Below are 459,154 nucleotides of genomic sequence, written 5' to 3' on the forward strand. Positions count from 1 at the left end.
TCCGTACGCGAAAGCGAGACCGTCTGATGCCCGGCTACATCCTGCTCGAAATCCGCCGCACCTTCCGCGACGCGTCGTTCGTGGTCTTCGGCATCGGCATGCCCGTCCTCATGTATCTGCTCTTCACCAACATCGGCTCGGGCGACGGCGACTCGGCCGAGTGGAAGACCGCCTCGATGGTCGGCATGGCGGCGTACGGCGCGCTCGGCGCGTCGCTGGGCACCGGCATGGGCGTGGCCGCCGACAAGACCGCCGGGTGGCTGCGCCAGCTGCGCGTCACCCCGCTGGCACCGTCCCGCGTGGTGACGGGCCGTGCGGTCAGCGGCTCGGCGACCGTGCTGCCCGCGATCGCCGCGGTGCTCGCGGCGGGCGCGTTCGTCAACGGCGTACGCCTGGACGCCTGGCAGTGGGCCGCTCTCACCGTCCTGCTGTGGGCCGGGGCGCTCCCCTTCACCCTGCTCGGCCTCGGCAACGGCTACCGGCTCGGCCCGCAGGCCATGGGCGTGGTCAACACGGCCTGCCTGATGGGGCTCGCGGTGATCGGCGGACTGTGGTTCCCGCTGTCCGCCTTCCCCGGCTGGCTCGCCTCGATCGCCGCGTACACCCCGGCCCACCGGTTCGCCGACCTCGGCTGGGCCGTCTCGCACGGCTCGGCCCCCGGGCTCGGGACGGTCTCGGTGCTCGGCGCCTGGCTGCTGGCGTTCGGCTCGTACGCCGTGGTCTCCTACCGACGGTCCGCAAGGACGGTATGAGCCTGATGAACGGGGAGAACGAGACAGTGGCACGACTCCTGCCGAAGCTGCCGAGGCTTTCGGAGCTGCCGGAGCGGAAGAAGGCGGCGTCCGCGCCGAAGAAGTGCGACCGCGACGCGGATCTTCCCGGCCCCCCGGCGAGCGCCTACACGCTGCTGCCCTGGCTGCTGATGGGCCTGGGCGCGTTCTCCAACCTCGTCCAGGGCCGGACCCCGAACCCATGGATCGGCGGCGCGGGCCTGCTGGCCTTCAACTCCCTCTACATCACGATCTCCTTCCGCGCCTTCGTCAAGGAGAAGCGGGAGAGCCGTACGACGCTGGTGATCCTGGCCGCGATGGCCGCGATCACCTACGCCCTCACGATCTTCTACGGCGGCACCTGGCTGTTCTTCTTCCCGCTGCTCTCGCTGGCCTGCGGCGCGGTGCTGCGGGACCGCGGGCTCGGCCTCACGATCATGGTCCTGGCGTCCTCGGCCGGCGCCATCTCCGGCATGGAGGCCGGCGCGGTGTGGGACAACGTGACCCTCGCGTACGGCACGTTCCTCTCCGGCATGGTGACGGCGGCGGTCCTCTCGCTCTCCCAGACCGTGCGCGAACTGCGCGACACCCGCCAGGAGCTGGCCCGTACGGCCGTGGAGAAGGAACGTCTCCGCTTCTCCCGGGACCTGCACGACCTGCTCGGCCACACGCTCTCGGTGATCGTGGTGAAGTCGGAGGCGGCCCGCCGCCTCGCCCCGCGCGACCTGGACGCGGCGCTCGGCCAGGTCGCCGACATCGAGTCGGTCGGCCGCCAGGCGCTCACCGAGATCCGCGAGGCCGTCACCGGCTACCGCGAGGGCAGCCTCGGCACCGAACTGGACCGGGCCCGCTCGGCGCTGCTCGCGGCCGAAGTGGAGCCGGTGGTACGCCTGTCGGGCCCGCCGCTGCCCTCCCAGGTGGAGGCGCTGCTCGGCTGGGTCGTACGGGAGGCGGTCACCAACGTCGTACGGCACAGCGGCGCGACCCGCTGCGAGATCGCGGTGGACGGCGCGCCCGACCGGGTACGCCTGAAGATCACCGACGACGGCCGAGGCGCACCGCCCGCCGCCCCCGCCCCACGCATAGGCGGCACAGGCCTGAAGGGCCTCACCGAACGCCTCACGACGGCCGGCGGCTCCCTCGAAGCGGGCCCCGGCCCACGCGGCGGCTTCCAGGTGACGGCGGAGCTGCCGGTGGATCCGGTCGATGGGGAGTTGGAGGCGGAGCTGGGGACCGGGCCGCGGGTCGCACGGGGATAAGGGGCCGGGTCACGGCTGTAGGGGCTCGGCCCGTTCCCACAGCTCCTCGCCGTGCTCCGCGAACCGGTCGAACATGCCCCCCGCCCCCTGCCGGCGCAGATGCAACAGGGGCGAGTCATGTCCGACCAGGCGCGCCAGATGAGGTGTGACGAGTGCGTCGTGGTCGAACCGGAAGACGGACAGGCTCACGTGATTGACCGCGTCGAGAGGGGACGAGAACCGTGCCTCCACACCCTCCACAGGTCCGAGGCGGTCAAGGTGCTCCAACGTGGTCCTGATGCGCGTGGACACGGTCAGCGCCACATCCTCGACGGCCTCCCGCTGGCGTGTCACCTCGCCCTCGGGGTCGCCGAGCAGGAACCGGACCCGGCATCCCGCCTCGGCCTTCCGCCGGATCGTCTCGGAGAACCGGGGAACCTGGCTCCAGAGGAAGTAGTTGGTGAACCCGGCGAAGAACAGCTCGGCCGTCGCGCCTTCGACGAGGTCAGCCCATACGGTTGACGGGCATGCGGACCTGTAGGGATAGCTGTGCACCATCTCCCGGTCGCCGCCGGTCTTGATCCGGTCCTTCACTGCTTGCGGCCACAACATCTCTTCATCTACTCCCAGTGCCCGAGCGGCATCCTCGCGGTTTCGTAGGTGCGGTGTGAGTGCCTCGTCCGCGAGCCATCGTTCCACTTGCTTCAGCGATACCCCTACCCGGTGTGCCAACTGGCGGGGAGTGACACCCGCATCGTCCATGGCGAGGCGTAAGGCGGCGTTCAAGTCAACCCCTTCGACGCGGACGTTCGGGCCTTCTGGAGACCGTACCGGCGAACATGTCAACTGTCCCCGGATGATGGGGCGATAGGTCCGGAAGGGTGCGCCACGATGCGACGCATGGCTACGACGTGGAAGCCCGGAACCGCGGTGTACGACATGGCCAGTCAGATGGTCGGGGAGGTGCGCGAGCAGCGCGGGCTCATACTGACGCTCACCCGCCCGTCCGGTCTTCGCTGGCAGACGCGGGCGATCGCGGTACGGGAGGCCAACGACCGCGAGCTCCTCCAACTACGAGCCCTGCGCAAGCATCACCGCAACGCCGGGCGACTCCCGCGTTCCTAGACCCCTCGCCCGGCCGCACACCACCGTGAAGCGGAACTGGCCGGGTGAGGTCCAAGTGCCCGCCCCGGCTGGTGGAAACCCTGGACAGGTCGAGCAACCAGGGCGGGCTCCTCTCAGGGAGGTACGCACATGTGCGATGCACGGACCCTACTGACCCCTGACGGGTTCGGGGGTGTGGTCGCCACAGTCCGCGACAACAACCCCGACCTGCCCGACGCTACGGCACGGCGGATCGTGGTGGAAGCGCTCAAGTTCGTCGCTGCCGCAGCCCAGTTCCCCACGGTGAAGATCACCCCGTCCAACGTCGTGGACGAGGGATGGCACGCCCTGATCCTGCACACGGATCTGTACAAGAAGCTGTGTGACCGGCTTGGCCGCTTCGTGCACCACTGGCCCGAGCGCCCCGACCAGGAGCGGCACGACCCGCACGCGCTGACCCACACGGCAGGGCTGATCGAACAGGCCGGATACCGCGTGGACGGCGAGCTGTGGACGGGACCGGCTACGGCCTTGGTCGCCGTGGCCGCGAACTGCTCTCACACCCCCAAGCCCGGAGGGTGTGGACCGATCAACCCCGGCAACTGCGCTTCCCACTGCTCAGGAGGCAGCGGGGAGGGCGATGATGGCTAGGCTTCCTGCACCTACGGCTGAGAGGTGAGGGCATGGACGCGGAAGAAGCCCGCCGGACGGACGCCAAGCTGCGGCGGATGGGTATCCCGTGGGTGGTCGCGCCGGTGGATCCGGAGGCCCCGGCGGGGAACTGGGGCGTGTACGACAGCACCGAACCAGCGACCCGCCAACCCATCACTCCGCATGCACTGGAGGATGTCCTGGCGAAGCTCCGCGTAACCCGCCCTGAGACCCCAGGGAGGCGACCCGCCCCAACGCGGGGATTCGTCCTCCTGCCCAAACAGAACTGACGAAGCGGTGCGGCCCCGGTCGGCGTTCTCTCCCGAGCGCCGACCGGGCTGCCGTGCGTCTGAGCTGCGGCATTGGCCATAGCCTGGCCACATGAACGAGATGCCCCAAGACCACCGCCCCGGAAAGTCCGTAAGAGTCCTCCTCGCCGAGGACCAGGGCATGATGCGAGGTGCGCTCGCCCTGTTGCTCGGGCTTGAGGAGGACATCGAGGTCGTCGCGCAGGTCGGTGCCGGGGACGAGATCGTGGCCGCGGCGCTCACCGCGCGGCCCGATGTCGCTCTCCTGGACATCGAGCTGCCGGGGCTCAGCGGTCTGGACGCGGCGGCCCTGCTGCGCGAGGAGTGTCCGGACTGCCGGGTGTTGATCCTCACCACCTTCGGGCGGCCCGGGTATCTGCGGCGGGCGATGGAGGCGGGGGCGGCCGGGTTCCTGGTGAAGGACGGGCCCGTGGAGGATCTGGCCGAGGCGATTCGGCGGGTGCTGCGCGGGGAGACCGTGATCGACCCGGCGCTCGCCGCCGCCGCGCTCAGCGCGGGCGCGAACCCGCTCACCGCGCGCGAGCGGGACGTCCTGAACGCCTCGGTGGACGGCGCGACCGTCGCCGACATCGCGGGCAAGCTGCACCTGTCGGAGTCGACCGTACGCAACTACCTCTCGTCCGCGATCGGCAAGACGAGCACCCGCAACCGCATGGAGGCGGTGCGGGCGGCACGGCAGCAGGGCTGGCTCTGAGGGGTCAGCGCTTCGCGCTCCTGGGCAGCCACACCAGCGCGACCACCGTGCTGGCGAGCAGGACGAAGCCGCCGGTGCGGAAGGCGAGCGCGTAGCCCTCGGTGAGCGCCTCGGGCGTCAGCGAGTCGCCGGTACGGGCGGTGGCCACCGTCGACAGGATCGCGAGGCCGAGCGCACCGCCCATCGTGCGGGACGTGTTGATGAGCCCGGACACCAGCCCGGCCTCGCCCGGCGCGGCGCCGGACGTGGCGAGGGAGGCGAGCGGCGTGGTGGCGAGCCCCGCGCCGGTCATCATCAGCACGCCGGGCACCAGGATCGACATCCAGTACGGGTCGTGCGCGTGCATCGTGGACTGCCAGCCGAACCCGGCGGCGGCGATCAGCACGCCGATGACGGTGAGGTTGCGGGTCCCGGTCACCGGCATCAGCCGGGGCGCGATCTTGGCGCCGAGCACGATGCTCAACGAGCTCGGGATGAGCGCGAGTCCGGCGCCCAGCGGGGTGTAGCCGAGGACGTTCTGGGCGTACAGCGTCATGAAGTACCAGGTGCAGAAGGTCGCCGAGCCGCAGGCGAACATCACGACGTTGGCGGACGAGACCGCTCTGATCCGCAGCAGCCGCAGCGGCATCAGCGGCGCCGCCGCCCGCGCCTCGACCACGAGGAACGCGCCGAGCAGCGCGAGCCCGCCCAGCAGCGGGGCGAGGGTCCCCGGCGCGGTCCAGCCGGCCTGTTCGGTCTGCACGATGCCGTACGCGAGGACCGCGAGCCCGCCCGTGACGGCGACCGCGCCGGGCAGGTCCAGGCGGTTGCGGGTGGCCGCGCGGCTCTCCGTGATCCACAGGGTGGCGCCGGTGAGGACGAGGGCGCCGACGGGCACGTTGATGAGCAGCACCCAGCGCCACGACAGCGTGTCGGTGAGCACCCCGCCGACCAGCCCGCCCGCCGCGCCGCCGCCCGCGCCGACCGCCGCCCAGGTCCCTATGGCCCTGGTACGGGCGGCTCCCTCCGGGACGGCGGCGGTGAGGATGGTGAGGGTGGACGGCGCGAGCACGGCGGCGCCGAGCCCTTGCACGCCGCGCGCGAGCAGCAGCTGCCAGCCCTCCTGGGCGAGCCCGCCCGCGAGGCTGGCGGCGGTGAAGAGGCCGAGCCCGACGAGGAACATGCGCTTGCGCCCGAAGAGGTCTCCGGCGCGGCCGCCGAGGAGCATGAAACCGGCGTACGCGATGGAGTAGGCGTTGACGACCCACTGCAGGCCGGTCGGGGTCATCCCGAGCCCGGTCCGCATCGAGGGGAGGGCCACGTTGACGACGGAAACGTCGAGGACGACGAGGAACTGCCCTGCGCAGGCGGCGAGAAGGACGAGCCAGGTGCGGGTCGGCTTCGTCCGGGTGGGTATGGCGGCGGTGTCTGGGGGCGCTTGGACCATGCGGGCCATGTTTGCAGCCGGGGGTGCGATTCCCCACCCCGCCCCTTCCCAAAACTCTCCGAGGGAACTCTTCGTCTGCGGACCGTGGCGGGTTGCTCGCGCGGTTCCCCGCGCCCCTTGAGTGCCGCTTCGCGGCCTGCCCGGGACAGTGGAACTGACGGCACGTCAGAAGTGTTCCCAATCCGGGGGCGCTGCGTTATACATAGGGGCCATCGAGCCCTAGAACGCGTTCTAGAACCGGCGCCGGCGCCGGTCCCGCACGGCCTCGGTGCGGCCGACGGTGCGGACGGCCGCGCCGAGGTCTTCCCACTCCAAGGAGCAGGCCCCGTATGCCCATCGACGTCGCGAAGGCGCTCGCCGCCGAGCCCCGGTCCACCGAGATCGTCTGGGACCACAAGGACATCCAGCTCTACCACCTGGGACTCGGCGCGGGCGTCCCGGCGACCGACCCCGACGAGCTGCGCTACACCCTGGAGTCCAGGCTCCACGTGCTGCCCTCGTTCGCCACCGTCGCGGGCGCCGGGATGGGCGTGGTCGGCGGGCTCTCCGCGCCCGGCATCGAGGTCGACCTCGCCGCCGTGCTCCACGGCGGGCAGGGCATCGTCCTGCACCGCCCGATCCCCGTACGGGGCAAGGCCGTCTCCACCTCCAAGGTGGCCGCCGTCTACGACAAGGGCAAGGCCGCCGTCCTGGTGCTGCGCACCGAGGCCGCCGACGCGGACGGGCCGCTGTGGACCAGCGACGCCCAGATCTTCGTACGCGGCGAGGGCGGCTTCGGTGGCGAGCGCGGGCCCTCCGCCCGCGCCGAGCAGCCCGACCGCGCCCCCGACCACACCGTCGAGCGCGAGGTGCGCGAGGAGCAGGCGCTGCTCTACCGGCTCTCCGGCGACTGGAACCCGCTCCACGCCGACCCCGAGTTCGCCAAGCTCGCCGGGTTCGAGCGGCCGATCCTGCACGGCCTGTGCACGTACGGCATGACGCTCAAGGCGGTCGTCGACACCCTGCTCGGCGGCGAGGTGGCCCGCGTCCGCTCGTACACCACCCGCTTCACCGGGGTCGTCTTCCCCGGCGAGACCCTGCGCATCGGGATGTGGTCCGGTCCGGGCCGCGTCCAGGTGTCGGTGACGGCCGTCGAGCGGGACGACGCGCCGGTGCTCTCCGACACGCTCGTCGCGCACGACTGAACCGCTTCGCCAGACCCGAGGCTCATCAGAGGGGAGCCGCACCATGCGCGCAGCCGTACTGCACGAGATCGGCCAGGACAAGCTCGACGTGCTCGACGACGTCGAGGCGGTGGGCTTCGGACCCGGGAAGGTGCGGATCCGGATCCGCGCGACCGGGCTCTGCCACTCCGACATCTCCGCGATGACCGGGGTGCTCCCGCAGCCCGCCCCCTTCGTCCCCGGTCACGAGGGCGCGGGCGAGATCCTCGACGTCGGCGACGGCGTCACCTCGCTCGCCCCGGGCGACCGCGTCCTGGTGAGCTGGCTGCCCGCGTGCGGCACCTGTCCCTCCTGCAAGCGCGGCCAGACCCAGCTCTGCCTCGCCGGGTTCCTCAACGCGGGCACGCCCAACTTCAAGCGCCCCGGCGGTGACGTGTTCGGCTTCGCCGGCACCGGCACCTTCGCCGAGGAGCTCGTGGTCGGCGCCGGGTGCGCGGTCCCGATCCCCGACGACGTGCCGTACGAGATCGCCGCGCTCATCGGGTGCGGGGTGACCACCGGACTCGGCGCGGCCATCAACACCGCGAAGGTGGAGGCCGGTTCGTCGGTCGCCGTGATCGGCTGCGGCGGGGTCGGCATCTCCGCCATCCAGGGCGCCAAGGTGCAGGGCGCGGCCCAGATCGTCGCCGTCGACCCGGTGGCCTCCCGGCGCGAGGCCGCGCTCACCTTCGGCGCGACCGAGGCCGTCTCGCCCAGCGAACTCGACGACGCCAAGCAGCGGATCACCGGCGGCGAGGGCTTCGACTACGTCTTCGAGGTCGTCGGCAAGTCCGCCACCGCCCGCACCGCCTACGGCGCGACCCGGCGCGGCGGCACCCTGTGCGTGGTCGGCGCGGGCGCCATGGACGACTTCTTCCAGGTCAACATGTTCGAGCTGTTCTTCGACGAGAAGCGGATCCTGCCCTCCCTGTACGGCGGCGGTGATGTGCTGCGCTCCTACGAGCGGGCCATCGCGCTGTGGCGGGCGGGCCGGATCGACCTGGAGGGCTTGATCACCCACCGGGTGCCGCTCGCCGGGATCAACGACGCCCTCGACCAGATGCGTACGGGCGAGGCCCTGCGTACGTGCATCTCCCTGTGACCCGAGAGGAGCCGACCGGCATGGCAGCACTGCCCCTTGAAGGCCTGTCCGCGATCGTCACCGGCGCCGGGCGCGGCCTGGGCCGGGCCGAGGCCCTCGAACTCGCCCGGCTCGGCGCGTCCGTCGTCGTCAACGACTTCGGGCAGCCCGGCCGGGACGGCTCCGGCGAGGCCTCGGCCGGGCCCGCCGAGGAGGTCGCCGCCGAGATCCGCGCGGCGGGCGGCGCGGCGGTCGCCCACACCGGCGATGTGGCCGACCACCAGCAGGCTCGCGAACTGGTCGCGTTGGCGGTCCGTACGTACGGGAAGCTGGACATCCTCGTCAACAACGCGGGCATCCTGCGCGACCGGATGATCTTCTCGATGACCGAGTCGGAGTGGGACGCGGTCATCCACGTACACCTCAAGGGCCACTTCAACACCACCCACTTCGCCGCCGCGCACTGGCGCGAACGGTCCAAGGCGACGGGCGGGCCGGTCTACGGCCGGATCGTCAACACCTCCTCGGAGGCGTTCCTCGCCGGGTCGGCCGGACAGCCCAACTACGCGGCCGCCAAGGGCGGGATCGTGGGCCTCACCACCTCCACGGCCCTCGCGCTCGCCAAGTACGGGGTCACCGCCAACGCCATCTGCCCCCGGGCCCGCACCCGGATGACCGAGGACGTCTTCGCGGGCTTCGAGGAGCCGGGGGAAGGGCAGCTCGACGCGCTGGCGCCGGAGCACGTGGCACCGCTCGTCGGCTATCTGGCGTCCCCGGCGGCCGCCCGGGTCAACGGCCAGCTGATGGTGGTGCACGGGGGGATGGTCGCGGTCGTGGAGCGTCCGAAGGTGGCGGCGAAGTTCGACGCGGCGAAGGAGGCGTTCTCGTACGGGGAGCTGGATGAGCTGCTCACGCCGTACTACGCGTCCCGGCCCACCGGGGAGACGTTCGGCGCCGCCGAAGTGCTGGGACTGAAGCGGGGCTGACCTGTTGTTTGCCGGGTGCGGGCCGTCTCCAACTGGTCGCGCAGTTCCCCGCGCCCCTAAAGGCTGGGGGCCGGGACGCCTTCGCGTCCCGGCCCCCAGCCATCTGGTCAGCTCGCCTCTGCGTCCATCCGCCGGTGACGGCCATGGGCCTCGGTCGTCGGCTCCTCGGTCGTCGCGGCGCCGCCCCGGTGCCGGCCGTGGCCGTCGGGGTCCGTCGTGGCTTCGGCGGACGCGGCGGTCAGTGTCTCGGACATGTGGTGCAGTCACCCCGTTGTGTTTCGTCCGTTGCGTTCGCCGTGGATTTTAGCCAGACGGCCACGGTCTACTGACGGCCGGTCAAGGGCGCCTGCGCGAGCGGTACGGGCCGGGGGGCCTGCGGCTTCAGCGGTACGGGGGCGGGGCGCGGCAGGTCCGCGGGGGCCGGGACCGCCGCCACCGCGCAGGGCACCGCGGGCGTCGCGCACGGCAGCCGCAGCACCCCGTCCCGGGTCCACAGGCCCGAGCCCGCCAGCCACCCCTCGGGCGCGGCCAGCTGGTGCAGCCGGCGGCCCGCCGGGCGCCACACGCCGAGCCAGGTGCCCGCCGCCGCGTCGATCCGCAGCGCCACCGCACAGCTCTCCGGCATCAGCTGCTGCCCGGGCTGCACGGCGAACGGCGTGACCGCCGCGTCCGCGAGCCGCAGGCACTCGGGGAAGCGGACCGGCAGGGTGGAGCCGAGCACGCCCCAGCCGAGCCGGTCGTGGCCGGGCGCGTCCGAGCGCAGCAGCAGCAGACCGGTGTCGGGGTCCGCGAGCAGCAGCCGGTCCTGGCTCTCCTCGGTGATCTGGAGCAGCGGGGTCACCTCGCCGCCGCGCTCCAGGTCCACCGCGACCGCCTTGGTCCGCCCGTCCAGCTCCCGGTCCAGGGCGAGCAGCCTGCCCGTCCGGTCCAGCCAGACGCCGCCCGAGCAGCGGCCCTGGAGGGTGGCGACCGGCTCCGGGCCGAACGCGCCGCCCGCCACCAGCCAGAGCGTGCTGTTCTCCGGCCCGGCCGCGAGCGCGTACGCGCAGCTGCCGTTCGGGGACGGCGGCAGCAGGGTCAGCCGCCGCCCCGAGTCGCGGGCGATCGTGCCCAGGGCGAGCTCGCCGGTGCCGGGGCCGGTCGGGTAGAGCAGGGCGAAGGCGTCCCGGTCCGCGACCCGGCGGTGGATCAGCACCCGCCCGTCCGCCATCGGCAGCACCGAGGCGTCCGGCTCCTCCGGCTGGTTGCCGGGCAGTGGCACCGCGTACGGCTCGGGGCCGTCGAGCGTCCACCGCTCGGGGAACCAGCGGTCGCCCTCGCCCTCTTCCCGTACCAGACGGGCCGCGTAGGAGCCGTCCGCGGTGATCGTGAACTCCGTGTGCCGGACCGCGCCGTTCCCGGCAGCGGTCTCGATGGCCAAGGCCGTCATGAGATGGCTCACCTCCGGCCCATGAAGCTAGTTTTCGCACTTCCTGCCGAACAACACGAGACCACCCGCTTCACACCAAAGGGTGGCCATCGGGCGATTCCCCTGTGAGCGGGGCGACGGATGTGCAGTGCGGTGCCGGGACGGCGGGACCCGCCCGGGCCGCTCGGGGCCGAAGCCATGGTGGGCGGGGCCCGGAGCGCGGGTAACCTGTGTCCGTGCCCCGTCTGTCTGAAGTCATCGCCGCGCTCGACGCCCTCTGGCCGCCCGAGCGGGCCGAGGGATGGGACGCGGTCGGCACCGTCTGCGGCGAGCCCGACGCGGAGGTCCGGCGCGTGCTGTTCGCCGTCGACCCCGTACAGGAGATCGCGGACGAGGCCGTGAAGCTCGGCGCCGATCTGATCGTCACCCACCACCCGCTCTATCTGCGCGGGACGACGACGGTCGCGGCCGGGCACTTCAAGGGCCGCGTCGTGCACACCCTGATCAAGCACGACATCGCGCTGCACGTCGCCCACACCAACGCCGACACCGCCGACCCCGGCGTCTCCGACGCCCTCGCGGGCGCCCTGGACATCCGGGTCGTCCGGCCGCTCGTGCCCGACGCCGCGGACTCCTCGGGCCGCCGGGGCCTGGGCCGGATCTGCGAGCTGGACCACCCGATGACGCTGGGCGAGTTCGCCGCCCGCGCCGCCGCCCGGCTGCCCGCCACCGCGCAGGGCATCCGGGTCGCGGGCGACACCGAAGCCCTGGTGAAGACCGTCGCGGTCAGCGGCGGCTCCGGTGACGGCCTCTTCGACGCCGTACGGGCGTCGGGAGCCGATGCCTTCCTCACCGCCGACCTGCGCCACCACCCGGTGTCGGAGGCGACCCAGCACGCACCGCTCGGCCTGATCGACGCCGCCCACTGGGCCACCGAGTGGCCCTGGTGCGAGCAGGCCGCCGCACAGCTCGACGAGATTTCCGACCGTCACGGCTGGGACCTGCGGGTCCACGTCTCGAAGACGGTCACCGACCCCTGGTCATCCCACCACTCTTCTGGAGCCCCCAACTGAACGCCGCGCCCGCCGACCAGATCCGCCTCCTCGACGTACAGGCCCTCGACGTACGCCTGTCGCAGCTCGCCCACAAGCGGAAGTCGCTGCCCGAGCACGCCGAGATCGACTCGCTGAACAAGGACCTCGCCCAGCTCCGCGACCTGCTGGTCGCCGCGCAGACCGAGGAGAGCGACACCGCCCGCGAGCAGACCAAGGCCGAGCAGGACGTCGACCAGGTCCGCCAGCGCGCCGCCCGCGACCAGCAGCGCCTGGACTCGGGCGCCGTCTCGTCCCCCAAGGACCTGGAGTCCCTCCAGCGCGAGATCGTCTCGCTGGCCAAGCGCCAGGGCGACCTGGAGGACGTGGTCCTGGAGGTCATGGAGCGCCGTGAGTCCGCCCAGGAGCGCGCGGCCGAGCTGACCGAGCGCGTCTCCTCCGTCCAGACGAAGACCGACGACGCGACCGCCCGCCGCGACGCCGCCACCCAGCAACTCGACGCCGAGGCCGCCGAGGTGGCCAAGGAGCGCGAGGTCGTCGCGGGTGTGATCCCGGCCGACCTGCTGAAGCTCTACGACAAGCTGCGCGAGAAGCAGGGCGGCGTCGGCGCGGCCCGGCTCTACCAGCGCAAGTGCGAGGGCTGCCGCCTGGAGCTCGACATCACCGAGGTCAACGAGGTCAAGGCGGCCTCCCCGGACACCGTGCTGCGGTGCGGGAACTGCAGCCGCATCCTGGTCCGTACGGCGGAGTCGGGCCTGTAGTGCGGCAGTTCGTTGTCGAGGCCGACGGCGGTTCCCGGGGCAACCCGGGCCCGGCCGGTTACGGCGCGGTGGTCCTGGACCCGGTGACGGGCGAGACGCTGGCCGAGGCGGCGGAGTACATCGGGGTCGCGACCAACAACGTCGCCGAGTACAAGGGCCTGATCGCCGGGCTGAAGGCGGCGAAGGCGCTCGACCCGGCGGCGAAGGTGCGGGTCCGGATGGACTCCAAGCTGGTCGTCGAGCAGATGTCGGGCCGCTGGAAGATCAAGCACCCCGACATGAAGCCGCTCGCGGCCGAGGCCGGGCGGATCCTGCCGTCCGCGCAGGTCACGTACGAGTGGATCCCGCGCGAGAAGAACAAGCACGCGGACCGGCTCGCCAACGAGGCGATGGACGCGGGCAAGCGCGGCAAGCAGTGGGAGCCGTCGGCGTCCACGGCGGCGCTGTCCACCGGGCTCGCCGACACGGACGCGGCGCGGGTCGTCGGGGACGCGGCGGCGGGTGCGGCGCGGGCCCGGGCGGCGCTGGCCACGTCCGTGGCCGCTCCGGCATCGGCTTCAGCTCCGGCTTCGGCTTCGGCGACCGTTCCGGCTCCGGCGCGGGCGGCCGGGGCCCCGGCCGCCGGGTGGAGCGCGCCCGACCTGGGCACGCCCACCACCTTCGTCCTGCTCCGGCACGGCGAGACCGCGCTCACCCCCGAGAAGCGGTTCTCCGGCAGCGGCGGCTCCGACCCGGAGCTGTCGGCGGCGGGCCGCCGCCAGGCCGACCAGGTGGCCGCCGCGCTGGCCGCCCGGGGCACGATCCAGGCGGTCGTCTCGTCCCCGCTGCGGCGCTGCCGCGAGACGGCGGCGGCGGTCGCGGAACGCCTCGGTCTGGACGTACGGGTCGAGGAGGGCCTGCGCGAGACGGACTTCGGCGCGTGGGAGGGCCTGACCTTCGCGGAGGTGCGCGAGCGGTACGGCGCCGACCTCGACGCGTGGCTCGCCTCGCCCAAGGTCGCGCCGACCGGCGGCGGCGAGAGCTTCGCGACGGTGTCGCGGCGCGTCTCGGCGACGCGGGACCGGCTGCTCACGGCGTACTCGGGCCGCACGGTCCTGCTGGTCACACACGTGACCCCGGTCAAGACCCTGGTCCGCCTCGCGCTCGGCGCCCCGCCGGAGTCGCTGTTCCGGATGGAGCTTTCGGCGGCGTCGGTGTCGGCGGTGGCGTATTACGGGGACGGCAATGCGTCTGTGCGGTTGCTGAACGATACGTCGCACTTGCGCTGAGGTTTGTCGTGCGGCTGCGGGCCGTCCCCAACTGGTCGCGCAGTTCCCCGCGCCCCTGGATGCGCCCCTTCGGGGCGCCCAGGGGACTGCCGCGGGGCGGCACTCAGCGCAACCCCGCCGCCTCCCGCGCCAGCGCCTCCACCCGGCGCCAGTCCTTCGCGGTGACCGCGTCCGGGGGCAGCATCCACGTGCCGCCGACGCAGCCCACGTTCGGCAGGGCCAGATAGGCCGGGGCCGAGGCGAGCGAGATGCCGCCGGTGGGGCAGAAGCGGGCGGCGGGGAGCGGCCCGGCGAGGGACTTCAGATAGGCCGTGCCGCCCGCCGCCTCCGCCGGGAAGAACTTCATCTCGCGGATCCCGCGTTCCAGCAGCGCCACGACCTCGGACGCGGTCGCGACCCCGGGCAGGAACGGGACCCCGGACGCGGTCATCGCGTCGAGGAGGCCGCCGGTCCAGCCCGGGCTGACCAGGAAGCGCGCCCCGGCCGCCACCGCGTCGGCGACCCCGGCGGCCGACACCACGGTCCCGGCCCCGACCATCGCCTCCGGCACCCCGTCCGCGATCGCCCGGATCGCGTCGAGCGCGGCGGGCGTACGCAGGGTGACCTCGATCGCCGGCAGCCCGCCCGCCACGAGGGCCCGGGCGAGCGGTACGGCGTCGGCGGCGTCGTCGAGGACGACCACGGGGACGACGGGGGCGAGGTCCAGGACGGAGGTCATGGGGGCATCCTGCCGGGCGGATACGCCCCCTGCAACGACTGTTGCACCCTGTGCAACGGTCCTGGGGCGCGGCTAGTGGATCTGCTCCACGACCACGTCCAGCGCCCACGCCTTGCCGGGCTTGGCGGGGGCGGTGCACTCCACCACGTACCCGAGGTCGCGCAGGGCCTCCACGAGCCGCGCCGGGTCGGCGGGGGCGGCCCCGGACAGCAGCAGGTCGCGCACCAGACGGCCCTTGGTCGCCTTGTTGAAGTGGCTGACGACCGAACGCTTCTCGACGCCGTCGACGATCTGGGAGTGCAGTACGCGTACGGTCGCGGTGCGCCCGGCCACCTCGCCCTTGGGCTTCCAGGCGGCGGCGTACGCGGAGGAGCGCAGGTCGAGGACGAGGCCGGTCCCGGCGGCCTCGGTCATGACCGGGTCCATGACGCCGCGCCAGTACGCCCCGAGCGCGCCGAGTCCCGGCAGCTTCACGCCCATCGAGCAGCGGTACGACGGGATGCGGTCGGTGATGCGTACGGCGCCCCACAGGCCGGAGAAGACGAGCAGCGCCTTGGCGGCGCGGCGCTTGGCGACGGGGTCGAGGGTGGCGAGGTCGAGGGCGTCGTAGAGGACGCCGGTGTAGATCTCGCCGGCGGGGCGGGTGCCGGCGGTGCGGAGCTCGGCGTTCTTGGCGATCTCGCCGCGCAGGCCTTCGCTGAGGCCGAGGACGTCCCGGGCCTTGTCCTCGTCGCCGAGGCACAGGTCGATGAGCTCGTCGAGGACGGCGGTGCGGGCGGTCCTGAGCCCCGGCATCGCCAGGGCCTCCTCCTTGAGGGGCGTCCCGCGCCCCCCGCCGGCCTTTCCTTCGGAGGGCGGGAGCAGCACGAGCACGGGGTCTCCTTGGGGGGTGGTACGGACGGGGGTGCGGCCCCAGCCCAGATTAAGCCCCCACCCCGCCCCTTCCCTAAACCCTCCGGGGGTGGGTGGGGGTGGAGGTGGCTTTGCCGGGAGCTGCGCCCCCGGACCCCGGACCTCGTTCGTCCGCGGACCGTGGCCGGTTGCTCGCGCAGTTCCCCGCGCCCCTAAAAATGCCGCTGCGCGGCAATCCTCTGGGCGGCCCGGAGGGGCGCTTCTAGGGGCGAGGGGAACTGCGCGACCAGCCATCCACGGTCCGCAGACAGAGAGCTCCCTCGGAGAGTTTCGGGAAGGGGCGGGGTGGGGGACCCCAAAACGGGCCGAGACGCCGCGCGCAGCCTACGCTCGGGGCATGCCTCGCCGTCACCTCCGTATGACCGGCGCAGCCGACCCGCTGAGGGCTGCCCTGCGCGACCTCCGCACCACCCTCGACGTCCCCGAGGACTTCCCCCCGGACGCCCTCGCCGAGGCGGACAGAGCCGCGGGCAACCCCCGCCTGCCCGCCCGAGACGCCACGGACCTCCCCTTCTTCACCATCGACCCACCCACCTCCATGGACCTGGACCAGGCCATGCACCTGGACAGGCGCGCCAGCGGCTACCGCGTCCACTACGCCATCGCCGACGTCGCCGCCTTCGTCACCCCCGGCGCCCCCGTGGACACCGAGGCCCACCGTCGCGTGAACACCCTCTACTTCCCCGACGAGCGCGTCCCGCTCCACCCGCCCGTGCTCAGCGAGGACGCCGCCAGCCTGCTCCCCGGCCGGGTGCGCCCCGCCGTCCTGTGGACCATCGACCTGGACGCCGACGGGGCCGCCACCGCCACCCACGTCGAGCGCGCCCTCGTCCGCAGCCGGGCCAAGCTCGACTACGAGGGGGCGCAGCGGCAGATCGACGACGGCACCGCCGAGCCCGCCCTCGCCCTGCTCCGGGACATCGGGCGGCTGCGCGAACGGCAGGAGGTCGCCCGCGGCGGCATCTCCCTCAACGTCCCCGAGCAGGAGATCGTCGAGCGCGACGGCCGGTACGGCCTGGAGTACCGCGCCCCCCTCCCCGCCGACGGCTGGAACGCGCAGATCTCCCTGCTCACCGGCATGGCCGCCGCCGATCTGATGCTGGCGTACGGCACCGGCGTCCTGCGCACCCTCCCCAGCGCCCCGGACGGCGCCGTCGCCCGGCTGCGCCGCTCCGCGCAGGCGCTGGGCATCGACTGGCCGCACCACGTCCCGTACGCCCAGGTCGTCCGCTCCCTCGACCCGCGCGACCCGCATCACGCGGCGTTCCTCCAGGAGTGCACGACGCTGCTGCGCGGCGCCGGGTACACCGTGTTCACCGGCGGGAACGTCCCCGAGCACGCGGTGCACGCCGCCGTCGCCGACGAGTACACCCACTGCACGGCGCCCCTGCGCCGCCTCGTGGACCGGTACGCCAGTGAGCTCTGCCTCGCGGCGGTCGGCGCCGCCGACGTACCCGAGTGGGTGCTCGCCGCGCTCGACGCGCTGCCGAAGGAGATGACCGAGGGGACCCGCCGGGCCAACACGGTCGAGCGCGAGTGCGTCGACCTCGTGGAGGCGGCCCTCCTCAAGGACCGCGTCGGCGAAGTCTTCGACGCGACCGTCGTCGATGTCGAGGACGACCAACCGGCCGCCGGAACGGTCCACTTGACCGACCCGGCCGTGGTGGCCCCCGTCAAGGGCAGCACCCCCCTGCCCCTGGGTGAACGCCTCCGGGTCCGGCTCACCCAGGCCGACCCGGGCACCGCGAAGGTGGAGTTCGCCCCCGCCTGACGGCGGCGGCAGCGCGACCGCCCGCCCGGCAGGTAGCATGGTCGGCACGGCAGACGAGCCGGGCGGACGGCCGCGTGGGGATCCTCGGATCCTCCCGAGGAACGTCCGGGCTCCACAGGGCAGGGTGGTGGGTAACGCCCACCCGGGGTGACCCGCGGGACAGTGCCACAGAGAACAGACCGCCCAGCACTCTGGTGCTGGGTAAGGGTGAAACGGTGGTGTAAGAGACCACCAGCGCCTGGGGTGACTCAGGCGGCTAGGTAAACCCCACCCGGAGCAAGGTCAAGAGGGAGCACCCCGGTGCTCCTGCGCGGACGTTCGAGGGCTGCCCGCCCGAGTCCGCGGGTAGACCGCACGAGGCCGGTGGCAACACCGGTCCTAGATGGATGGCCGTCTCCCCGGCCGCCGCGAGGCGACCGGGCGACAGAACCCGGCGTACAGCCCGACTCGTCTGCCGTTCCCCACGTCCCCCTCCGCTGGCGGGACCCGTGGGGATGGGGTGAGCTGGGAGGCGGGCCCGTCCGGGGTGGACGCGCCCGGTCCCGTAGCCCCCGCACCGGAGGTGCCCCCCATGTCCGTCCCCGTCGACCAGCTCAGCGCCCCGGCCGTCCGCGCCTTCGTCACCGCGCTCAACGCGAACGACCGCGCCGCCTTCCAGTCGGCGCTCACGCCCGGCGCGACCATGTCCGACGACGGGTCGGACCGGGACGTGTCCGACTGGACCGAGCGGGAGGTCTTCTCCTCCAACGGCCACATGGACATCGAGAAGGAGAGCGACGGCGGCCTCTCGCTGATCGTGAACTACCGCAACGACACCTGGGGCGAGATGCGGACCGCCTGGCGCTTCGAGGTCGAAGGCGGAAAGGTCAGCCGCTTCGAGACCGGGCAGGCGTAGTCCGGCGCCCCCGGATCAGTCCGGTCAGTCCGGGATACGGGTGCCCGTGCCGCCCACCCGTACGCGCGCGTCGCCCTTGCGCAGCGTCACCGTCAGGACGCCGGGGCGGCCCAGGTCCTCGCCCTGGTGGAGGGTGAGGACGGACTCCTCGGGGACCAGGCCGAGTTCGCGCAGGTACGCGCCGAAGGCCACCGCGGCCGCGCCCGTCGCGGGGTCCTCCACGACGCCGCCGACCGGGAACGGGGCGCGGACGTGGAAGACCGTGTCCGACTCGCGCCACGCCAGCTGAAGCGTCGTCAGGTCGAGCCGCAGCATCAGCGTGGCGAGCCGGTCGAAGTCGTAGTCGAGGTCCGCCAGGCGCTCGCGGGTGGCGGCGCCGAGGACGAGGTGGCGGGCTCCGGCGTACGCGATGCGCGGCGGCAGGGCCGGGTCGAGGTCGGCGGCGGGCCAGTCGAGCGCGGCGAGCGCCTCGGCGAGGTCGTCGGGGGCGATGTCCACGCTGTGCGGCTCGACGCTGGTGAGCGTGGCCCGCAGGGCGCCGTCCTCCTCGGTGACGGTCACCGGGACGGGGCCGACGGAGGTCGCGAAGAGCAACTCGCCCGGGCCGATCCGGTCGCCCAGTGCCACGGCCGTCGCGACGGTGGCGTGCCCGCAGAACGAGACCTCGGCCTTCGGGCTGAAGTACCGGATGCTGAACGCGCGCCCCGCCTCGCCGAGGCCCTCCGGGGCGGCGGTCAGGAACGCGGTCTCGCTGTACCCGAGCTCGGCGGCGATCGCGAGCATGTCACTGTCATCAAGCCCGGAGGCGTCCAGGACGACCCCGGCGGGGTTGCCGCCGGCGGGGTCGGAGGAGAAGGCGGTGTAACGCAGCACGTCTGTCATGCCGTGATCAACTCCGGGTACGGGGCGATCATTCCCGGGCACTAGGCGTGCTGCCTCCCCTCGTTGTGGGCAGGCGTGCCGCCCTTAGCGGCACGATTGCCCACAGCGGCGGCGTGAGGGGCCCTCAGCCTCGGCCGATGTACGGCATCGTCGTCGCCATCACCGTTGCGAACTGGACGTTTGCCTCCAGGGGGAGTTCCGCCATGTGGAGGACCGTGCGGGCCACGTCCGCCGCGTCCATGACCGGCTCCACCGCCAGCGCCCCGTTCGCCTGCGGCACACCCGTCCGCATCCGCGCCGTCATCTCCGTGGCCGCGTTGCCGATGTCGATCTGGCCGACGGCGATCCGGTAGGGGCGGCCGTCGAGGGAGAGCGCCTTCGTCAGGCCGGTCATCGCGTGCTTGGTCGCCGTGTACGCCACCGAGTTCGGCCGCGGCACATGCGCCGAGATCGAGCCGTTGTTGATGATCCGGCCGCCCTGCGGGTCCTGCGCCTTCATCTGCCGGAACGCCGCCTGCGCGCACAGGAACGCCCCGTTGAGGTTGGTGTCGACGACATGGCGCCACGCCTCGTACGCCAGGTCTTCCACCGCGACCCCGCCGGGCCCGAACGTCCCCGCGTTGTTGAACAGCAGGTCCAGCCGCCCGTACCGCTCCCGTACCGCCTCGAACAGGGCCGCCACCTCGGCCGGTGACGTCACGTCCGTAGGGAGGGGGAGGACGTCGGCGTCGGGGCCCGCCAGGGCCGCCGTCTCCTCCAGGGGCTCCGGGCGGCGGCCCGCCACGGCCACCGACCAGCCCGCCGCGGCCAGCGTGAGCGCCACGGAGCGGCCGATTCCGGAGCCGGCGCCGGTGACGACGGCGGTCTTGCGCGCTGCGGATGCGTTCATGGTCCGGAGCGTACGGGAGCGGTCCGGGCCCCGCGCCGTGCTGTCCGGGATGTGGTCCCGAGCACCCCCACCGGCCTGAGAGCATGGATGCTTGAAACTACAACGGTCGGTACGGCCGGAAGCGGAGACACCCATGGCGGAGACCAGCCGGACCGCACCGGCCCCGATACCGGCCGCGGCCCCCGCCGCCGCCCGCCGCGCCGGTCTGCTGGTCACGCTGGTCCTCGGCGGGCTCACCGCGCTCCCGCCGCTCTCCATGGACATGTACCTGCCCGCCCTGCCCGAGGTCACCGGCGCGCTCCACGCGCCCGCCGCGACCGTGCAGCTCACGCTCACCGCGTGCCTGGCGGGCATGGCGCTCGGCCAGCTGGTCGTCGGGCCGATGAGCGACAAGTGGGGCCGCCGCAGGCCGCTGCTCGTCGGCATGGTCGTGTACGTCGTCGCCACCGCCGTCTGCGCCTTCGCGCCCGGCGCCGGACTGCTCATCGCCTTCCGGCTGCTCCAGGGCCTGGCGGGCGCGGCGGGCATAGTGATCGCCCGGGCGGTGGTGCGCGACCTGTACGACGGCGTCGAGATGGCCCGGTTCTTCTCCACCCTGATGCTGATCTCCGGCGCCGCCCCCGTGGTGGCCCCGCTGATCGGCGGGCAGGTGCTGCGGCTGACCGACTGGCGCGGGGTGTTCGTGGTGCTCACCGCGGTCGGGGTGCTGCTCACCCTCTTCGTGTGGCGGTGCCTGGGCGAGACGCTGCCGCCGCAGCGGCGGCACGAGGGCGGGGTCGGCGAGGCCCTGCGCACGATGGGCTCGCTGCTCAGGGACCGGGTCTTCACCGGATACGTACTGGCCGGCGGGCTCGCCTTCGCCGCGCTCTTCTCGTACATCTCGGCCTCCCCGTTCGTGATCCAGGAGATCTACGGGGCCTCGCCGCAGACCTTCTCGCTCCTGTTCGGGCTCAACTCGGTCGGCCTGGTCGCGGCCGGGCAGATCAACGGGAAGCTGCTGGTGGGCCGGGTCAGCCTCGACAAGGTGCTGGTGTACTCGCTGAGCACGGTGGTGCTGGCGGCGGTGGCGCTGCTCGTGATGACGTCCGGGGTGTTCGGCGACCCCGGCCTCGCGCCGGTCGCGGCCGGGCTGTTCGTGCTGATGTCCGCGATGGGCATGGCCACGCCCAACACCACGGCCCAGGCCCTGATGCGCACACCGCACGCGGCGGGCTCCGCGTCCGCGCTGCTCGGCACGTCGTCGTTCCTGATCGGCGCGGTGGCGTCACCGCTGGTGGGGATCGCGGGGGAGGGGACGGCGGTGCCGATGGCGGTGGTGCAGCTGGTGTCGGGCGTGGCGGCGCTGCTGTGCTTCCTGGTGCTGTGCAGGCCGTGGCAGCGGCAGTCGGCCGAGGTCTGAGCCACCCCGCCTGCCGCCCGTAGAATCCCCGGGTGAACGAGAACGTCCCCGTCCCGCAGGTCCTGCGCTCCGCCCTCGCCGGGCTGCTCGACGGGCTGCCGCCGTCGCAGGCCGCGCAGGCCGTCGACCGGCTGATCGCCAACTACCGGGGCGCCACCCAGACCCACGCGCCGGTGCTGCGCGACCGCTCCGACGTGGCCGCGTACGCCGCGTACCGGATGCCCGCGACCTTCGAGGCGGTACGGTCCGCCCTCGCCGCCCTCCAGGACGCCGTCCCGGACTGGACCCCGGCCACCCACACCGACGTCGGCGGCGGCACCGGCGCGGCGAGCTGGGCGGTCGCGGAGGCGTGGGACGCCGCGACCACCGTCCTGGACTGGGCCGAGCCCGCGCTCGCGATCGGCCGCGAACTCGCCGACGCCTCCGGCATCGAGGGCCTCGGCGCGATCCGCTGGGAGCGGGCCCGGATCGGCACGGCGCTGAGCCTGCCGGAGACCGACCTCGTCACCGTCTCGTACGTACTGAACGAGCTCACCCCCGACGACCGCCGCGCGCTCGTGGACACCGCCGCCCGCGCCGCGACCGGCGCCGTGGTCATCGTCGAGCCGGGCACCCCGGACGGGTACGCCCGGATCATCGAGGCGCGGGACCGGCTGATCGCGGCCGGGTTCACCGTCGCCGCGCCCTGCCCGCACAGCGCCGCCTGCCCCATCGAGCCGGGCACGGACTGGTGCCACTTCTCCGCCCGGGTCAGCCGCTCGTCCCTGCACCGGCAGGTCAAGGGCGGCTCACTGGCGTACGAGGACGAGAAGTTCAGCTACGTCGCGGCCGTGCGGGGGGCGGCCTCGGCCGCCGGGAACCGGGTCGTGCGAAGGCCGCAGATCCGCAAGGGGCAGGTGCTGCTGGATCTGTGCACGGTGGAGGAGGGGCTGCGCCGCGAGACCGTCACGAAGCGCCACGGTGCCCTGTACCGGGCGGCCCGGGACGCGTCGTGGGGCGACGCGTGGCCTCCGGCCGAGTAGGCCGCTCTTCGTCTGCGGGCCGGTGGCGGGCTGGTCGCGCAGTTCCCCGCGCCCCTGAAGATGCCGCTCCGCGGCAATCCCCGGGGCTCCCCGGAGGGGAGCTTCTAGGGGCGCGGGGAACTGCGCGCTCAGCCACAGACGGCCCGCAGACGACTCACCGGGCCTAGACGCGCAGCTCCTGCGTGCAGCACTTCACGCTGCCCCCGCCTTTGAGCAGCTCACCGAGGTCCATCCCCACGGGAACGAACCCCCGCTCCCGCAGGGGCGAGAACAGCCCCACCGCCCCCTGTGGGAGCAGCACGTGGAGGCCGTCGCTCACCGCGTTCAACCCCAACGCCCCCGCATCCTCCGCCGAGGCGATCACCGCGTCCGGGAACAGCCGCGCGAGCACCGCCCGGCTGCCGGGCGAGAAGGCGTCCGGGTAGTACATGATCTCGTCGGCCGAGTCGTCGAGGACGCACAGGGCCGTGTCCAGGTGGTAGTAGCGCGGGTCGACGAGGTCGAGCCCGATCACCGGGCGGCCGAAGAACTCCTGGGCCTCGTCGTGGGAGAGCGGGCTGGACCGGAAGCCGCGCCCGGCCAGCAGATAGGACGCGGTGACGGCGAAGTCGCCCTCGCCCTCGTTGATGTGGGACGGCTCGTGGATCTCGGTGAAGCCGTGGGCGCGGAACCAGTCCAGATGGGCCGCGGCCTCCGCCTCCCGTTCCGGGTGGGCGAAGCGGGCGCCGAGCACCCGGCCGTCGATCACGGTCGCCCCGTTCGCGGCGAAGACCATGTCGGGCAGGTCGGGGCGGGGTTCGAGCAGCTCGACGGTGTGGCCGAGCGCCCGGTAGCGGTCGCGCAGGTCCTCCCACTGGGCGAGGGCGAGCGGCAGGTCGACGGGCTTGGCGGGGTCCATCCAGGGGTTGATGGAGTACGTGACCTTGAAGTGTGCCGGTGGGCACATCAGATAGCGCCGGGGTCTGGCGACTCGGGGTGCACTGAGGTCACGGGTCTCACTGAGCAATGAGGGCTCCTCACGGACGACTTCGGCTGCACGCGCCGCAGCAGCGGCGGTGGTCAGCCCATGGTGCGTCCTGACCGGCGTTCGCGCAGTGATCCGTCCGGGTGTTTTTCGCCGCTTGCCCTGCGCGCGCCCTTGACAGAGACGATACGTTTCGCCTCGGTGGCGCTAGGATCCCGGCATGGCGAACAAGGGGCAGGCGCCCGACTCCACCCGCCGCAGCGAGCGCTCGCGGCGCGCGATCTACGACGCGGCGCTCTCCCTCGTCGGCGAGGCCGGGTACGCGAAGACGACCATCGAGGGCATCGCCGCCCGCGCCGGGGTCGGCAAGCAGACCATCTACCGCTGGTGGCCCTCCAAGGCGGCGGTCCTGCTCGAAGCGTTCGTCGACCTCAGCCACCAGGCGGTCCAGGGCGAGGTGGCCCTGCCCGACACCGGTGACCTGGCGGCCGACCTCAAGCTGGTGCTGCGCGCGACCGTCGACGAGCTCAACGACAACGCGACCGAGGCCCCCTACCGGGCGCTCGCCGCGGAGGGCGTCATCGACCCGCAGCTGTGCGCCGCGTTCGTACAGAACCTCCTGGAGCCGCAGCTGAAGCTGTACGTGGACCGGCTGCGGTCCGCCCAGGACGCGGGCGAGGTGCGCGCCGACGTCGACCCGCGCACCGCCCTGGAGCTGCTGGTCGGCCCGCTCTCGCACCGCTGGCTGCTGCGCACCCTGCCGCTCACCCACGCGTACGCGGACACCGTCGTCGACTACGCCCTGCGCGGACTCGCCCCCCGCTGAGGGGCCCGGGTTGGGGGGTACGGCCTCGGGAGGCGCGCGATGGTGCGACCATGGGGGAAGGTTCTCGCGGGGCAACGGTGAGGTGAGGGGATAGATGGGCGCGGAGTACGGGCGTTCCGGCAGCTCGGAGAGCAAGCTGTCCCGCTGGCTGCGCAGGCGCGCCAAGGACGTCCCGGGCGCCGACGAGGGCCGCCTCGCCCTGCTGCTCGCCGTCGCCGCCGCGAAGCTGCCCATCGCCCCGGCCGCGTACCCCGCCGGATACCGCTGTTCCTGTGAGCGCGTGGGCTGTCCGACCCCGGCGCGCCATCCGGTCTCGTTCGCCTGGCAGACGCAGTCGACCACCGACCGCGCCCAGATCGAGCGCTGGGCGCAGGGCCAGCCCGAGGCGAACTTCATCACGGCGACGGGCATGGTCCACGACGTCCTGGACGTCCCCCTCGAAGCGGGCCGCGAGGCCCTGGAGCGGCTGCTCGCCGAGGGCGTCGACGTCGGCCCGGTGGCCGAGTCCGGCGGCGTCGGCGATCAGGCCCGGATGCTCTTCTTCACGGCGACGCGGGGGACGCCGGAGGACGAGGACGAGTGGTGGCCGTGCGAGCTGGACTGCCATCCCGAGACGATGGACGAGCATCCGGGGCTGCGGTGGCACTGCCGGGGCAGCTACGTCCTGGTCCCCCCGGCCCGGCTCCCCGGTGACCACGCGGTGGCCTGGGTACGGGGCCCGGAGCACGCCCTCCCCGATCCCCTGACCCTCCTGGAGTCCCTCACGGACGCCTGCGCCCGCCACGGAGCGGGCGACGCCCACGCGGTGGCTTGGCCCCTGGGCCGATAGCCCCTGCGGGGGTGCGCTGTCGTCTGCGGGCCGTCCCCAACTGGTCGCGCAGTTCCCCGCGCCCCTGAAGGGGCGCCCCGAAGGGGCGCATTTAAGGGGCGCGGGGAACTGCGCGCTCAGCCGCCCACCGGGCCGCACCCGAACGCGCGACCCTATTCGCCCTTGGCCGAGACCAGCCCCTGAAGGCGGTTGATCACGAGCACCGGGCCCCGGCCCGCCGGCGGGACCACCGCCGCGTCGTCGGAGACCCGCTCCTTCGTCACGGTGGACCGCGGCTCGCCCGTCATCAGCGCCCGTACATCCGCGTTGATGTTCAAACGGACCCCCTTCGCCGCCGTCTGGCGCTCGAAGTGCCGCGTGCCGAAGAAGACGACAGCCCCACCCTCCCGCGTCCGCAACCCCAGCGGAGCGAAGTCGCCGCCGTCCAGCGGCTGGTCCACGTACTGGGTGGAAAGACCCGGCACCACCGCGTTCTTCTTGCGCTCCTCGCGCCACAGCGTGGTGTGCGGGCCGGGCGCGAAGGTCTCGGGGCGGCCGGTGCGCAGATACGACACGTACTGCTCGCTCAGATCCTTGGGCGCCACCGCCAGCCCCGTGTCGTCCGGCCGTACCGGCTCGGCGAAGCCGTCCTTGTCGGCCGCGAAGACCGGGACGTCCTTGGGGGCGAGGACGGAGAGGTGGGCCACCTTCCACACGTCGTCGGCCCCGCCGCGTACGAACACCAGCAGCCAGCGCGTGTCCTCGGGACCGGAGTCCTTGTCCCGGTTGGAGTCGGTGTCGGCGACGAACCAGCGCGGCCAGCCCGCCTTCCTGGGTATCGCGAACCTCGCGTCCGTCAGCTCCAGCGGCACGTGCTGCGGGTTGCCGCCCGGGTTGGTGACGTGCCGGGCCTTGAGGCCCGCCTGGTTGACCGCCCCGAGCGGACCGGTGACCCGGCCCGCGTCGAGGGCCGGGTCGAAGGCCTTGTCGGCCTTGTTGTACGCGTCCGTGAAGTCCCTGAGCGCCTGTGCGGCCTCAGCCCTGGTCGCCGACGGTACTACTTCCCGCTCGCCGTGCACCGTCACGCAGCCGCTCGCCGTCACCGTCAGTACGGTCACCGCCGCGAGCGCCGCCGTCAGCCGACTCACCCTGCTCATGGACTGCCTTCTGCCCCTCGTCCTTCTTGGCCGCCGCCGCGGGAGCGGCGCTCCCGGCGGACTTCGCGAACCCTACCGGGGCGAAGAAGAGCGCGAGCGTGGGGATGAGGTACAGCGCCCACACCGTGACCTGGAGGACGGTCGGGTCGGGCTGGAAGTTGAGGACGCCCTTGAGGACCGTGCCGTACCAGCTGTCCGGCGGGATCGTGGAGCTGATGTCGAACGCCAGGTTCTTGATGCCGGGGATGAAGTCGGCTTCCTGGAGGTCGTGCACGCCGTACGCGAGGACGCCCGCCGCCACCACGACCAGCATCGCGCCGGTCCAGGTGAAGAACTTCGCCAGGTTGATCTTGAGTGCGCCCCGGTAGAAGAGCCAGCCGAGGAACACCGCGGTGGCGAGCCCGAGGAGTGCGCCGATCAGCGGGTCGGTGTTGCCGCTGTCGGAGCCGGCCGCGTGCACCGACGTCCAGACGAACAGCGAGGTCTCCAGGCCCTCCCGGCCCACCGCCAGGAACGCGGTGGCGACCAGGGCGCCGGTGCCGAGCCGCAGCGCCGCGTCCAGCTTGCCCTGGAGCTCGGACTTCAGGAACCGCGCGGTGCGGCGCATCCAGAAGACCATCCAGGTCACCAGGCAGACGGCGACGACCGACAGCGAGCCGCCGAGCGCCTCCTGGGCCTTGAACGTCATCTCCTGCGAGCCGAACTCCAGGCCCGCGCCGAAGCCCAGCGCGACCAGGACGGCGACGGAGATGCCGATCCAGATCGGCCGCAGCGCCTCGCGGTGACCCGTCTTGACCAGGTACGCGACGAGGATGCAGACGACCAGACTGGCCTCGAGCCCCTCGCGCAGGCCGATCAGGTAATTGCCGAACATTAGTTTCCCCTCAGCCCTCGGCCGATCAGCTGAACAGTGCCCGGCCCCACCAGTCGTCCTTGTCGCGGACGCCCGGCGGGACGGCGAATATCGCCGAACTCACGTGCTGGATGTACTCGTTGAGCGCGTCGTTGCGCGCCAGGTTGCGCTGCACCGGCAGGAAGCCCTTGCGGACGTCCCGCTGGTAGGCGAGGAAGAACAGGCCCGCGTCCAGGCGGCCGAGGCCGTCCGTGCCGTCCGTGAAGGAGTAGCCGCGGCGCAGGATCGTCGCCCCGCTGTTGGAGTCGGGGTGGGCCAGGCGCACGTGCGCGTCCGGCTTCATCGCCTTCAGGAACGGCTCGTCGCGCTCCTTGGCCTTGCCGACCGGGGCGCCCTCGCCCTTGTCGCGCCCGAAGACGTCCTCCTGCTCCTGGAGACCGGTGCGGTCCCAGGCCTCGATGTGCATCCGGATGCGGCGGGCCACCAGGTAGGAGCCGCCGGTCAGCCAGGGCGAGCCGTCCTTGTCGCCGACCCAGACGTGCTTGTCCAGGGCGGCGGCGTCGGTGCCCGAGACGTTCCGGGTGCCGTCCTTGAAGCCCATCATGTTGCGCGGGGTCTGTGCCTCGGGCGTCGTGGACGACGTCTTGCCGAAGCCCAGCTGCGACCAGCGCACCGCGGCGCGGCCCATGGCGATGCGGGCGAGGTTGCGGATCGCGTGCACCGCGACCTGCGGGTCGTCCGCGCACGCCTGGACGCACAGGTCGCCGTCGCTGCGGGCCGGGTCGAGGTTGTCGTGCGGGAACTTCTCGATGTCGACCAGCGCCTCGGGCCGCTTGCCCTCCAGGCCGAACCGGCCCTTGGCGAACAGCGAGGGGCCGAAGCCGATGGTCAGGGTGAGCCGGGACGGCTTGAGGCCGAGCGCCTCGCCGGTGTCGTCCGGCGGCGCCTCCGCGAGGCCGCCGTAGGCGCCCTCGCCGACCGTCTGGCCCGCGGTCATCCGCGCGGCGGCGGCCGTCCAGTCCTTGAGGAGCTTGACCAGCTCGCCCCGGTCCTTGGTGGTCACGTCGAACGCGGCGAAGTGCAGCCGGTCCTGGACGGCGGTGGCGATACCGGCCTGGTGGGCGCCGTAGAACGGCACGGCCGCGCCGGTGTCGGCGGCGGGCACCGCGTCGCCGCCGTCGCCGCGCACCGCGGCGACGGCACCGCCGGCCGCGGCGGCGCCGAGCGCCAGGCCCGCACCGCCCCAGCCGAGCAGGGAACGGCGGGACGGGGCCGAGGACGTGGTGCCCCCGGCGGCGTCGGTGGTGGTGCCGACGCCGGCGTCGGTCGTGTCGCTCATGGCGGATTCCCTCCTGTTCTGACTGCGTGCGGTGTTACTTGGCGACGGCCGCGGCGAGCTTGGAGAGCGGCTCGCCCAGCGCGTTCACCCCGTCGGACAGCTGCTTGCGGTCGCTCTCGCCGACCTTGTCGTACGAGGTGAAGTCGTACGAGTTCTTGTCGGCGCGGTACTTGTCGAGCTGGGCCTCGATCGCCGCGAACTGCTTGTCGAGCTCGGTGGCCAGCGCCGGGTCGTTCTTCGCGGCGACCGGCTTGAGCAGCTCGTACGCCTTCTGCGCGCCCTCGACGTTGGCCTTGAAGTCGACCAGGTCGGTGTGGCTGTAGCGCTCTTCCTCACCGGTGATCTTGTTGCGGGCGACCTCGTCCAGGAGCTCCTTGGCGCCGTTGGCCATGGAGGTCGGGGTGATCTCGGCGGTGCCGACGCGCTTCTGCCAGTCGGCGATGTCCGTGGAGAGCTGGACGCCCAGCTTCTTCTCCTCGTCGCCGATCTTCCCGTCCTTCCACAGCGCCTTCTCCAGGCGGTGCCAGCCGGTCCACGTCTGGCCCTTCTCCAGGCCGTCCTCGCGCACGTCCGTCTTCGGGTCGATGTCGCCGAAGGACTCCGCGACCGGCTCGGTGCGCTCCCAGCCGATGCGCGAGGGCGCGTACGCATTCTTGGCGCCCTCGACGTCACCGGCGGCGATGGCGTCGGTGAAGGTCTTCAGCTTGGGCAGGGTGTCGTCGGCCTGCTGCTGCACATAGGTGCGGTAGGCGGCGACGGCCGCGTCCAGCTTCGGGTCGCGCTTGGGGGTCTGGCCGCCGCCGGTGACGGTGACCTTCTGGCGGATGCCGCTGCCCTTCATGCCGGGCTTGCAGGCGACCTCGTAGGAGCCGGCCTTCACCTCGGCGGTGAGGTTCTGCTTGGTGCCCGGGCCGATGTTCTCGCGCTCGGCGACGATCCGGTCGTCCGGGAAGAGCAGATAGACCTCGGTGATCTTGGAGCCCTTGTTCTCGATGGAGAACTGCACGTGGCCGGCCGCGAACTCGGTCTTCGACAGCTTGCAGGCGTCGTCGGAGGCGGTGACCTGGATGGCACCGTCGGCGCTCTTGGAGTCGCTCTTCGACGAGCAGCCCGTGACGGCGGCCAGCGCCGCGACGGTCGTGGCGGCGGTGACTACGGAGAGACGGACGGCTCGCATGCGGGCTCCACACTGGTTTCGGTCAGGGGGGTGAGGCGGACCTAACTTAACCGAGGCTTACCTGACCGATACCCATCGGGTCAGTGATTCAGCTCTCACCTCGCACCGCCTCTCGGCCGTCGATAACAGGCCAATCACAGGAAAGTCATGGTCGGGTCAAGGATCGGTCAAGCGGCGCTGCGTGGACCATGATCCACCGGTTTTGCCCCCGGCTCACACGCCTGCGCGTGGCTGATTTCTTGCGCCCCCGCACGCTTCTTTGCGCCCCCGTGACTCCGTACGGGCTCCCGTTTGGGCACCACCAGCGGAACCCCGGTCTCCGGGTGCGGGAAGACCTCCACCGGCTGCCGGTAGACCCGGCTCAGCAACTCCTCGCGGAACACCTCGGCGGGCGCCCCCTCGGCCGCCACCGCCCCGGCGTGCAGCACGGCGACCCGGTCCGCGTACGCCGCCGCGAGCCCCAGGTCGTGCAGGACGACCACCACGGCGTCCCCCGCCCCGGCCCGCTCCCGGCACAGCCGCAGCACCAGCTCCTGGTGGCGCAGGTCGAGTGCGGCGGTCGGCTCGTCGAGCAGCAGCACCGGGGCGCGCTGGGCCAGCACCCGGGCCAGCGCCACCCGGGCGCGCTCGCCGCCGGAGAGCGCGGCGTACGGGCGGTCGGCGAAGGGGGCGACCTCGGTGGCCGCCATGGCCGCCGCGACCACGGCGTCGTCCTCGTCCTCCCCTGCCGTCCCCGCCCAGGGCGCCCGCCCCATCCGCACCACCTCCTCGACCGGGAAGGGGAAGGAGAGCGCGGCGGACTGGGGGAGCACCGCGCGGCGCAGCGCCAGGTCGCCCGGGGACCAGTCGGCGAGCGACCGCCCGGCGATCCGCACCTCGCCCCCGCAGACCGCGAGGTCCCCGGCGAGCGTCCCCAGCAGGGTCGACTTGCCCGCGCCGTTCGGCCCCACCAGCGCGAGCACCTCCCCGGCGCGGGCCCGGACGGACACCCCGTCGAGCACCGTCCGCCCGCCGAGGCGCACCCGCAGCCCGCGCGCCTCGGCCAGAATCTCGCCCGGGGCGGCGGGACCGGGCACGCTCCTGCGCCGCGCAGCCGTGATCGGTACGAACCTCATGCCCAGCCACCTTGTCCACGACGGGTCCTGCGCAGCAGCCAGAAGAAGAACGGGCTGCCGATGAGTGCGGTGAGCACGCCGAGGGGGAGTTCGGCGGGCGCGGCGGCGGTCCGGGCCGCGAGGTCGCCCGCGACCAGCACGACCGCCCCGCCGAGCGCGCTCGCGGGCACCAGGAACCGGTGCCCGGGCCCGGCCGCCATCCGCAGCAGATGCGGCACGAGCAGCCCGACGAACGTGATCACCCCCGCCACCGCGACGGCGGCCGCCGTCAGCAGCGCGACCACCAGGACGAGCACCATCCGCAGCCGCTCCACGTCCACGCCCAGATGCCGGGCCGGGCGCTCGCCGAGCGCGAGCAGGTCCAGCTTGCGGGCGTAGAAGGGGGCGACGGCCAGGCCGACCGCCGCGCACGGCAGCACGGCCAGCACCTTGGGCCAGGTGGCTTGGGCCAGTGAACCGAGCTGCCAGAACGTGATCTGGGAGAGCTGCGCGCTGTCCGCGAAGAAGACGAACAGGCCGATGAGCGCCCCCGCGAAGGCGTTCACGGCGATGCCCGTGAGGATCAGCGTGACCACTTCCGTACGGCCGCCCGAGCGGGACAGGGCGTACACGAGCAGCACGGTGACGAGCCCGGCGGCGAACGCGCAGAGCGTCACGGTCCAGTTGCCCAGGAAGCTCAGCCCGAGCGCGATCGAACCGGCCGCGCCGACCGCCGCGCCCGAGGAGATCCCGATGACGCCGGGCTCGGCGAGCGGATTGCCGAACACGCCCTGGGTGAGCGCCCCCGCGCAGCCGAGCGAGGCCCCGACGAGCAGGGCGAGGACGACCCGGGGCAGCCGGACGTTCCAGAGCACGCTCTCACCGACCCGGTCGAGCGGCCGCCCGCCGAGCCCCGCCCGGTGGCGGACCGAGCCGAGTACGTCGGAGAGGGGGATGTGGTACGCCCCGAGCCCGGCGGAGAGCAGGGCGAGCACCAGCAGAGCGGCGGTCAGGGCGACGGTGAGGGTCCAAGTGGCGTTGGAGCGGCGGGCCTTCGCGACGGGTTCGCGCACCTCGGCGGGAGCCTCCGTGATGGGGGAGGCCGTCACTTGGTGCCCTTGTACAGCTGGTCCACCAGCGACTTGAGGACCTGGTCGGTGCGGGGGCCGTAGTTGAGGAGCACGCCGTCGTCGATGGAGACGATCCGGCGGTCGAGCCCGGCCGGGGTCTGGGCGACGCCCGGGATCTTCAGCAGCCCGTCGACCCCGCCGACTGACTCAAGCCCCTTGCGCATCACGAGGATCGCGTCGGGTGCGGCTTTCACCAGGGCCTCGCTGGTGAGCGGGGTGAAGTCCTTGCGCAGCCCCGACTCCGCGCCCGCGTCGGCCGCGCCCGCCGCCGCCAGGAGCGAGGGGGCGCCCGAGTCGGCGCCGCCGAGCAGATAGACGGCGGCCGAGCCGCGCAGATAGAGGAAGGCGACGCGCGGCTTCCTGCCGTCCGGCGCGGCAGGAACGCCCTTGCGCACGGCCGAGATCCGCTGTTCGGTCCGGGCGACGAGCTTCTGGCCCGCCCCCGGTACGCCCAGGGCCCCGGCCACGGTCGTGATGCGGCGGCCCACGTCGGTGAGGCTCTTGGCGGGGGCGACCACCACGAGCGGGATCCCGGCGGCGCGGATCTGGCTGATCGCCTCGGCGGGTCCCGTCTCCGTGTCGGCGAGGACGAGCGTCGGCTTCAGGGAGAGCACGCTCTCGGCCGAGACGTCGTGGGCGCGGGTCATCACCGGCAGTTTCGCGGCCTGTTCGAAGGTGGCGGTGATGTCCCGGGCGACGACGTGCCCGCCCAGGCCGAGCGAGAAGACGATCTCGTTGAGCGAGCCGGTGAGCGGCACGATCCGGTCGGCGGAGGCCACTTCGACGCGTCGGCCGTCGGCCGAGTCGACCGTGGCGGGCAGGTGCGGCGCCGCGATGTCCCGGGCGGCGAGCGGCTCGGCGCGGTCGGCCGAGGCGGCCGGGGCGGGCCCGTCGCCTTTCGCGTCGCCGGTGCCGCAGCCCGTGAGGGCGAGCAGGGAGATCAGTGCGCCCGTGAGTAGTCGTGTCGTGCGGGTCGTTCGCACCGGGTGCACCGTCCTGTCGTCTGTGGATGGATCAGGGTGTGGCCTATTGACCAGGGGTTAGCTTAGGTTAGCCTTACCTAAGTCGCCAGCCCTTGAAGGGGTTCGTCATGCTGCCGTCCCGCTCCCTCGTGTCCGCCCTGCTCGCGGCCGTCCTCGGCGCCCTGCTCGTCCCGGTGGGCACGGCGCAGGCGGCGGAACGGACCGTGCGCGGCGGCCGGCTCGACTGGGGCGTCCGCTCCTCCTTCCAGAGTTACGTCACCGGCCCGGTGGCACACGGGAGTTGGAGCCTGCTCGGCGGGGCCGCCACGGTCGGCGCGAGCCGGTTCCGGTTCCACTCGGCGGCGGGCTCGTACGACCCGGGCGGCGGGGCGCTCGACGCGGCCTTCTCCGGCGGGGTCCGCTTCACCGGACACCCCAAGGCCGACGGCTCGTACGAGCTCGATCTGACCATCGCCCGCCCCACCGTCCGCATCTCCGGCGGCCGGGGCGCGCTCTTCGCCGACATGACCAGCCGGGCGAAAGGCACGGGCAAGGTCACCACGGCGAGCCAGGTGCCGCTCGCCGCGCTGTCCCTGGGCGGCGTCGACATGCGGGGTGGGGGGTCGCCCGTGGCGTTCACGGACGTCCCGGCGACGCTGACCTCGCAGGGGGCCGCGGCGTTCGCCGGGTACTACCCGGCCGGGACCGCGCTCGATCCGGTGAGCCTGTCGGTGGACACGCGCGCGGCCGAGGCGCCGACGCCTTCGTCTCCGGCGCCCTCCCGTACTGCGGGCGCCGGATTCGTGGACGCGGCCGTCGACTGGGGTGTGCGGCGGACCTTCCGGGAGTACGTCACGGGGTCGGTCGCCCAGGGCGGCTGGACGCTGTCGGGCGGGGCCCAGGACGGTGGCGCGCTGTTCAGGTTCCCGCGCGGGCACGGCTCGTACGACGAGGAGAAGGGCACGCTCGACGCCTCGTTCGCGGGGGCGGCCCGCTTTACGGGCGCCCACTTCGCGCTCACGCTCGACCGGATCGCGGTCAAGGTGGCGGACGGCCGGGGCACGCTGTCCTCGGCCGGACGCCCCCTGATCACCTTCGCGGTGGGCCGATTCGCCCCGCGCGATGGCCTGGTGGCCGTGTCGGAGGCGCCCGCGACGCTGACGGCTTCGGGGGCGGAGGTGTTCGGCGGGATGTACCCGGCGGGTACGGCCATGGACCCGGTGTCGCTCGCCGTGGCGGTGGAGGGGGCGGCTCGGCTGCCGGAGCTGCCGGACGTGGGCAGCGGGGTTTCGGCTGCGCCGTCGCCTTCGCCGGTTGCCCGGCCGGATGCCGCCGCCCCCTCGTCCTCGTCGGACCACGGGCGGTTGTACCTCGGGCTCGTGGGAGCGGGGTTGCTCGTGGCGGTGGCGGTCGCCTTCGCGGTGCTGCGCTGGAGGCGTCGTTCTTCGACTGCGGGCCGTCCCCAACTGGTCGCGCAGTTCCCCGCGCCCCTAGAGGCATCCGGGGATGCGACGAGTAGCCCCACACACCAGGGAGGTGCGACCGCAGCTACTGCCGACAACGGCAGCGATGCCACTCAGAACTGACTGACCGTTTCCACGCCTGATTCATTCATCAAGGAGTCACCTGACCATGTCCGTCACCTCCCGTCTTCCCCGCTCCAGCGCCCGTACGACGGCCATCGCCGTCGTCTGTGCGGCCACTGCCGCCACCGTGTTGTCCGCCGTTCCCGCCCACGCCGCGGCGAAAGTCGAGCTGAAGGGGGCCACGTTCGACTGGGGGTTCAAGGAGAGCTTCCGCCGGTATGTCGGGGCGGGGGGCATCACGGTCGCGGACGGGGCCAAGCAGGCTGCCGGGAACGGGGTGTTCACGTTCGTGGACGGTGCGGGTACGTACGACACCTCCACGCACGCCAGTGCCACGGCCTTCAAGGGGAGCGTCCGGTTCTCGGCGCACGGCGGTGTGCTCGACATCAAACTGTCCGATCTGAAGGTGACGACGACCACCACGACCGGGGTCATCACCGCCGACGTGACCACCAAGGACGGCGGCAAGGACAAGACCGCCGACGACGTGCCGCTCGCCGACCTCGACCTGTCGCAGGTGAAGCCGTCCCAGGGCGCCGCGATGACCTTCAAGGACATCCCGGCCACGCTCACCGAGCAGGGCGCCGCCGCGTTCAACGGCAACTACAAGAAGGGGGAGAAGCTGGATCCGGCGACGCTGACGTTCCCGATGGGCGGCGGCGAGCCCACCAAGCCGACTCCGACCGCGCCGGCCCCGACGAAGCCGACGCCCACCAAGCCCGCCCCGGCCACCCCCACCGCTCCCACCCCCACCTCCGACAAAGTCGTGAAGGCCAAGCTCAGCTGGGGGCTCAAGCAGTCGTGGCGCTCGTACATCGCGAGCGGCGGCAACACCACCGTCTCCGAGGGCGCGACCGCCGCCAAGGACTCCTTCGGGTTCCCGCTCGACAAGGGCGAGTTGAAGGCCGATGCCCGTAAAGTGAACGCCTCCTTCAAGGGCAACGTCCGCTTCACCTACGCGGCCCACGGCAACCTCGACCTCGCCTTCGGTGCCGTACGGATAGCGGCGTCCGGTGCCAAGGGCGCCCTGTACGTCGACGCCACCACGCCCCAAGGAGTCAAGCGGAACGTCGAGTTCGCCTCCCTCGACCTCTCCCGGGCCGACTTCACGGCCCGCAAGGACGTGGTGCGGCTGAACGCCGTGCCGGCGGCCTTCACCGCCGACGGCGCCGCCGTCTTCGCCCGACCCGGCGAGCAGTCCCAGTACAAGGCGGGGGAGGCCATCGACCCGGTCACGGTCGTGCTGGGCCTGAGCGAGAGCGCGGACCTGGACACCGCCGGTGACACGGCGACGACGAGCGGCGGTGGCGGTACGGCTGGTGGAACGGGCACCTCCGGGGCCGCCGCCGCCACCGTCGGCGGCTCGACCGGTGGCGGTGCCCTCGCCGCCACCGGCTCCTCCGCCCCGACCGGGCCGCTGCTCGGCGCGGCGGGCGCGATCGCGGTGACGGGGGCGGCCGCCGTGTACGCGGCCCGCCGCCGGACCGCACTCGGCCGCGCCTGACCCGACCCGCGGGGCCGCACCTTTTCCGAAGGGTGCGGCCCTGCGGCCGTCGCGGGTGTTGTTGAATGCCGGGGTGACGGAAAACGGCGCACCCGGCGTGCTCATCGACGTACTCAGGGTCTTCTGCGGCCCCGACGGCCGCCACGGCAACGCCCTCGGCGTGGTGCGCGAGGGCTCCGCGCTGCCCGACGAGGCGGCCCGGCAGGCGCTGGCCAAGGAACTCGGCTTCAGCGAGACGGTGTTCGTGGACGACCCCGAGCGGGGCGCCGTCGACATCTACACGCCCGGCCTGCGGCTCCCGTTCGCGGGTCATCCGCTGGTCGGGGTGGCGTGGCTGCTCGACATCGACGTACTGGAACTGGCCGTGGGCGACGTCTTCGCGCGCCAGGACGGCGAGTTCACCTGGATCACCGCCCACCCGGAGTGGGCCCCGCCGCGCACCCTGCGGCAGTACGCCTCGGCCGCCGAGGTGGACGCCCTGGACGTGCCCGAGCCGGGGGAGTGGGTCTACGCCTGGGGCTGGGAGGACGAGGCCGCCGGCCGCGTACGGGCCAGGGCGTTCCCGGGCCGGGGCGACGGAATCGACGAGGACGAGGCAACGGGCGCGGCGGCCCTCCTCCTCACGGCCCAACTGGGCCGAGCCCTCAACATCACCCAGGGCAGGGGCTCCCAACTCCTCACGGCCCCGGGCCCGGACGAGACGATAGAACTGGGCGGCAGGGTCCGTTTGGAGGGCCCGAAGGGCCTCTAAGGGGCGCGGGGCTGTGACATTTGCGGCTCCGCCGCGTGGGCACGCCCAGCCGCAACGGACCCGCAGACGAAAACCGGGCCCAAAACGGCGCGCTACGCGCTGAGCGGGAATTCCTCTCCCAACTCCCGGAACACCGCCGTGTTCAGCGCGAACGCCCGCCGACACTCCTCCACCACCCGCTGCTTCTCCAGCTCATCCACATCCACCGCATCCAGCAACTCCCGATACCCCCGCTTGAACGCGGCCGGGTTGGAAATCGCCTCGAACACGTAGAACCGGACACCGTCGCCCTTGCGGGCGAACCCCCACGTCCTCTCCGCCCGGTCACGGATGATCTGCCCACCGGAGAGGTCACCGAGGTACCGCGTGTAGTGGTGCGCCACGTACCCCGCGGGCCAGGTCACCGCACACTCCCGCACCCGCGCCGCGTACGCCCGCGTCGAGGGGAGCGGGACCGCGCCCCGCTGCCAGCCCTCGCCCCGCAGGTGCGTGAGGTCCCGCTCCAGCTCGGCCGTACGCATCAGCTCGGGCCGTATGAACGGACCCGCCACGGGGTCGTTCCGCAGTGCGCCCGCGCCCTCCTCCAGGGCCTGGTACACGAACCACAGCTGCTCGGTGTACCGGGTGTACGCGTCGACGCCGAGCCGCCCGCCGAGCAGGGCGCTCATGAAGCCGGAGTTCTCCGCCTCGGTGTGCTGTTCGTGCGACGCCGTGCGGATGAGGGTGGAGAAGGGCGTGTCCAAGGCGTGCCTCCGGGGACCGAGGGGGACGGGAACCAGCGCTGATCGGCACGGCACAGCGGCAGCACCGATCCCGCTACTTAGGCTTACCTAACTACTTAGGCTTACCTAAGTCAACTGGTTCCCGACGGCCTGTCGGTAAACATGTACCCCCGGAGACGGGGAATCGATCACGGCAGCGTGAGGATTTCCGCGCCCGTCTCCGTCACCACCAGCGTGTGCTCGAACTGGGCGGTCCGCTTGCGGTCGCGGGTGACGACCGTCCAGCCGTCCTCCCACATGTCGTACTCGTGCGTCCCCAGCGTCAGCATCGGCTCGATCGTGAAGGTCATCCCCGGCTTGATCACGGTGGTGGCGTGCGGCGCGTCGTAGTGCGGCACGATCAGGCCGGAGTGGAAGGCCGTGCTGATGCCGTGCCCGGTGAAGTCGCGCACGACGCCGTAGTCGAACCGCTTGGCGTACGACTCGATGACGCGGCCGATGATGTTGATCTGGCGGCCGGGCTTGACGGCCTTGATGGCGCGGTTGAGCGACTCCCGGGTCCGCTCGACCAGGAGCTTCGACTCCTCGTCGACGTCGCCGCAGAAGTAGGTGGCGTTGTTGTCGCCGTGGACGCCGCCGATGTACGCGGTGACGTCGAGGTTCACGATGTCGCCGTCGTTCAGCACGGTGGAGTCCGGGATCCCGTGGCAGATGACCTCGTTGACCGAGCTGCACAGGGACTTCGGGAAGCCGCGGTACCCGAGCGTCGAGGGGTACGCGCCGTGGTCACACATGTACTCGTGCGCGACCCGGTCGAGCTCGTCGGTGGTCACGCCGGGCGCGATGAGCTTGGCGGCCTCCTCCATCGCGCGGGCGGCGATGCGCCCCGCGACCCGCATGAGCTCAATCGTTTCGGCGGACTGCACCTCGGGGCCGGTGTACGGCGTGGGCATGGGCTTCCCGACGTACTCGGGGCGTCGGATGTTCCCCGGGACGGAGCGGGTGGGAGAAAGCTCCCCTGGTACGAGCAGCGACTGGGCGGACATGCCGGCGAGTCTATCGAGCCGTGTTGGGGCAGCATGGTCGAGAAGGTCCGGAGCACGGGCCGGGGAAGGAGCTTCCGCATGGCCCTGTTCAAGAAGCGCACGGTCGGCAAGCCGGGCGAGTGGTACTACTGCCTGGTCCACCAGAAGGTCGAGGAGGGCCCGGAGTGCCCGGCGAAGGACCGCTTCGGTCCGTACGGGTCCCGCGAGGAGGCCCAGCACGCGATGGAGACGGCGCAGGAGCGGAATCTCGAGTGGGACACGGACCCGAAGTGGCACGACAAGCAGCCGGAAACGGGGGACTGAGGTTCGGCCCGGGGTTCGTCTGCGGACCGTGGGTGGCTGGTCGCGCAGTTCCCCGCGCCCCTAAATGCGCCCCTTCGGGCCGCCCAGGGGATTGCCCCGGAGCGGCATTCTCAGGGGCGCGGGGAACTGCGCGACCAGCCCGCCACCGGCCCGCAGGCGAAAACGGGGCCCGGGGCGAAGCCCCCTCACCACCTCGCCGGTGGCGGGGAAGTCAGCTGGTCCGCCAAGCGGGAGAGGCGGTCGCGGAACCCCCGTCGCCCCCGCTGCACCGGCCCCCCGTTCTCCCCCACCGCCGCACTCACCAGATGCTGCACCGTGTCCAGGTCCACCTCCGCCCCCGGCGGCACCGTAAGGGACTCGTGGACCAGGCCCCGCACCTCCGCGTCGCCCCCGTCGAGCGCCAGCACTCGCGCCCCGGCCCGCCGGGCGTCGTGGACCCGCTCCAGGAGGCCGTCGTCCGGGCGCTCGGGGGCCACCACGAGCAGCGTCTCGCCCCGGCCGGCCGCCGTCAGGCGCCCGAGCCCCACGGACAGGTGCGGGCCGCGGCCCGGCTCGACCCGGTGGCGTACGAGCGTGGGCGTGAGCTCGGGGACCCCCGACCACGCGGCCTCGTCGGTGAGGTGCGCCGCCAGGTGCCACGGCTCGTACGCCTCGGTCCCCACCAGCAGCAGCCCCCCGCCGTTCGGCACCACCGACCCCCGCAGCACCCCCGCGAACCGGCGGGTGCCCCGCAGCCACTCGGTCCCCGCGAGGACTTCCCGCAACAGTGCGACGCGTACGGCATCCATGGCCCGGCATCCTGCCGCACCGCGCGCCCCGGCGGGCCTGGGCGGTCACTCCTCACCCGAACGGGAGCAGGCGCACCAGGGGTCTACCTCCCAGTAGGGCCCGGCGTAAGGTCGGCTCCATGACTTCCACTGACAGCGCCGCGAACACCCCGAAGCCCGCCGCCAAGGACCCCTGGGACCTGCCCGACGTCTCCGGCCTGGTCGTCGGCGTGCTCGGTGGCACGGGCGACCAGGGCCGCGGGCTCGCCTACCGGCTGGCCCGGGCGGGCCAGAAGGTGATCATCGGCTCGCGGGCCGCCGAGCGCGCCCGGGCCGCCGCCGACGAGCTGGGCCTCGGGGTGGAGGGCGCGGACAACGCCGAGTGCGCGCGCCGCAGCGACATCGTGATCGTCGCGGTGCCGTGGGACGGGCACGCCAAGACCCTTGAGGCGCTGCGCGAGGAGCTCGCGGGCAAGCTCGTCGTCGACTGCGTCAACCCGCTCGGCTTCGACAAGAAGGGCGCGTACGCCCTCAAGCCCGAGGAGGGCAGCGCCGCCGAGCAGGCCGCCGCCCTGCTGCCGGACTCGCGGGTCACCGCCGCCTTCCACCACCTCTCGGCCGTGCTCCTCCAGGACGCCTCGGTCGAGGAGATCGACACCGATGTGATGGTGCTCGGCGAGAGCCGCGCCGACACCGACCTGGTGCAGGCGCTGGCCGCCCGTATCCCCGGCATGCGCGGCGTCTTCGCGGGCCGTCTGCGCAACGCCCACCAGGTGGAGTCGCTCGTCGCCAACCTGATCTCGGTGAACCGCCGCTACAAGGCGCACGCCGGGCTGCGCGTGACCGACGTGTAGGTCCGCCCGGGGCATGGGGGACACTGGACGGGCATCAGCGCCGTACCCGGACAGGAGCCGACCCCCATGCCCCGCCTCGCTCTGTACGCCCTCGTCGTCTGCGCCCTCGCGGTCGCCGCCGCTGTGGTCTCCTTCGTCCAGGGCAACTGGACCGGCGTCGTCTGGATCCTGCTCGCCGGGCTCTCCTCCAACATGGCCTGGTACTACCTGCGCAAGGCGAAGCTCGACGCGCGGCGGGCCGCCGTCAGCCGGTGAGCGACGGGATGTCCGGGGTGCCCTGCCAGAAGCGGTAGAGGCGCTGGCCCCAGTAGGTGTCCCACTCGGTGACGCCGAGCCCGCGCAGGATCGAGTGGATCGCGTCGAAGAACACGCTGTTCACCGACGGCAGCCACAGGAACGCGAAGACCGCGAGCAGCCCGAAGGGCGCGAACGGCTCGATCTGGCGGCGGATCCCGTGCGACAGCCACGGCTCGATCACCCCGTACCCGTCCAGGCCCGGGACCGGCAGGAAGTTCAGGATCGCCGCCGTCACCTGGAGCAGCGCCAGGAACGCCAGCGCGTACCGGAACCCGGCGGGCACACCGTCCAGCGCGTGCAGCCAGAACGGGGCCGTGCAGACCACCGCGAACAGCACGTTGGTGAGCGGGCCCGCCGCCGCGATCAGGCTGTGCTTCCAGCGGCCCCGGATGCGGCCGTGCTCGATGAAGACGGCACCGCCGGGCAGACCGATACCGCCCATGATCACGAAGATGACCGGCAGCACGATCGACAGCATCGCGTGCGTATACTTCAGCGGGTTGAGCGTCAGATAGCCCTTGGCGCCCACCGAGATGTCGCCGCCGTGCAGCGCGGTGCGGGCGTGCGCGTACTCGTGCAGGCACAGGGAGACGATCCAGGCGCCCGTCACGAAGAGGAAGACGGCGAAGCCCGGCGCGCTGGAGAACCCCGTCCACACCGCCCATCCGGCGACCGCGGTGACGGCGGCGATCCCCAGGAAGACCGGGCTGATCCTCCGGTCGCTGCGGCGCGAGGTGGCGGTGGCCATGTGCGGGGCTCCCGGGGTGGAGGTGCGGTCGGACGGCCCCGACCGTACAGGTGATACCCCGAGAACGTCCGGCGATCCCGTACGAGTTCCACCCCCGGTCACCGGCGCTTGGCCGGGAGTTGGCGGGCGGGGGCACGGGGGCGCCGCCCGTCACGGAGAATGGGGCCGTGCGCTACCGGATTATCGGCACCACCCAGCTGTTGAACCCCGATGGAACGGCGGTCGCCGTCGGCGGGGCGCGGCTGCGCGCCCTGTTGACGGTGCTCGCCCTGCGCCCCGGCCGTACGGTCCCGGTCGGCCTCCTCGTCGACGAGGTGTGGAACGGCGAGCCGCCCGCCGACGCGGCCGGTGCGCTCCAGGCGCTGGTCGGGCGGCTGCGGCGGGCGGTGGGGCACACCGCGATCGCCTCGGTGGAGGGCGGCGGCTACCGCCTGGACGCCGAGCCGGACGACATCGACCTGTACCGCTTCGAGCGGCTGGCCGGGGACGGGACCCGCACCCTGGAGCAGGGCGACCCGGCGAAGGCCCTGACCCGGCTCGACGACGCGCTCGCGCTGTGGACCGGGCCGGTCCTGGCCGATCTGCCCGACCGGAGTGCCGAAGCGGCCCGCTGGGAGGCCCGCCGCCTCGACGCCCGCCGGGCCCGCCTCGCCGCCGCCCTGGCGCTCGGCCGGGCCGACGAGGTGCTGTCCGAGCTGGCCGCGCTCTGCGCCGCCCACCCGCTGGACGAGCCGCTGCACGCCCTGCGCATCCGCGCCCTGCGCGCGGCGGGCCGCACGGCCGAGGCCCTCGCCGCGTACGAGGACGTCCGCCGCACCCTCGCCGACCGCCTCGGCGCCGACCCGGGCCCGGAACTGCGGGCGCTGCACGGGGAGTTGCTGCACACGCCGGACGCGCCCGCCGCCGAGGCGCCGCCCGCCCGTCCCGCCGCGCCCGGCAATCTGCGCGCCCGGCTCACCTCCTTCGTCGGGCGCGAGGCGGACATCGAGGCGATCCGGGGCGACCTGGGCGGCGCCCGTCTGGTGACGCTGCTCGGGCCCGGCGGCGCCGGGAAGACCCGACTCTCCCAGGAGGCCGCCGAGGCCGTCGGCGCGGCCGGGGACGGCTGGCCCGACGGGGTGTGGCTGGCCGAGCTCGCCCCGGTCGCCGACCCGGCGGCCGTGCCCGCCGCCGTCCTCACCTCGGTCGGCGCCCGCGAGACCGTGCTGCACGGCGCCGGCGCCGAGGAGCTGCGGGCCGCCGACCGCACCGGCGGCGACCCGCTCGTCCACCTCGCCGCGCACTGCGAGCGCCGCCGGATGCTGCTGCTCCTGGACAACTGCGAGCACGTGATCGACGCCGCCGCCGCGCTCGCGGAGTATCTGCTGGCCCGCTGCCCGGGGCTGACCATCCTGGCCACCAGCCGGGAGCCGCTGGGCGTGCCGGGTGAGCTGGTGCGGCCGGTGGAACCGCTGCCGGGGCCGGTGGCGCTGCGGCTGCTCGCCGACCGGGGCGCGGCGGCCCGGCCGGGCTTCCGGGTGGCGGACGACCCGGGGGCGGCCGCCGAGATCTGCCGCCGCCTGGACGGTCTGCCGCTGGCGGTGGAGCTCGCCGCCGCCCGCCTCCGCATGTTGACACCCCGTCAGATCGCGGACCGGCTCGACGACCGGTTCCGCCTGCTGACCAGCGGCAGCCGGACCGTACTGCCGCGCCAGCAGACCCTGCGCGCGGTCGTCGACTGGTCCTGGGACCTCCTTGAGGAGCCGGAGCGCACGGTCCTGCGCCGGCTCTCCGTCTTCGCGGGCGGCTGCGTCCTCGCGGCGGCGGAGGAGGTCTGCGCGGACGGCCCGGCCGGTGTCGCCGCCCTGGACGTCGCCGCGCTGCTCGGCTCCCTGGTCGACAAGTCGCTGGTCGTCGCCGCGCCCGGGGACGGCGGCGAGATGCGCTACCGGCTCCTGGAGACCGTCGGCGAGTACGCGGGGGAGCGGCTCGACGACGCCGGGGACCGGGCCGCCACCGAGCGCCGCCACCTGGTGCACTACCGCGAGCTGGCCCGGACCACCGACCCCGAGCTGCGCGGCCGCGGCCAGCGCGCCGCGGTCGAGCTCCTGGAGCGGGAGTACGAGAACCTGCGCACCGCGCTGCGCCGGGCCGTCGACCTCGCCGACGAGCACGAGGTGCTCTGCCTGGTGCACGCGCTCGGCTCGTACTGGCACATGCGCGATCTGCGCGGCGAGTCCCGCCGCTGGTCCCAGGAGGCCGCGAGCCTCGGCCCCGACCCGTTCGCGCCGCCCGCCGAGCCCGCGCCGCCGGTCCACCCGCGCTGCACCGACAGCCCGCCGCCGATGGAGCCCGAGGTGCTCCAGGAGGCCCGGCGCGGGGTGCGGCTGTTCCTGCTCGCCTCCATGGACCACGCGAGCGACAACTGGACGACGCCCGAGGCGCGGGAGTACCTGCGCACCATCGTGGGCGTCTACCGGCCGGGGCTGCCGCAGACCTGCCGGATGCCCGGCGCGCTCTGGTTCTTCCCGGTGATCCTGATCAGCGACTCGGGCAAGCTCAAGGAGCTCCTCGACGCGACCGTGGTGGCCTGCGAGGAGTTCGGTTACGAGTGGGAGCTCGCCAACGCCCTCCAGATGCGGGCCAACGTGCTCGCCAACCGCAGCGACTGGGCCGGCGAGGCCACCCGCGACGCCGACGCGGGCCTGGCCATCTTCCGGCGCCTGGGCGACGACTGGGGCGCCGCCGAGGCGCTCTCCGCACGCGGCGAGGCCCGCGAGCGGCGCGGCGAGTACGCACTGGCGGCCGAGGACTACGCCGAGGCCGTGCGGTTCGCCGAACGGCTCGGCGCCCAGGCGCAGGTCTCGCTCCTGAAGGCGCGGCTGGCGTCGGTGCTGATCGAGACCGGCCAGGGCGAGCGCGGCGAGGCGATGCTGCGCGAGATCCTCGCCGCGGGCCGTCAGGCGGGGTACGAGGCGCAGCCCGCCGCCCGGCTGTTCCTGTCGATGTGGCTGGGCCGCACCGACCGGATCCCGGAGGCGCGGGAGCAGATCGTGCTGATGCTGGAGGAGTTCAAGTCGAGCAACCTCTCGCTCTTCGAGGGCTTCGTGATAGGCATCCGGGCCTGGCTGGAGAACCTGGAGGGCGCCTACGACAAGGGCCTGGTCGACGCCCGCGCCGCGCTGGCCCGGGGCGTGGAGCCGATGTCCCAGATGGTCGCGCCCCAGATGGTTCCGGTGCATCTGCTCTCCGTCGCCTGGGCGTGGGCCGGTCTCACGCAACCCGGCACCGCGACCGCCGCCGACGCGGCGCGGCTGGTCGGCGCGCACGACGCCCTGCTGCCGTCGGTCCACTTCGCCACGCCCATGGAGGTGGAGCAGCGGGCGACGGTGGAGGCGCTGGTCCGCTCGCGGCTCGACGACGCCGCCTACGAGGCCGCGTACGCCGAGGGCGGCGGCCTCTCCCTGGAGGAGGCCGCCGCCCTGGCACAACGCGACCGGGACTGATGTCAGGCCTGATGGCCCGTCAGGATCACGTCCGCTTGCGGAACTTGGCGACCGCCAGCGGGGCCGTGATCGCGGTGATCGCGACCGCCCAGCCCATGGTCATCAGCGCCGAGTGGGCGACCGGACCGCCGTTGACCAGGTTGCGGGCGGCGTCCGCGAGGTTGGAGAGCGGGTTGTAGTCCGTGAAGGTCTGCAGCCAGCCCGGCATCGTGGTCGGCTTCGCGAAGATCGACGAGCCGAACTGCAGCGGCATCAGCACCAGCATCGCCACTCCCTGGACGGCCTGGGCCGTCTTCATGGTGAGACCGAGCAGGATGAAGATCCACATCAGCGAGGCGCCGAACACCAGCGACAGACCGACCGCCGCGAGCAGTTCGAGCACCGAGGTGTGGATGGACAGGCCGAGGATGAAGCCCATGATCAGCAGGATCGAGGTGGCGACCATCATGCGGCCGATCTCGACCACGATCTTGGCGATCAGGACCGACGACCGGGCGATCGGCATGGTCCGGAACCGGTCCATGACGCCCTTCTTGAAGTCGTCGTTGATGCCGGTGCCGACGGCCATCGCGATGTTCAGGCCCTGCATCGCCATCAGGCCCGGGATCAGGTAGTTGACGTACTCGCCCTGGTTGCCCTTGCCGGAGACGGCGCCGCCGAACACGTACACGAACAGCAGGGTGAAGATGATCGGCATGAACACGGCGTCGAACATCGACTCCGGGTCCTGCTTGATCTGGAGCGCGTTGCGGCGCACCAGGGCGCCTATGTGGCGCAGATTGGCGCGCGGGCCGATCCGGCCGTCGGCGTCCATGACGGGCGGGCGGATGCCGGTCGGCGCCTTCGTGGGGGCCTCGGCGGTGGTGGCGGTGCTCATGCCGCGACCTCCTGGATCTCGTCGTCGCTCTCGGACTCCTGGAGGGTGGGCTTCTGGCCGGTGATGGCCAGGAACACCTCGTCCAGGCTGGGCAGGTGGGTGCCTATGTGGGCGATGCCGAAGCCGCGGGCGCCCAGCAGGCCGACCACCGCGGTCAGCTGCTCGTCGCTGAGGATCGGCACGTTCAGCAGGCCCTCGTCGGGGACCGCCTGGGTGCCGGAGACCCCGTCCAGACCGGCCTCGGCGATGGCGCGGGCCATCGCGCCCAGCTGACCCGGGTCGGTGGGCCGGATCTGCAGGGTGCGGCCGCCGACCTTCGCCTTCAGCTCGTTGATGCCGCCGTTGGCGATGACCTTGCCGCGGTCGATGACGGTGAGCTGGTTGGCCAGCTGCTCGGCCTCTTCCATGTACTGGGTGGTGAGCAGCACGGTGGCGCCCTCGGCCACCATCCGCTGGACCTCGTCCCACACCTCGTTGCGGGTGCGCGGGTCGAGACCGGTGGTCGGCTCGTCCAGGTAGAGCACGGCCGGGTTGCCGATCATGGAGGCCGCGAGGTCGAGGCGGCGGCGCATGCCTCCCGAGTAGTTCATCGCGGGCCGCTTGGCGGCCTCGGTGAGCGAGAACCGCTCCAGGAGCTCGTCGGCGCGGGCCCGGGCGTCCTTGCGGGACAGATCGAGCAGCCGCCCGATCATGTACAGGTTCTCCCAGCCCGACAGCTTCTCGTCCACCGAGGCGTACTGCCCGGTGAGGCCTATGGTGCGGCGCAGCTGGCGGGGCTGCTTCACCACGTCGTACCCGGCGACGGTGGCGGTGCCGGCGTCCGGCACGATCAGGGTGGACAGGCAGCGGACGAGGGTGGTCTTGCCGGCGCCGTTGGGGCCCAGGACTCCGAGGACCGTGCCCTCGCGGACGTCCAGGTCCACGCCGTCCAGCGCCTTGGTGTCGCCGAAGTGCTTCACCAGCCCCCGCACCGTGACGGCGTTGGCCGCGCCGCCTTCGGGGTTGTTGTCGATTCGCGTCATGCCCCAAAGGTGCCAGGCCCCACCGACAATCCACCGACAGCGCACCTACAGGGACCGATACCGCGCCGACAGAGACGTCGTGCCGAGCTCCGAAGGCGGCTGCGGACCGTGGGTGGCTGAGCGCGCAGTTCCCCGCGCCCCTAGGTGTTTAGGGGCGCGGGGAACTGCGCGAGCAACCCACCACGGTCCGCAGCCAACGAACTACCCACTAGTGGAAGGTGTGCTCCTCCGCAGGGAACGCCCCGCCGACGACTTCCCCGGCAAACTCCTTGGCTGCGTCCGCCAGGACACTCCGTACGTCGGCGTACTGCTTGGTGAACCGCGGCACCTTCCCCCCGGTGAGCCCCACCATGTCCGTGTACACCAGCACCTGCGCGTCGCAGTCGACACCCGCCCCGATCCCCACCGTGGGGATGTGCAGCGAGCGCGTGATCTCCGCCGCGACCTCCGCCGGGACGAGTTCGAGCACCACGGCGAACGCGCCCGCGGACTCCGCCGCCTTCGCGTCGCGCAGCAGCTGGTGCGCGGCCTCGTCGGAGCGGCCCTGCACCCGGTAGCCCATGGCGTTCACGGACTGCGGGGTCAGGCCCAGGTGGGACATGACCGGGATGCCGGACTGCACCAGCAGCTCGGTCTGGGGCAGCGAGCGCTCGCCGCCCTCCAGCTTGACCGCCCCGACGCCCGTCTCCTTGATCAGGCGGGTGGCGCTGCGCAGCGCCTGCACCGGGCCCTCCTGGTAGGTGCCGAACGGCAGGTCCGCGACGACGAGGGCGCGCTTGGTGCCCCGTACGACGGCGGCGGACAGCATGGCGATCTCGTCGAGCGTGACCGGGACGGTCGTCTCGTAGCCCAGGTGGACGTTGCCCATCGAGTCGCCCACGAGGAGCACCGGGATCCCGGCCTCGTCGAAGACGGACGCGGTCATCGCGTCGTACGCGGTGAGCATGGGCCACTTCTCGCCCCGGGCCTTGGCGGCGGCGATGTCGTGGATCGTGACGCGGCGCGTGGACTTGCCCCCGTACAGCGCCTTGCTGCTGTCGGAACGTTCTCCGGGCGGATTCTGCGCAGCCTTAAGTTGTTGCGTCATCGCAACGGCTCCTGTTCGTCATCTCGAAGCGCCCTGACGGCGTCTCCGGACCACTTCCATGGTGGCATCCCACCCCCGCCGACGGGAAGTGGGTGCCTCAGTCACGCAAATACATGACCTTTAAACCATCTACCTGGCAAATATGCGCGTTTTGTCACAGCCACCCCTCAGCCGTGACCCGCTGGAACCCCGCACGGCGCCCCATCGTCATCGAGGCAGTACGGGGACAGGGAAAGCCGCCCTCCATCGCCTAGGGTCATCGAGGCGGCGGAGTGCGAACGGCAAGGCAGTGAGGACGACGGTATGACGCGGGCGTACGTGGCGGAGACGGGGAACGGCAGCGCGGAGGGCGAGCGCTCCGGATCCCGGGTCCGGCGCCTGCTCGACGGCTGGAAGGGGGATCCCGGCATCTGGCGGCGGGGTCTGGTCCTGGCCGGGCTCGCGGTGCTGATCGCCCTGGTCATGCTGGTCCACGCCAAGATCCCCAACCGGATCGGCAACCTGGGCAGTCTCACGGAAACCTTCCTGCCGTGGCTCGGCCTGTTCGTCCCGGTGCTCCTCGGCCTCGCCCTGTGGCGCCGCTCGGCGACCGCGCTGATCGCCCTGGTCCTCCCGGCGGTGGTCTGGCTCAATCTCTTCGGCGGGCTGCTCACCGACAAGGAGAGCAAGGGCGGCAACCTGGTCGTCGCCACGCACAACGTGAACGCCGACAACCCCGACCCGGCCGGCACCGCCCGCAAGCTCATCGCCTCCGGCGCCGACGTCCTCGCCCTGGAGGAGCTGCCCGGCAGCGCGGTCGGCGCGTACGAGAGGGCGCTGGCCGGGACCTATCCGCACCACTCGGTGCAGGGGACCGTGGGCCTGTGGTCGAAGTTCCCGCTGAGCGAGGCCGAGCCGGTCGACATCAGGCTGGGCTGGACCCGGGCCATGCGGGCCACCGTGAACGCGCCCGCGGGCCAGGTGAAGGTGTACGTGGCGCACATGCCCTCGGTCCGGGTGAAGCTCAGCGCCGGGTTCACCGCGCGCCAGCGGGACGCCAGCGCGGACGCCCTGGGCGACGCGATCGCGAGCGACCCGCTGAAGAAGGTGGTCCTGCTCGGCGACCTCAACGGCACCATGAACGACCGCGCCCTGAACAACATCACCTCGCAGATGCGCTCCACCCAGGGCGCGGCGGGCAACGGCTTCGGCTTCACCTGGCCCGCGGCGTTCCCGATGGCCCGGATCGACCAGATCATGGTCAAGGGCGTCGAGCCGAAGTCCTCCTGGACCCTCGGCCGCACCCCCAGCGACCACCTGCCGATCGCGGCCCGGCTGAAGATCTGAGGCCGGGGGGCGCGGGGCCGGGGCTCAGACCGACTCGCGCCACCGGTTGGTGATCGGCAGCCGCCGGTCCTTGCCGAAGCCCTTCGCGGAGATCTTGGTGCCCGGCGGGTACTGGCGCCGCTTGTACTCGGCGGTGTCGACGAGCCGCAGCGTCCGCGCCACCAGCTCCGCGTCGAACCCGGCCGCCACGATCGCCTCGCGGCCCTGGTCGCGGTCGACGTACATCGCCAGGATCGCGTCCAGGACCGGGTAGTCCGGCAGCGAGTCCGTGTCCACCTGGTCCGGGCGCAGCTCCGCGCTGGGCGGCTTGGTGATCGAGTTCTCCGGGATCGGCGGGACCTCGCCCCGGTCGGCCGCCGCCTTGTTGCGCCAGGTGGCGAGGCGGAACACGGCCGTCTTGTAGACGTCCTTGATCGGGCCGTACGCCCCGACCGAGTCGCCGTACAGGGTCGAATACCCCACCGCCAGCTCGGACTTGTTGCCCGGCGCGAGCACCAGGTGGCCCTCCTGGTTGGAGATCCCCATCAGCATGGTGCCGCGCAGCCGCGACTGGAGGTTCTCCTCGGCGAGCCCGGTGAGGCCGAGCGAGACCATGTAGGCGGTGAACATCGGCTCGATGCTCACCGTGCGCAGGTTCAGTCCGGTGCGCCGGGCCAGCTCGGCCGCGTCGCCCTTGGAGTGCTCCGAGGAGTACTTGGACGGCATCGACACGCCGTACACGTTCTCCGCGCCGACCGCGTCGCAGGCGATCGCGGCCACCAGCGCCGAGTCGATGCCGCCGGACAGACCGATCAGGACGGACCGGAAGCCGTTCTTGGACACATACGCGCGCAGGCCCGTGACCAGCGCCGAGTAGACCTCCTCGTCGTCGTCGAGCCGGTCCGCCTGCCCTCCGGTGAGCTCCGGTGCGTACGCCGGGACGGGCTCCTCGGAGAGGATCACGTGCTCGATCCGCAGCCCGTCGTCGACGGTCCCGGACGGGACCGGGCCCGCGGCGGGCAGCTCCAGGTCGAGCAGCACACCGCCCTCGGCGAACTGCGGGGCGCGGGCGACGACCTCGCCGCCCTGGTCGACGACGATCGAGTCGCCGTCGAAGACCAGCTCGTCCTGGCCGCCCACCATCGCCAGGTACGCGGTGGTGCACCCGGCCTCCTGGGCCCGCTTGCGGACCAGTTCGAGGCGGGTGTCGTCCTTGTTCTGCTCGTACGGCGAGGCGTTGATCGAGACCAGCAGCCCGGCCCCGGCGGACCGGGTGGCCGGGACGCGGCCGCCGTCCTGCCAGAGGTCCTCGCAGATCGCCAGGGCCACGTCGACGCCGTGCACCCGGATCACGGGCAGGGTGTCGCCCGGTACGAAGTACCGGAACTCGTCGAAGACGCCGTAGTTGGGCAGGTGGTGCTTGGCGTATCTGAGCACCACCTCGCCGCGGTGCAGCACCGCGCCCGCGTTGCGCGGGGCGCCCGCGGGCTGGCCGTAACGCGGCTGGGCGTCCGACCGGTCGAGGTAGCCGACGATCACCGGGAGCTCCCCGAGGCCCTCGGCGGCGAGGCGCGCCGCGAGAGCGGTCAGCGCCTGCCGGGAGGCCTCGACGAACGAGGAGCGCAGCGCCAGGTCCTCGACGGGGTAGCCGGTCAGCATCATCTCGGGGAAGGCGGCGAGGTGCGCGCCCTGCTCGGCACAGTGCCGGGTCCAGTGCACGATCGCCTCGGCGTTCGCGGCGATGTCGCCGACGGTCGAGTCGATCTGATTCAGAGCGAGACGTAGTTGAGGCACCCCGCCAGTGTAATCGTCAAAGCGACGCGATGGGGGGTGGAGCAGGGGCGCGGCACCCCGCTCCACCCCACCGGCGGGGCTACTTCCGGTAGCCGAGGACCGTCATCATCCCGGCCTCCGCGTGGTAGACGTTGTGGCAGTGGACCATCCACAGGCCCGGGTTGTCCGCGTCGAAGTCCACGGTCAGCGTCTGCTTCGGCCGCACCACCGCCGTGTCCTTGCGGGCCCCGCCCGCGCCGCCCGCCAGCGCGAACGTGTGGCCGTGCAGATGCACCGGGTGCCACATCGAGGTCGTGTTGGCGAAGACCAGCCGCACCCGCTCGCCCGCCTGGACGGGGTGGCGCGCGTCCGGCCGGTACGGCTTGCCGTCGAAGGCCCAGTCGTACTTCGCCATGCCGCCGGTCAGCGTCAGCTTCACGGTCCGGTCCGGCGCCTTCGCGGGCAGCGCCGCGGACGCGTCCGGCGCCAGCCGGTCGGCCGTGAGCAGCCGACCGGTCAGCTCCTTGGGCCGTACGGAGGCGGTGGGCGCGGTCCCGCCGCCGGTGCGCAGCACCGCGAGCGCCGCCGCCTTCTTCCCCTCGGCCTGCGCCACCAGCGGGAACACCCCGTCGCCCGCCGTGACCAGCACGTCGTACCGCTCGCCCATGCCGAGCAGCAGCGCGTCCGCCGTGGTGTGCCGGACCGGGAAGCCGTCCGTGTGGGTCACCGTCAGCTCGTGGCCGCCGAGCGCCACGCGGAAGGCGGTGTCGCCGCCCGCGTTGACGATCCGCAGCCGGATGCGCTCGCCCGGCTTGGCGGTGAAGACGGAAGGGTCCTGTGGAGTACGGCCGTTGACCAGGTAGTACGGATACGCGACGTCGCCCGCGTCGCCGCCGAGCGCCTCGCTGGTGGCGCCCATGAGCATGCGGGAGGGACCGGCGGAGGACGTCGGCGTGCTGCCCATGGCCCCCATGTCACCCATGTCGTGGCCGGAGTGGTCCATGCCGCCGCCCATGCCCTTGCGCAGCTCCGCCAGCACCGCGTCCGGAGTCGAGCCGTCCACCCCGTCGACCCAGTCGTCCAGGACGACGACCCACTCGCGGTCGTACGCCAGCGGCTCCTTCGGGTCCTCGACGATCAGCGGGGCGTACAGGCCCCGGTCCTGCTGGACGCCGGAGTGCGGGTGGAACCAGTACGTGCCGGGGTGGGCGACGGCGAACCGGTAGGCGAAGGACGCCCCCGGCGCGACGGCCCGCTGGGTCAGACCCGGCACGCCGTCCATGTCGTTGCGCAGGGCGAGGCCGTGCCAGTGCAGCGAGGTCGGCTCGGGGAGGTGGTTGGCGAGGGTGAGCGCGAGCGTGTCGCCCGCGGTGACCCGCACCTCCTGCCCGGGCAGCCTGTCGCCGTACGCCCAGGAGCGGACGGTACGGCCGCCGCCCAGGTCGAGCGGGGTCGCGGTGGCGGTGAGGCGGACGTCGCGGACGGGCCCGGAGCCGCGCCGGGCCTCGGCGGCGACGACCTCGGGACCGGCGGGGTCGACGAAGCCGGAGGGAGCGGCCGACGGCTTGGAGCCGTGGTCCATCCCCTCCATGCCGTCCATCGAGCCGGAGCCCGAGCAGGCGGTGAGCAGGGCGCCGCCCGCGACGGCGGTGGTGGCGCCGAGCACGGCGCGGCGGGTGGGGTGTGCGGACATGACTGGGTGCACCTCGTGGTGTGGGCATGCGAATGAGTAGGGGCGCGTGTCCTGCTTCGCGCGCTCCTACTGGCGCAGCACCGACAAGGCGGCGACGGAACTCCCGTACGGAGGGGGAGGGTTGGGCCACAGCGGCCGCAGGGTCCGGCCGCGGACGACGGTCGTCCCCGACGTCCGGCCGCGCGCCGACAGCAGCCGCACGGCGAGCAGGGCGAGGCCCCAGACGCCGAGCACGGCGAGACATACGGAGCCGGGGTCCATGCCGCGCATGGGCTCGTGGCGGGGGGCGGCGGCCTGGTCGTGACCGGCGGGCGCGGCCATGGCCATCGAGGTGTGCTCGCCGGAGGCAGCCGCTGTGTGCTCCGCCGGATGCCCGACCGTATGCATGGTGAAGATGCCGAAGAGCAGCGCGGCGCAGAGCAGCAGCTGCCCGTACGCCGTCGTCCTCCTCGCGGTCACCATGGACCGCACCTTACCCCCACCCGGTATGACTCGACGTGCGGGACCCGGGGCGCGCAGGTGATCATGACCCCATGACGACCACGGACGCGGCCGAAGAGGAAGCAACCGGTTCGCGCGTCCGGCCCGCGGTGGTCCTGCTGGCGCTCGGTGCGCTGGCGTACACCGCGTGGGTGCTCGAAGTGGTCGTCCACACCGGGCTCGACCCCGTACAGACCTACGTCAGCGAGCTCGCCGCGGCCGACCAGCCGCTCGGCGGGCTCTTCCGGGCGACGGACCTGACGGCCGGGGCACTGGTGTTCGCCGGGTCGGCGTGGGCGCTGTGGCGGTGCGACCGGCGGGGCTGGTCGGTGGCCGGGTGGGCGGGGCTCGTGCTGTTCGGCGCGGCGACCGTGGCCGACTCGCGGCTGCCGCTGAGCTGTGCGCCGACCGCCGACCCCGAGTGCGCGGCCCGCGAGACGGCCGGTCTGGTCCCGGCCACGCACACCGCGCACGCGGTGAGCAGCAGCGTCGCGATGACCGGCGCGCTGGTGGGAGTCGTGGCGCTCACGGTAGCGGCGCGCCGCTACGGCCGGTGGGCTCCGCTGGCCCGGGTCGGCCCGTTGCTCGTGGTGCTCGAACTGGCCGTCACCGTCTGGACGCTGGCCGCGATCGCCGCGTTCGAGGCCGGGCGCGGGACCTGGTCGCTGGGGGCCGGGCAGCGGGGGCAGGTGCTGTTGGTCGCGGTGTGGCTGGGGGTGCTCGCGTACGCGGTCGCGCGGGAGAATCGAGTATGACGTTCGTACGGATCGACGGGGTGCCGCACCACGTGGTGGTGGAGGGAAGCGGTCCGCCCGTGCTGCTCAGCGCGGGTCTGGGCATGGCCTGGTTCGACTGGGACGAGGTGGCGGCGCTGCTGGCCCCCCACCGCACGGTGGTCCGCTTCGACCGCCCCGGCCACGGCCTCTCCGGCCCGGCGGCGACCCCGCCGACGGCCTCGGGGGAGGCGCACCGGATCGCGGCGGTGCTGGACGTGGTGGGGGTGTCCGGGCCGGTGACGGTGGTGGGGCACTCGATCGCGGGGTTCCACGCGGAGGCGTACGCGCGGCTGCACCCTTCGCGTACGGCCGCGCTCGTCCTCGTGGACTCCAGCGTGGAGCCGGAGGCTCGGGTGGGGGTGTCGTCGCGGGTGGTGTCTGCGCGGGTGGTGGGGGCGGTGCTTTCGGGTGCGGGGTTGCCGGCGGCGCTCGGGCCCCTGCTGCGGCGGGCCACGGTCCGCCTGTCCCGTACGGGCGGTTCGGATCCGGCCCCGGCCGAGCTGATCCGGCGCTGCTACCGGGCGTCCCGGGTGTGGCGGGGGCTGCTCCTGGAGAACGCCCGCTACCGCCCCGTGGCGGCGGAACTCCTCCACCTCCGTGACCACTTCCCGCTGCCGCCGGTGCCGGTGAGGGTCCTTGCGGCGGCTGCCGGTGGCCCGTCCTGGCTCACCAGCCAACGGGCTCTGGCGGATGCGCTGGGGGGTGAGCTGGAGGTGGCTGAGGGGGCGGGGCACTTGGTGATGCTGGACGACGCGGTCCGGGTGACGGAGACGATCCTGGGAGCGCACTTTTCCCCCACCCCGCCCCTTCCCGATGCTCCAGATTGAGTGTTCTGGAGTGATCGGGTCGTGGCGGTATCTACGCAGGTCAGGCAGTCGGGGAACTCGTCCCTCCCCACACAGGGGATGGAGAACAACCACCCTGGCATAGGTACAGCACCCGCCGAGACCCTGCGCGGGGTCCGATGCATCCGATTGTCGGTCCGTACAGACGAGACGACCAGCCCCGAGCGTCAGCGTGAATCCGACGACCAAGCAGCGAGCGCCCTCGGTATCGACTTCGGCGAGGGTGACGCGCTGCGCGAAGCGGTCGACCTGGACGTGTCCGCGTCCAAGGTCGGCCCCTTCGAGCGTCCGCAGCTCGGCGCGTGGCTGAAGCGCCCCGACGACTTCGATGCCCTGGTTTTCTGGCGCTTCGACAGGGCTATCCGGTCCATGGGCGACATGCACGAGCTTGCGAAGTGGGCGAAGCAGCACCGCAAGATGATCGTGTTCGCCGAGGGCATCGGCGGGGGTCGGCTCGTCTTCGACTTCAGTAATCCGCTTGACCCCATGTCCGAGCTCATGATGTTGATGCTCGCGTTCGCTGCTCAGGTCGAGTCGCAGTCCACCAGCGACCGCGTGACCGGCGCACAGGCAGCCATGCGCAAGATGCCGCTTCGGTGGCGTGGCGGCGGACAGCCCGCGTACGGCTACCTCCCCGCCCCGATGCCCGCCGAACATGGCGGGGTCGGCTGGACGCTTGTCCCGGACCCGGTAGCGGTCACGGTGATTGAGCGGATCATTGCCGCGCTGGTGGCCGGGAAGAGCCCGCTCACTATCGCTCGGATGCTGAACGCTGACGGCGTGCTGTCCCCGTCCGCCCACTGGGCCGCCTACCGGGCCCGCACGAAGAACAACGGGACGGAGCCGGCGGAGAGCACCACGCCGAAGCGGAAGCCCGCGCAGTGGCGGGACAAGACCATCGTCAAGATGCTCACGTCCCCCGCGATCATGGGTTGGAAGATCCACCGGGGCAACCCCGTGCGCGACGACCAGGGCGCCCCGGTCATGGCTGCCGAAAAGGGGATCCTCACCCGCGAGGAGTTCGACCAGGTGGGCGCGCTGCTCACCCCCAAGCCTGTCGCCGAGCGCCCGCCCGTCCGCAAGGACTCCGGGGCACTGCTCCTGCGCGTCATCCACTGCGACGGCTGCGAGGGCCGCATGTACCTGAACAAGGGCTACTACCAGTGCTCTTCCTACAAGTACGGCGCGAACTGCCCCGCCCCGTCCACCGTGCGCGCCGACTGGGTGGACGAGCACGCAAGCAGCGAGTTCCTGCGGCTGGTCGGGCCGGTGCACATCACCCGCGTAACCGAGATACCCGGCTATGACCCTCAGCCGGAGATTGACGCCACCGTGGCGGAGATGGAGGAGCACGACGAGCAGAAGGGCCGCCGTAAGTCCAAGGCGGGCATGGCAGCCTGGCAGAAGCGCGCCGACGCGTTGGAAACTCGCCTGGCAGAGCTGGAAGCACGGGAGAAAACCGAGCCCCGCCGAGAAGTCCTGTCGACCGGCCGCACCTACGCCGACGACTGGAACAGCGCGGACACCATGGCACGCCGCACCATGCTCGTAGAGGCAGGAGCACGGCTCATGGTCAAGCGCGGCACCCGGGGCGGGTGGCGCAAGCTCGACCTTCGGCGGGTGGAGTTCACCATCACCGGGGACCTTGACCCCGCCATTGAAGCGAACGTGACCGTGGCCGGTGAACTCGCCACCGAGAACAACCCGAACCACGCGCCCACGCCCGGGGCGATGGCGCACCGCAACCTGACCCCTGACACCCTCGCCACGGCTGCATAACAGGGCGTACGAGCCCGAGCATGTCCCGGTTGGCCACTGGTCCGCCGGGACTCTCGGCGTACCCCGAGTGGCGGATAGGCTTGCCCTAGCCCACACCGAAATGGGCGTGTGGGTCAGGGGCGGTGCATGTCACGACTCACGAGCCGAGAATGCAGTACACCCGCCCTGTCTCGCCCCGGTAGTCCTCGGACCGCCGGGGCTTTCCCGTGCCCGCAGACAGGCGTACAGCGCCCCACGCAAGGCAGCTGGTCCGCCGGCGAGGGCCATCAGCGGGCAAGCAAGCGTGACGGTGTGACGCTGGAAGGGCTTTTTCACTTTCCTCTATGAGAAGTAGAAGAAAAAGAGAAACAGCCCCTCTCAGCGTCACAGCGTCACACCGGGCCGCGGGAATCTCTCCCTCCCTACTACTCATGGGAGCAGGGAGACCGACGGCCCCGGTAGCTCGGCAAGAGCGCTGGAATTCGTCCCTCCCTACTACATACAGGAGAGAGCGGGACTACCGCGCACCCACCCCAAGGGGGACACCCGGCGGACCGAGTGCCCGACTCTCACCAGCGTTGCCCGCGCACCACGCGCCCCGCGTTACCGGGGTGGCCGCAGGGGTCGTGAGGCAACGCGCGGGGACTGCACCGCCCACGAGTAACCCGCCCCTCGGGGTGTGCCGAAAGGGGTCGAAGCGCGTGCAGTCCCCCACGGTCCCCGCCTCGCCGGCGGGGACGACAAGCCCGCCTAGCCCAACGGCAGAGGCCCAGCGATTCAAACCCGCGGTGATCCCGGTTCGAGTCCGGGGGCGGGCACTCGACCATAACGAGCACCAGGCGGTGACAGATGACGAGCTGTATCGAGTGCAGCACGGCGGCAACTCGCCGTGGACGCTGCGACGTTCACGACCAGGCGCACGAGCAGCGCCCTGCGGTGCGGGCTCGGCGTGAGCGCAGTAGGCGACGTGCGAAGCGGTTCGATGCTGCGGCACGGCTCCGGCGACGGGTGCAGGAACGGGGGTCGGCCTGGTGCGACTGGTGCATGGACACCTTCCCTGCGGACGGCGTGGACGTCGACCACGTACGTCCGCTGTCCCTCGGTGGTGAGGACGTTGACAGCAACGTGCAGGTTCTGTGCCACGGGTGCCACGGGCTCAAGACCGCAACGGAGTTCGGGGCCGCTGGTGCCCCGTTCTGACGCTACTGGATCACTTTTTCGTAATGCGCCTTGTACCACCTAGGGATATGGGTGATTCGTGAGATCGGTACCCGTTCTGCGACCGACCCATAACTGTGGCCACTAAGTGTCATACGGGGTGGTTGCCACTTAACGATCCTGAGACTGACACCAGGGATCTCATTCATCCGGCTAGCACGGAGTAGCACGGGTGATCCCTCCGTGACACCCTGAACTCCCCTGGGAATGTAGGCGGTTGCCTCGGAGCCGTTTGGGAACTTGACTTGGGCAACCCTTCGCTTGGATCGTTTCGGGTTGCCAAATGACACGTCGGAAAGACTTACGACGCTTGCGAGCAATTTCCGACCGCCACGTCTGACCTTACGGGCTCCATCTGCTTTCGGCGTGAGCCCTTTGACCTTCCCTGAGTGCGCAAGCGAGCCATGCTTTCGCGTCATTCTGACCCCTGGTAGTCGATGCTTACCCGAATGGGTTTCAGAGTCCATTACTAGCGCGTGGACCACAAGCGCATCTCACCCAAACGGGGTGAGAGAAACGATCCCCCACCCCTCGGGAGATGATCCCCCATGCCTCGAAGGCCCCGCCCCCCTTGCTCTGTCCCTGGGTGTCCCGAGCTGACCACGGGTGGGCGCTGTGAGCGTCACGAGCGTGAGGCGAACCGTACGAGGGTGACGCCTGGTGGTAGTTCGTACGGGCGCCGTTGGCCGCGCACCCGGGCTGCCTATCTGTACGCCCATCCGTGGTGTGTGCTGTGCCGTCGTACGGCCAACGTTGCGGACCATTTCCCTTTGAGCCGCCGGGAGTTGGTGGCTAGGGGCGTAGCGAATCCGGATGCGTTCGAGCGTCTGCGTCCGCTGTGCACGTCGTGTCACAGCCGTGAGACCGCGAAGCATCAACCGGGCGGTTGGGCAGCCGAGAAGGCGCCGAAGGCACCGCTGTTCTGACTCGCCGACCAGGCGGGTACTCCCCTCCTCCGCCCTTCCGGCGCGGCAGGGAGGGAAAAAACTCGCGCCGGAGCTGCGGACGTTTTTGGAAGGCCCGAAACCGCCCCGGAAAGAGGAAGTGAGAATGCATGGCAGACAGATACCGGCCCAAGCCAGCCGTTCAACGGGCCCGCGAGGGCAACCCCTCAAAGGTAGCGATCAAAGAGGGGGTGATCGTGCCGCGTGAGATCCTCGCCGAGCCGGATTGGTCCGGGGTGTTCCCGCGCTCGTCCGATCCCGCTATTGAGTCGACGAACGTCCGATGCCGGGAAGTCGCCTCGGAGGAGTGGCGACGCATCGTCCCCATTCTCGAAGTCGCGGCCGGGATCGGCGAAGTGGATCACACCACGGTGAAAGACCTGTGCGTGTGCGTTGCCCGCATCGACCAGGCGGAGCGGGACCTTTCTGAACGCGGACTGATCGTGACGGCTGAGCGCGGGACCGTGAAGAACGGGGCCGCGACCATCGCCGGGCAGTACCGCACCCAACTAGCGCGCTACATACGAGAACTCGGCCTCTCACCGAGCGCCCGAACCGGCATCGTCCCGCCGGAATCCGAGGGCGACGACTCAGACATCTGGGACTGACCCCGAATGCCTTCTTCTCTATTTTCAGGAGTAAACAGTTATGTCTCTTACCCTTGCTGAATCTGCGAAGCTTTCTCTTGACCAGCTTCAGCGCGGTGTTATCGAAACGTTCGTTCAGGAATCGCCGATCCTGGACCGACTTCCACTGATACAGGTGGCGGGCAACGCCTACCGATACAACGAGGAGTCCACGCTTCCCGGGGTCTCGTTCCGGGGCGTGAATGAGGCCTACCCGGAGAGCACGGGCACGCTGAACCAGCGGATCGAAACGCTCGCCATCCTGGGTGGGGATGCTGACGTGGACAAGTTCATCGTGCAGACCCGGGGCAACCTGAATGATCAGCGGGCCGTGCAGACCGCTATGAAGGTCAAGGCCGCTTCGGTCCACTTCGCTGACCAGTTCTTCAACGGCGATGTGGAGGTGAACCCGAAGGGCTTTGACGGGCTGCGCAAGCGTCTGCTCGGCGGTCAGGTCCTGGATGCGAAGGGAGTTGGCCCGGTCGTCAATGGCCATGACTTCTTTGACGCGTTGGACGCGCTGGTCGCTCAGGTGCGGGGCATCAGCGGTTCGAACGGAGCGCTCTACATGAACGCCGCACTCCGGGCAAAGATCGAGTCCGGATTCCGGCGGCTCGGTGGTGCCGAACTTCTCTCGGCCGAGATCGCCGGGAAGCGCACCACCACCTGGAAGGGCATTCCGCTCCTGGACGCCGGGCAGAAGCTGGACGGCACCGACGTACTCCCGATGACCGCTGGAACAGGCGGCAAGCAGACCGGCGACATCTACGCCGTGCGCTTCGGGGCCACCGAGGCCGACGCCGGGGTCACCGGCCTGACCAACGGCGGCGTGCAGACCACCGACCTTGGCGAGTCCCACGACAAGCCCGTCTACCGCACCCGCATCGACTTCTACTGCGGTCTCGCCCTGTTCGGCGGAAAGGCCGCCGCACGGCTGACCAACGTCCTCGTCGGCTGACCCGCACCACTGAGCCCCCGCGCTCGTCATCCCTTGCAGAAGGGGCGGCGGGTGCGGGGGTTTCGTCGTACCGGGCGCTGCCTCAAGTGCCGGACAGGCATGCCCTCTTGCGCTGACTGGCCGGAGGGGTGACGCTCAAGCAATCGGCTGCAATCGGATCGACACAGGGAGAGGTCATGCGCTTGCGTTTCCTGGGGATCATCCCGAACACCCCCGACACCGACTCGCCGACGATCTGGCTGGACGAGGACACGGGGGATCTACTGATCCAGTCGTATACGGCCACTGAAGCGGAGGTGAAGGCGTGCCAAGAGATCGGCTCAATTCCCGGTCACAGCACGGATGTTCCGGATCACGAGACGATCATCAGGCTTCCCAAGGTCATGCGGAAGTTCCTGCCCCCTCATGACAGTGAGTAGCGCGATGACGAACCCCGTGTTGGAAGGGCTGGCCAAGGCCCGTCACTCTGCTGTGCACCTGGAGATGCGCGACGCCTACCAGCCCGACGACCCTGAGTTCATCGCGTGGCAGAACGGCAAGCGTCTGGACCCTGCCGCCGATCGTTCGGCGTGGTGGCGCCCCTTCCTGGATGTTGTGACCGAGGCAACGGTCCGAGGTGTGGTCATGCGGCGGGCGCGGATCGTCTCAGAGCCCGTGACTGACTACATCCGGTATGAGTACGACGTGACCTTCCCCAACGTGGCAGCGGGTGAGCTGGTCCGCTGGCTGCCCCGGCGGAAGGCCGCTGACATCCCACTACCCGGTACGGATCTTTGGATGTTCGACAGGGATTCGGTGCTGTTCACGTACTTCTCTGGGGTCGGTGAAGTCGTTGACCGCGAGTGGCGGACAGAGCCGGAAGTGGTGCAACTGGTCGCCACTGCCTTCGAGTTGGTGTGGGAGCGGGCAACGCCTCACGAGGAGTACGAGCCGGTCTAGTGAGTCATGTCCGAATCACCATCGTCTAGCGTCCAGCAAGCCCGGCAGCTCCTCGCGGACCGCCTACGCGAGTTGGTCAAGGACTCCGGGCTTGAGGGCAAGGAGGTAGCCGCTCGCTGCGGCTGGTACCCGTCCAAGGTCTCCCGGATCTCGACGGGAAGGCAGAATCCCAGCGAGGACGACATTCGCGCGTGGTGCGCGGCGACCGGCGCCGAGGATCAAACAGCGGACCTGATTGCCTCACTGCGGGCCGTAGAGGGCATGTGGGTGTCCTGGCGCAGGATGGAGCGCGCAGGGCTGCGACGTGCCCAGGAAGCCCGGTTGCCGCTGTATGAGCGCACCCATTGGTTTCGGGCCTATTCGCCGGGCCTCTTCCCTGGCCTACTCCAGACGTTCGGCTACACCGAGGACGTGTTGCGCGCCGTCCAGCGGCGCCGCGTAGCCGTCGATGACGTGGCCGATGCTGTGGCGGCGCGGATGGAACGGCAAAGTGTGCTGCATGAGGGACAACGGCGCTTCGCATTCCTGGTAGAGGAAGGCACATTGGGCAACAGTCTGGGCGACGCCGACACCCAAGCGGAACAGCTTGATCATCTACTGACTTTCAGTGCGCTCCCCAACGTCAGCGTGGGCGTGATCCCGGTTCGGCTCAGGCGGGCGCGAATGCCGGTAGAAGGGTTCTGGATCTTCGACAAGGCCCAAGTGAACGTGGAGTTGGTTTCTGGCTACCTCACGATCACGCAGCCCAGCGAGATCAAGGCGTACGCCGACACGTTCGCCGCCCTGGCTGACGTGGCGGTCTACGGCGACAAGGCCCGTGCATTGATCCTCAAAGCCCGGGATGCACTCGCGTAATCCGCGCGCAATCAGCCGCAATCCGCTATGAGTTGCGGGTCCGCTGTTCCTAGCGTGGTTTGCCATCGGACCACGCGAGGGGACGGCAACACGATGGCGATCAGGACCGAGACCGACGCGAGCCAGTGGGAGTACACGACGTTCGCCCCGAGAGGCGAGACGTGCCCCGTGTGCATGGAGCCGATCAAGTCCCTTGAGGTGTGCAAGCGGGGGACGTTCAACCGGCCGTCGGGCCTGGTGGTCGTCTACCAGCACACCGGCTGCACGGACCTGGACGGTGCTAAGCGACAGGCCCGCCGGTGAGACGCACGACCGTGGCGACGTTGCGCGCGGCGGCTGCGACCCGTACACGCGCTTGTCTCGGGCGCTGACCGGGGTTACGCACTGTCTCCGCTTTGATCACGTACGAACGAGCCCATGCCCGGCGTCGTGACGATCAACCCCTCTTCGCGGAGCGCAGCAGTCGCCTTACGCACCGTTGTCCGGGCAACTCCGAATTCACTCTCAAGCTGTACCTCGGAAACCAGGTGTCGGGCGGGGTACTCGCCACTGGCAATGCGTTGCCTCACTGCGTCCGCGATCTGCTGCCACTTCGGGCGGGTCGGGTCGAACTCCATCACATGCGGACCGTATCGATCAGGCCACATCGGCTCATAGATACACCTGTCTACCCCTATGCATAGACAGGTGCTCTTCATCGTGGCTACCTTCGGAAATGAAAACGCCCCGACAGACCGCTTAGGACCGGTCCGCCGGGGCTCGCCGAAACAGCTTCAGAGGAGCTGACCGACGTATGCGCGATGCTATCGCCCGCGCCCTCTTATGGGTGCTGCGCTTGTTACTGCCCGCCCGAGGACGCCACGCAGCAGACCCCGCCCCGACCCCCGAGCCTGCCCGTGTCGATCCGTGGGCCAAGCCGTGGTGCAGCCCGAGCAAGGAAGAAGCCCAAGCGCTGTTCCAGCGCCAGGCCGAGGACACGCTAGAACTCCGGATCAAGCGCGAGCGGCGCCGGGCCCTGTACTACGCGACACAGGGAATCGACCTCCCCTATAGCTACCCCGGAGCGCCGTTCCCCGCGTCCGCGTTCCGCACGACTGCCGGGGTGTCGGCATGACGGGCGACGAGCTGTTCCCGCTCACGCTCCCCGGTCCGGTGGCCGTGTGCTGCGACTGTCACGGGATCACCCGCGCGCCGATCCCGGTCCGCTGGATTCAGAGCACCAGCGGCCCCGGTACGACCCTCTATGTCTGCCCGGACTGCGCCCCTCGCTACAGCCCCGGCCCGCAGTGGGACGAGCTGCCCGCGATGCGCCGATGACCGCCGTACGGTCGTCGTCCTGCTCGTAGACCTAGATCAGGCAGGGACCAGCCCCGTTCGGCCACAGTGCCGGACGGGGCTTCCTTGCGCCCTGACCAGTCCCTATCCTCCAGAACACCTACTTACGAGCATCGGGGCTTCCCTAAACCCTCCGGGGGATCGCGTTCGGCTGCGGACCGTATGTGGCTGGTCGCGCAGTTCCCCGCGCCCCTAGGAGCGCCCCGAAGGGGCGCATTTAAGGGGCGCGGGGAACTGCGCGAGTAACCGGCCACGGTCCGCAGCCGAACTCAGGGGGTCTCACCCCGACCCCCACCCGGCCGCCCGCCAGAGGGCTTTCGGGAAGGGGCGGGGTGGGGTACTCACATCTAGTGGCGGCCGTAAGACGCCACATAGCCGCGGGCCGGTGTGCCCACGCCCGTCACGTCGTCGTAGCCTCGCACCGCGTGCAACGAGCTGTCCTTGCCAAGCGTGCGGACGGACGTCGCGAGGCCGCCCGACGCGTCGACCCCGTTCACGAAGTCGACCCGCGCCACCGCGAGGTCACGCGCCCCCAGCGGGTGATCCGTGACGTCGTGGTACAGCGGCGACCCGTAGCGCGCGTAGATCGACGGGTTCGCGAACCCGATCGGGAAGTGCCGCGCCTGCTGCGCCAGCGCCTGCACGCCCGCGATCACCGGCGCCGCCAGCGACGTACCACCGATGCGGTACTCGTCGTACTTCACCGCACCGTCGGGGAACGTCTGCGTCTGGCCCACCAGGAACCCCGTGTTGGGGTCCGCGACCGCCGCGATGTCCGGGATCGTCCGCATGCGGGCAGAGCCGTTCGCCTTCGCCAGCGCGTCCGGGACCACTCCGCGCTGGTAGAACGGCTGCTTCACCGTCGCGCTCGTGCCACCGCCCGCACCCGACGTGTACGCCCCCGGGAAGCCCGTCCAGCTCTTCCCGTCCGCCGCGAGCGACGCCTTCAGCGTGCCCCAGCCCGTCTCGAACTTGTACGTGTCGCCCTTGCCGACCGCCAGCGACGTGCCGCCGACCGCCGTCACCCACGCCGAGTTGGCCGGGGTGTCGACCTGCTTCTTGCCGGTCTTGGCGACCTCGTCGCCGTCGTCGCCGGAGGAGAAGTAGAAGCCGATGCCCTCGACCGCGCCCAGCTTGAACGTCTGGTCGTAGGCCGCCGCCACGTCCGGCGTCTCGTTGGCCTCGATGTCGCCCCACGAGTTGGAGACGATGTCGGCCAGGTGGTTGTCGACGACCTTGTTCAGCGCGTCGAGCAGATCCGGGTCGTTGCAGGACGCGCCCGCCACGTACACGATGTCCGCGTCCGGCGCGACCGCGTGCACGGCCTCGACGTCCAGCGACTCCTCGCCGTACCAGCCGGCCGCGTCGCACGCCTCCACGCTGTTGTAGTCGGCGGGCTTCACCTCGCTGTACTGGCCGTGCTTGTACGACTTGTCGCCGTTGCGCAGCGCGTACCGCTGGGCGTCCTTCGCCATCGTCGGCGAGGCGTACGCGTCGGTGATCGCGACGGTCACGCCCTTGCCGGTGTAGCCGCCCGCGCCGTACGCCGCCCGCAGCTGCTTGCCGGTGTACCCCTTGACCGCGTACGGGACCTTGGTGCCGTACGCGTCCGGCAGGGTGGTGGCGATGTTCGAGCCGTAGTACGTCGAGAACGGCCCGGAGTTCTTGAAGGCGGGGCCCGGCCCGGGCAGCGTCTCGTGGTGCGTCGCCTTGTGCGGGGCGTTGTCCAGGCCGGTCACGGTGAGCACCGCGTCGGCCAGCGCGCCCGGCGCGGAGGCGGTCCGTACGGGGGCGCGGTAGGTGCGGCCGCCCTTGCGGTAGTTGTGCAGCTGGGTGGCGAACGCCTTCTCGGCGGCGGCCACGTCGCCGGAGACCGAGACGTAGTGCTGGTTGCTGCCCGTGACGGTCAGCCCGGCCGACTTCAGCCAGCTCGTGACCGCCGCGATCTGCTCCTCGGTCGCCCCGAAGCGCTGCTGCGTCTGCGCGGCGCTCAGGAACTTCCCGTACGACGCCGAGCTCGGGTCGGACACGGCCGCGGCGTACGCGGCGAGGCCCTTGGCGTCGCGGCCCGCGAGGTAGACGCGCGCGTCGACCTTGTTCGTGTCCGCCGTGGCGCCCTGGTCGGCGGCGCCGGTGGCCCACGTGGGCTTGGTGCCCGTGAGGGCGGCCCGCCCGGACGGCACGGGGTCCGCCGCGTGGGCGGACGGTATGCCGAGAGCGAGCGCGCCGGCGAGCAGAGGCAGTGTCGCTGCCATGCTCACGGCACGCCGCCTGGTGCGGCTGGTTCTCATTTGACCCCCTGCATGAGGCTCTTCACCTGGGAGGCATATGCACTTGATCTGCACATGCACAGCGTCACTCTGGTGAGGAACGGTTCATGCCGGGGACATGCCGGTGTCAAGAGAAACCCAAGTCCCGCCGGGGAGGCGGGACTTGGGTCCGATTTGATGGCGTTGGAAAACTAAGGTCTCGTAAGTCGGGTTACGTACGGGCCTTCAGCATCTGCGCCATCAGGTCGATCTCCGACTGCTGGGAGTCGACCATGCCCTGCGCGAGGCTGCGCTCCACCCCGGTCGTACACCGCTGGGCGCACCCCTGGGCCATGTGGATACCGCCCTTGTGGTGCTCGGTCATCAGCCGGAGGTAGAGGACCTCCGCCTGCTTGCCGTCCGCCTTGCCCAGTTCGGCGAGCTCGGTGTTGGTCGCCATGCCGGGCATCAGGGCGCCGTCCCCGCCGGGCTCGCTGCCCATGCCCATCCAGGCCATCGGCAGCCGGTCCGGCTCCGACTTGGGCAGTCCCCACAGATCCAGCCAGCCCAGCAGCATGCCGCGCTGGTTGGCCTGGGTGTTGGCGATGTCGTACGCGAGCCGGCGGACCTCCTCGTCCTTGGTGCGGTCGCGCACGATGAACGACATCTCCACCGCCTGCTGGTGGTGGACGGCCATGTCGCGCGCGAAGCCCGCGTCCGCCGAGGCCGCGACGGGGGTGTGCGCGGCGGGCTCGGAGTCGCCGCCGGTGGCGCTGGCGACCGTGGCCACCGTCGCGAACACCAGGGCCGCCACGACCGCCGCCAGGGACGCCCAGTAGGTGCGGTTCACTTCTGGTCCAGCCCGCCCGTGCACGCCGCGCCCGGCTCCGGCGTCTGCGCGCCCTGCACGTACTTGGCGAAGAACTGGTTGACCCGCGGGTCGTCCGCGCTGGTCACGGTGACCTGCTTGCCCCAGGCGCTGAGCATGATCGCCCCGGTCTGGTCCTGGTACGGGCTCATCAGCGAGTACGGCGTCTTGGAGACCTTGTCGGAGAGCTTCTGCACATCGGCGGCGGGCGCCTTGTCGTTGTACGTCACCCAGACCGAGCCGTGCTCAAGGGAGTGCACGGCGTTCATGTCGGGGATCGGCTTCTTGTAGACGGCGCCGCCGCAGTTCATCCACACCTGGTCGTGATCGCCGCCGACCGGCGGCTTCATCGGGTACGACACCGTCTTGGTGACGTGGTTGCGGCCGAGCTTCTTCGGGTCCCAGTCCTTCTCGCCGGCGATGGTCGCCTTGGCGTCGGCGGCCTTCTGCGCCTGCTGCTTGTCCTTGTCGTCGGACTCCTTGTTCAGCAGGTACGCGCCGACGCCGACGAGCCCGGCGACGATCGCCACCGACACGGTGACGGCGGCGATCTTGTTCCGCCGCTCACGGGCCTGCTCGGCGCGCCGCATCTCGGCTATCCGCGCCTGCCGAGAGCTCTTGGTTTCCTTGGTGGCCATGGGGGCTCAAGTCCTTCTGGTGATGGGGGAGTAGGGGGGAGGTGCCGCGCCCTATAGGGGCGCGGGGAACTGCGCGACCAGCGCAAGCGGACCCGCAGTCGAAATTCGCGCCTGCGGCAGCGCGCCTACGTCCGCAGCACCTGAAGGACATGGAGATCGGGGGCCCGGGGCAGCGCCCCGGACCGGACGGGCGCCCCCGAGGGCGAGGCCGCCGCGGTCCAGGCCGCGTGCGCGGCCCCCGGCGCGGAAGTGTCAAGCGGCGGCGGAGCCGTCAGCACGGCCGGATCCGTGTGCGGAAAGAGCCCGCAGTCGCCCCGGTCGTACGGACAGCTGTACTGCGCCGCGCCGCTCATCGGTACGGCGGCGTGATGGGCCCGGGGAATCGGGTCGGCACTCGCCCCGCCGCCCGCCGTGAGGCAGAGGAAGAGCGCGGCGAGGAGCGTCGCCATGGCGCTCACCAGCGCCACGGGACGTGAGATGCGAATGCGTCGCACTCCCCCCATAGCCGCAGATGCTAAGGGAGGGAGCGCGACGCGCGGCAGGGCGGGGTCGGCCAAGATCCGGCCACCCGGCCGGAACCAGTGCCACCACGGGCCCGAACAGCCCCAGCCGGAGCCGCCACAGCCCCGGCGCTCAGCCCACGTGCACCCGAGGCCGCCGCTTGAGATCCGGCTCGGCCCGCCGCAGCACCTCGCGGGTGACCGGCGCGACCTCGCCGTCGCCGAAGACCAGGAAGCGCAGCAGATGGCTGAGCGGATGGCCTTCGGTCCAGTTGAAGTACGCGTGCGGCACCTCGCCGGTGCGCTCGCGCAGCTTCATCATCACCGCCGCGATCGTGTTGGGCACCACCGCGCCCTCCACCCGCAGCCTGCGCACCCCGTGCTTCTCGTCGCCGTGCACGGTCAGCTCGGTGGTGAAGTCCGAGGAGTTCTGCACGAACACCTCCAGGAACAGCACCGGCCGCCCGTCCGGGATGTGGGTCTCCTCGCGCTGGCTGTACTCCTTGGCGCGGTACTCCCGGGTGCTGTGCTCCTGCGGCTCGTTGGCGATCAGCCGCAGCGGACCGCTCGCGGCCGCCTCGTCGATGAACCGGCTGGCCGCCTCGTCGAAGGTCACCTCGGTGGCCCGCAGCTCGAACGCCCGGTGCACCCGGGACGCGAACGACGACAGCAGGATCGCGAGGATGAACAGCAGCGCGATCTTGAGACCGTCGGGCCGCTCGATGACATTGGTGACCAGGGTGTACGCGAAGACGGCGGTGATCGCGCCGAACCCGAGCGCGGCGGCCCGCTTGCCCCGGTGCAGTACGGCCACGGTCGAGGCGAACGAGGCCGAGAGCATCAGGACGAGCACCCCGGTCGCGTACGCGCCGCTCTGCGCGTCCACGTCGGCGTCGAACCACCAGGTGATGAAGAAGGCGATCGCCACGAAGATCAGCACCAGCGGGCGCACCGCGCGGGTCCACTCCGGGGCCATGCCGTAGCGCGGCAGATAGCGCGGGACGAGGTTGAGCAGCCCGGCCGTCGCCGACGCCCCGGCGAACCAGAGGATCGCGATGGTCGACACGTCGTACACCGTGCCGAAGGCCTCGCCCAGGTGCTGGTGGGCGAGGTAGGCGAGCGCGCGGCCGTTGGCGTCGCCGCCCGTCTTGAACTCGGCCTCCGGGATGAGGATCGTCGTGGCGAGGCTGGAGACCAGCAGGAAGCCGCTCATGACGAGGGCTGCGGTGGTGAGCAGCTTGCGGGTGTCGCGGATGCGGCCGAGCGGCTTGGCGTACGTGTCGGAGGCGTCGCCGGTGATCTGCGGCATCACCGCCACGCCGGTCTCGAAGCCGGACATGCCGAGCGCGAGCTTGGGGAAGACGAGCAGCGCCACGCCGACCATCGCCAGCGGTGAGGAGTGCTCGGCGCTCATCGCGTGCCACCAGTCGTTCACCACGACCGGCTCGGTGGCTATCTTGCCGACGGCGGTGGCCAGGACCACCAGGTTGAGCGTCAGATAGACGGCCACCAGCACCACGGCGACGCCGATGGCCTCCTTGAACCCCTTGAGGAAGACCGCGCCCAGGGCCGCGACCAGGGCAAGCGTGATCCAGAGGTTGGAGCCGTGCAGCCAGTCGGGGGCGAAGGGGTTCTCCACCACGTGGGCCGAGGCGTCGGCCGCCGACAGGGTGATCGTGATCATGAAGTCGGTGGCCGCGAAGCCCAGCAGCACCAGGACGAAGATCTTCCCCGCCCACCAGGGCAGCAGCCGCTCCAGCATGGCGATGGAGCCCTCGCCGTTGGGGGACTCCTTGGCGACGCGCCGGTAGACCGGCAGCGCGCCGAGCAGGGTCAGCGCGATCAGTACGAGGGTGGCCATCGGCGAGAGCAGTCCGGCCGCGAGGGCCGCGATGCCGGGCTGGTAGCCGAGGGTGGAGAAGTAGTCCACACCCGTCAGGCACATCACCCGCCACCACGAGTGGCCCTTGTGCTCCTGCGGCGGGGTGCCGTGCGGTCCGGGGTGGCGCGCGGAGTGCTCGGACAGGCCGTCCAGGAGCCAGGCCCGCCAGCGGCGGGCGGCGGGCTCGCGCGCGGGCGGGGCGGCGACGGTATCCGGGGGCTCCATCTGGGTGCCGGTCATCCTTCGGTTCTCCATAGCCGTACTCGTGCTGCACTCGTTGGCAGTACTCGGGTCCGTACCCCGATGGCCGTATTCGACCGTTGCGGGGACGTTTCTGCATGCGACGAGGAGCGAGTATCCCCCACGGCCTCGCCCCGCGCGGCACCCGGTGCGACTGTGGGGAGGTGACGTGCCGCAGGTCATACCGGGTGCGTAATGTGGCGGTAATCCCGGGCCTTGATACTGATGTTTCCCCCTCATGCCCGGGCGGTGGTGCACAGGCCGTCTGAACTGCAAGGATGTGGCTATGGACAAGCAGCAGGAGTTCGTGCTCCGCACTCTCGAAGAGCGGGACATCCGGTTTGTGCGTTTGTGGTTCACCGATGTGCTCGGCTTTCTGAAGTCGGTCGCGGTGGCTCCTGCCGAACTGGAGCAGGCGTTCGACGAGGGGATCGGCTTCGACGGCTCGGCCATCGAGGGCTTCGCGCGGGTGTACGAGTCCGACATGATCGCCAAGCCGGACCCGAGCACGTTCCAGATCCTGCCGTGGCGCGCGGAGGCCCCGGGCACCGCGCGGATGTTCTGCGACATCCTGATGCCGGACGGCTCGCCGTCCTTCGCGGACCCGCGCTTCGTCCTCAAGCGCATCCTGGCCAAGACCTCGGACCTGGGCTTCACCTTCTACACCCACCCCGAGATCGAGTTCTTCCTGCTGAAGGACAAGCCGCTGGACGGCACCCGGCCGACCCCCGCGGACAACTCCGGCTACTTCGACCACACCCCGCAGAACGTGGGCATGGACTTCCGCCGGCAGGCGATCACCATGCTCGAATCCATGGGCATCTCGGTCGAGTTCAGCCACCACGAGGGCGCGCCCGGCCAGCAGGAGATCGACCTGCGGTACGCGGACGCGCTGTCCACGGCCGACAACATCATGACGTTCCGCCTGGTCATGAAGCAGGTGGCGCTCGAACAGGGCGTTCAGGCCACCTTCATGCCGAAGCCGTTCTCGGAGTACCCGGGCTCCGGCATGCACACCCACCTGTCCCTCTTCGAGGGCGACCGCAACGCGTTCTACGAGTCGGGCGCCGAGTACCAGCTCTCCAAGGTCGGCCGCTCCTTCATCGCGGGCCTGCTCAAGCACGCCGCCGAGATCTCGGCCGTCACCAACCAGTGGGTCAACTCCTACAAGCGCATCTGGGGCGGCTCGGAGCGCACGGCGGGCGCGGGCGGCGAGGCCCCCTCGTACATCTGCTGGGGCCACAACAACCGCTCCGCGCTGATCCGGGTGCCGATGTACAAGCCCGGCAAGACCGGCTCCTCCCGCGTCGAGGTCCGCTCCCTGGACTCCGGCTGCAACCCCTACCTGGCGTACTCCCTGCTCCTCGCGGCCGGCCTCAAGGGCATCGAGGAGGGCTACGAGCTCCCGGCGGGCGCGGACGACGACGTCTGGGCGCTCTCCGACTCCGAGCGCCGCGCGATGGGCATCGAGCCGCTCCCGCAGAACCTCGGCGAGGCGATCTCGCTGATGGAGCGCAGCGAACTGGTCGCCGAGACGCTCGGCGAGCACGTCTTCGACTTCTTCCTGCGCAACAAGAAGCAGGAGTGGGAGGAGTACCGCTCCGAGGTCACCGCCTTCGAGCTGCGGAAGAACCTGCCGGTGCTGTAGGGGCGCTCCGCAGGGGCATTCGGGTGAGCCCGGCGGGCGGGGCCGGTCGTCGGGGTGTGTCATGGCAGGGGGTGGCCGCAGGGCTGCCCCCGCGCCGACGCACCGCGAGGAGCACCCCCATGACCCACGGCCTCAAGACGATCATCTACCCCGTCAAGGACCTCGCCCGGGCGAAGGCCGTCTTCGGCGGGCTCCTGGGCGCCGAGCCCGTGATGGACGAGCCGTACTACGTGCAGTTCAACGCGGCCGGTCAGGAAGTGGGCCTCGACCCCAACGGCCACGGCAAGGGGATGACCGGGCCGGTGCCGTACTGGCACGTCGACGACATCAGGAAGACCGTGAAGGCGCTGCTCGACGCGGGTGCGCAGCCGCTCCAGGACGTCCAGGACGTCGGCGGCGGGCGGCTGACGGCGACGGTGAAGGACGCCGACGGCAACGTCATCGGGCTGATCCAGCCGTCCTGAGGTACGGGCGGGTCCGGCCGCCGGGAATACCGCCCGGCGGCGGCCGGTTGCGGCTGCTGGGAGCCAGCCGGTCCCGCCGTGCGACCAGAGGATTGAGCATGCCGTTCGTCCATGTCGAGTACTCGGAACGTCTCACCGAGACCTTCGACCGCCAGGCCTTCGCGAGCGAGGTCCACGCCGCCGCGCCGGGCATCGTCGACGCCCCGGCCGTGGCCTTCAAGAGCCGCTTCCGGCGGATAGAGGAGTCGTACTTCGGCGAGGGGGACGACGGCATCGACGCCGTCTTCGTCCAGCTGTCGATCCTCACCGGCCGCACCCAGGAGGCCCGCGAGAAGCTCGCCGAGACGGTCCGCGACCTTACCCTCAAGCACGCGACGGCCCCGGAGGGCCGCCGACTGCACGTGATGGTCGAGGTCCGCGAGATGGAGCGGGAGTCGTACCGCTTCCACAAGGACTGACGGCAAGGACTGACGGCTTCGCAGGCCGGGCGGCCCCGGCGGCTGATCAGCCCAGATACGCCGGAGCCAGCCCCGCCGTCAGCAGCCGGTGCGGGCTGCCCGTGCCGTCCGCCGGGAGGGTGTACAGGTCGGCCCCGTAGTCGCCCGGCAGGGAGTACGTGACCGTCCTGTCGTTCTGCCACACCAGCTGGTCGTCCACGCTGCGCGGCTCCGCCAGGGGTGTTTCGCGCATCGTGGCGAGGTCCAGGACGTACAGGCGCCAGGGCGCGTCCGCCGGGAGGCCGGGGACGCGCTTCTTGAAGGCGAGGCGGGTGCCGTCGGGGGAGAGGGACGGGCACTCCAGGTTGGTGCGCAGCGTCGTCACCTTGCGGGCCGGGAGGTCGCCCCGGACCAGGTACGTCTTCTTGCCCGTCGCCATCGTCGCGTAGAAGTGCTCGTCGTCGGCGAACGTGACGCCCCAGAAGTTCACGTCCGAGGCGCGGTACGGGTGCCCGTCGCGCTCGATCGCGAAGTCCTCCAGCGTCTTGGTCAGCTTGCCCGTGCGGGTGTCCAGGATCGCCGTGCGGGTGGAGAAGTTGGTGCCCGCGTACGAGTCGCCGCCCACGAAGACCGTCCAGGCCGCCAGACGGCCGGACGGGGAGACGCGCGCCCGGGTCGGGATGCCCGGCAGGCTGTAGTGGGCGCGCTCCTTCAGCCGCGCGTCCAGGATCACCGCCCGGTAGCCGTCCTGCACCGCGCCCCGCTCGGCCTGGAGGCACACCCCGGTCCCGGCGGCCGCGTAGAAGCGCAGGCACTTCACGCCGGAGGCGGTGCGCGGTCCCGACGGACCGTCGGCCGGGACCGTGGCGAGCTCGTCGCGGTGCGGGCCCCAGGCCATGTTGCGGAAGACGATGCGGCGGCCGGAGCCCGGGGCGAGTGAGACCTCGCCGCCCGTCACCGGCGGCCCGTCCGCCTGCACCCGGTTCTTGCGGTCCTCGCGGCCCGCCGCGTGCAGCACGGACGCGGTGGCCACGCCCGCGAGGACGACCAGGGCCGTCACCAGCACGATCAGCTTGTTGCGCAGGGTCATACGGACGGTCATGCGGGCCTTCCCCCGTCGAGCTCGGACGCTTCCGCCGGGCGCAGCAGCACGGCTCCGGCCGCGCACACCGCGAGCGCCACGGCCGCCGTGGCCAGCGCCGTGCGGTCGCCCCACGCGGTCCACGCCGCGCCGAACGCGATCGAGCAGACGAAGCGGGCGGACGCCTGGCCGGTCTGGATCAACGCGAGCCCGCTGGAGCGCAGTTCGGCCGGGACGGCGCCCGCCGCCGCGGCCATCAGGACGCCGTCGGTCGCCGCGTAGAACAGTCCGTGCAGGGCGAGGACGACGTACGGCAGCGCAGCCCCGCGCCAGCCCGGCAGCAGCAGGGCGTACGCGCACAGCAGGGCCGCGTGGCCGCCGAGGAACACCTGCCAGCGGCCCACCCGGTCGGCGAGGCGGCCCAGCGGGACGGCGAGCAGCAGGAACGCGGCCGCCGTGCCGAGGGGCAACAGCGCGAACCAGCGGTCCGGCACGTCCAGGCGGCGCTGGAGCAGCAGGTAGACGAAGGAGTCGCTGACCGTGGCCAGGCCCAACAGCAGGGCGCACAGGGCGAGTCGGCGCACCTCGCGCTCGCCGAGCAGGGCCAGCGCCGCCTTGAGCGAGGCGCGCGGCGCGTCCTGGGCGCGCTCGGGGGCGGTGCGCCCGGGCACGAACAGCACCAGGACGAGCACGCCGACCGCCGCCACGCAGAAGCTCACCGTGAAGACGGCGTCGTACCCGTCCACCGCCTGACGGAGGATCAGAAACGCGACCAGCGGCCCGAGCAGCGCGCCCGCCGTGTCCATCGCGCGGTGCACGCCGAACGCCCGCCCGCGCGCCTCGGGCGCCGAGGCCAGCGAGATCATCGCGTCGCGCGGCGCCGTGCGCAGCCCCTTGCCCGTACGGTCGGCCGCGAGCACCGCGCCGATCACCGGCAGCGAACCGGCCACCAGGAGCAGCGGTTTGCACACCGCCGACAGGCCGTAGCCGAACACCGCGACGGCCTTGTGGCGCCCGCCCCGGTCGGCCAGGTGCCCGCCGACCAGCCGGACCAGCGCGCTGAACCCGTTGTAGACGCCGTCGAGCAGCCCGAAGCCGAGCGGCGACAGGCCGAGGCCTGTGACCAGGTAGAGCGGCAGGACGGCGGTGACCATCTCCGAGGAGACGTCGGTGATCAGGCTGACCGTGCCGAGCGCCAGGACGGTCGGGGCAAGGGCGGACCGCCGCCCGGTGGTGAGCCGGGCGGCGGGGGCCGCGGGAGTGCTGCGGCTGTCTGCTACGTACACGTCAGGAGGCCCAGATACCCGTGATGTCCGAGGCGTTGGCGGCCTGGCCGGCGTGCGTGGTGCCGTACATGTCCTCGATGGTGCGCAGGACGTTGTAGTGGTTGTACGTCGTCGAGGACGACGAGCCCGGGATCACCTGCTGGCCGTAGAGGACGGTCGGGATCTTGTTGCCCGCGAGCCGGTTGTCCTCGTCGAAGGTGACGACGAGCAGGCTGTTGTGGGTCTTGGCCCAGTCCGCGTACGCCTTCAGGTTGTTCTTCAGCCAGGTGTCACCGGTCGACACCGAGCAGTCGTGCATGTCGCTGCACAGGTTCGGCACGACGAAGGAGACCTGCGGCAGCGTGGTGAAGTCGGTGGGGAACTGCGTCATCGTCTTCGCCGAGGAGGTCGGCACGTTGCTGAACGCGAACCAGGGGTTGTGCTTGCGCGCGTACTTGCCGCTGCTGCACGTGGTGGAGCCCTGGCTGGGCAGGGTCTCGTTGTAGCTGCCCCAGGTCTTGCCCGCGGCGATCAGCTCGGAGCCGAGGTTGGGCGCGGAGCTGAAGCCGGGGGTGTAGCAGCTGTCGTCCGTGACGCCCTGGTTGCTGCCCGAGAACAGCTGGAGGTAGTTGGGCTGGCTCGGGTGCGTGACGCCGAACGACTGCGTGAGGTTGGCGCCGCCGCTCTTCAGCGAGTTGATGTACGGGGCGCTGGAGCTGCCGATGACCTGGTTGTACGCGTGGTTCTCGAAGACCACGACGACCGTGTGGTCGGGCGTGGGCACGGTCGCCGTCGTCGAGGCGGCGGACGTGCCCCCGAGCCCGGCCCACAGACCGGCGGAAGCGGCGGCGAGACCGATCGCGGAGAACAGGGCGGTGCGGGTACGGCGGCGGGGTATGGACCAGCCGGACACGGCGGTACCTCCGGTGAGGGGGATTGTGGGGGGCGGTGCACCGAGAGGTTAGGGCGGGGGGTTGAAGACGGGAAGATCCTTGCGGGTGAAGGTAGTGGGAACGAATGGGGTCGTTCGTTGTCCGCGACCAGCCACCCACCGGCCCGCAGACGCGTTCGATACGGTTATGCCCCGTAGAAGAGGCGTTCCACCACGGCCCGGGCCCGCCGCGTAACCCGCCGGTAGTCATCCAGCATGTCCCCGACATGACCCGGCTCGTAGCCCAGATACCGGCCCACGGCCGCCAGCTCCCGCCCGTCGGACGGGAACGTGTCACCGGGACGGCCCCGCACCAGCATCACCCCGTTCCGCACCCGCGTAGCCAGCACCCACGCGTCATCCAGTATCACCGCGTCCTCGGTGGAGATCAGCCCCGCCGCATGGGCGGCGGAGAGCGCGCCACGGGTGCGGGTGGTGCGCAGACCCGGCTCCGCCCAGCCGTGCTGCATCTGGAGCAGCTGGACCGTCCACTCGACGTCCGAGAGGCCGCCGCGCCCCAGCTTGGTGTGGAGCGTGGGGTCGGCGCCGCGCGGCATCCGCTCCGACTCCATCCGCGCCTTGAGGCGTCTGATCTCGCGCACCGCGTCGTCCCCGAGCCCCTCGGCCGGGTAGCGCAGCGGGTCGATCAGCTCGACGAACCGCCGCCCCAGCTCCTCGTCGCCCGCCATCGGCTCGGCCCGCAGCAGCGCCTGGCTCTCCCACACCAGGGACCAGCGCCGGTAGTACGCGGCGTACGAGGCCAGCGTGCGCACCATCGGGCCGCTCTTGCCCTCCGGCCGCAGATCCGCGTCTATCAGCAACGGCGGGTCGGCGGTGGGCAGTTGGAGCAGCCGGCGCATCTCGGCGACGACCCGGTTGGCGGTCTGCGTCGCCTCCTGCTCGTCGACGAACTCGCGCGGCTCGTGGACGAACAGGACGTCCGCGTCCGAGCCGTAGCTCAGCTCGTGCCCGCCGAAGCGGCCCATGCCGATGACCGCGAACCGGGTGGGCAGGGTGTCGCCCCACTCCGCCCGCACGGCCGCCCGCAGCGCGCCCGCGAGCGTCGCCGCGTTCAGGTCGGTCACCGCGTTCCCGACCCGGTCGACCAGCGCCCCGGGGTCCTCCTCGGCGGGGCTCTCCTCCGTACCGTACGAGCCGATCAGATCGGCGGCGGCGGTGCGGAACAGCTCTCTGCGCCGTACGCCACGGGCCGCCGCGACCGCGCCCTCGGCGGACTCGGAGCGGCCCACCGCGGCCAGCACCTCCTGCTCAAGGGGTTCGCGCAGCCGGGGTTTCAGGCCCTCCGGGTCGCCCAGGATCGCCACCGCCTCCGGGGCGCGGAGCAGCAGGTCGGGGGCGAGGCGGCCGGCCGAGAGCACCCGGGCGAGGTTCTCCGCCGCCGCGCCCTCGTCGCGCAGCAGGCGCAGGTACCAGGGGGTCCTGCCGAGCGCGTCGGAGACCTTGCGGAAGCCCAGCAGGCCCGCGTCCGGGTCGGCCGAGTCGGCGAACCAGCCGAGCAGCACCGGCAGCAGGGTGCGCTGGATGGCGGCCTTGCGGGTCACGCCCGAGGAGAGCGCCTCCAGGTGTCTGAGCGCCGCCGCCGGGTCCGCGTACCCAAGAGCCTCCAGGCGCTGTCCGGCCGCGCGCGGGCTGAGCCGGGTCTCGCCGGGGGAGAGCTGGGCGACCGCGTCGAGCAGCGGCCGGTAGAACAGCTTCTCGTGCAGCCGCCGCACCACGGAGGCGTGCTTCTTCCACTCCCGGTTGAGCGTGCTGACCGGCTCGGTGCGCAGCCCGAGCGAGCGGCCCAGGCGCCGCAGATCGGCCTCGTCCTCGGGGACGAGATGGGTGCGGCGCAGCCGGTACAGCTGGATGCGGTGCTCCATCGCCCGCAGGAAGCGGTACGCCTCGTCGAGCTGGGCGGCGTCCGTGCGGCCCACGTAGCCGCCCGCCGCGAGCGCGCCGAGCGCGTCCAGGGTGGTGCCGCTGTGCAGGGTCGCGTCGCCGCGCCCGTGCACCAGCTGGAGGAGCTGTACGGCGAACTCGACGTCCCGCAGCCCGCCCGGGCCCAGCTTCAGTTCGCGGTCGACCTGGGCGGCCGGGATGTTGTCGACGACCCGGCGGCGCATCTTCTGCACGTCGGCGACGAAGTTGTCGCGCTCGGCGGCCTGCCACACCAGCGGGGAGACCGCCTCGATGTAGGAGGCCCCCAGCTCCGGGTCCCCGGCCACCGCGCGCGCCTTGAGCAGCGCCTGGAACTCCCAGGTCTTGGCCCAGCGCTGGTAGTAGGCGAGGTGCGAGGAGAGCGTGCGCACCAGCGGGCCGTTGCGGCCCTCGGGGCGCAGATTGGCGTCGACGGGCCAGATGGTGCCCTCGACGGTGGTCTCCGAGCAGATCCGCATCAGGTGCGAGGCGAGCCGGGTGGCGGCCTGCACGGCCTTGCGCTCGTCGGCGCCGTCCACGGGCTCGCCGACGAAGATCACGTCGACGTCGGAGACGTAGTTCAGCTCGTGGCCGCCACACTTGCCCATCGCGATCACCGCGAGCCGGCATATCGCGGCGTCGTCGGGGGCCGCGGTCCGGGCGATGGCGAGCGCGGCCCGCAGGGTCGCGGTGGCCAGGTCCGCGAGCTCGGCGGCCGTCTCGGCCACATCGGTGGTCCCGCACACATCACGGGCCGCTATGGTCAGCAGGCACCGGCGGTAGGCGACCCGCAGCGCCACCGGGTCCTGGGCCTGGGCGAGGCCCCGCTCGAACTCCGCGACCCCCGGATGCAGGTCCACGGCCTCGTAGGTGACCAGCGCGTGCCAGTCGCGCGGATGCCGGGCCAGATGGTCACCGAGCGCCTCGGAGGCCCCCATGACCCCGAGCAGGCGGTCCCGCAGCGGCTTGGCGGTGATCAGGGTGTCGAGCAGCGCCTGCCGCTCGGCCGGATCCTGCGCCTCCACGATCCGCACCAGACCGGCGAGCGCCAGATCGGGGTCGGCGGTCGCGCCCAGCGCGTCCAGGAGCACCGGGTCGGTGCGTACGGAGGCGAGCTCCGGGGTGTCGAGCAGCCGCTCGGCCGCCGACGGATCGGTGAAACCGAACCGCAGCAGCCGTGTGAAGGTGCTGCTCCTGCGCCCCGGCACCGCCGTCATCCCGCCGCCTCCCATTGGTCAGGACCGAGCCTATCCGCAGCGCGGCCCGAAGGGGCGCGGGGAACTGCGCGACCAGCCAGGACCGGCCCGCAGCCGAAACCCAAGGCTTCTCCGCCACTAAGCGCTCAGGCGCGAGCCGTACCGGTGACCACGCGGCCGCGCGGCGGGTTCTCGACCCGCTTCGACAGCCGGTGCGGCAGCTTCCCGTACCAGGCGTACGAGACGAGGAAGCCGAAGGCCAGGCAGATGATGCCGCCCACCGCGTCCAGCCAGAAGTGGTTGGCCGTGGAGACGATGACGACCAGGGTCGCGGCCGGGTAGAGCAGGCCGAGGATCCGTGCCCACGGCGCCTTGGCCAGCGCGAAGATGGTCAGGCCGCACCACAGGGACCAGCCGATGTGCATAGACGGCATCGCCGCGTACTGGTTCGACATGTTCTTCAGGTCGCCCGAGGCCATCGAGCCCCAGGTCTGGTGGACCAGGACGGTGTCGATGAAGCCGCCGTTGTTCATCAGGCGGGGCGGCGCCAGCGGGTAGAAGTAGTAGCCCACCAGGGCCACGCCGGTGGTGGCGAAGAGGATCAGCCGGGACGCCGCGTAACGGCCCGGGTGGCTGCGGAAGAGCCACACCAGGACGCCGATCGTCACCACGAAGTGGAGCGTGGCGTAGTAGTAGTTCATGCCGGTGATCAGCCATGTCACCGAGTTGACGCTGTGGTTGACGGACCGCTCCACCGCGATGCCGAGGTGCTGCTCGACCGACCAGAGCCAGTCGGCGTTGTCGAGCGCCTGCGACTTCTGTTCGGGGACGGCGTTGCGGATCAGTGAGTACGTCCAGTAACTCACCGCGATCAGGAGGATTTCGAACCAGAGGCGGGGGCGGCGCGGGGTGCGCAGCCGCTGGAAAAGGGTGGCGGGTGGTGCCGGGACCGGCGGCGTCGGCGCTTCGGTGACGGGCTCTTCACTGACGGGTGTGGGCGCAGCCGACGAGGCGGCCGACGGGGTGTCCGCCGTACCTTCCAGAGTCTTCACGGTCATTTCACCCATAGCGAGAGAGTCTGCCAGATGGACCTGTGCCCCGCAGATCGTCCTCCGGTCGGGTTCGGTCCGGATTCCTACTCCCAGTGGAGGACTCCTCACGGAGGAGAGGGTGACTCTTCCCCCGATTTTATGCCGAAGCGGACGGCCGTCCCACTGGAGTGCTACTTGGGCGCCGGCCCAGAAGCGGTTGAACCGCGAACCACCAGCTCGGGCATGAACACGAACTCGCTGTGCGGGGCCGGGGTGCCGCCGATCTCCTCCAGGAGCGCCCGGACCGCCGCCTGCCCCATCGCCGTCACCGGCTTGCGGATCGTGGTCAGCGGGGGATCGGTGAACGCTATGAGCGGGGAGTCGTCGAACCCGACCACCGAGATGTCCTTCGGCACGTCGAGTCCGGCCTGGCGGGCCGCCCGGATCGCGCCCAGCGCCATCATGTCGCTGGCGCACACCACCGCCGTGCACCCCGCCGCGATCAGCGCGGTGGTCGCGGCCTGGCCGCCCTCCAGGGTGTACAGCGAGTGCTGGACCAGCGCCTCCGCCTCGACCGGGGTCAGCCCCAGCGAGTCCTCCATCGCGGCCGTGAAGCCCTCGATCTTGCGCAGCACGGGGACGAACCGCTTGGGGCCCACCGCGAGGCCGATGCGGGTGTGGCCGAGCGCCGCGAGGTGGGTGACCGCGAGCCGCATCGCGGCCCGGTCGTCGGGGGAGATGAAGGGCGCCTGCACCTTCGGCGAGAAGCCGTCCACCAGCACGTACGGCACGCCCTGGGCGCGCAGCTGCTCGTAGCGGTCCATGTCGGCCGTGGTGTCGGCGTGCAGCCCGGAGACGAAGATGATGCCCGAGACGCCCCGGTCGACCAGCATCTCGGTGAGCTCGTCCTCGGTGGAGCCGCCGGGCGTCTGGGTGGCGAGCACCGGGGTGTACCCCTGGCGGGTGAGGGATTGGCCGATGACCTGGGCGAGCGCCGGGAAGATCGGGTTCTCCAGCTCCGGCGTTATCAGTCCGACCAGACCGGCGCTGCGCCTGCGCAGCCGCACCGGCCGTTCGTAGCCGAGGACGTCGAGCGCGGCAAGCACGGACTCACGGGTGCCCGCGGCCACACCGGGCTTGCCGTTGAGCACGCGGCTGACTGTGGCTTCGCTGACCCCCGCCTGGGCTGCGATGTCGGCAAGCCGTGCGGTCACGGGATTGGACTGTACCGGTCGCACGTCAGATTGCCCACCAGACCGCTGATTCGGCGGGGATCGTGACGTTACCGCCCGTGAACTCCAGCGCCGAGGTCGACAGCAGCGGCCGCCCGGGGACCGCGAGTTGGGCCGCGCCCGCGCCCGTGTTGACCGTGCACACGAACCCCGGCCGGGCGAACGCCAACACCTCTTCGGGCGCCTCCAGCCACTCCATCTCCCCGTCCCCGAGCCCCGGCAGCTCCCGGCGCAGCGCGAGCGCCGAGCGGTAGAGCTCCAGGGTCGAGCGCGGGTCGCCGGTCTGCGCCTCGACGGAAAGGCCACGCCAGGAGTCCGGCTGCGGCAACCAGCTGCCGCCGCTGCCGAAGCCGTACGAGGGGCCCTCGGCGGTCCAGGGGATGGGCACCCGGCAGCCGTCGCGGAAGCCGTCCTGGCCCTCGGCGCGGAAGAAGGACGGGTCCTGGCGGACCCCGTCGGGCAGGTCGGTGACCTCGGGCAGGCCGAGCTCCTCGCCCTGGTAGACGTACGCCGAGCCGGGCAGCGCCAGCATCAGCAGGGCCGCGGCCCTGGCCCGGCGCAGGCCCCGCTCGCCGCCGCCGTAGCGGGTCGGGTGGCGCACCACGTCGTGGTTGGAGAGCACCCAGGTGGTCGGGGCGCCCACCGAGCGGGTCGCGGCGAGCGAGGCGTCGACGACCGCGCGCATCTCGGCCGCGTCCCACGGGCAGTTCAGGAACTGGAAGTTGAAGGCCTGGTGCAGTTCGTCCGGGCGTACGTACAGGGCGAGCCGCTCGGGGGAGGGCGCCCAGGCCTCGGCGACCGCGATGCGCTCCCCTTCGTAGGAGTCGAGCAGCCGGCGCCAGGTGCGGTGGATCTCGTGAACGCCGTCCTGGTCGAAGAACGGCAGCTCCTGGGCGCCGATCAGCTTGGCCTGCTCACGGGCGCCGATGTCGGGCAGCCCGGCCGCCTTGACCATGCCGTGGGCCACGTCGATGCGGAAGCCGTCGACGCCGAGGTCGAGCCAGAACCGCAGCACCGACTCGAACTCGGCCCGCACCTCGGGGTGTTCCCAGTTGAGGTCGGGCTGTTCCGGGGCGAACAGGTGCAGGTACCAGTCGCCGTCCTCGGTCCGGGTCCAGGCCGGGCCGCCGAAGACCGACTCCCAGTCGTTGGGGGGAGCCGCGCCGCCCTGGGCGGGCACGGCGGCCCGCTTGCCGGGGTGGAAGTGGTAGCGGTCGCGCTCGGGGCCGCCGGCAAGGGCGGCGCGGAACCATTGGTGCTGGTCGGAGGTGTGGTTGGGGACGATGTCGACGATCACGCGCAGGCCGAGCCGGTGGGCCTCGCGGACCAGGTCGTCGGCATCCTGGAGGTTCCCGAAGAGCGGGTCGACGGCCCGGTAGTCCGCCACGTCGTAGCCGCCGTCGGCCTGCGGGGAGGCGTAGAACGGGGTGAGCCAGACGGCGTCCGCGCCGAGGTCCGCGAGGTGCGGCAGACGGGCCCGGATGCCGGGCAGGTCGCCGATGCCGTCGCCGTCGCCGTCCGCGAAGGAGCGGACGTACACCTGGTAGATGACGGCGTCGCGCCACCAGCCGGTGCTCCCGGCGGCCCGGCCCCGGCTGCGGCCCGCGACGGCGGTGGTCGTGGTCAGCTCCTGCGTCATGAACGGGTCCCTCTCCAGTGGCCTGCACGGTGTCCTGCGCCTACGGGATCAACGCCGCTGCACCTCGAAGGTAACAGTCCTGCAAGCTCTTGCGGAAGGCTTGCAAAGGCGGCGCCGGGCTCCCGGGCGTGCCCATGGAGTACGTACGCCCCTCCTGACAAGGCGCGCATCGGCAACCGTGTGGACACGCGGATGTAACGATCGACCGGCCTTGCAGAAATTCTTCGCAAGGTCTTTCGGTCTTCTTTCATCCTTGTTACGTTCCTGGCGATCCGGCGCCGTGATGGCGCGGCACCCGTTGAAGGAGTTCACATGCGACGTGGCATAGCGGCCACCGCGCTGGTCGCGACCCTGGCGCTCGCGGCGACGGCCTGCGGCGACAGCGACAGTGGTGACAGCGGCGAGAAGAAGAGCTCGGGCGAGCTCTCCGGCACCGTCACGTGGTGGGACACCTCGAACGACACCGAGAAGGCCACGTTCAAGAAGATCGCCGAGGACTTCCACGCGCAGCACCCCAAGGTCACCGTCAAGTACGTCAACGTGCCGTACGGCGATGCCCAGAACAAGATCAAGAACGCGTTCAGCAGCGGCTCCGACGCGCCGGACGTCATCCGCGCCGACGTCGGCTGGGTCGCCGACTTCGCCTCGCTGGGCTACCTGGACAAGGTCCCGGACGCCAAGGCCAAGGAAGTGGACTCCGCCTTCCTCAAGCAGGCGGCGGCCAGTGGCAAGTACGACGGCCAGATGTACGCCGTCCCGCAGGTCATCGACACCCTCGGCCTCTTCTACAACAAGAAGATGCTCAAGGACGCGGGCGTCGAGCCGCCGAAGACCCTCGAAGAGGTGAAGACGGCCGCCGCCGCCATCAAGTCCAAGACCGGCAAGACCGGCCTGTACCTGCGCGGCGACGACTCGTACTGGTTCCTGCCGTTCATCTACGGCGAGGGCGGCGACCTCGTCGACGCCAAGAACAAGAAGGTCACCGTCGACTCCCCGGCCGGGGTCAAGGCCTTCAAGGCCGCCCGCGACCTGGTCACCTCCGGCGCCGCGATCACCAACGCGACCGACGGCTGGAACAACATGGAGACCGCCTTCAAGTCGGGCAAGGTCGCCATGATGGTCAACGGCCCCTGGGCCGTGGCCGACGCCTACGCCGGCGACGAGTTCAAGGACAAGGCGAACCTCGGCATCGCCGCGGTCCCGGCCGGCTCCGCCGCGCAGGGCGCCCCGCAGGGCGGCCACGACCTCGCGGTCTACGCGGGCTCCAAGAACCGCGACGCCTCGCACGCCTTCGTGGACTACCTGACCTCGCAGACCGTCCAGGTGCAGACCACCAAGGCGCTCAGCCTGCTGCCGACCCGCACCGCCGCGTACGACCAGCCGGACGTCAAGTCCAACGAGATGGTCCAGTTCTTCAAGCCGGCCGTCGACAAGGCCGTCGAGCGCGCCTGGATCCCGGAGAACGGCGCCCTGTTCGAGCCGCTGAAGCTCCAGTTCACCAAGGCCGTGACCGGCGCCTCCTCGCCCGAGGACGCGGCCAAGGCCTCCGCCACCGCCTTCCACAAGATCCTCAAGGACTGGAAGTAGCGGACGGGCAGCGGGAGACGGGTACTGACTGACATGACTGTCCACACCGGCCAGTCGACGGCGAAGGCCGCGGGCGAGGGCGCCCGCGGCCGGGGCCGCGCGACCGGCGAGCGCCCCGGCCGGCTCCGGCGGGCGCTCTCGACGCACTGGTACGCCTGGACGATGGTCGCCCCCGTGGTGATCGTCCTCGGCGTGATCGTCGGATGGCCGCTCGGCCGCGGCATCTACCTGTCGCTGACCGACGCCAACGAGCGCAACGTCGGCCGCACGATCGGCGCCAACCACATCGACGCCACGTACAAGTTCGTCGGCCTCGACAACTACGTGGACGTGCTGAGCGATCCCGTCTTCGTGCAGCGGTTGACGTGGACCGTGGTGTGGACGGTGTGCTGTGTCTCCACCACGTTCCTGCTCGGCCTGGTGCTGGCGAACATGCTCAACCGGCAGTTCCGCGGCCGCGCGGCCTACCGGATGATGCTGATCCTGCCCTGGGCCGTGCCCGGCTTCGTCTCGGTGTTCGCCTGGCGCTTCCTCTTCAACCGCGACAACGGCCTGCTGAACAAGGTCCTGGACGGCGGCGGCATCTCGGCGGTGCCGTGGCTGGACGACCCGACGTGGGCGAAGTTCTCGGTGATCGCGGTCAACGTCTGGCTCGGCGTGCCGTTCATGATGGTGGCGCTGCTCGGCGGCCTCCAGTCGATCCCGGGCGAGCTGTACGAGGCCGCGGAGATGGACGGGGCGGGCCCCTGGAAGCGCTTCCTCTACATCACCGTCCCGGGCCTGCGCGCGGTGTCCTCCACCGTGATCCTGCTCTCCACGATCTGGACGTTCAACATGTTCCCGGTGATCTTCCTGCTGACGCGGGGCGGTCCCGGCGACTCGACCGAGATCCTGGTGACCCAGGCGTTCCGCCAGGCCTTCGTGGAGAGCCCGCGGGACTTCGCGGGGTCGGCGACGTGGGGCGTGCTGATCCTGGCGGTGCTGATGATCTTCGCCTTCGTGTACCGGAGGTCGCTTCGCAAGCAGGGAGAGGTGTGGTGACGATGTCGTCGCAACGCGGTAAGCGGTCGCCGCTGGCTTCGGTCGGGCTGCACGCCACGCTGATCGGGGCGTCGGTCATCGCCGTCTTCCCCGTCCTGTGGGTGTTCCTCACGTCGCTGAAGCCGGCGAAGTACGCGATCACCACGGACTTCTTCAAGGACACGACGCTCGACAACTACCGCTACCTGGTGGACAAGACGAGCTTCTTCACCTGGTTCGGGAACTCGGCGCTGATCGCCGGGGTGACGACGCTGCTCGGCGTCTTCATCTCCGCGACGACGGGCTACGCGGTGAGCCGCTTCAAGTTCCCCGGCATGCGCCCGCTGATGTGGACGCTGCTGATCACCCAGATGTTCCCGATGGCGATCCTGATCGTCCCGCTCTACAACCTGATGGGCCAGCTGGGGCTGCTGAACCAGCCGGTGGGCCTGATCATCACGTATCTGACGATCGCCGTCCCGTTCTGCGCCTGGATGATGAAGGGCTTCTTCGACGGGATCCCGGTGGAGATCGACGAGTCGGGGCGGGTGGACGGGCTGAACCCGTTCGGCACGTTCTGGCGCCTGATCCTGCCGCTGGCGAAGCCGGGGCTCGCGGTGACGGCGTTCTACTCCTTCATCACGGCGTGGGGCGAGGTCGCGTACTCGTCGGCGTTCATGGTGGGGGACGAGAACCTGACGCTGGCCGGTGGTCTGCAGACGTTCGTGACGCAGTACACGGCGAACTGGGGGCCGATGACGGCGGCGTCCGTGCTGATCGCGGTGCCGGCGGCGGTGTTCTTCCTGTTCGCGCAGAAGCACCTTGTCGCGGGGATGACGGCGGGAGCGACGAAGGGGTGACGTGTTTACGCCCCCACCCCGCCCGTTCCCTTAAGCCCTCGGCCGGGCGGCGGTCGTTTCGTCCGCAGGCCGTCTGTGGCTGGTCGCGCAGTTCCCCGCGCCCCTAAATACCTAGGGGCGCGGGGAACTGCGCGAGCAACCCGCCACGGTCCGCAGACGAAGAGCGCGCCTCCCCCCGCCCCCGGAGGGTTTAGGGAAGGGGCGGGGTGGGGCCCTTGCCCGCCGCAGGCGACGCCCACCCGTACAGGAACACCCACCACACCGACCCAGGGACAAAATGACCCCGCACCTCACCGCCCCCGCCATCACCCCCGCCCACACCGGGCACACCAACTGGTGGCAGGACGCCGTGATCTACCAGGTCTATCCGCGCAGCTTCGCCGACGCCAACGGCGACGGGATGGGGGACCTCGACGGCGTACGCCACAAGCTCCCGTACCTCCGCGACCTCGGCGTCGACGCCGTCTGGCTCTCCCCCTTCTACGCCTCCCCGCAGGCCGACGCCGGCTACGACGTCGCCGACTACCGCGCCATCGACCCGATGTTCGGCACCCTGCACGACGCCGACGCCCTGATCAGGGACGCCCACGAGCTAGGGCTCCGGATCATCGTCGACCTCGTCCCCAACCACTCCTCCGACCAGCACGAGTGGTTCAAGCGCGCGCTGAGGGAGGGGCCGGGCTCGGCGCTGCGGAGCCGGTACCACTTCCGGCCCGGCCGCGGCGAGACCGGCGAACTGCCGCCCAACGACTGGGAGTCCATCTTCGGCGGGCCCGCCTGGACCCGTACCGAGGACGGCGAGTGGTACCTGCACCTGTTCGCCCCGGAGCAGCCCGACTTCAACTGGGAGCACCCCGCCGTCGCCGACGAGTTCCGCTCGATCCTGCGGTTCTGGCTGGACATGGGCGTCGACGGGTTCCGCGTCGACGTCGCCCACGGGCTCGTCAAGGCGCCCGGGCTGCCCGACATCGGCGGCAGCGACCAGCTCAAGCTGCTGGGCAACGATGTCATGCCGTTCTTCGACCAGGACGGCGTCCACGAGATCTACCGCTCCTGGCGGCTGATCCTCGACGAGTACCCCGGCGAGCGCATAGCCGTCGCCGAGGCGTGGACGCCCACCGTGGAGCGCACGGCCCATTACGTACGCCCCGACGAGCTGCACCAGGCCTTCAACTTCCAGTACCTGGGCGCCCCTTGGGACGCCGAGGCGCTGCGCGAGGTCATCGACGTCTCGCTCGCCGCGATGCGCCCGGTCGGCGCCCCCGCGACCTGGGTGCTCTCCAACCACGACGTGACCCGGCACGCCACCCGCTTCGCCAACCCGCCCGGCCTCGGCACCCAGCTGCGCACCCCGGGCGACCGCGAGCTCGGGCTGCGCCGGGCGCGGGCGGCGACCCTGCTGATGCTGGCGCTGCCCGGGTCCGCGTACCTCTACCAGGGCGAGGAGCTGGGCCTCCCGGACGTCACCGACCTGCCCGACGAGGTCCGCCAGGACCCGTCGTTCTTCCGCGCCGAAGGGCAGGACGGCTTCCGCGACGGCTGCCGGGTGCCGCTTCCGTGGACCGTCGACGGCCCCTCGTACGGCTTCGGCAGCGGCGGCAGCTGGCTGCCCCAGCCCGCGTCCTGGAGCGCGCTCTCCGTCGAGGCGCAGAGCGGCGACCCGGACTCCACCCTGGAGCTCTACCGTGCCGCCCTCGCCGCCCGCCGTGAGCACCCCGGCCTCGGCTCGGGCGACGCCGTCAGCTGGCTGGACGCCCCGGAAGGCGTCCTCGCGTTCGCCCGCGACGGGTTCGTCTGCACGGTCAACCTCACCGCCGAACCGGTGCGCCTGCCCGCCCCGGGCAAGGCGCTCCTCTCCAGCGGAAGCCGCGAAGTCGCCCTCGACGGCGGCGAGTTCGTCCTCGAAGCCGACACCACCGTGTGGTGGGCGGTGTGACCGACGCCGGGCCGCGCCTCGCCGACATCGCCGCCCAGGCGGCCGTCAGCGAGGCCACCGTCAGCCGGGTGCTCAACGGGCGTCCGGGCGTCGCCGACGCCACCCGGCAGCGGGTGCTCGCGGTCCTGGACGTCCTCGGCTGGGAGCGGCCCGCCCAGCTGCGCCACCGCAGCGCCGGACTCGTCGGCCTGGTCACCCCGGAGCTCACCAACCCCATCTTCCCCGCCTTCGCGCAGGCCGTGGAGCAGGTGCTCGCCGGGCACGGGTACACCCCGGTGCTCTGCACCCAGCTGCCCGGCGGGGCGACCGAGGACGAGCTGGTCGAGCAGTTGGAGGAGCGCGGGGTCAACGGCATCGTGTTCCTGTCGGGGCTGCACGCCGACACCGCCGCCGACCCCGCCCGCTATCTGGCGCTCACCGAGCGCGGGGTGCCGTTCGTGCTGGTCAACGGCTACAACGAGCGCATCCGCGCGCCCTTCGTCTCGCCCGACGACCACACGGCGATGGCGATGGCGGTCGGCCATCTCGCCGACCTCGGCCACACCCGGATCGGCCTGGCGGCCGGGCCGCTCAGATACGTGCCCTCGCGCCGCAAGGCCGAGGGGTTCGCGGCCGCGCTGGGGGAGCGGTTCGGGCTGCGCGCCGAGGAGGCCGCCGCGTACACGGGCCACACCCTCTTCAGCGTCGAGGGCGGCCAGGTGGCGGCGGGCGCACTGCTCGACCAGGGCTGTACGGGAGTGGTGTGCGCCAGCGACATGATGGCGCTCGGGGCGGTCCGCGCGGCGCGTGAGCGCGGGCTCGACGTGCCGAAGGACGTCTCGGTGGTGGGCTTCGACGACTCGCGGCTGATCGCGTTCACCGACCCGCCGCTGACCACCGTCCGCCAGCCCGTGCGGGCGATGGCGACGGCCGCGGTGGGCGCGCTGCTCGAAGAGATCCGGGGGAACCCGGTACAGCGCACGGAGTTCGTGTTCCAGCCGGAGCTGGTGGTACGGGGGTCCACCGCGCGCGTACGGGAGTGAGCGGGGGGGCGTACGGGAGTGACCGCTCGACGTCCGTCGGTGTTCTCCGTACGCAGGGAAATGGCGTTGCACTGACCGCTCCTGGCCTGTTTGCGACTGTTTCTGGTTGAACCGGGCGATCGCGTCTGGACCAGGCCATTGTCTGGTCCAGACTGTGCCCGTGTTGGGGAATCTTCCAGCGGAGACCACGAGCTTCGTGGGCCGGTCGGTCGAACTGGCCACCCTGGACGGCCTGTTGCGCAACCACCGGCTCGTCACCGTCACCGGACCGGGCGGCGTCGGCAAGTCCCGCCTCGCCCTGCGCGGCGCACGCGGCCGCGACGCCTTCTGTCCCGACGGGGTGTGGTGGGTCGAGCTGTCGCCGCTGTGCGACCCCGAACTGCTCGCCGCCACCGTCGCCGACCACCTGGGCGTCACCGACCAGACCACCCGCACCGCCGCCGAGGCGCTGTGCGGCTGGCTCGGCGACAAACGGCTGCTCCTGGTCCTGGACACCTGCGAGCACCTGGTCTCCGCCTGCGGGCACCTCATCGGTGAGCTGCTCCAGACCTCGCCGGGGCTCACCGTCCTGGCCACCAGCCGGCAGTCCCTGGGGCGGCCGGAGGAACGTGTCTTCTCGCTCGGCCCGCTGCCGCCCGAGGGCGCCGCGCTCACCCTCTTCAAAGAGCGCGCCGTCGACGCCGTCCCGCACCTGACGCTGAAGTCCTTCGAGACCCCGGCCCGCGCCGACGCGGCCGCCGCCGTCTGCCGCAGACTCGACGGCATCCCGCTCGCCCTCGAACTCGCGGGCGCCCGGCTGCGGTTGTGGAGCGTCGAGCAGCTCGCCGAACGGCTCGACTCGCGCTTCGAGGTCCTCGCCGACACCCGCGCCGCCCGGCTGCCCCGCCACCAGACCATGCGCACCACCATCGGCTGGAGCCACGAGCTGTGCGCCCCGCTGGAGCGGCTGCTGTGGGCCCGGCTCTCGGTGTTCGCCGGGGCCTTCGACCTGGAGGCCGCCCAGGAGGTCGCCGCGGGCGGCCCGCTCGCCCCCGAGGCCGTCGGACCCGCGCTCACGGGCCTGGTCGCCAAGTCCGTCGTACGGGCCAGGACGCACCGGGGCCGGGCCGGCTACCGGATGCTCGACACCATCCGCGAGTACGGCCGCCAGTGGCTCGGCGAGCTCGGCGAGGAGGCGGCCGTGGCCCGCCGCCACGCCGAGCGCTGCCGCCGCCTGGCTCGCGCCGCCGAGGCCGAGTGGATGGGCCCCGACCAGGTCGAGTGGTACGAGCGCCTGGCCGCCGGGCACGCCGATCTGCGCACCGCCCTCGACCACCTGCTTGCCACCGACCCCGACGCCGCCCTCGACATGGCCTCCTCGCTCTGGTTCTTCTGGTTCTGCTGCGGGCACCTGCGCGAGGGCCGCGGCTTCCTGGAGCGCGCCCTCGCCCTCGGCCCCGCGCCCGGCCCGCGCCGCGACCGCGCCGAGTGGGCGCTCGGCATGACCGCCTTCCTCCAGGGCGACATGGAGACCGCCCTTGGGCACGGCAGACGGTGTGCGGCGAGCGCCGCCGACCCCGAGTCCCGGCTGCGCGCCGCCTATCTGCTCGGCGGCGCCATCCTGATGCCGGGCGACGCCGAGGGCGCCCTGGAGGTGTGCACCCCGGCCATCGACGCGGCCGACGACGACCTCTCGCCCGGCCTCGCCCTCTGCGCGCTCGCCCGCATCTACGCCCTCACCAACCTCGGCCGCTACCGCGAGGCCGCCGCCGAGGCGACCTGGCTGCGCGACCAGTGCGCGAGCCGGGGGGAGCGGTGGATGCGGGCGTACGCCGACTACATGCTCGCCGTCACCGCGCTGGCGCTCGGCCGCGCCACCGAGGCCGCCGAGCACGTCCGCGCGATGCTCACCGGCAAGCAGCTGCTCCACGACAGCTTCGGCATCGCCATCGGCCTCGACCTGCTCGCCTGCGCGCTCGCCGCCCGGGGCGACGGCGAGGAGGGCGCGCTGGTCCTCGGCATCGGGCAGGAGTACTGGCGTACCGTCGGCAAGGCCCAGATGGGCGCGCCCCGGCTGACCGCCGTGCGCGAGGAGTGCGAGCGCCGGGCCAGGGCCGCCGTCGGGGACCAGGCGTACGACAGCGCCTTCCGCCGGGGGGCGCGCGCCGGGCTCGACCAAGGCCTCAGCTACGCCCTCAAGGGTGATTTCGCGCAGGGAAGTTGACCAGGGGCCCCTGTGGGCGAACCGCGCGCTACCGTGTGGACGTACCCACTGCCCAAGACAGGCCCCCAGACAGGCCCTAGTCCGCACCACGCCCACCGGGGCCCGACGGCCCCACGGGGGATGAGCCGTGAACCCGTCCCGCACCACCGTGCTGGTCGTCGACGACATCGACGCCAACCGCTACGCCATGGGCGCGGTCCTGCGGCGCGCGGGCCACCGGGTGGTGCCGCTGGCCACCGCCGCCGACGCCCTGGTCGAGCTCGACGCCCGGGTCAGGAACGGCGCCCTGCCCGACGCGGCCCTGGTCGACGTGGGCCTGCCCGACATGGACGGCTTCGAGCTGTGCCGCCGCATCAAGGCGCACCCCGAGATCGCCACCATGCCCGTGGTGCACTTCTCGGCCGCGGCCACCACCCCGCGCGACCGCACCCGGGGCCTGGACGCGGGCGCCGAGGCCTACCTCGCCGTACCGGTCGAGCCCGAGGAGATCCAGGCCGTCGTCCGGGCCGCCCTGCGCGGCGCCCGGTTCCGGCACGACGCCGACGCCCGCGCGGGCCGCCTCGCCCGGCTGGCCACCGCCACCACCGCGCTGTACGGGACGAGTTGCCCCCAGGAGCTCGCCGACACGGCCGCCGCGGCCGTCACCGCCCTGCTCCGCTGCCGGGCCGCCGCCTACGTCTTCGGCGCCGACGGCACGCTCCACGCGGGCGGCCCGGCGCGGGGCGGACCCGCGGCCACCACCGCCGCGGTCGCCCCGCTGCTCCAGCGGGCCATGGCGGGCTGCACCGGCGTCCGGTCGCGGATCGCGCCCGCCCCGCTGTGGCCCTCCGGTGTGCTGCCGACCGGCGAGGAGGACGGCGACGCCCGGCTGGTACTGGCCCGCAGCCGCGCCGACCAGCCGCCGGTCTGCCTGGTCACCCCCGTCCAGGCCACCGGCGGCCAGGACACCCGCGCCCTGCTCGCCCATCTCGCCGAGGCCACCGCGCTGGCCGCCGAGTCGCTGCGCAGCGCCGCCGAGGAGCGGCACATCGCGCTCACCCTCCAGCGCAGCTTCCTGCCCCAGCACCAGCCCCGGCTGCCCGGCGCCGACGTCGCCGTGCGCTATGTGCCCGCCTCCACCCGCGCCGAGATCGGCGGCGACTTCTACACCGCGCTGCCCACCCCCGACGGGCTCCTCGTCGGCGTCGGCGACGTCGTGGGCCACTCGCTCGACGCGGCCACCGTCATGGTCGAACTGCGCCATGCGTTACGGGCGTACGCGACCGACGAGCGCGACCCGGCGGTCCTGGTGCGCCGACTGGACCGGATGCTCCAGCTCTACCACCCGGAGGCCACCGCCACCCTCTGCCTCGCCCTGATCGACCCGCTGCTCGGCCGCGCCCGGATCGCCAACGCGGGCCACATACCGCCGCTGGTCGTCCGCGGCCGGGGCGGCACGGACTACCTCGACGTCCACGGCCCGCTGCTCGGCCTCGGTCTCGACCACCCCGACCCGTACCGCCACCAACTCGCCTCCGGTGACGTCCTGTTGATGGTGACGGACGGCCTCATCGAGACCCGGGGCACGGACCTCGCGGTCTCCATGGAACGGCTGCGCCATATCGCGGCCGCGAACGCCGCGCGCGGCACGGGACCGCTGTGCGACGCGCTGCTGAGCGCGTTCGGCAGCCGCGAGGACGACGTGGCGCTGCTGGCCCTGCGGCTCACCGGGCTGGCGTGAAGGGGCTCAGCCGAGCCGCTTCTCCATCAGCACGACCGCGTAGTTGCTGCCGCCTCCGCCCTCCTTGAACGGCTGCTCCCCGGCGACCGCGTACCCGGCCCGCTCGTAGTAGGCGCGGAGCCCGGGGCTGGAGGCCTTGAAGTCGAGGCGGGACAGGGGGCGCCCGGCCGCCGCGATGCGCTGCTCGGCATGGGCGAGCAGGGCCCGGCCGGTTCCGGCGGGCGCGAGCGTGCGGTCGGTCATCAGCCGGTGCACATAGCCCGCCTCCGGCGGCCGCGCGCCCCATGCGGGCTCGTCCCGCCACCACAGCTCGTACGCCCCGGCCGCGCGGCCGTCCCCGGTGAGCGCGAGCCAGACCTCGCCCTCCTCGATCCGCGACCGGAAGTGCGCCGCGTCCTTCTCGCCGGGCTGCCACTGGTCGATGCCGGTGCCCTGCATCCAGCGGGCGGCGCCGTCGTAGAGGGCGACCAGGGCGGGCACGTCCTCTTGCGAGGCTCGGCGGAAGGAGAGCGTCTCCGGCGGTGTCGTCATGCGATCAAGGTACGGGGAGGTGGGGGCGCTCGTTCGTCTGCGGGTGGGTGGTGGGCTGGTCGCGCAGTTCCCCGCGCCCCTAAAGCTGCCGCTCCGCGGCAATCCCCCTGGGCGCCCCGCAGGCAAACCCCGCGCCCCCTAAGAGGTCGGCGCCAAAGCCACCAGCCGTGCCACCAGGTCCCCGAACGGCCCGTCCGCCGGCTCGTCCGCGACGATCCGCAGCACCACCGCCGCCATCTCGTCGTCGTACGCCGCGCTCACCGCCGCCAGCGCCGCGAAGTCGTGGACCAACTGCAACTCCAGCTCGGCGCGCGGGATGCGGCGCCCGTCCAGCCAGATCAGGGCCGTCGACTCGGCGAGGGAGACCCAGGAGCGCACCACCAACTCAAGGCGCGCGGGCGGGTCCTGGACGTCGAGGTGGGCGAGGATCTGGAGGTAGGCCGCGTGCCGCACCTCGTCGATCATCGCGTTGGCGGTGGTCGAGCCGACCGCCGAGGCCGCGGGCCCGCCCCGCATCAGCGCGGCGAAGCCCGGCCCGTGGCCCTCGACGAAGTCGAAGAAGCGGCCCATCACCCGCAGCAGCCGGGCCCCCAGTGGCCCCTCGTGCGGCTCCACGAACCGGCCCGCCAGCTCGTCGGCGGCCAGGCGCAGCGCCGCCTCGTACAGGCTCTGCTTGCCGGGGAAGTAGTGGTAGACGAGCGGCCGCGATATCCCGGCCGCCGCCGCTATCTCGTCGATGGACACGTCGTCGGGGGAGCGGTGGCTGAACAGCTCCAGCGCGACCCCGATCAGCTGCCGCCTGCGCTCCTCGACGCCCATCCTGCGCCGCACCCCGGTCGTCATGCGAACAGAGTACCTACAGGTCGAGCACGAGTTTCCGTCCGAGGCAGCGCGATACGCAGATCAGCATCGAGTCCTGCCGCTCCGCGTCCGTGAGCAGCTCGTCCTGGTGGTCGATCTCCCCTTCCAGGACCCGCTGTTGACACGTTCCGCAGAAGCCCTGCTCGCACGAGTACGAGACGTTCGGCAGCTCGTCGCGGACCGTGGCGAGCACCGAACGGCCCGCCGGGACCGTGAGCGTGCGGCCGGTGCGGCGCAGTTCGACCTCGAAGGTGCCGAGCTGCGCGGTGCTCGCGCCGGGCGTGAACCGCTCCAGGTGGAGGGTGCGCCCCTCGGGCAGGGCCGCCGCCACCGCGTCCATCAGTGGCTCGGGCCCGCAGCAGTACACTGCCGCGCCCTCGCCCGTACCCGACAGGAAGGCGGCGGTGTCCGGCAGTCCGGCCTCGTCCTCGGCGACCACCGTGACGCGCTCGCCCCCGAGCTTCTCGATCTCGTCCAGGAACGGCATGGTGGCCCGCGAGCGCCCGCCGTACAGCAGCCGCCACTCGGCGCCCGCCGCCTCGACCGCCCTCAGCATCGGCAGGACGGGGGTGATGCCGATGCCGCCCGCGACGAACGCGTACGACGGCGCCTCGGCCAGCGGGAAGCGGTTGCGCGGCCCGCGCACGACCAGTTCGGCGCCCTCCCGCAGCTGTTCGTGCACCTCGCGCGAGCCGCCCCGGCCGTCCTCGATCAGCCGGGTGGCGACGGTGTACGTGGCGCGGTCGGCCGGGTCGCCGCAGAGCGAGTACTGGCGGACGAGCCCGGACGGCAGCACCAGGTCGAGGTGGGCGCCCGGCTTCCACTCGGGCAGCGGGGTGCCCGCCGGGGATTCGAGCCGCAGCAGCGCCACGCCCTCGGCGGGCACGGCCCGTTCGGCGACGGCGAGCCGCAGCGAGGGCACGCGCCGCCCGCCCTGCCCCGAAATGGGCGCCTCCAGCGCGGGCATCGGCCACAGCGGCGAGGTGGCGATACGGCGGCGCACCGCCCGCCGCACCAGCAGCGCGGCCCCCGCCGCCAGGACCACGGAGCTCGTACGCGGCATGTCAGCGGCCTCCGTTGGCGCCGGGCGAGCTCGCCAGATAGGCCACGGCCTGCGCGGTCGAGCCTTCCTGCGAGGGGTGGTACGTACGGCTGAGATAGCGCGGGATCGAGCGCGCCATCGCCCCGGCGGTGGGCAGCGTGCCCTGCCGTCCGGCGCGCAGGAAGGCGCCGACGGTGGCCTTGCCGTCGAGCAGCGAGGGGTCGTTCTCCATGAAGAACCGGGCGCCGCGCTGCCACAGGAAGAGGAGCGCGGCGAAGGCGGTCGCCCAGGTCCTGGCCCTGCGCCGGTAGCTGCCGTCCACGTGCATGAACAGGTCGAAGGCGACCGACCGGTGCTCGACCTCCTCGGCGCCGTGCCAGCGCAGCAGGTCCAGCATCACCGCGTCGGCGCCGCGCTCGTCCAGGGCGTCGGCGTTGAGGATCCAGTCGCCCAGGAACGCCGTGTAGTGCTCGATCGCCGCGATCGTGGCGACCCGCTCCATCAGCCACCACCGGCGGGCCCGCCCCGGCGGCAGCGTCCGGTCGCCGAGCAGCTTCTCGAAGAGCCAGTCGACCTGCGCGGTGTACGGGGTGGGGTCCAGGCCCAGCGCCTTGAGGTGGGGGAGCACGTCGTCGTGGGCGGCCGAGTGCGTGGCCTCCTGCCCGATGAACCCGATGACGTCCTCGCGCAGCCGCTCGTCGCGGATGTACGGCAGCACCTGCTTGTACACATGCACGAACCAGCGCTCGCCCGCCGGGAGCAGCAGGTGCAGCACATTGATGGTGTGACCGGTGAACGGATCGCCCGGGATCCAGTGGAGCGGCGTCTTCTCCCACCCGAACGAGACGTTCCGGGCCTTGAGCTCTATGTGCTCCGAGACCACCGGAGCGGGCTGCGGCGTATTAGACATGGCGTCAATGTACTGACGGGTAGGTGTCTGGCAACAGGGTTGTGCGAGGAGTTGTTCGTACGGAACCGGTCACCGGGGCCCAGCGGTTCAGCGCAGGGCGGTGACCCGGGTTCCGTCCGCGAGGCGGCCGTCGAGCTGGGCGCGGGCGCCCTCCTGGGTGCGCACAGCGAGCAGATGGCCGCGCTCGGAGGCGTCCACGCCGCCGGAGACGGCGACCCGGGTCAGGTCCTCGCTGCCGGCCGCCAGCACGTACCAGTGTCCGCCCCGGGACTTCCACAGCACCCCGGCTAGCACGCGCGGCTGGTGGGTGCCGCAGGCGGCGCTGTTCTCGGCGCGCGCGGCCACCGCGCCCGCCGTGGCCTTCGCGGCGCCCGGCGCCTGGAACTGGGCCAGCACCCGGTTGTCCGTGCCGGACCAGGTGTCGGCCCGGGTGCACAGCCAGGCGGCCGTGCCGTTGGCCTCGGGCAGCGGCTGCCGGGCGAACTGCCACGCGTTGACGGCCCGCACGCCCTGCGAGCGTACGGTCGGCAGCAGGCAGGCCGTACGGGCCCAGGCCTCGCGGGCGGTAGTGCTGGCGATGTCCCTGGGCGCCTCCGGCGGCCCCCAGGTGAGCCGGGCGGGCGCGAGCTCCCCGAGGTCGGTCAGCAGCCGCCCCGCCGAGTCGTCGCGCAGCTGGAGCACGTCCCAGGAGGTGCAGTCGCGGGCCTGGGCGGGCGAGACCAGCGGGGCGGTGACGCCGTCCCGGTCGCGGGGGAGGGGGCGGGGCGCGGCGGCCGGGTCGAGCAGGTCCCGGACGGCCGCCTCGCGTACCCAGGGGGCGGTCAGATAGCGGACGTTGCCGTCGGTGCGGCCGACCACCAGCGCCCCGGCGGAGGCGGCGTCCGCGCCGTCCACGCGCGCGAAGTCGAGCGCGGCGCCGGAGGTGCCGTCCACCGGCTCCGCGTACCGGGCGACCCGCAGCCCGTCGTAGAACAGCACGACCGAGGCCCGGTCGACCCGCCCCGCGTACAGCAGTTGGGGCGCGCCCATCGGCGGCCCCGACGGCGTGCCCGGCGTGGCCGAGACCTGCACGGAACGGCCCGGCCGCGCCCAGACGGCGAGCGCGCGCCGCAGCAGGGCGGTGTCGCTGGTGAGGGAGCCCCGGGCGGGCCAGACGGAGAAGTCGGTACGGGCCGAGGTGCGCCAAGTGGCCGAGTCCACCCGGACGACCCGCGCCGGGTCGAGGGCGGCCTCGGCTGCGGGATTGCGGGCGTACGGCGGCGCGGCCGCGCCGTCCGGTCCCCAGCCGTCGCCCGGGAGCCCGAGGAGCGTGCCGCAGACGGCGAGCGCGGCGGCGGCGACGAGGGCGGCGCGCAGGTGCTGGCGGCGGCGCATCAGGTCGGTGGGCCGGGCCTGGAGGGAGCAGGGGTCGAACTCGGCGGCCTGGAGCAGCGCGGCGGCGTCGCCGGGATCCCCGGCTTCGCCGATGGCGGTGTCGGGATCTTCGACGCCCACGGCGTCAAGCTCCCTCCTGACCTCGTCGTCGCTCAGCCGGTCGAGCCCGCGCAGGACGAAGGCGGCCCGGGCGGGTCCGCTGAGGGCGGAGAGGCGCTGGTCCAGGGCGAGTTCATCGGCTCCGCCGGAGCGGGGGAACAGCCTGAGCCCCCACACCTGCGGCAGCACCGGCGGCAACTGCGCCCGCTTGGGCCAGGCCCGCCGCCGCAACGGCAGCCCCGCCTCCAGCGCCTGCCGCACGACCTGCCGCCGCACGAACCCGTACCCCGGGTCCCCCCGCCGGGGCGCCGGAATCACGGCCTCCGCACCCCCGTGCTTCCGCGGCAGCGACCGCTGCACCAGCGCGTGCGCGGTCAGCACGCGCCGGTTCCGCCCGAGGGAGGGCGGCAACACGAGGTAGGCGAGCCGGGTCAGCCGCGGATAGTGCTCGACGAGAGCGGCTTCGGCCTGCTCGATGCCGATGGGGGTGGGACGGCTGAGGATGTCCTGGGGCGGGGCCACGTTCAGCAAAACGAGCGAATGGTGGGATGGTCACCGGGGGGTGTGCCCGGGGTTTGTCTGCCGCTGAGTGGGGGCTGGCTGCGGCCCCTTTTGCCCGGTGCTTGTCTGCGGGCCGTCCCCAACTGGTCGCGCAGTTCCCCGTGCCCCTAAGAATGCCGCCGCGCGGCAATCCCCTGGGCGGCCCGGAGGGGCGCATTTAGGGGCGCGGGGAACTGCGCGACCAGCCACAGCAGACCCGCAGACGAACGGGGGTCCGGGGCGAAGCCCCGGGAACGGGCCTCCACCACCCACCCACCCCCGGAGGGTTCAGGGAAGGGGTGGGGTGGGGGAATCCACCAAGCGGGTGCGCAGCCGCCCCAGAGACTCCTCCCCCACCCCCAACCCCTCCCGCACATACACCCCCATAGACCCGTAAAGGGACGAAACCTCCCCCAACCCCGCCGCCAAATACTCCCGCACCACCCCGACCACCGCGAGTGCCACCTCCGGATCACCCCCCTGCGCCGTGAACCCCTCGATCAACGGCGCGAACGCCTCCCGCACCGCCCCGTTCACCGCCAGGTACTCCCGCAACACCACCTCCGCAGACGCCCCCAGCAGCGACAGCAGCACCGTCGCCCCCCACCCCGTACGGTCCTTCCCCGCCGTGCAGTGGAAGAGCACCGGCCCGGCGGCCTCCGGATCCGCCAGTTCCAGCAGCAGCGTCCGGTACGCGGCCCGGGCCGACGGCGACGACACCAGGTCCCGGTACAGGTCCTCGAACACCGCCTGCGCCCGGCCCCCACCCAGGTGCTGCTCGGCCGCGACGGGGTCGGCCAGGACGTGCCGCAGCCGCGCGGCCGCCGGCGCCCCGGATTCGCTCACCGCGTCCGCCAGCACGTCCGCGACCACCAGCCGCGCCCCGGACGGCAGCCGGTCGGGCCGCTCGGCCCGCTCGGCCGCCGTCCGCAGGTCGACGACCGTACGGATCCCGAGCGCGGCCACCGCCGGGTCCCGGTCCGGGTCGAACCGGTCGAGCGCCCCGGCCCGGAAGACCAGGCCGGGCCGGACCGTACGCCCCCCGGCGAGCGGCGTACCGCCGAGATCGCGGAGGTTGGCGACACTGTGGGCGGGAATCGCGGTCATGGGCGGACGCACTCCTGGGGCAGAAACACAAAGAACACGACTCGGACGCGTCCATGTGTGCCCCCATCCGGGCCGAAACGTAACCCCGCCCCTACACCACCGCCCACCCCCCGAACTCCGCCGTCCCCCGCGCCCCACTCCCCCCGTTCGCCGCGCTCATGAACAGCCCCGCGTCCTGCACCGCCGCCGTACCCGGCACCGGCACCGTCGCCACCGTCCGCCAGGTCGCCCCCGCGTCCGTCGAGCACGCGCCGGTGAACGACCCGGCCGGGCCCCGGCTCAGCCGCAGCAGGACCGGCGCCGCCACCCCCGTGATCCGCCGGTAGGTGTCGAGCAGCCCGTCACCGTCCGCGTCGTACGACAGGACCACGCCCTGCCCGGGCGTCGCCGCCAGATTCAGGAATCCCGTCGACCCCGGCACCCCGAGGCCGTTGCGTACGATGATCCCACCCCGCGCCCAACTCCCGGTGTTGTCAAGTGAGTTGACGGAGAGAACCACCGTCGCACCCTCCCGCAGCGCCCCCTCCCGATACGCCGTGCCGAACCGCGCGATGCCCTTCCACAGGTCCAGGCCGCCACCATTGATCGCCAACCGCCCGTCCAGCTCGCCGAACACCGCGTCGTTGCTGGTGAACGTCCGCCACCCGGTGCTCAGCGGCGCCGCCAGATACACGGCGGACCGCTGGACGACCGCCACCCGGCCCTCGCCGTCCGGGCCGTACCGCGTGGTCAGCTCGTACGGCATGGCCCGCAGTGGTGCGGTCAGCGGGTCGGCGGGGGCGGTGGCCCGCCAGCGCACCGAGCCCTCGCCCGCCGCCGGGATCCGGTTCAGCCGCGTGGGGCCCTCCGGCTCGGCGTCGAGGCCGGTCAGTGCGAAGTCGACGCGGCCGGTCGCCCGCAGCCCGTTGAGGTTGCGCAGCGCAGCCGTGACCGTGCCGGTCGAGCCGGGCGTGAAGCTCACGGGGTCGGCGGCGACGGTCACGGCCCCCTGGTAGGGCGCGCTCGCGAGCGCTTCGTGGACGCGCAGCGCCGTCCGGTACGGGTCACCGGTCGCCCGTACCGGATACGTGCCCGACTCCCGCGTCCACGCCTCCTCGCCCACGTACCAGTCGAAGGCCTTGGGCGCCCGCCCGTCCGCCAGGGCGTCGGCCAGCTCGTCCAAGTAGGCGCGCCACTGCGGGAGGTGAAGGTCCGTCAGCAGGCCCTGCCAGTCGCGGTCCGCGTAGTTGCTGAGGTTGTCGGCCGCCGAGCGGCCCGCCCAGGTGGTGATCAGCGTCCGCGCCGTCCACTCCAGCCGGGCCGCCTCCTGCGCGCTCGTCGCGAACCGCTTGGCGTCCTCCAGCCACGGGCCGAGCAGGAACGCCCGGTGGCAGCCGGACATCTCGTCGGCCAGCCGCATCAGCCGCAGCCACAGCGCGCTCAGCACCCCGAACGCTTCCTGGTCCTTCGCCTGGTACGCGATCCGCAGCTGCGGAAGCAGCAGCCGCGACCGGTCGGCGAGCGCCTGCCGGGCGACGTCGGTGAGGTCGTACGCATAGGCGTCCGAGCCGCGCAGCGACGGACGTACGGCAAGGAGCTCGGCGAAGGCGCGGTCGAAGCGGGCCGACTCGAAGGCGGTGGTGACGGAGGCGGTGATCGACGGCCGCCGGGTGAAGAGCGAGTCGACGGGCCGCCCGTCGGCGGTGGTCAGCCGGTAGGCGGTGGCGGCGAGCGCGGCGAACGCCTCGCGCGCGTGGCCGTCCTCGCGCCCGTAGCGCACGTCCGCGTACGTACGGAACCAGTCCTCCCGCTCCACCGGCCCGTCCCGCCAGGCGAGCTCGCTGAACAGCTCGAACGCGGCGGGGTCGCGCTCGGCGGACTCCGGCATGTAGGCGGTGCCGACCAGGGTGCTGCCCGGCTTGTCGCGCCACTGGGCGAACTTGCCCGTCCAGCGGTGGGTGTTGGCGCCCAGGGTGGTGCGGCCGCCGAAGTTGGGGATGGTGCCGAACGCGTACGGCGTGCCGCCCCAGTCCTTCTCGCGGTCGGTGACCGTGGCGAGGTCGGAGAGGCCGTCGACGATCAGGATCCGTGACTTGTCGACCGCGGCCAGGACGTCCGGGCGGGGGTTGGTCTGCCAGCCGAGTATCACCCAGGTGGCCCCGGGCCGGGCGGTGTGCAGGGCCTTCTCGACGGCCCGGGCGGCCTCGGCCACCGGTACGTCGCCCGGGGTGCCGCCCTCGTGCAGCAGATCCATCTTGAAGTGCCGCGCCTCGCCGAACAGCTCCTCCTGATGGCGGTAGAAAGCGGCCGCGACCTGCGGGAACACCTCGGTGCGCGGGTCGAGCCAGTCGGGTCGGCGCAGACCGTTCCAGCCGCCCTGGGGGACGACCCGGGCCCCCGGGTTGCGCTCGGGGAAGCCGTCCGGGACGGTCCCGAAGTAGCCCGGCAGCACCGGCCGCATCCCCAGCTCGCGCAGCCGCGCGGTGATCCGCGCGCCCAGCTCCGCGCGCCGGTCGATCAGCGCGGGGGAGAGGGGGCCGCCGTATCCGCTCATGTTCTGGAGCAGCCACCACGGCTGGTGCGAGGGCGCGGGCAGCCAGGCCCGGGCCTCCTCGTCGGAGTATCCGAAATCCAGCAACAGGCGGTGGTAGACGGCTTCCTGACCTGGCGTCACCAGCACCTCGTTGCAGCCGTGCAGCGCCAGGACGTCGATCAGCCGCTCCCAGCGCGGCCAGTCGGCGTACGGGGCGGTGTAGCCGTCGTGGGTGTCGTTGAAGACGAACCGGTGCGGGACGGTCGCGGTGCGCTCCACCGGCCAGTCCGGCGCGGGCAGCAGGCGCGGCAGGTCCAGTTGGCTTCCCGCCCAGGTCAGATGGGCCTTGCAGGTGTACTTGAGGTACCAGTGCAGACCGGTCAGGGCGGTGGCCGGGCCGGTGGCGGCGATCTCGATCCGCCCGCCGGAGCCGGTGACCCGGAAGCGGTCGGGGCCGCCCTCGGGCAGGGGCGTGAGACGGATCCGGTCGGCGTGGTCGGGCAGGAGCCGGACGAGGGCTTCCCGGGCGGGCCCGGTGTCAAGCAGGTGTGCAACCGCGGAGGGTGCCGGGGCCGCGAACGCGGGGGGCGCCGCCCCGATCGCGGCCCCGGCGCCGATGGCTCCGGCCGTGCTCAGCACCGTACGTCTGGAGGGGGTCCGGGGACTCGACAGCTCGGTCATGGGCTCGGCGCTCCTCGTGTTGTTGGGGTGACAACAGGCGCGTGCGGAGCGCACGTTAACGGTGGCGCGGGTGCCGGGCAACGGGGCCACTGAAATGGCCAAATGCCCACGGGGAGGGGGTGGTTGAGGGCACGATGGAGGTATGCGCACTCTTGTACGAGCGGCCCTGGTGACCGCGGTCGTGACCCTAGCCGCGGGCTGCGGCGGGCACGGCCACGACGCGCCGAAGACGGCCGGCGGAACCCTCGAACAGATCGCGGCCCAGGCCGCCTGCACACCGAAGATCTCCACGAACGCGGCCGAGCTGCGGCAGGCCAACTGCGACACCCCGGACGGCCGCTACGTCCTGGCGACCTTCGCCACGGACCGCGGCCAGCGGGAGTGGATCAACGGCGCCAAGGACTACGGCGGCGCCTATCTGGTGGGCCGCAAGTGGGTCGCCGTCGGCGACGAGGACGTGGTCAACGCGCTGCGCGGCCGGCTCGGTGGCAGTGTCGAGACCGGGACCAACCATTCCGGACACCACCACATGAGCTGACCGCGCAGGGGATGCTCCCCCGGGTGGGGTGACCCGGGGGAGCCAATCAGGGGGAGCGGGTTTCCAGGCGCGTGCGCGCCCTGTCGGTCAGGCGCAGCTGCGCCCCGTGTTGATGCAGGTCACCGCCTTCCTCATCAGCTGGTCGCTGAAGACGTTGATGAAATCACCGTGATCGGTGACGGGCTTGTGGAGCTGCTCGGGGAACGAGTCGACGGCGAACCCGGGGCCCGGCGGCACGGCGTACACGATCCGCTGCTGGAGCTGCGGGATCGCCTTGAAGCCGCGCGGGCACGCACCGTTCCTTCCGGCGAAGGCGACGTGCGTCCGGTGGTTCGCGCTGTCCGTGTTCTTCCCGTCCCAGCAGCTCTGGAAATTGAAGGTGCGGACGACTTTGCTGCCCTGGGGGCAGATCGGGTACTTGTCCTTGAGCTGGCGGTTCTCGAATCCGGTGCAGCTCCAGGACGCGTTGGCATTCGCGTTCCCGTTGGTGAAGGCCTTGGCGTCGCCGGTGATGATCCGCAGAAAGCGCGGCATGGCGGTGACCTTGCTGACGGGATTCCCGGCGAACTTGATGGTGACCTGGACGGGCGTCTGGATCTTTCCGACGTTCTTGTCCTTGCCGCCGCCGTCCGCATTGGCGTCGTTCTCGTTCTGACCGTTCTGCAGGCGGATCACGGGCCAGTAATACGTGGACTTGTCGCCCTGGTTGCGGCAGCTCGTACCGCCGTTGGCCAGATCGCCGTCGCTGGCGAAGGCGTCGTTCGCCTGGTTTCCGACATAGTCGTGCATATGGTGGGCGCCATTGCTCACACCGGGCGCGACGATGACGTTGTCCGGATTCCGTTTGCCATTCTGGTTGACGCCGCAACTACTGGTGAAGAGACCGGTCGAGCCGTTGCGCTGGAATTGGGGGGCCCGCACGTTCGGCCGTACGGAACGGATGTCGACGAAGTCGTTCTTCGAGGGCCCGTTCCCGACGCCCTGACCCTGGCCCTGCTGTCCCTGACCCTGGCCTTGACCTTGGTTCTGGCCCTGGTTCTGACCCTGGCCCTGGCCGCTCTGGTTCTGCCACTGGCCCTGACCCTGGCCCTGGTTCTGCCCCTGGGCCTGTCCGGCCGCCTGGGCGGCTCCCTGGCCGCCCCCGCCGTTGTCGTCGGCGCGCAGGGTGCAGGGGGCGAGCCCCCGCATCCCCTGCGGCTGCTGTCCGCCGCCGCGGCCCACCGCGCCGGCGATCCGGTCCAGCGACGCCGTCCGCTTGTCCTTCAGCGGATCCAGTACGACCTGCTGGGCGTATCCGGCATCCCGGTCGACGCGGTCCTTGTTCGAGGCGAACTTCTCGTATGCGTCGGTGATCTGCGTATCAATGGCGGCCAGTTCGCGGTCCACCTCCGGACGGGCCGAATCCGGCACGTCCGGCAGGCTGTTGGACACGTCCGGACAGTCGATCGTCGACAAATTCCGCACCGGGGCGGCCCGTACCTGGGCCTTTCCCGGGTCGTCACTCGCCGAGGCGTACACATTCACCGCGACAAGGCCGCCCCCACCGATGAAGAGTGCCGCGGCGGCCATCGTCATCCGCCGGGGGAAGGTCGGCCGTTTTCGTATTGAGCGTCCCATGGAACTCCTTCGCTTGAAGCAGCGCGTCGTTCCATACGCATGGGGCACGTGGGGCGTTCAACGCCCCGACTATTTCGTAGGTATCTCCAGGAACACGGGTCGGCCGGGTCGGACGTTCAGCGCTTGACCGCGCGCAGCACCACGAACTTCGGGTCGCTGGCGACGAGTTCGCTGTTGCCGAAGAGCCGCTCCAGCTTGAGGTGGTAACCCAGGTGGCGGTTGCCCACGACCCACAACTCGCCGCCCGGGCGCAGCGCTTCGCGCGCGTCCGTGAACATCCGCGTGGAGGTGCGGTCCGTGGTGGCCTGATGGGTGTGGAACGGCGGGTTGTTGAGCACCAGGTCGGCCGAGCCCGGCGGGAACCCGCTCAGCCCGTCGCCGAGCCGGAACTCGGCGTCGGCCTCCCGCGCCGCGCCCGCGCAGAGCCGGAACGTCGCCCGCGCCGAGGCGATCGCCTGGTGCGACTCGTCGGTGAACACGACCTTCGCCTCGGGGTTGGCGAGCGCCGCCGCCGTACCCACGATGCCGTTGCCGCAGCCCAGGTCCACGACCCGGTCCGGGCCGGTGCGGGCGGGCATGTGCTGGAGCAGGAAGCGGGTGCCGATGTCGAGGCGGTCGGCGCAGAACACGCCCGCGTAGTTGGTGACGGCGAGCCCGGAGGCCGGGCCGATGCCCATCTCCAGGGAGTACGTCAGCGGCCACGGGTTCCTCGGCCGGGCGAGCGCCGGGTCCGGCTCGCAGAAGATCAGCCGGGCCTTCTTCTCGGCCAGCGAGGTCTTCGTGGGGCCGAGGAGCCGCTCGAACAGGTTCAGCGTGGAGGTGTGGATGTCCTTCACCATGCCGGTGCCGACGACCACGGTGCCCGCGTGCACGCCCGGCGCGAGCCGGTGCAGCTGGTCCTCCAGGAGGGCGAGGCTCTTCGGTACGCGCACCAGCAGGACGTCCACCCGGGCGGGCGGCTCGTCGTGGGTGGAGAGCAGCGTGACGGAGTCCTCCGCCACGCCCGCCCGCGCCAGGTTCGCCCGGGTCGCCTCCTGGCCGAGGAAGGACTCGCTGATCTGCGTGAGCGAGCCGGCTCCCCGGGCCGCCAGCGCGGTCGTCAGGGCGCCCCAACGGTCGCCGAGGGCCACCACGGCCCCGGAGAGGTCCGTGTCCTCCAGGTGCCGCAGCAGATACTCGTCGGCGGCGTCCCAGGCCCGCAGCTGGTCGCGGGGATCCTCGGGAAATCGGGTCAGGTCGTACTCGCCCCAGGGCGTGCTCATACGGTTCATTACGGCCAGGCTAACCCGCCGGGGCCGACGCCCTACGCCATCCACGCGTGGCACCCCCTAGGGGCGCGGGGCTGTGACATGTGCGGCTCCGCCGCGTGGGCGCGCCCAGCCACCCACGGTCCGCAGCCGAAAGACGAAGCTCAGCCTCGCTCCAGGTAAGCCAGCACCGCCAGCACCCGCCGGTTGTCATCGTCAGACACCGGCAGGCCCAGCTTCGCGAAGATATTGGACGTGTGCTTCGCGATCGCCCGCTCCGTCACCACCAGCTGCTGCGCGATCGCCGCATTGGACCGCCCCTGGGCCATCAGCTCCATCACCTCCAGCTCCCGAGGAGTGAGCCCCGCCACCGGCGAGTCCCGCACCTTGCGCGACAGGAGCTGCGAGATCACCTGCGGATCCATCGCCGTGCCACCCCCCGCCACCCGCCGCACCGCGTCCACGAACTGCTCCGCGTCGAAGACCCGGTCCTTCAGCAGATAGCCGACGCCCCCGTTCCCGTCGGCGAGCAGCTCGCGCGCGTACAGCTGCTCCACGTGCTGCGACAGGACCAGGACCGGCAGCCCTGGCCGCGCCCGCCGGGCGGCCAGCGCGCACTGGAGGCCCTCGTCGGTGTGCGTGGGCGGCAGCCGTACGTCCACGATCGCCACCTCGGGGTCCGACTCGGCCAGCGCCCGGGCCAGTTCGGGCCCGCTCTCGACCGCCGCGACGATCTCGAAGTCGTACGCCTCGAGGAGCCGTACGAGCCCGTCCCGGAGCAGGAAGAGGTCTTCGGCTAGGACAACGCGCAAGGAATCTCCATGGTCACCATGGTGGGGCCGCCCACGGGACTGCTGACGGCCAGGACGCCGTCGAATGTACCCAGTCGGCGCTCAAGACCGCTCAGCCCCGAGCCGCCGCCCACCCGGGCCCCGCCGCGCCCGTCGTCGGTGACCGAGATCCGCAGCGCCCCGCTCCCGTACGAGAGGTCGACCCAGATCCGGTCGGCCCCGGCGTGCTTGACCGCGTTGGTGAGGACCTCGCTGACCGCGAAGTACGCGGCCGACTCGACCGGTGCGTCGGCGCGCCCGGCCGGCAGCTCCACGTCGACCTCGACCGGCACCGGCAGCCGCAGGGCCAGGGCCCGCACCGCGTCCCCGAGGCCCCGCTCGGCGAGGACCGGCGGGTGGATGCCCCGGACCAGGTCGCGCAGTTCGGTGAGCGCCTCGGCGGACGACTCGCGGGCCTTGGCGAGCAGCGCCTTGGCCTGCGCGGGGTCCTTCTCGATCAGGGCTTCCACGGTGCCCAGGCTCATGCCGACGGCGACGAGCCGGGCCTGCGCCCCGTCGTGCAGGTCGCGCTCGATGCGGCGCAGTTCGGCGGCCGAGGAGTCCACGGCGTCGTGCCGGGTCTCGGTCAGGCGCTCCACCCGCAGGGCGAGGGCCTGCTCCCGGGTGGGGGAGAGCAGCGACCTGGCGATCGCGAAGTTGGCCCTGATCAGCGCCGGGTTCACGAAGAGGCCGAGGGCGGCGTACCCGAATCCGAGGACGGCCGCCAGGTTGGCCGTCGACTGCGAGGTGATGTGGACGAAGGTGAACCACAGGCCGCCGCCCGCCTCGTCGATCGGCTTCCAGACGCCCGCCGCGAGCACCACGCCCCACACGCTGTAGAGGAGCAGCGCGGGCGCCAGCATGGCGACGACGGCGCCCGCCGTCATGTCGGCGAGCAGCCACTCCAGGTCGCGCCAGGTCGCCGGGTCCTTCAGGAGCGCCCCGCACCGCTCCACCGCGCCGAGCACCCCGGCCCGCTCGCGGGGCAGCGGCCGGTACGGCACGGCGATCTCCATCCCCAGCCACTCCCGGGCCAGCGAGCGGCGCCGGTTGGCGTACACCCGTACCGCTTCGAGCACGGGCGGGGTGGTGAACACGCCCACGCCGATGGGGATCAGGGCGATCGACACGGCGGTCAGGGTGAACAGGAAGATCCCGACGGCCAGGGCGCTCGTCGAGAGGCCGAACCCCCGGCCACCGGCGAGCAGCCCCGCCTTTGTGCGCGTCACCATCGTCCTCGTCCCCCTTCATGGGCCCCGCGTGCTTGCGGACCCCAGTCTCGCCGCACCGCCCGGTCGCGGTCACGGGGCCGGTCCCCCCGGCCGGGGTGTATCTACCACCACCCCCTGACCTCCCAGTTTGCCCGGAAACGGGAGCGCCCCCGGCACGGCGGTCCGTGCCGGGGGCAGCCCGGGTGAGCGCGTACGGGCGGATCAGGGCGCGTACTTGTACCCGACCCGCCGCACCGTCTGGATGGCGTGGCGGTGCTGGGTGCCGAGCTTGCGGCGCAGCCGGGCGACGTGGACGTCCACGGTCCGGCCGTCGCCGACGTGGCCGTACCCCCACACCGTGGTCACCAACTGGTCGCGGGTGTGCACCCGCTGGGGGTGCGCCACCAGATGGGCGAGCAGCTCGAATTCGAGGTACGTGAGGTCGAGCACGCGCCCGTCGACCTCGGCGGTCCGGCGGACCGCGTCGATGCGCACCAGCGCGTCGCCGCCGACCGCCGCGTCCGCGTCGGTCTCCTCGGCCACCGGGTCGGGCGCGGCGGCGAGCAGCGGCTGCTGGTCTGCCGGGACGAGCACCAGATAGCCGACCATCGGCGGGTGGCCGGGCAGCGCGGGCAGGGTGTGCTGGGGCGCGGGCAGCCAAGTGGCGCCCGGCGGAAGGAAGTCGACGACCGTGCCGGTGGCGGCGGCCACCTCGTCGCGGTCGACGGCACGGAGTCGATGGCGTCCCAGGGGTACGGGACCGGGGCGGGCAGCGGTCGCAGCGGAGGCGGAGAAGGTACGGGCGTTCGCCATGAGAGGTCAGCTCTTTCGCGCGGAGTCGTCGACAGGGGACGTACGTCGGTGCGCGCGGGCCGAAGGCCTTCGATGAGGGGAGGCTTTAGAGGGCCGGCGCGTTCATCGCGCGGCAACACACCCGGTCGAAGTCGTGGTGCTGACGAGACGGCCAGAACGGCTCGAGGTCGCTGCGACCTGTCGCGGGGTTCGGGTAGCTGGCCATGGGCCCATTCAACCAGATCCCCGCGCCGCTGAGCAGCGCCCTCCCACAGTCCGATACGGAACCTTGGCACACGGTGACCGGAACTCGCCCTACCGCAAAGCCCGGAGGGCGCCCACCGCGTATGCGGCGGACGCCCTCCGGGACGGTTCCTGCGGGCCGGTTCCCGCTGCCCGTGCGGCTCAGACCTGGCCGGCCTTCTCCAGACCGGTGCAGCAGGTGTCGACGATCAGCCGGGTCACGACGTACGGGTCGACGTTGGCGTTGGGGCGGCGGTCCTCGATGTAGCCCTTCTTGTCCACCTCGACCTGCCACGGGATGCGGACCGAGGCGCCGCGGTTGGAGACGCCGTACGAGTACTCGTTCCACGGGGCGGTCTCGTGCAGGCCGGTGAGGCGGTCGTCGATGCCCGCGCCGTAGTTCTTGACGTGGTCCATCGGCTTGGAGCCCTCGCCGAGCGACTCGCACGCGGTGATGATCGCGTCGTAGCCCTCGCGCATCGCCTTGGTGGAGAAGTTGGTGTGCGCGCCCGCGCCGTTCCAGTCGCCCTTGACCGGCTTGGGGTCGAGGGTGGCGGAGACGTTGAACTCCTCGGCGGTGCGGTAGAGCAGCCAGCGCGCGATCCACAGCTGGTCGGAGACCTCGAGCGGGCCGACCGGACCGACCTGGAACTCCCACTGGCCGGGCATGACCTCGGCGTTGATGCCGGAGATGCTCAGGCCCGCGGCGAGGCAGTGGTCGAGGTGCTTCTCGACGATCTCGCGGCCGAAGATCTCGTCGGCGCCGACACCGCAGTAGTAGCCGCCCTGCGCGGCCGGGAAGCCGCCGACCGGGAAGCCGAGCGGGCGGGTGCCGTCGAAGAACGTGTACTCCTGCTCGATGCCGAAGATCGGCTCCTGCGCGGCGAACCGCTCGGCGAGCGGGCGCAGCAGCGCGCGCGTGTTGGACTCGTGCGGGGTGCCGTCGATGTCGAAGACCTCGCACAGGACGAGGACGTTGTCGCCGCCGCGGATCGGGTCCGGGCAGGAGAAGACCGGCTTCAGCACGCGGTCGGAGGCGTGGCCCTCGGCCTGGTTGGTGGAGGAGCCGTCGAAGCCCCACACCGGCAGCTCGGTCCCGTCGGGCGTACCCGCGATGATCTTGGTCTTCGAGCGGAGCTTGGCGGTCGGCTCGGTGCCGTCGATCCAGATGTACTCAGCCTTGAACGTCACGGAAGCCATCCTTTGCGGGAGCTGCTGGTGGTGCGGGAGCCGGTGCCGTGCGGGGCGCCTCGGCCGTCGGGGGCAGCCTCACACCCCGGCATTTCCCGTCCGTTGCCCGTTTGTGAACCTGGTGTTACTCAGGTTTCGTTAGGTGAACGCAGCGGGGTCGGCGACCGGCCGGGTCATTTGATGACGGCGTTCGCCCCTGCGATGAGCAGCCCGATCGCCGCGTCCGCGCCCCCGATGAGCGCGGCGGACCGGCGCCGATAGCCCTCCCGCAGTGCGGCGAACGTGCCCCAGCCGAACAGCAGCGCCGTGTTGAGCAGCAGCCCCGCGCTGGTGACGTCCTTCTCCGCCCAGCCCGCGAGCCCGGCGACGACGAGCAGCAGCACGGTCGGCATACAGGCGATGATCACCGGCCACTCGTCGGCGAGCGTCACCCCGAGCCGTCGCCAGCGCTGGCCGCCGCCGTTCTGCCGGTGGGACGACATGTGGTGCGCGTAGGCGTGGGCGAGCGCGGCGGTGCCGGCGGTCACCAGGATCCAGGCGGCGTTGTAGTACGGGGTGAACGGCGTGCCCTCGCTGTGCAGCGCCGCGAGCAGCGCGCTGCTCAGGACCGTCCCGTACACGCCGCCGAACAGCCAGTTCTGCTGCATGGGGACTCCCTGCGGGGTGCGGGTGGGGAAGCCTCCAAGGTAGGCGAGGGTTTCGGGGGCGATCGTCCCCGTAAAGTACGAAATATTTCGCCCGAAAGTATGACAACGGGAGGGGTGGGCCGGGCTCGGGTGCGGCCTCGCGGGCCAAGCGAAATTGACCCGTCTTTCCGACCCGGAAATGCACCTGTGGACCGGTCGCCCACCCCCGTAGATTAATGATCATGACGACGACGCAGATCGCCCCGAAGACCACCGGCCTCACCGACACCATCGCCCAGGCCGCGGCCCAGAACCCCGTACGGATCGACTTCGCCAAGGCCAACCCGAAGGCGTTCAAGGCGATCATCGCGCTGAACATCGCGGCCACCGAGCACCTCGACCCCGCCCTGGTGGAGCTGGTGCAGATACGGGCCTCGCAGATCAACAACTGCGCGTACTGCCTCCACATGCACGTCAGCGACGCGCACAAGGCGGGCGAGAACCCGGCGCGGCTGCACATGGTGGGCGTGTGGCGCGAGGCCCCGCACTTCTTCACGCCGCAGGAGCGCGCGGCGCTCGCCCTCACCGAGTCGGTCACGCTGATCGCGGACGGCGAGGTGAGCGACGAGGTGTTCGAGGAGGCGGCCGAGGAGTTCAGCGAGCAGGAGCTCGGCGGGCTGCTCGCGCTGATCTTCACGATCAACACGTGGAACCGCCTGAACGTCACCGCGCGGAAGGTGGCGGGGACGGACGAGCGCGTCCGCTAGCCCCCGGGGGCCTCACCGGGAGAGCGCGTCCCGTACCGCCTCCTCGGTGCGGCCCACCACGGCCGTCCCGTCCTCCGCCGTGATGATCGGCCGCTGGATCAGCTTGGGGTGCGCGGCGAGCGCCGCGATCCAGCGGCCTCGCGCGGCGGCCTCGCGCGGCCACTCCTTGAGGCCGAGCTCCTTCGCGTCGGCCTCCTGGGTGCGCGTGATGTCCCACGGTTCGAGGCCGAGCCGTTCCAGTACGGCCCGGATCTCGTCCTCGGACGGCACGTCTTCGAGGTAGCGGCGGACGGTGTACGAGGCGCCCTCGGCGTCGAGCAGCTGGATGGCGCTGCGGCACTTGGAACAGGCGGGATTGATCCAGATCTCCATGGGGCCCAAGGTACCGCCGATATCGCCGATACCCCCGTGACCTGCTCAAAGACCCTTCTGGCAGCGGCGATTGTCAGTGGTGCGCAGTAAAATTGAGGCAGTTCGAGAGGGTTCCCGACTGCCCAGGAGGATGCCCATGGCCGCTGCCGTACTGACTTCGCGCGCCCCGCAACAGCTGTCCCTGATGTCCCTCAAAAAGGTGCCGCTGCCCGCCGGGCGTCCGCGGGTGTGGTACGAGACGCACAACAGGCGCCTCAAGGCGATGCGCCTGGCCATCGCGCTGCTCGACACGGGTGTGTACCAGCCGGAGCACGCGCCCGACCGCAAGATACGGAGCACGGCGGAGCTGATCGGAGTGCACCCGCCGTCCGACACGACGTGCCGGATGGTCCGGGCGCTGATCCGCTCCGGCCGCTGATGAGCGAGTGCCGCGCCCCGCGCAGACCGGGGCGCGGCACTTCACCGCGGTCCGCCTCAGCAGGTGGCGGCGACGCCGTTGGCGGGCTGGTGCGTGGTCGCGGCCCGCAGCTGGTTGAAGTTGGCCACGTACGAGTCGAAGACCGCGCTGTCCTCCAGCTGGAGCATGGTCTCGTCGCTCTGCCGCAGCGAGTTCCCGCTCCAGTTGTGGCTGCCGGTCCACAGCACCTTGCGGTCCGGGGTGTTGTAGTAGTTCCCCTCCACCAGCAGGTACTTGTCGTGGATCCAGGTGGAGTCGGCCTGGCAGTAGTACTTGGTGATGACCCCGCCGTACACACTGGAGGTCTTCTTCAGCAGCGTCTCGAGGGACTGCTTCTCGAGCGCGCTGTCCGGGTTGTACGTCTCGGAGACCTCGACGTAGCACCCCTGCGCGTCGAGCTCGGCGAGCCGGTCGGCGAGGTAGGGGCGGCTGAAGATGGTCATGCTGACCCGGACGCGGGTGCGGTGGTTGTCGGTCGTGCCGTACTTGGAGTTGCCGAAGCACTTCACGTTGTCGAGCACCGTGGCGACGGTGTCCTCGGACGGGTCGTGGTAGGGCGACCCGTTGCTCTCGGCGCGGGGGTAGAAGTGCGCCTTGGCGTTGCCGGAGGCGACGGGGGGCCGCCCGGTGGAGTAGTAGTCGTTGTTGGCGCGCCGGGCACGCAGGTCGTCGAAGTACCCGTTGTAAGCGGCGTAGATCCCCTCGTTCCCCACCAGCACCAAGGCGTTGTTCCACCCCTTGGTGCCGTCCCGCCCGACGTGCAGATTGGCGGAGGACTGGACGACGACGTGAGGGGTGCCCTGGGTCTCCGACAGCAGCAGGAACTTGTTGTGGTTGATGGCGTCGACGGTCCCGAGCGCCCGCGTACCGACGCACCCGCGCCCGGCCCCGCAGCTCATCACCCACGACGCCTTGGCCGTGTCCCCACCCAGCTCGGCCAGCAGGCTCTTGTACGGAGCCATGCTCACCGCCTTCTCGTCGAAGACCGCCTGCACGTCGACGCCCCGCCGATGGGCGGCGACCAGCGCGTCGGGCAGGGCCGGATCGTCGGCGTAGAACATGGCCAGCCGTATCCGCGCCCCCGCCGGCGCCCCCGCTATGAGCTCCACCTGCCACGCCACCACGGCCTGCTGCTCGGCGGCGGTCCCCACGGGGTTGTTGAACACGGCCTGGGTGGTGACGGGAGCCGGGGCGTCGGCCGAGGCGGTAGTGGCCTGAGCCGTGAGCGTGGACGCGAGGATGGCGGCGGCGAGGGCGGCGGTGCGGAGGGCGGGGCGGGAGCGCAAAGGGGGGTTCCTCTCTGACGTGATCGAACCCGACCTGGTCGCAACCTGATCGGCGGCTGCCCGATCTTGCCAAGAAGAGCCAGGGAAGGTCGAGTTCACGCCCACACCGCCCCCGATCGACGGCAACGAAAGAGGCCCTGCCGCTCCCCGGGAGGGAGTGGCAGGGCCTCTTTCCGTACGTAGATTCCCGTGCGCGGAACTCTTAGATGTCGAAGTACAGCTCGAACTCGTGCGGGTGCGGCCGCAGCTGGATCGGGGCGATCTCCGACGTGCGCTTGTAGTCGATCCACGTCTCGATCAGGTCGGACGTGAAGACGCCGCCCGCCTGGAGGTACTCGTTGTCGGCCTCCAGGGCCTCCAGCACCGCCGGGAGGGAGGTCGGGACCTGGGGGACGCCCGCGTGCTCCTCGGGGGCGAGCTCGTAGAGGTCCTTGTCGATCGGCTCGGCCGGCTCGATCTTGTTCTTGATGCCGTCGAGGCCCGCGAGGAGCAGCGCCGAGAAGGCGAGGTACGGGTTCGAGGACGGGTCCGGGGCGCGGAACTCGACGCGCTTGGCCTTCGGGTTCGAGCCCGTGATCGGGATGCGCATCGCGGCCGAGCGGTTGCGCTGCGAGTAGACCAGGTTGACCGGCGCCTCGAAGCCGGGGACCAGGCGGTGGTACGAGTTCACCGTCGGGTTGGTGAAGGCCAGCAGCGACGGGGCGTGCTTGAGGATGCCGCCGATGTAGTAGCGGGCGGTGTCCGACAGGCCCGCGTAGCCCTGCTCGTCGTAGAAGAGCGGCTCGCCGCCGGTCCACAGGGACTGGTGGACGTGCATGCCCGAGCCGTTGTCGCCGAAGATCGGCTTCGGCATGAAGGTCGCGGTCTTGCCGTTGCGCCACGCGACGTTCTTCACGATGTACTTGAAGAGCATCAGGTCGTCGGCCGCGGCCAGCAGCGTGTTGAACTTGTAGTTGATCTCCGCCTGGCCGGCCGTGCCCACCTCGTGGTGCTGGCGCTCGACCTGGAGGCCGGACTTCTCCAGCTCCAGGGAGATCTCGGCACGCAGGTCGGCGAAGTGGTCGACCGGCGGGGCCGGGAAGTAGCCGCCCTTGTAGCGGACCTTGTAGCCGCGGTTGTCCTCGACCGCACCGGTGTTCCAGGCGCCGGCCTCGGAGTCGATGTGGTAGAAGCCCTCGTTCGCCGTGGTGGCGAAGCGCACGCTGTCGAAGACGTAGAACTCGGCCTCGGGGCCGAAGTACGCCGTGTCCGCGATGCCGGTCGACGCGAGGTAGGCCTCGGCCTTCTTGGCGATGTTGCGCGGGTCACGGCTGTACTGCTCGCCCGTGATCGGGTCGTGGATGAAGAAGTTGATGTTCAGCGTCTTGTCGCGGCGGAAGGGGTCCACGCGCGCGGTCGACAGGTCGGCGCGCAGCGCCATGTCGGACTCGTGGATGGCCTGGAAGCCGCGGATCGACGAGCCGTCGAAGGCCAGCTCCTCGGACGGGTCGAACGCCGTCGCCGGAATCGTGAAGTGCTGCATCACGCCGGGAAGGTCACAGAACCGGACGTCGACCATCTTGACGTCGTTGTCCTTGATGAACTTCTTGGCGTCGTCGGCGTTCTGGAACATCCAACTCCTCCTACTCCCGTCCGGGGGAGACGGGGTTGTAGCTCGTTGTGCGGCCAGTGCGGTGGCACACGCTGGACCTGACCATAGGCAGGCGGGATTTCTCAAGCGTGACCCGTTTGTTTCGCCCAAGTTAACCGGGGCCCGGGTAGGCGGCGCATCAAGACCCGTATAAATGGGATAAATGCAGGCCTCTTGGCCATCCCGGCGGCGGGCCTTCGCACACCGGCCGGTACCGTGGAAGCGTGGACAACAGGCAAGCAATCGGATCGTGGCTCTCCGGGCCCAAGGCGGCGGCCGAGGAGATGGGCGTCGACTTCGGTTACCGCGGCGAACAGCTCGGGCTGCCGGAGGAGGGGCCGGGCGCCATCGCCCCCCTGGGTCGGCGCTTCGGCGCCATCTTCATCGACTGGTCGGTGAGCGCCCTGATCGCATACGGGCTGCTCGCGCACCGCACCCTCCACCTCACCAACAACTGGGCGCTCGTCGTCTTCCTGGTGATGAGCATCCTGACCGTCGGCACGGTCGGCTCCACCCCCGGCAAGCGCATCCTGGGCCTCCGCCTCATCGCCGAGGGCGGCGGCCGCCTCAGCTTCCCGCGCGCGCTCCTGCGCAGCGTCCTGCTCTGCCTCGCCATCCCGGCCCTGGTCTGGGACCGAGACGGCCGAGGCCTCCACGACCGCTTGGCGCGCGCGATCCAGGTCCGGATCTAGCTTCGTACGGACCGAAGCCTTCGTACGTACCGCAAGCAGCGCCCCGTAAGGGGCGCGGGGAACTGCGCGACCAGCCCTCCACGGTCCGCAGTCGAAGGCACTCCCAGCGCGGAGCGCACAGTCCCGTACGTACGGGAAAGGGGCGGCCAGGACCATTCGGTCCCGGCCGCCCCTTCACCGGTCGCCCCAGCGGAGCGTCAGCGCGCCTTCCCGCCACGCGGCATCCGCATCCCCTTGGGCATCGGCCCCTTGGGAAGCGGCATGTTGCTCATCAGGTCGCCCATCGCGCGCAGCCGGTCGTTGGCCGCGGTGACCTGCGGCCCCGCCAGCACGCGCGGGAGCTTCAGCAGTGTGGTGCGGAGCTTCTTCAAGGGCACCTGGCCCTCTCCGTCGCCGACCATCACGTCGTGGACGGGGACGTCCACCACGATCCGGGCCATCTTCTTCTTCTCGGCCGCCAGCAGCGACTTCACCCGGTTCGGGTTGCCCTCGGCCACCAGCACGATGCCGGCCTTGCCGACCGCCCGGTGCACGACGTCCTGGCTCTTGTTCATCGCCACCGCCGGAGTCGTCGTCCAGCCGCGGCCGATGTTCTGGAGCACCGCGGCCGCGGCCCCCGGCTGTCCTTCCATCTGCCCGAAGGCAGCGCGCTCGGCACGGCGTCCGAAGACGATCGCCATGGCGAGGAAGGCCAGCAGGAAGCCGAGAATGCCCAGGTAGATGGGATGATCGATCCAGAACCCGAGCGCGAGGAAGACACCGAAGGTGACGATTCCCACTGCCGCGACGACGAGACCGACCTTCGAGTCGGCCTTGCGGGTCATCTTGTACGTCAGGGCGATCTGCTTCAGTCGCCCGGGGTTCGCAGTAGTGTCTGCGTTTTCCTTCCTCGCCATGAACTGAAGTTTACGTGGCCTAGGACCGACGGCTAGCCACGGCCTCCAGTACGTGCTGCGCCTCGGTCCGGTCCTTGGCCCGGCGGCGGTCCTCCAGGACCGCGGTCCAGGCGTTGCGGCGGGCGGTGCGCTGGCCCGCGCCCATGAGGAAGGACTCCATGGCGCGCAGTGCGTCGGTGACGGACGGGAGCGCGGTGGCGCGTACGGTCGTCGCGGACTGCATCGTGAGGTCCTCCCCAGGACGGGAACCGGATACGGAACGAACGGGGCGTGCGCGCGGGCTCACGCTCGGGGGCGTGCGCGGTGCGTGAATCCAGCGTCACTGACTGGTGTTACCAGGGCGTGTCCGAACGGTCAAACACCAATGAAACCTTGACGCGCCCCCGTAAAACGCTGACGCGGCCCGTACACACCCCCTACCTGCGGGGGATGTACGGGCCGCGTCGATTCAGCCATTACCGGCCGGTAAGTCTTTGTGCGCGAATTCACACGCGAGACTCACCCGCCGCACTCACACGCCGACGGCGGTGCCCTCCGCGGCGGCCGGCGGCGAAACCGTCTCGCCGCGCCGCTCCATCGCCTGCTGGAAGAGCCGGCCCGCGCGGTACGAGGAGCGGACCAGCGGGCCCGACATCACACCGGAGAAGCCGATCTCGTCGGCCTCCTCCTTGAGCTCCACGAACTCCTGCGGCTTCACCCAGCGCTCGACGGGGTGGTGGCGCACGGAGGGGCGCAGGTACTGGGTGATCGTGATGAGCTCGCACCCCGCGTCGTGCAGGTGCTGGAGCGCCTCGCTGACCTCCTCGCGGGTCTCGCCCATGCCGAGGATCAGGTTCGACTTGGTCACCAGGCCGTAGTCGCGGGCCTTGGTGATGACGTCGAGCGAGCGCTCGTAGCGGAAGCCGGGGCGGATCCGCTTGAAGATCCTCGGGACCGTCTCGACGTTGTGCGCGAAGACCTCGGGGCGGGACGAGAAGACCTCGGCCAGCTGCTCCGGCACCGCGTTGAAGTCGGGTGCGAGCAGCTCGACCTTGGTGCGGCCGTCGGCGCGGTCCGCCGTCTGCGCGTGGATCTGGCGCACGGTCTCCGCGTACAGCCAGGCGCCGCCGTCCGCCAGGTCGTCGCGAGCGACGCCGGTGATCGTGGCGTAGTTCAGGTCCATGGTGACCACGGACTCGCCCACGCGGCGGGGCTCGTCGCGGTCCAGCGCCTCGGGCTTGCCCGTGTCGATCTGGCAGAAGTCGCAGCGCCGGGTGCACTGGTCGCCGCCGATGAGGAAGGTCGCCTCGCGGTCCTCCCAGCATTCGAAGATGTTGGGACAGCCCGCCTCCTGGCAGACCGTGTGCAGCCCCTCGCCCTTCACCAGGGCCTGCATCTTGGTGTACTCGGGGCCCATCTTCGCCCGGGTCTTGATCCACTCGGGCTTGCGCTCGATGGGGGTCTGGCTGTTCCGGACCTCCAGGCGCAGCATCTTGCGTCCGTCGGGTGCGACTGCGGACACGACGTGCTCCCTATGACTTCGATTCTTCGGCGGACACCAGGGTACGCCCGTTATTTGCGTGGCATTACGTCTGGCCAACCCGTGGCCAGAGGGGCGCATTCCCGATCCGGGTGCGCCGGGGGCGTACTAGGCGGTAGCGCGCTCGATCTCCCTGGGCGCCAGTTCCGCGTGCTCCAGGATGTCCTTGAGGTGCTTCTCGACGACCGGCAGGACGTCGGCGATCGTGATCTCGCGGCCCAGTTCGTACGAGAGCGAGGTCACGCCCGCGTCGCGGATGCCGCACGGCACGATCCTGTCGAACCAGGTGTTGTCCGGGTTCACGTTCAGCGCGAAGCCGTGCATCGTCACGCCCTTGGCGACGCGGATGCCGATCGCGGCGAGCTTGCGGTCCTCGCGGCGCTGGCCCGCGTTGGAGGGCGCGTACTCCGGGCCGTTCAGGCGCGGGTCGAACTCCTCGTCGGTGAGCCGGGGGTCGAAGTCGAGCGAGAGCCCGGCGGGCCTGGGGCGCTGCTCGACCGGGTCGCCGAGCACCCACACCCCGCTGCGGCCCTCGACCCGGGTGGTCTCCAGGCCGAAGTCGGCGGCCGTACGGATCAGCGCCTCCTCCAGCCGGCGCACGTGCGCCACCACGTCCACCGGGCGCGGCAGCTTCTGGATCGGGTAGCCGACCAGCTGGCCCGGGCCGTGCCAGGTGATCTTGCCGCCCCGGTCCACGTCCACGACGGGCGTGCCGTCCAGGGGGCGCTCGCTGGGGTCCGTGCGCCGGCCCGCCGTGTAGACCGGCGGGTGCTCCAGGAGCAGACAGGTGTCCGGGATCTCGTCGGCGAACCGGGCCGCGTGCACCCGCCGCTGCTCGTCCCAGGCCTGTTGGTACTCGACCGCGTCGTCGCCGAAACCCAGTCGGACAAATCGCAGCTCGTTCACGCCCGGCTCCTCACCCAGTGCATACATGCGCCCCAGCCACTGTACGACCGCGTTCGACGGCAGCGTGCGGCGGGCAGAAACGGCACCTCCTCACACGATCGGATGAATGCGGGGCGAAGGCGGCGGTCAGGGCGGTATTGACCGCTAAATTCCCCCCGTTCCATGAGGGCTGCCCGCTTGGCCCGGAAGGCAGGAGATCGCACAGCTGATGACGGAACGACCCCCGCAGCGCACGCCCAACCGGCAGCTCGCCGCGCTCATCGCGGAGGCCGGGTTCTCCAACGCGGGCCTCGCGCGCCGCGTGGACCAGCTCGGCCTGGAGCACGGCCTGGACCTGCGGTACGACAAGACGTCGGTGACCAGGTGGCTGCGCGGGCAGCAGCCGCGCGGCACCACGCCCGCGCTGATCGCCGAGGTGTTCACCCGGCGCCTGGGGCGCAGACTCTCGGCCCAGGACCTGGGGCTGGACGCCTGTGCGCCGGTGTACGCCGGGCTGGAGTTCGCGGCGACCCCGGAGGAGGCCGTCGACATCGTCAGCGGTCTGTGGCGCAAGGACTCCGGCAGCCACGTCGAACTGCGCAAGATCGCGTTCACCCCGGCCGGGCTCGTGGTGCCCAGTCGGGACTGGCTGATCGGGCGCGCCGACGAACGCGTCGGCCACGGCGACCCCTCCCCGCGCTTCGCGGGCGAGGCGGCCGCCGCCGGGCCGCCGCGCATCCCCAGCCAGGGGCGCCCCGGCGTACCCCGGCAGCGCAGCTCGGACCGGGGCCCGGGACAGCGCGTGACCAGCGGCGACATCGCGGCCCTGCGCTCGGTCGGGGAGCTCTTCCGCACCCTGGACCACGCCTACGGCGGCGGCCACGCGCGCCAGGCCCTGGTGCGCTACCTGGAGCACGAGGCCGAGCCGATGCTGCGCGGCAGCTACGGCGAGAACACCGGCCGCAGGCTCTTCGCGGCGGCCGCCGACCTCACCCGCCTCGCGGGCTGGACGTCGTACGACATCGCCGCGCACGGTCTGGCGCAGCGGTACTTCGTCCAGGCGCTGCGGCTCGCCCAGGCCGCCGGGGACCGGGCCTACGGCTCGTACGTGCTGGTCACCATGAGCCGCCAGGCCGTCTACCTCGGCCACGGCCGGGAGGCGGTGCAGCTGGCGCGGGTCGCCCAGCAGGGCGTCGGCTCCTCGGCGCCGCCGGTGGTGCAGGCGCTGCTGCACTCCGTGGAGGCGCGCGGGCACGGGGTGCTCGGCGAGGTCCGGGCGTGCACGGCGTCGTTGGTGCGGGCGGAACGGGCGATGGAGGCGGCCCGGCCGGGCGACGACGTGCCGCACTGGGCGCGGTTCTTCGACGACGCGCAGCTCGCGGACGAGTTCGGGCACTGCCACCGGGACCTCCAGCAGTACCGGGCGGCCGCGCAGCACGCCGAGCGCTCCCTGCAGCTGCGCGCCCCGGCGTACGCCCGCTCGCGGCTCTTCTGCCGGGTGGTCCTGGCCTGCGCCCGGCTCGGCCTCGGCGAGCTCGACCAGGCCTGCGCGCTCGCCGCGGAGGCGGCGCAGCAGGCGAGCGAGATGCGGTCGGTGCGGGCGACGGAGTACGTACGGGACTTCGAGCGCCGCCTGGAGCCATATCGGGATGCGGCGGCGGTACGGACGTATCGCGACCGGGTGGCGGCGCTCGGGTAGGTACCCCTGACCGTGCTTTCGTCTGCGGACCGTGGTGGGTTGCTCGCGCAGTTCCCCGCGCCCCTAAGAATGCCGCTGCGCGGCAATCACCTGGGCGCCCCGCAGGGGCGCATTTAAGGGGCGCGGGGAACTGCGCGACCAGCCAGCCATGGTCCGCAGACGAACTACCGCAGGCGGGAGCCCGTCAGGCCGCCGGGCGGATGGCCGAGGGGGTCTGGGTCGCCGGGCGCAGGCCCATGTCGGCCAGGATCGCCCCCGCGGCCCTGCGGCCCGAATACAGGGCGCCCTGGACCGTGCTGGTATCCCGGTGGTCCCCGCACACGTACAGGCCCGCCAGCAGCCGCACAGGGCGGCGTACGTCGTGGGGCGCGGGCATCGCCGGGACCGCCTCCGGGGTGTGCCGGACGGCGAGCAGGTCCCAGTCCGCCGTCGACGTCCCGTACAGCCGGCCCAGATGGGCCAGGACCGAGGCCTCCAGGTCCGGCGGCGGAGGGCCGAGCACGGTGGAGCTCACGAGCGCCCGCCCGCGCGGCGCGCGCGCCGGGTCGACCTCGCTCATCACCACCGTGTGCGCCACCGGCCCGCCCCCGTCCGCGTCCAGCAGCAGCGCGGGCTCGGCCAGCGGGGGCGCGGGGGCGGTGTGGTGCACCACCGTCACCGGGTGGAACGGCGGCACCCGGAGCCCGGGCAGCAGCTCGGCGGCGGCCCGCGCGTCCGTGGCGAGCAGCAGCGAACGGCAGCCGATGACGCCGTGGTCGGCGGTGGTCACGGAGGTCGTGGCGACCGAGGTGGCCTTGACGCCGGTACGGACCGTGCCGGGCGGCAGCGCGCCCGTGAGCAGCTCCGGCAGCACCGACGCGCCCCCCGACGGCACGCACAGCCGGCCGCGCGCGAAGCCGCGCAGGGCGAGGTCGGCGCACCGGCTGGAGGTGGTGAGGTCCGGGTCGCAGAGCAGCGCGGAGAGCAGCGGGCGCACGAACCCGTCGAGGGTGCGGGCGGGCAGGCCGCGGGTCTGCAGGGCGGCCCCGATGGGCAGTTCGGGCCGGGCCAGCAGCCGCTCGACGGGGGTCGCGGCGAGCCGGGCGAGCGACGCCCCGAGCCGGGCTTGGTCGAGCGCCCCGCCGAGCGGGGTCGGGGCGCCGCGGGAGCCGCCCCGCGCGGAGCTCCTGGGCACGCCCCGGGGGCCTCCCCTGGGGGCGCTCGCCAGGGCGCGCGCCGCTGCGAGTGCGCCCCGCGCGCTCCGTGGCACGCCCGCCCGGTAGTGGCGGCCCGCGCTGTGCACGAGCACCCCGGGCGCGAACGCGCTCAGGGCCAGGCCGTCCAGGCCGGGCGTGCGCATCAGCTCCGGGTACGAGGTGGAGAGCAACTGGCCGATCCGGTCGAGGCGGAAGCCGTCGAGGTGCTCGGTGGACATGCGCCCGCCCACCTCCCCGGCGGCCTCCAGAACCATGACCGTGACCCCCGCGCCGGTCAGCTGATGAGCCGCTGACAGGCCGGCGAGCCCGGCCCCCACGATGACGACGTCCGCATGGTGTGCGGTGCTGAGCACGTGCCCCTCCCTGAGGTCGGCGCGGCTTGGTGGAGGCCTCATGCCCCCAACGGGCCCACGAAATGCAGGAGTTCGGTCAGAGAGTAGAAAGCGCGGTCGATTCCGCGACTCGCGCACACGACCGAGCACGGAGGCACGCCGCCGGCACACCGTGCGCCGGTGCCGCTACCCCGCCGCCCGGATCGCCTCGTCGATCCCCGGGAACGCGAACCGGAACCCCGAGTCCAGCAGGCGGCGGGGCACGACCCGTTGGCTGCCCAGGACGTCGGCCGCGAACTCGCCGAGGGCCACGCGGATCGCCGGGGCCGGGACCGGGAGCAGGGCCGGGCGGTGCAGGACGCGGGCCATCGCCGCCGTCACCTCGCGGTTGGTGACCGGCTCCGGGGCCGTCAGGTTCACCGGGCCGGACAGCTCGGGGCTGTCGAGCAGGTGCCGCAGCGCCGCCGTGTGGTCGTGCTGGGAGATGAACGACCAGTACTGGCGCCCGCTGCCAAGGCGTCCGCCGAGCCCCGCCCGGAAGAGCGGGAAGAGCCTGCCCCAGGCGCCGCCCCCGCGCGCCACCACCAGCCCGGTGCGCGCGAACACCGTACGGATCCCCGCCTCGGCCGCCGGGGCCGCCGCCTCCTCCCACTCCACGCAGACCCCCGCCAGGAAGCCGTCGCCGGGGGGCGCCTCCTCGTCCACCGCGCGCGTGCCCGTATCGCCGTAGTAGCCGATCGCCGTGCCACACAGCAGCACCTTCGGCGGCACGTCGAGCGAGGCCAGGGCCTCGGCGAGGGCGGCCGTGCCGAGCACCCGGCTGTCGCGGATCTCCTTCTTGTACGCGGCGGTCCACCGGTGGTCGCCGACCCCGGCCCCGGCCAGATGGACCACGGCCTCGCACCCGACGAGCCCGGCCACGTCCACGTACTGCCGCTTCGGGTCCCACTCGACCTCGTCGCCGGCCCGCGCCGGGCGCCGCACCAGCTTGACGAGGTCGTGCCCGTCCGCCCGCAGTGACTGCGCGAGCGCCGTGCCGATGAGCCCGGTCGAGCCCGTGATCGCGATCCGCATGCCGCCTTCTCCCGATGGTGGAGGGTGCCCCGCTCCGGGGCGGAAACCATGCTTCCGCACCCGTACCCCGATGGCACAGTGGCCCCATGCCCTCGCCGCACATACGCCCCGCCCGTCACACCGACGACACCGCCCTCGCCGAGCTCGACCGCGCCGTCTGGTCGCCGCTGCACGCCGTCCAGCCCCGGCCCGAGCCCCCTTTCGAACCGTTCTTCGACCCCGCCAACCCGCCCTCGTGCTACCTGGTGGCCGAGCTCGACGGCCTGGTGGCCGGATATCTGCGCCTGGTCCGGTCCACCCGGCTCGACTGCAACAGCCACGTCCGCCAGATCCAGGGCCTCGCCGTCGCCGACCGCGCCCGGGGCCGGGGCGTCGCCCGGGCCCTGCTGCGCGCCGCCGTGGAGGAGTCCCGGCGCCAGGGCGCCCGCCGCCTCACCCTGCGCGTCCTGGGCCACAACACCCCCGCCCGCAAGCTGTACGAGTCGGAGGGCTTCGCGGTCGAGGGCGTCCTGCCCGGAGAGTTCCTGCTGGACGGGGGGTACGTGGACGACGTGCTCATGGGGCGCTCGCTCACCGAGTGACGTAGAACAGGAGATACAGGAGAAAGCAGCGGAAGACCGGCGGCGAGGAGCTTCGCCATGGTGGACGAGGGCGCGTCCGGGCTGCTGCCGGTCGCCGCCCGGCCGCTGTGGCAGCGGGCGCTCCCGGTGGTGGTCCTCGCCGGGATCACGGCCGCCCAGCTCGGCACCCCCAACGGGGTCGAGCTGGGCTACTTCCTGGCCGCCGTGCCACCGCTGGCCGCCTTCGCGTACGGCCCGATCGGCACGGTCGTGCTGGCCACCGTCACCTTCGTCGGCGTGCTGCTGCCGCACACCCGCGACTGGTACCCGCACGGCGGCGACATCCTCACCCTCGCCGTCGTCGTGGTCTTCAGCATCGTCGTGGCCTGGGTGCGCCAGCGCCGCGACCACCAGCTGGTGACCGTCCGCACCGTCGCCGAGGCCGCCCAGCTCGCGGTGCTGCCGCCGCTGCCGGCCGCGGTGGGGCCGGTGCGCTGCGCCGGGCTCTACCAGGCCGCCCAGCGCGGCACCCTGGTCGGCGGCGACTTCTACGACGTGCGCGAGGGCCCGCACGGCGTACGGGCGGTGATCGCGGACGTCCAGGGCCACGGCCTGGCGGCGGTCGGCACGGTGGCCGCGCTGCTCGGCGCCTTCCGCGAGGCGGTCCTGGACGAGCCCACGCTGTCGGCCGTCGCCGCCCGACTCGACCGCCGCCTGGTGGTCGACGCGCGCCCGGACGGCCACGGCGAGCTGTTCGCGACCGCGCTGCTCCTGGAGTTCCCGCCGCACGAGCCCGTCGTACGGGTGGTGAGCTGCGGCCACCCTCGGCCGTTCCTGCTGCGCGGCCGCACCGCCGCGGAACTCGCCGCCGAGCCCGCGCCACCGCTCGGCCTCGGTCTCGCGGGCCTGGCGCCGCCGGGGGAGCTGCGGGTGGAGCTCGCGCAGGGGGACAGGATCCTCGCGTACACGGACGGGGTGACCGAGGCGCGCGACGGGGCGGGGGTCTTCTATCCGCTGGGGGAGCGGCTGGCGGCGCTGGCCGCCCCGCGCGACGGCCTCGCCGCGCTCACCGAGGCGGTCCGCGACGACCTGGTCCGGTACGCGGGCCGCGCCAAGGACGACGTGGCGCTCCTGGCCCTGGCCCCGACGAACGGCGCCCCGCCGTCCTAGCCGGACGTGCCGAATCGCTCCCACAGCCGGGGGAACCGTTCCGCCAGGGCGCGGTCGTCCTCGAAGTCGATCGGGGTGCCCAGCGGTTCGGAGGGCTGGGGCGAGATCCCCAGGTCGGGCGCCACGGCCCCGGTGAGCTGCTCGTACGCCTCGTCCGCCGCGTAACCGAGGTCCTCGCCGTCGCCGTCGATCTCCTCGTCGAACTCGTCCAGGAGCTCGGCGAGGTGGTCCGGGTCGTGCAGGGCGCCCTCGAACACCTCCCGGCCCTGGCCGATGAGCCAGCAGCGGAAGTAGTCGAACGCGTCGTCGCTGGCGCCGCCGAGCAGCACGGCCGCCGCGCCCCACAGATCCCAGGCGTACGCGCGGTTGTAGCGGGCCTCGAAGTGCCTGGCGAAGTCCAGCACGGATTCCGGGTCGAGCTGCAGCAAGCGCTCCACCAGCAGCTCCGCATGGTCCTCGGGGTCGCCCTCGGCGTCCTCGCGGGTGCTGTCGATCAGCTCCCAGAATTCCGTCTCGTCCATCACGGGATCCAGCATCGTGGCTGGCGGGTGGCCGCGCACGCGGAGCCGCGCAAATCAGCCCTTCGGGCGGCCGGATCGAATCATTCGCCCCGGTGGTCCCGGCCGTAGAGCGCGCCCATCGCGCCGGCCGCGTCGGCGAACCGTTCCCTCAGTACAGCGGGTTCGAGCACCTCCACCTCCTGGCCGAGCGGCATGAGCTGGGCGAACGCCACGTCGTACGACTCCACGGCGAGCGTGACGGTCACCCGGCCCTGCTGGTCCGGCTCCCCGGCAGCGTCCAGGGCGGCCAGGACCGACTCCCGGTCGCCGGTGACGTACGGCAGCCGGGCGGCGCCGGCCGCCGAGACCCGGACGAGCACCGTCTCCTGGAGCATCTCCCGGGCGAATCCGGCCGCCCGCTCGGCCCAGAACCCGGCGAGATCGAAGGACTCGTCCCGTACGAAGCCGTCCTCGCTCTGCGCCACTTGGTCGAACCGGTCGAGGCGGTAGACCCGGAAGCCCGGGTGCGCGTCGTCGGCGCGGGCGCACACGTACCAGACCCCGGCCTTCAGGACGAGGCCGTACGGCTCCAGACGCCGTGCCACCGACTCCCCGTCCCGTCGCCGGTAGACGACCCGTACGACCAGGTCCGCCCATACGGCACGGGCCACGGCGGGCAGGTGCTCGGGCGTTTCGGGCTCCTGCCACCAGCCGGGCGCGTCCAGGTGGAAGCGCCGCCCCGCGCTCGCGGGGGCGTCCCGCAGGGAGGGGAGCAGGGCGGCCGACACCTTGAGGCGGGCGGCGGAGGCGGCGTCCTCCAGGCCCATGTCCCGCAGGGCGCCCGGCACGCCGGAGAGGAACAGGGCGGCTGCCTCGTCCCGGTCGAGGCCGGTGAGCCGGGTGCGGTACCCCCCGATCAGCCGGTACCCGCCGGCCCGCCCCCGCTCGGCGTACACCGGCACGCCGGCCTCGGCGAGCGCCTGGGCGTCGCGGGTGACGGTCCGCTCGGAGACGTCTAGCTCGCGGGCGAGCTGGGAGGCGGACATGGAGGGACGCGACTGGAGCAACAGGACCATCTTGATCAGCCGGGCGGCACGCATGTGCCCCATGATGGCCCGGTGTTTGTTCGCGGGCCGGTGGTGGGCTGGTCGCGCCCCTTATAGGCCCGGTCTTTGTCTGCGGGCCGTCCCCAACTGGTCGCGCAGTTCCCCGCGCCCCTTAGGTAGTTGGCCGCAGCCGGAGAGCTCAGCTCAGCCATAGTCCTTTAGGGGCGCGGGGAACTGCGCGACCAGCCGCCCACTCACCCGCAGACGAAACAGAGACGCCCCCGGGCGCGCGGCACAGAGCCGGGCCCGGGGGCGTACACCGCGTTCTGGCGGCCTTACAGGCCGTACCGCTCGCGCGCTTCCTTCACCGAAGACGCCTTGACCTCGCCGCGGCGGGCCAGCTGGGCCAGGGCCGCGACGACGATCGACTGGGCGTCGACGCCGAAGTGGCGGCGGGCCGCGTCACGGGTGTCGGAGAGGCCGAACCCGTCCGCACCGAGCGAGGAGTAGTCCTGCTCGACCCACTGCGCGATCTGGTCCGGGACCTGGCGCATGTAGTCGCTGACCGCGAGGACCGGGCCCTCGGCACCGGCCAGCGCCTGGCGTACGTACGGCACGCGCTCCTCGCCGCGCAGCAGCGCCGCGTCGGCCTCCAGCGCGTCCCGGCGCAGCTCGGTCCAGGAGGTCGCGGACCACACGTCGGCCGCCACGCCCCACTCCTCGGCGAGCAGCTTCTGGGCCGCGAGGGTCCAGTGGATCGCGGTGCCGGAGCCGAGCAGCTGGATGCGAGCCGGGTTGGCGGCCGCCACGTTCAGCCCGGCCGACTCGGCCGTGTTGAAGCGGTAGAGGCCCTTGATGATGCCCTCGTCGATCCCGGCCGGCTTGGCGGGCTGCGGCATGGGCTCGTTGTAGACGGTGAGGTAGTAGAAGACGTCCTGGTCCTCGCCCGGAGCCGCCTCGCCGTACATCCGGCGCAGACCGTCCTTGACGATCGTGCCGATCTCGTACGCGAACGCCGGGTCATACGTCAGGGCCGCCGGGTTGGTCGCGGCGATCACCGGCGAGTGGCCGTCGGCGTGCTGCAGGCCCTCACCGGTCAGCGTCGTACGACCGGCGGTGGCGCCCACCAGGAAGCCGCGGCCCAGCTGGTCGCCGAGCTGCCACATCTGGTCGGCGGTGCGCTGCCAGCCGAACATCGAGTAGAAGATGTAGAACGGGATCATCGCTTCGCCGTGCGTGGAGTACGCGGACGACGCGGCGATGAAGTCGGCCATCGAACCGGCCTCGGTGATCCCCTCGTTGAGGATCTGGCCGTCCTTCGCCTCGCGGTAGTACATCAGCTGGTCGCGGTCGACCGGCTCGTACGTCTGGCCCTTGGGCGAGTAGATCCCGAGGGACGGGAACAGGCTCTCCATACCGAAGGTGCGGGCCTCGTCCGGGACGATCGGGACCCAGCGCTTGCCGGTCTCCTTGTCGCGGATGAGGTCCTTCACCAGCCGGACGAACGCCATGGTGGTGGCCATGGACTGGCTGCCGGAGCCCTTGTCGAACGCGGCGAACGCCTTGTCGGCCGGGGCGGGCAGCGGGGCGATCGCGTGCGTGCGGCGGGCCGGGGCGGGACCGCCGAGGGCGGCGCGCCGCTCCTGGAGGTAGCGGACCTCGGGGGAGTCGGCACCGGGGTGGCCGTAGGGCACGACCCCGTCGACGAACTGCGCGTCGGAGATGGGGAGGTCCAGCAGGTCCCGCATGTTCTTGAACTCGTCGTTCGAGAGCTTCTTCATCTGGTGGTTCGCGTTCTTGGACGCGAAGCCCTCACCGAGGGTGAAGCCCTTGACGGTCTGCGCCAGGATGACGGTCGGCGCGCCCTTGAACTCCAGGGCGGCCTTGTACGCGGCGTACACCTTGCGGGGCTCGTGGCCACCGCGCGAGAGGTGGAAGCACTCAAGGATCTTGTCGTCCGTGAGCAGCTTCGCCATCTCGACGAGCGCCGGGTCCTTGCCGAAGAAGTCCTCGCGGATGTAGGCCGCGTCACGCGTCTGGTACGTCTGCACCTGCGCGTCCGGGACCTCCCGGAGGCGGCGGACCAGTGCGCCGGTGGTGTCGAGCGCGAACAGCTCGTCCCAGGCGCCGCCCCACAGCGACTTCACGACGTTCCAGCCGGCGCCGCGGAACTGGGCCTCCAGCTCCTGCACGATCTTGAAGTTGGCGCGGACCGGGCCGTCGAGGCGCTGCAGGTTGCAGTTGATGACGAAGGTCAGGTTGTCGAGGCCCTCACGCGCGGCGAGCGCGAGTGCGGCGGTCGACTCGGGCTCGTCCATCTCGCCGTCACCGAGGAAGGCCCACACGTGGGAGGCCGAGACGTCCTTGATGTTGCGGTTGGTGAGGTACCGGTTGAAGCGCGCCTGGTAGATGGCGGAGAGGGGACCGAGACCCATGGAGACGGTCGGGAACTCCCACAGCCAGGGCAGTCGGCGCGGGTGCGGGTAGGAGGGCAGGCCGTTGCCGCCGGACTCCTGCCGGAAGTTGTCGAGGTGCGTCTCGTTCAGACGGCCGTCGAGGAAGGCGCGGGCGTAGATGCCGGGGGAGGCGTGGCCCTGGATGTACAGCTGGTCGCCGGAGCCGTCGGCCTCCTTCCCCTTGAAGAAGTGGTTGAAGCCGGTCTCGTAGAGCCAGGCCGCGGAGGCGAAGGTGGCTATGTGGCCGCCGACGCCGTGCTTGGAGCCGCGGGTGACCATCGCGGCGGCGTTCCACCGGTTCCAGGCCGTGATCCGGCGCTCCATCTCCTCGTCGCCGTCGATGACGGGTTCGGCGGAGCTGGGGATGGTGTTGACGTAGTCCGTCTCCAGCAGCTTGGGCAGGGCCAGGCCCGCGCCTTCGGCGTGCTGGAGCGTGCGGCGCATCAGATACGCGGCCCGGTGCGGGCCGGCGGCCTTGGCGACGGCATCGAGGGAGGCCGCCCACTCGGCGGTCTCCTCGGTGTCACGGTCCGGGAGCTGGTCGAGCTCGCTCGGAGACTTGGGCGTGGGGTCGATCATGATCGCCGCCTTCCGGACAGGAGGGGGGTGGAGAAAGGGGCCTTGTCTGGCAGGACAGGGCGGTGGACCGGGTAAGTCCGCCGTCGACTGTAAGCCGCCGATCGATGATCGATCAAAGCGTTGAGCGAAAAACTTCTCGATATCGAAAAAGTCGGCACAGGGTGCCGCGGATGGGGGCACGGGGTGCCTTGTTTTCGCAGGTGGGGGTGGGTACGGATGAGCGGGGGCACCGGAGTATGAGCGGGCGGTTGGTCAGGCCCGGTGTTTGTCTGCGGGTGGGTGGCGGGCTGGTCGCGCAGTTCCCCGCGCCCCTGAGATGCGCCCCTGCGGGGCGCCCAGGGGATTGCCGCGGAGCGGCATCTTTAGGGGCGCGGGGAACTGCGCGACCAGCCATCCACGGTCCGCAGACGAAAGGAGCGGGGTGCAGGGGCCGCAGGCCCCGCGACAGGGGTCCGGGGGCGCAGCCCCCGGGGACACACCTTCGCCCCACCCACCCCCGGAGGGTTTAGGGAAGGGGCGGGGTGGGGGCTAAGCCCGGGGCGCGCAGCCTAGGACGTGCGACTTGACCAGCGTGCCGATGCGCGGGTCGTGGCGGCGGAACGCCTCCACCAGCTCCTGGTGCTCCTCCGCGTAGGACTTCTGGACCGTGCCCAGCCAGCGGATGGACAGGGCCGTGAAGACCTCGATGCCCAGGCCCTCCCACGTGTGCAGCAGCACGCTGTTGTGCGCCGCCCGCACCAGCTCCCGGTGGAACCCCACCGTGTGCCGGACCTGCGCCGTTCCGTCCGCCGCCGCGTCCGCCTCGTACAGCGCCGCCACATGCGGCTCAAGCGCCGAGCAGTCGGCCGCGAGGCGGTCCGCGGCCAGCTCCGCCGCGATCTGCTCCAGGCCCGCCCGGACCGGGTAGCTCTCCTCCAGGTCGGCCGCCGTCAGGTTCCGCACCCGTACGCCCTTGTTGGGGGCCGACTCGATCAGCCGCAGGGACTCCAGCTCGCGCAGGGCCTCCCGGACGGGCGTCTGGCTCACCTGGAGCTCGACCGCGATGCGGCGCTCCACGATCCGCTCACCCGGCTTCCAGCGGCCGCTGACGATCCCCTCCACGATGTGCTCGCGGATCTGCTCGCGCAGCGAGTGGACGACGGGCGGGGTCATGAAGAGCTCCTTCGCGCGAGCGGTGACCTCTAGACAATACGGCGGCGCCCCCACCTGGAATCACTCCGGGCAGGGGCGCCTTCGTCACAGACCGTACGGCCGCGGTCCTACAGGCCGAGCTCGACCTCGAACTCGCCGGCCTCCAGGATCGCCTTGACGGCCGTCAGGTAGCGGGCCGCGTCGGCGCCGTCCACCAGACGGTGGTCGTAGGAGAGCGCCAGGTAGGTCATGTCACGGATGCCGATGACGGTGCCCTCGGCGGTCTCGATGACCGCCGGGCGCTTGACGGTGGCGCCGATGCCCAGGATCGCGACCTGGTTCGGCGGCACGATGACCGTGTCGAACAGCGCACCGCGCGAGCCGGTGTTGCTGATCGTGAAGGTCGCGCCGGACAGCTCGTCCGGGGTGATCTTGTTGGCGCGGACCTTGCCGGCCAGCTCGGCGGTCGCCTTGGAGATGCCGGCGAGGTTCAGACCGCCCGCACCCTTGATGACCGGCGTCATCAGACCCTTCTCGGAGTCCACGGCGATGCCGATGTTCTCCGAGTCGAAGTACGTGATGGTGCCCTCGTCCTCGTTGATCCGGGCGTTGATGACCGGGTGGGCCTTCAGCGCCTGGGCCGCGGCCTTCACGAAGAACGGCATCGGGGACAGCTTGACACCCTCACGGGCGGCGAAGGAGTCCTTGGCGGCGGCACGGAGCTTCATCAGCTTCGTGATGTCCACCTCGACGACGGTGGTGAGCTGGGCCTGCGAGTGCAGGGCCTTCATCATGTTGTCGCCGATGACCTTGCGCATCCGGGTCATCTTGACCGTCTGGCCGCGCAGCGGGGACGCCTCCAGGGAGGGGGCGGCCTTCGCGGCGGGCGCGGCGGCGACCGGCGCCGGGGCGGCGGCCTTCGCGGCCTCGGCGGCGGCGATGACGTCCTGCTTGCGGATGCGGCCGCCGACGCCGGTGCCCTTGACCGCGCCCAGGTCCACACCGGACTCGGAGGCGAGCTTGCGGACCAGCGGCGTGACGTACGCGCCGTCGTCGCCGGAGGTGGCGACCGGGGCCGGAGCCGGGGTCACCGGGGCCGGAGCGGCGACCGGAGCGGGCGCCGGGGCGGCGGGCGCGGCCGGGGCGGCCACGGGGGCGGCCGGAGCCGGAGCGGCGACCGGAGCGGGCGCCGGAGCGGCCACCGGGGCCGGGGCGGGGGCAGCGGCCGGAGCCGGGGCGGCCGGGGCGGCAGCGGCGGCGGGCGCGGCACCCGCTGCGCCGATGACGGCCAGCTTGGCGCCGACCTCGGCGGTCTCGTCCTCGCCGACCACGATCTCCAGGAGCACACCGGCGACCGGGGCGGGGATCTCGGTGTCGACCTTGTCGGTGGAGACCTCGAGGAGCGGCTCGTCCTCGGCCACCTCCTCGCCGACCTGCTTCAGCCAGCGGGTGACGGTGCCCTCGGTGACGGACTCGCCCAGGGCGGGCAGCGTCACGTCGGTGCCGGCGGCGCCACCGGCGGGGGCGGCAGCCGGGGCCGGGGCCTCGGCGACCGGCGCCGGGGCGGCCGGAGCCTCGGCCACGGGGGCCGGGGCGGGAGCGGCGGCCGGAGCAGCGGCGGCGGCCGGGGCGCCCGAGCCGTCGTCGATGATCGCCAGCTCGGCGCCGACCTCGACGGTCTCGTCCTCGGCGACCTTGATGGAGGCCAGGATGCCGGAGGCGGGGGCCGGGATCTCGGTGTCGACCTTGTCGGTCGAGACCTCGAGCAACGGCTCGTCGGCCTCGACGCGCTCGCCCTCGGCCTTCAGCCAGCGGGTGACGGTGCCCTCGGTGACGCTCTCGCCGAGCGCCGGAAGGGTTACGGAAACCGACATGGTTTCAGTTTCTCCTTACAGATTTGCGGAAGTGGTCGTCGCGCCCGAGGGCAATCAGTCGTGGGAGTGCAGCGGCTTGCCGGCCAGCGCCAGGTGCGCCTCGCCGAGCGCCTCGTTCTGCGTCGGGTGCGCGTGGATGAGCTGCGCGACCTCGGCCGGCAGGGCCTCCCAGTTGTAGATCAGCTGGGCTTCGCCGACCTGCTCGCCCATACGGTCACCGACCATGTGGACGCCGACCACGGCACCGTCCTTGACCTGGACGAGCTTGATCTCGCCCGCGGTCTTGAGGATCTTGCTCTTGCCGTTGCCCGCCAGGTTGTACTTCAGGGCGACGACCTTGTCCGCACCGTAGATCTCCTTGGCCTTGGCCTCGGAGATGCCGACGGAGGCGACCTCGGGGTGGCAGTACGTCACGCGCGGCACACCGTCGTAGTCGATCGGGACGGTCTTGAGACCGGCCAGACGCTCCGCCACCAGGATGCCCTCGGCGAAGCCGACGTGCGCGAGCTGGAGGGTCGGGACGAGGTCACCGACGGCCGAGATGGTCGGCACGTTGGTGCGCATGTACTCGTCGACCAGGACGTAGCCGCGGTCCATCGCGACGCCCTGCTCCTCGTAACCGAGGCCCTGCGAGACCGGGCCGCGGCCGATGGCGACGAGGAGGACCTCGGCCTCGAACTCCTTGCCGTCGGCCAGCGTGACCTTGACACCGTTCTGGGTGTACTCGGCCTTCTGGAAGAAGGTGCCCAGGTTGAACTTGATGCCGCGCTTGCGGAACGCGCGCTCCAGGAGCTTCGAGGAGTTCTCGTCCTCGGCCGGGACGAGGTGCTTGAGGCCCTCGACGACGGTGACGTCGGTGCCGAAGGACTTCCACGCCGAGGCGAACTCGACGCCGATGACGCCGCCGCCCAGGATGATCGCGGACTGCGGGACCCGGTCCAGGGTCAGCGCGTGGTCCGAGGAGATGATGCGGTTGCCGTCGATCTCCAGGCCCGGCAGCGACTTCGGCACGGAGCCGGTCGCCAGGAGGACGTGGCGGCCCTGGACGCGCTGCCCGTTGACGTCGACCGAGGTGGGCGACGACAGGCGGCCCTCACCCTCGATGTACGTCACCTTGCGGGAGGCGACCAGGCCCTGGAGGCCCTTGTAGAGGCCCGAGATCACGTCGTCCTTGTACTTGTGGACGGCCGCGATGTCGATGCCCTCGAAGGTGGCCTTGACACCGAACTGCTCGGCCTCGCGCGCCTGGTCGGCGATCTCGCCGGCGTGCAGCAGGGCCTTGGTGGGGATGCAGCCGTTGTGCAGGCAGGTGCCGCCGAGCTTGTTCTTCTCGATCAGTGCGACGTCCAGGCCCAGCTGCGCTCCGCGCAGGGCCGCGGCGTAGCCGCCACTGCCACCGCCGAGGATCACTAGGTCGAAAACGGTGCTGGCGTCGTTCGCCACGTCACGTCCTCCATGCATGTGCGCCGGGCGCCGGTCCCGTGACCGGGCGGCGGCTGGTGTTCGGCCGCTGTCTTCGTCGGCCCTGTGGTGGGGGCCCTGTCCTGCCGAGAACCCATCTTCGCACTTGTTGCCGGAAGGCGGGACGCGGGGCCGGGCTCCGGGACGGCGATCGTCCTCTCGGGAGGGCGATCACCGTGTACGTATCCGTGGATTTCGTCCAGAGCGGAATCCGGACGGACCCGGGGGAGGAACACGAACGGCCTCGGGCGTATGCCCGAGGCCATCGGTGTCACATGGGGTCAGCCCAGCTCGCCGTCGGCGGTGCGCTCGGCCAGCCGGACCAGGGTGCGGACCGCGGAGCCGGTGCCGCCCTTGGGGGTGTAGCCGAAGGGGGCGCCCTCGTTGTAGGCCGGGCCCGCGATGTCCAGGTGGGCCCAGGTGATGCCCTCGCCCACGAACTCCTTCAGGAACAGACCGGCCACCAGGCCGCCGCCCATCCGCTCGCCCATGTTGGCGATGTCGGCGGTCGGGGAGTCCATGCCCTTGCGCAGATCGGCGGGGAGCGGCATGGGCCAGGACGGCTCGCCGGCCTCCTCGGCCGTCTCGTGGACGGCGGTGCGGAAGGCGTCGTCGTTGGCCATGACGCCGAACGTGCGGCTGCCGAGCGCCATCATCATGGCGCCGGTCAGGGTCGCCACGTCGACGATCGCGTCCGGGTTCTCCTCGGAGGCCTTGGCCAGGGCGTCGGCGAGCACCAGCCGGCCCTCGGCGTCGGTGTTGAGGACCTCGACGGTCTTGCCGCTGTACATGCGCAGGACGTCGCCCGGGCGGGTGGCGGTGCCCGACGGCATGTTCTCGGCGAGCGCCAGCCAGCCGGTGACGTTCACCTTCAGGCCGAGGCGGGCGGCCGAGACGACGGCGGCGAAGACGGCGGCGGCGCCGGCCATGTCGCACTTCATCGTCTCGTTGTGGCCGGCCGGCTTCAGCGAGATGCCGCCCGAGTCGTAGGTGATGCCCTTGCCGACGAAGGCGAGCGACTTGGCCGCGGCCGGGTGGGTGTAGGCGATGCGGACCAGGCGAGGCCCGTTGGCGGAGCCGGTGCCGACGCCGAGGATGCCGCCGTAGCCGCCCTTGGTGAGCGCCTTCTCGTCGAGCACCTGGACCTTGACGCCGTGCTCCTTGGCGGCCGCGGTGGCGACTGCGGCGAAGGATTCGGGGTAGAGGTCGTTCGGCGGGGTGTTCACCAGGTCGCGGGCCCGGTTCATCTCCTCGGCCAGCGTGATGGCGCGCTCGGCGGCCGCCTTGTGAGCCTTGTCACGCGGCTTGGCGCCGATCAGGGCGATCTCGGCCACTGGCGCCTTCGCGCCCTTGCCGTCCTGGTACGCGGTGAAGGCGTACGCACCGAGCAGCGCCCCCTCCGCGATGGCCGCCACGTCCTCGGCCGCCTCCACGGGCAGCGCGAACGCGGCCTTCTTGGTGCCGGTGAGCGCGCGGGCCGCGGCGCCAGCGGCGGACCGCAGCACCTCGGCGGCGAACGCCTCGTCCTTCCCGGGGGCCGTGCCGAGCCCGACCGCCAGCACGACCGGCGCCTTCAGGCCGGACGGCGACGGCAGCTTGGTCACCTCGCCCTCGGCACCGGAGGCACCCAGGGTCTCCAGGACGCCGGCGAGCTTGCCGCCGAACGCCTTGTCCACGGCCTCGGCGCCCGGCGCCAGGACCGGACCCGCCTTGGGCCCGGTGCCCTTGGCGATGCCGACGACCACGGCGTCGGCGCGCAGCGTCGCGGCACCGGCAGTGCTGAGAGTCAGAGCAGTCACGGTGGTGAAGTCTCTCTTCCGTTGAGTTTCCGAGCCGAGGGATGGGTCGGCTGTGCCCCGGCGCATCGTAAATCGGCCGAGTTGGGCGCGGATACGAGCGTACGCGCGCGGATGCGCTTCGATCACGGCGGCGGCAATTCACTCATCCGTGGTGTCTCTTCAATGTTTCCCCGCCAGACTGTGAGCGCTCGGTCACACTCGGCCCGTTCGGGCAAGGGCGCACAGGGCTCCTTTGCGTAATCTCCACAGGCTCTGCCATGTGCGCACGCATGCGGAAGGGCCCCCATGAGGGGGGAAACAGTGAAGAAGGCGAACCGCTTGCGGGCGGGCAGAACCACGGTGGCGCTGATCGCCGCAGGCGTCCTGGCGGCGGGCATACCCGCGGCGAGTGCCGCCACCACGGCCACGGCGCCGCGCATCGACCTCAAGGTGCTCGTCCTGGACGACGGGGGCAGCGCGGTGGAAGCGCTGGTCGCCCAGTTGAAGAGCATCGGACTGCCGTACCAGACGGTGAAGCTGAACGACGCCGGGCGCCAGACCGTTGACGCGGCCTTCCTGAGCGACACGGTGAGCGGGCGGCCCCGCGCCAAGTTCCAGGGCGTCGTCGCGCCCAACGAGATCCCGTTCGGCTCGGCCGACGCCCCCGAGCAGACCGCGCTCGCGGCGTACGAGAAGACCTTCGGCATCCGCCAGATCGACGCCTACACCTGGGCCCACCCAGAGGTCGGGCTCGACTACACCGACCAGAACGGCGGTTGGGCGGGCGTCCTGGACGGCGCCACGACCCAGGTCACCGCGGACGGCAAGGCCGGGCCGTTCGACTACCTTGACGGAACGGTTCCCTTCGAGGACAACTCCGCCCTGGTCTCCGAGAGCTACGGGTACGCGGGCCATCCCCGGGACGGCTACACCAGCTACCTCACCGCGCCCACCGGCGGTTCCCTGGTCGGGTCCTACACCCACGACGGGCGCACCGAACTGGTCGTCACCTTCGCCTACAACCAGTACCAGGAGCAGTTCAAGGTGCTGGCGCGCGGCATGGTGGAATGGCTGACTCAAGGCGTACACCTCGGGCAGAGCCGCAATTATTTCGCCGTGCATGTCGACGACGTCTTCGCGCCCGACGCCCGCTGGGACACCGCGGCCAACTGCACCCCGGGCGACTTCGACTGCGCCGGGGGGAGCGGGCAGACCAGCGACATCCGGATGACCGCGGCCGACGCGCAGTACGCCGCCCAGTGGGAGCAGGCCAACGGCTTCACCCTCGACCTGCTCTACAACGCGGGTTCCGGGGAGGAGTGGAAGGCCGAGAACGGCGGCACCGACGCGCTCACCGCCCAGCTCCTCGCCGACAAGGCCAAGTTCCGCTGGGAGAACCACACCTACACGCACGAGTTCCTCGGCTGCGTCCAGGACACCACCACCGTCCCCTGGACCTGCGCGAAGAACGCCGACGGCAGCACCAAGTGGGTGAGCCGGAGCGATATTTCCGGCCAGATCACCAACAACTACAACTGGGGCGTGCAGAAGGGCCTTCCGGTCGACCGCACCGAGCTGGTCACCGGTGAGCACTCCGGTCTGAAGACCCTGCCGCAGCAGCCCCAGGACAACCCCAACCTGGCCGGCGGGCTGCTCGACGCCGGGGTCAAGTGGACCGGCAGCGACAACTCGCGCGAGCCGCAGCAGCGCGCGGTCGGCCAGGCCCTCACGGTGCCGCGCTACCCGATGAACGTGTACTACAACGTCGGCAGGGCCGCCGAGATGACCGACGAGTACAACTGGATCTACACCTCGAAGGCGGACGGCGGCAGCGGGATCTGCGAGGACAACCCGACGTCCACCTGCCTGCCCGCGCCGCTGGACACCGCCACCGGCTACCGGTCCCACATCGTTCCCCAGGAGGCCGGCACCGCGCTGCGCCACGTGCTCGGCAACGACCCGCGGCCGCACTACGTCCACCAGTCCAACCTCGCCGAGGAGCGGATCCTCTACCCGGTCCTGGACAAGGTCCTGGGCGACTACCGTGGGCTGTTCGCGGACAGCGCGCCCGTCGTCAACCTGCGCCAGCGGGACATCGGTACCGAACTCGGCCGCCAGGCCACCTGGGCCAAGGCGGTCGAGGACGGCAAGGTCACCGCGTACCGCATCGGTACCGCCGTGACCGTCCAGGCGCCGTCGGGCGTGGTGGCACCCATCACCGCTCCCGAGGGCACCCAGCAGCAACAGCTCCTCGGTACCACCGCGTTCGGCACGCCGTACGCGGGTCAGCGCTCCGCCTGGTCCTCACCCGGACCGCTCCAGGCGGCGATCACGCTGAAGCTTCCGGCCTGACCAGCCGACTGACATTCGCTGTCCAGGGGGGACACCAATGCCGAGCAGTGGCCGTCATGTCACCATGCTCACGGAAGGCACCTATCCGCACATCCACGGAGGTGTGAGCACCTGGTGCGACCAGCTCGTCCGCGGGATGCCGGAGGTGGACTTCAACGTCCTGGCCCTCACCGGCAGCGGCCGCGAGCCGGTCACCTGGGAGCTGCCGCCGAACGTGTACCGGCACACGGCGTTCCCCCTGTGGGGGACGGTGCCGGCCCGGCGGCCACTCCTCGGCAAGGAGCGGCGCCGCTTCATAGACGTCTATGAGCGGTTCCTGCTCTCGATGCTCGACCCGGAGTCCGGCTGCGACTTCACCCAGGGGCTGTACGCCCTGGCGCGGCTGGCCCGGGCCGGGCGGCTCTCGGCGGCGATGCGCTCGGAGGCCGCCCTGCGGTCGCTGATGTGGATCTGGACCATGCCGCACCTCCAGATAGCCGCGGCCCGGCCCACCGTGCACGACGCCCTGACCGCCACCGACCTCCTCGAACACGCGCTGCGCCCGCTGGCCGCCCGGCTCCCGGAGGACTGCGTGGCGCACGCGGTCAGCAGCGGGCTGGCCACCCTGCCCGCGCTCGCCGCCCAGCACTTCGACGGCGTGCCCTTCCTCCTCACCGAACACGGCATCTACCTGCGCGAGCGCTACCTCGGCTACCGCACGGGCGAGCAGAGTTGGCCGGTGAAGTCGGTGATCCTCAGCTTCTACCGCGAGCTCAACTCGATGGGCTACCGCCAGGCCGACCTCATCACCCCGTGCAACCAGTACAACCGCCGCTGGGAGGAGCGCGGCGGGGCGCCGGTGGACCGCATCAGGACGGTCTACAACGGCGTCGACCCCAACCTCTTCCCGCACGCCGGACCCGACCCGGCGGTGCCCACCCTCAGCTGGTGCGGCCGCGTCGACCCCATCAAGGACCTGGAGACCCTGATCCGGGCGTACGCCATGGTCAGGGCGGAGCTGCCGGAGGTGCGGCTGCGGCTGTTCGGCCCCGTCCCGGCGGGCAACGCCGACTACCGCACCCGCCTGGAGAAGCTCGCCGCCGAGCTCGGCGTGAGCGACGGCATCAGCTACGAGGGCCGCATCAGCGACGTCGCCAGCGCGTACGCGGCGGGGAGCGTGGTGATGCTCTCCAGCATCAGTGAGGGGTTCCCTTTCTCGTTGATAGAGGCGATGTCCTGCGGCCGCGCCACCGTCTCCACCGATGTGGGCGGGGTGCGCGAGGCCGTCGGGGACGCCGGTCTGGTGGTGCCGCCGCGCGAGCCCGCCCTGATGGCCGAGGCCACGCTCGCGCTGCTGCGCGACGACACGTACCGCACCGAACTGGGCGCGCGGGCCCGCAGCCGGGTCGTCGACCAGTTCACGCTCCACCGGTCCGTGGACGGCTTCCGCCGGATCTATCTGGAGCTCGCCGGCAGCCCCGAGCCCGTACCGCGGTACGCGCCGGTCGCCGAGCCGCGCGCCGAGGTGCCGCAGGCGCTGGACGACTGGACGCTCGAACTCGTCGACCCCTGGTACCGGGAGCTGGCGTCGGACGGATCCGTCTGGTGAGCGGCTCGCTCTGGCTGGGCAAGGAGGGGCAGGACACCCTGCCGTTCATCCCCCGGCAGCGTCCGCACGCCGTCGCCGCCGACCCCATCGACGAACTCGCCGACCGCATGGAGGAGTTGATCGCCGCCGCCGTCCACCCGGACGAGGTCGCGGCCATCCTCGAATCCGACGGCATGACCGACGCCCACATCCGTACGACCTACGGCCGCCAGGACTCCTTCGAGCTCGCCGAGGACCTCTACGCGCGCGTGGAGCGCCGCTACCCGTCCGTCGCGGGCCCGGCCGCCGACCCCTGGCACGCGGCCCTGCCCGCCTGTCTGCTGCGCGGCCTGGTCTTCGCGCTGCCCGGCCTCGCGTACGTCCTGGGGGCGCCGCTGCTCGCCGGGCCCCCGGACCGCTTCGGCCTGCCCGCCGGTACGGTCCCGCTGCTCGCCGGGGCCGTCACCGGCTGGGTGTGGAACCAGGGCCTCTCGCACCGCGCCTACGCCTGGCTGGGCCTGGGCGACCGGCCCGCCGCGGCCGCCGCCCTGCGCACCGGGGCGCCGCTGGGGGCCGTGCTGAGCGCCCTGGTGGCGCTGGCGGCGAGCGGGCCCGGTGAGCTGTCCGCGGCCGGCTTCGCCGCCGGGCAGGCCGTCTATCTGGCGGCGGCGACCGTGCTGCTGGCCCTGGGGCGCGAGCGGGACCTGCTGGTCGCGCTGCTGCCGATGACGGCGGGCGCCGCCGCGACCGTCGCCCTCGACCTGCCCGACCTGCTGCGCACCGCGCTGCTGCTGCTCCCGCTCGCCGCCGCGACGGCTTTCGCCCGGCGCGCCCTGTCCGGCGTGCCGGGCGGCGACGGGGGAGCGGCCGACGACCGGCCGGGCCCACGGCTCGCCGCCTCCGTCCCGTACGCCCTGTTCGGCCTGGGCACCGGCGTCCTGGTGCTCTACGCGGCCGTCGGCGACGTGTTCGCCGACGGGGCCGGGTCCGCCGTGGCCGCGCCCTCGGCCGTGGCGCTCACCCTGAGCATGGGACCCGCCGAGTGGCTGCTGTACCGCTTCCGCAGCGAGAGCCTGGCGGGGCTGCGGGCCAGCACCACCGCGTACGGCTTCCGCAAGGCGACCGCGAACACCATCGCGGTCTGCCTGGGCGGCTATCTGGTGATCCTCTTCGCCCTGACCGTCCTCGGCACGCTCCTGTGGCCGGGCGCCCCCGAACTGGGCGCACTGCGCCTGACCGGGCTGCTGCTCACCGGCATGGTCCTGTGGACCGCGCTGCTGCTCCAGTCCTTCGGTGCGGTCCGCAGCGCCGCCGCCGTCTGCTGCACGGCCGGCGGGGTGCAGGTCCTCGCCCTGGCGACCGGGGCGGGCCACCCGCGCACGGTCGGGCCGGTGGTGGCGGGTGTGGCGGCGGTGGTGCTCGCCGCGCTGGTGGGGGCGCTGCTGGGAAGGGCGACGGCCCACCGGGTATGACTGCATCAGGCACGCCCGCATCGGGTTCGACCGCATACGGAGCGGGGTCCGCAGCGGCCGCGCACACCAGGACGGAAATCACGCACACCATGCCCCGCGACCTCCTCGTCCCGTTCTACGACCACCCCGCCGACCGGCCCGACGCCTGGGAGACGCTGATCGCGGCGGCCCCGCTGCTGTACGGGGTGGTGCTCAACCCGGCCAGCGGCGCGGGGGAGGCGCCCGATCCGGCGTTCGCCGAGGCCGCGGCCCGGCTCCGGGCGGCCGACGTCCCGGTCCTCGGCTACGCGGACACGGACTACGGCCGCCGCCCGCACGCCGACGTCGTACGCGACCTGCTGCGCCACCGCGACTGGTACGGGGCCGACGGCGCCTTCCTGGACCAGGTGGCCACCGACCCGGCGCTGCTGCCGCACTACCGGCGGCTCTCGGTCGCCGCGCGCGGCGCGGGGGCCCGCACGCTGGTCCTCAACCACGGCGCCCACCCCGACCCCGGCTACGCCGAACTCGCCGACCTGCTGGTCACGTTCGAGGGCACCTGGGCGGCCTACCCCGAGGTGCGCGCGCCGGAGTGGACGCTGAGCCACCCGCCGGAGCTCTTCTGCCACCTGGTGTACGCGGCCCCGCCCGGCGCCCGGCCCACCACGTCCGTGCACTGCGCGGTGCCGGGCGACGCCCCGCACCCCTGGGGCACCCTGCCGCACCTCCTGGAGCCCGCCCGATGAAACGCCTCCCGCTCGCGCTGGTCCTGCTGCTGCTCCTGGTGGCGGGGTGCTCCTCGTCGTCCTCGGACGACGACGACCGGCCGGGCCCGGACGGGTCGAGCACCGCGCCTTCGCCCACGCCTACGCCTTCGCCTTCGTCCTCGTCCTCGCCGAAGCCCGGCGGCGCGCGCTGGCAGCCCCGGCCCGGCCTGGCCTGGCAGTGGCAGCTCACCGGGAAGCTCGACCCGACGGTCGACGTGCCGGTGTACGACGTCGACGGCTTCAACGTCTCCAAGGCCCAGGTCGACGATCTGCACCGGCGCGGGCGCAAGGTCATCTGCTACGTCTCCACCGGCGCCTGGGAGGACTTCCGCCCCGACGCCGACCGGTTCCCCAAGTCGGTGCTCGGCAAGAGCAACGGCTGGAAGGGCGAGCGCTGGCTCGACGTCCGCCGCACGGACGTGCTGGGGCCGCTGATGGCCAAGCGGTTCGACATGTGCCGGGAGAAGGGCTTCGACGCGGTCGAGCCGGACAACATGGACGGCTACGACAACGAGACCGGCTTCCCGCTCACGGCGTCCCACCAGCTCGCGTACAACCGCCTGATCGCGCGGCTCGCCCACGACCGGGGGATGGCGGTCGGCCTGAAGAACGACCTCGACCAGATCCCGGAGCTGGTGGGGGACTTCGACTTCGCGGTTAATGAGCAGTGCGCGGAGTTCGGTGAATGCGATCAGCTGTCGCCGTTCGTGAAGGCGGGGAAGGCCGTCTTCAACGTGGAGTACAAGCTGGCGCCGGGGAAGTTCTGCGATGCGGCACGGGGGTTGCGGCTGAGCGCCATGCGCAAGGAGTTGGAACTGGGGACGTGGCGCGAGGCGTGCTGAGGACGGCGTTCGTCTGCGGACCGGTGGCGGGCTGAGCGCGCAGTTCCCCGCGCCCCTAAAAGCCTGTGGCTGAGCTGGGTTCTCCGGCTGCGGCCTACTGCCTAAGGGGCGCGGGGAACTGCGCGACCAGCCACAGATGACCCGCAGACGAACGAACTAGACCGCTCCCAGCACCGACACGATCAGCGCAGCCGTCGTCGCCGTCTCGGCAACCGCGCCGAACACATCCCCCGTCACCCCGCCGAACCGCCGCACGCAGTGGGCCAGGAGCAGCTGGGACGCCGCCAGGCCTCCCGCGACCGCCAGCGCGTGGTGGAGGGCCGAGCCGGGGCCCAGCGCCGCCCCCGCCACGACCAGCACCGCCACCCCCACCGCCGCCCGCAAGGGCACCGCGCCCGCCACCGCCGCCCCCAGGCCGTCCGGCCGGGCCGGAGGGACGCCGGGGCGGCAGGACAGGGTGAGGGCCAGGCGGGCCGTCACGGACGCCACCGCCATCGCCACCGCACCCCGCGCCCAGCTCTGCGCGTACAGCTCGGCGAGTACGGTCACCTGGCCCAGGAGGACGAAGACCAGGGTGAGGACGCCGAACGGCCCGATGTCCGACTGCTTCATGATCCGCAGCGCGTCCTCCGCGGGCTTCGCGCTGCCGAGTCCGTCCGCCACGTCCGCCAGGCCGTCCAGATGCAGCCCCCGGGTCAGCGCCGCCGGCACCGCGGCCGTGGCGACCGCGGCGAGCAGCGGGCCCGAGTCGAGGAAGACGAAGAGACCTCCCACGGCCGCCGCGCAGAGGCCAAGCGCCAGGCCCGCCAGGGGCGCCCAGAGCATCCCGGAGCGGGCCGCCTCGCGGTCCCAGCGGGTGACCCGTACCGGAAGCGCCGTGAGCGTGCCGAAGGCGAACCGTATGCCGTCCATGGGATTCATCGGCCGCAGGGTATCCCGCGCGTCACTCCCGGCCCCACCGGGGTAAATTGCGCGTATTGCGTGCACTCCTCCGATTCAGGGCCGATGGGGATGAGCTGGTTCAACCGGAACTTCGTCGAGCCGGGCAAGCTTCCGATGCTGCTCGCCCTGGCGTCGTTCGTGCTGACCTTCCTCGTGACCCGTACGATCACCCGGCTCATCCGGGCCGGGCGCGGCCCCTTCCGCAACATCAAGCCCGGCGGGATGCACATCCACCACGTGGTGCCCGGGGTGATCCTCACCGTGGTGGGCGGGTTCGGGGCGGTCGGCAGCGGGCGGCACGGAATCGGCGCCTGTGTCTTCGCGGTGGTCTTCGGGGTCGGCGCGGGCCTGGTCCTGGACGAGTTCGCGCTGATCCTGCACCTGGACGACGTCTACTGGACCGAGCAGGGCCGCAAGAGCGTCGAGGTGGTGGTGCTGACCGCCGCCCTGGTGCTGCTCACCCTCGGCGGGTTCTCGCCGCTCGGCGTCAACGACATGACCCCGCAGGAGCAGCACGACCGGGCGTCGTTCATCCTCACCCTCTGGATCAACTTCTGCTTCGTGCTGGTCGCGCTCTTCAAGGGCAAGTTCCGGCTCGCCATCATGGGCACGCTGATCCCGTTCGTGGCGCTGATCGGCGCCATCCGCCTCGCCCGGCCCGGCTCGCCGTGGGCCCGCCGCTTCTACCGCAAGCGGCCCAGGGCCCGGGCTCGCTCGGCGATGCGGGTCTACCGGCACGACCGGCGCTGGACGCGGCTGCGGCGCCGGGTTCAGGACTTTATCGGCGGCGCCCCGGACAGGCTGCCGGTGCGCCGCCCCTGAGCCGCGCGGTCGCGGCGGCGCTTCTGGCGCACCGTGGTGATCCAGCACAGCACGCCCACCGCGACGATCGCCGCGATGTGCTCCTTGCCCGCGAGGTTGTCCTTGAGTGCCACCTCGCCGACCATCGAGGCGGCCACCACCCCGGCCGTCCAGTACGCCCGGTAGCGCCAGCACACGTACACCGCGAGCCCCACCACCGCGGCCGAGGGGCCGGTGTCGACCATCTTGGCGTCCGAGGCGGGCAGCCCCAGGAAGCTGTCGGGGCCGAGCGCGATGCCCACGCGCGCGTACATCGTCCCGGCGAGCGTCGCCGCGTACGCGATGAGCAGGGTGTGACGGCGGCCGATGCAGATCTCCGCGATCCCGAAGACCAGCAGGAGCTGGGCGAGCGCGCCCCAGACCGGCAGGTCCAGGGCCGGGACGAAGAGGGAGAGCGGGGTGCGCAGGAGAGAGATCCACAGCGCGTCCTCGGCCTTGACCGAGCCGATCACCTGGACCGGCCGGAAGCCCCACGGCTGGTTCTGGACGATCTGGAACAACGATGTCAGCGCGACCGCGCCGAGGGTCATGGGGACCGCCCGCCAGCGCTGGGTGGTGAGCGCGTAGCGGACGGCCAGGTAGAGCGGACCCCACTCCCGCCGGACGAACCGACGTACTGGTCCGTTGCCGATCGGGGAGCGGGGGATCCTCACCTCTGGGACTCCAGGTGCTTGCGGTGCAGCCACTTGGGCAGCCCGGGAGCCTCCAGGAAGCCTTCCGCGCGCGCGGCGGCGATGCCGATGCGCGGCAGGTCGGCGGACTTCTCGAAGAGCATGAAGCGGGGCTCCCAGATCGGGCGGTACTTGGCGTTGGCGCGGTACAGCGACTCGATCTGCCACCAGCGGGAGAAGAAGCTGAGCAGCGAGCGCCACAGCCTCAGCACGGGTCCCGCACCGAGCTTCGAGCCGCGTTCGAAGACGGAGCGGAACATCGCGAAGTTCAGCGAGACCTGGGTGATCTGGATCTCCTTGGCACGCTGCAGGAGCTCGATGACCATGAACTCCATCAGGCCGTTCTCGGACTCCCGGTCGCGGCGCATCAGATCGAGGGAGAGCCCGTTGGGGCCCCACGGCACGAAGCTCAGGACGGCCCGCAGGTCGCCGTTGCCGTCGGTGCACTCCAGCATCACGCACTGGCCGTCCGCCGGGTCACCCAGACGGCCCAGGGCCATGGAGAAACCGCGCTCGGTGGCGCCGTCGCGCCAGTCGTCGGCCTTGCGCAGCAGTTCACTCATCTCATCGGCAGGGATGTCCGCGTGACGGCGGATCCTCACCTCGTACCCGGCACGCTTCACCCGGTTGTACGCCTGGCGCACGGTCCGCATGGCGCGGCCGTCCAGGGTGAAGTCGGCGGTCTCCACCAGCGCCTCGTCGCCGAGTTCCAGCGCGTCCAGGCCGTGCCGGGCGTAGATGGTGCCCGCCTCTTCGCTCGCGCCCATCACCGCCGGGGTCCAGCCGTGCTCGCGCGCCTCGGCCAGCCACGGCTCGATCGCGCCGGGCCACGCCTCGGGGTCGCCGATCGGGTCGCCGGAGGCCAGCGAGACACCGCCCACCACCCGGTAGGCCACGGCGGCCTTGCCGGTGGGGGACCAGATGACGCTCTTCTCGCGGCGCAGCGCGAAGTAGCCGAGCGAGTCGCGCTCGCCCTGCTTGTCGAGGAGCGCGCGCAGCTTCTCCTCGTCCTCGACGGTGATCGGGTCGACGGCCTTGCGGTTGCGGAAGGCCGCGTAGATCACGGCGATGAGCAGCAGCGTGGACAGGACGTTGATGGTGACGTCGACCCAGCCCGGGGTGTCGATCCCGGTGATGTCGTGGTCGTCCGGCACCAGCGAGACGAGCCGCATCACGCCGTACCGCCAGCGGCCCAGGAACGTGGAGTGCTGGCTGCCCTCGTACGTGTTGGTCACGGTGACCAGGAGCGTCGCCAGCAGCGAGGTGACCAGCAGCCCGACGCCCGCGACGACGGCCGCGAGGCGGGGGTTGGAGCGGTCGCCCTTGGCGTAGAACTCACGCCGGCCGAGCAGCAGCGCGAGCACGAAGGCCGCGGTCAGGACCAGCGACACCCAGTTCTGCGCGTGCTGGCGCAGCTCCGGGAAGACCATGACGAACGCGAACAGCAGCAGGACGAGCCCGCCGAGCACCAGGTTGAGGATCCAGGCGGCGCGCTTGCGGCGGCGCATGGTGACCGCGAGGAACAGCGTCACCACGCCCGAGGCGAATCCCGCGTCCAGCAGGTACGGCGTGAAATAGTCGTCCGTGTTGTGACGCCGAAGGTCCTGGCCCAGCGAAACCCACACGGCGCTCAGGAAGTTGATGAACGTCACGGCGCGCAGGTACCAGACGGCGAATGCCGAACTGCGTCGCGACCGGACGGTGCTCCGGTTCAATCCTTCGGTGGTCAAGCGGACTTCTCCCATGAAACGCGATCATATGGGGCATGGACATCGCGCCTCATGGCCGATCACGGCCGCGGCCGGGGCGATGCCCCGGCCGCGCCGCGAATCAGTCTTCGGCGCGATCCCCCTCGGTCTCCGCGCGCTCGGGCAGCTCCGCGGCCAAGGCGGCGGCGGCCTGCACGAGGGGGAGCGCGAGCAGGGCCCCGGTTCCTTCACCGACAGTGACGCCGTGATCGAGCAGAGGGTTGAGTGCCATCCGGTCCAGTGCCTTGGACTGGGCCGGTTCACCGCTCAGCTGACCGGCCAGCCACCAGTCCGGAGCCCGGAAGGCGGCCCGCTGGGCAACGAGCGCGCAGGCCGAGGAGACCACCCCGTCGAGGATGACCGGCATTCGGCGCACCGCGCACTGAAGCAGAAAACCGGTGGTCGCGGCAAGGTCGGCACCGCCGACGGCCGCCAGCAGCTCCAGCTGGTCGCCCAGAACCGGCCGCGCCCGGCGCAGCGCGTCCCGGATCGCCGCGCACTTGCGCATCCACGCAAGGTCGTCGATCGTCGCCCCGCCACGCCCCGTGACCACGGAGGCGTCGGTGCCGCACAGCGCCGCGATCAGGGTGGCCGCGGCGGTCGTGCCGCCGACGCTGAGGTCGCCGAGGACGACCAGGTCGGTGCCGGAGTCGGCCTCCTCGTCGGCGATGCGCATCCCGAGGCGTACGGCCGCCTCGGCCTCCTCCACGGTCAGCGCGTCCTCGACGTCGATCCGCCCGCTGCCGCGCCGCACCCGGTGCCGTACGACGTCCTCGGGCAGCAGCTCCGGGTCGCAGTCCAGCCCCGCGTCGACGATCCGCACGGAGGCGCCCAGGCGCCGGGCCAGTACGGAGACCGGACCCTCGCCGTCCAGGACGGACCGCACCAGGGTGTGCGCGGAGCCCGCAGGGCGGGCCGAGACGCCCAGCTCGGCGACGCCGTGGTCGCCCGCGAAGAGGATCACGCGCGGGTGCTCGATGGGTTTGACCGGAACCGTGCCCTGCGCGGCGGACAGCCACTCGCCCAGCTCGTCGAGCCGGCCGAGCGCGCCGGACGGCACGGTCAGCCGCTCCCGGCGTTCCTCGGCGTCACGCCGCACACCGCTGTCGGGGCGTTCGATCAGATCGGAGAAGTCGTCGAGATTCAGCCTGCTCATTCGCTGAACAGTACCGGCAGTGCGGGACCGCCCCACGGGTGGTGCGGCAAGATCAGGCCCTGCGGCCCCCCGGCTCAGCCGCGCAGCACCAGCGCCTGCCCGGCGACGACCAGGAGCACGTGCTCGCACTCGTTCGCGACCGCCGTGTTGAGCCTGCCGAGCTCGTCCCGGAACATCCGTCCGGCGCGCGTCGCGGGCACCACCCCGGAGCCCACCTCGTTGCTGACGAACACCACGGTCCTGGCGGTCGCCCGGACCGCCGCGACCAGCTTGGCCACCCGCTCCCGCACCGCGTCCGGCAGCTTCTCCTCCTCCCACGCCCCGGCCCGGTCCATCGCGTCGGTCAGCCACAGCGACAGGCAGTCCACCAGCAGCGCGGGCCCGGGCGAGGCGAGCAGCGGCACCAGGTCGCAGGTCTCCTCCGTGCGCCAGGCGCCGGGCCGCCGCTCGCGGTGCAGCCCGACCCGCGCCGCCCACTCCGGATCGCCCTCCCGGGTGCCGCCCGTCGCCACGTACACGACCTCCGGGAAGGCCTCGAGGCGGCGCTCGGCCTCCACCGACTTGCCCGAGCGGGCCCCGCCGAGGACCAGCGTGCGGCGCGGCAGGTCGGGCACCGCGTGGTACTCCCCGACGATCAGCGTCGTCCCGTCCGGCACCGCCCGCGCCCCGGCCGCCGCCAGCCTCCTGGACAGCTCCCGGCCCGGCGGCACGTCGTGGTCGATGTGCGCGGCCACCACATCGGTGGCGGGCCCCACGGCGCCCGCCGCCCGCAGCCGCGCCAGCGCGTCCGGCCGCCCCAGGACGTCGCAGACCACCATGTCGTACGGGTGCGACGCCCCGGCCATCCCCGACGGCGCGCCCCCGGGCGGCAGATACAGCAGCCGCTCGCCCTCCGGCGAGGTCACCTCGTACCCCGTGCCCGGCGCGTCCATCGGCACGGCCCGCACCCGGTGCCCGCTGATCAGCGTCAGGACCCGGCCGTCCGGCACCCGCCCGGCCGACGGGAGCCCGGGCGGCAGTTCCACCGCGGGCCCGTCGTGCGGATGGGTGAGCAGGACCTGCCGCACGCCCGTGAGCGAGTGCCCGGCCCGGGCGGCGGCCAGCGCCGCCCCGGGGGTCAGATCGAGCAGCAGGGCGCCGTCGACGAGCAGGGCGGTCGCGGCGCGCGCCTGGTCGCCGCGGGCCGAGGCGCACGCGGCGCAGGGGCAGTCGGGGCGCGGCAGCCCGGCGGGGGCCCCGGTGCCGAGGAGAGTCAGTTCCACGAAGACGATCCTCCCGCGTCACCGCGGGCGGTGCGCGCCCGGCTACGCTGCGGGCAGCAACGTGACCCGGGAGGCGCACATGGCGTGGACGTGGCGATTCGAGAAGTCCGACGGGACGGAGGTCGAGCCGGCGGTGGCGCCGGAGGAGTTCACGACCCAGGGCGACGCGGAGTCCTGGATCGGTGAGGTCTGGAAGGACCTGCTGGAAGGCGGGGCCGACCAGGTGCACCTCTTCGACGACGGCAAGAAGATCTACGGCCCGATGAGCCTGCACGCCGACGCGTCCTGACGCGCGGACGCACGGTGGCACGAGACGGCGCCCGCGGACCCCTTCGGTCCGCGGGCGCCGCCGTGCGCGCCCCGCGCGGGTGCGCTCAGATCTCGCCGAGGGTGACCTGGGCGGTCTTCGCCGAGCCGCCGCGCGTATAGGTCACCTGGACGGTCTGGCCGGGCTTGTCGGCGGCCAGCGCCTCCGACAGCGAGGTGATCGTGACGATGTCGGTGTCCCCGAGCCGGGTCAGGACGTCCCCGGCCCTCAGCCCGGCCTTGTCGGCCGCCCCGCCCCGCTTCACCTCGACGATGGCGACGCCCGCGGGCTGGTAGTTGGAGTCGACGACGGTACGCCCGGTCACGCCCAGGGCCGCCCGGCCCGAGTCGGTGACCTTGCCGCTTTTGACGATCTGGTCAGCGACCGTCTTCACCATCGAGACCGGGATGGCGAAGCCGATGCCCGGGGCCGCGCTGCCGCCCATGTCCGGGTCGGTCGCCGCCAGCGTCGGGATGCCGATGATCTCGCTGTCCAGGTTGACCAGCGCGCCGCCGCTGTTGCCCGGGTTGATCGCCGCCGACGTCTGCACCATGTTGCCGATGGTGGCGCCGGTGCCGCCGCCCGCGCTGCTCTCGGTCACCGTCCGGCCGGTCGCCGAGACGATGCCCTGGGTGACGCTGCTGGACAGGCCCAGCGGCGAGCCCATGGCCAGCACGATCTGGCCCATCGCGACCTTCGAGGAGTCGCCGAACTTGGCGGGCTTGAGCCCGTTCGGCACCGAGTCCAGCTTGATCACCGCGAGGTCCTGCTCGGGGTAGGCCGCGACCAGCTTGGCGACGATCGCGCCGCCGCCGGTCGCGGTGGACACCTTGAAGGTGTTCTCGCTCCCCACCACATGGGCGTTGGTGACGATGTGGCCCTGGGCGTCGTAGACGATCCCGGAGCCCAGGCTGTTGGCCGCGTCGATCTGGACGACCGACGGCAGTACGTCCTTGATCACCCGCTCGTAGTCGGCCTGGAGGCCGTTGCCGTCCGCCCTGCGGGGCGCCTCGGCCTGCTTCGGCGCTGCCGCGTTGGCCTGCGCCGGGGAGGAGTGCGCCGCGCCGGAGCCGGAGCAGCCGGCCAGCACGGCGGCCGCGGCGAAGGCCGCCGACACGGGGAGCAGCAGCCGGCGAACCCGGCCGCGGGTCACGGATCCATCCATGTTCCGCAGTATTGCCCCGGCCCCGGCGCACGGCCTCCCACGACGGTCCGATCAGGTCGCAGGGGTTGCCCGCCCGTGGCGCGGCCGGATCACGCCGTCGCCAGGAACTGCGTCGCCGCCAGCTCCCCGTACAGCGGATCCCCGGCCACCAGCTCGGCGTGGGTGCCCACCGCCCGTACCTTCCCCGCCTCCATGACCACGATCCGGTCCGCCAGCGTCACCGTCGACAGCCGGTGCGCGACCACCAGGACCGTCGTCTCCCGGGCGGCCTCGGCCACCACGTCCCGCAGCGCCAGCTCGTTGACCGCGTCCAGCTGCGAGGTCGCCTCGTCCAGGAGCAGCAGCCGGGGCCTGCGCAGCAGCGCCCGCGCGATCGCCACGCGCTGCCGCTCGCCGCCCGACAGCTTCGAACCCCGGTGCCCCACCACGGTGTCCAGACCGTCCGGCAGCCGCTCCACCAGCGCGTCCAGCTTCGCCCGTACGAGGACGTCGGCGATCTCCGCGTCCGTGGCGTCCGGGGCGCCGAAGACCAGGTTCTCGCGGACGGTCCCGGCCAGCACGGGGGAGTCCTGCTCGACGTAGCCGATGGTGGCGCGCAGCTCGGCCAGCGGCCAGTCGCGCACGTCCCGGCCGTCGATGAGGATCCGCCCGCCGGTCGCCTCGTAGAAGCGCTCGACCAAGCCGAAGACGGTCGTCTTGCCCGCCCCCGAGGGCCCCACGAAGGCGGTCATCCCGGCGCCGGGCACCTCGAAGGAGACCCCGTGGTGGACGTACGGCAGGTCGTCGCGGTAGCGGAAGGTCACCTCGTCGAACACCACCGAGGCGGGCCCGGTGTGCGGCGCGGGCGCGGCGGCGACCCCCGGCTCCTCGGTCTCCAGCCGCTCGGCCTCCTCGATCCGGGCGATCGCGGCCGAGCCCACCTGGTACTGCGTGGCCGCCTGCACCAGCTTGGAGACCGGGTCGATCAGATAGAACAGGAACAGCAGGAACGCCACGAGCGTCGAGACGGAGATCGCGCCCGAGGCGACCCGCGCGCCCCCGATGCCGAGCACCGCCAGGAACGACACCTGCACGGCGAGGCCGACCGAAGTCCCGGCCACCGACTGCCACTTGGCCGACCGCACCCCGTGCCGCCAGGCCTCCTCGGCCGCCGCGTCCACCACGGCCGTCTCGCGCTCCTCGGCGCCGGAGGCCTTGACCGTGCGGAAGGCGCCGAACGCCCGCTCCAGGACGGTGGATATCTCGGCCACCGACTCCTGCGCCCGCGCGGTTGCCCGGGAGATCTGCGGCATCACCATCGCCACCGCGGAGCCGATCAGGACGATCACGCCGAGCGTGACGCCGAGCAGCACGGCGTCCATGTACGCCATCATCGCGATCGTCGCCAGGAAGGTGAGTCCGCCGGTGGCGGCCGAGACCACGGACTGGGTGGTGACCGCCCGCAGCAGGGTGGTGTCGGAGGTCACCCGGGACATCAGGTCGCCCGGCGGCAGCCGCTCGACCTCGGGCAGCCGCAGCCGCAGCAACCGGCCGATGAGGGTGCGCCGGGCGGAGAGGACCACGGACTCGGCGGTGCGCTCCAGGACGTACGCCCCGAACGACTCGACCACCGTGCCCACCACCACGAGCGCGGTGAGCAGGACGAGCACGCCCGCGATCGGCTCGTCCCCGCCGAGCCGGTCCACCAGGGCCTTGGCGGCCAACGGCTGAGCGAGCCCGGTGGCCGCCCCGGCCAGCGTCAGCAGCGCCCCGAGGGCGACGGTGCCGCGATGCGGCCGAAAGTGCCGGTAGAGGGCCCGCCAGGTCTCCCGGGCGGGCATTTTGGAACGAGCGTCGTCAGAGGTCACACAGGAAGGACGCGAAAGGAGCGGGCTGACCTGAGTCTGTGGGGCGCCCCTTAAGGGGCGCGGGGCTGTGACACTTGCGGCTCCGCCGCGTGGGCGCGACCAGCCATATACGGCCCGCACTCACCCGAACTACCCGCGCACCCCACACAGATGAAGCAGAGCAGCAACCCGCCGATACGGGTCGGCACGCCCCGCCTTGTCCTCAGCCGCCAGCAACCGATCCAGCTCATCGGCCGCAGGCAACTGCACATCATTGGGCACGTTGTCAGTGAAGACCCGCACGCCGTACCAGGCGTGCAACGGCGCCGCGATGCCATCCAGCGTCCGCGTCAACGTGTCGAGCCGATCGGCCCGAACGGACAGCCCGAGCCGGTTCGTGTACGCGTCCGTGTCGAACGAGGACAGTGCCCCCGCCCAATCGCCCGCAAGCCCCGGCCGCATCGCCAGCGCGTCAGCGTTCCGCACGAGCAGCGAGAGCAGGCCCCCAGGGGCCAGCATCCGCGCCAGCCCCGCCAGCATCGCGTCCGGCTCCTGGACGTACATCAGCACGCCGTGGCAGAGCACCACGTCGAAGGAGCCGGGCAGGAAGTGCACTCCGGTCTCGTTGCCGTCGCCCTCGATCAGGCGGACCCGCTCGCGGATGCCCTCCGGCTCGGTGGACAGCGCCTCGCGCGCCACCCGCAGCATCTCGGGGTCGGACTCCAGGCCGGTCACCGTGTGCCCGGCCCGGGCCAGGCGCAGGGCCTGGGTGCCCTGGCCCGTACCGACGTCGAGGACGCGCAGGCGCTGGCCGACCGGGAAGCGGGCGGCTATCTGCTCGTCGAGCTGACGGGCCACGAGCTCCTGGCGCACGGTGTTGCGCAGCCCGCCCAGACCCTTCAGCCAGTTGCCGGAGGCGCCGCTGAAGGCGGCGACGTCCGTGCTCAGGGTCGTTCCCCGCGCTTGACGGCCGGCTTCGGCAGACGCAGTCGGCGCATCTGGAGCGTACGCATCAGGCCGTACGCCACCGCGCCCTTGGTGGGCTCGTCCGCGAAGCGCTCCTTGAGCTGCCTCTTGAGACGGAACGCCAGACCGATGGAGTCGACCACGATCAGCACGATCACGGCGAGCCACAGCAGCAGCGCGATGTTCTGCAGGCTGCCGATCCGGACCATCGAGAGGACCAGGATGATCACGGCGAGCGGCAGGAAGAACTCGGCGATGCAGAACCGGGAGTCGACGTAGTCACGCACGAACTTGCGCACGGGACCCTTGTCGCGGGCCGGCAGATAGCGCTGGTCGCCGTTGGCGAGCGCCTCGCGCTGCTTGGCCAGCTCGATCCGGCGGACCTCGCGCTGACGCTTGGCGGCCTCCTTGCGGTCGCTCGGCACGGTCGACGCCCGACGGCGCTGGGTCTGGGCCTCACTGCGCTTGGGCGTGGGCCTGCCCTTGGGGGCCTCGGGGTCGCGGGGCTGCTTGGAGAGGTCAGCCGTCACCTTGTCGGTGGCCGGGGCCTTCTCTTCCTTGGAACGGCTACGGAACACAAAGCCCAAGGGTACGGGGTCGCGGGCAGGGACCACAGGCCGGTGGGGAACGATCCCGCAACGCCTTGCGTCCCCAGGGGTGTGGACGGGCGCGTTCGCGGGAAGTAAGGGCGCGGTCCCTGAGCGTCACCTACTCCTTGCGCCGGAGCGGGCGGGGACGCAGTCGTCCTTGCGGATGACCGCATCCGCGCCCGAACAGTGCGGTAATGGATGCAGGGCCCGTACTGTGGGTTCTGTTGCAGCAGCTGGAGCTGGAGTCCGTCAGAAGGGGGCGCGCGAAGCCCATGAGCGGTGTCATGAAGCGTATGGGGATGATCTTCCGCGCGAAGGCGAACAAGGCCCTTGACCGGGCCGAGGACCCGCGCGAGACCCTCGATTACTCGTACCAGAAGCAGCTTGAGCTGCTCCAGAAGGTGCGCCGCGGAGTCGCCGACGTGGCGACCTCGCGCAAGCGGCTCGAACTGCAGCTGAACCAGCTCCAGAGCCAGTCCACCAAGCTGGAGGACCAGGGCCGCAAGGCGCTGGCGCTGGGCCGCGAGGACCTGGCGCGCGAGGCGCTGACCCGCCGCGCCTCCCTCCAGCAGCAGGTCACCGACCTGGAGACGCAGCACCAGACCCTGCAGGGCGAGGAGGAGAAGCTCACTCTCGCGGCCCAGCGGCTCCAGGCCAAGGTCGACGCCTTCCGCACCAAGAAGGAGACGATCAAGGCGACCTACACGGCGGCCCAGGCGCAGACCCGGATCGCCGAGTCCTTCTCGGGCATCTCCGAGGAGATGAGCGACGTCGGCATGGCCATCCAGCGGGCCGAGGACAAGACCGCGCAGCTCCAGGCGCGGGCCGGCGCGATCGACGAGCTGCTCGCCTCCGGGGCCCTCGACGACCAGTCGGGCCTCCAGAAGGACGACCTCCAGGCCGAGCTCGACCGCATCTCCGGTGGTACGGATGTAGAGCTGGAACTGCAGCGGATGAAGGCCGAGCTCACCGGCGGTACGTCGGGGCAGCAGGCCATCGAGGGCGGCACCGCCGGCCCGCAGGACCGTCCGCAGCAGCAGACCCCCCGCTTCGACAAGCAGTAGGGCCAAGGAGGAGTCGCCATGATCGTACGGATCATGGGGGAGGGCCAGGTGAAGCTGGCGGACAGCCACTTCACCGAGCTCAACAAGCTGGACGACGAGCTGCTGGCCGAGATGGAGGCGGGCGACGAGGAGGGCTTCCGCCGCACGCTGGGGGCGCTGCTTGACGCGGTCCGCAGTCTGGGCGAGCCCCTTCCGGACGACGCCCTGGAGCCCTCCGAGCTCATCCTGCCCGGCCCTGACGCGTCCCTGGACGAGGTCAGGCAGATGCTCAACGACGACGGGCTGATCCCGGGCTGAGCCACCGCGCCCAAGGGGCGCGGGGAACTGCGCCACCAGCCACAGACGGCCCGCAGTCGAATCACCGCACCCCCCAGCGGAGCGCTACCCGTACCGTAAGGAGGCGTGACGTTCGCCCGCATCCACGGATGGCTCCGCGCCCACCCCCTCGCCGGGGACGCCGCCCTCGCCGGGGTCGTCCTCGTCTGCATGGTCGTCGGCTCGTTCGCCGACCCGCACGGCTCCAACGGCCCGGTGTTCGGGACCAGGACGCCCAGCGTGACCGCGCTCGTCCTCGCCGTGCTCGGCGCCGTCTCGCTGGCGCTGCGCCGCCGCAACCCCCTCGCGGTCCTCGGTCTGACCGGCGGGGTCACCGTCGCCGACCTGCTCGCGGGGAACTCGCCCGCCCCGATCGCGATCGCCCCGGTCGTCGCGCTGTACACGGTCGCCGCGCACACCGACCGCGCCACCACCTACCGCGTCGGCATCACCACCATGGGCGTCCTCACCGCGACCGCGATGTGCTTCGGGGACGCGCCCTGGTACGCGCAGGAGAACGTCGCCGTGCTCGCCTGGACCGGCCTCGCCGCGACCGCCGGTGACGCCGTCCGCAGCCGCCGGGCCATCGTCGAGTCCATCCGCGAGCGCGCCGAGCGGGCCGAGCGCACCCGCGAGGAGGAGGCCCGCCGCCGGGTCGCCGAGGAGCGCCTGCGCATCGCCCGCGATCTGCACGACGTCGTCGCCCACCACATCGCGCTGGTCAACGTCCAGGCCGGGGTCGCCGCGCACGTCATGGACAAGCGCCCCGACCAGGCCAAGGAGGCCCTCGCGCACGTACGGGAGGCCAGCCGCTCGGCGCTCAACGAACTCCGGGCCACCGTCGGCCTGCTGCGCCAGTCCGGCGACCCGGAGGCCCCCACCGAACCGGCCCCGGGCCTCGCGCTTCTGGACGATCTGCTGGCCGGTTTCCGCCGCGCCGGGCTGCCGGTGGAGCTCGCCCCCCTAGACCCGGCCGTCCGCGCCGGGCTCCCGGCGGCCGTGGACCTCGCCGCGTACCGGGTGATCCAGGAGGCGCTCACCAACGTACGCAAACACGCGGGTCCGGACGCGAAGGCCGAGGTCAGCGTGGTGCGGGTGGGACCGAACACGGAGGTCACGGTCCTCGACAACGGCACCGGGAACGGCGACGGCGCCGCCGGGGGCGGTGGCGGGGGCCACGGGCTGCTCGGGATGCGCGAGCGCGTCAGCGCGCTCGGCGGCACCTGCACGGCGGGACCCCGCTACGGCGGCGGCTTCCGGGTGCAGGCGATACTGCCGGTCAAGACGGCCGACACGGCCCGTACGGCGCTGACCCGCGACGCGGCGGCCGTCCGGGCGGCCGAGGGACCGGGGGAAGGCTGCGCATGACGATCAGGGTGGTACTCGCGGACGACCAGGCGCTGCTGCGCTCGGCGTTCCGCGTCCTCGTCGACTCCGAGCCGGGCATGCACGTGGTGGGCGAGGCCTCCGACGGGGCCGAGGCGGTCGCCGTGGCCCGGGCGACCCGGGCCGACGTCGTCCTGATGGACATCCGGATGCCCGGTACGGACGGGCTCGCCGCGACCCGCATGATCACCGCGGATCCGGATCTCGCCGATGTCCACGTCGTGATGCTCACGACCTTCGAGGTCGACGAGTACGTGGTGCAGTCCCTGCGGGCGGGCGCGTCCGGCTTCCTCGGCAAGGGCGCGGAGCCGGACGAGCTCCTGAACGCGATCCGGATCGCGGCGGCCGGTGACGCGCTGCTCTCGCCCGCCGCGACCAAGGGGCTCATCGCCAGCTTCCTCGCCCAGGGCGGCAGTTGGGACGGCTCCGGCGAGCCGCCCGGCGCCCACGCCGAGCGCCTGGCCGCGCTCACCGGCCGCGAACGCGAAGTCCTCGTCCAGGTCGCGGGCGGCCTCTCCAACGACGAGATCGCCGAACGCCTGGTGGTCAGCCCGCTCACGGTCAAGACGCACGTCAACCGGGCCATGGCGAAACTGGGCGCGCGGGACCGAGCACAGCTGGTCGTGATCGCGTACGAGTCGGGCCTGGTACGCCCGAGAGTGGAATAGCCGGGGCTCCGCCCCCGAGCCCCTTTTCGTCTGCGGACCGTGCTGGGTTGCTCGCGCAGTTCCCCGCGCCCCTGAAGCGCGCTCCCGCGCATCGTTTTTCGTCTGCGGACCGTCCCCAACTGGTCGCGCAGTTCACCGCGCCCCTTAGATGCGCCCCTTCGGGCCGCCCAGGGGATTGCCGCGGAGCGGCATTTCTAGGGGCGCGGGGAACTGCGCGAGCAACCGGCCACGGTCCGCAGTCGAAAGCGGGTTTAGGGGCGCGGGGAACTGCGCGACCAGCCCCCACCGGCCCGCAGACGCAAAGGGGGTGCAGGGGCGTAGCCCCGCTCCGGGGTCCGGGGCGGAGCCCCGAGGGGTCGGGGCGGAGCCCCGGGCCCCCGGGAGACGGGGGTACGAAGTACCCCCGTCCGAAAGGGCGGGCGGGTGGGCGACCGGCTACGGAAGCGCCAGCATCCGCTCCAGCGCCAGCTTCGCGAAGCTCTCCGTCTCCGCGTCCACCTGGATCTGATTGATCAGCTTCCCGTCCGCGAGGGACTCAAGGGTCCACACCAGGTGCGGCAGATCGATCCGGTTCATCGTCGAGCAGAAGCAGACCGTCTTGTCGAGGAAGACGATCTCCTTGTCCTCCGCGGCGAATCGATTCGCCAGCCGCCGGACCAGGTTCAGCTCCGTGCCGATCGCCCACTTCGACCCGCGCGGGGCCGCCTCGAGGGCCTTGATGATGTACTCCGTCGAGCCCACGTAGTCCGCCGCGGCCACGACCTCGTGCTTGCACTCGGGGTGCACCAGCACGTTCACGCCCGGGATCCGCTCCCGTACGTCGTTGACCGAGTCCAGCGAGAACCGGCCGTGCACCGAGCAGTGGCCCCGCCACAGGATCATCTTGGCGTCGCGCAGCTCCTCGGCGGTCAGGCCGCCGTTCGGCTTGTGCGGGTTGTAGAGCACGCAGTCCTCCAGCGACATCCCCATGTCGCGGACGGCGGTGTTGCGGCCCAGGTGCTGGTCCGGCAGGAAGAGCACCTTCTCGCCCTGCTCGAACGCCCACTCCAGCGCCTTCTTGGCGTTGGACGAGGTGCAGATCGTGCCGCCGTGCTTGCCCGTGAAGGCCTTGATGTCGGCGGAGGAGTTCATGTACGAGACGGGCACGACCTGCTCGGCGACCCCCGCCTCGGTCAGCACGTCCCAGCACTCGGCGACCTGCTCGGCCGTGGCCATGTCGGCCATCGAGCAGCCGGCGGCGAGGTCGGGGAGCACGACCTTCTGGTCGTCCGAGGTCAGGATGTCCGCGGACTCGGCCATGAAGTGCACACCGCAGAAGACGATGTACTCCGCCTCCGGCTTGGCGGCCGCGTCCCGGGCCAGCTTGAAGGAGTCACCGGTGACGTCGGCGAACTGGATGACCTCGTCGCGCTGGTAGTGGTGGCCGAGCACGAAGACCTTGTCCCCGAGCTTCTCCTTGGCCGCGCGGGCCCGCGCCACCAGGTCCGGGTCGGACGGGGACGGCAGGTCGCCGGGGCACTCCACGCCGCGCTCGCTCTTCGGGTCGGCCTCGCGGCCGAGCAGCAGCAGGGCGAGCGGAGTCGGCTGGACATCCAGGGGCTGGGCGGTGGTCACGTCACGCACCCTTTCTCTTCTGCAGACGAGTTTTCGTCTAAATGACGCTATCTATCATAACTGCTTCACGTCAGTTTGACGATGGCCATAGCGTCGATGTGACACATCCCCTTTCCGGCCGCTTCGCCCTCTCGCCCACCGTTGTCCACAGGTCTTTTCCGGCCCGCGCCGGGGTGTGCGAGCATGAAGGTGAGCCAAAGCACGGCCAAGGCAGACGCACGGCCCGGAATGAATCCGGGACCCCGCCGGTTTCCACCGTCGGCAAGCAGTCTCCGTACAACCCGGGAGAGAAGCAGATGTCCGTATCGGACGAGACCACCACTGTGAGCGACGGCATCCTCCTGTCCGACGCCGCCGCGGCCAAGGTCAAGGCCCTCCTTGACCAGGAAGGCCGGGAGGACCTGGCGCTGCGCGTCGCCGTCCAGCCCGGCGGCTGCTCCGGCCTGCGCTACCAGCTCTTCTTCGACGAGCGCTCGCTCGACGGCGACGTCGTGAAGGACTTCGGCGGCGTGAAGGTCGTCACCGACCGCATGAGCGCCCCGTACCTGGGCGGCGCCTCCATCGACTTCGTGGACACCATCGAGAAGCAGGGCTTCACGATCGACAACCCGAACGCGACGGGCTCCTGCGCCTGCGGCGACTCCTTCAGCTAAGCCGGTCAAGCGCCACTGAAACACGTCGTACGTACGAGGAGGGCGGGCACCCCACAAGGTGCCCGCCCTCCTCGCGTGTCCACCGGCTCAGCTCTTCGGCAGCTCCTGCCCGGTGCCCACGTCCACCACCAGACGCTCACCCAGCGTCTGGTGCAGTGCCACCGGCACCGTCGCCTTCTTGGCGATCATGGTGCAGATCTTCTTGGGGTCGTGGTGCGCGACGCCCACCGAGACCCGCACCTCCGTGCCGCTCTCGTCGGCCGTCGCCGCGTAGGTGTCGCAGACCCCGCCCCAGAAGGTCACGGTCAACGTCCGGCCGTCCTGGCCGATCGCGTACGAGACCAGGGCCTGGTGGCCGGTCGGCGACGAGCCGGACGGCGCCGGGAGAGCGGTGCCGGGCCCGGCCGGCGACGCGGGCGGCTTCGCCAGGTACTGCGGGGCCAGCGCCGGGGCGGTGACGGTGACCGGCTGCGTGGCACCGGTCGGCTTCACCTCGAACAGCCACGACGGTACGAGCGCCTGCCGCCCGTCCACGTACTGCGCGGAGAGCCCGAACACCGCCTTGTCCACGGTCACCGTCGAGGGCGTGCCCTGCTTGCAGGGCTGGTGCTGGATGTTGCCCTGCGGGTCACTGGGCAGCTTGCGCTGCGGGTCGCTCGGCAGCGCGCCCTTGGTGGGCTCGCCCTGCGGCTGGTCCTCCAGCGGCACCGGACCCGTGCAGTCCTTGCTCGCCGGGCGCCCGCCGCCCGATCCGTTCAGCTGCTTCAGCGTCTCCTCGGCGCTCAGCACGGGGTACGTGTCGCCCTTCTCCGGCGCCTTCAACTGGCCGCTGCCGCCGACCACCTGGCCGTCGGGGCCGACCCGGATGCCGGTCGTCCAGCCGTAGGTGGGCAGACCGCCGATCACGGGGTCCGCGTTGACCACCCGGACCGCGCCCATCAGCTGGGACGCGTTCAGCTTGGCGTCGTCCTGGCCCAGCGCCTTGAGCACCGGGGCGGCCGCCGCCTTCGCGGCCTGCTCGCTCACCGGGGAGCCGCCGCCTCCCGTCGGGTCGTGCTCGCCGGGCGCGATGCCCTGGGCCGGGCTCGTGGAGGTGTCCGTTCCGGTGGTGTGCATGGGGCACTTGCTGCCCTTGGGGCAGTTGTCCGTACCGCCCGTGCCGTACCGGGCGAACGTCCAGCCGCCCGGCGCCTTCTGATTGACCGTCAACACCGGACCGCCGCCGTCCTTGGTGATCCCGGCCTTCCAGAGCTCCCCTTCCAGGCGCGGGGGACCGTCGATCCCCAGGGCCTTCGCCAGCTTCGCCACCTCGGCCTCGCCGACCGTGCCGCCCGGGCGGTACACCGCCGCCTTCGCCGGGCCGTCGGGGAGCTTCCCCTCGGCGCGGTAGACCACGCCGTTCGGGTCCGGTTCGCCGGGGGCGATGCCCTCCCTGCCGCTGTCCAGGCCGAGCGGCGGCGGAGTGGGGTTCCCGCCCGCCCCGGCCTTCCCGTCGACGGAGGCCGAGCCGCCCGAGGCGGTGGATGCCCAGTACGCCCCGCCGCCGCCCGCGACCAGCACCGCGGCCGCGACCGAGGCGAGGACGAACGGGGATCGTCGCGTCCGCCGCTGTGGCGACTCTTCCTGCGTGTGCTCGCTGCTCACCGCATCGCTCCTGTCCAGTCGTATCCCGCATCCCCTTTACGGGGGACACGCCTTGGACGGAGCGGGGGAGCGCGCGGTTCCCTCCGCGCGCTGCCCCGTCGCTCGGGCCGGTCGCCGCGGTCGCCGCGGTGGCCGCGCCCGGTCCGCTCTGCTCCGGCTCAGTCGCCGTACTCGGACATGGTGGCGATCAGCCGGACCGAGTCGGGCGGCACGGACACCCCGTGGATGCGGGACGGTGGGACGGGCGCCGGCCCCGGCTCCACCGGCACCACCCAGTGGGGTGCCATCCGCGCGCAGTCGCCGCGCAGCCGCGCGAGGCCCGGTTCGGACGCCATGACGTTCCCGGTCTGCTCCATGGTTTCCATATTCCGCACCGTACGCATCAGGAACCATGCGAAAAAAGGCCTACTATTGGGTAGTTTCCGCCCTTCAGGGGAGCCGCTGCGACCCGGTAGCGTTAACTGTCAACAGTCCTCCACGCAGGAGTGTCCTAGCCGTGCGTATCGCAGTCACCGGCTCCATCGCCACCGACCACCTCATGACCTTCCCCGGCCGATTCGCCGACCAACTGGTCGCCGATCAGCTGCACACGGTCTCCCTCTCCTTCCTCGTCGACAACCTCGACGTGCGCCGGGGCGGTGTCGGCGCGAACATCTGCTTCGGAATGGGCCAGCTCGGCACCCGGCCGATCCTCGTCGGGGCCGCCGGCTCCGACTTCGACGAGTACCGGGCCTGGCTGGACCGGCACGGGGTGGACACGAACTCGGTCCGCATCTCCGAGGTGCTGCACACCGCCCGTTTCGTGTGCACCACCGACTCCGACCACAACCAGATCGGCTCCTTCTACACGGGCGCGATGAGCGAGGCCCGCCAGATCGAGCTCCAGTCGGTGGCCGAGCGCGTGGGCGGCCTCGACCTCGTCCTGATCGGCGCCGACGACCCCGAGGCGATGCTCCGGCACACCGAGGAGTGCAAGACGCGCGGGATCCCGTTCGCGGCGGACTTCTCGCAGCAGATCGCGCGGATGTCCGGCGACGACATCCGTACGTTGCTGGAGGGCGCGAAGTACCTCTTCTCCAACGAGTACGAGAAGGGGCTCATCGAGTCCAAGACCGGCTGGAGCGACGCGGAGATCCTGGGGAAGGTCGACTACCGGGTCACCACCCTCGGCTCGCGCGGCGTGCGCATCGAGCGGGTCGGCGAGGACCCGATCGAGGTCGGCTGCGCGGAGGAGGAGGCGAAGGTCGACCCCACGGGCGTCGGCGACGCGTTCCGCGCGGGCTTCCTGTCCGGTCTGTCGTGGGGCGTCGGCCACGAGCGGGCGGCGCAGGTGGGGTGCATGCTGGCGACGCTGGTGATCGAGACGCTGGGTACGCAGGAGTACCAGTTGCGGCGCGGGCACTTCATGGATCGGTTCACGAAGGCGTACGGGGACGAAGCCGCAGCCGAGGTGCGGGCGTACCTGTCCTAGCCCCACCCGCCCGCCCTCCCGGTGTGGGGTACTCCGTACCCCACACTCCGGTAGCCCCGGCGCTGCGCGCCGGGCCTGCACCTTCGCCCCACCCGCCCGCCCTCACAGGTGGGGGGTACTTCGTACCCCCCACTCCCGTAGCCCCGACCGCTCCGCGGCGGGGCTGCGTGCCATGCGATGTCCGCTTCGCGGTGGGCCGCGTCCTCACGCTCCGTCCAGCCCCTTGCGGTTTCGTCGCGCGACTGCGGCCCGTCGGTGGCTGGCCGCGCAGTTCCCCGCGCCCCTAAAAACCCAGGCCGCCCCCGCCGTATGCCAGTCCCCCCCGCCGCTGTGGGCAATCGTGCCGCTAGGGCGGCACGGGTGGGCACAGCGGCACCCCCGCCCCGCCGGGCTGCGCAACCCCCTACCCGCACGCCGCCGCCACCTCACCCCACCCGCCGCACCACATACGCAGACCCCCGCTCCCGCCGCGTTTCCCCCACGTACTCCTGCCCCCGCATCTCGCACCACGCCGGAATATCGAGCCGAGCCGCCTCGTCATCGGCGAGCACCGTCACCGTCCCCCCCACCGGCACGTCCCCGATCACCTTCGCCAGCTCGATCACCGGGATCGGGCACCGCTTGCCGAGGGCGTCGATCGTCAGGTCGTTGCCACCGGGGGCGGGGGAGACAGGCGAAGCGGGGGCGCCGAGCTTCTCGCGGACCGAGGAGACGACCCCCGGAAGGACGGACAGGAACCGGTCCACGTCGGACGCCGCCGTGCCGACGGGGAGCGACACCCGGACGTTGCCCTCGCTCAGGACCCCCATCGCCCGCAGCACATGGCTCGGCGTGAGCGTGCTGCTCGTGCAGGAGGAGCCGGAGGAGACCGAGAAGCCCGACCGGTCCAGCTCGTGGAGGAGCGTCTCTCCGTCGACATAGAGACAGGAGAACGTGACCAGGTGGGGGAGCCGCCGCACCGGGTCCCCGACCACCTCCACGTCCGGCACCAGCTCAGGCACCCGCACCCGCACCCGCTCCACCAGGCCCCGCAGCCGTTCCGCCTCGGCCGCCGCCTCCGCCCGTACCGCCCGCAGCGACGCGGCCGCCGCCACGATCGCCGGGATGTTCTCGAAGCCGGGGGACCGGCCCGACTCCCGCTCGTCGGCGGGGCCTTGCGGGGCGAAGCGGACGCCCTTGCGGACGGCCAGCAGGCCCACACCCGCCGGGCCGCCCCACTTGTGCGCACTCGCCGCCAGCAGCGACCAGCCGTCCTCGACCGGGCCCCAGGCCAGCGACTGGGCCGCGTCCACCAGGAGCGGCACCCCGGCCGCCCGGCACGCCTCGGCCACCTCGCCCACCGGCTGCACCGTGCCGACCTCGTGGTTGGCGGACTGGAGGCAGGCCAGCGCCGTGTCGGGGCGCAGCGCGGCGGCGTACGCGGCGGGGGAGACCGCCCCGGTCCGGTCGACCGGGACCTCCGTCACCGTGCCGCCGTCCGCCTCCAGGGCCGCGCCCGCGTGCAGTACGGAGGAGTGCTCCACCGCCGACACGACCAGATGGCGGCCGACACGCCGGCGCCCGGCTAGGGAACCGTAAATTCCGGAGTGCACCGCCCGCGTCCCCGAAGTGGTGAACACGAGCTCGTCCGGACGGCAGCCGACGGCCTCGGCCGCGGCCTCCCGGGCCGCGTCGAGCAGCAGCCGGGCCCGTCGGCCCTCGCGGTAGAGCCGGGCCGGGTCGGCCCAGCCCTCGTCGAGCGAGGCCGTCAGCGCCTGGCGGGCCACGGGGTGCAGGGGGGCGGAGGAGGCGGCGTCGAAGTAGGGCACGCGGCCACGCTAACCCCGGGCCCGGTGGGGCGAGCCGGGGAGACCCGCCCGTACACGTACAGGACACGTACAGGAAGCCCCGTCAGATACCCCCCGGAAGCGGGGATTCCATCCCTTTGGGGGCTCGGGCGGCGCGTTGGGCACCCTCCCCGCGCGACCCCAAATAGCGTCCAGTAGGGTTTGGTCCGCATAAACATCCAAACCCCTGCCCGCGGCCAGGGCGGCGACCGACCAGCGAGACGGACGGCCGTAGCCGGCCGGCGCGGGCGAGACTCTCGGGAAGGCGCTACGTGAGTCCCAACGGCTCCGACCGCTCGTCGCGGCGCCCGATGCGGCGGAAGCTGCTGCAGGTGCTGACCGCGGGCCTGGTCCTGGCTACCGCCTCCGGTTGCTCGTACAACTGGAAAGACTTCCCTCGCCTCGGTATGCCCACCCCGGTGACGGAAGAGGCTCCGCGGATCCTCTCCCTCTGGCAGGGTTCGTGGGCGGCAGCGCTCGCCACGGGCGTGCTGGTCTGGGGCCTGATCCTGTGGAGCGTCATCTTCCACCGGCGCAGCCGCACCAAGGTCGAGGTACCTCCGCAGACCCGGTACAACATGCCCATCGAGGCGCTGTACACGGTCGTCCCCCTCATCATCGTCTCGGTGCTCTTCTACTTCACCGCGCGTGATGAGTCGAAGCTCCTCGAGCTCTCCCCCAAGCCGGCGCACACCGTCAACGTGGTCGGCTACCAGTGGAGCTGGGGCTTCAACTACGTCGAGGACGTGGACGGCAACCCGGCCACGGGCGACGCCGTGAAGTCCAAGGAGCTGTCCGCCATTCCGGACCGCTTCACCAAGGACTTCCCGGCCGGCGCCGACGGCGTCTACGACGTCGGCATCCCCGGCACGCGGAACCCGCAGACCGGAAACCCCGGGCCCACGCTGTGGCTGCCCAAGGGCGAGAAGGTCCGCTTCGTGCTGACGTCCCGTGACGTCATCCACTCCTTCTGGGTGGTCCCCTTCCTGATGAAGCAGGACGTCATCCCGGGGCACACCAACTCCTTCGAGGTGACCCCGACCCAGGAGGGCACCTTCCTCGGCAAGTGCGCCGAGCTGTGCGGTGTCGACCACTCCCGGATGCTCTTCAACGTGAAGGTCGTCTCCCCGGAGCGCTACCAGCAGCACCTCAAGGAGCTGGCGGCGAAGGGCAACACCGGCTACGTGCCGGCGGGCATCGCTCAGACCGACCCCGCCAAGAACGCGGAGACGAACAAACTGTGAGCATCCTCAACGAATCCCAGGGTGCCGCGGCAGCAGACGACTCGTACGAGAACGAGCTGCCGGTCCGGCGCAAGCAGCCGGGTAACGTCGTCGTGAAGTGGCTGACCACCACTGACCACAAGACGATCGGCACGATGTATCTGGTCACGTCGTTCGCGTTCTTCTGCATCGGCGGCCTGATGGCGCTCTTCATGCGCGCCGAGCTGGCCCGTCCCGGCACGCAGATCATGTCGAACGAGCAGTTCAACCAGGCGTTCACGATGCACGGCACGATCATGTTGCTGATGTTCGCGACGCCGCTGTTCGCCGGATTCGCGAACTGGATCATGCCGCTGCAGATCGGCGCGCCCGACGTGGCGTTCCCGCGGCTGAACATGTTCGCCTACTGGCTCTACCTGTTCGGCTCGCTCATCGCGGTCGGTGGCTTCCTCACCCCGCAGGGCGCGGCCGACTTCGGCTGGTTCGCCTACTCCCCGCTGTCGGACGCGGTCCGCTCGCCGGGCGTCGGCGCCGACATGTGGATCATGGGTCTGGCCTTCTCCGGCTTCGGCACGATCCTCGGCTCGGTCAACTTCATCACCACGATCATCTGCATGCGCGCGCCCGGCATGACGATGTTCCGTATGCCGATCTTCGTGTGGAACGTCCTGCTGACCGGTGTGCTGGTCCTGCTCGCGTTCCCGGTCCTGGCCGCCGCGCTGTTCGCCCTGGAGGCGGACCGCAAGTTCGGTGCCCATGTGTTCGACGCCCAAAACGGCGGCGCACTGCTGTGGCAACACCTCTTCTGGTTCTTCGGCCATCCAGAGGTGTACATCATCGCCTTGCCCTTCTTCGGCATCATCTCCGAAGTCATCCCAGTGTTCTCCAGAAAGCCGATGTTCGGCTACATGGGCCTGGTGGGCGCGACGATCGCCATCGCCGGTCTGTCCGTGACCGTGTGGGCCCACCACATGTACGTCACCGGCGGCGTGCTCTTGCCGTTCTTCTCGTTCATGACGTTCCTCATCGCGGTGCCAACCGGTGTGAAGTTCTTCAACTGGATCGGCACGATGTGGAAGGGCTCACTGTCCTTCGAGACACCGATGCTCTGGGCCGTCGGCTTCCTGATCACCTTCACCTTCGGTGGTCTGACCGGCGTCATCCTGGCCTCGCCGCCGATGGACTTCCACGTCTCCGACTCGTACTTCGTCGTCGCGCACTTCCACTACGTCATCTTCGGCACCGTGGTCTTCGCGATGTTCTCCGGCTTCCACTTCTGGTGGCCGAAGTTCACCGGCAAGATGCTGGACGAGCGCCTGGGCAAGATCACCTTCTGGACGCTGTTCGTGGGCTTCCACGGCACGTTCCTGGTGCAGCACTGGCTCGGTGCCGAGGGCATGCCGCGTCGTTACGCGGACTACCTCGCGGCCGACGGCTTCACCGCGCTGAACACGATCTCGACCATCAGCTCGTTCCTGCTCGGTCTGTCGATACTGCCGTTCATGTACAACGTCTGGAAGACGGCGAAGTACGGCAAGAAGATCGAGGTCGACGACCCGTGGGGCTACGGCCGTTCGCTCGAATGGGCGACGTCGTGCCCGCCGCCGCGGCACAACTTCCTCACCCTGCCGCGTATTCGCTCCGAATCCCCGGCGTTCGATCTGCACCACCCTGAGATCGCGGCCCTCGACCAGCTCGAGAACCACGGTCACGGTGGCAAGGCCCTCGCCGGCGGCAAGGAGGCGGGCAAGTGAAGATCCAGGGCAAGATGTTCCTCTGGCTCTCCGCCTTCATTCTGATCATGGCCGTCGTGTACGGCGTGTGGTCGAAGGAGCCGGCCGGTGCGACCGCTCTCGTGATGGCCTTCGGCCTGAGCGTGATGATCGGCTTCTACCTGGCCTTCACGGCCCGGCGGGTCGACGCGGGCGCGCAGGACGACAAGGAAGCCGATGTCGCGGACGACGCCGGTGAGCTGGGATTCTTCTCCCCGCACAGCTGGCAGCCGCTCTCGCTGGCGGTCGGTGGCGCGCTCGCGTTCCTGGCCATCGCGATGGGCTGGTGGCTGCTGTACTTCTCGGCGCCGCTGATCCTGGTCGGCATCTACGGCTGGGTGTTCGAGTACTACCGCGGCGAGAACCAGAACCAGTAGGTCCTCGTACGCACCTGTGAAAGGGCCCCGCGGCTCGGATGAGCCGCGGGGCCCTTTCGCGTACCCGGGGCCCGTGCGGGCCCCGTTGGGCCGTCGGGGGAGCGCCGCCCGTTTGCAGTCCTCCGGCGCGCCGAACCCGCCCGCGCTTCATAACGTGTGGTCATGAGTCACGCACCGCGTACCCGTACCGTCCTGAGCTGCACCCTGCTGGTCATTGCCCTCGGGGCGGGCGCCGGCGCGTGCGGCCGCTCCGACAGCAACCCGCTCTCGGCCAAGCCGTACGACGCGGCCGGCCAGATCGCGTACAACGGCCCGGCGGGCAGCGCGAAGGCGGATCCGGACCGGCCCCTGGAGATCACCGCCAGGGGCGGCCGCGGGCGCATCACGGACGTGCTGGCCCTGGACGCCGCGGGGCGCCATCTGGCGGGCGAGCTGGACGGCGACGGGAACCGCTGGCACTCCACGGCCCCGCTGGTCGCGGGCACCCACTACACGGTGGTGGTCTCCACGGAGGACTCGGACGGGGCTCCAGGGCGCCGTACGCTGACGTTCGACACGACCGCGCCCAAAGACGTCGTGAAGGTCGAATTCGGCCCGGACGCGGGCAAGTACGGCGTCGGGCAGCCCATCACGGCGGAGCTGAGCAAGCCGGTCAAGGACAAGGCGGCCCGGGCGGTCGTGGAGCGCGCCCTGAAGGTCGAGTCCACGCCCTCGGTGGAGGGCGCCTGGTACTGGGTCGACGACAAGACGCTGCACTACCGGCCCAAGGAGTACTGGCCCACCGACGCCACCATCAGGGCCTCCTCGCGCCTGGAGGGCGTCAAGATCGCGGACAAGCTGTACGGCGGCCCCGCGCACCCTCTGAAGATCACCACCGGTGACCGCATCGAGGCCATCACGGACGCGTCCTCGCACTACATGACGGTCAAACGCAACGGAGAAGTGATCAATACCATCCCGGTGACCACCGGAAAGCCGGGCTTTTCCACCCGAAACGGCGTCAAGGTGGTGCTGGGCAAGCAGTACTTCGTACGGATGCGCGGGGAGACGGTCGGCATCTCGTCCAGCAGTGCCGACGCGTACGACCTGCCGGTCTACTACGCGACGAGGGTCACCTGGAGCGGCGAGTACGTGCACGCCGCGCCCTGGTCGGTGGGCTCGCAGGGCTCCGAGAACGTCAGCCACGGCTGTACGGGCATGTCCACCGGGAACGCCGCGTGGTTCTACGAGAACGTCACCGAGGGCGACATCGTCAAGGTCGTCAACAGCATCGGCGAGGACATGACGCCCTTCGACAACGGCTTCGGCGACTGGAACGTGGACTGGGACAAGTGGCGCAAGGGCAGCGTGCTGCAGGCCGACCTGAAGGCCGGGCAGAGCAAGCTGAACTCCGCCCGGCTGCGGCCGCAGGTCTAGGTCCCGCCCGGTGGGGGGATCAGGCCTGAGCGGCCAGGGCGCCGTTCGGGCGCCGCGAACGGATCAGGGCGGCCAGTGCGGCCGCGAACTCGACCGGTTCGACCGGGAGGGTCACCGCGGCGTCCGCACGGCTCCAGGTGGCCAGCCAGGCGTCCTGCGGGCGCCCGATGAGCAGCAGCACGGGCGGGCAGTCGAAGATCTCGTCCTTGATCTGCCGGCAGATCCCCATGCCGCCGGCCGGGACGGCCTCCCCGTCCAGGACGCAGACGTCGATGCCGCCGCGGTCCAGTTCCTTGAGGACGGCGTGCGGGGTTGCGCACTCCAGGAAGGTCACCGGGGGAACGTCGGAGGCGGGCCTGCGTCCGGCGGCGAGCCGCACCTGCTCACGGGTGTTCGCGTCGTCGCTGTAGACAAGTACGGTGGCGCTCGACTGCATTGTTCCTCCGATTCGACGGCGGTACGGGCTCGGGAGCCGATGCGCGGATGCTACTCCGTCCGACACCGCGTCAACACCGGTTCGGCGAGCGCCCCGATGGGCCGTTCGGGCAGGACACGGGGTGCGGACACACCGAACGGCACCCCCCGGAGTGAGCGCGAGATAAGCGACCGACATAATGTCGGTCGTGGCGACAGCAACGACAGTAGAAACCGGGCACGCGCACCCGTCGGTCAATCGGCCGAACCTCACCAGCGTCGGAACCATCATCTGGCTGAGTTCCGAGCTGATGTTCTTCGCGGCCCTCTTCGCGATGTACTTCACCCTGCGATCGGTGACGGGTGCCGAGCACTGGAAGGAAATGGCGTCCTCGCTGAACCTTCCGTTCTCGGCGACGAACACCACGATCCTGGTGCTCTCCTCCCTCACCTGCCAGCTCGGCGTCTTCGCCGCCGAGCGGGGCGACGTGAAGAAGCTGCGCACCTGGTTCACGATCACGTTCGTGATGGGTGCGATCTTCATCGGAGGCCAGGTCTTCGAGTACACCGAGCTGGTGAAGAAGGACGGCCTCTCGCTGTCCTCCGACCCGTACGGCTCGGTGTTCTACCTGACCACCGGCTTCCACGGTCTGCATGTGACGGGCGGTCTGATCGCCTTCCTGCTGGTCCTCGGCAGGACCTACGCGGCCAGAAGGTTCACCCACGAGCAGGCGACCGCCGCCATCGTCGTGTCCTACTACTGGCACTTCGTCGATGTCGTCTGGATCGGCCTCTTCGCCACGATCTACCTGATCAAGTAATCGGGCCCGCAGACCCGACACCATCCCGCATCGACGCAGAAGATCCTGACACCGGGGTAATCCGTGAAAAAGCTCTCCGCACGACGACGCCATCCGCTGGCGGCGCTCGTCGTCCTACTCCTCGCGCTGGCGGCCACCGGGGGGCTGTACGCCGCGTTCGCGCCCGCGGACAAGGCGAAGGCCGACGAAACCGCCCAGTCCCTCGCCATCGACGAGGGCAAGAAGCTCTACTCCGTCGGCTGCGCCAGCTGCCACGGAACCGGCGGTCAGGGCACCTCTGACGGCCCGTCCCTGGTCGGCGTCGGCTCCGCCGCCGTGGACTTCCAGGTCGGCACCGGCCGTATGCCGGCGCAGCAGCCCGGCGCCCAGGTGCCGAAGAAGAAGGTCATCTACTCGCAGGCCGAGATCGACCAGCTCGCCGCGTACGTCGCCTCCCTCGGCGCCGGCCCGATCAAGCCGACCGAGAAGCAGTACAGCCCGGAAGGCGCGGACATCGCCAAGGGTGGCGAACTGTTCCGTACCAACTGCGCCCAGTGCCACAACTTCTCCGGCAAGGGCGGTGCGCTGACGCACGGCAAGTACGCCCCCAGCCTGGAGGGCGTGGAACCGAAGCACATCTACGAGGCCATGCAGACCGGCCCGCAGAACATGCCGTCGTTCCCCGACACGACGATGCCGCAGAAGCAGAAGCAGGACATCATCGCGTACCTGGACGCCGTGAACAGTGAGAAGACGGCGAGCCCCGGTGGTCTCTCGCTCGGTGGCCTCGGCCCCGTCAGCGAGGGTCTGTTCGCGTGGATCTTCGGCCTCGGTGCCCTCATCGCAGTCGCCATCTGGATCGCGGCCCACTCCGCTAAGGCCAAGAAGTCATGAGTAGCCAAGACAATTCCGAGAACCTGCCCAGCGAGCAGGACCCCGAGCACGGCTCGGTCGAGCGCGCCCGCGACCCGTTCGCGGACCCGGGGCTGCCGCCCCACAAGCCGCGCGTCCAGGACATCGACGAGGCGGCCGCCAGGCGCTCCGAGCGCGTGGTCGCCGGTCTCTTCATGCTCTCGATGGTCGCGACGGTCGCCTTCATCGCGTCCTTCGTGATCTTCCCGATCGACAAGATCGTCTACATCTTCCCGTTCGGGCACGTCAGCGCGCTCAACTTCTCCCTGGGTCTGACCCTGGGCGTCGCGCTGTTCGCCATCGGCGCCGGCGCGGTCCACTGGGCCCGCACGCTGATGTCCGACGAGGAGATGTCCGACGAGCGCCACGAGATCGCGGCGCCGCCGGAGGTCCGCGAGAAGGTCATGCAGGACTGGGCGGACGGCGTCCGCGAGTCCGGCTTCGGCCGCCGCAAGCTCATCCGCAACACCATGTACGGCGCGCTGGCCATGGTGCCGCTCGCCGGTGTGGTGCTCCTGCGCGACCTGGGCACCCTGCCCGAGGACAAGCTGCGCAAGACGATGTGGGCCAAGGGCAAGGCCCTCATCAACATGAACACCAACGAGCCGCTCCGTCCCGAGGACGTGGCCGTGGGCTCGCTCACCTTCGCCAAGCCCGAGGGCCTGGAGGAGGACCAGCACGACTTCCAGACCCAGATCGCCAAGGCGGCCCTGATGATCGTCCGGCTGCAGCCGGAGAACATCAAGGACAAGCGCGAGCTGGAGTGGTCGCACCAGGGCATCGTGGCGTTCTCGAAGATCTGCACCCACGTCGGTTGCCCGATCAGCCTGTACGAGCAGCAGACCCACCACGTGCTCTGCCCGTGCCACCAGTCCACCTTCGACCTCTCCGACGGGGCCCGCGTCATCTTCGGCCCGGCCGGTCACGCTCTGCCGCAGCTGCGGATCGGCGTGAACAGCGAGGGTTACCTCGAAGCGCTCGGCGACTTCGAAGAGCCCGTCGGTCCTGCCTTCTGGGAGCGCGGATGAGCACCACCACGACTGACGAACGGCGCGAGGCCGGGAACGGCGAGAAGTTCGCCGACTGGGCCGACGGCCGGCTGGGGATCTACACCCTGGCCAAGACCAACATGCGCAAGATCTTCCCGGACCACTGGTCCTTCATGCTCGGCGAGATCTGCATGTACAGCTTCATCATCATCATCCTCACGGGTGTGTATCTGACGCTGTTCTTCCACCCGAGCATGAACGAGGTCGTCTACGACGGCTCCTACGTTCCGCTCCAGGGCGTGCAGATGTCCGAGGCGTTCAACTCGACCATGCACATCAGCTTCGATGTGCGCGGTGGTCTGCTGATCCGGCAGATCCACCACTGGGCGGCGCTGATCTTCCTCGCCGGCATGTTCGTGCACATGATGCGCGTCTTCTTCACGGGCGCGTTCCGCAAGCCGCGCGAGGTCAACTGGCTCTTCGGCTTCCTGCTGTTCTTCTGCGGCATGTTCACCGGCTTCACCGGCTACTCGCTCCCGGACGACCTGCTCTCGGGCACCGGCGTCCGCTTCATGGAGGGCGCCATCCTGGGCGTGCCGGTCGTCGGCACGTACCTGTCGTTCTTCATCTACGGCGGCGAGTTCCCCGGCGGCGACTTCGTGGCCCGGTTCTACTCGGTCCACATCCTGCTGCTGCCCGGCATCATGCTCGGCCTGATGATCACTCACCTGATCCTGGTCTTCTACCACAAGCACACCCAGTTCGCGGGCCCCGGCCGCACCAACAAGAACGTCGTGGGCGCGCCGCTGCTGCCCGTCTACACGGCCAAGGCCGGCGGCTTCTTCTTCCTGGTGTTCGGTGTCATCGCGATCATCGCGGCGATCGCCTCGATCAACCCGATCTGGGAGATCGGTCCGTACCGCCCGGACCAGGTGTCGACCGGCGCCCAGCCCGACTGGTACATGGGCTTCGCCGAAGGCCTGATCCGCGTCATGCCGGGCTGGGAGATCAACCTGTGGGGCCACACGCTGGTCCTCGGTGTGTTCATCCCGCTGGTGATCTTCCCGCTGGTGCTCTTCGCGATCGCGGCCTACCCGTTCATCGAGGCCTGGATCACCAAGGACACCCGCGAGCACCACATCGCCGACCGTCCGCGCAACGCTCCGGTCCGCACCGGCATCGGTGTGGCGTGGGTGACCGCGTACATGGTGATGCTGGTCGGCGGTGGCAACGACCTGTGGGCGACCAACTTCCACCTGTCGCTCAACGCCATCACCTGGTTCGTCCGGATCGCGTTCTTCGTCGGCCCGGTCGTCGCGTTCATCATCACCAAGCGGATCTGCCTGGGCCTGCAGCGCCGGGACGCCGAGAAGGTGCTGCACGGTCGCGAGACCGGCATCATCAAGCGGTTGCCGCACGGTGAGTTCGTCGAGGTCCACGAGCCGCTCGACGCCGGTCAGCTCTACAAGCTCACCGCGCACGAGCAGACCCGCCCGGCCGAGCTGCCCGCGGCCGTCGACGAGAACGGTGTCAAGCGCAAGGTCTCCGCCATGGAGAAGCTGCGCGTCAAGCTCCACAAGGGTTACTTCGGCGAGCAGAGCCAGATCGCCAAGCCGACCGCGGAGGAGTTCGAGGAGATCACCAGCGGCCACGGCCACCACTGATCCCCTCCCAGCGAGACCGCTGTACGCCACACAGCACAGGGCCCCGTCCACCGCGTGGACGGGGCCCTTCGCCGTCCCGGCGGGCTGGATAGGGTGTTCCCATTCCCATATCCGTCGATGGACCCAGGAGCGGACCATGAACGTTGTGACCCCGGTTGGCGGCGACAGCGTGGCGGCCTACTCCTGGCCGGGCGTACTGGACGCACTGCTGAACGGCAAGGACCAGAGCGCCGAGGCGACCGCCTGGGCGATGGACTCGATCATGCGCGGCGAGGCGACCGACGCGCAGATCGCCGGGTTCGCCGTGGCCCTGCGCGCCAAGGGCGAGACCGTCACCGAGATCAGCGGCATGGTCCGCGCGATGTACGAGCACGCCAACCTCATCGAGGTGCCCGGCCGGACCGTGGACATCGTCGGCACCGGCGGCGACGGCGCCAAGACCGTCAACATCTCCACCATGTCCTCCATCGTGGTGGCGGGCACCGGCGCCAAGGTCGTCAAGCACGGCAACCGGGCCGCGTCCTCGGCCAGCGGCGCCTCCGACGTCCTGGAGAAGCTCGGCGTCAACCTCGACCTCACGCCCCGGCAGGTGGTCCAGGTCGCCGAGGAGGCGGGCGTCACCTTCTGCTTCGCGGTGAAGTTCCACCCCGCCCTGCGGTACGTCGCCGCCGCGCGCCGCGAGCTCGGCATCCGCACCACCTTCAACTTCCTCGGTCCGCTCACCAACCCGGCCCGGGTCAAGGCCCAGGCCACCGGGGTCGCGGACGCGCGCATGGCGCCGATCGTGGCCGGGGTGCTCGCCGAGCGCGGCTCCTCCGCGCTGGTGTTCCGCGGCGACGACGGCATGGACGAGCTGACGACCACCGCGACCTCCCGGGTCTGGGTGGTACGGGACGGGGCCGTGCGCGAGGAGCCGTTCGACCCCAGGGACGTGGGCATCGACCTGGTGCCGGTGGAGGCGCTGCGGGGCGCGGACGCCTCGTACAACGCGGACGTCGCCCGCCGGCTGCTGGGCGGTGAGAGAGGGCCGGTGCGGGACGCGGTGCTGCTCAACTCGGCGGCGGCGCTCGTCGCGCTCGACCCGGGCCCGGGGAGCCTGGAGGAGCAGATCCGGGCCGGGATCGCCCAGGCGGCCGAGGCGATCGACTCCGGCGCGGCGCGGCGGGCCCTGGAGCGGTGGGTGGCCGCGAGCAACGCCTGAGGGCGTGCCGGTCCGAGCAGTGTGACGCAAGGCGCAGTCCGGCATCCGGACTGCGCCTTGCGCGTACGCGGACGTATGGCAGGATGCTTTCCAAGGTCATGAGTGACAGCGACTACGGCCCCGGCCCGCTGTCCGGCAACCCTCCGTCCGTGGCGGGGTGCCCCGGGTGAAGACCAGGTCGCAGGCAGCGAGGTCTGCGGCAAGCGCGGACCCCTGCGCACTCCGTTCGGAGTGGCGCGCCCCTGGGGTCCTGGTCCTCAAGGGAGCAGTCTCGTGAGCAAGCGAATGCGATAGGGCCCACCGGCCCCTTTTTCTGTACACCTCCGCGGGCCCGTTCTGCCCGTGTTTCGAGGTCAACCCCCGTGCATCCGGCGCCGGTCGGGCTACCGCCGTGCCGTGCCGTGGGGCTTCACAGTCATTCCTTTCGCCTTGACCTGCCGGGAGATACCGCCATGTCCGCATACGCCACCACCTCCGCCGCCGAGTCCTCCTGCTCCTCCTCCGACGAAGCCTGCTGTGCGGCGCCGCTGCCGGTGCTCGGCCGGGACGTCACCGTGCCGCTGGTCACCGGGGGCGAGGTGACGTACGCGGCCCTCGACTACGCGGCGAGCGCCCCGGCCCTCCAGCGGGTGTGGGACGACGTGGCCGCGTACGCCCCCTACTACGGCAGCGTGCACCGCGGCGCGGGCTATCTCTCGCAGCTGTCCACGGACCTGTTCGAGAACAGCCGGGCGGCGGTGGCGGAGTTCCTGGACTGCCGTGAGGGCGACCAGGTGGTGTTCACCCGCTCGACGACGGACTCCCTGAACCTGCTGGCCCAGGTGGTCCCGGCCGACTGCCAGGTCTTCGTCTTCGAGACCGAGCACCACGCCTCGCTGCTGCCGTGGCGGGACGCGCGGGTGACGTACCTCAACGCGCCGCGTACGCCGCAGCAGGCGGTCCGGACGCTGGAGCGGGCGCTGGCCGACCGGGATCCGTACGGCCCGGCGCTGGTCTGTGTCACCGGCGCGTCCAACGTCACCGGTGAGCTGTGGCCGGTGAAGGAGCTGGCGGCGGCGGCGCACGCGCACGGGGCGCGGATCGTGCTCGACGCGGCGCAGCTGGCGCCCCACCACCCCGTCTCCGTACGGGAGTTGGACGTCGACTGGATCGCCTTCTCGGGCCACAAGCTGTACGCGCCGTTCGGCTCCGGAGTGCTCGCGGGCCGGGCGGACTGGCTCCAGGCGTCCGAGCCGTACCTCGCGGGCGGCGGCGCCTCGCGCAAGGTCGCGCGGCGCGCGGACGGCGGGGTGGACGTCGAGTGGCACACCACGGCGGCCCGCCACGAGGCCGGGTCCCCGAACGTGATCGGCGTGTACGCCATCGCGTCGGCGTGCAAGGCGCTGACGGAGGCGGGGTTCGAGGGGCTGGTGGAGCGGGAGAAGCACCTGATCGCGAAGGTGCGGGAGGGGCTGGCGGCGGTCCCGGAGGTCCGCGTGCTGTCGTTGTTCGGCGACGACGCGCCTCGGGTCGGCGTGATCTCGTTCGTCGTCGACGGCTGGAACAGCTCGCACTTCGCGGCGGCGCTGTCGGCGGAGTACGGGATCGGGGTGCGGGACGGCCTGTTCTGCGCGCACCCGCTGGTCCGCACGCTCCTCGGCAGCGAGCCGCAGGAGGCGGGGGAGTGCGGGGCGCCGGAGGCGGAGCCGGGCGAGCGCTCCCTGAACGCGATCCGGGTCAGCTTCGGGGCGGGGACGCCGGATGAGCATGTGGAGCGGTTTGTGGGGGCGGTGCGGGAGTTGGTGCGGGAGGGTGCGAAGTGGACGTACCACACGGAGGAGGGCCGCTGCGTCCCCGCGGTGTGACCGTGGCTCCGCCCCGGTGGCCCCTTTTCTGGGCTGCGCCCCTGGGCCCCTGTTCGTCTGCGGGCCGTCTGTGGCTGGTCGCGCAGTTCCCCGCGCCCCTAGGTAGTTAGGGGCGCGGGGAACTGCGCGACCAGCCATCCACGGTCCGCAGCCGAAAACCCGCTTCGCTGCCGCCCGCTCCAGGGCTATGCATCGAGGCCGATCGCGAACGCCGCCTCCAGGTCGTGCTGGGAGTACGTCCGGAACGCCACGTGCGTGTCCGTTACCTCCACGCCGGGGATCTTGCTGATGCGGCCGGGGATGATGTCCGCCAGGTCGTCGTGGCGGGCCACCCGGACCAGGGCGATCAGGTCGTAGGTGCCGGTCACCGAGTACACCTCGCTGACGTTCTCCAGCGACGCGATCGACTCCGCGATCTCGGGGATCCGGTCCACGCTGGTCTTGATGAGCACGATCGCGGTGATCACGGCTGGTTCTCTCCCTCGGTGGCGGCCGACGCGGGGGGCTCCGGTCGTTTCGGTCGTTTCACTCTAGCCGCCCCGCGGAATCGGCCCCAGGCGTAGAGAAACCCCAGGCCGAAGCCGACGAGATGGGCCAGGTACGCCACCCCGGGCCCGGCCGGCGCGGCCCTGACCGCCAGCCACTGGAGCACGAACCAGAACACCAGCACCAGCGCCGCCGGAAAGCGCAGCGGCAGGAAGAAGAGGAAGGGGAAGAGGCTGGTCACCCTCGCCCGGGGGAACAGGTAGAGGAAGGCGCCCAGGACACCCGAGATCGCCCCCGACGCGCCCACCAGCGTCTGGTCGGACGACGCGTGCGCCACCGCGTACGCGAGCAGGGCGAGGTAGCCCGCGCCGAGGTAGAACAGCGCGAACCCGATCCTGCCCATGCGCTCCTCGGCCAGCACGCCGAAGACGTAGAGGAAGAGCATGTTCCCCAGCAGGTGCAGCCAGTTGCCGTGCACGAAGAGCGCCGTGAGGGGGGTGACGAGGGCGCCGGGGTCACCGGCCGTCAGTTCGTTCGGGATGACACCCCACCGGGCGAAATACGCGCCCTGCGCCGCGAGCAGCGCGTCCCCCGTCCCGTACGAGGGATTGAGGCCGGACACCGGGCTGACGAGGAAGACCAGGCAGCAGAGCGCCAGGACGGTGTAGGTGACCGTCGGGCCGCGCACCGCCGCCGCGCGCAGGGCGCTCCACTCGATCATGAACAGAGCATGGCGTAACCGGACCGAACGGTACAGACCGCCTCGCCGTGCCGGGGGGTACCCGGTAGGCCGTAGGGTTACGGGCAGTACATCCGCAGTTCGACGGCGCACCGCGAGATCCTGGACGACGAACCGACCGTGTACGAGGCCCGGGCCCCGGCACGGAACCGTGGAAAGAGGTCAGCACCACATGACCAGCGTTCCCCTGCCCACCGCCACCACGCGGTGGCGCTGCACCCTCTGCGGCAATCTGACCCGTTTCGACGTCACCCGCTCGTCGAAGGTCGTCGAGTACGTCCATCTGGACCTCGCCGGAGAGCCGAAGGTCGAGGAACGCGAGGTGGTCAGTGAGACCATCGAGTCGGTGCGCTGCCGCTGGTGCAACGCGGTGGACCAGATCGAGCTGGTGGACAGGCCGGACGCCGGCGCGGAGTAAAAGGGCCCGGACGGGCGACGGACGACAGTTGAGGTGACGGATCGTGGAGCATGCAAGCGGTGCCGAACCGGCCGGTGCGGCCGGTGACGGCCCCGCCGAGGTGCTCGACCGCCCGCTGCCCGAAGGGGTGCGGCGCAGGGTCGTCGCCCTGGTCTCGGACGCCTTCGGCGGGCTGACCGTCGCCGAACTGCCGTCGCAGTTGCGGCAGTACGCCCGTTTCACCCCGACTCGTCGTGCCAAGTTCGCGGGCAACGCCATGGCCGCGGCCCTGGAGTCCGACCCGGTCTTCCGGCAGCGGATCGGGGAGCGCCTGAAGGAGGCGCAGCCGGAGCTGGCGGGCGCCCTGGAGTCCGGCGCGCCGCCCGCGGCCGCCGACCCCGTCGACGTGGCGGCCGCCGCGTACGTGCTGCGGCCCACCGGCTGGGTCAAGTTGGTCGCCGCCGCCGGCGAGGAGGCCCAGCGCGCCGACGCCGAGCGCGCCGACGAGGAGGGCCGGCGCGAGCTGGAGCGGCTGCGCCGGGAGCTGGCCGAGGCGCACGAGCGGCTGCGCACCGAGCAGGAGGAGCTGCGCGCCGATCTGGCCGCGGCCCGCAAGGAAGCCGAATCGCTCCAGCGCAAGCTGCGCAGCGCGCTCAGCGACGTCAAGCGCGGCGAGGCCGCCCTGCGCAAGGTCACCGGTGAGATCGACGGGATCAGAGCGGAGGCGGCGGCCCAGGTGGCCGCCGCCGAGAGCGAGTCGCGGCGGATCAGGACCCGGCTGACCGAGGCCGAGGCATCCGTCGAGGCGAGCCGGCGCGCGGTGCGCGAGGGCCGCTCGATCGAGGACATGCGGCTGCGGCTGCTGCTCGACACGGTCCTGGACGCGGCGTCCGGGCTGCGGCGCGAACTCGCCCTGCCCCCGGCCTCGGTGCGGCCCGCCGACACCGTGGAAGCGGTCGAACCGGGGCAGATGACCCCGAAGGACATCGCGGCCCGCGCGCTCTCCGAGACCGATCCGGCGCTCCTGGACCAGCTGCTCGCGCTGCCGCAGGTGCATCTGGTGGTGGACGGCTACAACGTCACCAAGACCGGCTATCCGACGATGCCGTTGGAGAAGCAGCGGCTGCGGCTGCTCGGCGGTCTCTCCGTGCTCGCCGCGCAGACGGGCGCCGAGATCACCTGCGTCTTCGACGGGGCGGAGCTGGCCGCGCCGGTGCTGCTCGCGCCGCCGCGCGGTGTCCGCGTGCTCTTCTCCAAGCCGGGGGTGACCGCCGACGAGCTGATCCGCCAGCTGGTGCGGGCGGAGCCGTCCGGGCGGCCGGTGGTGGTCGTCTCGACCGACCGCGAGGTGGCGGACGGGGTCGCCAAGGCCGGTGCCCGGCCCGTTGCGTCCGTCATGCTCCTGAAGCGGCTTTCGCGCGTCTAGTAACTCCTGCGCTCAATGCCCGAATTCGGGTGATCGGTTCCCAGCACTCTGTCAAGTGCCCATTACTACGCGTGGGATGACTGTAAAGAATCCTCTCGGCGATCGAATTTTTTCCCATCAGGATTTGAACTGATCACAAGAGGGTCACTAGGGTCGGGGCTCGAACCTTCACGCGGTAGATCACTCGTCCGGGGTGGCCGTGGGGGTCCCGCCGAGTCTGCGCTGTTCGGCGGCTGAGGAAGAAGGAGCTCGCCTTCGTGGCGTCCCACCGTCGACCCAAGCCCGCGAGCCGTACCCGCGTGACCGTGCTCACCGCGACCGCCGCCGCGGCCGTCGCTCTCACGTCCCAGGCCGCGCACGCGGACCCGAAGCCGTCGAAGAGCGAAGTCAAGTCCAAGGTCGACAAGCTCTACGACGAGGCCGAGCAGGCGACCGAGAAGTACAACGGCGCCAAGGAGAAGCAGGACCAGCTGGAGAAGCAGGTCGGCGCGCTCCAGGACAAGGTGGCCCGCGGCCAGGACGAGCTCAACAAGCTCCGCGACGGCCTCGGTTCGATGGCCTCGGCGCAGTACCGCTCGGGCGGCATCGACCCCTCGGTCCAGCTCTTCCTCTCCGCCAACCCGGACGACTTCCTGGACAAGGCGTCCTCCCTGGACCAGCTGAGCGCCAAGCAGACCGAGGCGCTCCAGAAGATCCAGGAGAAGCAGCGCAGCCTGGCGCAGCAGCGCAAGGAGGCCCAGGACAAGCTCAAGGACCTCGCGGACACCCGCAAGGAGCTCGGCAGCAAGAAGGCCGAGACCCAGTCCAAGCTCGCCGCCGCGCAGAAGCTCCTCAACTCGCTGACCGCCGCCGAGAAGGCCTCGCTCGCCTCCGACGACGCCCGCGCCAACCGCGCCAACGAGCGCGCCGACCTCGGCCACGACGTGCCCGCCTCGCAGCGCGGCGCCGCGGCCCTCTCGGCCGCCCAGAGCCAGATAGGCAAGCCGTACGTGTACGGCGCCACCGGCACCGCCTCGTACGACTGCTCCGGTCTCACCTCCTGGGCCTACCGCCAGGCGGGCGTGAACATTCCGCGCACCTCGCAGGCCCAGGCCGGCGCCGGCACCCAGATAGGCCGCAGCCAGCTCAAGCCGGGCGACCTCGTGCTCTTCTACGGCGACCTGCACCACGTCGGCCTCTACGCGGGCAACGGCCAGGTGCTGCACGCCCCCAAGCCGGGCGCCAGCGTCCGCTACGAGGCCATGGACAACATGCCGTTCCAGTTCGGTGTACGCATCTGATCCTTCCGGACAGATAACAACTCGGTTGCCGCGGCCCTCCGAACGGGGGAATTCCGGCGACCCGCGCTGACGCCACGCCCCGCCGGTGACCTGTGTTCTCCGGCGGGGCGTCACTTTGCGTAGATGTCAAGGTCTTTGGACCCTGTGTGGTCGCCCGGCTACTGTCCGGCGTGCGGTTCCCCCCCCGTGACTCGTCCAACTCGTCCGCCCGCCCGGGCGGCAGGGGCCCGCACCAGCGGAAGGAGTGCGGCTTCCTTGGCGTCCCATCGCCGTCCCACGCAGTCCGGCCTCTCCCAGAGCACCCGGGTCACCGTCCTGTCCGCCGCGGCGGCCACCGCGGCCGCGGCCTTCGCGGCGCCCGCGAGCGCCGACCCGGGCGACACCGGCAAGGACCGGGTCGACCGGCTCTTCGCCCAGGCGGAGGAGGCCACCGAGCAGTACAACAAGGCGGACGAGCACGCCGACCAGCTGCGCGAGCAGGTCCACCAGGCCCAGGACAGCGTCGCCCGGGGCCAGGAGCGCATCAACCGGATGCGGGGCGCGCTCGGCGCGATCGCGGGCGCCCAGTACCGCGCGGGCGGCCTGGACCCCTCGCTCGCGCTGCTGCTCTCCGAGAACCCCGACACCTATCTCGACAAGGCCGCCGCCCTCGACCGGATCGGCGAGCGGCAGAGCGCCGAGCTGCGCGAACTCCAGCGGGAGCAGCGGCGGATCGGCCAGCAGCGCACCGAGGCCACCCGCAAGCTCGCCGAGCTGGAGCGCAGCCGCGCCGAGGTCGCCCGGCACAAGCGGACCGTGGAGTCCAAGCTCGCCCAGGCCCGCCGGGTGCTGCTCGCGTTGCCGACGTCCGAGCGGGCCGCCTTCGACCGGGCCTCGCGCACCGGGCGCGGCGAACTGCCCGACCTGAGCGGCGCGGTGCCCTCCTCCGGGCGCGCGGCGGCCGCCGTGGCGGCGGCCCGCCAGGCCGTGGGCAGGCCGTACGTCTGGGGCGCCAACGGGCCGTCCGGCTTCGACTGCTCGGGCCTGATGCAGTGGTCCTACGCCCACGCGGGCGTCGGCCTGCCGCGCACCTCGCAGGCCCAGCGGTACGCCGGGCACCGGGTCTCGCTCGCCGAGGCGCAGCCCGGCGACCTGGTCGCCTACCGCTCCGACGCCAGCCACATCGCGATGTACGTGGGCAACGGCCAGGTGATCCACGCCCCCTACCCGGGCGCGCCGGTGCGCTACGACCCGGTGGGCATGATGCCCATCTCCTCCATCACGCGCGTGTGAACGTACGATCGGGAGGATGGCGTACGGCTGGCTGGGCGGCGGGTGGCGGCGGGCGGCGGGATGCGGTCTCGCCGCGCTGCTGTCGCTGTCCGCCTGCTCGGCCCCGGACGCGGCCCCCGACCCCGTCACCGGACAGGTGCAGCGCGCCCTGGACGGGCGGGCGGCCGCCGTCCTCGGGCACGACGAGCGCGGCTATCTGGCCGCGCTCGACCCGGGCGCGGGGACGCTGCGGGACGCCCAGCGCGCCGAGTTCGCCAATCTGCGCCAGGTGCCGCTGAGCGCCTGGGCGTACCGGGTGACCGGGGTCAGCCGCACCGGCGACCGGGCCACCGCCCAGGTCGAGCTGCGCTACCGGCTCGACGGGTACGACAGCGCGCCGGTGACCTCGGCCCGGGTCGTCGAGCTCGACGAGCGGGCCGGGCGCTGGTACGTGACGGGCGACCGGCCGGGCGAGGGCGCCGCCGAGCCGCTGTGGCAGCAGGGCCCGGTGTCCGTGGTGCGCGGCGCGCACAGCCTGGTCCTCGGCGTCGGCCAGGACCGGCGGACGCTCCAGCAGATCGCGCGCACCGCCGACCGCGCGGTGCCCGCCGTCTCGGCCGCCTGGCCGGGCCGCTGGGCGGACAAGGTGGTGGTCCTGGTGCCCGCCTCGCTCGACGCGATGGCGGCGCTGCTCGGCGCGCCCCCGGCCTCGTACCGGGGGATCGCGGCGGTCACCACCGGCGAGGCGGGCGGGGCCGGGACGGCGCCGGCGGACCGGGTGATCGTCAACCCCGAGGCGTACGGCGTGCTCGGGGACCTGGGCCAGCGGGTCGTCCTCACCCACGAGACCACCCATGTCGCCACCCGCGCCCACACCTCCCCGGCGACCCCGATGTGGCTCTCGGAGGGGTACGCGGACTGGGTCGGCTACCGGGGCACCGGGCGCACCGCCGCCGAGGCCGCGCCCGAGCTCCAGCAGGCGGTGCGGGGCGGCGAGGTGCCCGCCGACCTGCCCGCCGACGCGGACTTCGGCTTCGAGGGCGGTGCGGACCGGCTGGCGCGCGCGTACGAGGGCGGCTGGCTGGCGTGCCGCATGATCGCCGAGCGCTGGGGCGAGGCGAAGCTCGCCGCCTTCTATACGAAGGTGGGCGGGCAGAAGCACCGCGAGGGCGCGCTGGAGAAGGCGATGAACGAGGAGCTGGCCACCTCTCCGAGGGAGTTCACGGCCCTGTGGCGCGCCTATGTGCGCGACCAGCTGGGCTGACCGGCTCCCCGGGGGTCAGCCCTCCAGCTCCTCGATCGCCTCGGCCAGCCACTTCTTCTCCTCGGTGCCGGTCGCGCGGGCGATCCTGAGCATCCCCCGGCGGAACAGGTCGGGGCTCTCCTCGGCCCGTACGGGCTCGCCGTCGCGGTAGAAGAAGCTCGCCGGGGTGTTCAGGAACTCCTGGCGGCGGCGGAGCACGGCGGCCTGCTCGGCCCGGTCGGGCAGCCGCCCCAGGAACGCGAGCACGGTGAAGAACCGCTGCCCGTCGGTGATGTCGACGTCCTTGGGGTGCCGCAGCCGCTCCCGCAGCTCGGCGCGGCCCGCCTCGGTGAGCGAGAGGACCCGGCGCGGTGCGGCGCCGGAGCCGGGCCCGGTGCGCTGCTCCAGTTTGCCCGCCTTCACCAGCCGGGTGATCGCCGGGTAGAGGGCGCCGTCGCTCACCGGCCGGACGTGGCCGCTCAGACCCTTGATGCGCTCCTTGAGTTCATAGCCGTGCAGCGGTTCCTCGTCGAGGAACCCCAGGATCGTCAGCTCCAGCACCCACTTCTCCTCTCGGCCCGGCCATGGTATCTCTTTTCGCTGTACCTCGATTCGAGGTACAGCGAAAAGAGGGGGATGGATCTCGTGTCACACCGCCGACGGCTGGTCTCGCTCGCCCACCCGGTCTACTTCGAGCTCCTGGCGGGCGTCGCGGCCGGGGTGATCGACATGGTCTGGGTGGCCCGGCTCGGCGGGGACCCGGTCGCCGCGGTCGCCGTCGCCACCAACGTGGAGAACCTGCTGCTCGGCCTGATCCTGATGGCGGGCACGGGGACCACGGTCTTGGTCGCCCGGGCCAGGGGCGCCGACGACCCGGGCGGGATACGGGCCGCGGTGCGCGGCGGCTGGGCGCTGTGGGCGCTGATCACGCCGGTGGTCGCGGTCGGCGGGTACCTCGGCCGGGAGCCGCTCGCCCGGCTGGTGCTCGGCGGCGCGGACGAGTCCGTACTCGCCCTGGCGTCCGGCTACTTCGCGATCGCGCTGCCCGGCATGGCGGTCTTCTTCGCCACCAACGTCGTCGACGGCATCCTCAAGGGCGCGGGCGACACCCGCACCCCGATGCGGCTCGCCTTCCTGGCCAACGGGCTGATCCTCGGCCTCGACCCGCTGCTGATCCTGGGGTGCGGGCTCGGCGTCCGGGGCGCGGCCCTCGCCACCGTGCTCGGGCGCTCGGCCGCGCTGGTCTGCGGGCTCGTGGCCCTGCGGCGCAACGCCGTGCTGCGGGCCGCCCGGCACGCGGCCCGGCCCACCGGACTCGGCGCGGAGCTGCGCCGGACGGCGGCGACCGGGCTGCCGATGTCGGCCGACTTCGTGGTCCGGATGGCCGGTTCGCTCGCGCTCGTCGCGATCGTCGCCCGGATCGGCGTCGGCGAGGTCGCGGCCTACGGCATCGCGACCAAGGCGATGTACGCGGCCACCATGGCCTTCTACGCCGTACGCCAGGCCGCGTCCATCCACACCGCCCATCTGCTCGGCTGCGGGCGGGACGAGCGGGTCGCGGTGGGGCGGCAGGCCGCGCTGGTCTCGGGGGTGCTGGGGCTGACGGCCGCGCTGCTGCTGCTCGTGGCCGCGCCCTGGACCATGGCGGCGTTCGGCGCGACCGGCGAGGTCGCGGCGGCCGGCACGCTCTATCTGCGCTGCCTCGGCCCGTACCTCGTGCTGCTCTCCGTCTGCATCGCCCTCGGCGGGGTCTTCGAGGGCAGCGGCGGCAGCCCGATGCTCGCCGGGATCACCGTGTGCGGCGTCGCCCTCCAACTGCCGCTCGCCCTCGGCCTGTCCGGGCTCGGGCTGCCGGGGATCTGCCTGGCGATGGCGCTGTCCATGGGGTTCCAGTGCGCCGCCGTCGCCCATATGCACCGGCGGCTGCGCACGGCCGGTCAGCGGACCAGGACCGAGAACACCCTGGTGCGGACCTGTTGAACCGGCAGCGTGGGGCGGGGGACCGTGCTGCGCCACAGCCGCCGGCACGCGCTCACCGACGCCACCGCGAGGAGCCCGTTGCGGACGAACAGGAGCAGCACCCCCAGCCAGTCGCTCGCCACCACGTGCGAGAACCAGATGGGGAACTCCAGCAGGGTCACGCCCGCGGCGGCGAGTACCAGGTGGGCGGGCCGGGCCATCGGGGCGCCGCCGAAGACCAGGCACACCGCCGCGAGACCGACCAGCCAGATCAGATACTGCGGGCTGATCACCCGGCTGGTGGTGGTGAAGAGCAGCACGGCCGTGAAGGCCGCGTCCGCGAGCGTGCTCGGCCCGGTGCGGCGCGCCCGCAGCCGCCACAGCAGCAGCCAGCCGAACGCCGCCGCCGTCAGCCCCATCGCCAGGGTGGAGACCAGCGGCACGTACGGGCCGAGGAACTCCACCGAGCCGTAGTTGAGCTGCGCCCGGCCGCGCCAGCCGAAGTGGCGGGCCACGTGGAAGACGAGGGCGCCCAGCGACTCGACCTCGGTGCCGCGGTCGCGCTGGAAGGTGAGGAAGGCGAACGCACCGGGCGCCACCAGGTGGCAGCCGAGCAGGAACGCCCCGGCGGTGACGGCCGCCGCCGCCCACGCCCGGCGCGGCGCCCGGGCCAGCAGCAGCACCGGCCACACCTTGAGCAGGGCGCCGAGCGCGGCGAGCGCGCCGAGCACCCGCGGATGGCGGACCCCGGCGAGCAGCGCGGCCACCGCGACCGCCGTCACCATCAGGTCGTAGCGCGCGTACGCGGTGGGCCCGAGCAGGGGGACGCCCCAGACCCAGATCCGGGCGCCCGCGCGGGACCTGCCGGGGCGCCCGGCCGCGTACAGGAGCAGCCCGAGGACCAGCGCGTCGGCGAGGAGCGCGAGGACGAAGAAGCCCGAGGCGTAGTCGAGGAAGGGGACGGCGGCGGGAGAGAGGATCGCGAGGGCCGCGGCCGGGGGGTACTGCCAGGTGACGTCGTCCAGCGGATACGTGCCCGTCTTCAGGACCTCGTACCAGCCCTGGTAGATCACCGAGACGTCGCTGGTGACGTCCGGGCCCGGTACGACGAGGACCCGGAAGACGCAGAGCAGCAGCAGGCACCGGGTGACGGCGAACACCCCCACCACGGCCCGGATGCTCCTCGTGGTCCCTGTGCCGTTTCCCGCCGACATGCCCACCTCGTCCGTAAGACCGGGTTTCTGGAAGTTCGCGCAGTCATGATGCCGGGCGGGGCCGTGCGTGAGCGACGAGGCGGGGCCGTTCGGTACTGTCGGCGGCGATGCACAAGACCTTGATCGTGACCAATGACTTCCCGCCGCGCCCCGGCGGGATCCAGGCGTTCCTGCACAACATGGCGCTGCGGCTGGACCCCGAGCAGCTGGTCGTCTACGCGTCCACCTGGAAGCGGAGCCGGGAGGGCGTCGAGGCGACCGCCGCCTTCGACGCCGAACAGCCCTTCACCGTGGTGCGCGACCGCACCACCATGCTGCTGCCCACGCCCCGGGTGACCCGGCGCGCGGTCGGGCTGCTCAAGGAGCACGGCTGCTCCTCGGTGTGGTTCGGGGCCGCCGCGCCGCTCGGCCTGATGGGGCCCGCGCTGCGCCGGGCGGGCGCGGAACGGCTCGTCGCCACCACGCACGGCCACGAGGCGGGCTGGGCCCAGCTGCCCGGCTCGCGGCAGCTGCTGCGGCGCATCGGCGAGGGCACGGACACGATCACCTATCTGGGCGAGTACACCCGCTCCCGGATCGCGGCCGCGCTGACCGAGCGGGCGGCCGACCGGATGGTCCAACTGCCGCCGGGCGTCGACGAGAAGACCTTCCACCCGGGCTCGGGCGGCGCCGAGGTGCGCGAGCGCCTGGGTCTGACCGACCGCCCGGTGGTGGTCTGTGTCTCCCGGCTCGTCCCGCGCAAGGGCCAGGACACCCTGATCCTCGCCATGCCCGCGATCCTCGCGCGGGTGCCGGACGCGGTGCTGCTGGTCGTGGGCGGCGGGCCGTACGAGGCGGACCTCCACAAGCTCGCCCAGGACACGGGCGTCGCGGACTCGGTCCGCTTCACCGGCTCCGTCCCGTGGGCCGAACTGCCCGCGCACTACGGCGCCGGAGACGTCTTCGCCATGCCCTGCCGTACGCGCCGGGGCGGGCTCGACGTCGAGGGCCTGGGCATCGTCTACCTGGAGGCCTCGGCGACCGGCCTGCCGGTGGTCGCGGGCGACTCGGGCGGCGCGCCGGACGCGGTCCTCGACGGCGAGACGGGCTGGGTGGTCCGGGGCGGGTCGGCGGAGGAGTCGGCGTCCCGGATCGTCACCCTCCTCCAGGACCCGGAACTGCGCCGCCGGATGGGGGAGCGGGGGCGGGCGTGGGTGGAGGAGAAGTGGCGCTGGGACTTGCTGGCGGAGAAGCTGCGGCTGTTGCTGTGAGGGTGGGTGCGGGCCGGTGGGTGGCTGGTCGCGCAGCGGCATTTTTAGGGGCGCGAGGCTGTGACATGTGCGGCTCCGCCGTGTGGGCGCGACCAGCCACACACCACCCGCAGACGAACCACCGCCCCCACCACGTTCACACCCCTGACGGTCACTCAGATTCAGGACAACTTTCCCTCTTCGCGGAAGCCCAAATTCCGCCCATGCTGCGCGCATGACACCAAATCTGACGCGCCGTCACCTCCTGGGTCTCGGCGCCCTCCAGACCGCCGCCCTGCTGGGCCTCACCCGGCTCACCCTCGACCCCGCCCGCGCCGCGCAGGCGCAACCCGCCACCCACACCCCCGCCCTGGTCATCGGCTCCGGCTACGGCGCCGCCGTCGCCGCACTCCGGCTCGGGCAGGCCGGGATCCAGACCCTCGTCCTGGAGATGGGCAGACTCTGGGACACCCCCGCCGGGGACGGCAAGGTCTTCTGTTCGACCGCCGCCCCGGACCAGCGCTCCATGTGGTTCCGCACCCGCACCGAGGCACCTCTCGCCACGTTCCTCTGGCTCGATGTCGTCAACAAGAGCATCAGCCCCTACCCCGGCGTCCTCGACCGGGTGAACTACGGCGACATGTCCGTATACGTGGGCCGCGGCGTCGGCGGCGGCTCGCTCGTCAACGGCGGCATGGCCGTCACCCCGCGCCGCGACTACTTCGCGGAGGTCCTGCCGCAGGTCGACGCCGCCGAGATGTACGGCACGTACTTCCCACGGGCCAACGCCATGCTCGGCGTGAACACCGTCGACCCGGCCTGGTTCGAGTCCACCGAGTGGTACAAGTTCGCCCGCACCTCGCGCAAGGCCGCCCAGAACGCGGGCCTGAAGACCGTCTTCGTGCCCAACGTGTACGACTTCGGGTACATGCGGCGCGAGGCGGCCGGCACCGCCACCAAGTCCGCGCTCGCGGGCGAGGTGATCTACGGCAACAACTACGGCAAGCGGTCCGTCGACAAGACCTACCTCGCCGCGGCCCTCGGCACCGGCAGGGTCACCATCGAGACCCTGCACCACGTCCGCGCCATCCGCAGACAGCCCGACGGGACCTACGTGGTCACCGCCGACCGCACCGACCTCACCGGCAAGGTCGTGGAGACCCGGGAGATCGGCTGCGGAAAGCTCTTCCTCGGCGCCGGCAGCCTCGGCACCACCGAACTGCTGCTGCGCGCCCGCGAGACCGGCGCCCTGCCCGCCCTCGACCCGGCCGTCGGCACCGGCTGGGGCACCAACGGCAACATCATGACCGCCCGCGCCAACCACATGTGGGACACGGTCGGCGCCAACGAGGCCACCATGCCCGCCCTGGGCATCGACGACTGGGACAACGCGGCGAACCCCGTCTTCGCCGAGATCGCCCCGCTGCCGATGGGCTTCGAGCACTGGGTGAGCCTGTACCTGGCGATCACCAAGAACCCGCAGCGCGGCACGTTCACGTACGACCCGGCGACCGACTCGGCCAGGCTCAACTGGACGAAGGCGCAGAACCAGCCCTCGGTCGACGCCACCAGGCGGCTCTTCGACCGGATCAACCTCAAGAACGCGACGATCTACCGGTACGACCTGTTCGGCAACAACACGCCGTTCGCGGACGACTTCTGCTACCACCCGCTCGGCGGCTGCCCGTTGGGGCGGGCGACCGACGGCTACGGGCGGGTGAAGGGGTATCCGGGCCTGTACGTCACCGACGGAGCCCTCGTGCCCGGCTCCATCGGCGTCAACCCGTTCGTCACGATCACGGCGCTCGCCGAGCGCAACCTGGACCGCGTCCTCGCGGAGGATTTCGCGGCCTAGGCCTGCCGGGCCTGCTGGGCCTCAGTGGGTGTAGATCGCCTCGATCTCGTCCGCGAAGTCCTTCGCCACGACGTTGCGCTTCAGCTTCAGCGACGGGGTGATGTGCCCCGCCTCCTCCGTGAACTGGGAGGTGAGAATGCGGAATTTCCGCACCGATTCCGCCTTGGAGACCGCGGCGTTGCCGTCGTCGACCGCCCGCTGCACCTCCGCGAGCAGCTCCGCGTCCTCCCGCAGCTCGGCCGCCGTCGAACCGGCCGGCTTGCCGTGGTCCGCGGCCCAGTGGGCCAGGAACTCCTCGTCGAGCGTGACCAGCGCGCCCACGAACGGCCGCCCGTCGCCGACCACCATGCACTCCGCGACCAGCGCGTGCGCGCGGATGCGGTCCTCGATCACCGCCGGGGCGACGTTCTTGCCGCCCGCCGTGACGATGATCTCCTTCTTGCGGCCGGTGATGGCGAGGTAGCCGTCCTCGTCGAGGGTGCCGATGTCGCCGGTGTGGAACCAGCCGTCGGCCAGCGCCTCGGCGGTCGCCGCGTCGTTGTTCCAGTACCCGCTGAACAGGTGCTCGCCGTGCAGCAGCACCTCGCCGTCGTCCGCGATGCGCACCACGGAACCCGGCAGCGGCTGCCCGACCGTACCGATCTTCTGCCGGTCCCACGGGTTGAACGCGGTCGCGGCGCAGGACTCGGTGAGGCCGTACCCCTCCAGGACCGTGAAGCCGATGCCCCGGTAGAAGTGGCCGAGCCGCTCGCCCAGCGGGGCGCCGCCGGAGATCGCGTACTCGCCCTTGCCGCCGAGCACCGCGCGCAGCTTGCTGAAGACGAGCTTGTCGAAGACCTTGTGCTTGATCCGCAGGCCCAGCGAGGGGCCCTGGGGGGTGCTGAGCGCGCGGCTGTAGGCGATCGCGGTGTGCGCGGCCTTGTCGAAGATCGCACCCTTGCCGTCGGCCTGCGCCTTGGCCCGGGCCGCGTTGTAGACCTTCTCGAAGACCCGCGGCACACCGAGGATCAGCGTCGGCCGGAACGCGGCCAGCTCGTCGGTGAGGTTCTTGATGTCCGGTACGCAGCCGAGCTTGATCGGCGCCATCACGGACGCCACCTCGACGAGCCGCCCGAAGACGTGGGCGGCGGGCAGGAAGAGCAGGACCGAGCACTCGCCGGTGCGGAAGAGCGGCTTGAGGCGCTCCACCACGTTGCCGCACTCCGCGAAGAAGGCGCGGTGGGTGAGCACGCAGCCCTTGGGGCGGCCGGTGGTGCCGGAGGTGTAGACGATGGTCGCCGGGTCGTCCGCGTGCGCCGAGGACATCCGCTGGTCGAGCAGCTCGTCGGAGACGTCCGCGCCGGTCGCGGTGAGCTGCGCCACCGCGTCCGCGTCCAGCTGCCAGATGCCCTTGAGGGCCGGCAGCGCGGACTGCACGGAGGTGACGGAGGCCTCGTGCGCCTCGGACTCGACGACGCACAGGGTTGCGCCGGAGTCGCCGAGGATCCACTGGATCTGCTCGGGCGAGCTGGTCTCGTACACGGGGACGGTGACCGCGCCCGCGCTCCAGATGGCGAAGTCGAGCAGCACCCACTCGTAGCGGGTGCGCGACAGCAGGGCCACCCGGTCGCCCGGCTCGACGCCGGCCGCGACGAGGCCCTTGGCCACCCCGCGGACCTCGGCGAGGAACTGGGTGGCGGAAACGTCGGTCCAGCGTCCCGCGACCTTGCGGCCCATGACCGCGACATCGGGATGCTGAGCGGCATTGCGGCGGATCAGATCCGTCAGGTTGCCGTCCGTGGGGACCTCGTACAGGGCCGGAAGGCTGAACTCGCGCAAGACTGCTGCTCCTCATCGGGCGCCGGTGCCACGGCTCTGTGTACGCACCGGCTGCGGTCCAAGATCGGGCAGGTGCCCGGAGAACCCGTGGGGGCGGCGCTCCGAGCACGACTGGACTGCCCGGACGTTACCCACCGGTAGTGGGTTCCCGATAGGGGGTCCTGGTCAGATGTTCGCTGCGTCACACGGTTTCACGCCGCATCGCGCACAGTAGTCCACTCCTTTCGCGACTCGGAAGTAACCGCAGGTCCGGCGGCCTAGGGTGGCTCCATGCGAGTACATGTGGTCAGCGATGTGCACGGGAACACCGAGGGTCTGGCGAAGGCGGGCGACGGCGCGGACGCCCTCGTCTGCCTGGGTGACCTCGTCCTTTTCCTCGACTACGCCGATCACTCGCGCGGGATCTTCCCCGACCTCTTCGGCGTCGAGAACGCCGACCGGATCGTCGCACTGCGCACCGCCCGCCGCTTCGAGGAGGCCCGTGAGCTGGGCCGCTCCCTGTGGGCCGGCCTCGACCGGGAGGCCGCCATCGAGTCGGCGGTCCGCCGGCAGTACGCCGAGATGTTCGCCGCCTTCCCCACCCCGACGTACGCCACCTACGGCAATGTCGACATACCGACCCTCTGGCCGCAGTACGCCGGACCCGGCACCACCGTCCTGGACGGCGAGCGGGTCGAGATCGGCGGGCGCGTCTTCGGCTTCGTGGGCGGCGGGCTGCGCACCCCGATGCGAACGCCCTATGAAATCTCCGACGAGGAGTACGCGGCGAAGGTCGAGGCGCTCGGCGAGGTCGACGTGCTCTGCTCGCACATCCCGCCGGACGTCCCCGAGCTCTGCTACGACACCGTGCCCCGCCGCTTCGAACGCGGCTCGCGCGCCCTGCTCGAAGCCATCCGCAGGACCAAGCCGAGGTACGCCCTGTTCGGCCACGTCCACCAGCCGCTCGCCCGCCGGATGCGCATCGGCCGCACCGAGTGCGTGAACGTCGGCCACTTCGCCTCCACCTCCCGCCCCTTCGCGCTGGAGTGGTGACCCGGGCTCCGGGCAGCCGCCCCGGCAGCACGCGATAGCCTGCACTTCTGTCACCCCACACCGGCCCGCGCACTGGAGGAGCCACGACGATGGCGGAACACACCAGCTCGTCTATCACCATCGAGGCGGCACCGGCCGAGGTGATGGGGGTGATCGCCGACTTCGCCCGCTACCCGGAGTGGACCGGCGAGGTGAAGCAGGCCGAGGTGCTGTCCAAGGACGCCGAGGGCCGGGCCGAGCAGGTCCGGCTGGTGCTCGACGCGGGCGCCATCAAGGACGACCACACCCTCAAGTACACCTGGGACGGCCCCCACAAGGTGAGCTGGAGCCTGGTCAAGTCGCAGATGCTGCGCGCCCTCGACGGCTCGTACGCCCTGGCCGCCGCCCCCGGCGGCCACACCGAGGTCACCTACCAGCTGACCGTCGACGTCAAGATCCCCATGCTCGGCATGATCAAGCGCAAGGCCGAGAAGGTCATCATCGACCGCGCGCTCGCGGGCCTGAAGAAGCGCGTCGAGAGCGGCGCGGCGGCCGGTACCGCCGACGGGGCCGAGAAGGCCTGACGTGCGTACGGTCCTCGTCACCGGTCCCGGCGGCGCGGGCCGCACCACCGTCGCCGCCGCGACCGCGCTCGCGGCGGCCCGGCGCGGGGAGCGCGCCCTGCTCCTGAGCGCCGACCGTGACGACCCGCTCACCGCGCTGCTCGGCGGCGAGGAGGTGGCGCGCCTCGACGTCGTCCGCATCGACTCCGGCGCCGACTTCCGCACCGAACTGCTCGCCCTCCAGGACCGGGCCGGTACCGTCCTGGAGCTCCTGGGCGCGGGCCGCCTGGACGGCGAGGAGCTGACCGAGCTGCCCGGCGCCGAGCAGCTGGCCCTGCTCAAGGCCCTGCGCGAGACGGCGGCGGGCGACCACGACCTGGTCGTCGTCGACATGCCGCCGGTCCACCAGAGCGTCGCCGCCCTCGCCCTGCCCGGGCAGCTGCGCCGCTATCTGCGCCGGCTGCTGCCGCCCGAGCGGCAGGCCGCCCGCTCGCTGCGCCCGGTCCTCGCCCAGCTCGCCGGGGTCCCGATGCCCGCGCAGTGGCTGTACGAGACGGCCGCCCGCTGGGACGCGGAACTGGCCGCCGTCGAGGCCGTGGTGGCGGACCCGACGACGACCGTACGGCTGGTCGCCGAGCCCACCCCGACCGCCGCGGCCGCCCTGCGCACCGCCCGCCTCGGCCTCGCCCTGCACGGGGCGGTGCCCGACGCGGTGATCGCCAACCGCGTGCTGCCCACCGGCTCGGCCGACCCCTTCCTCGCCGCCCTCTCCGGGCAGCAGCAGTGCGTGCTCAAGGAGCTGGCCGAGGAGTTCGCCGCCGTACCGCTGCACGAGGTCCCGCACCTGGGCCGCGACCCGCGGGGCACCGAGGAGCTGGACGAGCTGATCGACGGGCCGACCGGCGAGGTCGCCCTGTGGTCCGAGGACGGCGCCTTCGTACGCCCCGAGCCCTGGCACGTCGAGGACCGGCTGGCCGACGACGGCGTCCTGGTGTGGCACCTTCCGCTGCCCGGGGCCACCCGCGACCGGCTCGGTCTGGTGCGGCGCGGCGACGAACTCCTGCTCACCGTCGGCCCGTTCCGCAAGATCACCACGCTGCCGTCCGCGCTGCGCCGCTGCACGGTCTCCGGCGCCGGGCTCACCGACGGCGTGCTGCGGATCCGGTTCACCCCGGACCCGGATCTGTGGCCCCGGACGCGCTGAACGCCGTACCCCCATTCGGGTAACGTCGAGAGAACAGACCCTTCTCTTCAGTAGCTGGAGTCCGCCATGAGCGAAGCCACCGAGCGTCCCGCCCCCGACGCGGATGCCTGGGCCGACGCGTGCGCCGAGGACCTCGCCGCGGAGAAGGCGCGCCGCCGGGCCGCCTACGGGCCGCCGCCCGGCTCGGCCGCCGAGGAGCTGCGCAAGCTGGTCGACGCGGTCGCCGACAAGGTCGCCTCCTTCCAGTCGTCGCTGCCCGGCATGGCCGCGCAGAGCGCCGTGCAGCAGCTGATCGGCCAGGCGAAGGCCGTGGTCGAGCCGGTCATCGAGCGCAACCCGCAGGTCTTCGACCACCTCGCGGCGGCGGGCGGCGAGCTGCTGGCGGCCTACCGCTCGGCGGTCGAGGGGCACGAGCGGCGCTGGGCGTCCGGCGAGCCCTCCGGTACGGCTCCGGGCGGTCCTTCGGACGGGCCGGGGAAGGGCGACGGCGGGGCGGGCGCGGGGCCGACCGAGCACATCGACCTGGACTGACTGACGGGTGCCCGCCCTCGGGTACGGTTGGCCTTAGCGGGGCTCGACCGAAAACTGAGGGACTTAATGGGACTCACCATCGGCGTCGACATCGGCGGCACCAAGATCGCGGCGGGAGTGGTCGACGAGGAGGGCCACATCCTCGAGACGCACACCGTGCCCACGCCGCCGACCGCTGACGCCATCGTGGACGCGATCTGCGCCGCGGTCGAAGGGGCCGGCAAGGGTCACGAGATCGAGGCCGTCGGCATCGGCGCCGCCGGATACGTCGACGACAAGCGCGCCACCGTGCTGTTCGCACCCAACATCCACTGGCGCCACGAGCCGCTGAAGGACAAGGTCGAGCAGCGGGTCGGGCTCCCGGTCGTCGTCGAGAACGACGCGAACGCGGCGGCCTGGGGCGAGTACAAGTTCGGCGCGGGCCAGGGCCACGAGGACGTCATCTGCATCACGCTCGGCACGGGCCTGGGCGGCGGCATCATCATCGGCAACAAGCTGCGGCGCGGCCGCTTCGGCGTCGCCGCCGAGTTCGGCCACATCCGCGTGGTGCCCGACGGGCTGCTGTGCGGCTGCGGCAGCCAGGGCTGCTGGGAGCAGTACGCCTCGGGGCGCGCGCTCGTGCGGTACGCCCGCCAGCGCGCCAACGCGACCCCCGAGAACGCCGAGATCCTGCTCGCCCTGGGCGACGGCACGATCGAGGGCATCGAGGGCAAGCACATCAGCGCCGCCGCCCGCCAGGGCGACCCGGTCGCGGTGGACTCCTTCCGCGAGCTGGCCCGCTGGGCGGGCGCGGGCCTGGCCGATCTGGCCTCGCTCTTCGACCCCTCGGCGTTCATCGTCGGCGGCGGCGTCTCGGACGAGGGCGAGCTGGTCCTCGACCCGATCCGCAAGTCGTTCCGGCGCTGGCTGATCGGCGGCCAGTGGCGACCGCACGCGCAGGTGCTGGCGGCGCAGCTCGGCAACAAGGCGGGGCTGGTGGGCGCGGCGGACCTGGCGCGCCAGGGCTGAGCGCGGTCTGCCGCACGGCTTCTTGAGGCAGTTGAGCGCCCGTCGCCTCCCCTCCCGGACGCGGCGGGCGCCGCACTATGTTGTGGCCCATGCCGCTCACGGATCTTCCCGCGTCCCGTACGGAGAACGGCTCGGCCGTGATCCGGGTCCTCAGCTACAACATCCGCTCGATGCGCGACGACAACGCGGCGCTGGCCCGGGTGATCCGCGCCTGCGACCCGGACCTGGTCCTCATCCAGGAGGCGCCGCGCTTCTTCCGCTGGCGCAAGGCAGCGGCGCGGCTCGCGGCGGCGTGCGACCTGGTGGTCCTGAGCGGCGGCGCGACGGCGGCGGGGCCGCTGCTGCTGTGTTCGCTGCGGGCGACGGTGGAGCGCACGGAGGACGTCCTGCTCCCGCTCACGCCCGGGCTGCACCGGCGCGGGTTCGCTGCCGCGGTGGTACGGGTCGGGGGTGCGCGTCTGGGTGTCCTCAGCTGCCACCTCAGCCTCCAGGCGGATGAGCGCGAGGCGCAGGCGGGGCTGCTGCTCGACCACTTGGCGTCGCTTTCCGTGCCGCACGCGGTGGCGGGCGGCGACCTCAACGACCGGCCCGACGGGCGGGCGTTCCGCCGCCTGGCTGGGGCGCTCCAGGACTGCTGGGCGGTTCGTCCCTGGGGGGCCGAGTACACGTCGACGCCTGTCGATCCTCATCAGCGGATCGATGCGGTGTTCGCGACGGCGGGGGTGGAGGTGTTGGGGTGTGGTGTGCCGGTGGGGTTGGCGGGGGTGACGGAGGGGGACCTGCGGGGGGCTACGGATCATTTGCCGGTGCTGGCTGCGTTGCGGGTTCCGGTGTAGGAGCCCCCACCCCGCCCCTTCCCGAAAGCCCTCTGGCGGGCGGCCGGGTGGTGGGTCGGGGCGGGCTGCCGGGGGCTTCGCCCCCGGACCCCCTTGCTTCGTCTGCGGGCCGTCCCCAACTGGTCGCGCAGTTCCCCGCGCCCCTTAAATGCGCCCCTGCGGGGGCGCCCCTGTAGGGGCGCGGGGAACTGCGCGACCAGCCACGCACGGCCCGCAGACGAAAACGGGGGTCGGGGCGCAGCCCCAGAAAAAGGGCGAGGTCAGACCACCGCACCCCGGCCCGGGTCGTCCCCGTCCTCGTCGTCCTGGGTCATGCGTGCCACCAACGTGGCGAAGCCGCCGATGAAGCCGCCGACGCCCAGCGTCGTGAGCCACCACGTGAACTCCCACTGGAGCACCGCCGCCAGCAGCATCAGCAGCGGGCCGCCGATCACCGCCAGCCACGCGAACTTCGCCGTGACGTCGGTCTCCGGCAGCGGCGGCGGCTCCGGCGGGATGAAGTGGCCCTCGTCCGTGTCGTCCAGGTCGGAGTCCGATGGCTCCGCCACGCTGAAGTCGCGCGGCCCGCCCACGCCGGGCGCGAAGACCACCGAGCTGCCCAGCGGCTTGGGCTCGGGCGGCTCGGGGGCCGCGGGCGCCGGTGGCGGCGGCGTGTCGTTGCGGTCGCCCTCAAGGAGCGCCAGGTCCTCCACCGACTTGAACGGCTTGGCCCCGGGCGGGTCGGACGGCTCCTCGCCGTACCCCGCCACGATCGCCGCCCACGCGGCGTCCTCGTCGATCGGCTGCGGCTCGCGGTCCGCGTCGTGCTCAGCCACCGGTCGTGCTCCCCTTCTTCCCGACACTCGGAGCGAGGCGGCCGATGAACGCGTAACTCTCCTCGAAGATCCGCTCCGCATCGTGGTCCAACGTCGCCACGTGGTAGCTCTGTTCCAGCAGGATCTCGGTGACGTCCGTGGACGAGACCCGGCCCAGGATCCGCGCCGAGTCGGCCGGCGGCACCACATGGTCCTGCGGGCTGTGCAGCAGCAGCATCGGCTGGGTGACCTGCGGCAGCTCGCGGTCGACCTGCTGGAAGAACCGGCGCAGCGAGTGCGCGGCGTGCAGCGGCACCCTGTCGTACCCCACCTCCGCCGAGCCCTCCTTGGCGATGTCGCTGGCGATCCCCTTGGTGGAGCGCACGAAGTGGCGCACGACCGGCAGCGCGTGCGCCGCCACGCCGTGCACCTTGTTGCCGGGGTTGACGACCACGACGCCGCTGATCGCGTCCCCGTGCCGGGCCGCCAGCCGCAGCGCCAGCGCGCCGCCCATGGAAAGCCCGAAGACGAAGACCTGGGTGCAGCGCTGGAGCAGCTCGCCCAGTGCCCGGTCCACTTCCGCGTACCAGTCCTGCCAGCCGGTGAGCTGCATGTCCTGCCAGCGCGTGCCGTGTCCGGGCAGCAGCGGCAGCTCGACCGTCAGACCGCGCTCGGCCAGGAAGTCGGCCCACGGGCGCAGCGACTGCGGGGAACCGGTGAAGCCGTGGCAGAGGAGGACGCCGACCTCTCCGCCCTCGTGGCGGAACGGCTCGGCTCCAGGGAGGACGGGCACCGGGATCTCCTGTTCATGAGCAGGGGCTGGGGAGTCGTACTTCACGGTACGCGACCGGACTGACACCGACCAGAGCCGTCACCGGCCCGCGCGCGGGAGGGCGGGCCCCACACGGGTTAAGGTCTGTTCGACAGACATAGGGAAGGCATCCGAGTTGATCTACGGCGCTATGAAGTTCTCCATCGGCGGGTCGCTGAAGCTTGCCTTCAGGCCCTGGGTGGAGGGCCTCGAAAACATTCCCGCCGAGGGGCCGGCGATCCTCGCCAGCAACCACCTCTCCTTCTCGGACTCGTTCTTCCTGCCGGCGGTCCTGGACCGCAAGGTGACGTTCATCGCCAAGGCGGAGTACTTCACCTCGCCCGGCGTGAAGGGCAAGCTCACCGCCGCCTTCTTCAAGGGCGTCGGCCAGCTCCCGGTGGACCGCTCGGGCGCGCGCGGCGCGGGCGAGGCGGCCATCAAGAGCGGCATCGAGGTCCTGGAGCGCGGAGAGCTGTTCGGGATCTACCCGGAGGGCACCCGCTCGCCCGACGGCCGCCTCTACCGGGGCAAGCCCGGCGGCCTCGCGCGCGTGGCGCTCGCCACCGGCGCGCCGGTGATCCCGGTCGCGATGATCGACACCGAGAAGATCCAGCCGCCCGGCAAGGTCATGCCCAAGCTGATGCGCCCGGGCATCCGCATCGGCAAGCCGCTCGACTTCAGCCGGTACCACGGCATGGAGGGCGACCGCTTCATCCTGCGCTCGGTGACCGACGAGGTCATGTACGAGATCATGAAGCTCTCCGGCCAGGAGTACGTGGACATCTACGCGACCGCGGCCAAGCGCCAGATCGCGGACGAGGCCAAGCGGAAGGCCGACGAGGAGAAGGCGGCCGAGAAGGCCGAGAAGGCCCGGGAGGCCGAGCAGGCCAAGCACGCGGAACGGCCCGGCGACTAGTCGCGTCCGGCCGGGGGTGGGGAACATGGCGAAGCGCGAGCGCGTCATCAGGATGTCCGTCGAGCTGCCGCTGTGGCGCGCGCTCACCGCGTACCGCGTACTCACGATGGCGTACGCGGTGCTGGTCTTCGTGTCGGAGTACCGCGAGTTCGAGCGCCCCTGGGTGGGCGTCGTCTTCCTGTCGGTGCTCGCGGTGTGGACGCTGGCGACGCTGCCCCGGGTGGCGAACGCGGCGAGCTGCACCAAGCGGTTCCTCGGCGTCGACCTGGCGATCGCGCTCACCGGCATCCTGCTCACCCCGCTGGCGGACGCCGACGCGCAGTCGGTGAACAGCCCGACCCTGCCGACCATATGGACGGCGGGCTCGGTCCTCGCGTTCGCGATCAAGGGCGGCTGGCGCTGGGCGGCCTTCGCCTCCTCGCTGGTCGCCGCCGCCAACCTGGTCGAACGCGGCAGCCCCACCCGGGACACCCTCCACAACGTGCTGCTCGTCTGGGTCGCCTCCGTCGCCATCGGGTACGTGGTGGAGGTCGCCCGCGCGAGTGAGGCGACCCTCGCCCGCGCCCTGGAGATCGAGGCGGCGACCCGCGAGCGGGAGCGGCTGGCCCGGGACATCCACGACAGCGTCCTGCAGGTCCTCGCGATGGTGCAGCGGCGCGGCACCGCGCTCGGCGGCGAGGCGGCCGAGCTCGGCCGGATGGCCGGCGAGCAGGAGGTCGCCCTGCGGACCCTGGTCTCCAGCGGCCTGGTGCCCACCACGCGCGCGTCCGAGGACCCGGCGCTCGGCGCGCTGGTCCGTACGGTCGAGGACGCCGAAGGCGAGAGCGACGGGGCCGACGTGGATCTGCGCGGCCTGCTCGCACCGCACGCCGGATCCCGGGTCTCGCTGGCGGAACCGGGAGCTCCGGTGCTGCTCGCACCCCCCGCGGCCCGCGAGCTCGCGGCCGCTGTCAGTGCCGCGTTGGACAATGTCCGCAGACACGCGGGGGAGAGCGCCCAGGCCTGGATCCTGGTCGAGGACTGGGGGGACGAAGTGATCGTGACGGTACGGGACGACGGTCCCGGCATCCCGGAGGGCCGGCTCGCGCAGGCCGAGGGGGAGGGGCGCCTCGGCGTCGCCCTCTCGATCCGCGGCCGGCTGCGGGACCTGGGCGGCACCGCCGAGCTGATCTCGGTGCCCGGCCAGGGGACGGAAGTAGAGCTGAAGGTCCCACGGGGGAAGGCGAAGGCATGAGTGAGCTGCAGACGGTGAAGGTCATGGTGGTCGACGACCACCCGATGTGGCGCGACGCGGTGGCGCGCGACCTGGCGGCCGCCGGGTTCGACGTGGTGGCCACGGCCGGGGACGGCCCGCAGGCGGTCCGCCGCGCCCAGGCGGTCACGCCCGACGTGCTGGTCCTGGACCTCAATCTGCCCGGCATGCCGGGCGTCCAGGTCTGCAAGGAGCTGGTCGGCGCCAACCCGGCGCTGAGGGTCCTGGTCCTGTCCGCCTCCGGCGAGCACGCGGACGTCCTGGAGGCGGTGAAGTCCGGCGCGACCGGCTATCTGCTGAAGTCGGCGAGCACCGAGGAGCTCACCGACGCGGTGCGCCGCACGGCGGCCGGCGACCCGGTGTTCACCCCCGGCCTGGCCGGGCTCGTCCTCGGTGAGTACCGCCGCCTGGCCTCGGACCCGGCACCCGCCGCCGCCGACGAGCCGAAGGCCCCGCAGCTCACCGACCGCGAGACGGAGGTGCTGCGCCTGGTGGCGAAGGGCCTGAGCTACAAGCAGATCGCCGAACGGCTGGTCATCTCCCACCGCACGGTCCAGAACCACGTCCAGAACACCCTGGGCAAGCTCCAGCTCCACAACCGCGTGGAGCTGGTGAGGTACGCGATAGAGCAGGGCCTCGACGAGGTGTGAGCCGCCCGCGCATGCACGTGCTCCGCTCGTACGAGTGAATGACCACCCGTCAACAGCCCCTTGAATTCAAGGAATTGACGATTCGCCCCATCCCGGGGTGACCTGCGTCACCCTTAGCGTGACCCGTAGAGGCCTTCGAGGGCTTCCATGTGTCCGTCACGGCGAAGGGACAATTCCATGCGGGTCGGAGTACTGACCGGAGGCGGTGACTGCCCCGGGCTCAACGCCGTCATCCGAGGCGTCGTCCGCAAGGGCGTGCAGGAGTACGGCTTTGACTTCACCGGGTTCAAGGACGGCTGGCGCGGCCCGCTGGAGGGCGACACCGTCAAGCTGGACATCCCCGCCGTGCGCGGCATCCTGCCGCGCGGCGGCACCATCCTCGGCTCTTCGCGCACCAACCCGCTGAAGGCCGAGGACGGGGTGCGCCGCATCAAGGAGAACCTCGCCAAGCACGAGATCGACGCGATGATCGCGATCGGCGGCGAGGACACCCTGGGGGTGGCGGCCAGGCTCAGCGACGAGTACGGCGTGAAGTGCGTCGGTGTGCCGAAGACCATCGACAACGACCTCTCCGCCACGGACTACACCTTCGGCTTCGACACGGCCGTCGGCATCGCGACGGAGGCCATCGACCGCCTGCACACCACGGCCGAGTCGCACATGCGGGTCCTGGTCGTCGAGGTGATGGGCCGCCACGCGGGCTGGATCGCGCTCCACTCGGGCCTGGCGGGCGGCGCCAACGTCATCCTCATCCCCGAGCAGCGCTTCGACGTCGACCAGGTCTGCGGCTGGATCACCTCCCGCTTCAAGGCGTCGTACGCGCCGATCGTGGTGGTCGCCGAGGGCGCGATGCCGAAGGACGGCGACATGGTCCTCAAGGACCAGACGCTCGATTCCTTCGGCCATGTGCGGCTCTCGGGCGTGGGCGAGTGGCTGGCCAAGGAGATCGAGAAGCGCACCGGCAAGGAGGCACGGACGACGGTCCTGGGCCACGTCCAGCGCGGCGGCACCCCCAGCGCCTTCGACCGCTGGCTGGCCACGCGCTTCGGGCTGCACGCGATCGAGGCGGTCCGGGACGGCGACTTCGGCAAGATGGTGGCGCTGCGGGGCACGGACATCGTCCGGGTGCCGATCGCGGAGGCGACGGCGCGGCTGAAGACGGTGGATCCGGGGCTGTACGCGGAGGTGGGGGTGTTCTTCGGCTGAGGGGGCGCCGCCGGGCGAGCGGCAGCCGGGGGTCGTATATTCACTATTCGCGCATATCGAGCCCCTATCCCCCCATAGGCCCATAGGTGATCCTCGTGGACATCCTGGCGTTCGGCGTGCAGGCCGATGAGAGACCTCTGATCGAGAAGGCCTTCGAGGGCCTGCACGACGTCCGGTGCCTGGACGTGTTCCTGAACGAGGACACGGTGCCCATCGCGGCCGGGTACGAGGCCATCTCGACCAGTGTGAACGCGGACCTGAGCCGTTCGGTGCTGCAGACGCTGGCGGTGGGCGGGACCCAGCTGATCGCCCAGCGTTCCACGGGCTTCAACAACATCGACCTGGACGTGGCGGAGCGGCTCGGCCTCACGGTGGCGCGGGTGTCGTACTACTCGCCGTACTCGGTGGCCGAGTTCGCCTGGACCCTGGCGATGGCGGTCAACCGCCGGATCGTCCGCGCCTCCAACCGCACCCGCGACTTCGACTTCCGCCTCGACGGGCTGATGGGGCGGGATCTGCGCGGGCGTACGGCCGGGGTGCTCGGGACCGGCAAGATCGGCGAGGCGTTCACCCGGATCGCCCATGGCTTCGGCATGAACCTGCTCGGTTGGGACGTCGCGGAGAACCCGGCGTGCGTGGAGCTCGGGATGAAGTACGTCGAGAAGGACGAGCTGCTCGCGAGCGCGGACGTGGTGAGCCTGCACGTGCCGCTGCTGCCGTCCACGCACCACGTGATCGACCGGGCGGCGCTGCGGCGCATGAAGGACGACGCGATCCTGGTGAACTCCAGCCGTGGGGGGTTGGTGGACACGGAAGCGCTGGTGGGCGAGTTGCGGGCGGGCCGCCTTGCCGGGGTCGGCCTCGACGTCTACGAGGCGGAGGCCGGCCTCTTCTTCCTGGACAAGTCCCTGGAGGTCGTCTCCGACGACACGCTGGCGCGGCTGGTGACGTTCCCCAACGTGGTGGTGACGTCGCATCAGGCGTACTACACGGAGGAGGCGGTGGGCCAGATCGTGGCGGCGACGGTGGAGAACGTGGCGGCGTACGCGGCGGGACGCCGAACGGGGAACGTGCTGGTGCCGCGAGCCTGAGGGCCCGGTGTTCGTCTGCGGGGCGCCCCTTTAGGGGCGCGGGGAACTGCGCGACCAGCCCACCACCGGCCCGCAGACGAACTCGGACCCCCGGAGGGTTCAGGGAAGGGGCGGGGTGGGGGACATCGCCCGTACGCCCGACAGGAGGGCAGCCACCACCTCCGGCCCCCGCAACGTCAGCACCGACTCCGGATGGAACTGGACCCCCGCGAATCCGGACCCCCGCACCGCGTGCACCTCCCCCGTCGAGGGATCACGGCTGACCTCCACCCCCCGAGCAGCCAACGCCACCGCCACCGCGTCCCCGCACCGCGCCGTAAAACTGTTGTAGAACCCGACCCGCTCCGAGCGGCCGAAGAGGTCGATCCGGAGCTGCGCCCCCTGATGCGGCACCCGCTTGCGCACGATCGGCAGCCCCAGCTCCGCCGCGATCAGCTCGTGCCCCAGGCACACACCGAGCAGCCCGTGCCGATGGGAGCGCAGCAGCTCCGCCGCCAAGGGGCGCAGCACGCGCATCTTCGGGTCGGACGCGTCCGAGGGGTCCCCGGGGCCGGGGCCCAGGATCACCGGACCCCGGTGGCCGAGCGCACGCTCCCGCAGCCCCGCCGCGTCGTACCGCACCACCGACACCCCCAGCCCCGACGTCCGCAGCAGATGCGCCAGCATCGCCGTGAAGGTGTCCTCGGCGTCCACCACCAGCGCCTCGCCCGACGGCGCCGCCACCCGCTCCCGCATCCGTAGCCAGAACGGCGCCAGGTCCGCCCGCCGCGCGTCCAGCGCCGCCCGCACCCGGGGGTCGTCGCCCAGGACGGGGCCGCGGGGTGCGGCGGCCGGGCGGCCGCCCAGCGCCGCGAGCACCCCCGCCGCCTTCGCGTGCGTCTCCGCCACCTCGCCCGCCGGGTCCGAGTGGCGCACCAGCGTCGCCCCGACCGGCACCCGCACCCGCCCGTCCGGCGCGATGTCGGCCGTACGGATCAGGATGGGCGAGTCCAGGGTCTGGACGCCGTTCGCGTCGCGGCCCAGCAGGGCGAGCGCGCCCGCGTAGTAGCCGCGCCCGCCCACCTCGTACCGCTCGATCACCCGGCACGCGTTCTGCACCGGCGACCCCGTCACCGTCGCCGCGAACATCGTCTCCCGCAGCACCTCGCGCGCGTCCAGCGAGCTCCGCCCGCGCAACTCGTACTCGGTGTGCGCGAGATGGGCCATCTCCTTCAGCCGGGGGCCGACCACCACCCCGCCCCGGTCGCCCACCGTGCACATCATCTTCAGCTCCTCGTCGACGACCATGGAGAGCTCGTCGATCTCCTTCTCGTCGGAGAGGAAGGCGAGCAGGTCCTCGGCGGTCGGGCCGGTCGCCGGGTAGCGGTAGGTCCCGCTGATCGGGTTCATCACCACCGTCCCGCCCGACATCCGCACATGCACCTCCGGGCTCGCCCCCACCAGCGTCCGCTCGCCGGTGTGGACCACGAACGTCCAGTACGCCCCACGCTCGCCCGCGAGCAGCCGCCGGAAGAGCGCGAGCGCGTCCGCCCGGCCGAAGCCCGGGATCTCGCCCGTGTACGTGCGCCGGATCACGAAGTTGGCGCCCTCGCCCTGCCCGATCTCGTCCTCGATCACCCGCCGCACGATCCCGGCGTACTCCTCGTCCCCGACGTCGAACCCGCCGCCCTCGACCCGCACCTCGTGCCGGGGCAGCGCCTCCAGGACCTCGTCCAGCGGCAGTTCGTACGTCTCGTCGGCCTCCAGGACGGCCAGCGGAGTGCCGTCGTCCCGTACGTCGAAGCCGCGCTCGCGGATCTGCCGGAACGGGACCAGGGCGAGCGTGGGCCGGTCCCCGCACGGGATGTCGGCGAGCCGCCCCACCTCCCGTACGCCGCCGATCAGCAGCTCGACCACGTCGTGGTCGCGGCCGGGCGTACGGCGGCGGATCAGGGCGAAGGGCGGGCAGTCGTCGTCGAGGAGTCTGGCGAGCGGCATGGGGTGTTCCTTCCGGGAGGGGGGAGGAACGGCCGCGGGAAACAGAAAAGGCCGCCCCTCGGGCGGCCTTCGCGTGGTCTGGAGTACGCGCGATCAGTGGGCCGCCGGATGAGCGGTCCACCACCAGTTCTGGTTCGAGTGCGCGAACATGCCCCGCACCCTAGCCGAAGAAGCGCCGGATGCGCGAAGGGCCCGCCCCATCCGATGAATGGAGCGGGCCCTCACGGCAGAACCGAATCGATTCTGCTCAGATCTGAGGCGTCAGACCAGCAGGTTGAAGATCTGCCAGCCGCCGCCCACCTGGACGCGCGTGGCGAACGGCGCGCCGGTCGTGCTGCCCGTGCCCTTGTAGTACCAGAGCACGCCGGAGCCGTCCCGGGCCACCAGGTCCGGGATCCCGTCGCCGTTCAGGTCGCTCGGGCCGAGCAGGCTGTTGTAGCCCTGCCAGCCGCCGCCGATCTGGACCCGGGGGGCGTACGGCGCGGTCGGCGTGCCGGTGCCCTTGTAGAACCACAGCACGCCGGAGCCGTCCCGGGCGACCAGGTCGGCCTTGCCGTCCCGGTTGAGGTCGCCGGTGGAGACCATGGCGTTGTAGCCCTGCCAGCCGCCGCCTATCTTCACCCGCGCGGCGAACGGCGCCGCCGGGGTGCCGGTGCCCTGGTAGTACCAGAGCACGCCGGTGCCGTCGCGGGCGATCAGATCGGCCTTGCCGTCACCGTTCAGGTCGCGGGCGCCGGTCATGAAGTTGTACGTCTGCCAGCCGCCGCCGACCTTGAGGCGGCCCTTGAACGGCGCGTTCGGGTTGCCGCTGCCCTGGTAGTACCAGAGCGTGCCGGTGCCGTCGCGGGCCACCATGTCGCCGGTGCCGTCCGCGCGCAGCGCGGTCATCGCGGAGACGGCGTTGTAGCCCTGCCACCCGCCGCCGACCTTGTACCGCCCGTAGAACGGCGCCGAGGCGCTGCCCGTGCCCTGGTACTGCCACAGCACGCCGGAGGAGTCCCGGCCGAGCAGGTTGTAGCGGGTGGTGCCGGCGTCGGGCGCGGTGCTGGTGGCCTGGTCGACGTCGGTCGCCTTCACCCACGCGATGCGGTGGTTGTACCGGATCGGGTAGAACGAGTTCGTCTTGCCCTGGACCAGGGTGCGGTCACCGGTGCCGGTGCCCGCGAACGTACCGGCGAACCAGTAGTCGCCGTTCTGCGCCGGGCCCGCCTGGGTGTAGGCCTGACCGGCGGGGATCGAGTACTTGGTCAGCGAGGCCGAGTTGTTGGTCTGCACCGGGACGTTGGTCCCCGCGTACGCCGAGTCCTCCGGGTAGGCGCGCCCGTACACCGGGATGGACGCGGCGCCCGCCTTGGGCTTCAGGACCGGCTGGCCGGTCTTGCCGACCGGCGCGGTGAAGGTGCCGCCGGGGTTGTAGAACCAGGCCTTCTGGCCGCCGTACCAGATGGCGGTCCAGTTGGTCTGCGCCTCGGCGACGACGTACTCGCCACCGGCGACGACCTTGTTGCCCCAGTTCGGGCCCTCGGACGAGGTCTGGGTGCCGAGGTACGGGTCGCCGAGCGGCGTACCGCTGGTGGACGGCGAGGTGTACAGGTAGCCGAAGTTCGCCGGACGGCTGTACGTGTTGCCGCCGTACGTGACGGTGGGCTGGTTGGCCGTGGTGAACGGCGGGACCACCCGGACCAGCTGACCGGCCTTGAGCGGGCCGCCCGCGCCCTGGTCGCCGCTGGGGGCGCCGATCAGGGTCATGTAGTGGTTCCAGTCCCAGTACGGGCCCGGATCCCAGTGCTGGGACCTCACATTGGCGTCGAGGACGCCCGGCACCTCGTCGTGGCCGATGATGTGCTCACGGTCGAGCGGGATGGAGAACCGGTTGGCCAGGTACTTCACCAGCGCGGCCGAGGACTCGTACTGAGGCTCGGTGTACCACGTGGCGTTGTCCTTGATGGCATAGCCCTCGTGCTCGATGCCGATCGAGTGCATGTTCATCGTCTTGTTGGCCGCGTGCCAGGCCTCGTCCTTGGTCGCCACGAGCTGGGTGACCAGGCCGTCGGAGGCGCGGACCATGTAGTGCGCGCTGGCGTAGGACGTGGAGTCCTGGAACGTCTTCAGCGACCCGTCGTAGCCGCCCTCGGTGTCGTGGATGACGAGGTAGCGGATGTCCTCGCCGTTCGAGGGGCGGTTCGACTCGTTGTAGTTGCCGAAGTCGTCCGGCGTCGAGCTGTTCTGCTTGTACGCCGCCGCCCGGAAGTCGCAGTTCAGCCCCGTCGGGCACTCCGGCGTCTGGTCGGCCTTGGTGAACGCCGCCAGCGACATCGTCTGCGGCCTGACCGGCTTCACCGACGGGTCGGCCGGGAGGGCGAGCTGCTGGCCGTCGGCCGTGACGCGGCTCTCGCCCGTGCGGATCGACTCGTACACCCGCTTGGCGAAGAGCGACGCGCCCTTGGTGTCCGGCGCCTGGCTGTAGCGGGCTACGGCCGCGTACCACTTGCCCGCGTCCTCGGGCAGCGAGCCCGTCGCGTCCTTCTGGTACTTCGCCAGCAGCGCCGCACCCGCGCGGACGGACTGGTTCGCGTCCTCGCGGACCGCGTCCACCGGCTTGTCGATCAGCTTGGCGGCCTCGTCCAGCGTGTGCAGCCGGGGGTCGCTCGTGTCGACGGCCTTCGGCGCCTTCTTCAGGGCGCGCTTGGCGTCGAAGTGCTTCATGACGGCGGGGTCGCCGCTCATGTTGAGGTGCGACAGGCGCTCCGCGTCCGTCGGCTGCTCGACGTCGTCCGCCGTCACCCGGGTCAGGCCCATGACGTTGTACGCGCCGGTCGTGGACGGCTGCCCGGCGTGGCTCTCCCACAGCGTCTGGCGGTACGAGACCGCCATCAGCACGCTCTGCGGCACCTGGAACTCGCGCGCGGCGTCGGCGAACCGGGCCTGGAGCGCCGCGCCCGGCGCGGCCGGCTTGCCGGTCGCGGTCGCGGGGCCCGGTGAGGCCACCGCGATCGTCCCGATCGCCGCGGTCGCGACGACCGCCGCGCCCACCCCGTAAGCGATCAGCTTCTTCTTGCGGTCTCTGCGGTGACTCCGCTTCAACGCCCACCCCTGCATCGCTCTGTTGATTTCTTAAGCACTTCCGAAACGGGCCGAGGCTAGCAGGCGACCGATCAAGATCGGTCATCGGGCGGTCGTTCGCGTGTCTCATAAGGTGGGCACGCGCATGGACGGCTGGGTGGACCCCGTAAGGTTGTGGGGGTGACCGTGAACGTAAACACCTGGCGTGACCTTCCCGCGGCGCAGCAGCCCGAGTACCCCGATGCCGAGGCTCTGCGCGATGTGATCGCGGACCTCGAGTCGTATCCGCCGCTCGTCTTCGCGGGCGAGTGCGACCAGCTGCGCGCCCGGATGGGGGCCGTCGCCAAGGGCGAGGCGTTCCTGCTCCAGGGCGGCGACTGCGCCGAGGCGTTCGACGCCGTCTCCGCAGATCACATCCGGGCCAAGCTCAAGACCCTCCTCCAGATGAGCGCCGTGCTGACGTACGCCGCCTCCGTGCCGGTCGTCAAGGTCGGCCGGATCGCCGGGCAGTACTCGAAGCCGCGCTCCAAGGGCACCGAGACCCGCGACGGCGTGACCCTGCCGACCTACCGCGGCGACTCGGTCAACGGCTTCGACTTCACCGAGGCCGCCCGGGTGCCGGACCCCGAGCGCCTGAAGCGGATGTACAACGCGTCCGCCTCCACGCTCAACCTGGTCCGCGCCTTCACCACCGGCGGCTACGCCGATCTGCGCCAGGTGCACGCCTGGAACCAGGACTTCGTCAAGCAGTCCCCGTCCGGGCAGCGCTACGAGCAGCTGGCCCGCGAGATCGACAACGCGCTGAACTTCATGAAGGCGTGCGGCACCGACCCGGCCGAGTTCAAGGCCGTCGAGTTCTACGCCTCCCACGAGGCCCTGCTGCTCGACTACGAGTCGGCGCTGACCCGGGTGGACTCGCGCACCGGCAAGCTCTACGACACCTCCGGCCACATGGTCTGGGTCGGCGAGCGCACCCGCCAGCTCGACCACGCGCACATCGAGTTCGCCTCCCGGATCAGCAACCCGATCGGGATCAAGCTCGGCCCCACGACCTCGGTCGACGAGGCGCTGACCTACGTGGACCGGCTCGACCCGGACCGCGAGCCGGGCCGGCTGACCTTCATCGTCCGCATGGGCGCCGACAAGGTCCGCGACAAGCTGCCCGAGCTGGTCGAGAAGGTCACCGCGTCCGGCGCGGTCGTCGCCTGGGTCACCGACCCGATGCACGGCAACACCTTCGAGGCGGCCTCCGGCCACAAGACCCGCCGCTTCGACGACGTGCTCGACGAGGTCAAGGGCTTCTTCGAGGTCCACAAGGCGCTGGGCACCCACCCGGGCGGCATCCACGTCGAGCTCACCGGTGACGACGTCACCGAGTGCGTGGGCGGCGGCGACGAGATCTTCGTCGACGACCTCCACCAGCGCTACGAGACGGCCTGCGACCCCCGCCTCAACCGCAGCCAGTCCCTGGACCTGGCCTTCCTGGTCGCCGAGATGTACCGCGACCAGTAAGTAGCTTCCTACGAGACGTGGGGCGTGGATCTGTGATCCGCGCCCCACGGGCGTATCCGGGGCTTTTCGTCCGCCCCGACATTGGGTACGGTTAGGTAAGCCTCACCGAATAGGGGATGGCTGGCCAGACCGTTCCTGTCAGGGAGGTGAACCGCGTGTACGTCTGTTCTTGCTTCGGCATCACCGACAAGCAGGTCGAGCAGCACGCGGCCGCCGGCGCCTGCACGCCCCGCCAGATCGCCTCCGCCACCAAGGCGGGCACGGACTGCGGCTCCTGTGTGCGCACCATCCAGGGCCTGCTCGGGCGCGGCGCCTGCCCCCGTCGGGAACTGCTCGAAAAGGGCGAGGTCAGCGCGGTTCTCGCGACCGACCAGGAGCTGGCGGAAGCGGCCTAGGCCGCGACGACCCCGGCTCCCGGACCGGCCCTAGCCCTCCGGCTGCTCGATGAGCTGCGCGATGTAGAGCGCCTCACCGAGCTTCTCGACCAGCTCCAGCTGGGTGTCGAGGTAGTCGATGTGGTGCTCCTCGTCGGCCAGGATCGACTCGAAGATGTTCGCCGAGGTGATGTCGCCCTTGGCCCGCATGACCTCGATGCCGCGCTTGAGCCGGTCGATCGCCTCGACCTCCACCTGCCGGTCCGCCTGGAACATCTCGGTGACCGTCTGCCCGACCCGGACGTGGAAGAGCCGCTGGTAGTTCGGCAGCCCGTCCAGGAACAGGATCCGGTCGGTCAGCACCTCCGCGTGCTTCATCTCGTCGAACGACTCGTGACGCGTGTACTTGGCGAGCTTCGTCCAGCCGAAGTTCTCCTGCATCTTCGCGTGCAGGAAGTACTGGTTGATCGCGGTCAGCTCGGCGGTCAGCTGCTCGTTCAGGAACTCGATGACCTCGGGGTCGCCCTGCATCGCAGAGGCTCCTTCCACACGGGTGAGGGGCAGATTCGCGCGCATCCTCGCACCGCGTGCGGGGAGCGTCCAGTAAGTGCACGCTTAGTAGGAGTTGCCCGAATCGAGGCGCCGCTGGTCATGACCACCCCTCGCCGTCTGTCACCATGGAGTCATGGGTCAGCCGGAACGCCCGGAACAACGGGAAGCAGCGCAGTCGGAGCTTCCCCCGGGGCAGCGGCTCCAGCGCGGCTGGCCGGTCACCCACTACGGCCCGGTCCCCAGGTTCAAGCCCGAGCGGTGGGAGTTCCGTGTCTTCGGGGCGACCGCCGACGGCGACAAGCACTGCTGGAACCACGAGGAGTTCACGGCCCTGCCCTTCGCCACCGTCGTCGCGGATCTTCACTGTGTCACGAAGTTCTCGATGCTGGGGGCCGAATGGGGCGGCGTCCTCGCGCGTACGGTCGCCGCACTCGCGCCGCCCGCCCCCGATGCCACGCACGTGATGGTCTGGGCCGAGTACGGCTTCAGCTCCAACCTGCGCCTGGAGGACTTCCTCTCCGACCGCACGGTCTTCGCCACCCACAAGGGCGGTGAGCTCCTCACCGCCGAGCACGGCTTCCCGGTCCGGCTCGTGGTCCCGCACCTGTACGCCTGGAAGGGCCCGAAGTGGGTCCGCGGCATCGAGTACATGACGGCGGACCGGCGGGGCTTCTGGGAGGAGCGGGGCTACCACAACATCGGCGACCCCTGGCGCGAGCAGCGCTACTCGTACCAGGAAGAGCCCGGGGACGGCCCCGAGCTCTGAGTCCTGGCGCCCTTCTGGGGCGTCAGTGGTGGTACTGGTGGACCACCGCGTGGCCCTTGCCGCGCCCGATCATCCACTTGTTGACCGGTGTGGTGATCACGAAGGCGAGCGCGAGCGAGATCGCCAGCGAGCCCCAGAACAGTGCCTGCGCCAGCGTCGCGTCCATGGCGGCCGGCCAGAGCGCGATCACCCCGTTGTCGATCAGCTCCATGACGGCGATGGAGAGGGTGTCCGCGGCGAGCGCGACCTTGAAGGCGGTACGGAAGTCGACCTCGGCCTTGGTGATGCCGCGCAGGGTGAGCGAGTAGCCGAAGAAGAAGGCCAGGACGATGGCCAGCACCATCGTCGGCATGTTGCCCCAGCCGAGCGCGGTGCCCACGATCATCCCGAGGATCTCGCCGATGGCGCACCCGGTGAGGCAGTGCAGGGTGGCCTGGGCGGCCATGGACCAGCTGACCTTGCCGCCGCCGTGGCCGTGGTGGGCGTGGGCGTCACCGTGGTGCGTGTGTCCACCGGTGTGCCCTTCGTGGCCCTCGTGCCCGCCGTGGCCCTCGTGCTCCTGGTGCGCGTGGTGCTCGTGCTCGGTGTGCGCCTCGTGCTGCATGGCTGTACCCCCAACGCCGGATGACCGTTCCTGTCGCTGACAAGAACGGTATACCCCCCGGGGGTATTTCTCAAGGGTGAAGATCAGAGCCGCAGGGACTTCAGCAGCGCGACGTCCGCCGCCTGCCCCTCCTTCCCGCCGGGCGTCTCGATGATCAGCGGTACGCCCTCGGTCGCCGGGTGCGCGAGCAGCTCGCGGAACGGCTCGGCGCCTATGTGACCGGCGCCGATGTTCACGTGCCGGTCCAGGTGCGAGTCCACGCCCTCCTTGGAGTCGTTGGCGTGGATCAGCTTCAGCCGCCCCGCGCCGACGGTCTCCACCAGCAGGTCCAGGGTCTGCGCCGCCCCGCCGGGCGCGGCCAGGTCGTGCCCGGCCGCGTGGATGTGGCAGGTGTCCAGGCAGACGCCGAGCTTGGGGTGGGCGTCCAGCGCCTCGAAGTACGGGCCGAAGTCCCAGGTCCGCGAGCACAGCGAGGACCCCTGCCCGGCCGTCGACTCAAGCAGCAGGAACGGGTCGTCGTCGTGCGTCAGCTCGTCGAGCAGCGGCAGCAGCCGCTCCCGTACCTGCGCCAGCGCCTCGGCGCGCGGCCGGCCGCCGGTCGCGGAGCCGGTGTGCACGACCACGCCGAGCGCGCCGATCTCGCGGCCCCGGCGCAGCGAGTGCCGCATCGACTCCACCGACTTCTCGGCGGTCGCCTCGGTGTGCGAGCCGAAGTTGATCAGATACGGGGCGTGGACGTACGCGGAGATGCCCTCGGCGGCGCACTCGGCCCGGAACTTCTCGTCCTGGGCCGGGTTGCCGGTGGGGGTGGCCCAGCCGCGCGGGTTGGCGACGAAGACCTGGACGGTCTCGGCGCCGAGTTCGCGCGCGTAGGCGAGGCCGGTCGTGGCGAGGCCGCCGGCCACGGGGACGTGACCGCCGATGGGGTTGCGCATGGGGTGGTTCAGAGTCCCTTGGTCTTGATGGTGATGGTGGAGCCCTCCGGCGCCTGGTCGCCCGCCTTGACGGACTGGCTGGCGATCTCGTCGCTGAGGAACGGGAAGCCGTGGTCCACGTTGACTTTGAAACCGGCCTTCTCCAGGTCCTTCTTGGCCTGGTCGGCCTTCTCGCCGGTCACCTTGGGCACGGTGATCATCCGCGGGCCCTTGGAGACGGTGAGCGTGACCGTGTCGCCCTTGGCGAGACGGGCGCCCTCGGCCGCGGACTGGGCGGCGATGCTGCCCGCCTCCTGCGGCGAGTTGACCTGCTCGGGCGCGATCTGGACCTCCAGGCCCGCGTCCTTCAGGGAGGAGGTGGCGTCCTCCACCGAGTCCCCGACGACCCCGGGGACCTCGACCGGGGCGCCCTTGCTGACGACGAGGGCGACCGCGGTGTCCGCGCGGCGCGGGGCGCCCGCGGCCGGGTCGGTGCTGACGACCGCGCCCTGGTCGGTGTCCTCGTTGAACTCCTCGGTGACCGCGCCGGGGGTGAGACCCGCGTCGGCCAGCGCCTTCTTGGCGTCGTCCAGCGGCTTGCCGGTGACGTCCGGGACCTTGACCATCTCGGGGCCGCGCGAGACCACGACGGTCACCGAGGCGTTGCCGCGCACGCGCGCGCCCGTCTCCGGGTCCGTCTCGATCACCGTGCCGCGCTTGACCGTGTCGCTGTAGCGGCGGTCGACCTTCTTCACCGAAAGGCCCGCGTCCTCAAGGCGCTTCTTGGCGGCGCTCTCGCTCTGCCCGATGACGGCGGGGACGTGCGTGAACTGGCCGGAGTTGATGTACCAGACCCCGGCGCCGACCCCCAGGACCAGCAGGACGGCGGCGAGCGCCGCGACCAGGCCGCGCCGCCCGTTCAGGACGAGGCGGGGCCGTCCGCCACGCGCGCGTGCCGGGGCGGGCCCGGGCGGCGGCATGGTCAGCCGGCTGGTGCGGTTGACGGGGTCCTGCTCGGCCGGCAGCGGGGCGGCGGCCGCCGTGGGCGCGCTGCCCCGGGGCGGGGTCGCCACCGCGCGCGGTATGACGCTCGTACGGTCCTCGGAGCCGGAGGTCCCGGCCGCGGGCACGGCCTGCGGGGGCATCGCGTCCAGCTGCTCGTCGTCGAGCGCGGCACGGGCCTCGCGGGCCTGGGCGAGCAGGCCCACCGCGTCGTACGGCCGCGCGTCGGGGTTGCGGGCGGTGGCGGAGGCCACCAGCTCGTCCAGCTCGACGGCGAGGCCGGGCACGGCGGCGGACGGCGCGGGCACGCCCTCGTGGAGGTGGGCGTAGAGGATCTGGGCGGCGTTCTCCCCGGAGTGCGGCTTGGCGCCGGTGAGCATCTCGTACAGCACGACACCGCACGCGTAGACGTCCGCGCGCGTGTCGGCGGTGCCCTGCTCGATCTGCTCGGGGGCGAGGTACGAGACGGTGCCGAGGACGCTGCCGGTGGTGCTGGTGACCGCGTCCACCGCCCGGACCAGGCCGAAGTCGGCGACCTTGACCCGGCCGTCGTCCCCTATCAGGACGTTCTCCGGCTTCATGTCCCGGTGGACGAAACCGGCGCGGTGCGCGGCGCCGAGCGCGGCGAGCACGGGCTCCAGGATGTCCAGGGCGGCCCGGGGCTGGAGGGCGCCGCGCTCGCGCAGCACGTCGCGCAGGGTGCAGCCCGCCACGTACTCCATCGCCAGGTAGACGTACCCGCCGTCGGTGCCCTGGTCGAAGACGCCGACCACGTTCGGGTGGGCGAGCCGGGCGACGGACTTGGCCTCGCGGATGAACCGCTCCACGAACGAGCCGTCGGCGGCGAGCGCCGGGTGCATCACCTTGAGGGCGAGCACCCGGTCGAGCCGGGTGTCGACGGCCCGGTAGACCGTGGCCATACCGCCGACGGCGATGCGCGCCTCGACGCGGTAGCGGCCGTCGAGCACCTGCCCGACGAGGGGGTCCTGAAGGGTCGTATCCACGGAGCAGAGTCTACGAGCGGTCACGGACAACCCTCCCGCCCTGGGTGTTCCCGGGGCGGGACTGCAGCGCAGCTGTAACGCGGGGGTGATCTCGGGCGGGTCGGCAGCCGCCCCACCCACGTCTAGAACGCCGGACGCTCCGGGTCCAGCACAGCCCGCCCCTCCACGGGGGAGGACGCCTCGGCGAAGTGGCGCCGGGGAATCCGCCCCGCCCGGTACGCCAACCGGCCCGCCTCCACCGCGTACCGCATGGCCTCAGCCATCAGCACCGGCTCCTGCGCCCGCGTGACCGCAGACGCCAGCATCACCGCCGAACACCCCAGCTCCATCGCGAGCGCCGCGTCGGACGCCGTGCCCGCGCCCGCGTCGAGGACGACCGGGACCGTGGCGCGGTCCACGATCAGCTCGAAGTTGTGCGGGTTGCGGATGCCGAGCCCGGAGCCGATGGGGGAGCCGAGCGGCATGATCGCCGCGCACCCCACGTCCTCCAGCTTCCGCGCCAGCACCGGGTCGTCGTTGGTGTACGGCAGCACCGTGAAACCGTCGTCGACCAGCACTTCCGCCGCGTCCAGGAGCTCGATCGGGTCGGGCAGCAGGGTGCGCTCGTCGGCGACCACCTCCAGCTTGACCCAGTCCGTGCCGAGCGCCTCGCGCGCGAGGCGGGCGGTCAGCACGGCCTCCCCGGCCGTGAAGCAGCCCGCCGTGTTCGGCAGCACGCTGATGTTCAGCTTCTCCAGGACGGACAGGACCGAGCCCTGCACGGTCGGGTCGAGGCGGCGCATCGCGACGGTCGTCAGCTCGGTGCCGGAGGCGGCCAGCGAGCGCTCCAGGACGTCCAGGCTCGGCGCCCCTCCGGTGCCCATGATCAGCCGCGAGGTGAAGGTCGTACCGCCGAGGGTGAACAGGTCGTCGGCCATGGCTCAGCCTCCCTGGACGGCGGTCAGGACCTCGACGCGGTCGCCGTCGCCGAGCGTGGTGCGCGGCCAGGCACCGCGCGGGACGACCGTCTCGTTGACGGCGGCGGCGACGCCCGAGGGCGCCGGGGTCAGGGTGGCGACGAGGACGTCGAGCGTGGTGCCCGGGGCGAGGTCGCGTACCTCGCCGTTGACGGAGACGGTCGTCGAGGAGACGGTCATGCGGTCAGCTCCTGCGGTACGGACTCCACCGGGGCGGAGGTGAAGCGGCGGGGGGTGAAGGGGCGCGCCTCGGCGGGCAGTTCGCCGGTGGCCAGCGCGTGCGCCAGCGCGTCGCCCGTGACGGGGGTGAGCAGCACCCCGTTGCGGTAGTGGCCGGTGGCCAGGTGCAGGCCGGGCAGGGCGGTGGGGCCCAGCAGCGGCGCGTTGTCGGGGGAGCCGGGGCGCAGCCCGGCGCGGGTCTCGGTCAGCGGCAGTTCGGTGATGCCGGGCACCAGCTCGTGCGCGTCCCGCAGCAGCTCGTAGACCCCGCCCGCGGTGACCGTGGTGTCCCAGCCCAGCTCCTCGCTGGTGGCGCCGACGACGAGCTCGCCGTCGGCGCGCGGCACCAGGTAGACGTGGCTGCCGCGGACCACCGCGCGGACCGTCCGGGACAGGAACGGCGCGTACGCGGGCGGCACGGTCAGCCGCAGCACCTGGCCCTTGACCGGGCGCACCGGCGGCCGCAGCTCGTCGGGGATCCCGGCGAGCCGCCCGCTGAGGCTGCCGCCCGCGAGGACGACCTGGTCGGCGGCGAGCTCGGTGCCGTCGGCCAGGACGGCCCCCGCGGCCCGCTCGCGGACCACCGAGAGCCGTTCGGCCCAGCCCCGGTGGAACACCACCCCGGCCCGCTCGCACGCCGTCAGCAGGGCCTTGGCGAGGCGGCGCGGGTCGATCTGGTGGTCGCCGTCGACCCGCAGCCCGCCGCGCACCCCGGGCGCCAGCATCGGTTCCAGACGGCGGCACTCGCGCCCGGTCAGCCACTGGGAGTCGAGCCCCGAGCGCTGCTGGAGGGCGTGCAGGTCGCGCAGATGGGCGCGGTCGTCGGCGTCCAGGGCGACCGCCAGGGTGCCGCAGGCGCGGTAGCCGGTGCCGAGGCCGCTCGCCTCCTCCAGCTCGGCCACGAAGTCCGGGTAGCGCCGGGCGGAGGCCAGGTTGAGGCCGAGCAGGGTCTCCTCGCCGTAGTGGAGCTCGGTGACGGCGGCGAGCATGCCCGCCGCGACCTGCGCGGCGCCGCCGCCGGGCGCGGGGTCCGCGAGCGCGGTGCGCAGCCCGCGCTGCGCCGCGCGCCAGGCCGTGACGAGGCCGATGATTCCGCCCCCCACGACCAGTACGTCCGACCCGTGGGGAACTGCCCCGTTTCGGGATGAGTGCATGGGCGTCCAGCCCCTCCCTTCGCCGGCATGACCCGGATCAGGTTCGTACGGTCGGAGGCCGCTGCAGCCTCCCTCTCAGCCCGGTGCGTCCGGGCTCCCGCGAGTGCTTGTACGTGCGCCAGGCTAACGCCTGACCGGTTTCCTGACGAACTGTCAGATGTTTATGGTGATCGGGTGAGCGAAAAGCAGACGCATTCGGAACAGCGCCACGTCGTGGTCGTCGGCGCGGGCATGGCCGGGGTCCAGACGGCCGTGGCCCTGCGCGAACAGGGCTTCCCCGGCCGGATCACCCTCATCGGCGCCGAGCCCCACCAGCCGTACGACCGGCCCCCGCTCTCCAAGGCGGTGCTGCTCGGCAAGGCCGAGGGTTCCGCCTTCGAGGTGGACTTCGAGGGCCTCGGCGTCGACCTGCGCCTGGGCGAGACGGTCACGGACGTACGCGCGCGTGAGCACGAGATCGACACCGCGTCGGGGCCCGTCCCGTACGACGCGCTGGTCATCGCCTCCGGCGCGGAGCCGATCGCGCTGCCCGGCATCGAGGACCTGCCGGACGTCCATCTGCTGCGCACCCTCGACGACGCCGGGCGGCTGCGCGCGGTGCTGAACGCCCAGCTCCGCGTCGTGGTCGTCGGGGCGGGCTGGATCGGGGCCGAGTTCGCCACCGCCGCGCGCGAGGCGGGCTGCGCGGTCACCGTCGTGGAGGCCGCGGAGTGCCCGCTGGCGGGCGCGCTGCCCGCCGAGGTCACCGGGCCGATGGCCGGCTGGTACGCGGAGAGCGGCGCCGAACTGCTCACCCACGCGCGCGTGGCGGCCGTCGAGCCCGGAGCCGTCGTGCTGGCGGACGGCCGCCGCCTCCCGGCCGACGCGGTCGTCGTCGGCATCGGCGCCCGGCCCACCACCGACTGGCTGGCGTCCACCGGCATCGAGCGCGGCCCGGAGGGCGCGGTCACGGCCGACGACCGGCTGCGCACCTCGCTCCCGGACGTCTACGCGGTCGGCGACTGCGCCTCCTTCCCTTCGGGAAGGTACGGGGAGCGGCTGCTCATCCACCACTGGGACAACGCCCTCCAGGGGCCGCGCACGGTGGCGGCGGACATCGTCGGCGAGGCGGTCCGTCCGTACGACCCGGTGCCGTACTTCTGGTCCGAGCAGTTCGGCAGGTTCGTGCAGTACGTCGGCCACCACCGCGGCGCCGACCGGCTGCTGTGGCGGGGCGACCCGGCGACCGCCGCGTGGTCGGTCTGCTGGCTGCGCGAGGGCAGGCTCGTCGCCCTCCTGGCCGTCGGCCGACCGCGCGATCTGGCGCAGGGCCGCAAGCTCATCGAGGCAGGTGCGACGCTGGATCCGGTCCGCGCCGCCGACCCGTCCGTCCCCCTCAAGGCGGCAGTCGGCTGAGCTCCGGCTACCGAGTGTCAGTCCGGGATGGCACGCTTGTCCCGTGACCGAGATTGACGCGAAAACCGATGCACTCGTCCCCGCCTGGCTCCACCTTCCCGACATCGCCGAAATGCTCGACGTCGAGGTGACCCGTGTGCGGCAGCTGGTCAAGGAGGGCCAGCTCATCGCCGTACGCCGCGGTGAGAACCGGACGCTGCAGGTGCCCGCCGCCTTCATCGACGGCGACAAGGTCGTGAAGGGCCTCGCCGGCACCCTCACGCTCCTGCGGGACGACGGCTACTCCGACGAAGAGATGCTGGAGTGGCTCTTCACCGCCGACCCGACCCTGCCCGGCACCCCCGCGCAGGCCCTGAGCGAGAATCGCGGCACGGAGGTGAAGCGTCGCGCCCAGGCGCTCGCCGTCTGACCTGATCGCCTACAGGTGGGGCGCGGGCCGGGAGACCGGTCCGCGCCCGCACCGCACCCAACGGGGGACTTCATGCCCACGGCCCGTGAGCGGCTCGCCGACGCCCGGCTCTACCTCTGCACGGACGCGCGCAGGCGCCAGGGCGACCTGCCCGCGTTCCTGGACGCCGTGCTGACCTCGGGCGTGGACATCGTCCAGCTTCGGGACAAGGGCATGGAGGCCGCCGAGGAACTGGAGCACCTGGCCGTCCTCGCCGACGCCTGCCGCCGGCACGGCAAGCTGCTCGCGGTCAACGACCGGGCCGACGTGGCCCACGCCATCGGCGCCGACGTGCTGCACCTGGGCCAGGGCGACCTGCCGGTCCCGGCCGCCCGCGCGATCCTCGGCGACGAGGTCCTGATCGGCCGCTCCACGCACGCCGACGCGGAGGCCTTCGCGGCCGCCGTCGAGCCCGGCGTGGACTACTTCTGCACGGGCCCCTGCTGGCCCACCCCGACCAAGCCCGGCCGCCACGCCCCGGGCCTGGACCTGGTGCGTTACACCGCCTCGCTCGCCACCGAGCGCCCCTGGTTCGCCATCGGCGGCATCGACGCGGCCAACCTCGACGAGGTGCTGGACGCGGGCGCCGAGCGGATCGTGGTGGTCCGGGCGATCACCGAGGCGGACGACCCCGCCGAGGCGACGGCGAACCTGGCGAAGCGGGTGCGCGAACGCGTGATGGCCCGCTAGAGATCTTTTGTCCGAGGGGTGGACAAGAGTCCGACAATGCGGACAAATTACCCCTGCCTTGTTGGGGGACCGCCAAGGCCTGGCTAACCTGCGAGTATGGCCCTTGGCACTGCTTCCACCAGGACCCATCGCGCGCGCACCGTGCGCGAGATGCTGGCGACCGGTGAGACGACGTACTCGTTCGAGTTCTGGGCGCCCAAGACCGAGAAGGGCGAGCGGAACCTCTGGAACGCGCTGCGCCGGGTCGAGGCGGTGGCCCCGAGCTTCGTCTCCGTCACCTACGGCGCGGGCGGCTCCACCCGCTCGGGCACGGTCAAGGCCACCGAGCAGATCGCGGCCGACTCCACCCTGACCCCGGTGGCCCACCTCACGGCGGTCGGCCACTCGGTGGCGGAGCTGCGCAACATGGTCGGTCAGTACGCGGACGCCGACATCCGCAACATCCTCGCCGTGCGCGGCGACCCGCCCGGCGACCCGATGGGCGACTGGGTCAGGCACCCCGAGGGCGTCACCTACGCCGCCGACCTGGTCCGGCTCATCAAGGAGTCCGGCGACTTCTGCGTCGGCGTCGCCGCCTTCCCGGAGATGCACCCGCGCTCCACCGCATGGGACACCGACGTACGGCACTTCGTCGACAAGTGCCGGGCCGGCGCGGATTACGCGATCACCCAGATGTTCTTCCGCCCGGAGAGCTATCTGCGGCTGCGCGACAAGGTCGCCGAGGCCGGCTGCGAGACCCCGATCATCCCCGAGGTCATGCCGGTGACCAGCGTGAAGCAGCTGGAAAGGCTGCCCCAGCTCAGCAATGCCGAGTTCCCGCCCGAGCTGAAAGAGCGGATCCTCGCCGTCAAGGACGATCCGGCCGCTGTACGCTCCATTGGCATCGAGTTCGCCACGGAGTTCTGCGCGCGGCTGCTCGCCGATGGCGTACCCGGGTTGCACTTCATTACCCTCAACAACTCCACGGCGACACTCGAGATCTACGAGAATCTGGGCCTGCACCAGCAGCCCTGATCAGTCGCATAGGGCGTACTGGCCGGCCGTCCCGCCAAGGGGACGGCGGCCTTTGGGAAGAGGGGCGTACATGGGCTGGGCGGTCCTCTACATCGCGTTCGGCGTCGTCGCGCTCTGGCTGCTCGGCGAGGTGCTCCTGCAGTACAAGGCGCGGCTGCGCTGGCGGCTGCTGGCCTTCACGGGCTTCATGGGCGTGGTCCTGGGCGTCCTCCTGCCGTCGGTCTTCGTGATCATCCTGGGCGCGCTGGCCTTCGCGGTCGGCCAGACCTACGTCACGCTCTCCTTCCGCCGGGGCTTCTCCACCGGCTGGGCGGTCGGCGGCAGGCCGGGCGCCAGCCGCCGGCGCCGCTCGGGCGCGGCGGCCCCGCTCCAGGACCCGGTGCTCCAGGTCTCCGACTTCCAGTACGAGGGCGACGGCGAGGCCGACGCCCCGCAGGACGCGAAGGCCGAGGCCGCCGACCCCGCCACGGCCGCGCGGGAGTCCGTCTACGAGCCGCAGCCGCTGCCCGACGACACCGGCCAGTACGGCGTCTACAGCGAGAACGCCCACGCCGGAGCCCAGCAGCAGTACGGCGGATACGACGCCGGACAGCAGCAGTACGCCGACCCGTACGCGGGCCAGTACGGCTACGGCACGGACACCGGGCAGCAGCAGTACGCCGCGTACTCCGACCCGTACATCGGCAGCGGCACCACCCAGGGCTACGGCGGCTACGACACCTATGCCGCCCCCCAGCAGGCCTACGCCGACCCCTACGCCCAGCAGTACGGCATGGACACCCCGCCCGGCGGGGTCTGGGTGCCGCAGCAGCGCGACAACGAGCCCCAGCCGTACGGCGAGGAGCAGCCCGCGCCGTATCCGCAGGGCGGCGAGTACGGCAACGGGACGGGCGGCGGCACCGGATCCGGGTACGTCAACGAGCAGCAGCCGTACCGCTATTGAGTGGTCGTCGGCCCCGCCGACGACCACGCCCGGCTACCGGCTCACTGCGAGCCGCGGAAGTCGTCGCCCTCCACGATCAGACCGCTGACCAGCGATCCGGACATCCCGGCGTGCGCGAGCCCGCCGCCGGGGTGGGCCCAGCCACCCGCCAGATACAGGCCCGGCAGCCGCGTCCGGTTGCCCGGGTGCAGCCGGGTGGCACCGGCCCCGGCCAGCGAGGGCGCCGGGACCGAGCCGCCCTCCGCACCGGTCTCGGCCTCCGTGTCGGCGGGCGTGCGCACCACGCGCCACAGGATCCGCTCCCTCAGCCCCGGCACCGCCGCCTCCGCGACCTCCACCAGCCTGTCCGCGTACCGCTCGCGGGCCTGCTCGTCCGTCCAGTCGAACGGGCCCTGAGGGGGCGCCGTCGCGGTCAGGACGACGGCCTCGTGGGCGTCGTCCGGCCGGGTCGCCGGGTCGTCGGGGCGCAGCACCGTGACCGTCGGCCGTATCGCCGGGTGGCGGGTGGTGAAGACCGCCTCGGCCTCCGCCGCCGGGTCGGGGGAGTGCACCACCGTGCGGTGCACCGCGTCGGCCGGGCGCCCGCCGCGCAGGGCGAGCAGCACCGTGAACCGGCCGGGGGCCAGGTCCGCGACCGGCCGCACATCGCCGTCCTGCCACGGCTCGCGCCCCCGCAGCGGGCCTGAGTCGGGGCGCGGCTGGGCGGCGAGGACCACCTGGTCGGCCTCCGCCACCTCGCCCCCGGCGAGCTCGACGCCCGCCGCGCGGCCGTCCTTCTCCACGATCCGGGTGACCTCGGCGTCGAAGACGAAGGCGACCCGGCGCGCCAGGCACCGCTCGTACACCGCGCGCGCCAGCTCCCGCATGCCCCCGCGCACGTACCAACTGCCGAAGCTCTGTTCCAGGTACGGGAGCAGGCCGGCGCTCGCCGGGGCCGTGCGGGCGTCCAGGCCCTCCGCCAGCGCGTGGCTCGTCAGGAGCTGGGCGAGCCGGGGGTCGCCCAGCTCCCAGGCGCCGACCTCCGCGAGCGTCGCCGCCTGGCGGGGGGAGCGCAGCAGTCGGCGCTGCTTGGGCGCCGGATACGGGTCGCGGGCCAGCACCTGCCAGTCGGGCCAGAGCGGCTCCTCCAGGAGCGGACGGCGCGAGCGGTCCCAGGCGTCCCGCGCGCGGCCCAGGAAGTCGCCCCACTTCTCGCCCGCGCCCGCGCCGAGCGCCCCGTCGAGCGCCGAGACGACGCCCGCGCGCGAGGCGTTGGGCAGCGAGACGTCCGTGCCGTCGGCGAAGAGGTGGCGGGCGGCCGGGTCGGTCGGGGTGAGCTCGACCCGGTCCTCCAGGGGCTCCTTGCCGGTCTTGAGGAACAGGTCCCGGTAGACCGCGGGCAGGCGCAGCAGCCCGGGGCCGGTGTCGAACGCGAACCCGTCCCGCTCGAACCTGCCCAGCGCCCCGCCGTACGTCGACGTGCGCTCGTACACCGTCACCCGGTGGCCTGCCACGGCCAGCCGGGCGGCAGCCGCCATGGCGCCCATCCCGGCGCCGATCACCGCAATCCGTGCCATGCCAGCGACTTTATCGGCCGCCACTGACAACGCCGGTGCCCGGGCCGGGCGCGCTCAGCGCGGCGGGCCGTGCTCCCCGGCCGCGGCCAGCCGCTTCTCTTCCCGGCGTTGGGCGCGGCGGCGCCGGAAGCGGCGGATCCGGCTCCAGAGGAAGACCAGTATCACCACGCCGAGCACCAGCAGCGTGCCCGCGATCACGGCCGCGGCGACCGGGTGGAAGATCGCGAAACTTATGATCCCGGCGACGCCCAGGTCCTCGGCCGTGCTCAGCGCGATGTTGCTGAACGGCTCGGGCGAGGTGTTCACCGCCATCCGCGTCCCGGCCTTGACCAGATGGCTCGTCAGCGCCGTCGAGCCGCCGATCGCGCCCGCCGCCAGATCCGGCAGCGACCCGCTCTGCCCGGCGAGCAGCGCGCCCACCACGGCGCCCGCGACCGGCCTGATCACCGTGTGCACGGAGTCCCAGACCGAGTCGACGTACGGGATCTTGTCGGCCACGGCCTCGCAGAGGAAGAGCACGCCCGCGACGATCAGGACGTCGGGGCGCTGGAGCGCGTCGGGCACCTCGTCGGTGACGCCGGTCGCGCCGAAGATGCCGAGCAGCAGGACCACGGCGTACGCGTTGACCCCGCTGGCCCAGCCGCTGGTGAACACCAGGGGGAGTACGGACACGGACGCGATCGTAACCAGTTCCGACTTCTTCGGACTGGGGTTGAGCACGGACGCCTGAGTATCCGTACTCACAAGATGAGATGAGTAATTGCGCGGATGGGTTCCCACCTGCGCGGACGGGAGAGTGGAGGGCACGGAGGGGGCAGGCGCGCCCGTACCGCCGACACGGGGCGGCGGAACGGCGCGGCTCCCCTGACGAACGGGGCACGGGGGGTACGGGGGTACTTGAAGTGCCCAGAGCGACGTACGGGGGACGTGTTCCGCGGAAATACGCCGGTGCGGCGAGGCCCAGGGGGGATCGGGGCCTCGCCGCACCGGTGTTTCCACTGCTTTCACCGGTCGCGAGCAGAGTTATTTTCCGTGAGTTTCTGCTGCTTCCACGCGCGCGTGGACGGAGTCAGCGGCCGCTGACCCGCCCGTGCAGCAGCCGGGAGAGGGCCGCGTGCACCTCGTCCAGGGAGCGCTCGCTCTGGAAGGCCTGCCAGTCGAGCGCGGCCACCAGGACCATCCCGACCAGCGCGGCCGCCGTGAGCGGGATGTCGATCTCCTCGCTCAGCTCGCCCTCCGCCACGGCCTCGCGCAGCACCGTCTCGACGACGGCGACCGCCTCCTGGCGCACCACCATCAAGGTGGACTGCCAGGCCCGGTTGGTCCGCCACAGCTCCGCCACGTACAGCTGGGTGAAGGCCGGATAGCGGTGGATGAACTCCAGGCCCGCCCGGATCATCGCGTCCAGCGCCTCGACCCTGCTGCCACCGCGCGCGTGGGTGACGTCGGCCGCCTCCTGGAGGGAGGCGGTGAGCAGCCCCACGCCGTGCCGCAGCAGCTCCTCGAACAGCTCGGTCTTGCTCTTGAAGTTGTAGTAGACGGTGCCCTTGGCGACACCGGCCCGCTCCGCGATCTCGTCGACGGTGGTCGCCGAGAACCCCTGCTCGGCGATGAGCGTCACCGCCGCCTCGTAGAGCTTCTGCCGGGTCGCCTGCCGTCTGGTGCTGCTGTCCATGCGGTCGATTCTCACAGGTCCGGCGCTCCTAGAGGGTCAGCTCGGGGTGGAGCCGGTCGAGCGTCCAGACCTGCTTCTTGCGGGCCGACAAGGCGGTCAGCGCCAGCGTGCCCACCGTGAAGGCGACCAGCACCGCGCAGCCCTGCCACACCGGCCCGAGCCCGCCGCCCGTGATCAGCCGCCGCAGCCCCTCGACGACGTAACTCATCGGCAGGTACGGGTGGATCGCGTTGAAGAACGCCGGGCTGGTCTGCACCGGGTAGGTGCCGCCCGCCGAGGTCAGCTGGAGCATCAGGAAGGCGAGCACCAGGATCCGTCCGGCCGCCCCGAAGCGGGCGTTGAGCCACTGCACGATCGCCGCGAAGCAGCACGAGACGAGCGCGAGGAAGCCGATGGTCCCGGCGGTGCGCTCCATCTGGAGGCCGAGCGCGAAGTGCAGCACCGCCATCAGCGCGCCCACCTGGAGCACTCCGACCGCCGCCACCGGCAGCCAGCCCGCCAGCGCGATCCGCCAGGCCGACGCGCCCGCCGCGAGCGCCCGCCGGTTGAGCGGCTGGATCAGCATGTACGCGACCATCGCACCCACCCAGAGGGAGAGCGGGATGAAGTACGGGGCGAATCCGGTGCCGTAGTTGGGCGCCTTGTGCAGCGCCTGCGAGGCGAGCTTGACCGGGTCGGCCATCACGTCGGTGCGCTTGTCGCGCTCCTGCTTGTCGTAGTCGGGGATCTTGCCGACGCCGTCGTGCAGACCGCCCGCCAGCTGGGCCGAGCCGTCGGAGAGCTTGAGCAGCCCGCCGTCGAGCGTGCCCGCGCCCTTCTTGAGCTTGCCGACGCCCGTGTCGAGGTCGCCCGCGCCCGTCTTGGCGGAGGTCAGCCCCTTGTGCAGGGTGCCCGCGCCCTTGGCGACCTCCTTGGCGCCCTTGTTGAGGGCGTTGACGTCGCCGACGGCCTTGTCGAGGTCCCTGGCGAGCGTCGGCGCGTTCTTGGCGAGCCGGCGCGCCTGCTTCTGGAGTTCGACCAGGTTCTTGTCGAGCGTCTTGAAGTCGCTGTTCTGGTCCTTGACCACCGCGTTGAGGTCCTCGGCGAGGGTGGCCGCGGTGGCCGCCGCCTTCTTGGCGCGCTTGAGCTCCGGGCAGGCCGGGCCGGGCGTCGCGGAGGACTCGCACAGCTTGCCGTAGACCGTGTTCAGGTCGTTCGACGCCTTGCGGGCGCCGGTCGCGGCGGCGGGCGCCGCCCTGATCACCTCGGCCAGGTGGTCGCGGACCGGCCCCACCGAGTCGTCGACCAGCTTGGCCGTGTCCCCGATGGCCTTGGCGTTCTCCTTCAGGAACGGACGCGCCTCGTCCGCCGCCGTGTTGACCTTGTTCGCCAGGGTCTGGGTGCCGGCCGCGACCTGGCGGGCGCCGTCCTCCAGGTCGGCGGAGCCGGTGTTGAGCTTCTTGATGCCGCCCGCAAGCTTGCCGCTGCCGGACTTGGCGTCGCTCAGCCCGTCGGCGAGGTCCTTGGAGCCCTGCTTCGCCTTGCCGAGGCCGCCCTTGAGGTCGGCTGCGCCCTTGGCGGCCTTCTCGGTGGCGTCGTGCAGGTCGGAGAACGAGATGAAGATCTTGTCCAGGAAGGAGCGGGAGGCCTTGGCGGAGGCCGCCGAGCGCACCTCGGAGAAGACCGTGCGGGAGATGGACCCCACGATGTAGTTGTTGGCGTCGTTGGTGCGCACCTGGAGGGCGCCCGTCTCCGGCGAGTCCCCGGAGCTCGACGCGATCCGCTCGCTGAAGTCCGCGGGCATCGTCAGGGAGAGGTAGTACGTGCCGTCCTCGACGCCCTTGCGCGCCTCCTCGTCGCTCACCTCGCGCCAGTCGAACGTCTTGCTCTGGCGCAGCCGCTCGGCGATGCCGTCACCGGCGGCGATCTTCTGGCCGCCCGCGGTCGCGCCCTTGTCCTCGTTGACCAGCGCGACCGGTACCCGGTCGAGCCGCCCGTACGGGTCCCAGAACGACCACAGGTAGAGCGCCCCGTACAGCAGCGGCAACAGCAGGAGCGCCACCAGCGCCGCGCGCGGCAGCTTCCCCCTGCCGAACCGCTTCAGCTCAAGCGCGGCCAGTCGTGGCGAACGCATCCCCCGCCCCCTCCTCGTGCTCGTCGTGCTTGCTTTCCGTACTCCGTACGGTGATGTCGGCGTCCCCGGGCGCCTGGCTGCAGACGGCGATCACCGTCGTACCGGCGTCCGCGACCGACCGCAGCAGCGCCCAGGCCTCGGCGCGCTCGGCGTCGGAGAGCTTCAGGTCGGTGTCGTCGACGCCGAGCAGCCGAGGCCGGCCCATCAGCCCGAGCGCCACGGACAGGCGCAGCGCCTCAAGACGCTCCAGATCGCGTACGGACGTGCGCTCGCCCTTCGGCAGCGCGGCGAGGTCCAGGCCCGCGGCCTTCAGCGCCTCGTCGATCGCGGCCCTGGCGGTGGTGCGGCGCTCGGCGGGCGTGCGCAGCAGGGCGCGTACGGACCCGTCGAAGCGGCGCTGGAGCAGCGCCCGTTCGCGCAGGTGCTCGGCGACGGTCAGGGCGGGGTCGAGGTCGCTGACCCCCGGGACCGGGCCGAGCGCGCTGAACCGGCGGACGGCGGACATCCGGCGCGGCAGCCGCTCGCCGCCGACCTCGGCCTGGCCCTCGGTGGGTTTCATCCGGCCGGTGAGGGCCAGCAGCAGACAGGTGCGCCCGGAGCCGGAGGGGCCCTCGACGGCGACGAGCGAGCCGGGCGCGGCGTCCAGCCGCACGCCCCGGAAGACCCAGCCGCGCGGCCCCTTGAGCCCGAAGTCCTCGGCGGTGACGCCTGCCCCGTGCGGGCTGTCCACGTTCCCCCCCATTCTTTGAACTGACTGGTCAGTACAAAAGATAGCCCGAACCTGCGTACGGGACAAAGGGGCAGGTCAAGGGTGGGAGCGGGGCGGGCGACGGCCGATTGTCAGTGGTGGCCCTCACGATGGACACATACGGCCACAGCGCCGTCACACGACGACAGGAGGTTCGTCATGGCCAGCCACCGCGCGGCAGCCGCTCACCGGCGCCGCCCCACCGGCCCTGCCCCCTCACTGAACGGTGCCGCGAGCGACATCCACCCGGTGCTGCGCCGGGACGGTGCGCCACCCGCCGCCCTCGACCTGCTCGCCCAGGCCCGCAGCGGTCTGGACGAGGCCGCCGTGCTCGACACCCCCAACGAGCGGTACGCGACGGCGCACCTGGCCGCCCTGCGCACCGCGGCCGCCGTGCTCGCCGCCCGGGGCCGCCCCGAGACCGCCCCGCGCCGCCGCCAGCGGATCCGCAGCGCGTGGGAGGTGCTGCCCGAGATAGCGCCCGAACTGACCGAGTGGAGCGCGCTGTTCGCCTCCGGCGCCACCCGCCGGGCCCGCGCCGAGGCGGGCATCCAGGGCGCGGCCACCGGCCGCGACGCCGACGACCTGATCCGCGACGCCGCGATGTTCCTGCGCCTGGTCGAGCGCCTCCTCGTCCTCCAGCCCGTGCTGCCCCAGCCCAGGACCCGGGAGCCGGACGCGGGGTGAGGAGGGGGCCTGGACGGCGACGGGGGTGCGGTGAGGTGCGGGGATGAGCCGGGGGAGGCCCGCGAGGCAATAGGGTGGACGGGCCTTCACCGTTCTTTGCCCCGCCGTCCCGCGGCGGCGCCGCGCCGAGGAGTCAACTGCCGTGCCGGACCCCATGCGCCCCCGCGCCTCTCTCCGTACCGCCGTGGTCTGGGAGGTCCTCAAGGACGCCCTCGACCGCCGGGTCAAGGCCACCGGGCGCGAGGCGCTGGACGTCCTGGACACCGGTGGCGGCTCGGGCAACTTCGCCGTGCCCGTCGCCCGCCTCGGCCACCGGGTCACCGTGGTCGACCCCAGCCCGAACGCGCTGTTCGCCCTTGAGCGCCGGGCCGCCGAGGCCGGGGTGGCCGACCGGGTCCGCGGCGTCCAGGGCGATGTGCTCGGCCTGTTCGACGTGGTCGAGCGCGGCGGCTACGACGCGGTCCTCTGCCACGGCGTCCTCGAGTACGTCGAGGACCCGGCCGAGGGCGTGCGCAACGCGGTCGACGCGCTGCGCTCCGAGGGGGCGCTGAGCCTGCTCGCCGCCGGACTCGGCGGCGCCGTGCTCGCCCGCGCGCTCGCCGGGCACTTCACCGAGGCCCGCCGGGCCCTGGGCGACCCGGCCGGGCGCTGGGGCGACGGCGACCCGGTGCCCCGGCGGTTCACGGCCGAGCAGCTCACCGAGCTGGTCGCCGCGACCGGCGTGGAGGTGGGCGCGGTGCACGGCGTGCGGGTCTTCGCGGACCTGGTCCCCGGGGTCCTCGTGGACACCGAGCCGGGCGCCCTGGACGCCCTGCTGAAGCTGGAGGCGGCCGCCGCCGAGCTCCCCGCGTTCCACTCCGTGGCGACGCAGTTGCACGTCCTGGGCGAGAAGCGCGCCTGACCCCCGTCCGGCCGCTCGGGCGGCTCCGGTGCGCCCGGTCGGCCCGGCCCCCGTCACACGCCCGGCCGTCCCCGCGCTGATCAGCGGCGCTGTCCCGGACGGCGTAGCGGCATGGAGTACGCCACAGGCCCCCCGATCGGCGGCTTCGCCCCGTATGATCGGGGTACAACGTCCGGCATGGCGGGTCGTTCGATGGGGAATCCACTCCCCACCGGGCGGGCCGCCGTGGCGGCTCGGATTGGCGAATTGGCGTAGAGGGCGGGTTTCACGGGGGCGATTCCCTGCCTATCCTGAAGGGGCCGCATCCGGTCGCCCCCCGCGACCGACGAGTAGGAGGACTCCGTGCCGCTCTCGGAGCACGAGCAGCGCATGCTCGAGCAGATGGAGCGAGCGCTGTACGCCGAAGATCCCAAGTTCGCGACAGCGCTTGAGGGAAGCGGGCTGCGTACGTACACCCGACGACGGGTCTACCAGGCGGTCGCTGGCTTCCTGGTGGGTATCGCGCTCCTCATGATTGGTATCGGGCAGGGGATCTGGATCAGCGTGGTCGGGTTCCTCATCATGCTCGGCTGTGCCGTGCTCGCGGTCACCGGCTGGCGCAAGGCGCCACGGCGCGGTGAGCAGCCCGCGGGCGGTGGTGCGGTGGCGCGGCCTGCGGCGCGCACGCGCGCACCGAAGCGGTCGATGATGGACCGCATCGAGCAGCGCTGGCAGCGGCGCCGCGACGAAGGCGGCCGCTAGGCCCTGCGGGGCTGCAAGCTTGGACACGGCTGAGGGGCGACCACCGACGGTGGTCGCCCCTCAGCCGTACCCGCTCGGCCTGCGGCCTTTGCTCGTCCTCAAGCGCCGGACGGGCTGATTGATCGGCCCCGGCCCCGATTGCTGCCGCCTTGCCGTGCGGGCCATCGCCTCGGCCTGCGGCCGTCGCTCGTCCTCACACGCCGGACGGGCTGATTGGTTGCCCGCCCGGCGCTTGAAGGGAAACCGGCCCTGCCGAAGGGACTCCGGCCCCTTCAGGGACTCACGCCGACCCCCGTGTCGGCCGACGCGTCGGCCTCCGTACCAGCGTCCGCACCCTGCTCGCCATACGCGACGTCGCCGCTTCCCACTTCGCCGTCGCCGCCCACGCCAGGCGGGCCGCCGAGCGGGGGGCCAGGTCGGCGCGGAGGCGGGGGCCGGTGGGGAGGGAGGCGCGCAGGCCCGTGCGGATGCGGTCGGCGTCCTCCGTGAGGCCCGTGGGGCGCTGCGGGCTCGGGGCGTACAGCACCTGCTCCACCGCGCTCGCCGCCCGGTGCACCGACTCCGCCGACGCGCCGTCCAGAGCGCCGAGCCGCACCATGCGGGCCGCCGCCTTGCGCGGGGTCAGTGAGTCGTCGGGGGCGATGCCGTGGTCCCAGGCCGTGTCGATGACCTCGCGCCACACCGTCAGCGTGGCGGTGACCGGATCGGCCTCGGGGTGCCCGGCGCGGGCCAGCCGCCGTGACCGTACCCGGCGCCGCCACAGCCAGGGCAGCAGCGGCAGCGCCAGTGCCGCCAGCACGCCCAGGGCCACCGCGGCCACCGTGGCCAGCGGGGTCCCGCCGTCGTCGCCGCCCGTGGGGGCCGCCGGGGCCACCGCGCCGCACTCGTTCTGCTTGCGCATCTGCGCGGGGCAGGAGGACGACGGGGTCGGCGCCGTGGAGGGCTTCGTCGAGGGGCCCTCGGACGGCTTCACCGGGTTGCTGGGACCGCCCGACGGGGTGTCGGGCCGGGTGTAGTCCGGGGCCGAGCCGCGCGAGGGGGTCGGCTCGAACCGGGTCCAGCCCACGCCCTCGAAGTACAGCTCGGGCCACGCGTGCGCGTCCCGAAGCCCCACCGACATCGTCCCGTCCGCACGCGGCTCGCCGGGCGTGAAGCCCACCGCCACCCGGGCCGGTATGCCCAGGGTCCGGGCCATCGCGGCCATCGAGAAGGAGAAGTGGACGCAGAAGCCCTGCTTGTCCTTGAGGAAGCGGGCGATCGCCTCCGTACCGCTGCCGGACTCCACCTGGGTGTCGTACGTGAACCCGCCCTTCACCGCGAACCAGTCCTGGAGCATGACGGCCCGCTGGTAGTCGGTGGTCGCGCCCTTGGTGACGCGGCGGGCCGTCGTGTTCACGATCCTCGGCAGGGTCTGCGGGACCTTCGTGTACTCCTGCACCAGCGCCGGGGGAGCGGGCTGCGAGGCGGCCAGCTGGTCCGCCGTCGGCCGCACCTGAAGGCTGCTGACCTGGTACTGCACGCCCTGCGTGGTCTGGCCCCGGTCGCCGACGAGGGTCCGGCCGACCGGCTCGAAGCGCCAGTGCCCGCCGATGTCGACCTTGGTCGCCGGGTAGGGCATCGGCAGCCAGTTCTGGGTGTACCAGCCGGCGGCCGAGACGCTGGTCCTTATCTCCGCGGTGCCGATCGCCGGGCTCAGCCCGTCGGGCTGCGGCAGCACGTCCGGCACGTCCTTGATCTTGCGCTCGGACGACTTCCAGGAGGCCCCGTCGAACTGGTCGAGGGCCACGATCCGCAGATACAGGTCCTGGGTGTCCTGGGCGTTGGTGCGGTAGCGCAGGACCTCGCGGTCCTCGGGCTGGTTGAGGCTGTTCTGGAGCGAGACCAGCGGGTTGACCGCCGAGATCGTGCCGCCCCCGCCGCCCTCACCACCGGCGCCCCCGGAGCCGCCGAGCAGCCCGGTGCCCATGGCGGGCAGCGCGGCCGGGATCACCAGGGCGATGCCCAGGGCGAGCGCCCCGATCCGGCGGCCGGTGCGGACCGGCGCGAGCGGGCCGCCGTCCGACTCGAACGGCGTCTGCGGTCGGCCGGAGCGGGCCGCCCCGCCGAACATCCGCCCCCACTGGGAGAGCCGGTCGCGGCCCTCGGCGAGCAGGAGCAGCAGATAGCCGGCGGCCGCAAGCAGGAACCACAGCCAGCTCGCCCCGCCATTGGAGAGCCCCGCGGCCACCGAGTACAGCGCGAGCAGCGGCAGCCCTGCCGGGGCGGCGCTGCGGAAGGTCACGGCCAGCGCGTCCACCGCGAGCCCGATCACCAGCGTGCCGCCGACGACCATCAGCCGGATGCCGTCGGTGCTCGGCGCCGGGATCGTGTACCGCCCGACGTCGTCGGCGCCCTGCTGGAGCAGCTGGGAGAGGTGTTCGAAGGCCTCCGGGCCCGGCAGCAGCCCGACGACGGCCTGCTCCCTGGCGAACACCAGGGTCAGCAGGACCAGCGTCACCACGGCCTGCACCAGCACCGTCAGCGGCCGCGCCAGCGGCACCCGGCGGGCGAGCGCGCCCACCCCCGCCTGGAGGGCGAGCAGGAACGCGGCCTGCACGATCCAGGTCGCTCGGTCGACCAGCGGCAGCAGGGAGCACGACGCCATCACCGTGGCGGCGAAGGCGCACAGCGCCAGCCGTCCGCGCCCGCTCATGACCACGCCCCTGACATTCCCGGTATCCCCGATGTTCCCGACGGCCACGAGGCGCCGCCCGAAGCGGCCCCCGTGCCCGTCCGTTCCTGACCCGCCTGCCGCCACAGGGCCGCGAGCGGTGCGCCCGGCGGCACGGCGAGCGCCGTCCACCCGGCCTCGCGCAGCAGCCGCAGCGACCGCTCGGCCGGGCCGTGGCCCCCGGGCGGCGGCGAGCCGTGCGTCCACAGGTCGCTGTCCAGGACGAAGGCCACCGCCGCGCCGCTGCGCTGCCGCATCTTCGCCGCGACCGCGGCCTGCTCCTCGTCGAGGTCCCCGAAGAAGGCGACGAGCAGTCCTTCGTTCCCGCCGCGCAGCACGTCGTACGCGCGCGAGAGCCCGCCGCCGTCGGAGTGGTCCACGACCGCGAGGGTGTCCATCATCAGCCCGGCCGACTCCGAGGAGTCCTGGGTGGAGCCGGCGAACCCGCCTGCCCCCTCGCCCGGCACCGAGCTGCCGGTGTCGGTCAGCAGCCGCACCGAATAGCCGCGCTCCAGCATGTGCACCAGCGCCGAGGCCGCGCCCGAGACGGCCCATTCGAAGGCCGAGTCGGGGCCCGCGCCCGCGTACGCGATGTCCCGGGTGTCGAGCAGCACCGTGCACCTGGCCCGCTGCGGCTGCTCCTCGCGGCGCACCATCAGCTCGCCGTAGCGCGCGGTGGAGCGCCAGTGCACCCGGCGCAGGTCGTCGCCGTGCCGGTACAGGCGCGGGATGACGTCGTCCTCACCGGCGAGCGCCAGCGAGCGCTGGCGGCCGTCGCCGTATCCGGCGGCCTCGCCGGAGAGCCGGACGGGAGGCAGCGGCTCGGTGCGCGGTATCACCGTGAGGGTGTCGAAGGCGCTGAACGCGCGCGTGAGCTCGCACATCCCGAACGGGTCGGTCAGGCGCAGCTGGAGCGGGCCGAGCGGATAGCGTCCGCGCAGGTCGGACCGGACCCGGTAGGACACCTCGCGCTTGCCGCCCGCCTCCACCCGGTCCAGGACGAAACGGGGCCGTGGACCCAGCACGTACGGCACCCGGTCCTGGAGCATGAGCAGGCCGGTGGGCAGCCGGGACACGTTGTCGACGCGCAGGTGCACCCGGGCCTCGGAGCCCGCGGGCACGCGCGCGGGGGAGAGGCGCCGGCTGCCCGCGACCCGGTAGCGCGTGCGGTACAGGACGGTCGTGCAGACCAGGGGCAGTACGGCGAGCAGCAGCCCGACCCGCAGCAGATCCTCCTGGCCCAGTACGTACGCACAGATCGCGGCGGCGATTCCGGCGGCCAGGAACGACCGGCCGCGGGTGGTCAGCCCGGACAGGGCGGCCCGGGCCCCGCCCTTCTCGGCGCTCTCCGGCCCGGCCTCGGCCGGGGGCGCACCGGCCGCCATCACAGCCGCCGGGTGCCGGGCTGCTGCTGGCCGTAGAGCGGGCCGCCCGCCTGCGGCACGGGGGTGTGCTGGAGGATCTCCAGGACGACCTGCTCGGCGGTGCGGCGGTTCAACTGGGCCTGGGCGGTGGGCAGCAGCCGGTGCGCGAGGACCGCGACGGCGAGCGCTTGGACGTCGTCCGGCAGTGCGTACTCCCGGCCGCTCAGGGCCGCGGTCGCCTTGGCCGCGCGCAGCAGGTGCAGGGTGGCGCGCGGCGAGGCGCCGAGTCTGAGGTCGGGGTGGTTGCGGGTGGCCCCGACCAGCTGCACCGCGTACCGCCGGACGGCTTCGGCGACGTGGACCTTGCGGACCGCGTCGACGAGCTTGACGATGTCGTGCGCGTGCGCCACCGGCTGGAGGTCGTCGAGCGGCGAGACCGCGCCGTGCACGTCGAGCATCTGGAGCTCGGCCTCGGCCGACGGGTAACCGATCGAGACGCGGGCCATGAAGCGGTCGCGCTGGGCCTCGGGGAGCGGGTAGGTGCCCTCCATCTCCACCGGGTTCTGGGTGGCCACCACCATGAAGGGGCTGGGCAGTTCGTAGGTCTGGCCGTCGATGGTGACCTGGCGCTCCTCCATCGACTCCAGGAGCGCGGACTGCGTCTTGGGCGAGGCGCGGTTGATCTCGTCGCCGATCACTATCTGCGCGAAGATCGCACCCGGCTTGAACTCGAAGTCCCGCCGCTGCTGGTCGTAGATGGACACACCGGTGATGTCCGACGGCAGCAGGTCCGGTGTGAACTGGATGCGCCGCACCGAGCAGTCGATGGACTTGGCCAGCGCCTTGGCCAGCATGGTCTTGCCCACGCCGGGGACGTCCTCGATCAGGAGGTGCCCCTCCGCGAGCAGTACGGTCAGCGAGAGCCGTACGACCTCGGGCTTGCCCTCGATCACACCCTCCACCGACCTGCGGACTCGCTCCGCAGTGGCGGTCAGATCTGTGAGGCTCGCTCGCTCGTCATAGGTCGTCACCCGGCCCTCCTCGGCCCTTCCCCCCGCTCAGGGAGCGGGGGGTTACCCCAGTTGCCTGCGGGCCGGCGCACTGGAAACGGCACGGCCCACCTCGAAATACGGACACCGCGCCCGAGGCGTTCGGACGGATGCCACACCCGCATTCTTGTTGCCGTCGCCGCGTCGTGTCACTCGCCTGTGGATAACTGGAGGGGATATGTCGGGGGTTGCCGTGTTTTTGTCACCGAAGGGAACCCGAAGAGATTCCGAAGCGACGCGGAATCGAGTCCGAAACGGGCCCGTCGGCGGGGATCGGCGCGGGCTCAGGCCGCCGGGTCTATTTCGCGGAGCAGGCCGGTGGTGACGTCGAAGACGAATCCGCGCACGTCGTCGACGTGCAGCAGGAACGGCGAGGTGCGCACGCGCTGCATGGACTGGCGTACGTCCTGGTCGACGTCGCGGAAGGACTCCACGGCCCAGGCGGGGCGCTGGCCGACCTCGTCCTCGATCTCGTGGCGGAAGTCCTCGGTGAGGGACTCCAGGCCGCAGCCGGTGTGGTGGACGAGCATGACGCTGCGGGTGCCGAGCGCCCGCTGGCTTATGGTCAGCGACCGTATGACGTCGTCGGTGACCACACCGCCGGCGTTGCGGATGGTGTGGCAGTCACCGAGTTCCAGGCCGAGGGCCGCGTGCAGGTCGAGACGGGCGTCCATACAGGCCACGACGGCGACGCGGAGGACTGGTCGGGCGTCCATGCCCGGGTCGCTGAACGCGTCGGCGTACCTGTGGTTCGCCTCGACCAGTCGGTCGGTGACGGTTCCCCCGTCACGGACCGCGAGGTGGGGGCGGACGGGGTGCTCTGCGGGGCGGTGCGCAGGAGTCGACATGTCTATGACGGTAGTCGCCCTAGATCGTTCAGTCTTGTCCTGGGGACGGAAAAATCCCGTCAACTCGGTCGGTTGTGAGGTAACCCACAAGCGTGGTAATCGGTCGCCCGTGCGGGTGAAAAGCGCACCCCGCGACGCGCTGGGCCGTTGATTGACCGAAAGGACCGGTGGACTAAAGTGACGCGAAGTGGGAGGGGTGACACGCTCCGGCCCGCTTGCGGGGACAGATTCCGTATCCGCAGTACAGAGCAGTTGCACAGTTTCCCCCCGCGTGCGCGGCGCGCGTACGGCTCGGCCTCCCCCCGCTCGCCGGTCGGCTGACGCCACTTCCCCGGCGCCGGCAGACCTTCCGAGCGGGTGGGGACCCGGCGGTATGCGCCCGGTGCCCGCCGGACCTGAGAGGGCCAAAGTGACAGGGCGCGAAGCGCTTCCCAGCGAGGGCGGCGACGGGCGACGGGAGGGACAGAGCCGGCACGTCCCGGTGATGCTCCAGCGGTGCCTGGACCTGCTGGCCCCGGCCCTGACGCAGCCGGGGGCGGTCGTCGTCGACTGCACCCTGGGCCTCGGCGGCCACAGCGAGGCACTGCTCACCCAGTTCCCCGAGGTGCGGCTGATCGCCCTCGACCGGGACAAGGAGGCCCTGCGCCTCTCCGGCGAGCGCCTGGCGCCCTTCGGCGAGCGCGCGACCCTGGTCCACGCCGTCTACGACGAGCTCCCCGAGGTCCTGGACCGGCTCGGCGTCCCGCGCGTCCAGGGCATCCTCTTCGACCTCGGCGTCTCCTCGATGCAGCTCGACGAGGCCGACCGCGGCTTCGCCTACGCGCAGGACGCCCCGCTCGACATGCGCATGGACCAGACCACCGGCGTCAGCGCGGCCGAGGTGCTCAACACCTACCCGCCGGGCGAGCTGGTGCGGATCCTGCGGCAGTACGGCGAGGAGAAGCAGGCCAAGCGGATCGTCTCGGCGGTCGTCCGCGAGCGCGAGAAGGAGCCGTTCAGCAACAGCGCGCGGCTCGTCGAGCTGATCCGCGACTCGCTGCCGCAGGCCGCCAAGCGCACCGGCGGCAACCCCGCCAAGCGCACCTTCCAGGCCCTGCGCATCGAGGTCAACGGCGAGCTCTCGGTCCTGGAGCGGGCGATCCCGGCGGCCGTGGCGGCCCTGGACGTCGGCGGCCGGATCGCGGTCCTCTCGTACCACTCGCTGGAGGACCGCCTGGTCAAGCAGGTCTTCGCGGCCGGCGCCGCCAACACCGCCCCGCCGGGGCTGCCGGTGGTGCCCGAGCAGTACCAGCCGCGCCTGAAGCTGCTCACCCGCGGCGCCGAGCTGCCCACCGAGGAGGAGATCGCCGAGAACCGGCGGGCGGCCCCCGCCAGGTTCCGCGGCGCCCAGCGGATCCGGGAGGACCTGCGGTGAGCGGACCGGCCAGGCAGCTGCGGGGGCGGGCGGCCCGGCTCGGCCGGCTGCTGCCCCCCGCGGGCGCCCGCAGCGCCGCCCGCACCCCCTTCGTGCTGCTGGTCGTCGTGCTCCTCGGCGGCGGTCTGATCAGCCTGCTGCTGCTGAACTCCGCGCTGAACGAGGGCTCGTTCAAGCTGAGCGAGCTGCGCCGCCAGACCACCGAGCTCACCGACGAGCAGCAGGCGCTCCAGCACGACGTGGACGGCCTCTCCGCCCCCGACGCGCTCTCCCGCCGGGCCACCGAGCTCGGCATGGTCCCCGGCGGCAGCCCCCTCTTCCTCAACCCCGACGGCACGGTCAAGGGGGTGCCCGCCGCGGGCGCCGCCCAGCCGGCCCCGGCGCTCAGCCCGGAGATGGTCCAGGGCGCGGCCGTGACCGCCCCCGCCACCGAGACTCCGGCACCCAACGCCCAGCCGGTCCCCGCGCCCACCCCCTCCGGCACGCCGCCGCGTGCCACCGCTCCCGCCGCGCCCCCGGCGCCCGCCCCCGCGAAGACCTCCCCGACCCCCGGCAGGTGACGCAGTGAGCCCCCAGGAACCGCCGCGCCGCCGGGTGCCAGGACCCGCGCGGCCGCGCCCCCAGGCCCGCCCGGCGCAGCGCCGCCCCAAGGCCCCCGCGCGCATAAGGCTCGGCAGCCCCCGGCCCCGGCTCCGCCTGGTCAGCCTGGGGCTCACCCTCATCATGATCGCGTTCGTGGTCCGGCTGCTCCAGGTGCAGGCGGTCGACGCCAGCGCGTACTCCGCCAAGGCGGAGAAGAACCGGTACGCCAGCTATGCGCTGCCCGCCGAGCGCGGCGAGATCACCGACCGCGCCGGCATCGCGCTTGCCACCAGCGTCGACGCGTACGACATCACCGCCGACCCGTCGATGTTCACGCCGAGGACCAGCAAGGCCGACGACGCCCCCGAGCAGGCCGCGGCCCTCCTGTCCCCGCTGATCGGCAAGGACCAGGACGAGATCGCCAAGAAGCTCAAGACGCCCAGGAGCCGCTATGTGGTCCTCGCCCGCCGCCAGACGCCGCAGGTGTGGAACCAGATCAAGGACCTGAAGAAGGTCTTCGCCGAGAAGGCCCGGGCCGATCTGGCCAAGGGCGGCCCCGGCGCCAATGTGCTCGGCGGCGTCTTCAACGAGTCCAGCAGCAAGCGGGTCTACCCCAACGGCGACCTGGCTGCCGGGATACTGGGTTACGTCAACGCCGAGGGGCGCGGTGGCGGGGGCTTGGAGTCCCAGCTCGACAAGGTCCTGGCGGGCCAGGACGGCAAGATCAGCTACGCCCAGTCGGGCGGCCGCCGGGTGCCCACCGCGGGCACCCACGAGACCCCGGCCGTGCCCGGCTCGGGCGTCGAGCTGACCATCGACCGGGACATCCAGTGGATGGCCCAGAAGGCCATCACCGACCAGGTCCGCAAGTCCCAGGCCGACCGGGGCTATGTGGTGGTCCAGCGCACCGACACCGGCGAGGTCCTGGCCATGGCCAACGCCCCCGGCTTCGACCCCAACGACCTCTCGCACGCGAACAAGTCGGCGCTGGGCAACCCGGCCGTCCAGGACGTGTACGAGCCGGGCTCCACCGCCAAGGTCATGTCCATGGCCGCGGTCCTGGAGGAGAACGCGGCGACCCCGCTGACCCACGTCACCGTGCCCAACCGGCTGCACCGCGGCGACCGGCTGTTCAAGGACGACATCGACCACCCGACCTGGAACCTGACGCTCAACGGCGTCCTCGCCAAGTCCAGCAACATCGGCACGATCCTCGCCGTGGAGCAGCTCGGCAAGACCGACGCCGAGGCCGACCAGGTCCTCTACTCGTATCTGCGCAAGTTCGGCCTCGGCTCGCCGACCGGCCTCGGCTACCCCGGCGAGACCCCCGGCATCCTCGCGCCGCCGCAGAAGTGGTCGACCTCCCAGCAGTACACGGTCCGCTTCGGCCAGGGCCTCTCGCTCAGCGCCATGCAGGCGGCGTCGGTGTACTCGACGATCGCCAACGGCGGGGTGCGGCTCGAACCGACGCTGGTACGCGGCACCAAGGGCCCCGACGGCCGCTTCACCCCGGCCCCCGCGCCCAAGCAGTCCCGGGTGGTCAGCGAGAAGACGGCCAGGACCGTGGCCGAGATGCTGGAGTCGGTCGTCGGCGACGAGGAGGGAACCGGAATCAAGGCCCGCATCCCCGGCTACCGGGTCGCGGGCAAGACCGGAACCGCCAACCGCGTCGACCCCAAGACCGGCCGCTACCACGGCTACACCGCTTCCTTCGCCGGTTTCGCCCCCGCCGACAAGCCGGCCGTCACCGTCTACTGCGCCATCCAGAACCCCACCAAGGGCAGCTACTTCGGCGGCCAGATCTGCGGCCCGATCTACAAGCAGGTGATGGAGTTCGCGCTCAAGACCCTGCAGATCCCGCCGACCGGCGCCAAGCAGCCCAATCTGCCCGTCTCCTTCGGCGGCAACGACTGAATCCGGAACCATCAGTGACAACCATCACCCCCGGTCCCGGGAACCAGGACCGCAACCACCACGCCCCGCCCCCCTCTTTTGGCGACCCGGCGGGTACGCCCGGTACGCTCACCGCCGTGCCACACGCTGATCAGTACCGAACCACCCCGCAGGACGCCCCCGCGCACCAGCCGGGAGCGCCCCGGCCGGACCGGCCCCGCCCGACATCCCTGGGCGAACTGGCCGACCGGCTGGGTGCCGAGACCCCGGGGTCGGGAGAGGTCACCGGCATCACCCACGACTCCCGCGCGGTCCGCCCCGGCGACCTCTACGCGGCCCTGCCCGGCGCCCGCTTCCACGGCGCCGATTTCGCCGCCCAGGCCGCGGGCCTGGGAGCCGCCGCCGTCCTCACCGACCCGGCGGGCGCCGAGCGCGCCGCCGCGACCGGCCTGCCGGTCCTGGTCACCGAGGACCCGCGCGGCGCCATGGGCGAGCTGGCCGCCGAGATCTACGGGCGCCCCGGCCGCGACCTGCTCCAGCTGGGCATCACCGGAACCTCCGGGAAGACCACCACCGCGTACCTCGTCGAGGGCGGGCTGCGCGGGGCCGGACACCGCACCGGCCTGATCGGCACGGTCGAGATGCGCATCGGCGACGAGCGCATCAAGTCCGAGCGCACCACCCCCGAAGCCACCGACCTGCAGGCCCTGTTCGCGGTGATGCGCGAGCGCGGGGTCGAGTCGGTCGCCATGGAGGTCTCCAGCCACGCGCTGGTGCTGGGCCGGGTCGACGGCTGCGTCTTCGACGTCGCCGTCTTCAACAACCTGAGCCCGGAGCACATGGAGTTCCACTCCGACATGGAGGACTACTTCCAGGCCAAGGCGCAGCTGTTCACGCCGGAGCGCGCGCGGCTCGGCGTGGTGAACCTCGACGACGAGTACGGCCGCAGGCTGGCCGCCGGCGAGTCCGGCATCGAGGTCACCACCTTCTCGGCCGAGGGCCACCCGGACGCCGACTGGCGCGCCGAGGACGTGGACGTGCGTCAGGACAGCTCGACCTTCACGGCCGTCGGCCCCAAGGGCGAGCGGATCTCCGCCACCGCCCCGCTGCCCGGCCCCTTCAACGTGGCCAACACCCTCGCCGCGATCGTCACGCTGGCCGTCGCGGGCATCGACCCGCAGACCGCCGCCGACGGCGTGGCCGCCGTACCGGGCGTGCCCGGCCGCCTGGAGCGGGTGGACGCGGGCCAGCCGTTCCTGGCGGTGGTGGACTACGCGCACAAGACGGACGCCGTCGAATCGGTTTTGCGCTCGCTGCGCAAGGTCACCCGGGGCAAGCTGCACATCGTCCTGGGCTGCGGCGGCGACCGCGACCAGACCAAGAGAGCGCCGATGGGCGCCGCGGCCGCCCGGCTCGCCGACACCGCCGTACTGACCTCGGACAACCCCCGTTCCGAGGACCCCCTCGCCATCCTCGCCGCGATGCTCGCGGGCGCCGCCGAGGTGCCCGTCCACGAGCGCGGTGACGTCCTGGTCGACGCCGACCGGGCCGCCGCCATCGCCGCGGCCGTGGCCCGCGCCGAGCCGGGCGACACCGTCCTGGTCGCGGGCAAGGGCCACGAACAGGGCCAGGACACCGCCGGAGTGGTCCGCCCCTTCGACGACCGCCTGGTCCTGCGGGCCGCGATCGAACACCGCCAAGCACAGTCAGGGATGAAGCAGTGATCGCCCTCTCCCTCGCCGAGATCGCCGAAATCGTCGGCGGGCAGTCGTACGACATACCGGATCCGTCCGTCCAGGTCACCGGATCCGTCGTCATCGACTCCCGCCTGGTGGCGCCCGGTTCCCTCTTCGCCGCCTTCGCGGGCGAGCACGTCGACGGCCACGACTACGCGCGCGTGGCGTACGAGGCGGGAGCGGTGGCCGTGCTGGCCGCCCGGGCCGTCGGCGTGCCCGCGATCGTCGTCGACGACGTCCAGGGCGCCCTCGGGGCGCTGGCCCGCGAGGTCGTGCGCCGCCTGGGCACCGACGTGGTGGCGCTCACCGGCTCCTCCGGCAAGACCTCCACCAAGGACCTGATCGCGCAGGTGCTCCAGCGGCACGCGCCGACGGTCTACACGCCGGGCTCGCTCAACAACGAGATCGGCCTGCCGCTGACCGCGCTCACCGCCACCTCCGAGACCCGGCACCTGGTCCTGGAGATGGGCGCGCGCGGCATCGGCCACATCCGCTACCTCACCGGTCTGACCCCGCCGCGCATCGGGCTCGTCCTGAACGTCGGCACCGCCCACATCGGCGAGTTCGGCGGCCGCGAGCAGATCGCCGAGGCCAAGGGCGAGCTGGTGGAGGTGCTGCCGCAGGACGGCTGCGCCGTGCTGAACGCCGACGACCCGCTGGTACGGGCCATGGCGCCGCGCACCAAGGCGCGCGTCCTGCTCTTCGGCGAGGCCGAGGACGCGGACGTACGCGCCGAGAATGTCCGGCTCACAGACGCCGGACAGCCTTCCTTCAGGCTTCACACACCCTCCGGGTGCAGCGACGTGACCTTGCGCCTGTACGGTGAGCACCACGTGTCGAACGCGCTCGCCGCGGCCGCCGTCGCCCATGAGCTGGGCATGTCCGCAGACGAGATCGCCCGCGCGCTCTCCGAGGCGGGCACCCTCTCCCGCTGGCGTATGGAGGTCACCGAGCGTCCGGACGGTGTGACAGTCGTCAACGACGCCTACAACGCGAACCCCGAGTCCATGCGAGCCGCCCTGCGCGCGCTCGCGGCCATGGGCAAGGGGCGCCGTACGTGGGCGGTGCTCGGTCCGATGGCCGAGCTCGGCGACGAATCGCTCGCCGAGCACGACGCGGTCGGACGGCTCGCCGTCCGGCTCAACGTCAGCAAGCTCGTGGCAGTCGGGGACCGGGAAGCGTCCTGGCTGCAACTGGGCGCATATAACGAGGGTTCGTGGGGTGAGGAGTCGGTGCACGTGTCCGACGCACAGGCGGCCGTCGACCTGTTGCGCAGTGAACTGCGCCCGGGAGACGTCGTGCTGGTGAAGGCATCGCGGTCGATCGGCCTGGAACGGGTGGCACTCGCGCTGCTCGACGGTGGCGTCGAGGGCGAGGTCGCCGCCCGATGAGGCAGATCCTCTTCGCGGGAGCCATCGGTCTCTTCCTGACCCTGGTCGGCACCCCGTTGCTCATCAAGCTGCTCGCCCGCAAGGGCTACGGCCAGTTCATCCGCGACGACGGCCCGCGCGGCCACGCCGGCAAGAAGGGCACGCCCACCATGGGCGGCATCGCCTTCATCCTGGCGACGCTCATCGCGTACGCCGCGACGAAGGTGATCACCAGCGAGGACCCGACCTTCTCGGGCCTGCTGGTGCTGTTCCTGACCGCCGGCATGGGCCTGGTCGGCTTCCTGGACGACTACATCAAGATCGTCAAGCAGCGTTCGCTGGGCCTGCGCGCCAAGGCGAAGATGGCCGGACAGCTGATCGTCGGCATCGCCTTCGCGGTCCTGGCGCTCCAGTTCGCGGACAAGCGGGGCAACGCCCCCGCCTCCACCAAGCTCTCCTTCATCACGGACTTCGGCTGGTCCATCGGCCCGGTCCTGTTCGTGATCTGGGCGCTGTTCATGATTCTCGCCATGTCCAACGGCGTGAACCTGACGGACGGTCTGGACGGCCTGGCCACCGGCGCGTCGGTGATGGTCTTCGGCGCGTACACCTTCATCGGGCTGTGGCAGTTCCAGGAGTCCTGCGCCAACGCGCAGACCCTGACCAACCCCAACGCCTGCTTCGAGGTGCGCGACCCGCTGGACCTCGCGGTGGTCGCCTCGGCCCTGATGGGCTCCTGCTTCGGCTTCCTGTGGTGGAACACCTCGCCCGCCAAGATCTTCATGGGCGACACCGGTTCGCTCGCGCTCGGCGGCGCGCTCGCGGGTCTGGCGATCTGCTCGCGCACCGAGTTCCTGATCGCCCTGCTCGGCGGCCTCTTCGTGATGATCACCATGTCGGTGGTCATCCAGGTCGGCTCGTTCAAGATGACCGGGAAGCGCGTCTTCCGGATGGCCCCGCTCCAGCACCACTTCGAACTCAAGGGCTGGTCCGAAGTCCTTGTGGTGGTGAGATTCTGGATCATCCAGGGCATGTGCGTCATCGTGGGTCTGGGTCTCTTCTACGCGGGATGGGCAGCCGACAAGTGAGTCAGAGCTGGCAGGGCATGCGGATCACCGTCGCCGGTCTCGGGGTGAGCGGCATCAGCGCCGCCCGCGCCCTGGCCGGTCTCGGCGCCGTGGTGACGGTCGTGGACGGCGGCGACTCCGGTACGCACCGGGAGCGCGCCGCCGAACTGGCGGAGGAAGGTATCTCCGTCCGCCTCGGGGACGCGGAAACGCTCCCCGAGGGGACCGGTCTGGTCGTCACCTCGCCCGGCTGGAAGCCCGACTCCCCGCTGTTCGCGGCCGCCGCCGAGGCGGGCGTGGACGTGGTCGGCGATGTGGAGATCGCCTGGCGGCTGCGCGGCGAGAACGCCGCGCCCTGGCTGGCGATCACCGGCACCAACGGCAAGACCACCACCACCCAGATGCTGGCGTCGATCCTGCGCGCGGCGGGCCTGCGCACCGCCGCCGTCGGCAACATCGGCACGCCGATCGTCGACGTGGTGCTCGGCGAGGAGACGTACGGTGATCTCGACGTACTCGCCGTGGAGCTCTCCAGCTACCAGCTGCACTGGGCGCCCTCGCTGCGTGCCCACTCGGCCGCCGTGCTCAACCTGGCCCCGGACCACCTCGACTGGCACGGCTCCATGGAGGCGTACGCCGCCGACAAGGGCCGCATCTACGAGGGCAACACGGTCGCCTGCGTCTACAACGTCGCCGACCCGGCCACCGAGGACCTGGTCCGCGAGGCCGACGTCGAGGAGGGCTGCCGGGCCATCGGCTTCACCCTCGGCAGCCCGGGCCCCTCCCAGCTCGGCGTCGTGGACGGCATCCTGGTCGACCGCGCCTTCGTCGCCAACCGGCAGAAGAACGCCCAGGAGCTGGCCGAGGTCGCGGACGTCAACCCGCCGGCTCCCCACAACATCGCCAACGCCCTCGCGGCGGCCGCGCTCGCCCGCGCCTTCGGCGTCGAGCCCAAGGCCGTACGGGACGGGCTGCGGGCCTTCCGCCCGGACGCCCACCGGATCGCGCACGTGGCGGACGTCGAGGGCGTCGCGTACGTGGACGACTCCAAGGCGACCAACACGCACGCCGCCGAGGCCTCCCTGGCCGCCTACGAGCCGATCGTCTGGATCGCCGGGGGCCTCGCCAAGGGCGCGTCCTTCGACGAGCTCGTCCAGCGGTCCGCGAAGCGGCTGCGCGGGGTCGTCCTGATCGGCGCCGAGCGCCACCTGATCGCCGAAGCGCTGGCGCGACACGCCCCCGAGGTACCGGTGGTCGACGTCGAGCGGACCGACACTGGGGCGATGTCCGAGGCGGTCCGCGCGGCGGCCGGGCTCGCGAAGCCCGGGGACACGGTCCTGCTGGCCCCGGCCTGCGCCTCGATGGACATGTTCACCAACTACAACAAGCGCGGCGAGGCCTTCGCGGAAGCGGTCCGCGGACTCGCCGCCGAGCGCGCCTAGCCGGCCGGGACCCCGTCCCGCGGACCGGCGGCGCCGGGCACGACTGGAGGGGACAGCACACATGCCGGCCGAAGCGACCCCGCCCGGGCTCGTCCTGCGCAGCCGTGCCGCCGGGGCCGTACGCCGCCCCGCGGTCAAGCGCGGCGGCGCCGGCGGCACCCCGTCACGACCCCGCGGCGGCGGCCCGCGGCGGCTGTTCGAGCGGGCCCGGCGGGCCTGGGACCGGCCGCTCACCGCGTACTACCTGATCCTGGGCAGCTCGCTGCTGATCACCGTGCTCGGTCTGGTGATGGTCTACTCGGCCTCGATGATCAAGGCCTTGGAGCTGTCGCTGCCGGCCGCGTACTTCTTCCGCAAGCAGTTCCTGGCCGCGCTGATCGGCGGCGCGCTGATGTTCGCGGCCGCCCGGATGCCCGCCAAGCTGCACCGGGCGCTCTCGTACCCGATGCTGGTGGTCACCGTCTTCCTGATGGTCCTGGTACAGATCCCCGGGATAGGGATGTCGGTCAACGGCAACCAGAACTGGATCTACCTGGGCGGCCCGTTCCAGCTCCAGCCCAGCGAGTTCGGCAAGCTGGCGCTGATCCTGTGGGGCGCCGACCTGCTCGCCCGCAAGCAGGACAAACGGTTGCTCACCCAGTGGAAGCACATGCTGGTGCCGCTGGTCCCGGTCGCGTTCCTGCTGCTCGGGCTGATCATGCTCGGCGGCGACATGGGCACCGCGATCATCCTCACCGCGATCCTCTTCGGCCTGCTCTGGCTCGCCGGGGCGCCCACCCGGCTCTTCGGGGGCGTCCTCGCGGTGGCCGGAACCCTCGCCGTGATCCTGATCAGGACCAGCCCCAACCGGATGGGCCGGCTCGCCTGCATCGGGGCCACCGACCCCGGCCCGCAGGACCAGTGCTGGCAGGCGGTCCATGGAATCTACGCCCTCGCCTCGGGCGGATGGTTCGGTTCCGGTCTGGGCGCGAGTGTGGAAAAATGGGGTCAACTCCCCGAACCGCACACCGACTTCATCTTCGCCATCACCGGTGAGGAACTGGGCCTGGCGGGGACGCTGTCGGTGCTCGCCCTGTTCGCGGCTCTAGGCTATGCGGGTATCCGCGTGGCCGGACGCACGGAGGACCCCTTCGTGAGGTACGCCGCGGGAGGTGTGACCACCTGGATCGTGGCCCAGGCCGTGATCAACATCGGTGCGGTGCTCGGCCTGCTGCCGATCGCCGGTGTCCCGCTCCCGCTGTTCTCCTACGGTGGGTCCGCGCTGCTGCCGACCATGTTCGCCGTGGGGCTGCTGATCGCGTTCGCGCGGGACGACCCCGCGGCGCGGGCGGCGCTGGCCATGCGGCAGCCTCGGGTGAGTTGGAAGTCGATGAGACGGCGCGTCAAGAAGCGTCCGTCCGGAGAGCGGTGAATTTCGGTGCATGTCGTACTCGCCGGTGGGGGGACCGCCGGCCACATCGAGCCCGCGCTCGCCCTCGCGGACGCCCTGCGCAGGCAGGACCCCACCGTGGGGATCACGGCCCTCGGCACGGAGAAGGGGCTGGAGACGCGGCTGGTCCCGGAGCGGGGCTATGAGCTCGCGCTCATCCCGGCCGTCCCGCTGCCCCGCAGGCCCACCCCCGAACTGATCACGGTCCCGGGACGGCTGCGCGGCACCATCAAGGCCGCCGAGCAGATCCTGGAGCGCACCAAGGCGGACTGCGTCGTCGGCTTCGGCGGCTATGTGGCGCTGCCCGGCTATCTGGCCGCCAAGCGCCTCGGGGTGCCGATCGTCGTCCACGAGGCCAACGCCCGCCCGGGCCTGGCCAACAAGATCGGCTCGCGGTACGCGGCCGGGGTCGCCGTCGCCACGCCCGACAGCAAGCTGCGCAACTCCCGCTACATCGGCATCCCGCTGCGGCACTCCATCGCCACCCTCGACCGCGCCCGGGTCCGCCCCGAGGCGCGCGCCGCGTTCGGCCTGGACCCCAACCTGCCGACGCTGCTGGTCTCCGGCGGCTCGCAGGGCGCCCGCCGCCTCAACGAGGTGATCCAGCAGGTCGCTCCGGTGCTCCAGCGCTCCGGCATCCAGATCCTGCACGCGGTCGGCCCGAAGAACGAAGTGCCGCGCGTCGACAACATGCCCGGAATGCCGCCGTACATCCCGGTACCGTACGTGGACCGGATGGATCTCGCGTACGCCGCGGCCGACATGATGCTCTGCCGCGCGGGCGCGATGACCGTCGCCGAACTCTCCGCCGTCGGGCTGCCCGCCGCCTACGTACCGCTGCCGATCGGCAACGGCGAACAGCGGCTCAACGCCCAGCCGGTGGTCAAGGCGGGCGGCGGTCTGCTGGTCGACGACGCCGAACTCACCCCCGGGTGGGTGCAGGACCAGGTCCTGCCCGTGCTCGCCGACCCGCACCGGCTGTACGAGATGTCCCGCGCCGCCTCCGAGTTCGGCCGCCGGGACGCCGACGACCTGCTCGTCGGCATGGTGTACGAGGCGATCGCCGCGCGCTGACGGGGCGGCAGAAGGCAGGGGACCGTGGCCGGACAGGCGACCGCTCGACGCGGAGCGGGGCAGGCGAAGAAGTCCGGCCCGTCCGGCCCCCGCCGCCCAGGCGCGGGACGGCTGCGGCTGCGCCTGCCCGCCCGGCGCCGGCTGCTGCTGATTCTGGCCACGGCCGTGGTCCTCGGCGCGGCCGTCGTCTGGGTGCTGTACGGCTCCACCTGGCTGCGGGTCGAGCAGGTGGAGACCACCGGCACCGAGGTGCTCACCCCCGCCGAGGTCGAGGCGGCGGCGGCCGTTCCGGTCGGATCCCCGCTGGTCTCGGTCGACACGGACGCGATCGAGGCCCGGCTGCTGCGCAAGCTGCCGCGGCTCGACTCGGTGGACGTCGGCCGCTCCTGGCCGCACGGCATCACGCTCGACGTGACCGAGCGCAAGCCCGTTCTCCTGATGAAAAAAGGCGCGAACTTCACCGAAGTGGACGCCAAGGGTGTGCGGTTCGCCACGGTCGCCAAGGCGCCCGCGCACGTACCGCTGCTCGAACTGAACCCGGACAACTCGCCCTCACTGCGCCGATTTCCGTCCGACGCACTGGTGCGCGAAGCGGTCAAGGTGGCGGGCGAACTCCCGTCCGCCGTCGCCAAGGACACCCGACTCGTCCGGGTCACCTCCTACGACGCGGTCTCCCTGGAGTTGAGCCGCGGGCGTACGGTCATGTGGGGCAGTGACGAGGAGGGGGAGCTCAAGGCCCGTACGCTGGTCGCCCTCATGAAAGCGGCGCCCAGGGCGCGGTACTTCGATGTGAGCGCCCCCACCGCCCCTGCGGCATCGGGGAGTTGACGCACATATGCGCTGGCCAGCACCCTGGTTGGTCATCGCTACGGGTGATCACATAGGGTGAAAAGAAAAACGGGAGGTTCGGCGTGTTCGTTGAACGTGCGCCACTTGTCGACTTAGTGTCCTGTTCGGAAGAGTCCAGGGAACAGACACATTGGTAACCCTAAACTTCAACGTTAGGGTTCGGGTCGGCGTTCGGACCGTCCCACATCGGCATTCGTCGTCGCCGTGCGACACCCGCACGTGACGACCCGTAACTCGAGGCGAGAGGCCTTCGACGTGGCAGCACCGCAGAACTACCTCGCAGTCATCAAGGTCATCGGTGTCGGCGGCGGTGGTGTCAATGCCATCAACCGAATGATCGAGGTCGGTCTCAAGGGCGTCGAGTTCATCGCGATCAACACCGACGCACAAGCTCTGTTGATGAGCGACGCCGACGTCAAGCTCGACGTCGGCCGTGAACTCACCCGCGGCCTCGGCGCCGGAGCCAACCCGGCAGTCGGGCGCAAGGCGGCAGAGGACCACCGCGAGGAGATCGAGGAGGTCCTCAAGGGGGCCGACATGGTCTTCGTCACCGCGGGAGAGGGCGGCGGCACCGGCACCGGCGGCGCACCCGTCGTCGCCAACATCGCGCGCTCGCTCGGCGCCCTCACGATCGGTGTGGTCACCCGGCCGTTCACCTTCGAGGGCCGCCGTCGCGCCAACCAGGCGGAGGACGGCATCGCCGAGCTCCGCGAAGAGGTCGACACCCTCATCGTCATCCCCAACGACCGGCTGCTCTCCATCTCGGACCGCCAGGTCTCGGTGCTCGACGCCTTCAAGTCGGCCGACCAGGTCCTGCTCTCCGGCGTCCAGGGCATCACCGACCTGATCACCACCCCGGGCCTGATCAACCTCGACTTCGCCGACGTCAAGTCGGTCATGTCCGAGGCCGGTTCGGCGCTCATGGGCATCGGCTCGGCGCGCGGTGACGACCGCGCGGTGGCCGCCGCCGAGATGGCGATCTCCTCGCCGCTCCTGGAGGCGTCCATCGACGGCGCCCGCGGTGTGCTGCTCTCCATCTCCGGCGGCTCCGACCTCGGTCTCTTCGAGATCAACGAGGCCGCGCAGCTGGTCAGCGAGGCCGCCCACCCCGAGGCCAACATCATCTTCGGCGCGGTCATCGACGACGCGCTGGGCGACGAGGTACGGGTCACGGTCATCGCGGCCGGGTTCGACGGCGGCCAGCCGCCCGCCCGCCGCGACAACGTGCTGGGCTCCACCGCCGCCAAGCGCGACGAGCCCGCGCCGGTCCGCGCCGCCGAGCGCCCGCTGGGCGGACTCGGCACGGTGAGCGCGCGCGAGGAGACCCCGGCCCCGGCCCCGGTCGAGACCGCGCCGGTCGGCGAGGCGAGCCCGCCGCAGGTGCCGACGGCCCGCCCGTACCAGGACAGCCAGGCCGAAGAGCTGGATGTCCCGGACTTCTTGAAGTGATAGGGCAGCACGTCCTCGTGAGCGGCGCGCACTTCGCCTTCACCGACCGGTGGGGCGGAGTGAGCGCCGCTCCGTACGAGGAGCTCAACCTCGGCGGCGCGGTCGGCGACGACCCCGCCGCGGTCCGGACCAACCGCGGCCTCGCCGCCAAGGCGCTGGGGCTCGACCCGGAGCTCGTGGTCTGGATGAACCAGGTGCACGGGCCGGACGTGGCCGTGGTGGACGGGCCGTGGGGCCCGGACACCGAGGTCCCGGCGGTGGACGCGGTGGTGACGGCCCGTCGCGGGCTCGCCCTCGCGGTCCTGACCGCCGACTGCACGCCCGTCCTCCTCGCCGACCCGGTCGCCGGGGTGGTGGCCGCCGCGCACGCGGGGCGGCCCGGGATGGTCGCGGGCGTGGTGCCCGCGGCGGTCGCGGCGATGGTCTCGCTCGGCGCCGAGCCGTCCCGGATCACCGCGCGGACCGGGCCCGCCGTCTGCGGTAAGTGCTACGAGGTCCCGGCGGCGATGCGGGACGAGGTCGCCGCGGCCGAACCGGCCGCCCGGTCTCGAACGAGCTGGGGGACCCCGGCCGTCGACGTCACCGCGGGCGTGCACGCGCAGCTGGCGGCGCTCGGGATCACGGACCGGCAGGCGTCGGGGGTGTGCACGCTCGAATCGCACGACCACTTCTCGTACCGCCGCGACCGCACCACCGGGCGGCTCGCCGGATACGTCTGGCTCGACGCCGAGGGGCCCGGTGCGACCGGGGGAGAGGGAAGCGGGCATGACGGACCGTAAGGCGGAACTCGCCGCGAACCTGGCACAGGTGGAGGAACGTATCTCCGCGGCCTGTGCGGCCGCCGGGCGCAAGCGCGACGACGTGACGCTCATCGTGGTCACCAAGACCTACCCCGCGAGCGACGTGCGACTCCTGTACGAGCTGGGGGTGCGTCAGGTCGCCGAGAACCGGGACCAGGACGCCGGCCCCAAGGCGGCGGCCTGCGCCGACCTCGCGGACCTGCGCTGGCACTTCGTGGGTCAGCTCCAGACGAACAAGGTCCGTTCCGTGGTGACTTACGCGGATCTGGTGCAGTCCGTCGACCGGGACCGGCTGGTCACCGCGCTCTCCGCGGCCGCCGTGAAGGCGGAGCGGGAAGTGGGGTGCCTCATCCAGGTCGCGCTCGACGCCGAGTCGGGTGCGCGGGGCGAGCGGGGCGGCGTCGCCCCTGACGGAATCGAGCAGTTGGCCGGACTTGTGGCGGACGCGCCCGGTCTGCGGCTGGACGGTCTGATGACCGTGGCGCCGCTGGCGGGCGAGTACGCGGGCCGCGAACGGGCCGCATTCGAGCGGCTGATGGATTTGTCGACTGACCTGCGCCGCGCTCATCCGGCTGCGAACATGGTGTCAGCAGGGATGAGTGCGGACCTCGAAGAGGCTGTTGCGGCCGGAGCGACACATGTACGCGTCGGTACGGCGGTACTCGGAGTCCGACCCCGGCTCGGGTAACGTCGCGAAGCAAGTCGGACCACAGCAGAAAATATGGTCATTCCCACTCTTCGGTGGGCAGACCTAGTGGATCGTGGGCACTTGGTGACACAGCGACATTTGGCGACAAGGGCGATCCACCACAGAGCGGAGGAATCGGAGCATGGCCGGCGCGATGCGCAAGATGGCGGTCTACCTCGGTCTCGTGGAGGACGATGGGTACGACGGCCCGGGGTTCGACCCCGATGACGAGTTCGAACCCGAGCCGGAGCCCGAGCGGGACCGCCGCCGGCACCAGCCTCCGCATCAGGTCGAACGGGACGAACCGGTACGAGCCGTACAGCCGCCGGCTCCCCGTGAACCGGTCGCGCACGCAGCCGTGATGCCCGCGGAATCGGGGCGTCCGGCGCGAATCGCCCCCGTGGCATCCATCACACCTGAACGTCCGAGCCTGGAGAAGAACGCACCGGTGATCATGCCCAAGGTCGTGTCCGAGCGGGAGCCCTACCGCATCACCACGCTGCACCCGCGGACCTACAACGAGGCCCGTACCATCGGGGAACACTTCCGCGAGGGCACGCCGGTGATCATGAACCTCACCGAGATGGACGACACCGATGCGAAGCGACTTGTCGACTTTGCCGCCGGTCTTGTGTTTGGTTTGCACGGCAGTATTGAACGGGTGACGCAGAAGGTGTTCCTGTTGTCGCCTGCTAACGTCGATGTCACGGCGGAGGACAAGGCCCGTATCGCAGAGGGCGGTTTCTTCAACCAGAGCTGAGACACGACACCGGGAACGATCCGGCCAAGGGGCCGGGGGCACAGAGAGCAAGGGGAGAGGGAAGCGCGAGATGGGCGTCGCACTGGATGTGGTCTACATCGCGCTGATGTGCTTCCTCATCGTGCTGATCTTCCGGCTCGTCATGGACTACGTCTTGCAGTTCGCACGTTCATGGGAACCCGGCAAGGCGATGGTGGTCATTCTTGAGGCCACCTACACTGTCACCGATCCACCGCTCAAGCTTCTGCGGCGGTTCATTCCGCCGCTGCGTCTCGGGGGCGTGGCACTCGACCTGTCCTTCTTCGTTCTGATGATCATCGTGTACATCCTGATCTCCATCGTCACCAGCGTGGGGAGATAGATGTGAGCGACACGGTCCTGCCGACTGCCGACGACTACGTAGAGGTGAAGAAGAGATGCCGCTGACCCCTGAGGACGTGCGGAACAAGCAGTTCACGACCGTCCGGCTCCGAGAAGGCTACGACGAGGACGAGGTCGATGCCTTCCTGGACGAGGTCGAAGCCGAACTGACCCGCCTGCTTCGCGAGAACGAGGACCTGCGCGCCAAGCTGGCCGCCGCGACGCGTGCCGCCGCGCAGAACCAGCAGCAGCAGGGTATGCGCAAGCCGGAGCCGCAGGACCAGCGCGGTCCGGGCGCCCCCGTGCCCGCCGCCATATCCGGACCTCCGCAGGTGCAGCAGCAGCCGCAGATGGGCCCGCCGCAGCTGCCGAGCGGCGCCCCGCAGCTGCCCGCCGGCCCCGGTGGCCACGGCCCGCAGGGCCAGCACGGCCAGGGTCCGATGGGCCAGAACCAGATGGGTCAGAACCAGCTCGGCCAGGGCCCCATGGGTCAGGGTCCGATGGGCCAGAACCAGCTCGGCCAGGGACCGATGGGTCAGGGCCCCATGGGCCAGGGTCCGATGGGCCAGAACCAGATGGGTCAGAACCAGCTCGGCCAGGGCCCCATGGGCCAGCCGATGGGCGGCCCCATGGGCGGCCACGGCCCGCAGATGTCCCAGCCCGGCCAGGGCCCCGGCGGCGACAGCGCCGCGCGCGTCCTGTCGCTGGCCCAGCAGACCGCCGACCAGGCGATCGCCGAGGCCCGCTCCGAGGCCAACAAGATCGTCGGCGAGGCCCGGTCGCGCGCCGAGGGCCTGGAGCGGGACGCCCGCGCCAAGGCCGACGCGCTGGAGCGGGACGCGCAGGAGAAGCACCGCGTCGCGATGGGCTCGCTCGAGTCGGCCCGCGCCACCCTTGAGCGCAAGGTCGAGGACCTGCGCGGCTTCGAGCGCGAGTACCGTACGCGGCTGAAGTCCTACCTGGAGTCGCAGCTGCGTCAGCTGGAGACCCAGGCGGACGACTCGCTGGCTCCGCCGCGCACCCCGGCGACCGCGTCGCTGCCGCCGGCTCCGCAGATGAGCGGGTCGATGGCGTCGGCCGGTGCCGGTTCGATGGGCGGGCACACCATGGGCGGGCAGCCGTCGATGGGTGGCGGTCCCTCCTACGGCGGGCAGCAGCAGATGTCGCCCGCGATGACGCAGCCGATGGCGCCGGTGCGGCCGCAGGGGCCGTCGCCGATGCAGCAGGCTCCCTCTCCGATGCGGGGCTTCCTGATCGACGAGGACGACAACTGACGGGCGGTACGCGCGCACCCCGCGCACAGCCGTCGGCAGGCTGAAGGGCCGGGCCCCCGGATTATCCGGGGGCCCGGCCCTTTTTCGGCCCCCACCCCACCCCTTCCCTAAACCCTCCGGGGGTGGGTGGGGGTAAGGGTGGTCTCCCGGGGGCTACGCCCCCGGACCCCCTTTGCGGGGCCTGCGGCCCCTGCACCCCGCTAGGTAGTTAGGGGCGCGGGGAACTGCGCGAGCAACCCACCACGGTCCGCAGACGAAGTGCCCGGCCGCCCGCCAGAGGGCTTTCGGGAAGGGGCGGGGTGGGGGCTAAACACAGCGGCCCGCCCCCGGAGCACCGGGGACGGGCCGCTCGCGGCGTCGCGCGCTACGCCTTGCGCAGGCGGAACGTCAGGGACAGGGACTCGTCCGTGAACGGGTCGCCGTACGTGTCGTCAGCCGAACCCGCCGCGTAGTCCGTCGCCAGGACCTCCTCCGCGATCAGCTCCGCGTGAGCGGACAGCGCCGAGACGACAGACGCGTCGGACGACTCCCACCGCACCGCGATCCGATCCGCCACATCGAGCCCGCTGTTCTTGCGCGCCTCCTGGATCAGCCGGATCGCATCCCGGGCCAGGCCCGCGAGCCGCAGCTCCGGCGTGATCTCCAGGTCGAGCGCGACCGTCGCACCGGAGTCGGACGCCACCGACCACCCCTCACGAGGCGTCTCGGTGATGATCACCTCGTCGGGGGCGAGCACGACCTCCTCGCCGCCCACCGAGACCGTCGCCGAGCCCGTGTCGCGCAGGGACGCCGACAGCGCCGCCGCGTCCGCCGCCGCGACCGCCTTGGCCACGTCCTGGACGCCCTTGCCGAACCGCTTGCCCAGCGCCCGGAAGTTCGCCTTGGCCGTGGTGTCGACCAGGGACCCGCCGACCTCGGACAGGGAGGCGAGCGAGGAGACGTTCAGCTCCTCCGTGATCTGCGCGTGCAGCTCCGGCGAGAGCGACTCGAAGCCCGCCACGGCCACCAGCGCGCGCGACAGCGGCTGGCGCGTCTTGACGCCCGACTCCGCGCGCGTGGCGCGGCCCAGCTCGACCAGCCGCCGCACCAGCAGCATCTGCTGCGACAGCGTCGGGTCGATCGCCGACGCGTCCGCCTTCGGCCAGGACGAGAGGTGCACGGACTCCGGGGCGTCCGGGGTCACCGGCACCACCATGTCCTGCCACACCCGCTCGGTGATGAACGGGGTCAGCGGGGCGAGCAGGCGCGTGACCGTCTCCACCACGTCGTGCAGCGTGCGCAGCGCCGCCTTGTCGCCCTGCCAGAACCGGCGCCGCGACCGGCGCACGTACCAGTTGGACAGGTCGTCCACGAACGCCGACAGGAGCTTGCCCGCGCGCTGCGTGTCGTACGCCTCCAGGGCCTGCGTGACCTGGTCGACCAGCGTGTTCAGCTCGCTCAGCAGCCAGCGGTCCAGGACCGTGCGGTCCGCCGGGGCCGGGTCGGCCGCGCTGGGCGCCCAGTCGGACGTGCGCGCGTACAGGGCCTGGAAGGCCACCGTGTTCCAGTACGTGAGGAGCGTCTTGCGGACGACCTCCTGGATGGTGCCGTGGCCCACCCGGCGCGCGGCCCACGGGGAGCCGCCGGCCGCCATGAACCAGCGCACCGCGTCCGCGCCGTGCTGGTCCATGAGCGGGATCGGCTGCAGGATGTTGCCCAGGTGCTTGGACATCTTGCGGCCGTCCTCGGCGAGGATGTGGCCCAGGCACACCACGTTCTCGTACGACGACTTGTCGAAGACCAGGGTGCCGACCGCCATCAGCGTGTAGAACCAGCCGCGGGTCTGGTCGATGGCCTCGGAGATGAACTGCGCCGGGTAGCGGCTCTCGAACAGTTCCTTGTTCTTGTACGGGTAGCCCCACTGCGCGAACGGCATCGAGCCCGAGTCGTACCAGGCGTCGATCACCTCGGGGACGCGGACCGCCGTGTGCGAGCAGCCCTCGGCCGTGCAGGTGAAGGTGACGTCGTCGATGTACGGGCGGTGCGGGTCGAGGTCGCTCTGGTCCGTGCCGGACAGCTCGCTCAGCTCGGCGCGCGAGCCGACGCAGGTCAGGTGGTCGTCCTCGCAGCGCCAGATCGGCAGCGGGGTGCCCCAGTAGCGGTTGCGGGAGAGCGCCCAGTCGATGTTGTTGTTCAGCCAGTCGCCGAAGCGGCCCTGCTTGACGGAGTCCGGGAACCAGTTGGTCTTCTCGTTCTCCCGCAGCATCGCGTCCTTGACGGCGGTGGTGCGGATGTACCAGGACGGCTGCGCGTAGTAGAGCAGCGCGGTGTGGCAGCGCCAGCAGTGCGGGTAGCTGTGCTCGTACGGCACGTGGCGGAACAGCAGACCGCGGTCGGCCAGGTCCTGCGTCAGCTTCTCGTCGGCCTTCTTGAAGAAGACGCCGCCGACCAGCGGCACGTCCTCCTCGAAGGTGCCGTCGGGGCGGACCGGGTTCACCACCGGCAGGCCGTACGCCTTGCAGACCAGGAGGTCGTCGGCGCCGAAGGCGGGGGACTGGTGGACCAGACCCGTACCGTCCTCGGTCGTCACGTAGTCGGCGTTCACCACGTAGTGCGCGGGCTCGGGGAACTCGACGAGATCGAAGGGGCGCTGATAGGTCCAGCGCTCCATCTCGGCGCCCGTGAAGGTCTGTCCGGTGGCCTCCCAGCCCTCGCCGAGCGCCTTCTCGAGCAGCGGCTGGGCGACGACCAGCTTCTCCTCGCCGTTGCTGGCGACGACGTACGTGACCTCGGGGTGGGCGGCCACGGCGGTGTTGGAGACCAGCGTCCACGGCGTGGTCGTCCACACCAGGAGCGCGGCCTCGCCCGCGAGGGGGCCGGAGGTGAGCGGGAAGCGGACGAAGACCGAGGGGTCGACGACCGTCTCGTACCCCTGCGCCAGCTCGTGGTCGGACAGGCCGGTGCCGCACCGCGGGCACCAGGGGGCGACGCGGTGGTCCTGGGTGAGCAGGCCCTTGTTGAAGATCTCCTTCAGGGACCACCAGACGGACTCCACGTACTCGGGGTCCATCGTCCGGTAGGCGTCGTCCAGGTCGACCCAGTAGCCCATCCGGGTCGTGAGCTCGGCGAAGGCGTCGGTGTGGCGGGTCACGGACTCGCGGCACTTGGCGTTGAACTCGGCGATGCCGTACGCCTCGATGTCCTTCTTGCCGTTGAAGCCGAGCTCCTTCTCGACGGCGAGCTCGACCGGCAGGCCGTGGCAGTCCCAGCCGGCCTTGCGGGCCACGTGGTAGCCCTGCATGGTCCGGAAGCGCGGGAAGACGTCCTTGAAGACGCGGGCCTCGATGTGGTGGGCACCGGGCATGCCGTTGGCGGTCGGGGGGCCCTCGTAGAAGACCCACTCGGGGCGGCCCTCGGACTGTTCGAGGCTCTTGGCGAAGACCTTCGCCTCGCGCCAGAAGTCGAGCACGGCGTGCTCCAGCGCGGGCAGGTCGACCTGGGCGGGCACCTGGCGGTACTGCGACATCCGTTCATCCTCCGGCGGATCGTCGTACGTTTCCGTCGGAGGGACGAGAGCCTCTCGTGAAGCGCTCCCGCGGTACCACCCTCCTTGGCGCCGCGCTCGCGCGCGCCGCCCCCTCATTGGGGTGCGAAGCCGGTTCTACTGGCCCGGTGGGCTTTCTTCCGGCGGCTCAGGGGTGATCTTCGTGTCGCGCTCGCCTCCGGGCTCCCACCGTCCCCGGATCGCTCTTGGCTGCGTACGGCGCTACTCGTCCCGTCGACGCCTCTCGCTGGGCCCAGTGTACGGGGCCGTACGGACAACGGCCGACCGGTTTTGGCGAGCCCCGGCCGGGCCGCGCACATGACCCGAATGGCCATACGGGGTCCCGCGGGCTCCGGCTCCGCCCGTGTGGCGGATTACGGGCCCAAGAGCTGGGCACAACGGATGCAGGTTCGTCTCCGGGCACGTCGGGCGGGGCCGGACCGGCGGCGTGCCCCGTTGCCGCGGGCCTGGGGTCGATTTATCGTCCCAGCACGATTCGCGAGCAAGATCACAATATGTGAAGGGGCCGCGGCCATGGTGGCTGAGAAGACCGCGTTGGCGTCCGAGGCCGCGGCGAAGAAGGTCGCTACGGAGGACTCGTCCGGGAAGAAGGCTGCGGCCAAGAAGGAGGCGGCCCCGAAGAAGGCCGCGGCCAAGAAAGCCGCGTCCAAGGAACCGGTTGCCAAGAAGGCACCGGCCAAGAAGACCGCGACCAAGGAGACCGCCGCCAAGAAGGCAACGCCTAATAAGGCCGCTGCCAAGAAGGCGGCGACCAAGAAGGCGGCGGCCGAGAAGGCAGGGGTCGACGAGACCGGTGCCAGGAAAGCCGCCACCAAGAAGGCTCCGGCCAAAAAGGCTCCGGCCAAGAAAGCCGTGGCCGAGAAGGCCGCTGCCAAGAAGACGGCGAAAGCGGTGTCGGGCAAGGCTGCCGGTGGGGCAGCGAAGGAGGCCGCCCCGGCGGCCAAGGGGGCGGCCGAGGCCGCGCAGCAGAGGGGAGCCAAGAAGGTGGTTGCCAAGAACACGGCCGGCGAGGCGGCGGCCAGGAAGTCCACGGCGGCGGCATCGGCGGTGCCCAAGGCCCGTACCGTCGTCGCCGGGGTGCCCGGCGAGCTGCCGGTGCGGCCCGGGGAGGACCCGTGGACGCCCGCCGAGGTCGCCGAGGCGCGCACGGAGCTGACCAGCGAGGTCCTGCGCCTGCGCACCGAGATCGAGGCCTCCGAGAACGCCCTGAGCGGGCTGATGCGGGACTCCGGGGACGGCGCCGGTGACGACGACGCCGACACCGGGACCAAGAACATCACCCGCGAGCACGAGATGGCGCTCGCCGCCAACGCGCGCGAGATGCTGGAGCAGACGGAGCGCGCCCTGGAGCGGCTGGACGCCGGGACGTACGGCTACTGCGAGGTCTGCGGCAATCCCATCGGCAAGGCGCGGATGCAGGCCTTCCCGCGCGCGACCCTCTGCGTCGAGGACAAGCAGAAGCAGGAACGCCGAGGCTGACTCCGTACGCGTGTGTCGTACCCTCGTCCTCAGTCAGGTACCTAGGGTTGAGGGACTCACGTGGCAGAGGCGGAGCGCATCATCGGTACGCCGGACGTAGAAGGGCCCGACGAGGCCGCGGCTCCCGACGAGCGGCCCAAGGGCAGGCGCAGGATCGCCGTGCTGTTCGCGGTGGCGCTCTTCGCGTACCTGCTCGACCTCGGCAGCAAGATGCTCGTGGTGGCCAAGCTGGAGCACCACGAGCCGATCCAGCTCGTCGGCGACCTGCTGGAGCTCAACGCGATCCGCAACCCGGGCGCCGCGTTCGGCATGGGCGAGGCCTTCACCGTGATCTTCACGATGATCGCGGCGACCGTCATCGTGGTGATCTTCCGGCTGGCCCGCAAGCTCTACAGCCTGCCCTGGGCGATCGCGCTCGGCCTGCTGCTCGGCGGCGCGCTCGGCAACCTCACCGACCGCATCTTCCGCTCCCCGGGCGTCTTCGAGGGCGCGGTGGTCGACTTCATCGCGCCGGCCCACTTCGCGGTCTTCAACCTCGCCGACTCCGCGATCGTCTGCGGCGGCTTCCTGATCGTGATCCTCTCGTTCCGGGGCCTGGACCCGGACGGAACGGTGCACAAGGACTGAGCCGCAGCTCGGTGCGGGCGGGGTTGTCGGTGCGACAAGGCATACTCGACGGGTGAGTACGTTTCCCGAGATCCGCACCTTGCCCGTTCCCGACGGTCTGGAGGGCGAGCGCGTCGACGCCGCCATCTCCCGCATGTTCGGGTTCTCCCGTACGAAGGCCGCTGAGCTCGCCGCGGCGGGGAAGGTCCAGGTCGACGGCTCGGTGGTGGGCAAGTCCGAGCGGGTCCGCGGGGGCGCGTGGCTGGAGGTCGAGATGCCCCAGGCGCCCGCGCCGGTGCAGATCGTGGCCGAGCCGGTCGAGGGCATGGAGATCGTCCACGACGACGACGACATCGTCGTGATCGTGAAGCCGGTCGGCGTCGCGGCCCACCCGAGCCCGGGCTGGACGGGGACGACGGTCATCGGCGGCCTCGCGGCGGCCGGGTACCGGATCTCCACCTCCGGCGCGGCCGAACGCCAGGGCATCGTCCACCGCCTCGACGTCGGCACGTCGGGCCTGATGGTCGTCGCCAAGTCGGAGCGGGCGTACACCTACCTGAAGCAGCAGTTCCGCGACCGTGTCGTGGACAAGCGCTACCACGCCCTGGTGCAGGGCCACCCGGACCCGATGAGCGGCACCATCGACGCGCCCATCGGCCGCCACCCCAACCACGACTACAAGTGGGCGGTCACGGCCGAGGGCAAGCCGTCGGTGACGCACTACGACCTGATCGAGGCGTTCCGGGCGGCCTCGCTGCTCGACATCAAGCTGGAGACGGGCCGCACCCACCAGATCCGCGTGCACATGTCGGCCCACCGCCACCCGTGCGTGGGCGACCTGACGTACGGCGCGGACCCCACCATCGCCAAGCGCCTCGGCCTGACCCGGCAGTGGCTGCACGCGGTGCGCCTCGGCTTCGAGCACCCGTCGGACGGCGGCTGGGTCGAGTTCGAGAGCAGCTACCCGGACGACCTCCAGCACGCGCTGGACGTGATCCGGGCGGAGAGCGAATGACGCCGTAGGCGTCGGGGCCGGGTTTTCATCTGCGGGCCGTCTGTGGCTGGTCGCGCAGTTCCCCGCGCCCCTAACTACCTAGGGGCGCGGGGAACTGCGCGAGCAACCCGGCACGGTCCGCAGCTTTGTACGGTGAACCGCGTGGCACGCTGGAGGTCTTGATCACCTCGCCGCCCCGGAGGGCATCCGTGGATCAGCTGGCCCTGCTGTTCGTGCTGCTGCTCGGAGCGGTGGTCACCGTTCCGGTCGGGGACCGGCTGGGGCTGCCCGCGCCGGTCCTGATGACGCTCCTCGGTGGGGTCCTGGCCCTGCTGCCGTTCGTCCCGAACGTCGCCGTACCGCCGGACTTCATCCTTCCGCTGGTCCTGCCGCCGCTGCTCTACGCCTCCGTCCAGCGCACCTCCTGGCGGCAGTTCGCCGCCAACGTCCGGCCGATCCTGCTGCTCGCGGTGGCCCTGGTGTTCGTCACCACGGCGGCCGTGGCGGCCGTCGCCCACGCCATCGTGCCCGGGCTGCCGATCGCCGCCGCCGTCGCGCTCGGCGCCCTCGTTGCGCCGCCCGACCCGGTCGCCGCCACCGCCGTCGCGGGCTCGCTCGGGCTGCCCCGCCGGCTGGTGTCGATCCTGGAGGGGGAGGGGCTGTTCAACGACGTCACCGCGATCGTGCTCTACCACGTGGCGATCGCGGCGGCGGTCAGCGGCGACTTCTCGTGGCCGGACGCGGTGGGCGAGCTGGTGCTGTCCGCCGTGGTGGCGGTCGTGGTCGGGCTCGTCCTGGGCTGGACCGCCAACAAGCTGATGGGGCTGCTCGACGACGCCACGCTCCAGATCGGCCTCACCCTGCTGGTGCCGTTCGTCGGGTACGTACTGGCCGAGGAGTTCGGCGGGTCCGGGGTGCTCGCCGTGCTCACGCTCGCGCTGTTCCTGGCCGAGCACGCGGTGGACGCGGACGACGTCCAGGGGCGGCTCGCCGGGGCCACGTTCTGGCAGATCGTCGACACCCTGGTGACGGGGATCGCGTTCGGGCTCATCGGGCTCGAACTGCACAACGTGTTCGGCACCGCGACCGGCCGGGTCGGCGAGATGGCGGGCTGGGGCGCGATCGTGGTCGGGGTCGTCATCGGCGTACGGCTGGTGTGGCTGCTGCCCGCGACCTGGCTCGCCAAGCGGCTGCACACGCGACGGGACTACGACGAGGAGATCCCCACGACGTGGCGGGAGACGATCGTCATGTGGTGGGCGGGGATGCGGGGGGTGGCCTCGGTCGCGCTCGCCCTCGCGATCCCGTTCCGGACCGACGACGGCTCGGCGTTCCCCGCGCGCGACGAGATCGTCTTCGTCGCGTTCTGCGTGATCATGGTGACGCTGGTGCTCCAGGGCCTGACGCTGCCGTCCCTGGTGCGGCGCCTGGGCGTCCAGGCCGACACCGACGCCGAGCGGGCGCTGGAGCGGGAGCTCGCGATCCGCGCGGCGAAGGCGGCGAAGCGGCGGCTGCGGGAGATCGAGGACGTGGAGGAGCTGCCCGAGGAGGTCATGGAGCAGCTGCTGCGGCGGGCGTACGACGTGGGGGCGCGGATCAGTCCGGACATGGTCGACGAGGAGCGGCGGGAGGCGTACGCGAAGCGGGTGGAGCGGTTGCGGACGATCCAGCGGATTCAGCGGGAGATGATGTCGGCGGCGCGGCATGAGGTGTTGTCTGCGCGGAGTGAAGCCGGCGCGGACCCGGAAATCGTGGACCGGGTCCTGCGCCAGCTGGATGTGCGCAGCCTGCGATGACCCCACCCCGCCCCTTCCCTAAACCCTCCGGGGGTGGGTGGGGGTTGAGGTGGCTTTCCCGGGGGCTTCGCCCCCGGACCCCGAGCGGGGCCTGCGGCCCCTGCACCCCGCTTTCGGGGCTCCGCCCCGGACCCCGTTATCCCCGGTCCGTATTGATCCTCGGCAACGCCTCCGGATGGTGGTCGTGGAGCCAAGTGATCATTTGTTCGCGGACCGTGACCCGTACCGTCCAGATGTCGCCCGCGTCCTTCGCCGTGACCGTTGCTCGGACCACGATCGTCGACGGGGTGGTGTCGGTGACCGCGAGGGCGCTTTCGCGGCCGTCCCAGGCGGGGCATTCGCGGAGGATGTCGGCCAGTTTCTCGCGCATCAGGGCCACCGGGGCCGCGTGGTCCAGGTGGAAGAAGACCGTGCCGGTCATCTGGACGCCGCCGCGCGACCAGTTCTCGAACGGCTTGCTGGTGAAGTAGGAGACCGGCATCGTCAGGCGCCGCTCGTCCCAGGTGCGCACCGCGAGGTAGGTCAGGGTGATCTCCTCGATCACGCCCCACTCGCCGTCCACGACCACCGTGTCCCCGATCCGCACCATGTCGCCGAAGGCGATCTGGAGGCCCGCGAAGAGGTTGCCGAGCGTCGACTGGGCGGCCACACCGGCCACGATGCCGATGATGCCCGCGGAGGCCAGGATCGAGGTCCCCGCCGTCCGCATCGCCGGGAACGTCAGCAGCATCGACGCCACCGCGACCACGCCCACGACCGCCGTCACCACGCGCTGGATCAGCGTCACCTGCGTACGGACCCTGCGCACCCGCGCCGGATCCAGCGCGGAGGCCGCGTACCGCGCGTACGACGCCTCCACGACCGCCGCCGCGATCCGCACCACCAGCCAGGCGCTCGCGCCGATGAGGACGAGGGAGAGGAGCTGGCCGAGGCCCGCCTCGTGGTCCTGGACCGGGGCCCACTTGATCTGGCGGTAGGTGCCTCTCAGCAGCGCGGTGAGGACGACGACCTGCAACGGGACGCGGCAGCGGCGCAGCAGTCCCCACAGCGGGGTCTCGCTGTGCCGGGCGTCGGCCTGGCGGAGCAGCCGGTCGGCCAGCCACACGAGGGCCAGCGTGAGCACGACCGAGCCGCCGATGACGATCAACGGACGCAGTGCGTTCTCCATGCCCCCGACCGTAGCTGGCACCATGGCCTCATGAACATCATGCTTTTCCATTCGGCGTACGGCCTGCGGCCCGCCGTGCACGAGGCGGCCGAGCGGCTGCGCGCCGCCGGACACGTGGTGCACGTGCCCGACCTCTACGACGGCCGCACCGCCGACACCCTGGAGGAGGGCATGACGATCCGCGACGGGATCGGCAACGACGAGCTGCTCAAGCGCGCGATCCTGGCCGCCGCCCCGCACTCCGACGAGGGCCTGGTCTACGCCGGGTTCTCGCTGGGCGGTTCGCTCGCCCAGACCCTCGCGCTCGGCGACGAGAAGGCCCGCGGCCTGCTGCTCCTGCACGGCACCGCCGACATCGCCGAGGGCGCCTCGGTGGACGAGCTGCCCGTACAGCTGCACGTGGCGGACCCGGACCCGTTCGAGACGGACGACTGGCTGAACACCTGGTACCTGCGCATGGGCCGGATCGGCGCCGACGCGGAGGTGTACAGGTACCCGGGCGCCGGGCACCTGTACACCGATCCGGAGCTGCCGGACTACGACGAAGAGGCCGCCGAGAAGAGCTGGGCCGTCGCTCTCGGCTTCCTCGCGTCGCTCTAGCGCGCGGGCGTCAGACCACCGGCGAGTAGACCCGCTCGGCCTTCTGGCTGCCGTTGAGCGTCCGGTACGAGCGGGTCCACGAGGACGTGGCGTCCTGCTTCCGCTTGTCGGAGACCACGTAGTAGTCCATCTGCGAGCGCTGGGCGTCGACGTCGAGGACGCCGTAGCCGTGCGAGTCCATGTCGACCCACTTCACATGGCGGTTGGCGGCCTTGATCGCGGCCGCGGCCACCAGCGACACGGTGTGCGGGGCGACGTGCAGCATCTCGTCCAGGTTGTCGGAGGTCACCGACGTCACCACGAACTCGGTGCCCGCCGACTTCGACAGCGGGTAGGTGCCCGCCTTCACCGGTACGTCGTTGGCCCACGCCATGTGGATGTCGCCGGTGAGGAACACGGTGTTCTTGATGCCGTTGTCCACCAGGTGGCCGAGCAGCTCGCGGCGGTCGTCCGTGTAGCCGTCCCACTGGTCGACGTTGATGGCGATGCCCTCCTTGGGCAGGCCGAGCAACTCCGCCAGCGGCGCGGTCAGTTCGGCCGGCAGCGCGCCGAAGGCGACCGGGGAGATCATCACGGAGGTGCCGACCAGCTGCCAGGCGGCGTTCGAGGCGGAGAGCCCCGACTTGAGCCAGTCCAGCTGGGCGCGGCCGGTGATGGTGCGCTCCGGGTCGTCCACCTTGCCGCTGCCCACGCTCGCCTGCTGGGAGCGGAAGGAGCGCAGGTCGAGCAGGTGCAGATCGGCCAGCTTGCCGTAGCGGATGCGCCGGTAGGTGGTGCCCGCGATGGACGGGCGGACCGGCATCCACTCGAAGTAGGCCTGCTTGGCGGCCGACACGCGCGTCGCCCAGTCGCCCTCGGTGCCGGGTGTGTGGTTCTCGGCCCCGCCCGACCAGGCGTCGTTGGCGAACTCGTGGTCGTCCCAGATCGCGATCACCGGGTGCGCGTGGTGCATCGCCTGGAGGTCCGCGTCCGTCTTGTACTTGCCGTGCCGGGTGCGGTAGTCGGCCAGGTTCAGGATCTCGTGGGCCGGCTCGTGCTGTCGTACGACGTACTTCGCCTCCGGATAGGCGCCCGAGGCGTACTCGTAGATGTAGTCGCCCAGGTGCAGCACCGCGTCCAGGTCGGAGCGGGCGGCGAGATGGCGGTAGGCGGAGAAGTAGCCGGACTCCCAGTTGGAGCAGGAGACCACGCCGAAGCGGACGTTGGCGGCCGCCGCGTCCGTGGCGGGGGCGGTGAGCGTACGGCCGACGGGGGAGAGCGCGGTGCCCGCGGCGAACCGGTACCAGTACGCGGTCGCCGGGCGCAGGCCGCGCACATCGGCCTTGACGGTGTGGTCGGACGCGGCCGTCGCGGTGGTGCGGCCCTGGGCCACGATCCGCGCGAAGGCCTTGTCCTCGGCTATCTCCCAGGAGACCTCGGTGTCCTGGCCCTTGCCGGAGCCGGGCACCGCGTCGGGAGCGGGGGTGACCCGGGTCCACAGCAGGATGCCGTCGGGCAGCGGGTCGCCGGAGGCGACGCCGTGCAGGAAGGCGGGGGCCGCGGCGGGGTCCGCGGCGGCGGCGGTCGCGCCGGCCACCAGGGGCGCGGCGACGACAGCGGTGGCGGCAGCGGCCTTGACGACCGTGCGGCGGGTGGGGGTTGAGGTGAATCGACTGGTCACAGCCGCACACCTTACTGATGGGTAGCGCGAACGGGCAGACTCGCGGCAAAAGTTTGTCTGCCCGTTCGCCGGCGGTCATCTGAGCGCGCGTCAGCGCCCGGACCCGTCGAAGGCCTCCCGGGGAGGCGTCAGCCCTTGAGGGCCTTGTCGATGGCGGCGGTGAACGCGGCCGGGTCCTGCGGGGCGTTCTTGCTGTTCTCGGCGGTGATCGTCTTGCCGTCCATCTTGAGGGTCGGCGTGGCCGTCACACCGCTGTCGTCGAACTTCTTCGACATGGTGAGCGCCCACTTGTCGAAGGTGCCGTCCTTGACCGCCTGCTGGAACTTGGCGTTGCCCTTGAGGGCCGGGACGCTGTCGGCGATCTCGATCAGGTAGTCGTCGTTCTTGAACTTGTCCGTGGTCTCGGCCGGGTGCCACTTCGCCGAGTAGAGCTGCGCCTTGTACTCCATGAACGCCTCGGGGCTCACGTTGAGCGCGGCGCCGAGCGCGCTGAGCGCGTTCTTGGAGCCGACCCCCGGGCTGCCGTTGTCGATGAAGGTGGCGCCGATGAACTGGACCTTGTACTTGCCGGCGTCGACGTCCTTCTTGACCGTGGCGCCGACCTGCTGCTCGAAGACCGAGCAGACCGGGCAGCGCGGGTCCTCGTACATCTCCAGGGTCTTCTTGGCGGTGGGCTTGCCGATGACCACCGTGGTGCCGTCGTCGCCCGTGGTGTTGGCGGGCTTGACCAGGGTCTTGTCCTTGGCCGCGTCCCACTCGCCGGGCTTGTTGCCCTGGACGACCGCGTAGCCGATGCCGCCGGCTATCGCGAGGACGCCGACGATCGAGGCGGCGACGACCACCTGGCGGCGCACCTTGTCCTTCTTGGCCTGGCGCTCGCGCTCCAGTTTCAGCCGCTCACGGGCGGCTGCCTTGTTGGCCTGGCTGTTGCGCTTGCTCATGATCGTTTTCTCCGTGTGGCAGGTAGGGCAGGTGAGAAAGTGCTGAGGGGGACCCGATGGGCGGGTCGATGCGCTCGGGAAGGCCGTCGCTCAGACGGCGGTGAGCAGCGCGGCGCGGGGCGGACCCCGCCGCCCCACACAGTGCACCAGCAGCCGGGCGTTCGACGGCGGGCCCGCGCGCCGCACGGGCCGCACCCGCGCCCGTACGGGACGGATCGCGCCGCCCACCACGGCGACCGCGAGCAGCAGCGGCCGGAACGCCAGCACCCCGACCGTGCGCACCAGGCGCGCCAGGGCGGCCTCGCCGCGCCGCAGCCAGGCCGCGGCGAGCAGTCCGACGCTCACGTGCGCGGCGAGCAGCAGCCACGGCACGGCCGGCGCGGGACCGGCGAGCAGCACGGCCGCGCCCGCCCGGGACCCGGCGACGCCGGGCAGCTCGGTGCCCACGCTCCCGCCGCACAGCACATTGACGCCCACCGACCGCAGCGCGCCCGCGACCGGGCCGCCGGAGGGCCCGTAACAGACGTGCTGGCCGGTGGAGAAGACGGTGTCGGCGGCCAGCTCCAGCGGGACGAGCAGCCCGGCGATCGACCAGAAGCCGCGCTCGCGGCCCGCCAGCGCGTACGCGATCAGGAACACCGCGCAGGCCGCGCCGGCCACCAGGGGCACCGGCAGCGGGACGCGGGAGAGCAGGACGTGGGACGCGCTGGAGAGCGCCACGACGAGCGCCGTGAAAAGCGCCGCGCGTGCCGCTCTGAGCCGGGTCCCTGATACGTCCATCGGTGCTGAAGTCTGCCACGCCCCGCCGTCGGCGGGACCTAAGAATTCCCTGAGACTAGAGACCCGGAATCCGACCGTTACGGAACAGGTCGACGAAGATCTGGTGGTCGGCCCGGGCCCGTGCCCCGTAGCTGTGCGCGAACTCCACCAGGAGGTCCGCGAAGCCCTCCTCGTCGGCCGCGATCGCCGCGTCGATGGCCCGCTCGGTGGAGAACGGCACCAGGTCCGAGTGGCCGCTCTCGTCGTCCGCCGCCGCGTGCATGGTGGCGGTGGCCCGGCCCAGGTCCGCGACGACCGCCGCGATCTGGTCGGACTCGTCGATGTCCGACCAGTCCAGGTCCACCGCGTACGGCGAGACCTCGGCGACCAGCTGGCCCGCCCCGTCCAGCTCGGTCCAGCCCAGCCACGGGTCGGCGGCGGCCTGGAGGGCGCGCTGCGAGATCACCGTGCGGTGGCCCTCGTGCTGGAAGTAGCCGCGCACCCCCGGGTCGGTGACGTGCCGGGAGACCGCCGGGGTCTGCGCCTGCTTCATGTAGATCACGACGTCGTTCTCCAGCGCGTCGCTGTGGCCCTCGAGAAGGATGTTGTACGAGGGCAGACCGGCCGAGCCGATCCCGATCCCGCGCCGCCCGACGACGTCCTTGACACGGTACGAGTCGGGCCGCAGCAGGCTGGAGTCCGGCAGCGTCTCCAGGTAGCCGTCGAAGGCGGCCAGCACCTTGTAGCGGGTCGCCGCGTCCAGCTCTATCGAGCCGTCGTCCTCGGAGAAGCGGCGCTCGTACTCACGGATCTCGGTCATCGAGTCGAGCAGCGCGAAGCGCGTACGCGCGCGTGCCGAGCGCAGCGCGCCGAGGAGCGGCCCCTCGGCCGTGTCCAGCGTGAACGAGGGGACCTCGTCGCCCTTGGCGCCGGTCGCCAGCGCGTGGATGCGCTCGCGGTAGGCGGCGGCGTAGATCCGCACCAGCTCGGTGATCTGCCCGTCGCTGAGCGCCTTGGCGTGGCCGACCAGGGCCAGCGAGGCGGCGAAGCGCTTGAGGTCCCAGGTGAAGGGGCCGACGTACGCCTCGTCGAAGTCGTTGACGTTGAAGATGAGGCGGCCGTTGGCGTCCATGTAGGTGCCGAAGTTCTCGGCGTGCAGGTCGCCGTGGATCCAGACCCGGCCGGTGCGCTCGTCCAGGTAGGGCCCGCCGCGCTTCTCGGCGTCCAGGTCGGCGTAGAACAGGCAGGCCGTGCCCCGGTAGAAGGCGAACGCGGAGGCCGCCATCTTGCGGAACTTGACCCGGAACGCGGCCGGGTCGGCGGCCAGGAGCTCGCCGAAGGCGGTGCCGAAGACGGCGAGGATCTGCTCGCCGCGCTCCTCGGTGGTGTGCTGCGGGACCGACATCGCCGGGTGCCTCCTGGTGCGTACGTGCGGGTAGAGATGCGCAACAAATGGGACGGGTGATTCCGCCCCTTCCAACGCGTGACCGTACCCCGGAGTGCCCGACGGCTGTCAGTGGGTCGACGTAGACTTCCAGGCTGTCCCCCTCTCCCCGCCATGGAGGCCCCCGCCGTGTCGAAGCCGCCGTTCACGCACCTTCACGTACACACCCAGTACTCGCTGCTGGACGGTGCCGCGCGGCTCAAGGACATGTTCGACGCGTGCAACGAGATGGGCATGACGCACATCGCGATGTCCGACCACGGCAACCTGCACGGGGCGTACGACTTCTTCCACACGGCGAAGAAGGCGGGCGTGACGCCGATCATCGGCATCGAGGCGTACGTGGCGCCCGAGTCCCGCCGCAACAAGCGCAAGATCCAGTGGGGCCAGCCACACCAGAAGCGCGACGACGTGTCCGGTTCGGGTGGTTATACCCACAAGACGATCTGGGCGGCCAACGCCACGGGTCTGCACAACCTCTTCCGCCTCTCCTCCGACGCGTACGCCGAGGGCTGGCTCCAGAAGTGGCCCCGGATGGACAAGGAGACCATCTCCCAGTGGTCGGAGGGCCTGATCGCCTCCACCGGCTGCCCCTCCGGCGAACTCCAGACCCGGCTGCGCCTGGGGCAGTACGAGGAGGCCCGCCAGGCCGCCTCCGACTACCAGGACATCTTCGGCAAGGACCGGTACTTCCTGGAGCTGATGGACCACGGCATCGACATCGAGCGCCGGGTCCGCGACGACCTCCTGAAGATCGGCAAGGAGCTGGGCATCCCGCCCCTGGTCACCAACGACTCGCACTACACGTACGCGCACGAGGCCACCGCGCACGACGCGCTGCTGTGCATCCAGACCGGCAAGAACCTCTCGGACCCCGACCGCTTCAAGTTCGACGGCACCGGCTACTACCTGAAGTCGACCGACGAGATGTACGCGATCGACGCCTCCGACGCCTGGCAGCAGGGCTGCGCCAACACGGCCCTGGTCGCCGAGCAGATCGACGTCAGCGGCATGTTCGAGGCGAAGAACCTCATGCCGAAGTTCGACATCCCCGAGGGCTACACCGAGGTCACCTGGTTCCGCGAGGAGACCATGCGCGGCATGCACCGCCGCTTCCCGGGAGGCATCCCGGACGACCGCATGAAGCAGGTCGAGTACGAGATGGACACCATCATCTCGATGGGCTTCCCCGGCTACTTCCTCGTGGTCGCCGACTTCATCATGTGGGCCAAGAAGCAGGGCATCGCGGTCGGCCCCGGCCGAGGCTCCGCGGCCGGCTCGATCGTGGCGTACGCGATGGGCATCACCGACCTCGACCCGATCCCGCACGGTCTGATCTTCGAGCGGTTCCTCAACCCCGAGCGCGTCTCGATGCCCGACGTCGACATCGACTTCGACGAGCGTCGGCGCGTCGAGGTGATCAGGTACGTGACGGAGAAGTACGGCGCCGACAAGGTCGCCATGATCGGCACCTACGGCAAGATCAAGGCCAAGAACGCGATCAAGGACTCGGCCCGCGTCCTCGGCTACCCGTACGCGATGGGCGACCGCCTCACCAAGGCGATGCCCGCCGACGTCCTGGGCAAGGGCATCGACCTCAACGGCATCACCGACCCCAAGCACCCGCGCTACAGCGAGGCGGGCGAGATCCGGGGGATGTACGAGAACGAGCCGGACGTGAAGAAGGTCATCGACACCGCCAAGGGCGTCGAGGGCCTGGTCCGGCAGATGGGTGTGCACGCGGCCGGCGTGATCATGTCCAGCGAGACCATTACCGAGCACGTCCCGGTGTGGGTGCGCCACACCGACGGGGTGACCATCACGCAGTGGGACTACCCGAGCTGTGAGTCGCTCGGCCTGCTGAAGATGGACTTCCTGGGTCTGCGCAACCTGACGATCATGGACGACGCCGTCAAGATGGTGAAGTCCAACAAGGGCGTCGACATCGACCTGCTCGGGCTGCCGCTCGACGACCCGACGACCTTCGAGCTGCTCCAGCGCGGCGACACCCTCGGCGTCTTCCAGTTCGACGGCGGGCCCATGCGGTCCCTGCTGCGACTGATGAAGCCCGACAACTTCGAAGACATCTCCGCCGTGTCCGCGCTCTACCGCCCGGGCCCGATGGGCATGAACTCGCACACGAACTACGCGCTGCGCAAGAACAAGCAGCAGGAGATCACCCCGATCCACCCGGAGCTGGAGAAGCCCCTCGAAGAGGTCCTGGCCGTCACCTACGGCCTGATCGTCTACCAGGAGCAGGTCCAGAAGGCCGCCCAGATCATCGCCGGGTACTCGCTCGGCGAGGCCGACATCCTCCGCCGCGTGATGGGCAAGAAGAAGCCCGAGGAGCTGGCGAAGAACTTCGTCATCTTCGAGGCAGGCGCCAAGAAGAAGGGCTTCAGCGACGAGGCCATCAAGGCCCTCTGGGACGTCCTGGTCCCCTTCGCGGGCTACGCCTTCAACAAGGCGCACTCCGCCGCGTACGGCCTCGTCTCGTACTGGACCGCCTACCTCAAGGCGAACTACCCCGCCGAGTACATGGCGGCGCTGCTGACCTCCGTCAAGGACGACAAGGACAAGTCGGCGGTCTACCTCAACGAGTGCCGCCGCATGGGCATCAAGGTGCTGCCGCCCAACGTCAACGAGTCCGAGTCCAACTTCTCGGCGCAGGGCGACGACGTGATCCTGTTCGGTCTGACCGCCGTGCGCAACGTCGGTCAGAACGTGGTGGACTCGATCATCAAGTCCCGCAAGGCGAAGGGGAAGTACAGCTCGTTCCCCGACTTCCTCGACAAGGTCGAGGCGGTCGTCTGCAACAAGCGGACCGTCGAGTCGCTGATCAAGGCCGGCGCCTTCGACGAGATGAAGCACACCCGCAAGGGCCTCACCGCGCACTTCGAGCCGATGATCGACAACGTGGTGCAGGTCAAGCGCAAGGAGGCCGAGGGGCAGTTCGACCTCTTCGGGGGGATGGGCGACTCCGACGACGGCTCCTCCGAGCCGGGCTTCGGCCTCGACGTCGAGTTCTCCGACGTCGAGTGGGAGAAGTCCTACCTGCTCGCCCAGGAGCGGGAGATGCTCGGTCTGTACGTGTCGGACCACCCGCTCTTCGGTCTGGAGCACGTGCTCTCCGACAAGACCGACTCCTCCATCCAGCAGCTCACCGGAGGTGAGCACGCGGACGGCGCGGTCGTGACCATCGGCGGCATCATCTCGGGCCTCCAGCGCAAGATGACCAAGCAGGGCAACGCCTGGGCGATCGCCACCGTCGAGGACCTGGCGGGCTCCATCGAGTGCATGTTCTTCCCGGCGACCTACCAGCTGGTCTCCACCCAGCTCGTCGAGGACGCGGTGGTGTTCGTCAAGGGCCGCCTGGACAAGCGCGAGGACATCCCGCGCCTGGTCGCGATGGAGCTGATGGTCCCGGACCTGTCGTCGGCGGGGACGAACGCGCCGGTGGTGCTCACCATCCCGACGGTGAAGGTGACCCCGCCGATGGTCAGCCGGCTCGGCGAGATTCTCGGCCACCACAAGGGCAACACCGAGGTGCGGATCAAGCTCCAGGGGCCGCGCACGACCACGGTGCTCCGGCTCGACCGGCACCGGGTCCAGCCGGACCCGGCCCTCTTCGGCGATCTGAAGGTGCTGCTCGGCCCGTCCTGCCTGGCGGGCTGAGCGCCGGCGGACTTTTTATTTCATACGGAAGAGGCGCGTCCAAATAGGGCGCGCCCCTTCCGTATTTGTGTGCCTGGTGCGTGTGGAATTATCAGTTGTGGCCGAAGCGACGCTGGTGCTTACGGGCAACATCCGCCGGGCTGCCCTGGGCCTGCGCCTGGGGCTGGGACTGCGCTTCCATCGCCTGCTTGACGGCGTCCTGCTGACCGCGCTCGGCCTGCGAGGCGGCCTGCTGCTTACGGCCGGACTTGTTCTTGGCCATGGTGATGCCTCCTGGGGGGACTAGGGTCCAGGGCCGCTGCCAGCCTCACACGTCCCGACAAAGAACGCATTTCCGACGATTACCGTGCGTAGTCGAACGTAATGGATGCGCAGCGGAAGAGTCCGCCACGCCGATGATCGAGTTCCGGCCGTTAACCCTCGCAGGGTCGGGCAGACTCGAAGGAAACCCGAAGTACGTTCCCTGATCTCTCGATCTCCTGCACTCTTATCTCCCTGATCTCCTTTGCCTCTGATCTTTTGATTTTCAAGGTTATGAAAGAGGGTGGAACGCGTGGACCGCTGCGTCGTCCTTGTGGATGCGGGTTACCTGTTGGGTGCGGCCGCGAGCCTTCTGGCCGGAGAGCCCGCCCGTTCACGGATCACCGTCGACCACGCCGCCCTGATCCAGGCGCTGCGCGAGCGTGCGGAGGCCGACACCGAGCAGCCGCTGCTGCGGATCTACTGGTTCGACGGCGCCCCCGACCGGGTGCCCCAGCCGGAACACCGCAGGTTGCGGGTGATGTCCCGGGTGACGGTCCGGCTGGGCGCACTGACCCGCAGCGACGGGCGGTGGGCGCAGAAGGGCGTCGACGCGGCGATGCACGCCGAGCTCACCGAGTTGGCCAGAAATCGCGCCTGCTCGGACGTGGTCCTGGTGACCGGGGACGGCGATCTGCTGCCCGGACTGATGTCGGCCAAGGAACACGGCGTCGCGGTGCACCTGTGGGCCGTCCAGGCCGCCGACGGCGACTACAACCAGTCCGAGGACCTGGTGGCCGAGGCCGACGAACGCCGGGTCCTCGACCGCGCCTGGATCACCCAGGCGGTCCGGGTCAAGGAACTGAGCACCATGTACGCCCCGGCCGCGGCCCCCCGCCCGGAGATCGCCGCCATCCTCTCCGCCCCGCTGCCCGAGTCGGCGCTCGCCGCCTCCGCCGAGCGGGCCGCGGAGGCCCAGGCCGCGGCCGCGCGCAACGGCACGGCCCAGGCCCCGGCGGCCGTCGGCAACGGCACGGCGGTCAGCCCCGCGCCCGGCACCGCGGTCAAGGGCGTGCCCACGCCCAAGGACCTGGCGGGCCTGCGCGGACCCGGCGCGCAGGCCACCTCGCCGCACGCCCCGCACGCGACCCTGCGCTGGTCCTCCGACAAAGGCTGGGTCGAGCGCCCCGGCTCCACGCTCGGCGAGTCCCCGGAGACCGCCTCGCTGCCCACCCTCGCCCAGCTGACCAGCGCCGAGCAGCGCTGGGCGGACCGCGAGGAGGACATCACCACGGTCGGCGGCGACCCGTACGAGGTGGGGCAGGTCTTCGCCCGCCGCTGGATGGAGCGCCTGCCGGAGACCACCCATGTACAGAAGCTGTCCACGATGTACCCGCGCATCCCGCACCGCATCGACGGCGAGCTCCTGCGGTACGCGGCGCGGTTCGGGCTGCTCGCCCACAAGGACGACCAGATCGACGAGCACGACCGGTACGCGATCCGGGCGGGCTTCTGGCGGGAGATCGACGTCAGGGCGGCGGCCGAGCGGCAGCCGGTGGGGGAGTAGGGCGCGGCGGGGCGCGCGGCGGGCACCGCCGCGCGCCCGGCGCCCCGGGGCGAACCGGACGGTTCGGCTCCTCGGTGCCGGTCGTTCGGCGAACGGAACAAACAGGGGTCCGGGCGCGGGGCAGCCCGGCCGACCCCGTAGGCTCGTTGTCCGTGAGTACCGGCACAGCAGCGGCGCGGGCCGGCACCGTTTGCGCGGTGCGGGGCCTCACCAAGACGTACCCCGCCGCGCGCGGACGACGCGGCTCGGCCGGTACGCCCGAGATCAGGGCCACCGACGGGATCGACCTCGACGTGGGACGCGGCGAGATCTTCGGCCTGCTCGGGCCCAACGGCGCGGGCAAGTCGACCCTGGTGCGCCAGCTCACCGGGCTGATGCGGCCGGACTCCGGCAGCGTCGACGTCCTCGGCCACGACCTGGTGCGCCACCCCGAGCGGGCCGCCCGGCTGATCGGCTACCTCGGCCAGGAGTCCACCGCCCTCGACGAGCTGACCGTGTCGCTCGCCGCCGAGACCACCGGCCGCCTGCGCGGGCTCCCGGCCAAGGCCGCGCGGGCCGAGCGCGACGCCGTACTGGAGGAGCTCGGGCTGACCGCGCTCGCCGGGCGGCCGCTGAAGAAGCTCTCCGGCGGTCAGCGGCGGCTCGCCTGCTTCGCCGCCGCGCTCGTCGGCGACCGGCCCGTGCTCGTCCTCGACGAGCCGACCACCGGCATGGACCCGGTGGCCCGGCGGGCCGTCTGGGCCGCCGTCGACCGGCGCCGGGCCGAGCGCGGCGCGACCGTGCTGCTCGTCACCCACAACGTCATCGAGGCCGAGACCGTCCTCGACCGGGTCGCCGTCCTGGACCGCGGCAAGGTCATCGCCTGCGACACCCCGGCGGGCCTGAAGGAACGGGTCGCCTCCGAGGTCCGGGTCGAGCTGGTGTGGCGCGAGCGGGCGCCCGTCGAACTGCCCGAGGTCGCGGCGCTGCGCCCGCGGGCGCAGGAGTCCGGGCGGCGCTGGGTGCTGCGGCTCGGCCCCGACGCCGCGCGCGCCGCCGTCGCGGCGGTCACCGGCGGGCCCGCGTTCGCCGCCCTCGACGACTTCACCCTGGCCACGCCGAGCCTGGAAGACGTCTACCTCGCCCTCGGCGGCCGTACGGAAGGTCTGGTGAAGGCGTGAGCGCGTTTCCCCTGGAGGTTTCCGTGGAGGCTCCCCCGGAGGCGCTCGCCGCCCCGGCGGAACGGGCCGGGGCGGCCGCGCCGCTCGCGCCCCGGGCGCGGCTGCTGCCCGCCCTCTCGGCCGTCTACCGGGCCCAGCTCTCCCGGGCCAAGGTGGCCCGCATCCCGCTGCTGTTCGTGGCGACCTTCCAGTCGATCGGGATCATGGTCCTGATGCGGGGGGTCGTGGACGGCGGCAGCGAGGCGCGGGCCGTGGTCGCCGGGTCGAGCGTGCTGGTGGTCGCCTTCGTCGCGCTCAACCTGCTCGCGCAGTACTTCGGGCAGCTGCGGGCGGGCGGCGGGCTCGACCACTACGCGACGCTGCCGGTGCCGCCCGCGTCCGTGGTGCTGGGCGCGGCCGCCGCGTACGCCTCCTTCACGGTGCCCGGCACGCTGGTGACGGCGATCACCGGCTGTGTGCTCTTCGGACTCCCGCTGGCGCACCTGTGGGTCCTGGCCGCCGTCATCCCGCTGGCGGGCGCCGCGCTCGCCGGGCTCGGCGCGGCCCTCGGACTCCTGGCCCCGCGCCAGGAACTGGCGACCCTGCTCGGCCAGTTGGGCATGTCGGCGGCGCTGCTGCTCGGCGTCCTGCCCGCCGACCGGCTGCCCGGACCGATCGCGTACGCACGTGATCTGCTGCCTTCCACGTACGGGGTGGAGGCTTTCGCGCACAGCTTCGGCTCGCACCCCGACTGGGCCGTCATCTCCCTCGACCTCGCGGTCTGCGCGGCCGTCGGGGTCGTCTCGCTGCTCGTGGCGACCTGGGCGTACCGCCGGGCGGCGGTCTCCCGGTGAGGCGCCGCACAGGAGCGCCTGGCACGATGGCGGGGTGACCGCACCTCTGACGCCGCCTCACCAGCAGCCACCGGACGACGACGCCTGGCAGAACTCCGCACACCCCGGTTCCGGGCCGGGTGTCCCCGTACGGGAGGAGGGCCCCGCGATGAAGGCGGAGCTGCGGGACGCCGTGATCGCGGCGGTCGCGGTGGCGGTCACGGGTGTGCTGCTCGGGCTGCTGTGGGTGTGGCTGGCGCCCCGGGTGCCGCTGATCTCCGACGACAAGGCCGTGTTCCTCAAGGACACGGAGGGCGAGGAGGCGATCGGGGCGGACGGAACGTTCATCCTGCTCGCGCTGGGGTTCGGGGTGGTGTGCGCGGCCATAGTCTTCCTGCTCCGCAGGCGCGGCGGCATCCCCCTGGTGGCCGGGCTCGCCGTGGGCGGGCTCCTCGGGTCCTGGCTGGCCTGGCGGGTCGGGGTGTGGCTGGGGCCGAACCAGGACGTGGTGGCGGCGGCGCGGGCGGCGGGCAAGGGGGTCGTGTTCGACGCGCCGCTGAAGCTGAACGCGAAGGGGGCGCTGCTGGCGTGGCCCGTGGCGGCGATGGCGTCCCACCTGGGCCTGACGGCCCTGTTCGGCCCCCGCGACCCGGAGCCGTGGCCTCCTGCGGAGCTGTGAGCCCCTCCCCGCCCCTTCCCTAAACCCTCCGGGGGTGGGTGGGGGGGGGAGGCGGCTTTCCCGGGGCTACGCCCCGGACCCCTTTGCGGGGCCTGCGGCCCCTGCACCCCGCTCGCATTCGTCTGCGGGCCGTATGTGGCTGGTCGCGCAGTTCCCCGCGCCCCTAACTACCTAGGGGCGCGGGGAACTGCGCGCGCAACCCACCGCGGTCCGCAGCCGAAGCACCCAGCCGCCCGGCCAGGGCTTTCGGGAAGGGGCGGGGTGGGGAAAAACTACGCCGGGCGGCGGCCGTGGTTCGCTCGGCCCTTTTTGATTCGCCACTTCCGCTTGCGGGTTCGTTTCGACATGGGGGCAACTTGCTCGCCCCTGAGCGATGTGTCCAGAGCCCTTACCGGACAACAGCAGAGTCAGCCGCGCGCCACCGGGGCGAGGACCGCACCCGTCAGCGCCGCCAGGTCCCCGGGCGCCAGCTCGACCTCCAGGCCCCGGCGCCCAGCCGACACGCAGATCGTGGCATGGGCCGAGGCCGACGCGTCCAGGACCGTCCGCAGCCGCCGCCGCTGCCCCAGCGGCGAGATCCCACCCCGGACATACCCCGTCGTCCGCTCCGCCGCCACCGGATCCGCCATCGCCGCCCGCTTGCCCCCGACCGCCGCCGCCAGCGCCTTGAGGTCGAGGGAGCCCGCCACCGGGACCACCGCCACGGTCAGCTCGCCGTCGACGTCCGCCACCAGCGTCTTGAAGACGCGGTCGGGAGAGACGCCGAGGGCCGCCGCGGCCTCCTCGCCGTACGACCCGGACGAGGGGTCGTGCTCGTACGCGTGCACCGTGAACTCCGTGCCCGCCGCCGTCAGCGCCACCGTCGCCGGAGTGCCCCCGGCCGCCTTCTTCTTCGCCAACTCAGCGCTTCCTTACGTCAGTTGGGGCTCGTGGGGGAGCGGGTCAGGTCCACCGCCGGGAGCGAGGGGAGATGGCGGATCACCGCCGTCTCCGCGCGCAGCAGCTTCAGCTCCTCGCGCAGCCGCGTCGCCGTGTCCGGCGCCTGGAGCAGCCGCTGCTTCGCCGGGACGTCGAGCACCGCGGCCGCCGCCACCAGGTACGACACCACCGACGGCTCGTCGGGCAGCTCGGCCGAGCCGGTCACGGACCGCTCGCGCGCGCCCGCCAGCCGCTTCTGGTACGCCCGGAACGCCCGCAGCACGCCCTCCGCCAGCGCCCCCGCCTCCTCGCCCGGCTCCTCGGGCAGCTCCTCCAGCTCGGCCGTGAGGTAGGGCCCGCTCGCGTCCACCGAGAGGAGCTTCACGCGGGTGGTGCCCGTGGCCAGGACCTCGAAGCTGCCGTCCGACCGCTCCCGGATCGTCGCCGCGTCCGCGATACAGCCCACCTGGTGGAACGCCTGGATCGGGTCGGAGCCGAACCCGGCCGCCGGGCCCTTCTCCGGGATCGCCGTCTGGTCGGGCAGCCCGGGCCCGGTCGGCGCGACCTCCCGGCCGTCGCGGATCGCGACCACGGCGAACCGGCGCGGCTCGTCGTCGTCGGAGGCGGAGCCGGAGTCCGGGCCGGACTTCAGCAGATCGCGCATCATGGCGCGATACCGCTCCTCGAACACGTTCAGCGGCAGGACGAGGCCGGGGAACAGGACCGAGTTGAGCGGAAAGAGGGGGAGGCGAGCGGTGGTCACAACGCTCAAGCGTAATGGTCGCCGGACCGGCTGCGTCCGGGCTTCCCGAGGGCGCCCGCGCCCGGCAGCCCGGCGGCCCGCCCGGGCGCCTTCGCCGGGGGCTGCCCCGGGGCGTCGACGGGCTCGGCCACAGCGCCCGCGGGGCCGCGTTCGCGCCCCGTCGGAGTCCGCGCCGCGACCTGCCGGCGCACCCCGTCGCGCAGCTCGGTGAACCGCCCCAGCGGGTCGTCGTCGAGCCGCGCCCACGGGAAGGCCGTGGCGTAGGGGCCGATGCGGCGGAACTGCTCCAGGGCCTCCTCCCACCGTTCCCGTACGACCAGGACGTACGCCAGCAGGTTGCGCACCTCGGCGGGCCACGGGTCGCCCGGCTCGTACGCGGCGGAGAGCGCGATGGCGAGGTCGGCCGCCGTGTCGATCCGGTCGCGGAACAGCTCCTGCGGGCTCTGCCTGCCGGTCGGCGCCCCGCCCGGGTCGGCGGCGAGGCAGGCGAACGCGGCCCGCACCGGCAGCGCCTGGACGAGCGAGCCGGGCAGCGCGTCCGCCGCGGCCTCCTCGGCGAAGCCGAAGCACTCGCGGTGCGAGCCGTACCACTGGGCGGAGAGGTATTGCAGTGCGGCGACATGGCAGCCGTAGTGGTGCGAGGAGCGGCCGATCGCCTCCGTCCACAGCGACTCGAAGACGGTGTGCGGCGCGTGCGTGCCGCGCGCGTGGTCGAGCGCGATGCGCCACGGCACCGGGTCCGCGGGCTCGGCCGAGGCCGCCGCGTCGATCAGCGGCGCGATCTCCCGCAGCAGCTCGGCGCGGGCGGGCGAGCCCCACGCCCGTACGATCGCCAGCTCCGCCTTGACCAGCAGCGCGTCCGGGTCCCGGGGCGCGGCGGCCAGCCAGTCGGCGAGCCAGTCCGGGCGGCTGACCGCGAAGGCCGCGAGCCGCATGGTGTAGCGGTCGCGGTTCTCCCACTCGGCCGACTCACGGGTGACGGCGAGCAGCTCGGCCGCCGCTGCGTACTCCCCCCGGGCGGCGGCCACCAGCGCGGGGCCGAGCCGCCCGTCGGGCGCGTCGAGGAGCAGATCCTCGTCGGCCGGGAGGTCGGCGGCGAGGTGCGGGGTGTGCCTGACCGCGCGGACGGCACGGAGCAGGGCGCGTACGAATGACATGGTGTGAACCATTGAAAACCGCAGGTGGGAGCTCCGCCAGAGGTGTGCGGTGAAGAGTGTGTGGCGGCCGTGACGGTTGTACGGGGGCGGGTCAAGGACCGGCAAATTTCAGCCACGCCGCAGCAGGCGCGAGGCACCCGCCGCCACGGTGGTGGCCAGGATCCAGCCGAGCACGATGAGCACCGCCGAGACCCACTGCCAACTTCCGTGCAGCTTCCAGTAGCCGTCCTGCCCCAGATTGATCACCGGCACGAGCAGATCGAGGGCGTACAGCGAGGCGTTCCAGTCCGGGTGCTCGTCCGCCTTGATCGGCTGCGGGTCGTAGTGCGAGAACGCCAGCGCTCCCATCGCCCACAGCACCGCCATCCACAGCGCCGCCCGCCCCGGCCGGTAGCCGTAGGCCACGGTCAGGTCCTGGAGCACGCCCCACAGCTTCCCCGCCAGCGGCAGGGTCTCGCGGCGCCGGCGCTGCTTGGCGAGCAGCACCTCGCGCGCGTCCGCGTCCTCGCCGCTGTTGCGCAGCACGGTCGCCAGGCGCTCGTACGGCTCCGGCGCGTACTCGGGAGTCGCCGCCGCCACCCACTCGAGCCGTCTGGACAGCGGGAAGAGGCCGCGCGGGATCAGGTTGTCGTAGCTGAAGCCGCCCATCGCGAGCCCGCCCGGCCCCGGCCAGCTCGTCGACATGTCGACCAGGTTGACGACCCGGGCGCCCGACAGCACCACCCGGCCCCGCTCCGGCCGCTCCCCGAGGAAGCGCAGCTCCGGCGTCTGCACCCGGCGCAGCGACAGCTCCTGGTAGTCCCGCATCACGAAGCGCGCGCTCTGCAGGTCCACGGCGTCCCCGAACCGGCCGTCGTCCAGGCGCAGCCCGCCCTCGCAGACGAACGGCTGCACCCGGGTGCCCCGGGCCGGGGTGCCGGAGTAGTTCGTCCCGTACGGCGGGGTGGTGGTCTCGGTGGCGCCGGGGGAGACGGCCGCCGCCGTCATGTAGAGCGTGCGCTCCACGGTCAGCTGCGGGGCGTTCAGCGCCCGCCGCCCCTCCGGGTTCACCAGGCGGCTGCCGCGCAGGCTGAACGTCACCCCGACCTTCGCCGCCCGCAGGCTCACCTCCCCGTACGACTCGATCAGCTCGGCCTGGAGGTCCTGGGCGACCGAGAGGCCGTCGGCCGCGATCGAGCGGCCCTTGCGGTCGGGGTGGATCACGGCCTGGTTGAGCAGCAGATCGGTGCCGATGTGGGCGTCGGTGAGCCGGATGCCGCGGGCGATCCGGCAGCGCGGCAGATGCAGATCGCCCTCGGTCTGCAAACGGGCCGCCTCGATCCGCGGGATCGCGCAGTTCACCATCCGCACGGTGGTGACCCGGCACTCCGGCAGCAGCACCTCGTTCTCGAACCGGCAGTTGTTCAGCTCCACGTACGGCGTGACCGTGCCGCCCGACAGGTTGAGCGTCCCGACGATCTGCACGCCGTTCAGCTTCAGGGCCGCGACCCGGCCGGGCAGCGCGGGCGGCCCGTGGAGCAGCAGCAGCGCCACCGCCCGGGCCTTCACCTGGCGCTCGGGCCCCCAGACGCGCCCCGAGAACGGGTCGTCCCGCACCCGGCTGCGGGTGCGCAGGTCGTAAGGGCTGCCGTTGCGGAAGTTCTCCCACATCCGCAGCTCCACCGGACTGAACCAGTCCGGGGCCACATCGGCATCCGGCGCCTCGGTCACTGCCGTCCCCCTCGTCCTCCTGCTCGCCCCGCGCGGTCGCGTGCGGATGTACGTACATGCGTGTGTAACGGAGTGAACGCTAGTGGTCACGGCCGGGGCGCGGGGCGGGCGGGATACGTATCAGCCAGTGATACGGGCGATCGGTGGCGCGATGCGGTCTGAGAGAATTGGTTCCGTGATCTCTCGAATCGATCTGCGCGGCAACGCCCTCCCCGAGGGTGGCGCCCTGCGCGACCTGCTGCCCCGTGCCGAGTTCGACGTGGAAGCCGCCCTGGAGAAGGTGCGGCCCATCTGCGAGGACGTGCATCATCGCGGCACGGCGGCGCTGATCGAGTACGCGGAGAAGTTCGACGGAGTGACCCTGGAGCGGATCCGGGTGCCCGCCGAGGCGCTCGCCGAGGCCCTGGAGAAGCTCGACCCGCAGGTCAAGGCCGCCCTCGAGGAGTCCATCCGGCGCGCCAGGACCGTCCACCGCGCCCAGCGCCGCACCGAGCACACCACTCAGGTGGTGCCCGGCGGCACGGTCACCGAGAAGTGGGTGCCGGTCGAGCGCGTGGGGCTCTACGCGCCGGGCGGCCGGTCGGTGTACCCGTCGTCCGTGGTGATGAACGTGGTCCCGGCCCAGGAGGCGGGCGTCGAGTCCATCGCACTGGCCTCCCCGCCGCAGAAGGAGTTCGGCGGACTGCCGCACCCGACGATCCTCGCCGCGTGCGCGCTGCTCGGCGTCGACGAGGTGTACGCGGCGGGCGGCGCCCAGGCCGTCGCGATGTTCGCGTACGGCACCGAGGAGTGTGCGTCCGCGAACATGGTGACCGGCCCCGGCAACATCTGGGTCGCCGCCGCCAAGCGCTACTTCACCGGCCGCATCGGCATCGACACCGAGGCCGGACCGACCGAGATCGCCGTGCTCGCGGACGAGACCGCCGACCCGGCGCACGTCGCCGCCGACCTGATCAGCCAGGCCGAGCACGACCCGATGGCGGCCGCCGTCCTGGTCACCGACTGCGCGGCGCTCGCCGACGCGGTGGAGCGCGAGCTGGAGCCGCAGGTCGCGGCGACCAAGCACGTCGAGGACCGGATCAAGCCCGCGCTGGCGGGCAGGCAGTCCGCGATCGTCCTGGTCGACGGCCTGGAGCAGGGCCTCAAGGTGGTCGACGCGTACGGCGCGGAGCACCTGGAGATCCAGACCGCCGACGCCGCCGCCGTGGCCGGCCGGGTCCGCAACGCGGGCGCGATCTTCGTCGGCCCGTGGGCCCCGGTCTCGCTCGGCGACTACTGCGCGGGCTCCAACCACGTGCTGCCCACCGGCGGCTGCGCCTGCCACTCCTCGGGCCTGTCGGTCCAGTCCTTCCTCAAGGGCATCCACATCGTCGACTACAGCCGGGACGCCCTCGCCGAGGTCGCCCACCACGTGGTCACCCTCGCGGAGGCCGAGGACCTGCCCGCGCACGGGGCGGCGCTGAAGGCGCGGTTCGGATGGAAGGTGCCCGGCCAGTGACCGACCGACTGACCCTGGACGACCTGCCCGTACGCGACGAGCTGCGCGGCAAGTCGCCTTACGGCGCGCCCCAGTTGGACGTGCCCGTCCAGCTGAACACCAACGAGAACCCGTACCCGCTGCCCGAGCCGCTGGTCGCGCGGATCGCCGAGCGGGTCGCCGAGGCCGCGCGCGGCCTCAACCGCTACCCCGACCGGGACGCGGTGGAGCTGCGCACCGAGCTCGCCCGCTACCTCACCCGCACCGGCGGCCACCCCGTCGGCGTCGAGAACGTCTGGGCGGCCAACGGCTCCAACGAGGTCATCCAGCAGCTGCTGCAGACCTTCGGCGGCCCCGGCCGCACCGCCATCGGCTTCGAGCCCTCGTACTCGATGCACGGCCTCATCGCGCGCGGCACCGGCACCGGCTGGATCTCCGGCCCGCGCAACGAGGACTTCACGATCGACGTGGCGGCCGCCGAGCAGGCGATCGCGCGGAACGCGCCGGACGTCGTCTTCATCACCTCGCCCAACAACCCCACCGGCACGGCGGTCGAAGCCGAAACGGTTCTGGCGCTCTACGAGGCCGCCCAGGCCGCCAAGCCGTCCCTGGTGGTCGTCGACGAGGCGTACGTCGAGTTCAGCCACCGCGACTCGCTGCTGCCGCTCATCGAGGGCCGCCCCCACCTGGTCGTCTCGCGGACCATGTCCAAGGCGTTCGGCGCCGCCGGGCTGCGCCTGGGCTACCTCGCCGCGCACCCGGCGGTGGTCGACGCGGTCCAGCTCGTCCGGCTGCCCTACCACCTCTCCGCCGTCACCCAGGCGACCGCGCTCGCGGCCCTGGAGCACACCGACACGCTGCTCGGCTACGTCGAGCAGCTCAAGCGGGAGCGGGACCGGCTGGTCACCGAGCTGCGGACGGCCGGGTACGAGGTGACCGACTCGGACGCCAACTTCGTCCAGTTCGGCCGCTTCGAGGATGCGCACGCCGCCTGGCAGCGGATCCTCGACCAGGGCGTCCTGGTCCGTGACAACGGGGTGCCCGGGTGGCTGCGCGTCACCGCCGGCACCCCCACCGAGAACGACGCGTTCCTGGACGCGGTCCGTCAACTCAAGAAGGAGCAGAGCGCATGAGCCGCGTCGGCCGTGTCGAACGCACCACCAAGGAGACGTCCGTCCTCGTCGAGATCGACCTCGACGGGACCGGAAAGGTCGACGTGTCGACGGGAGTCGGCTTCTACGACCACATGCTCGACCAGCTCGGCCGCCACGGCCTCTTCGACCTCACGGTCAAGACCGACGGCGACCTGCACATCGACTCGCACCACACCATCGAGGACACCGCCCTCGCGCTCGGCGCCGCCTTCAAGCAGGCGCTCGGCGACAAGGTCGGCATCTACCGCTTCGGCAACTGCACGGTCCCCCTCGACGAGTCACTCGCCCAGGTGACCGTGGACCTCTCCGGCCGCCCGTACCTGGTGCACACCGAGCCCGAGAACATGGCGCCGATGATCGGCGAGTACGACACCACGATGACCCGGCACATCCTGGAGTCCTTCGTGGCGCAGGCGCAGATCGCCCTGCACGTCCACGTCCCGTACGGGCGCAACGCGCACCACATCGTGGAGTGCCAGTTCAAGGCGCTGGCCCGGGCGCTGCGCTACGCATCCGAGCACGACCCGCGTGCCGCGGGCATCCTTCCTTCGACCAAGGGCGCGCTGTGAACGGCCTCAACACCATCCTCATCGTCCTCGGGCTCTTCCTCGCGGGCGGCGTCTACTCCTTCATCAAGCAGGAGATGTCCAAGAGCCTGATCACGCTCCTCGCGATCAGCTCGGCGCTCTGCCTGGTCGCGGGCGTCCTGCGGCTGGAGGTGTGGAATTGAGCCCGGGCACCGCCGCCAAGAAGGTCGTGGTCTTCGACTACGGCTTCGGCAACGTCCGCTCCGCCGAGCGCGCCCTCGCCCACGTCGGCGCGGACGTCGAGATCACCCGTGACTTCGATGAGGCCATGAACGCCGACGGGCTGCTCGTCCCCGGCGTCGGCGCCTTCTCCGCCTGTATGCAGGGGCTGCGCGAGGCGCGCGGCGACTGGATCGTGGGCCGGCGCCTGTCCGGCGGCCGCCCGGTGATGGGCATCTGTGTCGGCATGCAGATCCTCTTCGAGCGGGGCATCGAGCACGGCGTGGAGACCGAGGGCCTGGACGAGTGGCCCGGCACGGTCGGGCCGCTGAAGGCGCCGATCGTCCCGCACATGGGCTGGAACACGGTCAAGGCCCCCGAGGACAGCGACCTGTTCGCGGGCCTGGACGCCGACGCCCGGTTCTACTTCGTGCACTCGTACGCGGTGCACGACTGGAGCCTGGAGGTCACCAACCCCAGGATCCGCGCGCCCCGGGTCACCTGGGCCACCCACGGCGAGCCGTTCGTGGCCGCGGTGGAGAACGGCGCGCTGTGGGCGACCCAGTTCCACCCCGAGAAGTCCGGCGACGCCGGCGCCCAGCTGCTCACCAACTGGATTGGCACGCTCTGATGTCCACCAAGAAGCTCGAACTCCTGCCCGCCGTCGACGTCCGCGACGGCCAGGCCGTCCGCCTCGTCCACGGCGAGTCCGGTTCGGAGACCTCCTACGGCTCCCCGCTCCAGGCGGCGCTGGCCTGGCAGGCCTCCGGCGCCGAGTGGCTGCACCTGGTGGACCTGGACGCGGCCTTCGGCACCGGCGACAACCGCGCGCTGATCGCGGAGGTCGCGGGCGCGATGGACATCAAGGTGGAGCTGTCCGGCGGCATCCGCGACGACGCCTCCCTGGAGGCCGCGCTCGCCACCGGCTGCCGCCGCGTCAACCTGGGCACCGCGGCCCTGGAGACCCCCGAATGGGTGGCCAAGGTCATCGCGGAGTACGGCGACAAGATCGCGGTCGGTCTGGACGTACGGGGCACGACCCTGCGCGGCCGCGGCTGGACGCGTGACGGCGGCGACCTCTACGAGACGCTGGCGCGCCTCGACGCCGAGGGCTGCGCGCGGTACGTGGTCACCGACATCGCCAAGGACGGCACGCTCACCGGCCCCAACCTGGAGCTGCTGCGCAACGTCTGCGCGGCCACCGACAAGCCGGTGGTGGCCTCGGGTGGCGTCTCCTCGCTCGATGACCTGCGGGCGATCGCGGAGCTCGTGGGGCAGGGTGTGGAGGGCGCCATCGTGGGCAAGGCCCTGTACGCGAAGGCGTTCACCCTCGAAGAGGCCCTGGAGGCTGTGTCCCGATGAGCGACGTACGGCGTGTGCAGAGTGACGTTCCCACCCCCTGGGAGGACACGATCGGCTTCGCGCGCGCCGTCGCCGCGGGCGACCATGTGCATGTCGCCGGCACCACGCCGTTCAAGGGCACGGTGCTGTACGGCGAGGGCGACCCGTACGAGCAGGCCATGGTGGCCTTCTCGAACGCCCTCGCCGCGCTCGCGGAGTTCGGGCTCGGGGTCGAGTCCGTGGTCCGCACCCGGATGTATCTGACCCACGCGCGGGACATCGACGAGGCGGGCCGGGCCCACAAGGAGCTCTTCGGCGCCGTCCGTCCGGCGGCCACGCTGGTCATCGTGTCGGGTCTGGTCGACCCGCGCGTGCTGGTCGAAGTAGAAGTAGACGCTTTCCGAGGAGCCCCCGCATGACCCTCGCGGTCCGAGTCATCCCCTGCCTGGACGTCGACAACGGCCGGGTGGTGAAGGGTGTCAACTTCCAGAACCTGCGCGACGCGGGCGACCCGGTCGAGATGGCCAAGCTGTACGACGCCGAGGGCGCGGACGAGCTGACGTTCCTGGACATCACGGCGTCCTCGGGCAACCGGGAGACGACCTACGACGTGGTGCGGCGCACCGCCGAGCAGGTCTTCATCCCCCTGACGGTGGGCGGCGGGGTCCGCTCGGCGGACGACGTGGACAAGCTGCTGCGGGCCGGGGCGGACAAGGTGGGCGTCAACACGGCGGCGATCGAGCGCCCCGACCTCATCCGCGAGATCGCGGAGCGCTTCGGGCGCCAGGTGCTCGTCCTGTCGGTCGACGCGCGCCGCACCCCGTCCGGGTCCTTCGAGGTCACCACGCACGGCGGGCGCCGGGGGACCGGTCTCGACGCGGTGGAGTGGGCGCACCGGGCGGCGGAGCTGGGGGCGGGGGAGATCCTGCTCAACTCTATGGACGCGGACGGGACGAAGGACGGGTACGACGTCGAGATGATCTCGGCGGTCCGCCGGCATGTGTCCGTGCCGGTGATCGCCTCGGGCGGCGCGGGCCGCCTCGCCGACTTCGCCCCGGCGGTGGCGGCGGGCGCGGACGCGGTCCTGGCGGCGTCGGTGTTCCACTTCGGGGATCTGCGGATCGGGGACGTGAAGGAAGCGCTGCGGTCGGCGGGCCACCCGGTGCGCTGATTTTTCCCCACCCCGCCCCTTCCCGAAAGTCCTCTGGCGGACGGCCGGGTTCGTCGTCTGCGGACCGTGGCTGGCTGGTCGCGCAGTTCCCCGCGCCCCTTGGATGCCGCTGCGCGGCAATCCCCGGGGCGGCCCGGAGGGGCGCTTTTAGGGGCGCGGGGAACTGCGCGAGCAACCCAGCACGGTCCGCAGAAAGAGACAGGGGGTCCGGGGGCGAAGCCCCTGGCAGCCCGCCCCGACCCACCACCCGGCCGCCCGCCAGAGGGCTTTCGGGAAGGGGCGGGGTGGGGGTCAAAACCCCGGGATCAAACCCCCAGCTTCGCTTCCAGCGCCCGCGTCGTCGCCGACTTCTCGCCCTCGATCTCGACATCCGCCGCCGCCTGGCGACCCGACGCGAACAGGGCCAGTTCCGACGGCTCGCCCGTGACCGTCACCACGGGCGCGCCCCGGCGGGCCACAGCCGTCTGGCCGTCGGGGCGCCGCAGCACCAGCCCCACCGGCGACCGCCGCCCCATCACCCGCGCCATCCGCTCCAGCCGCGACCACAGCACGTCCGAGAACACCGGATCGACCGGCCGCGGCGTCCAGTCCGGCTGGGCCCGGCGGACGTCCTCGCCATGGACGTAGAACTCGACCGCGTTCGCCCCCTCGTCCACCTGCTTGAGGTTGTACGGCGAGTACTTCGGCGGCCCCGTACGGAACAGCCGCACCAGCTCCTCGTACGGCTTCGCGGCGAACTCCGCCTGCACCCGGTCCAGCCGGGGCTTCAGCGCGCCCAGGATTATCCCGCCGGCCGCGTCGAGGCGGCGCTCGCGGACCACCAGATGCGCCGCGAGGTCGCGCGCGGTCCAGCCCTCGCAGAGGGTCGGGGCCTCGGGACCCGCCGCCTCCAACAGGTCGGCGAGCAGCAGCCGTTCACGCTTGGCATGGGTCGACATGGGGGCCAGCGTACGACCCGTACCCACGTCCGCCCAGTGGACGCACCGCCGGAGCGCCCCCGAGCCACGGCACAATGGGGCCATGACCAGCACTCTCGACCCCGCCGTCGCCGCCCGCCTGAAGCGGACCGCCGATGGACTGGTCCCGGCCATCGCCCAGCAGTACGACACCGGCGAGGTGCTCATGCTCGGCTGGATGGACGACGAGGCCCTGCACCGCACCCTGACCACCGGCCGCTGCACCTACTGGTCGCGCAGCCGGAACGAGTACTGGGTGAAGGGGGACACTTCCGGGCATTTCCAGCACGTGAAGTCCGTCGCGCTCGACTGCGACGGGGACACCCTCCTCGTCAAGGTCGACCAGGTCGGGGCGGCCTGCCACACCGGGGATCGGACATGCTTCGACGCCGACGTCCTGCTGCCCGCCGCCGGTCAGTAGGGTCGCGCCATGGATCTCGAAACCTTCCGCAAGCTCGCGGTGGACCGCCGCGTCATCCCGGTCAGCCGCCGCCTCCTCGCGGACGGCGACACCCCCGTCGGGCTCTACCGGAAGCTGGCCGCCGAGCGGCCCGGCACCTTCCTCCTGGAGTCCGCCGAGAACGGCCGGTCCTGGTCGCGCTACTCGTTCGTGGGCGTGCGCTCCGCCGCCACGCTCACCGCCCGCGACGGCGAGGCCCACTGGCTGGGCACCCCGCCCGTCGGCGTCCCCACCTCGGGCGACCCGCTGGAGGCGCTGCGGGCCACCGTCGAGGCGCTGCACACCCCGCGCGACCTGGCGGCCGGGATGCCGCCGTTCACCGGCGGCATGGTCGGCTACCTCGGATACGACATCGTGCGCAGGCTGGAGAAGATCGGCGAGCACGGCCGCGACGACCTGCGGCTGCCCGAGCTGACCATGCTGCTCACCTCCGACCTCGCCGTGCTCGACCACTGGGCCGGGTCGGTGCTCCTGATCGCCAACGCGATCAACCACAACGACCTGGACACCGGCGTCGACGAGGCCTACGCGGACGCCGTGGCCCGGCTCGACGCCATGGAGGCGGACCTGGCGAAGCCGGTCGAGTACGCGCCCGCCGCACTCCCGCCGTCCGAGCTGCCCGAGTACACCGCGCTGTGGGGCGGCAAGGCCTACCAGGACGCCGTCGAGGACATCAAGGAGCGCATCCGCGCGGGCGAGGCCTTCCAGGTGGTGCCCTCGCAGCGGTTCGAGACGCCGTGCAGTGCCTCCGCGCTCGACGTCTACCGGGTGCTGCGGGCCACCAACCCGTCCCCGTACATGTACCTCTTCCGCTTCGACGGCTTCGACGTCGTGGGGTCGAGCCCCGAGGCGCTGGTCAAGGTCGAGGACGGGCGGGCCATGGTCCACCCGATCGCCGGCACCCGGCACCGGGGCGCCACCCCGCAGGAGGACAACGACCTGGCCGAGGAGCTGCTCGCCGACCCCAAGGAGCGGGCCGAGCACCTGATGCTGGTGGACCTGGGCCGCAACGACCTGGGCCGGGTCTGCGAGCCGGGCAGCGTCGAGGTCGTCGACTTCATGTCGGTCGAGCGGTACTCGCACGTCATGCACATCGTGTCGACCGTGACCGGCCGGGTCGCCCCGGGCCGTACCGCCTTCGACGTGCTCACCGCGTGCTTCCCCGCCGGAACCCTCTCCGGCGCGCCCAAGCCGCGCGCGATGCAGATCATCGAGGAGCTGGAGCCGAGCCGCCGCGGCCTCTACGGCGGCTGCGTCGGCTACCTCGACTTCGCCGGGGACTCCGACACCGCCATCGCGATCCGCACCGCGCTGCTGCGCGACGGCACGGCGTACGTCCAGGCCGGAGCGGGGGTCGTGGCCGACTCCGACCCGATCTCGGAGGACAACGAGTGCCGCAACAAGGCGGCGGCGGTGCTGCGGGCCGTGCACACGGCGAACCGACTCAACGGCTAGGCCCGCGCTCCTTGGATGGGCCCGGAGGGCCCTCTCAGGGGCGCGGGGAACTGCGCGACCAGCCATCCACGGTCCGCAGCCGAACTGTTCCCGCCATAAACCCGCCCCCGGCTGACAAGATCACCGCCGCGCAGGCGATAGTGGAGTACGTGAGTGCCGTACCCGTACCCCAGTCGCGTGCCGATTCCGCGTCACCCGCCCGCGCCGGAGGCCGTCGCACCCTCGCCGCCGCCCTCCTCCTCGCCGCGGCCGGCGCCGCCGTCGTCCTGCTCGCCTCCGGGCAGACCTGGGCCGAGGGCCACGCCGCGGTCGGGGGCGGCTCCGTGCCGCTGCGCGCCACCGGACAGAACGTCACGGGCGTGCCCGCCGCGCTCGCGATAGTCGGGCTCGCCGCGCTCGTGGCGGTCTTCGCCGTTCGCCGGGCCGGCCGCCTCCTCGTCTCCGGGCTGCTCGCACTGAGCGGCGCCGGAGCCGCGCTCGCCGCCTTCCTCGGCGCCGACGACAGCGCCGCGCTGGACGAGAAGGCCGCCAGGACCAGCGGCGACGCCGCCGAGACCATCAGCGGCCTCACCCACACCGCCTGGCCCTACGTCACCTTCGCGGGCGGTCTGCTGCTCCTGATCGCCGGGCTGCTCGCGCTGCGGTTCGGCGCCGCCTGGCCCGCGATGGGCGGGCGCTACGAACGCGACGGCAGCCCCCGCGCCCGCAAGCCCCGCGCGGTCAAGGACCCGGAGCGGCCCGAGGAGCTGTGGAAGGCCCTGGACCGGGGCGAGGACCCGACCGGAGTGTGAGGCGCCCCACGGGCCCCGGGCTCGGGGCACGCGCGCGGGTGCGCGACAATGGTCGGTGAACGGTCGGCGTCCCCCGGGACGTGGCGGCCGTCTCCGCGACCCAGAGATTCACCAACGAGGAGCAACTCATGGCGGGCAGCAGCGGCGGCCACGGACACACCCCGGCCGCCTGGACCGGTTCGATCATCTCCTTCATCGGGTTCTGCGCGGCCTCGGTCTTCATCGTCGCCGCCAACCCGATCGGCTTCTGGGCCGGTACGGCGCTCACCCTGCTCGGCGCGGTCGTCGGCGGCATCATGAAGATGATGGGTATGGGCACCCCCAAGGAGTCCGCCGAGATGGCCGCGGCCCGCGAGGAGGCCGGTCTCAAGGCCCGCGCCCGCCTCGCCGAGGCCCGCTGAGCCGACGGACGCCGTACGTGGATGAGGCGCGGCCCCCTGGGGCTGCGCCTCTCCGCGTGAACGGGGACAATCACCGCGTGGACGCCACCCCGACCCCGACGCCCGCCCCGGCGGCCCCCGCCGCCGCGCGCCGGCTGCTCGTGCCGCTGGGCACCCTGGCCGGGGTCGCCGCCGCCTTCGCGTACGTGGGCGCGGTCGACCCGAACGAGCCCGGCCACTACCCCGTCTGCCCGCTGCTGCGGCTCACCGGCATCTACTGCCCGGGCTGCGGCGGTCTGCGCAGCGCCCACGACTTCATCACCGGCCATTTCGGCGCGGCCCTCGGGGCCAACGCGCTCGCGGTGGCCGGTTATGTGCTCTTCGCGGTCCTGTGGGTGGTCTGGGCCGTGCGCGCCGCGCGCGGGCTTCCCTTCCGTGTGGACCTCAAGGACGCCCATTGGTGGGGTGTCGGCGCGCTGCTGCTGGTCTTCTCAGTTGTCCGGAATCTACCGTTCGGGTCTGTGCTGGCGCCGTGACATTCCGTATATCTCCCCACGTCCCGGCTGTCCGAGGAGTGGGACGGGCGTCAACCGGATGCGAGCCCTTCGCCTCGGTGCGGATACCATCGTCATGGCTGATCCTGGCCGATCGTCAACGTCACCGTTCTGGAAGGGGGCCGCTCGCGTGAGTGTGCTCGACGAGATCATCGAGGGCGTCCGCGCCGATCTGGCGGAGCGGCAGGCGCGGGTCGGCCTCGACGAGCTCAAGGAGCGCGCCGCCAAGGCGCCCCAGGCTCGGGACGGCGTCGCGGCCCTGCGCGGCGACGGCGTCAAGGTCATCTGCGAGGTCAAGCGCTCCAGCCCGTCCAAGGGCGCGCTCGCGGCCATCGCGGACCCCGCGGGCCTCGCCGCCGACTACGAGGCGGGCGGCGCCGCCGTCATCTCCGTGCTCACCGAGGAGCGCCGCTTCGGCGGCTCGCTCGCCGACCTGGAGGCCGTCCGGGCCAAGGTCGACATCCCGGTGCTGCGCAAGGACTTCATCGTCACCGCGTACCAGCTGTGGGAGGCCCGGGCGTACGGGGCCGACCTGGCGCTCCTGATCGTCTCCGCCCTGGAGCAGCCCGCGCTGGTCTCGCTGATCGAGCGGGCCGAGTCCATCGGGCTCACCCCGCTGGTCGAGGTGCACGACGAGGAAGAGGTCGAGCGGGCGGTCGACGCGGGCGCGAAGATCATCGGCGTCAACGCGCGCGACCTGAAGACCCTCAAGGTCGACCGCACCACCTTCGAGCGCGTCGCCCCCGAGATCCCCTCGCACATCGTGAAGATCGCCGAGTCCGGCGTGCGCGGCCCGCACGACCTGATCGCGTACGCCAACGCGGGCGCGGACGCCGTCCTGGTCGGCGAGTCCCTGGTCACCGGCAAGGACCCCCGCGGAGCCGTCGCGGACCTGGTCGCCGCGGGCGCCCACCCGGCCCTGCGCCACGGACGGAACTGACCTCACCATGCCCATTGCCGCCCGACTCGCCCCCGGCTGCCGCCCCCGCGGCTGCCGCGCTCCGGCGCGCCGGGTGCACGGGCGCCGGGTGCGCTACGTGATCGGCGACGAGCCGGGCCAGGTCAACGGGATGCGATGGCGTGGTGCCCTGAGCGCCGCCTGAACTGAGCACCCCGCATGCCCTTAGGGGCGCGGGGCTGTATCGATATGCGACTCCGTCGCGCGGGCGCGACCAGCCCACCACGGGCCTGCAGTCGCGCACTCGGTTCAGTACGGCGGCGCCTGGGCGCACTCGTGACCACACGTAACCCAGGACCGGGGCCAAACGCGCCCCGGGGAGGTATCCCCATGTCCCACGAGTTCTTCATTCCCGACCCCGAGGGCCAAGTCCCCACACCCGAGGGCTACTTCGGCGAGTTCGGCGGCAAGTTCATCCCCGAGGCGCTGGTCGCCGCCGTGGACGAGGTCGCCGTCGAGTACGAGAAGGCCAAGGCCGACCCCGCCTTCGCCGCCGAGCTCAACGACCTCATGGTCAACTACACCGGCCGCCCCAGCGCCCTCACCGAGGTGCCCCGGTTCGCCGAGCACGCGGGCGGCGCCCGGGTCTTCCTCAAGCGCGAGGACCTGAACCACACCGGCTCGCACAAGATCAACAACGTGCTCGGCCAGGCGCTGCTCACCAAGCGCATGGGCAAGACCCGCGTCATCGCCGAGACCGGCGCGGGCCAGCACGGCGTCGCCACCGCGACCGCCTGCGCCCTCTTCGGCCTCGAATGCACCATCTACATGGGCGAGGTCGACACCCAGCGCCAGGCGCTGAACGTCGCCCGGATGCGGATGCTCGGCGCCGAGGTCGTCCCCGTGAAGTCCGGCAGCCGCACCCTCAAGGACGCCATCAATGAGGCGTTCCGCGACTGGGTCGCCAACGTGGACCGCACGCACTACCTGTTCGGCACGGTCGCGGGCCCGCACCCGTTCCCGGCCATGGTCCGCGACTTCCACCGGGTCATCGGTGTCGAGGCCCGCCGCCAGATCCTGGAACGCGCCGGACGGCTCCCGGACGCGGCCGTGGCCTGCGTCGGCGGCGGCTCCAACGCCATCGGGCTCTTCCACGCCTTCATCCCGGACGCGGACGTCCGCCTCATCGGCTGCGAGCCCGCCGGGCACGGCATCGAGAGCGGCGAGCACGCGGCGACCCTGACCGCGGGCGAGCCGGGCATCCTGCACGGCTCGCGTTCGTACGTACTCCAGGACGACGAGGGCCAAATCACCGAGCCCTACTCGATCTCGGCCGGTCTGGACTACCCGGGCATCGGCCCGGAGCACTCCTACCTCAAGGACACCGGCCGCGGCGAGTACCGCGCGGTCACCGACGACGCGGCCATGCAGGCGCTGCGGCTGCTCTCGCGCACCGAGGGCATCATCCCGGCGATCGAGTCCGCGCACGCGCTCGCGGGCGCCCTCGAAGTCGGCCGCGAGCTCGGCAAGGACGGGCTGCTCCTGGTCAACCTCTCCGGGCGCGGCGACAAGGACATGGACACGGCGGCCCGCTACTTCGGGCTGTACGACAACGGGGCCGAGGGGGACGCGAAGTGAGCGGGAACGTACAACTGCTGAGCGACACCCTCGCCAAGGCGAAGGCCGAGGACCGGGCCGCGCTCATCGCCTACCTCCCGGCCGGGTTCCCGACCGTCGACGGCGGCATCGAGGCGATCAAGGCCGTCTTCGACGGCGGCGCGGACGTGGTCGAGGTCGGTCTGCCGCACAGCGACCCGGTCCTGGACGGGCCGGTCATCCAGACCGCCGACGACATCGCGCTCAAGGGCGGGGTGAAGATCGCCGACGTGCTGCGCACGGTCCGCGAGGCCCACGCGGCCACCGGCAAGCCGGTCCTGGTGATGACGTACTGGAACCCCATCGACCGGTACGGCGTGGAGCGCTTCACCGCCGAGCTGGCCGAGGCGGGCGGCGCCGGGTGCATCCTGCCCGACCTGCCGGTCCAGGAGTCCGCGCTGTGGCGCGAGCACGCCGACAAGCACGGCCTGGGCACGGTCTTCGTGGTCGCGCCCAGCAGCAAGGACGAGCGGCTCGCGACGATCACGGCCGCCGGTTCCGGCTTCGTGTACGCGGCGTCGCTGATGGGAGTCACCGGCACGCGCGCGTCGGTCGGCGCACAGGCCGAGGACCTGGTGCGGCGCACCCGGGCCACCACCAGCCTGCCGGTCTGCGTCGGCCTCGGCGTCTCCAACGCCGAGCAGGCCCGGGAGGTCGCGGCCTTCTCCGACGGCGTGATCGTCGGCTCGGCCTTCGTCCAGCGGATGCTGGACGCGCCGGACCACGCGAGCGGGCTGGCCGCCGTGCGCGCCCTCGCGGGTGAACTCGCGCAGGGCGTACGCCGTACGCCGTAAGGGTGTAGGCCGTCCGCCGCAACGCTCCGTAACCCTGCCCGGGTAGGGGCGGACCCGGACCGCGTTAGCTCGTACGGGTGGATATCGGACCGGGGAGGCACGTCGGTGCCTCCCCGGTTCGTTTTGCGGGTGTGAGCGAGAAGAACCAAGAAGGCAAGAGAACGGCCCGCGAGCGGCTGGCCCAGGAGCGCGAGCGGCAGCGGTCCCAGGACCGCCGCAGACGCACGATGATCGTCGCCGCGGCGGTGGTGTGCGTCCTCGGGCTGGCCGCCGTGATCGGCGTGATCGCGGCCAACACCAAGAGCGACGGCAAGAAGAGCACGGCGGGCCCGTTGCTCGCGCCGACCGGCGCCGAGGGCAAGGACAACCTGGCCATCCCGGTGGGCGCCGCCGACGCGCCGTCCACGCTCACGGTCTGGGAGGACTTCCGCTGCCCGGCCTGCGCCATGTTCGAGAACAACTTCCGGACCACGCTCCACGATCTGGAGAACAGCGGCCAGATCAGGGTGGAGTACCACCTCGCCACCCTGATCGACCGCAACCTCGGCGGCAGCGGCTCGCTGCACGCGGCGAACGCGGCGGGCTGCGCCCAGGACGCGGGCAAGTTCCTGGCGTACCACGACGTGCTCTACGGCAATCAGCCCAAGGAGACCGATGACGCGTTCGCGAAGAACAGCAGACTGATCGAGCTGGCAGGGAAGGTCCCCGGCCTTGACACCGGCGCCTTCCGCTCCTGTGTGGAGGACGGCAAGCACGACAGCTGGGTCGCCAAGTCCAACAAGGCGTTCGAGAAGGCCGCCTTCTCGGGCACGCCGACCGTCCAGCTGAACGGGGAGTCGATCTTCCCGAAGAGGGGCGACGAGGAGATCAGCCCGGCGAACCTGAAGAAGTGGGTCGCCGAGGCGAACAAGGGCAAGCAGCCGGGGACGGTTCCGCCGTCGCAGCCGGGAGCCGCGACGCCGAGTGCCCCGAGCTCGCCGCCGGCGGGGGCGCCCGCCGAGGACGGGGCGCCGAAGCACGGGCACGCCCCGGGAACGGCCCCGAAGAAGGCCCCGGCGGCGGTCCACCCGAGCAAGGCGGTTCCGGCTCACGAGGCCCCCTAGCCCCTGCCGTCCCGCTCGTTACTCAGAAGTTGCCGGGTGGGTGGTCCGACCGCCCGCCCGGCAAGGTAGCGTCGACCCTGCCATGAACCTCGCCTTCATTCCCAGCCCGTCCACCGGCGTGATCCATCTCGGACCGATCCCGCTGCGCGGCTACGCCTTCTGCATCATCATCGGTGTCTTCGTCGCCGTCTGGTACGGCAACAAGCGCTGGATCGCCCGGGGCGGCAAAGCCGGCACCGTGGCCGACATCGCCGTCTGGGCGGTGCCCTTCGGCCTCGTCGGCGGTCGGCTCTACCACGTCATCACCGACTACCAGCTGTACTTCAGCGACGGTGAGGACTGGGTCGACGCCTTCAAGATCTGGCAGGGCGGGCTCGGCATCTGGGGCGCGATCGCGTTCGGCGCGGTGGGCGCGTGGATCGGCTGCCGCCGTCGGGGCATCCCGCTGCCGGCCTGGGCCGACGCGCTGGCCCCCGGCATCGCCTTCGCCCAGGCCGTGGGCCGCTGGGGCAACTGGTTCAACCAGGAGCTGTACGGCAAGCCGACCGACGTGCCGTGGGCGCTGAAGATCTCCGAGGGGACGAACCGGGTCGCGGGCACGTACCACCCGACCTTCCTGTACGAGTCGCTGTGGTGCCTCGGCGTCGGCTTCCTCGTCATCTGGGCGGACCGCCGCTTCAAGCTGGGCCACGGGCGGGCGTTCGCGCTGTACGTCGCGGCGTACTGCGTGGGGCGCGGCTGGATCGAGTACATGCGGGTCGACGAGGCCCACCACGTGCTGGGTCTGCGCCTCAACGACTGGACCGCGATCACCGTCTTCGTGCTCGCCGTGACGTACATCGTGATTTCTTCGCGGGTGCGGCCGGGGCGGGAGGAAGTGGTCGAGCCGTCCTCCGCTGACGCGGAGGCGAAGCCGGAGTCGGAGGATGCGCCCTCTGACGACGCGCCCGCCGACGAGGCCGAGAAGTCGATGCCGTCCGAGAACGGAACGCCGAGCAAGGGCTGAGCCCTTTGAGGCCCGGTGTTCGTCTGCGGACCGTATGTGGCTGGTCGCGCAGTTCCCCGCGCCCCTAAGTACCTAGGGGCGCGGGGAACTGCGCGACCAGTTGGGGACGGCCCGCAGACGAAATCTCACCCCCCGGAGGGTTAAGGGAACGGGCGGGGTGGGGGATCCCTCTGGGCCAAGGACAGCGTGCGGCGCGCAGCCTCCACCACCGCCGCATCCACGAAGCGACCATCCGCCAGCGCCAGCGCCCCCGTGTCGGTGGGCGACGCCGTGAGGATCTCCTCCGCTGCCGCCACCTCCGACGCCGACGGCAGATAGGCCCGCTCGATCACCGGCAACTGCGCCGGATGGATCGCCGCGCGCCCCAGGAAGCCCAGCCCGCGCCCGTGCGCGCAGGACGCGGCGAGCCCCGCCAGATCGCTGATGTGCCGGTACACCGACTGCGCGGGCGGGGCCAGCCCCGCCGCCCGCGCGGCCACCACCACCCGGCTGCGCGGCCAGTCCAGGCCCGACTCGTTGCGTACGCCCAGATCCGCGCAGAGGTCCGCCTCGCCGAGCGCGATGCTCCGCACCGACGGGTGGGCACAGGCGATCGTGTACGCGTGCTCCACGCCGAGCGCGCTCTCCAGGAGCGGGTGCAGCGGGACGCCGGGCGCCAGGCCCGCGATGCGCTGGACCTGCTGGGGGTGGGTGATCTTGGGCAGCCGCAGGCCCGCCAGACCGGGGAGCCCGGCCAAGGCCCGTACGTCCTCCTCCGTGGCCACCCGGACGTGCACCGGCGTGGACAGTGGCTCGGCGAGCAGCTCCGCCGTCGCCGCCCGCGCGTACTCCTTGCGGTCCGGCGCCACCGCGTCCTCCAGGTCCACGATCACCACGTCCGCGCCCGCCGACAGCGCCTTCTCGACCACCTGCGGCCGGTCGCCGGGGGCGTAGAGCCAGGTCAGCGGGATCGTCGTCACAGCGCGCCCGCCCCGCGCAGCGTGGTGATCTCCTGGGCGGACAGGCCCAGTTCGGTCAGGACCTCGTCCGTGTCCGCGCCGTGCGGGCGGCCCGCCCAGCGGATCGCGCCCGGGGTCTCGGAGAGCCGGAAGAGGACGTTCTGCATCCTGACCGGCCCCAGCTCCGGGTCGTCGACCGTGGTGAGCGTGTCCAGCGCGCGGTACTGGGGGTCCGTCATCACCTCGCGGATGTCGTAGATCGGCGCGATCGCCGCCTCCGCCTTCTCGAACGCCGTCATCGCCTCCTCCCGGGTGCGGCGGGCGATCCAGCCGCCCACCGCCTCGTCCAGCTCGTCCGCGTGGTCGGCCCGCCCCGAGCCGGTAGCGAACCACGGCTCGCCGATCAGGTCCGGGCGCCCCACCAGCCGCATCACCCGCTCGGCCACCGACTGGGCCGAGGTGGAGACGGCGAGCCAACTGCCGTCCGCCGTACGGTAGGTGTTGCGCGGGGCGTTGTTGCGGGAGCGGTTGCCGGTGCGCGGCTGGACGTAACCGAGCTGGTCGTACCAGATGGGCTGGGGGCCGAGGACCGTCAGGATCGGCTCGATGATCGCCATGTCGATCACCTGCCCGCGCCCGGTGGCGGCGCGCGCGGTGAGTGCGGTCAGGACGGCGTACGCGGTGGCCAGCGCGGCGATCGAGTCCGCGAGGCCGAACGGCGGCAGCGTCGGCGGGCCGTCCGGCTCGCCGGTGACGGCCGCGAAGCCGCTCATCGCCTCGGCGAGCGTGCCGAAGCCGGGGCGGTGGGCGTACGGGCCGTACTGGCCGAAGCCGGTGACCCGGGCCAGTACCAACCGGTCGTTGGCGGCGGCCAGTTCGGGCCAGCCCAGGCCCCAGCGCTCCAGGGTGCCCGGGCGGAAGTTCTCGATGATCACATCGGTGGAGGCGGCGAGCCGGAGGAGGGTCTCGCGGCCGCCCGGCGTGGACAGATCGAGGGTGATCGTCCGTTTGTTGCGGCCGAGCAGCTTCCACCACAGCCCGACGCCGTCCTTGGCGGGGCCGTGGCCGCGCGAGGGGTCGGGGCGGCGGGGGTGCTCGACCTTGATGACCTCGGCGCCGAAGTCGCCGAGCATCGTCGCGGCGAGCGGCCCGGCGAAGAGGGTGGCGAGGTCCAGAACCCGCAGTTGTTGCAGGGGAGTCGTCACCGGGCGGTTCCCTCGGCCGCCGCCGCGTCGATCTCCTTGCGGTACGGCATGGCGGCCACCGCGCCGGGCCGCTGGACCGAGAGCGCGGCGGCGTCCGACGCCCAGGCGAGCGCCTGCGGCATCGCCCGGCCCTCGCCCAGGGCGACGGCGAGTGCGCCGACGAACGTGTCGCCCGCGCCCGTCGTGTCGACCGCGGTCACCTCCGGGGCCGGGACCGCGACCGGGTCCTGGCCGCGCGCCGCGTACAGGCTGCCCCGGGCGCCGAGCGTGACCACCACCTCGGGGACGAGTTCGAGCAGCGCGCGGGAGGCCGCCTTGGGGTCGTCGATGCCGGTGAGCGCGGCGGCCTCGTGCTCGTTGGCCACCAACAGGTCGGTGGCGGCGAGGAGTTCGGGCGGCAGGGGCTGGACGGGGGAGGGGGTGAGGACCGTGCGCACCCCGTGGCGCCGGGCCGCCTTGGCACCCTCGACGACCGTGTCCATCGGCAGCTCCAGCTGGAGCAGCAGCGACTCGGCGCCCGCGATCAGCGCCTCGTCGCCGGGGCCGAGGTGGGTGACGGAGGCGTTGGCGCCGGGGATGACGACGATCGCGTTGCCGCCGTCCGCGTCGACCACGATGTGGGCCGTGCCGGACGGCCCCTCGGTGGTGCGCACGAGGTCGGTGTCGACACCGGAGCCGTCGAGCGCGGCCCGCAGCCGTACGCCGAACTCGTCCGTGCCGACCGCCCCGATGAGCGCGACGTCGGCGCCCGCGCGGGCCGCGGCGACGGCCTGGTTGGCGCCCTTGCCGCCCGGGATCGTACGGAAGTCGTGGCCGGTGACGGTCTCGCCGCGGCGCGGGGCGCTCTTCACGTAGGCGACCAGGTCCATGTTGGTGCTGCCGAGCACCGCGATGCGCGTCATGCGCTCCGTACCTCCTGGGGGATGTGGGGTGGGGTGAGCTGTGCGGTCAGTTCCGCGAGGGTGTCGAAGCCGGTGCCGTCGAAGTCGGCGACGGTGGTGGCGAGGCGGTTCTTGAGCGGTGCGGTCCAGCGGGCGGGCAGGGCGTCCGGGTGCCCGGCGAGGAGCCCCGCGAGGGATCCGGCGGTGGCCCCGTTGGAGTCGGTGTCCCAGCCGCCGGACACCGCGCGGCAGATGGAGCCGGAGAAGTCGCCGTCGGCGTGGGTGAGGGCGGCGGCGAGCAGGGCGGCGTTGGGGACGGCGTGCACCCAGTGGTAGCCGCCCAGGGTGGTGTGGAGGTGGTCGACGACGGTGTCGAAGTCGCCTTCCTGGTGGGCGAGGTGGATGCCGAGGCGTACGGCCTCCGCGAGGCGGGAGCGCGGGGGGATCACCGCGAGGCCGCCCTTCAGGCAGTCGTGTACGTCGTACGCGCCGGTGGCGGCCAGGGAGATCGCCGCGGCCGTGAACATCGCGCCGTACACGCCGTTGGCGGTGTGGGTGAGGACGGCGTCGCGGTGCGCCTGCTCGGCGGCGGCCGCGGGGTCGCCCGGGTTGGTCCAGCCGTGGACGTCGGCGCGGATGGTGGCGCCGATCCACTCGCGGAACGGGTTGCGGTGGGTGGCGGTGTGCGGCGGCTCGATCCCGTCGAGGAGGTTGCGGTACGCGACGCGCTCGGCGGTGAACGTACGGCCCGCCGGGAGCTCGTCCAGCCACAGCTGGGCGACCTGGGTGGTGGTGAAGGCGCGGCCGTGGCGCTGGAGGAGGAGCAGGCCGAGGAGGGGGTAGTTGAGGTCGTCGTCCTCCGGCATGCCGTCGATGTTCTCGGCGAGGGAGGTGGGGGCGGAGCGGCGGTTCCAGGGGTACGTGGTGGCCAGGTCGGTGGGGAGGCCGGTTGCGGTGAACCAGGTGTGGAGGGGCCAGTTGGAGGTGGCCCGAGCGATGGCTCGGATGCCGTGGAGGGGCAGCTTCTCGACGGGCTTGCCGAGCAGGCAGCCGGCGGCGCGGCCTAGCCAGGCGGCGTGGAGGGCGTGGAGTTCCCCCACCCCGCCCCTTCCCGAAACCCTCCGGGGGTGGGGGTGGGGAAGGTGGTTCTCCGGGGGCTCCGCCCCCGGGCCCCCAGGCGGGGGCTGCGCCCCCTGCACCCCGCTTGCGGGGCTGCGCCCCTGCACCCCCTCGGGGCTCCGCCCCGGACCCCGGACTGGGCTGTGACTGGTTGCCGTCGCCGACTTGATCGCCTCGTAGTCCGTCGGTTCAGCCTCACTCAACCGGCAGGGGAGAGTGCCCAGTTCGTCCAGCAGGGCCAGCGCCAGCCTGCGTAGTTCGGGGGGTGCGGGTGTGGGGGACGCGCCCGCCGATCGAGGGGCCTTCCCGCCGCCCGCTGCCCTCCAGCGTGCCGCGATTCGCCCCGCCTCCCTGCCGTCCTCCCTCGCCTGGCGGAGTTCGTGGGGGAGTAGGTCCTCCGGCTGGACCCAGGTCAGGCGTAGGGGGGTCATCGGGTCAGCGCCTCGAAGGCCTTGTGGTGGGCGGACTGGCGGGTGCGGTCCTTCTCGTACACCTCGCGGGTCACCTCCGTCAGGGCCCGTGCGGGGGCGTGCAGGTCCAGGCGGCTGGCCTCGGCGATCTGTTTGGGCCAGGCGGCGGGGATGGGGGCCTCGCCCCGGAGCGCGCCCGCCAGGGCGCCCGCCATGGTGGCGATGGAGTCGCAGTCCCGGCCGTAGTTCACCGCGCCGAGGACCGCCGTGCGGTAGTCGCCGTCGGCCACGAGCAGCATGCCCAGGGCGATCGGGAGTTCCTCGATGGCGTGCAGGCGGGACGGGCGGCGGGCGCCCAGGGACGGGGCGCGGTAGTCCGGGCCGACGGTGTCGAAGGGGGCGATCGCCGCCCGCAGGGGGGCCAGAGCCGACTCGAAGTCCGTGTGGGCGGAGGCCGTTTCCGCCACTGCCTCGATCGCCGAGCGCGTTCCGTCTTTTGCCAGGGTCAGGCATGTTTCCACGACGCTCGTCGCCGTCGCGTTCGGTGCGCACGCCGCCGCCACCGCCGCCGCGAACACGCCCGCCGCCTCCCGGCCGTACGAGGACTGGTGCGGGGCCGCCACCTCCAGGGCTTCCGCGTACGCCGCCGCCGGGTTGGCCGCGTTGACCAGGCCGACCGGGGCCATGTACATCGCCGCGCCGCAGTTGACGATGTTGCCGGTGCCCGCCTCGCGCGGGTCCACGTGGCCGTAGTGCAGCCGGGCCACGATCCACTTCTCGGCGAGGAAGATCCGGTGGAGGGGGATCGCCTCGGCTTCGAGCTCCGGGATCCAGCGGGGGTGCGCGATCAGGTCGGGGACCAGGTGGTCCGCGACCGCGTACGCGTCCAGGTGGTCGCGGACCTGCTCATACACCCGGATCAGCGCGTGCGTCATCAAGGTGTCGTCGGTGACGTGGCCGTCGCCCTTGTGGTACGGGGCGATCGGCCGCGCCGTACGCCAGTCGTCGCCGTGCCAGGGGCCGACGACGCCGTGGACGCGGCCGCCGTGCCGCTCCACGATCTGCTCCGGGGTGTAGCCCTCGACCGGGCCGCCGAGGGCGTCCCCGACGGCCGCGCCGACCAGGGCGCCGGTGATGCGGTCCTCAAGAGTGAGCGTCGTGTACGACGTCGTGAGCGTCATGCCGGAATTGTCCACCCTGGACGGTCAGTTCGCGGGGGTTCGCGGCACTTTCGCCTAAAGCGGTGAAAAGCTCAGCCGCCCGGCGGGTGGCGCAGCGTGTCGGCGAGGAGCCCGGCGAGCTCCACGAGGTCGGTGCCGGCCAGGCGCGGGAGGGCGCAGCCGGACAGGGTGCGGCAGGCGTCCAGCCAGGGGGCGGGGATCGCCGCGCCGCCGCCGAGCGCGCCGGTGAGCGCCCCGGCGAGGGCGGGCGCCGAGTCCGCGACCCGGGACAGACAGGCCGCGGCCGGGACCGCCTCGGCGACCGTGCCGCGCGAGGCGGTGGCCAGGGCGAGGGCGACGGGGACGGTCTCGGCGGCGGCGATCCCGTAGCTGTAGACGTGGTCCACGATCTGGTGCTCCAGGAGCGGGACCAGGGCGAACGCGCCCGCCGTGTCGTCGGCGAAGTCGTGCGCGAGCTTGACGGCGTGCTGGGCGTTGCGGCCGATCTCGGTGTCGGGCGGGAGTTCGTCGAGGGCGGCCGCCACGGCGTCCTGGACCCCGGCCCCGCCGAGCGCGGCCGCGACCGCCGCGGCGACGGCCCGGGCGCCGTGCACGCCGTCGCCGTCCTGGGTGTACCGGGCGTCGAACTCGGCCAGTTCGGCGGCTTCCCGGGGCGCGCCGGGGTGGACGACGGCGAGGACGGCGGCGCGTACGCAGGCGGCGTCGTCGAAGTAGTGCGGGTTGTCGTGGCCGGTGGCGGGCGGGCGCAGGCCGGTGGCGAGGTTGCCGAGGCCCGCGCGTACGGAGATGCGGGCGCGCAGGGGGAGCACCGCGGACTCGACCTCGGGGGCGCGTTCGGCCGCCGCGGCGACCTCGGCGGCGAGGAGGTTCCAGGCGCGGTCGACGGCGGCGCGGACGCGTCGGGCCGGGGTGAGGTGGGCGAGCAGCGGCTCGGCGGCGGTGAGCACGGTCTCGGCGGCGAACGCGGCCCACTCGGCGTCGTCCGACGGGCCCAGGCGCAGCGGTTCGGGGGGCTGGTTGAGGGCGATGGGGACGGGCAGGGTGGTGGTGGCGTTCTGCTCGGCGAAGGTGTCGAGCTCGCGGGTGAGCCGCCGGGTCCACTCGGGCATCCGCGCGGCCCGGTGCCGCGCGGCGGGCCACCCGGCGGCGTCCCCGGCGGCCAGGCCGAGCAGGAGGCCCTGGATGCGGTCGGCCTGGGACAGCCCCGGCACCCCGCTGCGGAGCTCCGTACGCCCCTCGGAAACCTCGTCACCCATCACGCGCTCTCCCCTTCCTCAGGATCCGGCGTCAGCAGGTCCGCGATGTCCAGGACGTGGTAGCCGCGCATCTCGGGGAGGCAGCTGCCGCGGACCGGGCCGATCGCGGAGGACCAGGCGGCGGGGATCGACGCGGCGCCGCCGTACGCGCCGGCCAGGGCGCCCGCCACCGCCGCCGTCGTGTCCGCGTCGCGGCCCATGTTGACCGCCGTCAGGACCGACGCCGTGAAGTCGCCCCGGGCCGTGGCGAAGGCGCCGAAGGCCAGGGCGACCGCTTCGGGGGCCAGGTCCGTCCACGGGTAGCCGCCGATCACCACCGCCGAGCGGACCGCCCGTTCGCCCTGGTCGGCCACCGCCACCGCGCGGCGCAGCGAGCGTGCGGTCCAGGAGTCCATCGGGATCACCGAGAGGGCCGCCGCGATCACCGAGGTGAGGCTCCCGCCCGTCATCGCCGCCGCTACGCCCGCCGCCACCGCCTGGCCGCCGTAGATGCCCTCGCCCTCGTGGCTGACGCAGCCGTCGATCGCCACCAGCCGCGCCGCCTCCCTCGGGGCGCCCGCCGCGAACACGCCGAACGGCGCCGCCCTTATGGCCAGCCCGTCGCTCCAGGCGTGGCGGTGCTGGGCCGAGATCGGCGCGGCCAGGCCCCGGCGGAGGTTCTCCAGGGTTCCGCGCTCGCTGAAGCCCGCGCCCCGGAACGGGCCCTCGTCGCGGTCCGCGATCCAGTGGTGCCAGGCGTGTTCGACATGGGTGACCGTGAGCGCCGAGCCGTGCCGGGCGAGCAGCAGGCCGGAGAAGATGGCGTACTCGGTGTCGTCCGTGCCCGCCGGGTCGTCCGAGACGAAGCCCTCGATCCGGCCCCAGCGGGCCCGGATCTCCGACGGTTTCATGTTCTCGGCGGGGGCGCCGAGCGCGTCCCCCACCGCGAGGCCGAGCAGCGCGCCCCTGGCCCGCTCGCGGATGGCCTCGGCCGTGCCGGGGCCGCTGGCGATCAACTCCATGGGAGGCCTTTCGACGTCGCCGGATCCTTCGCTTGATCTCTGCCACGCCGAACGAGCCGGGAGTCCATCTGTCACCCTCCCGCCACATGTGTGCAAGACCGGCCACGAATGAGCACAACACCCCTCTGACCTGGGTAAGTACGGCCTGCCTTGCTAGCGCGGGGCTTACATCGAGCGTAATTTCGACGGAGAAGAGGGGGGCGGGACGCAAGCGCCCGCTGCTGAACGCAAGGGGAGAGCTGTGTCCGTCATCAACACCGAAGCCGCGCTGCACGAGGCGCACCGGGACAACCACACGCACCGGGACGTCAACGGCGGCTGGCTGCGCCCCGCCGTCTTCGGCGCGATGGACGGGCTCGTCTCCAACCTCGCCCTGATGACCGGCGTCGCGGGCGGTGCCGTCTCGCAGCACACCATCATCGTCACCGGCCTCGCCGGTCTGGCCGCCGGGGCCTTCTCCATGGCCGCCGGCGAGTACACCTCCGTCGCCTCGCAGCGCGAGCTCGTCGAGGCCGAACTCGACGTCGAGCGCCAGCAGTTGCGCAAGCACCCGGTGGACGAGATGGAGGAGCTGGCCGAGCTTTACGTGTCGCGCGGTGTCGAGCCCGCGCTCGCCCGCGAGGTCGCCATGCAGCTCTCCCGCGACCCCGAGCAGGCGCTGGAGATCCACGCCCGCGAGGAGCTCGGCATAGACCCGGACGACCTGCCGTCGCCCGCCGTCGCCGCCGTCTCGTCCTTCGGCTCGTTCGCCCTGGGCGCGATCCTTCCCGTACTGCCGTATCTGCTCGGCGCGACCGCACTGTGGCCCGCCGTGCTGCTGGCGCTGGTCGGTCTCTTCGCCTGCGGCGCCGTCGTCGCCAAGGTCACCGCGCGCTCGTGGTGGTTCAGCGGGGTGCGCCAGCTGGCCCTCGGCGGCGCGGCCGCGGCCCTCACCTTCGGCCTCGGCTCGCTCTTCGGTACAGCGGTGGGCTGACCGGCACCCCGGCCCCGCCGGCACCTCTCGCCCCGAAGGCCCGCCCCGACGTGCACCCGTCCGGGCGGGCCTTCGCCGTGCGCCCGGGTGAGTCCGGGGTCACCATGTGACCTACGTCCTGCGCGGGACCGCCCCGCCACCCGTAAGATGCGGGAGTATGCAGGACCCCACATAACTAATCGTTACTGGGCGGTTTCGCCTCTTCGACCACCGGGCATAGGCCGTACACACTCCGCTGCCGCAGGCAATGAAGCCTGCCCCGGAAAGCGCGGCGAGCGCCGCCCGAGTGTCCGCATGTTGGAATGGACTATCCAGTTCCCGAGATCCGTCCCATCATGTAACCTGCACGAAATTTCGCAGAGGGCCAACGTCGTCCCTCGGCTGTGTATATGCCACGACGACGACGGGAGAGCCGATGCGTTCCGACGCCTGGTCGCCCATGGACGGTCGACCTGCTCCGCAGGGGATGTACGACCCCCGTAACGAACACGACGCCTGCGGTGTCGGGTTCGTGGCCACCCTGACCGGTGAGGCCAGCCATGAGCTGGTCGAGCAGGCGCTGACCGTACTGCGCAATCTCGAACACCGGGGTGCCACCGGCTCCGAGCCGGACTCCGGTGACGGCGCCGGCGTCCTGCTCCAGGTGCCGGACGCGTTCCTGCGCGAGGTCACCTCCTTCGAGCTGCCCGAGGCCGGTGCGTACGCCGTCGGCATCGCCTTCCTGCCCGTCGAGGACAGCGCCTCGGCCGTGGCGCGGATCGAGGCCATCGCCGCCGAGGAGGGCCTGGACGTCCTCGGCTGGCGCGAGGTGCCCGTCACGCCCGAGCTGCTCGGCAACGGCGCCCGCGCCACCATGCCCGCCTTCCGGCAGCTCTTCGTCGCCGACGGGACCAGCACCGGCATCGCGCTCGACCGCAAGGCCTTCGTCCTGCGCAAGCGCGCCGAGCGCGAGGCCGGGGTGTACTTCCCCTCGCTCTCCGCCCGCACGATCGTCTACAAGGGCATGCTCACCACCGGGCAGCTGGAGCCGTTCTTCCCGGACCTCTCCGACCGCCGGTTCGCCACCGCCGTCGCGCTGGTCCACTCGCGCTTCTCGACGAACACCTTCCCCTCCTGGCCGCTCGCCCACCCGTACCGCTTCGTCGCGCACAACGGCGAGATCAATACGGTCAAGGGCAACCGCAACTGGATGGTGGCCCGCGAGTCGCAGCTCGTCAGCGAGCTGTTCACGGGCGAGACGCTGGACCGGATCTTCCCGGTCTGTACGCCGGACGCCTCCGACTCCGCCTCCTTCGACGAGGTGCTGGAGCTCCTCCACCTCGGCGGCCGCTCGCTGCCGCACTCCGTCCTGATGATGGTTCCCGAGGCGTGGGAGAACCACGACTCGATGGACCCGGACCGGCGCGCCTTCTACCAGTACCACTCCACGATGATGGAGCCCTGGGACGGCCCGGCCTGCGTCACCTTCACCGACGGCACCCAGGTCGGCGCGGTCCTGGACCGCAACGGCCTGCGCCCGGGCCGCTACTGGGTCACCGACGACGGCCTGGTCGTGCTCTCCTCCGAGGTCGGCGTGCTCGACATCGACCCGGCGAAGGTCGTCCGCAAGGGCCGCCTGCAGCCCGGCAAGATGTTCCTCGTCGACACCGCCGAGCACCGCATCATCGAGGACGACGAGATCAAGGCGGCGCTGGCCGCCGAGGCCCCGTACGCCGAGTGGCTGGAAGCCGGCGAGATCGAGCTGGAGGACCTGCCCGAGCGCGAGCACATCGTGCACACGCACGCCTCGGTCACCCGCCGCCAGCAGACCTTCGGCTACACCGAGGAAGAGCTGCGCGTCATCCTCGCGCCGATGGCCCGCACCGGCGGCGAGCCGCTCGGCTCGATGGGCACGGACTCGCCGATCGCGGCCCTCTCCGAGCGCCCCCGGCTGCTCTTCGACTACTTCACCCAGCTGTTCGCGCAGGTCACCAACCCGCCGCTGGACGCCATCCGCGAGGAGCTCGTCACCTCGCTGCGCTCCTCGCTGGGTCCGCAGGGCAATCTGCTCGACCCGACCGCCGCGTCCTGCCGCAGCGTCACGCTGCCGTTCCCGGTGATCGACAACGACGAGCTGGCCAAGCTGATACACGTCAACGCCGACGGCGACATGCCGGGCTTCAAGGCCGCGACGCTCTCCGGCCTCTACCGGGTCTCCGGCGGCGGCGACGCGCTCGCCGAGCGCATCGAGGCCATCCGCACCGAGGTCGACGCCGCCATCGAGAACGGCGCCCGCCTGATCGTCCTCTCCGACCGGCACTCCGACGCCGAGCACGCGCCGATCCCGTCGCTGCTGCTCACCGCCGCCGTCCACCACCACCTCATCCGTACGAAGCAGCGCACCCAGGTGGGGCTGCTCGTCGAGGCCGGTGACGTGCGCGAGGTGCACCACGTGGCGCTGCTGATCGGCTACGGCGCCGCGGCCGTCAACCCGTACCTGGCGATGGAGTCCGTCGAGGACCTGGTCCGCGCGGGCACCTTCATCGAGGGCCTGGAGCCCGAGCAGGCGATCCGCAACCTGATCTACGCGCTGGGCAAGGGCGTCCTCAAGGTGATGTCCAAGATGGGCATCTCGACCGTCGCCTCCTACCGGGGCGCCCAGGTCTTCGAGGCCATCGGCCTGGACGAGCAGTTCGTCGGCACGTACTTCAGCGGCACCGCCAGCAAGATCGGCGGCGCCGGGATCGACGTCATCGCCAAGGAGGTCGCCGCCCGGCACGCCAAGGCGTACCCCGCCTCCGGCATCGCGGCCACCCACCGCGCGCTGGAGATCGGCGGCGAGTACCAGTGGCGCCGCGAGGGCGAGCCGCACCTGTTCGACCCGGAGACGGTCTTCCGCCTCCAGCACGCCACCCGCGGCCGCCGGTACGACATCTTCAAGCAGTACACCGAGCGCGTGAACGAGCAGTCCGAGCGGCTGATGACGCTCCGCGGGCTCTTCGGCTTCTCCTCGGACCGCCCCTCGATCTCCATCGACGAGGTCGAGCCGGTCTCCGAGATCGTCAAGCGCTTCTCCACCGGCGCCATGTCGTACGGCTCGATCTCGCGCGAGGCGCACGAGACGCTCGCCATCGCCATGAACCAGCTGGGCGGCAAGTCCAACACCGGCGAGGGCGGCGAGGACCCGGACCGCCTGTACGACCCGGCGCGCCGCTCCTCCATCAAGCAGGTCGCCTCCGGCCGCTTCGGCGTCACCAGCGAGTACCTGGTCAATGCGGACGACATCCAGATCAAGATGGCGCAGGGCGCCAAGCCCGGCGAGGGCGGCCAGCTGCCCGGCCACAAGGTCTACCCGTGGGTCGCCAAGACGCGTCACTCGACGCCCGGCGTCGGCCTCATCTCGCCGCCGCCGCACCACGACATCTACTCCATCGAGGACCTGGCCCAGCTGATCCACGACCTCAAGAACGCCAACCCGGCGGCCCGCATCCACGTGAAGCTGGTCTCCGAGGTCGGTGTCGGCACGGTCGCCGCGGGTGTCTCCAAGGCGCACGCGGACGTGGTCCTCATCTCCGGCCACGACGGCGGCACGGGCGCATCCCCGCTCACCTCGCTCAAGCACGCGGGCGGCCCCTGGGAGCTCGGCCTCGCCGAGACCCAGCAGACCCTGCTGCTCAACGGCCTGCGCGACCGGATCGTCGTCCAGACCGACGGCCAGCTCAAGACCGGCCGCGACGTGGTCATCGCCGCGCTGCTCGGCGCCGAGGAGTTCGGTTTCGCGACCGCGCCGCTCGTCGTCTCCGGCTGCGTCATGATGCGCGTCTGCCACCTGGACACCTGCCCGGTCGGCATCGCCACCCAGAACCCGGTGCTGCGCGACCGGTTCTCCGGCAAGGCCGAGTACGTCGTCAACTTCTTCCAGTTCATCGCCGAGGAGGTCCGCGAGCTCCTCGCCGAGCTGGGCTTCCGGTCGATCGAGGAGGCCGTCGGCCACGCCGAGCTCCTCGACACCAGCCGCGCGGTGCGCCACTGGAAGACGCAGGGCCTCGACCTGGACGCCCTCTTCCACGTGCCCGAGCTGCCCGAGGGCGCGGTGCGCCACGCCGTCGTCGAGCAGGACCACGGCCTGGAGAAGGCGCTCGACAACGAGCTCATCGAGCTCGCCGCCGACGCGCTCGGCGCCGCCACCGCCGAGGACGCCCAGCCGGTCCGCGCCCAGGTCGCGATCCGCAACATCAACCGGACCGTCGGCACCATGCTCGGCCACGAGGTGACCAAGAAGTTCGGCGGCGCGGGCCTGCCCGACGACACCATCGACGTGACCTTCACCGGCTCGGCGGGCCAGTCCTTCGGCGCCTTCCTGCCGCGCGGTGTGACGCTGCGCCTGGAGGGCGACGCCAACGACTACGTCGGCAAGGGCCTCTCCGGCGGCCGGGTGATCGTCCGCCCGGACCGCGGCGCCGACCACCTCGCCGAGTACTCGACCATCGCGGGCAACACCATCGCGTACGGCGCGACCGGCGGCGAGCTGTTCCTGCGCGGCCGCACCGGCGAGCGGTTCTGCGTCCGCAACTCCGGCGCCCTGGTGGTCTCGGAGGGCGTGGGCGACCACGGCTGCGAGTACATGACCGGCGGCCACGCGGTGGTCCTGGGCGAGACCGGGCGTAACTTCGCGGCCGGCATGTCCGGCGGCATCGCGTACGTGATCGACCTCGACCCGAACCACGTCAACTCCGGCAACCTGACGGCGGTCGAGGCCCTCACCGAGGCCGACGAGCAGTGGCTGCACGACGTCGTGCGCCGCCACCAGGAGGAGACCGGCTCCACGGTCGCCGAGAAGCTGCTCGCCGACTGGCCCGCCGCGGCCCGGCGCTTCAGCAAGATCATCCCGTCCACGTACAAGGCAGTGCTCGCCGCCAAGGAAGCCGCTGAGCTCGCCGGTCTCTCCGAGCAGGAGACCACCGAGAAGATGATGGAGGCGGCGACCAATGGCTGACCCCAAGGGCTTTCTCACCACCGGTCGCGAGGTCGCGCGGACCCGCCCCGTGGCCGAGCGCGTCAAGGACTGGAACGAGGTCTACGTTCCCGGCTCGCTGCTGCCGATCATCAGCAAGCAGGCCGGGCGCTGCATGGACTGCGGCATCCCGTTCTGCCACAACGGCTGTCCGCTGGGGAACCTGATCCCCGAGTGGAACGACTACGCCTACCGCGAGGACTGGTCGGCGGCGTCCGAGCGGCTGCACGCCACCAACAACTTCCCGGAGTTCACCGGGCGGCTGTGCCCGGCTCCCTGCGAGTCGGCGTGCGTGCTCGGCATCAACCAGCCCGCCGTCACCATCAAGAACGTCGAAGTCTCGATCATCGACAAGGCATGGGACAGCGGCGACGTCACCCCGCAGCCGCCGGAGCGGCTCTCCGGCAAGACCGTCGCGGTCATCGGCTCGGGCCCGGCGGGCCTGGCCGCCGCCCAGCAGCTGACCCGGGCCGGCCACACGGTCGCGGTGTACGAGCGCGCCGACCGCATCGGCGGTCTGCTGCGCTACGGCATCCCCGAGTTCAAGATGGAGAAGGTGCACATCAACCGCCGCATCGAGCAGATGCGCGCGGAGGGCACCAAGTTCCGCACCGAGGTGGAGATCGGCGTCGACATCGACGCGGTGAAGCTGCGCCGCCGCTACGACGCGGTGGTCATCGCGGCCGGTGCCACGGTCTCCCGCGACCTGCCGGTCCCCGGCCGCGAGCTGAACGGCATCCACTTCGCGATGGAGTACCTGCCGCTGGCGAACAAGGTGCAGGAGGGCGACTTCGTGGCGCCCCCGCTCACCGCCGAGGGCAAGCACGTCGTCGTGATCGGCGGCGGCGACACGGGCGCGGACTGCGTGGGCACCGCCCACCGCCAGGGCGCGGCCTCGGTCACCCAGCTGGAGATCATGCCGAGGCCCGGCGAGGACCGGAACGCCAACCAGCCCTGGCCGACGTTCCCGATGCTCTACAAGGTCACCTCGGCCCACGAGGAGGGCGGCGAGCGGGTCTACTCCGTCTCCACCACCCACTTCGAGGGCGACGAGGACGGCAACGTCCAGTTCCTGCACCTGGTCGAGGTGGAGTTCGTGGACGGCAAGCTCACCCAGAAGCCGGGCACCGAGCGGAAGATCCCCGCCCAGCTGGTCACCCTCGCCATGGGCTTCACCGGCACCGACCAGTCCAACGGCCTGGTGGCGCAGTTCGGCCTGGAGCTCGACGAGCGCGGCAACGTCGCCCGCGACGCCGACTTCGCGACGAACGTCGACGGAGTGTACGTGGCCGGTGACGCCGGGCGCGGCCAGTCCTTGATCGTCTGGGCGATCGCGGAGGGCCGTTCGGCAGCACGGGGTGTGGACCGGTACCTTACGGGGAGGAGCGCACTGCCCGCCCCGATCCGTCCGACGGACCGGGCGCTGACGGTCTGAGTCCGCTCCACCCAAAATCGTTCCGTACAACGGTGTACGGGCTGCGCAGGATCGGGGGACGCCCCCGGGCCCCCGCAGCGCGGCGCCTGCCCCACTGTCCCCGACCGGACGACCGGGTGGGCGCCGCGGCGCGTCAGCCCTTGCCGCCCTCGGCCCGCAGCTGCCGGAACTCCACCCGCGCGTCCTCCGTGTACGCCCCCAACGCGCCCTGGAGATAGGGGCGTTCGGCGTCGGTGAAGTCGGCGAGGCCCGCCGTGTCGACGGCCACTTGGAGATGGGCGCCCTGCTGCACGACCCGGACCGTGTACCACGTGCCGACCGGGAAGCCCCGCTCGCCCGTCGCCAGGAAGCGCTGGCCGCCCGGGTAGGCGGGATCGCGCTTGCCCAGCTCCCAGCCGTTGGGCTTGAGAGTGATGTAGTAGAAGTGCTCCGGGTCGGTGTACGCCCACACCAGCCAGGCCACCTCCCAGGTGTTCGGCGCGGGCGTGCGCAGCTGCTCGACCGTGCGCATCCGGGCCTCGTAGCGCACGTCGCCGTAGACGGCCCGGCTCACCACGAGGCCCGCGTGGGTGGTGCCCGGGTCGGTGGCCCGCCGCGGCGCCAGCTCCAGGGAGTGGTCGTCGCCCGTGTTGACGCCGTGCCCGTTGAACACCGACTGCCAGGGGCCGTGCGCCGTGCCGTCGGCCCAGGACTCGCGCGGCGCCGGGCCCCCGCCGCCCACGCACCTGCTCAACCCGAAGGCCCCGGCCGCCAGCAGGGCGGTGGCCAGGACCAGAGCGGTGGCTCTGCGTCTGCGGCCACCCGGCCCGGTCGGCGGGACCGGGCGCCGCAGACGCGGGGCTGTCGTCATGCCGTCGAGTATGGACCCGGTCCGCCGGCTACGGGGGGCGCGGGGAGCAACGGCACGGGGGCGGACGGGACTTCCGCCGCGAAGTCCTCACTCAGCTGGGTGACGATCCGCGCCGTCGCGCCGCCGTCCCCGTACGGATTGCCCGCCGTCGCCATCCGCCGGTACGCGCCGGGGTCGTCCAGGAGCGCGGCCGCCGCGGCCACGATGGCCTCCGGATCGGTGCCGACGAGCCGGGCCGCCCCGGCCTCCACCGCCTCCGGCCGCTCGGTGGTGGTCCGCAGCACCAGTGCGGGCTTGCCCAGGCTGGGGGCCTCCTCCTGGATGCCGCCGGAGTCGGTGAGCACCAGGTCGCAGCCCGCGAGCGTGGCCGTGAAGTCCGGGTAGTCCAGCGGCTCGACCAGGGTGATGCCCGCCCGGCCCGTCAGCGGCAGCAGCGCCTCGCGCACCGCCGGGCTCTTGTGCAGCGGGATCACGATCTCCACGTCGCCCCGCTCGGCGAGCCGGCTCAGCGCCCGGCCCATCGCGTGCATCCGGGCGCCCTGGTTCTCCCGCCGGTGCAGGGTGACCAGGACCCGCCGCCGCGCGGTGCGGAACGCACAGGTCCCGATCCCCTCGGCGAGCGCCCAGTGGAGGTTGTCGATGACGGTGTTGCCGGTGGTGAAGATCTGGCCCTCGGGGATGCCCTCGGCCCGCAGATGCCGGGCCGCGCGCTCGGTGGGGGCGAAGTGCCAGCGCGCGATCCGCCCGATGAGGCAGCGGTTGAGCTCCTCGGGGAACGGGTTGTCCAGGACCCCGGTGCGCAGCCCCGCCTCGACGTGGGCGACGGGAATGTGTTCGTAGAAGGCGGCGAGCGCCCCGGCCAGCGCGGTCGTGGTGTCGCCCTGGACCACGACCAGGTCGGGCCGCTCCCTGCGCAGGAGCTGGCCGAGCCCCTCCACCAGACGGGACGTCAGATCGGAGAGCTGCTGGCGGTTGCGCATCACGTCGAGCGCGTGGCGGACGTCGACCCCCAGCAGGCCCAGCATCTGGTGGAGCATCTCGCGGTGCTGGCCGGTGGTCACGACGACCGGCTCGAACTCCGTACCGCCGGCCAGCGCCCGGGCGAGCGGCGCCAGTTTGATCGCCTCGGGCCGGGTGCCGAGCACCAGCATGGCGCGCACGGGCGCACCGGAAGGAAACGAAGGCATGGCAGACATAGGTCCCCCCTATGACAAGGACGAGCACGATGAGAGAAGTGAGAGGTGCGCCCACGGGCCCGGCGCGGGACCGCCGCTCAGGTGCGGGCGGTCTTGAGCCAGGTGCGCTTGCCGGTCGCCATCCGCCACAGCCCCCACCAGCCGGCGGCGAACCAGATGTAGCCGTAGAACACGAAGACGTGGGCGACGAGCACCGACCGCACGAGCCCGAGGTCCCGCTCGCGCTTGGCGTACACGAAGCCGTACGCGTACGCGGCGGTGAAGGAGAGCACGTACGGGCCGAGCAGCCACATCGGTGACACCAGCGCCCTGCCCGCCTCGACGGAGGCGAGGGCGGTGCCGCCGAGGGCGACCAGGAACGACAGCGGCAGCAGCGAGGTGAGCAGGATCAGCACCGGGCTGGAGAGGTGGTAGAGCAGGTCGAGCGCGGGTCGGGTGGGGACCTCCCGCAGGATGAGCGGGACGAGTCCGGCCGACTGGAGGTGGCCCTGGAACCAGCGGGATCGCTGCCGTACCAGGCGCCGCAGGCTGAGAACGGCCTGCTGCGAGACCGAGGCGGTGGTGCAGTGTTGGGTGGCCCAGCCCTTCGCGATCAGCCGTACGCCGAGGTCCAGGTCCTCGGTGAGGCTGTCGCTCCAGGGGCCGCCGGGCCCCAGGGTGTGCAGCGCCGACAGCCGCATGAACTGGCCGTTGCCGCCCATGCCGACGCTTCCGATGAACCGGCGCGCGCTCTGGAAGACGTCGCCGTAGACGACGAACTCCATGTCCTGGAGGCGGGCGAGCAGTCCGGTGCCCCGGTTGTACATCCGCACGCAGATCTGGGTGGCTCCGGTGCGGGGGTCGTCGAAGAACGGGTCGACGGACTGGACCACATGGCCGTCCAGGCGCCCGTCCGCGTCGACCACGCAGACGATGACGTCGTCCGGATCGTGCCCGTCGAGCACACCGGATTCGGTCAGGAACCGTACGCCGTCGTTGAGCGCGGCGCCCTTGCCGCGCCGGGCGTCCGGCAGTTCGCGCCGGTGCAGCAGGACCCGGTCGGGGCCCGCCGCCCGGGCTATCTCGGACGTACGGTCGTCCGAGGCGTCGTCGATGACCAGGGCCAGGAAATTCCCGGCGGGCAGTGCGGTGATCCGTGCCAGGCTCTCGGCCAGCACCTGTTCTTCATTGAGGCAGGCGAGGAGGAATATATAGAGCCTTTCTTTGCGCGGTCCTTTTCTGCGGGGCGCCCGGCGCCTGGAGAGCAGAAAGAGACCGGTGTTGTAGCAGCCCGCCATGAGGATGATGGAAATGCTGGACCACAGGAGCAACTCTACGATCATTTCCGCCCCAGGTCGTCGGGGCGTGCCCCGTCGGGCTGAACATTCGAACCGGTGCGCCAGCGGAGTCGAATTCTGATCGATATGAGGATGCAGGCGATCAGGCAGTAGAGAACGAAGCCCGCACCCGCTGTGGCCTGCAGAGCCTTGGCCAAAGGTAGGCCCGGCACGGCCTCGGGTGCCGCCGCCATCCCCGCCAGCGGCAGCACTGTGCCCAAGGCAGGTTTTCCGTACATGGGTTCCCCCCCATTTTTACCCACACGTCTCCGCGTGAGATGGCGAACGTAGCAGGTTCGGACAGGGCCGTGAGCGCGAAGTTAAAAGTTCATGGATCGAATCAGGGGGCGCGGGGCGCATTCAGAATGGGAGGCCGTGCGCCATTGACATGCTTTGCGGTCGGCCAGAAGAATCGTGGCCCTCATTCGACCAGGGTCCCGGTCGGAAAAACCGGCAAGGGTCCCTGGTTTTGCCATTCTGTGGCGAAGAGAAGAGGGGGGCAATCACTCATGAAATCCCTGAAAAGAGCGACCGTGCGCGGGCGGCGGGGCCGGCGCCGCATCTCCGTCCTGTTCCTGGTGCTGGCCGTGCTGGCGGGCACCGCGTTCGCGGCCTCGGCCGCCGGGCCGGACGGCCGCCGGCCGCGGCCGGAATCGCTCGCACCGGCGGCGAACGTCAGCCGGGTGGGCCTCGCGGACTGGGCGAAGGCGCACCTCGCGGCGGACACCCGGCGCCGCGCGGCACCGCCCCCGATCGTCAAGACGCTCCTGTCGACCGTGACGGACACCGTGCGCCGGCTCCTGGATGCGGCGCCGCCCGCCACGACCTCGACCTTGGTCCTGTACGACACCACGGGCCCCTACGGCTACCTCGGTGAGCTGTACGCCATGGCCACGGCGAACCTCGGCGGCCACTTCGGCACCGTGACCGCCAAGCCGGTCTCCCAGTACACCGCCGGGATGCTCGGCCAGTACACGGCGGCCGTCTACCTCGGCTCCACCTACTACGGCGGTGGCATCCCGGACGCCGTACCGGCCGCGTTCTACCAGGACGTGCAGGCCTCCACGACCCCGGTGACCTGGGTCGGGGACAACATCTGGAACATGGGCAACGCGGTGGGGGTCGCCCCGTTCACCCAGAAGTACGGCTGGGACCCGACCACCTCGTACTTCGAGGACGGCGGCTCCGTCGGCAACGTCACCCAGGTCACCTACGGCGGCCAGACCCTCACCCGGACGATCCCGGCCGGGCAGGACGGCGGTGTGCTGCGCCCCAACATCCTGACCGGGGCGGGTTATCCGGCGGTCACCAAGGTGGCCGAGGCGCTGGACTCGGCGAGCGGGAAGACCTTCCCGTGGGCGGTGCGGTCCGCCAACCTCACCTATGTCGGGGAGCTCCCCTTCGTGTACGTCTCCGAGAGCGACCGCGTGATCGCCTTCGAGGACATGCTGTACGACGCGCTGGCCCCCGGCACCGCCGCCCGCCACCGGGCGATGGTCCGCCTGGAGGACATCAGCCCCGACTCCGACCCGGCGCAGCTGCGGGCGATGGCGGACTACCTGTACTCCCAGCAGATCCCGTACGGCATCAACGTCATCCCGGTCTACACGGACCCCAGGGGCGTCTACAACGGCGGGACCCCGCAGACCGTGACGCTCGCGCAGCGGCCGCAGGTCGTCTCGGCGCTCCAGTACATGCTGGCGCGCGGCGCCGTGCTGATGGAGCACGGCTACACGCACCAGTACAGCAACGTCGACAACCCGTACACCGGGGTCACCGGCGACGACTTCGAGTTCTACCGGGCGCACGTCGACGCGGCGAACAACGTGGTCTACGACGGGCCGGTGGCCGAGGACTCCACGGCCTGGGCCCAGTCCCGGATCACCGCGGGCCTCGCGGCGTTCACCGCGGCCGGGCTGCCGCGCCCGCAGCTGTGGACCACCCCGCACTACGCCGCCTCCGCCACGGACTACCACGTCTTCGCGCAGAACTACCCGTCCCGGCTGGAGCGTTCGCTGTACTTCGCGGGGACGCTGAGCGGTGGTACGGCGGACCCGAACCGGTTCATCGGCCAGTTCTTCCCGTACGTCGTCAACGACGTGTACGGGACGAAGGTGCTGCCCGAGAACATCGGGAACTATGAGCCCGTGGCGTACAACAACCATCCACCGCGGCTGCCCGCGGACCTGATCGCGTCGGCCAAGGCCAACCTGGCGGTCCGGGACGGCTTCGCGAGCTTCTTCTACCACCCCTACTATCCGGTCCAGCCGCTGAAGGACACGATCGACGGTATCAAGGCCCTCGGCTACACCTTCGTCAGCCCCGCGGCGCTGTGAGCACCACTCGAAAGAAGGCGGTCGCGGCTCTCGCCGCGGCCGCCGCGCTCGTGCTCGGGGGCTGCTCGGGGGAGCCGGGCGACGACTCCGCGCCCGGCCCGAGCCCGTCCGGGTCCGCCGCCGACGGGCGGGTGCGGGGCATGACCCTGCCGTCCTGGTCGGCGGACGACTACGACAGCCCGCGCGCCGAGGCGTATCTGCGGGACATCGCGCACACGGGGGCGCGCTGGGTCGTCTTCACGCCCACCTGGTACCAAACGAGCACCAAGGATTCGGAGCAGCGTCCCACCGAGGAGACCGCGAGCGACGCGAGCGTGCGGCGGATCACCGCCCTGGCGCACCGGGCCGGGCTCAAGGTGATGCTGAAGCCGCACGTGGACCTGGTGGACGGCACCGACCGGGCGGAGATCCGCCCCGCCGACCGGGCGGCCTGGTTCGCCTCGTACGAGAAGTTCATCACGCACTACGCGGAGCTCGCGCGGGACACGGGCGCCGAACGGTTCGTGGTCGGCACCGAACTCGCGGGCGTCTCGGAGGACTTGGCGGCCTGGCGCAAGGTGATCGCGGCGGTCCGGGCGCGCTACCGGGAGCCGCTGACGTACGCGGCGAACTACGACGAGTACGCGCAGGTCCCCTTCTGGCCGGAGCTCGACGTCATCGGGATCGACGCGTACTGGCCGCTGGGGTCGGCCCCCACGGCGGACGCGGCGAAGCTGGGCCGGGCCTGGCGGCCGGTCGCGGACGAGCTGGCGGCCTTCTCCGGACGGCAGCACCGCAAGATCCTGTTCACCGAGGCCGGCTACACGAGCCAGCGCGGCTCGACGACGGCGCCGTACTCCTGGACGGTCAGCAAGCGCCAGGACACCGACGAACAGGCCGCCGGATACCGGGCGTTGCTGGACGCCTTCACGGACCGGGACTGGTGGGCCGGGGTGTGCTGGTGGATGTGGGACGACTGGCCGGACAGCGGGGAGACACCGGCGGGGCTGGCGTACACACCGCACGGGAAGCCGGCGGAGGAGGTGCTGCGGTCGCGCTGGGGGTGATCTGACGGCGCCACTATTGACTAAAAGTCAAATCGGTCGCACGCTCGGGACCGGACCGATGCCGCCGCTGTCGCCGGGAGGTTTCCGTGAGCACCGAAGCGCTGTCACGACTGGGTGCGGAGCTGGGGGCGCCGCCACCGGAGGCCCTGGCGTCCCTGACAGAGGATCAACTGGCGCTCCTGGCCTCGGCCTTGCGCGAGGAGCGGGCCTCGCGGGCCGCCGGTCTCGGCGAGGCCGCCGAGGAGGCGCTGAAGCTCGTCCCCGCGCTCGCCCGGGGTCCCGTCCGCCGCATCCTCTTCAAGTGAGCCGGTGACCGACATGGACAAGCTCCTCGGCCGCGCCGAGACGGAGAAGATCGCCCGCCTGCTCGGCCGTGAACCGGACGAACTCGCGTTCCTGGCCGCGCTCCCCGCCGACGACCTGCGGCGGCTGCGCGAGCAGACCGTGGCCGCGCTGTTCGACGGGACGCCGGAGATGCTGGACCGGATCGCCCGCGCCACGAAGCTGGTGCCCGCCGGGGTGGCGGCCGCGATCTCCCAGAAGGCGCTGGGGCCGCGGCTGGCGGCGGCGGTGGCGGGCAAACTGGAACCCGCCCGGGCGGCGGACATCATCGAGAAGCTGCCGGTGTCCTTCACCGCCGAGTCGTGCGCACACCTGGACCCGCGCCGCATCCCCGGCATCGTGGACCGCCTCGACGAGAACCTCCTCGTACGCGTCTCGGTCGCCCTCGCCGAACGCGGCGACCACCTCACGATGGGCCGCTTCGTGGGCCACCTGCGCGACTCGGCCCTCGAACGGATCCTCCCGCAGGTAGAGGACAAGGTGGTGCTGAAAACGGGAAGCGTGATCGATCTCCCTCAACACCTGAACCGCATAGTCGACTTGATGGGGGAGGAGCGCCTGGCGCGGGTCGTGGCGTCGGCGGCGGACGGCCTGTGGCCCGAGGCGCTGGCGGTCGCGGGCCTGGTGACGGGCGACCAGCGCACCCGCATCGCCACGCTGGCGGCCCGCCAGCCACCGGAACGCCTCGACTCACTCGTCCGCACGGTGGCCGCCCAGGACCTGTGGGAGTCCCTGCTCCCCCTGGTGGCCCTCCTCTCCGAGGACGACCGCCGAGCAGTGGCCCTCCTCCCGTCCCTGAGCGACCCCGAGATCCTCACCGGAATGGTCCCGGCGGTGGTGTCGACGGGCCTCTGGGCGGAGTTCCTCCCCCTGGTCGAGCTCCTCCCCACCGCCTCCCGCCAGACGATCGCGACCTCCGCGTCCACCCTCACGGACGACGACCTGGACGCGCTCGCCCGCGAGGTCGACAAACGCGACCTGTGGGAACTGGTGCTGCCGCTGGTCGAGTTGATGGACGACGCGGCGAAGGAGCGGATCTTCACCCTGCCGTCGTTCCAGGACCAGACGCCCGGCTAGCCGGGACCGCTGCCGTACCCCTTGGCGTACGCTCTGCTCTTCCGCCGTACGCCCCGGGGTTCCGTGAACGGAGACGAGCAGCATGGCAGCGATTTCCCTGCGGAAGGTCGAGCAGACCGCGCCCACGCTCGTCTCCCTCTACAAGGCAGCCGCCGTCTCGCTGGAACACCACGGCTTGGCCGACGAGGAGGCCGCGGTCTACCTGGTCGTCGACTACTCGGGCTCGATGCGCCCGTACTACAAGAACGGCAGCGTGCAGGCGCTCGCCGACCGGGTCCTGGGCCTGTCCGCGCACCTCGACGACGACGGCCGGGTCCCGGTGGTGTTCTTCTCCACGGACATCGACGCGCAGGCCGAGATCGGCATCGAGAACCACCACGGCCGGATCGAGCGCATCGTCGCGAACCTCGGCCACATGGGGAGGACCAACTACCACCTGGCGATGGACGCGGTGATCGACCACTACCTGGAGAGCGGTGCCACCGCCCCCGCGCTCGTCGTCTTCCAGACCGACGGCGGCCCGAGCAGCAAGTTCGCCGCCGAGCGATACGTCTGCAAGGCTGCCGGGCTCCCGATGTTCTGGCAGTTCATCGGCTTCGGCGACCCCAAGAGCCGACAGTTCGACTTTCTGCGCAGGCTCGATGAGCTGGCGGTCCCGGCGTTTCGCCCCGTCGACAACGCGGGGTTCTTTCATGCGGGCGCCGATCCGCGCCGGGTGACGGACGCGGAGCTCTACGACCGTCTCCTCGGGGAGTTCCCGCACTGGCTGAAGGCCGCGCGGGCGCAGGGGATCGTCCGGTGATGGCGGAGTAATCCAGACAGAAGGTGTCGGGTATCTGCGGTTTGCTGGGTGCATGGCATCGCAGACGCAGACATTCCGCTGGAAAGAGTTCGAGGCCGCCGAGCCGTTGTTCGCCGAGGTCGTGCGGGAGCGCTTCCTCCTGTACAAGCACCATGTCCTGGCGACCCTGCGTGCGGACGGCAGCCCCCGGGTCACCGGTCTTGAGGTCGAGATCCGGGGCGGCGAGCTGTGGCTCGGCATGATGCCGAACTCCCGCAAGGCGTACGACCTTCGCCGCGACCCGCGCTTCGCCGTGCAGGCGAATCCGGGGCCCGACGCGGAGATGGCCGACGGTGACGTCCGGATCAGCGGACGGGCGGTCGAGGTCGTCGACCCCGGGGAGCTCGCCCGGTACGCGGACGAGGTGCATCCGCCCGAGCCGTTCCTCCTCTTCCGGGCCGAGCTGACCGAGGTCGTCCACACGGGCATCGACAAGGAGACGGAGGAGATCGTCCTGCGGGCGTGGCGACCGGGGTCCGCTCTGCGGACGATCCGGCGGGGTGGTGGGATGGAGCCGCCTCGCGAGATCGCGTAGGCGCTCCGCTGGGAGGGCGGTTATTCGTCTGCGAGTCCGCTGTGGCTGGTCGCGCAGTTCCCCGCGCCCCTGAAGATGCCGCTGCGCGGCAATCACCTGGGGCGCCCCGCAGGGGCGCATTTAAGGGGCGCGGGGAACTGCGCGACCAGCCACCCACCGGCCCGCAGACGAACGGCACTCTAGGGGTGCGCCGCCAGTATCTCCGCCCGGCACTCCGCCGGTGTGCCCCACGCGTCCCGTAGCGGCCTGGCCTTGCGTAGCCACAGGGAGAGGTCCAGTTCCTCGGTGTATCCGATCGCGCCGTGGAGCTGGAGCGCGGCCCGGGACGACGCGTACGCCGCCTCGCCCGCCGCCGCCTTCGCCGCCGCGAGGTCGGCCGGGGCGAGGGTGAGCGCCGCCCCGTACACCAGCGGCCGTGCGAACTCCACCGCCAGCAGCGTGTCCGCGAGGCGGTGCTTGACCGCCTGGAACGAGCCGATCGGCACGCCGAACTGGGTGCGCTGCTTGACGTACGCGACCGTCCGCCGCAGCAACTCCTCCGCCACCCCGACCGCCTGCGCGGCCGCCGCCAGCCGCGCCCAGCGGACCGCGCACCCGACCGCCTCGGCCAACAGCGGCCCGGCGGCGAGGAGTTCCCCGCCGGGGTCGGGGCGGGCGAGCCGCCGCGCCGGGTCGAGGGACGGGTGGACCGGCCCGTGGCCGGGGGCTAGCCGGAGCTCGGGCCCGGTCGCTCCGGCCTTCACCACCAGCACCACATCCGCCCCCTCCGCATCCAGCACATACCCCCCGCCCCCCGGCACCCCCAGCGTGACCACACTCTCGCCCGTCAGCACGCCCGGCAGCAGGCGCTTGGCCGGGGCGGGGTCGCCCGCGTCCGCCAGGTGGGACAGCAGGGCCGTCACCGCCGCCGTCTCCACCAGCGGGCCCGGTACCGCGTGGCGGCCCAGCTCGCGGTAGGCGAGGGCCAGTTCAACCGGGAGGCGGCCCATGCCGTCCTGCGCCTCCGGGGCCGCCAGCGCGAACACCCCCGCCTCGGCGAGCCGCGCCCACAGCGCCCGACCGGGCCCCGGGTCCCCGGCCGACCAGGACCGTACGACCGAGGGGGTGTCCGAGGCGGTCAGGAGGGCGTCCAGGGAGCGGGTGAAGTCGCGCTGCTCGGCGGTCGGCAGAAACCTCATCGGCGGCCCTTCGGGAGGCCGAGCAGCCGCTCGGCGACGATGTCGCGCTGGATCTCGTTCGTACCGGCGTAGATGGGGCCGGCGAGCGCGAAGATGTATCCCTCTCCCCAGCCGCCCGCCAGATCAGTCAACTCGGCCTCCGCGCCCAGTAGTTCCAGCGCCGTCTCGTGCAGCTCTATGTCGTACTCCGACCAGAACAGCTTGTTCAGGCTCGACTCCGCGCCCATCTCCCCGCCCGCCGCGAAACGGGACGCGCCCGCGTACGTGAACAGCTGGTAGGCCCGCGCCCCGATCACCGCGTCCGCCACCCGGTCGCGCGCCCCCCGGTCCTCGCCGCGCTCGCGCCACAGCCGTACGAGCCGGTCGGCGGCGGCCAGGAAGCGGCCGGGGGAGCGCAGGGTCAGCCCGCGCTCGTCGCCGGTCGTCGACATCGCGATGCGCCAGCCCTGGCCCGGCTCCCCGATGACGTCCTCGTCGGGGACGAACACCTCGTCCAGGAACAGCTCCGCGAACGCCGGTCTGCCGTCGAGGCGGCCGATCGGGCGGACGGTCACCCCGGGAGCCCGCAGGTCGAACATCAGGTAGGTCAGGCCCTGGTGGGGCCGGGGCGCCACCGGGTCCGTACGGAAGATGCCGAAGGCGCGGTCGGCGAACGCGGCCCGCGACGACCACGTCTTCTGCCCCGTGAGCAGCCAGCCCCCGTCCGTGCGCACGGCCCGCGACCGCAGCGACGCCAGGTCCGACCCGGCCTCCGGCTCCGACCAGGCCTGCGCCCACACCACCGCCCCGCGCGCCATCTCCGGCAGGATCCGGGCGCGCTGCTCCTCGCTGCCGTGGTCGAAGAGCGTCGGCGCGAGCAGGCTGATGCCGTTCTGGGAGACCCGGCCGGGCGCGCCCGCCGCCCAGTACTCCTCCTCGAAGGCCAGCCACCGGAAGATGTCGGCGCCCCGGCCCCCGAACCGCTCGGGCCAGGAGACGGCCGACCACCGCCCGGCGTACAGCTCGGCCTCCCACTCCCGGTGCGCGGCGAAGCCCTCCGCCGTCTCCAGGGAGGGGAGCGGTGCATCCGGCACATGGGCCGCGAGCCACTCGCGCGCCTCGGCGCGGAAGGCGTCCTCCTCGGCCGTGTGGTCCAAGTCCATTGCGGGGCCCGCCCCTTCGCGACCGTTCCCTGACCCAGCCGTTCCCTAACAAGTGTTTGGTAGGTTAGCCTGCGGGCGTGACCGACAACAAGGTTCCGTACGTGCCCGGGCACGGCCTCCTCGACGGCCGCACCGCCGTCGTCACGGCCGCCGCCGGGGCCGGGATCGGCGGCGCGACCGCCCGCAGGTTCCTGGAGGAGGGCGCGCGGGTGCTGGTCAGCGACGCGCACGTACGCAGGCTCAAGGAGACAGAGGAGGCGCTCGCGGCCGAGTTCGGCGCCGACGCCGTGGCCGCGCTGCCCTGCGACGTCACCGACGACGCCCAGGTGCGCGTGCTGTTCGCCGAGGCGGTACGGATCCACGGCCGCCTCGACGTCGTCGTCAACAACGCGGGCCTCGGCGGCACGGCCGAGCTCGCCGACATGAGCGACGAGCAGTGGGACCGGGTCCTCGACGTCACCCTCAACGGCACCTTCCGGTGCACCCGGGCCGCCCTGCGCGCCTACCGGGCCGCCGGTCTCGGCGGCGTGATCGTCAACAACGCGTCCGTCGTCGGCTGGCGCGCCCAGGCCGGGCAGGCCCACTACGCCGCCGCGAAGGCGGGCGTCATGGCGCTCACCCGCTGCGCGGCGATCGAGGCCGCCGTCCACGGCGTACGGGTCAACGCGGTCTCGCCGTCCCTGGCCCTGCACCCCCACCTCGCCAAGGTCACCTCGGCCGAGCTCCTCGACGAGCTCGCCGCCCGGGAGGCCTTCGGGCGGTACGCCGAGCCGTGGGAGGTCGCCAACGTGATCGTCTTCCTGGCCAGCGACTACTCCTCGTACATGACCGGCGAAGTCGTCGCCGTCAGCAGCCAGCATCCCTAGCGCCGCCCAGGACCACAATGGACCCGTGCCGAAGAACAAGAAGCAGCAGGTGACCGCCGTGCCCGAGCGGCGCGGAGAACTCCTCGCCACCGCGGCCGAGGTGTTCGCCGCCCAGGGCTACAACGCCACCACCGTCCGCAGGATCGCCGACGAGGCCGGGATGCTCGCGGGCAGCCTCTACTACCACTTCGATTCCAAGGAATCGATGCTCGACGAGATCCTCTCCACCTTCCTGACCGAGCTGTGGGAGGGGTACGACGCCGTGCTCGCCGCCGGGCTCGGGCCGCGCGAGACCATCGAGGCCCTGGTCACCGAGTCCTTCCGGGAGATCGACCGGCACCGGGCCGCCGTCGCGATCTACCAGAAGGAGTCCCGGCACCTCACCGAGCTGCCGCGCTTCGGCTACCTCGCCGACTCGCAGCGCAAGTTCGAACAGGCCTGGCTGGGGACCCTGGAGCGCGGGGTCGAGACCAAGGCGTTCCGCGCGGACCTGGACGTCCGGCTCACCTACCGGTTCGTCCGCGACACGGTGTGGGTGGCCGCGTCCTGGTACCGGCCCGGCGGACAGCACAGCCCGGAGGAGATCGCCCGCCAGTACCTGTCGATGGTGCTGGACGGAATCGCCGTACGCGAGTAGTTCGCCGGTACGTCAAGGGAGTCGGGAAGGGAGTCGGGAATGGCCGAGGCATTCATCGTCGAAGCGGTGCGCACCCCGGTGGGGCGGCGCGGGGGCGGGCTCGCGGGCGCGCATCCGGCGGACCTGGGGGCGCACGTCCTGAGCGCGCTCGTCGAGCGCTCCGGGATCGACCCGGCCGCCGTCGAGGACGTCGTCTTCGGCTGCCTCGACGCGGTCGGGCCGCAGGCCGGGGACATCGCGCGGACGGCGTGGCTGGCGGCCGGGCTGCCGCAGGAGGTGCCGGGCGTCACCGTCGACCGCCAGTGCGGCTCCTCCCAGCAGGCCGTGCACTTCGCGGCCCAGGCCGTGCTCTCCGGCACCCAGGACCTGGTGGTCGCGGGCGGCACCCAGAACATGTCGATGATCCCGATCGCCTTCGCCTCCCGGCAGGCCGCCGAGCCGCTCGGCCTGACCGAGGGCCCGTTCGCCGGCTCGGCGGGCTGGCGGGCGCGATACGGGGACCAGCCCGTCAACCAGTTCCACGGCGCCGAGCTCATCGCGCGCAAGTGGGGGATCAGCCGCGAGGACCAGGAGGAGTTCGCGCTCCGCTCCCACCGGCGCGCGGTCCGGGCGCTCGACGAGGGCCGTTTCGTACGCGAGAGCGTGCCGTACGGAGAGGTGCGCGCCGACGAGGGGCCGCGCCGCGACACCACGGCGGAGAAGATGGCCGCCCTGAAGCCGGTCGTCGAGGGCGGCACGATCACCGCCGCCTGCTCCTCCCAGGTCTCGGACGGCGCCGCCGCGATGCTCCTGGCGAGCGAGCGGGCCGTACGGGAGCACGGGCTCACCCCGCGCGCCCGGATCCACCACCTCTCGGTACGTGGCGAGGACCCCATCCGGATGCTCTCGGCGCCGATCCCGGCGACCGCGTACGCACTGGAGAAGACGGGCCTGACGATCGACGCGATCGACCTGGTCGAGATCAACGAGGCCTTCGCGCCGGTGGTGCTCGCCTGGCTCAAGGAGACCGGCGCGGACCCGGAGCGGGTCAACGTCAACGGCGGGGCCATCGCCCTCGGTCACCCTTTGGGGGCCACGGGCGTACGGCTGATGACGACGCTGCTGCACGAGCTGGAGCGCACGGGCGGGCGCTACGGCCTCCAGACGATGTGCGAGGGCGGCGGCCAGGCGAACGTGACGGTGATCGAACGGCTGTGACCAGGGCGGGAGCGGCACGCGGGAGTGGTGCGGCCCACACGGCCGCACCTGCGCCCGGCGGGGCGACGTGGTACAGTTTCCGCGTTGCAGTTTTGGTACCCATAGACTTTATGTGCGCCTGACGGGAATGTTCCTCAGGCGCATTATTGTTTTTCCGGCTTTCTCCGGATGGGGCCCCTACCTATTCAGGAGAATGACATGGCTACTGGCACCGTGAAGTGGTTCAACTCGGAAAAGGGCTTCGGCTTCATCGAGCAGGACGGCGGCGGCCCGGACGTCTTCGCCCACTACTCGAACATCGCCTCCTCCGGCTTCCGTGAGCTCCTCGAGGGCCAGAAGGTCTCCTTCGAGGTCACCCAGGGCCAGAAGGGCCTGCAGGCGGAGAACATCCTCCCCGCCTGATCACGGCGAATTCCGAGCCGGGGCCCGCACCGCGCAGGTGCGGGTCCCGGCTTGCGTGCTGTCCGTCCCCCGGGCCCAGGAAGGCAATTTCCGTATGACGCGTATGACCCCCCGCAAGCGCTCCACCTCCAGCTCCGCCAAGCCCGCCGCGAAGTCCGCGCGCGGCCGGACCGTGCAGCCGCAGGGTGAGTTCACGCTGCCGGAAACCGTTACGCCCGCGCTCCCCTCGGTCGCGGCTTTCGCCGACCTCGACATGCCCGCGGCGCTCCTCAAGACGCTGGCCGCGCAGGGCGTGACCGAGCCGTTCCCGATCCAGGCCGCGACCCTGCCGAACTCCCTCGCGGGCCGCGACATCCTCGGCCGCGGCCGCACCGGCTCGGGCAAGACCCTCGCCTTCGGCCTCGCGCTCCTGGCCCGTACGGCCGGCCACCGCTCCGAGCCGAAGGCGCCGCTCGCCCTCGTGCTCGTGCCGACGCGTGAGCTGGCCCAGCAGGTCACGGACGCCCTGACGCCGTACGCCACGGCCGTCAACCTGCGCCTGACCACGGTCGTCGGCGGCCTCTCGCTCACCAAGCAGGCGAACGCGCTGCGGCGCGGCGCCGAGGTGCTCGTGGCGACGCCCGGCCGCCTCAAGGACCTCATAGAGCGCGGCGACTGCGACCTCGGCCAGGTGCGGATCACGGTCCTCGACGAGGCCGACCAGATGGCCGACATGGGGTTCATGCCGCAGGTCACCGCGCTGCTCAAGCAGGTCGAGCCGGGCGGTCAGCGGATGCTGTTCTCGGCGACCCTGGACAAGAACATCGACCGCCTGGTGCGGATGTTCCTGACGGACCCGGTCGTGCACTCGGTGGACCCGTCGGCGGGCGCGGTCACGACGATGGAGCACCACGTCCTCTACATCCAGGACGAGACCGACAAGAAGGCCGTCACCGCGCGGATCGCCGCGCGCGACGGCCGGGTGATCATGTTCCTGGACACCAAGCGTTCGGTGGACCGGCTGGTCAAGCGGCTGCTCGCGAGCGGTGTACGGGCGGCGGGCCTGCACGGCGGCCGCTCCCAGCCGCAGCGCAACCGCACCCTGGAGCAGTTCAAGAACGGCCAGGTCACCGCACTCGTCGCGACGAACGTGGCGGCGCGCGGCATCCACGTCGACGACCTCGACCTGGTCGTCAACGTCGACCCGCCGACGGACCACAAGGACTACCTCCACCGAGGCGGCCGCACCGCCCGCGCGGGCGAGTCGGGCAGCGTCGTGACGCTGGTCCTGCCCGAGCAGAAGCGCGAGATGAGCCGTCTGATGACGTTCGCGGGGATCCGTCCCCGGACGGCGGCGGTGAAGTCCAGCGACGAGGAGCTGGTGCGGGTTACGGGGGCGCGCGAGCCCTCCGGTGTGCCGGTCGTCATCGAGGTTCCGGCGCCGACGCCGCCGTCGGGTGCGCGCACCCGGAGCCGGGGCGCCCGCTCGGGCGCGGCCCGGTCCGGCCGCACGGGCCAGGGTTCCGCGCAGGGTGGCCGGTCGGGCCAGCCGCAGGGTGGTGCCCGGGGTGCCGGCCAGCCGCAGGGTGCCCGTGCCCAGGGCGGTGGCGCGCGCCGTGGCCGCCCGCAGTCGGGCGGCCGCCGCAGCACCCCGGCGTAGCCGGGATTCTTCCCCACCCCGCCCCTTCCCGAAAGCCCTCTGGCGGGCGGCCTGGTTCTTCGGCTGCGGGCCGTCCCCAATTGTTCGCGCAGTTCCCCGCGCCCCTAAATACCTAGGGGCGCGGGGAACTGCGCGACCAGCCACAGACGGTCCGCAGACGAGCACGGTCCCCCGGAGGGTTTAGGGAAGGGGTGGGGTGGGGGCTAAATCCCCGAGGCGCGACGCCGTCGCCTCCGCCTCCGCCATCACCCTCCCCACCAGCTCCCCCACACTCGGCAGATCCGAGATCACCCCCGCCACCTGCCCGGACGCCATCACCCCCGCGTCCACCCGCCCCTCCACCATCGACGCCCGCAGCAGCATCGGCGTATTGGCCGCCAGCAGGACCTGGCTCCAGCTCAGGTCCTTGCCGTGGCGCAGCGCGCGGCCGTCCGCGACGAGGCGGGCCCAGGACGTTCCCGACAGCGCGCGGAACGCCGCGGCGTGGCGCACCGCCGAGGCCAGGGAACGTATCCGACCGGACTGCTCCAGCGACGCCACCAACTCCGTACGCAGCATGCGGTGCGGCAGCCCGTCCACCGCCCGCGTCACCGTCACATCCGACACCCCCGCCGCCAGATACCGCGCCTTCACCGCGTCCGGCACCGGCGAGTCCGACGTGAGCAGGAACCGCGTGCCCATCGCGACCCCCGCCGCCCCGTACGCCAGCGCCGCCACCAGACCGCGCCCGTCGTGGAAGCCCCCGGCCGCCACCACCGGGATGTCCACCGCGTCCACGACCTGCGGCAGCAGGACCGTCGTCGCCACCTCGCCGGTGTGTCCGCCGCCCTCCCCGCCCTGCACGATCACCGCGTCCGCGCCCCACGCCGCCACCTTCTCGGCGTGCCGCCGCGCCCCGACGGACGGCACGACCACCACGCCCGCGTCCTTGAGCGTGGCGATCAGCTCCCGCGAGGGGGCGAGCGCGAAGGACGCCACCCGTACCCCCTCCGCCACGATGATCCGCACCCGCTCCCGCGCGTCCCCCGCGTCCGCCCGCAGATTCACCCCGAACGGCGCGTCCGTACGCGACTTGACCTCCCGTACCGCCGCGCGCAGCTCGTCGAGGGTCATCGTCGCCGAGGCGAGGATGCCAAGCGCACCGGCCTCGGCGGTGGCCGTCACCAGCCGGGGCCCGGCAACCCACCCCATCCCCGTCTGCACGATCGGGTGCCGCACCCCCACCAGCCGGGTCAGTGCCGTCTCCATCAGCCGCGGACCTCCCCGTCGCGCCGACCCTCCGGGTCCAGCACCTCCCGGATCAGGTGGAGTTCCTCGGGCGTGGGGTCGCGGGTGTACGGGACGTCGTCCGGCAGCGCCAGCTCGAAGCCCGTCGCCGCCCGCACCTGCTCGACCGTCACCCCGGGGTGCAGCGACGCCAGCCGCATCCGGTGGTCCGGGGTGGCGAAGTCGAGGACGGCGAGGTCGCTGACGACCCGGGGGAGGCGGTGGTAGCGCGCCCCGGCGGCGGCCGCCCGGTCGTAGCCGACGCCGCACACCATGTCGACCTCGGGCACGAACACCCGGGGGGAGTGGCGCGGGACCCAGTAACTCACCGGGTTGTTGAGCGTGTTGACCGGGGCGCCGCGCACCCCGAGCAACTGGCGCGCGGGCGCCGCCCAGTCGCCGATGCAGGAGATGTTCTGGTTGCCGAACCGGTCGAGCTGGCTCGCGCCCATCATCACGTGCCGCCGGCCCCCGGTGACCATGGTCAGATGGCGCCGGTACGGCAACCAGCCCTCCGCCGCCCCGTCCGCCCCCACCAGCGTCGCCTCGCCGTCGGTGAGCAGCAGGTCCGGGGCGAAGGTGCGCCGGGCGAGGCGCGCGCCGAGGGACGGGATCAGGCCCATCGGGCTGGCCAGCACCTCCCCGTCGCCGCGCCACGCCTCCGCGCAGGCGATCACGCAGTACTCGGCGCGGCTGACCACCAGGGCCTGCGATGTCACCGGACCTCCTCGTGCCAGGCCTGGACGGCCGACTGGTAGCTCTTCTCGTCAGGACCCGCCAGGAACCGCGCGGCGAACTCGTCCCACGGCGTCGTCGCGTACAGCTTCTGGAACGGCTCGTCCCGCCCGTAGTCCGGCACGCACGACGTGAAGTGCGCCCCGTTCGGCGCCTCCACGACACCCGTGACCGAGTGGCGCCCGACCAGGAGGGTCTGCGGGACCGCGTCAGCGAAGCCGCCCGGCTCGACGAGCCGTTCGCAGGAGACGTACGCGCTGTCGGCGGCCGCGCAGAACAGGTCGTCGAAGTACGGGTCCGGGCCCAGGTACTGGGCGTTGCCGAGCCGGTCGGCGCGGTTGAGGTGGACCAGCGCCGCGTCCATGCGCAGCGCGGGCACGGCCACGAACGTCTCCCCGTCCTCGTACGGCGACGTCACCGTCCGCAGGCCGGGGTTGACCCGCATGACGTCCGAGCCGAGTCCGGCCCGTACCGGAAGGAAGGGCAGCCGGTTGGCGGCCGCGTGCAGCCCCCACATGAACATCGCCTCGTCGATCTCCGTCAGCGCGAACGCCCCCGCCTCGCGCGCCGCGCGGAAGTGCGGCTCCAGCGGGATGGAGTCGAGGGTGGCGAAGGGGGCGACGAGCTCGCGGATCCGCCCGGCGGCCGCGAGCAGGCCGACGTCCGGGCCGCCGTACGAGATCACCGTCAGATCCGTCACCGGCGATCTGAGCAGCGCCCTGACCAGGGCCATCGGCTTGCGGCGCGAGCCCCAGCCGCCGATGCCGAGGGTCATGCCGCTGTGCAGCCGGGCGACGACCTCCTCGGGCGTCATGGTCTTGTCCGTCATGCCCGCTCCTTCCCCTTCCCCGGCTCCTCGCCGAAGGTGTCGCGGATCCGGTCGGCCACCCCGCTGAGGTTGGCCTCGAACGTGAAGCCCTGCTCGAAGCGGTAGCTGCGGCGGACGTCGACGGGGTCGATGCCGTTGATGGCGGCCTTGGCCAGCCGGATCAGCGAGCCGTCCTTACGGGCGATCTCGCGCGCCAACTCCAGTGCCGCGTCGAGGAGTTCGGCCCGTCGGACGACTTTCCACACCGATCCATGGGACAGCAGCTCCCGGGCCGTGGCCGTCCGCGAGGTGTAGTAGAGCGCGCGCATCAGGTGCTGGGGGACCAGCCGGGCCAGATGGGTGGCGGCGCCGAGCGCGCCCCGGTCCAGCTCGGGCAGCCCGAAGGTGGCGTCCTCGCTCGCCACCACCACGTCCGCGTTGCCGACCAGACCGATCCCGCCGCCCAGGCAGTGCCCCTGGACCGCCGCGACCACCGGCACCTCGCACTCGTACACCGCCGCGAAGGCCTCGTAGCAGCCCCGGTTGGCGCCGATGAGGGCGCTGTGGCCCGGGTCGCGCTGCATCTCCTTGATGTCGACCCCGGCGTTGAAGCCGCGCCCCTCGGCGGCCAGGACCACACAGCGGATGCCGGGGTCGCGCCCGGCCGTGCGCACCGCGTCGGCCAGCTCGTACCAGCCGTGCACGGGAAGCGCGTTGACGGGCGGGAAGTCGACGGTGACGAGCGAAATCCCCTTCTCGGGGCCGGTGGTGGAGACACCCATGAGCGGATCAGCTACCTTTCCACCAAACATTTGTTAGGTGAGGAAGGTAGCGCGGATGGAGCTGGCCGGGAAGGCGGCGGTCGTCACGGGCGGCACCCGGGGCGTCGGCGCGGGCATCGCGCGGGCGTTCCTGGCGGCGGGTGCCGAGGTGGTGGTCTGCGCCCGCAGACCACCGGACCGACCGATCGAAGTGGCGGGCCGCACGGCCGAGTTCCGCCCGCTGGACCTGCGCGAACCCGCTGCCGTACGGGAGTTCTTCGATGCGGTCGCGACGGCGTACGGGCACCTCGACGTGCTCGTCAACAACGCGGGCGGCACGCCCTACCGCCTCCTCGGCGAGTCGTCGGCCGAGCGCCACGCGCGCGTGGTGGAGCTCAACCTCACCGCGCCGCTCACCGCCTCGCTCGCCGCGTACCCACAACTGCGGGCGTCCGGCGGCTCGGTGGTGATGATCGGCAGCGTCAGCGGTACGCGCGCCTCGCCCGGCACCGCCGCGTACGGCGCCGCCAAGGCGGGCCTGGAGAACCTGGCCCGCTCGATGGCGGTGGAGTGGGCGCCTGCGGTGCGGGTCAACACGCTCGTCCTCGGCATGGTCCGCACCGAGCTCTCCCATCTGCACTACGGCGACGCGGACGGCGTCGCGGCCGTCGCCCGGACCGTGCCGCTCGGGCGGCTCGCCGAGCCCGCCGAGGTCGGGGACGCGGCCGTGTTCCTGGCCTCGGCCCGGGCCGCGTACATCACCGGCGCGTCCCTCTTGGTCCACGGCGGCGGCGAGCGCCCGGCGTTCCTGGCCGCGGCCACGGTCAACAAATCACCCGGACAGCAGGGGAGTTGAGATGACGGACATCAGTGCGGGGCGGGTCGTCGTGGTGACCGGGGCGGGGCGGGGGCTCGGTCGTGCGCACGCTTTGGCGTTCGCGGCCGAGGGGGCGAAGGTCGTCGTCAACGACCTCGGCGTCGGCCTCGACGGCGCCCCCGCCCCCGGCAGCCCGGCCGAGCTGGTCGCCGCCGAGATCCGCGCGGCGGGCGGCGAGGCGGTCGCGCACGGCGGGGACATCGCGACGGCGAAGGGCGCGGCCTCCCTCGTGGAGGCGGCCCTCGACCACTTCGGCCGCCTGGACACGCTGGTCGGCAACGCGGGCTTCCTGCGCGACCGGATGCTGGTCAACCTCGACGAGGACGACTGGGACGCGGTCGTCCGGGTCCACCTCAAGGGCCACTTCCTGCCGCTGCGGGAGGCGGCGGCGCACTGGCGCGCCGAGGCCAAGGCGGGCCGTCGCCCGGTGGCCCGGGTCGTCCACACCACCTCCGGGGCGGGTCTGCTCGGCAGCGTGGGCCAGGGGAACTACGCGGCGGCCAAGGCCGGGATCGTCGGCCTCACCCTGGTGGCCTCGGCGGAGCTCGCGCGGTACGGCGTCCAGGTCAACGCGATCGCCCCGGCGGCCCGCACCCGGATGACCGAGCAGGTCTTCACCGGCCTCGAGGCCGCGCCCGAGGACGTGTCGCCGCTGGTGGTGTGGCTCGGCTCGGCGGCGAGCGAGGGCGTCACGGGCCGGGTCTTCGAGGCGGAGGGGGGCCGCATCACGGTCATGGAGGGCTGGCGCCCGGGCCCGACGGCGGACAAGGGGGCCCGCTGGACCCCGGCGGAGGCGGGGGAGACGGCACGGCGGCTGCTGGGGGAGGCGCAGGCGCCGGGGGCGGTGTACGGGGCGGGGTGAGGGGGCGGGTCGCGCTTACGGCCCGAGCCGCGCCGCCGCCTCGCGCTGGAGCGTGCTGTTGCCGGCCAGGAAGCGGACCACGGTCCCCAGCTCCTCCGTCGTGAACTCCTCGCAGAATTCGGCCACCTGATGGGACCAGTCCACGAAGAACCGCTTCAGGCCGTCGATGTTCTCCCAGCGGATCTCGATGAGCACGCGCCGCTTGTCCGTGGGGTGCTTGGCGCGCCGGACGAACCCCTTGGCCTCCAGGCGGTCGACGAGGCCGGTGACGGACGCGGGGGCCAGACCGGTGTGCTGGGAGAGCTCCTTCGCGGTGAGCGGACCGAACCGTTCCAGCAGATCGAGCGTCTTGGTTTCGGAGGCGCCGAGGCCTAGCCTTTCGGCGACCGCGGTGTGGAACATCACGGTGACACCGCTGTGTTCGCGCGTCACGGAGAGCAGGTCTTCGACCGCCTTGGCGCGGTCGGCATCGAGGCTGTGGTCCATGGCGGGAGAGAGTAGCAAGACCTTTAGTTCGCCGAAACGAAAGAATGGCCAATTTCTTCCCATGAGGGCAAAGACTGGCGGACGCCCTGGTTACGGGTCGGTGTCGCAGGTTAACTCGTGGGAAATTCAACGGACTTGGCGTTGACGATCACCGTTCTACGCGCGTCATCATGACCGCATGAGAATCCCCCCACGCATCACCACGCTCGGCGGAATAGCGACCCTCGCCGCCACGCTCCTCCTCGGCCCGGCGGTCCTTCCGGCCAGCGCCTCCGTCCAGAGCACCGGCAGCATCTGCTACTCCGAGCTGCCCTCGCAGGCGTACGACACGCTGCGGCTCATCGACAACGGCGGCCCGTTCCCGTACTCCCAGGACGGCGTCGTCTTCTCCAACCGCGAGCACGTGCTGCCGTCGGAGCCGAGCGGCTACTACCACGAGTACACCGTGAAGACGCCCGGCTCGCCGACGCGCGGCGCCCGCCGTATCGTCACCGGACAGCAGGCCGACGAGGACTACTACACCTCGGACCACTACGCGACCTTCGACCTGATCGACCACGGCTGCTGAACCCGTAGCCAGACCCCCGGGCAGGAGCCTCACGAGCCGTTGAGGCTCCTGCCCATCGCCCTCGACCCCGACGAGTTCCGTACGGTGAACGCCACCGTGCCCGGCAGATAGCGGTCCTGGGACCACTCCACCGGCAGGCCCGCCGGGTCGGTGGAGCGGCGGCGCTCGCGCAGCAGGCCGTCACCGGCCCGGCAGCCGAGCAGCTCCGCGTCGGCGGCGTCCGCCGGGACCACGTCGATGGTGTGCAGGGCGTCGCTGAACAGCACGCCGTGCGCCTCCAGTTCGTCGGCGTGCGAGGCGAGGCCCGGGTCCATCGCCGCCACCAGCTCGCCCACCCGCTCCGGGTAGGTGGTGCGCTCCACCATCACCGGGACCCCGGAGAGCGTACGGACCCTCAGCACCCGGAAGATCCGCTCCCCGACCGGGAGTCGCAGGTGGTACGCCTCCTCCTCGGTCGCCTCGCCCGGGTCCACCGCGACCGTCCGGCCGCCCGGCTCCTCGCCCTGCGAGCGCGCCCAGCGGGCGAACGACCGCAGCTCCTCGAAGCTCTGGAGCCGCGCTCCGCCCCCGCCGAGCACCACCCGCCGCGCGCCGCGCCGCGAGGTGACGAGCCCGTCGGTCCGCAGCGCGCCGAGCGCCTGGCGGATGGTGCCCCTGGACACGCCGTAGGTACGGGCGAGTTCGTCCTCGGCGGGCAGCCGCGCCCCCGACCCGTACTCCCCGGCGGTGATGGCCGCCCGCAGATCCCCGGCCACCTTCCGGTACAGCGGCGCCGCCTTGCCTGCCATGTTGTTCCCCGTCCCCGTTGTCCCCGTCAACCAGCAGTCAACCAAGTCTGATCAGCGAGCGCAGCAGCGCCAGATCGGCTTCCTCCAGACTAGCCAGTACCGTTCGGCCCGCCGCAGGCGCGATCGGCTCCATCGACGGGACCGCGAGCACCGCGCAGCCCGCCGCCTCCGCCGACGTCACGCCCGTCACCGTGTCCTCGACCGCCACGCACCGCGACGGCTCCGCGCCGAGAGCCGCTGCCGCCGCCAGATACGGGTCCGGCGCGGGCTTGGTGCGTGCGGTGTCCTCCGCCCCGTACACCGCGTCGAAGCGGTGCCCGTCCAGGGAGGCCGCGACCCGGTCGACGACCGCGCGCGGGGACGCCGACACCAGCGCGGTCGGCACCCGCTCGCGGCGCAGCGCCGAGAGGAGGCGCAGCGCGCCCGGCCGGGGCTCGGCCCCGTCGGCGAGCCGGGCGGCGAACCCGTCGCCCAACTCGGCCGCCAGGACGTCCTGTTGGACGTCCAGCGACTCGTACAGCATCGTGGCGGTGTCCTCGACGGACCGCCCGTACACCGCCGTGCGCCCCGCGCCCACCAGTGCGTACCCGTGCCGGGCCGCGACCTGTTCGACGACCTCGACCCAGGCCCGCTCGGTGTCGACCAGCGTGCCGTCCATGTCGAAGAGCACCGCCCGCAGCCCGCTCACGCCTCCTCACCCGCCACGAGCACCGGACGCCGCTGCGGCCGTACGGTCACGGCCGCGCCCGCGCCGAACGCGCCCGCCGCGTGCGAGGGCAGGTCGGCCTTCACCTCGGTGCCGTCCGCGAGGCGGACCCGCAGCCGGGTGCTGGCGCCGTGGAAGGAGCTGCCGATGACGGTGTCGGGGCCGTCCGCCGTCACGTCGAGCGCCTCGGGGCGCAGCAGGAACGCGGTGGCACCGCCCGCCGGCCCGTCCACGGGAAGGGTGACGCCGAGGACCTCGGCCTGCCCGTCGGAGGCGAGGCGCCCGGGGATCCGGTTCATGGTGCCGATGAAGGACGCCACGAACGCGGTCGCCGGACGGTCGTACAACTCGGCCGGGGTGGCGCACTGTTCGAGCCGTCCGCCGCGCATCACCGCGACCCGGTCGGCCATCGACAGGGCCTCCTCCTGGTCGTGCGTGACGAACACGGTGGTGATGCCGAGCTCCAGCTGGAGCCGCCGGATCTCCTCGCGCAGGTTGACCCGCACCTGGGCGTCCAGCGCCGAGAGCGGCTCGTCGAGCAGCAGCAGCCGGGGCCGCAGGGCGAGCGCCCGGGCCAGCGCCACGCGCTGCTGCTGGCCGCCGGAGAGCTGGTGCGGATAGCGCCCGCCGTGGTCGGGCAGGCCCACGAGTTCGAGGAGCTCGGCCGCGCGCGTACGCCGCTCGGCCGCCGCGACCTTGCGCATCCGCATCCCGAAGGCCACGTTCTCGGCGGCGGTCAGATGCGGGAAGAGGCTGTACGACTGGAAGACCATGCCGGTGTCGCGCCGGTTGGCCGGGACCGGCACGATGTCCTCGCCGTCGAGCAGCACCTGACCGGAATCGGGCCGCTCGAAGCCCGCGAGGACCCGCAGCGCCGTGGTCTTGCCGCAGCCCGACGGGCCGAGCAGGGCGAGGAGTTCACCGGGGGCGACATCGAGGTCGAGCCCGTCGAGCGCGACGGCGGAGCCGAAGGTGCGGCGCAGCCCCCGGATCCTCAGGGCGGTTCCGGTGCGCGCAGGTGCGTCGGTGATCGTCACGCGCCCGCCTCCTTCTTGTTCTTGTCACTGCGGTTCTTGGCAGGGCGGGGGGCACGCGCCGAACGGGCGGCGCGGGTACGGAAGACGGCGGTCAGGACGAGCAGCAGCACCCAGGTCAGTACCAGGCTGAGCAGCGAGACGGCCACGGACAGCTGGGCGTTGGAGCCGGACGCCTGCACGATCCACACCGCGAACGGCTGGAACCCGAGCAGCTGCGCCACGGTGAACTCGCCGAGCACCAGAGCCAGCGCCAGGAACGAGGCGTTGAGCAGCGCGGTGCGCAGATTGGGCAGCACGACCGAGACGATCGCCCGGGGCCAGGAGGCGCCCAGGTCGCGGGCGGCCTCGACGAGCGTACGGACGTCGACGGCCCGCAGCCCCGCCTCCAGCGAGCGGTAGACGAACGGCAGCGCCATCACCACGTAGGCGAGGACGAGCACGATCGGGAACTCCGGGTCCTGCACGGCGACGAACGTCTCGTACAGCGGAGTGCTGGCGAGGTGGTCGGGCCCCCACTTCAGCACGGTCCCGATCCCGGCGACCAGCGCCACCGGCGGCACCACCAGCGGCAGCGTGCAGACCACTTCGAGCACCGCCCGCAGCCGCCCCGAGCCCGAGAGCCGCACCGCGAGCGCGGCCGGAAGCGTCAGGAGCAGCGCGAGGGCGACCGTGGTGAGCCCGAGGCCGAGGGAGAGCAGCAGGGCGGTGGTGAAGCCGTCGGCGGAGAAGATCTGGGTGTACGAGTCGAGGGTGAACCCCTGATTCGGTACGTCCACGGTGAAGACCAGGGCGGCGAGCAGCGGCACCAGGAAGTAGAGCCCGGCGGCGCCGAGGACGACACCGCGCCAGGGGCGCACCCCGGCCGGGATCAGGCGAGCCATCGGGCGCTCCTTCGCTGCAGCGGCAGATGGACGGCCATGACGAGCGCCGCGACCAGCACCATGTCGAGGCTGAGGGCGAGCGCCACGTTCTCCTGGCCGATCAGGACGTTGCCGGAGAGCGCGTCCGCGATCTGGAGGGTCACCAGCGGGATCGAGCTGCCGACCATCGCGGCGGCGGTGGCGTAGGCGGCGAAGGCGCTGCCGAAGAGCAGCACGAACCCGCCGAGCAGGGTCGGCAGCAGCACCGGGATGCCGACGTGCCGCCAGTACTGCCAGGCGCCGGCACCGGAGTTGAGGGCGGCTTCCCGCCACTGGGGCCGCAGCCCGTCGAGAGCGGGCGCCACAGTGAGCACCATCAGGGGCACCAGAAAGTACAGGTACGTGAGGGTGAGCCCCCAGAAGCTGTAGAGGCTCCACCCGTGCCGGTCGAGGCCGAGGCGGGTGGTGAGCACACCGGCGTTGCCGAGGGTGGCGACGAAGGCGAACGCCAGCGGTACACCGCCGAAGTTGGCGAGGACGCCGGACGCGGTGAGCACGGCCTCGCGCAGCGCCCGGCCGCGCGAGGTGACGACGGCCTGGGCGAGCAGCAGCCCGAGCACCGAGCCGATGCCCGCGGTGGTGGCGGCCAGCTTGAGGCTGCCGAGGAGGGCGGTGCGGTAGGCGCCGTGCACGGACTGGTCGAGGTTGCCGAGTCCGTACGAGCCGTTGACGGTGAACGCCCCGTCGACCATGGCGACGGCGGGGAGCCCGAAGGCGAGGGCCACGAAGGCGAGCAGGGGCAGGGCGGCGAGCCAGGACCCGGAGGCCCTGGGGCCCCGCCGCCGGGGCCGGCGCGCGTCGAGCGCGTCGCCGACCCCCGGCGAGGAGGAAGTGGTCAGAGTCGTCATGGATTCGGATCAGCCCGAGATCGCCTTGGCCCAGCCCGCGGCGAGGACCTGCTTGGCCTTGGCGGTCTGTGCCTCGGAGGGGAACTTCGGGGTGCCCGCGACCTTGGGGAGCGCGGCGGCGGCGGCCTTGTCGAGCGTGCCGTCCTGCTCCATGGCGGTCATGAGGGCGGGCCGGGCGTGGCCCTTGAGCCAGAGGTTCTGCCCCTCGGCGGAGTACAGGTACTCCTGCCACAGCCGGGCGGCGGCGGGGTGCGGCGCGTCCTTGTTGATGGCCTGGGAGTAGTACTGCGCGTAGATCCCGTCACTGGGCACGGCGACCTTCCAGTCCAGGCCCTTGCTCTTGAACTCCTCGCCGTACCCGGCGTTGAGGTAGTCCCAGTCGATGCTGATCGGGGTCTCGCCCTTCTCGACGGTGGCCGGGGTGGACTCGACGGGGTTGTAGTTCCCGTTCTTCTTCAGCTTGCCGAAGAAGTCGAGGCCGGGCTGGATGTCGTCGAAGGAGCCGCCGGAGGCGAGGGCCGCGGCGTAGACACCGGCGAACGCCGAACCGGACTTGGTCGGGTTGCCGTTGAGCGCGACCTGCCCCTTGTACTGGGGCTTCAGCAGGTCGGCGAAGGTCTGCGGGCACTCCTTGACGCGCTTGGCGTCACAGCCGATGGAGACGTAGCCGCCGTAGTCGTTGAACCACCGGGCCTGGGCGTCCTTCTGCCCCTCGGCGATCTTGTCGTACGCCTCGACCTTGTACGGGGCGGTCAGCCCCTGCTGGGCCGCGGCCTGGGCGAAGGAGGCACCGAGGTCGAGGACGTCCGGAGCGCGGTCCTGCCCCTTGCGGGTCTTGACGGCGTTGATCTCGTCCTGACTGGTCCCATCAGGATTCTCCACGGCAACCTTGACGCCGTACTTCTTGGTGAACCCATCGATAAGAGCCCCATAGTTGGCCCAGTCGCGGGGGATGGCGATGGCGTTGAGGGTGCCTTCCTTCTTGGCGGCGGCGACCAGGGCGTCCATCCCGCCGGCCCCCTTCGCGGACTCGGCGGCCGCGACGGACTTCCCGCCGCCACCCTTCCCGGCCGAGTCGACGTTCTTGGCGTCGCTCTTCGTGCCACAGGCGGCAAGAGCGAACGCGGATGCGGTGAGCGCGAGGGCGATACCGGCGGTGCGGATACGGGGGGCGGTCGTCACGAGGGCTCCATGAGGGGCGAGGTTGTACAGCCAACTGTTGTACAGACAACTCCTTCATTACGGGGGTGGTGTGTGTCGCGATGGTGAACGGGGGGAGGCGGGGAGGGCGGCGGGGGGCGAATTTCGGCCGGGTGGCCGATTGTGTGGCGGGATTGCCGCGGAGCGGCACTTAAGGGGCGCGGGGAACTGCGCGACCAGCCCAGCACGGTCCGCAGACGAACGAGACCCCCGGAGGGTTTAGGGAAGGGGCGGGGTGGGGCTACGTATCGCAGGTCAGGACGGACCCGCACACCCCACACCGAACCCGCACCCTCCCCCGAACCCCCACCCGATTCCGCTGCCCACACGTCGGACACGAAAAGCACACCCGCAGGGAGTCACCCCCACCCTCAAAGGAGTACGCCCCCGCCGAAGCCCCCCACACCCCGCCCGCACCCGACAGCGCACCCCGCCGATCCCGCGCATACCGCCGCCGCCCGGCCCACCCCGCCCCCACCAACGGCGGCTGCTGCGAATCGAGAAGCGCCCGGGCGACCCCCGCTCGGTACGCCGGGTACGCCTGCGGGCTGGTGAACCACGGCGACGGGTCCTCCCCGAACACCGCCGCCCGCTTCGCAAGGACGTATCCGAACTCCTCCGGCGTCAGATACCCCAACTTCTGGCTGGACACCCCGTCCTCCCGGAACGCGTCCAGCAGCAGCCACCCCGCCCCCAGATACGTCGTCGCCGTATCCGTGAGGATCTCGTTGTCCCGCGTCCCCGGGAACTCGAGCCCGAGCCGGTGCAGCAGCACATGCGTGATCTCGTGCGCGAGCGCCGCCCCGATGTCCCGCCGATGGTGCCGGAAGCGGTCGTTGAGCTCGATGAAGTACTCGGGGCCCGCGGCCAGTTCGACGGAGGCCGCGTGCTGCATCTCGCGGAACCCGACGATCATCCGGGCGTCCGGCAGATGCAGGTGCTGGACCAGCGCCCGGGCCACCCGCTGCGCGCCCAGATGGAGGTCGTCGTGGTCGGCGAAGGCCACGTCGGTGGGCAGGACGCTCGTCGCGTACCCCTGGATCCCGTCGGCCGAGAGCCGCCGGTACAGCGCGGTGATCGCCGCCCGCACGGTCTCGATGTGCGGAAACCCGTGCACGACCGGGCTGGCCCCGGCCCCGGACGCGTTCGGATGGGCCACGCTGTCACCCCCGTACGACGGTGAACCAGCCTCCACTGTACGAGGCGCGCGCGGCACCCCGCCTTCGTACGCATGGCCGGAAACCAATCCTTGTAGGCCGCCCGGAGGGCTCCGATAATCCACAGCACGCGCATTGACGCGCCCATGTCATCTCGGCGGCGCGCCGGAGCGCGGAGCGATCCCCATGCTCGACCCCACGCTCAACCCCCCACGAAAGGCAGTCCCTTGAAGAACACCCTCGTGCGTGCGCTCAAGAGATGCATAGCCGTCGCGGCGGTCACCCTCGCCGCGTTCACCCTCCAACCCGCCACGGGCGCCACCGCGTCCCCGGCGCCCGTGGTCGGCGGAACCCGCGCCGCCCAGGGCGAGTTCCCGTTCATGGTCCGCCTCTCCATGGGCTGCGGCGGCGCCTTCTACACCCAGCAGATCGTCCTCACCGCCGCCCACTGCGTGAACGGCTCCGGCAACAACACCTCCATCACCGCCACCGCGGGCGTCGTCGACCTCCAGAGCAGCAGCGCCATCAAGGTGAAGTCGACCAAGGTGCTCCAGGCGCCCGGCTACAACGGCAGGGGCAAGGACTGGGCGCTGATCAAGCTCGCCAAGCCGGTCAACCAGCCCACCCTCAAGATCGCCACCACCACGCAGTTCAACAACGGCACCTTCAGCATCGCCGGCTGGGGCGCCCGCAGCGAGGGCGGCGGCCAGCAGCGCTACCTCTACAAGGCGACGGTCCCGTTCGTCTCCGACGCCCAGTGCCAGCAGGCGTACGGCAGCGAGCTCGTCCCGAGTGACGAGATCTGTGCGGGCTACGTCCAGCAGGGCGGCGTCGACACCTGCCAGGGCGACTCCGGCGGCCCGATGTTCCGCAAGGACAACGACAACGCCTGGATCCAGGTCGGCATCGTGAGCTGGGGCCAGGGCTGCGCCGAGCCCGGCTACCCGGGCGTGTACAGCGAGGTCTCGACCTTCGCCGCCGACATCGCGAAGGCGGCGGCGACCCTCTAGCGCTCCGCCTCGTACGGCTGGCCGGGCGCCCCGAAATTTGCGGGCGTCCGGCCCAATCTGGTCATATGTGGACATGCCGATCACAGTGGTCATCGCGGACGACCAGGAGATGGTCAGGACCGGGTTCCGCATGATCCTGGAGAGCAGGCCCGACATCGACGTCCTCGACGACGTCCACGACGGGCCGTCCGCCCTGGCGGCGGTGGACCGGCACGACCCGGACGTCCTGCTCCTGGACATCCGCATGCCCGGCCTCGACGGCCTCGAGGTCACCCGCCGCCTCTCCGGCCGCGACCGCCCGCGCATCGTGATCGTCACCACCTTCGACCTCGACGAATACGTCCACGCCGCCCTGCACGGCGGTGCCTCCGGCTTCCTCCTCAAGGACGCCAGCCCCGAGATGCTGGTCGAGGCGGTCCGGGCGGCGGCGGCCGGGGACTCCCTGGTCTCCCCGGCGATCACCGTCCGGCTGCTGCGCGAGCTCGCCACCGCCCGCCCCGCCAGCTCCCCGCGGCAGCCCGCCGAACCCCTCACCGAGCGCGAACGCGACGTCGTACGGTGTCTGGCGCGCGGCGCCACCAACGCCGAGATCGCCGCCGAGCTGTACGTCTCCCTCTCCACCGTGAAGACCCATCTGGCCAATGTGCAGGGCAAGCTCGGCGCCCGGAACCGGGTGGAGATCGCCGCCTGGGCCTGGGAGAGCGGGCTGGCCACGGGCGCCGCGTGAGCCCGCTCCGCCGCTGGCTGCGCGGCCACCCCCACTGGGCCGAGGCCGCCCGAGGGGCGCTCGCCGCGGTCCTGGTCGGGCTCGTCGTCTTCGAGGGCCTGGCCCTGGCCCGCCAGCCCACCACCCCGCACGCCATCGTCTGGGCCTCGGGCCTGGTGGTCTGTCTGTGCGCGCTGCCGTGGCCCCGGTTCGACCTGGTCGTACGGGCCTGGGTCGCCGCGGCCGCCACCTGGGCCGCGACCGGGCTGATGTTCCTCGACCGCCCGGAGATCGTCTGGGGGATGGGCGAGGCGGTGGCGCTGCTTGTGCTGCTCGCGGCGGTCCTGCTGCGGGCGCCGTCCCGGACCGCCGCCGTCCTCGGTCCGGTGCTCGGGCTCGGCTGTATGGCGGTGCCGGTCCGGGACGCCTCGCCGGGCCGGTTCACCCTGCTCTTCGCGGTGCTCACGGTCGTCGTCAGCGCCTATTCGCTGCTGCTGCGCGCCCAGTCCTGGCAGCGCGTGCGCGACCTCCAGGCCGTCCGCGCGGCCGAGCGCATCGAACTCGCCCGCGAGCTCCACGACCTGATCGCCCACCACGTCACCGGCATCGTCGTCCAGGCCCGGGCGGCCCGCTTCACCGGGGTCGAGGGGCAGCGGGCCGCCGACACCTTCGGCCGGATCGAGGAGGCGGGCGGGGACGCGCTGAGCGCGATGCGCCGGCTGGTGCGGGTGCTGCGGGAGGGCGAGCCCGAGACCGAGCCGGTCGCGGGCCTCGCGCAGCTGCGCGAGCTGGCCGACCGCTTCTCCCTGGCGGGCCCGCCGGCCGTGCTGTACGTCGAGGCGGGCCTGGAGGAGCGGCTGCCCGGCGAGGTCGCGGCGGCCGCGTACCGGGTGGTGCGCGAGGCCCTGACGAACGTCCGCAAGCACGCGGCGGACGCGAGTGCGGTACGGGTGGGGCTCCGTGTGGTCGGCGACGCCCTGGAGGTCCGCGTCGCCGACGACGGCTCCCGGGCGGCGCGCCTTCCGCCGGGCGCGCGGGGCGGCGGCTTCGGCCTGGCGGGCCTGACGGAGCGGGTAACGGCCCTGGGCGGCGAGCTACGGGCGGGCCCGGCGCCGGAGGGGGGTTGGCAGATCCTGGCAATCCTGCCGCTGCGTTAGCCCGGTCTTTGTCTGCGGGTGGGTGGCCGGTTGCTCGCGCAGTTCCCCGCGCCCCTTAAATGCCGCTCCGCGGCAATCCCCCTGGGCGCCCCGAAGGGGCGCATCTCAGGGGCGCGGGGAACTGCGCGACCAGTTGGGGACGGCCCGCAGACAAACACCGGGCCCGCCCACCCGCCGCACTTAGTCCAACACCCCCACCCCCTTTGTCCATGGGCGCACCCACGCCTCCCACCCCATCGTGATCTCGCACGCGACCCCGTCACGAGGAGGCACCCGACGTGAACGCCGAAGTACGCGGACCGAAGCGGAGGACGGTGGTCGCGATCACCGCGCTGGCCGGGGCCGGGGCCGCGCTGGGGTCGCCCGGGGTCGCCCGGGCCGCCGGGGAGACCGCCATACGGTCGCGCGACCTGGAGGTGCGGCTCGACACCACCTTCCCGCGCATCGTCTCGTACACCGACCGCGACAGCGGCGCGAAGCTGCATGGGCAGACGGAGCCGGTCACCAGCCTCCTGGTCGACGGGGTCGCCCACACACCCCGGGTCACCGCACGGACGGCCCGCGACCGGGCCACGTACACCCTCGCCCTCGACGGCGGCGCCGAGATCGGCGTGGAGATCCGCGTCGACGGGCACCGCGTCGACTGGCGAGTGACCCGGATCGACGACACCCCGGCCCTTCGGATCGGCACCCTCCAGATCCCCGCCCTCGCCCTGCTCTCCGTCCGCAGCGACCAACCCGGCGCGGCCCTGCTCGCCGCCCGGATCCAGCTGGACAAGGCGAAGAGCGGCGACACGCTCGTCCACGTCACCGCCGACACCGCCCCGGACGCGGCGCCGCTCGGCTGCGCGTACGCCGTGGTCGCGCACGACGGCCTCGGCGGGGCCGTCGAGACCAACACCGTCTACGACAAGCCTGACAGCGCCGCCGGGACCACCTGGGAGAACGGGCGGCTCTGGCGCCAGACCGTCAGGCGCGACGGGTACGTCGAGGCGCGGCTCGTCCCCGGCCAGTGGACGCACCGGGCCGCCACCGCCGCAGTGGACGACACCGAGCCGCTGCCGTACGCCACGGTGATCGTCACCGGTGACCGGGGCGGCGACGGCACCGTCGACTGGCAGGACGCCGCCATCGCGTTCCGCGACATCATGGTCAGCCCCCTCGGCGCCGACGAGCAGCATCTGCGGGTCGTCCCGCACATCCCCTTCAACTTCGCCTCGCAGGCGACCAACCCGTTCCTGGCCACCCTCGACAACGTCAAGCGGATCTCGCTGGCCACCGACGGCCTGCGCCAGTACACGCTGCTCAAGGGCTACCAGTCCGAGGGCCACGACTCGGCCCACCCGGACTACGCGGGCAACTACAACGAGCGCGCGGGCGGCATCGAGGACCTCAACCACCTGGTCCGCGAGGGGAAGAAGTGGAACAGCGACTTCGCCGTCCACGTCAACGCCACCGAGTCCTACCCCGTCGCCCACGCCTTCTCCGAGACGCTGGTCGACAAGGCGAACGAGCAGTGGGACTGGCTCGACCAGTCGTACCGCATCGACCAGCGCCGCGACCTGGTCTCCGGTGACATCGCCCGGCGGTTCGCCGCGCTGCGCCGCGACGCGGACCCGGCGCTCGGCGCCGTCTACATCGACGTGTTCCGCGAGTCCGGCTGGACCTCCGACCGCCTCCAGCGCGAACTGCGCGCCCAGGGCTGGCTGGTCACCTCCGAGTGGGGGCACGGCCTGGAGCGCTCCTCGCTCTGGTCGCACTGGGCCAACGAGACCGACTACGGCGGCGACACCTCGCGCGGCATCAACTCGCGGCTGATCCGCTTCATCCGCAACCACCAAAAGGACGTCTTCGCCGACAAGTGGCCCACGCTCCTCGGCCACGTCCGCATGGGCAACTTCGAGGGGTGGGTCGGCAAGACCGACTGGACGGCGTTCTACCAGCTGATCTGGACGCAGTCGCTGCCCGCCAAGTACCTCCAGGCGTATCCGGTCCGGCGCTGGGACGAGCACGAGATCACCTTCTTCGGGCCCGGCGCCACCTCGGTCTCCGACGCCGACGGCACCCGCCGGATCACCACGGACGCGCGCGTGGTGTACGACGGCGGCGCCTATCTGCTGCCCTGGGAGCCCCGCCGCGCGGCCGACCCGGCCAAGCTCTACCACTACAACCCGGCCGGTGGCACGACGAGTTGGCGACTGCCGCGCGGCTGGTCAGGGGCCCGTTCGGTGGTCCTGTACCGGCTCACCGACCAGGGCCGGGCGTACGAGCGCGAGCTGCCGGTCCGCTCCGGCTCGGTCACCATCGAGGGCGCGGCGGCCGGACAGCCCTATGTCGTCGTGCGCGAGCGCTCCCGCGCCCGGGACCCGCGCTGGGGCCAGGGCACCGGCCTGTACGACCCCGGCTTCCACGCCGGCTCCCTGAAGGGCTGGACGGTCAGCGGCCCCGCGTCCGTACAGCGCAGTGCGCTCGGCGACTACGAGCTGGTGATCGGCGCGGGCGTGGCGGCCTCCGTCGGCCAGCGCCTGACCCGCCTCGCGCCCGGTACGTACGCCGCTTCCGTGCAGGTGGAAGTGGGTGAGCGGGCGGGGGAGCGGCGCGTCGCGGCCCTGGAGGTGCGCACCGCCGACGGGGTGACCGCGCGCAACTGGACGGCGACCTCCACGGCGGGCAACTTCGTCGCCGCCGACCGCAAGCACGGCACCCGCTTCCAGCGGATGTTCACCCACTTCACGGTCCCCGAGGGCGGCGGCCCGGTGGAGCTGGCCCTGCGCGCGGAGGCGGGGGAGGCCCGGGTGCGGTTCGACAACGTCCGGGTCGTGGCGGCGCGGCCCACCGCCAAGGAGGGCGCGCTGGCCTACGAGGACTTCGAGAACGTGCCGCAGGGCTGGGGCGTCTTCGTCAAGGGCGACGCGGGCGGCGCCACCGACCCCCGCACCCACATCGCGCAGCGGCACGCCCCGTACACCCAGCGCGGCTGGAACGGGAAGGCGGTCGACGACGTGATCGACGGCGGCCAGTCGCTCAAATCGCGCGGCGAGAACGACGGCGTGGTCTACCGGACGGTGCCGTTCAGTGTCCGTTTCCTCCCGGGTAAGCGCTATCGCGTCGGCTTCCGTTACGAGAGCGAGAAGGCCGGCCAGTACGCCTGGGTCACGGCCGTCGACGAGGGCGCCGGCACGCGCGAGCTGAGCCGCGAGGTGTTCGGCGCGGCGACCGGACCGACCGCGTACGCCTACGAGTTCACGGCCCCCGCGACCGGCGAGGCGTGGGTCGGGCTGCGCAGGACGGGCGACGACGGGACGGCGGAGTTCACGCTGGACGCGTTCGAGGTGACGGAGGCATGAGGGGCGGCCGCCCCGCCCTTGCGGGGGCGGGGCGGCCGTTCGATCAGTTGAAGGAGATGTTCTGGACCGTGTTGCCCGTGGTCTGCTCCCAGGCGGTGACGTTGCACTGGGTGCCCGCCGCGGCGCAGTCCACGTTGACGTCCTGGCCCGTGGACCAGTCCTTGGCGACGAAGGTCTTCTTGACGACGAGCGTCGTCGACACGGCGCCGTTGGCGTCGGCGGTGAGGAACTTGACGTCGTTGGAACAGAGCGTGGCCGAGGCGCACTCGCCCACGTTCACGGCGGCGCCGGGCGTGTAGCCGGAACCGGAGACCGAGACCGTCTGGCCGTCGGAGAGCCCGCTGCTCGGGGTCACCGAGAGCGCGGTCGCGGCGGACGCGGGAGTGGCGAGCAGCACGGTCGCCGCCACGGCGGCTCCAGAGGCGGCCAACTTGGCGATGCGGGATCGGGTGATGAGATCCTTCATGTCAACCTCAAAAGGGTGCGTCGGGAGAGGGAACGCGCTTTCTTCGCGCTCTTCGAGGCTAGTGGAATTTCACTTCCGGACCCGTTGCGTCCTCAACTTCGCATTCCCACACCCATACTTCGTTGGCTTGATCCCGCAGTACCGCTCCGGGAACGTGAAAAAATTCCTGCGGACCGGTATTCCAATAACGCCCGAGGTTGAAGCTGTTAACCCAGACGAAACCTCGGACCAGGCCGTGGAGTTCGAGCTGCGCGTCACCCGGAATCGGGGCGTCGAAGGTGCCTCGAAACAGCCCCCGTCCCGCCTCCGCAGTTGAACGGAAGGGGAGCCGCCGCCTCCCCTCCGGGTCCGCGAACGCCTCCTCGAAGGCGTCGAGCCGCAGCCCACGTGCGCGTACACCGTGCAGGAACTGCCGTTCGTGCAGCACCCCGCCGGTGATCCCCTTGGGCTCGGCGAGCCTCGGCCCGTAGTTGACGCGCCCCAGCGACTCCACCCACAGCTCGACCACGGCGGGCCCCGCCACCGGCTCCGGCAGCACCGGATCGTCCTCGGTGAGCACCCCGGCCCGCACCCCGTCGACGTATACGACCGCCCGGTCCCGCAGCCCAAGGACCCGCAGCGGATACGGCTGCCGGGGCCCGGGCACCTCGAACCGGTAGCGCACCACGCCCCGGTCCACGTCCAGCTCCTCGAACGTCGGTGGCGTCCCGTACACACCCTCCGCCGATCCCAGCGCCCCCAGTACGTCCTCGGCCGCCACCCACTCCGTCAGCGGCACGGTCACCGGAGTGCCCAACACCGGTGGCGCGGGCGGCAGTTCCGGAAGTGGGCCCTCCGCGTACTCGGCGAGCACCTCGCGGAACGCCCAGAACTTCGGCGTCGGACGGCCGTACTCGTCGATGGGCGCGTCGTAGTCGTACGACGTCACGTCCGGCCGCAGCGTGCCCAGATGCTCCACGCCGTCCCGGTTGGCGCCCGCCCACCCGGCGAAGCTGGTGCCGCCGTGCGCCATGTAGAGGTTGACGGAGGCGCCGCACTCCAGGATCTCGCGCAGTGCCCCCGCCGCCTCGTCCGCCTCCCGCACCACCGGCTCCGCGCCCCAGTGCTCGAACCAGCCGCACCAGAACTCCATGCACATCAGGGGCCCCTTGGGGCGGTGGCGGCGCAGCACCTCGAAGGCTTCCAGGGCGCCCGAGCCGAAGTTCGCGGTGGCGAGCACACCGGGAAGGGAGCCGCCGGTCAGCATGTGGTCCTCGGGGCCGTCGGAGGTGAACAGCGGTATGCTCACGCCCAGTTCGGCCAGCAGGTCCGCGAGCGCCCGCAGATAGACGTGGTCCGAGCCGTAGCTGCCGTACTCGTTCTCCACCTGCACCATGAGCACCGGGCCGCCCCGGTCGGCCTGGCGGGCCACCACCTGCGGCAGCAGCACCCGGAACCAGCGCTCCACGTGCCGCAGGTACTCGGGGTCCCGGGTGCGCACCCGCCGCCCGAGCGCGCCCGTCAGCCAGTGCGGAAGCCCGCCGTTCTCCCACTCGGCGCAGATGTACGGGCCGGGGCGCACGATCGCCCACAGCCCGGCCGCGTGCGCCGCGTCCAGGAACCGGCCCAGCGCGTCCGGATCCCGGTAGTGGCCCGGGGACGGCTCGTACAGGTTCCACGGCACGTACGTCTCGACGCAGTTCAGGCCCATCGCCCGCAGCATCGCGAGCCGGTGGCCCCACTGGGACTCGTGCACCCGGAAGTAGTGCAGCGCCCCCGAGAGCAGCCGCACCGGCCGCCCGTCCAGCAGAAAGTCCTCGTCACCCACGGTGAAGTCAGCCACCGGCCCCCGCCCGTCTCTCGGTCCTCCGGATCAGCGTCGCCCCTGGCGCGGGCGCCGGTCCATGGACAAAGATCGGCGCTGATTGGACGCAAAGGGGGGACGGGAGGCGGCGGAACCGGCATGTACCACACCTGGATGCGCTACTTCACGCCCAGCCCGGTCCACCACCGGCTCGGCCTGGTCTGCCTCGGCGTCGGGCTGCAGCACGGCGCGCTGCCCACCGTCGGGCCGCGCACCCTGGACCACCACGTCGCCGTGGTGATCGGCGCGGGCGGCGGCTGGTTCCGGGGCGCGGACGGGGAGCGCGTCACCGTGACCGCGCCCGCGCTGATCTGGCTCACCCCGGGCGTGCCGCACCACTACGGGCCCGACCCGGTCACCGGCTGGGACGAGTCGTTCGTCGACTTCACCGGGCCGGCCACCGCCACCTACACCGAGCTCGGCTACATCGAGCCCGAGCGGCCCGTGGTGCCGCTCGCCGACACGGCGCTCGCCCGGGCCGTCGTCGGCCGGATAGCCAGGGCGGCCCGCCGGGGCAACCCGCTCCTGGAGGTCGAGACGGGCGCCGCCGTCCACGAACTTCTCGTCGCGCTGCGTCGCGCCCGCGCCGACCTCGCGCCCGACGGCGACCCGGTCCTCCAGGCGCTCGCCCGCGACGCCTTCCAGCCGCTGTCGGTGGCCGAGCACGCGGCCCGGCACGGCATGACCCCCGCCGAGCTGCGCACGGCGGTGCGCCGGGGCGCGGGGTGCAGCCCCAAGGACTACCTCCTGGGCATCCGGCTCGGCCGGGCCAAGGAGCTGCTTGCCGCCACCGAGCTGCCGGTCGCCGCCGTGGCCCGCCGGGTGGGCTACGACGACCCCGCGTACTTCTCCCGCCTATTCACCCGGCGTGTCGGCACCGCCCCGGTCCGCTTCCGCGAGCAGCAGGGCCGCGCCGTCCCGGGCGGCTGGAGCAGCCGGATCCCGGATCCTGAACACCCTCCGACGATCCCGGGCCCGGCCACGTAAGCTCGATGACCATGACCACGATCGACCCCTCCGTGCAGGCGGAGCTCGCCCGGCTCCGGGACAGCATCGACAACATCGACGCGGCCGTCGTCCACATGCTCGCCGAGCGCTTCAAATGCACCCAGCAGGTCGGCCACCTCAAGGCCGAGCACAAGCTGCCGCCGGCCGACCCGGCCCGCGAGGCCGAGCAGATCGACCGGCTGCGCCGCCTCGCCGAGAACGCCAAGCTGGACCCGGCCTTCGCCGAGAAGCTCCTGAACTTCATCATCGCGGAGGTGATCAGGCACCACGAGACGATCGCCAAGTCGTCCTGAGGCCGTCGCGGACCGCCGCGCGCCCGAGCGCCTGCGCTGAGAGCGGAACGCAATCCCCGTGTGCTGACCGGGGCGCATCGGGCAGCATGGCCCCCATGTCCGTACTGACGCGCGACGAAGCGCAGACCCGTGCCCGGCTCCTCGACGTCCAGCGGTACGAGATCGAGCTCGATCTCACCACCGGCGAGGAGACCTTCGACTCCCAGACCGTCATCCACTTCACCGCACGCGCGGCCGGGGACACGTTCGTCGAGGTCAAGCCGGCCACCCTGCGCTCGGTCAGCCTGGACGGGCAGCCGCTGGACCCCGCCGCCCTCGTCGAGAACCGCCTCGCGCTCACCGGCCTCGCCGAGGGCCCGCACGAGCTGCGCGTCGAGGCGGAGATGACGTACTCGCACACCGGCGAGGGGCTGCACCGCTTCACCGACCCGGTCGACGGCGAGACCTACACGTACACCCAGCTCTTCATGGAGGACGTGCAGCGCGTCTTCGCCGCCTTCGACCAGCCCGACCTGAAGGCCGCCTTCGACCTCACGGTCACCGCGCCCGAGGGCTGGACCGTGCTGGCCAACGGCATCACCGAGCGGCAGGGCGACGGCCGCTGGAAGGCCGCCACCACCCCGTTGCTCTCCACCTACTTCGTGGCGCTCGCCGCCGGCCCCTGGCACTCGATCACCACCGAGCACGCGGGCCTGCCGTTCGGCCTGCACTGCCGCCGCTCGCTCGCGCCGTACCTGGACGCGGACGCCGAGGAGCTCTTCGAGATCACCCGGCAGTGCTTCGACCGCTACCACGAGAAGTTCGACGAGCCGTACCCGTTCGACTCGTACGACCAGGCCTTCGTGCCCGAGTTCAACGCGGGCGCGATGGAGAACCCGGGCCTGGTCACCTTCCGCGACGAGTTCGTCTACCGCTCCGCCGTCACCGACACCGAGCGCCAGACCCGCGCCATGGTCGTCGCGCACGAGATGGCCCACATGTGGTTCGGCGACCTGGTCACCCTGCGCTGGTGGGACGACATCTGGCTGAACGAGTCGTTCGCCGAGTACATGGGCTACCAGACCCTCACCGAGGCCACCCGCTTCACCGACACCTGGGTGGACTTCGGGATCGTCCGCAAGGCCTGGGGGTACGACGCCGACCAGCGGCCCTCCACCCACCCCGTCGCCCCCGACCCGGACGCCGTGCCCGACACCGCCTCCGCGATGCTCAACTTCGACGGCATCTCCTACGCCAAGGGCGCCTCCGCCCTGCGCCAGCTGGTGACCTGGCTGGGCGAGAAGGACTTCCTCGCGGGCATCAACACCCACTTCAAGCGGCACAAGTTCGGCAACGCCACGCTCGCCGACTTCATCGACAACCTGTCCTCCGCCACCGACCGCGACGTGCACACCTGGGCCGAGAAGTGGTTGCGCACCACCGGCGTGGACACGCTGACGCCGGTGGTCGGCGAGAACGGCGGCTCCTGGACGCTCGCCGTCGAGCAGGACGGCGACCGGCCGCACCGGATCGCCGTCGGCGCGTACGACACGGACCCGGCGCACCCCGGCCGGCTGGTCCTGCGCGAGCGCTTCGAGACCGATGTGCCCGCCACCGAGCCGGTGACCCGCGCGGGCGCGCGCCCCGCGCTCGTCCTCCTCAACGACGGCGACTTCAGCTACGCCAAGGTGCGCCTGGACGCCGAGTCCTGGGAAACGGCCCTGCGCTCCCTCTCCGGACTGCCCGACCCCCTGGCCCGCGCGGTCGTCTGGAACTCCGCCCGCGACATGGTCCGCGACGGCCAGCTCCCGCCCGCCGCCTACCTGGAGGCGGCCCGCGCCCACCTTCCGTACGAGTCGGACCTGGCGATCGTGCAGGGCGTCCTCACCTTCGCCACCGCACAGGTGGCCGACCGCTATCTGGCGGCGGAGGCCCGCCCCGCCGCGCTCGCGCTGCTGACCGAGCTGACCCGGGACCTGATCCGGCGCACCGAGGACGGCGACAACCCGGGCCTGCGCCTCACCGCCGTACGCCACTTCGTCGACTGCGCCGCCCAGCCCCACACCATCCAGGAGTGGCTGGCCGACGGCAGCGTCCCCGGCGGCCCCGAGCTCGACCCGGAGCTGCGCTGGCGCGTCCTGTACCGCCTCGCGGTGCTGGGCGCGACCACCGAGGCGGAGATCGCCGCCGAGCTGGCGCGCGACCCCAGCGCGACGGGCGAGGAGGGCGCGGCCCGCTGCCGCGCCGCGCTGCCGGACAGCGCCGCGAAGGCGGCCGCGTGGTCCGCGATGTTCGAGGGGGAGGCGCTCTCCAACTACCTGTTCACGGCCACCGCCCAGGGCTTCTGGCAGCCCGAACAGGCCGATCTGGTACGGGAGTACGTGGCGCGCTACTACGTGGACGCGGTCCCGCTGGCGGCCCGGCGCGGCCCCGCGATCGCGGAGGCGGCGGGCCGCTACGCCTTCCCGGACTTCGCGGTCGACGCGGAGGCGGTGGCCCTGGGCGAGGCGTGCCTGTCCCGCGACGACCTCCTCCCGGCCCTGCGGCGCAAGCTGACCGACCAGGTCGACGACCTGCGCAGGGCGCTGGCGGTACGGGACGCCTGACCAGGGACGGCGGCTCCGGGGGTGGCGCGCTCATAGCAGCGCGCCACCCCCCAACACCCCGCCTCCGGGGGCCAGTACCACTTTCGGGTTGAGATCGTTGTGCAGGGCAGCCCCACCGCGCCGGGACGCCCCAGGCTGGTGAGGCCGTCGTTCGCACACCTGAAGGACTCCCCCCATGCACACCCCGCCCCTCGCCGGCGGCCCCCACGGCCCCGCCGCCCTGTACCCCCTCCTCGGTGTCGTCCTGGACGCGCTGCGCGAGGGGGCGGTGGCCCGGGGCGGGCCGCTGCCGGGCGGCGGGCCGGAGGCGGTGGCCGTGCGGGTCGGGGCCGCGGTCGGCGACGTGCTCCCGTTACGGGGCAGCAGCGCCGAGGAGGCGCTGACCACGCTGGTGCGGGCGCTGGCGGAAGGCGCGGCCGACCCCGCCGACCCCCGCTGCGCCGCCCATCTGCACACCCCGCCGCTGGCCCTCGCCGCGGCCGCCGACCTCGCCGCCTCCGCGCTCAACCCGTCCCTCGACTCCTGGGACCAGGCCCCGGCCGCCGCCGAGCTCGAAGCACTCGTCACCCGGGCGCTGGCCGCCGGGTTCTGGCCCGGCGGCGACGCGCTGGTCACCAGCGGCGGCACCGAGTCCAACCAGCTCGCCCTGCTGCTGGCCCGCGAACGGCACGGCGCGGTCCAGGTCGTCCAGGGTGCCAACGCCCACCACTCGGTCGCCCGCGCCGCCTGGCTCCTGGGCCTCCCCGAGCCGGTCACCGTCCCCGCCCCCGCCGGCACCCTCGACCTCGCCGCCCTGGACGAGGCCCTCACCGACCTGCACCACCCTCTGCTGGTCACCGCCACCGCGGGCACCACCGACACCGGCGCGATCGACCCGCTCCCCGAGATCGCCGCCCTGTGCGCCCAGCACGGCGCCGAGCTGCACGTGGACGCGGCATACGGCGGCCCACTGATCTTCAGCGAAACCCACCGCGCCAAGCTGCGCGGCATCGAGCACGCCCAATCCATCACGCTCGACCTGCACAAACTCGGCTGGCAGCCGGTCGCCGCCGGGCTGCTCGCGGTCCCCGCCCCGGCCCGCCTCGCCCCGCTCGCGCACACCGCCGACTACCTCAACGCCGACGACGACACCGAAGCGGGCCTGCCCGACCTCCTCGGCCGCTCCCTGCGGACCACCCGCAGAGCGGACGTACTGAAGATCGCCGTCACACTCCGCGCGCTCGGCCGCACCGGCCTCGCCGCGCTCGTCGACCGCACGCTCGCCCTCGCCGGGACCTTCGCGGACCTGGTCGAGGAGCACCCCCGGCTCGACCTGTACGAGCGCCCCGCGATCTCCACCGTCCTGTTCCGCCCGACGGGCGCGTCCGACGACGAGGTCGCCGGGATCCGCCGCGCCCTGCTCACCGAGGGCCGGGCCGTCCTCGGCAGGGCCCGCGCCGACGGGCGCCTCTGGCTCAAGGCCACCCTGCTCAACCCCCACACCACCACCGGCGACCTGGCACAGCTCCTCAAGACCGTGGAAGGCAGCATCCCGCGATGACCGCACCGGCACCCGTCCAAGACATCGACCGCCCGCACGACCTGGTGGGCATCGGAGTGGGCCCGTTCAACCTCTCGCTCGCCGCCCTCGCCCACGGTGTGCCCGGCGGACTCTCGACCGCCTTCTACGAACAGCGCCGCGCCTTCCACTGGCACCCCGGCCTGCTCATCGAGGGCACCACCCTCCAAGTCCCTTTCCTGGCCGACCTGGTGACCCTCGCCGACCCCGTCAGCCCCTGGTCGTTCCTCAACTACCTGCGCCACCGCGAGCGGCTCTTCCCGTTCTACTTCGCCGAGCGCTTCCACATCCAGCGCACCGAGTACGACGCGTACTGCCGCTGGGTCAGCGAGAGCCTGCCCGGGATGCACTTCGGGCACCAGGTGGACGCGGTGCGCTGGAACCCCGAACGGGAGGTGTTCGAGGTCGACTTCACCCAGCTCGACGTGCACGGCCAGGCCGAGGCCCTCGGCCGCGCCTTCGCCCGCAACCTGGTCCTCGGCGTCGGCACCGAGCCGTACGTACCGGAGCCGCTCAAGCCGCTCGCGGACGCGCCCGCGGTGCCGGTGATCCACTCGGCCGACTACCTCGACCACCGGGACCGGTTCCTCGCCGCCGACCACATCACCGTCGTCGGCTCCGGCCAGTCCGGCGCCGAGATCTTCCTCGACCTGCTGCGCAACCGCCCGGCGGGCCGCGAGCGGATCACCTGGCTGGCCCGCACCGAGACCTTCGCGCCGATGGAGTACTCGAAGCTGGGCCTGGAGCACTTCACGCCCGACTACACGCGCTACTTCCACGCCCTGGCGGAGCCCGTACGCGACGAGCTGGTGCCCCGCCAGTGGCAGCTCCACAAGGGCATCGACGCGGAGACCATCGCGGCCATCCACGACGAGCTCTACCGCCGCACCCAGCACGGCGGCTGGCCCGACGCGACCCTCACGCCCGGCGTCAACGTCCGTACGGCGGGCCGCGTGGCCACCACCAAGGTCGAGCTGCACCTCGAACACGCCCAGCAGGGCGTGCGCTCCCGGCTGACCACGGACGCGGTGATCCTGGCGACGGGCTACCGGGAGCGCCCGCTGAGTCGCATGCTGTCGGGCCTGGACCCGTACATGCGCCTGGACTCCTCCGAACGCCCGCGCGTGGACGCGGACTTCCGCCTGGTTCTGGACAGCTCGGTCACGGGCGCGGTGTACGTCCAGAACGCCGAGAAGCACACCCACGGCGTGGGCACCCCCGACCTGGGCCTGGCGGCCTGGCGCAGCGCGGCGATCCTGAACTCCCTGACGGGCAAGGAGCCGTACCCGCTACCGACGCGCACGGCATTCACCACCTTCGGCCTGACCAGCCAGCAGGAGAGCCGCCCGACACCAAAGGCACCGAGCGGCTTGATCCCACTGGAGGGCTGACCCGCAGAAGACCTAGAACACGGCGACCCCGTCCCGGACCAGCTTCCAGTCCACGGAAGCAAACGAGGCGGGGTCGACAACACCCTTGGCCTTCACCCACGAAATGATCGTGTTGCGAATCTCCTCGGAGTTCGCCCACAGCTGCTTGGCCGCAGCAACATGCGGGAAGTTGCCCCCACCGTTGGCACGGTAATTGTTGACGGCCAACACGAACTGCGCCGCAGGATCCAGCGGCTTGCCCTGGAACGCAAGGTTCGAGATCCGAGAACCCGCAGCCTTCGCGATGTCGATGTCATACGTCAGCCCCGACACCGCGTCGTAGTTGTAGTCCGGCGTATTGCCCGCATTCGTCAGCTTCGACGTGTCGATGGGCACCCCGGCCGCGGTCTGGACGTAATACCGCGCAGAGAACTCCAGATAGTCCTTGAGCTGGGCACCCGTCAGCAGCCGCGCCTCCAGCGTGTTCTCGAACGGGTACAGCCCGGCCGCGTCCTTGATGGTGACCTGACCGGCCGGGATGGCGGCCGTACGGGAGAAGCAGGACGCCTGGGAGAGGACCGGCAGAGAGGCGTAAGCGCCACCCGCCAGCGCGGCCTTCACCGTGTCGACCTGGACCGCGTTGATCAGGTCGATGATCGGCTCGTCCTTCCAAGCCGCCTCGGCGGTGGTCATGGCCGCCTTCGACGTACCGATGGCCTGGTTGACGTACGCCACGACCTTCTTGTGCTCGTCCGAGAGCAGCCGGACGATCTTCGGGTCCTCGACGGCGGTGTTGGAGTTGAGGACCTTGGACCCGGCCTTCTCGACCGACCAGCGGCCCTTCTCCCACACCAGGTCGAAGTCGAAGACGGTCAGCCGCTGGCCCCACTTCAGCGGCTCGGACAGCACGACGTCCTTGCCCGTCTGCTTGTTCTTCACCCGGTACTCGGGGATCTCCACGTGCGCGTGCCCGACCAGGATCGCGTCGATCCCGGGCACCTGCTCGGCCACGAGCGCGGCCGCGTTCTCGATGTACGGCAGCTGGTCGCCGTACGACGAGGTGCCGGAGGAGCCCGAGTGGGCGGCCACGATCACCACGTCCGCGCCCATCGACCGCAGCTTGGGCACCCACTTCGCGGCCTGCTCCTCGAGGCCGGGGAAGACCATCTTGCCGCTGACGTTGGCCTTGTCCCAGATGGCGATGCCGGGGTTGGTGAGACCGAGGATCGCGACCCGCACGTCCCGCCCGTGCGGGGTGCACATCCGCTTGATGACGTACGGCCGGAAGGCCGGCTTCAGCGTCTTGGCGTCCAGCGCGTTGGCGCCGAGCAGCGGGAAGCGGCACTGCTCCTCGAACTTGCGCAGCACCGGGATGCCGTAGTTGAACTCGTGGTTGCCGAGGGCGGCGGCGTGGTAGCCGATCGCGTTCATGGCCTGCGCCATCGGGTGCACCGGGCCGTGCTTGGCCGTGATCGGGTCGACCTTGGCGTAGTAGTACGAGAGCTGGGTGCCCTGGATGGTGTCACCCGCGTCGATCATCAGGGTGTTGTGGCGGCCCTTCTCCTTGCGGACCTGCTCGACGAGCGTGGAGATCTTGGCGAGGCCGACGTCGTTGTGGGCCTTGTCGTCGAACTCCTTGTCCGTGAAGTAGTCCCAGTTGAAGACGTTGCCGTGCAGGTCGGTGGTGCCCATGACGCTGAACGAGTACCGCTTGGGCGCCCGCCCGCGCCCGTGCTCATGGGCCTCGGCGGGCGCCGCGACACCCCCGACTATGGCCGCACCGGCTCCGGCGGCGGCCGTGGTGCCCAGGAACGTCCTACGGTTCAGCGGCATGTTGATGCACTCCCTGACGATGTGTTACGCGCGTAGACAAACGCGACGCGCGTAGAAGGTCCAGAGGATTTTGGCGCAGAACAGCCCCCTGGCAACACCCCTGCCGGGTTTCGATCCGATGACCAAGAAAAGACGTACGGCCCCGGACGAACAATCGCCCGAGGCCGTACCTACCTAGGGGCGCGGGGCTGTGACATTTGGGGCTCCGCCGCGTGGGCGCGCCCAGCCCCCACCGACCCGCAGACGAACGCTAGGCACAAACAAGCCGCGGCCCCGCCCAATCGGCATGGTCATAGTCGACGCCATCACCCGCGTCGGTGACGACAAGCCGCACCTCAAGGGCCCCGGCCAGATCCACGGACAGCGGCTTCGCCGCATCCGCAGCCGTCACCTTCCCGCTGTCCGCGACAAGAGACCCATCCCGCCAGATCTGAAAGACCACAGACCCCTTACCGACGGCGACCTCGTCGTCGACGCCCACCGCCGTGGTCAACGAGGAGCACGCCCCACCGAGGTAGTACGACACGGAGCTCGCCGCATGCGTACCGAGCCCCTTCCCGTACACCACACCACCGACGGTGAGCGCACGGCCATCCCCCGCGGCCTGCTCCCCATTGCTCCGGTCCCGCTCCACCGGCCCCCACCCGTTCGTGGCGGACGCCCACGTCAGGTCGCTGAGATCGTGCGTACCGGCCGACGGCCCGGCCCCGCAGGCCAGCTTCGCGTCGGCCCAGTCGGCATGGTCGTAGGTGATGCCGTCGCCGCCGTCCGTGACGACGAGCCGCAGCTTCGACCCGCCCTTGAGGTCCGCGCTCAGATGCCGAGGCGGATCCGCCGCCGTCCGCACCCCGCTGTCGGCGGCCAGCGTCCCGTCCCGCCAGATCTGGAACCGTACGGACCCGCCGTTCGTCGACTCGTCGTCGACGCCCACGTCGACCCCGAGCGACGAGCAGGCGCCGCCGAGGTAGTACGAGATGTCACTGGGCGCGTGCGTGCCGAGCCCCTTCGCGTACACCACACCGCCGATGGTGAGGGCGCGGCCGTCGCCCGCCGCCTGCTCGCCGTTGCTGCGGTCGCGCTCCACCGGGCCCCAGCCGCCCACCGCCGACGTCCACGGCAGATCGCTCAGCTGGTTCAGGCCGGTCGGCGGCGGCACCGGGCTGCCCGGCGTCACCCGGAACATGACCGTGCCGTGCGCGGGCACCGACGCGCCGATGGCGTTGCTCGTCGTGCTCGTCGCCTTGGACCAGAGGTCCTTCAGCGCGTACGACGACGCCCCGCCGATCCCGATGTCCTTCACGGTCGTGGAGATCGTCTTCGTCGAGGTGGTCTCGTTGGTCAGCGTGACCGAACGGCCGCCGTCGGCGAGGGGCTTGGCCATCACGACCAGGCCGCCGGAGCTGGAGACGACCGTGCCCTGCTTGCCGAGCGGGTCCTGGTCCACCGCGATCACATCGGCGTTCTTGAGGATGGCCAGCGTCGAGGCGCTCGCGGTGCGCAGATCGCTGCCGATCAGCAGCGGCGCGGCCATCTGCGACCAGAGGCTGAAGTGGGTGCGGTACTCGGTGTCGGTCATCCCGCCGTTGCCGACCTCCAGCATGTCGGGGTCGTTCCAGGCGCCCGGCCCGGCGTACGGCGCGAGCGACTGGTTCTGGTGCGCGATGGAGATCATGCTCGACCAGGAGTCGCTGATGTCGCCGGTGGTCCGCCAGGAGTTGCCGACGGCCGGGGCCCAGGTCCACGGCTGGTTGGAGCCCCACTCACAGATGCTGTAGAGGATCGGGCGGCCGGTCGAGCGGGTGGCGGCGGTGAGCGCGTCGCCCATCGCTTTGTAGCGCTGCTTGGCGTCGACGCCGTTGTTGTTGCAGTTGTCGTACTTGAGGTAGTCGACGCCCCAGGAGGCCCACAGGTTGGCGTCCTGCTGCTCGTGGCCGAGCCCGCCGGGGAAACCCTGGACGTCGCACGTCTTGGTGCCCGCGCTGGAATACAGGCCGAACTTGAGGCCCTTGGAGTGCACATAGTCGGCGACGGCCTTGATCCCGTGGGGGAAGCGCACGGGGTCGGGCACGAGGTTGCCGCTCGCGTCCCGGTTGGGCTGCGCCCAGCAGTCGTCGAGGTTGACGTAGGTGTACCCGGCGTCCTTGAGGCCCTGCGAGACGAAGGTGTCGGCGATCCCCTTGACCATCGCCTCGTTGAACTCGGCCCGGCAGTGCGTGGAGTTCCAGTTGTTGAACCCCATCTGCGGGGTCCTGGCGAGGCCGTTGTCGACGGCCGCGGCGGGGGCGGCGGTCGTGGTGGCGAGGGCGACGAGCCCGCCGGCAAGGAGGGGGAGCGAGGCGAGCGCGGCCCCGGCCCGTTTCCCGAACGGTGTTCTGAATGACGTTCTGGATGACCTTCTGAACGATGACATGTGCGGCTCCGTCGAGGTAGTAGCACGCAATTCAACGAGGTCGAACGAAAACGAACATATCTCAGCGCTGGGATCTGAACATGTCAAGGGTTTGCGCGGGGGCGCGGGCCCGGCGCTCCGCGCTCATCGGAGCACCCCCGCGCCCAATTCAACAGTTGTCAATAACCCTTCATGCAAAGGTTGTTGAGTAGTCACGCGGGACCAATTCTCTACCGGCCGGTAAGGCCTAGGCTCGAAGCATGCGTCGAGCAAAGATCGTCTGTACCCTGGGGCCCGCCACCGACACGTACGACCAGATCAAGGCACTGGTCGAGGCCGGAATGGACGTCGCCCGCTTCAACCTCAGCCACGGCACGTACGCCGACCACGAGGAGCGCTATCAGCGCGTGCGCAAGGCGTCCGACGAGACGGGCCGCAGTGTCGGAGTGCTCGCCGACCTTCAAGGCCCGAAGATCCGTCTGGGGCGTTTCCGCGAAGGTCCCGTACTGCTTGAACGCGGCGACGAGTTCACCATCACCGTCGAGCAGATCGAGGGCGACCGCCACGCCTGCGGCACCACCTACTCCGGCCTCGCCGGGGACGTCACCACGGGTGAACGCATCCTCGTCGACGACGGCAAGGTGGCCCTGGAGGTCGTCGGCGTCGACGGCCCGCGCGTGCGCACCCGCGTCGTCGAGGGCGGCATGGTCTCCGACCACAAGGGGCTCAACCTCCCCGGCGTCGCCGTCTCCGTGCCCGCGCTCTCCGAGAAGGACGTCGAGGACCTGCGCTGGGCCCTGCGCACCGGCGCCGACATCATCGCGCTCTCCTTCGTCCGCAGCGGCCGCGACATCGAGGACGTCCACCGCGTCATGGACGAGGAGGGCCGCCGCGTCCCGGTGATCGCCAAGATCGAGAAGCCGCAGGCCGTCGACAGCATCGACGACATCGTCGCGGCCTTCGACGGAATCATGGTGGCGCGCGGCGACCTGGGCGTCGAAATGCCCCTCGAACTGGTCCCGATCGTGCAGAAGCGGGCGATCAAGCTCGCCAAGCGGAACGCCAAGCCGGTCATCGTGGCCACCCAGATGCTGGACTCGATGATCGACAACTCCCGCCCCACCAGGGCCGAGGCGAGCGACGTGGCCAACGCGGTCATCGACGGCACGGACGCGGTGATGCTCTCCGGCGAGACCAGCGTGGGCAAGTACCCCGTCGAGACCGTCCGTACGATGAGCCGCATCGTCGAGGCGGCCGAGGAGGACGTGCTGGCCAAGGGCCTGCCGCCGCTCACCGAGCGCAGCAAACCCCGTACCCAGGGCGGCGCGGTGGCCCGCGCGGCGGCCGAGATGGGCGACTTCCTGAACGCCAAGTACCTGGTCGCCTTCACGCAGTCCGGCGACACCGTCAAGCGCCTGTCCCGCTACCGCTCGCCGATCCCGCTGCTCGCCTTCACGCCCGACCCGGCCACCCGCTCCCAGCTCAACCTCACCTGGGGCGTGGAGACCTTCCTCGGGCCGCACGTGGAGTCGACGGACGCGATGGTGGCCCAGGTCGACGAACAACTCTTGAAGATCGGCCGTTGTCAGCGCGGGGACATCGTGGTCATCACGGCGGGCTCCCCGCCCGGAGTCCCCGGCTCGACCAACCTCGTCCGCGTCCACCACATCGGCGAGGACGACAGCCCCAAGAGCTGAGCGCGGCGCCAGGAGCCGCCCGCGCCGCCGTACCGGGGACGGGGCCGGGCCGAAGGGATGACCCGACGGCCCGGCCTCGGGCGCCCGGGCCGGGGTCCCCCGCCACGCTGACGGCATGTCATATCACCTCAGCGGGCCGCACCTCCGCTCGCGGGCGGCCTGTCAGTGCTTGGAGCCGATGTGGGCGTCCATCAGGGCGACGGAGGCACGCCTGGCGACAGAGATGTTGCGGGCGTTGGCCTGTTTCCACTCGACGCCGAGTCGGTCGAGGGCGTCGGTGAACAGCCGCCGGATGTCGCCCGAGACATTGCTGAACCAGTACCTCGGGTACTCGTAGCGCCTGGTCTCGCCGCCGATGGTCCGGGTGGTCCAATTGGTGGCCCGGCACCCGTCGGGGTGGATGAGCCCACGGACGAACTCCCAGGTGTGCGCGTCGACAATCTCTTGCTGCCAGGGTTCCAGGATGATGGGACGCTCGTGCTTCCGGCCCGCGCCATGCTGTGGGAAGAGGCAGGGCCAGTGCCGCCAGTAGCTGGTGACCATGGCGTATCCCTGCTTCTGCAGGTTGTACACACCGCCCTCGGGGCGGACAGCGGTGATGGCGGCGCGACATGCCTCGATGAGGCCGGGCCACGCGTCGGCGCACGCGATACGAAGGTAAAAGCTGCCGCGTGGGTGCGGGCTGATGCAGCCGTCACCGAGATACAGGCCCAAGAGGTAGGAGTACGCGGCGGTGTCGTCGGGCGTACCCGGTTCAGGACGACACCTCGGGCACGGAGCAAGGTCGATGAGCATGCGGGGCAGCGGCTCGATGCGGACCTGCCAGGCGCGGATCGCGGCGCGCGATATGCCAGTCTGCTTGCTGACGGAGTTCAGGCTGTGGCCTTGGGCCACGAGGTCGAGGGCGCTCTGGCGTGTAGCGATGTCGTACATGCGTCCGAGCATCGGCATGCCGGTGCCACTGCGGGCCTGAAGCCGGCATTCACGCGAGCGAGTGAAGATCCTCAGAAGCTCTCGCGGCCTTCGAATCGAAGGAAAGTGCCCCAGGTGGGATTCGAACCCACACTGTCCGCTGTTTGAGAGCGGCCTCTCTGACCAATTGGAGTACTGGGGCCTTGGAAAAGAAGGTGCAGGGCTACCCTGCGTGCCCCCACCATACCGCAGCTGGGTACGCTCTTGGGAAGCAGTACTTGCCCCGCCCCAAGGAGCCCCCGTGACCGCCCCCGAGTCGCCCCAGCCCGTCGCCGACGACGACCAGTCGCACGTCCCGCCGCTGACGACCCGCGTCGTCATCGCCGAGGACGAGGCCCTCATCCGCCTCGACCTCAAAGAGATGCTCGAAGAAGAGGGCTACGCGGTCGTCGGCGAGGCCGGGGACGGCCAGAAGGCCGTCGAGCTGGCCCGGGAGCACCGTCCCGACCTGGTCATCCTCGACGTGAAGATGCCGATCCTGGACGGCATCTCGGCCGCCGAGCAGATCGCCAAGGACTCCATCGCGCCGGTCCTGATGCTCACCGCGTTCTCGCAGCGCGACCTGGTGGAGCGGGCGCGGGACGCCGGGGCGATGGCGTACCTGGTGAAGCCGTTCTCCAAGAGCGACGTGGTGCCCGCGATCGAGATGGCGGTGTCGCGCTTCACCGAGCTGAAGGCGCTGGAGAAGGAGGTCGCGGACCTCTCCCAGCGCCTGGAGACGCGCAAGCTGGTCGACCGCGCGAAGTCGATCCTGCAGACGCAGTACGGGCTGACCGAGCCCGCCGCGTTCCGCTGGATCCAGAAGACGTCGATGGACCGCCGCCTGTCGATGCAGCAGGTCGCGGAGGCGGTCATCGAGGACGCGGAGGAGAAGAAGGCGAAGGGGTAGGTCCCCGCCCGGTCTTTGTCTGCGGGCCGGTGGCGGGTTGCTCGCGCCCACGCGGCGGAGCCGCAAAATGTCACAGTCCCGCGCCCCCAAGAAAGCCGTACGGGCCGCGCCACCTTCCGTGGCGCGGCCCGTACGCGTAACCCCTGCTAGTCCTCGCCGAGGTACGTCTTGCGGACGTTCTCGTCGTGGAGGAGGTCCTGGCCGGAGCCGGAGAGCTTGATCTCGCCGACCTCCATCACATGGGCGTGATCCGCCAGGGACAGCGCGGCCTGGGCGTTCTGCTCGACGAGCAGGATCGTGGTGCCCTGGGCCTTGAGCTCGACGATGGTCGCCATGATCTTCTGCATCATGATCGGGGAGAGCCCCATCGACGGCTCGTCCAGCATCAGCAGCTTGGGCTGGGACATCAGCGCCCGGCCCATCGCGAGCATCTGCTGCTCACCGCCCGACAGCGTGCCGGCCGCCTGCTTGCGCCGTTCGCCCAGGATGGGGAACAGCTCGTAGGCCCGCTGGACGTCCTTCTCGATGCCCGCCTTGTCGCTCCGCAGAAACGCTCCGAGCTGGAGATTCTCGGCGATGGTCAGCCGCGGGAAGATATGCCGGCCCTCGGGGGAGTGGGCCAGGCCCAGCGCGACGATCTTGTGCGCGGGGATGTCCGACAGAGGCTTCCCGTCGAAGGTGATCCGGCCGCCGGAAGGCTTGAGCAGCCCCGAGAGCGTACGCAGGGTCGTCGTCTTGCCGGCGCCGTTGGTGCCGATGAGGGTGACGACCTGCCCGGCCTCGACGGTGAAGGAGATCCCCTTGACGGCCTCGATCTTGCCGTAGGCGACGCGGAGGTCCTCGACTTCCAGAAGTGCGGTCACTGGGAGTCTCCTTCGGTGCGGGTCTTGCCCTGAGCGTCGGCCTCGGGGGAGGCGGTCTCGGCATCTTCGGTCTCGGCTTCGGGGGTGCCCGCCGGAGCCTCGTCGGCCGGTGCGGCCGGGGCGTCCCCGGCCTCCGGGGACGCGTCCGCGCCTTCGGCCGCCGCGGCGGCCGCCTCGACCTCCGCCACTTCCTCGTCCCCGGGCGCCCCCTCGAACGGCTCGCCGAGGTAGGCCGCGATGACGCGCTCGTCACCCTGGACGACGTCCGACGTGCCTTCGACCAGCTTCTCGCCCTGCATCAGCACCGTCACCCGGTCGCACAGGTTGAAGATGAAGCGCATGTCGTGCTCGATGACGAGGACGGCGATGCCCATGTCCCGGATGGCGAAGACCAGTTCCTCGGTGGCCCGGGTCTCCTGCGGGTTCATACCGGCGGTCGGCTCGTCCAGGAGCAGCAGCCCCGGCTCGCTCGCCAGCGCCCGGGCGATCTCCAGCTTGCGCTGCTCGCCGTAGGGCAGGTTGCGGGCGAGGTGGTCCGCCTTGTGCTGCAGACCGATGAACTCCAGGAGTTCCATGGCCCGTTCGCGGGACTTGGCCTCGGCCTTCTTGAAACCGGGGCCGCGCAGCAGGGCGGACCAGAGGCCCTCCTTGGTGCGGGTGTGCCGCCCGACGAGCACGTTCTCCAGAACGGTCATGTTGGCGAAGAGCCGGATGTTCTGGAAGGTGCGCGCGATGCCGGCCTGGGTGACCAGGTGCGGCTTGGGCGGGAGCACGGTCCCCTTGTACGAGACCTTGCCCTCGGTGGGAACGTAGAGCCCCGTGAGGCAGTTGAAGAAGGTGGTCTTGCCGGCGCCGTTGGGGCCGATGAGACCGACGATCTCGCCGCTGTTGACGGTGAGGTCGACGTTGCGCACGGCGGTCAGACCGCCGAACCGCATGGTGACGCCGGACGCTTCGAGCACCGGGCTGGGGGCGATGGTGGTGGTCATGATGGTTACGCCTCCGCCTTGGTGACGCCGACGGTGGTGTCCGGAAGCCCCTGTTCGGGCACGTCCAGTTGGCCGGTCTCGTGGAATTCGAGCTGGCTGCGCCGGTTGGCGACGATGCCCTCGGGGCGGAACCGCATCAGCAGGATGAGGGCGACACCGAAGCCGAAGAGCTCGTACTCCTTCAGGAAGCTCAGCTTCTCGGGGATGAGGTAGAGCAGCGAGGCGCCCAGGAGCGGACCGCTCACCGTGCCCATGCCGCCGAGGACGACGGCCGCGAGCAGGAAGGCCGAGTTGGGCGGCGCGGCGCCGGCGAACTGGAAGGGGCTCGGCACCACGCTGTAGTTGACGTGGGCGAAGACCGTGCCCGCCAGACCGGCGAGCGAGGCGCCCAGGGCGAAGGCGATGAGCTTGACCCGGAAGCCGTTGATGCCCATGGCGGTGGCGGCGGTCTCGTCCTCGCGGATGGCGATCCAGGAGCGGCCGATGCGGGAGTTCGCGGCGCGGTTGAAGACGAGCACGATCAGCGCCGTGATCAGCAGCATCAGGAACAGGTAGTTGCCGAAGCGGCCGATGGTGCGTCCCGCGATGTCGTGCGCGGCGCCCAGGTTGAACCCGAAGATCTCCAGGTCGGGGATCTGGGAGATGCCGTTGGGGCCGTTGGTGAGGTTGGGGCCGGAGCCGCCGTCGAGGTTGTTGACGGTGATCCGGAAGATCTCTCCGAAGCCGAGGGTGACGATGGCCAGATAGTCGCCGCGCAGCCGCAGCGTCGGTGCGCCGATGATCACGCCGAAGACCAGTGAGGCGCCCATGCCGATCAGCGCGGCGGCCCAGAACGGGACCTGCACACCGGAGAAGCGGGAGAACTCGGAGCCCGATACCAGCGCGGCCGCGTAGGCACCGACGCCGAGGAAGGCCACGTAACCGAGGTCGAGCAGACCGGTGAGGCCGACGACGATGTTGAGGCCGAGGGCCACGGTGCCGAAGATGAGGATGTTGGCGCCGAGGTTGGCGTTGTGGTCCTCGCTCTGGGTGAACGGGAAGATCACGGCCGCGAGGAAGACCGCGGTGGTCGCGAACCCCTTGTGGCGGGCGTTGAGTTCGGTGAACCGCTCGAAGAGTCCGGCGGCGAACAGCGCCATCGAGCCGAACAGGACCAGGAGCAGCAGACCGATGAAGGTCTCGCTCTCCTCGTCGTTGACGCCGATGCCGTACGTGAAGACGACCAGGCCGAGCGCGGTGGCCAGCGAGATGATCAGACGCTGGGCCCAGCTGGGCAGCGGCGCGGCGGCCGGGATGCCGTCGGGCTTGGCGATGTGGTCGCGCAGCGAGCGGCCCGGGTGCGGCAGCGCGAGCGCGCCGACGACCGGCAGCAGGGAGGCGACGGCCGCGACGACCGCGCCGGGCTCCAGGTTGGCCAGGCCGCCCAGGTCGTACGAGATGGCGATCGCGGTGTACCAGACGACCGCGAACGCGGAGAACGCGGCGAGGAGCACCGGGTTGTTGCTGCCGCCCGGGTTGAGCCAGCCCAGGCCACGGATCCCGTAGCCCGCGAGGGCGTAGAGCAGGGTGAGCGCTCCGGCGACCAGGGCGAGGGTCTGGAGCCCGGCCGGGTAGCCGGTGACGGTGAGGTCGCCGGGGAACTCGGAGTCCCAGGTCCAGGCGAGGAAGGTGGAGGCGATGGTGGCGACGGCGCCGACCGCGACGAGCAGCCGGGCGAAGGGCGCCGGCAGCGGGACGATGCCGCGCTGCTCGGCCGCGGGGGCGGTGGTCTTGGTGGTGCTGGTGGTCATGTCGATCACGCCCTGTCCGCGACGCGTTCGCCCACCAGGCCTTGTGGCCTGAAGAGCAGGACGAGGATGAGGAGGACGAACGCCCAGACGTTGGCCCAGCCCGAGCCGCCGAGCTGCTCCATCCCCGGGACGTTGGAGATGTACGCGCTGGCCATGGTCTCGGCGAGGCCGAGGACCACACCGCCGATCATGGCGCCGTAGATGTTGCCGATGCCGCCGAGGACGGCGGCGGTGAACGCCTTGAGACCGGCCTGGAAGCCCATCTCGTACTTGATGGAGCCGTACTTCAGGCCCCAGGCGATGCCCGCGACGGCGGCGAAGAGGCCGCCGATGGCGAAGGCGATCATGATGATGCGGTTGGTGTCGATGCCCATCAGCTGGGCGGTGTCCGGGTCCTGCGCGGTGGCCTGCATGGCGCGGCCGGTGCGGGAGGAGCGGACGAAGAGGGCGAGCGCCGCCATGCAGAGCGGGGCCGCGGTGATCAGGAAGATGTCACCGGTGCCGAAGGTGATCGAGCCGACGTGGAAGGGGCCGCCGGGGATCTGCGGGAACACCTCGTCGTTCTTGGCCTTCGGGTACCAGTTGAAGACCGCCTGCTGGAGCGCGAGCGAGAGGCCGATCGCGGTGATCAGTGGCGCCAGGCGTGGCGCGCCGCGCAGTGGTCGGTAGGCGAAGCGTTCCGCTCCCAGTGCGATGAGCACGGAGACGAGTGCGCCGCCGATGAGCATCAGGGGGAGGGCTATCCACATGGATATGCCGTCGGGCAGCACGTAGAGGTAGACCGTGAGTCCGCCGAAGGCGCCGGTCATGAAGATCTCGCCGTGGGCGAAGTTGATGAGCTGGACGATGCCGTACACCATCGTGTAGCCGATGGCGATCAGCCCGTACATCGAGCCGAGGAGCAGCCCGTTGGCCAGCTGTTGCGGCAGAGTGTGCACCGCATGGCCTCCATGTGGATGGGGAGTGAGTGCAAGGGGAGTAGAGGTCGGGCCGCGCGGTAGACGGTTGTCGTGGCCGCGCGGCCCTGTTGTCTTGCGGTGGAGCGGTGGAGCGGTGGTGCGTGGAACGTGCGCTACGGGCTGGATCAGCCGGCGTCGTACGTGCCGCTCTTGACGGCCTTCCACTTCCCGTTGGTGACCTGGTAGACGGTCAGTCGCTTGTTGGTGGTGTCACCGAACTCGTCGAACGAGACCTTGCCGGCGATGCCGTCGAACTGGCTCTTCTGGACCTCGGCGACGATCTGCTGACGGGCGTCGGCCGGGACCTTGCCGTCCTTCACCACGTTGCCGATGGCCTTGATGATGGCGGTGGCGGCGTCGTACGAGTAACCGCCGTAGGTGCCGTAGTCGCCCGGGTACTTCTTGTCCTTGTACTTCTGGATGAAGTCCTTGGCGGCGGCCAGGCCGTCGACCGGCTCGCCGACCGAGGTGGCGAGGTCGCCCTCGCTCGCCTTGCCGGCGGTGGTGATGAAGGTGTCGCTGTAGATGCCGTCGCCGCCGAAGAGCGGCAGCTTGGCGCCGGAGTCCTTGAGCTGCTTGGTGACGATCTGCGCCTCGTCGTACTGACCGCCGTAGTAGACGAGGTCCGCACCCGAGTTCTTGATCTTGGTGACGAGGGTGGCGAAGTCCTTGTCGCCCACGTTGACGTGGTCCTCGCCGGCGACCTTGCCGCCCGCCTTGGTGAAGCCCTGCTTGAAGAGCGCGGCCAGACCGGCGCCGTAGGTCTGCTTGTCGTCGACGACGAAGACGCTCTTCTTCTTCAGCGTGTTCACCGCGTAGTCCGCCGCGAAACCGCCCTGGATGGCGTCGGTGGTGGCGGTGCGGAAGTAGGTCTTGAACGGGCGGGTCTTGTTCCCGGCCGCCCAGTCCTTGCCCTGGGTCAGGGTCGGGTTGGTGTTCGAGGGGGAGATCTCGACGAGGTTGGCGGTCGCGAAGACCTGCTGCATCGTCTGGGCGACGCCGGAGTTCAGCGGGCCGACCACACCGAGGACGTCCTTGTTGGCGACGAGCGCGGTGGCGTTCTGCTGGCCGGTCGGCGGCAGCGCCTTGTCGTCGAGCGCCTTGACCTCGAACTTGACGCCCGGGACCAGGTTCTTCGCGTTGGCGTCGTCGACGGCGATCTGTACGCCGTACTGGATGCCGAGGCCGGTGGCGGAGTTCTGGCCGGTCAGGGGGGCGTCGACACCGATGACCACGGTCGTCTTCTTGTCGCCGCCGCCGTTGTCGTCCTTCTTGTCGCGCGATCCGCACGCGGTGAGGGTGAGCGCCCCCGTGGTGAGCACGGTGGTGAGTATGAGCAAGGAACGGTGTCGCACGATATGTCCTCTCCCTGGCGCGACGCCTCCGCTGAGGCGCCGTGTGACTCGCCGGGCCGTACTGGGGGTGGTACAGGTGCCGTGCAGCAGACGCGCCCGGCGGCGCGGTGACTGGCCGTGACTCTAGGCGCAGGTTGCTGAGTCGGGGACCAGGGAAGGTCAGGATGTGACTTTCTTGTTATGACGAGCGGACACGCCGACGGGAGCTCTGTGGACAGATGGGGGCATTGGTGAGCCCGAAGAGCGCCCACATACTGAGAATTCCCAGTTCCGCTAAGGGGCTTGAGCTGATCTTGCTACTGACAGACGGGTCTGTCGGGGGTAGCGGCCCCACCTGCGGTGATGTCCGTGCACCAGAATTCGGTGATGATCTTGTGAATGCGGACCGGAGGCGCGGATCCCGTTTATCCATTTCGCCCGAGTTACGGAGCGTTACGATCGGGAGTGGCCGGAAGGTTGGCGCGGCCCCGATACGGACCTAGTGCCGACCACCTCCCATCGCGCCGTGCCGGGCGACGCACTCCTGCCGCGACTGACGCGCTATCAGATCCAGAGCGGCGGCGATCCCGTTCGTGCGCTGCTCGACCCGAGCGGCGGCAACGACCCGATCATGAACTTCGTGCTGGTCGATCGAGAACCCCTTCTGCTCCCAGTCGAGGCCCGACCAGCGGTTGCCCTGGATCATCGCCCGCGCCCAGTACTCGACCAGCCGCCGGCAGTCCTCTTCCGGGGTGGTGGTTGTGGGGGCGGGGACGGGGGTGGCGGGGGAGGCGGTGCGGTGACCGCTGTCGCACCCGAGGCTCACGGCGGCAACGATCAGCGCGCATCCGACGATCCGGAGCGGCCCGTACCGCGTCGCGGCGGGGTGTCCGGTTCCCGATGGGCTGGCCATGACGGGAACGGTAGGGGGTCACGATCGGTGACACAACTGGGCTGCGGGGTAAGGAGGTTGGACTTTTCCCCACCCCGCCCCGTTCCCTTAAGCCCTGGGCGGGCGGCCGGGTGGTGGGCTGGGGAGTGGCTGCCGGGGGCTTCGCCCCGGACCCCCTTGCGTTGTCTGCGGGCCGGTGGCGGGCTGATCGCGCAGTTCCCCGCGCCCCTGAGATGCGCCCCTTCGGGGCGCTCAGGGGGGTGTGGCGGGGGCATTGTTGGGGGCGCGGGGCCTGTGTGCGGCTTTGCCGCGTGGGTGCGGGGCTGTGGCATTGCGCGGCTTCGCTGCGGGCGCGTGGCTATGGCGTTTGGGCGCGATCAGCGCCCCGTAAGGGGCGCGGGGAACTGCGCGACCAGCCACAGACGGCCCGCAGACGAACGGGCTTGCCCACCCACCCCGTGCCCTCCGGCGGGGTCCGGGGCGGAGCCCCGAGCGGGGTGCAGGGGCCGCAGGCCCCGCAAAGGGGGTCCGGGGGCGAAGCCCCCGGGAGACCACCTCCGCCCCCACCCACCCCCGGAGGGTTTAGGGAAGGGGCGGGGAGGGGCCTCACCCCTTGGAGGACTCCGCGTCACGCAACAGGCAAGTAAGTCGAGCAGTACAAACCCGCTTACCCCCCTCATCCGTGATCACGACCTCGTACGTCGCCGTGGACCGCCCCCGATGCACCGGCGTAGCCACCCCCGTGACCAGCCCACTCCGCACCCCCCGATGATGCGTGCAGTTCAGATCGACCCCCACCGCGATCTTCGAGATCCCCCCGTGCAGCATCGACCCCACCGACCCCAGCGTCTCGGCGAGCACCGCCGACGCACCCCCGTGCAACAGCCCGTACGGCTGCGTGTTCCCCTCCACCGGCATCGTCCCGACGACCCGCTCCGCCGACGCCTCCAGGATCTGCACGCCCATCCGGGTGCCGAGGTGCCCCGCGGAGAACAGCGCGGGCAGGTCGATGCCCAGCGCCGCGTACTCGTCGATGACCTCCTGCGGGAACTTCACCTTGCTCTGCTCACCCATGGGCGGGACTCCGATCGTGGTCCGGTTCCTCCGGCCTGGCCGGCCGACGTGTCTGAGCGAACGCTTAGACGGTCGCCGATTGTTCCAGACGCACGATCACGGACTTGCTGGCAGGGGTGTTGCTCGTGTCCGCCGTGGAATCCAGCGGCACCAGCACGTTGGTCTCCGGGTAGTACGCCGCCGCGCACCCCCGCGTCGTCGGGTAGTACACGACCCGGAACCCCGGCGCCCGCCGCTCCACGCCGTCCTTCCACTCGCTGACCAGATCCGCGTACGAACCGTCCGTGAATCCCAGCTCGCGCCCGTCCTCGGGGTTCACGAGCACCACCCGGCGGCCGCCCTTGATGCCCCGGTAGCGGTCGTCCAGGCCGTAGATCGTGGTGTTGTACTGGTCGTGCGAGCGCAGGGTCTGGAGCAGCAGCCGGCCCTCGGGCACCGTCGGATACTCCACCGGCGCCGCCGTGAAGTTGGCCTTGCCGGTCGCGGTGGGGAAGCGGCGCTCGTCGCGCGGCGCGTGCGGCAGCCGGAAACCGCCGGGCTTCGCCACGCGCGCGTTGAAGTCCTCGAAGCCGGGCACCACGCGCGCGATGCGGTCGCGGATCGTCGCGTAGTCCTTCTCGAACTCCTCCCACTCCACCGTCGACCCGGCGCCCAGCGTGGCGCGCGCGAGGCGGGCGACGATGGCGGGCTCGGAGAGCAGATGCGGGCTCGCGGGCTTGAGGTTGCCGCGCGAGGAGTGCACCAGACCCATCGAGTCCTCGACGGTCACGAACTGCTTGCCACTCTTTTGCACGTCCTTGTCGGTGCGCCCGAGCGTCGGCAGGATCAGCGCGCGCCGACCGGTGACGGCATGCGACCGGTTGAGCTTGGTCGACACGTGCACGGTGAGCGAGGCCCGGCGCATCGCGGCCTCGGTGACCTCCGTGTCGGGCGTGGCCCCCACGAAGTTGCCGCCCATCGCGAAGAACACCTTCGCCTTGCCGTCGCGCAGCGCCTCGATGGAACGGACCACGTCATAGCCGTGGTGGCGCGGCGGCGCGAAGCCGAACTCCTTCTCCAGGGCGTCGAGGAACGCGGGCGCGGGCCGCTCGAAGATGCCCATGGTGCGGTCGCCCTGCACGTTCGAATGACCGCGCACCGGGCAGACGCCCGCACCGGTGCGGCCGATGTTGCCGCGCAGCAGCAGGAAGTTGACCACTTCCCGGATCGTCGCCACCGCGTGCTTGTGCTGGGTCAGGCCCATCGCCCAGCAGACGATGGTGCGCCGGGAGGCGAGCGCCATGGACAGCGCCTGCTCGATCTCCGCGCGCGTGAGCCCGGTCGCGGCCAGCGTCTCGTCCCAGTCGGCCGCCCGGGCCGCCGCGGCGAACTCCTCGTACCCATGGGTGTGTTCGCGGACGAACAGCTCGTCCACGGCCCCCTCGGTCTCGACGATCAGCTTGTTGAGCAGGCGGAACAGGGCCTGGTCGCCACCGATGCGGATCTGGAGGAAGAGATCGTTCAGCTTCTGGCCGCCGAGCGCCAGGCCCTTGGCGGTCTGCGGGTTCTTGAAGCGCTCCATGCCCGCCTCGGGCAGCGGGTTCACCGAGATGATCTTCGCGCCCGCCCGCTTGGCCTCTTCCAGGGCCGAGAGCATCCTCGGGTGGTTCGTGCCCGGGTTCTGCCCGGCGACGATGATCAGGTCCGCCTGGTGCAGGTCCTCCAGGGAGACGCTGCCCTTGCCGATGCCGATGGTCTCGGTGAGCGCCGAGCCGGACGACTCGTGGCACATGTTGGAGCAGTCCGGCAGGTTGTTGGTGCCGAACTCGCGCGCGAAGAGCTGGAGCAGGAACGCGGCCTCGTTGCTGGTGCGCCCCGAGGTGTAGAAGAGCGCCTCGTCCGGCGAGTCCAGCGCCTTCAGCTCCTCCGCGAGGATCTCGAACGCCCGCTCCCAGGTCACCGCCTCGTACCGGTCGGCGCCCTCCGGCAGGTACATCGGCTGGGTGATCCGGCCCTGCTGGCCCAGCCAGTACCCACTGCGGCCCGCGAGGTCGGAGAGGGGGTGCGCGGCGAAGAAGTCGGGGGTGACGCGGCGCAGCGTCGCCTCCTCGGCGACCGCCTTCGCCCCGTTCTCGCAGAACTCCGCCACGTGCCGCTTGTCGCCCTCCGGCCAGGCGCACCCCGGACAGTCGAAGCCGTCCTTCTGGTTGACCTTCAGCAGCGTCCGCGTCGCCCGGACCGCGCCCATCTGCTGCTGGGCCACCAGCGCCGTGTACCCGATCGCGGGAAGCCCGGCGGCGGCGTGCTTGGGCGGCGCGACCTGCGGCGCGTCCTGAACCGGGTCCCCTGCGGGCGGCTTGGTGGCCATGGCGCTCCCCTTCGAGCGACGTGTGCGATACGTACGGTTCCGATCCTGTCACGCCCCACTGACAACCGTCCCGGCGCGGTCCCCGCCGCACACTGGCCGGGATTGTCAGTGGGGCGTGGCAGGATCGGGGACGTGGCTGAGACAGCATCGAAGAAGACCCCTGACAACCGACCGCGCCTGCTCCTCATGGACGGGCACTCCCTGGCGTACCGGGCGTTCTTCGCGCTGCCCGCGGAGAACTTCACGACCGGCGCAGGTCAGCCGACCAACGCCGTGTACGGCTTCGCGTCGATGCTGGCGAACACGCTGCGTGACGAGGCGCCCACGCACTTCGCGGTGGCGTTCGACGTGTCGCGCAAGACCTGGCGCTCCGAGGAGTTCCCGGAGTACAAGGCGAACCGCTCCAAGACCCCCGACGAGTTCAAGGGGCAGGTCGAGCTGATCGGCGAGCTCCTGGACGCGATGAACGCACCGCGCTTCGCGACCGAGGGCTTCGAGGCCGACGACATCATCGCGACGCTGGCCACCCAGGCCGAGGCCGAGGGCTTCGAGGTCCTCATCGTCACCGGTGACCGCGACTCCTTCCAGCTGGTCTCGCCGAACGTGACGGTGCTCTACCCCACCAAGGGCGTCTCCGAGCTCACCCGCTTCACCCCGGAGAAGGTCGAGGAGAAGTACGGCCTGACCCCGCAGCAGTACCCGGACTTCGCGGCCCTGCGCGGCGACCCGTCCGACAACCTGCCGGGCATCCCCGGCGTCGGCGAGAAGACCGCCGCGAAGTGGATCAACCAGTTCGGCTCCTTCGAGCAGCTGGTCGCGCGCGCCGACGAGGTCAAGGGCAAGGCCGGGCAGAACTTCAGGGACCACCTGGAGTCCGTCAGCCTCAACCGCCGCCTCACCGAGATGGTCCGCGACGTGGAGCTGGCCAAGACCCCGGCCGACCTGGAGCGCGCGCCGTACGACAGGACAGCCCTGATCGGCGTCCTGGACGTGCTGGAGATCCGCAACGCGTCGCTGCGCGAGCGACTGCTCGCGGTCGACCCGGGCGCCGACGAGGAGGAGGCACCGGCCCCCGCCGCCGGCGTGGAGCTGGACGGCTCGGTCCTGGGCGCGGGCGAGCTCGCCCCGTGGCTCGCCGAGCACGGCGCCGGGCCGCTCGGCCTGGCCACCGTCGACGCCTGGGCGCTCGGCACGGGCAGCGTCAGCGAGATCGCGCTGGCCGCCGCCGACGGCCCCGCGGCCTGGTTCGACCCGTCCGCGCTCGACGAGGCCGACGAGCAGGCCTTCGCCGCCTGGATCGCGGACGCCGCCAAGCCGAAGGTCCTGCACAACGCGAAGGCCGCGATGCGGGTCTTCCCCGAGCACGGCTGGAGCGTCGACGGCGTCACCATGGACACGGCCCTCGCCGCGTACCTGGTCAAGCCCGGCCGCCGGTCCTTCGCCCTGGACGCGCTGTCCGTGGAGTACCTGGGCCGCGAGCTCGCCCCGGCGGCCGCCGACGGCCAGCTCGCCTTCGGCGCCGACGACCAGGCCGAGGCCGAGGCCCTGATGACCCAGGCGCGCGCGGTCCTGGACCTGGGCGACGCCTTCACCGAGCGCCTCAAGGAGGTCGGCGCGGCCGACCTGCTCCACGACGTGGAGCTGCCCACCTCCACCCTCCTCGCCAAGATGGAGCGGTACGGCATCGCGGCCGACCGCCCCCATCTGGAGGCGATGGAGCAGCAGTTCGCGGGCGCGGTGCAGCAGGCGGTGAAGGAGGCGCACGCCTCGGTGGGCCACGAGTTCAACCTCGGCTCGCCCAAGCAGCTCCAGGAGGTCCTCTTCGGCGAGCTCGCCCTGCCCAAGACGAAGAAGACGAAGACGGGCTACACGACGGACGCGGACGCGCTGGCGTGGCTGGCCGCCCAGACCGAGCACGAGCTGCCGGTCATCATGCTGCGCCACCGCGAGCAGGCGAAGCTGCGGGTCACCGTCGAGGGTCTGATCAAGACCGTCGCGGCGGACGGCCGCATCCACACCACCTTCAACCAGACGGTCGCGGCGACCGGCCGTCTCTCGTCCACCGACCCCAACCTCCAGAACATCCCGGTGCGTACGGACGAGGGCCGCGCCATCCGCCGCGGCTTCGTGGTCGGCGAGGGCTTCGAGTCGCTGCTCACCGCCGACTACAGCCAGATCGAGCTCCGCGTGATGGCCCACCTCTCGGAGGACGAGGGCCTGATCGAGGCCTTCGCCTCCGGCGAGGACCTGCACACGACGGTGGCGTCCCAGGTCTTCGGCGTCGACAAGACCCAGGTCGACCCGGAGATGCGCCGCAAGATCAAGGCGATGTCGTACGGCCTGGCCTACGGCCTCTCGGCGTTCGGCCTCTCCCAGCAGCTGAACATCGAGGCAGCCGAGGCGCGCGGCCTGATGGACACGTTCTTCGAGCGCTTCGGCGGCGTCCGGGACTACCTCCAGCGCGTGGTGGAGGAGGCCAGGGCGACGGGTTACACGGAGACGATGCTCGGCCGCCGCCGCTATCTGCCGGACCTCAACAGCGACAACCGCCAGCGCCGCGAGATGGCCGAGCGGATGGCGCTCAACGCCCCGATCCAGGGCACGGCGGCGGACATCGTCAAGGTCGCCATGCTCAAGGTGGACCGCGCCCTGACCGAGGCGGGCCTGAACTCCCGCCTGCTGCTCCAGGTCCACGACGAAATCGTCCTGGAGATCGCGCCGGGGGAGCGCAAGAAGGTCGAGTCCCTGGTCCGCCAGGAGATGGCCTCGGCGGTCTCCCTGCGCGCCCCGCTGGACGTCTCGGTGGGCGCGGGCGCGGACTGGGAGTCCGCCGCGCACTGACCCCCGCGCACTGACCTCTGGGCCCGGACCACCGGACCCCGAGAACCTGCCCGCCCGGTACCGCACCGGGCGGGCAGGTCCGTGTGTACGAGGGGAACCGATTCTCCGCCATATCTGGGCAGCTCCCAGGTGACGAAGCGGTGAAAAGGTGAATAAGGGTCAGGGGGCAGTGTCGCCGCACCCGGTGGGTGCCGTAGGGTCTCCTGAGGCCTGCGCTGGGGAGCGCGAACTGCTGACCACGGGGAGGGGCTAGACGTATGGCACCGCGAATCGGGCGACGGCTGCGCAAGGGAGCGACCACGACCGCCGTGGCCGCGGCGGCGGTGGCGGCGCTCTCCGCCTCCCAGGGCCCGGGCGTCCTGGCCAACGGACCGGCGGGCGAACACGCGGCGTCCGGCACCCCGACGCCTCCCCCCGGAGCCCCCGCCAGCGGCAACTCGCCGTACTACACGGACCTCCCGCCCCTCGTCTCCCCGAACCCGCCGAGCACCCCGGCCACCGGCTCGCCCGCCCTGGGCGCCGACCAGCAGGGCATACCCGCGACCCTCCTCGACGCCTACAAGAAGGCCGAGGCGGAGCTCGCCCGCGACCGGGCCTCCTGCCACCTCCCCTGGCAGATACTCGCGGCCATCGGCAAGGTCGAGTCCGGCCAGGCCAACGGCGGCCGCGTCGACGCCAACGGCACCACCCTCACCCCGATCCTGGGTCCCGTCCTCAACGGCGTCGGCTTCGAGAACATCACCGACACCGACGGCGGCTCCTACGACGGCGACACGGTCCACGACCGCGCCGTCGGCCCCATGCAGTTCATCCCCTCCACCTGGGCGACCTCCGGCCGCGACGGCAACGGCGACGGCCGCAAGGACCCCAACAACGTCTACGACGCCTCGCTGGCCGCCGCCTACTACCTCTGCGGCAGCCGCGACCTCTCCGTCCAGTCCGACCTGGACAAGGCCGTGCTCAGCTACAACCACTCGCAGGAGTACCTGGACACGGTCCTGAAGTGGTTCGACTACTACAAGCGCGGCTCGCACGAGATCCCGAACGGTACGGGCGTGCTGCCCGGCAGCCGCAGCGACACCCCGGTTCGCCGGCCCTCCGGCACGGCCCCGACCCCGCACCCGTCGACCCCCGGCCCGACGCCGAAGCCCACCCCGTCCAAGCCCGGCCCGAAGCCCACGCCGACGCGCCCGGAGCCGTCCAAGCCCACCCCGAGCGACCCCGGCTCGCCCAAGCCGCTGCCGTCCAAGAAGGCGAGCACGTTCGAGGACGCGGACACCGCTCCCCTGACGGCCACCGCGGGCTCCTCGTTCGCCGGGCAGGCCAAGGTGCGCGTCAAGGACCAGCTCGGCCGGCCGATGGGCAAGGCGACCGTCCGCTTCCAGATCGTCGGCGCCACCGACGCCCGCTTCCCGGGCGGCGCCACCCAGGTCACGGTCGACACCGGCACCGACGGCCGCGCGACCGCCCCGGCCCTCCTCGCGGGTGAGCAGACCGGCGACTTCACCGTCCGGGCCACCGTCGTCGGCACCAGCCTGCCCGAGATCAAGTGGACCGCCACCGTCAACGCCCGCCAGGCGGACGTCCTGGCGCGCACCGACACCAAGGAGCTGACGGCCGCCCCCGGCGCCGAGTTCGCCAACTACGTGGAGGTCAAGGCCACGTACAAGGGAGCCGTCGTCCCCGGCATCGGCGTCACCGCCGCGATGATCGTCACCCCGGAGGCGCCCGCCACCGGCACCGCGGTCGCCGACCCCAAGGTCAACGACAAGGGCCCCTACTTCAAGGACGACAAGGGCAACCCGATCCGGACCCTCAAGGATCTGAAGACCGACGCCCACGGCGTGCTGCGGCTTCCCAAGATCTACGCGGACGGCCAGACCGGAACCTTCGTGCTCCGCCTCACCACCCCGGGCGGCGCAACCCTCGACGTCCAGCTCAAGGTCGCCTGACCACCTCACCTCCCGCGGCCGTCCGCCGCCGTCGTCTCCGGACCGCCCCCGCTGCCGCAAGTGCAGCGGGGGCGGTCCCACGTGTTCTCATCTCACCCCCGCGTTGCTACGGTGCCCCAACCCTGACGACCCATCAGCTCCGGGAGGCCGAGCATGCGCGCCCTCGTCGCCGCGGCCATCGGGCTCGCCGCAGCCCTCGCCATCGTGCTGACCGTCTCGGCGATCGGCGGACCCGAGGGCAGCACCTCGCCCAAGCCCCTGCTCACCACCGTCCCCAACGCCCCCGGGGCCGTCCCGCCCGGGAAGTAGAGGAGAGCCGGCCGCATGCGACGCAAAGCCAGCCTGATCCTGCTCGCCCTCGCCGTCTTCTTCGCGGCGCTCTCCCCGCTACTGCGCTGGTATGCCTTCCCCCGGCTCGCCAAGGTCCCGCCCAGCCAGTACCAGGAGACGGTCCTGGAGGCGAAGAACGCCACCCTCCTCGACTACAAGCAGTTCAAGTCCGTGACGGTCCCCAAGGTGACCATCGTGCAGACCCTCAAGGGCAACGTCGAGGAGTCCCGGAAGATCGAGAAGACCGCGGGCAAGGACGTCGTCGTCTGGGACTCCCTGACGTATGTCCTCGACGACAAGGGCCAGTTCGTCTCCAAGAACCCCGAGCGCTATATCTTCGACGCCCACAGCCAGGCCCCGGTCCACGCCACCGGCGAGATGGTCGACGGCGACCCGGTCAAGCGCGACGGCATCGAGTTCAAGTGGCCGTTCCTCACCGAGAAGCGGGACTACGAGTACTTCGACGCCCAGAGCCGCACCAGCGCCCCCATCCACTACAAGGGCACGGTCGCCTTCCACGGCCTCAAGGTCTACTACTTCGAGCAGACCATCCCCTGGACCCGGGTCCCCTTCCCCAAGGCCATGCCGCTGGGCGTCACCCCCGAGGTCGCCAAGCAGACCGGTCTGACCCGGTGGTACAGCACCAAGCGGATGTTCTGGGTGGACCCCGTGACCGGCGGACCGGTCAACGGCGAGGAGATCCACCAGGAGGAACTCCGCAACGCCACGGCTCTGTTCGGCCAAGACAAGATCACCGCCTTCTCCGGTCATGTGAAGATGCGCGAGGACTACGTCGACCACACGGTCGCGCTGATCAAGAAGAACCGCACGCTGATCCTGCTGCTCACCTCCTATCTCCCCTGGGGCTTCCTCGGACTCGGCACCGCACTGCTCGCCCTCTCCCTATGGCTGGAGGCCCGCAGCCGCCGCCCCGGCACCCCGGCCCCGACGACCCGCACGGAACCGGAGCCGGTCAGCGCGTGATGCCGTCGCGAGAGCGGGTCGGGTTGCCGCGCGGCATCGTTCAGCAGGTCGCCGTGCGGGAGAGGCTCCTGTTCCGCAGGCGCCCGTTCCTCAGGTCACCGTTTGAGCCGGGCGTTGGTGTGGCGCGTCGGCTCGGCCCGTGAAGGGTCCTCCGGCCAGGGGTGCTTGGGGTAGCGCCCGCGCAGCTCGGCACGGACCGCCCGGTACCCCTCCCGCCAGAAGTTCGCCAGGTCGGCGGTGACGGCTGTGGGCCGCCCGGCCGGGGAGAGCAGATGGATGAGCACGGGCACCCCGGCGACCTCCGGCGTCCCCTCCAGGCCGAACATCTCCTGGAGCTTCACCGCGAGCACCGGCTGCGCGCCCCCGTACTCCACTCTGATCCGCGACCCGCTCGGCACCTCGATCCGCTCCGGTGCCAGCTCGTCCAGGCGTGCCGCCTCACCGCTCGCCCACGGCAGCAGCCGGTTCAGCGCCTGCCCCGCGTCCAGCCTCCCCAGATCGGCCCGGCGCCGCGCCCGGGACAGCTCCGGCTCCAGCCACTCCTCGGCCCGCGCGAGCAGTGCCCCGTCCGACACGTCCGGCCACGGCTCGCCCAGCGTCCGATGCAGAAACGCCAGCCGCTCCCGCAGCCCCCCGGACTCCCTCGACCACCGCAGCAGCCCTATGCCCTCCTTCGCCAGCCCGTCCAGCAGCGCTCGCCGCACCAGAGCGGGGTCGGGCTGCTTCAACGGCCGCACGGACAGCTCCACCGCGCCCAGGCGCTCCACCTCCCGGGCGACCACATCACCGTCCTCCCAGTGCACCTCCTCGCCCTCGGCCCCCAGTGATCCGGCCGCCACGCGCGCGATGCCCTCGTCCACGACGGCGGCCAGCCGCACCCGAGCCGAAGCCGCCTGCACCGGCCGATCCGCCACGGCCACCGCCAGCCACCCGGCACTCCGCAGTCCGGAGCCCTGGCCCAGCTCGGCCCGGGTACCGGACACCATCAGGAACGAACCCTCACCCCGGGCCCGTGCCACCCGCTCCGGAAACGCCAGCGCGGTGACCAGGCCTGCAACGGCGTCGTCCGACCGCGACCCCGACGCCGATGGCGCTTCCGGACCGGAGCCCGAGGAAGGGGAAGAGGTGGACACGGCACCTGCCCCGGGCGCCGTCGACACAGCACCCGCCCCCGTCACCGCCGACGTCAGCCGTCGCACCTCCTGGCGCCAGCGCGCCGCGTATCCGTCGCCGCCCCGGCGGGCCGTGCGCCACGCCGCCGCCAGGTCGTCCCCGTACTCCCTCGGCGGCTCCTCGCTCAGCAGCGCCACCACCTCGGCCGCCCGGCGCGCGCCCACCTCGGCCGCGCCGTCCAGGAGTGCTCGGGCCAGCCGGGGGTGCACCCCGAGCCGGGCCATTCGCGCGCCCCGCTCGGTGGCCCGGCCGTCCTCGTCCACCGCGCCGATCGCGGTGAGGACGGAGCGGGCCGCCGCCATGGCCCCGGCGGGCGGGGCGTCGAGCAGTGCCAGTCCCCGTGCGGTCGGATCGCCCCAGCACGCGGCCCGCAGGGCGAAGGACGCCAGGTCCGCGATCTTGATTTCGGGGGAGGGGAAGCGCGGGCGCCGTACGTCGTCGGCCGGCGCCCAGCACCGGTACACCGTGCCGAACGCCTCGCGGCCCGCACGGCCCAGCCGCTGGGTCGCCCCGGCGTCCGACACCGCCACGGTCGCCAGCGAGCCGAGCCCCCGTGCGTGGTCGACGCGCGGCTCGCGGGCCAGCCCCGAGTCGACGACGATCCGCACGCCCGGCACGGTCAGGCTGGACTCCGCCACGGAGGTCGCTAGGACCACCCGCCGATGTCCCTCACCGCCCCGCAGCACCGCGTCCTGGACCGCCGCCGGAGCCCGCCCGTGCAACTGGAGGACCTCGGCGTCCACCCCGTCCAGCATCCCGGCCGTCCGGGCGATCTCACCGGTGCCCGGCAGGAAGCAGAGCAGATCGCCTTCGTGCGCCTCCAGGGCCAGCCGGACCGTCGCCGCGACGTGGCGCAGCAGCTGCTGGTCCACCCAGGTGCCGTGCGCCGGGCGGATCCCGGCGGGCGGTGGGGCGTAGTGGATCGCCGCCCCGTGGCCCTGTCCCGTACTCCGCACCACCGGGGCCGGGCCCGAGCCGTCGGCCACCGTCAGGAGCTGCGACCAGGCCTCCGCGTCGCTGGTGGCGGACGCCGCGATCAGCTGGAGCTCCGGGCGCAGGGCGGCCCGTACGTCCACGAGGAAGGCGATCGCGGTGTCCGCGTCGAGATGGCGCTCGTGGCACTCGTCGAGCAGCACCACGTCGACGCCCGCGAGCTCGGGGTCGCGTTGGAGTCGTTGCAGCAGGACGCCGGTGGTCACCACTTCGACGACCGTGCCGGGGCCGGTGCGGCGCTCCCCGCGCACGGAGAAACCGACCGCGTCCCCGACCTCCTGGCCCAGCAGCCAGGCCATCCGTCGGGCGGCGGCCCGGACCGCCATCCGCCGCGGTTCGGCCACAAGCACCCGCCGCCGTGGTCCGGCCCCGGTGAGCCCGGCCAGCGCCAGCGGCACCAGCGTGGTCTTGCCGGTGCCCGGGGGCGCGGACAGGACCGCCGTGCCGCGCCCGTCGAGTGCGCTCAGCAGCTCGGGCACGGCATGGCGTACGGGAAGACGCTCGATCGCGTCGGTTCGGATCACGCCCACAGTTTCGTACGTCCCGGCCCGGCCACGTTTCCGGTCGTCCACAGACCAGCTGGTTTGTGGGTTCGTATTACTAATGGGGGTGAAGTGGGGCCTCTGCCGGGGCGGCCGACCTTGGCGGCCATCTCAAGCCCGCCGTCTAACCCCCGCTGCCCCCTACCCCCCCCCGCGCCCGCCCCCGTACGGCCTAATCCCGCTCGCACACGAAAATCGCCGTGCCCGGAATCAGATTGCCCCGCAGCGGGGACCAGCCGCCCCACTCCTGCGTGTTCCAGGCGGGCCACTCCGGCTCGACCAGGTCCACCAGCCGGAAGCCGCCGGCCACCACGTCCCGCACCCGGTCGCCCAGCGTCCGGTGGTGCTCGACGTACACCGCTTGCCCGGCCTCGTCCTGCTCTACGTACGGCGTGCGGTCGAAGTAGGACGCGGCCACGCTCAGCCCCTCCGGGCCCGGCTCGTCCGGGAACGCCCAGCGGATGGGGTGGGTGACGCTGAAGACCCAGCGCCCGCCGGGCCGCAGTACCCGTCGTACCTCGCGGAATACCCGCACCGGGTCGGACACGAAGGGGACCGCCCCGTACGCGGAGCACGCCAGGTCGAAGGAGCCGTCCGCGAACGGGAGCGCCCCCGCGTCCGCCTCCACCAGCGGAACCGCCCCGCCGTCGATGCGCAGCGCGTGCTGGAGCTGGCGGTGTGAGAGGTCCAGGGCGACCGGCCGGGCGCCCTGGGCGGCCAGCCAGCGCGAGCACTGGGCCGCCCCGGCACCGATCTCCAGGACGTCCAGTCCCTTGAGGGACTGCACGGGGCCGAGCAGGGCCGCGTCCGCCTCGTCCAGTCCCTCGGGACCCCAGACGAAACGGTCGTCCCCCAGGAACGCTCCGTGGTCGGTCTGGTACTCGTCGGCGTTCCGGTCCCACCAGCCGCGGCTGGCCCGGCTGCTCTCCGCGTCGTCGGCGTCACGCCGCGTCGCGTCGGGCTCGTATTCGGCCTCGTACTCTTGGATCATCGTGCCCGTCGTTGTAGTTTGCGCAGAAGCGCGAGCGCGGTTGCGTCGCCTCGTTCTGCTTGGGTCGACATGGGCCTGCGTGGCCTCGGAGAACCTGAGTTGTGCCGGGAATGCGGGGATCCGCCCCGGGTGTGCGCCTTCGCGCATTGACCGTGTCCGGCTGCCCCCGTATGCTACAAGTTGCGCTGCGAGCCTGCGCACCTCAGACGTAGCAGGCGCGCTTCCATCTGTTGTATGTCCCCTCGGTTCTCGAGGCGCCATCCGGACCGACCCGGATTGGTGCTTCCCAGGCTGTCCGGCTTCTGCAGAGGCGATACGGGCTCTCGGCGTGGCAGTACCTACGACTTTCTGTCCGTAACCGGAGCCCTTTCCCACATGACGAGCAGCACCGAGACCACCGCCACCACCCCGCAGGTTGCGGTCAACGACATCGGTAACGAGGAAGCCTTCCTCGCCGCGATCGACGAGACGATCAAGTACTTCAACGACGGCGACATCGTCGACGGCGTCATCGTGAAGGTCGACCGGGACGAGGTCCTGCTCGACATCGGTTACAAGACCGAAGGTGTCATCCCGAGCCGCGAGCTCTCGATCAAGCACGACGTCGACCCGAACGAGGTCGTCAAGGTCGGCGACGAGATCGAGGCCCTGGTTCTCCAGAAGGAGGACAAGGAAGGCCGCCTGATCCTCTCGAAGAAGCGCGCTCAGTACGAGCGTGCTTGGGGCACCATCGAGAAGATCAAGGAAGAGGACGGCATCGTCACCGGCACCGTCATCGAGGTCGTCAAGGGTGGTCTCATCCTCGACATCGGCCTCCGTGGCTTCCTGCCGGCCTCCCTCGTCGAGATGCGCCGTGTCCGCGACCTCCAGCCCTACGTGGGCAAGGAGCTCGAGGCGAAGATCATCGAGCTGGACAAGAACCGCAACAACGTGGTCCTGTCCCGCCGTGCCTGGCTGGAGCAGACCCAGTCCGAGGTCCGTCAGACGTTCCTCACCACCCTCCAGAAGGGTCAGGTCCGCTCCGGCGTCGTTTCCTCGATCGTCAACTTCGGTGCCTTCGTGGACCTGGGTGGCGTCGACGGTCTCGTCCACGTCTCCGAGCTGTCCTGGAAGCACATCGACCACCCGTCCGAGGTTGTCGAGGTCGGCCAGGAAGTCACCGTCGAGGTCCTCGACGTCGACATGGACCGCGAGCGTGTCTCCCTGTCGCTGAAGGCGACGCAGGAGGACCCGTGGCAGCAGTTCGCCCGTACGCACCAGATCGGTCAGGTCGTCCCGGGTAAGGTCACCAAGCTCGTTCCGTTCGGTGCGTTCGTGCGCGTCGACGAGGGCATCGAGGGCCTGGTCCACATCTCCGAGCTGGCCGAGCGCCACGTGGAGATCCCGGAGCAGGTCGTCCAGGTCAACGACGAGATCTTCGTCAAGGTCATCGACATCGACCTCGAGCGTCGCCGGATCTCGCTGTCCCTGAAGCAGGCCAACGAGTCCTTCGGTGCCGACCCGGCGTCGGTCGAGTTCGACCCGACCCTGTACGGCATGGCCGCGTCCTACGACGACCAGGGCAACTACATCTACCCCGAGGGCTTCGACCCCGAGACCAACGACTGGCTCGAGGGCTACGAGACCCAGCGCGAGGCGTGGGAGGGCCAGTACGCCGAGGCGCAGCAGCGCTTCGAGCAGCACCAGGCCCAGGTCATCAAGTCCCGCGAGGCCGACGAGGCCGCCGCTGCCGAGGGCGCTGCCGCCCCGGCCGCCGGTGGCAACGCCGGTGCCGGCATCTCGGGTGGTTCGTACTCCTCGGAGTCGGACGACAACTCCGGCGCCCTGGCGTCGGACGAGGCCCTGGCTGCCCTGCGCGAGAAGCTGGCGGGCGGCCAGAGCTGACGCTCTGACCCCGGTCGGTAGATAGCCGAAATGTAAGGCCCGCTCCCCATTGGGGGGCGGGCCTTACATCGTTCTCCGGGGCGGACGGCCGTCACGGGGTGACCGGGATGTTGGTCAGCCCCTTTCCGCCGGTGACGGTGTTGCTGCTGTAGACGGTGGCCGGGCAGCCGTTCGCGCTGTAGTTGGTCACGTTGATGGCGAGCCGCAGCGAGCCGGGGGAGTCGCTCAGATCCGACTTGTTGGACCGGAAGACGGTGCCGCAGCCCCAGCCGGACTGCTGGGTGTGCGTCTCGTAGCCGTTGTTCAGGGTGTGGACGCCGGTGTTGCCCTCGACCACGACCTTGTTGCCCTTCACGTCGACCCAGGAGTCGTCGTAGTTGGCGTTGGTCAGCCCGCTGCCGTCGAAGTGGTTGCCGGCGATCCTGGCCCCGGTGGTGCCTTCTTTTATGTCGACGTTCTCGCCGCCGACCCCCGGGCCGATGGTGTTGTCGAGTACCTGCACCTGGTCGCTCTTGTCGGAGAGGTCGCCGGCCGTGCCGACGTACACGCCCTCGCCCATGCCCGAGCCGTCCCGGCCGGTGTCGTAGACGCGCGAGTTCTTGATGACGCCGTTCTTGCTGGACTTGCGGAAGTGGACGCCCTCCATGGCGAGGCCGTGCACGGTCACCGAGTCGATGACGACACCGCTCGCCGCGTCCATCATGATCCCCTTCTGGCCACCGGTGACGGTGAGGCCCTGGACCGTCCAGTACGAGGCCCCGTTGAGGTACAGGCCGTAACCGCCGCTCGCCTTGAGCACGGCCTTCGGCGAGCCCGTGAGGGTGATCCGCGCCGACGAGGTCCCGGCCGCGGTCGTCTTGAAGTTGCCGGTGTACGTGCCGTCCGCGAGCCGGATGGTGTCGCCGGGGTGGGCGGCGGTCAGCGCGGACTTCAGCTGGGCGGCCGTGGACACGTCGACGACGGTGGCCGACGCGTCGGCGGATGCGGCGGCGAGAGCGAGTCCACCGGTGGCGAGGACGCCGGTGAGCAGGGAGGCGAGCAGCGGGCGGTTACGCATGGGTGGTCCTCCGGGTCGAGGTGGGGCAACCGTTCTCATACACGAGAAGTTCTCTTACCTGAACGCTGGACGCGTTTCTGAACCGCGTGCCGTCAGGTGACGGTAGGAAGGGTGCGTGGGCATGTCAAGGTCCGGACCAGTGGCCGGAAACGGCGGACCGGGCCGGGCGGGGGCCCGTTCCGGCCGTTGTGAGAACAGCATGTGAAACGCACGCGCGCGGGAATGCCGCTGTCCGAGGGGGCGTTCTTCCCTACGAACACGAGGAGGAGCGGTAATCGTGCTTGATCCGCAGGGTTTGTACGAATGGGAGCCGAAGGGCCTCGCAGTCGTCGACATGGCGCTCGCGCAGGAGTCGGCCGGCCTGGTCATGCTGTACCACTTCGACGGATACATCGATGCGGGTGAGACCGGCGAGCAGATCGTCGGGAAGCTGCTGGACAGCCTGCCCCACCAGGTGGTGGCGCGTTTCGACCACGACAGACTTGTCGACTACCGCGCCCGCCGGCCGCTGCTGACCTTCAAGCGGGACCGCTGGACGGACTTCGAGACCCCCGCGATCGAGGTGCGCCTGGTGCAGGACGCCACGGGCGCGCCGTTCCTGCTGATGTCGGGCCCCGAGCCGGACGTGGAGTGGGAGCGTTTCGCCGTCGCCGTACGGCAGATCGTCGAGCGCCTCGGCGTGCGCCTTTCGGTCAACTTCCACGGCATTCCGATGGGCGTTCCGCACACCCGCCCCGTCGGCATCACGCCGCACGGCAACCGCACGGACCTGATGCCGGGTCACCGCTCGCCCTTCGACGAGGCGCAAGTGCCCGGCAGCGCCGAGTCGTTGATCGAGTACCGGCTGATGGAAGCCGGACACGACGTCCTCGGCGTGGCCACGCACGTCCCGCACTACGTGGCGCGGTCGGCCTACCCGGACGCGGCGCTGACCGCCCTGGAGGCGATCACGGCGGCCACCGGTCTGGTGCTGCCGAGCATCGCGCACGGCCTGCGGACCGAGGCGCAGCGCACCCAGACGGAGATCGAGCGTCAGATCGGCGAGGGCGACGAGGAACTCGTCACGCTCGTGCAGGGACTTGAGCACCAGTACGACGCGATCGCGGGCGCCGAGACCCGGGGCAATCTGGTCGCCGAACCGGCGGACCTGCCGTCGGCGGACGAACTGGGCCGCGAGTTCGAGCGGTTCCTCGCGGAGCGCGAGGGAGACGTCTGACGGCCGGGCGGCCTCTGTAATGGCCCGGCGTAACGGCCCGAAGGGCCTGGGACCGACGGCATGAGCGGCATCCCTTAGGCTGCCGCTCATGCTGAAGGTGGGCCTGACCGGCGGAATCGGCGCCGGCAAGAGCGAAGTGTCGCGCATGCTCGTCTCGTACGGGGCGGTGCTGATCGACGCCGACAAGATCGCCCGCGAAGTGGTCGAGCCCGGAACCGAGGGGCTGGCGGCGGTGGTCGAGGCGTTCGGCGCCGGGATCCTCACGGCGGACGGCACCCTGGACCGACCGGCCCTGGGCGCGATCGTCTTCGCCGACCCCGCGAAGCTCGCGGTCCTGAACGGCATCGTCCACCCGCTCGTCGGCGCGCGCTCGGCGGAGCTGGAGGCGGCCGCGGGCCCGGACTCGGTGGTGGTCCACGACGTCCCGCTGCTGACCGAGAACGGTCTGGCCCCCCTGTACGACCTGGTGGTGGTCGTCGACGCCGCCCCCGTCACTCAGCTGGACCGGCTGACGCGGCTGCGCGGCATGGCGAAGCCCGAGGCCGAGGCAAGGATGGCGGCCCAGGCGACGCGCGAGCAGCGGCTGGCCGTGGCGGACCTGGTCATCGACAACGACGGCCCGCTGGAAGCGCTGGAACCCCAGGTCAGGAAGGTGTGGGGCGAGCTCCTGGAGCGGGCGGCCGCACGCTAGGGCGGGCCTTCCGGCAGGAAGTCTCAAATCCCCGCACCGCCTCGCCTCCCGGGATTACGATCCCGATGTGCTCTTCGTACTGGCGGGTTTCACGGTCTTCGGCGGGCTGGTGGCGCTGCTGGCCGGTGCGTACGGGCTGCGCGAGACCCGGCGCATCGCGGCGGCGGGCGCCGCCACCTGGGCGCTGGTCAAGCCCGCCCCGCCCGGGTCCGGACGCCCGCTCCTCCAGTACGAGACGGCCGACGGCCGGGTCCTGGAGCTGCCGTCGCCCGTGCTGCCCACCCGCCGCGAGCCACTGACCCCGGGCGCGCGCGTGCACCTCTCCTACGACCCGGCCGACCCGCGCGAGGTCATTCTGCTCGGCCGGGAACGAACGGGCCTGGACCGTACGTTTGTAGCGGCAGGAGCCGCCGTACTGGCCGTGGGTCTGGTCCTGGCGATGGCCGCGCTGTGAGCGCGCCTCGCACTCCGTGACGGGCGGAATGAATACGGAATATGGGAACTGGGCAGTGCGTTGTCATCGCGCAGCGAGGGAAAGGACTCGACCGTGGCCGAGAGCACCCCGGAAACGCACGTCATCGACTTCCGCGCGGCGGAGCAGCTGCTGGCTGCCCGTGACCCTCGCGGCGCGGTGAAGCTCCTCGACTCGGTCGTCGCGGCCCACCCCGAGAACACCGCGGCCCGCCTCCTGCGCGCCCGCGCGTTCTTCGCCGCGGCCCAACTCCGCGCGGCGGAACTGGAGTTCCAGCTGGTCCTGGAGCGCGAGCCGGACAACGCCTTCGCCCACTTCGCCCTGGCCCGCACCTACGAACGCACGGCCCGCCCCGACCAGGCGGTCCGCCACTTCCGCCTGGCGGCGGCCCTGGACCCGAAGCCGGAGTACGTGGAAGCGGCGCGGTTCGACGTGGACGGCGTCTAACGCCGCCGAGGCGGCTCATAGGGCGGAACGTCGGGGCCCGGCTGATAGTGGGGCCCCTGGTGGATGTGGTGGATGATCATGGCGAGGTCGATCGTGATCACCAGGGCGAGTGCCGCGCACGCCGCCATCCAGCCGGGGTGGTTCTCCAGGGCGAAGCCCGCCGTGCCCGCGAGGGCCCAGATCAAGCCCCAGACGCTCAGCCAGAACCGCATCCGCAGGGGACTGCGCGCGGTCGTGGGTTCACTCCCAGTGCGCATCGCCATCGCCTCTTCCAGGGGAATTTTACCCACTGGGTGGCTGGATCGGGCTGTTCGGTGGGGTCTTGTTGGGCGGCAACCCCGGTTCCCGTGACCGGGTGCCGCATAGGGTGACGCGCATGGTGGACGAGGACGCGCTGTTGCCGGTGGGGGACGAGTTGCCCGAGGTGCTGCTCGACCTCGCCGTACCGCACGAGGACATCAATGAACTCGTGGGGATCGTGCGGAGGGTGGGGCGTGATCCGGAGGTGGGCGGGCTGCTGGAAGAGTCCGTTCGAGTGCTCGTACGGGACATCGGCGGTGTCGGATTTCAGCCTGAAATGCCCGCGATTCCTGAAGGGTTGGGGGGATCGGCGGCCGTCCGGCGGCTCTTTCCCGTCCTCGTCCTGCTCGCCGCACTGCCGCATACGCGCGCGTACCACGACGAACGCGCCGTGCCCGCCGTCGTCGCCCGCCGCACCCTCGCCGACCTCGGACGCCATATGGCCGTTCACCGCAGGCGCCACGGGAACGCCGGTCTGGACTTCCCGCGCTGGCTGTGGCCGCACTTTCGCGGGGAGCTCTACCAGTTGGGGCGGTTGCAGTTCCAGCGGGCCAGGCTCGGGGAGCGCACCGGTGCGGCGGTGGGGGCCGCCGGGCTGCCGCTCGGGCCCGGCGACGCCTGCCTCAGCATCCATATCCCGGACTTCCGGGGGCCGTTGACCCCGCGGGCGTGCGACGCCTCGCTCGCGCTGGCCAGGGACTTCTTCGCGCTCCACTACCCCGAGGAGACCTACCGGGTGGCCGTCTGCCACTCGTGGCTGCTCGACGCGCAGTTGCAGAGGTATCTGCCCGAGGAGTCCAACATCGTCCGCTTCCAGCGCCGGTTCCGCACCCCGTATCGGGACACCGAAGCGGATGATCGACTTCCTGTCTTCTTCGTCTTCGGGGATCCGGACCTGCCCGTGGAGGCGCTGCTCCAGCGCACCGCCGTGGAGCGCGCCGTCGCGGGCCATCTGCTCGCGGGCGAGCACTGGTACCACGGACACGGGTGGTTCGAGCTGTGATCCGCGTGCCCCGTACGGTTCGAGCTGTGATCGGTACGCCCCGTACGCGCCCGGCCCGGTGTCAGTGCACGAACGCGTAGCTGCGCCAGGGCGGGGTGTTCGGCGCGATGTTGTCCCCGAGACGGCTCGGGATGTACGCCATCTCCTTGCCGCGGCAGTCCAGCGTCCGGTACACGCGGACGTCCGCCAGCGTGTTGTTGAGGACGGCCGTGGCGCCCGTCGGCGCCATCCGGTGGCAGCCCTTGATCGGCGGGCTGCTGATCTTGACGATCCGCTCCGCCGCGGTCGAGTACGAGAAGGTGCCGACCGCCGTACGGCCGAGGCCGGAGCAGGCCGCGGTGGCGAGCGTGAGCAGCGCCGCCCCGGCGGCGAAGCCGAGCCGCCTCCTGGTGGACGCCGACCGCGCCCACGTGGAGCGCCCCGACGGGGACGGCTCGGGCGGGCGCGGCGCGAGCTGGGACACAGGCACGGACATGAGCGGTCCTCGTCTGTACGGTCTGTACGGTGTGCGGCGGTGGTACGGCGGTCAGTACCGCCACCCTGCCCGGTGCGCGCCACCCGGGCATCCCGTACGCGGCCGGCCGGGCGACGCCGCTCCGACGAGCCTTCGGCTGGCAGCTCGCACATGCTCGCCCCCCACATCCGCTGGCCTGGTTATGTGGCGCGCGCATATCCCCGACCCGTGCACCGGCTGCCTAGCGTCTTGGGCGCAGCCAGATCAGCCTAGGCAGAGGGGGCCCGGACGTGCGTAGCAGACACCGTGGGGGATGGAGGGCGGCGCTCGCCGTGACAGCGGCGCTCGGCGCGCTTCTGACGGCGGGAGGCACCGCCACAGCCGGAAGCGGCGCCGCAGCGGGCAGCACCGCCGCCCCGCCCCCGTACCTCACCCAGGAGGCCTCCTACGGCTCCGGCACCGTCACCAACGGCTGGGAGAAGGTCGAGCGCTACCGCGACACCACCCCGGGCTTCCAGGCGGCCGCCTCCGAGGGCTATCCGCCGGACGGCCGCGGCAACCAGGACGGCGTCCGCGTCACCTATTTCGGTGGCGTCGCCCGCCCCACCTCCGACCGCTTCCTGCTCTACTCGGCCCCCGGCTGGAACACCGGCACCAAGCCCACCCCCGTCCTCCTGGTGCACGGCGCCAACGACTCCGCCGACCGGGCCTGGGCCAACCCCGGCGAGTCCGGCGGCTACGGCTGCGGCGCGCTGTCGTGCCCCTCGACCGGCCTGATGCAGTACCTGGCGGGCCGCGGCCACCGCGTCTTCGCCATCGGCTTCGCCCACAAGCAGGGCGACAACCTGATGCAGGCGCAGGCCGTCGGCGACGCCGTCGCCCTCATCAAGGCGAAGCTGGGCGTCGCCCAGGTGGACCTGGTCGGCTGGAGCAAGGGGGAGCTCTCCACGCGCGCGTACGTCTCGTCCCTCAAGCCCTCCTGGGGCCGCGGCTACGCCGGTGACGTACGGAAGCTGATCACGCTCGGCGGCCCCAACGGCGGCTTCGACTACCCGTACGCCCACGGCTGGGCCCACGACTTCTCGATCTGGCCGGAGTGCGGCGGCAAGATCAACGCGCCCTCCCCGCACTCCCGGATGACCTGCTACGGGACGTACACGGCGCACCCCGAGTTCTCCATGACGCCGTCCGGCGGCTACGACGACTACCCCGGCCAGCGGCAGATGCTGGCCCGCTGGGACGGCGTGTACGGCGTCGACCAGACGGCCCAGGACTGGTACACGACGTACTACGGGGGCCAGGGCTTCTACACGGCCGGTGACGGCATCCAGCCGGCCATCGAGGCGGGGTCGCTGGTCGTCCCGCTGCAGCGCGCCGGAATCCCCGCCTCCGTCCCCACGTACCTGCTGGCGGGCGGCTCGCCGACCGTCGTCGGCATCTACAACGAGAACCGCGGCCCGAGCGACGGGGTCGTCTTCGTCTCCAGCGCGCTCGACACGACCGGCGTCGCCAACGTCGGCGGCAAGGCCACCGTGACCGGCGCCAACCACCTCGAACTCGGCTGGAACAGCGCCTCACAGGCCCAGGTCGCCGCCTGGCTGGCCTGACCACTGCCTCTAGAGTCCCGAAGCCGAAGGACGGCCCGTATGCCCACGCTCACCGCCCGCCGGGTTCCGACCGCCCGGCTCACCCAGCACATCCTGGAGGACGCCTCCAGGGACGCGGGCGAACCGGTCGTCTTCGTGCACGGCAACGTGTCCTCCTCCGCCTTCTGGCAGGACGCCATGCTCGCCCTGCCCGAGCGCTACCGGCCGATCGCCGTCGATCTGCGCGGCTTCGGCGGCACCGACCCGCTGCCGGTCGACGCGACCCGTGGACTGCGCGACTACGCCGACGACTTGATGGCGCTCCTCGAAGCGCTGCATATGGAGCGCGCACACTTGGTCGGCTGGTCCATGGGAGGCGGTGTGGTGCTTCAACACATGAGGGACCGGCCCACCACGGTGCGCTCGCTGACACTGGTCAACCCGGTCTCTCCGTACGGCTTCGGGGGCACCAAGGGCGTGGACGGGCGGCTCAACTCACCGGACGGCGCGGGCTCGGGCGGCGGCACCGCCAACCCCGACTTCGTACGGCTGCTGGCCGAGGGTGACCGGGGCGAGACCTCTCCGCTCTCGCCCCGCAACGTGCTCGCGCTCTGCTACGTCAAGCCACCGCTGCGGCTCAAAAGGGAGGACGAGTACGTCGAGGCGATGCTCGGCACCCGGCTCGGCGACGATCACTACCCCGGCGACAGCAAGCCCTGCGATGCCTGGCCCGGCACCGCTCCGGGCACGCGCGGGGTGCTCAACTGCCTGGCCCCGACCCACTTCCGCCTCGACGACCTGCACACCGCCCTCGCCGCGCTCCCCGTGAAACCGCCGGTGACCTGGGTGCGCGGCGAGGACGATGTGATCGTCTCCGACACCTCGCTCTTCGACCTCGCCCACCTGGGCGCGATCGGCGCGGTGCCCGGCTGGGACGGCACCCCGGCGCAGCCGATGGTCAGCCAGACACGGCACGTTCTCGCCCTTTACGCGCGCGTGGGCGGCAGGGTACGAGAGGTGACGGTGCCCGGAGCAGGGCACGCGGTGCACGTCGAACGCCCACAGGAGTTCGGCGTGGCCCTGCTGGAGACGCTGGCCGAAGGAGTCTGAGAACCAGATGGAACCGATCAAGCCGGTGGAACCGCCCGCCACGCATGTGTGCACGACCCGGCAGGGCGCGGTGCGCGGCCGGACCGGGAGCGCCGCGGTGACGTCCTTCCTCGGCATCCCGTACGCGGCACCGCCGTTCGGGCCGCTGCGGTTTCGCGAACCGGCCCCGGCGGCCTCCTGGGAGGGCGTACGGGACGCGTTCGCGCACGGCCCGTCGGCGCCCCGGGCGCCGTACGCCCCGCCCATGGACGCCCTCATCCCGGACGCCGACGGCGGGCAGGGCGAGGACTGCCTCAACCTCAGCGTGTGGACCCCGCACCCCGGGCCGGGCGGCGGCCTGCCGGTGATGGTCTGGCTGCACGGCGGGGCGTTCTCCAACGGCTCGGGGGTGGGTCCGGCGTACGACGGCGCCGCCTTCGCGCGCGACGGCGTCGTCTGCGTGAACGTCAACTACCGCCTCGGTACGGACGGTTTCCTGCGGCTGCCGGACAGGCCGGACAACCGCGGGCTGCTCGACCAGATCGCCGCCCTGGAGTGGGTCCGCGACAACATCGAGGGCTTCGGCGGCGACCCGGACCGGGTGACCGTGTTCGGCGAGTCGGCGGGCGGGATGAGCATCGGCGTCCTGCTCGCGCAGCCACGCGTGCGTGGGCTGTTCCGTCGGGCCGTCCTGCAGAGCGGCGCCGCCCACCACTTCCTGCGGCCCGCCACGGCCGACCTGATCACCGGGCACCTCGCGGCCGCGCTGGGCATCGAGGCGACGGGGACGGCGCTGACCGAGGCGTTCGCCCGTGTCCCCTTCGGGGACCTGCTGCCCGCCCAGGCCCGGCTGCGGGCCGAGATGGGCGCCCGCCCGGACCCGGCGCTGTGGGGCGAGGCGGTGCTCAACATGATGCCCTTCGAGCCGGTCCTGGACGCGCTGCCGCTGCCGTCCGCCGACTGCGGGGTGGACCTGCTCGTCGGCAGCAACCGCGAGGAGTACCGCCTCTTCCTGGTCCCCACCGAACGGCTGCACCTCCTGAGCGAGCGGAAGCTGCGCGGGACGACCGAGGAGTACGGGCTCGACCCCGACAAGGCGCTGCCGGTCTACGCCGAGAGCCGCCCCGGCGCCGGCCCCGGTGAGATCTTCGACGCCGTCGCGACCGACTGGTTCTACCGGATCCCCGCCCTCCGCGTCGCCGAGTCCGTGCCCGGCACGCACGTGTACGAGTTCGCCTGGCGCTCGCCGCAGTACGGCGGTCTCCTCGGCGCCTGCCACAGCGCGGAGCTCGGCTTCGTCTTCGACAACCTCCGCGACCCGGTGTACGCCCCGATGCTCGGCGACCGCCCGCCGCAGGACCTCGCGGATGCGATGCACGGCGCGTGGGTGGCCTTCGCGGCGACCGGCGACCCGGGCTGGGACGCCTACGATTGCGAGACCCGCACGACGATGGTCTTCGGTGCATCGCCGGACGCCCCGACCGAGCTGGTCCGGGACCCGCGAGCGGCGGAACGTGCCTTGTGGGAGGGGGTGCGCTGAGGCCGCGGACCCCGATTGTCAGACCCCGCCCGTAAGGTCGTAGGGCAGTCGCGGATCGCGTGCCGATCCGCGGCCCTACGCACGAGGGGAGGTGACCTGACATGACATGGCCCGAGCTGACGACGGCGCCCGCGCCGCTGCCCGGCGTGTCCGCCGCCGCGGTGTTCCTGCCCGCGGGCCTGCCGCGCGAAGGGAAGGTCGCCTTCTGGGACCCGGCGGGCGGTCCGCTGCCCCAAGGCGGTGCGGGTGAGGTCACCGAGCTGACCGTGGTGCGGCGCCACGGCGGCGGCGCCGGGCGGCGCACCGTCGCGGCCCTGCTGCTGCCCGTCACCGAGGCCCTGCCCCTGCTCGTCCGGGCCCGGCGCCACCCCGCCGCGCACCCGGCGGCCGCCTGCTGGGGCGCCGCCGCGCTGCACGCCCTGCACCTGGTCGCGCGCGGCAGGCTGCTGCCCGGCCTGACCGGCACCGATCACGACGCCTGGCGGGCGGGCCCGCTGGACGCCGACGACATCGCCCAGCTCCGGGCCATCGCCGCCGCGATGCCGTACGAGGCGTACGGAGTCCCGGTGCAGGCCCGCGGCCCGCTGCGGCTGCCCGACCCGGAGGCGCTGGTGCGCGCCTTCCTGGACGCGGTCGCGGACAGCCTGCCGCGCACCCCGGCCGCCGCCCATGCGGTCGGCCCGGCGTTCGCGGCGGCCGAGCCCCAGCACCTGCCCGGCGCGCGCGTGTGGGCGGCGGAGGCGGCGGCGGGCATGGACGCGGGCGTACGGGTGTCCCTGCGCCTGGACCTGTCCGGCTACGGGACGTTCGACAGCGACCACGACGAGGACGCGCGGCGCGCGGGCTCCGCGATCGTCCAGGTCCACAGCCTCGCCGACCCCACCCTGGTGGTCGACGCGGCGGGCCTGTGGGAGGGCGAGCGGTCCGACGCGTTCGGCCCGCGCGCGCGGATCGACGCCCTGCTCGCGCTGCGCCGGGCCGCCCGGGTCTGGCCACCCCTGGGCCTGCTGCTCGAACGGTCGGTGCCGGACGTGCTGCCGCTCACCGAGAGCGAGCTGTACGACCTGCTGGGCTCGGCCGCGACCCGCCTGGACGCGGCGGGGGTCGCCGTGCACTGGCCGCGCGAGCTGGCCCGCACCCTGAGCGCCACGGCCGTCGTACGGCCCGCGCCGGGCTCGGCGACCGACGGCACGGCGTTCTTCGACGCCGGGGAACTACTCGCCTTCAACTGGGAGCTGGCGCTCGGCGGCGAGCCGCTCAGCCAGTCGGAGATGGACACCCTGGCCGAGGCCCACCGCCCGATCGTGCGGCTGCGCGACCAGTGGGTGGTGGCCGACCCCGAGCTCGTACGGAAGGCGAGGAAGCGGGACCTGGGGCTGCTCGACCCCGTGGACGCACTCTCCGTCGCGCTCACCGGCACCGCCGAGGTCGACGGCGAGATCGTCGAGGCGGTCCCGGCCGGCGCGCTGGCCGTCCTGCGCGACCGCCTCACCGAGGGTCCGCAGGCCACCGTCCAGCCCCCGGGCCTGGACGCCACCCTGCGCGACTACCAGCTGCGCGGCCTCGCCTGGCTGGACCTGATGACCTCGCTCGGCCTCGGCGGCTGCCTCGCGGACGACATGGGCTTGGGCAAGACGATCACCGTGATCGCCCTCCATCTGCGCCGCGCCCGCCCCGAACCGACGCTCGTGGTCTGCCCGGCCTCGCTGCTCGGCAACTGGCAGCGCGAGATCGCCCGGTTCGCGCCCGGCGTTCCCGTGCGGCGCTTCCACGGCAGCGACCGCAGCCTGGCGGACGTGGCGGGCGGCTTCGTCCTCACCACGTACGGGACGATGCGCGGCAGCGCCCCCCAACTGGCCGCGCACACCTGGGGGATGGTCGTCGCGGACGAGGCGCAGCACGTCAAGAACCCTCTCTCGGCGACGGCCAAGGCCCTGCGTACCGTCCCCGCGCCCGCGCGCGTCGCCCTCACCGGCACCCCCGTCGAGAACAACCTCTCCGAGCTGTGGGCCCTGCTCGACTGGACGACGCCCGGGCTGCTCGGACCGCTCAAGTCGTTCCGCGCCCGCCACGCGCGCGCCGTGGAGAACGGCGAGGACGCGCAGGCGGCCGAGCGCCTGGCCCGGCTGGTCCGTCCCTTCCTCCTGCGGAGGAAGAAGTCCGACCCGGGCATCGTGCCCGAGCTGCCGCCCAAGACGGAGACCGACCACCCGGTCCCGCTCACCCGCGAACAGGCCTCGCTCTACGAGGCGGTCGTCCGGGAGGCCATGGCCGGGGTCGAGGCGGCCGAGGGCATCACCCGCCGCGCCCTGATCATGAAGCTCCTGACGGCCCTGAAGCAGATCTGCAACCACCCGGCGCAGTACCTGAAGGAGACCGCGCCCCGGCTGCACGCCCGCTCCGGCAAGCTGACCCTCCTCGACGAACTGCTGGACACGATCCTCGCGGAGGACGGCTCGGTCCTCGTCTTCACCCAGTACGTGGCGATGGCCCGGCTGCTCTCCGCGCACCTCACCGCGCGCGGCGTCCCCTCCCAACTCCTGCACGGCGGAACGCCGGTGGCGGAGCGGGACCGTCTGGTGGACGCGTTCCAGTCCGGCGAGGTCCCCGTCTTCATCCTCTCCCTGAAGGCGGCGGGGACCGGCCTCAACCTGACCCGGGCGGGCCACGTCGTCCACTACGACCGGTGGTGGAACCCGGCCGTGGAGGAGCAGGCCACCGACCGCGCGTACCGCATCGGCCAGACCCAGCCGGTGCAGGTCCACCGCCTGATCGCCGAGGGCACCGTGGAGGACCGCATCGCGGAGATGCTCGCGGCGAAGCGCGCCCTGGCCGACGCGGTCCTGGGCTCCGGCGAGAGCGCCCTGACCGAGCTCACCGACCGCGAACTGGCGGACCTCATCTCTCTGAGGAGGGGAGCGTGAACGGCCACCGCTGCCCGCCGCACGCGCTCCCGACAGGGCACACCGCGCCCCCGACAAGGCACCTTCCCCGCCCCGCCCCCGAGAGGAGGCCCGTATGAGTCCGCTCCCCACCGCCCGGCACGACGACCGCCGCCGCACCTTCCCGGCCCTGGGCGCCCGTTCGGAGCGGACGGGTACGTGGTGGGGCGACGCCTGGGTGGAGGCGCTGGAGGACCTGGCCCTGGACCCGGCCCGACTGGCCCGTGGCCGGACCTACGCGCAGGCGGGCCACGTCGACGCGATCACCGTCACGCCCGGCCGGATCACCGCGTACGTACACGGCTCCCGCCCCCGCCCGTACCGTACGGAACTGCGTCTGCGCACCCTGCCTGACCAGGCGTGGGAGGACTTCCTGGACACGGCCGCCCAGGACCCCGCCCACATCGCGGCGCTGCTCGACAAGGACCTGCCGCACACCCTCGCCGACCAGGTCGACCTGCTCCCCGCATCCGGCGACCTGGTCCCCGACTGCTCCTGCCCCGACGACGGTTACCCGTGCAAGCACGCGGCGGCGCTCTGCTACCAGACGGCCCGGCTCCTCGACGAGGACCCGTTCGTCCTCCTGCTGATGCGCGGCCGGGGCGAGCAGGAGACGCTCGCCGCGCTCACCCGCCGCAACACCGCCCGGATGGCGGTGGAGCGGGAGACGCCCGCGCCCGAACTCCCCACGGTCGCCGCCCGCGAGGCCGTCCGCGCCGCCTCGCGGCCCGAGCTGCCGCCCCCGTTCCCGCCCCCGCCGCGCGCGGGCCATCCGCCGGCCTTCCCCACCCTCCAGGGCGCCCCCGACGCGCTCGCGCTCGATCTGCTGGCCACCGAGGCGGCGGCCCGGGCGCACGCATTGCTGACCACAGGCGAGGACCCGATCGCGTCCCTTTCGCCGTGGCAGGACGCGGTCCGCCTGGCGGCTGCGCACCCGGGTTCCGGCGTGACCTCCACGACCAGGGCGCTGTACGCCGCCCTGTCCCAGGCCACCGGCCGCACCCCCACCGACCTGGCCCGCGCGGTGGCCGCCTGGCGCCAGGGCGGCCTGGCGGCGCTCTCCGTCCTGGAGGCACCCTGGGACCCCCCGGCGGGCCCGTTCGACCGAGCCCGCCCCGCCCTGACGGCCGCCGGCCACCCCGGCTTCCGCCCCTGGCGCAACCACCTCTCCACCCCCACCACCCAACTCCGCTACGGCCGCGACGGCCTCTGGTACGCGTACGAGTCCGACCCGGGGCGGGAGGACTGGTGGCCTCGGGGGATACCGGCGCAGGACCCGGTGGAGGCGGTCATACGGTGATGCCGCCGCCGCGCCGGTGTCACCGTTCCCGCCCGTCCGCCCAACCCGCCAGCACCGCCTCCACCCCCGCAGCCACCCGTGCCCGGGCCCGGTTGCGCGGCACCCTGGCCATCAGGAGCTCGTCGTAAGGCGTGTCCAGGTGGCGTACGGATGCTCGGAGCGCGGCCGTTACCGCGGTCTCGTCCAGGGCGCGGCCCGCCGCGCTGCGGCCCACGCGGCCGCTGCCGCGGACCGAGGTGTGGACCGCGACGTGATGGGCCCGTTCGGGCGGGCAGCCCGGGAACAGGCGCAGGATCTCGGCCTCCAGGGCCGCGGTGAAGCGGACGTCCTCGGCGGCCCGTCGGAGCGCGTCGCGGGCGCGCCGGCGCGCGCGGGCCTCCGCGTCGGCGAGACAGCGCTGCTCGGCGACGGCGAGCGCCGCCTCCTCTACGAGGACGCCCTGGCGTTCGTACCGGCGTCGACGGCGGTTGAAGCGGATCACGACGGCCGAGAGCGTGCTCTCCTCGCGGGCGCGGCGCGTCAGGGCGGTGTCGCCGCGCGGCAGGAACACGAGGTGGCCGAGGTCCCCGCAGTCCAGGCAGCGCGGGGCGCCGGAATCCAGGACGATCCGGGGGAGGGGGCCCCGGTCGCACTCGGCGCAGCGGTGATGCCGTCTGGGTTCGATGACGAGAATGGGGCGCCTCCCTCTCCCGTTTCCCCCCACCTTCCCGATCCCTCGGCGCGCGTTCGGGTAAACCGGGTGCGAGGGATACACCGGGTGCGAGGGACACCGGCTGCCCAGGGCGCGCGCCCCGCCCTGGGCAGCCGGTACACGCTCCTACTGCCGGTACCCGCTCAAGAACCGCCCGATCCGGCTGATCGCCGCGTCCAGGTCGTCCGCGTGCGGGAGCGTCAGGATGCGGAAGTGGTCCGGGCGCGGCCAGTTGAAGCCCGTGCCCTGGACCACCTGGATCTTCTCCCGCAGCAGCAGGTCAAGGACGAACTTCTCGTCGTCTTCGATCGGGTGAACCTTGGGGTCGATCCGGGGGAACGCGTACAGCGCGCCCTTCGGCTTCACGCAGGACACGCCCGGGATCTCGTTCAGCTTCTCCCAGGCCCGGTTGCGCTGTTCGTGCAGCCGTCCGCCGGGCGCGGTCAGCTCCTTGATGGACTGGCGGCCGCCGAGCGCGGCCTGGATGGCGTACTGGGCGGGCGCGTTGGGGCACAGCCGCATGGAGGCGAGCATGGTGAGCCCCTCCAAGTAGTTCTTGGCGTGCTGCTGGGGGCCGCTGACGACCAGCCAGCCGGAGCGGAACCCGGCCACGCGGTACGTCTTCGACAGCCCGCTGAAGGTGAGGACGACCAGGTCGGGGGCGAGGGCGGCGGCGGTGTGGGCGACGGCGTCGTCGTAGACGATCTGGTCGTAGATCTCGTCCGCGAACACCATCAGCTGGTGGCGGCGGGCCAGGTCGAGGATGCCCTCGATGACCTCCTTCGGATACACCGCGCCCGTGGGGTTGTTGGGGTTGATGATGACGACGGCCTTGGTGCGGTCGGTGATCTTCGACGCCATGTCGTCGAGGTCGGGGTACCACTCGGCCGACTCGTCGCAGATGTAGTGGACGGCCTTGCCGCCGGCGAGCGTGGTGACGGCGGTCCACAGGGGGAAGTCCGGTGCGGGGATGAGGACTTCGTCGCCGTCTTCGAGCAGTGCCTGTACGGCCATGGAGACCAGTTCGGAGACGCCGTTGCCGAGGAAGACGTCGTCGACGGAGACGTCCGGCAGGCCCATCGCCTGGTAGCGCTGGGCGACGGCGCGGCGGGCCGACAGGATGCCGCGCGAGTCCGTGTAGCCGTGGGCCTGCGGAAGCATCCGGATCATGTCCTGGAGGATCTCCTCCGGTGCCTCGAAGCCGAAGAGCGCCGGGTTGCCGGTATTGAGGCGCAGCACGCTGTGGCCCGCCTCCTCCAGCGCGTTGGCGTGCTCGATCACCGGGCCGCGGATCTCGTAACAGACCTCGCTCAGCTTGCTCGACTGCCGGAACTCCATGCCGTGGCCCTCCCGCGGTGCCCAGATCCCTCTGGCGTGACTCGCCCGTACTGCGTCACTTGGTTTTACCAAGTTGGAGCTTGGAAAGTCCAACATCTTGTCTAGACTGCGTCGTATGCCACGTCAGCCACGCCGTCGAAGCTACGACCAGTACTGCGCCGCTGCCCGCGCCCTCGATGCCGTCGGGGACCGGTGGACGCTGTTGATCGTCCGGGAACTCCTCGCCGGACCGCGTCGTTATACAGATCTGCACGCGGATCTGCCGGGCGTCTCCACGGACGTGCTCGCCTCCCGGCTCAAGGACATGGAGCGCGAGGAGCTGGCGACCCGCCGCAAGCTGCCCCCGCCCGCGGCCGCGACGGTGTACGAACTGACCGCGCGCGGACGCGAGTTGCTGCCCGTGCTGACCGCCCTCGCCGCGTGGGGCGCGCCGGAGCTCGCCGAGCGGCGGCCCACCGACGCCGTGCGCGCGCACTGGTTCGCGATCCCGCTGATCCCGCTGCTGCGCCGCCTTCCGTACGCCCCTGCGGTCCTCGACGTACGCCTGGACGAGGGCGAGTTCCACGTCCGGACCGACGGATCCGCAGGGGGCGGCGCGGTGTACGGCGACGGGCCCGCGCCGGACGCCGACGCCCGGCTCGTCCTGGACGCCGACACCTGCCGCGCGCTCGCGGAAGGCGCGCTGACGGTCGAGGAGGGCGTCAAGGACGGGCGGATCGAGGTGACGGGCGAGGGGCCCGTCGCGGCGGCGCTGCGGGGCGAGTGACCAACCCTCCGTAAGGAGGGGCTGTACGGAACCTCTGCGTGCCCCCGGGGTCGCCGCCGCGCCCGCCGGAGCGGCCCGCATCATGGAGGCGTGCGACTCGAAGCGATCACGTGGGAACGGCTGACCGAGGCCCTGGCGGAACGGGCCGTGGACGCGCAGGCCGAGGGCGACGCCCCCTGGCTGCGCGTCGGCGTCGACGGGGCGCCCGCGGCCCGTCCCGGTGAGCTGGCGCAGTCGCTCGCCGAGGCGCTGCGCATACGGGGGCGGTCGGTGCTCGCCCTGTCCACGGAGGGCTTCCTGCGGCCCGCCTCGCTGCGCTACGAGTACGGGCGCGAGGACCCGGACACGTACTTCGACGGCTGGTTCGACACCGCCGCGCTGTGGCGGGAGGTGTTCGACCCGCTGGAGGACGGGGGCAGCGGCCGGGTGCTGCCCGACCTCTGGGATCCGGTGACGGACCGGGCGACCCGGAGCGGGTACCGACTCCTCCCGAAGGGAGGAGTGCTGCTGGTGCACGGGCCGTTGCTGCTGGGCCGCTGGTTCCCCTTCGACCTCACCGTCCACGTCCGCCTCTCACCGGGCGCGCTGCGGCGGCGTACGGAGGAGGGCGCCCGGTGGACGCTCGCCGCGTTCGAGCGGTACGAGGACGAGGTGCGGCCCGCCGAGAGCGCCGACGTGGTCGTACGTGCCGACGACCCCGGGCATCCGGCGTGGAACGGCAAGGCGGGCTGACCAGGGTCAGTTGGGTACGGGTGGCCGTCCGCCCACCACCGTCACCGCCTCCGCGCCCGCCCGACAGCCGGCCGCCGCCGCCCCGGCCGGGTCCGCGCCCGCGAGGAGGGCGGCGAGGAAGCCGCCGGTGAAGGCGTCGCCCGCGCCCGTCGAGTCGACGGCCGCCGCACCCGGCGGCGGGGCCGCCACCCGGGCGACGACCTCACCGGCCACCGCCACCAGCGCCCCGGCAGCGCCGAGCGTGACCGCGACCAGCGGGAACCTGCAGCTCAACTCCACCGCCGCTTCTGCCGGTTCGGCGCATCCGGTGAGCAGCCGCGCCTCGTCGGCGTTGGGCAGCAGCACCTCCACGCCCTCGGCCGCCGCCAGGAACCGCTCGACGCCCAGCTCGGCCAGGAACCCCGCCGACGCGGGATCCAGGCTCACCGGAACCCCGGCGTCCAGCGCCGAACGGCAGGCCGTGAGGGCCAGTTCACGGCTCGCGTCGGCGAAGAACAGATAGCCGGAGAGGTGCAGCCGGCCGACGCCGTCCAGGAGCGCGGGGTCCCAGTCGGCGGGGGATATCCGCAGTACGGCGCCGCTGTCGGTGAGGAAGGTGCGCTCGGCGGTCGCGGTGTCGACCAGCGAGACGACGGTGGCGGTGGGCGCCGCCGGGTCCGCGATCAGCAGCGGCCGTACGCCCGCGCGCCGCAGCCGGCGCTCGTGCCAGGCCAGCGCGTCGCTGCCGACCCGGCCCAGGACCCGCACGTCCGCGCAGCCCGAACGGGCCGCCCAGCAGGCCGCGTTGGCTCCTGCCCCGCCCGGGACCGTACGGATCTCGGCCGCCGTGTCCGTGGCGGGCGCCAGCGGGCCCCGGTGCCGGGCGACGACGTCGGTCACCACGTCCCCGACGACCAGGAGCCCGCGGGGCGCGGAGCCTCCGGGGGCCGAAGCGGTCCGGTCCGCCGCCCCGGCGGGCGCATCCGTCACAGCGCCGCCGCGATCGCCGCCGCGAGCCGTACGTTGCCGCGCACCGCCGCCACGTTCGCCTCCAGGGACGCCCCGCCGGTGTGCCGCATCAGATGGTCGAGCAGGAACGGGGTGACGGCCTGGCCCGTGATCCCCTGCTCCCGGCACGCGGCCAGGGCCTCGGCCAGCACCCGGTCGTGCAGCTCGGGGTCGAGCTGTTCGGCCTCCGGCACCGGATTGGCCACGATCAGCGCCGAGTCGGGGCCGATCGCGTCATGGGAGCGCAGCACGTCGGCGGCCTCCTCGGGGGTGCGCACCGTCCAGTCGACCGGCTCGCCGGAGTCGGCCAGATAGAACCCGGGGAAGCGGTCCGTCCCGTAGCCGACCACCCCGATGCCCAGCGTCTCCAGCCGTTGCAACGTCGCCGGTACGTCGAGGATCGACTTCACCCCCGCACACACCACCGCGACCGGCGTCCGGGAGAGGAGTGCCAGGTCCGCCGACTCGTCCTGGGTCTCGGTCCAGCCGCGGTGCACGCCGCCGAGCCCGCCGGTGGCGAAGACGCGGATGTCCGCCCAGTGGGCCAGATACGCGGTCGCGGAGACGGTGGTGGCCCCGCTCGCGCCCGCGGCCAGCGCCATCGGCAGGTCGCGGTGGCCTAGCTTGCGCAGCCCGCCGCCCGCGATCCGCTCCAACTGGTCCTTGTCCAGGCCGACATGGGGCCGCCCGTCCAGGACGGCGACCGTGGCGGGGACGGCGCCCCCGGCCCGTACCAGCTCCTCCAGCTCCGTCGCCACCCGCAGATTGCGAGGGCGCGGCAGTCCATGGGCGATGATCGTGGACTCCAGGGCGACCACCGGACGCCCCTCGGCCAGGGCCTCGCGCACCTCTTGGGACACCTTGAGTACGTCGTCGTAGGACATGCCCCATCCCTGGCGCGCCCGCGCACCGCGTAAACGTCACTTCTGCGATCACCTGTGCGAGGCGCGCGGAGGCGGCGGCCGCGAGGCCTACGGGGCCCGCCCCCGCGACCCACTCACGGGGAGTCTGCTCCCGGCCGACGGTTCCGGCCAGAGGCGGCGTCGAGCGCGGCGCAGGACATGGCTAGATTGGCGCGCCATGACGACCAATGATCACATCGAGACCCCTTCCGTCGACGCGGCCGCACCGGCCTCGTTCGTCGTCCACATCCCGGACGCGGAGCTGGAGCCGGAGCCCCTGGACCCCGGCCAGATCGTCTCGGGCACTCCCGAGGTCACCGGCAAGGTGCTGTGGGAGTCGCCCGACGGCAAGCAGGTGCGCGGCATCTGGCAGATCACTCCCGGCGTGGTGACCGACACCGAGGCCAACGAGCTCTTCGTGGTGGTCAGCGGGCGCGCGACCGTCGAGGTGGCGGGCGGCGACACCCTGGAGCTCGGCCCCGGCGACGCGTGCGTGCTGCGCGAGGGCGACCGGACGACGTGGACCGTGCACGAGACGCTGCGCAAGGCGTACCACATCAGCCTCTAGCGGCTCCTCGAGCGCCTCGCGGCCCCGGCCCGGCCTGAGCGGCCCTGGGGACACTCAGAACAGCGGCTGCGGCAGCACCCCTTCCAGGGCGAGCAGCCGCCGCTTGGTCTCCAGGCCGCCGCCGAACCCGCCGAGCCCGCCGTCGCTCTCCACCACCCGGTGGCAGGGCACCACGACGGGCAGCGGGTTGGACCCCATCGCGGCGCCCACCGCCTGCGCCGCCCGGGGCTGGCCGACCCGGTCGGCGAGGTCGCCGTACCCCACCACCGTCCCGTACGGAACGGTCGCCTCCAGCTCGCGCAGCACCTGGCGGTTGAACCCGGAGGAGAGCGACCAGTCCAGCGGCAGCTCGAACGCGCGCAGGTCACCCGCGAAGTACGCCTCCAGCTGGCGTATGGGCTCGGCCAGCGGGCCCGTGCCGTCCTCCGGGCGGGCCGGGACCGGCGCGGACCCCAGCCGGGCCGCCAGGCCGCGCAGCGCCTTGTCCCGGACCGCCTCCCGGGCGTGGAAGACCACGTTCACCAGGCCCTGGTCGGTCGCGGCGAGGAGCAGGGGGCCGATGTCGCTGCCGACGACCGCCCACACCACCCGCTCCGGCCCCCGCGGGGCCCGCTCGAACTGCTCGTCGCTGTTCATGTCGCCACCGTACGACCCGCCACTGACAACGCCCGCCGGGCCGGTTTCCGGGCCCCGGTCCGTCCGGTCTCCGGAGGGCCGGTCGCCGCCCATCGGACGGGTTCGGCCGCCCTCTCGCGGACGCCGGGAACGGAGCCCCCGGGTCCGGGGTGTCGACAAATTGGCGTGAAAATGTTTGCCTGTCGCTCGGCGAGCCTTAATGTCGCCCCGAACCAGGGCCTCCGCGACAGCAGTCGGCCTCTTCAGTCGGTAGTCGGTACGGGGTGAAGGGCACACGCATATGCACGGGACGGTCGACGGCTTCACCTACGGCCTCGTCACGCCGGTAGTGGCGTTCCTCATGGCCTGTCTGGGCGGCGCGCTCGGGCTGCGCTGCACCGCCAGGTCGCTACGGGCCGACCGGCCCTTCAGAGCGCTCTGGCTGGCGCTGGGCGCCACCTCCATAGGCTCCGGCATATGGACCATGCACTTCATCGCGATGATGGGTTTCACGGTCCGCCAGGAGGTGCTGAGCTACGACCGGTCGATCACGTTCGCCAGCCTGGGCCTGGCCATCGTGATGGTCGGCATCGGCATCTTCATCGTCGGCTACCGGGGTGCCACACCCCTGGCGCTGGTCACCGGCGGGACCATCACCGGGCTCGGCGTGGCCTCGATGCACTACCTCGGGATGGCCGGAATTCGACTGCACGGAGAGTTCGCCTACAACACACTCACCGTCAGCCTCTCCGTGGTGATCGCGGTCGTCGCCGCCACCGCCGCCCTCTGGGCGGCCGTCTCGGTCGACGGCTTCCTCGCCAGCCTCGGCGCCAGCGTCGTCATGGGCGTCGCCGTGACCGGCATGCACTACACGGGCATGGCCGCCCTCAGCGTCCATCTGCACGACGGCTCGGGCACCGCCGCCGGGGACTCCTCGGCCACCGTGCTCGCGCCGATGCTCATCGGCCCGGTCGCCTTCCTGGTGCTCGCGGGCGTCGTCGTGATGTTCGACCCGCTCGTGGTGATGGGCAAGCCCGAGTGGGAGAAGCGGCCGCCCCGCCCGGCGCCCGTCCCCCGCCACCTGCCGTCGTTCCCGGACCGGACCGAATGGGCCGCCCCGCACCGGCCCGGCGAGGGCTCCTCGTCGCCGCACGACTGGTGACCCGGGGCCCGGCGGGCCCCGCTCCCAGGCCGATCGCGCCCGACTGTCAGTGGGGGGTCGTACGGTGGTTCCATGCGGCCCGTTTCCAAGATCGAACGTACGGTGGCGCCTTTCGAGGTCGTCAGCCCCTACCAGCCCAGCGGCGACCAGCCGGCGGCCATCGCCGAGCTGGAGAAGCGCATCCGTGCAGGTGAGAAGGATGTCGTCCTGCTGGGCGCGACCGGCACCGGAAAGTCGGCGACGACTGCCTGGATGATCGAGAAGCTCCAGCGCCCCACGCTCGTCATGGCGCCGAACAAGACGCTGGCGGCCCAGCTGGCGAACGAGTTCCGCGAGCTCCTGCCCAACAACGCCGTCGAGTACTTCGTGTCGTACTACGACTACTACCAGCCCGAGGCGTACGTCCCGCAGTCGGACACGTACATCGAGAAGGACTCCTCGATCAACGAGGAGGTCGAGCGGCTGCGCCACTCGGCGACGAACTCGCTGCTGACCCGCCGCGACGTGATCGTGGTGGCCTCCGTCTCGTGCATCTACGGCCTGGGCACGCCGCAGGAGTACGTGGACCGGATGGTGCCGCTGAAGGTCGGCGAGGAGATCGACCGCGACCAGCTGCTGCGCCGCTTCGTCGACATCCAGTACACGCGCAACGACGTGGCCTTCGCGCGCGGCACGTTCCGGGTGCGCGGCGACACCATCGAGATCTTCCCGGTCTACGAGGAGCTGGCCGTCCGGATCGAGATGTTCGGCGACGAGATCGAGGCGCTGTCCACGCTCCACCCGCTCACCGGCGAGGTCATCAGCGAGGACCAGGAGCTCTACGTCTTCCCCGCCAGCCACTACGTGGCGGGACCGGAGCGCATGGAGAAGGCGATCACCGGCATCGAGCAGGAGCTGGAGCAGCGCCTGGCCGAGCTGGACAAGCAGGGCAAGCTGCTTGAGGCCCAGCGGCTGCGGATGCGCACCACGTACGACATCGAGATGCTGCGCCAGATCGGCAGCTGCTCGGGCGTCGAGAACTACTCGATGCACTTCGACGGCCGCGACCCCGGCACCGCCCCCAACACGCTGCTCGACTACTTCCCGGACGACTTCCTGCTCGTCCTCGACGAGTCGCACGTGACCGTCCCGCAGATCGGCGCGATGTACGAGGGCGACGCCTCCCGCAAGCGCACCCTGGTCGACCACGGCTTCCGGCTGCCCTCCGCGATGGACAACCGGCCGCTGAAGTGGGAGGAGTTCCTGGGCCGCATCGGCCAGACCGTCTACCTCTCGGCGACGCCCGGCAAGTACGAGCTGTCGCGCGGCGACGGCTTCGTCGAGCAGATCATCCGCCCCACCGGCCTGATCGACCCGGAGGTCGTCGTCAAGCCCACCGAGGGGCAGATCGACGACCTGGTGCACGAGATCCGCAAGCGCACCGAGAAGGACGAGCGCGTCCTGGTCACCACCCTCACCAAGAAGATGGCCGAGGACCTGACCGACTACTTCCTGGAGATGGGCATCCAGGTCCGCTATCTGCACAGCGACGTCGACACCCTGCGCCGGGTCGAGCTGCTGCGCGAGCTGCGGGCGGGCGAGTTCGACGTGCTGGTCGGCATCAACCTGCTCCGCGAGGGCCTGGACCTGCCCGAGGTGTCGCTGGTCGCGATCCTCGACGCCGACAAGGAGGGGTTCCTGCGCTCGGGCACCTCGCTGATCCAGACCATCGGCCGCGCGGCGCGCAACGTCTCCGGCCAGGTCCACATGTACGCCGACAAGATCACCCCGGCGATGGAGAAGGCCATCGAGGAGACCAACCGCCGCCGGGAGAAGCAGGTCGCGTACAACAAGGAGCACGGGATCGACCCGCAGCCGCTGCGGAAGAAGATCAACGACATCGTCGCGACCATCGCGCGCGAGGAGGTCGACACCGAGCAGCTGCTCGGCTCCGGCTACCGCAAGGGCAAGGATGGCAAGGGCGCCAAGGCGCCGGTCCCCGCGCTCGGTGCCAAGGCGGCGAAGTCGAAGGCGAAGGCGGGCAAGGGCGGCGAGGTCCTCACCGACCGCCCGGCGGCCGAACTCGCCGAGCAGATCGAGGAGATGACGGACCGGATGCGGGCCGCGGCCGCCGAGCTGCAGTTCGAGATCGCCGCCAGGTTGCGCGACGAAGTCGGCGAGCTGAAGAAGGAGTTGCGGCAGATGCGGGAGGCGGGACAGGCCTGACGGCCCGCCACCCGCTGTGTTGCAAGACCGACACAAATCCGCCCCGAGCGGTGGCGCACATCGCGCCACTGCGTAGGGTCGGACGGGAACGTAAAAAATGCGGAGAGGGGACAGCGCGTGACGGTCAATATGACCAAGGGGCAGGCCATCAGCCTGGAGAAGCAGGGTGGCGGCACCCTGACATCGGTGCGGATGGGGCTCGGCTGGCAGGCGGCGCCGCGCCGCGGCCTGTTCGGCTCGCGCACCCGGGAGATCGACCTGGACGCCTCGGCGGTGCTCTTCGCCGACAAGCAGCCGGTGGACGTGGTGTTCTTCCGCCACCTCGTCAGCGACGACGGCTCGGTGCGGCACACCGGCGACAACCTGGTGGGCGGCGCGGGCCAGGGCGGCGACGACGAGTCGATCCTCGTCGACCTCCAGCGCGTCCCGGTCCACATCGACCAGATCGTCTTCACGGTGAACTCGTTCACCGGCCAGACGTTCCAGGAAGTGCAGAACGCGTTCTGCCGCATCGTCGACGAGACCAACGGCCAGGAGCTGGCGCGCTACACGCTGGACGGCGGCGGTCAGTACACGGCGCAGATCATGGCGAAGGTGCACCGCGCGGGCGCCGGCTGGCAGATGACCGCCATCGGCAACCCGTCCAACGGCCGCACCTTCCAGGACCTGATGCCGGCGATCCTGCCGCACCTGTAACCACGGCCGTACGCAGGCACCACCGGCCACCACGGCCGCAACCGCAGCTCCCGGAGGCAAGGCCGCCGGGAGCTGCCCCGCACCACCGTGCACCACCGGCAACTCGACGAGGGGACAGAGCGATGACGGCCGAGCTGGTACGGGGACAGAACCACCCCCTGCCCCGGACCCGACTGGAGATCCGGGTGTCGGCCGGCACGCCGATCGTCGCGGGCGCCACCCTGGGCGACGAGAGCGGCACGGTGCGCGGGACGGAGTGGGTGGCCCACCCCGGCACGCCCACGCTGCCGGGCCTCGAAGTCTCCCGGCAGGCCGCCGCCGACCACCGCCTCGCCGTGGACCTGGAGGCGCTGCCGCAGGACGTGCACCGGGTGAACGTGCTGCTGGCGCTGCCGCCCGGGACGGCGGGCCCGGCCCGGTTCGCCGCCGTCGCCGCGCCCTTCGTCGCCGTCACCGGCCTCGACGGCACCGAGGTCGCCAGCTACACGATCACCGGCCTGGACGCGGAGTCGGCGGTCGTCGCCCTGGAGCTCTATCGGCGAAACGGCGCCTGGAAGGTCCGCGCGATCGGCCAGGGCTACGCGGGCGGCCTCGCCGACATGCTGGTCGACCAGGGCCTGCCGCAGGCCCGTGAGCTCGCCGCCGTCATCCTGGACGCGGTCGCCCTGGGCGCCTCCCGCTCGGTCGCGGCGCCCCCGCCCCGTACGTCCGACGAGGCGCGGGTACGGACGGGAGCGCCCGGCACCGGCGGGAGCGACGGCGGGCCGGCGGCCGCCGCGCCCGAGGCCGCCCAGCAGCCCCTGAGCGACGGCGGGCCCATCGACTACGCGCATCCGCGCCGCAAGACCACCGCGCCCCCGCCGCCGCCCCCCACCGCGCCGCCCGCCGCCCCCGGCGAGCCCCCGGTCCCCGTGGCGGGCGACGCCACCGGCTGGTCCATGGAGGAGCGGCTCTACAACCAGGTGTGGGGCATGTTCGAGGACCTGGCCCGCACCACCGCCTCGTACCGCAGCGCCGTCGACTTCGCGGACTCGCGGATGGAGCAGGAGCTCGACCGGGCTCTCGCGGATCCGCGCAGCCGCATCGGCTCCACCGGCGACCGGGCCCGCGAGGAGGCCTCGGCCCGCCGCGAGCAGCTCGTCGACCGCGCGCGCGAGGCCTTCGACCGGGACCTGGCGCAGCTGACCGCCGAGTCCGAGGTCGTCGAGCCCGCCCTGCCGCCCGCCTACGCCCGCTGGGACAACCCGGTCTGGCACGGCTACCGGGTGCCGATGGAGATCCCGATGGCCCTGCGCGTCGGGGACCTGCGGCTGCCGGAGCGGCCGGAGCTGCGGATTCCGATGCTGGTGCGGCTGCCGCTGGAGCGCGGCCTGTGGATCGACGCCGGGCGCTCGGGCTCCGAGGCCGCCGCCTTCATGGACGCCGAGCAGGTCAAGCGGCTCGCCGTGGAGACCGCGGTGGCGCTGGCGGCCCGCATGCTGGCGGTGTACCCGGCGCACGAGTTCGCCGTGCACGTAGTGGACCCGGCGGGGGCGGCGGCCGGGGCGTTCGCGCCGCTGACGCGCGCGGGGGTGCTCGGCGAGCCGCCCGCGGCCGGTGCCCAGGGAGTGGCGGCCGTGCTGGCCCGGCTCACCGAGCGCGTCGACCTGCTCCAGATGGCCGCGCGGGCCGGTGCCGGGGCGGACGCGCTGCCGCCGGGCATGGACACCGCCGAGCAGCTCCTGATCGTCAACGACTTCCCGCACGGGTTCGACGACCGCGCGGTCAACCAGCTGCGCTACCTCGCGGACGAGGGCCCGTCGGTCGGCGTCCATCTGCTGATGGTCGCGGACCGCGAGGACGCCAGTGCGTACGGGCCGGTGCTGCAGCCGCTGTGGCGCTCGCTGCTGCGGCTCACACCGGTCCCGGACGACCACCTGGCCGACCCGTGGGTGGGGCACGCCTGGACGTACGAGCCGCCGCTGGTCCCGGCCGGCAGCGCGATCCTGGGGCAGGTGCTGGGCCAGGTCGCGGACGCGCGGCGCGCCTGGCCGCGCTGACTCCGGGTCGGGCCGACGGCATGTAGGGGCGCGCGCGATCCAGCGCGCGCCCACCCGCGCGCCCGGTCTCGAACTCCCTCACCCACCCACCGGCTTGGCTCTTCTTTACCCTTTCCTTTACCTTCTCTTGGTGATTGGGGTAGGGTTCTTGGTGCGGAGGGGAGTACTCCCGACTGCGGCGTTCCCGTCAATACGGACCCGAAGAGACGGTTCCGGGGCGTCGGCCCACGGCACCGTCACGTGCTCGGGTGGAGGAGACCTCCGGCAGCGACGACGCTGATCTGTAGCGGTACGAAGCCGGAGGCACTGTGGACGTTTCCATGACCCTGTGGGTGCTGACCATTCTCGGTCTGTGCGCCCTGATCGCGGTCGACTTCTTCATCGGGCGCAAACCCCATGACGTGTCGGTCAAGGAAGCCGGAATCTGGACGGTCGTCTGGATCGTGCTCGCCGCGCTCTTCGGAGTCGGCCTGCTGGTCTTCGGCGACAGCCAGGCGTCCGGCGAGTTCTTCGCGGGCTTCATCACCGAGAAGTCGCTCTCCGTCGACAACCTCTTCGTCTTCATCCTGATCATGGCGAAGTTCTCGGTGCCGACCCACCTCCAGCAGCGGGTACTGCTCTTCGGCGTGCTCATAGCGCTGGTGCTGCGGGCGATCTTCATCGCGGCCGGCGCCGCGGTCATCGCCAACTTCGCCTGGGTCTTCTACATCTTCGGCGCCTTCCTGATCTACACCGCCTGGAAGCTCATCCAGGAGGCGCGCTCCGACGAGGAGGACGAGGAGTTCGAGGAGAACCGTCTCCTCAAGTCCATCGAGAAGCGGTTCGGCGTCGCCGACCGGTACCACGGCACCAAGCTCTTCATCCAGGAGCACGGCAAGAAGGTCATGACGCCGCTGCTCGTCGTGATGCTGGCCATCGGCATGACCGACGTGCTGTTCGCGATGGACTCCATCCCCGCGATCTTCGGCCTGACCCAGGACCCGTACATCGTCTTCACCGCCAACGCCTTCGCGCTGATGGGTCTGCGCCAGCTGTACTTCCTCATCGGCGGACTGCTCAAGAAGCTGGTCCACCTCAGCTACGGCCTCTCGGTGATCCTCGGCTTCATCGGCGTGAAGCTGGTGCTGCACGCCCTGCACGAGAACGGGGTGAACGTCCCCGAGATCTCCATCCCCGTCTCGCTCGCCGTCATCTGCGGCGTGCTGGTCGTCACCACGATCACCAGCCTGATGGCCGCCAAGAAGCAGACGGCGGCCGAGGAGGACGAGAAGAAGAGCGTCGGGGTCTGACCCCCGGGGGCGCGCGGTGCATCCGCACCGGCGCGCGGCACCGGCCGGCCGGGCGCGGAGTTGCCGTGCCCGTCGGCCGGTGCTTGCTTGTACGGGGAGAGCTCCCGGTCGGCGGGGGCGCCGCGGACCAGGAGGCCCCCATGAAGTTCGCGCAGATCATCGACTTCGAGACCGAGCGTGCGGACGAGATGCGCGAGCTCATCCGCCAGTACGAGGAGACGGCCCGGGCACAGGGCCGCAAGCTCGGCCCCTCGCACCGCACCCTGCTGCGCGACCGGGCCAATCCCAACCGCTATCTGGCCGTCGTCGAGTTCGACTCGTACGAGGAGGCCATGGCCAACAGCGACGCGCCGGAGACGACCGAGCTCGCCAAGCAGCTCGCGGCGCTCTCGACGCGCCCGCCCGCCTTCACGGACTGCGACGTGGCGGAGTCGGAGGACCTGTAGCCCCCGGCGGCCCCTGGGAGCCCTACCAGGGCCCCAGGGGCGGCTAGGCGGGCGCCGCCTCGGCCCCCGCCTCCGCCGTGTCGAGCACCGGCCGGGTCTCCGGCAGGAGCGCGAAGCAGCCGAGGCTCAGCAGGGCGATCCCGGTCAGATAGGCCGCCACGCCCCACGGCGGCCCCTCGCCCCGGGCCAGTGCGGTCGCCACGATCGGGGTCAGCGCGCCGCCCAGCACCCCGCCCAGGTTGTAGCCGACGGCCGCGCCCGTACACCGCACCCGGGGCTCGTAGAGCTCCGGCAGATAGGCCGCGATCACCGCGAACATGGTGATGAACGCGAGCAGCGCGCCCAGCACCCCGGCGAACATCAGCAGCGGCTCGCCGGTCTGGAGCAGCGCGACCAGCGGGAACATCCACAGCGCGCAGGCCGTGCACCCCGCCAGGCAGAGCGGCCGCCGCCCGTACCGGTCCGCCAGCAGGGCCGAGACCGGGGTCAGCGAGCCCTTCACGGCGACGGCGGCCATGATGCAGACGAGCATGACCGTACGGCTCACGCCGAGGCGTTCGGTGGCGTATGCCAGGGCCCAGGTGGTCACCGCGTAGAAGACGGCGTAGCCGACCGACAGCGCGCCCGCCGTCAGCAGCACCAGCCGCCAGTGGTCGCGGACCACCTCCGCCAGCGGCAGCTTGGCGCGCTCGCCCAGCTCCTGGAACTGCGGGCTCTCGGCGAGGGAGGAGCGCAGCAGCAGCCCGCCCGCCGCGAGCAGCCCCGCCCCCCAGAACGGGATCCGCCACCCCCACGACCGGAACTCGGCGTCGGTGAGCCCCGCCGAGAGCACCAGCATCACCCCGTTGGCCAGCAGGAACCCCAGGGACGGGCCCATCTGCGGAAACGACGACCACAGGACGCGGCGCCGCGCGGGCGCGTGCTCCACGGTCAGCAGCACGGCCCCGCCCCACTCGCCACCGAGGCCGAGCCCCTGCAGGAAGCGCAGGACGAGCAGCAGGACGGGGGCGGCGGCTCCGATCGTCGCGTACGAGGGCACACAGCCGACGGCGACCGTGGCGAAACCGGTCAGGAACAGCGAGAGGAACAGCACCGGGCGTCGTCCGTACCGGTCACCGATGTGACCGAAGACGACAGAGCCGAGCGGACGGGCGACGAACCCGATCCCGAAGGTGCCGAAGGCGGCCAGGCTGCCGGCCAGCGGGGAGAACGTGGGGAAGAAGAGCGGGCCCAGGACGAGCGCGGCGGCCGTCCCGTACACGAAGAAGTCGTAGAACTCGACAGCGGTGCCCGCCAGGGAGGCGGCGGCGAGCCGTGTCATCGACGGTGGTGCGTGTGTGGGGGGAGAGGTGGGGGAGAGGTGCATGTGGCGCCAACTACCCGTGCTCACGGGCGGTTACGGGGGGCGTGCGGAAGCGCGCCCGCGCCGTGGACGAGCGCCTCGCCCCCGATCGCGCTACCAGCCGCGGGCGCGCCACTCCGGCAGCTTGGGGCGCTCCTCGCCGAGCGTGGTGTCGTTGCCGTGACCCGGGTACACCCAGGTCTCGTCCGGCAGCACCGCGAAGAGCTTGGTCTCCACGTCGTCGAGGAGGCTGGCGAAGGCCTTCGGGTCCTTGTGCGTGTTGCCGATCCCGCCCGGGAACAGGCAGTCGCCGGTGAACAGGTGCGGGTGGCCGTGCGGGTCGTCGTAGACCAGCGCGATCGAGCCCGGGGTGTGGCCGACCAGATGGCGGGCGGTCAGCTCGACCCGGCCGACGGTGATCGTGTCCCCGTCCTCGACGGGGACGTCGGTCGGCACGGGGATGCCCTCGGCGTCGTAGCGGCCCGCGTAGGTCGTCGCGCCGGTGGCGGCGACGACCTCGGCGAGCGCCTGCCAGTGGTCGCCGTGGCGGTGGGTGGTGACGACGGACTTGATGCCGTCGTCACCGATCAGCGTCAGGAGGGTCGAGGGCTCGGCCGCCGCGTCGATCAGGAGCTGCTCGCCGGTGGCCCGGCAGCGCAGCAGATACGCGTTGTTGTCCATCGGGCCGACCGCGACCTTGGAGATCATCAGGTCCCCGAGCTCGTGGACATCCGCCGGACCGCCGACCTTCACCGCTCCGCTGTACGTCATGGGCTCAGCGTAACGCCGGGCCTACAGCGGCGGCAGGGCGGGCAGCGGGCCGCCGGAGGCCTCCAGGGCGGCGCCGTCCCTGCGGCCCGCGAGCCAGCCCAGCAGGTCCCACGCGGGGCCGCCGACGGTCACCGGGGTGCCCACGGTGCCACCGGTGCGCAGGGTGTGGCCGTTGTTGCCGGTGAGGGTGACCGGCGGGACCGAGGCGTTCCCCGAGAAGCGGTCGGCCAGGAACTGGATCTCGCGCCGGACGAAGTCGACCGGCAGGTCCTCCAGCTCGTAGCCGACGCCCAGGTCGACATGGTGCAGCTCGACCTCGATCAGCCGTCGGAAGGGGATGCGGGCGGCCTGGTCGAGGACGCCGTTGCGGAGCTCGACCGTGCGGGCCCAGTCGGCGGGCCGGGCGCCCTCCTCCTGGAAGCGGGCCGCGCTCTCGCGCAGGTCGGCGAGGTGGGCGTCGAGCGGCCGTGCGGCGTCGCGCGCGATGTCGGCGTCCCGGGCCTCGCCGCTCTCGTACATGGGGCGGCCGGCGAGCACGTTGACGAGCGCGTCCGCGTTGCGGGCCACGTGGGCGAGCACATGGCCGCGACTCCAGCCCGGCAGCCGTGACGGCTCGGCGACCGCCGCGTTGTCCATTTCGGCGGCTGCGGTGAGCAGCCGGTCGGTGGCTTCCCGTACAGATGCCAGGTCCTGCGCATGATCAATCATGCGGCCGACGATAGTCCTGCCACTCATTCGGGTGAAGCCGCTTGGGCGAGTCCGTAAATCGAATGCGCGTGCTATAGGCTCGTCAGTGGCATCAGGCATCCTTGGCTGTAAAACGAACCATCGCCCTGGCGACCCCCCATAGTCTGAGACGGGGGCTCCGCCCCCCTGCTTCTCTTCAAGAAAGGTGCGGACCGGCGTGGCCGACCGTCTCATCGTCCGTGGCGCGCGCGAGCACAATCTCAAGAACGTCTCGCTCGACCTCCCGCGCGACTCCCTCATCGTCTTCACCGGGCTCTCGGGGTCGGGCAAGTCGTCCCTCGCGTTCGACACGATCTTCGCCGAGGGGCAGCGCCGCTACGTCGAGTCGCTCTCCTCGTACGCCCGCCAGTTCCTCGGCCAGATGGACAAGCCGGACGTCGACTTCATCGAAGGTCTGTCGCCCGCGGTCTCCATCGACCAGAAGTCGACCTCGCGCAACCCGCGCTCGACGGTCGGCACCATCACCGAGGTCTACGACTACCTGCGTCTGCTCTTCGCGCGCATCGGCAAGCCGCACTGCCCCGAGTGTCGCCGTCCGATCACCCGCCAGTCGCCGCAGGCGATCGTCGACAAGGTGCTGGAGCTGCCCGAGGGCAGCCGCTTCCAGGTGCTGTCGCCGCTGGTGCGCGAGCGCAAGGGCGAGTTCGTCGACCTCTTCGCCGACCTCCAGACCAAGGGCTACAGCCGCGCGCGCGTGGACGGCGAGACGATCCAGCTCTCCGAGCCGCCCAAGCTGAAGAAGCAGGAGAAGCACACGATCGAGGTGGTCATCGACCGCCTCACCGTGAAGGACTCCGCCAAGCGCCGCCTCACCGACTCGGTGGAGACCGCGCTCGGCCTGTCCGGCGGCATGGTGGTGCTCGACTTCGTCGACCTCGCGGCCGACGACCCCGAGCGCGAGAAGATGTACTCGGAGCATCTGTACTGCCCGTACGACGACTTGTCCTTCGAGGAGCTGGAGCCGCGCTCCTTCTCCTTCAACTCGCCCTTCGGCGCCTGCCCCGACTGCACCGGCATCGGTACGCGCATGGAGGTCGACCCCGAGCTGATCATCCCGGACGAGGAGAAGTCCCTCGACGAGGGCGCGGTCTCGCCGTGGTCGCTGGGCCACACCAAGGACTACTTCGCCCGGCTGGTCGGCGCGCTCGCCGAGGAGCTCGGCTTCCGTACGGACATCCCCTGGGCGGGGCTGCCGCAGCGCGCCAAGAAGGCGCTGCTGTACGGCCACAAGACGCAGATCGAAGTGCGCTACCGGAACCGGTACGGAAGGGAGCGCGCCTACACGACCTCCTTCGAGGGCGCGGTGCCGTTCGTCAAGCGGCGCCACTCGGAGGCGGAGTCCGACGGGGCGCGCGAGCGCTTCGAGGGTTATATGCGCGAGGTCCACTGCCCCACCTGTGAGGGCACGCGACTGAAGCCGCTGGTCCTCGCGGTCACCGTGATGGACCGCTCCATCGCCGAGGTCTCCGCGATGTCGATCAGCGACTGCGCCGACTTCCTGGGCGAGCTCAAGCTCAACGCGCGCGACAAGAAGATCGCCGAGCGGGTCCTGAAGGAGGTCAACGAGCGGCTGCGCTTCCTCGTCGACGTCGGCCTCGACTACCTCTCGCTCAACCGCGCCGCCGGGACGCTCTCCGGCGGCGAGGCCCAGCGCATCCGCCTCGCCACCCAGATCGGCTCGGGCCTGGTCGGCGTGCTCTACGTGCTGGACGAGCCGTCGATCGGTCTGCACCAGCGGGACAACCACCGCCTCATCGAGACGCTGGTGCGCCTGCGCGACATGGGCAACACGCTGATCGTCGTCGAGCACGACGAGGACACCATCAAGGTGGCCGACTGGGTCGTCGACATCGGCCCGGGCGCCGGTGAGCACGGCGGAAAGGTCGTCCACAGCGGCCCGTTGAAGCAGCTCCTCGCCAACAAGGAGTCGATGACGGGGCAGTACCTGGCGGGCAAGAAGTCCATCCCGCTGCCGGACGTCCGGCGCCCCGCGGACCCCTCGCGCAAGCTCACCGTGCACGGCGCCAAGGAGAACAACCTCCGGGACATCGACGTCTCGTTCCCGCTGGGCGTGCTGACCGCCGTCACGGGCGTCTCCGGCTCCGGGAAGTCGACCCTGGTCAACGACATCCTCTACACGCACCTGGCGCGCGAGCTGAACGGCGCGCGGGCGGTGCCCGGGCGGCACACGCGCGTGGAGGGCGACGACCTGGTCGACAAGGTCGTCCACGTCGACCAGTCGCCCATCGGCCGTACGCCCCGGTCGAACCCGGCGACGTACACGGGCGTTTTCGACAACGTGCGCAAGCTGTTCGCCGAGACGATGGAGGCGAAGGTGCGGGGCTACCTCCCGGGCCGCTTCTCCTTCAACGTCAAGGGCGGCCGCTGCGAGAACTGCTCGGGCGACGGCACGATCAAGATCGAGATGAACTTCCTGCCGGACGTGTACGTGCCGTGCGAGGTCTGCCACGGGGCGCGCTACAACCGGGAGACGCTGGAGGTCCACTACAAGGGCAAGTCCATCGCCGAGGTCCTCGACATGCCGATCGAGGAGGCGCTGGAGTTCTTCGAGGCGGTGCCGACGATCGCCCGTCATCTGCGGACGCTGAACGAGGTGGGGCTCGGTTACGTCCGCCTCGGCCAGTCCGCGCCGACGCTCTCCGGCGGTGAGGCGCAGCGCGTGAAGCTGGCGTCCGAGCTGCAGAAGCGGTCGACGGGGCGGACGGTGTACGTCCTGGACGAGCCGACGACCGGGCTCCACTTCGAGGACATCTCGAAGCTGATCAAGGTCTTGTCGGGCCTCGTCGACAAGGGGAACTCGGTGATCGTCATCGAGCACAACCTCGACGTCATCAAGACGGCGGACTGGGTCGTGGACATGGGTCCCGAGGGCGGCAGCGGCGGTGGCCTCGTGATCGCCGAGGGCACGCCGGAACAGGTCGCGTCCGTGGCCGCGAGCCACACGGGCAAGTTCCTGCGCGACATCCTGGGCGCGGACCGGATCAGCGACGCGGAGCCGGCGCGGGCGCCGGTGAAGCGGGCGACGAAGCGGGCCCCGGCGAAGAAGGCAACCTCCCGCGCCCGCAAGGCCTGAGCCCGGAGTTCGTCTGCGGACCCCGCGCCCCGAGGATGCCGCGCAGCGGCATTCAAGGGGCGCGGGGAACTGCGCGACCAGCCCAGCACGGTCCGCAGACGAACTCCCACCCCCGGAGGGTTTAGGGAAGGGGCGGGGTGGGGCATCGCAGCGCCGAGGCGTAAGGCGGCTGCGCCCCCCGCTCCCCGCACGTCAGCGCAGCCGCATGCGCCGCAAAGGACAGCGCCGCCCGCCACCCGGACGCGGACAGCGGACCCCGCCCCGCCACCACATGCAGCAGCGCCGCGTTCACCGTGTCCCCCGCCCCGATCGTGTCGACCACCTCGACCCGCTCCCCGGGCACGGAGACCTCACGCGGACCGGACCGGGTCCACACCGTCATCCCCGCCGCGCCCCGCGTAAGCACCACCGCCTCCGGCCCCGCCGCCAGCCACGACTCCACCCCGCTGCCCAGCCACGCCGCGTCCTCCTCGGACAGCTTCAGCAGGGACACGTACGGCAGCCAGGAGCGGAAGCGGGCCCGGTAGGCGTCCGCGTCCGGGATCAGGCCGGCACGGATGTTCGGGTCGAGCAGGGTGAACACACCCCGCCCGGACTCCCGCCGCAGCAGCGCCTCGTACGCCGACGCCCCCGGCTCCAGGACCAGCGAGCAGGTGCCGAGCGCCAGCGCCCGTACGCCGGAGGGGAGTTCGGGCGGGAGCTCGAAGAGGCGGTCGGCCGTGCCGGAGGCGTAGAAGCCGTATCCGGCCGCCCCGTCCGACCCCACCGTCGCCACCGCCAGTGTCGTCGGCTCGGGGCCGCGCTGGACCAGGGAGGTGTCGACACCGGCGGCGCGCAGCCCGTCGAGGAGGGACTCGCCGAAGCCGTCCGTCGACACGCGCGAGCAGAACGCGGCCTCGGCGCCGAGGCGCCCGAGGGCCACCGCCGTGTTGTACGGGCCGCCCCCGGGCCGGGGCGACAGCGGGCCCAGCCGGTCGCCGGGGCGCTCCGGGACGAGGTCGATGAGGGCTTCTCCGGCGACGACGATCACGCGGCCGAACGTACACCCACCCGGACCGGTCCCGTCCAGCCCCGGCGCCCGTCACCACCCACCCCCGGGCCCCACAGGTCCCGCCGGTATCGTCGGATACGTCACCAACCCCCCATGACCTGTGGAGACCCCATGTCCGGCCAGCCCGCCGCCCGTCGTACCGTGCTGAAAGGCGCGGCCCTCGCCGGGGCCGCCGGGCTGGGAGTGGCCGCCTGCTCCACCGACTCCAAGCTCGGCCACGCCGAGAGGCCGACCCCGACCGCGCCGGTCACCCTGGGCGCGCCCGAGGAGATCCCGGTCGGCGGGGCCAAGCTCTACCGCGAGCAGCGCCTGATGGTGTCCTGCCCGGCCAAGGGCGAGTACAAGGCGTTCAGCGCCCAGTGCACCCACGCCGGCTGCGTCCTCGACAAGATCGAGGACGGGCACGGGAACTGCCCCTGCCACGGCAGCCGCTTCAACGTGATGACCGGCAAGCCGGTCCAGGGCCCGGCGACCGTGCCCCTGCCCTCCGTCCCGGTGAAGGTCAAGGACGGCAAGCTCGTCGCCGGTCCGGACGCGTAGGGAGCACTGACGGCGTCCTGGGCGCACTGCCTACGTACGTAGTACGTAGGCAGTGCGCCCTCACGCCCAGTCCCAGTCGATCCCCAGGATCCCCGGTCGCACCCCCTGCTCGACCAGGTGCACCGTGCGGTGCTGCCCGCTCAGCGTCAGGTCGCCCCGGGCCGAGCGGGCCGCGCCGGCCGACGTCCGGGAGAAGCGGCGGCAGCGCACCGGCAGGGCGTGCTCGTCGAAGCGGACCTGGAGCACGTACTGCCCGCCCGCGAAGCTGAAGCCGCGTACGTACTCGCTGCTCGGGCCCGCCGTGCCGTCCTCGAAGCCGTAGCCGAAGAGGTACGTCTCACCGGCCCGCAGCCGGGCGTCGAAGAGCAGCTCGGCCACCAGGACGCCGGTCTCGGCGTCCCAGCGCACCCGGCCGGTGCGGCAGTTCTCGGCGGCGCGCACCCGGACCCGGGACGGGTCGCAGCCCGGGTCGCCGTGGTGGATGGCGAGATAGCGGTCGACGCCGTCCCGGTGGGCCCGCACCACCTGCTGGGAGTCGCGGCCCAGCAGCTCGCGGTGCGCCCCGACGCGCACCCGCTCCTGGTGGCCGACGGTGTGCAGCCCGCCGTCCACGGGTGACTCCAGGCCCGTGATCAGCCGCTCGACGGCCCCGGAGGCCTCCACCAGCGAGCGGTAGGAGCGGCCCGCCGGGCGTTCCGCCTCGCGCGCGTCGGCGTCGTCGAGCAGCCGCAGCAGCGAGCGGTCCGGCAGCCCGAGGACCTCCTCCAGGGCGCGCACGGCCCGCAGCGACTCGGCGCGCTGCGGCCGCCGGGCGCCCTGCTGCCAGTAACTGAGGCTGGTCACACCGACCTTGACGCCGCGCCCGGCGAGATGGTGCTGGACGCGTTGGAGCGGCAGTCCGCGGACGGCGAGCGCGGCGCGCAGCGCCAGATGGAACGGACCGGTGTGCAGCACCTGTGCCAGATCGGCATCGGTGTGGAGCATGGGGGACTCCCTCGGGACTGCTCGGATCTCGGTGGGGGGTGGCCGTACGGGCGGCCTGGTTCAACTGCGCCGCCGGCCCGGGGACTTCGGGCCGCACAGTGAACGTTCACGGCGGGGGGTGGTCACGGGTCGCCGCGGGACCCGGGCGGCCTGGTGGGCCCGGAAGGCCCGTTCACATGGCGGCCACTCCGTTCACACCCGCGTCTCACCCCGCATTGAAGCGCGTTGACCAGCCCACGACAACGTTCGATGCTCACCGAAAGCGTCCGGACGCGCTCCTCCGATCCCCACACCCCCCGCTTCGGGAGGAACGCGATGCACAACCGCAAGAGACGGCTTCCGGCTCTCGCCCTCGTGGTGACGGCCCTGCTCGCCGCCCCCACGGCGAGCGCCGTCGCATCCCCGCACGAGCCCGGCACGACCGCCGCCGCCACCACGACCGCCGCCACCGACACCCGTACCGCCGCCGACCCGCCGTCCGCCACGGCAGCCACGTCGAAGCGGCTCAACATCACCATGCAGGCCCAGCAGAAGAACAACTGGTGCTGGGCCGCCAGCGGGAACACCATCGCCACCTGGTTCGGGCGCTCCTACAGTCAGAACCAGTTCTGCAACGCCGCCTTCGGGCGCCAGCAGGGCTACGACTGCCCCAACTGGCAGGCGGACCTGGGCAATGTGCAGAACGCGCTGAGCTGGGCCGGGATCAACTCCGGCTCGTACGTCAGCGGGTGGCTGCGCTACTCGACCGTACAGACCGAGATCAACGCCAACCGGCCGATGGAGAGCCGCATCCAGTGGTCCAGCGGCGGTGGTCACATGCATGTGATCTACGGGTACGACACGGCCAGCAGCTGGGTCTACTGGGGCGACCCGTGGCCCTCCAGCAACCGCTACAACTGGGCCTCGCACGACTGGTACGTCGACAACGACTCGTTCTCCTGGACCCACTCGCTCTACCGGATCGGGGCGTGACGACGATGACCCTGCGACGTCTGTCCTCCGCCGCCGCCGTCGCGGCCCTGCTCACCGGCCTCTGCGCCTCGTACGCGGCGGCCGGCGAGCACCCCACCGCGACGGCCGACTCCAAGGCGGCCGCCCGCCAGGCGGCCGCGGCCCCCGCGACCCTCGACACGCTCTCCCGGTTCTTCGCCCGGGACGGCAAGGTGTCCCTGACCGCCGCCGCCCCGCGCATCCAGGGCGACGCGGTGCCCGTCTACACGCTCTCCCCGGAGTTCGTCGCCGGGCGGGCGGGCGCCTCCGTGGCGAAGCTGGAGTACCTCGCCTCCACGGCCGTCTCCTCGGACGGCCAGAAGGCCTCCCTGTGGACCGTTCCGCAGGGCACCACCTGGAAGGTGGTGAACATAGCCACCGGTGACGACGAGGCCCGCTACGCCGCGGCGGGCGCGAGCCGGCTGCCGGGCGGCACCGTCTTCCAGGAGCCGCAGATCAACGCCTGGTACGTCCAGAAGGGCGCCACCGTGCTCCCCCTGGACGAGGACGCGGTGCGCGCGGTCGGCGCCGAGGGCACCACGCTGGGCGCCTATCAGAAGCGCGTCCAGCGGGCCTACGGCGACAAGCTGCCCGGCTCCGCGTACGCGAAATCCGGCAAGGCCGGGGGGTACGGGCAGACGCCCGAGGAGGCCCGGGCCCAGGCCGCGGCCGCCGCACCCACCGGCGGGGACAGCGCCCTCACGGCCACCTCGGTGACCGCCGGTGCGGGGGCCCTCGCGGCGCTCGGACTGGGCACCGTGGCGCTGCGACGTCGGCGCGGGGGCAACCGGGCGTAGGCCTTTCCCAGGACTGTGCGATCAGCTGCGGATCGTGCGTGGCTGGTCGCGCAGTTCCCCGCGCCCCTCAAGCGAGGGGCGCGGCCCCGTGAAACCGCGTTGTCGGTCCCCGCCAGTAGGGTGGTGGACATGGCAGACCCCTCCACCTACCGCCCCAAGCCGGGACAGATCCCCGACTCGCCGGGGGTCTACAAGTTCCGGGACGAGCACCGCCGGGTGATCTACGTCGGCAAGGCCAAGTCCCTGCGCCAGCGGCTCGCGAACTACTTCCAGCCGCTCACCAGCCTGCACCCGCGCACGGCCACGATGGTCACCACGGCCGCGTCCGTGGAGTGGACGGTCGTCTCCACCGAGGTCGAGGCCCTCCAGCTCGAATATTCGTGGATCAAGGAGTTCGACCCCCGCTTCAACGTCAAGTACCGCGACGACAAGAGCTATCCGTACCTGGCGGTCACCCTCAACGAGGAGTTCCCGAGGGTCCAGGTGATGCGCGGCGCCAAGAAGAAGGGCGTGCGCTACTTCGGTCCCTACGGACACGCGTGGGCGATCCGCGAGACCGTCGACCTGATGCTCCGAGTCTTTCCCGTACGGACGTGCTCCGCCGGGGTGTTCAAGCGCTCCGCCCAGATCGGCCGCCCCTGTCTGCTCGGCTACATCGGCAAGTGCGCGGCCCCCTGCGTCGGCCGGGTCACGCCCGAGGAGCACCGCGAACTGGCCGAGGACTTCTGCGACTTCATGGCCGGGCGCACCGGCACGTACATCCGCCGTCTGGAGAAGCAGATGGGGGACGCGGCCGAGGAGATGGAGTACGAGCGGGCGGCGCGGCTGCGCGACGACATCGGGGCGCTGCGCCGCGCCCTGGAGAAGAACGCGGTGGTGTTCACCGACGCCACCGACGCGGACCTGATCGCGGTCGCCGAGGACGAGCTGGAGGCGGCCGTCCAGATCTTCCACGTGCGCGGCGGCCGGGTGCGCGGCCAGCGCGGCTGGGTCACCGACAAGGTCGAGGCCGTCGACACGGCGGGCCTGGTCGAGCACGCCCTCCAGCAGCTGTACGGGGAGGAGACCGGCGACTCCGTACCGAAGGAGGTGCTCGTCCCGGCGCTGCCCGAGGACGCGGAGTCGGTCGGCGCCTGGCTGGCCGGGCGGCGCGGGTCGCAGGTCTCGCTGCGGATCCCGCAGCGCGGCGACAAGAAGGACCTGATGGCGACGGTCGCACGCAACGCGCAGCAGGCGCTCGCGCTGCACAAGACCAAGCGCGCCTCGGACCTGACCACCCGCTCCCGGGCCCTGGAGGAGATCGCCCAGGCCCTGGACCTGGACAGCGCCCCGCTGCGGATCGAGTGCTTCGACATCTCGCACCTCCAGGGCGAGGACGTGGTGGCGTCCATGGTCGTCTTCGAGGACGGCCTGGCCAGGAAGAGCGAGTACCGGCGCTTCCAGATCAAGGGTTTCGAGGGCCAGGACGACGTCCGGTCCATGCACGAGGTGATCACCCGCCGCTTCAAGCGGTACCTGGCCGAGAGCGCCCGGCTGGGGGAGTGGGCGGACGGCGAGGAGGACGGCGAGTCCGGCCCGGCCTCCTCCGGCGAGGTCCCGGCGCCCGGCGAGGCCCCCGTGGAGACCGGCCCCCGCACCGAGGACGGGCGGCCCAAGCGGTTCGCCTACCCGCCGCAGCTCGTGGTGGTCGACGGCGGCCAGCCGCAGGTGGCGGCGGCCAAGCGGGCCCTGGACGAGCTGGGGATAGACGACGTGGCGGTCTGTGGGCTGGCCAAGCGCCTGGAGGAGGTCTGGCTGCCGGACGACGACGACCCGGTCGTGCTGCCCCGCTCCAGCGAGGGGCTGTATCTGCTCCAGCGCGTGCGTGACGAGGCTCACCGGTTCGCCATCACCTACCAGCGGGCCAAGCGGACGAAGCGGTTCAAGGCGAGCCCCCTGGACGCGGTGCCGGGCCTGGGCGAGTCCCGCAAACAGGCTCTCGTCAAGCATTTCGGCTCGGTGAAGCGGCTCCGGTCGGCGACAATCGAGCAGATCTGTGAAGTTCCCGGGATAGGCCGCAAGACGGCCGAGACCGTGGCAGCGGCCCTGGCCAGGACAGCCCCGGCCGCACCCGCCGTGAACACGGCGACAGGAGAGATCATTGAAGAGGACGACGGGGGATCCGCGAAATGACTGAGCACGACCGAGCAGAAGCAGAAGCTGGAGCCGCACACGTGAGTACGGGCACGACGAACGACGCCGCAGAACCGGCCATCCCCGAGCTGGTGATCATCTCCGGGATGTCCGGCGCCGGGCGCAGCACCGCCGCCAAGTGCCTGGAGGACCTCGGCTGGTTCGTCGTCGACAACCTGCCGCCCGCGCTGATCCCCACCATGGTGGAGCTCGGCGCCCGGTCCCAGGGCAATGTGGCCCGCATCGCCGTCGTCGTCGACGTGCGCGGCCGCCGTTTCTTCGACAACCTCCGCGAGTCGCTGGCCGACCTGGACTCCAAGCAGGTCACCCGGCGGATCGTCTTCCTGGAGTCGTCCGACGACGCCCTGGTGCGCCGCTTCGAGTCGGTCCGCCGCCCGCACCCGCTGCAGGGCGACGGCCGGATCGTCGACGGCATCGCGGCCGAGCGCGACCTGCTGCGCGAGCTGCGCGGGGACGCCGACCTGGTGATCGACACCTCCAGCCTCAACGTCCACGAGCTGCGCGCCAAGATGGACGCCCAGTTCGCCGGGGACGAGGAGCCGGAGCTGCGCGCCACGGTGATGTCGTTCGGCTACAAGTACGGCCTGCCGGTCGACGCCGACCTGGTCGTCGACTGCCGCTTCCTGCCGAACCCGCACTGGGTGCCGGAGCTGCGCCCGTTCACCGGCCTGAACGAGGAGGTGTCCGGTTACGTCTTCAACCAGCCGGGTGCCAAGGAGTTCCTCAACCAGTACAGCGAGCTGCTCCAGCTGATCGCGACCGGCTACCGCCGCGAGGGCAAGCGGTACGTGACGATCGCGGTGGGCTGCACCGGCGGCAAGCACCGCTCCGTCGCGATGTCCGAGAAGCTGGCCGCCCGTCTCGCCTCCGAGGGGATCGAGACCGTCGTCGTACACCGGGACATGGGGCGCGAGTGAAGGTGTACCGACGGCGCACGAGCGGACCGGTGCTGCGCACCGGCCGCAAGCGTGGCGCCCAGCCCAAGGTCGTCGCCCTCGGCGGCGGCATGGGCCTCTCCGCGTCGCTCGCGGCGCTGCGCCGGATCACCGGCGACCTGACCGCCGTCGTCACCGTGGCCGACGACGGCGGTTCCAGCGGCCGGCTCCGGGAGGAGCTGGGCGTGCTGCCGCCGGGCGACCTGCGCAAGGCGCTGGCGGCGCTCTGCGGCGACGACGACTGGGGCCAGACCTGGGCCCGGGTCATCCAGCACCGCTTCCAGTCCCAGGGCGACCTGCACGAGCACGCGGTCGGCAATCTGCTGATCGTGGCCCTGTGGGAGCAGCTGGGCGACCACGTCCAGGCGCTCGACCTGGTCGGCAAGCTCCTCGGGGCGCACGGCAGGGTGCTGCCGATGTCCGCCGTCCCGCTGGAGCTGGAGGCGCTGGTCCGGGGCCACGACCCGGCCCGCCCGACCGACGTGGACACGGTCCGCGGCCAGGCCACGGTGGCGCTCACCCCCGGTGAGGTGCAGTCGGTCAACCTGGTCCCGCACGACCCGCCGGCGGTCCCGGAGGCGGTGGAGGCCGTCCTGGACGCCGACTGGGTGGTGCTCGGCCCGGGCTCCTGGTTCTCCTCGGTCATCCCGCACCTGCTGGTGCCCGAGCTGCTCGACGCGCTCACGGTGACCAAGGCCCGCAAGGTGCTCTCGCTGAACCTGGCGCCCCAGCCCGGCGAAACCGATGGCTTCTCTCCGCAGCGTCATTTGGAGGTTTTGGGACGACACGCCCCTAAACTCGCCCTGGACGTGGTGCTGGCCGACGCGGCCGCCGTGCCCGACCGCGAGTCCCTCGCCGACGCCGCCAAGCAGCTCGGCGCCGTGGTCGAGCTGGCGGCGGTCGCCGCGCCCGACGGCTCCCCCAAGCACGACCGGGAGCTGTTGGCCGCCGCGTACGACCGTATTTTTCGGATGCATGGAAGGATCGGCCCATGGCGATGACGGCAGCGGTGAAGGATGAGATCTCCCGGCTCCCCGTCACCCGGACCTGCTGCAGAAAGGCGGAGGTCTCGTCGATCCTGCGGTTCGCGGGCGGCCTCCACCTGGTCAGCGGCCGCATCGTGATCGAGGCGGAGCTGGACACCGCGATGGCGGCGCGCCGGCTCAAGCGGGACATCCTGGAGATCTTCGGCCACAGCTCCGAGCTGATCGTGATGGCTCCGGGCGGGCTGCGCCGCGGCTCGCGCTTCGTCGTCCGGGTGGTGGCGGGCGGCGACCAGCTGGCGCGCCAGACGGGCCTCGTGGACGGCCGCGGCCGCCCCATCCGGGGCCTCCCGCCCCAGGTGGTCTCGGGGGCCACCTGTGACGCCGAGGCGGCCTGGCGCGGGGCCTTCCTCGCCCACGGCTCGCTCACCGAGCCGGGCCGCTCCTCCTCCCTGGAGGTGACCTGCCCGGGCCCGGAGGCGGCGCTCGCGCTGGTCGGCGCGGCCCGCAGGCTCCAGATCGCGGCCAAGGCCCGCGAGGTGCGCGGCGTGGACCGCGTGGTCGTGCGCGACGGCGACGCGATCGGCGCCCTGCTGACCCGGCTCGGCGCGCACGAGTCGGTGCTCGCCTGGGAGGAGCGGCGGATGCGCCGCGAGGTCCGGGCCACCGCGAACCGCCTGGCCAACTTCGACGACGCCAATCTGCGCCGCTCGGCGCGGGCCGCCGTCGCCGCCGGGGCCCGGGTGCAGCGCGCCCTGGAGATCCTGGGCGAGGAGGTGCCGGAGCACCTGGCGGCCGCCGGGCGGCTGCGCATGGAGCACAAGCAGGCCTCCCTGGAGGAGCTGGGCGCGCTCGCCGACCCGCCGCTGACCAAGGACGCGGTCGCGGGCCGGATCCGCCGGCTGCTCGCCATGGCGGACAAGCGGGCGCAGGACCTGGGCATCCCCGGCACCGAGTCCAATCTGACCGAGGAGATGGCGGACGGCCTGGTCGGCTGATCGGCGGAGTCCTCCCTCCGCTTCGCGTCGGTGCCCTCCTCGTACCGCCGTCAGGCCCTAGTGTTGAACTCGCCGTGACCGGCGCCCACTTGGTGGGCGCCGGTTCCGGTTTCACCACCCTTCCACGGTATTGACATGATCATGAAGTGTCATGAGCCTGGCGTCTGTCCACTTTCGTGGCACACAACAGCAAGGGGGGCCAATGAGACGCAGAGCGAGAGCGATCCTCGCCGCGGCTTCACTGCTCACGGCCGGTCTGGCGGCGGTACCCGCCGCGCACGCCAGCCCGGGCGGCGGCGGAGGCGAAGGACTCTCCGTCTGGTACGCCGACGTCACCAAGGCGCAGCTGCCACTGCTGCTCCAGCAGGGGGCGGACGGCCAGGAACTGACCGCGCAGGTACCCGCCAAGGGGAGCGCCAAGGTCGAGCTCTACCTCACCAAGCAGCAGGCCGGCACGCTGAAGAAGCGGGGCGTCGACCTCACCGAGCACACCCTCTCGACGGCGACCGAGAAGCGCCTCAAGGCCCAGGGGGACGGCGTCTTCCGCCCCTACAGCGGGGCAGGCGGCCTGCAGAAGGAGATCGTCGACACCCAGCTCGCGCACCCCGACCTCACCAAGGTCGAGTCGATCGGCAAGACGGTCAAGGGCCAGGACATCCTCGCCCTCAAGCTCACCAAGGGCGCGGCGAAGACCCGCGACGGCTCCAAGCCCTCCGTGCTGTACCTGTCGAACCAGCACGCCCGTGAGTGGATCACCCCGGAGATGACCCGGCGGCTGATGCACTACTACCTCGACAACTACGGCAAGGACCCGCGGATCACCAAGATCGTGGACTCCACCGAGCTGTGGTTCGTGCTCTCCGCCAACCCCGACGGGTACGACTACACCTTCACCGGCACCCAGCAGCGCCTGTGGCGCAAGAACCTGCGCGACAACAACGGCGACGGGAAGATCACCCCCGGCGACGGCGTCGACCCCAACCGCAACTTCCCGTACAAATGGGGCTACGACAACGAGGGTTCGTCCCCGGACCCCGCCGACGAGACCTACCGCGGCCCGTCCCCGGCCTCCGAGCCGGAGACCCGCGCGCTGGACTCCTTCGAGAAGCGGCTCGGCTTCTCCTACGCGATCAACTACCACTCCGCGGCCGAGCTGCTGCTGTACGGCGTGGGCTGGCAGGTCGCGACCCCGACCCCGGACGACGTCCTCTACAAGTCGCTGGCCGGCACGCCCGCCAAGCCCGCGATCCCCGGCTACCACTCGCAGCTCTCCTCCGAGCTGTACACCACCAACGGCGAGGCCGACGGGCACGCGGGGAACGTCAACGGGATCCATATGTTCACCCCGGAGATGTCGACCTGCCAGACCGCGTCCCGGATCGACCCCAACGACCAGTGGAAGCCCGGCGACTGCCAGTCGGTCTTCAACTTCCCGGACGACGAGAAGCTGATCCAGCAGGAGTTCACCAAGAACATCCCGTTCGCGCTGGCCGTCGCCGACTCCGCGCGCCGGCCCGACCAGCCGGTCTCCCCGGTCGGCATCGAGGCCCCCGACTTCACCCCGGACGCCTTCACCACCTCGTACGCCCGCGGCGAGGACCAGGAAGTCGCCGTCACCGCACGCAAGTCGGTGCGCGACAAGACGCTCAACTACCGCGTCGACGGCGGCCGTACGCACACCGAGGACCTCGAGGCCTGGCAGGGCGGCGACGTCTACGGCGGCGAGGACAACATCCACTTCGACCAGTACCGGGCCACCGTCGAGGGCGCCGACGTGGGCTCCAAGGTGGAGGTCTGGTTCACCGGGCGCACCCGGGCCGGCAAGCCCACCTCCAGCACGCCGTTCACCTACACCGTGGCCGACCGGCCCAAGGGCGACACCCTGGTGATCGCGGAGGAGGGCGGCACCGCGCCCGCCCAGCACGCCGCCGCGTACACCAAGGCGCTCGCCGACAACGGCCGCAGGTCCGCGCTCTGGGACGTGGCCACCCAGGGCACGCCCAGCGCGCTCGGCGTGCTCGGCCACTTCAAGACGGTCGTCTGGTACACGGGCGCCGAGCGGCCCACCGCCGCGGTCACCCTGGCCGTGCGCGACTACCTCAACGAGGGCGGCCGGCTCGTCAACGCCGGTGAGAAGGCGGGCGGCACCGTCGACCTCGGCGGCGCCGACTCCGACGACTTCGCCCAGTACTACCTCGGCGCCTACAACCGCGTCGGCCTGAAGTCCCCGCCCGCCTTCGAAGGCACCGGGAACCTGGCGGGCGCCAAGGCGGCCCTCGGCAACGCGAGCGACAACCCGCTGGACCTGGCCGGGGCGTACACGATCACCTCGGACACCCTCAAGCCCGACCAGTTCCCGCAGTTCAAGAGCGCGGCCGCGGGCAGCTACCCGGGGATCCGCACCCCGTTCGAGCCCGCCGCGGGCGACTGGTTCGCGGCGGCCAAGCACCAGGACAGCGCCTATATGCGGCTGTCCCGGACGGTCGACCTGGGCGGCGCCACGGCGGCCGACAGGCCGAGCCTGCAGTTCCAGCTCAGCTATGACACCGAGCCGGGCTTCGACAACGTGATCGTCGAGGCGCACACGGTCGGGCAGGACGACTGGACGACGCTGCCGGACACCAACGGCGGCACCAGCCAGGCGGTGCCCGTCCAGTGCGAGCAGGGCTACTACGTCCAGGGGCACCCGTTCCTGGCGCACTACCTGACCGTGGGCTCCGGCGCCTGCACGGCGAGTGGCACCTCGGGCGCCTGGAACCGGTTCACCGGCTCCTCCAACGGCTGGCAGCCGGTCTCGGTCGACCTCGCCGCCTACGCGGGCAAGCAGGTCGAGCTCTCCATCTCCTACGTGTCGGACCCCGGCACCGGAGGGGTGGGCGCCTTCGTCGACGACACCAAGCTGGTGATCGGCGGCACCGCACAGGGCGCCGAGGGCTTCGAGACGGCGCTCGGCCCGTGGAGCGTGCCCGGACCGCCGGCCGGCAGCCCCGGCAACGCCGGCGACTGGGCCCGCTCCCAGGCGCTCTTCCACTCCCAGGCGGCCGTCACCACCCACGACACCGTGCTGCTCGGCTTCGGCCTGGAGCACGTGCCGTCGGCCGCCGACCGCAAGAACGTGATCGGCAAGGCGCTCCGCGCGCTGCGGGACTGACCCCGCCCGTGTCAAGCCCCACCGGCTGACCGGCACCGCCGGTCACGCTCGGTAGTGGGGACGAAAGTCCCCCCGACGGCCCGTACCCGTTGGTAGGTACGGGCCGTCGGTCATATACGGGTGACCGCCCCGCTCCGCGAATGCGCTCGATGTCACTCCCCGGCTCGGGGAGAGGTAGGGTCGTAAGCGGTCGGGGACATCCCAAATTAAAACTCGCCGGCGTGCGAACCCGGCGTACCAACGAGGAGATCGGTTCGTGACGATCCGCGTAGGCATCAACGGCTTCGGCCGCATCGGGCGCAACTACTTCCGCGCGCTGCTGGAGCAGGGTGCTGACATCCAGATCGTGGCTGTCAACGACCTCGGTGACACGGCGACCACCGCGCACCTGCTGAAGTACGACACCATCCTGGGCCGTCTCAAGGCCGAGGTGACCCACACCGCAGACACCATCACGGTCGACGGCCACACCATCAAGGTGCTCTCCGAGCGCAACCCGGCCGACATCCCCTGGGGTGAGCTGGGCGTCGACATCGTCATCGAGTCGACCGGCATCTTCACCAAGAAGGCCGACGCCGAGAAGCACATCGCCGGTGGCGCCAAGAAGGTCCTCATCTCGGCTCCGGCCAAGGACGAGGACATCACCATCGTGATGGGCGTCAACCAGGACAAGTACGACGCGGCCAACCACCACGTCATCTCCAACGCCTCCTGCACCACCAACTGCGTGGCGCCGATGGCCAAGGTCCTCGACGAGAACTTCGGCATCGTCAAGGGTCTGATGACGACGGTCCACGCGTACACGAACGACCAGCGCATCCTGGACTTCCCGCACTCGGACCTGCGCCGCGCCCGCGCCGCCGCCGAGAACATCATCCCCACCACCACCGGTGCCGCGAAGGCCACCGCGCTGGTGCTCCCCAAGCTCAAGGGCAAGCTCGACGGCATCGCGATGCGCGTCCCGGTCCCGACGGGCTCGGCCACCGACCTGGTCGTGGAGCTGGAGCGCGAGGTGACCAAGGACGAGGTCAACGCCGCGTTCAAGAAGGCCGCCGAGGGCGAGCTGCAGGGCATCCTGGCGTACACCGAGGACCCGATCGTGTCCTCCGACATCGTCAGCGACCCGGCCTCCTGCACCTTCGACTCCTCCCTGACCATGGTCCAGGAGGGCAAGTCGGTGAAGATCCTCGGCTGGTACGACAATGAGTGGGGCTACTCGAACCGCCTCGTCGACCTCACCGTCTTCGTCGGCGGCCAGCTCTAAGTCTGATAAGTCTCAGGGCAGGCATCTCGATGTGAGCACAGGGCTCGGGCAGCGCAACGATGCGCCGCACGAGCCCTGTCGCTTGCCTCGTCCTTCTCCAAGGAGTCGCAGAAACACATGAAGACGATCGACGAACTTCTCGCCGAGGGCGTCTCCGGCAAGCGGGTATTCGTCCGCGCCGACCTCAACGTGCCGCTCGACGGCACCGCCATCACCGACGACGGCCGCATCCGCGCCGTCCAGCCGACGATTCTCCAGCTCGCCGAGGCCGGCGCGCGCGTGGTCGTCGCCTCGCACCTGGGCCGCCCCAAGGGCGCCCCGGACCCGGCCTTCTCGCTGGCCCCGGCGGCCGCGCGGCTCGGTGAACTGCTGGGCGCGGACGTCGCCTTCGCCACCGACACCGTGGGCGCCTCCGCCAAGGAGACCGTCGCGGCGCTCGCCGACGGCCAGGTCGCCGTTCTGGAGAACCTGCGCTTCAACGCCGGTGAGACGAGCAAGGACGACGCCGAGCGCGGCGCCTTCGCCGACCAGCTCGCCGAGCTCGCCGACGTCTACGTGGGCGACGGCTTCGGCGCGGTGCACCGCAAGCACGCCTCGGTCTTCGACCTGCCCGCGCGTCTCCCGCACGCGGCCGGCTTCCTCATCGCCACCGAGGTCGGCGTGCTGAAGAAGCTCACCGCCGACGTCAAGCGCCCGTACGTGGTGGTGCTCGGCGGCGCCAAGGTCTCCGACAAGCTCGCCGTGATCGACCAGCTGCTCGGCAAGGCCGACCGCATCCTCATCGGCGGCGGCATGGCGTACACCTTCCTCAAGGCCAAGGGCCACGAGGTGGGCATCTCGCTGCTCCAGGAGGACCAGATCCCGGTCGTCACGGAGTACATGGAGCGCGCCGAGAAGAGCGGCGTCGAGCTGGTCCTGCCGGTCGACATCCTGGCCTCGTCCGACTTCCCGGACCTGAAGACCAAGGCCCCGGCCGACTTCGTCACCGTCGACGCGGACAAGATCCCCGCCGACAAGGAGGGCCTGGACATCGGCCCCAGGACGCGCGAGCTGTACGCGGAGAAGATCGCGGACGCGGAGACGGTCTTCTGGAACGGCCCGGTCGGCGTCTTCGAGCACCCCGACTACGCGGACGGCACCCGGGCGATCGCCCGGGCGCTCCTGAACTGCGACGGCTTCACCGTCGTCGGCGGCGGCGACTCCGCGGCCGCCGTGCGCACGCTCGGCTTCGACGAGAACGCCTTCGGTCACATCTCGACCGGCGGCGGCGCGAGCCTCGAATACCTTGAGGGCAAGACGCTTCCCGGCCTTGCCGCACTGGAGGACTGAACACCGTGACCACGCGTATCCCGCTGATGGCCGGCAACTGGAAGATGAACCTCAACCACCTTGAGGCCATCGCGCACGTCCAGAAGCTCGCCTTCGCCCTGGCCGACAAGGACTACGACGCCGTCGAGGTCGCGGTCCTGCCGCCCTTCGTGGACCTGCGGTCGGTGCAGACCCTGGTCGACGGCGACAAGCTCAAGATCAAGTACGGCGCCCAGGACATCTCGGCGCAGGACTCCGGTGCCTACACCGGTGAGATCTCGGGCCCGATGCTCGCCAAGCTGAAGTGCACGTACGTGGCCGTGGGCCACTCCGAGCGCCGTCAGTACCACGCCGAGAGCGACGAGCTCTGCAACGCCAAGGTGAAGGCCGCGTTCAAGCACGGCCTGACCCCGATCCTCTGCGTCGGCGAGGGCCTGGACGTCCGCAAGGCGGGCGACCAGGTCTCCTACACGCTGAACCAGCTGGACGGCGGCCTCAAGGACGTCCCGGCCGAGCAGGCCGAGTCCATCGTGATCGCGTACGAGCCGGTGTGGGCCATCGGCACCGGCGAGGTCGCCACCCCCGAGGACGCGCAGGAGGTGTGCGGAGCCATCCGCGGCCGCCTCGCGGAGCTCTACTCGCAGGAGCTGGCAGACAAGGTCCGCATCCAGTACGGCGGCTCGGTCAAGGCCTCGAACGTGGCCGCGATCATGGCGCAGCCGGATGTCGACGGCGCCCTGGTGGGCGGCGCGGCGCTGGACGCCGACGAGTTCGTCAAGATCGTCCGCTTCCGCGACCAGTGAGTATGCGGTAGCGCGGATCCGTCGTACCCTTGCGGGGGTCGGGCTCGGGATTATGGAATACGTCCCCCCGGCCCCCGTCGCCATATCAGTCCTAGGAAGTTGGTCCAGCCGTGATTGTCGGGTTCTCGATTGCCCTGATCGTCTTCAGCCTGCTGCTGATGCTGCTGGTGCTGATGCACAAGGGAAAGGGCGGCGGCCTCTCCGACATGTTCGGTGGCGGAATGCAGTCGTCCGTCGGCGGTTCCTCGGTCGCCGAGCGCAACCTGGACCGGATCACCGTCGTGGTCGGTCTGCTGTGGTTCGCGAGCATTGTCGTACTTGGCCTGCTGATGAAGCTGGACAACTGATCTGTCGTCTCCGCGTTCAGGGGTGGGGTGTAACTACAATCACTGGACGCGCGTTGGGCCTTACGTAGACTGGGGCATCTTCGAGCACCATCACGCAGGGAGTTACGACCGTGGCAAGTGGCAACGCGATCCGGGGAAGCCGGGTCGGAGCGGGGCCGATGGGTGAGGCCGAGCGCGGCGAGTCCGCGCCGCGCCTGCGCATCTCCTTCTGGTGCTCGAACGGGCACGAGACGCAGCCGAGCTTCGCCAGTGACGCACAGGTTCCGGAGACGTGGGACTGCCCGCGCTGCGGCTTCCCGGCCGGTCAGGACCGGGACAACCCGCCGGACCCGCCGCGCACGGAGCCGTACAAGACCCACCTCGCGTACGTGCGGGAGCGGCGCAGCGACGCGGACGGCGAGGCGATCCTCGCGGAGGCGCTCGCCAAGCTCCGCGGCGAGATCTGACAGCGAAGGGCCCGGCAGACGAACTCGGTTCGTCTGCCGGGCCCTTCGGCATAACCCCCCGGGCGCGCTCGACACGCCCGCCCTCGTGGCGTCCGGATTGTTCCCGGGCGCCGTGGCCGCTCTGATTCCTGCCCTTACGTCCTGATCAACTAAGTTGGTAGGGGCAGCGGGGCAGGTACGTACGCGAGTACGAGGAAGTGGGCTGATGTCAGAGATGAACGCAGAAGGCCGTACCAGGCTCAACCAGATGCCCGAGTGGACCGCACTGGGCAAGCACCGCGAGCAGTTGGGCGACACCCATCTGCGCGAGCTGTTCGCCGCCGACCCCGGCCGCGGCACCGGATACACCCTGACGGTCGGCGATCTGCACCTCGACTACTCGAAGCACCTCGTCACCGACGAGACCCTGAACCTGCTGCGCGAGCTGGCTGCGGCCGCCGACGTGGCGGGCCTGCGGGACGCCATGTTCCGCGGCGAGAAGATCAACACGACCGAGGACCGCGCGGTGCTGCACACCGCGCTGCGCGCCCCGCGTGGCGCGGTCGTCGAGGTCGACGGCGAGAACGTGGTGCCGGGCGTGCACGCGGTGCTCGACAAGATGGCCGCCTTCTCCGGGCGCGTCCGCTCGGGCGAGTGGACCGGGCACACCGGCAAGCGGATCAGGAACGTCGTCAACATCGGCATCGGCGGATCCGACCTCGGTCCAGCGATGGCGTACGAGGCGCTGCGCTCCTTCACGGACCGGGGCCTCACGGTCCGCTTCGTCTCCAACGTCGACGGCGCCGACCTCCACGAGGCGGTCCGCGACCTGGACGCGGCCGAGACGCTGTTCATCATCGCGTCCAAGACCTTCACCACCATCGAGACCATCACCAACGCCACCTCCGCGCGCGACTGGCTCCTCACCGAGCTGAGGGCCGATCAGGCCGCCGTCGCCAAGCACTTCGTGGCGCTCTCCACCAACGCGGAGAAGGTCGCGGACTTCGGCATCGACACGGCCAACATGTTCGAGTTCTGGGACTGGGTCGGCGGGCGCTACTCGTTCGACTCGGCGATCGGCCTCTCGCTGATGATCGCCATCGGCCCGGACCGCTTCCGCGAGCTGCTCGACGGCTTCCACCTGGTCGACGAGCACTTCCGCACCGCCCCCGCCGAGGCCAACGCGCCGCTTCTGCTCGGGCTGCTGGGCGTCTGGTACGGGGCGTTCTTCGACGCCCAGTCGCACGCCGTGCTGCCGTACTCGCACTACCTGTCGAAGTTCACCGCCTACCTCCAGCAGCTCGACATGGAGTCCAACGGCAAGTCCGTGGACCGCGACGGCAACCCGGTCGAGTGGCAGACCGGCCCGGTCGTCTGGGGCACCCCGGGCACCAACGGGCAGCACGCCTACTACCAGTTGATCCACCAGGGCACCAAGGTCATCCCGGCCGACTTCATCGGCTTCGCCGAGCCGGTCGGCGAACTGCGGCCCGGTCTGGTCGCCCAGCACGACCTGCTGATGGCCAACTTCTTCGCCCAGACGCAGGCGCTGGCCTTCGGCAAGACGCCCGAGGAGGTACGGGCGGAGGGCGTGGCCGAGGAGCTGGTGCCGCACAAGACGTTCCGCGGCAACCACCCCACGACCACGGTCCTGGCGAAGGAGCTCACGCCGTCCGTCCTCGGCCAGCTCATCGCGCTGTACGAGCACAAGGTGTTCGTCCAGGGCGCGATCTGGAACATCGACTCCTTCGACCAGTGGGGCGTGGAGCTGGGCAAGGTCCTCGCCAAGCGGGTCGAGCCCGCGCTGACCGAGGGCGCGGAGGTGCCGGGCCTTGACGAGTCAAGCAAGGCGCTGGTCGCCAAGTACCGGGCGCTGCGAGGGCGTTGAGACGGGGCCCGGTTGTCGTCTGCGGGCCGTGGCCGGTTGCTCGCGCAGTTCCCCGCGCCCCTGAGATGCGCCCCTCCGGGGCGCCCAAAGGGGCGCGGGGCTGCGCCGCCGCAGACCCGGCCGCAGCGCCCCGAGAACTGCGACGACAAGGGGGCTCTGTCCATCGCCGCCGCGAACCTCAACGCGGTGAGCCTGCACGGCTGTACCGCCGCCCAGGCCGGGGCGCCCACCTCGCGCCCCGAGGCCGTCGTGGTCGGCGGTCTCAACGCCACCCTGAAGACGTATCTGCACGACGCGCTGCGCGCCGCCGGGTTCCAGACCATCGACGGCTCCACCGAGCCCGACCTGGCGGGCGTCGAGCCGACCAACATCTGCAACCGGATGCTGCTCGGCAAGGGCGCCCAGCTGGAGCTCACGACCGAGCTGCGCAAGTCCATGTTCACCGTGAACACCGTCGCGGGCCGCGCGACCAGCACCACCGCCGCGTACAACGGCTTCGTGGCGGCGGTCCGTACCGCCATCGCCCGCCTGGAGGCGTCCGGCGGCGAGCAGATCATCCTCTGACGCTCGCGCCGCACAGCAACGGGCCCGGTCCACCAGGAGGTGGACCGGGCCCGTTCGCCTCGGAGTGAGGTCACGGTGAGGCGGGCGGGTACAGCGCGCGCGGCAGCCGGGACGCGGCCGCCGAGTCGAGCAGCCACAGGGTGCGGCCACGGCCGTACGCACCCGCGGCCGGAGCCTGCACCTCGCCCGCGCCGGACAGAGCGATGGCCGCGGCCTGCGCCTTGTCCTCGCCAGCAGCCAGCAGCCACACCTCGCGGGCCGCCCGGATCGCCGGCAGCGTCATCGAGACCCGGACCGGCGGCGGCTTGGGCGCGCCGTGCACCCCGACCACCGTCCGCTCGGTCTCGCGCACCGCGGGCAGCTCCGGGAAGAGCGACGCCACATGGGTGTCGGGACCGACCCCCAGCATCAGCACGTCGAACGTCGGCACGTCGCCGTGGTCCTCCGGGCCGGACGCGGCGGCCAGCTCCTCCGCGTAGGCCGCCGCGGCGGCGTCGACGTCCTTGCCGTACGGCCCGTCCGACGCGGGCATCGCGTGCACCCGCTTCGGGGCGACCGGCACCGCGTCGAGCAGCGCCGCCCGGGCCTGGGTGACGTTGCGCTCCGGGTCGCCCTCGGGCAGGAACCGCTCGTCGCCCCACCACAGGTCGAGCCGCGACCAGTCGATCGCGTCCCGGGCCGGGGAGGAGGCGAGGGCCGCGAGCAGCCCGTTGCCGTTGCGGCCGCCGGTGAGCACCACGGACGCCGAGCCGCGGGCGGCCTGGGCGTCCACGACCTTCGTGATCAGCCGGGCCGCCGCGGCCTGCGCCATCAGCTCCTTGTCGCGGTGGACGACGAGCTGAGGGGTGCTCACTTCGCCGCCGCCTTCTTGGCCGGAGCCTTCTTCGCGGCGGGCTTGGCGTCCGAGCCCTCCGCCGCCGGAGCGGCAGCGGTCTCGGCAGCGGCCGGAGCCGCGGCCTTCCCGTTCGACGGCTCGCCCAGCCGGTCCACGCCGAACCGCAGCGCGGAGGCGTAGGTGTCGTCCGGGTCGAGGCGCCGCAGCTCCTCGGCGATCAGCTCGGCCGTCTCGCGCCGCTTGAGCGCCACCGCGCGGTCCGGCTGGCCCTGGATCGAGAGCGTGGCCAGCGAGCCGTCGGCGCGGTCCAGGACGATCGGACCGCAGTCCGTCTCCATCCGTACGGCGGTCAGGCCCGGGCCCGAGGACTGCGAGCGCTTGACCGGCACGTCGAGCCGGTCCGCGAGCCACATGGCGAGCAGCTCGCAGCTCGGGTTGAACTCCTCGCCCTCCACCTCGACCGAGGTCACCTTGCACGACACCTGGTCCAGCGCCGCGGCCAGCATCGAACGCCACGGCGTGATGCGGGTCCACGACAGGTCGGTGTCGCCCGGGGTGTAGGTCTCGGCGCGGCCGGTCAGCTCCTCTATGGGCTGCTCGGCGGCGTAGGTGTCGGTGACCCGGCGCTGGGCGAGCGCGCCCAGCGGGTCGTTGGCCGGGTCGATCGGCGAGTTCACGGGCCACCAGACGACGACCGGCGCGTCGGGCAGCAGCAGCGGCAGCACCACCGACTGGGCGTGGTTGACCACCTCGCCGTACAGCCGCAGGACCACCGTCTCACCGGTGCCCGCGTCCGCGCCGACCCGCACCTCGGCGTCCAGGCGCGACTGGGTGCGGTCGCGCGGCGAGCGGGAGACCCGCTTGATGACCACGAGGGTGCGCGAGGGGTGCTCGCGGGAGGCCTCGGAGGCCGCCCGGAGCGCGTCGTACGCGTTCTCCTCGTCGGTGACGATGACCAGGGTCAGGACCATGCCGACGGCGGGAGTGCCGATGGCGCGGCGGCCCTGGACGAGCGCCTTGTTGATCTTGCTGGCCGTGGTGTCCGTAAGGTCGATCTTCATGGCCGGCGCCAGCTCCGTCCGTCTCGTGCGAGCATTTCGTCCGCCTCGACCGGGCCCCAGGTGCCCGACGCGTACTGCGCGGGCTTGCCGTGGGCGTCCCAGTACTGCTCGATCGGGTCGAGGATCTTCCAGGACAGCTCGACCTCCTCCAAGCGGGGGAAGAGGTTGGAGTCGCCGAGCAGGACGTCGAGGATGAGCCGCTCGTACGCCTCGGGGCTGGACTCGGTGAAGGACTCGCCGTAGGCGAAGTCCATCGACACGTCCCGGACCTCCATCGAGGTGCCCGGCACCTTGGAGCCGAACCGGACGGTCACGCCCTCGTCCGGCTGGACCCGGATGACCAGCGCGTTCTGCCCCAGCTCCTCCGTCGCCGTGTGGTCGAAGGGGGAGTGCGGGGCGCGCTGGAAGACCACCGCGATCTCGGTGACCCGGCGGCCCAGGCGCTTGCCGGTGCGCAGATAGAACGGCACGCCCGCCCAGCGGCGGTTGTCGATCTCCAGCTTGACCGCGGCGTAGGTGTCGGTCTTCGACTTGGGGTCGATGCCGTCTTCCTGGAGGTAGCCGACGGCCTTCTCGCCGCCCTGCCACCCGGCCGCGTACTGACCGCGCACCGCATTGGCGCCCAGGTCCTTCGGCAGCCGCACCGCGCCCAGGACCTTGGTCTTCTCCGCGGCCAGCGCGTCCGCGTCGAAGGAGGCGGGCTCCTCCATCGCGGTCAGCGCGAGCAGCTGGAGGAGGTGGTTCTGGATCACGTCACGGGCGGCGCCGATGCCGTCGTAGTACCCGGCCCGGCCGCCGATGCCGATGTCCTCGGCCATGGTGATCTGGACGTGGTCGACGTACGACCGGTTCCAGAGCGGCTCGAACATGGTGTTGGCGAAGCGGAGCGCCAGGATGTTCTGGACGGTCTCCTTGCCGAGGTAGTGGTCGATCCGGAAGACCTCGTCCGGCGGGAAGACCTCGTGGACGACCTGGTTGAGCTCCTGCGCGGAGACCAGGTCGTGGCCGAAGGGCTTCTCGATGACCGCGCGGCGCCAGGAGCCGTCCTTCTGGTCGGCCAGCCCGTGCTTCTTGAGCTGCTGGACGACCTGCGGGAAGAACTTCGGCGGCACCGACAGGTAGAACGCGAAGTTGCCGCCGGTGCCCTGCGCCTTGTCGAGCTCGGCGATCGTGGACTTCAGCTGCTCGAAGGCGTTGTCGTCGTCGAAGTCGCCCTGGACGAAGCGCATGCCCTGGATGAGCTGCTGCCAGACCTCCTCGCGGAAGGGGGTCCGCGCGTGCGCCTTGACGGCGTCGTGCACCTCCTGCGCGAAGTCCTCGTCCTGCCACTCGCGGCGGGCGAAGCCGATCAGCGAGAAGCCCGGCGGAAGCAGACCCCGGTTGGCGAGGTCATAGACGGCAGGCATCAACTTTTTACGGGACAAATCGCCCGTGACGCCGAAGATCACCAGGCCCGACGGCCCCGCGATACGCGGGAGCCGTCGGTCTGCGGCGTCACGCAGCGGATTGCTGCTTGACAAGGTTTTAGCCCTCCGAAGGTGCCAGGCGCTTGAGCTCCGCCTCGGTCGACTTGAGCAGGTCGTTCCAGGACGCCTCGAACTTCTCGACGCCCTCGTCCTCCAGGAGCTGCACGACCTCGTCGTACGAGATGCCCAGCTTCTCGACGGCGTCGAGCTCGGCGCGGGCCTGCTCGTAGGTGCCCGTCACGGTGTCGCCGGTGATCTGCCCGTGGTCGGCGGCCGCCTCCAGGGTGGCCTCCGGCATGGTGTTCACCGTGTTGGGGGCGACCAGGTCGTCGACGTACAGGGTGTCCTTGTACGCCTTGTCCTTCACGCCGGTGGAGGCCCACAGCGGGCGCTGCTTGTTGGCGTGCGCCTTGTCGAGGGCGGCCCAGCGGTCGGAGGAGAAGACCTCCTCGTACGCCTGGTAGGCCAGGCGCGCGTTGGCGAGTCCGGCCTTGCCGCGGGCGGCCCTGGCCTCGTCGGTGCCCAGCGCGTCGATCCGCTTGTCGATCTCGGTGTCCACGCGGGACACGAAGAAGGACGCCACGGAGTGGATCTTCGCCAGGTCCAGGCCGCGCTCCTTGGCCTTCTCCAGACCGGCCAGGTAGGCGTCCATGACCTCGCGGTAGCGCTCGAGCGAGAAGATCAGCGTCACGTTGACGCTGATGCCCTTGCCGATGACCTCGGTGATCGCGGGCAGGCCCGCCTTGGTCGCCGGGATCTTGATGAGCGTGTTCGGCCGGTCCACCAGCCAGGCCAGCTGCTTGGCCTCGGCGACGGTGGCCGTGGTGTTGTGCGCCAGGCGCGGGTCGACCTCGATGGAGACCCGGCCGTCCTGGCCCTCGGTCGCGTCGAAGACCGGGCGCAGGATGTCGGCGGCGTCCCTCACGTCCGCCGTCGTGATCATGCGGATGGCCTCGTCGACGGTGACCTTGCGGGCGGCGAGGTCGGCGAGCTGCTGCTCGTAGCCGTCACCCGAGGAGATCGCCTTCTGGAAGATCGACGGGTTGGTCGTGACGCCCACGACGTGCTGCTGGTCGATCAGCTCGGCGAGGTTGCCCGAGGTGATCCGCTTGCGCGACAGGTCGTCGAGCCAGATCGCGACGCCTTCGTCGGAGAGGCGCTTGAGTGCGTCTGTCATGAGAAATGCATCTCCTACTAGTTCGTATACCGGCGTCAGCGCGCGGCGGCGGCGAGAGATTCCCGGGCGGCGGCGGCCACGTTCTCGGCGGTGAAGCCGAACTCGCGGAAGAGCACCTTGCCGTCGGCCGAGGCACCGAAGTGCTCCAGGGACACGATGCGGCCCGCGTCGCCCACGTACCGGTGCCAGGTCAGGCCGATGCCGGCCTCGACCGCGACGCGCGCCTTGACCGAAGGCGGCAGGACGCTGTCCTTGTACGCCTGGTCCTGCTCCTCGAACCACTCGACGGACGGCATCGAGACGACCCGGGTCGGGACGCCCTCCGCCTGGAGCGCCTCGCGCGCCTCGACGGCGAGCTGGACCTCGGAGCCGGTGCCGATGAGGACCACCTGGGCGTCGCCACCCTCGGCCTCGAACAGCACGTAACCACCCTTGGCGGCCGCCTCGTTGGGCTCGTACGTCGGCACGCCCTGACGGGTCAGCACCAGGCCGTGCGGGGCGCCCTTGCCGAACACCTTGGTGTAGCGCTTGAGGATCTCGCGCCAGGCGATCGCCGTCTCGTTGGCGTCCGCCGGGCGGACGACGTTGAGGCCCGGGATCGCGCGCAGCGAGGCCAGGTGCTCGACCGGCTGGTGGGTCGGGCCGTCCTCGCCCAGACCGATGGAGTCGTGCGTCCACACGTACGTCACCGGCAGGTGCATCAGGGCCGACAGGCGCACCGCGTTGCGCATGTAGTCGGAGAACACCAGGAAGGTGCCGCCGTAGATACGGGTGTTGCCGTGCAGCGCGATGCCGTTCATCTCGGCGGCCATCGAGTGCTCGCGGATGCCGTAGTGGATCGTGCGGCCGTACGGGTCGGCCTCCGGCAGCGGGTTGCCCTCGGGCAGGAACGACGAGTTCTTGTCGATCGTCGTGTTGTTCGAGCCCGCGAGGTCGGCCGAGCCGCCCCACAGCTCGGGGATGACCGCGCCGAGCGCCTGCAGGACCTTGCCGGAGGCGGCGCGGGTGGCGACGCCCTTGCCGGACTCGAAGACCGGGAGCTTCTCCTCCCAGCCCGCGGGCAGCTCGCCCGCGTTGACGCGGTCGAACTCGGCGGCGCGCTCGGGGTTGGCGGTGCGCCAGGCGGCGAAGGTCTTCTCCCACTCGCCGCGGGCCTCACGGCCGCGGTCCAGGGCGGCGCGGGTGTGCGCGATGACCTCGTCGGCGACCTCGAAGGTCTGCTCCGGGTCGAAGCCCAGGACGCGCTTGGTGGCCGCCACCTCGTCGTCGCCGAGCGCCGAGCCGTGCGCGGCCTCGGTGTTCTGCGCGTGCGGGGCGGGCCAGGCGATGATCGAGCGCATCGCGATGAAGGAGGGGCGCTCGGTCTCGGCCTTGGCGGCCTCGATCGCCTCGAACAGCGCCTGCGGGTCGAGGTCGCCGTTCTCCTTCGGCGCCACGCGCTGGACGTGCCAGCCGTACGCCTCGTACCGCTTCAGGGTGTCCTCGGAGACCGCGGTCTCCGTGTCGCCCTCGATCGAGATGTGGTTGTCGTCCCAGAGCAGGACCAGGTTGCCCAGCTTCTGGTGACCGGCCATCGAGGACGCCTCGGCGGAGATGCCCTCCTGGAGGCAGCCGTCGCCGGCGATCGCGAAGACGAAGTGGTCGAACGGGGAGGTGCCGGGGGCCGCCTCCGGGTCGAACAGGCCGCGCTCGTAGCGGGCGGCCATGGCCATGCCCACGGCGTTGGCGACACCCTGGCCCAGCGGGCCGGTGGTGGTCTCCACACCGGTCGTGTGGCCGTACTCCGGGTGGCCCGGGGTCTTGGAGCCCCAGGTCCGGAAGGCCTTCAGGTCGTCCAGCTCCAGGCCGTACCCGGCCAGGTAGAGCTGGATGTAGAGCGTGAGGGACGAGTGGCCCGCGGACAGCACGAAGCGGTCGCGCCCGGTCCAGTCCGCGTCCGCCGGGTCGTGGCGCATCACCTTCTGGAAGAGGGTGTACGCGGCCGGGGACAGGCTCATCGCCGTACCAGGATGGCCGTTGCCGACCTTCTGTACAGCATCCGCGGCCAGGACGCGGCCGGTGTCTACGGCCCGCTGGTCCAGTTCGGTCCACTCAAGGTCTGTGGTGGTCGGCTTGGTGCTCACCCTGAGTCAGGGCTCCTCTCCACATGTTCGTTCCCGGTGACTGTGGGCGCACCGGGCGCTGTCGAGCCTACCCCCGCCGGAACGCTCATTTTTTCGACTGCCCACCGGTTGGGACACACACCTCCAGAGTGCCCAAGACCGGTCACTTCCGCCTCACGGCGTAGTCTTCGCGACCCGCCCCCAACACGAGCCCACCCCCGCGAAGGGCGGCGTATGGGCAACGTCTACAGTGGCGTGGTACGCGCAAGTCTTCGCCGGGTGCTCATGCCCGGAACGTCCGGGCCCATCCGACCGATTGCCCCGGGACTTGCTGGGAATTCTCTGTCAGGGGTGTGCGTGACGGCCGTCGAGTCCCGACCCGCAGGGGTCGTCTTGACTCCCAGCCCGGGGGCCCATCGGCCGTTCGGGGCCCGCGTCAAGGCGTTCGTGGCGCTGACCAAGCCGCGGATCATCGAACTGCTGCTGATCACCACCATTCCGGTGATGTTCCTCGCCGAGCAGGGCGTCCCGTCGCTCTGGCTGGTGCTGACCACCACCGTCGGCGGCTTCCTGTCGGCGGGCGGCGCCAACGCGCTGAACATGTACATCGACCGCGACATCGACGCGCTGATGGACCGCACCTCGCAGCGGCCGCTGGTCACCGGGATGGTCTCGCCGCGCGAGTGCCTCGCGTTCGGCATCACCCTCGCGATCGTCTCCACGCTGCTGTTCGGCTTCGCCGTCAACTGGCTGTCGGCCTGGCTGTCACTCGGAGCGCTCCTCTTCTACGTGGTCGTCTACACGATGATCCTGAAGCGCCGCACCTCGCAGAACATCGTGTGGGGCGGCATCGCCGGGTGCCTGCCGGTGCTCATCGGCTGGTCGTCCGTCACCAACTCGATGTCGTGGGCGCCGATCATCCTCTTCCTCGTCATGTTCTTCTGGACGCCGCCGCACTACTGGCCGCTGTCCATGAAGGTCCGCGAGGACTACGCGCGCGTGGGCGTGCCGATGCTGCCGGTCGTCGCCTCCAACAAGGTGGTCGCCAAGCAGATCGTGCTCTACAGCTGGCTGATGGTCGCCGTCTCCCTGCTGCTGACCCCGCTGGGCTACACCGGCTGGTTCTACACGCTGGTGGCGCTGCTGGCCGGCGGCTTCTGGCTGTGGGAGGCGCACGGGCTGCAGAACCGGGCGAAGGCGGAGGTGACGGGCGCCAAGCTCAAGGAGATGCGCCTGTTCCACTGGTCCATCACGTACGTCTCGCTGCTGTTCGTGGCGGTCGCGGTGGATCCGTTCCTGCGGTAATCGCTCGCTCTTCGACGGGAGGGCCCAGTGGTGGAAACCACTGGGCCCTCCCGTCGCATGTGGATCTACCCGCGAGTAGCATTCGCCGCATGGCAGAAACCCAGGTTGACGAGAAGCAGGCCGCCAAGGCCGAGCGGCGGGCGGCTCGCCTCGCCAAGCAGATCGGCCACTTCGCCAAGGAGCACGGCGGCGCCGAGGGCCAGGTGGCGTACATCGGCCAGCGCGGCGCGCGGATCGTGCTCGTCGGCGAGGACGGCGGCTGGGGCGACCTGGTGGCCCCCAGCCACGCGGTCGCGCTCGCCGCGGTCGAGAAGGCCGGGATCACCGTCCACGAGGACTTCGACGGCGAGTTCGCGGCCAAGGTGAAGACCGGGCGGTACGAGTGGACCCGGATGGCCGGGATCCAGCTCGGCGGTCCTAAGAACGGCTGAACGGCAACAGCAACACTCATCCGGGGCTCACCCGTTAGTGAGGTGGAAGCACACCACCCAGGGAGCCCCGGATGATCGACGCCGTGCCGCAGCCGGACCTGGTGGACCAGTACTGCCACGGAGTGCTCCGCACCGAGCTGGGGCTCGGCACCTTCGAGACGCAGCTCGGCAGGACCGGCGCCCCGCCCGCCCCCGGCACCACGTTCTTCGACACCCAGACCGGCTTCGCCGTGCGCCGCTGGTGCCCGCCGCTGCTCGGCCTGGAGGCGCACTGCGCCCCCGCCCGCTATCTCGCCCGCCGGCGCGAGCTGGGCGTCCTGGAGACCGTCAGGCGGCTGCTGCGCGGCTCGGGCGTCTCCACCTATCTGGTGGACACGGGCCTGCCGGGCGATCTGACCGGACCGGGCGAGCTGGGCGCCGCCGGGGCCGCCGACGCCCATGAGATCGTGCGGCTCGAACTCCTCGCCGAGCAGGTCGCCGACACCTCGGGCACCGTCGACGCGTTCCTCGCCAACCTCGCCGAGGCCGTGCACACCGCGGCCGCCTCGGCCGTCGCCTTCATCTCCGTCTCGGCCGTGCGCCAGAGCCTCGACCCGGAGCCGCCCGGGCCCGGCGAGGTGCGCGGCGCGGCGGGCCGCTGGCTCACCCGGCGCCGCATCCAGGAGCCGCTGGAGGACCCCGTGCTGCTGCGGCACCTGCTGTGGAGCGCGGTCGCCTCGGGGCGCCCGCTCCAGCTGCGGCTCGGCATGGACGACGCGACCGGGCTCGCCGGGTTCGCCGCCGCGACCAACGGCCTGGGCACGGACCTGGTGCTGCTGCACGGCTATCCGTACCACCGCCAGGCCGCCCATCTGGCGAGCGTCTTCCCGCATGTGTACGCGGACGTGGGGCCCGCCCTGGTGCGTACAGGGGCGCGGGCCGCCGACGTGCTGGCGGAGCTCCTGGAGCTGGCGCCGTTCGGGAAGCTGCTCTACTCCAGCGGCGCGCGCGGGCTGCCCGAGCTGCACGTGGTGGGCGCCCGGCAGTTCAGCCACGCGCTGAGCCGGGTCCTGGGCGCCTGGGTGGCCGACGGGGCGTGGGCCCGTACGGACGCCGAGCGGGTCGCCGCGATGATCGGGGCGGGCAACGCCCGGCGGGTCTACGGACTGTCAGGCGCGGGTGAGCGCCGGGTCTGACTGGGCCGGGACGGGAGCGGCGACCTCGGGCCGCTCGCGCAGCGAGAGCAGCACGCGCACCACGGCGATCCACACCAGGCACGAGCCGAGCATGTGCAGGGCGACCAGGGCCTCGGGGGTCTTCATGAAGTACTGGACGTAGCCGACGATCCCCTGCGACATCAGCACCAGGAACAGGTCCCGGGCCCGGTTGCGCGGGCCGACCGGGGCGTCCACGGCCTTCAGGACGAACCAGAGCGCGACCGTGAGGGCCACCACGACCCAGGCGAGGTCGGCGTGGAGCTGGCTGATCATCGTCCAGTTCAGCGGGATGCGCTCCACATCGCTGGAGTCGCCCGCGTGCCGCCCGGCGCCGGTGACGACCGTGCCGACCGCGACCAGCGCGCCCGCCGCGACCACCAGGAGCCAGGTCAGCTGGACCACGGCCTTGCCCACCAGCGGGCGCGGCTCGCCGTCGCCCTCGCGGGTGCGCTGCCAGGTCGTCATCGCGACCGTGAGGAGCGCGGTGGAGAGCAGGAAGTGCGCCGCGACGGTGTACGGGTTGAGGCCGACCAGGACGACGATGCCGCCCAGGACCGCGTTGCCCATGACCACCCAGAACTGGACCCAGCCGAGCCGGGTGACGCTGCGCCGCCACGGGCTCGCGGCCCGGGCCGCGATGATCGCCCAGCCGACGGCCGCGCACAGCGCGTAGGTCAGCATGCGGTTGCCGAACTCGACCGCGCTGTGGAAGTTCATCTCGCCGGTCGGCGTCAGGCTCTGGTCGGTGCACTTGGGCCAGGTCGGGCAGCCGAGCCCGGACCCGGTGAGCCGGACCGCGCCGCCGGTCACCACGATGACGACGGCCATGACGACGGCGCTCAGGGCCGCGCGCTGGACGGTCCGCGGGGACGGAGTCCACCGCTCGGCGATGAAGGCGAGCGGGTTGCGCACCGCCTGAGCCACATCGGCTCGGGTCACGTTCGGCATGGGCCCTATCGTAGGGGGCCGTTTGTGCACGTTTTCACGAGGGGTGGCCGACAGGGCCCGTTACTCCCAGCGGAAGAACCTCGCCGCCGCGCCCAGGCCGAGGACCGTCCAGACCGCCAGGATCCCCAGGTCGCCCCAGGGCATCGACGCCCCGTGCTGGAGGACGTCCCGCAGGCCGTCCGAGAGGGCCGAGATGGGCAGCAGCCCGAGCGCCGTCTGCACGCCGTCCGGGAACTTGTCCATCGGCACGATGACCCCGCCGCCGACGAGCAGCAGCAGGAAGACCAGATTGGCGGCGGCGAGCGTCGCCTCGGCCTTGAGCGTGCCCGCCATCAGCAGCCCGAGCCCGGAGAACGCGGCCGTGCCCAGGACCAGGAGCAGCAGCACGGCGAACGGGTTGCCGTGCGGCGACCAGCCCAGCGCGAACGCGATCACGGTCAGCAGGACGACCTGGAGCACCTCGGTGACCAGCACCGACAGCGTCTTCGCGGTCATCAGCGCCCAGCGCGGCAGCGGGGACGCCCCGAGCCGCTTCAGCACTCCGTAGCGGCGGTCGAAGCCGGTCGCGATGGCCTGGCCGGTGAAGGCGGTGGACATCACGGCGAGCGCGAGGATCCCGGGGGTGAGGAAGTCGACGGACTCGCCCTCCCCGGTGTCGATGATGTCGACCCCGCTGAACAGCACGAGCAGCAGCGCCGGGATGACCACGGTGAGCAGCAGCTGCTCACCGTTGCGCAGCAGCATCCGGGTCTCCAGGGCGGCCTGCGCGCCGATCATCCGGCCGACGGGCGCGGCCCCCGGGTTCGGCGTGTACGTACCGGCACTCATCGCCGCAGCTCCCTACCGGTCAGTTCCAGGAAGACGTCTTCGAGGGTGTGGCGTTCGACCGCGATGCCGTCGGGCATCACGCCGTGCTGGGCGCACCAGGACGTGACGGTGGCGAGCAGCTGCGGGTCGACGGTGCCGCTGATGCGGTACGCGCCCGAGGTGAGCTCGGCCGCGGCCGTGCCGTCGGGCAGCGCCTTGAGCAGGGAGGCGAGGTCGAGGCCGGGACGGCCGGTGAAGCGCAGCGTGTTCTCGGCGCCGCCCCGGCAGAGCGTCTCGGGGGAGCCCTGGGCGACGACCTTGCCCGCGTCGACGATCGCCACGTCGTCCGCGAGCTCCTCGGCCTCGTCCATGAAGTGCGTGGTCAGGACGACGGAGACGCCGTCGGCACGCAGCTCCCGTACGAGGTCCCAGGTGGCGCGGCGGGCCTGCGGGTCCAGGCCCGCGGTTGGCTCATCGAGGAAGACCAGCTCGGGGCGGCCGACCACGGCCATGGCGAGCGCGAGGCGCTGCTGCTGGCCGCCGGAGAGCCTGCGGTAGGTGGTGCGCCCACAGCTCTCCAGGCCCAGGCGCTCGACGAGCGCGGGCACGTCCAGCGGGTGGGCGTGCAGCTTGGCCATGTGGCGGAGCATCTCCTCGGCGCGCGCGCCGGAGTAGACGCCGCCGGACTGGAGCATCACGCCGATGCGCGGGCGCAGCCGCTCGGCCTCGGTGACCGGGTCGAGGCCGAGGACGCGGACCGTACCGGCGTCCGGTCTGCGGTAGCCCTCGCAGGTCTCGATCGTGGTGGTCTTGCCGGCACCGTTGGGGCCGAGGACGGCGGTGACGGTCCCGGCGGCGACCCGCAGGTCGAGGCCGTCCACGGCGGTCTTCGATCCGTACCGTTTGACCAGGCCGCTGACCTCAAGGATGGGGTGCGACGCGAAGCGTCTCCTTGAGGGGCGGTGGTCGGGCGACGGGCGGGCGGACTCGCTCTTCATGACCGGCAAGTCTAGGCAGGGCGGACGGCGCGCCGGACCGTGGGGCGGGGGTCGTACGGGGGCACGGACGCGCGAATGCGCGACCTCAGTTTTTCGGCCGCCGGAGGCTCTGCCGGGTGCCCGCGCGGACCCGTCCGGGGGAGCGTCCGGAGAGGTGTGCGAAAAGGGTCCCCACGCGCCATACCCCGAGGTCAAGCAGGTCGGCGGGGTCCTTTTCGGGGGTGCCTCATTTGATCGATCAGAGATCGTTTCCGCAGGTCAGCTTAGGTATGCCTAAGTGATGCACCGCACCGTTCAATGATCAAGAGGTGGCTTGTCAGGCTCTGAGGAATTACGCAACAATGGTGTTGTGAAAAACGTTGGCGAGGCTCCGCAGGAGGAACTCGCGACCGGTGAGCGGTCCACCCGCAACCGGGTCGCGCGCTCCATCCTGGACCACGGGCCCTCGACCGTCGCGGACCTCGCGAAGCGCCTCGGCCTCACCCAGGCCGCCGTCCGCCGCCACCTCGATGCCCTGGCGGCGGACGACATCGTCACCGCCCGGGAACAGCGGGTGTACGGGGCACGGACCCGTGGCAGGCCCGCCAAGGTCTTCGCCCTCACGGACTGCGGGCGGGACGCCTTCGACCAGTCGTACGACAAACTGGCCGTGGACGCGCTCCGCTGGATCGAGAAGTCCGCGGGCGGCGGCGCGGCCGGCGAGGAAGCCGTCGTCGCCTTCGCCCGGGCGCGGATCGAGGCCCAGTCCGAGGGCTACCGCGAGGCCGTCGAGGCGGCACCGCCCGAGGAGCGCACCGAGGCCCTGGCCAAGGCCTTGACCGCCGACGGGTACGCTGCTACGGCGCGCAGCGCGCCCCTCCCCGGACGGGGCGAGCAGCTCTGCCAGCACCACTGCCCGGTCGCCCACGCGGCCGAGCAGTTCCCGCAGCTGTGCGAGGCGGAGACGGAGTTCTTCTCCCGCCTGCTCGGAACCCATGTGCAGCGTCTGGCCACCATCGCCCACGGCGACGGGGTGTGCACGACGTTCATCCCGCACAGCGCACCACAGACCACCACCGAATCAGCATCCACAAGCACGGCCGGGAGGAACCCCGCATGACTCTCCCCACGGAGACTGCCCACCCCGAACTCGATGGGCTGGGCAACTACGAGTACGGCTGGGCCGACTCCGACGCGGCGGGTGCCGTTGCCAAGCGCGGTCTCTCCGAGGACGTCGTCCGCGACATCTCCTCGAAGAAGAACGAGCCCGAGTGGATGCTGAAGCTGCGCCTCAAGGGCCTGCGCCTCTTCGACAAGAAGCCCATGCCCAAGTGGGGCTCGGACCTCTCGGGCATCGACTTCGACAACATCAAGTACTTCGTGCGGTCCACCGAGAAGCAGGCGGAGTCCTGGGAGGACCTGCCCGAGGACATCAAGAACACGTACGACAAGCTCGGCATCCCCGAGGCGGAGAAGCAGCGCCTCGTCGCCGGTGTCGCGGCCCAGTACGAGTCCGAGGTCGTCTACCACCAGATCCGCGAGGACCTGGAGCAGCAGGGCGTGATCTTCCTCGACACGGACACCGCGCTCAAGGAGCACCCGGAGCTCTTCCAGGAGTACTTCGGCACGGTCATCCCGGTCGGCGACAACAAGTTCGCGTCGCTGAACACGGCCGTGTGGTCCGGCGGCTCGTTCATCTACGTGCCCAAGGGCGTCCACGTCGACATCCCGCTCCAGGCCTACTTCCGTATCAACACGGAGAACATGGGCCAGTTCGAGCGGACGCTGATCATCGTCGACGAGGACGCGTACGTCCACTACGTCGAGGGCTGCACCGCCCCGATCTACTCCTCGGACTCGCTGCACAGCGCCGTCGTCGAGATCATCGTCAAGAAGGGCGGCCGCTGCCGCTACACGACGATCCAGAACTGGTCGAACAACGTCTACAACCTGGTCACCAAGCGCGCCGTGGCGTACGAGGGCGCGACCATGGAGTGGATCGACGGCAACATCGGTTCCAAGGTCACCATGAAGTACCCGGCCGTCTACCTGATGGGCGAGCACGCCAAGGGCGAGACCCTGTCCATCGCCTTCGCGGGCGAGGGCCAGCACCAGGACGCCGGCTCCAAGATGGTCCACATGGCGCCGAACACGTCCTCCAACATCGTCTCCAAGTCGGTGGCGCGGGGCGGCGGCCGCACCTCGTACCGCGGTCTGGTCGAGATCGGCGAGGGCGCCGCGGGCTCCAAGTCCAACGTGCTGTGCGACGCGCTGCTCGTCGACACCATCTCCCGCTCCGACACCTACCCGTACGTGGACGTCCGCGAGGACGACGTGTCCATGGGCCACGAGGCGACCGTCTCCAAGGTCTCCGAGGACCAGCTCTTCTACCTGATGAGCCGCGGTCTGACCGAGTTCGAGGCGATGGCGATGATCGTGCGCGGCTTCGTCGAGCCGATCGCCAAGGAGCTGCCCATGGAGTACGCCCTGGAGCTCAACCGGCTGATCGAGCTGCAGATGGAGGGTTCGGTCGGCTAGCACAGCCTGACGACCGTCCCCGCAGCAGCGAACGCAGACTGATCTAGGAAGAGAGCACTACGACAGCCATGGCTGAGGCTCAGAACATCCCGGCGGGCTCCACCACCGCCGGCTCGATCGCGGTGGCCGCCGAGTCGACCGTCGCCACGCGCATGAGCGCCCCCCCGTCCTTCGACGTGCGGGACTTCCCGGTCCCGCACGGCCGTGAGGAGGAGTGGCGGTTCACGCCGCTGGCGCGGCTGCGCGGGCTGCACGACGGCACCGCCGTCGCGACCGGCGACGGACTGCGCGTCGAGGTGACCGCCCCCGAGGGCGTCGTCGTCGAGACCGTGGGCCGCGACGACGCGCGGCTCGGCCGGGCGGGCACGCCGGTGGACCGGATCGCCGCCCAGGCCTACTCGTCGTTCGAGAAGGCCTCGGTCGTGACCGTCCCCAAGGAGACGGTCCTCACCGAGCCGATCCGCATCGCCGTGCACGGCGAGGGCGGCACCGTCTTCGCGCACCAGGTCGTCGAGCTCGGCGCGTTCGCCGAGGCCGTCGTGGTCATCGACCACACCGGTGACGCGGTGCTCGCCGCCAACGTGGACTTCGTCCTCGGCGACGGCGCCAAGCTGACCGTCGTCTCCGTGCAGGACTGGGACGACAAGGCCGTCCACGTCGCCCAGCACAACACGCTGATCGGCCGCGACGCCTCCTTCAAGTCCGTCGTCGTCACCTTCGGCGGCGACCTGGTCCGCCTGCACCCGCGGATCTCCTACGCGGGCACCGGCGGCGAGGCCGAGCTGTTCGGCCTGTACTTCACCGACAAGGGTCAGCACCAGGAGCACCGGCTCTTCGTCGACCACAACACGCCGCACTGCAAGTCCAACGCCGTGTACAAGGGCGCCCTGCAGGGCGACGACGCGCACGCCGTGTGGATCGGTGACGTGCTCATCCAGGCCAAGGCCGAGGGCACCGACACCTACGAGATGAACCGCAACCTGGTGCTCACCGACGGCGCCCGCGTCGACTCCGTGCCGAACCTGGAGATCGAGACCGGCGAGATCGCCGGC

Annotated in this window: 410 protein-coding genes, 2 tRNA genes, 1 other RNA gene, 1 pseudogene and 2 riboswitches (2 of these 416 only partly in view); of the genes and pseudogenes, 229 read left to right on the top strand and 185 right to left on the bottom strand. The window is 71.8% G+C overall.

Going from position 1 to position 459,154, the window contains the following annotated elements; genetic code table 11:
• The 3 genes in view from IE252_RS07820 to IE252_RS07830 are tightly spaced (at most 5 nt apart) and all read left to right on the top strand, a layout consistent with a single transcriptional unit that may run on beyond the window.
• Positions 1-27, top strand: partial view of an ABC transporter ATP-binding protein gene (locus IE252_RS07820; RefSeq protein ID WP_190088578.1) — the 3' portion only. Its footprint begins 912 nt before the window's first position; 27 of the gene's 939 nt are visible here — the last part of the coding sequence; its start codon lies off the left edge, out of view; it ends in the stop codon at positions 25-27.
• On the top strand, positions 27-752 hold the full coding sequence (locus tag IE252_RS07825; protein WP_190088579.1) for an ABC transporter permease: 726 nt from the start codon (positions 27-29) through the stop codon (positions 750-752). Before IE252_RS07820 ends, IE252_RS07825 begins: the two co-directional genes overlap by 1 nt.
• A gap of 5 nt (positions 753-757) precedes the next feature.
• Positions 758-2,029 carry a sensor histidine kinase gene (locus IE252_RS07830; RefSeq protein ID WP_190088970.1) on the top strand — a complete coding sequence of 424 codons (1,272 nt, stop codon included), beginning with the start codon at positions 758-760 and terminating at the stop codon, positions 2,027-2,029.
• 9 nt (positions 2,030-2,038) lie between these two features.
• Here the strand turns inward: IE252_RS07830 and IE252_RS07835 are convergent, their stop codons facing one another.
• A complete protein-coding gene (locus IE252_RS07835) occupies positions 2,039-2,620 on the bottom strand; it encodes an XRE family transcriptional regulator (RefSeq protein ID WP_308434526.1) in 582 nt (193 codons plus the stop codon).
• 288 nt (positions 2,621-2,908) lie between these two features.
• Between IE252_RS07835 and IE252_RS07840 the strand changes: the two genes are divergently transcribed.
• The 3 genes from IE252_RS07840 (at position 2,909) to IE252_RS07850 (ending at position 4,786) form a co-directional block, all read left to right on the top strand.
• A complete protein-coding gene (locus IE252_RS07840) occupies positions 2,909-3,133 on the top strand; it encodes a hypothetical protein (RefSeq protein ID WP_190088580.1) in 225 nt (74 codons plus the stop codon).
• A 129-nt stretch (positions 3,134-3,262) separates the two neighbouring features.
• On the top strand, positions 3,263-3,763 hold the full coding sequence (locus IE252_RS07845) for a glycine-rich domain-containing protein (protein ID WP_190088581.1): 501 nt from the start codon (positions 3,263-3,265) through the stop codon (positions 3,761-3,763).
• 381 nt (positions 3,764-4,144) lie between these two features.
• Entirely contained in the window at positions 4,145-4,786 is a 642-nt protein-coding gene (locus IE252_RS07850; RefSeq protein ID WP_190088582.1) for a response regulator transcription factor, read from the top strand.
• Positions 4,787-4,790: 4 nt separating this feature from the next.
• Here IE252_RS07850 and IE252_RS07855 read toward each other — a convergent pair whose 3' ends face one another.
• A complete protein-coding gene (locus IE252_RS07855) occupies positions 4,791-6,212 on the bottom strand; it encodes an MFS transporter (protein ID WP_229848103.1) in 1,422 nt (473 codons plus the stop codon).
• 329 nt (positions 6,213-6,541) lie between these two features.
• On the opposite strand from IE252_RS07855, the gene chsH3 reads away from it, so the two are divergent.
• From chsH3 to IE252_RS07870, 3 genes are read left to right on the top strand one after another with little or no spacing between them, the layout of a single operon-like run.
• Entirely contained in the window at positions 6,542-7,396 is an 855-nt protein-coding gene (gene chsH3, locus IE252_RS07860; protein WP_190088584.1) for an enoyl-CoA hydratase ChsH3, read from the top strand.
• A 43-nt stretch (positions 7,397-7,439) separates the two neighbouring features.
• Complete coding sequence (locus IE252_RS07865) at positions 7,440-8,516, top strand: Zn-dependent alcohol dehydrogenase (protein ID WP_190088585.1); 1,077 nt, start codon at positions 7,440-7,442, stop codon at positions 8,514-8,516.
• Between the two features lie 20 nt (positions 8,517-8,536).
• Positions 8,537-9,481, top strand: a complete 945-nt coding sequence (locus IE252_RS07870; RefSeq protein WP_190088586.1) for a 3-oxoacyl-ACP reductase — start codon at positions 8,537-8,539, stop codon at positions 9,479-9,481.
• A gap of 107 nt (positions 9,482-9,588) precedes the next feature.
• Here IE252_RS07870 and IE252_RS07875 read toward each other — a convergent pair whose 3' ends face one another.
• On the bottom strand, positions 9,589-9,735 hold the full coding sequence (locus IE252_RS07875; protein WP_190088587.1) for a hypothetical protein: 147 nt from the start codon (positions 9,733-9,735) through the stop codon (positions 9,589-9,591).
• 68 nt (positions 9,736-9,803) lie between these two features.
• Complete coding sequence (locus tag IE252_RS07880; RefSeq protein ID WP_190088588.1) at positions 9,804-10,910, bottom strand: hypothetical protein; 1,107 nt, start codon at positions 10,908-10,910, stop codon at positions 9,804-9,806.
• Between the two features lie 215 nt (positions 10,911-11,125).
• Between IE252_RS07880 and IE252_RS07885 the strand changes: the two genes are divergently transcribed.
• From IE252_RS07885 to IE252_RS07895, 3 genes are read left to right on the top strand one after another with little or no spacing between them, the layout of a single operon-like run.
• On the top strand, positions 11,126-11,962 hold the full coding sequence (locus IE252_RS07885; protein ID WP_190088589.1) for a Nif3-like dinuclear metal center hexameric protein: 837 nt from the start codon (positions 11,126-11,128) through the stop codon (positions 11,960-11,962).
• Positions 11,959-12,702: a zinc ribbon domain-containing protein gene (locus IE252_RS07890; protein ID WP_229848159.1), complete on the top strand. Its 744-nt coding sequence runs from the start codon at positions 11,959-11,961 to the stop codon at positions 12,700-12,702. The genes IE252_RS07885 and IE252_RS07890 overlap by 4 nt, the downstream gene beginning before the upstream one ends.
• Positions 12,702-13,970 (top strand): bifunctional RNase H/acid phosphatase, encoded by a 1,269-nt coding sequence (locus tag IE252_RS07895; RefSeq protein WP_190088590.1) that lies wholly within the window; start codon positions 12,702-12,704, stop codon positions 13,968-13,970. Before IE252_RS07890 ends, IE252_RS07895 begins: the two co-directional genes overlap by 1 nt.
• A gap of 103 nt (positions 13,971-14,073) precedes the next feature.
• On the opposite strand, the gene eda is transcribed toward IE252_RS07895, so the two are convergent.
• Together eda and yaaA are read right to left on the bottom strand one after the other, a co-directional pair.
• Positions 14,074-14,688 carry a bifunctional 4-hydroxy-2-oxoglutarate aldolase/2-dehydro-3-deoxy-phosphogluconate aldolase gene (gene eda / locus IE252_RS07900; protein ID WP_190088591.1) on the bottom strand — a complete coding sequence of 205 codons (615 nt, stop codon included), beginning with the start codon at positions 14,686-14,688 and terminating at the stop codon, positions 14,074-14,076.
• 72 nt (positions 14,689-14,760) lie between these two features.
• Positions 14,761-15,561 carry a peroxide stress protein YaaA gene (gene yaaA / locus IE252_RS07905; protein ID WP_190088592.1) on the bottom strand — a complete coding sequence of 267 codons (801 nt, stop codon included), beginning with the start codon at positions 15,559-15,561 and terminating at the stop codon, positions 14,761-14,763.
• 376 nt (positions 15,562-15,937) lie between these two features.
• Here yaaA and IE252_RS07910 point away from each other — a divergent pair, with 376 nt between their 5' ends.
• From IE252_RS07910 to IE252_RS07920, 3 genes are all read left to right on the top strand, one after another.
• Positions 15,938-17,371 (top strand): RNB domain-containing ribonuclease, encoded by a 1,434-nt coding sequence (locus tag IE252_RS07910; protein WP_190088593.1) that lies wholly within the window; start codon positions 15,938-15,940, stop codon positions 17,369-17,371.
• A gap of 54 nt (positions 17,372-17,425) precedes the next feature.
• An RNA gene (gene rnpB / locus IE252_RS07915) (RNase P RNA component class A) lies at positions 17,426-17,825 on the top strand.
• A 117-nt stretch (positions 17,826-17,942) separates the two neighbouring features.
• The gene (locus tag IE252_RS07920; RefSeq protein WP_190088594.1) at positions 17,943-18,266 is read left to right on the top strand and encodes a nuclear transport factor 2 family protein; all 324 of its coding nucleotides are present in this window, start codon (positions 17,943-17,945) and stop codon (positions 18,264-18,266) included.
• Positions 18,267-18,290: 24 nt separating this feature from the next.
• On the opposite strand, the gene IE252_RS07925 is transcribed toward IE252_RS07920, so the two are convergent.
• Positions 18,291-19,148: a PhzF family phenazine biosynthesis protein gene (locus tag IE252_RS07925; RefSeq protein ID WP_190088595.1), complete on the bottom strand. Its 858-nt coding sequence runs from the start codon at positions 19,146-19,148 to the stop codon at positions 18,291-18,293.
• 124 nt (positions 19,149-19,272) lie between these two features.
• Positions 19,273-20,037 (bottom strand): SDR family oxidoreductase, encoded by a 765-nt coding sequence (locus tag IE252_RS07930; protein WP_190088596.1) that lies wholly within the window; start codon positions 20,035-20,037, stop codon positions 19,273-19,275.
• A 133-nt stretch (positions 20,038-20,170) separates the two neighbouring features.
• Between IE252_RS07930 and IE252_RS07935 the strand changes: the two genes are divergently transcribed.
• Entirely contained in the window at positions 20,171-21,436 is a 1,266-nt protein-coding gene (locus tag IE252_RS07935) for a multidrug effflux MFS transporter (RefSeq protein ID WP_190088597.1), read from the top strand.
• Between the two features lie 32 nt (positions 21,437-21,468).
• Positions 21,469-22,458, top strand: a complete 990-nt coding sequence (locus IE252_RS07940; RefSeq protein WP_190088598.1) for a small ribosomal subunit Rsm22 family protein — start codon at positions 21,469-21,471, stop codon at positions 22,456-22,458.
• 163 nt (positions 22,459-22,621) lie between these two features.
• Here the strand turns inward: IE252_RS07940 and ddaH are convergent, their stop codons facing one another.
• Complete coding sequence (ddaH, locus tag IE252_RS07945) at positions 22,622-23,464, bottom strand: dimethylargininase (RefSeq protein WP_373298520.1); 843 nt, start codon at positions 23,462-23,464, stop codon at positions 22,622-22,624.
• Between the two features lie 178 nt (positions 23,465-23,642).
• On the opposite strand from ddaH, the gene IE252_RS07950 reads away from it, so the two are divergent.
• Both IE252_RS07950 and IE252_RS07955 read left to right on the top strand, forming a co-directional pair.
• Positions 23,643-24,248, top strand: a complete 606-nt coding sequence (locus tag IE252_RS07950; protein WP_190088599.1) for a TetR/AcrR family transcriptional regulator — start codon at positions 23,643-23,645, stop codon at positions 24,246-24,248.
• Positions 24,249-24,342: 94 nt separating this feature from the next.
• Positions 24,343-25,077 (top strand): bifunctional DNA primase/polymerase, encoded by a 735-nt coding sequence (locus tag IE252_RS07955; RefSeq protein WP_190088600.1) that lies wholly within the window; start codon positions 24,343-24,345, stop codon positions 25,075-25,077.
• Between the two features lie 152 nt (positions 25,078-25,229).
• On the opposite strand, the gene IE252_RS07960 is transcribed toward IE252_RS07955, so the two are convergent.
• The 7 genes from IE252_RS07960 to IE252_RS07990 all read right to left on the bottom strand — a co-directional run bounded on the left by IE252_RS07960 (position 25,230) and on the right by IE252_RS07990 (position 32,798).
• Positions 25,230-26,204 carry an SCO2278 family lipoprotein gene (locus IE252_RS07960; RefSeq protein WP_190088974.1) on the bottom strand — a complete coding sequence of 325 codons (975 nt, stop codon included), beginning with the start codon at positions 26,202-26,204 and terminating at the stop codon, positions 25,230-25,232.
• Positions 26,092-27,087 carry an iron uptake transporter permease EfeU gene (gene efeU / locus IE252_RS07965; RefSeq protein WP_190088601.1) on the bottom strand — a complete coding sequence of 332 codons (996 nt, stop codon included), beginning with the start codon at positions 27,085-27,087 and terminating at the stop codon, positions 26,092-26,094. Before efeU ends, IE252_RS07960 begins: the two co-directional genes overlap by 113 nt.
• Positions 27,088-27,112: 25 nt before the next feature.
• The gene (gene efeB / locus IE252_RS07970) at positions 27,113-28,405 is read right to left on the bottom strand and encodes an iron uptake transporter deferrochelatase/peroxidase subunit (protein WP_190088602.1); all 1,293 of its coding nucleotides are present in this window, start codon (positions 28,403-28,405) and stop codon (positions 27,113-27,115) included.
• Positions 28,406-28,439: 34 nt separating this feature from the next.
• Entirely contained in the window at positions 28,440-29,582 is a 1,143-nt protein-coding gene (gene efeO / locus IE252_RS07975; protein WP_190088603.1) for an iron uptake system protein EfeO, read from the bottom strand.
• A 167-nt stretch (positions 29,583-29,749) separates the two neighbouring features.
• Positions 29,750-30,697 (bottom strand): heme ABC transporter ATP-binding protein, encoded by a 948-nt coding sequence (locus IE252_RS07980; RefSeq protein ID WP_190088604.1) that lies wholly within the window; start codon positions 30,695-30,697, stop codon positions 29,750-29,752.
• On the bottom strand, positions 30,694-31,749 hold the full coding sequence (locus IE252_RS07985) for a FecCD family ABC transporter permease (protein ID WP_229848161.1): 1,056 nt from the start codon (positions 31,747-31,749) through the stop codon (positions 30,694-30,696). Before IE252_RS07985 ends, IE252_RS07980 begins: the two co-directional genes overlap by 4 nt.
• A 32-nt stretch (positions 31,750-31,781) precedes the next feature.
• Positions 31,782-32,798, bottom strand: a complete 1,017-nt coding sequence (locus tag IE252_RS07990) for a heme/hemin ABC transporter substrate-binding protein (RefSeq protein ID WP_373298521.1) — start codon at positions 32,796-32,798, stop codon at positions 31,782-31,784.
• Between the two features lie 98 nt (positions 32,799-32,896).
• Between IE252_RS07990 and IE252_RS07995 the strand changes: the two genes are divergently transcribed.
• From IE252_RS07995 to IE252_RS08005, 3 genes are all read left to right on the top strand, one after another.
• Positions 32,897-34,354, top strand: coding sequence for an HtaA domain-containing protein (locus tag IE252_RS07995; protein ID WP_190088606.1), 1,458 nt, complete (start codon positions 32,897-32,899; stop codon positions 34,352-34,354).
• 46 nt (positions 34,355-34,400) lie between these two features.
• Positions 34,401-35,858: an HtaA domain-containing protein gene (locus tag IE252_RS08000; RefSeq protein ID WP_190088607.1), complete on the top strand. Its 1,458-nt coding sequence runs from the start codon at positions 34,401-34,403 to the stop codon at positions 35,856-35,858.
• A 73-nt stretch (positions 35,859-35,931) separates the two neighbouring features.
• Entirely contained in the window at positions 35,932-36,609 is a 678-nt protein-coding gene (locus IE252_RS08005; RefSeq protein WP_190088608.1) for a PhzF family phenazine biosynthesis protein, read from the top strand.
• A 92-nt stretch (positions 36,610-36,701) separates the two neighbouring features.
• On the opposite strand, the gene IE252_RS08010 is transcribed toward IE252_RS08005, so the two are convergent.
• Positions 36,702-37,352: a biliverdin-producing heme oxygenase gene (locus IE252_RS08010; protein WP_190088609.1), complete on the bottom strand. Its 651-nt coding sequence runs from the start codon at positions 37,350-37,352 to the stop codon at positions 36,702-36,704.
• A 167-nt stretch (positions 37,353-37,519) separates the two neighbouring features.
• On the bottom strand, positions 37,520-38,377 hold the full coding sequence (map, locus tag IE252_RS08015) for a type I methionyl aminopeptidase (RefSeq protein ID WP_190088610.1): 858 nt from the start codon (positions 38,375-38,377) through the stop codon (positions 37,520-37,522).
• A gap of 78 nt (positions 38,378-38,455) precedes the next feature.
• Here map and IE252_RS08020 point away from each other — a divergent pair, with 78 nt between their 5' ends.
• Positions 38,456-38,680 carry a hypothetical protein gene (locus tag IE252_RS08020; protein WP_190088611.1) on the top strand — a complete coding sequence of 75 codons (225 nt, stop codon included), beginning with the start codon at positions 38,456-38,458 and terminating at the stop codon, positions 38,678-38,680.
• 185 nt (positions 38,681-38,865) lie between these two features.
• Here IE252_RS08020 and IE252_RS08025 read toward each other — a convergent pair whose 3' ends face one another.
• Complete coding sequence (locus tag IE252_RS08025) at positions 38,866-39,468, bottom strand: hypothetical protein (RefSeq protein WP_190088612.1); 603 nt, start codon at positions 39,466-39,468, stop codon at positions 38,866-38,868.
• Positions 39,469-39,587: 119 nt separating this feature from the next.
• Here IE252_RS08025 and npdG point away from each other — a divergent pair, with 119 nt between their 5' ends.
• Both npdG and IE252_RS08035 read left to right on the top strand, forming a co-directional pair.
• Positions 39,588-40,301: an NADPH-dependent F420 reductase gene (npdG, locus tag IE252_RS08030; protein ID WP_190088613.1), complete on the top strand. Its 714-nt coding sequence runs from the start codon at positions 39,588-39,590 to the stop codon at positions 40,299-40,301.
• 66 nt (positions 40,302-40,367) lie between these two features.
• The gene (locus IE252_RS08035; RefSeq protein WP_190088614.1) at positions 40,368-40,556 is read left to right on the top strand and encodes a hypothetical protein; all 189 of its coding nucleotides are present in this window, start codon (positions 40,368-40,370) and stop codon (positions 40,554-40,556) included.
• Here the strand turns inward: IE252_RS08035 and IE252_RS08040 are convergent.
• Positions 40,546-41,346, bottom strand: a complete 801-nt coding sequence (locus IE252_RS08040; protein ID WP_190088615.1) for a site-2 protease family protein — start codon at positions 41,344-41,346, stop codon at positions 40,546-40,548. The genes IE252_RS08035 and IE252_RS08040 overlap by 11 nt on opposite strands.
• A gap of 167 nt (positions 41,347-41,513) precedes the next feature.
• On the opposite strand from IE252_RS08040, the gene IE252_RS08045 reads away from it, so the two are divergent.
• On the top strand, positions 41,514-44,831 hold the full coding sequence (locus IE252_RS08045) for an AfsR/SARP family transcriptional regulator (protein ID WP_190088616.1): 3,318 nt from the start codon (positions 41,514-41,516) through the stop codon (positions 44,829-44,831).
• Between the two features lie 25 nt (positions 44,832-44,856).
• Here the strand turns inward: IE252_RS08045 and IE252_RS08050 are convergent, their stop codons facing one another.
• From IE252_RS08050 to panB, 3 genes are all read right to left on the bottom strand, one after another.
• Positions 44,857-45,708: an ABC transporter permease gene (locus IE252_RS08050; protein WP_190088617.1), complete on the bottom strand. Its 852-nt coding sequence runs from the start codon at positions 45,706-45,708 to the stop codon at positions 44,857-44,859.
• Positions 45,705-46,730 (bottom strand): ATP-binding cassette domain-containing protein, encoded by a 1,026-nt coding sequence (locus IE252_RS08055; protein ID WP_190088618.1) that lies wholly within the window; start codon positions 46,728-46,730, stop codon positions 45,705-45,707. The genes IE252_RS08050 and IE252_RS08055 overlap by 4 nt, the downstream gene beginning before the upstream one ends.
• 208 nt (positions 46,731-46,938) lie before the next feature.
• Positions 46,939-47,817: a 3-methyl-2-oxobutanoate hydroxymethyltransferase gene (panB, locus tag IE252_RS08060; protein WP_190088619.1), complete on the bottom strand. Its 879-nt coding sequence runs from the start codon at positions 47,815-47,817 to the stop codon at positions 46,939-46,941.
• Positions 47,818-48,120: 303 nt separating this feature from the next.
• Between panB and IE252_RS08065 the strand changes: the two genes are divergently transcribed.
• Positions 48,121-49,143 (top strand): endonuclease/exonuclease/phosphatase family protein, encoded by a 1,023-nt coding sequence (locus IE252_RS08065; RefSeq protein WP_190088620.1) that lies wholly within the window; start codon positions 48,121-48,123, stop codon positions 49,141-49,143.
• A gap of 24 nt (positions 49,144-49,167) precedes the next feature.
• Here the strand turns inward: IE252_RS08065 and IE252_RS08070 are convergent, their stop codons facing one another.
• From IE252_RS08070 to IE252_RS08080, 3 genes are all read right to left on the bottom strand, one after another.
• Positions 49,168-50,916, bottom strand: a complete 1,749-nt coding sequence (locus IE252_RS08070; RefSeq protein WP_190088621.1) for an NAD+ synthase — start codon at positions 50,914-50,916, stop codon at positions 49,168-49,170.
• Between the two features lie 79 nt (positions 50,917-50,995).
• Positions 50,996-52,588 carry a multicopper oxidase family protein gene (locus IE252_RS08075; RefSeq protein ID WP_190088622.1) on the bottom strand — a complete coding sequence of 531 codons (1,593 nt, stop codon included), beginning with the start codon at positions 52,586-52,588 and terminating at the stop codon, positions 50,996-50,998.
• Between the two features lie 66 nt (positions 52,589-52,654).
• Positions 52,655-53,050 carry a DUF6153 family protein gene (locus IE252_RS08080; RefSeq protein WP_190088623.1) on the bottom strand — a complete coding sequence of 132 codons (396 nt, stop codon included), beginning with the start codon at positions 53,048-53,050 and terminating at the stop codon, positions 52,655-52,657.
• A 71-nt stretch (positions 53,051-53,121) separates the two neighbouring features.
• Between IE252_RS08080 and IE252_RS08085 the strand changes: the two genes are divergently transcribed.
• From IE252_RS08085 to IE252_RS43105, 5 genes are all read left to right on the top strand, one after another.
• On the top strand, positions 53,122-53,823 hold the full coding sequence (locus IE252_RS08085; protein WP_190088624.1) for a DUF998 domain-containing protein: 702 nt from the start codon (positions 53,122-53,124) through the stop codon (positions 53,821-53,823).
• On the top strand, positions 53,820-54,671 hold the full coding sequence (locus tag IE252_RS08090; protein WP_190088625.1) for an alpha/beta fold hydrolase: 852 nt from the start codon (positions 53,820-53,822) through the stop codon (positions 54,669-54,671). Before IE252_RS08085 ends, IE252_RS08090 begins: the two co-directional genes overlap by 4 nt.
• Positions 54,672-54,749: 78 nt before the next feature.
• Positions 54,750-56,468 (top strand): recombinase family protein, encoded by a 1,719-nt coding sequence (locus IE252_RS08095; protein WP_190088626.1) that lies wholly within the window; start codon positions 54,750-54,752, stop codon positions 56,466-56,468.
• A 723-nt stretch (positions 56,469-57,191) separates the two neighbouring features.
• Positions 57,192-57,265 (top strand) — tRNA-Leu (locus tag IE252_RS08100).
• 226 nt (positions 57,266-57,491) lie between these two features.
• Entirely contained in the window at positions 57,492-57,647 is a 156-nt protein-coding gene (locus IE252_RS43105) for an HNH endonuclease (protein WP_229848107.1), read from the top strand.
• Positions 57,648-57,649: 2 nt separating this feature from the next.
• On the opposite strand, the gene IE252_RS44240 is transcribed toward IE252_RS43105, so the two are convergent.
• Positions 57,650-58,132, bottom strand: coding sequence for a hypothetical protein (locus IE252_RS44240; protein WP_373298522.1), 483 nt, complete (start codon positions 58,130-58,132; stop codon positions 57,650-57,652).
• Between the two features lie 587 nt (positions 58,133-58,719).
• Between IE252_RS44240 and IE252_RS08115 the strand changes: the two genes are divergently transcribed.
• From IE252_RS08115 to IE252_RS08140, 6 genes are all read left to right on the top strand, one after another.
• Positions 58,720-59,217, top strand: coding sequence for a phage terminase small subunit P27 family (locus IE252_RS08115; RefSeq protein ID WP_190088629.1), 498 nt, complete (start codon positions 58,720-58,722; stop codon positions 59,215-59,217).
• Positions 59,218-59,257: 40 nt separating this feature from the next.
• Positions 59,258-60,193 (top strand): major capsid protein, encoded by a 936-nt coding sequence (locus IE252_RS08120; RefSeq protein WP_190088630.1) that lies wholly within the window; start codon positions 59,258-59,260, stop codon positions 60,191-60,193.
• 176 nt (positions 60,194-60,369) lie between these two features.
• Positions 60,370-60,612: a hypothetical protein gene (locus IE252_RS08125; protein WP_190088631.1), complete on the top strand. Its 243-nt coding sequence runs from the start codon at positions 60,370-60,372 to the stop codon at positions 60,610-60,612.
• Positions 60,613-60,616: 4 nt separating this feature from the next.
• The gene (locus tag IE252_RS08130; protein ID WP_190088632.1) at positions 60,617-61,132 is read left to right on the top strand and encodes a DUF6879 family protein; all 516 of its coding nucleotides are present in this window, start codon (positions 60,617-60,619) and stop codon (positions 61,130-61,132) included.
• A gap of 6 nt (positions 61,133-61,138) precedes the next feature.
• Complete coding sequence (locus tag IE252_RS08135; RefSeq protein ID WP_190088633.1) at positions 61,139-61,987, top strand: helix-turn-helix domain-containing protein; 849 nt, start codon at positions 61,139-61,141, stop codon at positions 61,985-61,987.
• Between the two features lie 93 nt (positions 61,988-62,080).
• On the top strand, positions 62,081-62,290 hold the full coding sequence (locus tag IE252_RS08140; protein WP_190088634.1) for a hypothetical protein: 210 nt from the start codon (positions 62,081-62,083) through the stop codon (positions 62,288-62,290).
• A 74-nt stretch (positions 62,291-62,364) separates the two neighbouring features.
• Here the strand turns inward: IE252_RS08140 and IE252_RS08145 are convergent, their stop codons facing one another.
• On the bottom strand, positions 62,365-62,604 hold the full coding sequence (locus IE252_RS08145) for a GntR family transcriptional regulator (protein WP_373298534.1): 240 nt from the start codon (positions 62,602-62,604) through the stop codon (positions 62,365-62,367).
• A gap of 176 nt (positions 62,605-62,780) precedes the next feature.
• Between IE252_RS08145 and IE252_RS08150 the strand changes: the two genes are divergently transcribed.
• Both IE252_RS08150 and IE252_RS08155 read left to right on the top strand, forming a co-directional pair.
• A complete protein-coding gene (locus IE252_RS08150; RefSeq protein ID WP_190088636.1) occupies positions 62,781-63,101 on the top strand; it encodes a hypothetical protein in 321 nt (106 codons plus the stop codon).
• Positions 63,098-63,304 (top strand): hypothetical protein, encoded by a 207-nt coding sequence (locus tag IE252_RS08155; protein WP_190088637.1) that lies wholly within the window; start codon positions 63,098-63,100, stop codon positions 63,302-63,304. The genes IE252_RS08150 and IE252_RS08155 overlap by 4 nt, the downstream gene beginning before the upstream one ends.
• A 365-nt stretch (positions 63,305-63,669) precedes the next feature.
• On the opposite strand, the gene IE252_RS08160 is transcribed toward IE252_RS08155, so the two are convergent.
• From IE252_RS08160 to IE252_RS08180, 5 genes are all read right to left on the bottom strand, one after another.
• Positions 63,670-65,577, bottom strand: a complete 1,908-nt coding sequence (locus tag IE252_RS08160) for a S53 family peptidase (RefSeq protein ID WP_229848109.1) — start codon at positions 65,575-65,577, stop codon at positions 63,670-63,672.
• A gap of 226 nt (positions 65,578-65,803) precedes the next feature.
• Entirely contained in the window at positions 65,804-66,421 is a 618-nt protein-coding gene (locus IE252_RS08165) for a DUF305 domain-containing protein (protein ID WP_190088639.1), read from the bottom strand.
• On the bottom strand, positions 66,418-67,077 hold the full coding sequence (locus IE252_RS08170; RefSeq protein ID WP_190088640.1) for a thioredoxin-like domain-containing protein: 660 nt from the start codon (positions 67,075-67,077) through the stop codon (positions 66,418-66,420). The genes IE252_RS08165 and IE252_RS08170 overlap by 4 nt, the downstream gene beginning before the upstream one ends.
• 125 nt (positions 67,078-67,202) lie before the next feature.
• Positions 67,203-67,526: a hypothetical protein gene (locus IE252_RS08175; RefSeq protein ID WP_229848164.1), complete on the bottom strand. Its 324-nt coding sequence runs from the start codon at positions 67,524-67,526 to the stop codon at positions 67,203-67,205.
• Positions 67,527-67,710: 184 nt separating this feature from the next.
• On the bottom strand, positions 67,711-69,699 hold the full coding sequence (locus tag IE252_RS08180; RefSeq protein WP_229848111.1) for an APC family permease: 1,989 nt from the start codon (positions 69,697-69,699) through the stop codon (positions 67,711-67,713).
• A 286-nt stretch (positions 69,700-69,985) separates the two neighbouring features.
• Between IE252_RS08180 and glnA2 the strand changes: the two genes are divergently transcribed.
• From glnA2 to IE252_RS08195, 3 genes are all read left to right on the top strand, one after another.
• Positions 69,986-71,347 carry a gamma-glutamylpolyamine synthetase GlnA2 gene (gene glnA2 / locus IE252_RS08185; protein ID WP_101388063.1) on the top strand — a complete coding sequence of 454 codons (1,362 nt, stop codon included), beginning with the start codon at positions 69,986-69,988 and terminating at the stop codon, positions 71,345-71,347.
• A 119-nt stretch (positions 71,348-71,466) separates the two neighbouring features.
• Positions 71,467-71,811 (top strand): VOC family protein, encoded by a 345-nt coding sequence (locus tag IE252_RS08190; protein ID WP_190088642.1) that lies wholly within the window; start codon positions 71,467-71,469, stop codon positions 71,809-71,811.
• 98 nt (positions 71,812-71,909) lie between these two features.
• Positions 71,910-72,269, top strand: a complete 360-nt coding sequence (locus IE252_RS08195) for a 5-carboxymethyl-2-hydroxymuconate Delta-isomerase (RefSeq protein ID WP_190088643.1) — start codon at positions 71,910-71,912, stop codon at positions 72,267-72,269.
• Positions 72,270-72,315: 46 nt separating this feature from the next.
• Here IE252_RS08195 and IE252_RS08200 read toward each other — a convergent pair whose 3' ends face one another.
• The 7 genes from IE252_RS08200 to IE252_RS08230 form a co-directional block, all read right to left on the bottom strand.
• Positions 72,316-73,338: a TolB family protein gene (locus IE252_RS08200; RefSeq protein ID WP_190088977.1), complete on the bottom strand. Its 1,023-nt coding sequence runs from the start codon at positions 73,336-73,338 to the stop codon at positions 72,316-72,318.
• A gap of 8 nt (positions 73,339-73,346) precedes the next feature.
• Complete coding sequence (locus tag IE252_RS08205) at positions 73,347-74,615, bottom strand: MFS transporter (protein WP_190088644.1); 1,269 nt, start codon at positions 74,613-74,615, stop codon at positions 73,347-73,349.
• A gap of 1 nt (position 74,616) precedes the next feature.
• Positions 74,617-75,507 carry an alkaline phosphatase family protein gene (locus IE252_RS08210; protein WP_190088645.1) on the bottom strand — a complete coding sequence of 297 codons (891 nt, stop codon included), beginning with the start codon at positions 75,505-75,507 and terminating at the stop codon, positions 74,617-74,619.
• Between the two features lie 164 nt (positions 75,508-75,671).
• Positions 75,672-78,662 carry a bifunctional [glutamine synthetase] adenylyltransferase/[glutamine synthetase]-adenylyl-L-tyrosine phosphorylase gene (locus tag IE252_RS08215; protein ID WP_190088646.1) on the bottom strand — a complete coding sequence of 997 codons (2,991 nt, stop codon included), beginning with the start codon at positions 78,660-78,662 and terminating at the stop codon, positions 75,672-75,674.
• A 125-nt stretch (positions 78,663-78,787) separates the two neighbouring features.
• A complete protein-coding gene (locus IE252_RS08220; protein WP_190088647.1) occupies positions 78,788-79,708 on the bottom strand; it encodes a phosphatase PAP2 family protein in 921 nt (306 codons plus the stop codon).
• Between the two features lie 155 nt (positions 79,709-79,863).
• On the bottom strand, positions 79,864-80,886 hold the full coding sequence (locus IE252_RS08225) for a LacI family DNA-binding transcriptional regulator (protein ID WP_268248393.1): 1,023 nt from the start codon (positions 80,884-80,886) through the stop codon (positions 79,864-79,866).
• Between the two features lie 25 nt (positions 80,887-80,911).
• Entirely contained in the window at positions 80,912-82,543 is a 1,632-nt protein-coding gene (locus tag IE252_RS08230; protein ID WP_190088649.1) for a glycoside hydrolase family 13 protein, read from the bottom strand.
• A 312-nt stretch (positions 82,544-82,855) separates the two neighbouring features.
• On the opposite strand from IE252_RS08230, the gene IE252_RS08235 reads away from it, so the two are divergent.
• The 7 genes from IE252_RS08235 to IE252_RS08265 all read left to right on the top strand — a co-directional run bounded on the left by IE252_RS08235 (position 82,856) and on the right by IE252_RS08265 (position 92,891).
• Entirely contained in the window at positions 82,856-84,130 is a 1,275-nt protein-coding gene (locus tag IE252_RS08235; protein WP_190088650.1) for an extracellular solute-binding protein, read from the top strand.
• A gap of 33 nt (positions 84,131-84,163) precedes the next feature.
• Complete coding sequence (locus IE252_RS08240) at positions 84,164-85,171, top strand: carbohydrate ABC transporter permease (protein ID WP_190088651.1); 1,008 nt, start codon at positions 84,164-84,166, stop codon at positions 85,169-85,171.
• Positions 85,172-85,173: 2 nt separating this feature from the next.
• A complete protein-coding gene (locus tag IE252_RS08245; protein ID WP_190088652.1) occupies positions 85,174-86,010 on the top strand; it encodes a sugar ABC transporter permease in 837 nt (278 codons plus the stop codon).
• A gap of 277 nt (positions 86,011-86,287) precedes the next feature.
• Positions 86,288-87,946: a glycoside hydrolase family 13 protein gene (locus tag IE252_RS08250; protein WP_190088653.1), complete on the top strand. Its 1,659-nt coding sequence runs from the start codon at positions 86,288-86,290 to the stop codon at positions 87,944-87,946.
• Positions 87,943-88,968 carry a LacI family DNA-binding transcriptional regulator gene (locus IE252_RS08255; protein WP_229848113.1) on the top strand — a complete coding sequence of 342 codons (1,026 nt, stop codon included), beginning with the start codon at positions 87,943-87,945 and terminating at the stop codon, positions 88,966-88,968. The genes IE252_RS08250 and IE252_RS08255 overlap by 4 nt, the downstream gene beginning before the upstream one ends.
• A 160-nt stretch (positions 88,969-89,128) precedes the next feature.
• A complete protein-coding gene (locus IE252_RS08260) occupies positions 89,129-91,171 on the top strand; it encodes an ATP-binding protein (RefSeq protein WP_190088655.1) in 2,043 nt (680 codons plus the stop codon).
• A gap of 127 nt (positions 91,172-91,298) precedes the next feature.
• Entirely contained in the window at positions 91,299-92,891 is a 1,593-nt protein-coding gene (locus IE252_RS08265) for a fused response regulator/phosphatase (RefSeq protein ID WP_268248394.1), read from the top strand.
• A gap of 6 nt (positions 92,892-92,897) precedes the next feature.
• Here IE252_RS08265 and IE252_RS08270 read toward each other — a convergent pair whose 3' ends face one another.
• The 7 genes from IE252_RS08270 to IE252_RS08300 all read right to left on the bottom strand — a co-directional run bounded on the left by IE252_RS08270 (position 92,898) and on the right by IE252_RS08300 (position 102,548).
• Positions 92,898-93,422, bottom strand: coding sequence for a GNAT family N-acetyltransferase (locus tag IE252_RS08270; RefSeq protein WP_190088656.1), 525 nt, complete (start codon positions 93,420-93,422; stop codon positions 92,898-92,900).
• Between the two features lie 138 nt (positions 93,423-93,560).
• Positions 93,561-94,265 (bottom strand): TetR/AcrR family transcriptional regulator, encoded by a 705-nt coding sequence (locus IE252_RS08275; protein WP_190088657.1) that lies wholly within the window; start codon positions 94,263-94,265, stop codon positions 93,561-93,563.
• Positions 94,266-94,278: 13 nt separating this feature from the next.
• Entirely contained in the window at positions 94,279-95,346 is a 1,068-nt protein-coding gene (locus IE252_RS08280) for a PDR/VanB family oxidoreductase (RefSeq protein ID WP_190088658.1), read from the bottom strand.
• Between the two features lies 1 nt (position 95,347).
• Entirely contained in the window at positions 95,348-96,235 is an 888-nt protein-coding gene (locus IE252_RS08285; RefSeq protein ID WP_190088659.1) for a metal-dependent hydrolase, read from the bottom strand.
• Positions 96,236-96,322: 87 nt separating this feature from the next.
• Positions 96,323-98,230: a hypothetical protein gene (locus IE252_RS08290; protein ID WP_373298524.1), complete on the bottom strand. Its 1,908-nt coding sequence runs from the start codon at positions 98,228-98,230 to the stop codon at positions 96,323-96,325.
• 306 nt (positions 98,231-98,536) lie between these two features.
• Positions 98,537-99,355, bottom strand: coding sequence for a tyrosine-protein phosphatase (locus IE252_RS08295; protein ID WP_190088661.1), 819 nt, complete (start codon positions 99,353-99,355; stop codon positions 98,537-98,539).
• Between the two features lie 91 nt (positions 99,356-99,446).
• A complete protein-coding gene (locus IE252_RS08300; protein WP_190088662.1) occupies positions 99,447-102,548 on the bottom strand; it encodes an alpha-N-acetylglucosaminidase in 3,102 nt (1,033 codons plus the stop codon).
• Between the two features lie 142 nt (positions 102,549-102,690).
• On the opposite strand from IE252_RS08300, the gene IE252_RS08305 reads away from it, so the two are divergent.
• The gene (locus IE252_RS08305) at positions 102,691-103,086 is read left to right on the top strand and encodes a hypothetical protein (protein WP_190088663.1); all 396 of its coding nucleotides are present in this window, start codon (positions 102,691-102,693) and stop codon (positions 103,084-103,086) included.
• An 87-nt stretch (positions 103,087-103,173) separates the two neighbouring features.
• On the opposite strand, the gene IE252_RS08310 is transcribed toward IE252_RS08305, so the two are convergent.
• The 7 genes from IE252_RS08310 to IE252_RS08340 form a co-directional block, all read right to left on the bottom strand.
• Positions 103,174-104,703, bottom strand: coding sequence for a DUF1996 domain-containing protein (locus tag IE252_RS08310; protein ID WP_190088664.1), 1,530 nt, complete (start codon positions 104,701-104,703; stop codon positions 103,174-103,176).
• Positions 104,704-104,819: 116 nt separating this feature from the next.
• Positions 104,820-105,965, bottom strand: a complete 1,146-nt coding sequence (locus IE252_RS08315) for a methyltransferase (RefSeq protein WP_190088979.1) — start codon at positions 105,963-105,965, stop codon at positions 104,820-104,822.
• A gap of 149 nt (positions 105,966-106,114) precedes the next feature.
• Positions 106,115-106,762, bottom strand: a complete 648-nt coding sequence (locus IE252_RS08320) for a response regulator transcription factor (RefSeq protein WP_190088665.1) — start codon at positions 106,760-106,762, stop codon at positions 106,115-106,117.
• Positions 106,747-108,012, bottom strand: coding sequence for a sensor histidine kinase (locus IE252_RS08325; protein ID WP_190088666.1), 1,266 nt, complete (start codon positions 108,010-108,012; stop codon positions 106,747-106,749). The genes IE252_RS08320 and IE252_RS08325 overlap by 16 nt, the downstream gene beginning before the upstream one ends.
• Before the next feature lie 201 nt (positions 108,013-108,213).
• The gene (locus IE252_RS08330) at positions 108,214-108,804 is read right to left on the bottom strand and encodes a winged helix-turn-helix domain-containing protein (RefSeq protein ID WP_190088667.1); all 591 of its coding nucleotides are present in this window, start codon (positions 108,802-108,804) and stop codon (positions 108,214-108,216) included.
• Positions 108,805-109,188: 384 nt separating this feature from the next.
• Positions 109,189-110,217: a glutamine synthetase gene (gene glnII / locus IE252_RS08335; protein WP_190088668.1), complete on the bottom strand. Its 1,029-nt coding sequence runs from the start codon at positions 110,215-110,217 to the stop codon at positions 109,189-109,191.
• A 173-nt stretch (positions 110,218-110,390) separates the two neighbouring features.
• A complete protein-coding gene (locus tag IE252_RS08340) occupies positions 110,391-110,864 on the bottom strand; it encodes a hypothetical protein (RefSeq protein ID WP_190088669.1) in 474 nt (157 codons plus the stop codon).
• Between the two features lie 221 nt (positions 110,865-111,085).
• On the opposite strand from IE252_RS08340, the gene IE252_RS08345 reads away from it, so the two are divergent.
• Complete coding sequence (locus tag IE252_RS08345) at positions 111,086-111,610, top strand: carboxymuconolactone decarboxylase family protein (RefSeq protein ID WP_190088670.1); 525 nt, start codon at positions 111,086-111,088, stop codon at positions 111,608-111,610.
• A gap of 12 nt (positions 111,611-111,622) precedes the next feature.
• On the opposite strand, the gene IE252_RS08350 is transcribed toward IE252_RS08345, so the two are convergent.
• Positions 111,623-111,982: an arsenate reductase family protein gene (locus IE252_RS08350; RefSeq protein WP_190088671.1), complete on the bottom strand. Its 360-nt coding sequence runs from the start codon at positions 111,980-111,982 to the stop codon at positions 111,623-111,625.
• Between the two features lie 136 nt (positions 111,983-112,118).
• On the opposite strand from IE252_RS08350, the gene IE252_RS08355 reads away from it, so the two are divergent.
• A complete protein-coding gene (locus tag IE252_RS08355; RefSeq protein ID WP_190088672.1) occupies positions 112,119-112,400 on the top strand; it encodes a hypothetical protein in 282 nt (93 codons plus the stop codon).
• A gap of 56 nt (positions 112,401-112,456) precedes the next feature.
• Here the strand turns inward: IE252_RS08355 and IE252_RS08360 are convergent, their stop codons facing one another.
• Both IE252_RS08360 and glnA read right to left on the bottom strand, forming a co-directional pair.
• Positions 112,457-113,725: a phospholipase D-like domain-containing protein gene (locus IE252_RS08360; RefSeq protein ID WP_190088673.1), complete on the bottom strand. Its 1,269-nt coding sequence runs from the start codon at positions 113,723-113,725 to the stop codon at positions 112,457-112,459.
• Positions 113,726-113,927: 202 nt separating this feature from the next.
• On the bottom strand, positions 113,928-115,337 hold the full coding sequence (gene glnA, locus IE252_RS08365; RefSeq protein ID WP_190088674.1) for a type I glutamate--ammonia ligase: 1,410 nt from the start codon (positions 115,335-115,337) through the stop codon (positions 113,928-113,930).
• Between the two features lie 242 nt (positions 115,338-115,579).
• Between glnA and IE252_RS08370 the strand changes: the two genes are divergently transcribed.
• Positions 115,580-116,047, top strand: coding sequence for an RDD family protein (locus IE252_RS08370; protein ID WP_190088675.1), 468 nt, complete (start codon positions 115,580-115,582; stop codon positions 116,045-116,047).
• 197 nt (positions 116,048-116,244) lie between these two features.
• Here IE252_RS08370 and IE252_RS08375 read toward each other — a convergent pair whose 3' ends face one another.
• The 4 genes from IE252_RS08375 to lipB all read right to left on the bottom strand — a co-directional run bounded on the left by IE252_RS08375 (position 116,245) and on the right by lipB (position 119,368).
• The gene (locus IE252_RS08375; protein WP_190088676.1) at positions 116,245-116,943 is read right to left on the bottom strand and encodes a DUF4191 domain-containing protein; all 699 of its coding nucleotides are present in this window, start codon (positions 116,941-116,943) and stop codon (positions 116,245-116,247) included.
• 19 nt (positions 116,944-116,962) lie between these two features.
• Positions 116,963-117,166, bottom strand: a complete 204-nt coding sequence (locus tag IE252_RS08380; protein WP_190088677.1) for an SCO2195 family GlnR-regulated protein — start codon at positions 117,164-117,166, stop codon at positions 116,963-116,965.
• Positions 117,167-117,454: 288 nt separating this feature from the next.
• Positions 117,455-118,444, bottom strand: coding sequence for a lipoyl synthase (gene lipA, locus IE252_RS08385; protein WP_190088678.1), 990 nt, complete (start codon positions 118,442-118,444; stop codon positions 117,455-117,457).
• A 126-nt stretch (positions 118,445-118,570) separates the two neighbouring features.
• Positions 118,571-119,368 carry a lipoyl(octanoyl) transferase LipB gene (lipB, locus tag IE252_RS08390; protein ID WP_190088679.1) on the bottom strand — a complete coding sequence of 266 codons (798 nt, stop codon included), beginning with the start codon at positions 119,366-119,368 and terminating at the stop codon, positions 118,571-118,573.
• Positions 119,369-119,576: 208 nt separating this feature from the next.
• On the opposite strand from lipB, the gene IE252_RS08395 reads away from it, so the two are divergent.
• Positions 119,577-121,046 (top strand): NsdA family TPR-like regulatory protein, encoded by a 1,470-nt coding sequence (locus IE252_RS08395; protein WP_190088680.1) that lies wholly within the window; start codon positions 119,577-119,579, stop codon positions 121,044-121,046.
• Positions 121,047-121,230: 184 nt separating this feature from the next.
• Here the strand turns inward: IE252_RS08395 and IE252_RS08400 are convergent, their stop codons facing one another.
• Both IE252_RS08400 and IE252_RS08405 read right to left on the bottom strand, forming a co-directional pair.
• Entirely contained in the window at positions 121,231-122,595 is a 1,365-nt protein-coding gene (locus IE252_RS08400) for an NAD(P)/FAD-dependent oxidoreductase (protein ID WP_190088681.1), read from the bottom strand.
• A gap of 165 nt (positions 122,596-122,760) precedes the next feature.
• Complete coding sequence (locus tag IE252_RS08405) at positions 122,761-123,648, bottom strand: TIGR01777 family oxidoreductase (protein WP_190088682.1); 888 nt, start codon at positions 123,646-123,648, stop codon at positions 122,761-122,763.
• Positions 123,649-123,734: 86 nt separating this feature from the next.
• Between IE252_RS08405 and IE252_RS08410 the strand changes: the two genes are divergently transcribed.
• Together IE252_RS08410 and IE252_RS08415 are read left to right on the top strand one after the other, a co-directional pair.
• Positions 123,735-124,229, top strand: coding sequence for a GNAT family N-acetyltransferase (locus IE252_RS08410; protein ID WP_190088683.1), 495 nt, complete (start codon positions 123,735-123,737; stop codon positions 124,227-124,229).
• 57 nt (positions 124,230-124,286) lie between these two features.
• Positions 124,287-125,378 (top strand): PP2C family protein-serine/threonine phosphatase, encoded by a 1,092-nt coding sequence (locus IE252_RS08415; RefSeq protein ID WP_190088684.1) that lies wholly within the window; start codon positions 124,287-124,289, stop codon positions 125,376-125,378.
• Here the strand turns inward: IE252_RS08415 and IE252_RS08420 are convergent.
• The 7 genes from IE252_RS08420 to IE252_RS08450 form a co-directional block, all read right to left on the bottom strand.
• Positions 125,375-125,899, bottom strand: coding sequence for a DUF4240 domain-containing protein (locus IE252_RS08420; protein ID WP_190088685.1), 525 nt, complete (start codon positions 125,897-125,899; stop codon positions 125,375-125,377). The two genes, IE252_RS08415 and IE252_RS08420, sit on opposite strands and share 4 nt — an antisense overlap.
• 80 nt (positions 125,900-125,979) lie before the next feature.
• The gene (locus tag IE252_RS08425) at positions 125,980-126,978 is read right to left on the bottom strand and encodes a helix-turn-helix transcriptional regulator (protein WP_190088686.1); all 999 of its coding nucleotides are present in this window, start codon (positions 126,976-126,978) and stop codon (positions 125,980-125,982) included.
• Positions 126,979-127,259: 281 nt separating this feature from the next.
• Positions 127,260-129,959, bottom strand: coding sequence for a pyruvate dehydrogenase (acetyl-transferring), homodimeric type (aceE, locus tag IE252_RS08430; protein ID WP_190088687.1), 2,700 nt, complete (start codon positions 129,957-129,959; stop codon positions 127,260-127,262).
• A gap of 528 nt (positions 129,960-130,487) precedes the next feature.
• Positions 130,488-131,111, bottom strand: coding sequence for a GntR family transcriptional regulator (locus IE252_RS08435; protein WP_101388017.1), 624 nt, complete (start codon positions 131,109-131,111; stop codon positions 130,488-130,490).
• Between the two features lie 107 nt (positions 131,112-131,218).
• Positions 131,219-132,964, bottom strand: coding sequence for a 2-oxoglutarate dehydrogenase, E2 component, dihydrolipoamide succinyltransferase (sucB, locus tag IE252_RS08440; protein ID WP_190088688.1), 1,746 nt, complete (start codon positions 132,962-132,964; stop codon positions 131,219-131,221).
• Between the two features lie 54 nt (positions 132,965-133,018).
• On the bottom strand, positions 133,019-134,407 hold the full coding sequence (gene lpdA, locus IE252_RS08445; protein ID WP_190088689.1) for a dihydrolipoyl dehydrogenase: 1,389 nt from the start codon (positions 134,405-134,407) through the stop codon (positions 133,019-133,021).
• A gap of 299 nt (positions 134,408-134,706) precedes the next feature.
• Positions 134,707-136,224, bottom strand: coding sequence for a leucyl aminopeptidase (locus IE252_RS08450; protein ID WP_190088690.1), 1,518 nt, complete (start codon positions 136,222-136,224; stop codon positions 134,707-134,709).
• A gap of 285 nt (positions 136,225-136,509) precedes the next feature.
• On the opposite strand from IE252_RS08450, the gene IE252_RS08455 reads away from it, so the two are divergent.
• The 5 genes from IE252_RS08455 to IE252_RS08475 all read left to right on the top strand — a co-directional run bounded on the left by IE252_RS08455 (position 136,510) and on the right by IE252_RS08475 (position 143,182).
• Positions 136,510-138,555 (top strand): hypothetical protein, encoded by a 2,046-nt coding sequence (locus tag IE252_RS08455; RefSeq protein ID WP_190088691.1) that lies wholly within the window; start codon positions 136,510-136,512, stop codon positions 138,553-138,555.
• A gap of 37 nt (positions 138,556-138,592) precedes the next feature.
• A complete protein-coding gene (gene pelF, locus IE252_RS08460) occupies positions 138,593-140,143 on the top strand; it encodes a GT4 family glycosyltransferase PelF (protein WP_190088692.1) in 1,551 nt (516 codons plus the stop codon).
• The gene (locus IE252_RS08465) at positions 140,140-141,594 is read left to right on the top strand and encodes a hypothetical protein (protein WP_190088693.1); all 1,455 of its coding nucleotides are present in this window, start codon (positions 140,140-140,142) and stop codon (positions 141,592-141,594) included. The genes pelF and IE252_RS08465 overlap by 4 nt, the downstream gene beginning before the upstream one ends.
• Positions 141,595-141,683: 89 nt before the next feature.
• The gene (locus tag IE252_RS08470; RefSeq protein ID WP_190088694.1) at positions 141,684-142,319 is read left to right on the top strand and encodes a spherulation-specific family 4 protein; all 636 of its coding nucleotides are present in this window, start codon (positions 141,684-141,686) and stop codon (positions 142,317-142,319) included.
• The gene (locus tag IE252_RS08475; protein ID WP_190088695.1) at positions 142,316-143,182 is read left to right on the top strand and encodes an endo alpha-1,4 polygalactosaminidase; all 867 of its coding nucleotides are present in this window, start codon (positions 142,316-142,318) and stop codon (positions 143,180-143,182) included. Before IE252_RS08470 ends, IE252_RS08475 begins: the two co-directional genes overlap by 4 nt.
• A 156-nt stretch (positions 143,183-143,338) precedes the next feature.
• Here IE252_RS08475 and cobS read toward each other — a convergent pair whose 3' ends face one another.
• Positions 143,339-144,103, bottom strand: coding sequence for an adenosylcobinamide-GDP ribazoletransferase (gene cobS, locus IE252_RS08480; protein ID WP_190088696.1), 765 nt, complete (start codon positions 144,101-144,103; stop codon positions 143,339-143,341).
• 90 nt (positions 144,104-144,193) lie between these two features.
• On the opposite strand from cobS, the gene IE252_RS08485 reads away from it, so the two are divergent.
• Positions 144,194-144,946 (top strand): hypothetical protein, encoded by a 753-nt coding sequence (locus IE252_RS08485; protein ID WP_373298526.1) that lies wholly within the window; start codon positions 144,194-144,196, stop codon positions 144,944-144,946.
• Here the strand turns inward: IE252_RS08485 and IE252_RS08490 are convergent.
• From IE252_RS08490 to IE252_RS08505, 4 genes are all read right to left on the bottom strand, one after another.
• Positions 144,895-145,638 (bottom strand): hypothetical protein, encoded by a 744-nt coding sequence (locus IE252_RS08490; RefSeq protein WP_229848117.1) that lies wholly within the window; start codon positions 145,636-145,638, stop codon positions 144,895-144,897. The two genes, IE252_RS08485 and IE252_RS08490, sit on opposite strands and share 52 nt — an antisense overlap.
• Positions 145,635-147,401, bottom strand: coding sequence for a phosphatidylglycerol lysyltransferase domain-containing protein (locus IE252_RS08495; RefSeq protein ID WP_190088698.1), 1,767 nt, complete (start codon positions 147,399-147,401; stop codon positions 145,635-145,637). The genes IE252_RS08490 and IE252_RS08495 overlap by 4 nt, the downstream gene beginning before the upstream one ends.
• Positions 147,402-147,486: 85 nt before the next feature.
• On the bottom strand, positions 147,487-148,560 hold the full coding sequence (gene cobT, locus IE252_RS08500) for a nicotinate-nucleotide--dimethylbenzimidazole phosphoribosyltransferase (protein WP_190088699.1): 1,074 nt from the start codon (positions 148,558-148,560) through the stop codon (positions 147,487-147,489).
• 74 nt (positions 148,561-148,634) lie between these two features.
• A complete protein-coding gene (locus IE252_RS08505) occupies positions 148,635-149,822 on the bottom strand; it encodes a bifunctional adenosylcobinamide kinase/adenosylcobinamide-phosphate guanylyltransferase (RefSeq protein WP_190088700.1) in 1,188 nt (395 codons plus the stop codon).
• Between the two features lie 79 nt (positions 149,823-149,901).
• On the opposite strand from IE252_RS08505, the gene IE252_RS08510 reads away from it, so the two are divergent.
• Positions 149,902-150,111: a hypothetical protein gene (locus IE252_RS08510; protein ID WP_101388004.1), complete on the top strand. Its 210-nt coding sequence runs from the start codon at positions 149,902-149,904 to the stop codon at positions 150,109-150,111.
• A gap of 85 nt (positions 150,112-150,196) precedes the next feature.
• On the opposite strand, the gene IE252_RS08515 is transcribed toward IE252_RS08510, so the two are convergent.
• The 4 genes from IE252_RS08515 to IE252_RS08530 all read right to left on the bottom strand — a co-directional run bounded on the left by IE252_RS08515 (position 150,197) and on the right by IE252_RS08530 (position 154,664).
• The gene (locus tag IE252_RS08515) at positions 150,197-151,294 is read right to left on the bottom strand and encodes a S1C family serine protease (RefSeq protein ID WP_190088701.1); all 1,098 of its coding nucleotides are present in this window, start codon (positions 151,292-151,294) and stop codon (positions 150,197-150,199) included.
• 89 nt (positions 151,295-151,383) lie between these two features.
• Positions 151,384-153,114 (bottom strand): ABC transporter ATP-binding protein, encoded by a 1,731-nt coding sequence (locus IE252_RS08520; protein ID WP_190088702.1) that lies wholly within the window; start codon positions 153,112-153,114, stop codon positions 151,384-151,386.
• A 156-nt stretch (positions 153,115-153,270) separates the two neighbouring features.
• Complete coding sequence (locus IE252_RS08525; RefSeq protein WP_190088703.1) at positions 153,271-153,978, bottom strand: class I SAM-dependent methyltransferase; 708 nt, start codon at positions 153,976-153,978, stop codon at positions 153,271-153,273.
• An 86-nt stretch (positions 153,979-154,064) separates the two neighbouring features.
• A complete protein-coding gene (locus IE252_RS08530; protein WP_190088704.1) occupies positions 154,065-154,664 on the bottom strand; it encodes a DUF3043 domain-containing protein in 600 nt (199 codons plus the stop codon).
• A 206-nt stretch (positions 154,665-154,870) separates the two neighbouring features.
• Here IE252_RS08530 and IE252_RS08535 point away from each other — a divergent pair, with 206 nt between their 5' ends.
• The 4 genes from IE252_RS08535 to IE252_RS08550 all read left to right on the top strand — a co-directional run bounded on the left by IE252_RS08535 (position 154,871) and on the right by IE252_RS08550 (position 158,109).
• Positions 154,871-155,740: a PspA/IM30 family protein gene (locus IE252_RS08535; protein WP_101388000.1), complete on the top strand. Its 870-nt coding sequence runs from the start codon at positions 154,871-154,873 to the stop codon at positions 155,738-155,740.
• Positions 155,741-155,758: 18 nt separating this feature from the next.
• Positions 155,759-156,037 carry a PspA-associated protein PspAA gene (pspAA, locus tag IE252_RS08540; protein ID WP_190088705.1) on the top strand — a complete coding sequence of 93 codons (279 nt, stop codon included), beginning with the start codon at positions 155,759-155,761 and terminating at the stop codon, positions 156,035-156,037.
• A gap of 105 nt (positions 156,038-156,142) precedes the next feature.
• The gene (locus tag IE252_RS08545; RefSeq protein WP_229848119.1) at positions 156,143-157,423 is read left to right on the top strand and encodes a sensor histidine kinase; all 1,281 of its coding nucleotides are present in this window, start codon (positions 156,143-156,145) and stop codon (positions 157,421-157,423) included.
• A complete protein-coding gene (locus tag IE252_RS08550) occupies positions 157,420-158,109 on the top strand; it encodes a response regulator (protein WP_190088706.1) in 690 nt (229 codons plus the stop codon). Before IE252_RS08545 ends, IE252_RS08550 begins: the two co-directional genes overlap by 4 nt.
• A gap of 435 nt (positions 158,110-158,544) precedes the next feature.
• On the opposite strand, the gene nadA is transcribed toward IE252_RS08550, so the two are convergent.
• Positions 158,545-159,732 carry a quinolinate synthase NadA gene (gene nadA / locus IE252_RS08555; RefSeq protein WP_190088707.1) on the bottom strand — a complete coding sequence of 396 codons (1,188 nt, stop codon included), beginning with the start codon at positions 159,730-159,732 and terminating at the stop codon, positions 158,545-158,547.
• Positions 159,733-160,019: 287 nt separating this feature from the next.
• Between nadA and IE252_RS08560 the strand changes: the two genes are divergently transcribed.
• Positions 160,020-160,376, top strand: a complete 357-nt coding sequence (locus IE252_RS08560; protein WP_101387995.1) for an iron-sulfur cluster assembly accessory protein — start codon at positions 160,020-160,022, stop codon at positions 160,374-160,376.
• An 87-nt stretch (positions 160,377-160,463) separates the two neighbouring features.
• On the opposite strand, the gene IE252_RS08565 is transcribed toward IE252_RS08560, so the two are convergent.
• Both IE252_RS08565 and IE252_RS08570 read right to left on the bottom strand, forming a co-directional pair.
• Positions 160,464-162,020: a hypothetical protein gene (locus tag IE252_RS08565; RefSeq protein ID WP_190088708.1), complete on the bottom strand. Its 1,557-nt coding sequence runs from the start codon at positions 162,018-162,020 to the stop codon at positions 160,464-160,466.
• Between the two features lie 158 nt (positions 162,021-162,178).
• A complete protein-coding gene (locus IE252_RS08570) occupies positions 162,179-162,376 on the bottom strand; it encodes a hypothetical protein (RefSeq protein WP_190088982.1) in 198 nt (65 codons plus the stop codon).
• A 140-nt stretch (positions 162,377-162,516) separates the two neighbouring features.
• On the opposite strand from IE252_RS08570, the gene IE252_RS08575 reads away from it, so the two are divergent.
• Complete coding sequence (locus IE252_RS08575) at positions 162,517-163,491, top strand: carbohydrate kinase family protein (RefSeq protein ID WP_190088709.1); 975 nt, start codon at positions 162,517-162,519, stop codon at positions 163,489-163,491.
• 425 nt (positions 163,492-163,916) lie between these two features.
• On the opposite strand, the gene IE252_RS08580 is transcribed toward IE252_RS08575, so the two are convergent.
• Positions 163,917-165,299 carry a cysteine desulfurase/sulfurtransferase TusA family protein gene (locus tag IE252_RS08580; protein WP_190088710.1) on the bottom strand — a complete coding sequence of 461 codons (1,383 nt, stop codon included), beginning with the start codon at positions 165,297-165,299 and terminating at the stop codon, positions 163,917-163,919.
• A gap of 290 nt (positions 165,300-165,589) precedes the next feature.
• Between IE252_RS08580 and ctaC the strand changes: the two genes are divergently transcribed.
• The 4 genes from ctaC to IE252_RS08600 all read left to right on the top strand — a co-directional run bounded on the left by ctaC (position 165,590) and on the right by IE252_RS08600 (position 170,105).
• A complete protein-coding gene (gene ctaC, locus IE252_RS08585) occupies positions 165,590-166,561 on the top strand; it encodes an aa3-type cytochrome oxidase subunit II (RefSeq protein ID WP_101387990.1) in 972 nt (323 codons plus the stop codon).
• Positions 166,558-168,294, top strand: coding sequence for an aa3-type cytochrome oxidase subunit I (gene ctaD / locus IE252_RS08590; protein WP_101387989.1), 1,737 nt, complete (start codon positions 166,558-166,560; stop codon positions 168,292-168,294). Before ctaC ends, ctaD begins: the two co-directional genes overlap by 4 nt.
• Entirely contained in the window at positions 168,291-168,689 is a 399-nt protein-coding gene (locus tag IE252_RS08595) for a cytochrome c oxidase subunit 4 (RefSeq protein ID WP_190088711.1), read from the top strand. The genes ctaD and IE252_RS08595 overlap by 4 nt, the downstream gene beginning before the upstream one ends.
• Positions 168,690-168,851: 162 nt before the next feature.
• The gene (locus tag IE252_RS08600) at positions 168,852-170,105 is read left to right on the top strand and encodes a L,D-transpeptidase (protein ID WP_190088712.1); all 1,254 of its coding nucleotides are present in this window, start codon (positions 168,852-168,854) and stop codon (positions 170,103-170,105) included.
• A 19-nt stretch (positions 170,106-170,124) separates the two neighbouring features.
• On the opposite strand, the gene IE252_RS08605 is transcribed toward IE252_RS08600, so the two are convergent.
• On the bottom strand, positions 170,125-170,541 hold the full coding sequence (locus tag IE252_RS08605; protein ID WP_190088713.1) for a response regulator transcription factor: 417 nt from the start codon (positions 170,539-170,541) through the stop codon (positions 170,125-170,127).
• A gap of 178 nt (positions 170,542-170,719) precedes the next feature.
• Here IE252_RS08605 and ctaE point away from each other — a divergent pair, with 178 nt between their 5' ends.
• The 6 genes from ctaE to IE252_RS08635 all read left to right on the top strand — a co-directional run bounded on the left by ctaE (position 170,720) and on the right by IE252_RS08635 (position 177,929).
• On the top strand, positions 170,720-171,340 hold the full coding sequence (gene ctaE, locus IE252_RS08610) for an aa3-type cytochrome oxidase subunit III (protein ID WP_067158287.1): 621 nt from the start codon (positions 170,720-170,722) through the stop codon (positions 171,338-171,340).
• A gap of 63 nt (positions 171,341-171,403) precedes the next feature.
• Entirely contained in the window at positions 171,404-172,213 is an 810-nt protein-coding gene (qcrC, locus tag IE252_RS08615; RefSeq protein WP_101387985.1) for a cytochrome bc1 complex diheme cytochrome c subunit, read from the top strand.
• Positions 172,210-173,259: a cytochrome bc1 complex Rieske iron-sulfur subunit gene (gene qcrA, locus IE252_RS08620; protein ID WP_101387984.1), complete on the top strand. Its 1,050-nt coding sequence runs from the start codon at positions 172,210-172,212 to the stop codon at positions 173,257-173,259. Before qcrC ends, qcrA begins: the two co-directional genes overlap by 4 nt.
• Complete coding sequence (gene qcrB / locus IE252_RS08625; protein WP_190088714.1) at positions 173,256-174,884, top strand: cytochrome bc1 complex cytochrome b subunit; 1,629 nt, start codon at positions 173,256-173,258, stop codon at positions 174,882-174,884. The genes qcrA and qcrB overlap by 4 nt, the downstream gene beginning before the upstream one ends.
• 136 nt (positions 174,885-175,020) lie before the next feature.
• Complete coding sequence (gene trpD, locus IE252_RS08630; protein ID WP_190088715.1) at positions 175,021-176,085, top strand: anthranilate phosphoribosyltransferase; 1,065 nt, start codon at positions 175,021-175,023, stop codon at positions 176,083-176,085.
• Positions 176,086-176,179: 94 nt separating this feature from the next.
• A riboswitch (SAM riboswitch) is annotated at positions 176,180-176,297 on the top strand.
• Between the two features lie 240 nt (positions 176,298-176,537).
• Positions 176,538-177,929: an aminotransferase class V-fold PLP-dependent enzyme gene (locus tag IE252_RS08635; protein ID WP_229848123.1), complete on the top strand. Its 1,392-nt coding sequence runs from the start codon at positions 176,538-176,540 to the stop codon at positions 177,927-177,929.
• A gap of 185 nt (positions 177,930-178,114) precedes the next feature.
• On the opposite strand, the gene IE252_RS08640 is transcribed toward IE252_RS08635, so the two are convergent.
• Together IE252_RS08640 and IE252_RS08645 are read right to left on the bottom strand one after the other, a co-directional pair.
• Positions 178,115-178,396 (bottom strand): Lrp/AsnC family transcriptional regulator, encoded by a 282-nt coding sequence (locus IE252_RS08640; RefSeq protein ID WP_067158275.1) that lies wholly within the window; start codon positions 178,394-178,396, stop codon positions 178,115-178,117.
• Positions 178,393-179,136 (bottom strand): rhomboid family intramembrane serine protease, encoded by a 744-nt coding sequence (locus IE252_RS08645; protein ID WP_190088716.1) that lies wholly within the window; start codon positions 179,134-179,136, stop codon positions 178,393-178,395. Before IE252_RS08645 ends, IE252_RS08640 begins: the two co-directional genes overlap by 4 nt.
• Before the next feature lie 190 nt (positions 179,137-179,326).
• Here IE252_RS08645 and IE252_RS08650 point away from each other — a divergent pair, with 190 nt between their 5' ends.
• The 5 genes from IE252_RS08650 to IE252_RS08670 all read left to right on the top strand — a co-directional run bounded on the left by IE252_RS08650 (position 179,327) and on the right by IE252_RS08670 (position 184,772).
• Positions 179,327-179,572, top strand: coding sequence for a hypothetical protein (locus tag IE252_RS08650; protein ID WP_101387980.1), 246 nt, complete (start codon positions 179,327-179,329; stop codon positions 179,570-179,572).
• A 43-nt stretch (positions 179,573-179,615) separates the two neighbouring features.
• Entirely contained in the window at positions 179,616-180,977 is a 1,362-nt protein-coding gene (locus tag IE252_RS08655; RefSeq protein WP_373298527.1) for an NYN domain-containing protein, read from the top strand.
• Positions 180,978-181,234: 257 nt separating this feature from the next.
• Positions 181,235-182,257 carry a C40 family peptidase gene (locus IE252_RS08660; protein WP_190088717.1) on the top strand — a complete coding sequence of 341 codons (1,023 nt, stop codon included), beginning with the start codon at positions 181,235-181,237 and terminating at the stop codon, positions 182,255-182,257.
• Between the two features lie 255 nt (positions 182,258-182,512).
• Entirely contained in the window at positions 182,513-183,529 is a 1,017-nt protein-coding gene (locus IE252_RS08665) for a C40 family peptidase (RefSeq protein ID WP_190088718.1), read from the top strand.
• A 16-nt stretch (positions 183,530-183,545) separates the two neighbouring features.
• Positions 183,546-184,772 carry a hypothetical protein gene (locus IE252_RS08670; RefSeq protein ID WP_190088719.1) on the top strand — a complete coding sequence of 409 codons (1,227 nt, stop codon included), beginning with the start codon at positions 183,546-183,548 and terminating at the stop codon, positions 184,770-184,772.
• A gap of 15 nt (positions 184,773-184,787) precedes the next feature.
• Here IE252_RS08670 and IE252_RS08675 read toward each other — a convergent pair whose 3' ends face one another.
• Complete coding sequence (locus IE252_RS08675; protein WP_190088720.1) at positions 184,788-185,312, bottom strand: PadR family transcriptional regulator; 525 nt, start codon at positions 185,310-185,312, stop codon at positions 184,788-184,790.
• Positions 185,313-185,387: 75 nt separating this feature from the next.
• On the opposite strand from IE252_RS08675, the gene IE252_RS08680 reads away from it, so the two are divergent.
• Positions 185,388-186,731: an MATE family efflux transporter gene (locus IE252_RS08680; protein ID WP_190088721.1), complete on the top strand. Its 1,344-nt coding sequence runs from the start codon at positions 185,388-185,390 to the stop codon at positions 186,729-186,731.
• Here IE252_RS08680 and IE252_RS08685 read toward each other — a convergent pair.
• Positions 186,689-187,924, bottom strand: coding sequence for a glycosyltransferase 87 family protein (locus tag IE252_RS08685; protein ID WP_190088722.1), 1,236 nt, complete (start codon positions 187,922-187,924; stop codon positions 186,689-186,691). The genes IE252_RS08680 and IE252_RS08685 overlap by 43 nt on opposite strands.
• 107 nt (positions 187,925-188,031) lie before the next feature.
• Here IE252_RS08685 and IE252_RS08690 point away from each other — a divergent pair, with 107 nt between their 5' ends.
• Positions 188,032-189,174: a glycosyltransferase family 4 protein gene (locus IE252_RS08690; RefSeq protein ID WP_190088723.1), complete on the top strand. Its 1,143-nt coding sequence runs from the start codon at positions 188,032-188,034 to the stop codon at positions 189,172-189,174.
• Positions 189,175-189,388: 214 nt separating this feature from the next.
• Positions 189,389-191,008: a GMC oxidoreductase gene (locus tag IE252_RS08695; protein ID WP_190088724.1), complete on the top strand. Its 1,620-nt coding sequence runs from the start codon at positions 189,389-189,391 to the stop codon at positions 191,006-191,008.
• A 21-nt stretch (positions 191,009-191,029) separates the two neighbouring features.
• Here the strand turns inward: IE252_RS08695 and IE252_RS08700 are convergent, their stop codons facing one another.
• Positions 191,030-192,826, bottom strand: coding sequence for an AMP-dependent synthetase/ligase (locus IE252_RS08700; RefSeq protein ID WP_190088725.1), 1,797 nt, complete (start codon positions 192,824-192,826; stop codon positions 191,030-191,032).
• A gap of 270 nt (positions 192,827-193,096) precedes the next feature.
• On the opposite strand from IE252_RS08700, the gene IE252_RS08705 reads away from it, so the two are divergent.
• The 6 genes from IE252_RS08705 to IE252_RS08730 all read left to right on the top strand — a co-directional run bounded on the left by IE252_RS08705 (position 193,097) and on the right by IE252_RS08730 (position 197,979).
• Positions 193,097-193,858 carry a metallophosphoesterase family protein gene (locus IE252_RS08705; protein ID WP_190088726.1) on the top strand — a complete coding sequence of 254 codons (762 nt, stop codon included), beginning with the start codon at positions 193,097-193,099 and terminating at the stop codon, positions 193,856-193,858.
• An 89-nt stretch (positions 193,859-193,947) separates the two neighbouring features.
• The gene (locus IE252_RS08710) at positions 193,948-194,421 is read left to right on the top strand and encodes an SRPBCC family protein (RefSeq protein ID WP_190088727.1); all 474 of its coding nucleotides are present in this window, start codon (positions 193,948-193,950) and stop codon (positions 194,419-194,421) included.
• 1 nt (position 194,422) lies between these two features.
• On the top strand, positions 194,423-195,604 hold the full coding sequence (locus IE252_RS08715) for an ArsA family ATPase (protein ID WP_190088728.1): 1,182 nt from the start codon (positions 194,423-194,425) through the stop codon (positions 195,602-195,604).
• Positions 195,605-195,670: 66 nt separating this feature from the next.
• Positions 195,671-196,135, top strand: coding sequence for a DUF5304 family protein (locus IE252_RS08720; RefSeq protein ID WP_190088729.1), 465 nt, complete (start codon positions 195,671-195,673; stop codon positions 196,133-196,135).
• 66 nt (positions 196,136-196,201) lie between these two features.
• Entirely contained in the window at positions 196,202-197,143 is a 942-nt protein-coding gene (locus IE252_RS08725; protein ID WP_190088730.1) for an ROK family glucokinase, read from the top strand.
• Between the two features lie 89 nt (positions 197,144-197,232).
• Positions 197,233-197,979 (top strand): endonuclease/exonuclease/phosphatase family protein, encoded by a 747-nt coding sequence (locus IE252_RS08730; RefSeq protein WP_190088731.1) that lies wholly within the window; start codon positions 197,233-197,235, stop codon positions 197,977-197,979.
• 260 nt (positions 197,980-198,239) lie between these two features.
• Here the strand turns inward: IE252_RS08730 and IE252_RS08735 are convergent, their stop codons facing one another.
• Together IE252_RS08735 and IE252_RS08740 are read right to left on the bottom strand one after the other, a co-directional pair.
• Positions 198,240-198,794, bottom strand: a complete 555-nt coding sequence (locus IE252_RS08735; protein ID WP_190088732.1) for a hypothetical protein — start codon at positions 198,792-198,794, stop codon at positions 198,240-198,242.
• A complete protein-coding gene (locus IE252_RS08740) occupies positions 198,787-199,566 on the bottom strand; it encodes an alpha/beta hydrolase (RefSeq protein WP_190088733.1) in 780 nt (259 codons plus the stop codon). The genes IE252_RS08735 and IE252_RS08740 overlap by 8 nt, the downstream gene beginning before the upstream one ends.
• Positions 199,567-199,720: 154 nt before the next feature.
• Between IE252_RS08740 and IE252_RS08745 the strand changes: the two genes are divergently transcribed.
• The 5 genes from IE252_RS08745 (at position 199,721) to IE252_RS08765 (ending at position 204,699) form a co-directional block, all read left to right on the top strand.
• Positions 199,721-200,500, top strand: coding sequence for a lysophospholipid acyltransferase family protein (locus tag IE252_RS08745; RefSeq protein WP_101387962.1), 780 nt, complete (start codon positions 199,721-199,723; stop codon positions 200,498-200,500).
• A gap of 25 nt (positions 200,501-200,525) precedes the next feature.
• Positions 200,526-201,734 (top strand): MacS family sensor histidine kinase, encoded by a 1,209-nt coding sequence (gene macS, locus IE252_RS08750; protein ID WP_190088734.1) that lies wholly within the window; start codon positions 200,526-200,528, stop codon positions 201,732-201,734.
• Positions 201,731-202,402, top strand: coding sequence for a response regulator (locus IE252_RS08755; protein ID WP_190088735.1), 672 nt, complete (start codon positions 201,731-201,733; stop codon positions 202,400-202,402). The genes macS and IE252_RS08755 overlap by 4 nt, the downstream gene beginning before the upstream one ends.
• A gap of 177 nt (positions 202,403-202,579) precedes the next feature.
• Positions 202,580-203,608 carry a 6-phosphofructokinase gene (locus IE252_RS08760; protein ID WP_190088736.1) on the top strand — a complete coding sequence of 343 codons (1,029 nt, stop codon included), beginning with the start codon at positions 202,580-202,582 and terminating at the stop codon, positions 203,606-203,608.
• A 95-nt stretch (positions 203,609-203,703) separates the two neighbouring features.
• Entirely contained in the window at positions 203,704-204,699 is a 996-nt protein-coding gene (locus IE252_RS08765) for a 2-hydroxyacid dehydrogenase (protein ID WP_190088737.1), read from the top strand.
• Positions 204,700-204,798: 99 nt separating this feature from the next.
• On the opposite strand, the gene IE252_RS08770 is transcribed toward IE252_RS08765, so the two are convergent.
• The 3 genes from IE252_RS08770 to IE252_RS08780 form a co-directional block, all read right to left on the bottom strand.
• On the bottom strand, positions 204,799-206,676 hold the full coding sequence (locus IE252_RS08770) for an anthranilate synthase family protein (RefSeq protein ID WP_190088738.1): 1,878 nt from the start codon (positions 206,674-206,676) through the stop codon (positions 204,799-204,801).
• Between the two features lie 93 nt (positions 206,677-206,769).
• On the bottom strand, positions 206,770-206,877 hold the full coding sequence (locus tag IE252_RS44245; RefSeq protein WP_190088739.1) for a trp operon leader peptide: 108 nt from the start codon (positions 206,875-206,877) through the stop codon (positions 206,770-206,772).
• Between the two features lie 60 nt (positions 206,878-206,937).
• Positions 206,938-209,760 (bottom strand): N-acetylmuramoyl-L-alanine amidase, encoded by a 2,823-nt coding sequence (locus IE252_RS08780; RefSeq protein WP_190088740.1) that lies wholly within the window; start codon positions 209,758-209,760, stop codon positions 206,938-206,940.
• A gap of 153 nt (positions 209,761-209,913) precedes the next feature.
• Here IE252_RS08780 and IE252_RS08785 point away from each other — a divergent pair, with 153 nt between their 5' ends.
• On the top strand, positions 209,914-211,251 hold the full coding sequence (locus IE252_RS08785; protein WP_190088741.1) for a class II 3-deoxy-7-phosphoheptulonate synthase: 1,338 nt from the start codon (positions 209,914-209,916) through the stop codon (positions 211,249-211,251).
• A gap of 146 nt (positions 211,252-211,397) precedes the next feature.
• Entirely contained in the window at positions 211,398-211,646 is a 249-nt protein-coding gene (locus IE252_RS08790; protein ID WP_067158222.1) for a (2Fe-2S)-binding protein, read from the top strand.
• Positions 211,647-211,676: 30 nt separating this feature from the next.
• Here the strand turns inward: IE252_RS08790 and bfr are convergent, their stop codons facing one another.
• The gene (gene bfr, locus IE252_RS08795) at positions 211,677-212,156 is read right to left on the bottom strand and encodes a bacterioferritin (protein ID WP_190088743.1); all 480 of its coding nucleotides are present in this window, start codon (positions 212,154-212,156) and stop codon (positions 211,677-211,679) included.
• Positions 212,157-212,310: 154 nt separating this feature from the next.
• On the opposite strand from bfr, the gene IE252_RS08800 reads away from it, so the two are divergent.
• Positions 212,311-212,943 carry a molybdopterin-dependent oxidoreductase gene (locus IE252_RS08800; protein WP_190088744.1) on the top strand — a complete coding sequence of 211 codons (633 nt, stop codon included), beginning with the start codon at positions 212,311-212,313 and terminating at the stop codon, positions 212,941-212,943.
• A gap of 22 nt (positions 212,944-212,965) precedes the next feature.
• Here the strand turns inward: IE252_RS08800 and IE252_RS08805 are convergent, their stop codons facing one another.
• The 6 genes from IE252_RS08805 to thiO all read right to left on the bottom strand — a co-directional run bounded on the left by IE252_RS08805 (position 212,966) and on the right by thiO (position 218,796).
• The gene (locus IE252_RS08805; protein ID WP_190088745.1) at positions 212,966-213,547 is read right to left on the bottom strand and encodes a DUF4396 domain-containing protein; all 582 of its coding nucleotides are present in this window, start codon (positions 213,545-213,547) and stop codon (positions 212,966-212,968) included.
• Between the two features lie 83 nt (positions 213,548-213,630).
• Positions 213,631-214,482 carry a deoxyribonuclease IV gene (locus IE252_RS08810; protein WP_190088746.1) on the bottom strand — a complete coding sequence of 284 codons (852 nt, stop codon included), beginning with the start codon at positions 214,480-214,482 and terminating at the stop codon, positions 213,631-213,633.
• Positions 214,483-214,490: 8 nt separating this feature from the next.
• On the bottom strand, positions 214,491-216,467 hold the full coding sequence (pknB, locus tag IE252_RS08815; protein ID WP_190088747.1) for a Stk1 family PASTA domain-containing Ser/Thr kinase: 1,977 nt from the start codon (positions 216,465-216,467) through the stop codon (positions 214,491-214,493).
• A gap of 122 nt (positions 216,468-216,589) precedes the next feature.
• The gene (locus IE252_RS08820; RefSeq protein ID WP_190088748.1) at positions 216,590-217,384 is read right to left on the bottom strand and encodes a thiazole synthase; all 795 of its coding nucleotides are present in this window, start codon (positions 217,382-217,384) and stop codon (positions 216,590-216,592) included.
• A gap of 3 nt (positions 217,385-217,387) precedes the next feature.
• Positions 217,388-217,603: a sulfur carrier protein ThiS gene (thiS, locus tag IE252_RS08825; protein WP_190088749.1), complete on the bottom strand. Its 216-nt coding sequence runs from the start codon at positions 217,601-217,603 to the stop codon at positions 217,388-217,390.
• Entirely contained in the window at positions 217,600-218,796 is a 1,197-nt protein-coding gene (gene thiO / locus IE252_RS08830) for a glycine oxidase ThiO (RefSeq protein WP_190088750.1), read from the bottom strand. Before thiO ends, thiS begins: the two co-directional genes overlap by 4 nt.
• A riboswitch (TPP riboswitch) is annotated at positions 218,794-218,907 on the bottom strand. It overlaps the preceding gene by 3 nt.
• 120 nt (positions 218,908-219,027) lie before the next feature.
• On the opposite strand from thiO, the gene IE252_RS08835 reads away from it, so the two are divergent.
• The 5 genes from IE252_RS08835 to IE252_RS08855 all read left to right on the top strand — a co-directional run bounded on the left by IE252_RS08835 (position 219,028) and on the right by IE252_RS08855 (position 223,286).
• Positions 219,028-220,191: an NAD(P)/FAD-dependent oxidoreductase gene (locus IE252_RS08835; protein ID WP_229848167.1), complete on the top strand. Its 1,164-nt coding sequence runs from the start codon at positions 219,028-219,030 to the stop codon at positions 220,189-220,191.
• Positions 220,192-220,234: 43 nt separating this feature from the next.
• On the top strand, positions 220,235-220,600 hold the full coding sequence (locus tag IE252_RS08840) for an Rv2175c family DNA-binding protein (protein ID WP_190088751.1): 366 nt from the start codon (positions 220,235-220,237) through the stop codon (positions 220,598-220,600).
• Positions 220,601-220,672: 72 nt separating this feature from the next.
• A complete protein-coding gene (gene thiE / locus IE252_RS08845) occupies positions 220,673-221,329 on the top strand; it encodes a thiamine phosphate synthase (RefSeq protein WP_190088752.1) in 657 nt (218 codons plus the stop codon).
• A 96-nt stretch (positions 221,330-221,425) separates the two neighbouring features.
• A complete protein-coding gene (gene metF / locus IE252_RS08850; RefSeq protein WP_190088753.1) occupies positions 221,426-222,343 on the top strand; it encodes a methylenetetrahydrofolate reductase [NAD(P)H] in 918 nt (305 codons plus the stop codon).
• A gap of 70 nt (positions 222,344-222,413) precedes the next feature.
• The gene (locus tag IE252_RS08855) at positions 222,414-223,286 is read left to right on the top strand and encodes a hypothetical protein (protein ID WP_190088754.1); all 873 of its coding nucleotides are present in this window, start codon (positions 222,414-222,416) and stop codon (positions 223,284-223,286) included.
• A 41-nt stretch (positions 223,287-223,327) separates the two neighbouring features.
• Here the strand turns inward: IE252_RS08855 and IE252_RS08860 are convergent, their stop codons facing one another.
• The 5 genes from IE252_RS08860 to IE252_RS08880 form a co-directional block, all read right to left on the bottom strand.
• Positions 223,328-224,842, bottom strand: a complete 1,515-nt coding sequence (locus IE252_RS08860) for a phytoene desaturase family protein (protein ID WP_190088755.1) — start codon at positions 224,840-224,842, stop codon at positions 223,328-223,330.
• Positions 224,843-224,896: 54 nt separating this feature from the next.
• On the bottom strand, positions 224,897-225,514 hold the full coding sequence (locus tag IE252_RS08865) for a DUF4126 domain-containing protein (protein WP_190088756.1): 618 nt from the start codon (positions 225,512-225,514) through the stop codon (positions 224,897-224,899).
• Positions 225,515-225,911: 397 nt separating this feature from the next.
• The gene (locus tag IE252_RS08870; RefSeq protein ID WP_067158182.1) at positions 225,912-226,517 is read right to left on the bottom strand and encodes a TetR/AcrR family transcriptional regulator; all 606 of its coding nucleotides are present in this window, start codon (positions 226,515-226,517) and stop codon (positions 225,912-225,914) included.
• A 28-nt stretch (positions 226,518-226,545) separates the two neighbouring features.
• The gene (locus tag IE252_RS08875; RefSeq protein ID WP_190088757.1) at positions 226,546-228,630 is read right to left on the bottom strand and encodes a YhgE/Pip domain-containing protein; all 2,085 of its coding nucleotides are present in this window, start codon (positions 228,628-228,630) and stop codon (positions 226,546-226,548) included.
• Positions 228,602-229,360 (bottom strand): ATP-binding cassette domain-containing protein, encoded by a 759-nt coding sequence (locus IE252_RS08880; protein ID WP_190088758.1) that lies wholly within the window; start codon positions 229,358-229,360, stop codon positions 228,602-228,604. Before IE252_RS08880 ends, IE252_RS08875 begins: the two co-directional genes overlap by 29 nt.
• Before the next feature lie 177 nt (positions 229,361-229,537).
• Here IE252_RS08880 and IE252_RS08885 point away from each other — a divergent pair, with 177 nt between their 5' ends.
• The 3 genes from IE252_RS08885 (at position 229,538) to IE252_RS08895 (ending at position 231,707) form a co-directional block, all read left to right on the top strand.
• A complete protein-coding gene (locus tag IE252_RS08885; protein WP_190088759.1) occupies positions 229,538-230,065 on the top strand; it encodes an SAV_6107 family HEPN domain-containing protein in 528 nt (175 codons plus the stop codon).
• A gap of 142 nt (positions 230,066-230,207) precedes the next feature.
• Positions 230,208-230,966 (top strand): methyltransferase, encoded by a 759-nt coding sequence (locus IE252_RS08890; protein ID WP_190088760.1) that lies wholly within the window; start codon positions 230,208-230,210, stop codon positions 230,964-230,966.
• Positions 230,967-231,308: 342 nt separating this feature from the next.
• Positions 231,309-231,707 (top strand): SCO2097 family morphological protein, encoded by a 399-nt coding sequence (locus IE252_RS08895; RefSeq protein WP_190088761.1) that lies wholly within the window; start codon positions 231,309-231,311, stop codon positions 231,705-231,707.
• Between the two features lie 280 nt (positions 231,708-231,987).
• Here IE252_RS08895 and IE252_RS08900 read toward each other — a convergent pair whose 3' ends face one another.
• The 4 genes from IE252_RS08900 to IE252_RS08915 form a co-directional block, all read right to left on the bottom strand.
• Positions 231,988-234,399 (bottom strand): transglutaminase TgpA family protein, encoded by a 2,412-nt coding sequence (locus IE252_RS08900; RefSeq protein WP_190088762.1) that lies wholly within the window; start codon positions 234,397-234,399, stop codon positions 231,988-231,990.
• A complete protein-coding gene (locus IE252_RS08905) occupies positions 234,396-235,802 on the bottom strand; it encodes a DUF58 domain-containing protein (RefSeq protein ID WP_190088986.1) in 1,407 nt (468 codons plus the stop codon). The genes IE252_RS08900 and IE252_RS08905 overlap by 4 nt, the downstream gene beginning before the upstream one ends.
• The gene (locus IE252_RS08910; RefSeq protein WP_190088763.1) at positions 235,802-236,812 is read right to left on the bottom strand and encodes an AAA family ATPase; all 1,011 of its coding nucleotides are present in this window, start codon (positions 236,810-236,812) and stop codon (positions 235,802-235,804) included. Before IE252_RS08910 ends, IE252_RS08905 begins: the two co-directional genes overlap by 1 nt.
• 302 nt (positions 236,813-237,114) lie before the next feature.
• A complete protein-coding gene (locus tag IE252_RS08915; protein WP_190088764.1) occupies positions 237,115-237,678 on the bottom strand; it encodes a beta-class carbonic anhydrase in 564 nt (187 codons plus the stop codon).
• A 484-nt stretch (positions 237,679-238,162) separates the two neighbouring features.
• Between IE252_RS08915 and rsmH the strand changes: the two genes are divergently transcribed.
• From rsmH to IE252_RS08995, 16 genes are all read left to right on the top strand, one after another.
• Positions 238,163-239,092: a 16S rRNA (cytosine(1402)-N(4))-methyltransferase RsmH gene (gene rsmH, locus IE252_RS08920; RefSeq protein WP_229848169.1), complete on the top strand. Its 930-nt coding sequence runs from the start codon at positions 238,163-238,165 to the stop codon at positions 239,090-239,092.
• Positions 239,089-239,652, top strand: a complete 564-nt coding sequence (gene ftsL, locus IE252_RS08925; RefSeq protein WP_190088765.1) for a cell division protein FtsL — start codon at positions 239,089-239,091, stop codon at positions 239,650-239,652. The genes rsmH and ftsL overlap by 4 nt, the downstream gene beginning before the upstream one ends.
• Before the next feature lie 4 nt (positions 239,653-239,656).
• On the top strand, positions 239,657-241,588 hold the full coding sequence (locus IE252_RS08930; protein WP_190088766.1) for a peptidoglycan D,D-transpeptidase FtsI family protein: 1,932 nt from the start codon (positions 239,657-239,659) through the stop codon (positions 241,586-241,588).
• A 14-nt stretch (positions 241,589-241,602) separates the two neighbouring features.
• Complete coding sequence (locus tag IE252_RS08935; RefSeq protein ID WP_190088767.1) at positions 241,603-243,291, top strand: UDP-N-acetylmuramoyl-L-alanyl-D-glutamate--2,6-diaminopimelate ligase; 1,689 nt, start codon at positions 241,603-241,605, stop codon at positions 243,289-243,291.
• Positions 243,288-244,694: a UDP-N-acetylmuramoyl-tripeptide--D-alanyl-D-alanine ligase gene (locus IE252_RS08940; protein WP_190088768.1), complete on the top strand. Its 1,407-nt coding sequence runs from the start codon at positions 243,288-243,290 to the stop codon at positions 244,692-244,694. The genes IE252_RS08935 and IE252_RS08940 overlap by 4 nt, the downstream gene beginning before the upstream one ends.
• Complete coding sequence (mraY, locus tag IE252_RS08945; RefSeq protein WP_190088769.1) at positions 244,691-245,761, top strand: phospho-N-acetylmuramoyl-pentapeptide-transferase; 1,071 nt, start codon at positions 244,691-244,693, stop codon at positions 245,759-245,761. Before IE252_RS08940 ends, mraY begins: the two co-directional genes overlap by 4 nt.
• The gene (murD, locus tag IE252_RS08950; protein WP_190088770.1) at positions 245,743-247,182 is read left to right on the top strand and encodes a UDP-N-acetylmuramoyl-L-alanine--D-glutamate ligase; all 1,440 of its coding nucleotides are present in this window, start codon (positions 245,743-245,745) and stop codon (positions 247,180-247,182) included. The genes mraY and murD overlap by 19 nt, the downstream gene beginning before the upstream one ends.
• A gap of 61 nt (positions 247,183-247,243) precedes the next feature.
• A complete protein-coding gene (gene ftsW, locus IE252_RS08955) occupies positions 247,244-248,593 on the top strand; it encodes a putative lipid II flippase FtsW (protein WP_190088771.1) in 1,350 nt (449 codons plus the stop codon).
• A gap of 6 nt (positions 248,594-248,599) precedes the next feature.
• Entirely contained in the window at positions 248,600-249,685 is a 1,086-nt protein-coding gene (murG, locus tag IE252_RS08960; protein ID WP_190088772.1) for an undecaprenyldiphospho-muramoylpentapeptide beta-N-acetylglucosaminyltransferase, read from the top strand.
• Between the two features lie 24 nt (positions 249,686-249,709).
• Complete coding sequence (locus IE252_RS08965; RefSeq protein WP_190088773.1) at positions 249,710-250,513, top strand: cell division protein FtsQ/DivIB; 804 nt, start codon at positions 249,710-249,712, stop codon at positions 250,511-250,513.
• Positions 250,514-250,789: 276 nt separating this feature from the next.
• Entirely contained in the window at positions 250,790-251,983 is a 1,194-nt protein-coding gene (gene ftsZ, locus IE252_RS08970) for a cell division protein FtsZ (RefSeq protein ID WP_190088774.1), read from the top strand.
• A complete protein-coding gene (gene pgeF / locus IE252_RS08975) occupies positions 251,980-252,762 on the top strand; it encodes a peptidoglycan editing factor PgeF (protein WP_190088775.1) in 783 nt (260 codons plus the stop codon). Before ftsZ ends, pgeF begins: the two co-directional genes overlap by 4 nt.
• Complete coding sequence (locus tag IE252_RS08980; RefSeq protein ID WP_190088776.1) at positions 252,749-253,471, top strand: YggS family pyridoxal phosphate-dependent enzyme; 723 nt, start codon at positions 252,749-252,751, stop codon at positions 253,469-253,471. The genes pgeF and IE252_RS08980 overlap by 14 nt, the downstream gene beginning before the upstream one ends.
• 142 nt (positions 253,472-253,613) lie before the next feature.
• On the top strand, positions 253,614-254,231 hold the full coding sequence (locus tag IE252_RS08985) for a cell division protein SepF (RefSeq protein WP_101387917.1): 618 nt from the start codon (positions 253,614-253,616) through the stop codon (positions 254,229-254,231).
• Positions 254,232-254,301: 70 nt separating this feature from the next.
• Complete coding sequence (locus IE252_RS08990; protein WP_190088777.1) at positions 254,302-254,592, top strand: YggT family protein; 291 nt, start codon at positions 254,302-254,304, stop codon at positions 254,590-254,592.
• Positions 254,593-254,647: 55 nt separating this feature from the next.
• Positions 254,648-255,865 (top strand): DivIVA domain-containing protein, encoded by a 1,218-nt coding sequence (locus IE252_RS08995; RefSeq protein WP_190088778.1) that lies wholly within the window; start codon positions 254,648-254,650, stop codon positions 255,863-255,865.
• A gap of 364 nt (positions 255,866-256,229) precedes the next feature.
• Here IE252_RS08995 and ileS read toward each other — a convergent pair whose 3' ends face one another.
• Positions 256,230-259,370, bottom strand: coding sequence for an isoleucine--tRNA ligase (ileS, locus tag IE252_RS09000; protein ID WP_190088779.1), 3,141 nt, complete (start codon positions 259,368-259,370; stop codon positions 256,230-256,232).
• Positions 259,371-259,922: 552 nt separating this feature from the next.
• Here ileS and IE252_RS09005 point away from each other — a divergent pair.
• From IE252_RS09005 to IE252_RS09020, 4 genes are all read left to right on the top strand, one after another.
• A complete protein-coding gene (locus tag IE252_RS09005; RefSeq protein ID WP_190088780.1) occupies positions 259,923-260,888 on the top strand; it encodes a TraR/DksA family transcriptional regulator in 966 nt (321 codons plus the stop codon).
• Positions 260,889-260,948: 60 nt separating this feature from the next.
• Positions 260,949-261,515, top strand: coding sequence for a signal peptidase II (gene lspA, locus IE252_RS09010; RefSeq protein ID WP_190088781.1), 567 nt, complete (start codon positions 260,949-260,951; stop codon positions 261,513-261,515).
• A gap of 52 nt (positions 261,516-261,567) precedes the next feature.
• Entirely contained in the window at positions 261,568-262,509 is a 942-nt protein-coding gene (locus tag IE252_RS09015) for an RluA family pseudouridine synthase (RefSeq protein ID WP_190088782.1), read from the top strand.
• Positions 262,510-262,697: 188 nt separating this feature from the next.
• Positions 262,698-264,284, top strand: a complete 1,587-nt coding sequence (locus IE252_RS09020; protein WP_190088783.1) for a Na+/H+ antiporter — start codon at positions 262,698-262,700, stop codon at positions 264,282-264,284.
• Positions 264,285-264,420: 136 nt separating this feature from the next.
• Here IE252_RS09020 and IE252_RS09025 read toward each other — a convergent pair whose 3' ends face one another.
• Positions 264,421-265,452 (bottom strand): mechanosensitive ion channel family protein, encoded by a 1,032-nt coding sequence (locus tag IE252_RS09025; RefSeq protein WP_190088784.1) that lies wholly within the window; start codon positions 265,450-265,452, stop codon positions 264,421-264,423.
• Between the two features lie 30 nt (positions 265,453-265,482).
• Between IE252_RS09025 and IE252_RS09030 the strand changes: the two genes are divergently transcribed.
• A complete protein-coding gene (locus IE252_RS09030; protein WP_190088785.1) occupies positions 265,483-266,052 on the top strand; it encodes a dienelactone hydrolase family protein in 570 nt (189 codons plus the stop codon).
• 10 nt (positions 266,053-266,062) lie between these two features.
• On the opposite strand, the gene IE252_RS09035 is transcribed toward IE252_RS09030, so the two are convergent.
• The 4 genes from IE252_RS09035 to IE252_RS09050 form a co-directional block, all read right to left on the bottom strand.
• Entirely contained in the window at positions 266,063-267,712 is a 1,650-nt protein-coding gene (locus IE252_RS09035; RefSeq protein WP_190088786.1) for an alkaline phosphatase D family protein, read from the bottom strand.
• 128 nt (positions 267,713-267,840) lie between these two features.
• Entirely contained in the window at positions 267,841-268,653 is an 813-nt protein-coding gene (locus IE252_RS09040) for a thioredoxin domain-containing protein (protein ID WP_190088787.1), read from the bottom strand.
• 90 nt (positions 268,654-268,743) lie between these two features.
• Positions 268,744-269,433, bottom strand: a complete 690-nt coding sequence (locus IE252_RS09045) for a hypothetical protein (protein ID WP_190088788.1) — start codon at positions 269,431-269,433, stop codon at positions 268,744-268,746.
• A gap of 55 nt (positions 269,434-269,488) precedes the next feature.
• Positions 269,489-270,817: a DUF2252 domain-containing protein gene (locus IE252_RS09050; RefSeq protein WP_190088789.1), complete on the bottom strand. Its 1,329-nt coding sequence runs from the start codon at positions 270,815-270,817 to the stop codon at positions 269,489-269,491.
• A gap of 168 nt (positions 270,818-270,985) precedes the next feature.
• On the opposite strand from IE252_RS09050, the gene dnaE reads away from it, so the two are divergent.
• Entirely contained in the window at positions 270,986-274,531 is a 3,546-nt protein-coding gene (gene dnaE, locus IE252_RS09055) for a DNA polymerase III subunit alpha (protein WP_190088790.1), read from the top strand.
• Positions 274,532-274,622: 91 nt separating this feature from the next.
• On the opposite strand, the gene IE252_RS09060 is transcribed toward dnaE, so the two are convergent.
• Positions 274,623-274,793 carry a hypothetical protein gene (locus IE252_RS09060; RefSeq protein ID WP_180357147.1) on the bottom strand — a complete coding sequence of 57 codons (171 nt, stop codon included), beginning with the start codon at positions 274,791-274,793 and terminating at the stop codon, positions 274,623-274,625.
• A 282-nt stretch (positions 274,794-275,075) separates the two neighbouring features.
• On the opposite strand from IE252_RS09060, the gene IE252_RS09065 reads away from it, so the two are divergent.
• The 4 genes from IE252_RS09065 (at position 275,076) to IE252_RS09080 (ending at position 278,989) form a co-directional block, all read left to right on the top strand.
• Positions 275,076-276,338: an NYN domain-containing protein gene (locus IE252_RS09065; RefSeq protein ID WP_190088791.1), complete on the top strand. Its 1,263-nt coding sequence runs from the start codon at positions 275,076-275,078 to the stop codon at positions 276,336-276,338.
• A gap of 152 nt (positions 276,339-276,490) precedes the next feature.
• Positions 276,491-277,498: an ABC transporter ATP-binding protein gene (locus IE252_RS09070; RefSeq protein WP_190088792.1), complete on the top strand. Its 1,008-nt coding sequence runs from the start codon at positions 276,491-276,493 to the stop codon at positions 277,496-277,498.
• 23 nt (positions 277,499-277,521) lie between these two features.
• A complete protein-coding gene (locus IE252_RS09075) occupies positions 277,522-278,331 on the top strand; it encodes an ABC transporter permease (protein WP_229848171.1) in 810 nt (269 codons plus the stop codon).
• 34 nt (positions 278,332-278,365) lie between these two features.
• Positions 278,366-278,989 carry a DUF2567 domain-containing protein gene (locus IE252_RS09080; RefSeq protein WP_190088793.1) on the top strand — a complete coding sequence of 208 codons (624 nt, stop codon included), beginning with the start codon at positions 278,366-278,368 and terminating at the stop codon, positions 278,987-278,989.
• A gap of 272 nt (positions 278,990-279,261) precedes the next feature.
• On the opposite strand, the gene IE252_RS44595 is transcribed toward IE252_RS09080, so the two are convergent.
• From IE252_RS44595 to IE252_RS09100, 5 genes are all read right to left on the bottom strand, one after another.
• Positions 279,262-279,336: a hypothetical protein gene (locus IE252_RS44595; protein WP_465270266.1), complete on the bottom strand. Its 75-nt coding sequence runs from the start codon at positions 279,334-279,336 to the stop codon at positions 279,262-279,264.
• A gap of 60 nt (positions 279,337-279,396) precedes the next feature.
• Positions 279,397-279,888, bottom strand: a complete 492-nt coding sequence (gene ybaK / locus IE252_RS09085; protein WP_190088794.1) for a Cys-tRNA(Pro) deacylase — start codon at positions 279,886-279,888, stop codon at positions 279,397-279,399.
• Positions 279,889-279,905: 17 nt separating this feature from the next.
• Entirely contained in the window at positions 279,906-280,670 is a 765-nt protein-coding gene (locus IE252_RS09090; RefSeq protein ID WP_190088795.1) for an LON peptidase substrate-binding domain-containing protein, read from the bottom strand.
• A 5-nt stretch (positions 280,671-280,675) separates the two neighbouring features.
• Positions 280,676-281,839: a hypothetical protein gene (locus tag IE252_RS09095; protein WP_229848129.1), complete on the bottom strand. Its 1,164-nt coding sequence runs from the start codon at positions 281,837-281,839 to the stop codon at positions 280,676-280,678.
• Positions 281,840-281,935: 96 nt separating this feature from the next.
• The gene (locus tag IE252_RS09100) at positions 281,936-283,537 is read right to left on the bottom strand and encodes an oxidoreductase (RefSeq protein ID WP_190088796.1); all 1,602 of its coding nucleotides are present in this window, start codon (positions 283,535-283,537) and stop codon (positions 281,936-281,938) included.
• Between the two features lie 175 nt (positions 283,538-283,712).
• Between IE252_RS09100 and hisD the strand changes: the two genes are divergently transcribed.
• Genes hisD through hisF form a run of 8 tightly spaced genes read left to right on the top strand, consistent with a single transcriptional unit; the run spans position 283,713 to position 289,426 of the window.
• Entirely contained in the window at positions 283,713-285,035 is a 1,323-nt protein-coding gene (gene hisD, locus IE252_RS09105) for a histidinol dehydrogenase (RefSeq protein ID WP_190088797.1), read from the top strand.
• Positions 285,032-286,147 (top strand): histidinol-phosphate transaminase, encoded by a 1,116-nt coding sequence (locus IE252_RS09110; RefSeq protein WP_373298529.1) that lies wholly within the window; start codon positions 285,032-285,034, stop codon positions 286,145-286,147. Before hisD ends, IE252_RS09110 begins: the two co-directional genes overlap by 4 nt.
• Positions 286,144-286,737 carry an imidazoleglycerol-phosphate dehydratase HisB gene (gene hisB, locus IE252_RS09115; RefSeq protein ID WP_067158063.1) on the top strand — a complete coding sequence of 198 codons (594 nt, stop codon included), beginning with the start codon at positions 286,144-286,146 and terminating at the stop codon, positions 286,735-286,737. Before IE252_RS09110 ends, hisB begins: the two co-directional genes overlap by 4 nt.
• Positions 286,734-286,898: a CG2302 family histidine operon protein gene (locus IE252_RS09120; protein WP_190088799.1), complete on the top strand. Its 165-nt coding sequence runs from the start codon at positions 286,734-286,736 to the stop codon at positions 286,896-286,898. Before hisB ends, IE252_RS09120 begins: the two co-directional genes overlap by 4 nt.
• Positions 286,889-287,545 carry an imidazole glycerol phosphate synthase subunit HisH gene (gene hisH, locus IE252_RS09125; protein ID WP_190088800.1) on the top strand — a complete coding sequence of 219 codons (657 nt, stop codon included), beginning with the start codon at positions 286,889-286,891 and terminating at the stop codon, positions 287,543-287,545. The genes IE252_RS09120 and hisH overlap by 10 nt, the downstream gene beginning before the upstream one ends.
• Entirely contained in the window at positions 287,545-288,276 is a 732-nt protein-coding gene (priA, locus tag IE252_RS09130) for a bifunctional 1-(5-phosphoribosyl)-5-((5-phosphoribosylamino)methylideneamino)imidazole-4-carboxamide isomerase/phosphoribosylanthranilate isomerase PriA (RefSeq protein WP_190088801.1), read from the top strand. The genes hisH and priA overlap by 1 nt, the downstream gene beginning before the upstream one ends.
• Positions 288,273-288,674, top strand: coding sequence for a RidA family protein (locus IE252_RS09135; protein WP_190088802.1), 402 nt, complete (start codon positions 288,273-288,275; stop codon positions 288,672-288,674). Before priA ends, IE252_RS09135 begins: the two co-directional genes overlap by 4 nt.
• Complete coding sequence (hisF, locus tag IE252_RS09140; RefSeq protein ID WP_190088803.1) at positions 288,671-289,426, top strand: imidazole glycerol phosphate synthase subunit HisF; 756 nt, start codon at positions 288,671-288,673, stop codon at positions 289,424-289,426. Before IE252_RS09135 ends, hisF begins: the two co-directional genes overlap by 4 nt.
• Positions 289,427-289,731: 305 nt before the next feature.
• On the opposite strand, the gene IE252_RS09145 is transcribed toward hisF, so the two are convergent.
• Positions 289,732-290,364: a TIGR03085 family metal-binding protein gene (locus tag IE252_RS09145; protein WP_190088804.1), complete on the bottom strand. Its 633-nt coding sequence runs from the start codon at positions 290,362-290,364 to the stop codon at positions 289,732-289,734.
• Between the two features lie 82 nt (positions 290,365-290,446).
• Here IE252_RS09145 and hisI point away from each other — a divergent pair, with 82 nt between their 5' ends.
• The 11 genes from hisI to lgt all read left to right on the top strand — a co-directional run bounded on the left by hisI (position 290,447) and on the right by lgt (position 299,479).
• Positions 290,447-290,803: a phosphoribosyl-AMP cyclohydrolase gene (gene hisI, locus IE252_RS09150; RefSeq protein WP_101387889.1), complete on the top strand. Its 357-nt coding sequence runs from the start codon at positions 290,447-290,449 to the stop codon at positions 290,801-290,803.
• A gap of 9 nt (positions 290,804-290,812) precedes the next feature.
• Positions 290,813-292,297, top strand: coding sequence for an anthranilate synthase component I (locus IE252_RS09155; RefSeq protein ID WP_190088805.1), 1,485 nt, complete (start codon positions 290,813-290,815; stop codon positions 292,295-292,297).
• Positions 292,298-292,437: 140 nt separating this feature from the next.
• Entirely contained in the window at positions 292,438-293,088 is a 651-nt protein-coding gene (locus IE252_RS09160) for a TIGR02234 family membrane protein (RefSeq protein WP_190088806.1), read from the top strand.
• A 128-nt stretch (positions 293,089-293,216) separates the two neighbouring features.
• Positions 293,217-293,489, top strand: a complete 273-nt coding sequence (locus tag IE252_RS09165) for an HGxxPAAW family protein (RefSeq protein ID WP_190088807.1) — start codon at positions 293,217-293,219, stop codon at positions 293,487-293,489.
• Positions 293,490-293,566: 77 nt separating this feature from the next.
• Positions 293,567-294,004 (top strand): DUF2752 domain-containing protein, encoded by a 438-nt coding sequence (locus IE252_RS09170; protein WP_229848131.1) that lies wholly within the window; start codon positions 293,567-293,569, stop codon positions 294,002-294,004.
• Between the two features lie 148 nt (positions 294,005-294,152).
• A complete protein-coding gene (gene trpC / locus IE252_RS09175) occupies positions 294,153-294,962 on the top strand; it encodes an indole-3-glycerol phosphate synthase TrpC (RefSeq protein ID WP_190088808.1) in 810 nt (269 codons plus the stop codon).
• A 7-nt stretch (positions 294,963-294,969) separates the two neighbouring features.
• Positions 294,970-295,125 (top strand): tryptophan biosynthesis modulator TrpM, encoded by a 156-nt coding sequence (gene trpM, locus IE252_RS09180; RefSeq protein WP_190088809.1) that lies wholly within the window; start codon positions 294,970-294,972, stop codon positions 295,123-295,125.
• 185 nt (positions 295,126-295,310) lie between these two features.
• Positions 295,311-296,558, top strand: a complete 1,248-nt coding sequence (gene trpB / locus IE252_RS09185; protein WP_190088810.1) for a tryptophan synthase subunit beta — start codon at positions 295,311-295,313, stop codon at positions 296,556-296,558.
• Positions 296,555-297,370 (top strand): tryptophan synthase subunit alpha, encoded by an 816-nt coding sequence (gene trpA, locus IE252_RS09190; RefSeq protein WP_190088811.1) that lies wholly within the window; start codon positions 296,555-296,557, stop codon positions 297,368-297,370. The genes trpB and trpA overlap by 4 nt, the downstream gene beginning before the upstream one ends.
• Before the next feature lie 131 nt (positions 297,371-297,501).
• Entirely contained in the window at positions 297,502-298,473 is a 972-nt protein-coding gene (locus IE252_RS09195; RefSeq protein WP_190088812.1) for a DsbA family protein, read from the top strand.
• Between the two features lie 82 nt (positions 298,474-298,555).
• The gene (gene lgt / locus IE252_RS09200; protein ID WP_190088813.1) at positions 298,556-299,479 is read left to right on the top strand and encodes a prolipoprotein diacylglyceryl transferase; all 924 of its coding nucleotides are present in this window, start codon (positions 298,556-298,558) and stop codon (positions 299,477-299,479) included.
• A 140-nt stretch (positions 299,480-299,619) separates the two neighbouring features.
• On the opposite strand, the gene IE252_RS09205 is transcribed toward lgt, so the two are convergent.
• The 7 genes from IE252_RS09205 to IE252_RS09235 all read right to left on the bottom strand — a co-directional run bounded on the left by IE252_RS09205 (position 299,620) and on the right by IE252_RS09235 (position 307,470).
• On the bottom strand, positions 299,620-300,438 hold the full coding sequence (locus IE252_RS09205) for an HpcH/HpaI aldolase/citrate lyase family protein (RefSeq protein WP_190088814.1): 819 nt from the start codon (positions 300,436-300,438) through the stop codon (positions 299,620-299,622).
• A complete protein-coding gene (locus tag IE252_RS09210; protein WP_229848133.1) occupies positions 300,435-301,622 on the bottom strand; it encodes a CaiB/BaiF CoA transferase family protein in 1,188 nt (395 codons plus the stop codon). The genes IE252_RS09205 and IE252_RS09210 overlap by 4 nt, the downstream gene beginning before the upstream one ends.
• On the bottom strand, positions 301,619-302,524 hold the full coding sequence (rbsK, locus tag IE252_RS09215; protein WP_190088815.1) for a ribokinase: 906 nt from the start codon (positions 302,522-302,524) through the stop codon (positions 301,619-301,621). Before rbsK ends, IE252_RS09210 begins: the two co-directional genes overlap by 4 nt.
• A complete protein-coding gene (locus IE252_RS09220; protein WP_190088816.1) occupies positions 302,521-304,053 on the bottom strand; it encodes an ADP-ribosylglycohydrolase family protein in 1,533 nt (510 codons plus the stop codon). Before IE252_RS09220 ends, rbsK begins: the two co-directional genes overlap by 4 nt.
• A complete protein-coding gene (locus tag IE252_RS09225) occupies positions 304,050-305,213 on the bottom strand; it encodes an ADP-ribosylglycohydrolase family protein (RefSeq protein WP_190088817.1) in 1,164 nt (387 codons plus the stop codon). The genes IE252_RS09220 and IE252_RS09225 overlap by 4 nt, the downstream gene beginning before the upstream one ends.
• Before the next feature lie 71 nt (positions 305,214-305,284).
• Positions 305,285-306,469, bottom strand: a complete 1,185-nt coding sequence (locus IE252_RS09230; protein WP_190088818.1) for an ADP-ribosylglycohydrolase family protein — start codon at positions 306,467-306,469, stop codon at positions 305,285-305,287.
• The gene (locus IE252_RS09235; RefSeq protein ID WP_190088819.1) at positions 306,469-307,470 is read right to left on the bottom strand and encodes an ADP-ribosylglycohydrolase family protein; all 1,002 of its coding nucleotides are present in this window, start codon (positions 307,468-307,470) and stop codon (positions 306,469-306,471) included. Before IE252_RS09235 ends, IE252_RS09230 begins: the two co-directional genes overlap by 1 nt.
• A 241-nt stretch (positions 307,471-307,711) precedes the next feature.
• Between IE252_RS09235 and IE252_RS09240 the strand changes: the two genes are divergently transcribed.
• The 3 genes from IE252_RS09240 (at position 307,712) to IE252_RS09250 (ending at position 314,871) form a co-directional block, all read left to right on the top strand.
• Positions 307,712-308,443, top strand: a complete 732-nt coding sequence (locus tag IE252_RS09240; protein ID WP_190088820.1) for a VIT1/CCC1 transporter family protein — start codon at positions 307,712-307,714, stop codon at positions 308,441-308,443.
• A gap of 415 nt (positions 308,444-308,858) precedes the next feature.
• Positions 308,859-313,418 (top strand): glutamate synthase large subunit, encoded by a 4,560-nt coding sequence (gltB, locus tag IE252_RS09245; protein WP_190088821.1) that lies wholly within the window; start codon positions 308,859-308,861, stop codon positions 313,416-313,418.
• On the top strand, positions 313,411-314,871 hold the full coding sequence (locus IE252_RS09250) for a glutamate synthase subunit beta (protein ID WP_190088822.1): 1,461 nt from the start codon (positions 313,411-313,413) through the stop codon (positions 314,869-314,871). Before gltB ends, IE252_RS09250 begins: the two co-directional genes overlap by 8 nt.
• 133 nt (positions 314,872-315,004) lie before the next feature.
• Here the strand turns inward: IE252_RS09250 and IE252_RS09255 are convergent, their stop codons facing one another.
• The 3 genes from IE252_RS09255 to IE252_RS09265 all read right to left on the bottom strand — a co-directional run bounded on the left by IE252_RS09255 (position 315,005) and on the right by IE252_RS09265 (position 318,239).
• Positions 315,005-315,721, bottom strand: a complete 717-nt coding sequence (locus IE252_RS09255; RefSeq protein WP_190088823.1) for a 3-keto-alpha-glucoside-1,2-lyase-like domain-containing protein — start codon at positions 315,719-315,721, stop codon at positions 315,005-315,007.
• Complete coding sequence (gene wecB, locus IE252_RS09260; RefSeq protein ID WP_229848135.1) at positions 315,718-316,917, bottom strand: non-hydrolyzing UDP-N-acetylglucosamine 2-epimerase; 1,200 nt, start codon at positions 316,915-316,917, stop codon at positions 315,718-315,720. The genes IE252_RS09255 and wecB overlap by 4 nt, the downstream gene beginning before the upstream one ends.
• A 77-nt stretch (positions 316,918-316,994) precedes the next feature.
• Positions 316,995-318,239 (bottom strand): glycosyltransferase family 2 protein, encoded by a 1,245-nt coding sequence (locus tag IE252_RS09265; RefSeq protein ID WP_190088824.1) that lies wholly within the window; start codon positions 318,237-318,239, stop codon positions 316,995-316,997.
• A 503-nt stretch (positions 318,240-318,742) separates the two neighbouring features.
• On the opposite strand from IE252_RS09265, the gene IE252_RS09270 reads away from it, so the two are divergent.
• The 6 genes from IE252_RS09270 (at position 318,743) to IE252_RS09295 (ending at position 324,410) form a co-directional block, all read left to right on the top strand.
• Positions 318,743-320,569: a DUF2334 domain-containing protein gene (locus IE252_RS09270; RefSeq protein ID WP_190088825.1), complete on the top strand. Its 1,827-nt coding sequence runs from the start codon at positions 318,743-318,745 to the stop codon at positions 320,567-320,569.
• Positions 320,566-321,615 (top strand): glycoside hydrolase family 113, encoded by a 1,050-nt coding sequence (locus IE252_RS09275; protein ID WP_190088826.1) that lies wholly within the window; start codon positions 320,566-320,568, stop codon positions 321,613-321,615. Before IE252_RS09270 ends, IE252_RS09275 begins: the two co-directional genes overlap by 4 nt.
• A gap of 86 nt (positions 321,616-321,701) precedes the next feature.
• Positions 321,702-321,920 (top strand): hypothetical protein, encoded by a 219-nt coding sequence (locus IE252_RS09280; RefSeq protein WP_190088827.1) that lies wholly within the window; start codon positions 321,702-321,704, stop codon positions 321,918-321,920.
• A gap of 13 nt (positions 321,921-321,933) precedes the next feature.
• Positions 321,934-323,034: a hypothetical protein gene (locus IE252_RS09285; protein WP_190088991.1), complete on the top strand. Its 1,101-nt coding sequence runs from the start codon at positions 321,934-321,936 to the stop codon at positions 323,032-323,034.
• Positions 323,035-323,116: 82 nt separating this feature from the next.
• Entirely contained in the window at positions 323,117-323,836 is a 720-nt protein-coding gene (locus tag IE252_RS09290) for a vWA domain-containing protein (protein ID WP_190088828.1), read from the top strand.
• Between the two features lie 52 nt (positions 323,837-323,888).
• Positions 323,889-324,410, top strand: coding sequence for a pyridoxamine 5'-phosphate oxidase family protein (locus IE252_RS09295; RefSeq protein ID WP_190088829.1), 522 nt, complete (start codon positions 323,889-323,891; stop codon positions 324,408-324,410).
• Positions 324,411-324,589: 179 nt separating this feature from the next.
• Here the strand turns inward: IE252_RS09295 and IE252_RS09300 are convergent, their stop codons facing one another.
• A complete protein-coding gene (locus tag IE252_RS09300; RefSeq protein ID WP_190088830.1) occupies positions 324,590-325,588 on the bottom strand; it encodes an acyl-CoA dehydrogenase family protein in 999 nt (332 codons plus the stop codon).
• Positions 325,585-326,730, bottom strand: coding sequence for an acyl-CoA dehydrogenase family protein (locus tag IE252_RS09305; protein WP_190088831.1), 1,146 nt, complete (start codon positions 326,728-326,730; stop codon positions 325,585-325,587). Before IE252_RS09305 ends, IE252_RS09300 begins: the two co-directional genes overlap by 4 nt.
• A gap of 77 nt (positions 326,731-326,807) precedes the next feature.
• On the opposite strand from IE252_RS09305, the gene IE252_RS09310 reads away from it, so the two are divergent.
• The 5 genes from IE252_RS09310 (at position 326,808) to IE252_RS09330 (ending at position 331,471) form a co-directional block, all read left to right on the top strand.
• The gene (locus tag IE252_RS09310) at positions 326,808-327,596 is read left to right on the top strand and encodes an SDR family oxidoreductase (protein ID WP_190088832.1); all 789 of its coding nucleotides are present in this window, start codon (positions 326,808-326,810) and stop codon (positions 327,594-327,596) included.
• A 25-nt stretch (positions 327,597-327,621) separates the two neighbouring features.
• A complete protein-coding gene (locus IE252_RS09315) occupies positions 327,622-328,233 on the top strand; it encodes a TetR/AcrR family transcriptional regulator (RefSeq protein WP_190088833.1) in 612 nt (203 codons plus the stop codon).
• Between the two features lie 39 nt (positions 328,234-328,272).
• On the top strand, positions 328,273-329,430 hold the full coding sequence (locus IE252_RS09320) for an acetyl-CoA C-acetyltransferase (RefSeq protein WP_190088834.1): 1,158 nt from the start codon (positions 328,273-328,275) through the stop codon (positions 329,428-329,430).
• Positions 329,431-329,628: 198 nt separating this feature from the next.
• The gene (locus IE252_RS09325; protein ID WP_053727847.1) at positions 329,629-329,832 is read left to right on the top strand and encodes a cold-shock protein; all 204 of its coding nucleotides are present in this window, start codon (positions 329,629-329,631) and stop codon (positions 329,830-329,832) included.
• Between the two features lie 103 nt (positions 329,833-329,935).
• Positions 329,936-331,471 carry a DEAD/DEAH box helicase gene (locus IE252_RS09330; RefSeq protein ID WP_373298535.1) on the top strand — a complete coding sequence of 512 codons (1,536 nt, stop codon included), beginning with the start codon at positions 329,936-329,938 and terminating at the stop codon, positions 331,469-331,471.
• Between the two features lie 180 nt (positions 331,472-331,651).
• On the opposite strand, the gene IE252_RS09335 is transcribed toward IE252_RS09330, so the two are convergent.
• Genes IE252_RS09335 through IE252_RS09350 form a run of 4 tightly spaced genes read right to left on the bottom strand, consistent with a single transcriptional unit; the run spans position 331,652 to position 335,062 of the window.
• On the bottom strand, positions 331,652-332,719 hold the full coding sequence (locus IE252_RS09335) for an NAD(P)H-dependent flavin oxidoreductase (RefSeq protein WP_190088836.1): 1,068 nt from the start codon (positions 332,717-332,719) through the stop codon (positions 331,652-331,654).
• Positions 332,719-333,456, bottom strand: coding sequence for a CoA-transferase subunit beta (locus IE252_RS09340; protein WP_190088837.1), 738 nt, complete (start codon positions 333,454-333,456; stop codon positions 332,719-332,721). The genes IE252_RS09335 and IE252_RS09340 overlap by 1 nt, the downstream gene beginning before the upstream one ends.
• The gene (locus IE252_RS09345) at positions 333,453-334,301 is read right to left on the bottom strand and encodes a CoA transferase subunit A (RefSeq protein WP_190088838.1); all 849 of its coding nucleotides are present in this window, start codon (positions 334,299-334,301) and stop codon (positions 333,453-333,455) included. Before IE252_RS09345 ends, IE252_RS09340 begins: the two co-directional genes overlap by 4 nt.
• Positions 334,298-335,062 (bottom strand): enoyl-CoA hydratase family protein, encoded by a 765-nt coding sequence (locus tag IE252_RS09350; RefSeq protein WP_190088839.1) that lies wholly within the window; start codon positions 335,060-335,062, stop codon positions 334,298-334,300. The genes IE252_RS09345 and IE252_RS09350 overlap by 4 nt, the downstream gene beginning before the upstream one ends.
• A 55-nt stretch (positions 335,063-335,117) precedes the next feature.
• Between IE252_RS09350 and IE252_RS09355 the strand changes: the two genes are divergently transcribed.
• Entirely contained in the window at positions 335,118-335,897 is a 780-nt protein-coding gene (locus IE252_RS09355) for an SDR family oxidoreductase (protein ID WP_190088992.1), read from the top strand.
• 1 nt (position 335,898) lies between these two features.
• Positions 335,899-336,780, top strand: coding sequence for an SDR family oxidoreductase (locus tag IE252_RS09360; RefSeq protein ID WP_190088840.1), 882 nt, complete (start codon positions 335,899-335,901; stop codon positions 336,778-336,780).
• Positions 336,781-336,795: 15 nt separating this feature from the next.
• Here IE252_RS09360 and IE252_RS09365 read toward each other — a convergent pair whose 3' ends face one another.
• The gene (locus IE252_RS09365) at positions 336,796-337,266 is read right to left on the bottom strand and encodes a MarR family winged helix-turn-helix transcriptional regulator (RefSeq protein ID WP_190088841.1); all 471 of its coding nucleotides are present in this window, start codon (positions 337,264-337,266) and stop codon (positions 336,796-336,798) included.
• A gap of 178 nt (positions 337,267-337,444) precedes the next feature.
• Here IE252_RS09365 and IE252_RS09370 point away from each other — a divergent pair, with 178 nt between their 5' ends.
• On the top strand, positions 337,445-337,834 hold the full coding sequence (locus tag IE252_RS09370) for a guanyl-specific ribonuclease (protein ID WP_190088842.1): 390 nt from the start codon (positions 337,445-337,447) through the stop codon (positions 337,832-337,834).
• Between the two features lie 29 nt (positions 337,835-337,863).
• On the opposite strand, the gene IE252_RS09375 is transcribed toward IE252_RS09370, so the two are convergent.
• The 7 genes from IE252_RS09375 to IE252_RS09405 form a co-directional block, all read right to left on the bottom strand.
• Positions 337,864-338,622 (bottom strand): GntR family transcriptional regulator, encoded by a 759-nt coding sequence (locus IE252_RS09375; protein WP_190088843.1) that lies wholly within the window; start codon positions 338,620-338,622, stop codon positions 337,864-337,866.
• A gap of 37 nt (positions 338,623-338,659) precedes the next feature.
• Positions 338,660-339,310 (bottom strand): HAD family hydrolase, encoded by a 651-nt coding sequence (locus IE252_RS09380; RefSeq protein WP_229848137.1) that lies wholly within the window; start codon positions 339,308-339,310, stop codon positions 338,660-338,662.
• Positions 339,307-340,365, bottom strand: a complete 1,059-nt coding sequence (locus IE252_RS09385; RefSeq protein WP_190088844.1) for an ABC transporter ATP-binding protein — start codon at positions 340,363-340,365, stop codon at positions 339,307-339,309. The genes IE252_RS09380 and IE252_RS09385 overlap by 4 nt, the downstream gene beginning before the upstream one ends.
• Entirely contained in the window at positions 340,362-341,246 is an 885-nt protein-coding gene (locus IE252_RS09390) for an ABC transporter permease (protein ID WP_190088845.1), read from the bottom strand. Before IE252_RS09390 ends, IE252_RS09385 begins: the two co-directional genes overlap by 4 nt.
• Complete coding sequence (locus IE252_RS09395; RefSeq protein WP_190088846.1) at positions 341,234-342,133, bottom strand: ABC transporter permease; 900 nt, start codon at positions 342,131-342,133, stop codon at positions 341,234-341,236. The genes IE252_RS09390 and IE252_RS09395 overlap by 13 nt, the downstream gene beginning before the upstream one ends.
• A gap of 9 nt (positions 342,134-342,142) precedes the next feature.
• Complete coding sequence (locus tag IE252_RS09400) at positions 342,143-343,315, bottom strand: ABC transporter substrate-binding protein (protein WP_190088847.1); 1,173 nt, start codon at positions 343,313-343,315, stop codon at positions 342,143-342,145.
• A gap of 259 nt (positions 343,316-343,574) precedes the next feature.
• Positions 343,575-344,492, bottom strand: coding sequence for a hypothetical protein (locus IE252_RS09405; RefSeq protein ID WP_190088848.1), 918 nt, complete (start codon positions 344,490-344,492; stop codon positions 343,575-343,577).
• Positions 344,493-344,732: 240 nt separating this feature from the next.
• On the opposite strand from IE252_RS09405, the gene IE252_RS09410 reads away from it, so the two are divergent.
• The 4 genes from IE252_RS09410 to IE252_RS09425 all read left to right on the top strand — a co-directional run bounded on the left by IE252_RS09410 (position 344,733) and on the right by IE252_RS09425 (position 350,710).
• Positions 344,733-345,500, top strand: a complete 768-nt coding sequence (locus tag IE252_RS09410) for a S1 family peptidase (protein ID WP_373298530.1) — start codon at positions 344,733-344,735, stop codon at positions 345,498-345,500.
• A gap of 73 nt (positions 345,501-345,573) precedes the next feature.
• Complete coding sequence (locus IE252_RS09415) at positions 345,574-346,227, top strand: response regulator (protein ID WP_190088850.1); 654 nt, start codon at positions 345,574-345,576, stop codon at positions 346,225-346,227.
• Positions 346,224-347,363 (top strand): sensor histidine kinase, encoded by a 1,140-nt coding sequence (locus tag IE252_RS09420; RefSeq protein ID WP_190088851.1) that lies wholly within the window; start codon positions 346,224-346,226, stop codon positions 347,361-347,363. The genes IE252_RS09415 and IE252_RS09420 overlap by 4 nt, the downstream gene beginning before the upstream one ends.
• A 278-nt stretch (positions 347,364-347,641) precedes the next feature.
• On the top strand, positions 347,642-350,710 hold the full coding sequence (locus IE252_RS09425; RefSeq protein WP_190088852.1) for an endo-alpha-N-acetylgalactosaminidase family protein: 3,069 nt from the start codon (positions 347,642-347,644) through the stop codon (positions 350,708-350,710).
• Between the two features lie 43 nt (positions 350,711-350,753).
• Here the strand turns inward: IE252_RS09425 and IE252_RS09430 are convergent, their stop codons facing one another.
• Together IE252_RS09430 and IE252_RS09435 are read right to left on the bottom strand one after the other, a co-directional pair.
• Positions 350,754-351,176 (bottom strand): enediyne antibiotic chromoprotein, encoded by a 423-nt coding sequence (locus IE252_RS09430; protein ID WP_190088853.1) that lies wholly within the window; start codon positions 351,174-351,176, stop codon positions 350,754-350,756.
• Between the two features lie 58 nt (positions 351,177-351,234).
• A complete protein-coding gene (locus tag IE252_RS09435) occupies positions 351,235-352,998 on the bottom strand; it encodes a glycoside hydrolase family 35 protein (RefSeq protein WP_190088854.1) in 1,764 nt (587 codons plus the stop codon).
• A 120-nt stretch (positions 352,999-353,118) separates the two neighbouring features.
• Here IE252_RS09435 and IE252_RS09440 point away from each other — a divergent pair, with 120 nt between their 5' ends.
• The 5 genes from IE252_RS09440 to IE252_RS09460 all read left to right on the top strand — a co-directional run bounded on the left by IE252_RS09440 (position 353,119) and on the right by IE252_RS09460 (position 359,854).
• Positions 353,119-354,006, top strand: a complete 888-nt coding sequence (locus IE252_RS09440; protein WP_190088855.1) for a helix-turn-helix domain-containing protein — start codon at positions 353,119-353,121, stop codon at positions 354,004-354,006.
• A 5-nt stretch (positions 354,007-354,011) separates the two neighbouring features.
• Positions 354,012-354,320 carry a chorismate mutase gene (locus IE252_RS09445; protein ID WP_190088856.1) on the top strand — a complete coding sequence of 103 codons (309 nt, stop codon included), beginning with the start codon at positions 354,012-354,014 and terminating at the stop codon, positions 354,318-354,320.
• A gap of 95 nt (positions 354,321-354,415) precedes the next feature.
• Positions 354,416-356,905: an aminopeptidase N gene (pepN, locus tag IE252_RS09450; RefSeq protein WP_190088857.1), complete on the top strand. Its 2,490-nt coding sequence runs from the start codon at positions 354,416-354,418 to the stop codon at positions 356,903-356,905.
• A gap of 175 nt (positions 356,906-357,080) precedes the next feature.
• On the top strand, positions 357,081-358,445 hold the full coding sequence (locus IE252_RS09455; protein ID WP_190088858.1) for a pyridoxal phosphate-dependent decarboxylase family protein: 1,365 nt from the start codon (positions 357,081-357,083) through the stop codon (positions 358,443-358,445).
• Positions 358,442-359,854 (top strand): lysine N(6)-hydroxylase/L-ornithine N(5)-oxygenase family protein, encoded by a 1,413-nt coding sequence (locus IE252_RS09460; RefSeq protein ID WP_190088859.1) that lies wholly within the window; start codon positions 358,442-358,444, stop codon positions 359,852-359,854. The genes IE252_RS09455 and IE252_RS09460 overlap by 4 nt, the downstream gene beginning before the upstream one ends.
• Positions 359,855-359,866: 12 nt before the next feature.
• Here the strand turns inward: IE252_RS09460 and IE252_RS09465 are convergent, their stop codons facing one another.
• The 3 genes and pseudogenes from IE252_RS09465 to IE252_RS09470 all read right to left on the bottom strand — a co-directional run.
• Positions 359,867-361,666 (bottom strand): bifunctional metallophosphatase/5'-nucleotidase, encoded by a 1,800-nt coding sequence (locus IE252_RS09465; RefSeq protein ID WP_190088860.1) that lies wholly within the window; start codon positions 361,664-361,666, stop codon positions 359,867-359,869.
• Between the two features lie 250 nt (positions 361,667-361,916).
• A complete protein-coding gene (locus IE252_RS44505) occupies positions 361,917-362,384 on the bottom strand; it encodes an NPCBM/NEW2 domain-containing protein (RefSeq protein WP_268248397.1) in 468 nt (155 codons plus the stop codon).
• Positions 362,376-364,076, bottom strand: a pseudogene (locus IE252_RS09470) (NPCBM/NEW2 domain-containing protein); the annotation flags it as partial. The gene IE252_RS44505 and the pseudogene IE252_RS09470, both read right to left, overlap by 9 nt.
• Before the next feature lie 239 nt (positions 364,077-364,315).
• Between IE252_RS09470 and pyk the strand changes: the two are divergent.
• Positions 364,316-365,752 carry a pyruvate kinase gene (gene pyk, locus IE252_RS09475; RefSeq protein ID WP_190088862.1) on the top strand — a complete coding sequence of 479 codons (1,437 nt, stop codon included), beginning with the start codon at positions 364,316-364,318 and terminating at the stop codon, positions 365,750-365,752.
• Positions 365,753-365,914: 162 nt separating this feature from the next.
• Here the strand turns inward: pyk and IE252_RS09480 are convergent, their stop codons facing one another.
• On the bottom strand, positions 365,915-366,685 hold the full coding sequence (locus IE252_RS09480; protein WP_190088863.1) for a transcriptional regulator: 771 nt from the start codon (positions 366,683-366,685) through the stop codon (positions 365,915-365,917).
• 106 nt (positions 366,686-366,791) lie between these two features.
• Positions 366,792-366,866, bottom strand: a tRNA-Leu gene (locus tag IE252_RS09485).
• 99 nt (positions 366,867-366,965) lie between these two features.
• Between IE252_RS09485 and IE252_RS09490 the strand changes: the two genes are divergently transcribed.
• Entirely contained in the window at positions 366,966-367,613 is a 648-nt protein-coding gene (locus tag IE252_RS09490) for an ANTAR domain-containing response regulator (RefSeq protein ID WP_190088864.1), read from the top strand.
• Between the two features lie 146 nt (positions 367,614-367,759).
• Here IE252_RS09490 and IE252_RS09495 read toward each other — a convergent pair whose 3' ends face one another.
• The 8 genes from IE252_RS09495 to IE252_RS09530 form a co-directional block, all read right to left on the bottom strand.
• The gene (locus IE252_RS09495) at positions 367,760-368,476 is read right to left on the bottom strand and encodes an ABC transporter ATP-binding protein (RefSeq protein WP_190088865.1); all 717 of its coding nucleotides are present in this window, start codon (positions 368,474-368,476) and stop codon (positions 367,760-367,762) included.
• On the bottom strand, positions 368,473-369,465 hold the full coding sequence (locus tag IE252_RS09500) for an ABC transporter ATP-binding protein (RefSeq protein ID WP_190088866.1): 993 nt from the start codon (positions 369,463-369,465) through the stop codon (positions 368,473-368,475). The genes IE252_RS09495 and IE252_RS09500 overlap by 4 nt, the downstream gene beginning before the upstream one ends.
• 5 nt (positions 369,466-369,470) lie before the next feature.
• Positions 369,471-371,255 (bottom strand): branched-chain amino acid ABC transporter permease, encoded by a 1,785-nt coding sequence (locus tag IE252_RS09505; RefSeq protein WP_190088867.1) that lies wholly within the window; start codon positions 371,253-371,255, stop codon positions 369,471-369,473.
• A gap of 5 nt (positions 371,256-371,260) precedes the next feature.
• Positions 371,261-372,193, bottom strand: a complete 933-nt coding sequence (locus IE252_RS09510) for a branched-chain amino acid ABC transporter permease (protein WP_190088868.1) — start codon at positions 372,191-372,193, stop codon at positions 371,261-371,263.
• Positions 372,194-372,339: 146 nt separating this feature from the next.
• Entirely contained in the window at positions 372,340-373,569 is a 1,230-nt protein-coding gene (locus tag IE252_RS09515; RefSeq protein ID WP_190088869.1) for a branched-chain amino acid ABC transporter substrate-binding protein, read from the bottom strand.
• A gap of 478 nt (positions 373,570-374,047) precedes the next feature.
• A complete protein-coding gene (locus tag IE252_RS09520) occupies positions 374,048-374,461 on the bottom strand; it encodes a hypothetical protein (RefSeq protein ID WP_190088870.1) in 414 nt (137 codons plus the stop codon).
• 585 nt (positions 374,462-375,046) lie between these two features.
• Positions 375,047-375,514: a PaaI family thioesterase gene (locus IE252_RS09525; RefSeq protein WP_190088871.1), complete on the bottom strand. Its 468-nt coding sequence runs from the start codon at positions 375,512-375,514 to the stop codon at positions 375,047-375,049.
• A gap of 64 nt (positions 375,515-375,578) precedes the next feature.
• Positions 375,579-377,861 carry an FdhF/YdeP family oxidoreductase gene (locus IE252_RS09530; protein ID WP_190088872.1) on the bottom strand — a complete coding sequence of 761 codons (2,283 nt, stop codon included), beginning with the start codon at positions 377,859-377,861 and terminating at the stop codon, positions 375,579-375,581.
• Positions 377,862-377,993: 132 nt separating this feature from the next.
• On the opposite strand from IE252_RS09530, the gene polA reads away from it, so the two are divergent.
• From polA to pgfA, 4 genes are all read left to right on the top strand, one after another.
• Positions 377,994-380,702 carry a DNA polymerase I gene (gene polA, locus IE252_RS09535; RefSeq protein WP_190088873.1) on the top strand — a complete coding sequence of 903 codons (2,709 nt, stop codon included), beginning with the start codon at positions 377,994-377,996 and terminating at the stop codon, positions 380,700-380,702.
• A 257-nt stretch (positions 380,703-380,959) separates the two neighbouring features.
• Positions 380,960-382,654, top strand: coding sequence for a lytic transglycosylase domain-containing protein (locus tag IE252_RS09540; protein WP_190088874.1), 1,695 nt, complete (start codon positions 380,960-380,962; stop codon positions 382,652-382,654).
• Positions 382,655-382,807: 153 nt separating this feature from the next.
• Positions 382,808-382,963, top strand: a complete 156-nt coding sequence (locus tag IE252_RS09545; RefSeq protein ID WP_190088875.1) for an SPW_0924 family protein — start codon at positions 382,808-382,810, stop codon at positions 382,961-382,963.
• A 15-nt stretch (positions 382,964-382,978) separates the two neighbouring features.
• The gene (gene pgfA / locus IE252_RS09550; protein WP_190088876.1) at positions 382,979-383,968 is read left to right on the top strand and encodes a cell envelope lipid trafficking protein PgfA; all 990 of its coding nucleotides are present in this window, start codon (positions 382,979-382,981) and stop codon (positions 383,966-383,968) included.
• 95 nt (positions 383,969-384,063) lie between these two features.
• Here the strand turns inward: pgfA and hrpB are convergent, their stop codons facing one another.
• Both hrpB and IE252_RS09560 read right to left on the bottom strand, forming a co-directional pair.
• Positions 384,064-386,658 carry an ATP-dependent helicase HrpB gene (gene hrpB, locus IE252_RS09555; protein WP_190088877.1) on the bottom strand — a complete coding sequence of 865 codons (2,595 nt, stop codon included), beginning with the start codon at positions 386,656-386,658 and terminating at the stop codon, positions 384,064-384,066.
• Between the two features lie 190 nt (positions 386,659-386,848).
• On the bottom strand, positions 386,849-387,667 hold the full coding sequence (locus IE252_RS09560) for a class I SAM-dependent methyltransferase (protein ID WP_190088878.1): 819 nt from the start codon (positions 387,665-387,667) through the stop codon (positions 386,849-386,851).
• Positions 387,668-388,042: 375 nt separating this feature from the next.
• On the opposite strand from IE252_RS09560, the gene rpsA reads away from it, so the two are divergent.
• Positions 388,043-389,551 carry a 30S ribosomal protein S1 gene (rpsA, locus tag IE252_RS09565; RefSeq protein ID WP_101387822.1) on the top strand — a complete coding sequence of 503 codons (1,509 nt, stop codon included), beginning with the start codon at positions 388,043-388,045 and terminating at the stop codon, positions 389,549-389,551.
• 91 nt (positions 389,552-389,642) lie between these two features.
• Here rpsA and IE252_RS09570 read toward each other — a convergent pair whose 3' ends face one another.
• Positions 389,643-390,608: a right-handed parallel beta-helix repeat-containing protein gene (locus tag IE252_RS09570; RefSeq protein WP_190088879.1), complete on the bottom strand. Its 966-nt coding sequence runs from the start codon at positions 390,606-390,608 to the stop codon at positions 389,643-389,645.
• A 334-nt stretch (positions 390,609-390,942) separates the two neighbouring features.
• On the opposite strand from IE252_RS09570, the gene IE252_RS09575 reads away from it, so the two are divergent.
• From IE252_RS09575 to IE252_RS09590, 4 genes are all read left to right on the top strand, one after another.
• Positions 390,943-391,824 (top strand): PAC2 family protein, encoded by an 882-nt coding sequence (locus IE252_RS09575; RefSeq protein ID WP_373298536.1) that lies wholly within the window; start codon positions 390,943-390,945, stop codon positions 391,822-391,824.
• 88 nt (positions 391,825-391,912) lie between these two features.
• Positions 391,913-392,515, top strand: a complete 603-nt coding sequence (gene coaE, locus IE252_RS09580) for a dephospho-CoA kinase (RefSeq protein WP_190088880.1) — start codon at positions 391,913-391,915, stop codon at positions 392,513-392,515.
• Between the two features lie 67 nt (positions 392,516-392,582).
• Complete coding sequence (locus IE252_RS09585; RefSeq protein ID WP_190088881.1) at positions 392,583-392,969, top strand: DUF3592 domain-containing protein; 387 nt, start codon at positions 392,583-392,585, stop codon at positions 392,967-392,969.
• A 93-nt stretch (positions 392,970-393,062) separates the two neighbouring features.
• On the top strand, positions 393,063-393,434 hold the full coding sequence (locus IE252_RS09590; protein ID WP_190088882.1) for a tetratricopeptide repeat protein: 372 nt from the start codon (positions 393,063-393,065) through the stop codon (positions 393,432-393,434).
• On the opposite strand, the gene IE252_RS09595 is transcribed toward IE252_RS09590, so the two are convergent.
• Positions 393,431-393,691 carry a DUF6343 family protein gene (locus IE252_RS09595; protein ID WP_190088883.1) on the bottom strand — a complete coding sequence of 87 codons (261 nt, stop codon included), beginning with the start codon at positions 393,689-393,691 and terminating at the stop codon, positions 393,431-393,433. The two genes, IE252_RS09590 and IE252_RS09595, sit on opposite strands and share 4 nt — an antisense overlap.
• A 137-nt stretch (positions 393,692-393,828) precedes the next feature.
• Between IE252_RS09595 and IE252_RS09600 the strand changes: the two genes are divergently transcribed.
• Positions 393,829-394,737: an acyltransferase domain-containing protein gene (locus IE252_RS09600; protein ID WP_190088994.1), complete on the top strand. Its 909-nt coding sequence runs from the start codon at positions 393,829-393,831 to the stop codon at positions 394,735-394,737.
• A gap of 61 nt (positions 394,738-394,798) precedes the next feature.
• Here the strand turns inward: IE252_RS09600 and IE252_RS09605 are convergent, their stop codons facing one another.
• The gene (locus IE252_RS09605; protein WP_229848142.1) at positions 394,799-395,212 is read right to left on the bottom strand and encodes a hypothetical protein; all 414 of its coding nucleotides are present in this window, start codon (positions 395,210-395,212) and stop codon (positions 394,799-394,801) included.
• A gap of 311 nt (positions 395,213-395,523) precedes the next feature.
• Here IE252_RS09605 and IE252_RS09610 point away from each other — a divergent pair, with 311 nt between their 5' ends.
• From IE252_RS09610 to IE252_RS09630, 5 genes are all read left to right on the top strand, one after another.
• Entirely contained in the window at positions 395,524-396,798 is a 1,275-nt protein-coding gene (locus IE252_RS09610; RefSeq protein ID WP_190088884.1) for an esterase/lipase family protein, read from the top strand.
• A 39-nt stretch (positions 396,799-396,837) separates the two neighbouring features.
• Positions 396,838-397,887 carry an alpha/beta fold hydrolase gene (locus tag IE252_RS09615; protein ID WP_190088885.1) on the top strand — a complete coding sequence of 350 codons (1,050 nt, stop codon included), beginning with the start codon at positions 396,838-396,840 and terminating at the stop codon, positions 397,885-397,887.
• Between the two features lie 7 nt (positions 397,888-397,894).
• Positions 397,895-399,406 carry a carboxylesterase/lipase family protein gene (locus IE252_RS09620; protein WP_190088886.1) on the top strand — a complete coding sequence of 504 codons (1,512 nt, stop codon included), beginning with the start codon at positions 397,895-397,897 and terminating at the stop codon, positions 399,404-399,406.
• Between the two features lie 101 nt (positions 399,407-399,507).
• Positions 399,508-402,330 carry an SCO1167/SCO6262 family helicase gene (locus IE252_RS09625; RefSeq protein ID WP_190088887.1) on the top strand — a complete coding sequence of 941 codons (2,823 nt, stop codon included), beginning with the start codon at positions 399,508-399,510 and terminating at the stop codon, positions 402,328-402,330.
• A gap of 94 nt (positions 402,331-402,424) precedes the next feature.
• Positions 402,425-403,648 (top strand): SWIM zinc finger family protein, encoded by a 1,224-nt coding sequence (locus tag IE252_RS09630; protein WP_190088888.1) that lies wholly within the window; start codon positions 402,425-402,427, stop codon positions 403,646-403,648.
• 19 nt (positions 403,649-403,667) lie between these two features.
• Here IE252_RS09630 and IE252_RS09635 read toward each other — a convergent pair whose 3' ends face one another.
• Both IE252_RS09635 and IE252_RS09640 read right to left on the bottom strand, forming a co-directional pair.
• Positions 403,668-404,351, bottom strand: coding sequence for a DUF2293 domain-containing protein (locus IE252_RS09635; RefSeq protein ID WP_190088889.1), 684 nt, complete (start codon positions 404,349-404,351; stop codon positions 403,668-403,670).
• Between the two features lie 114 nt (positions 404,352-404,465).
• A complete protein-coding gene (locus IE252_RS09640) occupies positions 404,466-405,677 on the bottom strand; it encodes a pyridoxal phosphate-dependent aminotransferase (protein WP_190088890.1) in 1,212 nt (403 codons plus the stop codon).
• A gap of 115 nt (positions 405,678-405,792) precedes the next feature.
• Between IE252_RS09640 and IE252_RS09645 the strand changes: the two genes are divergently transcribed.
• Complete coding sequence (locus IE252_RS09645; protein ID WP_190088891.1) at positions 405,793-406,443, top strand: winged helix-turn-helix transcriptional regulator; 651 nt, start codon at positions 405,793-405,795, stop codon at positions 406,441-406,443.
• A 90-nt stretch (positions 406,444-406,533) separates the two neighbouring features.
• Positions 406,534-407,175 (top strand): nucleoside/nucleotide kinase family protein, encoded by a 642-nt coding sequence (locus IE252_RS09650; protein ID WP_190088892.1) that lies wholly within the window; start codon positions 406,534-406,536, stop codon positions 407,173-407,175.
• A 6-nt stretch (positions 407,176-407,181) separates the two neighbouring features.
• On the opposite strand, the gene IE252_RS09655 is transcribed toward IE252_RS09650, so the two are convergent.
• Complete coding sequence (locus tag IE252_RS09655; protein ID WP_190088893.1) at positions 407,182-408,144, bottom strand: carbohydrate kinase family protein; 963 nt, start codon at positions 408,142-408,144, stop codon at positions 407,182-407,184.
• The gene (locus tag IE252_RS09660; protein WP_190088894.1) at positions 408,141-409,046 is read right to left on the bottom strand and encodes a pseudouridine-5'-phosphate glycosidase; all 906 of its coding nucleotides are present in this window, start codon (positions 409,044-409,046) and stop codon (positions 408,141-408,143) included. The genes IE252_RS09655 and IE252_RS09660 overlap by 4 nt, the downstream gene beginning before the upstream one ends.
• A 196-nt stretch (positions 409,047-409,242) precedes the next feature.
• Here IE252_RS09660 and IE252_RS09665 point away from each other — a divergent pair, with 196 nt between their 5' ends.
• A complete protein-coding gene (locus IE252_RS09665; RefSeq protein ID WP_190088895.1) occupies positions 409,243-409,632 on the top strand; it encodes a cupin domain-containing protein in 390 nt (129 codons plus the stop codon).
• 54 nt (positions 409,633-409,686) lie between these two features.
• On the opposite strand, the gene IE252_RS09670 is transcribed toward IE252_RS09665, so the two are convergent.
• Positions 409,687-410,268 carry a methylated-DNA--[protein]-cysteine S-methyltransferase gene (locus IE252_RS09670; protein ID WP_190088896.1) on the bottom strand — a complete coding sequence of 194 codons (582 nt, stop codon included), beginning with the start codon at positions 410,266-410,268 and terminating at the stop codon, positions 409,687-409,689.
• A 280-nt stretch (positions 410,269-410,548) separates the two neighbouring features.
• Here IE252_RS09670 and IE252_RS09675 point away from each other — a divergent pair, with 280 nt between their 5' ends.
• The 6 genes from IE252_RS09675 (at position 410,549) to IE252_RS09700 (ending at position 418,084) form a co-directional block, all read left to right on the top strand.
• On the top strand, positions 410,549-411,409 hold the full coding sequence (locus IE252_RS09675; protein ID WP_190088897.1) for an MHYT domain-containing protein: 861 nt from the start codon (positions 410,549-410,551) through the stop codon (positions 411,407-411,409).
• A 72-nt stretch (positions 411,410-411,481) separates the two neighbouring features.
• Positions 411,482-413,614, top strand: coding sequence for an excinuclease ABC subunit UvrB (uvrB, locus tag IE252_RS09680; RefSeq protein WP_190088898.1), 2,133 nt, complete (start codon positions 411,482-411,484; stop codon positions 413,612-413,614).
• 117 nt (positions 413,615-413,731) lie between these two features.
• Complete coding sequence (locus IE252_RS09685) at positions 413,732-414,310, top strand: TerD family protein (protein ID WP_190088899.1); 579 nt, start codon at positions 413,732-413,734, stop codon at positions 414,308-414,310.
• A gap of 122 nt (positions 414,311-414,432) precedes the next feature.
• Positions 414,433-416,349, top strand: a complete 1,917-nt coding sequence (locus IE252_RS09690; RefSeq protein WP_190088900.1) for a TerD family protein — start codon at positions 414,433-414,435, stop codon at positions 416,347-416,349.
• Positions 416,350-416,657: 308 nt separating this feature from the next.
• Positions 416,658-417,638, top strand: a complete 981-nt coding sequence (locus IE252_RS09695; RefSeq protein WP_190088901.1) for a TerC family protein — start codon at positions 416,658-416,660, stop codon at positions 417,636-417,638.
• A gap of 140 nt (positions 417,639-417,778) precedes the next feature.
• Positions 417,779-418,084, top strand: a complete 306-nt coding sequence (locus tag IE252_RS09700) for a hypothetical protein (RefSeq protein WP_190088902.1) — start codon at positions 417,779-417,781, stop codon at positions 418,082-418,084.
• A gap of 43 nt (positions 418,085-418,127) precedes the next feature.
• Here the strand turns inward: IE252_RS09700 and IE252_RS09705 are convergent, their stop codons facing one another.
• The 3 genes from IE252_RS09705 to IE252_RS09715 all read right to left on the bottom strand — a co-directional run bounded on the left by IE252_RS09705 (position 418,128) and on the right by IE252_RS09715 (position 420,905).
• Entirely contained in the window at positions 418,128-419,405 is a 1,278-nt protein-coding gene (locus tag IE252_RS09705; RefSeq protein WP_190088903.1) for an MFS transporter, read from the bottom strand.
• A 135-nt stretch (positions 419,406-419,540) separates the two neighbouring features.
• On the bottom strand, positions 419,541-420,197 hold the full coding sequence (locus IE252_RS09710) for an MBL fold metallo-hydrolase (protein WP_190088904.1): 657 nt from the start codon (positions 420,195-420,197) through the stop codon (positions 419,541-419,543).
• Positions 420,198-420,218: 21 nt separating this feature from the next.
• Positions 420,219-420,905: a maleylpyruvate isomerase family mycothiol-dependent enzyme gene (locus IE252_RS09715; protein WP_190088905.1), complete on the bottom strand. Its 687-nt coding sequence runs from the start codon at positions 420,903-420,905 to the stop codon at positions 420,219-420,221.
• A 196-nt stretch (positions 420,906-421,101) separates the two neighbouring features.
• Between IE252_RS09715 and uvrA the strand changes: the two genes are divergently transcribed.
• A complete protein-coding gene (uvrA, locus tag IE252_RS09720) occupies positions 421,102-424,038 on the top strand; it encodes an excinuclease ABC subunit UvrA (RefSeq protein ID WP_229848145.1) in 2,937 nt (978 codons plus the stop codon).
• 121 nt (positions 424,039-424,159) lie between these two features.
• On the opposite strand, the gene IE252_RS09725 is transcribed toward uvrA, so the two are convergent.
• Positions 424,160-425,068 carry a carbohydrate kinase family protein gene (locus IE252_RS09725; protein ID WP_190088907.1) on the bottom strand — a complete coding sequence of 303 codons (909 nt, stop codon included), beginning with the start codon at positions 425,066-425,068 and terminating at the stop codon, positions 424,160-424,162.
• A 132-nt stretch (positions 425,069-425,200) separates the two neighbouring features.
• On the opposite strand from IE252_RS09725, the gene IE252_RS09730 reads away from it, so the two are divergent.
• Positions 425,201-425,629, top strand: a complete 429-nt coding sequence (locus tag IE252_RS09730) for a Rieske (2Fe-2S) protein (protein ID WP_190088908.1) — start codon at positions 425,201-425,203, stop codon at positions 425,627-425,629.
• A gap of 60 nt (positions 425,630-425,689) precedes the next feature.
• On the opposite strand, the gene IE252_RS09735 is transcribed toward IE252_RS09730, so the two are convergent.
• Positions 425,690-426,613, bottom strand: coding sequence for a hypothetical protein (locus IE252_RS09735; RefSeq protein WP_190088909.1), 924 nt, complete (start codon positions 426,611-426,613; stop codon positions 425,690-425,692).
• 315 nt (positions 426,614-426,928) lie between these two features.
• On the opposite strand from IE252_RS09735, the gene IE252_RS09740 reads away from it, so the two are divergent.
• From IE252_RS09740 to IE252_RS09805, 14 genes are all read left to right on the top strand, one after another.
• Positions 426,929-427,585: a papain-like cysteine protease family protein gene (locus tag IE252_RS09740; protein ID WP_190088910.1), complete on the top strand. Its 657-nt coding sequence runs from the start codon at positions 426,929-426,931 to the stop codon at positions 427,583-427,585.
• Between the two features lie 5 nt (positions 427,586-427,590).
• Complete coding sequence (locus IE252_RS09745; RefSeq protein ID WP_190088996.1) at positions 427,591-428,400, top strand: hypothetical protein; 810 nt, start codon at positions 427,591-427,593, stop codon at positions 428,398-428,400.
• Positions 428,401-428,529: 129 nt separating this feature from the next.
• Positions 428,530-430,572 carry an excinuclease ABC subunit UvrC gene (uvrC, locus tag IE252_RS09750; RefSeq protein WP_190088911.1) on the top strand — a complete coding sequence of 681 codons (2,043 nt, stop codon included), beginning with the start codon at positions 428,530-428,532 and terminating at the stop codon, positions 430,570-430,572.
• Entirely contained in the window at positions 430,569-431,510 is a 942-nt protein-coding gene (gene rapZ / locus IE252_RS09755) for an RNase adapter RapZ (RefSeq protein WP_190088912.1), read from the top strand. Before uvrC ends, rapZ begins: the two co-directional genes overlap by 4 nt.
• Positions 431,507-432,529, top strand: a complete 1,023-nt coding sequence (locus tag IE252_RS09760; RefSeq protein ID WP_190088913.1) for a gluconeogenesis factor YvcK family protein — start codon at positions 431,507-431,509, stop codon at positions 432,527-432,529. The genes rapZ and IE252_RS09760 overlap by 4 nt, the downstream gene beginning before the upstream one ends.
• On the top strand, positions 432,520-433,509 hold the full coding sequence (gene whiA / locus IE252_RS09765; RefSeq protein WP_101387789.1) for a DNA-binding protein WhiA: 990 nt from the start codon (positions 432,520-432,522) through the stop codon (positions 433,507-433,509). The genes IE252_RS09760 and whiA overlap by 10 nt, the downstream gene beginning before the upstream one ends.
• Before the next feature lie 202 nt (positions 433,510-433,711).
• The gene (locus tag IE252_RS09770; protein WP_190088914.1) at positions 433,712-436,660 is read left to right on the top strand and encodes a M14 family metallopeptidase; all 2,949 of its coding nucleotides are present in this window, start codon (positions 433,712-433,714) and stop codon (positions 436,658-436,660) included.
• A gap of 256 nt (positions 436,661-436,916) precedes the next feature.
• Positions 436,917-437,924, top strand: coding sequence for a type I glyceraldehyde-3-phosphate dehydrogenase (gene gap / locus IE252_RS09775; RefSeq protein WP_190088915.1), 1,008 nt, complete (start codon positions 436,917-436,919; stop codon positions 437,922-437,924).
• A gap of 117 nt (positions 437,925-438,041) precedes the next feature.
• Positions 438,042-439,253, top strand: coding sequence for a phosphoglycerate kinase (locus IE252_RS09780; protein WP_190088916.1), 1,212 nt, complete (start codon positions 438,042-438,044; stop codon positions 439,251-439,253).
• A 5-nt stretch (positions 439,254-439,258) separates the two neighbouring features.
• Positions 439,259-440,035, top strand: coding sequence for a triose-phosphate isomerase (tpiA, locus tag IE252_RS09785; RefSeq protein WP_190088917.1), 777 nt, complete (start codon positions 439,259-439,261; stop codon positions 440,033-440,035).
• 110 nt (positions 440,036-440,145) lie between these two features.
• Positions 440,146-440,382, top strand: a complete 237-nt coding sequence (gene secG, locus IE252_RS09790; RefSeq protein ID WP_190088918.1) for a preprotein translocase subunit SecG — start codon at positions 440,146-440,148, stop codon at positions 440,380-440,382.
• A 110-nt stretch (positions 440,383-440,492) separates the two neighbouring features.
• Entirely contained in the window at positions 440,493-440,828 is a 336-nt protein-coding gene (locus IE252_RS09795) for an RNA polymerase-binding protein RbpA (RefSeq protein WP_003976875.1), read from the top strand.
• A gap of 214 nt (positions 440,829-441,042) precedes the next feature.
• Positions 441,043-442,695 carry a glucose-6-phosphate isomerase gene (gene pgi / locus IE252_RS09800; RefSeq protein WP_190088997.1) on the top strand — a complete coding sequence of 551 codons (1,653 nt, stop codon included), beginning with the start codon at positions 441,043-441,045 and terminating at the stop codon, positions 442,693-442,695.
• A 36-nt stretch (positions 442,696-442,731) separates the two neighbouring features.
• Positions 442,732-443,259 (top strand): poly-gamma-glutamate hydrolase family protein, encoded by a 528-nt coding sequence (locus tag IE252_RS09805; protein WP_268248395.1) that lies wholly within the window; start codon positions 442,732-442,734, stop codon positions 443,257-443,259.
• Between the two features lie 70 nt (positions 443,260-443,329).
• On the opposite strand, the gene pgl is transcribed toward IE252_RS09805, so the two are convergent.
• From pgl to tkt, 5 genes are read right to left on the bottom strand one after another with little or no spacing between them, the layout of a single operon-like run.
• Entirely contained in the window at positions 443,330-444,112 is a 783-nt protein-coding gene (gene pgl, locus IE252_RS09810) for a 6-phosphogluconolactonase (RefSeq protein WP_190088920.1), read from the bottom strand.
• Positions 444,109-445,155 (bottom strand): glucose-6-phosphate dehydrogenase assembly protein OpcA, encoded by a 1,047-nt coding sequence (opcA, locus tag IE252_RS09815; protein WP_190088921.1) that lies wholly within the window; start codon positions 445,153-445,155, stop codon positions 444,109-444,111. The genes pgl and opcA overlap by 4 nt, the downstream gene beginning before the upstream one ends.
• Entirely contained in the window at positions 445,152-446,675 is a 1,524-nt protein-coding gene (gene zwf, locus IE252_RS09820; RefSeq protein ID WP_190088922.1) for a glucose-6-phosphate dehydrogenase, read from the bottom strand. Before zwf ends, opcA begins: the two co-directional genes overlap by 4 nt.
• A 4-nt stretch (positions 446,676-446,679) precedes the next feature.
• Complete coding sequence (gene tal, locus IE252_RS09825; protein WP_190088923.1) at positions 446,680-447,798, bottom strand: transaldolase; 1,119 nt, start codon at positions 447,796-447,798, stop codon at positions 446,680-446,682.
• Positions 447,799-447,833: 35 nt separating this feature from the next.
• Entirely contained in the window at positions 447,834-449,921 is a 2,088-nt protein-coding gene (gene tkt, locus IE252_RS09830) for a transketolase (protein WP_190088924.1), read from the bottom strand.
• 330 nt (positions 449,922-450,251) lie between these two features.
• Between tkt and IE252_RS09835 the strand changes: the two genes are divergently transcribed.
• From IE252_RS09835 to IE252_RS09845, 3 genes are all read left to right on the top strand, one after another.
• Positions 450,252-451,205 carry a heme o synthase gene (locus IE252_RS09835; RefSeq protein WP_101387775.1) on the top strand — a complete coding sequence of 318 codons (954 nt, stop codon included), beginning with the start codon at positions 450,252-450,254 and terminating at the stop codon, positions 451,203-451,205.
• Positions 451,206-451,294: 89 nt separating this feature from the next.
• Entirely contained in the window at positions 451,295-451,636 is a 342-nt protein-coding gene (locus tag IE252_RS09840) for a hypothetical protein (protein WP_190088925.1), read from the top strand.
• Positions 451,637-451,707: 71 nt separating this feature from the next.
• Entirely contained in the window at positions 451,708-452,811 is a 1,104-nt protein-coding gene (locus IE252_RS09845) for an amidohydrolase (protein WP_190088926.1), read from the top strand.
• Here IE252_RS09845 and IE252_RS09850 read toward each other — a convergent pair.
• The 3 genes from IE252_RS09850 to IE252_RS09860 are packed head-to-tail and all read right to left on the bottom strand — an operon-like array spanning position 452,785 to position 455,585.
• On the bottom strand, positions 452,785-453,780 hold the full coding sequence (locus tag IE252_RS09850; RefSeq protein ID WP_373298532.1) for a COX15/CtaA family protein: 996 nt from the start codon (positions 453,778-453,780) through the stop codon (positions 452,785-452,787). The two genes, IE252_RS09845 and IE252_RS09850, sit on opposite strands and share 27 nt — an antisense overlap.
• Positions 453,781-453,840: 60 nt before the next feature.
• Positions 453,841-454,608: an ABC transporter permease gene (locus IE252_RS09855; RefSeq protein WP_190088927.1), complete on the bottom strand. Its 768-nt coding sequence runs from the start codon at positions 454,606-454,608 to the stop codon at positions 453,841-453,843.
• Positions 454,605-455,585: an ABC transporter ATP-binding protein gene (locus tag IE252_RS09860; protein ID WP_229848150.1), complete on the bottom strand. Its 981-nt coding sequence runs from the start codon at positions 455,583-455,585 to the stop codon at positions 454,605-454,607. Before IE252_RS09860 ends, IE252_RS09855 begins: the two co-directional genes overlap by 4 nt.
• Positions 455,586-455,934: 349 nt before the next feature.
• On the opposite strand from IE252_RS09860, the gene IE252_RS09865 reads away from it, so the two are divergent.
• The 3 genes from IE252_RS09865 to sufD form a co-directional block, all read left to right on the top strand.
• On the top strand, positions 455,935-456,684 hold the full coding sequence (locus IE252_RS09865) for a helix-turn-helix transcriptional regulator (RefSeq protein WP_190088928.1): 750 nt from the start codon (positions 455,935-455,937) through the stop codon (positions 456,682-456,684).
• Positions 456,681-458,102: a Fe-S cluster assembly protein SufB gene (gene sufB / locus IE252_RS09870; protein ID WP_190088929.1), complete on the top strand. Its 1,422-nt coding sequence runs from the start codon at positions 456,681-456,683 to the stop codon at positions 458,100-458,102. Before IE252_RS09865 ends, sufB begins: the two co-directional genes overlap by 4 nt.
• 68 nt (positions 458,103-458,170) lie before the next feature.
• Positions 458,171-459,154, top strand: partial view of a Fe-S cluster assembly protein SufD gene (sufD, locus tag IE252_RS09875; protein ID WP_190088930.1) — the 5' portion only. Its footprint extends 198 nt past the window's final position; only the first 984 of its 1,182 coding nucleotides appear in the window; the start codon lies at positions 458,171-458,173; the stop codon falls past the right edge of the window.

It is taken from the genome of Streptomyces melanogenes (genome assembly GCF_014649795.1).
In the GTDB taxonomy this organism is placed as follows: Bacteria; Actinomycetota; Actinomycetes; order Streptomycetales; family Streptomycetaceae; genus Streptomyces; species Streptomyces noboritoensis.

Bases quoted from the DNA above. Each gene is read 5' to 3' on its own strand.
- trpB (WP_190088810.1), top strand. From the start codon at position 295,311: ATGTCCCACGAGTTCTTCATTCCCGACCCCGAGGGCCAAGTCCCCACA.
- IE252_RS09480 (WP_190088863.1), bottom strand. From the start codon at position 366,685: ATGTACGACATCGCTACACGCCAGAGCGCCCTCGACCTCGTGGCCCAA.
- IE252_RS08510 (WP_101388004.1), top strand. From the start codon at position 149,902: ATGGCGTGGACGTGGCGATTCGAGAAGTCCGACGGGACGGAGGTCGAG.
- IE252_RS08495 (WP_190088698.1), bottom strand. From the start codon at position 147,401: ATGGGAGAAGTCCGCTTGACCACCGAAGGATTGAACCGGAGCACCGTC.
- IE252_RS08220 (WP_190088647.1), bottom strand. From the start codon at position 79,708: ATGGGTGAAATGACCGTGAAGACTCTGGAAGGTACGGCGGACACCCCG.
- glnA2 (WP_101388063.1), top strand. From the start codon at position 69,986: ATGGACAAGCAGCAGGAGTTCGTGCTCCGCACTCTCGAAGAGCGGGAC.
- IE252_RS08995 (WP_190088778.1), top strand. From the start codon at position 254,648: ATGCCGCTGACCCCTGAGGACGTGCGGAACAAGCAGTTCACGACCGTC.
- hisF (WP_190088803.1), top strand. From the start codon at position 288,671: ATGACCCTCGCGGTCCGAGTCATCCCCTGCCTGGACGTCGACAACGGC.
- IE252_RS09230 (WP_190088818.1), bottom strand. From the start codon at position 306,469: ATGGGTGACGAGGTTTCCGAGGGGCGTACGGAGCTCCGCAGCGGGGTG.
- IE252_RS07825 (WP_190088579.1), top strand. From the start codon at position 27: ATGCCCGGCTACATCCTGCTCGAAATCCGCCGCACCTTCCGCGACGCG.
- IE252_RS09855 (WP_190088927.1), bottom strand. From the start codon at position 454,608: ATGAGTGCCGGTACGTACACGCCGAACCCGGGGGCCGCGCCCGTCGGC.
- IE252_RS08635 (WP_229848123.1), top strand. From the start codon at position 176,538: ATGTCCGCATACGCCACCACCTCCGCCGCCGAGTCCTCCTGCTCCTCC.
- IE252_RS08325 (WP_190088666.1), bottom strand. From the start codon at position 108,012: ATGGTGACGCGCACAAAGGCGGGGCTGCTCGCCGGTGGCCGGGGGTTC.
- pepN (WP_190088857.1), top strand. From the start codon at position 354,416: ATGTCCGTACTGACGCGCGACGAAGCGCAGACCCGTGCCCGGCTCCTC.
- IE252_RS07865 (WP_190088585.1), top strand. From the start codon at position 7,440: ATGCGCGCAGCCGTACTGCACGAGATCGGCCAGGACAAGCTCGACGTG.
- IE252_RS09415 (WP_190088850.1), top strand. From the start codon at position 345,574: ATGCCGATCACAGTGGTCATCGCGGACGACCAGGAGATGGTCAGGACC.
- qcrA (WP_101387984.1), top strand. From the start codon at position 172,210: ATGAGTAGCCAAGACAATTCCGAGAACCTGCCCAGCGAGCAGGACCCC.
- IE252_RS09050 (WP_190088789.1), bottom strand. From the start codon at position 270,817: ATGTCGGTCCCGCAGCACACCACCGAGGAGCGCGGCGAGCAGATCCTC.
- IE252_RS09095 (WP_229848129.1), bottom strand. From the start codon at position 281,839: ATGGTTCACACCATGTCATTCGTACGCGCCCTGCTCCGTGCCGTCCGC.
- IE252_RS08170 (WP_190088640.1), bottom strand. From the start codon at position 67,077: ATGGCCACCAAGGAAACCAAGAGCTCTCGGCAGGCGCGGATAGCCGAG.
- IE252_RS09320 (WP_190088834.1), top strand. From the start codon at position 328,273: ATGGCCGAGGCATTCATCGTCGAAGCGGTGCGCACCCCGGTGGGGCGG.
- IE252_RS08230 (WP_190088649.1), bottom strand. From the start codon at position 82,543: ATGACGCAGGAGCTGACCACGACCACCGCCGTCGCGGGCCGCAGCCGG.
- IE252_RS09545 (WP_190088875.1), top strand. From the start codon at position 382,808: ATGCGCGCCCTCGTCGCCGCGGCCATCGGGCTCGCCGCAGCCCTCGCC.
- IE252_RS09675 (WP_190088897.1), top strand. From the start codon at position 410,549: ATGCACGGGACGGTCGACGGCTTCACCTACGGCCTCGTCACGCCGGTA.
- IE252_RS09390 (WP_190088845.1), bottom strand. From the start codon at position 341,246: ATGGCTCGCCTGATCCCGGCCGGGGTGCGCCCCTGGCGCGGTGTCGTC.
- IE252_RS07835 (WP_308434526.1), bottom strand. From the start codon at position 2,620: ATGTTGTGGCCGCAAGCAGTGAAGGACCGGATCAAGACCGGCGGCGAC.
- IE252_RS08245 (WP_190088652.1), top strand. From the start codon at position 85,174: ATGTCGTCGCAACGCGGTAAGCGGTCGCCGCTGGCTTCGGTCGGGCTG.
- IE252_RS09225 (WP_190088817.1), bottom strand. From the start codon at position 305,213: ATGACGCTCACGACGTCGTACACGACGCTCACTCTTGAGGACCGCATC.
- IE252_RS08475 (WP_190088695.1), top strand. From the start codon at position 142,316: ATGAAACGCCTCCCGCTCGCGCTGGTCCTGCTGCTGCTCCTGGTGGCG.
- IE252_RS09735 (WP_190088909.1), bottom strand. From the start codon at position 426,613: ATGCTCCACACCGATGCCGATCTGGCACAGGTGCTGCACACCGGTCCG.
- efeU (WP_190088601.1), bottom strand. From the start codon at position 27,087: ATGTTCGGCAATTACCTGATCGGCCTGCGCGAGGGGCTCGAGGCCAGT.
- IE252_RS09165 (WP_190088807.1), top strand. From the start codon at position 293,217: ATGGCGGGCAGCAGCGGCGGCCACGGACACACCCCGGCCGCCTGGACC.
- IE252_RS09395 (WP_190088846.1), bottom strand. From the start codon at position 342,133: ATGACGACTCTGACCACTTCCTCCTCGCCGGGGGTCGGCGACGCGCTC.
- IE252_RS09255 (WP_190088823.1), bottom strand. From the start codon at position 315,721: ATGACGACAGCCCCGCGTCTGCGGCGCCCGGTCCCGCCGACCGGGCCG.
- IE252_RS08860 (WP_190088755.1), bottom strand. From the start codon at position 224,842: ATGGCACGGATTGCGGTGATCGGCGCCGGGATGGGCGCCATGGCGGCT.
- cobS (WP_190088696.1), bottom strand. From the start codon at position 144,103: ATGAATCCCATGGACGGCATACGGTTCGCCTTCGGCACGCTCACGGCG.
- IE252_RS08415 (WP_190088684.1), top strand. From the start codon at position 124,287: ATGGTGGACGAGGGCGCGTCCGGGCTGCTGCCGGTCGCCGCCCGGCCG.
- IE252_RS08065 (WP_190088620.1), top strand. From the start codon at position 48,121: ATGACGCGGGCGTACGTGGCGGAGACGGGGAACGGCAGCGCGGAGGGC.
- IE252_RS08755 (WP_190088735.1), top strand. From the start codon at position 201,731: ATGAGTGAGCTGCAGACGGTGAAGGTCATGGTGGTCGACGACCACCCG.
- IE252_RS08705 (WP_190088726.1), top strand. From the start codon at position 193,097: ATGCGAGTACATGTGGTCAGCGATGTGCACGGGAACACCGAGGGTCTG.
- IE252_RS09520 (WP_190088870.1), bottom strand. From the start codon at position 374,461: ATGGCCAGCCCATCGGGAACCGGACACCCCGCCGCGACGCGGTACGGG.
- IE252_RS07925 (WP_190088595.1), bottom strand. From the start codon at position 19,148: ATGACAGACGTGCTGCGTTACACCGCCTTCTCCTCCGACCCCGCCGGC.
- ctaE (WP_067158287.1), top strand. From the start codon at position 170,720: ATGTCGGTCGTGGCGACAGCAACGACAGTAGAAACCGGGCACGCGCAC.
- IE252_RS07910 (WP_190088593.1), top strand. From the start codon at position 15,938: ATGCCTCGCCGTCACCTCCGTATGACCGGCGCAGCCGACCCGCTGAGG.
- IE252_RS09715 (WP_190088905.1), bottom strand. From the start codon at position 420,905: ATGATTGATCATGCGCAGGACCTGGCATCTGTACGGGAAGCCACCGAC.
- sufB (WP_190088929.1), top strand. From the start codon at position 456,681: ATGACTCTCCCCACGGAGACTGCCCACCCCGAACTCGATGGGCTGGGC.
- IE252_RS07880 (WP_190088588.1), bottom strand. From the start codon at position 10,910: ATGACGGCCTTGGCCATCGAGACCGCTGCCGGGAACGGCGCGGTCCGG.
- tal (WP_190088923.1), bottom strand. From the start codon at position 447,798: ATGACAGACGCACTCAAGCGCCTCTCCGACGAAGGCGTCGCGATCTGG.
- IE252_RS08200 (WP_190088977.1), bottom strand. From the start codon at position 73,338: ATGACCCTGCGCAACAAGCTGATCGTGCTGGTGACGGCCCTGGTCGTC.
- panB (WP_190088619.1), bottom strand. From the start codon at position 47,817: ATGACGCAACAACTTAAGGCTGCGCAGAATCCGCCCGGAGAACGTTCC.
- IE252_RS09660 (WP_190088894.1), bottom strand. From the start codon at position 409,046: ATGTCCTACGACGACGTACTCAAGGTGTCCCAAGAGGTGCGCGAGGCC.
- rapZ (WP_190088912.1), top strand. From the start codon at position 430,569: ATGACTGAGCACGACCGAGCAGAAGCAGAAGCTGGAGCCGCACACGTG.
- IE252_RS09740 (WP_190088910.1), top strand. From the start codon at position 426,929: ATGCACAACCGCAAGAGACGGCTTCCGGCTCTCGCCCTCGTGGTGACG.
- IE252_RS09770 (WP_190088914.1), top strand. From the start codon at position 433,712: ATGAGACGCAGAGCGAGAGCGATCCTCGCCGCGGCTTCACTGCTCACG.
- IE252_RS09135 (WP_190088802.1), top strand. From the start codon at position 288,273: ATGAGCGACGTACGGCGTGTGCAGAGTGACGTTCCCACCCCCTGGGAG.
- IE252_RS07935 (WP_190088597.1), top strand. From the start codon at position 20,171: ATGGCGGAGACCAGCCGGACCGCACCGGCCCCGATACCGGCCGCGGCC.
- IE252_RS08020 (WP_190088611.1), top strand. From the start codon at position 38,456: ATGGCCCTGTTCAAGAAGCGCACGGTCGGCAAGCCGGGCGAGTGGTAC.
- IE252_RS09630 (WP_190088888.1), top strand. From the start codon at position 402,425: ATGAGTCCGCTCCCCACCGCCCGGCACGACGACCGCCGCCGCACCTTC.
- IE252_RS08135 (WP_190088633.1), top strand. From the start codon at position 61,139: ATGTCCGAATCACCATCGTCTAGCGTCCAGCAAGCCCGGCAGCTCCTC.
- lgt (WP_190088813.1), top strand. From the start codon at position 298,556: ATGAACCTCGCCTTCATTCCCAGCCCGTCCACCGGCGTGATCCATCTC.
- IE252_RS08870 (WP_067158182.1), bottom strand. From the start codon at position 226,517: ATGGACAGCAGCACCAGACGGCAGGCGACCCGGCAGAAGCTCTACGAG.
- IE252_RS08180 (WP_229848111.1), bottom strand. From the start codon at position 69,699: ATGACCGGCACCCAGATGGAGCCCCCGGATACCGTCGCCGCCCCGCCC.
- IE252_RS07920 (WP_190088594.1), top strand. From the start codon at position 17,943: ATGTCCGTCCCCGTCGACCAGCTCAGCGCCCCGGCCGTCCGCGCCTTC.
- IE252_RS08375 (WP_190088676.1), bottom strand. From the start codon at position 116,943: ATGGCGAGGAAGGAAAACGCAGACACTACTGCGAACCCCGGGCGACTG.
- IE252_RS09365 (WP_190088841.1), bottom strand. From the start codon at position 337,266: ATGGACCACAGCCTCGATGCCGACCGCGCCAAGGCGGTCGAAGACCTG.
- rpsA (WP_101387822.1), top strand. From the start codon at position 388,043: ATGACGAGCAGCACCGAGACCACCGCCACCACCCCGCAGGTTGCGGTC.
- ileS (WP_190088779.1), bottom strand. From the start codon at position 259,370: ATGTCGCAGTACCGCCAGGTGCCCGCCCAGGTCGACCTGCCCGCGCTG.
- IE252_RS08270 (WP_190088656.1), bottom strand. From the start codon at position 93,422: ATGACGACACCGCCGGAGACGCTCTCCTTCCGCCGAGCCTCGCAAGAG.
- IE252_RS08300 (WP_190088662.1), bottom strand. From the start codon at position 102,548: ATGACCGAGCTGTCGAGTCCCCGGACCCCCTCCAGACGTACGGTGCTG.
- IE252_RS07855 (WP_229848103.1), bottom strand. From the start codon at position 6,212: ATGGTCCAAGCGCCCCCAGACACCGCCGCCATACCCACCCGGACGAAG.
- IE252_RS08125 (WP_190088631.1), top strand. From the start codon at position 60,370: ATGCGCTTGCGTTTCCTGGGGATCATCCCGAACACCCCCGACACCGAC.
- IE252_RS08985 (WP_101387917.1), top strand. From the start codon at position 253,614: ATGGCCGGCGCGATGCGCAAGATGGCGGTCTACCTCGGTCTCGTGGAG.
- IE252_RS09355 (WP_190088992.1), top strand. From the start codon at position 335,118: ATGGAGCTGGCCGGGAAGGCGGCGGTCGTCACGGGCGGCACCCGGGGC.
- IE252_RS08095 (WP_190088626.1), top strand. From the start codon at position 54,750: ATGGAGAACAACCACCCTGGCATAGGTACAGCACCCGCCGAGACCCTG.
- IE252_RS09040 (WP_190088787.1), bottom strand. From the start codon at position 268,653: ATGAGCAAGCGCAACAGCCAGGCCAACAAGGCAGCCGCCCGTGAGCGG.
- IE252_RS08800 (WP_190088744.1), top strand. From the start codon at position 212,311: ATGGGTCAGCCGGAACGCCCGGAACAACGGGAAGCAGCGCAGTCGGAG.
- IE252_RS08025 (WP_190088612.1), bottom strand. From the start codon at position 39,468: ATGGATGCCGTACGCGTCGCACTGTTGCGGGAAGTCCTCGCGGGGACC.
- IE252_RS09665 (WP_190088895.1), top strand. From the start codon at position 409,243: ATGACGACCAATGATCACATCGAGACCCCTTCCGTCGACGCGGCCGCA.
- IE252_RS08315 (WP_190088979.1), bottom strand. From the start codon at position 105,965: ATGAGCACGCCCTGGGGCGAGTACGACCTGACCCGATTTCCCGAGGAT.
- IE252_RS09850 (WP_373298532.1), bottom strand. From the start codon at position 453,780: ATGCCGAACGTGACCCGAGCCGATGTGGCTCAGGCGGTGCGCAACCCG.
- IE252_RS09045 (WP_190088788.1), bottom strand. From the start codon at position 269,433: ATGGACGTATCAGGGACCCGGCTCAGAGCGGCACGCGCGGCGCTTTTC.
- aceE (WP_190088687.1), bottom strand. From the start codon at position 129,959: ATGATCGACCCCACGCCCAAGTCTCCGAGCGAGCTCGACCAGCTCCCG.
- IE252_RS09005 (WP_190088780.1), top strand. From the start codon at position 259,923: ATGGTGGCTGAGAAGACCGCGTTGGCGTCCGAGGCCGCGGCGAAGAAG.
- IE252_RS08990 (WP_190088777.1), top strand. From the start codon at position 254,302: ATGGGCGTCGCACTGGATGTGGTCTACATCGCGCTGATGTGCTTCCTC.
- IE252_RS08085 (WP_190088624.1), top strand. From the start codon at position 53,122: ATGACGACCACGGACGCGGCCGAAGAGGAAGCAACCGGTTCGCGCGTC.
- IE252_RS08285 (WP_190088659.1), bottom strand. From the start codon at position 96,235: ATGTCTAATACGCCGCAGCCCGCTCCGGTGGTCTCGGAGCACATAGAG.
- IE252_RS07845 (WP_190088581.1), top strand. From the start codon at position 3,263: ATGTGCGATGCACGGACCCTACTGACCCCTGACGGGTTCGGGGGTGTG.
- IE252_RS09860 (WP_229848150.1), bottom strand. From the start codon at position 455,585: ATGAAGAGCGAGTCCGCCCGCCCGTCGCCCGACCACCGCCCCTCAAGG.
- IE252_RS09645 (WP_190088891.1), top strand. From the start codon at position 405,793: ATGCCACGTCAGCCACGCCGTCGAAGCTACGACCAGTACTGCGCCGCT.
- IE252_RS08275 (WP_190088657.1), bottom strand. From the start codon at position 94,265: ATGACGACCGGGGTGCGGCGCAGGATGGGCGTCGAGGAGCGCAGGCGG.
- chsH3 (WP_190088584.1), top strand. From the start codon at position 6,542: ATGCCCATCGACGTCGCGAAGGCGCTCGCCGCCGAGCCCCGGTCCACC.
- IE252_RS08235 (WP_190088650.1), top strand. From the start codon at position 82,856: ATGCGACGTGGCATAGCGGCCACCGCGCTGGTCGCGACCCTGGCGCTC.
- IE252_RS09440 (WP_190088855.1), top strand. From the start codon at position 353,119: ATGTACCACACCTGGATGCGCTACTTCACGCCCAGCCCGGTCCACCAC.
- IE252_RS09235 (WP_190088819.1), bottom strand. From the start codon at position 307,470: ATGGAGTTGATCGCCAGCGGCCCCGGCACGGCCGAGGCCATCCGCGAG.
- IE252_RS08435 (WP_101388017.1), bottom strand. From the start codon at position 131,111: ATGACCCCGCCCGTCGTCCACTCGCTGCGCGAGCAGATCCGCGAGCAC.
- IE252_RS08120 (WP_190088630.1), top strand. From the start codon at position 59,258: ATGTCTCTTACCCTTGCTGAATCTGCGAAGCTTTCTCTTGACCAGCTT.
- whiA (WP_101387789.1), top strand. From the start codon at position 432,520: ATGGCGATGACGGCAGCGGTGAAGGATGAGATCTCCCGGCTCCCCGTC.
- IE252_RS08305 (WP_190088663.1), top strand. From the start codon at position 102,691: ATGCGCACTCTTGTACGAGCGGCCCTGGTGACCGCGGTCGTGACCCTA.
- IE252_RS08160 (WP_229848109.1), bottom strand. From the start codon at position 65,577: ATGGCAGCGACACTGCCTCTGCTCGCCGGCGCGCTCGCTCTCGGCATA.
- IE252_RS08150 (WP_190088636.1), top strand. From the start codon at position 62,781: ATGCGCGATGCTATCGCCCGCGCCCTCTTATGGGTGCTGCGCTTGTTA.
- IE252_RS08905 (WP_190088986.1), bottom strand. From the start codon at position 235,802: ATGGCGGCCGGTGCGCCCCCGGCCGAGGCCGGGCCGGAGAGCGCCGAG.
- IE252_RS09290 (WP_190088828.1), top strand. From the start codon at position 323,117: ATGGCAGCGATTTCCCTGCGGAAGGTCGAGCAGACCGCGCCCACGCTC.
- IE252_RS08295 (WP_190088661.1), bottom strand. From the start codon at position 99,355: ATGACCGCGATTCCCGCCCACAGTGTCGCCAACCTCCGCGATCTCGGC.
- IE252_RS09265 (WP_190088824.1), bottom strand. From the start codon at position 318,239: ATGATCGTAGAGTTGCTCCTGTGGTCCAGCATTTCCATCATCCTCATG.
- IE252_RS08770 (WP_190088738.1), bottom strand. From the start codon at position 206,676: ATGCCGCTCGCCAGACTCCTCGACGACGACTGCCCGCCCTTCGCCCTG.
- efeB (WP_190088602.1), bottom strand. From the start codon at position 28,405: ATGAGCGACACGACCGACGCCGGCGTCGGCACCACCACCGACGCCGCC.
- uvrC (WP_190088911.1), top strand. From the start codon at position 428,530: ATGGCAGACCCCTCCACCTACCGCCCCAAGCCGGGACAGATCCCCGAC.
- sucB (WP_190088688.1), bottom strand. From the start codon at position 132,964: ATGTCGGTTTCCGTAACCCTTCCGGCGCTCGGCGAGAGCGTCACCGAG.
- IE252_RS09525 (WP_190088871.1), bottom strand. From the start codon at position 375,514: ATGGGTGAGCAGAGCAAGGTGAAGTTCCCGCAGGAGGTCATCGACGAG.
- IE252_RS07955 (WP_190088600.1), top strand. From the start codon at position 24,343: ATGGGCGCGGAGTACGGGCGTTCCGGCAGCTCGGAGAGCAAGCTGTCC.
- bfr (WP_190088743.1), bottom strand. From the start codon at position 212,156: ATGCAGGGCGACCCCGAGGTCATCGAGTTCCTGAACGAGCAGCTGACC.
- pyk (WP_190088862.1), top strand. From the start codon at position 364,316: ATGCGTCGAGCAAAGATCGTCTGTACCCTGGGGCCCGCCACCGACACG.
- IE252_RS09145 (WP_190088804.1), bottom strand. From the start codon at position 290,364: ATGTCGACCCATGCCAAGCGTGAACGGCTGCTGCTCGCCGACCTGTTG.
- gltB (WP_190088821.1), top strand. From the start codon at position 308,859: ATGCGTTCCGACGCCTGGTCGCCCATGGACGGTCGACCTGCTCCGCAG.
- rsmH (WP_229848169.1), top strand. From the start codon at position 238,163: ATGCTCCAGCGGTGCCTGGACCTGCTGGCCCCGGCCCTGACGCAGCCG.
- IE252_RS09060 (WP_180357147.1), bottom strand. From the start codon at position 274,793: ATGGCCAAGAACAAGTCCGGCCGTAAGCAGCAGGCCGCCTCGCAGGCC.
- IE252_RS08730 (WP_190088731.1), top strand. From the start codon at position 197,233: ATGCCGCTCACGGATCTTCCCGCGTCCCGTACGGAGAACGGCTCGGCC.
- IE252_RS08190 (WP_190088642.1), top strand. From the start codon at position 71,467: ATGACCCACGGCCTCAAGACGATCATCTACCCCGTCAAGGACCTCGCC.
- map (WP_190088610.1), bottom strand. From the start codon at position 38,377: ATGTCCGCCCAGTCGCTGCTCGTACCAGGGGAGCTTTCTCCCACCCGC.
- IE252_RS08875 (WP_190088757.1), bottom strand. From the start codon at position 228,630: ATGCGTTCGCCACGACTGGCCGCGCTTGAGCTGAAGCGGTTCGGCAGG.
- eda (WP_190088591.1), bottom strand. From the start codon at position 14,688: ATGACCTCCGTCCTGGACCTCGCCCCCGTCGTCCCCGTGGTCGTCCTC.
- IE252_RS09670 (WP_190088896.1), bottom strand. From the start codon at position 410,268: ATGAACAGCGACGAGCAGTTCGAGCGGGCCCCGCGGGGGCCGGAGCGG.
- pspAA (WP_190088705.1), top strand. From the start codon at position 155,759: ATGATCGTACGGATCATGGGGGAGGGCCAGGTGAAGCTGGCGGACAGC.
- IE252_RS07930 (WP_190088596.1), bottom strand. From the start codon at position 20,037: ATGAACGCATCCGCAGCGCGCAAGACCGCCGTCGTCACCGGCGCCGGC.
- IE252_RS08175 (WP_229848164.1), bottom strand. From the start codon at position 67,526: ATGGCGACGCTCCTCGCCGCGCTCTTCCTCTGCCTCACGGCGGGCGGC.
- IE252_RS09505 (WP_190088867.1), bottom strand. From the start codon at position 371,255: ATGACCACCAGCACCACCAAGACCACCGCCCCCGCGGCCGAGCAGCGC.
- IE252_RS08535 (WP_101388000.1), top strand. From the start codon at position 154,871: ATGGATGCAGGGCCCGTACTGTGGGTTCTGTTGCAGCAGCTGGAGCTG.
- IE252_RS08455 (WP_190088691.1), top strand. From the start codon at position 136,510: ATGAGGGGGGAAACAGTGAAGAAGGCGAACCGCTTGCGGGCGGGCAGA.
- IE252_RS09575 (WP_373298536.1), top strand. From the start codon at position 390,943: ATGGCGCTCGCGCAGGAGTCGGCCGGCCTGGTCATGCTGTACCACTTC.
- IE252_RS08215 (WP_190088646.1), bottom strand. From the start codon at position 78,662: ATGACGGCGGTGCCGGGGCGCAGGAGCAGCACCTTCACACGGCTGCTG.
- IE252_RS08650 (WP_101387980.1), top strand. From the start codon at position 179,327: ATGACCAGCGTTCCCCTGCCCACCGCCACCACGCGGTGGCGCTGCACC.
- IE252_RS09460 (WP_190088859.1), top strand. From the start codon at position 358,442: ATGACCGCACCGGCACCCGTCCAAGACATCGACCGCCCGCACGACCTG.
- murD (WP_190088770.1), top strand. From the start codon at position 245,743: ATGGGCAGCCGACAAGTGAGTCAGAGCTGGCAGGGCATGCGGATCACC.
- IE252_RS09700 (WP_190088902.1), top strand. From the start codon at position 417,779: ATGAAGTTCGCGCAGATCATCGACTTCGAGACCGAGCGTGCGGACGAG.
- IE252_RS08720 (WP_190088729.1), top strand. From the start codon at position 195,671: ATGAGCGAAGCCACCGAGCGTCCCGCCCCCGACGCGGATGCCTGGGCC.
- IE252_RS08035 (WP_190088614.1), top strand. From the start codon at position 40,368: ATGCCCCGCCTCGCTCTGTACGCCCTCGTCGTCTGCGCCCTCGCGGTC.
- IE252_RS08410 (WP_190088683.1), top strand. From the start codon at position 123,735: ATGCCCTCGCCGCACATACGCCCCGCCCGTCACACCGACGACACCGCC.
- glnA (WP_190088674.1), bottom strand. From the start codon at position 115,337: ATGTTCCAGAACGCCGACGACGCCAAGAAGTTCATCAAGGACAACGAC.
- IE252_RS07995 (WP_190088606.1), top strand. From the start codon at position 32,897: ATGCTGCCGTCCCGCTCCCTCGTGTCCGCCCTGCTCGCGGCCGTCCTC.
- IE252_RS08805 (WP_190088745.1), bottom strand. From the start codon at position 213,547: ATGCAGCACGAGGCGCACACCGAGCACGAGCACCACGCGCACCAGGAG.
- IE252_RS09615 (WP_190088885.1), top strand. From the start codon at position 396,838: ATGCCCACGCTCACCGCCCGCCGGGTTCCGACCGCCCGGCTCACCCAG.
- IE252_RS08040 (WP_190088615.1), bottom strand. From the start codon at position 41,346: ATGGCCACCGCCACCTCGCGCCGCAGCGACCGGAGGATCAGCCCGGTC.
- IE252_RS08550 (WP_190088706.1), top strand. From the start codon at position 157,420: ATGACGATCAGGGTGGTACTCGCGGACGACCAGGCGCTGCTGCGCTCG.
- IE252_RS09375 (WP_190088843.1), bottom strand. From the start codon at position 338,622: ATGGCAGGCAAGGCGGCGCCGCTGTACCGGAAGGTGGCCGGGGATCTG.
- IE252_RS09285 (WP_190088991.1), top strand. From the start codon at position 321,934: ATGGACAAGCTCCTCGGCCGCGCCGAGACGGAGAAGATCGCCCGCCTG.
- IE252_RS09640 (WP_190088890.1), bottom strand. From the start codon at position 405,677: ATGGAGTTCCGGCAGTCGAGCAAGCTGAGCGAGGTCTGTTACGAGATC.
- IE252_RS08425 (WP_190088686.1), bottom strand. From the start codon at position 126,978: ATGCGTGCCGCCCGGCTGATCAAGATGGTCCTGTTGCTCCAGTCGCGT.
- IE252_RS08050 (WP_190088617.1), bottom strand. From the start codon at position 45,708: ATGAGCACCGCCACCACCGCCGAGGCCCCCACGAAGGCGCCGACCGGC.
- IE252_RS09025 (WP_190088784.1), bottom strand. From the start codon at position 265,452: ATGGAGAACGCACTGCGTCCGTTGATCGTCATCGGCGGCTCGGTCGTG.
- IE252_RS09625 (WP_190088887.1), top strand. From the start codon at position 399,508: ATGACATGGCCCGAGCTGACGACGGCGCCCGCGCCGCTGCCCGGCGTG.
- IE252_RS09710 (WP_190088904.1), bottom strand. From the start codon at position 420,197: ATGACGTACAGCGGAGCGGTGAAGGTCGGCGGTCCGGCGGATGTCCAC.
- rbsK (WP_190088815.1), bottom strand. From the start codon at position 302,524: ATGACGCGCATCGCGGTGCTCGGCAGCACCAACATGGACCTGGTCGCC.
- IE252_RS08130 (WP_190088632.1), top strand. From the start codon at position 60,617: ATGACGAACCCCGTGTTGGAAGGGCTGGCCAAGGCCCGTCACTCTGCT.
- IE252_RS09570 (WP_190088879.1), bottom strand. From the start codon at position 390,608: ATGCGTAACCGCCCGCTGCTCGCCTCCCTGCTCACCGGCGTCCTCGCC.
- IE252_RS08520 (WP_190088702.1), bottom strand. From the start codon at position 153,114: ATGCCCGCCCGGGAGACCTGGCGGGCCCTCTACCGGCACTTTCGGCCG.
- IE252_RS09465 (WP_190088860.1), bottom strand. From the start codon at position 361,666: ATGCCGCTGAACCGTAGGACGTTCCTGGGCACCACGGCCGCCGCCGGA.
- IE252_RS08645 (WP_190088716.1), bottom strand. From the start codon at position 179,136: ATGATCGAGTGGAGCGCCCTGCGCGCGGCGGCGGTGCGCGGCCCGACG.
- IE252_RS08395 (WP_190088680.1), top strand. From the start codon at position 119,577: ATGACGGAACGACCCCCGCAGCGCACGCCCAACCGGCAGCTCGCCGCG.
- IE252_RS08345 (WP_190088670.1), top strand. From the start codon at position 111,086: ATGACGACGACGCAGATCGCCCCGAAGACCACCGGCCTCACCGACACC.
- thiE (WP_190088752.1), top strand. From the start codon at position 220,673: ATGCCCACGGCCCGTGAGCGGCTCGCCGACGCCCGGCTCTACCTCTGC.
- IE252_RS09620 (WP_190088886.1), top strand. From the start codon at position 397,895: ATGGAACCGATCAAGCCGGTGGAACCGCCCGCCACGCATGTGTGCACG.
- IE252_RS09500 (WP_190088866.1), bottom strand. From the start codon at position 369,465: ATGACCACCACCATCGCCCCCAGCCCGGTGCTCGAAGCGTCCGGCGTC.
- IE252_RS08145 (WP_373298534.1), bottom strand. From the start codon at position 62,604: ATGGAGTTCGACCCGACCCGCCCGAAGTGGCAGCAGATCGCGGACGCA.
- pgi (WP_190088997.1), top strand. From the start codon at position 441,043: ATGAACGCAGAAGGCCGTACCAGGCTCAACCAGATGCCCGAGTGGACC.
- IE252_RS08420 (WP_190088685.1), bottom strand. From the start codon at position 125,899: ATGGACGAGACGGAATTCTGGGAGCTGATCGACAGCACCCGCGAGGAC.
- IE252_RS43105 (WP_229848107.1), top strand. From the start codon at position 57,492: ATGGACACCTTCCCTGCGGACGGCGTGGACGTCGACCACGTACGTCCG.
- IE252_RS08515 (WP_190088701.1), bottom strand. From the start codon at position 151,294: ATGGATGGATCCGTGACCCGCGGCCGGGTTCGCCGGCTGCTGCTCCCC.
- IE252_RS08885 (WP_190088759.1), top strand. From the start codon at position 229,538: ATGGCCAGCCACCGCGCGGCAGCCGCTCACCGGCGCCGCCCCACCGGC.
- IE252_RS08680 (WP_190088721.1), top strand. From the start codon at position 185,388: ATGGATCTCGTGTCACACCGCCGACGGCTGGTCTCGCTCGCCCACCCG.
- IE252_RS09840 (WP_190088925.1), top strand. From the start codon at position 451,295: ATGGCAGAAACCCAGGTTGACGAGAAGCAGGCCGCCAAGGCCGAGCGG.
- IE252_RS08835 (WP_229848167.1), top strand. From the start codon at position 219,028: ATGGCCGGGGTCCAGACGGCCGTGGCCCTGCGCGAACAGGGCTTCCCC.
- IE252_RS08240 (WP_190088651.1), top strand. From the start codon at position 84,164: ATGACTGTCCACACCGGCCAGTCGACGGCGAAGGCCGCGGGCGAGGGC.
- cobT (WP_190088699.1), bottom strand. From the start codon at position 148,560: ATGAGCAGGCTGAATCTCGACGACTTCTCCGATCTGATCGAACGCCCC.
- macS (WP_190088734.1), top strand. From the start codon at position 200,526: ATGGCGAAGCGCGAGCGCGTCATCAGGATGTCCGTCGAGCTGCCGCTG.
- IE252_RS08330 (WP_190088667.1), bottom strand. From the start codon at position 108,804: ATGGCGAACGCCCGTACCTTCTCCGCCTCCGCTGCGACCGCTGCCCGC.
- IE252_RS08195 (WP_190088643.1), top strand. From the start codon at position 71,910: ATGCCGTTCGTCCATGTCGAGTACTCGGAACGTCTCACCGAGACCTTC.
- IE252_RS08000 (WP_190088607.1), top strand. From the start codon at position 34,401: ATGTCCGTCACCTCCCGTCTTCCCCGCTCCAGCGCCCGTACGACGGCC.
- IE252_RS09560 (WP_190088878.1), bottom strand. From the start codon at position 387,667: ATGATCCAAGAGTACGAGGCCGAATACGAGCCCGACGCGACGCGGCGT.
- IE252_RS09705 (WP_190088903.1), bottom strand. From the start codon at position 419,405: ATGACACGGCTCGCCGCCGCCTCCCTGGCGGGCACCGCTGTCGAGTTC.
- IE252_RS09155 (WP_190088805.1), top strand. From the start codon at position 290,813: ATGGATCTCGAAACCTTCCGCAAGCTCGCGGTGGACCGCCGCGTCATC.
- IE252_RS09305 (WP_190088831.1), bottom strand. From the start codon at position 326,730: ATGGACTTGGACCACACGGCCGAGGAGGACGCCTTCCGCGCCGAGGCG.
- IE252_RS08075 (WP_190088622.1), bottom strand. From the start codon at position 52,588: ATGTCCGCACACCCCACCCGCCGCGCCGTGCTCGGCGCCACCACCGCC.
- IE252_RS09845 (WP_190088926.1), top strand. From the start codon at position 451,708: ATGATCGACGCCGTGCCGCAGCCGGACCTGGTGGACCAGTACTGCCAC.
- IE252_RS08470 (WP_190088694.1), top strand. From the start codon at position 141,684: ATGCCCCGCGACCTCCTCGTCCCGTTCTACGACCACCCCGCCGACCGG.
- IE252_RS08340 (WP_190088669.1), bottom strand. From the start codon at position 110,864: ATGCAGCAGAACTGGCTGTTCGGCGGCGTGTACGGGACGGTCCTGAGC.
- IE252_RS08560 (WP_101387995.1), top strand. From the start codon at position 160,020: ATGTCCGTATCGGACGAGACCACCACTGTGAGCGACGGCATCCTCCTG.
- opcA (WP_190088921.1), bottom strand. From the start codon at position 445,155: ATGAAGATCGACCTTACGGACACCACGGCCAGCAAGATCAACAAGGCG.
- IE252_RS09345 (WP_190088838.1), bottom strand. From the start codon at position 334,301: ATGACGGACAAGACCATGACGCCCGAGGAGGTCGTCGCCCGGCTGCAC.
- IE252_RS08090 (WP_190088625.1), top strand. From the start codon at position 53,820: ATGACGTTCGTACGGATCGACGGGGTGCCGCACCACGTGGTGGTGGAG.
- IE252_RS08080 (WP_190088623.1), bottom strand. From the start codon at position 53,050: ATGGTGACCGCGAGGAGGACGACGGCGTACGGGCAGCTGCTGCTCTGC.
- IE252_RS09595 (WP_190088883.1), bottom strand. From the start codon at position 393,691: ATGCGCACTGGGAGTGAACCCACGACCGCGCGCAGTCCCCTGCGGATG.
- pelF (WP_190088692.1), top strand. From the start codon at position 138,593: ATGCCGAGCAGTGGCCGTCATGTCACCATGCTCACGGAAGGCACCTAT.
- uvrB (WP_190088898.1), top strand. From the start codon at position 411,482: ATGCGGCCCGTTTCCAAGATCGAACGTACGGTGGCGCCTTTCGAGGTC.
- IE252_RS44240 (WP_373298522.1), bottom strand. From the start codon at position 58,132: ATGGACTCTGAAACCCATTCGGGTAAGCATCGACTACCAGGGGTCAGA.
- IE252_RS08115 (WP_190088629.1), top strand. From the start codon at position 58,720: ATGGCAGACAGATACCGGCCCAAGCCAGCCGTTCAACGGGCCCGCGAG.
- IE252_RS07840 (WP_190088580.1), top strand. From the start codon at position 2,909: ATGGCTACGACGTGGAAGCCCGGAACCGCGGTGTACGACATGGCCAGT.
- IE252_RS09360 (WP_190088840.1), top strand. From the start codon at position 335,899: ATGACGGACATCAGTGCGGGGCGGGTCGTCGTGGTGACCGGGGCGGGG.
- IE252_RS07870 (WP_190088586.1), top strand. From the start codon at position 8,537: ATGGCAGCACTGCCCCTTGAAGGCCTGTCCGCGATCGTCACCGGCGCC.
- IE252_RS09330 (WP_373298535.1), top strand. From the start codon at position 329,936: ATGACCCCCCGCAAGCGCTCCACCTCCAGCTCCGCCAAGCCCGCCGCG.
- IE252_RS08855 (WP_190088754.1), top strand. From the start codon at position 222,414: ATGGGCTGGGCGGTCCTCTACATCGCGTTCGGCGTCGTCGCGCTCTGG.
- IE252_RS08485 (WP_373298526.1), top strand. From the start codon at position 144,194: ATGAGCTGGTTCAACCGGAACTTCGTCGAGCCGGGCAAGCTTCCGATG.
- IE252_RS07875 (WP_190088587.1), bottom strand. From the start codon at position 9,735: ATGTCCGAGACACTGACCGCCGCGTCCGCCGAAGCCACGACGGACCCC.
- wecB (WP_229848135.1), bottom strand. From the start codon at position 316,917: ATGTCTGCCATGCCTTCGTTTCCTTCCGGTGCGCCCGTGCGCGCCATG.
- IE252_RS09295 (WP_190088829.1), top strand. From the start codon at position 323,889: ATGGCATCGCAGACGCAGACATTCCGCTGGAAAGAGTTCGAGGCCGCC.
- efeO (WP_190088603.1), bottom strand. From the start codon at position 29,582: ATGCGAGCCGTCCGTCTCTCCGTAGTCACCGCCGCCACGACCGTCGCG.
- IE252_RS08900 (WP_190088762.1), bottom strand. From the start codon at position 234,399: ATGAGCGGGCGCGGACGGCTGGCGCTGTGCGCCTTCGCCGCCACGGTG.
- IE252_RS09370 (WP_190088842.1), top strand. From the start codon at position 337,445: ATGAGAATCCCCCCACGCATCACCACGCTCGGCGGAATAGCGACCCTC.
- IE252_RS08810 (WP_190088746.1), bottom strand. From the start codon at position 214,482: ATGCGCAACCCCATCGGCGGTCACGTCCCCGTGGCCGGCGGCCTCGCC.
- IE252_RS08250 (WP_190088653.1), top strand. From the start codon at position 86,288: ATGACCCCGCACCTCACCGCCCCCGCCATCACCCCCGCCCACACCGGG.
- IE252_RS09335 (WP_190088836.1), bottom strand. From the start codon at position 332,719: ATGGAGACGGCACTGACCCGGCTGGTGGGGGTGCGGCACCCGATCGTG.
- IE252_RS09250 (WP_190088822.1), top strand. From the start codon at position 313,411: ATGGCTGACCCCAAGGGCTTTCTCACCACCGGTCGCGAGGTCGCGCGG.
- IE252_RS08350 (WP_190088671.1), bottom strand. From the start codon at position 111,982: ATGGAGATCTGGATCAATCCCGCCTGTTCCAAGTGCCGCAGCGCCATC.
- IE252_RS08605 (WP_190088713.1), bottom strand. From the start codon at position 170,541: ATGCAGTCGAGCGCCACCGTACTTGTCTACAGCGACGACGCGAACACC.
- IE252_RS08570 (WP_190088982.1), bottom strand. From the start codon at position 162,376: ATGGAGCAGACCGGGAACGTCATGGCGTCCGAACCGGGCCTCGCGCGG.
- metF (WP_190088753.1), top strand. From the start codon at position 221,426: ATGGCCCTTGGCACTGCTTCCACCAGGACCCATCGCGCGCGCACCGTG.
- IE252_RS07950 (WP_190088599.1), top strand. From the start codon at position 23,643: ATGGCGAACAAGGGGCAGGCGCCCGACTCCACCCGCCGCAGCGAGCGC.
- IE252_RS09540 (WP_190088874.1), top strand. From the start codon at position 380,960: ATGGCACCGCGAATCGGGCGACGGCTGCGCAAGGGAGCGACCACGACC.
- IE252_RS08710 (WP_190088727.1), top strand. From the start codon at position 193,948: ATGGCGGAACACACCAGCTCGTCTATCACCATCGAGGCGGCACCGGCC.
- coaE (WP_190088880.1), top strand. From the start codon at position 391,913: ATGCTGAAGGTGGGCCTGACCGGCGGAATCGGCGCCGGCAAGAGCGAA.
- IE252_RS08690 (WP_190088723.1), top strand. From the start codon at position 188,032: ATGCACAAGACCTTGATCGTGACCAATGACTTCCCGCCGCGCCCCGGC.
- IE252_RS09730 (WP_190088908.1), top strand. From the start codon at position 425,201: ATGTCCGGCCAGCCCGCCGCCCGTCGTACCGTGCTGAAAGGCGCGGCC.
- IE252_RS09220 (WP_190088816.1), bottom strand. From the start codon at position 304,053: ATGACCCCCCTACGCCTGACCTGGGTCCAGCCGGAGGACCTACTCCCC.
- IE252_RS08760 (WP_190088736.1), top strand. From the start codon at position 202,580: ATGCGGGTCGGAGTACTGACCGGAGGCGGTGACTGCCCCGGGCTCAAC.
- IE252_RS09745 (WP_190088996.1), top strand. From the start codon at position 427,591: ATGACCCTGCGACGTCTGTCCTCCGCCGCCGCCGTCGCGGCCCTGCTC.
- IE252_RS08670 (WP_190088719.1), top strand. From the start codon at position 183,546: ATGGCGTACGGCTGGCTGGGCGGCGGGTGGCGGCGGGCGGCGGGATGC.
- IE252_RS09455 (WP_190088858.1), top strand. From the start codon at position 357,081: ATGCACACCCCGCCCCTCGCCGGCGGCCCCCACGGCCCCGCCGCCCTG.
- IE252_RS08280 (WP_190088658.1), bottom strand. From the start codon at position 95,346: ATGCCGCGTACGAGCTCCGTGGTCCTGGCGGCGGGGGCCGCGCTGCTG.
- IE252_RS09690 (WP_190088900.1), top strand. From the start codon at position 414,433: ATGACGGCCGAGCTGGTACGGGGACAGAACCACCCCCTGCCCCGGACC.
- IE252_RS08695 (WP_190088724.1), top strand. From the start codon at position 189,389: ATGACACCAAATCTGACGCGCCGTCACCTCCTGGGTCTCGGCGCCCTC.
- IE252_RS08405 (WP_190088682.1), bottom strand. From the start codon at position 123,648: ATGCGGATCGCGATCACGGGCTCGACCGGGCTCATCGGCACGGCGCTC.
- IE252_RS09445 (WP_190088856.1), top strand. From the start codon at position 354,012: ATGACCATGACCACGATCGACCCCTCCGTGCAGGCGGAGCTCGCCCGG.
- npdG (WP_190088613.1), top strand. From the start codon at position 39,588: ATGACTTCCACTGACAGCGCCGCGAACACCCCGAAGCCCGCCGCCAAG.
- IE252_RS08725 (WP_190088730.1), top strand. From the start codon at position 196,202: ATGGGACTCACCATCGGCGTCGACATCGGCGGCACCAAGATCGCGGCG.
- mraY (WP_190088769.1), top strand. From the start codon at position 244,691: ATGAGGCAGATCCTCTTCGCGGGAGCCATCGGTCTCTTCCTGACCCTG.
- IE252_RS08980 (WP_190088776.1), top strand. From the start codon at position 252,749: ATGACGGACCGTAAGGCGGAACTCGCCGCGAACCTGGCACAGGTGGAG.
- IE252_RS08140 (WP_190088634.1), top strand. From the start codon at position 62,081: ATGGCGATCAGGACCGAGACCGACGCGAGCCAGTGGGAGTACACGACG.
- IE252_RS09300 (WP_190088830.1), bottom strand. From the start codon at position 325,588: ATGAGGTTTCTGCCGACCGCCGAGCAGCGCGACTTCACCCGCTCCCTG.
- IE252_RS09325 (WP_053727847.1), top strand. From the start codon at position 329,629: ATGGCTACTGGCACCGTGAAGTGGTTCAACTCGGAAAAGGGCTTCGGC.
- IE252_RS44245 (WP_190088739.1), bottom strand. From the start codon at position 206,877: ATGGGGCGGGCCCTTCGCGCATCCGGCGCTTCTTCGGCTAGGGTGCGG.
- hisB (WP_067158063.1), top strand. From the start codon at position 286,144: ATGAGCCGCGTCGGCCGTGTCGAACGCACCACCAAGGAGACGTCCGTC.
- IE252_RS07980 (WP_190088604.1), bottom strand. From the start codon at position 30,697: ATGAGGTTCGTACCGATCACGGCTGCGCGGCGCAGGAGCGTGCCCGGT.
- IE252_RS09430 (WP_190088853.1), bottom strand. From the start codon at position 351,176: ATGAAGGATCTCATCACCCGATCCCGCATCGCCAAGTTGGCCGCCTCT.
- trpM (WP_190088809.1), top strand. From the start codon at position 294,970: ATGCCCATTGCCGCCCGACTCGCCCCCGGCTGCCGCCCCCGCGGCTGC.
- pgfA (WP_190088876.1), top strand. From the start codon at position 382,979: ATGCGACGCAAAGCCAGCCTGATCCTGCTCGCCCTCGCCGTCTTCTTC.
- IE252_RS08155 (WP_190088637.1), top strand. From the start codon at position 63,098: ATGACGGGCGACGAGCTGTTCCCGCTCACGCTCCCCGGTCCGGTGGCC.
- IE252_RS08820 (WP_190088748.1), bottom strand. From the start codon at position 217,384: ATGGCCGACGACCTGTTCACCCTCGGCGGTACGACCTTCACCTCGCGG.
- thiO (WP_190088750.1), bottom strand. From the start codon at position 218,796: ATGCACTCATCCCGAAACGGGGCAGTTCCCCACGGGTCGGACGTACTG.
- IE252_RS09270 (WP_190088825.1), top strand. From the start codon at position 318,743: ATGAAATCCCTGAAAAGAGCGACCGTGCGCGGGCGGCGGGGCCGGCGC.
- IE252_RS09030 (WP_190088785.1), top strand. From the start codon at position 265,483: ATGAACATCATGCTTTTCCATTCGGCGTACGGCCTGCGGCCCGCCGTG.
- IE252_RS09780 (WP_190088916.1), top strand. From the start codon at position 438,042: ATGAAGACGATCGACGAACTTCTCGCCGAGGGCGTCTCCGGCAAGCGG.
- IE252_RS08685 (WP_190088722.1), bottom strand. From the start codon at position 187,924: ATGTCGGCGGGAAACGGCACAGGGACCACGAGGAGCATCCGGGCCGTG.
- IE252_RS08380 (WP_190088677.1), bottom strand. From the start codon at position 117,166: ATGCAGTCCGCGACGACCGTACGCGCCACCGCGCTCCCGTCCGTCACC.
- IE252_RS08355 (WP_190088672.1), top strand. From the start codon at position 112,119: ATGGCCGCTGCCGTACTGACTTCGCGCGCCCCGCAACAGCTGTCCCTG.
- trpD (WP_190088715.1), top strand. From the start codon at position 175,021: ATGAACGTTGTGACCCCGGTTGGCGGCGACAGCGTGGCGGCCTACTCC.
- IE252_RS09530 (WP_190088872.1), bottom strand. From the start codon at position 377,861: ATGGCCACCAAGCCGCCCGCAGGGGACCCGGTTCAGGACGCGCCGCAG.
- IE252_RS07850 (WP_190088582.1), top strand. From the start codon at position 4,145: ATGAACGAGATGCCCCAAGACCACCGCCCCGGAAAGTCCGTAAGAGTC.
- thiS (WP_190088749.1), bottom strand. From the start codon at position 217,603: ATGACCGTCTCCTCGACGACCGTCTCCGTCAACGGCGAGGTACGCGAC.
- IE252_RS09350 (WP_190088839.1), bottom strand. From the start codon at position 335,062: ATGGGTGTCTCCACCACCGGCCCCGAGAAGGGGATTTCGCTCGTCACC.
- IE252_RS08310 (WP_190088664.1), bottom strand. From the start codon at position 104,703: ATGGGACGCTCAATACGAAAACGGCCGACCTTCCCCCGGCGGATGACG.
- IE252_RS08055 (WP_190088618.1), bottom strand. From the start codon at position 46,730: ATGACGCGAATCGACAACAACCCCGAAGGCGGCGCGGCCAACGCCGTC.
- hisI (WP_101387889.1), top strand. From the start codon at position 290,447: ATGACCAGCACTCTCGACCCCGCCGTCGCCGCCCGCCTGAAGCGGACC.
- qcrB (WP_190088714.1), top strand. From the start codon at position 173,256: ATGAGCACCACCACGACTGACGAACGGCGCGAGGCCGGGAACGGCGAG.
- IE252_RS09605 (WP_229848142.1), bottom strand. From the start codon at position 395,212: ATGTCCGTGCCTGTGTCCCAGCTCGCGCCGCGCCCGCCCGAGCCGTCC.
- IE252_RS08600 (WP_190088712.1), top strand. From the start codon at position 168,852: ATGAGTCACGCACCGCGTACCCGTACCGTCCTGAGCTGCACCCTGCTG.
- priA (WP_190088801.1), top strand. From the start codon at position 287,545: ATGTCCACCAAGAAGCTCGAACTCCTGCCCGCCGTCGACGTCCGCGAC.
- IE252_RS07830 (WP_190088970.1), top strand. From the start codon at position 758: ATGAACGGGGAGAACGAGACAGTGGCACGACTCCTGCCGAAGCTGCCG.
- ftsW (WP_190088771.1), top strand. From the start codon at position 247,244: ATGCCGGCCGAAGCGACCCCGCCCGGGCTCGTCCTGCGCAGCCGTGCC.
- IE252_RS08915 (WP_190088764.1), bottom strand. From the start codon at position 237,678: ATGTCGACTCCTGCGCACCGCCCCGCAGAGCACCCCGTCCGCCCCCAC.